Genomic DNA, 454893 nt, shown 5'->3' with positions numbered 1-454893 from the left:
CAAGGAACGAACAGCCGACGGCCACCAGCAACGCCACCCACAGCATGTGCCGGAACTGGCGTGTCAGCAGCGCGGCGATGGCCCCCGGGGCGATCAGCAAGGCGATCGCCAGGATCACCCCCGAAGCCTTCAGCGCCCCGACCACCGCCAGCGAGATCAGGCACAGCAGGCCATAGTGCAACCAGCCGGTGCGCAGGCCGACCGCATGGGCCTGCACCGCGTCGAAGGTGTGCAACATCAGGTCCTTCCACTTGCCGCCGACCACCAGCGCCGTGAGCACGGCGATAGCCGCGCACAACCACAGGTCCTGGGGGCCGGCGCCGAGAATGTCGCCGAAGAGAATGTGATCCAGGTGCACATCGGACTCGATCTTCAGGTACAGCACCAGCCCCAGGCCGAACATGCCCGAATAGACGATGCCCATCACCGTGTCCTGCTTGATGCGGCTGTTCTGCTTGAGAAACCCCGTGGCCACGGCGCAGAACATACCCGCGACAAAGGCACCTATGGCATAGGGAATCTGCACGATGTAGGCGATCACCACGCCAGGAAACACCGCATGGGCGATGGCATCGCCCAGCAACGCCCAGCCCTTGAGCACCAGGAAGCACGACAGCAGCGCCATGGGGATGGCGATCAGCACGGCGATGGCCATGGCATAGACCATGAAGTCGAAGCGAAGCGGCTCCAGCAGCAGATCCAGCAGGTTCATGGGCGAACCTCCAGCAGCGCCTGGCGCCGACGGCGACGGGCGGCCAGCAGGCCGTGCTTGCGGGCGAAGACGAACACCAGCAGGAAGATCAGCGTCTGCAGCACCACGATCACGCCACCGGTGGCGCCGTCCAGGTAATAGCTCAGGTAGGTGCCGGCCAGGCTGGTCAGGGCGCCGATGGCGACGGCGATGGCCAGCAACCGGGGAAAGCGGTCGCTGAGCAGATAGGCCGTCGCGCCCGGGGTGATGACCATGCAGATCACCAGGAACGCCCCCACCGTCTGCAGCGCGGCCACGGTCGAAGCCGACAGCAAGGCGAAGAACAGCAGCTTGAGCGCGGTCGGGCGGATACCGACCGCGCGCGCCTGCTGCTCGTCGAAGAAGGTCAGCATCAGGTCGCGCCACTTGGCCAGCAGCACCGCCAGGGTGACCAGGCCGATGATCGCCAGCTGCAAGGTGTCGCCCGGGGTGATCGCCAGGATGTTGCCGAGCACGATGGTCTGGATGTTCACCGAGGTCGGTGACAGCGAGACCATGAACAGGCCCAGGCCGAAGAACGAGGTGAAGATCATGCCGATCACCACATCTTCCTTCAGTCGCGTGCGCCGCTGCAGGAACAGCAACGCGGCCGAGGCCAGTGCGCCGGCGAAGAACGCACCGAGGGAGAACGGCAGGCCGATCATGTAGGCGCCGGCCACGCCAGGCACGATGGCGTGGGACAGCGCATCGCCGATCAGCGACCAGCCCTTGAGCATCAGGTAGCAGGACAGGAACGCGCAGACCCCGCCGACCAGGGTCGAGACCCACAGGGCATTGCGCATGTAACCGTAGGCAAACGGTTCGAGCAGCAGTTCGATCATGCGTCGGCCTCGCTGTCGCTGCCCGGCTCGCGACGTGCCGGCAGGCCATTGCGCAGGATCAGTGGCCGCTCGTCGTCGCTGAACACGCTGACCGGTGGTTGCTGCGCCGGATCGCCCGGCAGCAGCGCGAAGTGGCGCAGCACCCCGCCGAAGGCACGTTCGAGATTGTCCCGGGTGTAGACCTCGTCGGTCGGGCCGTGGGCCAGCACGGTGCGCTTGATCAGCACCACCCGATCGCAGAACTCGGGCACCGAGCCGAGGTTGTGGGTCGACACCAGCATGATCCGCCCCTCGGCACGCAGCTCGCGCAGCAACTGGATGATCTGGTCCTCGGTCTTCACGTCGACCCCGGTGAACGGCTCGTCGAGCAGGATCACCCGGCTGTCCTGGGCCAGGGCCCGGGCCAGGAACACACGCTTGCGCTGGCCGCCTGACAGTTCGCCGATCTGGCGTTTGCGCAAGGCCTGCATGTCGACCCGGCTCAGCGCCGCGTCCACCGCCTCATGATCGGCGCGGCGGGCGATGCGCAGCGGGCCCATGTGCCCGTAGCGGCCCATCATCACCACATCCTCGACCAGCACCGGGAAGTCCCAGTCCACCTCCTCGGCCTGGGGCACATAGGCCGTGCATTTTTGCCGCAAGGCGCGCTCGGCCGGCAGCCCCAGCACGCTGACCCGCCCTGCGGCCAGGCGCACCAGGCCCATGATGGCCTTGAACAAGGTCGACTTGCCCGAGCCATTGACCCCCACCAGCGCGGTGATCGTGCCCATCGGCAGCGTGAAACTGGCATCCTGCAGCGCGGTATGGCCATTGCGATAGGTCACGGTCGCGCCCTGCACGACGATCCCGGCTTCCAGCGCCTGGTTGTGCGAGTTCATGGGCTGGCCACCGCGTTCAGGCCGCGGACGATGGTGTCGGTGGTCACCCGCAGCAGGTCGAGGTAGGTCGGCACCGGGCCGTCCGGCGTGCTCAGGGAGTCGACATACAGCACGCCACCATAATGCGCGCCGGTTTCGCGGGCCACCTGGCGCGCGGGTTTGTCGGACACCGTGCTTTCGCTGAAGACCGCCGGGATGGCATGGGCCCTGACCGCGTCGATCACCGTGCGCACCTGGTTCGGCGTGCCTTGCTGGTCGGCGTTGATCGGCCACAGGTACAGCTCCTTCAGGGCAAAATCACGCGCCAGGTAGGAGAACGCGCCTTCGCTGCTGACCAGCCAGCGTCTGTCTGCCGGGATCTGCTCCAAGCGCTCGCGCAGCGGCGCGATGGTCGCCTCGATGCGCGCCTTGTAGGCGTCGGCGTTGCGCTGGTAGGTCGCAGCGTGCGCCGGATCATGGCGCACCAGTGCGTCACGGATGTTGTCCACGTAGATAAGGGCGTTGCGCGGCGACATCCACGCATGGGGATTGGGCTTGCCGCTGTAGGGACCGGCGACGATGCCCATGGGCTCGATGCCGTCGGACACCACCACCCCCGGCACCTGGTGCAGGCGCTGGAAGAACTTCTCGAACCACAGCTCAAGGTTCAGGCCGTTCCACAGGATCAGCTGCGCCCCCTGCGCGCGGCGCAGGTCGCCAGGGGTCGGCGAGTAATTGTGGATCTCGGCGCCGGGCTTGGTGATCGACTCGACCACCGCGGCGTCTCCCGCCACATTGCGGGCCATGTCGGCAATGATGGTGAAGGTGGTGACCACCTTGAACTTTTCCGCCGCGTCGACCGGCAGCGCCAGCAGCAGTGCGGCGAACATCACGCCTGCCAGGCGCAATGGGCGGGATTGGAACCTGCGTCTATCGAACATCCGTCACTTCCACTTCGAGTCGGAGGAAACGGCTAACAGCACGGTTTATCGGCCAACCTTGTGCAAGGACGCGGGGTCGTGTGGTCGGCGCGACATAGCGGAGTATGGAGAGCCGCCACACGGATGGCAAATGCGCAAAGCGCCTCAGGACAGCAGCGCGGCCAGCCCCAGCAACGGCCAGCCCGCCACGGCGACGCCCGCCGCCAGCCTCGGCTGGTAAGGCAGCAGCAGCACCAGGGCCAGCCCCGCCAGCGAGACCAGCCCAAGCCCGCCGATAGGCCCCATCGCCCAACCCCAGGCCATGACACTGGCGGCGAAGCTGGCTGCCAGCGCCAGCCAGCCCAGTGCCCGCAAGCCGCGACGCAGCCAGCGCGGCGGCAAACGCCCCCAGGCCTGCTTGTAATGCCGCTCCAGGCCCATGCACAAGGCGAGCATGCCGCCGTAGGCCAGCAGCAACCCGCTGGATATCGCCAGGTTCATTCAGTTGACCTCCGCACGAACACGCACTGGCCGCGCCATGGCCGGCCGCCCGAGCTTCCAGGCACACCCGGCCAACAGCATGCCGATGACCAGGGCCGTGATTTCCAGCCACGGATGAGCCCCGCGACTCGGCGTGACCAGGTTCAGCAACGCCAGCCCCAGGCACAGCAGCGCGCCCAGCCAGAGCTGTTCCTGCCAGGCCCGCCGCCAGGGGCGCAGGCTGGCATGCGCCAGGGTCGCCAGCCAGGCCAGGAAGAACACCCGCACCTCCCAGCCAGCGCGTTGCTCCAGCCCCACCGGCAACAGGCGGTTGGCCCACAGCAGGCCCGCGCAGGCCACGGCCAGGCCGGCCATCGCGCTGACATTGACCCGTTCGGCGACGTGATACAGCACCGCGCCCAGCCGCCCCTCGCCATCATGCCGACGCCGGCGCTTGACGGTGAACAGCACCAGCCCGGTGGCGATCATCGCGCAACTGGCCAGGCCGCAGACGAAGTACAGCCAACGCATCGCATAGCCACCGAACTGGGCGAAATGCATGCCCGCCATGACCCGCTGCGTGAGCAGGCTCGGCCGGCTCTCGGGCGGCGCCCGCAGCACCTGGCCGCTCACGCCGTCGAACAGCATGCTCTGGCCTTTGGTCAGCTCGATGCGATTGCCCAGCAGCGGGCGTGCCTCGATCCGTGCATCGCCGCGCCCAGGGTTGTGGATCGACAGGCTGGCCACCGGCCCCAGCTGGCGCTCGGCCTCGGCCAGCAGCGGCGCCAAGGCCGTCAGCGGCGCCGCCTCGACCGCCACCTGCCGGGGCTGGCGGCCTTGCGTGGCGTGCTGTTGCGTCGGCACGCCACGCAAGGCGCGGGTGAGCGCATCGCGATCGCCGTCGAACAGCGCATCGGACGCCGCCGGCATGTAGATCAGGTAGAAGATCACCAGTCCGGTGTAGGTGATCATCAGGTGGAATGGCAGCACCAGCACGCCCGTGGCGTTGTGCGCGTCCAGCCAGGAGCGCTGGCCCTTGGCCGGGCGGAAGGTGAAGAACTCCTTGAAGAACTTCTTGTGGATGACGATGCCGCTGACCAGCGCTGCCAGCATCGCCATGGCGGCCAGGCCCACCACCCAGATACCCAAGGTGCGCGGCAGGTCGAGGGTGAAGTGAAAACGGAAGAAGAAGCTGCCCCCCGCCGTCTCGCGCACCGCCAGCGGCTCGCCGGTTTCAGGGTCCAGCGCCAGGCCGCCGCCGCGGCGCTGCTCGCCGGTGGACACGCTGAGCGTCGGCGAGCGCTCGGTGGGCAGGCCGATGTTCCAGGTCCGCGCCTCGGGATGCCTGGCTTGCAGGTAGTCCAGGGCCGTCTGCGCGGCCTGTGCCGGACTCTGGGCATGAGCCGGGATCTCCGGACGCATCCAGCCGTCGATTTCCTTGTCGAACACCGCGAGGGTGCCGGTGAGGAAAATCGCGAACAGCACCCAGCCGAGCAGCAGCCCGCTCCAGGTGTGCAGCCACGACAGCGATTGGGTGATGGTTCGGGCTTTCATGCCAGGCGCTCCATCAGTTGCGGCCAGAAGCCGATCAGCGCCAGCGGCACGCCCAGGGCCAGGCCGGCCCAGGCGCGCCTGGCGCTTCGGCAGGCGAAGGCCCAGAGGATCGCGCCGGTGTAGACGGCAAATGACAGCACGGTGGCGACGATCAGCGCGTCCACCTGCTCCAGCGGCAGCAGCCGGGCCAGCGCGGCGGTGAAGGCGTAGGTGAAGGCATAGCCGCCGAACACGGCGGCGACGATGCGCGAGAGCATGGGCCAGGAGCGGTGTGTGGATTTCACGGTTTGCAATCCTCGGGGGCGCCTTGCGCCCATTCGCGGGCAAGCCCGCTCCCACATGGTTCGTGGGAGCGGGCTTGCCCGCGAATAGGCTGCGCCGCAGCCCCGCTGGTGATCAGAACGAAGTGGTCACCGACGCATAGAACGCGCGCCCCGGCTCGTTGTAGGTGGCGGCGCCGGCGCTGGTACCCGAGCCTTCGCGGTACACGCGCTTGTCGAACAGGTTGCTGATACCCGCGCCGAACGACAGGTTCTTGTTCAGCTGGTAGGTGCCGCCGACACCCCAGATGTGGTACGGGTCGAGGGTCTTGAGCTCGTTCTGCGCGCTGACGTTGACCTCGCGCGTCGGGTTGAAGCGTCGCGGTTCCTGCTTGCCGTAATAGGTCCCGGTCAAGCTCAGCGACAGCGCCTGGGTCACCTGCCAGTCGAGCATGGTGTTGACCGTGTACTCCGGCACCACCGACAGCGGGTTGCCGTCGCTGTCCTCGTTGGCGTCCATGTAGGTGAAGTTGGTGTTCCAGCTCAGCACCTCGCCGGCCTCGCCCAGCAGCGGCACGCCGATACTACCTTCCCAACCCTTGACCACCGCGTCCTGGGCGTTGTCCCAGCGCAGGATCGCCTCGTTGTTGGCGGTGCGCCCGGTCACGTCGTTGGCCGAGACGATCTTGTTGTCGTAGTCGTTGCGGAAGTAGGTCAGGCTGGCGCTCCAACCATCGCGGGCGAAGCTCACGCCCAGCTCCTTGTTGACGCTGATCTCCGGATCGAGGTCGGCGTTGCCGAGCACGTAGCAGCCATTGGAATTGAGGCTCGGCGCGCAGCCGTTGCCGTTGCTGCGGTACAGGTAGTTGGGGTTGGACTGGTACAGGTTCGGCGCCTTGAACGCGCGGGCGATACCGGCCTTGAGGGTGACGTCCTCGGTGAGCTTGTACGAGGTGTTCAGGCTCGGGCTCCAGTTGGCGCCGAACTGATCGTGGTGATCCAGGCGCAGGCCCGGGGTGAGGAACCAGTTCGGCGTCAGCTCGATATTGTCCTCGGCATACAGCGCCATGATGGTGGCGTCCATGTCGGTGGGGCGCGCGCCAGCGGCGGAAGCTGGCAGCGTGGTGCCCACGGTGCGGTTCAAGGTGCTGGGGTCGTCGAGCTCCTGGTAGTTCCACTCGGCGCCGAGGGTCAGGGTCTGCGGACGCAACAGCTCCAGCGGCAGGTCCACCTGGCCCTGGACCAGGTAGCTGTCGTAGGTGCTGGTGGCTTTCTCGTTGCCGCTGATATCGCCGTCGGCGCTACCCGACAACCCCTCCAACAGGCGGTTGTTGCGGGTCTTCTCGTACTGCGCCAGCACCCGCGAGGTGCCGAAGTCCCAGTCGCCACGGTGGGTGACGGAGAAGTCCTGGCGGTACATGGTATTGGTCTCGCGCCCCAGCCAGCCGTTGACGACCGTGCCGGGCACCAGCGAATCGGTGCCGCCGGTGCCGACATCGCCGGTGTAGATATTGCCCTGGCGGCTGAAGCCGGTCTCGAAATCGAGCGTCTGCTGGTTGTCCAGCGCCCAGCTCACCAGCGCGTTGATGTCCTTGTTGCGCACGCCTTCACGGCCAGCGGCCAGCGACGAGCCGATGGCAGTGTTGGTATGACCCTGGTTGATATCGGCGTCGTCGGCGTCGGTCTTGTTCAGGTTGCCGTAGACGCGGAAGGTCAGCGCATCGGTCAGCGGGCCGGCAAGGCTGAAGGTGGTGCGCTTGGTCATGCCCTCGGCATCGTCCTCGGGCAGGTTGGTGAACGCGGTAATGCTGCCGGTCATTTCCTGGGTCGGGCGCTTGGTGATGATGTTCACCACCCCGCCCATGGAACCGGAGCCATAACGGGCCGCCGCCGGACCGCGCAGCACCTCGATGCTCTCGACCTGGTCGGCCGGCACCCAGTTGCTGTCACCGCGGGTGTCGCGCTCGCCGGCACGGGTATAGCGCACCGCGTTGCGCGAGGTCACCGGCTTGCCGTCGATCAGGATCAGGGTGTTCTCCGGCCCCATGCCGCGCAGGTCGATCTGCCGGTTGTTGCCGCGCGAGCCGCTGGCGCCGTTGCCGGTCAGGTTGACGCCCGGCATCTTGCGGATGATTTCGGACAGGTCGTTGACCGGTGGGCGCTTCTTGATGTCCTCGGCGCTGATGATCGAAACGCCCGATGCCTGCTTGAGCTCCTGCTCGGCGCTGGCCACCACATGGGTGTCAGTCAACTCCAGCACCTCGCCGTCACGGGCCTCGGTGGCGGCCCACAGCGTGGCGGGCGACGCGGCCAGCAGGGCCAGGCAGAGATGGTTGAGCTTGAATCGGGGCTGCATCGAAACACTCCTTGCGCGTTGAGGGCTGTGCGGATCAGGCGCGCGAGGATGACGCGGTGACGCTATCCGGCGCGCCCCGAAGTCAGCACGGGACGAGCACGAATGCTATATATTCTCATTTGAGAGTAAATCTTTTTTACAATCTATACACTTCTCAGCCTCAGCGTGACCCGCAAACCTGGCTCGCGGTTCTGCGCCCAGACCTCGCCGCCCTGCAGTTGCGTGACGCTGCGCGCGATCGACAGGCCCAGGCCGAAACCATCGCCGCCGGGGCGCGCGGCATTGAGCCGGGTGAAAGGCTGGAAGATGCTTTCCAGCTGTTCGGGGTCGACGCCCGGCCCCTGGTCCTCGATCCATACCTGCCAGGTCTGGCCCTCGCACCGCCCGCCCAGGGTGACCACGCCCCCCGGCGGCGAATGGCGCACGGCATTGCGCAGCAGGTTCTCCAGGGCCTGGGCCAGGCTGTTGAGATGACCGAGCACCGTGCACCCGGCCGGCAAGGCGTTGCGCAGTTGCTCGACGGGCCAGCCGCGCTCGTAGCAGACGTCTTCGCACAGCACCTCCCACAGCCGCCCCACATCCACCGGCGCCAACGGCAGCAGCGGACGCTCGGTGTCCAGCCAGACCAGTTCCAGGGTGTCGTTGATCAGCCGCTCCATGCCCTGGACCTCCCGCTCCAGGCGCTGGCGCAACGCGTCGTTGTCCTGCTCGCGCTCGCCGGTGACACGCAGGCGGCTGAGCGGCGTGCGCAGCTCATGGGACAGGTCGCGCAGCAACTGGCGCTGGAACGCCACGGTGTTTTCCAGCCGAGCGGCCATATGGTCGAACGCCCCCGCCAGTTCGCCCAGCTCGTCGCGACGTCGGGTCAGCTGGCCACCGACCCGGGCGGACAGGTCGCCGGCACTCAGGGCGATGGCCTGGCGACGCAGCACCGCCAGCGGCGCGATGACCCGGCGAAACAACAGCACGCCCAGCCCCAGCGCCAGGCCGGCGGGCAGCACCCGCTCCAGCAAGGCACGCCACAGATGGTTGTACTGGCGCGGGTTGAGCCGCGCCGGCAGGTCCATCACCAGTTGCGCGTCGCTGCGCGCGAACGGCACGTAGAAGGTCGGCGTGCCACCGGGCCGCCCCACCGACCAGTCCAGCGAGCGGATGAAATGGAGCTTCTTGCGCTCACGCCCGCGCAAGGGGCGTGACGACAACGACCTGTCATGAGGCCCGACCACCACGGCCCAGACACCTTCGCCGGTCGTCAGGTTGGCGAGAAAGCGGTCGACGCCGCCCTCCCCGTCCTCCTCCCAGGCCTGTTCGGCCTGCAGGCCGTATTCGGACAACTCCTTTCGCGCGGCTTCGCCAAGGGTGGAAGTGGCCATGTCCAGGCGCTGGCTGACGTCCACGTGCAGGCTGATGATCAGCAGGCTGAGCAAGGCGATGCCACCCAGCAATGTCCAGAACAGCGAATGGCGGTCGGGCAGCCTCATGGCTGCACGCGCTTGAGCACGTAGCCGGTGCCGCGCACGGTCTCCACCCGAGCCGTGCTGTAGCCGATCAGCTGCAACTTGCGGCGGATATGGCTGACATGCATGTCCAGGCTGCGGTCATGGATCGAGTACGCCCGGTTCAGCGCCTGCTGGTAGAGGAAGGTCTTGCTCAGCACCTCTTCTGGCGCATGCAGCAGGGTCTCGAGGATGCGGTATTCGCAACCGGTCAATCCGGCCCAGCGCTGCCGATGGCAGACATCGCCGCGCAGCGGGTCGAAACTCAGGTCCAGGGCCCGGCCAAGCGCTTCGTGGCCAACCGGGTCCTGGCGCTCGTAGGCAACCCGGCGCAGCAACGCGTCGATGCGCACATCCATCTCCGCCATGCTGAAGGGCTTGGGCAGGTAATCGTCGGCGCCCTGACTGAAGCCGACGATGCGGTCCTGCTCGGCGCCCAGCGCCGACATCAGGATCACCGGCACACGCTGTCGGCGACGCAGCTCCACGAGAATCTCCAGGCCGTTGCTGTCGGGCAGCAGGATATCCAGCAGGACCAGGTCGAAACCGCCCTCGCGCAGCAGCTCGGCGACATCGCTGGCGCCATGGCGCACGGTCACCGCGAAGCCGCGCTCGCCCAGATGGCTGCCGATATGGGCCGACAGGACAGGATCGTCCTCGATGGCGAGAATGCGAACGGTAGAGGATGGGACGGGCGCCGGCTGCATGGGTTGACTCTGCGAATGATAATGATTGCTTGTCGCGCATTCTGACAAACCCGGCGCCGCGCCACAAATCGCAGTGCCAAGGCGCGCCACATGAAGGAAACTTCATGATCGCCGCCAGCCCCCTGGCAGCGGGGCCGTCGGCGCGCCACCGACAGCGCGCGCCGGGGCCTGCCTTGAGCCCCCCTGCCCGCCCGCGTAGCATCACGCCCCCCCACCCGTACCATTGCGATCAGCCATGCCCCAGCCCATCCCCCTCAAGGACCACGAAAAGGAAAAGCACCTGGTCAACCGCCGGTTGCTGGCCTGCGCCGCGCTGGTCATGAGCCTGGTGGCGGTGCTGGTGGGCCGGCTCTATGTGTTGCAGGTGCTGCAACACGACCAGCAGAGCGCGGTCTCGGAAAACAACCGCGTGCACGTGCTGCCGATCCCGCCCGAACGCGGCCTGATCTTTGATCGCAACGGCGTGGTGCTGGCCGACAACAAGCCCAGTTTCAACCTGACCATGACCCGCGAGCGCGCCGGCGACTCGACCAGGGTGCTCGACAGCCTGGCGCAGATTCTCGGCTTGTCCGAGGACGACCGCCACCAGTTCGACAAGGACCTGCGCCGTGGGCGCAAGCCGTTCGAGCCGGTGACCCTGCTGGTCGGTCTGAGCGAAGAGCAGATCGCCCTGATCGCGGTCAACCAGTTCCGCCTGCCCGGCCTGGACGTCGAGCCGCAGTTCATTCGCGAGTACCCCCTGGCCGAGCACTTCGCCCACTCGGTGGGTTACGTCGGGCGCATCAACGAGAAAGAAGCCAAGACCCTCGACAGCACCGCGTACCGCGGCACCCAGTCGATCGGCAAGACCGGTATCGAGCGCTTCTACGAAAACGAACTGCATGGGCAGGTAGGCTACGAGGAAGTCGAAACCAACGCCCAGGGCCGGGTGATGCGCGTGCTCAACCACCACGACCCGGTGCCGGGCAAGGACATCGTGCTGAGCCTGGACGCCCACCTGCAGCAAGCCGCCGAGAAGGCCCTGGGCGACCGGCGCGGCGCGGTGGTGGTGCTCGACCCGGCCAACGGCGATGTACTGGCGATGGTCAGCAACCCGGCATTCGACCCCAACCTGTTCGTCAAGGGCATCAGCTACAAACAATACTCGGCACTGCGCGACTCCATCGACCGGCCCCTGTTCAACCGCGTGCTGCGCGGCCTGTACGCGCCAGGTTCGACGGTCAAGCCCGAGGTGGCGATCGCCGGCCTCGACAGCGGCGTGATCACCCCGGGCAGCCGGGTCTTCGACCCCGGCTACTACGAGCTGCCCAACTACGACCACAAGTACCGCAACTGGAACCGCAGCGGCGATGGCTGGGTGGACATGTACAGCGCGATCATGCGCTCCAACGACACCTACTTCTACGACCTGGCGCACAAGCTGGGCATCGATCGACTGCACGACTACATGGCCGCGTTCGGCCTGGGCCAGAAAGTCTCGCTGGACATGTTCGAGGAAGCGCCTGGGCTGATGCCATCCCAGGCGTGGAAACGCGCGACCCGCCGCCAGGCCTGGTTCCCCGGCGAGACGCTGATCCTCGGCATCGGCCAGGGCTACATGCAGGTCACCCCGCTGCAACTGGCCCAGGCCACCAGCCTGCTGGCCAGCAAGGGCGCGTGGCACCGCCCGCACCTGGCGCTCACCGTCGGCGGCCAGGCGCCGGCCGACCCGCACCCGATGCCGGACATCGTGCTGCACGACCGCCACGCCTGGGACCAGGTCAGCCAGGGCATGCAGATGGTCATGCACGACCCGCGCGGCATCGCCCGCGCTTCGGCGGCCGGCGCCCAGTACCGCATCGCCGGCAAGAGCGGCACGGCGCAGGTGGTGGCGATCAAGCAGGGCGAGCGCTACAACCGCGACAAGACCCTCGAGCGCCACCGCGACAACGCCCTGTTCGTCGGCTTCGCCCCAGCCGAACATCCAGCGGTGGTGGTGGCGGTGATGATCGAGAACGGCGAGGCCGGTGGCCGGGTGGCCGGGCCGGTGGTGCGCGAAGTGATGGATGCGTACCTGCTGGACGATCAAGGGCATCTGAAGGCGCAGTATGCAGGCGCCGCGCCGGCCAAGGCCGTTCCGCATACCTGAAAGCGCCGCCATTGGAGCGGGTTCACCCGCCCAAGCAGCCCCTGCGGTGCTTGGCACCGGCTAAGCCGGTGTTCGCGGCTGAAGCCGCTCCCACAGGTACTACGCCAACCTGTAGGAGGCGCTTGGCATCGCGTCGCTTGCCTCACCGCGGTTTGCCCCACGCCATGGAAGGCGTATGCAAGGTATGCTTCGCCATCCCCCCGCTGGAGCGCCTCATGTCGACTTTCTCCGACCCGCAAGCCGTTGCCCGCTACGCCGAAGGCCCTGTGCGTCAGGTCCCGGGTTTTCTCGACCTGCAACGCATGGCCACCCTGCTGTTGGCCGAAAAGGTCCCCGACGACGGTCAGGTGCTGGTGCTCGGCGCCGGTGGCGGGCTGGAGCTCAAGGCCTTCGCCCAGGCCCACCCTGGCTGGCGCTTCCTTGGGGTCGATCCGTCCGCCGAGATGCTCGCCCTGGCCCGTCAGACCTTGGGCGAGCTGGCCCCCCGCGCCGTGCTGCACGAGGGCTACATCGACAGTGCGCCCGAACGGCGTCATGACGGTGCCACCTGCTTGCTGACCCTGCACTTTCTCGATGCCGAACAGCGCCTGCACACCCTCGAACAACTGGCGCGGCGCCTCAAGCCCGGCGCCCCGCTGGTGGTCGCGCACCACAGCTTCCCACAGGACGAACCGGACAAGACCCGCTGGCTGCAGCGCTATGCCGCTTTCGCCGAAAGCAGCGGGATCCCCCGTGAGCAGGCACGCAGCGCGATCAACGCCATCGCCAGCCGCTTGCCGTTGATTGCGGCCGAGCAGGACGAGGCAATCCTGCGCCAGGCAGGCTTCGAAGGCATCGCGCTGTTCTATGCCGGTTTCACCTTCAAAGGCTGGGTGGCCTACCTGCCCGAATGAGCAGATAGGCCACCTCGCCGGTCAGGCCTCGGCAGCCCGGCGCTCCAGTTCCTCGCGGTAACTGCTCAACGACGCCAGGCGCTGGGCGCTGGCGGCTTCGCGGTCCTCGACGATCACCTTGAGCTGATGCGAGGCCTGCGCCAGGTAGGCCTCCAGCTTGTCACCGGTGATGTAGTCGCCCGACAGCTTGTTCAGCTTGCTCCAGCCGTCGTTGAAGACCTGCGCGAAGGCTTGCGAGACGGCGCCCACCGCCAGCCATTCGGCGGCCTGGGTCACGAAGAACTGGTCGGTGGCGCTTACCAGTTGCGCCAGGCGGTTGCGCCGTAGCGACTCGCTGTTGCCTGCGCGCTCGTAGTCCTCCACACGCTCGAGCGCCTCGTCGATGACCAGTTGCAGGAAGTCGGCGAAGGATTTGAAGAAGAACGCGATCTCCTCGACGATTTCCTTGCTGCGCTTGAGCGCGGCCACGCTCAGGTTCAGCGACTTGACCGCCAGTTCGATGCTCTGCTGCTCGCTACGCTGGCCATCGAGCAAGACCGTGATACGTGCCAGCTCCGCGGCCTGCTCGCGCTTCACGCCCTCGTAGCGTTCGACGTTTTCCAGCATCTGACGCTCCAGTTGGCGCAGCGACATGGCCTGCTCGCGCAACTGCTGGCTCGCATCGCCAGCCACGCTGGACAGCTCGCGCAACAATCCGCCCAGCCGCTCCTCGAGCGCGGCGAGCTGCGCCTGCGCCTCGCGCAGATCGCCACGCACCTGCTCGAGGCGCCTGTCCAGTTCTTCCCGTGCCAGGTCGCTGGTGGCGGCGGCACGCTGCGTTTCCAGTTCGGCAACGGTGCGTTGCAGGGCAGACACGGCACTCGCCTGGGTGGTGCGGCGAGATTCCAGATTGGACTTTTCCACCAGTTTGGCCGGGTCATTGGCGGCACTGTTCTGGCCCGCCACGGTACCGACGCTGGCGGCGCCGAGCAATGCCGAACCACCGCCGGAGGCGCCCATCGCGGCGAGTGGCACGACAGCGGACAGCACCTGGGTGACCGACTTGAGCAGCGATGCCCAGAACGACTTCTGTTCTGCGCTCTTGGCTTGCCGGCCGTAGTCGCGCGCGCGCCTGTCGAACAGGTCGACCTGTTCCTGCAAGGAGGTGACCAGGCTGTCCAGTTCGGCACGCCGGGCACTGGCCTGGCGAATCTCCTCCTTGATCAGACGATTGGCCTCGATCGTTTCGCTCAGGGCGATCTCGCTGCTGGCCATGACCTCTTCGATATCGCGCAGGATCTGCTCGTATGCCTCGACGATGCTGGTCAGGCTGCCGCGCACGCCGCCGGCGGCCTGGGCGATGTCCACCGCCAGCTCGAGCAAGTCGCGGCTGACGAACCACTTGATTTGCTCACCGTCGTTTTCCTCCTTCACATCCAGCCAGTCCGGCAGCGCCGAACGCAGTCGATTACCAATGGTCCGAGCCACCCGCACGGCGCCGTTGATGCTGCGCTCACTGTCCTGCTGCGCGCGGATCAACCGGTGCATGATGCTGGAGATGCGAACCCGGATGGCGCCTTGCTCCTGGGGCGTGGTGTTGTAGGCGATGTACAGCAGTTCGATGGCGTGATCGGTATCGGTCTTGGCGCGGCTGATGTCGTAGTTGCCTTCGATCTTCGTCTTGAAACTGGCCACCAGGGGCGAATGCACGCCTGGCAATTGCAGGGGGGTTGCCTCGGTCAGGGCCGAGGTCTGCTCGGCGATCCGATCCTCCAGCAGAACATTGCGATTGGTGAACGAAATGATTTCAGACATGCGATGAATCCTTTTTTGTCGAGAGGGGTTCGCTATTGCCCACAAGTCGGCAGGAAACGCCCTGCTTGTCTTGTTGCGCAGACAATGTGCGGATTCATCCGGGCGCTTAAGCAGGAAACGATCCCGCTGTACGTAGGCAGTCGCCCGCCCTCAGGGCCATGCCTTTCAAGATTTTTTGGCGCGGGGCTGTTGACCGAGCGAGGGCCTCAAGGTGTTCGCCGTTAGAGGTGCAGCGCCTATCAGATCGAGCGCCGCCCGCGCGGCGCATCGCGACGCAAGGCCGCTCCTACATTTGTTTCGGGCCAGTCTCTCCTGTGCCATTACCTGGTCCGCCTTGTTGGTACGACGCGGTATCAAGGTGGGCACTGCTGGCGCCTCGCCTGACTTGAGGCATGCACCAAGGCGGGCAACCATGGCCTCACAGGTTCGGCACGTTGCAACAAATGTAGGAGCGGCCTTGCGTCGCGATGCGCCGCGCGGGCGGCGCTCGATCTGATAGGCGCTGCACCTCTAACGGCGAACACCTTGAAAAACATGGAATTGGGAGCGGATTGACGGCGCGCGTCATTCAGCGCGAGGACAAGACGCAGTCGTTCTCCCAGGAACTGGGGTAACGGACCTGCTGATTGCGCAGCGCTGGCCAAGCGTCGTAAAGCAGCCTGTGGCTGGCCGACAGAGCACCGTTCAGGGGCTTGCGCAACGGCTGCACATTCTGCGCATGGCATTGGCCGATGTCTCTGGGCCAACTGCCGCATTCCTGAACGGCATAATCGAAATCGTCCAGCCGCTGCGCGTTGTCTTGCCGACGCTCCAGCGTCGCTCTCAGGTACGGCCTGACAACCGTTACCGTGCGCTCGTCATCTTCAATGATGCCCAGCACACGCCGCAGGTTGACGATCTCACTCTGCAAACCCTGGATGTAAAGGCGATGCTCCGGCCTGGACGGTGGATCACCGTACAACGCTCGCGCCTCCTGCAGCTTGCGCTGGGCCATGCGCGCCTGCCGCTCCAGTTCGGGGCGACTCTGCAATTGCCCGCCCAGACGGTGTTCGGCGCTTTCGATGCGCTCGATCATCAGTCGTTCCAGACCATCAAGACGGCTTTGGCACAATGTCATGCGCTGTTGCAGCGCCTGGTCGGACGATTCGGTCGCCCCTGCGCTCGCACCGGGTGATATCAGAAAGGCCCAGATCAGGCCCGGAAAACAGCATGTCGCAAGGCGACGGTAATGCGTGTGATGCATGACAAATCTCCTGTTCAAGGTGGTGGCATTGCACCGCCACGCAGCCTTCCCAAGCAGCGGGAAGTGCTACCGCCCTCCTCCGCCAGCGCTCCCAGGCATCAGGTCATAGGGATGCTTCTACCCAGGCAACACAATGGGTATCAGGTTCCCTGTGCTTGTCGCCTGGCGAAAAAGCGCGCAGACCGCGCTGCAGCCGGGGTCAATGCATGCGCCCCGGCTGCACGCCCTGCAACTCGCAAGCACATGCTCAATGCAAGGTGCTACGAGCCTTCAACCGTGCCTGCTCGACGACCTCTTGCCAGGTGTCGTTCTCGTCCTCGCGCACCGTGAACCAGGGGTATACCTGCTCGCGCCGCTCGTAATTCGCCCATTGCCCTAGCACATCCTCGCCGGACGCCCGTATCACCCTGGACTCACGCCCCAGCGCATCGTACACATGGCGGTCGGCATGGATCCCTTCACGCGCGCTGTCGTCGCTGACCCAACGCCAGTCGTCCAGATAGAACGGCAGCCACACCTGCACCGCCTGCCCCTTGTTGTCGAACCGGGTCTTGCCGGTAACCGCCCAGCGGATCGACGCGTGCGCGACTACCGCGCACCCCCGGTCATCGGTTTGCAGGGCACCTTCGTCGGTGCGCACGAACGCCTTGCCGGGCGGGTTGAGGATGGCGGTCTGCAGCAGCTGTTCGCCACCGCTCAGCGTCACCTGCACCCGCACCTGCTGCTCAGGATCGCTATCGTAGCGATCGGTCTGAATGCGGATGACGTGGGGTGGCACGCGGCCTGTCAGGCCCGATGACGGTGCGATGCCGTCACGGCGCAGGCGCTCGGCTTCACGGCGCCAGCGCAAGACGCCACAACGGCGCCGCTCATCGAGGCTGCCGTCCGGACGCAGCGCCAGCGGCATCCAGCTGTCGGCCACGACGGTAAAGGCCATGGCCACCGGCACGCCCTTGGTCTGGTTCAGCGCCACCGCCTGCTCGACGGTGAGTGGCGGCTCGAAGGCCAGGTCCGGGCTGTACCCGGTCACCACCGCAGCGTCGCTACCGGGCGGCGTCTCGGTACCATGGAAGCGGGTATGCGCCACCCGCCCCAAGCCGTCCAGGGTGGCCTGGGTGATGTTGTCGTTGGCGTCCTTCAGGCGCACCGGCACCAGGAAGCGCCAGTCATGGGCCTCGACCGTGGAGGTCAGCCCGGCGGCGTCGGTCACCTCGCGTACCGTGATGTCATGCGCGCTGTAGAGCAACCGGCTGGGCCCCGTCACCGTGCTCTCCTGCACCATGGCCGGCTGCCAGAAATGCGCCGCGCCCTGGTAGGCGGTGATGCCGTGGTGACCGGCAAACGCCTCTTCGACCCGGGGCAGGCCAGGGATTGCGGGCGCGCCGAGCGCCTCTGGATCCTGCGGGTCGGCCAGCTCCGGCGCGTCCTCGGGCCGGCTCATCGCGACATAGCCTCCGCGCCTGAGCAATTCGGCCAGCGACTGCGCCTGCACCGGCGTGCCAAGCCATGCGCGCACCTCGTCAAGCCACGATTGGGCCTCAGCGGCCATCTCCCTGGCCAGGTCCGCCGAGTTCAGCACGGCCATCAGCGCGCGCCAGAACAGCGCATCGGCCGACGTGGCGCTCAAGGCGCTGGCGACGGCCCCCTGAAGCGCTGTCAGTACCGGGCTGCCCTGTGGCTCCTGACGGCCGAACCAGGCCACCACGGCGCCAAGATCGCCATCCGCGACCCGGCTCTTGCCGGGCAGCGCCGCCTGCAGCCCTGCGGGCAGCTCGGCTGCCGGCGCCGCCAGTAACCGCTCACGCAACGCATCCACGGATATCACCGTCTTCAGCGCGCGACGCAACAACTGGCAACCCTCCTCGTCCACCGTCGCCGTGCGCAGATACGCCAGCAGCAGTCCATAAAGCGTCTCGGGCTGGTCCATGGCCGGCATACGCTGACGCACACGCCCCAGCACCGCCGGATCGGCCGCGCCCATCCCGTCCTCTACCAGCTCGTACAAGGTCTGCTCGAACGTGGAGCGCAAGACATCGAGCGAGGCTTTGTCCAGCATGGCCGTACGGGTGTAGGCCACCAGTGCCTGACGTGACGGCGTGGAGGACACGCCACAGCCATCGGCGCCGCGCCAGAGCACCTTCTCGTAGCCCGCCAGGGTGGTCCTGTCGGGGTCGTCCAGCGGCAGGCCCTGCTCCTGCAGCATTTCCACGCTGAACCCGCCAGGCGGCACATCGGCGCCAGCGAACCTGAGCACATCCCGTCGCGTGCTTCCCGGCAGGCCGATGACGAAGTCATCGCCCTGCAGCAGGTTGTGCACGGTGGCGCGGGTGAGATCGACCCAGCAGGTGTATTGCTGTGAATCGCAACTGGCCTCGATCAGGCCTTCGGGCAGGCTGGCGGGATAGATGCGCCGCGCGGCCTCCTCCCGGCGCAGATCTTCGGCGCTCAGTTGACGCGGATAGTGAATGGCGACGTTCTGCCGCACATTCCCGTACGCGTCCTGCTCGAGCACGATGGCCTGGGTCACTACAGGGTCCTCGGTGATGCGCTCGCAGTTGAACGTCAGGCTCTGCTGCGCTGTCACCAGCGCCGACGGCCGCAGGCTGTCGGCGCTGGCATGGGCACGAATGCACAGACGCGACCGCTCGACGCGGTAAGGCCGGTCGGCCCGCGCGTCACCGTCATCGCCATACACCTCCGTGCGCATGACCTGACCACGGACAGCGCGGTACAGCCAGGCACGCAGGTCCGGAGCAGGGTCGAAGACCTGCTCGCCCTGGTCGGTCCAGCGAGTGAAGCGCAGCGGGCCTTGGGGGAAGGCAGCGTCCATGTCGGTACAGGCGTCCTGGGCGATCGCGTCACGCGCCTCGACGCCCGAATGGAACCAGGTACAGACCCGCGCCGGAGGCGACAGCTGCGCCGCCGTCGCCTCGGCGATGGCGTGGGTGTCGGTCTGGATCAACCGGGTGAAACCGGCGAACTCGCGCTCATCGCCATCCCAGACGCCCCCCAGGTAAGTGGTTTCACTGCCCAGGCACAGGCCGGTAATTTCATTGATCATCGTCACCCGGCTGAGCGTGTGCACCGGAAACGGCAGATGGCTGACCGGAGCCGGATCGCCGCAGGCCTGCGCGGCGGCCTTCTCGTCGAGCCAGGCCTGGGCCGAACTGCGATACGTCAGCTGGGTGCGGCTGCCGGCATTGTCGACGACGGTTTCCAGCAGCCAGGGCCGCTGGTCATTGAAACGATACAACCAGCTGCGCGGCGCGTTGTCCGGGCCGTGGCGCGGGACCGTCAGCAACAGCTGCGCCGTGCCCTGGCCCTGCAGGTCCACCACCTGCAGCTTGCAGGTCGGATCCAGCGTCACGCCTTCAGGTGCCGGTACAAACTCACGCTCCTCATAGCGATTGCCGCACTGGCTGATGAACACACGGATGCCGTCGGCCTGCAGGTAGAGAATGTCCGTCGTGCCGGCACCGTCGGTGTCGGCCAGCAGTACCCGCGCGGCCGTGAAGTCGTCCACCGCGAAGCCGGGGATGGCCAGCGCCTCGCCGAACCTGCCGTAGCCCAGCGACGGCCACAGCGTCACGCTGTCGCCGGTGATGCGCATCAGGTGGTTCTGGCCACTGCCGGCCGGATCGGCGAAAGCCACCAGCTGACGCTCCGCGTCGTCCACCGACGGCAACGGTTCTCGCCCGCTGTACGCCGAGGTCATGGCGGCCATCCATCCCGCGCTGCCAGCCGATGGGTACAGGCGAACGCTACGGGGGCCCAGGGCGCGCAGCATCACCACGTCCGGCCTGCCGTCACCGGTCAGGTCGGTCAGTTGCGCCAGCGGATGAGCGTATTCGACCGGCAGCGCCGTCAGGGGCACCAAGCCGCCCCAAGTGCCATCCGGGGCCAGGGTGAAACTGCCGCGCAGGCCACCGGCAGTGACCAACCACTCGGGCCTGCCGTCGCTGTCCAGGTCGACCAGGGTGCCGCTCGCATTGCCCGGACGCAGCGGCAGTGGCGCGGACGCGCCCCAGGTGACGGCGTCTTGGCTACCGACCTTGCGCTGCGGAGTCCGGTAGTGCCAGGCCCCCTCCTCCAGGTACAGCAACCCAGGGATGCCGTCGCCGTACAGGTCGGCCATCTGCCAGGCGGGCGACCAGAAGCCATCGAGTTCCGCTACCGTCTCCCAGCCCGGCTGCGCCCTGCCTGGCTGGGTCAGCTCGAACTCCAGAGGAGGCAGTCGGCTCGTCGGCTCGTGGGTCAACTGCTGCGCGGACACCAGGATGCTGGCCACCGGGCTGCTGTCGTATTGCAGGTGCAGGCGGCTCACCAGTTCGGGCGTATCGTCGGCCTGGCCGGCCATGCGCGCGGTACGGTGCCAGAGCAAAACGTCCCGGCAAAGACGACGCAGACGCACATCGAAGCCGTAGCGCCAGAACGAATGACGGTCCTCGCGCACCGGCCAATCGCGCACTGGATGCGGCGCAGGTGGCGTGTCAGGGTCGGCGCCGCGCTCGCCGTAGTCGAACACGGTGAAAGTCAGGAAGTCGGTTGCGTCGAACCCATCGCGCGGGATCAGCAACGCCTGCGAGGGTGTCGCGTTCATGGCATAGACCGCCTGCGGGTACAGGTTGGCCACCCGCGGGTGCGCGGCGAGTTCCAGGGCGTCGCAGCCCTGGTCGTCCTCGTCGCGGTAACGGTAGACCAGATGTTCGCCACGGGCGGAGACGGTCTCTTCGATATGCCAGCCGGCGACATGCCCGGGATTTTCCGGGTCGCGCAGGCGGGCGCCGGCCGACCAGCCATACAGCGACAGGCTGCCGTCGGCCAGGTAGTGCAGCCAGAAGCCGGGATCCCCGGCCACAGCTTCGTCCACCCAGTGTTCCAGGCGCTCCATCAGGCCCCCCGTGCGCGATTGCCAGGGTGTGACCCGATAGGCGCCCGTGTCGTTGGAAAACGGCAGGTGCGTGCTCCGACGGGCCGCGCCGGCCAGCAGGATCTCCTCGCCGGAAGGGCCGACCATGCGGTCGCTCCCCGCGTATCGAGGGAAGCCGAAGCGGGTCATGCGGTAGATCGACGGCAAGCTGCATTCCCAGCCAGCGCCAAAGGCGCTGTTGCCGCCGGAAGAGGAATATTGCAGCGCCAGGCTGGCCGACAAGGCGCGGCCAGCCGGTGATGGCAGCGGCAGTTGCCAGCCCGCGGCGCCATCGGGGCCGCCGCTGGACAGCATGCCGCCGCCGACGGAAACGGTGCCGCCGCCCTTGGGCAGTGACGGCGGGGTATAAAACGGTGCGCGTTGATCCTGCGAGGTCGCAGGCACAGTTTGCTCAGACATGGATATCTCCGAACTTGCCCCGTACGCTGGACGGGGCAAGTCTTTAATACGTGTTCAGTATTCAGCGCACTACAAGAATCGTTCAAGCGGAGCGCTGCCCACGCCTTGAGCAACACTCAAGACGCAGAACCTTACAACAGTAACCATTTATATCATTCGTCTGACTCGACATAACCAATCGAGGCCAGCACTCATTGCCTTGCCATCACAGGATACGTGCCTCGCGCAACTACACATAAGCCCTTCCCCATGACACATCAGGCGGAAGCCACGCGCTCAAGAATTAGCGCATGATGTTATCTCTAAGATGGAGATTTGATGTAAATCCACGCCCAGCAAAACTAATACTAAAAATCCCCGTCCTAACAAGCCCCTCAAAGGTCCATGTCAAACTTGTGTTCATCGTCCTTCGGTTAATTAAACTAGGCGAAGATTTTACATGATAGGTCTGCATGTCTCCGCTCATGCCAGGGCTGACCGTAAGCGACGAGAACCGCAGTGGGCTTCCGGGCCTTGGCACGAGGCTGATATTACGTTGCACCCCGCGCCAGAAACTATGTGAAGAATTGTTCGCTACTTCCACGCCATCGAGCCTCAATAGCGCTTCATCTTCAAGACGAGTAGATAAGAGGAGGCATGTCGAAACGTTCAGAGGGGCCTCGAACTGGTCCACAAAGACATTCAAACCAAAGACACCACTTACATTCCTTCCCGTTAGTGCCCAGATCACAGGATAGGAAATTACCCGCCTACTGTTGTAGTTCGGTGCCGCGCTGACGTCAGCCGGGCTCAGGGTACCCTGATCAAAGCTCATCCAGATATTCAAGCCCGATCGAAACAAAGGGCTGCCGGCCTTGGGATAAAGCTGCAACGTTCTTGGCACCTCCCGCCGAAATACCTTGAGATCCTCATCCCCCGTCATCCTTCTCAACTCAGCCTCATCATTTAAATCCGGCGACATCAGTATATTGTCGGGCAGTGTCAATGGTGCCAAGAATCCATCCATATGAACTTCCAGAGCAAACTCACCACTAACATTCTGCCCTGCCACCGACCAGTTCAGCCCAGCCCCCGTAAGGGCCCGCTGTTCACTGTAAGCCGGTGCGGCTGTCACCTGGTTCGGCCCAAGGGAACTGGCCAGTTGCAGCCAGGCGTGCAGGCCGGCCTGCCGCAAGGGACTGTTGGCCCTGGCTTCCATGCGAAGTTGGCGGGATCTCCTACGCCAGAAGATCCGGGGAGAGCCCGGCGCGGGGAGCGGGCCATCGAGCCTCAGCTCGGCTTCATCATTCAAGTTTTGCGACAGCAGTATGCAACTGGGCAGCTGCAATCCTGACGCAAAGCCCGTCATGCGAATTTCCAGGCCAAATGTGCCACTCACGTTCGCACCGGTCAGCGACCAGTCCAAGCCTGAATCGGTGACTGTCCGCGAGTCGTCGTATGCCGGTAACGCCACTATTTGGCCAGGATTCAGACTGCCATTGGCGAAGCTTAACCAGGCCTCCAGCCTCGCCTGTCCCAATGGACTGCCCTGTCGAGGCGCCAGACTGAGCCGACTGGCCACGCCACGCCGCAGAATTGGCGAGCGGTCACCGGGCACGGACGCGCTGTCGAACCGTAGCTCGACCTCATCCTTCAGGTGCGAGGACAGCAGCAGGCAATCGGACATTGCCAGAGAGCTATCAAAACCCTCCACATGCACATTCAACGTGAACGCACCGCTTACCTGCTCTCCGGTCAGCGACCAGTCCAGACCGGCGCTGGTCAGTACCCGTGGCGCGCCATAAGCCGGTGCAGCTGGCACGTTGTCCTCCGTCAGGCTACCGCCGGTAAACGATAGCCTGGCGGCGCGCCCGAGCAACTCCAGCGGGCTGCCAGCCTTGGGCGCAACGCGCATCCTACTGGCGACGCCACGCCGCAGAACGGGAGAAGAACCCTCAGGTACTTCGTCACCCTCGAACGTCAGCTCCACCTCGTCGGCCAGATCGGCGGAGATCAATACGCAGCGATCGACCACCAGCGGTTCAGGGAAACCGTTCATGTGGATCTGCAGCCCGAAGGTGCCGCTCAGGTCCGCGCCGGTCAACGCCCAGCTCAGCCCACCCGGCTGGAACGCCTGCCTGCTGCCATAGGCGGGCACTGCGCCAACGTTGCCCGGTACCAGGCTACCGTCGGTGAAGCTCAACCAGGTGTCGAGTTTCATTTCTCCCAGCAGGCTGCCGGGCTTGGGCACGATGGACAGCGTCTGCGCCTCACCGCGTCGGAACAGCGCGGGCTGCGTCACGGGCGCCCCCGCCAGGCGCAACTCGACTTCGTCCGCCAGGCTGGCCGATATCCGCACGCCACGCAGGGACAGCGGCATGCCCAGGCTGGCCGTCGCCGCCTCCAGGTTGAACGTGCCCTGCTCCATGCCGCTGACGATCTGCCAGCTGACACCTTGCGCGGTCATGGTTTGCGCCGTGGTCGGGCTCAAGGTGATGCCCAGCTGCGGTTGGCCGTCAGGCCATTGCAAGGTCACCGGCAAGCCATCGAAAAAGCTGCCAGCGCGCTTCGGTCGCAAGGTCAGGGTGTGGCTGCCGATGCTTGTCAGGCGCAGGTTCAATGCATCGAAGTCGCTGATGGGCTCGCCGTTGAACAGCACATCGAGCTGCTCCGTCCAGGGCGAGGTGAGAAAGCCCGGGATCGCGCTGATCCGCTCGCTCGCTTGCCCCAGCGCATCTTCACAGCAGGCCTTGAACACCAGGCGGTCATCAGGGCCGAGGTCGCCCGGCGCAGGCTTGTAGTTCAGCACCGCCCGGCCCTGCTCGTCCGTCGGCACCGTGCAGTAGGGTTTGTCGTTCAGCAGCCAGCTCACGTCCTTGCCTGCCAGCACACGCTCGGGCGCGAAAGGGCTCTTCACCACGGCGCTCAGGCGAGTGCTGTTGCCCAGCTCGACGATCGGCACCACGCCGTCCCATTGCAGATCGACGACGTCGTAGCGGAAGTCGCCGACCTGCATTGGCAGCTCATGCTTGAGGGCCTGCCAGTAGCTGCCCAGACCCAGCGTTACTTCACCGGAAAGCACCTCCTGGGCCTGCGCATGAATGTCCCAATGCGCGCCTGTCAACGCGGGCAGCGGCTGGTAGCTTTCCTCATGGTCGTTGTCGTTGAGGTTCAGCTCAGGGGTCGTGTGCACGCCAAACTCCACCGGCAGGCGCTCATCCTCGTTCATCCACAGCAGGCTGAGTTTCTGCTCCTGCCAGTGGTTGCCGTCCTGCGCCTTGACTTCCAGTCGATGCACGGCGCCATGACACAGCAGCAGCGGGCTGCCGGTCTGCTCGATCGCACCGCCATCGGGGTCCACGGTCAGGCGCATGTCCCCCGCCAACGGCGGCAGACGCAACTGCGACACGACATCGCGGATGTACAGGTACGCCAGCCCCACCGAGTTCGGGGTTTCGAATACCACACGCAGACGTTGGGCGCCGGCTGGCACGGCGATGCGCTCCACTGACAGCTCATGCCATGTGGGGTCGTCGAGCAGCGCACGACGGCTAGCCTGCGGCGGCTCGCCGCGCATGGGTTGCCGGTAGAGCAGGTCCGTCTCGTTCTGCCCTTCGAGCAGGTAGACGCTGAGCGTGCACTCGCCGAACCAGCTGGCGTTGTACTGGCAACCCAGCCAGTAGTCCGGGCGGCCTTCGCTGGCCGGGTTCGCCGCCATGGGCAGCTCGAAATCCTGCCAGACCCGGTTGTTCCGGGTGATGCCTACGTAAGTGCCACCGTCATCCGCCGAGAAATAGGCGAAGCCGTTGTTGTTCTGGCTCTGCCAGGCGCTGCGTGGGCCGATGCTGCCCCGAGGGAACGAAGGGGCGTCCAGCACCGAGTGGCTGATGCTTTGCTCGGCCGTCCCTGCCGAGGAGCGGCCAGGGATGAGGGGTTCAATGATGTGTAGCGACATGATGATCTCCAATTTTGCACAGGGTGGGGCTGGCCCCGTGCGCGCTCGCGCACGGGGCGTTGTTGTCAGGGTCGAATGGGGGGATCAGGGTGCTGGCCGCGACATCAGCGCGTCGACCTGCTCCTCGAACTGCGTCCCGCCATGCAGGGCGAAGTACTGGACGTCCACGACGATGTCGCTGAGTCCGTCGAGCAACTCGGCCTGCTCGGCATGACGCGGGAATTTCAGGTGCCAGTCGGATACCGCGCCGGTGCCTTCGAACGGCAAGTAGCGGTCGTCGGTCTCGGCGGAGGTGAACAGGCCGATGTCCTGGTCGGCCGATGACAGGCAGACCTGCTGGCGGGCACGCAGGCTCATCATCACGTGACGGCCGTCGCCTTGCTCCTGCGCCAGTTCCGGCGACAGGAACTTCACGCCTTCGATATCCGGTCGGGTCAGCAACCGGCTCTGCCTCTGGGTCAGGCTGGCGCGAATGTTCTGGTATGGCCCCAGCAGAGCCGGCAGGGTCAGCGCCACACTGTGCAGGCGGCGCAAGTAATGGCCAGGGTAATCCTTGTCGAACAGCGCCTCGGACAGGCTGAAGGTCAGCTCGCCATCCTTCGCCAGCACCTCGCGCAAGGCTGACCAGTCGGCGACAGGCTCGCCGGCCCGATCGAAGACCAGGCCCTGTTCGAGCAACGCCTGCAGCGACACGGTCTTGCGCAACTCCAGGTGCCGCTCGTTGCGCAGCAACGCCTCGGCCTCCAGGCGGTGCAGGTCCAGGCGCAGTTCGCCGCCAGCGTTCAGGCCATGGCGATCGGCCTGCCAGACCGGAGTGCGGATAATGCGCTTGTCGTAGTTACCGGTTTCGTACTGCCAGCATGCCTCGGCGCTGTGGCACAGGCTGACCGCGACATCGAACAGCGTCGCGTGCCAGGTCGTGGCCTGAGAGCGCAGCCAGCGGTACAGCGACACGCTGGTCGACTTGCTCTGGTAGAACGCATACAGCTGCTGCGCCTGCGCCAGTGCCGTGCGGCTATGAGCCAGAGCCTGCTCGGCGGCCAGGGTGGCGTGCTGCTGCACGTCCAACTGCCTGTCGATGACCTCGCGTTCCTTGCCCGCTAGCCTGGCCTGCAATTCCCACTCTTCACGACGGCGGCGATAGCCTTGGGACTCACGCAGCAGCTCGGCCGCGGTGGTTTTCGCGCTACCTGCGATATCCAGCGCGTAGCCTGCCATCATCAGCGGGCCCTTGAACTTCATGCCGCCACTGGCCAGGCCGAAGACGTTGGGTGCCAGCTCGGCCAGGAACGAGGCGCCGACCAGCGCATGCCCCGCGCTGGACATGATTCGCCCATCGCCATGCAGACTCATCGCCTCGCTTTCCTCGGCGGAAATGTTCTCCTGGTACAGGCGCGTGTAGTGTTCCTCGCGCAGCGTGGTGGCGGCGCGTTGAGCCCTGAGCACACCCTCGGACTGTTGTTGCTGGCTGAGCATCTGCTCCTGGATGGCGATGGTATAGCCGGCGATTTCCGCAGCTTGGCGGAACTGTAGCGCCTCGAGCTCGGTGCGCTCTTGCTGCTCCATGTAGCCGCGCAGTTGCTCGCCGAACTGCATCAGCGTCGTCACCACCTCCTGGGCCTTGGCCACCAGGGTGCGGAAGCGGTAAGGCGGTACCACCGTGCGATAGCCCATCAGGTGCGACAAGCTGGCATTGCCGCCCATGCGCGCCATCAGCAGATCGAATGGATTGGCCGCCGGCGCATACAGCGGCAGCGCCATCGGCGAGCCCTCGATCGACAGGAAGTGACGCAGATTGTGGAAGCGTTGCGACAACAGCTGCCAGATATCCAGCAGCTGCCGGTTGACCGGCAGCCGGAAGGCCGGATGCGCCGCCACGCCAGACCAGAAGAACGTGGACAGCTGCTTGGGCAGATCCGCCGGTACCACGGCTTGCGCATCGCCCACCGACCAGACCCCGCCCTGCATGGACGCCAGCAACGCGGCCACGGTTTTCGGCTGCCAGGTGTTGATCGCCCGTGCCTGCGGCGCTTCGCCCATCAGGTCCGCCGCCATACGGTACAGCAGCCAGGCGTTGGCCAGGCTGTCGCGACTCTGACGTCGATACTGCACGTCGGCCTCGCCGATCAGCAGGCGCACGTACTGGATGAACACCGCCTTGCGATAGTGCGACGGCGCGTGCAGCGCGATGGCGTGCGGATCGACCAGTTCATGCTCCAGACCCGCGGCCGGGGTGTCGTCACGCAGCAGCCAGGCGCAGTTCCAGTAGTCGACCCCAGGGGTTTCCGTCGGAGCCTGCCGGTGCTGCGGATCGAACACCAGCGTCAACCAGCGGCGCGCCTCTTCGAAACGCTCTTCCTCCTGCAGACGCGAGGCGATCAGGTGCGGCACATGGAAGAACAGTTCGCGCAGGTACATGCCGTTGGCGTCGTACAGGCTCATCAGCGGATCATCGGGAGCACGCTGCCAGCTCAGGTAGGCATTGCCGGCCTCGTCCGGGACGTAGGGCGGCTCCTGCAGATGTTGCGCGTCCCAGGCGAAGACCGCCCGGGGCGAGGCCTGAGCACGATTGATCAGGTCCGGCACGTGCTGGGAGTTGAGCCGAACGGCGAGCGGTTTCTGGGCGCCGCCGATGAAATCGAACACCAGAAACTCGGTGCCGCTGCTCTGCTGATGAATGTAAGGCCCGCTACTGGCGCCAAGCGACGTCATCTGCGAGCGGGTGATCGTGAACGTGGACATGGCCCCGCCACGCTGCCCGAAGCGGCACACGAGGGTGTTCGAGCCCGCGCTCCACTCATGCGCCACCCGCGCACTGCTGGCACCACCATTCAGGGTCCAGGAGCCGCTCCACAAGCGTTTCCCGTCGATGGTCAGCTCCATATCGTCCAGGCGCACGGTATCGGGCTCCACGGTGATGAAGTTCGTGTAGTCGCTGAGCGGGGCCGGCGTATTCTGGTCGATGCTGACGCTAAAGCCTGCGCCATCGCGAATGTAGCGGCGGGTGAAGGCTGTCATCGGGATCATCAGGCGCGTCAGGTCGAGCGCGGTCACCGCTTCGTACCTGCCGTAGTTCGTGCGCTGGAACTCCCTGGCGAGCACATGGACGTCGCCCAGGTCCGGATGACTCAGGGTCATGCGCTGAAAATCGGGCTGGTACCTCGCCACGCAGCGGAACTCGAAGCCGCCCTGGGCGGTGGTGCGGATAGCGACGCTCTCGACGCCACGGCCAAGCCAGTGCAACCTTCCGCTGGACAGCTGCATGGACACCGGCCTCAACGCCTTGCGCTCCTCGCTGGAGTGCACCCGTAGCTGCAGCATGTGACTGTCCTCGCCGTGCTCGGTCAGCAGGGCATCGAGCAGCGTGTGGCGGTCGTTCTGCTCGCCCGGCGTGACGCTGTCCACCCACCAATCGCTGGCGGACAGGCGGCGCTGCAGCGCCAGCTTGCCCTCAGCATGGTCGAACAGCTTGAACAGGCGGGACCTGCCGTTGGCACTGAAATCCTGGTCAGCGACCTCGCGCTTCAATACATCCCGCTGAAGGCTGTACAAGTCTTCCCCATCGGCCCGCAAGGCGACGTACAACTGATCGTCACTGCCACGCACCCGTCCCAGCGCCAGGGCTAGCAGTTGGTAGGCCTGCGCATCGAACTCGCCATCGGCGCCGGCCTCGACATTCTGGCTCCAGAGTTCTTCGGGCGAGGACCACTGGTTGTCGAGCCCCAGGTGAATCACTTCCAGCTTCAGTGGATAGCGCTTGTCGGTGCCGGCGGTATCGACGGAAACCGGCGCTCCCTGGTGCAGCCAGACCAGATGCAGGCGCCCACAGAACAGCACCAGACGCGCCTGGAGCACCGTGGTCCCCGCCGGCATGGCGATCGGCAGCCATTCCGCCCAAGCGTCCGGTTGGACGAAGGTGGACGCCTGGTCCAGGCGGATATCGACCTTGCGCCAGTAGTACTTGGGCGGCGAAGCGGTGTCCTTGCCCAACAGGTAGTAATCCGAGTTGGCGAAGGCATGGCCGGTAAAGCGTTCGGCTTCGAGTCGCTCGTCGCGGTAATCGATGTAGCCAGAATGCACCCGGATGCTGTTCTGGTACTCGTAGGCGTTCAGGTAGGTCAGCAACGCGCTCTGCACGGCGGCGTCGGTGATCTGGCCCTGGCCCAGGTCGTTCTCCAGGGTCTGGAACAACTGCGTCTTGTCCAGGCGCAGTTCGGCGCGAATGAAGTTCTCCGGGTAGTCCTCCAGCATCTGGTTGGCCGCCCACAACGAATAGTTCGCCATGGCCTGTTGCCAGAAAGCGATCAGGCCAGGGGCGAAATCCTGCTTGTAGCCCGGCTCGATGTTATTGAAGATCGAATTGATGTAGGTCTGGGTGCAGGCCAGCGCTTCGGCCAGGCGGGTGGTTTTCACCTTGGCCGTGACCTGGGTGTCCATCATGAAATAACGGTCCAGGTGTTCGGCCGTGATCATGTTCAACGACCCGGCCTGTAGCTTGTCGGGCAGTACGTGATGAATGACGTAAGCACTTAGCGCATCGCGCCATTGCTCCGACAGCCGATCGGTTAACTCACTGTTCATGGGAACCTCGCTTGAAAAAGGACGGAAAGGGTTGGGCCTGGGGTCAGTCGCGTGGCGGTTGGACTGCGGTCTGCGTCCATAGCGGAGCGATCGCCTGGTCGTAGGTGAGCCCCAGTCGGAGGGCGGCGATGTGCTGCAGCGAAGTCGTCGAGCTGACGATCTGCCACGTCACTTCCCGCCCGACGAAGCGGTTGTCGGCACCCAGGGCTGGGCTGAATGCCAGGCCCAGGGCAGCATTCGAGTCGCGACCGGAATAGAGCAGGTTCATCGGCACGTTCAGCAGCGGATGATCGGCGGCCAGGCGATAGGTCAGGGTGTGTGTCGAGGTGCCCGTCGAAGGCTGGGTGATGGTGATCGGGCCATCGACGGTCTCGCCGTCGAACAGGACTTCCATCTGCAGCGGCGGCAGGAACGTCACCGGCGAGAAGCGGTGGGACTGTTGATCGCCCCAGCTGGCGATGACGGTCAGTTCCCCGGTGTCATCGCTCTTCAGGTTGAAGCGGGCGATGCCTTCGGGCCCGGTCAAGCGCACCACCGGCTCGATGCCGCCTTGCTCGACGGTCCAGGTCACTGGGTAGCGCTCGACCGGCTTGCCGTCGGAGCTGAAGATGTGCACCTCGTATTCGCTGGCGCCGATGCCGTCGGCCATTGGCCATTTGCCGCTTTCCCACACCGTGCGCAGCGTGGCATCGGCCAGCACGTCGAAGGACAGTTCGCGATAGTGGTACTCGAGCGGCCACGAATCATCGGTCAGCAGCCCAAGGGTCACCTGCACGCCCCCCGCGTTCCTGGCACGCAGGATGGCTTGAGCCTGCCCTTTTTCATCGCTGTGGGTCGAGGCGCGGATCACCTCGGCCCCGGTGCATGTCCAGGTCATCGCCTGGCCAGCTGCCGGTTCGCCGTCAAGGCCCAGTATCGTGGCCTTGACCTGGATCTCGTCGCCAGCGACCGCCCAGGAGGCCAGCACCAGCGAGCCGATGTATGGCCGGTCGTCGAAGCCGACTTCGAAGAATTCGGGGCTCGCATTGCCAGCGGAGTACCAGGCAGAGACGCTGCCGGTCCCTTGCCGCAGGCTGCGCAGGCCGATATGGCTGTAGCCGAGGCTGTCGGTCAGCGTCTCGCCGCCGGTATCGACGAAGGTGCCGATCTCGGTGGCCCAGTTGACCAGGCGATCGACCCCGGGGTTGCCGTAGCGGTCCTCCAGCAGCGCACTGAAGCGGTACTGACCGCGATTGCCGGCCAGCTCCCAAGGCTCCCAGGGCTTGCCCTCGATCGGCCACAAACCGAGCGACTCCTCGTCGCAGTCGATCATCACAGGTGGCGCGAAGGCGCTGCTGTCCAGCAAGTAGGTGCCCTTCACATGGGCAACGCCCATCTCCCGCCCGGCCAGCAGCTGAACCGTCGCCACGCCGTCGGCATCGGTATAGCTGTAGTGATCGAGCAAAGTGCCAAGGTCGGTTGCCCACGCCACCCGGATGTCCGAGACCGGCTGGTTGTTCATGTCCAGCAGCCTGAGGGTCACGGTGCTGAACTCGTCTCGTTTGCGGGCAATCAGTCGTTGCTCGCTGACCATGCAACGCGACGACAGGCTCTGGCGCAACTCGGCTTCGTCACGCCGTTGCTCGGTGTCACGGCGCAGACTGCTGAGCACTTCCTGCGCGGCCGCCTGGTAAGTTGGGGTATCAGAGTGAGGGCTCAGGCGGCTGAGATTCATCAGCGAAGCCGCGCTCAACCCAGTCTTCTCGCACAACTGGCGCGTGTCCACCAGCGCGCACAACTGCGCGAGGTTGCGAATGATGCCGTCGGGCGACACCCGCGCAGCCACATCGAGCACCTCGCGAATGCCCCAACCCAGCCAGCCGGCGATCTTCTCCGCCGCGGCATCCTTGATCAGACGCTGCTCGTTCGGCGTCAACGAGCCCATCGCCTCGACCAGCGAGAAATAGCCGAGCAACTGCGTTTCCGACTGCCTGGCCAGACGCAGGCAGCGTGTGTAGCGCTCGAGGAAGTACAGGGTGTGCAATGACAGATCGGTGCTATTGAGGCTGAACCTTGGCTGTTGCGCGCGCACCAGCAGGCTGGAGAAGAATGCCGGGCTCAGTTCGAACTGGCTGGCGACCCTGGCGTAACGCTGCATGCGCTGGATCAGTGGCATGACTGACTTCAGCACCTGCGACTGCACCAGCGTCGGATCGAAGCTCGCCGCGCTGGCCAGCAACGTATGGACCTTGCCCTCGGCCCAGTAGATCACCGGGATCACCCGCTCGGCGTTGAGCCCCAGCAACTGGGAAAGGCGTTCCTGCACCACTCCCCATTGCTGCGAACGGGCACGCAGCACGACCCCGAGGATCAGCGTTCGCAGGTGTTCGGCTTCGTCCGCCGTCAAGGCCGGCAGTTCGTTGTCCGGCTGATCATCCGTACTGGCCAGATGCTCGATCACCACGCTGATTTCCCGGGAGGCGAAATTCTCGTACTGCAGCGGGTCGAAGTCCTCCTCGGAGTTTCCGGTATCGTTGATCAGGCCCTGCTCATCGACGATCTGCTTCAACTGGGCCTGCCAGCCCAGCGTCTTCAGCGCAGGCACGCCCGCTTCGGCCAGGCTGCGCTCCAACTCCTGGAACGGCAGCAGCTGGCTCTTGAGCTCGCCGAACAGAGTGCTGACTTCCTCGGGTACCACGTCCGCCGTCTCGACCGGCAGCAACTGCTGGACCAACCAGCTGATGGGCAGTTCCTGCTCCTGACACCAGAGCACGCAATGGCAGATGGCATGGATGACGCTCACCGTGTCGGTCTGCGAGAAGCTCTGGTACATCGCGTTCTGCGGAACACCGGCCAGTTGCAGGCCATACAGGCCTTCCGGGCTCAAAGTCTCCAGCAGCGACAGCAGTTCGATCGTGGTGATCGACAGCAGCTTGGCCAGCATCGTCACCCGATAGAATGCGCTGATGGTCGGTAGCGAACGCGTCAGCCGCTCGCTGCCCTGGCCCTGCATCACCAGTCGGGACAGATAGCGGAAGGTCTCCATGTTGATGCCAAGGCCGCTGCACAGCTGGTCGACCGTGAGCTTGCCCTGGGTGAACTCGTCGCTCAGATCGATCAGGCCGCCGTCGAGCACCAGTGCGCTGGTCGTATCGCTGTTGAAAACGCGATCGAAATGGCTGGGCGTGTCCGCGGTGCCGTAGACAGCCATGTCCGACAAGAGCGCGGAGAAGTCTTCGGCACTGCAGGCAAAACGCTCGCGCAGGAACTGGAACAGCCCCAGTGCGCGAACGGTGTTGGCGGACATCCACAGCGGTGTGCCTGCAGGCTGGATTCTGTTGCTCTCGACAACAGCACGCTTTTCGGCATCGATCGCCGCGCAGACCACCTGATCCACTTCCGTGTAGGACAACTGCAACGCATGGGCCAAACGCACCAGTCGGTTGAGGCGGTCACAGCGCGACTCGGTCAGGCGCTCGAACGCATGATGCTGTGGATCCTGGTCGGCAGTGGCGACTGCCACCGGCTCGCCCTCGCCACTGTTGATGAAACGAGCACCGAACAGGTCCGCCGTGACCGGGCCGGCATCCCCTTTCTCAGGCACGTTTTCGGAGCGGATCGGGGCGTGCGCCGCCAGGCCGAACAGGGACTCCATTTCATCCTGATTCATCTGCAGCGCTTGGCAGAAGCTCACCACTTTCTGCAGGTTCGAAAAGCCTGGGACACCAAAGTTGTCGTGGAAGAAACGCTCATTGCTCTCAGCTGTGGGCTCGATGCTGCGTAGCGAGTTGATCCTTGACGCCCTCGGCACGCGACGACCGCGCGCCGCCATCGACATCCCGATCCCGCCACCGAAGTAAGGCGCCTCGATCAGCAGGGCACGCAACGCAGGCCCCAGCGAACTTTCCTGCTGCAGCGCCGCATCCGACCACTTCGAATGGGCGCCAGGCTGGATGAAATACGGGCTGTCGATATCCGCCAGGCGCACCACGTCGCTCATCGACAGCTGGTTGTGCGCCAACACCGTGCGAATCTGCTGCCAATACGCTTCATAAGGGAACAGCTTCAACGGATAGCGCGTGTCAAGCAGCTTGTCCTGAGTGGTGATGCCCTCGTCCGCCATTGCGCCCTGGTGCTCGTCGATCGCTCGCTCCAGCACTCGGCTGGCGACTTCGACCTGGGTCAGCTCAAGGTGCATGGACTGCTCGTCGATGCAAAGATCGAACAGGTCCGGGCGACGGGTCTGCAAAGTCAGGGTCTTGTCCGGGTCGCCCTGGGCCTCGACATGGTCGCGGGCGAAGGCGAGCATATCGATCAGATAGGCCGCCGGCGAAGTGGTGGCATCCACAGCCTGCGGATGGGTATTGCTGGCCCATGACGGCAGGAACTGGTTTTCATAGGTGGGCCCGGTGGTCAACGCCAGGCCCCCTTTCAACTCATCCGATGCACGGCGCACGCTCGCGCTCAGGCGCTGCTCGCGAAAGCCACGCATCAGCGCCGCCGACGCCACTTCTACACGCCCCTTGAGCCGCTGCGCTTCGCAGGCATGCAGGCCAGAGAACTGCGCCATCAAGCCCTCGGCGCTCTTGCATTCGAGGCTTGGGGTAAACGCCCGCGAACGCGCGCCGGTATTCAACTTGGTCTTGAGGCCTGGCTCGGTCTCAAGAATCTTTGCAAGCAACGCCTGCTGGTTTTCACCGCTACCTTCAATCATGTTGCCCCCGGGAAATCCTTGGTGTGAGAGAGGCGAACAGTCCCGATCACGGGACACTGTCGCTGTCTTCACTGGATGCTAGGGCTGAGGGGGGCGCGCGATAACTCGCAGATGTACTAGGTTGCCAAACGCTCGGAACCTGTAATGATCAATGGCCGCGCACGTCGATCAACGATCGCTTTGCGCGGAAGTGGAACTCCCGCCCATGCGCGACCCTCTTATACAACATGCAGCCTCTCCCCTGGCTACACCTTCGCGGAGGATTTGCCATGCGCCACTTGCTGCTCGTTCCTTCACTGCTGCTCCTGCTGCCCGCCGGTGCCGCCCTGGCCCGTGTCGATGCCGGCGACGTTGCCACCTCGGCGGGGATTTCCGCTTCGCTGTACTCCACCTTCAAGGACGACAAGCGCGTCATTCCCGCCCGTGACGAGCTGTCGGCCTTCGTCGCCAGCGGCGGCGCCATTCGCGGTGCCTATCTGGAGTCGGCGCTGGCCGAGGCTCGGCAGGCCAATCCCGGGCTGCAAGCCAGCGACGAAGAGTTGGCCAAGGCCCTGTTGTCACAGGACGACAAGTTGGCGAATCACTGACCGAGCGGCTACCCGAGCGAGTCCCGCCACTCGCTCGGGCTCATCCCGGTCCTGCGCCGGAATACTCGCGCCAGTGCCGAAGGGCTCTGATAGCCCACCGCGCCGGCCACCCACGCCAGAGGCCGTCCCTGACGGATGAGTTTCTGCGCCAGGCCAACCCGCCAGCTGGCCAGGTAGTCGCCTGGCGTCTCGCCGACCAGCGTCTTGAAATACGCCGCGAAACTGGCCCGGGACATGCCGGCCAGCGCCGCCAGCGCCTCGACCGACCAGTCCTGCGCAGGTGCCTCGTGCAAGGCCACCAGTGCTCGCGCCAAACGCTTGTCGGCGAGCCCCGCGAGCATGCCCGACGGCACGCTCTGGCTACCCAGCAAATGGCGCAGCACCTGGATCACCATCAGCTCGAACAGACGATTGAGCACCAATGCCTTGCCGCACTCATCCCCCTGGGCCTCGGCGAACAGCCACTGGCAGCTGGCCTGGACACCAGGCAAGGCACTCAAGGGGCAGACCATCACGTCCGGCAAGGCGCGGGTCAGGGGGTTGTCAGGGCCACCGTTGAACGCCAGGCTCGCGCACACCAGCTCGGCGGCGTCATCGTCACTGGCGACCAGCCGATGCACGCGTGGGCGGATCACCAGCATCAGGCTCGGCGCTTCCAGTCGCGTCGACCGCCCCTGGTCATCGCTGAAATGCAGCTGACCGGCGCGCAACAGGTGCACGTAACCGACCGGCTGCGCCGCATCGTACTGGGAAACCCCACAGAAGCGACCATGGTGAAAGGTCGAGGCGGTAAACGCGAAATGATCGAGCAAGGTGGCAAGGCGGTCCATCGAGAGCTCCAATTCTGGACGATCTGTCGCACAAACTGGACGATCCGAACCCGAAAGGCAAATCCCACTGGGTAACCTGTGCCCAAGCTTGATACCCAAGCCCTACCACAGGAGTAGCACCATGACCCGTATCGCCGCCCTCACTCTCGACCAGGCCCCCGCAGCTTCCCGCTCCGCCTTGCAAGGTGTCGAAAAAGGCCTGGGCTTCGTGCCCAACGCCTTCGCCACCCTGGCCCACTCGCCCGCCGCGCTCAATGGTTACCTGGCATTGGCCCAGGCCCTGGGCAGGAACAGCCTGACCGCCACCGAGCGCGAGGTCGTCGCCCTGGCCGCCTCGCAGGTCAACGGCTGCGACTATTGTGTGGCAGCCCACAGTTTTCTCGGCCGCAAGGCCGGCCTGGACAGTGGCGACGTGCTGGCGGCCCGCGCCGGCACCCTGAATGCCGTCGCCGTCCTGGCGCGCGCGGTGACCGTCGAGCGTGGCCAGGTGAGCGATCAGGTGTTGCAGCAAGCGCGGGACGCAGGGCTTGACGACGAGCGCATCGTCGATGTGATCGCCCAGGTGAGCCTGATGACGCTGACCAACTACCTGAACAACGTGGCGCGCACCGAGGTGGACTTCCCGCCGCGCAGCGCCTGAGTCGAGCCCCTGGGCAGGGGCTCGGCGATGGCTTGCAATGCTTGTGAGACCGACGCCCATGATGCCGCCAGGGTCTACTCTGACAGGTTCATGACAACGACACTCATCATGGATCGAGGCCCTGCCCATGCATTTGCCATTTGCCGCTCTCTCCCTTGCCCTGGCCTGCGCCACCGCGCAGGCCGCCGAGCCCTCGCCCCAGGACCTGCTGCAACAGGCCCAGGCCGAACAGCCCCACTACCTCGACACCCTCAAGGCCCTGGTTTCGGTGGATACCGGTACCGGCACCGAGGCCGGCCTGACCGAGGTCGGCGCCGAGCTGGTCAAGCGCCTGAAGGCCCTTGGCGCCGATGTCACGACCCACCCGGCCACGCCCTCGGTGGGCAACAACATCGTCGGCACGTTCAAAGGCGACGGCAGCAAGGACTTCCTGCTGATGGTCCACTACGACACCGTGTTCGGCCCCGGTACCGTGGCCAAACGCCCGTTTCGCATCGAAGGTGAGCGCGCCTACGGCCCCGGGGTAGCCGACGCCAAGGGTGGCGTGGCGATGATCCTGCACGCGGTGAAACTGCTGCAGGATCAGCAGTTCAAGGGCTACCGCACCCTGACCGTGCTGTTCAACCCGGACGAGGAAATGGGTTCGGCCGGCTCCAGGCAGATCATCGCGGAGCTGGCGCGCAAGCATGACTTCGTCTTCTCCTACGAGCCACCGGACAAGGACGCCGTGACCATCGCCACCAACGGCATCAACCGTCTCAAGCTAGAGGTCAAGGGCCGCGCCTCGCACGCAGGGTCGGCGCCCGAGGAAGGCCGCAACGCCCTCATCGAGCTGTCCCATCAACTGCTGCAGCTCAACGACCTGGGTGACAAGAGCAAAGGCACCACGGTCAACTGGACCCTGGCCAAGGCCGGCGAAAAAGCCAACATCATCCCGGCGCTGGCCACTGCCGAAGCCGACATGCGCTATAGCGACCTGAGCGAAACCGAGCGTGTGCAGGCCGATGCCCAGCGGATCATCAAAAAACAGCAAGTGGCCGATACCCAGGTCAGCCTGGTATTGGAAAAAGGCCGACCGCCACTGGCGAAGAACGACGCCTCCACACAGTTGGCCCAGACGGCGCAGCAGCTGTACGCCAGGATCGAGCAGCAGCTGGAGCCGATCGCCATGCGCTTCGGTACCGACGCCGGCTACGCTTATGTGCCGGACAGTGCCAAGCCAGCGGTACTGGAGACGTTGGGCGTGGTCGGCGCCGGCTTGCATGGCGACGACGAGTACATGGAGCTGGCCAGCGTGGCGCCACGCCTGTACCTGACGGTGGCGATGATTCGCGAGCTGGCGAAGTAGCAGCGCACAGCCTGTGGGAGCTGGCTTGTCGCGGCTGAAGCCCCACAGGATTCCCGCTGTCTCATGCACTGCGCATTACCTGTGGGAGCGGGTTTACCCGCGAAGCAAGCGACGCGGTGCCTGGCACCTGCTGCGCCGGTGTTCGCGGCTGCAGCCTCACACAGGGACCGCGCCAGATTGAGGGATCTGGGCAAGGCATTCGCACCCACGGTCATGCAACAAATCGCTCGCCAAGCGCCGCGCCCCGGTGCACCCTGACGCTCTCACTCAAACGGACCGGCACAACACATGGCGAAATGGCTAGACGGCGGCGGGCTCATGGGAGAACGGATCCGCAATCACGATTGGACCGCCACGCCTCTCGGGCCGCTGGAGCACTGGCCCGACGTGCTCAAGACCACGGTCGCCCTGTGCCTGGCCTCGCACTTTCCCCAGGCCGTGCTCTGGGGCGATCAGCTGATCACCCTGCACAACGATGCCTTCTCGCCGATTCTTGGCGACAAGCCTCTGGCCCTGGGACGCCCGTTCAGCGACGTCTGGGAAGAAGCGTGGAGCGACATCGCCCTTCTGGCCCAGCGCGCACTGGATGGCGAAGCGGTGTTCATCGAGGACTTCCCACTGCTGATCGAGCGCAGCGGCAGCCCGGAACGCGCCTACTTCACCTTCTGCTACAGCCCCATCCGCGATCATGACGGCAAGGTGGTGGGCATGGTCGACACGGTCACCGAGACCACCGCCAGCGTGGTCGCCAACCTGCGCCTGGGTTTTCTCGACAGCCTTGGCCGCGCGACAGCCAACGCCACCGCTCCCGAAGCCATCATGGCCACCACCACGCGCCTGCTCGGCGAACACCTGCAATTGTCGAGTTGCGCCTACGCCGTGATGGACCCCGACGAGGACGGCTTCACCATCTGCGGCGACTGGGTCGCCCCCGGTTCGCCACGGCTGGTCGGCCAGTACCGCCTGGCCGACTTCGGCAGCCTGGCCGTCACCCAGTTGCGCGCCGGCCAGCCGTTGGTGATCGACGACAACCTCACGCAACTGCCAGCGCACGAATCCGCGACATTCCAACGCATCGGCATCACCGCAGCCCTGTGCATGCCGCTGATCAAGGCCGGGCGCCTGACCGCCCTGATGGCCATCAACGACAAGCAGCCACGGATCTGGACCCACTACGAAAAGACCCTGATCCGCGAAGTCACCGAACGCTGTTGGGCGCACATCCAGCGAGTGCAATCCGACGCTGAGGTGCGTCAGGCCCTCGCGGCACTGGAAGCCCTGAACGCCACCCTCGAACAACGGGTGGAGCAGCGCACCAGCCAGCTGCTGCACACCGAGGCGGTGCTGCGCCAGACCCAGAAGCTCGAAGCCATCGGCCAACTGACCGGTGGCGTGGCCCACGACTTCAACAACCTGCTGACCATCATCCGCTCCTCGCTCTACTTCCTGCAGCGCCCGGACCTCGACGAAGCGCGTCGCACCCGCTACTTCAAGACCGTGGTCGACACCGTCGAGCGTGGCGCCAAGCTGACCGGCCAGTTGCTCGCCTTCGCCCGCCGCCAGGCACTGAGCCCACAGGTGTTCGACGCCACCGCCCGGCTCGCGGCCATGGCCGAAATGCTCGACACCGCCACCGGGGCACGGCTGCAGGTCAGCCTGGAACTGCCAGCGCTGCCCTGCCATGTGCACGCCGACCTTGGCCAGCTGGAAACCGCGGTGATCAACCTGATGCTCAACGGCCGCGACGCCATGGCCGGCCAGGGCACCCTGTGCCTGCGCCTGCAGACGCACCAGGCCATGCCCGGACTGCGGGGCCAGCCAGAACGGGCCGGCCCTTTCGCGGCGATCTCGGTGATCGACACCGGCATGGGCATCGCGCCCCATTTGCTGGAACGCATCTTCGATCCGTTCTTCACCACCAAGGCCGTCGGCCACGGTACTGGGCTTGGGCTATCGCAGGTATTCGGTTTCGCCCAGCAGTCCGGGGGCGATGTCCAGGTGAGCAGCGTCGAAGGCCAGGGCACTACCTTCACCCTGTATCTGCCGCAGGTATCGACAGCGCTGGCGCAAGCACCGGCCACCGATGCGCAGGCGGCACCGCAGGGCGCATGCCGGCGCATCCTGGTGGTCGAGGACAATCCGGACGTTGGCGGCTTCATCGCACAGATCCTGCGTGACCACGGCTACCAGATCAGCTGGGCGGTGTGCGCCGAGGATGCCCTGGCCCAGATCGCCGTGGCGGCGACCCCGTTCGATGCGGTGTTTTCCGACGTGATGATGCCGGGAATGGGGGGCTTGGCCCTGGCCCGCGAGCTGCGCCAGAGCCAGCCACGGTTGCCGGTGATTCTCACCTCGGGCTACAGCGAAGCCATCGCCGAACAAGGGCACCAGGGCTTTGCGTTCCTGGCCAAGCCCTACTCGGCCGAGCAGGTATGCCGGATGCTCGGCGAGGTGCTGGGCCCGGCTCGGGAGGTGGAGCCGTAGGGGCTTGCTGCAGGCGGGATCACGCCCGCCCGCCCAGCAGGCGCTCCAGGCTCCGCGCCAGTTCATCCTGGCGAAACGGCTTGCGCAGCACTTCGAAACCATGCAGTTCACGCGGGGCCAGGTTGGCATAGCCCGTGATGATCAGCACCGGCAGCGCCGGTAGCCGATCGCGCACCTGCTGGGCGAAACGCACTCCGGTCATTTCCGCCATCACATGGTCGGTCATCAATACATCCGGGCGCAGCCCCTGGTCCAATAGCGCCAGCGCCTGTACGGGATCGCCTGCCTCGCTCACCACATACCCCAGCTCGCTCAGTTGCAGTCGCGTGGCGCGACGCACCAGCGGCTCGTCATCCACCAACAGCACCCGCGTCGCCCTGCCCGCCCGCGGCACATCGACGGGCGCGCACACCGGGTCGGGTGCTTCGTCCTCGCAGACCGGCAACCACAAGGTCGCTTCGGTGCCTTGGCCGCTGCGTGAACGAATGGCAAAGCCACCGCCCGACTGCAACGCCAGGCCCTGCACCATCGGCAAGCCCAGCCCGGTACCACGGCCCACGCCCTTGGTCGAGTAGAACGGTTCGACGCAGTGCGCCAACACCTCGTCGCTCATGCCACAACCGGTATCGACCACCCGTAGCCAGACTTGCTGGACGGCGTGCGGCCCCAGCGTCCTGGACGACGATTCGTCCCCCAGGCCCGCGGCGATGGTCAGCCGTCCACCGTCGCTCATGGCATCACGCGCATTGACCACCAGGTTGAGCAAGGCCAGCTCCAGCTGGTGCGGATCGACCAGCACACCCGGCAAATCCGCGTCGATCTGCACCTGTATCGCAATGGTCGGTCCCAGGGAGCGGGCGATCAGCTCGCGCATCTCCTCGACCAGCACGCCCAGCCTCACCAGCTGAGGCTTGAGGGTTTGCCGGCGGGCAAAGCTGAGCAGCCGACCGACCAGGTTGCGCGCCCGCTCCGCGGCCTGCAAGCCGCCGTCGATCAGCCGCTCGGCACGCTCGGGCTGGGGGTGGCGGCGCAACAGCTCCAGGGACGCAATGATCGGGGTCAGCATGTTGTTGAGGTCGTGGGCGATGCCCCCGGTGAGCTGGCCGATCATCTCCATCTTGCGCGCTTCGTGCAGCTGCAGCAGCGAGGCCTCGCGCTGGGCGAGCATGCCGACCACACGCTCCTCCAACTGCTCGTTGAGCGCATGCAGGGCGCGCTCCGCGCGCGCATGGGTCACCGCCGCCCAAACCTGCTTGGCCGCCTCGTCGACCAGGTGACACTCGCTCTCGTTGAACAGGTGCGGAGCGTGATAATGCACGGCGAGCATCGCCTCCAGCCGCCCTGCCCGGCGCACCGGCACATGCAGGGTGGCGCACAGCCCCGCCAGACTCGCCGGCACGTGCTCGCGCGCCACATAGTTGTGCTGCACCACCTGCCCCGCCTGTAACTCCCGATGAAGCCCGGAGCCGAATGCCGCATAGCGGTTGAGCCCGGTCATCGTCGGCACGCCGCAGGTCCACTCCTGGCTGACACGATAACGCCGGCCATCACCCTGGTCCTCGCCGAAGCAGACTCGCGCCGCGCCCAGCTCCTCGCCCAGCCGGCGGATCGCATGCGCTTCTATGCGCTCGGCCTCGCCCACGCCGGGCAGCGCCTGGCGCAACTCCAGCAGGAAGTCCTGGCGGCGCTGGAAGCGCACCCGCTCGGTGGTGTCGCTGACGATGCACAGCACCCCGCCGATCGAACCATCGGCTTCACGCACGGCGGAGTAGGACACATCGAAATAGGAGGTTTCGCCCAGGCCATGGCGCTCGATGTAGAACGGCCGATCCTTCGCCGAAAAGGTCTCGCCGGTCTCGCGTACCCCGCGCAACAGCGGCTCCAGGTCATCCCACAGCTCGCTCCAGCTTTCCTGGCAGGGTCGCCCCAGCGCCTTGGGATGCTTGTTGCCGATGGTCGGGCGGTAGGCGTCGTTGTACAGCGCGATGTACTGCGCGCCCCAGAACAGCACGATCTGCGCCTGGGCCGCGAGCAAGGTGGTCATCACCGCCTTCAGCGCCGGCGACCAATCGTCGGGCTGGCCCAGGGGCGAATCGCGCCAGTCCATGCCCTGCAGCAGGCGGCTGACATCGCCGCCGCCCTGCAGGAAGGCCAGCGGTGGTTTCAGCTTGACGGTGCTGCTCTCCTGGCGCGCTTTCATGTCTCGGTAATCCCGGGCACGTTGTCTTTCCCATGTGGGTAAGAAGCCCCGCGCGGGCAAAACGTTCCATCGGATTACCGTCGACGATCAGCGGCGTCCTTCGGCGAGCATGCGTACCGCCAGCGCGGCCAGCACCGTGCCCATCAACCAGCGCTGCAACTGCTGCCACAGCGGGCGCCCGGCGAGGAAAACGGCGATGGAGCCGGCCATCACCGCGATCAGCGCGTTGACCGTGACGCTGATGGCAATCTGCGTGCTGCCCAGCACCAGCGACTGGGCCAGCACGCTGCCGTGGCCGGGCTCGATGAACTGCGGCATCAGCGACAGGTACATCACCGCGATCTTGGGGTTCAGCAAGTTGGTGAGAAAGCCCATCATGAACAGCCGGCGCGGGCTGTCGGCAGGCAGGTCGCGGACCTGGAACGGCGAACGTCCACCCGGTTTGAGCGCCTGCCAGGCCAGGTACAGCAGGTACAGCGCGCCGCCGATGCGCAAGGCGTCATAGGCGTACGGCACCGCCATCACCAGGGCGGTGATGCCCAGCGCGGCGCACAGCATATAGAAGACGAAGCCCAGGGCCACGCCGCCCAGGGAGATCAGCCCGGCCGCCCGGCCCTGGCAGATCGAGCGGGAGATCAGATAGACCATGTTCGGGCCGGGCGTCAGGACCATACCCAGGCTGATCAGGGCGAAAGCCAGGAGGTTGGAAGTCTCGGGCATCATGCACATCCTTGTGGTGGTAGTTGGCGAAGTGTATCCGCACATGTGCCCGACTTGAAACGCTTCCCCCGGACCGTTAACCTTCACGCGCTGCTGTAAGTCCAGCGGCCGGGTTTGGTAGCCCGCGATCAATCAAGGCGCACAAGCGCCCGCTTCGCGACTCGGTTGGCGCTTTTTATGTGCCCGCTGTTTCGTTCAATGGCGGCTGTGCGTAGGGCGCCTTCGTGCGCGCCGGTTTCCTTGATTCCCGGTCTACCAACCTGCGTACAGCCGTCACCATTCGTTTGGTAGCGATTTGTGGCGGCTCCATTGAATCAAGGAGCGACACAATGACAAAAGCCTTACCCGATCCCCCGACCCGCGCCACCACGGCCCCATCCAGCTTCGGCAACTGCGAATGCAGTCATCCCTCATTGTTCGCGGTTCGCGAAGGCGTCGACCTCGAAGATGCCTTGGTGCACCTGTCCACGCTGCTCAAGGGCGCGTTCGCCACCAACCTCAAGGCCATGGAACTGGCAAACGGCACGTGCCGGGACCTGCTGCTGGGCAACGACCATGGGCTCGATGCCGCCAAGGCAGTGGTCGAGGCCTTGCTCGACGGCGTGGAAATGCAGCAGGCGGCGAAGCCACGGATACGTTCGGCCTGAAAGTACCCGTTCCCACAGCAATAGCGCCTGGTTTGAAGTCAGCGCGGTCGCTGTGGGAGCGGGTTTACCCGCGAAGAGGCCAGCACAGGCTAAAGCTTGCGCGCCTCCAGAATCAGGTTGAACGGTGTCTGGGTCGCCCGCCGGAACCGCCCGAACCCAGCCTCTTCGAACACCGCCCGCAAGCGCGCCTCGCCCGCCTGGGCGCCCAACCCCAGGCCCACTTCCTGCGACAGTGAGTTCGGCGTGCAGATGAAGGTCGAGGCCGCATAGAACAGCCGCCCGACCGGATTGATATTGGCATCGAGGGTATCTTCGGCGAACGGCTCCACCAGCATCACCGTGCCATCGTCCTTGAGCGCCTGGCACGCATGGCGCGCCGCCCCCACCGGGTCACCCATGTCGTGCAGACAGTCGAAGAAGCACACCAGGTCAAGGTCACGGCCGGGGTAGTCCTTGGCCGTGGCCTGCACGAAGCTGACCCGATCAGCCACACCGGCCTCGCGAGCACGCTCGGTGGCGGTGAGGATGGACGGTGCGTGGTAGTCGTAGCCAACGAAGCGCGAGGCGGGAAACGCCTGGGCCATGACAATCGTCGAGGCGCCGTGGCCGCACCCGACATCGGCCACCTGGGCGCCGGCCTGCAGCTTGGCCACCACCCCCTCCAGCGCCGGTAGCCAGTCAGCCACCAGGAAGGTGCGATAGCCCGGCCTGAAGAAGCGCTCGGTGCCACTGAACATGCACGGATGATGCTCGCCCCATGCCAGGCCGCCATCGCCGCGCATGGCCGCCAGCAGCTTGTCCTTGTCATGGAACAGCGCCGCCACCACCGCCGCGCCTCCGGCCATGTAGGCCGGCGACTCTTCCAGCGCCAATGTCATGGCCTGTTCCTGGGGCAAGGTGAACTGCCCCTCGTGATGCGCCAGGTAGCCCGCCGCCGCCTGGCCATTGAGCCATTCGCGTACCAGCCGGGGCTGGCAACCAGTGCGCTCGGCCAGCATCTCGGGGGTGACCGGCTGGCTGTCGGCCATGGCCCGGTAGAACCCGAGTTCATCCCCGAGGATGACATTGGCCAGCGTCGCCGCCGCCCCCATGTCACCGACCAGCTTGCCCATGAAAGCCTGAAGCCGTGCCTCGTCCATGACCTGCCCTCCTCTGCCAGAAGGCCACCGTCGACGACGTCTGGCCCGGGAGGCGGTGGTCGGGTGGATGATCGAGTCGTTGCGTGGAACCGGCCCAGGCTTTAAGTCTAGACCCGCCTGCGCTATCTTCGCCGCGCTGCCGACAGCCCCGCCAATACCGGACGGCCGCACGCGCGCAGCGAAGGAAATTGCCAGCATGCTCTCCAGCCGTACCCTCGTCCTGATTCTGGGCGCCGCCTTCATCATCCTCGACCAGTGGGTGAAACTGATCGCCCTCGTCGCCCTGAACAGCCACAGCTATGTCTTCGGCAACCAGAGCGTCTGGCTCGATCTGGCCCTGAGCCTGAACCCCGGCGCGTTTCTCAGCCTTGGTGCCGGGCTGGCACCGGGCCTCAAGCAGCTGATCTTCGTGGTTGCGGTGGGCGTGGTGTGCTGCTGGGCGGTGGCCTGGGCACTGCGACACTGGCAGCGCACGCCGGTCAGAGCCGGCGCGGCTTACTTCGTTGCCATGGGTGGCCTGTCCAACCTGATCGATCGCGTGTTGCGCGATGGCCACGTGGTCGACTACCTCGTTCTCAACCTCGGGCCGCTGCATACCGGGGTGTTCAACCTCGCCGATATCGCGATCATGGCCGGGGCCCTGATACTGGCGCTGGGCGTCCTGAAGAAACCGGATGAGGCCTGAACGCCTCCTCGACAAGCAAGATCGGGCGCCAGGCTGCGCCCTCTGCGGATCAGCCTAGGAAATTTCCCTCCCTCGACACAGCCCAATCCGAAAGCAGCCCGGGTTAGCCTCAGGCCACCTCAGTTTTCCAGCATTCGAGGGCTGCACATGGACGAATGGAACCTGGCCGAGCTCGCAGGACTCAAGCAGGCCACACGCGGGCAGATCGCCCTGGACATCAAGCAGCAGAACGACACCCTGGCCCATCGGCTGGCCATCGCCGAGATCGATGAATGCGCCATCGCCGCACACGAGGCCTGGCACCCGAATCACTATGACTTCGGCTGGGAGCGCGTACTGAAGTGGAAGACGCGCCCCGCCAATGCCCGCGCACTCGACATCGCCCTGTGGCAGGGTGACCAGCTGGCCGGGATGTGCTGGGCTTCGCCCCAGGCCAGCAAAGAGAAGATCATGGTGCTCTACCTGCAACGCAACCCCGACGACAAGCTGCAGACCAAGGGCTATGTCGCGCCACTGTGCCTGAGTGGCGTGCGCTATTACGCCTGGATGCTGGGGTTGCAGTGGGTGGTGATCCGCAATCCCCTGCCCCAGGCTCGGGCCGCTTACGAACGGGACGGCTTCCGGCAGGTCAAGGGCATCGACCTTGCTTACGATCTGGCCCGTGGCTATGCTTCGCTCACTCAGGAGGGTTCTCGAAATGATGAATGATTCCAGCACTTTCGATGCAAACGTGGCCTATTTCAAAGCCGTTGCCGAGCAGAAGCTGGCCCGTTTTCGCGCCTCGGCGCAGTACGACAGCTTCCTGAGCGACGACGCCATCGATGCCTTCGCCAAGGTCGAGGGCTCTGCCTACGCAGGTCGCCCGCGCACGTCGCGCAAACCGCCTGCCGCCTGATCGCGCAAGCCCCTGGCCCTCGTCACTGCCCCTGCAACGCTCGCCGGGCCTCCAGCCGCTCCAGCAACGCCTTGGCCAGCGCCTTATCGGAGAACGGGTTCTGCCCGGTGATCAGCTCGCGATCGACCACCACATGGGGCTGCCAGGCCTCGGCATAGCTCATGTCCCCACCCGCACCCGCCATGGCCTTGGCCGGGTAGAACTGCAGCCGTTGATCCTTGAGCGAGCCTTCGAACACCTGCTCCTCCGGGTCGGAGAATATGGTCATGCGGTAACCCTGGTAGCTCCAGTCGCTCGCCGCCGGGGTTTCGCCGCGGGCCAGCGCGGCCCGATAGGCCACAGGATCACGCTGCGCGGACAGCAGCGTGATCGGCCCATGGCAGATAGCCGCAGTGGGCTTGCCAGCCTGATGGAAGTGCCGCAACAAGGTGCCGACATCCGGGTTGTTGGCCAGATCGATCAGGGGCGCATGCCCACCGGGGATGAAGATGCCGGCAAATCGACCCAGGTCGCCCGCCAGCACCTCCTTCACCGACAGCGTGTCGCCAATGCCCGGCAGCCCTTCGACGAGCTCGCGGATACGCTGCATTTCAGTGGCATCGCCGCCGAAATACATCGGGTCGACCGAGCGCTCGTCGACACTCGGCGCGTTGCCCTTGGGCGTCACCAGCACCAGTTGGTAGCCAGCCTTGAGCAACTGGTCGGCGGGCACGCCGAACTCATTGAGGTAGTAGCCCGTGGGATACGGCCTGCCATCCTTGAGCTGCAATTGATTCTCGCTGGACAGCAGCACCAGCACTTCACCCTTGGCGGCAGCCGCGGCATGGCCGGTCAGCAGCGCGCTGGCCAGCGCCAGCGCGACGGGAGCGATCTTGTTCATGGCAATCTCCTGGTCAATTGAAAGGGGCGATGTCCAGCGGGTGGGCGAGCCGCACCTGAGTCGGCGCGGCCAGCCATTCGCCCGTGGCGGCGCGATACGCCTGGTAGTGGGGGCTGTTGCGGTGGGCCTCGACGGCGGCCTCGTTGACGTAGAGCTCGAACAGGTCGAAGGCCAGGGTTGTTCCCTCGCGACTGAACAGGTCGTAGCGCAGGTTGCCGGGCTCGGCGCGGGTGTGTGCGACCATCTGGTGCAGCGCCCGCTCGACGGCTTCACGGTGCTCGGGGCGCGGTTGGATGGTGGCGAAAATGGCAATGGTCATGGGCGTCTCCGTAACAGGTTGGCCCATGCTAGCCATCACGCTAAGATTCGATAATTCGAAAGCACTTATTTCTACGATTCAATTTATGAATATCAGTAACAAGGACCTCAACCTGCTGCACCTGTTCCAGGTGCTCTACGAAGAGCGCAATGCCTCACGCGCCGCCGAGCGCCTGACCCTCAGCCAGCCCGCGCTGAGCCACAAGCTCAACAAGCTGCGCCACCAGTTCGGCGACCCGCTGTTCGTGCGTGCCCCTCGCGGCCTCACGCCAACGCCCAGGGCCCACGAACTGGCGCCCCAGGTGCAGAGGCTGGTCGAACAGTTGCAGGACTTCTACAGCCGCTGCGATGGCGAGGACTTTCTCGCCCGCCCGGCGCAGTTGCACCTGTACAGCACCGACTACCTGGAGCAGACCCTGTTGCCCAGGCTACTGCCGATCCTGCGCAGCCAGGCACCGAACCTGACACTGGTCACCCACAACACCCGCGGCGAACTGCCTCGCGAGGCGCTGGAGAAAGGCACCTGCGACCTGGCCATCGCCGGCTTCTACAGCGGCCTGCCCGACACCTTCCATCAGCAGCGCCTGCTCGGCGAGGACTTCGTGGTGCTGGCCGCCGCCGACCATCCCCATCTGCGCGATGGCCTGACGCTCGAAGCCTTCCTGGCCTGCGAACACCTGCTGACCACGCTCACCGGCGACCTCGACGGTCGGGTCGACCGCGCCTTGCGCGCCCTCGGCCAGCAACGCCGGGTAATCGCCGGTCTCTCCAGCTTCATCGCCCCCACGCGCCTGATACACGGCACCGACTTGCTGCTGACCTGCCTGCGCTCACTGGCCGAGGACGCCGTCGAACGCGACCCGGCCCTGCGCGTCCATGCCTTACCCCTGGAGCTGCCGCGTGTCGAGGTGATGCAGATCTGGCACGAACGCACCCATGCCGACCCGCTGCGCCGCTGGTTTCGCCAGCAGGTCCGGGAAGTGGCGGCGCAGGTCACTGCACCAGCTGGTTGATCTCGATGATCGGCATCAGCACCGCCATGACGATCAGCAGCACCACGCCGCCCATGACCACGATCATCAGCGGCTCGAGCAGCGCGGTCATGCCCATGGCCCGGCGCTCGATGTCCTTGGCCAGGCTGTCGGCGGCGCGGTCGAGCATCGGCGGCAGGTTGCCGGTCTTCTCGCCGCTGGCGATCAGGTGGATGAGCAGCGGCGGAAAGACCTTCTCCACCGCCAGCGCCGACGCCAGCCCGGCGCCCTCGCGCACCCGCGCGGTGGCCTCGCTGACGCACTGGTCGAGGCGGTCGTTGCCCAGGGTCTGGCGCGCCGCTTCCAGCGCGCGCAACAGCGGCACGCCGGCGCTGCCCAGGATCGCCAGGGTCGAGGCGAAGCGCGCGGTGTTCAGGCCAAGCACGAAGCGCCCGAACAATGGCAAGCGCAGGACCCGCGCATGCCAGGCCAGGCGTGCCGTCGGCGCGCGCAGGTAGGCTCGCCAGCCCCAAAACATTCCAGCCAGCGCCGCGAAGCACAGCACGCCCCACTCGCGCACGAAGTCGCTGGCCGCGAGCATGGCCAAGGTCAGCCCCGGCAGGTCCTGACGTGCCTGGGTAAAGGCGCTGACCACCTGTGGCACCACGTAGCTGAGCAGGAAGATGACGATGCCCACCGACACCAGGCCGACCACGCCTGGGTAGATGAATGCCGTGAGGATCTTGCCACGCAGGGTGTTGCGGTCCTCGATGTAGTCGGCCAGGCGTTCCATCACCTGGGCCAGGTCGCCGGACTCCTCGCCAGCCGCCACCAGCGCCCGATAAATGTCGGGAAAGTCACGCGGGCGCTCGGCCAGCGCATCGGCCAGGCGCATGCCGCTGCGCACATCTGCACGCACCGCGCCCAGCACCTGGGCGACATGCTTGCGCTCGGCCTGCTCCAGGGTCGCGCCCAGCGCCGCCTCCAGCGGCAAACCGGCGGCCAGCAGGCTGGCCAGCTGGCGCGTGGCCCAGGCCAGGTCGCCATCGGACAGTTTCGGGCTGAACAGGCCAGCGCCCTGCCCGGCCGCCTGCGCCTCGACCTCCAGCGCGGTCAGGCCCAGGGCGCGCAACTGGGCCATCACCGCGCCTGGGCTGTCGGCTTCGAGCAGGCCATTGACGATGCGCCCCTGGGCGTCGGCGGCTTCATAGCGATAGCGGTTCATCAGGCGTCCCGTGTCACGCGCAGGATTTCCTCGAGGCAGGTACTGCCGTTGTCGACCCAGCGCTGGCCGTCCTCGCGCATGCTGCGCATGCCGTTGCGCCGGGCGGCGGCGCGCAGGGCTTGCTCGTCGGCGCCCTGATGCACCAGGCCGCGCACCTCGTCATCCACGCAGAACAGCTCGTGGATGCCGGTGCGGCCGCTGTAGCCGCAGTGGTTGCAGTGCGCGCAACCCACCGCCCGATACTGCCCGGGCGTGGCCGGGTCGGGTTCGCGACAGTGCGCGCACAAGCGCCGCACCAGGCGCTGGGCCAGCACCCCGAGCAGCGCCGAGGCCAGCAGGAACGGCTCGACGCCCATGTCGACCAGGCGGTTGACTGCCGACACCGCGTCGTTTGTGTGCAGGGTGGCCAGCACCAGGTGCCCGGTCAGCGAAGCCTGCACGGCAATCTGCGCGGTCTCCAGGTCGCGGATCTCGCCGATCATGATCACGTCCGGGTCCTGGCGCAGGATCGCGCGCAGCGCGACGGCGAAGCTCATGTCGATGCGCGCGTTGACCTGGATCTGGCTGATCCCCGGCAGGTCGTACTCCACCGGGTCCTCGACGGTGAGAATATTGCTCACGCTGGCGTCCAGCCGCGCCAGGGCAGCATACAGGCTGGTGGTCTTGCCCGAGCCGGTAGGCCCGGTGACCAGCACGATGCCGTGGGGTTGGCGAATCAACTGGTCGAGCCGCGCCAGCAGCGTCGCATCCATGCCCAGGGCCTCCAGGCGCAGGCGCCCGGCCTGCTTGTCGAGCAAGCGCATCACCACCCGCTCGCCATGACCGGTGGGCACCGTCGAGACGCGAATGTCGATGGGCCGCCCGGCCACGCGCAGGGCGATGCGGCCATCCTGGGGCAAGCGCTTCTCGGCGATATCCAGCTGCGCCATGATCTTGATCCGCGACACCAGCGCGCCATGCAGCGCCTTGCGTGGCGAGACCACGTCGCGCAGGGTGCCGTCCACTCGGTAGCGCACCAGGCAATGGCCCTCGAACGGCTCGATGTGGATATCGCTGGCCTGATCACGCGCGGCCTGGGTGAGCAAGGCGTTGATCATGCGGATCACCGGGGCATCGTCCTGGGCTTCGAGCAAGTCGGTGACTTCCGGAATGTCCTGCAGCAGGCGATCGAGATCGACCTCGTTCTCGGCCGCGCCCACCACCGCCGCGGCACTACCGGTATCGGCGTAGGCACTGACCAGCAAGGCGTCCATTCGCGCCTCGTCGAGTGCCTCGATGCGCACCTGGCCATGCCGCCGGCGCACCTCGGCCAGCGCCCATGCCGGGCTCGACGGGCAACGCGAAAGGACCGTGCCGTCCTCGCCTGCCTCCTGCAGCACCAGGCGCTGGGCCTTGGCCCAGGCATAAGGCAGGCGACTCACCGGGCGGCCTCGTCGATCGGCACCGCGCGAATCGACGCCCGAGGCGTGCCCAGCAACGCAGGCTGGACGCGGCCCTGACCGGGCACGCCCTGCTCGACCGGCGGCAGCAACGGCATGTCCATGTCCGGCAAGGCCCAGGAGTGCTCGGGCTTGAGGCTGCCCTGGGCACGGCGAATGAAGTCGTAGCGGTTGAGGGTGATGCTGCGCCCGACGGCCGCATCGCGCACGATGTACGGTCGCAGGAACACCATCAGGTTGGTCTTGGTGCTGGAGCGCCGCTCGCTGCGAAACAGCGCGCCGACCCCTGGCAGACCGGACAGCCATGGGATGCCTTCGTTGCTCTGGGTGTAGCCGTCCTGCAGCAGGCCGCCCAGCACCATGATCTGGCCGTCGTCGAGCAGGATGCTGGTGTCGATCGCGCGCTTGTTGGTCACCGTGCCGGCGGCGCTGGAAGCGCGCTGGTCGACGCTGCTGACCTCCTGGTAGACATCGAGCTTGACCGTGCCGCCCTCGGAAATCTGTGGGCGCACGTTCAGGCGCAGGCCCACCTCTTCGCGCTGGATGGTCTGGAACGGGTTGTTGCTGTTGCCACCGCCATCGGTGACGTACTGGCCGCTGACGAAGGGGATGGTCTGGCCGACGAAGATGCTCGCCGCCTCGTTGTCCAGTGTCAGCAGGTTGGGCGTCGACAGCACATTGCTGCCGCCCTTGCTCTTGAGCGCGCGGGCCAGCACCTTGAGATCGAGCACCTCGCCGATGCCCGGAATCTTCACCGTGCCATCGACCACCCCCACCGACAGCCCAGGCGGTAGCACGTCGATGCTGCTCGGCCCCTTGACCAGCCCGCTGCCTCCCAGGTTGGCGCCACCGAACACGCCGTTCTTGCCCAGGTTGCCGGCCTGCCACTGGATACCGAATTCGTTGGCGTCATCCTCCCCCACTTCGACGATCAGGCTCTCGACCACCACCTGGGCACGGCGCTGGTCGAGCAGGTCGATGACCTCGCGCAGGCTGCGATACAACGGCTCGGGCGCGGAGATCAGCAAGGTATTGGTGGTCTTGTCGGCCTGGATGGTCGCGCCGCCTGCGGAGAATGCCGTGCCCTGGTCGTTCTGCGACGGGTTGCTGGCGTAGCCATTGGGCGTACCGCCAGCTCCCAGGCCGTTGCTTCGGTTCGCATTGGCAGTGCTGTTGTTGCCCTGGGTGTTCGTTTGGCCGGCGGTGTTAGCGCCGGTGCCACTGCCGCTGGCGAGCATGCCACCACCGCTGAGTTTCGAGCGGGTGTCGTCGCTGCCGGCGCTGTCGCTCTCGCCGGTCAACAGCCCGCGCAGGCTCTGTGCCAGCTTGTCGGCCTGGGCGTTGCGCAGGTACACCACATGCAGGTTGCCGCCACTGTTCTGGGCGTTGTCGAGCTTGTAGATGAGGTCGCGGGCGAGCTGGGTGCGCTCGGGGCTGCCGGAGCGAATCACCACGCTGTTCGAACGCGGATCGCCAAGCACGCTGATTTTCTGCGTCGGGTCGCTACCCTGGCTGTCGAGCAGCTCGTTGACCATGCTGGCGATATCGCTGGCGATGCCGTTCTGGACCGCCACCACATCGGTGTCGATGGCGCTGGGGATATCGACCCGGTCAAGAATCTGCGCTACCCGCTCGAGGTTCTCGGCGTAGTCGGTGACGACGATCGTGTTGTTGCCCGGATAGGCATTGATCGGGTTGTCCGGCGAGACGATCGGGCGCAGCACCGGGATCAGGTTGACCGCGTTCTCGTACTGCAGGCGGAAGGTGCGGGTGACCATGCCGTTGCCGGCGTCACGGTCGCCGCTCACCAGCGCGCCGCCAAGCAGCTTGGCATCGGCCTGGGGCACCACCTGGGCCACTCCGCCGACATCGACCACGCTGAAGCCTTGCATGCGCAGCGCCGACAGCAGCATGGCGTAGGCCTTGCTCGCGGGGATTTCGCCTTCGGAGACCAGGGTCAGCTGGCCCTTGACCCTGGGATCGACCAGGAACTGCCGCCCGGTGGCGCGGGACAGGCCACGCACCACCGCCTGGATGTCGGCATCGACGAAGTTCAGTTGCACCGGCTGTTCGCCCAGCGGATTGCTCGGCGCCGGGACCTGCACGCCGCGGCTGTGACGCTGCCCGACCCGCGGCGGTAGCTGGCGGGGTGCCGGGCGCGCATCAGCGCCCGCCTGGGCAGGATGCGTCGGCGCGGCCAGCATGGCCGGGGCCGGCGCCAATGGGCGGCCCAGCTCGCTGCTGGCCAGGGGGCTGGTCGAGGCTGGCGGATGGGCACAGGCGCCAAGCGCCAGGGCCAGCGCCAAAGGCGCGAACGGCAGCAGCCGTGAAGGAAGGCAGGTCATGAAGGGTCCTTAGCGCCAGGCGCCTGATCCATGCGAAGGGTTCCGGAAAACGTCACGGGGTGGCCGGCGTCGGCGTCCGGGTCCCGGCGCAGGTCGAACTGGCCGATGCTCAACCCCAGGCGGGACGGCACGTGCTGCAGCCACGCCATGGCGGCTTCAGCCGGGGCCTGGCGCCAGTCCAACCGCCACCCCTGGCCATCGCCGGCAAGCCGCGACTGAGCCTGCAGGCCGGCGTCGTCCAGGCTGCGCCGCAACGCCTCGTCGAGATCGCCGGGCCGCGTCGCCAGGCGCGCAGCCAGCAGCGTATCGAGAGCCTGCGCCTGGCTGCGCAACCTGGGGGTTTCGGCTTGCCAGTGCTCGATCCTGGCCAGGGCCGGCGCAATCAGGACCTGCCAGCCGAACAGCACCACGAGCAGGGCCGCAGCCACGCCTATCGCTCGTCGCTCACGCGCAGCCAGGGCTTGCCAACGTTGCCGGGCCGCGCCCAGGCGAGCCCTAATCGACATGAGCCAGTTCCTCGTTCGTCGCACTGGACGCACGCAAGCGCCAGCCCTGCCCACTGGCCTTGACGTCGATGCCGCGTGCGGCAAGATCGGCCTGCCAGGCGCTGTCGGTGGAGGCCTTGCTACGTTCGCTCATTGGCGTCAGGCTCAGCACGCCATCCTCATAGGCGATCGCCGCGACATTGCCGGCCAGAAAGGGCATCGCCCGGCCGGCCCCCTCGAGCAACGCGTCCACCCCAGTCACCGCGGCGCCTGATGCGCCCTGCAACTGCTGGCGGGCCTGCTGCAATGGGTTGAGCACCACCGGCAGCTGCGGGAAGGCTTGGCGTACCTGGGCCACCATGCGCATGCGCAGCCCTTCGCCTTCACTGGCCAGGTGCGCGGCATAGAGATTCAAGCCCAGGCACCAGACCAACGCCGCCGCGCCCCAGATCGCCACCGTGCGCGTCACGTCAAGGCGCTTCGCCGGCCCTTGCAGGCCACCGCCGAGGTCTGGCGGCGACAGGGTATCGAGCGGTTGCGCGAACAACCCGCCCAGACGGATCCTGTCGGCCAGCAGCCAGGCTCGCAGCCGTGTCAGTTCATCCTGGCCGAGCCAGGCCACCGCGACCCGACCATCGCTCTGCCGGGTACCGTGGGCGACATGCACCTGCCCCGGATCCCCCAGCAGCAGCCCCTGCACCGCGCAGCGCACGGCGGCCTCCAGGCGTTTGCCGGTCAACGGCGGCAACGCGATGGCCACGACCAGGCTGTCGTCTTCGTGCAGGTGCAGGCGCCAGGTCGCCCCCCCGGCCTCGGCGGCCAGCTGCGCGCGCGTGGCCTGGCCATGGCGTGCGCCGTGACGGTAGTCGAGGACCGAGGCCGCCTGCAACGCGGCCAGCGGTGGCAGTTGGATCTCCAGCGTCGTGCTCATGCGCCCCCCCTTGTCCAGATGACATCCGCCAACTGCCCCTCGCGCAGGCGCAGCAGCGCCTGCATGGACAACAGGCGCGCGCCCTGGCGGGCCTGGCCGTGCAGGCGGAACCAGTCGCTGTTGATCCCGACCCGCACATCGCTCATGGCCAGTTGCGGCATGCGCAGGCGATTGACGAAATCACCCCGGTTGATGAACCAGCGCCCACCATCGCGCTCGCCCACCAATGCCACGGCCTGCGGCAATGACAAACCCGGTACCTGAGCGGCGAGGACCTCGGCACTGGCGGTGTTGCCATTGATCCAGGTGAGCGCTGGCAACACGGTGACGAAGCGCCGCAGGCGCCGTAGGGTCTTGGCGTCCATGCCCTCGAGCGCGGCAAAGGCGTCCAGGTCGCGCAGCATTGGGCGCTTGGCCGGTCGCGGCGCGGCAGCGCTGGCCGGCGAGGTCAGCCGCCCGCTGTCGAACCCCCGGGCGGCGCCAGCCTCGGTTACGGGCGGGCGTTGCGGATAGCTGTCGAGCACCCGCCCGACAATGGCCGTGACCAGGCGCTCTTCGATGTCGATCAGCCGGCACAGGCGCTGAAACGTCGCCAGCGCCTCGGCATCGACCTGGCCATCGACCACCAGATTGCGCAGGTTGAACTTGCCCTGTTCATCCTCCAACTGCCCGTCGAACCGCACGCCACCCAAGGGCACGTCCAGGATTGGCCGGGCCCAGGGTTGTCCATTGCGCACCAGCGGGTCGCGCCGGCGCTGGTCAAGCAGCAGCTGACGGCTGAGCTGCACGCCGCCCTCCAACGCCCATTGCCCTTGCAGCGCCAACTGGCGGTTCTCCACCTCACGGGTAAGCACCCCCTGACGCTCGATCATGCCAGCGGCGATCACCGCCACCACCGCCGCGATCAGCAAGGCGCTGATCACCGCCATGCCCTCCTGGCGCGCCATGGCCGGTCACAACTGCCACGAGCCGATATCGCTGTTTACCCCTTCGCCACCGGCCTGGCCGTCGGCTCCCAGGGAGAACACGTCGATCTCGCCGTTGGCGCCCGGGTTCAGATACTGGTACGGGCGGCCCCAGGGGTCGTTGGGCAGGCGATCGAGATAGGCACGCCATTGACCTTCCTTGGCCTGGGCCGGTTTTTCCACCAGGACCTTGAGGCCCTGGTTCTGGCTCGGGTAGCCACCATTGTCCAGCCGGTAGAGCTTGAGCGCCTGCATCAACCCGGCAATGTCCTGGCGCGCCGCGGTGGCGCGGGCCTGGTCGGGACGATCGAGCACCTTGGGCACGACCATCGCCGCGAGGATCCCGAGGATCACCACCACCACCATGATCTCGATCAGGGTGAAGCCTTGCTGGCGGCAACGGCGACCTGTGGCGCTGCGACGGGCGATCTGCATCTCGGCATTCCTTGCTTGAGTTCGAATCGGGGGCCGATTGTTGCAAGCCGGTATGTCACGGATATTGAAAAAGCTCGGGAGTGGCCGTCGTCAAACCGTCATCGCACCGCTCTACAGTGCCGCTTTGCCCTGGGCGGAGGGAGCGCCGTGCGCGCCACCGAAGATGGCTTCACCCTGATCGAAGTGCTGGTCGCGCTGACCATCGTCGCCGTGGCCATGGCCGCCGCCGTGCGGGCCAGCGGCTTGATGACCCAGGGCAACGGGCTGTTGCGCGACAAAGGGCTGGCCTTGCTGGCGGCCCAGGGACGGCTCTGCGAGCTACGACTCGAGGGCGGCGCCAGGCCGGGCGTGCGGCAGTTCGAGTGCGACCAGGGGCACTTGCGCCTGCGCTGCGAGCAGCGGGTGACCCGCTCGCCGGGAGGGATGCTGGAGGTGTCGCTGCTGGTGTTCGATCGCCAGCACGCAGGGCCGGCGTTGGCGCGGTTGCAGACGCTGCTCGGCGCGCATCCGCCATGACCCCGCTCTGCACGTCTCTGTGGGAGCGGGCTTGCCCTGCGATGGACTCGCCAGACGCTTGCGCCGAACGCCCTGAATTCAGGATGCCAGCGAGGCCCGCTCGCCCTCCTCGCTCCGCGCGGCATAGCGCTGCGCCAGCACCGCGCACACCATCAGCTGGATCTGGTGGAACAGCATCAATGGCAGGATCATCGCGCCGATGCCGCCACCGACGAACAACACCTGTGCCATTGGCACACCGGTGGCCAGGCTTTTCTTGGAGCCGGCGAACAGGATCGTGATGCGGTCCTCGACACTGAAACCGAGCACCCGACCCAGCAGGCGGGTGCCCAGCAACACCACCGCCAGCAGGATCGCGCACACCGCGAACAGCCCGGCCAGGTGCTGCGGCGAGACCGTGTGCCACAAGCCGGTGACCACCGCCTCGCTGAACGCGGTGTACACCACCAGCAGGATCGAGCCCTGGTCCACCACCTTCAGCCAGCGCGCATTGCGCTTGACCCAGGCGCCGATCCAGCGCCGGGCAATCTGCCCGGCAACGAACGGCACCAGCAGCTGCAAGGTAATCTTGAGCACCGCATCCAGGCCGGACCCGGTGTCTGCGGACGCCCCGAGCAACATCACTACCAGCAATGGCGTGAGGAAGATCCCCAGCAGGCTCGAGGCCGCCGCGCTGCAGATGGCCGCCGGGACGTTGCCACGGGCCAGCGAGGTGAAAGCGATGGCCGATTGCACCGTGGCCGGCAAGGCGCACAGGTAAAGCACGCCCAGGTACAATTCGTTGCCGACCAGGGGCACGAACAGCGGCTTGAACGCCAGCCCCAGCAACGGGAACAGCACGAAGGTGCAGGAAAACACCAACAGATGCAGGCGCCAGTGGCCGGCGCCGGCGATGATCGCCTCGCGCGACAGCTTGGCGCCATGCAGGAAGAACAGCAGGCCGATGGCCAGGTTGGTCAACCAGCCGAACAGCACCGCCCCCTCGCCGGAGCAGGGCAGCACGGTGGCGATGAACACCACCCCGAGCAAGGCCAGGGTGAAATTGTCGAACAGCATGCGCAGGTACTTCATGACAGGTCCCGTCTTGTCTTTGTGCAAGCCAGGACGATAAGGTCTCGGCCTGCGAACCGCTAACGCCGGAACCCCTGCCAGTGTCGCGCAACGGACACCAGGGTCATCGCCCGACGCCCCCTGCCTCGCCCTTCCCATTGATTCACGACAAGGAACGCCCATCATGAAACGCCCCCACCTGCTGCTGGCCACCGTGCTGGCAATGGCCGCACCGCCACTGCTGGCCGATACGCTGCAAAGCACCGTCGATGGCGTGATCCAGCCGTTGATGCGCGAACAGGGCATCGCCGGCATGGCCGTGGCGGTGTATGCCAACGGCCAGTCGCACTACTTCAGCTATGGCTTGGCCGACAAGGCCAGCAAGCAGGCCGTGAGCCGCGACACGCTGTTCGAGGTCGGCTCGGTGAGCAAGACCTACACCGCCACCCTCGCCGCCTTGGCCAGCGCCGAAGGCAAGCTCGACCTCATGGCCCCCGCCAGCCGCTACCAGCCCGCCCTGGCCAAGGCGCCGATCGGCAGCGCCAGCGTGCTGGAACTGGGGGCCTACAGCGGCGACTGCCTGCCGCTGCAGTTCCCCGACGAGGTGCAGACACCCGAGCAGACCCTGGCCTGGTTCCAGCACTGGCAGCGCCGCGCCGAACACGGTACCCAGCGCTGCTACTCGAACCCGAGCCTGGGGCTGTTCGGTGACCTGGCCGCCCGTGCGCAGCAGCGTCCGTTCAGCGAGCTGATGACCCAGAACCTGTTGCCTCGCCTGGGCCTGAAGCACACCTACCTGGAAGTACCGGCCAACGCCCGTGGCCTCTATGCCCAAGGCTACGACGCCCAGGACCGACCGATACGCGTCAGCCCCGGCCCTTACGCCGACCAGGCCTACGGCATCAAGACCAGCGCCAGCGACCTGCTGCGCTACGTGCAACTGCAACTGCAGCCCGCCGAACTCGACCCGGCCTTGCGCCAGGCCATCGCCATCACTCACACAGGCTTCTTCCAGGTTGGCGCCATGATTCAGGGCCTGGGCTGGGAGCGCTACCCCTACCCGGTCGCGCTCGACACCCTGCTGGTCAACAACGGCGCGAAGATGATCCGCGAAGCCCAGGCCACCCAAGCACTGACCCCAGCCCTGCCGGCCGAGTCCGCCGCCTGGTACAACAAGACCGGCGCCACCAGTGGTTTCGGCGCCTACGTCGCGTTCGTGCCGTCCAAAGGCATGGGCATCGTGCTTTTGGCCAACCGCAACTATCCCAACGAAGAACGCGTGCGCGCCGCGCAACGCATTCTCTCGAGCCTGGAGTGACGGCATGCTGAAGATCCTGGGCAAGGCCTCGTCGATCAACGTGCGCAAGGTGCTGTGGACCTGCGTCGAATTGAACCTGCCGTTCCAGCGTGAAGACTGGGGCAGCGGCTTTCAGCCCACCGACTCGCCGCAGTTCCTGGCGCTGAACCCCAACGCCATGGTGCCGGTGATCGTCGAGGGAGATTTCGTGCTCTGGGAGTCCAATACCATCCTGCGCTACCTGGCCAACCAGCACGGCGGCGCGCACCTCTACCCCAGCGCGCCCCGTGCCCGGGCGGCGGTGGACCAATGGCTGGACTGGCAGGCGACCGATCTGAACGACGCCTGGCGCTACCCATTCATGTCCCTGGTGCGCCGCTCGCCAGCCCATCAGGACTCGGCCCTGCTGGCCAGCACCAGCGCCCAGTGGGCGGCGAAGATGCGCCTGCTCGAACAGCGCCTGCAGGCCACCGGTGCCTATGTGGCCGGCGATACCTTCAGCCTGGCCGACGTCGCCATCGGCCTGTCGCTCAACCGCTGGTATCGCACGCCGCTGGAGCACCCGGTGCTACCGGCCCTGGCGGCCTACCATGCGCGTCTGCGCCTGCGTCCAGGCTTCCTGGAGCACGGCGACAATGGAACCGCCTGACAGTTGAAGCAGGATTGTCGGACAAGATGTAGTGCTTAAAAATTTTCACTACAAATGTATTGACGCCTTTCCCAAGCCTTGTGCATGATGAGGCCGTCTCCCTGATCGGGAGCGGTGGCAAGGGTGTTCCAGACGGTCTGCGCGGTAACGCAGGCCGTCCGTGGAGAGGGAAACTGCCCAGAAGGCAGCGTGAGAAAGCCCCTGTTGCGATGCTGCTGTAGCAGCCTTGGTTAGCGCGCTACATGTCGTGGCGCCCAATGTGAATTTCAGCCGAACTTCACCAACGAATGAGAGTAATGGGGGCTTTATGATGAACTTGAACAACAATCCAACCATCGACCAATTGGCTCAGCTGTTCGCCGCGCGCAAGGACAGCCTCGACGACCACCTGCTGTGGGTCAGCCAGTCCGGCGAAGTTCGCCTGGATCGCCTGCCACCGAACACGGTCGAGGATGAATTCGAATCGCACATGCCCAGCATGCGTGCCCGTTTCAAGGTCTACCGCCGTGGCCAGGGCTACGTCGGCAAGAAGGCCGCCGCCGACACCAGCTTTGTCGGTCGCGTGCTCCAGACCCTGCAACAAGAATGGCCTGGCGCCCGCGAGCGGCAGGCAGTCAAGGTGATCGACTCGCTGAACTGAACCAGCCAGTAACGCACCTCATCTTCAGCCCGGCCCCGCAAGGCCGGGCTTTTTCATGCTGGCATCAGAGGCGCCAGGTGCCTGCCGCAAGCCTTGCGGCGCCCACGCCGAATACGCTCAAGCCTGCAGCCGCTCCGGCGCCGGCAGCGGCAAGGCACCCGTGGCCAGGGCTCGCGCCCGATCCACGCCCCACACCAGCGCGCGGGTCATGGTTTCACCAGGGCACGTGGGGTAGTACTCCTCCAGCAGGGCCTTGCCATCGCGAGCGTACAGCCCCAGAAACAGTTGCGTGGCCCCAAGCCGGGAAAGCCGCACCTGCACATCGATGCCGGTGCCGTCGCTCAGTTCCTCGTCGTGACAGCGGCTGTGCAACTGCGCATCGGCCCACCGCCAGTAGGTCTCTTCCCTGATTCGCATTGAAGTCGATACTCCGTGTCTGAAATGCCGCGCAAGAAAAGCACAGCAGCAGGCCGGCGGCGAGGGTGACTCGCCGATACCATGAGCAGGATCAAGAAATGGCGGGAAAAGCACGCCGCTGGGCGGTTCAGCGCCAGCTGGCGCAGGCTGTCGCCTGGGCAGCTCCGCGCCCACAGTGCCTGTAGGAGCGGGCTTGCCCCGCGATGGCGTTCAGCGTTGTTTCACTTCTTCGACGGGACACGTGGCGTGAACCGCCCCTTCTTGGCGCGCTGCAGATGCGCCGGTTGCAACTGCTCCGAGTCGTCCAGCGTCATGTTGGCAAAGCCCAGGCGCAACGCCGACTGGCCGCAACGCACCTGGCTGTTGATCGGAAACGCATCGTTCAGGTCTTCGAAATAGGATTCGCTCATGCCCTGTGTCCCTCCAATGGCGACCGTGCCGGCAAGCAATACGCCTGCCCAGAGAAGCGACGGCCCGTTGAAGTGAGACTAGCCGGTCATTTGCGGACCAGTCGGACAAATTTTACCAGCCCGACCAGTGGCAACTGGCCTTACTTCAGACGCACCGCCGTGCCGGTGGCGAACACCACGACCATGCCGCCCTGTACCGAAGGCATGCTGATCTCGAAGTCCACCCCTAGCACGGCATCGGCTTGCAACTGCCGTGCCCGTGCCTTCAGTTCCTCGGTGGCCTGCTCCCGCGCCAGCTTCAATGCGCTTTCCAGGGTCTGTGAACGGCCACCGAAGAAGTCGCGAAAACGTGCGAAGAAATCGCGCACGAAGTTGATCCCCTGCACCGATTCGGCGCTGACCACGCCAAGGTATTCGGCAACGGGACGGCCTTCGAGCTGGCTGGTGGTACTGATGATCATGGGCGGCTCCTGAGTCAAGAAAATAGGACGATCCTAGCAAATCCACGCCCGGCAAAGCGCCCGTGACGGCCCTTCATGGCCATAGCCGGACCGCACGCCAGGTCGACGCCTGCGCGGTGGCCGTATAACGCCAGCGCTTGTGGTTGCGATCAGTGGCGCCCTGCCAGAACTCCACAACCGTCGGTGCGACGGCATAGACCTGCCAGCCGGGCTCCACATGCTCGGGGTGGGTTTCAAGCAATGCCTGCGCATCGGCAAGGCGCGTCGCCAGCGCCCCTGGATCGTCCATGACCGCGCTTTGCCGAGAGGCTATGGCACTGGCGCGAGAACCGACAGGGCGATCGAGAAAGTCCTCGGCGCATTCCTGCCTCGACAGCGCCACCGCCTCGCCGCGCAGACGAACCTGCCGCCCCAGCACGGGCCAGTAGAACGTGAGCGACACCTTCGGCTGACACTCGATTTGCCGCGCCTTCGGACTCTCGCGCTTGACCGCGAAATGCCATCCTCGCGCATCGACATTCTTCAGGATCAACACGCGCGCATCGGGCCAGCCATGCTCATCGACGGTCGAAAGCGTCATGGCGTGGGGCTCACGCACACCCGCGGCCAACGCCGAGTCCAACCACTGCGCGAAGGCTTCCTGGGGCGTGGCGGGCATGGCCGTCAGGTCAAGGTCCGGCAGCGGTCCCTTGAGCGACGGAATCTGCCTCAGCCTATCTTTGATGGACAATGTGTCCGAGGTGGGATGAACCATCGAGCGTCTACCTCCGCTAATCAGGATGGAGCAACCAATGACTGTTTTTTGCCTTGATACTGCTGCGTTTGTACAGAACCTCGCCGATACAGGCTATCCTTCGGCCGCTTGCCTGCGCAAAGGACGGCCCAGGAAAGTGCCCGATCCGCTCATTCACACCCGGTTTCCAGCGCTTCATGACTTCGACCACCGTTGATTCGAACAGCACCACCGACCGCATCCTGTTCCTGCTCAAGACGCGCGGGCCGCTGAAGACCGCCGACCTCGCGCAATTGCTCGCCATCACCTTCGAAGCCACGCGCCAGCAAGTGCAGAAACTGCAGGCCGCCGACCTCGTCAGCGGTGTGATGGTGCCGGCCAAGGGCGCTGGACGGCCTTCGCAGAAATGGGCGCTGACCGCGACCGCCCAGCGCCGCTTCCCCGACGCGCACAGCGTGCTGACCCTGCAACTGATCGAGAGCGTCGAGGCGGTCTTCGGCAACGACGGCATCGACCGCCTGATCAGCCGCATGGAAGACAGCAACAGCCGTGAATACCAGCAGGCCTGCGCCGATGGCCAAAGCCTGGAGGACAAGGTGCGCATCCTCGTGCAGTTGCGCGAGCGCGCCGGCTACATGGCCGAGATGCAGGCCGACGGCAGCGACTGGCTGATCGTCGAGAACCACTGCCCGATCTGCATCGCCGCCACCCGCTGCCAGGGGTTCTGCCGCAGCGAGCTGCAGGTGTTCCAGGCGGCGATCGGCGACGTGGCGCAGGTCGAGCGTTGCGAGCACCTGATCTCCGGCGACCGCCGCTGCGTCTACCGCGTTTCGCCGAAGTAGGCTGCAATTTTCCGACAAATGCGCGAGCGGGCCTGCCCCGCGACATCGCCTCGTCCTGCAATCGTGGCGCCTGGCACCGGCTACGCCGGTGTTCGCGGCTAAAGCCGCTCCCACAGGGATCGACGCCATCTGACTCGCCTACGGACCCTCGCTCCCCCACCCCAGCGCCTTGTACAACGCAATCGCATCCAGGTACGAGGCCGTTTCCGCCTCCGCCACCTCACGCTTGATCGAGAACAGCGCACGCTGGTTCTCCAGCACCGCAAGGTAGGTCCCGGCGCCGCGACGGTAACGCTTGTTGGCGATATCGATGGCCACACTGCCATGCCCGGCGGATGCCACCAGGCGCTGCAGGCGCGATTGATTGCGCACCAATTGCGTCACCGCATTCTCCACTTCCTCGCGCGCCTGCAGCACGGTCTGTTGGTAACGCGATTGCCGGCCGTCGGCCAGCGCTTCGCGGGCGCGCAGGCGTGCCCGGGCATTGCCCAGGCGCAAGGCGGGCCAGGTGACCATCGGCGCCAGCTCGTAGGCCCGGGCGGCATTGCCCAGGTCACCGCCGCGCAGGGCGAAAAAGCCGATGAAGCCGCCCAGGTCCAGGCGCGGGTACAGTTCGGCGGTGGCGGCGCCGACATCCTCGGTGCTGGCAGCCAGTTCACGCTCGGCGCTGACCACATCGGGCCGCTGGCCGATCAGCGCATCGACATCGCCCAACGGCAACTGGCCCGCCAGCGGCGGCAGGAACGGCGCGGCGTCCTGCTCGCGGCTGCCCGGCACCTGGCCGGTCAGCACATCGAGACGGTAGCTGGCCTGCTGGATCGCCGCCTGCAACGGCGGCACCGCCGCTTCGCTGAGCAGCAGGTTGGCGTGGGCGTTCTGCTGGTCTTCGTACTGCCCGCTGCCGGCACGCACCTGGGCCGTGGTCAGCTGCAGGGTTTCGCGCCAGGCCTCGACCTGGTCCTGGGCCACGGCGAGGCTGCGCTTGAGCCCCAGGGCGAGGTAATAGTTGCGGGCAACCTCTGCGGCGATGCTCAGCCGGGCCTGACGCAGGTCCGCCGCCGCCGCGTCGGCACGAGCCTCGGCGGCGTCGGTCAGGCGCTGCAGGCGACCGAACAGGTCGATCTCCCATTGCACGTCGAAACCGGCCCGATACTGCTCGCCGCGCATGCGCCGCGGATCACCGCCATCGGCTGGTTGCTGCTGCTCCAGGTTCTGGGTGTAACCGGCGCGGGCGCTGACCCAGGGGTAGCGATCGAGGCTGCGATCGTCGAACAGCGCCCGCGCCGCCAGCAGGTTGGCACGGGCCTGACGAATGTCGTGGTTGTTGGCCAGGGCCTGGTCGACCAGGCGCACCAACTGCGGGTCGTCGAAGAACCGCCACCACTGCGCGGGCAACTCGCCACGGGCGGCAAAGGCGGCGTGCTGCGGGCTGTGCACGCCACTGGCCGGGATCTCGGGCTTGCGGTAGTCGGGACCGACGCTGCACGCAGACAGGGCCATCAGCGACGCGATCAAGAGCGGCTTCACGGCTGGCCCTCCAGGGTTTGCGCCAACGAGCGGGCCCGCGGCGAACGTGCCGTGCTGGCATGGTCGCGGGCCAGCAGGCTGTAGATGGTCGGCAGCACGAACAGGGTGAACAATGTCCCGACCAGCATCCCGGTGACGATCACCACCCCCAGCCCGAAACGGCTGGCAGCGCCTGCGCCCGAGGCGAACAGCAGCGGGATCAGCCCCACTACCATGGCCGCCGTGGTCATCAGGATAGGCCGCAGGCGGATCTGCGCGGCCTTGCCGATGGCCGTGCGCCGGTCCAGGTGCTGCTCGGCCTGCAAGGTGTTGGCGAACTCGACCATGAGGATGCCGTGCTTGCTGATCAGCCCGATCAGCGTCACCAGGCCTATCTGCGTATAGATGTTCACGGTGGCCACCCCCAGCGCCAGGGGCAGCAGCGCGCCGCTGATCGACAACGGCACGGTGATCAGGATGATCAACGGATCCACCAGGCTCTCGTACTGCGCCGCCAGCACCAGGTAGATCACCAGCACGGCGGCGAGAAAGGCCAGCATCAGGGCGTTGCCCTCCTGCTGGTACTGTCGGGCGTCGGACTGCCAGTCGATGCTGAAGCCGGCGGGCAGTTCAGCGGCGACCTGCTCGAGGAACGCCACGGTGTCGCCCAGGGTGACGCCGGCGGCCGGGATGCCCTGGAAGGTTGCCGCGTTCTGTTGGTTGAACTGGGTCAGGCGGTTGGGTTCGACCTGCTCGCTGACCTGTACCACGGTGGACAACGGCACCAGCCGGCCCTCCTCGCTGCGCACGTACTGCCGGGTCAGGGCCTGCGCGGTCAGGCGCTGGTCGCGCGGGCTCTGAGCGATGACATCGTAGGAGCGGCCATCGAGGCCGAAGCGGTTGAGGTAGTTCTCCCCCACCAGCACCGCCAGCGACTCGCCGATGTCCTGCATGCGGATGCCCATGCTGTTGGCCTTGGCCCGATCGACCCGCACCTGCACCACCGGGTTGTTGTAGTCCAGGTCGCTGTCGACCACGGCGAACAGGCCGCTTTGCCGGGCCTTGGCCTTGACCTGCTCCATGGTGTCGAACAGCACCCGGTAGTCCTGGGAGCTACGCAGCACCATCTGCACCGGTAGGCCGCCCGTTGAACCTGGCAACGCCGGCAGCTGGAAGGCGAAGATGCTGGTGCCCTCGACATCGTTCACCGCCGCCTGCAGGTCGAGCTGGATCTGCGAGGCGTTGCGCGCACGCTCGTCCCACGGCTGCAGGTTGATGCCGCCAATGCCCGAGGCGATGCCGTCACTGCCATTGATGATCCAGGTGCTGACGGTCTCCGGCAGGGTGCGGTAGACCGCATCGAGCTTGTCGGCAAAGCGTTCGACATAGGCCAGGTTGGCATGCTGCGGCGCCTTGATCGCGGTGAGCAGCCCGGCCTGGTCCTCGGTCGGCGCCAGCTCGCGCTGTGCCAGGCTGTACAGCAGCGGCAGGCTGACCAGTACCAGCAAGGCGAAGCCGACGCTGATCCAGCGGTGCTTCAGGGAGAACCCCAGCACATGGGCGTAGCGCTCGGCCAGCCAGTCGAAGAAGCGGTTGGCGGCATGGGCCATGCGCCCTTCGGACTGGCGCGCATCGAGCAGGAACGAACTCATCACCGGCGACAGGGTCAGCGCCACGATCCCGGAGACCACTACCGCGCCGGCCAGGGTCAGGGCGAATTCGCGGAACAGCGCGCCGGTCAGCCCGCCCATCATGCCGATCGGCGCGTACACCGCAGCCAGGGTGATGGTCATCGCGATCACCGGCCCGGCCACTTCGCGCGCACCGATCAAGGCCGCCGCCACCGGCGTGCGCCCTGCTTCGATATGCCGATGCACGTTCTCCACCACGACGATGGCGTCGTCCACCACCAGGCCAACCGCCAGCACCATGGCCAACAAGGTCAACAGGTTGACACTGAAGCCGAACGCCAGCATCAACGCCGCCGCCCCGAGCATCGACAGCGGAATGGTCACCACCGGAATCAGTACCGTGCGCAGCGAGCCCAGGCACAGGTAGATCACCACCACCACGATCGCCAGGGCCTCGAGCAGGGTCTTGCTGACCTCGTCGATGGAGGCCTGGATGAAGCGCGCCGTCTCGAAGGCAAGTTCGGCCTTGACGTCCGGCGGCAGGGTCTGGCGGATCTGCGGCAGCAACTGGCGTATGCCCTCGACGATCACCAGCGGGTTGCCGCCCGGCGTGGCGAACAGGCCCAGGTGCACCGCCGGCACACCGTCCATGCTGGCGCTGGTCTCGGCCGAGGCCGCGCCCAGTTCGACGGTGCCGATGTCGCGGATGCGCACCAGGCCATTGCCATCGTTGCGGATCACCAGCTCGCGAAAATCACCGACCGAGGTCAGGTCGGTGTCGACGCGGATATTGGCGATCACGTACTGGCCCTTCACCTTGCCAGGCGCCGCCTGGTAGTTGTTGCGCCGCACCGCCTCGGCCACGTCGGCCGCGGTGAGGCCGCGGGCGGCCAGGCGCGCCGGGTCGATCCACAGGCGCATGGACAGAGTCTGGCCACCGAACACCTGGACCTTGGCCACGCCTTCGATGGTGCTGAGCAACGGCTCGACCACCCGCGTGAGGTAGTCGGTCATGGCCGGGATCGGCAGGCTCGGGCTGGCGAAGCCGATATAGGCCACCGCCGTGGACTCGCCGGCCGAGCGCTCGATCACCGGGTCGTAGGCACGCTCCGGCAGGCGGTAGCGCACCTGGTTGACCTTGGCCATCACCTCGGTGAGGGCCTGGGTCGAGTCACGGTTGAGCTCCATGCGCACGGTGACCAGGCTGCGGCCCTGCACCGAGGAAGACGACAGGTAGTCGATGCCCTCCACCGACGACACTGCCTGGGCGATCGGCTGGGTGACGAAGCCCTGCATCAGCTCGGCGGGCGCGCCGGGGTACTCGGTGGTGATGGTGATCGTCGAGCTTTCCAACAGCGGATACTGACGAATCGGCAACTGCAGCAGCGACAGCAGCCCCAGCAGCAGGATCAAGGTGCTGACCACCAGCGCCAGCACGGGCCGGCGAACGAACAGGTCGGTGAATGTCATGACGGGTTCTCGCTGGGTTCAGGCGCCGCTGGCCGGGGCTTGCAGGGTGTCTTCGACGGCTTGCACGGCGGTGCCGTCGCTCAGGCGCAGTTGCCCGGACACCACGACTTGGTCGTCAGCGCGCAGGCCTTGCTCGATCACCACCCGACCGGCTTGGCGCTCGCCGGTGCGCACCGAGACCCGCTGAACCACCAGCGCCTCGGCGGCGGCGTCGTGACGGGCGACGAACACGGTGTCGCCGTAGGCGGTATAGGCCACCGCGGTTTCCGGCACCGTCAGCACCTGGCCGAGGTCCGGGCTGGCGACCCGCACACTGGCGTACATGCCGGCGGCCAGACGCGCATCGGGGTTGGCCAGGGTGGCCTGCACCTGCACCGTGCGCGAACGGCCGATCAGTGGGTCGATAGCGCTGATGCGGGCGCTGAACGGTGTCTCGGGAAAGGCGTCCAGACGCACCTCGACCGCCTGGCCGGGGCGCAGCTGGACGCTGAGTTGCTCTTCGAGGGAGAAGTTGACATAGAGGTTGCGGGTGTCGATCAGGCTGACCACCGGATCGCCTACCCGCAGGTATTGCCCCTGGCTGACCCGGCGGATCCCCAGGCGGCCGTCGAAGGGGGCGCGCACGGTCTTCTGGGCGATCACCGCCTCGGTACGGGCCAGTTCGCCCAGGGCCATGTCGCGGGCCGCCAGGGCATTGTCCAACTGTTCCTGGGTGGCGGCGTTCTCACGCAGCAGGGCCGTCACCCGTCGATGATTGGTGCGCGCATTGTCGAGCTGGGCCTTGAGCCGCAGGCGCTCGGCCTGCTCGGGCGCGTCGTTGAGGGTGACCAGCACATCGCCTTTGCGCACCTGCTGGCCAGAGCTGAAGTTGATCGCGGTCACCCGGCCACCGATCTCGGTCGACACCAGCACCTGGTGTACCGCCTCCAGTTCGCCGACGCCGTCGAACGAGCGCTTTTCCGGCGCCTTCTGCACCGTGGCCAGGGCGACCTTGACCAGGTGGCGTGGCGGCGGCGCGACAACCTCGGCGCGACCGCCGTGGCGCCAGGCCAGGCCAGCGGTAGTGATCAGGCCCAGCACCAGGGCGCTGGCGAATATCGCTTTACCGTTCATTGCACGCCCTCGCCTCAAGCCCATGTCAGGTTGAACAGGAAGAACGCCAGGATTGCCCACAGCACCAGGATCAGATGGGTGAGTTGCAGGCCCTCCTGACGAATCCAGTAGCCGAACCACAGGCCGCCGAGCAGCATGGCGAAGGTGCAGGCGAGGAACGCGCTCAACGCCAGGTTCAGCCAGGCCCGGGCCAGCAGAGGATCCTGGGCGACGATCAACCCGTAGCAGCCGGTCCAGGCCGCCAGGCTGGCGACGATCTGCAGCAGCAGGATCACCAGCAGCGCGGCACGGGCCAGCCCGGCCGATTGACAGGCCCTGCGCAACAGCGGGAATTCGATGGCAGGTGGCTGGCGCAGCGGCGCCATGGCCAGGGTGGCGCCAATGGCGCCCATGGAACTGGCGAAGGCCTGCAGGTTGTTCAGTACCGCGATGCTCAACCAGAGCGCCAGGCCGATAGCCTGGGTGGCCTGGAACAGCCACAGGGAGGTGTGCAAATCCATATCAACGTCCGTATTGATGACCTGGGTCGAAGGGCCTCAGGCAATTACACAAGAAAACGCTTGGATATTAGTGGCAGCCTTGCCGATGCACAAGTGCTGCCATTACAGGAGCACGGCGAGAATGGGGAGTTGATGCGGATCAGTGTCGACGCTGCGCGAGCAAGGGTCTTGCTCGGATTCCTCAACCTGGCGCCGATCCCTGTGGCAGCGGGTTTACCCGCGAAGCGAGCCACGCGGCGCCTGGCACCGGCTGCGCCGGTGTTCGCGAGCAAGCTCGCGCCCACAGGGATGGCGCATGGCGCGAGGTCAGTGCGCGCTGGCGGCGCGCAGGCGCTGGCCCAGGCGCGGGCCGAACACGTTGATCAGCAGCCCGAGCATCACCAGCAGTGCGCCCCAACCCTGTACCTCGGTCAAACGCTCGCCCAGCAGCAGCGCCGAGGAACTCAGGCCGATCACCGGCACCAGCAGCGAGAACGGCGCCACCTTGCCCGCCGGGTGACGCGACAGCAACGTGCTCCAAAGGCTGTAGCCGACCATGGTGGCGACGAAGGCCAGGTACGCCAGCGCCAGCACCGAGCTCCAGCCGATGTTGGCCAGGGCGTGGCCGATCCGCTCGGGACCTTCCAGCCACCAGGACAGCGCCAGGAACGGCAGCGGCGGGATCAGCCCGCCCCAGATCACCAGGGCCACCAGGTCCACCTTGCCGAAACGTCGGGTGATGATGTTGCCCATGCCCCACATGGCCCCCGCGCACAGGGTCAGCAGCAAGGCGACCAGCGGCACATGGCCGCTGTCCTCGCTGCCGATCACCGCCAGCCCGCTGGCCGCCACCAGCAGCCCCAGCACACTGGCCAGGCGCAACCGCTCACCGAGGAACAGCGCGGCGAAGCCCAGGGTGAAGAACGCCTGGGACTGCAGCACCAGCGAGGCCAGCCCGGGCGGCATGCCGCTGTACATGGCCTGGAAGAGAAAGGCGAACTGACCCAGGGAGATGGTCGCGCCGTAGGCGATCAACCAGCGCCAGGGCAGGTTCGGCCGGCGAATCAGGAACACCGCGGGGAAAGCCACCAGCAGAAAGCGCAATGCCCCCAGCAGCATCGGCGGCAGCCCGTCGAGGCCGACCTTGATGACCACGAAATTGACGCCCCAGGCGATGATCACCACCAGGGCGATCAGCAGGTCCTTGAGTGGCATGGCACGCATTCCTTCTTCAGGCTTGTTATAGACATATTTGGTTACAGCATAAGGGCTTTGCGCCGCAGCGGACCAGCACAGTTGGACGTCACCCTTGCGCAACAGTCCGCTGTTTGGCCGCCAACGAACACTCGTCAGCGCGCGCAAGCTTCACTTGACCTGACTTGTATATACATGCTGATATCGAATTTCGGCCATCGCCCTGCGTCCCGCCGATAGCCGCCGCCCTTCACAAAAACAACGAAGCGGAGCCCTCCCCGATGTCCAGCAAACCTGTGATCGAGCGCCGCTCGATCGACTACATCCCCGAGTCCGAACGCCATGGACGGGTGTACAGCCAATTCACCCTGTGGCTGGGAGCCAACCTGCAGATCACCGCGATCGTCACCGGCGCACTGGCCGTGGTGCTCGGCGGCGACGTGTTCTGGTCGTTGATCGGCCTGTTCATCGGACAGGTGATCGGCGGCGCGGTGATGGCCCTGCACGCAGCCCAGGGGCCACGCCTCGGGCTGCCGCAGATGATCTCCAGCCGCGTGCAGTTCGGGGTCTACGGCGCGGCCATCCCCATGGTCCTGGTGTGCCTGATGTACCTGGGTTTCACCGCCACCGGCACGGTGCTCTCCGGCCAGGCCATCGGCCAGTTGCTGAGCATCAGCGACAGCGCCGGCATTCTGATCTTCGCCGGGGTGATCGTGCTGGCGACCCTGGCCGGCTATCGGGTGATCCACTGGATCGGCCGCGTGGCCAGCGTGCTGGGGATCATCGCCTTCGTCTACCTGTTCAGCCGCATCCTGATGCTCGCCGATATCGGCCAGTTGCTCGACAACCGCCACTTCAGCTGGGCCAGCTTCCTGCTGGCAGTGTCGCTGGCCGCCTCCTGGCAGATCGCCTTCGGCCCATACGTGGCTGACTACTCGCGCTACCTGCCCAGCAACACCTCGCCGCTCAAGACCTTCCTCGCCGCGGGCCTGGGCTCGGTGATCGGTGCCCAGGCCTCGATGATCCTCGGCGTGTTCGCCGCGGCCATCGCCGGTGGCCAGTTCTCCGGGCGCGAGGTCGCCTACATCGTCGGCCTGGGTGGCGCCGGCACCACCGCGGCGCTGCTGTATTTCAGCATTGCCTTCGGCAAGGTGACCATCTCCACCCTCAACAGCTACGGCAGTTTCATGTGCATCGCCACGATCATCAGCGGTTTTCGTGGCCACCTGCGGATCAGCCGCGCGCAACGCCTGGTGTTCGTGCTCGGCATCGTCGGCGCGGCGACCCTGGTCGCCCTGCTCGGCCAGCATTCGTTCCTCAGCGCCTTCAAGTCGTTCATCCTGTTCCTGCTCACCTTCTTCGTGCCGTGGAGCGCGGTGAACCTGGTGGACTACTACTTCATCACCAAGGAGCGCTACGACATCCCGGCGCTGGCCGATCCCCGGGGCCGCTATGGCCGCTGGAACTGGCCGGGCATCGGCGTGTACACCTTCGGCGTGCTGGTGCAGATGCCGTTCATCGATACCAAGCTGTATACCGGCCCCATGGTCGCGCACCTGGGCGGCGTGGATGTGTCGTGGCTGATCGGGCTGGTGGTGCCAAGCGTGCTGTACTACTGGGTCGCCCGCCACCGGGCAGCCGAGGCGCCGGCCAGCATCATCGTGCCGGGAGCGCGCTGAACTCGACCGCGCCCGCAGGGGCGCTGTCATCTTTCGGTCAAGCAACTGTCGTAATCTGCGGCGCAACTTCGTGCCAAAGGGCAACGGCATGCGCCGCCTGCTTCTCCTTGCGCTGTGCCTGCTGCCAGGCCTGGCCTTCGCCGAGCCTGCGCAACTGCGTATCCAGGGCTCCAATACCATCGGCGTCGCCCTGGGCCCGGCGCTGGTCCGTGGCTTGCTGCAAGCGCAAGGCGCCGGTGCCATCGAAAGCCTGCCGGGCGCGACGGCCAACGAAACGCTGCTGCGCGCTCGCGACCGCGACGGCCAGCCCGTGCGTATCGACATCGCCGCCCATGGATCAAGCACCGGCTTCGCCGCCCTGGCTCGCGGCGAGGCGGACCTGGCGGCCGCCTCGCGGCCAATCAACGACCGTGAAGTCCAGCAGCTGCAGGCCCTGGGCAACCTGCGCGCGGCCGGCGCCGAACAAGTGATCGCCCTGGACGGCGTGGCGGTGATCGTCCACCCGGACAACCCGTTGCCGCAACTGAGCACCACGCAATTGGCACAGGTGTTTTCCGGACAGATCCAGCGCTGGGAGCAACTGGGCGTGCCGGGCGGCGCGATCCACCTGTACGCCCGCGACGATCGCTCCGGCACCTTCGAGACATTCCGCGCACTGGTGCTGGAGCCAAGGCACAGCCAGTTGTCCAGCCAGGCCCGCCGCTTCGAATCGGCCGATGCGCTGGCCGCGCAGGTCAAGGCCGACCGCCATGCCATCGGTTTCAGCGGCCTGGCCACCCTGCACGGGGCCAAGGCCCTGGCGGTGGCGGAAGGCGACGCGCCGGCCCTGCCCCCAAGCCGCGCGCTGATCGCCAGCGAGGACTACCCGCTGTCACGTCGCCTGTTCTTCTACCTGCCCGCCGCCGCGACACGCCAGGCCCGGGCCCTGGCCGAATTCGCCCAGAGCCCCGCCGGGCAGGCCATCGTCGCCGAACAGGGGTTCGTCTCACAGCAGATCAAGGCCCTGCCGGTCGCGCCGCAGGCCGACATGCCGCCGCGCTACCGCGCGCTGGCCAACCAGGCCCATCGGCTGAGCGTGAACTTCCGTTTCCAGGAAGGCAGCGCCAGTCTCGACAACAAGGCCCTGCGCGATGTGCAGCGGGTCGGCGCCTACCTGCGCCAGGCCGGCAAGCTGCACGGCAAGGCGGTGCTGGTGGGTTTCGGCGACCCCAAGGAGACTCCGGGCCGCGCCGCCCTGCTCTCACGCCTGCGAGCCATGGCGGTACGCCGTGAGCTGGCGCGCGAAGGCGTTGAGTTCAAGGACGTGACCGGCATGGGCGACGAGCTGCCGGTAGCCGACAACGACCAGCAACAGGGGCGCTTGCGCAACCGCCGGGTCGAGGTCTGGGTGTACTGATCGGCTCAACGCGGCTCCGGCAGCACCACCTGGGCCACCAGCCCACCCTCGCGGCGATTGCGCAGGCTCAGCTCGCCGCCCTGCTCGCGCACGCTCGCCCGCGCCGCCGAAAGCCCCAAGCCGACCCCACCGGTATCGCGGTTGCGCGAGCCCTCCAGGCGGAAGAACGGATCGAACACGCGCTCCAGCGCATCCTCGGGGATACCGGGCCCGTCGTCGCTGATTTCGATGACGATCTCACGCGAGTCGTGACGCAACGCGATGCTGGGATGGCGAGCATACTTCACGGCGTTCTCCAGCAGGTTGACGATCACCCGCTTGGTCGCCAGCGGACGACCGTGGTGCACCAGGTGCGCGGGGCCGCTGAAGCCGACGGCGATCTGCTGGTCGCGGTAGTCGTCGACGACGGTCTGCAACAGCTCCGACAGGTCGTAGGCGGTGCGCTGCTCCACCTGCGTGCCTTCGCGGAAGAACGCCAGGGCGGCGTTGATCATCGACTGCATCTCGTCGACATCACGAACCAGCTTGCGCTGGTGGTCCAGGTCTTCCATGAACTCGCTGCGCAGGCGCATGCGCGTCAGCGGGGCGCGCAGGTCATGGGAGATGGCCGCGAGCATCTGCGTGCGCTCGCGGATGAAGTGCTGGATCTGCGCCTGCATGATGTTGAACGCGGTGATCGCCTGGCGGATCTCCTCCGGGCCCTCGATGGCGATGGGCGGAGCCTGCAGGTCACCACCAAAACGTCGCGCCGCGCTGGCGAAACGCTGCAGGGGATTGGCCAGCTGACGCGTGGCCAGCCAGGCCACCAGCAACGTCGCCACCAGCCCCAGGCCGATGACCACCGCCAGCCTCGCCGCCGCACTCAGGCCCCAGCTGCGCTCGGGCGGCACGAACAGCAACCAGCTGCGATCGGGCAACGCCACCAGGGCTACGTAGTGCCCGTCCGTACTGCCTGCTGGCCAGGCATCCGGGTTGTACACCTCGATATACCGGGACGGCCCCAGCAGTTGCGCCATCGCTGGCACCTGCCCCGAATTGAGTGCCACGCCCTGCCCCGGCAAGCCGAATTCGTCACGTTGGGTGCTCCATGTCACCTGCAGTGTCGGCGTGCTGGCTGCCTGCGCCAGTTGCCCGCGCAACGCAGGCGGCGCGGTCTCCAGCACGCGAGTGGTCACGGCGATCTGCTCGAGCAGACCGGTGCGCTCGATGGGCGGGCGCGCCCAGATGCCTGCCACCTGGACGAACAACGCATTGAGCGCCAGCGACGCCAGCAGCGCGGCGAAGATGGTCAGGGCGATTCGCCGTCGCAAGGTATCGCGGCGCAGCAGGCGGCGGATCATGATCGGGTGACCTTGGCGCTGAACAGGTATCCGCCATTGCGCACGGTACGAATCAGTTCCGGCCGCTTGCTGTCCGGCTCGATCTTGCGCCGCAGCCGGCTGACCTGTACGTCGATGCTGCGATCGTAGGCATCGTGGCCCTGGCCACGGGTCAGGTCGATCAGCTGTTCGCGAGTGAGGATGCGCTGGGGGTGTTCGAGAAACACCACCAGCAGGTCGAACTCGGCGCCGGACAGCGGGATCATCACGTTTTCCGGCGAGCGCAATTCTCGGCAGGTGATGTCCAGGCGCCAACCGGCAAAGCCAATCAGCGGTCGCGCCGGCTCGCCATGCCCCAGCGGCTCACCGGCGCGGCGTTGCACCGCGCGCAGGCGCGCCAGCAGCTCGCGCGGGTCGAATGGCTTGGTCAGGTAATCGTCGGCGCCCAGTTCCAGGCCAACGATGCGGTCGCTCAGCTCGGCCATGGCCGTGAGCATGATGAGCGGCACGCCGATCTGCGCGCGCACCTTCTGGCACAGGCTCAGACCGCTTTCACCCGGCAGCATCAGGTCGAGGATGATGGCGTCCGGACGCTGCCGGGCGATTGCCGCCCACATCGCCTGGCCATCGGCGGCCAGATCGACCTCGTAGCCTTGCTGGACGAAGAATTTCTTCAGCAAGGCGAGGATTTCCACGTCGTCATCGACGATCAGCAGTCTGCTCACGTTCACACGGGTCCACGAAAAAGGGGCGACTCTAAAACCATTGCGGCGCCGGGTCATATATTTCAACCGTGCAACATTGCTACGGCGACGACATCAACCAGACATCACCAGGCAAACATACTCCCGCACCCTGCCGGCCTTCCACCATCGCAGGGTCAACCCATGAAGATCGTCAACAGCAGCGCCCGCGCCGGGGAGCACGACCGCAGCTCGCCAATGATTCTCAGCCAACGTGCCACACAGCGTGCCGACGATGCGTCGCTGGTGGTCCAGCAAATGAGCCTGACGCTCTCCGACGACAAGAAACAGATCATGCTGCATCGCTACTTCGAACACTACGACCCCATCTGTGGCGAGTGGGTCGAATACGTCCACACGGTGTCCACCACCGAGCTCGTCTACTGGTTGATGGCCGAGGGCCAACTGCACATCGAGTCTTCCCTCAGCGGGCGCTACCCGCAGACGCAACCATGAGCCAACGCCGCAGCATCGCCTGGTCGCTGGCCTGCGTTCTGGGGCTCTCGGCGTGCAGCCACGACCAGTTGCCGCCGACAGGCTACCTGAGCGACTACAGCGTACTGTCGCCCCACCAGGCCCCCTCCAGCGGGACCATGCTGAGCTGGGTCGATCCGAAGCTGCCCCGTGGCCGCTACATCCAGGTCTACGTCGCGCCCAGCCGGTTCTATCCGGCGCCGACGCCAAGCAAGCGCATACCACAGGACACGCTCGAACAGATCACCCGCTACTACGATGCAGCACTCAAGCAGGAGCTGGGCAAGGTGATGACCGTGGTCGATACCCCGGGCCCGAACACCCTGGTGGTCCGGCCCGCCATCACCCAGGTCAGCGCCAACAGCCAAGGGCTGCACTTTTACGAGTGGCTGCCGATCACCCTGGTCGCGGCCGGCGTGAGCAGCGCCGTCGGCGTGCGTGACCGCGACAGCCAGATCGCCACCGAGCTGTCATTCGAGGCGGGCACCAGTGGCAGGGTCATCGCCGAGGCCATGCTTACGGGTACCGGAACACCGCTGGAAAACGACCGCCAGGTGATGACCGCGGACAACGTCAAGGCCGTGCTCGACGGCTGGGCCAGCGATCTGCGCCTGCTGTACGCGGCCAACCATCGCTAGCGCAATGCCATCGACCAGCCCTGCGCCGCCCGCAGAGCCAGGCAAAGAAATGTAACAGCCTGCCATTCGGCAACCCCGGCAATCACGACTAGGCTCAAGCCCATGTGATGCCGGGCCCCTCTGACGGTTTGCGCCGCCATGTCGGAATCACTGTTGCCATGCAACGTCGACATTCAAGGAGGGGCTCATGACGGCTCTGCAGACATTCCTCTTCACCCCGTTCCTCGGCACCAGCGCCTGGTTGTGGCTGGTCTTCATCGTCATCGTCATCAGCTTGCTGGTCCTCGACCTCGGTGTGCTGCACCGCCAGGACCGCGAGATCGAAATGCGCGAAAGCCTGTTGCTGTATTCCGGCTACTTCAGCGTCGGCGTGCTGTTCGGCGTATGGGTCTGGTACGAACTGGGCGCGCAGTCGGCGCTGGAGTTCTACACGGGTTTCCTGGTCGAGCAATCGCTGTCGATGGACAACGTGTTCGTCATGGCGATGATCTTCAGCTTCTTCGCCATCCCTCGCCGCTACCAGCATCGCGTGCTGTTCTGGGGCATTCTCGGGGTGGTGGTGCTACGGGCGATCATGATTGGCGTGGGTGCCGCGCTGGTCCAGCACTTCGCCTGGGTGCTGTACATCTTCGGCGCCTTCCTGCTGTTCACCGGGGTGAAGATGGCGCTGACGAAGGACGACGGCCATCCGGACTTGGCCAATAACCCGATCCTGCGCTTCGTGCGCCGGCACATGCGGGTCACCGACCAGCTGCATGGCCGGCATTTCTTCGTCCACCTCACCCCGCCCGGAGCGAGCAAGGCGGTGCGCTATGCCACGCCGCTGTTCCTGGCCCTGGTACTGATCGAACTGGCCGATCTGGTGTTCGCCGTCGACAGCGTACCGGCGATCTTCGCCATCACCCAGGACCCGTTCATCGTCTACACCTCGAACATTTTCGCCATCCTCGGGTTGCGCTCGCTGTACTTCGCGCTGGCGGCGCTGATGCACCGCTTCGTCTACCTCAAGTACGCACTGGCCCTGGTGCTGATCTTCATTGGCTGCAAGATCTTCTACCACGGACTGGTGGGCAAGGTGCCGGCGGCGCTGTCGCTGGGCGTGACCTTCGGGCTGCTGTTCGGCGGGGTACTGCTATCGCTGTTGCGGACCCGCAACCAGCCGCCACCGGCAACCGTACAGCAAGCGCCAGCCGAACCACTGCCCGCCAAGGACGAGCCCGCTTGCGCGCCCCCTGCCGACGACGACCCGGAGAAGAAAGACCCGCACCTGAGGGTTTGATGGCCGTCAGGGTGCAAGGCCCTCGACGATGATCACCTGCGCCACCGCCACGCCCTGGCGGTGGCGACAGGCCTCCTGGTAAAGGTCAGAGCGGTAGCACGCCACGGCCTGCTCGTACGAATCGAACTCGATCACCACGCTGCGCTGCGGCGTCGCCCGCCCCTCCAGCGCCTGGCTGCGGCCGCCACGGGCCAGCAAGCGCCCGCCGAAAGCGATGAACGCCGCGGGGGCGCGCTGGGTGTACTGCTGATACTGCTCGGGGTCGGTCACGTCCACATGGGCGATCCAGTAGGCTTTCATTCGTCGCGCTCCTGTTGCAAGGTCATGTTCGTATTATGGTATACCATAAAACATTCCTGACCACCGTGAGCATGCGACATGGCCTTCAACAGCATCGAAGAACTCCTCGAGGATTACCGGCAAGGCAAGATGGTCCTGCTGGTGGACGACGAGGACCGTGAAAACGAGGGCGACCTGCTGATCGCCGCCGAGCGCTGCGACGCCCAGGCGATCAACTTCATGGCCCGCGAGGCGCGTGGCCTGATCTGCCTGACGCTCACCGACGAGCATTGCCAGCGTCTGGGCCTCGAGCAGATGGTACCGAGCAACGCCAGCGCGTTCGGCACCGCCTTCACGGTGTCGATCGAAGCGGCCAGCGGTGTCAGCACCGGTATTTCCGCCGCCGACAGGGCCCATACCATAGCCGCCGCCATGGCGGCCGATGCCCGCCCCGACGACCTGGTGCAACCCGGCCATGTCTTTCCCCTGCGCGCCCGCGAAGGTGGCGTGCTGACCCGCGCCGGCCACACCGAGGCCGGCTGCGACCTGGCACGCCTGGCGGGTTTCACGCCGGCGTCGGTCATCGTCGAGGTACTCAATGACGACGGCAGCATGGCCCGGCGCCCGGACCTGGAAGTCTTCGCCGCCCGCCACGGCATCAGGATCGGCACCATCGCAGAGCTGATCCACTATCGCCTGAGTACCGAGCAGACCATCAAGCGCATCGGCGAACGCGAGTTGCCGACCGTGCACGGTACCTTCCGCCTGGTCACCTACGAGGACCGCCTCGCAGGCGGCGTGCACATGGCCATGGTCATGGGCAGCATCCACCGCGAGCAGCCGACACTGGCGCGCGTGCATGTGATCGACCCGCTGCGCGACCTGGTCGGGGCCGAGTACGCCGGCCCCGCCAACTGGACCTTGTGGGCCGCATTGCAGAAGGTTGCCGAGGCTGGCGCCGGCGTGGTGGTGATCCTGGCCAACCACGAATCCTCCCAGGCCCTGCTCGAACGCGTGCCGCAGCTGACCCAGCCCGTACGCCCCTACCAGCGCGGGCAAACCAAGGTGTACTCGGAGGTCGGCACGGGCGCGCAGATTCTCCAGGACCTGGGCGTGGGCAAGCTGCGCCATCTGGGGCCACCGCTGAAGTACGCCGGGCTGGCGGGGTATGAACTGGAGGTGGTGCAGAACATTGCCTTCGAACCGCAGGTGACGGACTGATCCACGCCCTTTCGTCGACAGCGAGGTGATGGTCGGTCAGTGCCGACCTCTTGCGAAAAGTTTGGAATACCATAATATGACATTCCATAGACCTTGAATCCGCCGGCCGCACCGGCGACCACCGTCCAGCCATGCTCCACCCGTTTGACACTGCTCCCCGAATACAATTGGCGGGCGCCAGAGCCCGCCTCGAATAACAAAAGCAACGAGGGCGTAACCATGCTGTTGAGCAAACGAGTCACCGCCGTGCTGTCCGCCAGCCTGCTGGCCCTGGCCTGCCAGGCCGCCCAGGCGGCCGGCAGCCTGAATTTCGTCAGCTGGGGTGGCACCACCCAGGATGCGCAGAAAGCCGCATGGGCCGAGCCATTCGCCAAGCAGACCGGCATCAAGGTGGTACAGGACGGCCCCACCGACTACGGCAAGCTCAAGGCCATGGTCGAAAGCGGCAACGTGCAATGGGACGTGGTCGACGTCGAAGCCGACTTCGCCCTGCGCGCCGCCAGCGAAGGCTTGCTCGAGCCCCTCGACTTCACCGTCATCCAGCGCGAGCGGATCGACCCGCGCTTCGTCTCCGCGCACGGCGTTGGCTCGTTCTTCTTCTCCTTCGTGCTCGGCTACAACGAGGGCAAGCTCGGCGCCGGCAAGCCCAGCGACTGGTCGGCCCTGTTCGACACCAAGACCTACCCCGGCAAGCGTGCCCTGTACAAATGGCCCAGCCCCGGCGTACTGGAACTGGCCCTGCTGGCCGATGGCGTGCCAGCAGGCCAGCTCTACCCGCTGGACCTGGACCGTGCCTTCAAGAAACTCGACACCATCAAGAAAGACATCGTCTGGTGGGGCGGCGGCGCGCAATCGCAGCAACTGCTGGCCTCGGGCGAAGCCTCGCTCGGCCAGTTCTGGAACGGCCGCGTCTACGCCTTGCAACAAGATGGCGCGCCGGTGGGGGTGAGCTGGAAGCAGAACCTGGTCATGGCCGATTTCCTGGTCATTCCCAAGGGCGCGAAGAACAAGGACGCGGCCATGAAGTTCCTGGCCAGCGCCAGTGGCGCCCAGGGCCAGGCCGACTTCGCCAACGCCACCGCCTATGCGCCGGTCAACCTCGACAGCGTCGGCCTGCTCAAGCCGGAACTGGCCGGCAACCTGCCGACCGCCTACGCCCAGGATCAGGTGACCCTGGACTTCGCCTATTGGGCGAAGAACGGCCAGGCCATCGCCGCGCGCTGGAACGAGTGGCTGGTCAAATGAAAGTCGCCATCGACACTCTGCACGGCGCGCACGCTGCCAGCACCACGCCCGGCGTGGCAGTGCCTCGCCCATCCCTGCGCCAGCGCTGGCGCGGCAGCCGCAACCTGCTGCCGGCCCTGCTGTTCCTCGGCGTGTTCTTCTTCGCGCCCCTGATCGGCCTGCTGCTGCGCGGCCTCCTCGAGCCGGTGCCGGGCCTGGGCAACTACGAGCAGCTGTTCGCCAACTCGGCCTACGCCCGGGTGCTGTTCAACACCTTCTCGGTGGCCGGCCTGGTCACCCTGATCAGCGTGCTGCTGGGCTTCCCGCTGGCCTGGGCGATCACCCTGGTGCCCAGGGGCTGGGGTCGCTGGCTGCTGAACATCGTGCTGCTATCGATGTGGACCAGCCTGCTGGCGCGCACCTACTCGTGGCTGGTGCTGCTGCAGGGCTCGGGCGTGATCAACAAGCTGCTGATGGCCCTGGGCATCATCGATGCGCCACTGGAGATGGTGCACAACCTCACCGGCGTGGTGATCGGCATGAGCTACATCATGATCCCGTTCATCGTCCTGCCACTGCAGGCGACCATGCAGACCATCGACCCGATGGTGCTGCAGGCCGGCGCCATCTGCGGCGCCAGCCCGTGGCGCAACTTCTGGAAAGTGTTCATCCCGCTGTGCCGTTCCGGGCTGTTCTCCGGCGCGCTGATGGTGTTCGTCATGTCGCTCGGCTACTACGTGACCCCTGCTCTACTCGGTGGCGCGCAGAACATGATGCTGCCGGAATTCATCGTCCAGCAGGTGCAGTCGTTCCTCAACTGGGGCCTGGCCAGCGCCGCCGCCGCATTGCTGGTGGCGATCACCCTGGTGCTCTTCTACTTCTACCTGAAGCTGCAACCGGAATCCCCGGTCGGCACCGCGAGGTAAGCCTGCATGCTCCTGACTCCCAACGCCATGGGCCGACCGCTGCGCGCGGGCCTGTACCTGACCACTGGCGCGATCGCGGCGTTCCTGCTGCTGCCGATCCTGTTCATCGTGCTGCTGTCGTTCGGCTCGTCGCAGTGGCTGGTGTTTCCGCCGCCCGGCTGGACCGTCAAGTGGTACGCGCAGTTCTTCTCCAACCCCGAGTGGATGCAGGCGGCCCTGGCCAGCCTCAAGGTCGCGCTGCTGACCACCTGCGCCGCCGTGGCCCTTGGCCTGCCCAGCGCCTTCGCCCTGGTGCGCGGGCGCTTCCCGGGCCGCGATCTGCTCTATGGGCTGTTCACCCTGCCGATGATCGTGCCGCTGGTGATCATCGCCGTGGCGGTGTATGCGCTGTTTCTCAAGCTGGGCTACACCGGCACCCTGCTGGCCTTCGTGGTCAGCCATGTGATCGTCGCCCTGCCCTTCACCATCATCTCGATCATCAACTCGCTCAAGCTGTTCGACCAGTCGATCGAGGATGCCGCGGTGATCTGTGGCGCCTCGCGCCTGCAGGCGATCTTCAAGGTGACCTTCCCGGCCATCCGTCCGGGCATGATCGCCGGCGGCCTGTTCGCCTTCCTGGTGTCGTGGGACGAGGTGGTGCTCAGCGTGATGATGGCCAGCCCCGAGCTGCAGACCTTGCCCGTGAAGATGTGGACCACCCTGCGCCAGGACCTCACGCCCGTCATCGCCGTCGCCTCGACGCTGCTGATCGGCCTGTCGCTGTTGATCATGGTCATCGCCGCCGCCCTGCGTCGGCGCAACGAAATCAGCGCCTGAGCGCCCGGAGACGACAACGATGAGTGCAGTGATGAAAGACGACACGCGCGCCAATTCCCTGGTCAGCCTGCGCAGCCTGAACAAGCACTACGGCAGCTTCGCCGCGGTGGACAACATCGACCTGGAGATCCAGGACGGCGAATTTCTCACCTTCCTCGGCTCCAGCGGCTCGGGCAAGTCCACCACCCTGTCGATGCTGGCCGGTTTCGAAACCCCGAGCAGCGGCGAGATCCTGGTCCAGGGCAAGTCGCTGGTGAACGTGCCGCCGCACAAGCGCGACATCGGCATGGTGTTCCAGCGCTACTCGCTGTTCCCGCACCTGAGCGTGCGCGACAACATCGCCTTCCCGCTGACCATCCGCAAGCAGAGCGCGACCGAGGTGGCCAGGCGCGTGGACGCCATGCTCAGGCTGGTGCAGCTGGAGGCGTTCGCCGAGCGCCGTCCGGCGCAACTGTCCGGTGGCCAGCAGCAGCGCGTGGCGATCGCCCGTGCGCTGGTGTACGAACCGCGCATCCTGCTGATGGACGAGCCCCTCGGCGCGCTGGACAAGAAGCTGCGCGAGGACCTGCAGGACGAGCTGCGTCAACTGCACCGGCGCCTGGGCATCACCATCGTCTACGTGACCCACGACCAGGAAGAAGCCATGCGCCTGTCACAGCGCATCGCCATCTTCAGTCACGGCCGGATCGTCGGCCTGGGCAGCGGCTACGACCTCTATCAGAACCCACCGAACGCCTTCGTCGCCTCGTTCCTGGGCAACTCCAACTTCCTGCGTTGCAAGGCCAGCGGCAATGGCGCGGCCAGCTTCGAAGGGCAGCCGCTGGCGCTGCGCCTGACCTCGGGACTGGCCATCGGGCAGGACGCGCTGATCATGGTCAGGCCGGAGAAAGCCCTGGCCCTGACGGCGCAGCAGGCAGTGCGCGAAGCCCTGCCGCCGGGCTGGAACGAGGTCACCGCCACGGTGCGAGAAGTGCTGTTTCTCGGTGAAAGCCAGACCTGCCATGTGCTCACCCCAGGTGGCAGCGAACTGACGGTGAAGGCATTGTCGGTCGCCGGCATGCCCATGCAGCCAGGCGACAAGGTCAAGGTACGCTGGGCCGTGGCCGACGCCTGCCTCTATAGCGAATGGGCCGAGAGCGACCTGAGCAAGGCGGCGGGCGCGCATTGAGCGCGTGGCCTGGCCGATCGCCTACTGGGGCTCCAGCGCACCGATGAAGTTCGCCAGCTCCGCCGTGCGCGGCGCGGCGAACACCTCGCGCGGGTGGCCGCTCTCGTGCACCTTGCCCTGGTGCATGAACACCAGCTTGTCGCCCACCTCGCGGGCGAAGCGCATCTCGTGGGTGACCATGACCAGGGTCATGCCCTCCTTGGCCAGTTGGCGCACCACCGCGAGCACCTCGTTGACCAGCTCCGGATCCAGCGCCGAGGTGATTTCGTCGCACAGCAGTACCTTGGGTGACATGGCCAGGGCGCGGGCAATGGCCACCCGTTGCTGCTGTCCACCGGAAAGACGGTCGGGGTAGGCGTCGATCTTGTCGCCCAGGCCCACCCGCTCCAGCATGCGCTGCGCCAGCTGGCGCGCCTCGGCCTTGCCGAGCTGCTTCACCACCTGTGGCGCGAGCATCACGTTTTCACCCACGGTCAGGTGCGGGAACAGGTTGAACTGCTGGAACACCATGCCGACCTTCTGGCGCAACGCACGCAGGTCGGCGCGGCCGGCATCGAGGTACTCGCCATCGACCTCGATCACCCCGTCGCTGATCGACTCCAGGCCGTTGAGCGTGCGCAGGAACGTGCTCTTGCCCGAACCGCTGCGGCCGATGATGGCCACCACCTCGCCTTGCTCGATGCTCAGGTCGACGCCCTTGAGCACATGGTTGTCGCCGTAGTACTTGTGCAGCGCGGACACTCTAAGCAGGGGCATGCAGCCTCCTTTCCAGGTAACGGGCGCTCAGCGAGAGCGGATAGCAGAGGATGAAGTAACCCACGGCCACCAGGCCGTAGATCAGGAACGGTTCGAAGGTGGCGTTGGCCAGCATGCCGCCGGTCTTGGTCAGCTCGGTGAAGCCGATGATCGAGGTGACCGCCGTGCCTTTGACCACCTGCACCGAGAAGCCCACGGTCGGGGCGATGGCAATGCGCAGGGCCTGGGGCAGGATCACATGACGCAGCTGCTCCAGCCGGCCCATGGCCAGACTGTCAGCGGCCTCCCACTGACCACGGGGAATCGCCTCCACGCAGCCGCGCCAGATTTCGGCGAGAAAGGCACTGGTGAACAGGGTCAGGGCGATGGCCGCCGCCATCCACGCCGACACGTCGATGCCGAACAAAGCGATGCCGAAGAACACCATGAACAGCTGCATCAGCAGTGGCGTGCCCTGGAACAGCTCGATGAACGCGCGGGCGGCGCCGCGCAGCAGCGGCCTGTCGCTGATCCTGGCCACCAGCAGCAGCAACCCGGCGATACTGCCGCAGGCGAACGCCACCAGCGACAACAGCAATGTCCACTGCAACCCGACCAGCAGGTTGCGCACGATATCCCACAGGGTGAAGTCCATTCAGCGCCTCCCCATCAGCAGGCGCTGGCCGATCCAGGCCAGCAACTGGCGCACCACGATCGCCATCAGCAGGTACAGCAACGTGGTCAGTAGATAGGTCTCGAAGGCGCGGAAGTTGCGCGACTGGATGAAGTTGGCGGCGAACGACAACTCTTCGGTGGCGATCTGCGAACAGACTGCCGAGCCGAGCATGACGATCACGATCTGGCTGCAAAGCGCGGGCCACACCTTGGCCAGGGCCGGTCGCAGGACCACATGACGAAACGCCTCGAAACGGTTCATGGCCAGTGCGGCGGCAGCCTCCAGCTGGCCCCTGGGGATCGCCTGGATGCCGGCGCGAATGATCTCGGTCGAATAGGCGCCCAGGTTGATCACCATCGCCAGCACCGCCGCCTGCCATTCGCTCAGGCGCACGCCCAGGGCCGGCAGGCCGAAGAAGATGAAGAACAGCTGGACGATGAACGGGGTATTGCGGATCAGTTCCACATACAGCCCGAACAGCGCATCGAACGGCCGCAGGCGCCAGGCCCGGGTCACCGCGCCAAGCACGCCGATGGCGACCCCGAGCACGGTGCCGACAAGGGTCAGCTCCAGGGTGAACAGCATGCCCCGCAGCAACAGGTCACCCTGCGCCAACACCGGGGCGAAGTCGAATTGATAGGCCATCGTTCAGACGCTCAGAGGTCGGCCGGCAGCGGCTGCTTGAGCCACTTCTCGGCGTTCTGGTTCAAGCTGCCGTCGGTCTTGGCGGCCTCCAGCGTGGCATTGACCTTCTCCAACAGTGCCGGCTCGTTCTTGGCCAGGCCCACGTACACCGGCGAATCCTTGAGCTTGACCTTGAGCACCGGCACTTTGGCCGGGTTCTTCGCGGCGATGGCGGCCATCACCACGCTGCCGCTGGCGATCAGCTCGACCTGGCCGGACAGGTAGGCGGCGATGGTCGAGTTGTTGTCCTCGAAGCGCTTGATGATCGCGCCCTTGGGCGCCACGGCGCTGAGTTCCATGTCCTCGATGGCGCCGCGGGTGACGCTGATGGTCTTGCCGGCGAGGGCCTGGACACCGTCGATTTGTGCCTCGGCCGGGCCGAACACCGCCAGGTAGAACGGCGCATAGGGGCGCGAGAAATCGATCACCGCGGCGCGCTCGGGGTTCTTGCCCAGGCTGGAGATCACCAGGTCGACCTTGCCGGTGGTGAGGAACGGGATACGGTTGGTGCTGTTGACCGGGGTCAGGGCCAGCTTGACCCCGAGCTTGTCAGCCAGCAGCTGCGCGGTGTCGATATCCAGGCCGCGAGGCTTGAGATCCGGGCCGACCGAACCGAACGGCGGGAAGTCCTGGGGCACCGCGACCTTGAGCACGCCTCGGGCGGTGATATCGGCCAGCGCGTCGGCATGAGCCAGGGGGGCGGCGCAGAACAGGCTGGCCAGAAGCAGGGAGCGGAACATGTTCATCGAAAGGCCTCGCAGGAGTCCGGAAAGGGGCTGCGCTGCCAGTGCACGGGGCATGCCAGACTTGCAAAAAGCTTCTGAAAGCGGCTTCGCGCAAGACTTGCACGAGGTCTTACTGGTCTGAACAGTCGAGGCTGTCGCGCCCCGCTTTCGCGCAAGCGTCACGAGGCTGCGCCAGGACGAGGCAAGACTTGCCAGCGCGGGGCGATTGCCCGTAAAAGAGAGCCCATCGTCCAATGCCGGTTCGTCAGGCACGCTGGGGTCGCTTTGCAGCCCCAGATCAGGTGATGAACGTCAACTGACAGGCATTGACTCACTCCCCCAACCCGGTCTGAACAGCATGCTCGCCACCGCCACGCGCCCCGTCCCGGAAATTGCCCTGCAGGCGATCCGCCAACTGATCGAGCAAGACGGCTACCAGCCCGGCGACGCCCTGCCCTCGCAGCGCGACCTGGCCGAACGCCTGGGGGTGAGCCGGGCCTCGTTGCGCGAGGCGTTGTCGTCACTCAGCGCCTTGGGGCTGGTCAGCGTGCAACCGGGCAAGGGGGTGTTCGTCCAGGCCCCGGCCACCGGCCAGCCATTGCCGGGTGGCTTCGCCTGGCCCTATGCCGAACAGGTCTCGGCCGCCGACACCTTCCAGCTGCGCTACGCCCTGGAAGGCTTCGCCGCCGGCCAGGCGGCGCTGGCGCTGACCGCCGACGACCTGGACGAACTACAGGCCAACGTCGAGGCAATGGCCGTGGAACTGCGCGCCGGGCGCTTCGAGGCCGCCGCGCGCCTGGATTTCGCCTTCCACCAGCGACTGCTGCAGGCCAGCGGCAACCGCGCGATGCTGCAGGTGATCACCGCCAGCCAGGACATTTTCCTGGAAAGCCAGAAGCTGCCCTTCATCCGCCCGGAACGGGCCATGGAAACCTGGCAGGAGCACCGCAAGATCCTGCGCGCCCTTGCCCGCCGCTCCCAGGCCGGCGCGCAACGGGCGATGCAGGAACATATCCGCAACGCCGCGGCGCGCACCGGGGTGGTGTTCGCCGGCTGAGCGGCCTCAGGCCTTGATGTAGCGCATCACTGCCTCGCAGATCACCTGCTTGTGGCGCTGCTTGATCTGCTCGTCGGACAGGTCGATCTGGAAGATGTCGCCGAAGGTATGGCGGTTCGATACTCGGTAGAAGCAGAACGAGCTCATCAGCATGTGCAGGTCGATCACTTCGATCCCCGCGCGGAACACGCCCTGCTCCACCCCGCGGGCGAGGATCTTGCCCAGCGCGTCGAGCACCATGCTGCTCATTTCGCGAATCACCGGCGACTGCTTGACGTATTCGCCGTAGTGAATGTTCTCGGTGCAGACGATGCGCACGAAGTCGACGTTGTTGGCGTGATGGTCGAAGGTGAACTCCACCAGCCGCTGGATCGCCTGCTCAGGCGACAGCGAGTCGAGGTCCAGGCTGTGCTCGGTCTTGCGGATGTCGCCGTAGAGCTTGACCAGGCATTCGACGTAGAGCTGCTCCTTGCTGCCGAAGTAGTAGTAGATCATGCGCTTGGAGGTGGCGGTGCGCTCGGCGATGGCATCGACCCTGGCGCCGGCCAGCCCCTGCTGGACGAACTCGGTGATGGCGGCCTGGAGGATGTTCTCGCGGGTCTTTTCCGGGTTGTTCTTGCGCGACTTGCGCAGCCCTTCGACTTCAGGCTTGGCTACCGAATCACTCATACCGACTCACAGGCTCGTTATAGGAATCCGCAGGATTATCCGTGAGCCGGGCGGTGCAGGGAAGCGTGGTGTTGGTCGAAAGGTCAGGCTCCAGAGGCCATGCACGATCCCTGTAGGAGCGGCCTTGTGTCGCGAAAGGGCCGCAACGCGGCCCCGGCGATCGTTGCTTGAACGCTAAAATCCCGGGGCCGCGTTGCGGCCCTTTCGCGACACAAGGCCGCTCCTACAGCTACAGCACCGACTTGCGCGCCTTGGCCATCGCCGCCAGGCGCACCGCCACGTTGGCCGCGCCATAGCCAGCGTAACCGCTCTTGCGCTGGATGATCTCGAAGAAGAAACGCCCCTCGAACGGCTCGGTATACACGTGGAACAACTCGCCGCCCTGGGCGTCACGGTCGTACAGCACGTTGTAGTACGCCAGCTCGCTGAGGAACTCGTCATCGAACTCGAACCGCGCCGCCAGGTCGTCGTAGTAGTTCAGCGGGATCTCCAGCAACGGCACGCCGGCCTCCTTGGCCCGGGCCACCTCGCGGAAGATATCGTCGCAGTCGAAGGCGACATGGTGCACGCCCGAGCCGCGATAGCTGTCCAGGGCATGGGCGATGGCGGTGTTGCGGTTCTCCGAGATGTTCAGCGGCAACCGCAACGTCCCGCAGTGGCTGCGCAGGGCACGGCTCTTGACCAAGCCATAGGGGTCGGGCAGCACCACCTCGTCGTCGGCGGTGAAGTCGAACACGCTCTTGTAGAACAGCACCCAGCTGTCCAGCGCCTCGGCCGGCAGCGCCAGGGCCATGTGGTCGATGCGCTTGAGCCCGCCGCTGGCGCGGGCGTTCTGGTCCAGGTGGAAATCGGTGTCGTAGAGGGTCGGGCCGTCGGCGTCCGGCTCCACCAGGTACAGCAGGCTGCCATCGGGGGCGCGCACCGCCGGGATCTCGCGCTCGTTCGGGCCGACCAGGCCCCGGAACGGCTGGCCACGGTAGGCAGTGGCCCGTTGCAACGCGGCCTGGCCGTGCTCGACCCGCAACGCAGTGGCGCACAGCGATGGGCCGTGGGCTTCGAAGAAGTTGTGGGCGAACGAGTATGGCTCGGCATTGAGCACAATGTTGATGTCACCCTGGCGCAGCAGGCGCACCGCCTTGCTGCGATGCTCGCCGGCCTCGGCAAATCCCAGCCGCTTGAGCCAGGCGTTCAGGCGCGCGCCGACCGCCTCGTCGACGGCGAACTCGAGGAACTCCACGCCGTCATACCGGCTCGCCGCTGGCGGCGCGAACAGCACGCCTGGCTCGACGGCGCGGGCCTCGCGCTCCAGGCGCAGGCGGGTCTTTTCCTCCAGGTACAGCAACGCGCGCAGGCCGTCGGCGGCGTTCTGCCGGGGCGGCGCGGCACGGAAACCATCGTTGAAGATCTCCAGCGACAGAGGACCGCGATAGCCGGTGGCCAGGATCGGCGCGAGGAAGCCCGCCAGGTCCATTTCGCCCTGGCCGGGAAAACAACGGAAGTGCCGGCTCCATTCCAGCACGTCCATGGCCAGGATCGGTGCATCGGCCATCTGCACGAAGAAGATCTTCTCGGCGGGAATGTCGCGAATACCACTGGGATCGCCCTTGAGCGACAGGGTATGGAAGCTGTCGAGAATCACCCCCAGCGCCGGGTGGTCGGCCTGGCGCACCAGGTTCCAGACCTGCTGCCAGGTGTTGACATGGCGCCCCCAGGCCAGCGCCTCGTAACCGATGCGCAGGCCGCGGTCACCGGCGTGCTCGGCAAGCAGGCGCAGGTCGTCCACCAGCAACTGCTCGTCGCCCAGCGCATCGGGTTGGACATTGCTGCACACCAATATCAGGTCGGTACCCAGTTCCTGCATCAGGTCGAACTTGCGCTCGGCCCGGTCGAGGTTCTTGTGCAGGCGGTCGCGGCGGCAGCCCTCGAAATCGCGAAACGGCTGGAACAAGGTGATGGCCAGTCCCAGGTCGGCGCACAGCTGTCGGACCTCGCGGGGGCTGCCGGCGTAGTACAGCAGGTCGTTCTCGAAGATCTCGACGCCGTCGAAACCCGCGGCGGCGATGGCTTCGAGTTTTTCCGGCAGGGTGCCGCTCAAGGACACGGTGGCGATCGAACGGTGCATGGCGGGTGTTCCTTGTTATTGAGGGAGGCCTGGGCAGGTCCGGCCCTATCGCGGGGCAAGCCCGCTCCCACGCAGGCAATGCTTTCGTGTGAGCGGCGCACGTGAGAGCGGGCTTGCCCCGCGATGAGGCCGGAACGGACAACACCTGGCACGATCGATTATTCGCAGGTAAAGTCGCCCCGGCAATGCACTTTGTACGAAACAGTTAGTTTTCGTTCGATTACCGCACAAAACCGATTCCGGCGAATTGATTCACCCACCCCCGTGAACAACCATGAACGCCAGTCGCAGGCCCACCGGCCCTTCTCGCCGCCACGCCGGTCGTTCGGCGGGCCCTGCGCTGCAATGCCCAACGCCACCACATAATAAGTTCAAGAAAACGGGTACCGACCTATGCACACCTTGCTCGCCCTGCGATCCGCACCGCCTCGTTCGTCTTCTCCACATCGCCTTCGCGTGCCCGGCGCACGCTGATCATCGGCCCCTGACAAGAACAACGGAGACAACATGGCCCGCTCAAGCTCCCAAGCCAAGAAAGCCACCGCCAGCGGATGGATCGGCTCTGCCCTCGAGTACTACGACTTCTTCATCTACGCCCAGGCCGCGGCACTGATCTTCCCGCAGATCTTCTTCCCATCCACCGATCCGAAGATGGCCATCATCGCCTCGCTGGCCACCTACGGCGTGGGCTACCTGGCGCGCCCGGTCGGCGCCTTCGTGCTCGGCCACTGGGGCGACACCCGCGGGCGCAAGAACGTGCTGCTGCTGTGCATGTTCCTGATGGGCCTGTCGACCATGGCCGTGGGCCTGCTGCCCACCTACCACGACATCGGCCTGCTGGCCCCGGCGCTGCTGGTCGTGCTGCGCCTGGTCCAGGGTTTCGCCGTGGCCGGCGAGATCTCCGGGGCCAGTTCGATGATCATGGAACACGCGCCGTTCGGCCGCCGCGGCTACTACGCCAGCTTCACCTTGCAGGGCGTGCAGGCCGGCCAGGTGATGGCGGCGGCAGTGTTCCTGCCGTTGGCCTACTTCATGCCCAGCGACGCCTTCAACGAGTGGGGCTGGCGCATTCCGTTCCTGATGAGTGCCATGGTGCTGATCGCCGGTTTCATCATCCGCAAGGAGGTGCACGAGACCCCGGCATTCGTCCAGGAAGAGAAACAGGACAAGGTCGCCAAGTCGCCGATCAGCGAGGCCTTCCGCCACAGCTGGAAGCACATGGTGCTGGTGATGTTCATGGCCTTGATGAACGTGATCCCGGTGGTGGCCACCATCTTCGGCGCGGCCTACGCGGTGCAGCCGGCCTACGGCATCGGCTTCGACAAGAGCGTGTACCTGTGGATCCCGGTGGTGGGCAATATCGTCGCGGTGCTGGTGATCCCCTTCGTCGGTAACCTCTCGGACCGGATCGGTCGTCGTCCGACCATGATCGCCGGCTGCCTGGGCTCGGGCCTGCTGGCATTCGTCTACCTGTATGCGATCAGCATCCAGAACGTGCCGCTGGCCTTCGCCGCCTCGATCCTCATGTGGGGCATGGTCTACCAGGGCTACAACGCGGTGTTCCCAAGCTTCTACCCGGAGCTGTTCCAGACCCGCTACCGTGTATCGGCCATGGCCATCGCGCAGAACGTCGGCACCATGCTCACCGCCATGCTGCCGGCGCTGTTCGCCGCCGTGGCGCCACCGGGGTCGGAGCATATCTGGCTGGTGGTCGGCGGCCTGGCCTTCGTGATCACCTGCGTGTGCGCGTTCGCCGCGTACCTGGCGCCGGAGACCCATCGACTGGCCATGGAAGACCTGGGCAACCCGCAGGCAAGGCCGATGGCGCGTGAAGCGTATGAAGCCACTCGCAAAGGCAACCTGAAAGCGTTCGGCCATTAAGACCGTCCCTTTCAAGGTCTTACGTTTTTGGAATATGGCCCCTCCAATTCAAGTTTGCCGGGGTCGCTTTGCGACCCTTTCGCGACACAAGGCCGCTCCTACAGGGGGCGCGAATCGCCTGTAGGAGCGGCCTTGTGTCGCGAAAGGGCTGCAAAGCAGCCCCGGCAAGCCCAAGCCGAACACCAACGCTCACCATCTTGAAAGGGATGGCCACTAACACGGCAATCTGTAGCGCTCGGCGAAATACTGCCGGAAGAATTCCACCGCCACCCGCACCTTGGCCGATCCGGCCAGGGGCGCGGTGTACACCGCCCAGATATCCGCCACCTGCTGGTAGTCCGGCAGCACCTGCACCAGCCGCCCCTCGGCGATGCTGTCGTGCACATCCCACCACGAGCGCAGCAGGATCCCCCGCCCGTCCAGGCACCACTGGTGCGCCACCTCGCCGTGATTGCTCGACAACGGCCCGGTCACGCGCACGCTCTCCTCGCCCTGCGGCCCCTCCAGGTGCCATAGCCCGAACGGGTGGTCGCGCTCCTTGATCACCAGGCAGTCATGGCTGGCCAGGTCCGCCAGCAGCCGTGGCGTGCCACGCTCGGCCAGGTACGAAGGCGCCGCGCACAGCACCCGGCGATTACGCGCCAGGGGCTTGGCGATCAGGTGCGGGGCGATCACGTTGCCCACGCGGATATCCAGGTCGACGCCTTCGGCGATCAGGTCCACCAGGCGGTCGTGCACATCCAGGCGGATGTCCAGGCGCGGGTAGCGCGCCGCCAGCTCCGACAGCGCCGGCGCCACGAAACGCCGGCCCAGGCCCAGGCTGCTGGCGATGCGCAACTGCCCGACCGGCTCGCGCTGCCCGGCGTTGAGGTCGTCGTCCATGCGCTGCAGGGTCTCGAAGATCTGCCGCGCCCACTGGTATACCCGCTCGCCCTCCTCGCTCACCGTCACCCGCCGGGTGGTGCGGTGCAGCAGACGCACGCCGAGGCTGTCTTCCAGCAGACGGATGCGCTTGCTGACGAACGCCGCCGACATGCCGCGCTCGTCGGCCACCGCGGCGAAGCTGGCGCGACGGGCCACCTGCAGGAAGATGTCGAGGTCGTCCAGGTTCGGCAGATTATTCACGATTCGTGCACCAAGAATTGATGGATTGCCGGATTATCTCCGAAGCACAGCCTTATAGCATGGCCGTATCTTCCCTGAACACGAAAGGCGCCCCATGACCAAGACCTTCAAGATCGCCGCCATCCCCGGTGACGGCATCGGCAACGAAGTCCTCCCCGAAGGCCTGCGCGTGGTCGAGGCCGCCGCTCGCAAGCACGGCCTGAACCTTGAGTTCGAGTTCTTCGAGTGGGCCAGCTGCGACTACTACCTGGCCCACGGCAAGATGATGCCCGACGACTGGTTCGACCAGCTCAAGGGCTTCGACGCCCTGTACTTCGGCGCCGTCGGCTGGCCGGACAAGGTCCCGGACCATATCTCGCTGTGGGGCTCCTTGCTCAAGTTCCGCCGCGACTTCGACCAGTACGTGAACATCCGCCCGGTGCGCCTGTTCCCCGGCGTGCCCTGCCCGCTGGCGAACAAGCAGCCCGGCGACATCGATTTCGTGGTGATCCGCGAGAACACCGAAGGCGAGTACTCCTCCCTGGGCGGGCGCATGTTCGAAGGCACCGACAACGAGTTCGTGCTGCAGGAGTCGGTATTCACTCGCCGTGGCGTGGACCGCATCCTCAAGTACGCCTTCGACGTGGCGCAGACCCGCGAGCGCAAGCACGTTACCTCGGCAACCAAGTCCAACGGCATGGCCGTGAGCATGCCCTACTGGGACGAGCGCACCGCCGCCATGGCCGCGCACTACCCCGAGATCAGCTGGGACAAGCAGCACATCGACATCCTCTGCGCCCGCTTCGTGCTGCAGCCGGAGCGCTTCGACGTGGTGGTGGCCTCCAACCTGTTCGGCGACATCCTGTCGGACCTGGGACCAGCCTGCGCCGGCACCATCGGCATCGCGCCGTCGGCCAACCTCAACCCCGAGCGCAAGTTCCCGTCGCTGTTCGAGCCGGTGCACGGTTCGGCGCCGGATATTTACGGCAAGAACATTGCCAACCCGATCGCGATGATCTGGTCCGGCGCGCTGATGCTCGAGTTCCTCGGCCAGGCCGGCAACGACGCGCGCTACCAGGCGGCCCACGACGACATCCTCAAGGCCATCGAGACAGTGATCGCCAACGGCGACACCACCCGCGACATGGGCGGCAGCCGCTCGACCCAGGAGGTGGGCAAGGCCATCGCCGAGCTGCTCGGGGCCTGAGTCGGCGTCAGGTCATCGCGGGGCAAGCCCGCTCCCACAAAGAAGCAATGCGTCTTTCTGTACGTGGGAGCGGGCTTGCCCCGCGATAGCGCCAGCCCAGACAACACCCAATCATCCGGATTGTCCGACGATCCTATTGCCACTCACTTCGATTCAATGCAAAATCTGTAAACCAAAAGATACCTGTTATCTATCAGTTAACAGAAAGGAAAACCCAGCCTCGATACGGACTTCCCAAACGCCTGACGCCTACTACAAAAAAAATGCTCCAGGAGACAATTGATGTCCCCCAATAACAAAAAGATCGACGTGTTCCTGATCGCCGTGAGCCTGTTGGCCGTGCTGCTTACCGTGATCGGCCTTGCTGCCTTCCCCGCCCAGGCCGAGAGCCTGGCCAACCAGCTGTTCGAAGTGGCCACCCGCACCTTCGGCACCAGTGTCCAGGTACTGGTGTTCGGCAGCTCCCTGGCCGTGCTGTACCTGGCCTTCAGCAAATACGGCAACATCCGCCTGGGCGCCGGCAAGCCGGAGTACTCCACCACCACCTGGGTGTTCATGTTCATCTGCGCCGGCATGGGCTCCTCGACCCTGTACTGGGGCGTGATGGAATGGGCCTACTACTACCAGACCCCGGGCCTGAACATCGCGCCGATGTCGGCCAAGGCCCTGGAGTACAGCGTCAGCTACTCGTTCTTCCACTGGGGCATCAGCGCCTGGTCGATCTACGCCCTGGCCTCGCTGGCCATGGCCTACCACTTCCATGTGCGCAAGAAGAGCGGCCTGAACCTGGCCTCGATCATCGAAGCGGTCACCGGCTTCAAGGCCACCGGCCCGGTCGGGCGCGCCGTCGACCTGATCTTCCTGCTGACCATGATGGGCGCGCTGACCGTGTCGCTGGCGCTCACCGCCTCGACCCTGACCCGTGGCCTTGCCGACCTGGCCGGCACCCCCAACACCTTCACCGTGCAACTGCTGGTGATCGGCGCGGTGGCGCTGCTGTTCTCGCTGAGTTCGTACATCGGCATCGACGGCGGCCTGCAACGCCTGTCGAAGATGGTCTGCGTCGGCGCCCTGGTGTTCGCCGCCATCGTCCTGCTGGTCGGTCCGACCCAGTTCACCCTGAACAACACCGCCAACTCCATCGGCCTGATGCTGCAGCACTACGTGCAGATGAGCCTGTTCACCGACCCGGCCGGCGATGGCGCCTTCACCCGCAACTGGACGGTGTTCTATTGGTTGTGGTGGGTGTCCTACGCGCCGGGCGTGGCCATGTTCGTCGCCCGCGTGTCCCGTGGCCGGCTGATCAAGGAGGTGGTGTTCGCCCTGCTGCTGGGCGGCAGCTTCGGTTGCTGGTTCTTCTTCGGCGCGCTGGAAAGCTACAGCATGCACCAGTTCATCAACGGCCAGATCGACGTGCCCAAGCTGCTCGGCACCCTCGGTGGCGAAGCGGCGGTGACCGACCTCTTGCTGGCCCTGCCGTGGGGCACGCTGTTCCTCGCCGCGTACCTGTTCATCATGGCGGTGTTCTGCGCCTCGCACATGGACGCCGCCGCCTACGCCGTGGCCGCCACCAGCACCCGCAACCTGCGCGAGGGCGAAGACCCGAGCCCGACCCTGCGCCTGTTCTGGTGCGTGGTGCTGACCCTGGTGCCGCTGGCCATGCTGTTCGCCAAGGCCTCGCTGTCGACCATGAAGACCGCCGTGGTACTCACCGCGATCCCGTTCATGGTGATCCTGCTGGTGAAGATCTACGGCTTCTTCAAGTGGCTGGCGGCCGACTACGGCCAGGTACCGGCGTACCGCATCGAGGAAGAGGCCACCCGCCTGGCGGGAGAAGAGCCACCGTTGCAGGCACCGCGCAGCGCAGCGGCAGTGCACTGAGCCTGGATTTGTCGTGGGAGCGGCGGTGCGCCGATCCCACGTTGCCAAACCTGCGACAAATTTTTTTGCCCAGCCTGTTAACCAACAGATACGCGTTAACCAATAAGAACCGAGATAGAGCCATGAACGATTTCAAACGCCTGCCCGCCGACTTCTGCGCCAACCCCGAAGAGGCCTTCACCCTCCCGGCCAAGTTCTACACCCAGGCCGCCGTCTTCGAACACGAGAAGGAAGCGATCTTCGCCCGTAGCTGGATCTGCGTCGGCCACCGCAGCGAAGTCGCCGAGAAGAATGCCTACATCACCCGCCAGGTGATCGGCGAAAGCATCATCGTCGTGCGTGGCCGCGACGACGTGCTGCGTGCCTTCTACAACGTCTGCCCGCACCGCGGCCACCAGTTGCTCGAAGGCAGCGGCAAGGCCAAGAACGTGATCACCTGCCCGTACCACGCCTGGACCTTCAAGCTCGATGGCGAACTGGCCCACGCCCGCAACTGCGAAAACGTGGCCAACTTCGACAAGGACAACTCCACCCTGGTGCAACTGCGCGTCGAAGAGTACGCCGGCTTCATCTTCATCAACATGGACAACGACGCAGGCTCGGTCGAAGAGCAACTGCCCGGCATGCAACAACGCATGCGCGAAGCCTGCGCGGTGATCGACGACCTGCACCTGGCCGCGCGCTTCGTCAGCGACACGCCAGCCAACTGGAAATCGATCGTCGACAACTACCTGGAGTGCTACCACTGCGCCCCGGCCCACCCCGGCTTCTCCGACTCGGTGGACGTCGGCCAGTACAGCCACAGCCTGCATGGCAACTGGACCCTGCAGTACGGCCTGGCCAAGCCTTCGGAGCAGTCGTTCACCTTCGACGAATCAGTCAAGGACCCCTCCTTCGCCGGTTTCTGGGCCTGGCCATGCACCATGTTCAACGTGCCGCCAGGGGCCAATTTCATGACCGTGATCTACGAGTTCCCGGTCGATGCCGAAACCACCCTGCAGCACTACGACATCTACTTCCTCAACAAGGACATCACCGAGGAACAACAGAAGCTGATCGACTGGTACCGCGAGGTGTTCCGTCCCGAGGACCTGCGCCTGGTGGAGAGCGTGCAGAAAGGCCTGAAGTCCCGTGGCTACCGTGGCCAGGGCAGGATCATGGTCGACTCGCAGCGCAGCGGCGTAAGCGAGCACGGCATCGCCCACTTCCACAACCTGATCGCCGTCGCCCACCTGGACGACTGAAAACGCTCCCCGCCCCGTGCCAGGGCCTGGCGCGGGGCTTCGCTGTCGAGGTACGCCATGGCCAAGCAATACCAAATGTTCAAGGTGCGCGTGACCGACGTGGAACAGGCCACGCCGCAGATCAAGCGCTTCACCCTGGCCCGCGCCGACGGCGCCGCCCTGCCCGCCTTCAGCGGCGGCAGCCACGTGATCGTGCAGATGCAGTCGGCCTGCGGCAAGCAGTTCAGCAACGCCTACTCGCTGATGAGCGACCCGCGCCAGCTGCACAGCTACCAGATCGGCGTGCGGCTCGAGGAACAATCCAAAGGCGGTTCGGCATTCATGCACCAGCAGGTCGATGTGGGTAGCGAGCTGACCATCTCCACGCCCAACAACCTGTTCGCGCTCGACCCCAGCGCCGGGCGCCATGTGCTGATCGCCGGTGGCATCGGCATTACCCCGTTCCTCGCACAACTGCACGAACTCGAGGACGGCGCCACGCCATACGAGCTGCACTATGCCTTCCGCGCCCCTGAGCACGGGGCTTTCCAGGCCGACCTGGAAAACGGGCCGCATGCCGACAGCACCCGTTTCTACATCGACAGCCTGGAGCGCAAGCTTGATCTCGCCGCCCTGTGCGCGAACCTGTCCGCCGACGCCCACCTGTACGTATGCGGCCCCAAGCCACTGATCGACGCCGTGATCGCCACCGCCGCGGCAACGGGCATGGATGAATCGCGGGTGCACTGGGAGCAGTTCGCTGCCGCCGCGCCGGCAGCCGGTTCCGCCTTCACCGTGGTCCTGGCCCGCTCCGGTGCCGAGCTCGAGGTCGAGGAAGGCATGACCATCCTGCAGGCCATCGAGAAGTCCAAGGCGGCCAAGGTCGAATGCCTGTGCCGCGAAGGCGTGTGCGGTACCTGCGAAACGGCGATCCTCGAGGGCGAGGCGGAGCATTTCGACCAGTACCTGAGCGACGAGGAGAAAGCCGCGCAGCAGACCATGATGCTGTGCGTCTCACGGGCGCGCTCGGCGCGGCTGGTGCTGGATCTCTGATTCGAAATCGATCGGGGCGCCAATCGCCCCTTTCGTCGACAAGCCCAGTGGCAAGCGACAACGCAGTCGAATCGGCCGGTGGAGGTCATCGAGCTATCCAGGCGCGAACAAAACGTTATAGGATAACGTTTCATTGCCTATCCACTCCTGTCGCGCCCCCTTTCGATGACCACCGCCTCCCCTGTTCTTTCGACCCAGCGCCTGCAAAGCATCGACGCACTGCGTGGCCTGGTGATCCTGTTCATGCTCCTCGATCATGTCCGCGAAACGTTTTTCCTGCACCGCCAGGTCAGCGACCCGATGACCATCGACACCACCGAACCGAGCCTGTTCGCCAGCCGCACCCTGGCGCACCTGTGCGCGCCGGTATTCGTGCTGCTCACCGGCCTGTCGGCCTGGCTCTACGGCGAGAAGCACCAAGGCCGTGGCGACGTATCGGCATTTCTATTCAAGCGTGGCCTGTTCCTGGTGGTGCTGGAATTCACCCTGGTCAACTTCGCCTGGACCTTCCAGCTGCCGCCGAGCGTGATCTACCTGCAGGTGATCTGGGCCATCGGCCTGAGCATGATCGCTCTGTCGCTACTGGTCTGGCTGCCGCGCCCGCTGCTGCTGGCCATGGGCGCGCTGATCGTCGCCGGGCACAACCTGCTCGACAGTCTGCACTTCGAACCTGGCTCGGCGCTGCATGTGCCCTGGGCGATCCTGCATGACCGTGGCTGGCTGGAGGTGTCAGATAACCTGCGCCTGCGCACCTCCTACCCGGTGCTGCCCTGGATCGGCGTGATCGCCCTGGGCTACGGACTTGGCCCCTGGTTCGGGCGTGGCGGCAATGCGCAAGCGCGCCAGCAGCGCTTGCTGCTGGCCGGTGCGGCACTGCTGCTGGGCTTCGTCGTCCTGCGTCTGCTCAACGGTTATGGCGAGGCCCCCTGGAGCAGTTATCCGACGGTCAGCCAGAGCCTGATGAGCTTCTTCAACATCAGCAAATATCCGCCGTCACTGCTGTTCCTGGCGCTCACCCTGGGCTTCGGCCTGCTGTTGCTGCGCGGCTTCGAACGTGCCGGCGACGCGTGCTGGATTCGCCTGCTGGCGGTATTCGGCGCGGCGCCGATGTTCTTCTACCTGCTGCATCTCTACGTGCTGAAAGTGCTGTACCTGGCTGGCGTCACCCTGTTCGGCCTCAACCAAGGCAGCTATTTCGGTTTCGACGGTGTTGCCGCGATATGGCTGGTCGCCGCGTCGCTGGTCGTCGCCCTGTATCCGCCAGTGCATGGGTTCGCTCGGCTGAAGGCGCGCCGCCGCGATATCGCCTGGCTCAAGTACCTGTAAGACGGCGGGGCGCGAGGATCGCGCCCCCGCTGTCAGGCCGGGTGCCGCGCCTGTGGCAGCTGCCAATCGCGCAGTTCCTGTGGCGTCAGGCTGGCCAGCACCTGCCTGAAGGTTTCGCTCAGCTCGCCACTGACATTGCCATGCACCTTGTAGTTGCTCAGCAGATAGCGCTTCACCGTGTTCGGCCAGTTGTTCGCCAGGTGGGCGGCAGCGATGATGCCCTTGGCATCCTGGTAGTTGGCGGCAGGCTTGACCTGGGTCAGCCGGCGCTCGAAGTGGGTGAAGATCCAGTCATCGTCGCGGGCTTCGAATTCGTCCAGCAGTTTCACCTTGTACAACGCGAGCTCTGGCATGGGCGTTCTCCTTTGTCGTTGGGGGGAGGGAGAACGGTAGGGGAATGCAGCGAGGTTGAAAATGAACGTGTTGTTGAGAAAGGCCCAGCGGGGCTGGATGGGTCTGACAGATCACATTCACGACAGAAAAGTGCTTCTCTCGACGCAGGCATGGGGTGGCCCGGAAACCGGATACCACCCCACAACCATGCTCAGACCGGCATGGCTAAATCAGTCGAACGGGCTGGTGTCCATCTGCATGCCGGTTTCCACGTCCCTGATCAACGCTGCCAGGACTTGCTTGAAGCTGATGGCAGCATCGACATAGGTCTTATCCCGGGTTTTGGCCATCAACACGCCATCCACCATGAAGAAGAGTTTTTCCTCTTTCTCATGGATGTAGCCATTCTGCAGATCGACCCTGATGATCTGGGGCATCTCCCAGTCGCGCTCGAGTGCGCACGTCGTATTGTTTAGTCCCTCGGCCTTCTCTATCAGGCTGGCGCGAACGTCGTCGTATTCGGCATCGACGATATCCTTGAGCAAGCCGGGTTTGAGGAAAACGCTGTCATGGTTGGCCAACTCGAAATAGAAGTACGCTCGCCCCTCCGTGCCCCCGTCAGCGGCAAAGTACTCCAGTTGCGGCTTGGTGTACGGGACGATGTTGTGCTTGAGACAGTTGTTCAGATCGATGTAGATGCCATATTTCACGCCACCGTAAAAATGGGCATTGCAATAGAATCGCTCCATCAGGCAGTGGTATTTGCACAGTACCTTGTCGATCTCGAACGCTTTCTCCGCTTCGTCGTAAGAAAATTCAAATACGGGTTTCTCGACGAGGCCGACATCGAACAGCAAGCTGGAGTTGACGTCGGCGAAGAAGCAATGCCAGTAATTATGGAGATCGATTTCCTCCAACCTCAAACCCGATAGCGCTTCGACATTCGCATCGAATCGAGCCTTGACCTCCGCCAGCGTAAGCACTTCATGCTTGCCGCGCTTGAACTGGCTCTTGCGGCGCAACAGGTGGTTGTTGATCGGTCGATACTGAATTTTGGTGACAGTGCTCGAATCGCCGCCCATCCGCAGGAAGCAGTGGATGCAGTAGTAGTCCAGCAGCGAGGCCATCGAGTTCAGCACCGTGTCCGTCAGCGCCTGGTTCACCGTTTCACTGTACGTAGTGGCCTGACCTTTCTTCAGGATCTCGTCCAACACCTGAGTCTGCGCTTGTTCCTTGGAACCCCAGAGCAGCTTCAGCTTTTCCAGCTGATACTCGATATTGGTTTCCACCTGCTGCATCAACACATGTTTGTCCATTATCCAAATTCCCTTTCAATCATCGTTGTGGTTTGACGTGCCCGTCTTGGGCGAGTGCATCACGGCTTGAAGCATCAGCGGATGCGAGGACGGAACGTTGGCAAATCGACGGCGACATGTCCAGTCCTGACCGTCCAGTCAGCACTGCACCTGCCACCAGCCAGGGCAGCCATCGGCAAAGGAATGCGCAGAGGGACGCAAGGCAGGCTCGTCGATGCTGTCGAAACACCCCAGCAGCAGGCCAACGGTAGGCGCATCGTCGATCGCCCCCAGCGAGCTGCCGCACGATGGGCAGAATGCGCGACAGGAGCCTTCGCCAGATCGATACAGGCTCGGCATCCCACCTTCCGCGACCCAGCTCACGGCGGCCTTGTCGAACTCGACCCAGCACAGCGTCAGGCTGCCACTATGGCGCTGGCACTGTGAACACGAGCAGGTATGGGGAAAACGTGGTTCGCCTGTGGCGACGAAGCGAATGCGACCGCACAGGCAGCCGCCCTGGTAGGTATTCATCGGATGCCATCCTTCGAGCCCGTGAGGAACGAAACGATAGCCAGGCTGGCTCGGCGCGAAGGCAAAAAAGTGTTACGCCGTGTGGCACATTGGCGCCCGGCAGCTGCCAGCGACATCGCGGCGCTGTAGAGTGCGCCCCTGCCCGAAACAACGTAACGATGGAACCCTGTTGATGCACAAAGTGATTCAGTTCGTCATGGTGGTCGTGGCCGCCATGCTCATCGGCATCGCCTGCGACCAGTACGAGGTCAACCGCTACCTGAAGTGGCTGCTGATGGCCCTGCCAGCCATCGTCTGGGCGCGACTGCGCAGCCAAGCCAGGTAGCGTCGCCGCTCAGCGTCGCATGCAGCGCTGGTAGCGCTCATCCACTCGTCCGGCGAACCACGCCGTGGTCAGCTTGCGGGTGATCTTCGGGCTCTTCAGCTCGATGCCCGGCAACACCGCTCGCGGCAGCGCCCTGCCCGCCTTGGCCTCGGCCAGGGCGAACACGCCGCGGTACAGCTCGGTCTCCTCCAGCGCCAGGCTGCTCTCCTGCTCCAGCTGCGCACGGATCTGCGAGTTGCGCAGGCCAAGCTGCCTGCCCAGCCTGCGCGCCGCCTGCTCGGTGGTCCCCGGCAGGATCGCCCCAGGGGCGATCAGGTCGCCGTCCAGCGCCAGCGACGCGCCCGTCACACGGCTGAGCGCAGCCTGGAACGCGGCATTGCGACTGGCGTACCAGCCGGCGTTGAAATCGGCGAAGCGGTACAACTGCTGCTGATAGTGCGTCGGATAGCCCAACAGGTGGGCGATGCCGAAGTACATTCCGCCACGGCGACTGAAAACCTCCTGGCGAATCGTGCCCTGATGTGCGTAGGGGTAGTCACGGGCGTGCCGCTCGGCGAAATCGACACTGACCTGCATTGGCCCGCCGGTATGCACCGGGTTCAGGCCGCCGAGCAAGGTGCGCCCCATGGGCAGGCCGGCGATGAAATCGTCGTACAGGGCACTGAGCTGCTTCTCGCTGCGTACCGCCAGCAGCCGTTGCTGGTAGGTCTGACCGTTGCCGGACGGGGTGCGCAAGGCGCCATCGACCAACAGTCTGGGGACATGCAGCCGCGCCGCGCGCCGGTCGATCTCGTCGCGGGCGATGCTTCCTAGGTTGGGCACCTGCGGGTCGGCGGTGAAGGTCGACTCCTGCTCGGTCACCGCCAGCACCGCGCACAGGTTGCTCTTGCTCGGGGCGATGCCCTGCGCCTGGAACGCCACCTGGATATCCGTGGCCCAGCCCTGACGGTCCTTGACCTGGGCCGGCAGCAGCCGCATGAGCTGGGCGCGGACCTTGGCCGGGTCGGCCTGCGACGCTTCCTCACGGCGCCCGGCGCACCCTTGCAGCACGGCCAGGCACAGCAGCCCGACAGCCAGCAGCCGCCCGTTCAGGGCTGTTCACCGACCAGATAGGTCTTGCTGATCTGGCGGAACAGCGGGTGGCTGGAGCTGCCCAGCAGCTCGAACAGCACCATTTCGCGGGTCACCACCTGCGCCCCCGCATCACGCATGCGCGCCAGGCCGGCCGCCTTGCTGGCCGGGGTGCGGCTGTCGCAGGCGTCCTCGACGACGAATACCTGCTTGCCCAGGGCCAGCAGCCCGAGCACGGTCTGCAACACGCAGACGTGAGTCTCCATGCCGCAGACGATCACTTGCCCGCGGCCCAGCAGGCTGGCTGGCAGGCATTCAGCGGCCACGCAGGAGAAGTGCAGTTTTTCGACGATTTCAGCCGACGGCGAGGCGGCCTTGAGCTCGGCCAGGGTGTGGCCCAGGCCCTTGGGGTACTGCTCGGAGATAACCGTGGGCAGGTCTAGCTCGGCGCTGGCGGCCAGCAGCCAGCGCGCACGGGCGCGGGTGCCTTCCGGGTCGCTCATGGCGCCGATGAGTTTTTCCTGGATATCGACGACCAGCAACGTGGCCTGGCGGGGATCGATCAGCATTGTCAGCCTCTTGCCTGGGAAAAAGGCCTAGCCTCCCCCAGGCAAGGGATGACGTCAATCAGGCGGAAAGCCGATGCGGCTCGAGGGCTGCACCCAGCACGCCGAGCACCTGGTCCTCATGCTCATGGATGAAGAAGTGGCCGCCGGGGAACATCTGCAGGGAAAAATCGCCCAGCGTCTCCCTGCGCCAGGCCTGCAGCTGCTCCTCGTTGGCACGGTCATCCTCGCCACCGAGCACATGCAGCGGACAGCGCAACGGCGCGCGCTGCCGATAGGCATAGCGCCCGCACAGCAGGAAGTCGGCACGCAGCACCGGCAAGGTCAGGCTCATCAACTCCTCGTTGGCGAGCACTTCCTCGGGAGTACCTTGCAGCGTGCGCAGCTCGTCGATCAGTTCGACGTCGCTCTTGGGCTCCCGCCAGTTGCCGCGATCGTAGTCCTCGCGCCGGGTCGGCGCGGCGGTGCCGCAGGCGAACAGGGCGACCGGAGGCGGACAACCCAGCGCCAGCAGTTCATGGGTCAGCTCGAAGGCCAGCAGCGCACCGAGGCTATGGCCCAGCACGGCATAAGGCGTCGAGGCGGCCAGGCGCTGCTCGGCGGCCAGCTGTCGGGCCAGCGCCTGCATGTCGGTCTGCAATGGCTCGCCCAACCGTGCGCCACGTCCGGGCAGCTCCACTGGCCGCACCTGCAGCCAGGCCGGCAGCTTGCGCCGCCAGCGGCTGTAGACCATCGCACTGGCCCCGGAATACGGCAGGCACAACAGGTTCAGTGTCGACACAGGTCCCGCCTCACTGGGCCACGGCTTCGGCCATCTTCTGGCGCAGGCTCAGTGGGCGCATGTCGGTCCACACCTCGTCGATGTAGGCCAGGCAGTCCTTCTTCAGGCCGCTCTTGCCCACGGCGCGCCAGCCGTTGGGGATCGCCTTGTAATCAGGCCAGATGGAATATTGCTCTTCGTGGTTGACCACTACCTGGAACTGGATGTCGTCGCGGTCGAAAACGGAAGTCATTGCCTGTCTCCTTGAATGATGAAGGCCGAACGCGCCAGGCGCAGGGCGGCTTTCAAGAGAACGAAGGGTGGCGACGGAAAATTAGTGGTCTGCCACGCTTTGCAAGCGACCGCGATGGTGGCATATATCCTGTTCGGCCCTCTACAGGAGATTTCCCATGCTCGGCGTGACCGACTACGGCGCATTCGTGATCGCGTTCCTCATCCTCCTGGCGATTCCCGGCCCCGGCAACTTCGCCCTGATCACCGCCACCGGCAAAGGCGGGATCAAGGGCGGCCTGGCCGCGACCTTCGGGGTGATTCTCGGTGACCAGGTGCTGATGTGGCTGGCGGTGGCCGGGGTCGCCGCGTTGCTGGCCACCTACCCGACCGCCTTCCATGTGGTGCAGTGGGCCGGCGCCGCCTACCTGGCCTGGCTCGGCCTGCGCATGCTGCTCAGCAAGCCAGGGGGCGCGCCGCGAGACAGCCGCATGGCCAGCGGGCACTACCTGCGCCAGACCATGATGATCACCCTGCTCAACCCCAAGGCGATCATGTTCTACATGGCGTTCTTCCCGTTGTTCATCGACCCGGTGCGCCACCAGGGCGTGGTGACGTTCGCCTTCATGGCGCTGACCGTGGCCGGGCTGACCTTGCTCTATGGGCTGATCGCCGTGCTGCTCACCCACCGCCTGGCCGAGCGCATGCGCGCCAGCCCGCGCATCGCCAACCTGCTCGAACGCCTGGCCGGCGTCTGCCTGGTCGGGTTCGGCATCAAGCTGGCGGCGATGCGCTGAGGCTCAGGCATCGCGCAGCAGGTCGTGGGCATCGAGCAGGCGGAAGGCCACCTGCGGATTGCGCTCCAGACCGCGCCGGATCGCGGCGGGGATCGCCTGGCGGGTCTTGCGGCACAAGCCGGGTTGCGCCTCCAGCTCGATGACGATGCCACGCATGGTGCGCACTTCGTTGAAGCCTGGGGTGATATGCACGCGAATGCCCAGCTGCTCGTAGAGGCGAAGCTGCAGGCGCTGGAGATCTTCCAGGTCGCGCAGGTTCTCCAGGCGTTCGACCAGGCGCTTTTCTTCCTCCCGCGTCAGCAGCAGGATGCGCCGCTGCGGGCCGTCGACGAGGCGTTCGCGGCCGCAGTCGCAGGCGCCCGGAGGGCAAGGATGGCGCAGAGGGGGTTGGCTGGTCATGGGGCAAGGATAGCCGTTCGACACATCAAACAGACAGACATTGCAACCGAGGATTCTCGCCGATGAACATCGCCAGTTTCGACGTCGATGCGCAAAACGGTTTCACCAGCAATGCCCCTGGCGAGCTACCGGTGCCGGGTGGCCACGAGATCGTTCCCGCCCTGAACACCATGGCCCGGCGCGCCTCGCTGCGCCTGGGCAGCAAGGATGCCCACCCGGTCAACGCGGCCTGGCGCGTCGATGCGCCGGAGCAGATGCTCCAGCCCTTGCCGCTGGCCAATGCCGACCTGACCTGGGTCAGCCACTGCGTGCCAGGTACCCCCGGCTTCGAACTGCTGCCCGGACTGCCCGCCCCGATCGATTACGACTACTTCGTCTGGAAAGGCGTGGAGCCCGACCTGCACCCGTACGGCGCCTGCTATCACGACCTGGCCGAACGCCGTTCCACCGGCGCCATCGAGTACCTCAAGGTGCATCAGGTCCAAGCGGTCATCGTTGGCGGTCTGGCCCTGGACTATTGCGTGCGCACCACCGCCCTGCAACTGCGCCGCGCCGGCTTCGACGTGCTGCTGTACCTGCCAGCCTGCCGCGCGCTGAGCGCCGCAGGCGCCCAGGCGGCCTGTACCGCGTTGCAGGCGGCCGGCGTACACCTGTGCGCTGACGAACAGGCGCTCGACGGGCAGTTGCAGGCGCTCGGCGCGCGCAGCCCAGCATCGTCGTGATCGAACCCATCGACGGCGGCGCGCTCAGCCCTTGTCCGCCTTGCCCGCCGCCGCCGCGAACTTCGCCAGCCGCACATCCAGCCGTCGCGGTCGCGCGCCGCGGTCCTCGGCCTGCTCCTTGCGGCGGATGGCGTTGCGCACCATCAGCGAACCCAGGTAGCGGATCGGCTCCGGCGGGAACTGCCCCAGCGGCCCCTTGACCAGCGGCGAGCGGGTCCAGGGGTTGTCGAGCCCCAGCGCCAGCGACGAGAGGATCTGCCCACCCATATGGCACGGTCCCACCCCGCTGCCGGAATAGCCGAAGCCATAGAACACGTTGCCCTGCCCATCCAGCCGACCGAAGAACGGCAGGCCGGTCACCGAGCGATCGGATGGTCCGTTCCAGCTCGCCGCCAGCGGCACCTCGGCCAGCGCCGGGAAGAACTCGGCCAGGCTATCGCGCAACAACGGCTGGTACGGCGACGGCTGGTCGAACACCGGCAGCATGCGCCCACCGTAAGCGAAGGTGTTGCCGCCTTTGCCGAGCATCAGCCGGCCATCGGAGGTGTTGTGGTAGTAATGCACGAAGATCCGCGAATCGAGCACGCTGACGCCGCTGTCCAGGCCGATCTCGCGCAGCAGGTCCGGGCACGGCTCGGTGATCACCATGTCGCTGGAGACGATCGCCACGCTGCGTTCGAATTGCGGGAAAGCCCTGGCCATCCAGGCGTTCAGGCCCAGCACCACGCGGTCGGCGCGTATGCTGCCGGCGCGGGAGCGGACCTGCACCGGGCTGCCATGCTCCAGCCCGGTCATCGCCGTGCCTTCGTGGATGCGTACTCCGCGCTGCAAGGCGGCACGGCGCAAGCCGCGCACCAGCCGCCCCGGCTGTACCGTGGCGGCGGCCGGCGAGTACCAACCTTCCAGATGGCGCTCGGAACCGGCCAGGCGCTGCAACTGCTCCAGCGGCAGGCGCTGGAACGAGTTGATGCCCCGCTGCTCCAGCGCGGCGATCACCGCATCGGTGCCACCCAGTTGGGCGCGGTTGGTGGCGGTGTACAGGGTGCCGTCCATGCGGTAGTCGCAATGGATGCCATTGGCGGCGCAGAACTGGCCGATGGCCGCGATGCTGCGCTCGGACTCCTGCACCAGCCGCACCGCCTCGGCCATGCCGAACAGCCGTTCCAGGGTGAAATACTTGGCCGACCAGGACAACGCGCAGCCACCGTTGCGCCCGCTGGCGCCGGCGCCGCAGATGTCCGCCTCAATCAGCAGCACATCCAGCTGCGGTGTCTGCTCCTTGAGCATCAGGGCGGTCCAGAGCCCGGTGTAGCCACCGCCGACGATACACACATCGCAACGGGTGTCGCCGTCCAGCGGTGGACACGGCGCTTCATCTTCCTGCTCGAGGGCCTGTTGCAGCCAGAACGGTCTCATCTGCTCGCTTTCCTTCAAGTACGCAATGGCTTGATTGCCATGCCGGTGTTGGGTGCCACGTCAACCGCCTGTGGGTCGCTTGCCGGGCGGCTGTTCCAGTGCGGCAGCAGCACGAGAGCGGAGAACAGCGCGGTACCGGCGAAGACGATGAACACCGTGACGCTGTCGAAGTAGCCCGGCAGCAGGCCGCCGAGCACCGCGCCCACCGAGCCGCAGCCATTGACGAAGCCGGCCGCGGTGGCGCCGGCCTTGGCGGTGCCGAAGTCGATCGCCGCCGCGCCGCTGATCATCGAGTCCGGGCCATAGAGGGTCAGGCCCATGACGAACAGCAGGGCCACCACCAGCAGCACGCTGCCGCTGTGCATCGCCGCCATGAACCCCGCCAGGGTCACCGTCAGCAGCAGCAGGCTGATCACGCAGGCCGGCATGCGCCGGGCGCCGAACAGCTTGTCCGAGGCCAGGCCGATGATGATCGGCCCAAGCAGCCCGGCCAGTTCGAAGGCGGTGGGAATGATCGCCGCGCCGACCTTGCCCACCGAGGGCATCTGCTCGAAGACGATCACCGGGCCCCAGAGCAGGATGGCGTAGCGCGCGGGCTTGAGCATGAAGTAGGCCAGGCCCAGGGTCAGCACCGTGCGGTTGCGCAGGATCTCGCGCAGCGGCGCCCAGACACTGCACAGGTTCGCCCCCGGCGCCATGCTCTGTGGTTCAGGCTCCACCGCTGGCAGGCCGACATCCTCGGGCTTGTTGCGCTGGAAGACGAAGAACAGCAGCGCCACCACGGCCACCACGGCGGCGCTGGAGAAGAACGCCGCATGCCAGCTGCCGACCAGGGTATAGGCCCACCAGCCGGCGAACGGCGAGGCCACCAGGCCGCCGAAGGCATAGCACGAGCTCCACAGCCCCAGCACTCGCCCGCGCTGCGACGCCGGGAAGAAACTGCCGATGTTCTTGCACAAGCCTGCCCAGCCGGTGGACTGGGCCAAGCCCTGGATCAGCATGCAGGTGGCAAAGATCGGAAAGGTCGCATAGCTGCCCATCACCACCGCCGCCACCGCCGAGATCAACAGTCCGCCCAGCACCACCACGCGCGGCCCGAAGCGATCGGCGAGCATGCCCCAGGTGAACTGGCCCACGGCGTAGGCGGCCAGGTAGATGGCATCGAGGTTGGCCATGGCGGCCTTGTCGAGCATGAACGTCGGGTCTTCGCCGATGCCCAGCTTGGCCACCGAGAACGCCTTGCGGGTGAAATAGAAGGCAGCGTAGGCCAGCCAGGTGATCGCGAAAATCTGCATGCGCCACCGCTTGATGGCGCCCAGGGATTGATTCATGTGACTCTGACCTCTTGCGTGAGTGTGCCGGCAGAATGTGAAGAAACGCCTGTCTTGTTGTTGTGTTGCGCACTGCATGACGGAGGGACGTCTACTGGTCAGATGGCTGCCCGAATCTGGCGTGATCGGACGAGGCCATGACCGACGGGCGGCTGCTTGTGGCAGTGCCATCGGTTGAAACACATGGAAACAGCTGCTGACTGATAAATAAAATCGATTTATCGTATTTCACACATAATCCAAACTTTTAACAGGACTTCCCATGTCGGTCTCGCATGCTCAACTCAAGGCCTTTCACGCCGTCGCCGAACAAGGTGGCTTCACCCGCGCCGCGCAGAAGCTGTTTCTCACCCAGCCAGCGGTCTCCGACCAGGTGCGCAAGCTCGAGGAGCGTTTCGGTGTGCTGTTGTTCCAGCGCAACAAGCGCTCGGTGCAGTTGACCGACCTGGGCGAACGCCTGCTGGGGATCACCCAGCGCCTGTTCGCCTGCGAGGCCGAGGCCGTGGAACTGCTGCAGGACTCCCGGGCATTGCACACCGGCAGCCTGGTGCTGGCGGTGGACGCCCCGGTGCATGTGCTGCCGCAGATCGCGCGCTTCTGCCAGCGCTATCCGGGCATCCAGGTGAAGATCGAGACCGGCAACACCGATGAGTCGCTGGCCCGGCTGTTCAGCTACCAGGCCGATCTGGCCTTGCTCGGTCGGGATGTCGATGACGAGCGGCTGTACTGCGTGCCGTTGCGGCGCGACCCGATGGTGGCATTCGTTTCCCATCAGCACCCGTGGGCCAGCCGCGGCGAAATCAGCCTGGCGGACCTGGACGATGCGCCGCTGGTGCTGCGCGAGCCAGGCTCGGTGACGCGACAGACACTGGAAGAAGAGATGCAACGGGCCGGCTTGCGCATTCGCCCGGCGATTCAGGTGGAAGGACGCGAGGCCGCGCGCGAGGCGGTCGTGGTGGGCATTGGCGTGGGCGTGGTGTCAGCGGCGGAGTTCGGCGCCGATGCGCGGGTTTGCGCGTTGCCGATCGTCGATTGCCAGCGGCACCTGACCGAGACCCTGGTCTGCCTGAGCGAGCAGCGAACGCGGCGAGTGGTGGCCACGTTCCTGGAGATGGTGCAGGACGGCGCTTGAGATCCGGCGCCGCCCCGGGGCTGTGCGTGGATCAGCCAGCCAATTCGCGCAACGCCTGCCATTGCTGTTCGGTCAACGCCACCCCTTCGCGCCCGGCCACGTCACGCTCGCGATAACGCCGCTCCCCCGGCATCCGCGTCAAGCCGACTGCCTGCATCTGCTCCACCAGCTCACGGCTGCGCAGCGCAAAGCGCTCGCCCTCGGCCTTGCACGGGTCGATGACGATGAGCAACTGCCCGGTCCAGGGGGTCTTGGCCCCCGGATGCGCGGACCAGTCGAACTCCCAGGAGAAGTTGCCCCCCGTCAACGCCGCCGCCAGCAGCTCGACCATCATCGACAGCGCCGAGCCCTTGTGCCCACCGAACGGCAGCAACGCGCCACCTTCGAGAATCGCCTTGGGCTCGGTGCTCGGCTGGCCGGCGGCGTCCACGCCCATGCCCGGCGGCAGCTGCTCGCCCGCCTGCGCCGCGATCTGCACGTCACCATGGGCCATGGCGCTGGTGGCCATGTCGAAGACGATCGGATCGTGGCCCGCGCATGGCGCGGCGAAGGCGATGGGGTTGGTGCCGAACAGCGGCTTGCGCGCGCCATGGGGCACCACGCAGGTCATGCTGTTGACCACGCTCAGGGCCACCAGGCCTTCGTCGGCGAACGGTTCGACATCCGGCCACAGCGCGGCGAAATGGTGCGAGTTGTGGATCGCCAGCACCGCGATGCCGGCCATGCGCGCCTTCTCCACCAGCAGCGAACGGGCCGCGGCCAGGGCCGGCTGGGCAAAGCCGCCCTTGGCATCGGCTCGCACATAGGCCGGCGCCAGGTCGGTCACCTGCGGCACGGCGCGGCCATCGACCCAGCCGCTGGCCAGGGTCGAGACATAACCGGGAATACGGAACACCCCATGGCTGTGGGCACCGTCGCGCTGTGCGCTGGCACAGTTGTGGGCGAGCACGGCGGCCACCGCCGTGCTGCAACCATGGCGCTCGAAGATCGACTGCAACAGCCCTCGTAGTTCGGCAAAAGGCACGCGCACGACAGGGCCGGTGGAAGGTGAAGACATCTGGAGCTCCTTTCTTGGAATTGGAATCGCTACAGCGCAACTGCACAGACTTTCCCGCCAATGACAGCTATCTGTCAAATATTGACTTGATGACAGAAAACAGCCATTTTGGCTTCCACGCCAGAAATCAACCGGATGCCGACCATGAGCCAATCGATCAAGCAACGCCTGGAAAGCAGCCTGCACAGCGCTGCCGCCTCGGGCCGGCAGATCGCCAGCTACATGCTCGCCAATCTCCACGAACTGCCATTCCAGACCTCGGCCAGCATCGCCGCCAAGCTGGGCGTGAGCGAGTCGAGCGTCGGCCGTTTCTGCCGCTCGCTGGGCTACGCGCACCTCAAGGCGCTCAAGCAGGACCTGCAGAACGACCTGGGCGACGGCCCCTGGCTGGTGGGCGACCGCCTGCAGGAGTTCCGCCAGCAACCCGAGGACGACCAGCGCTCGGGCAGCCTGGAACTGGAGATGGCCGCGCTGGTGCGCGTGCACGAATACAGCCGCGGCGAAGCCTGGCAGCAGGTCGCCCGGCGCCTGGCGGACAAACCTCGCGTGTTCGTCGCCGGCTTTCAGACCGAACGTGGCGTGGCCATGTGCATGAGCCATTTGCTGCAGTACCTGCGCGACGGCGTGCAACTGGTCGACGGCAGCGCCGGACATTTCGCCGAAGTCCTGCTGGGGCGCCCGCAGGACTGCGCGCTGGTGGTGTTCGAGGCGCGCCGCTATTCCCGCCATGCCCTGCAGCTGTGCCACAAGGCCCGCGAGCTGGGCATCCCGGTGACCCTGGTCACCGACACCTTCTGTGAATGGGCCGATGCCAACGCCGACGAGGTGTTCCGCATCCCCACCGAATTCAACCTGTTCTGGGAATCCACCGCGACCATGCTGTCGTGGGTGCACCTGATGGTCAACGAGGTCTGCAAGAAGCTCGGACCGGATGTTGAAAGACGCTTGGAAGCAACTGCCGCTCTACATAACGAATTCGTCGGCTACACCTCGTGGCCGGCGGGCAAACAACAATAGCAAGAGTGCGACTACCGAGGTGCGAGATGAAAGGAACCATGGCTGTGGTGGGTGCGTGCGCCCTGCTGCTGGCGGCTGGCGCCAGTGCCGAGACCCTGCGCTTTGCCACTGAAGGCGCTTACCCGCCATTCAACTACGTCGATGCGAACAACCAGCTGCACGGCTTCGACATCGACATCACCCATGCCCTGTGCGAACAGATGAAAGTCGAGTGCACCCTGGTGGCCCAGGACTGGGAGGGCATCATCCCCGCGCTGATGGCGCGCAAGTACGACGCCGTGGTGGCCTCGATGATCGACACCGAGGAGCGCCGCCGCAAGATCGCCTTCACCGACCACTACTACCGCACCCCATTGACCGTGGCGGTCGCCAAGGACAGCAAGATCAGCGACGCGCAGACCGACTTCAAGGGCTACACGGTCGGCGCCCAGTCCGCCTCGACCCAGGCGATCTACGCCGAGGACGTATACGGCAAGGCCGGCGCGGACGTGAAGCTGTACCCGACCCTGGACGAAGCCAACGCCGACCTCGCCGCCGGGCGCCTGGACGGGGTGATCGCCGACAAGTTCCCGTTGCACGAATGGCTGAACAAGAATGGCAAGGACTGCTGCAAGATCCTCGGCGACGTCGACGGCACCAAGGCCGACGCGGCGATCGCCGTGCGCAAGGATGACGAGGCCCTGCGCGTGCGGCTGAACGAGGCCCTAGCGGCGATCGTGGCCAATGGCACCTACCAGAAGATCGCGAGCAAGTATTTCGCCTTCGATATCTACCAGTAATCTCGTGGGAGCGGGCTTGCCCCGCGATGGCGTCCTTCGTCAATCAGGTGCTATCGCGGGGCAAGCCCGCTCCCACGGGGTCGCCTGTATCCCGGGGGTTACCCATGCTCGATCAACTCTCCCTGCTGTCCTTCGCCAGCGGCGGCTGGGGCCAGGCGCTGCTGGCCGGCGCGCTGGTGACCGTGTCGCTGGCCCTGGCCTGCCTGCCCATCGGTCTGCCGCTGGGCCTGCTGGTGGCGCTGGCCGCGCGCTCGCGCAAACGCCTGCCGCGGGCCTGGGCCACCACCTTTTCCACGGTGTTCCGCGGCCTACCCGAACTGCTCACCCTGCTGATCATCTACTACGGCTGCCAGATCGCCGCGCAGAAGATCCTCGCCGCCCTGGGCTATGAGGGCGAGGTGCTGATCAACACCTTCCTCGCCGCGATGGCCGCCTTCAGCCTGGTGTTCGCCGCCTTCTCCAGCGAAATCTGGCTGATGGCCTTCAAGACGCTGCCCAAGGGCCAGCTGGAAGCCTGCGCGGCCCTGGGCCTGGGCAAGCGCACGGGCTTCTTCAAGGTGGTGCTGCCGCAACTGACCCGCATCGCCTTGCCGGGCCTGTCGAACAACTGGCTGAGCCTGCTCAAGGACACCTCGCTGGTCTCGACCATCTCGCTGATCGACCTGATGCGCCAGACCAACCTGGCGGTCAGCGTGACCAAGGAGCCGATGCTGTTCTACGGCGTCGCCTGCCTGGTCTACCTGTTGTTCTCGGCGCTGTCGGGCAGGGTCTTCGCCCTGCTGGAGCGGCGCAGCAACCGTCATCTGCAAGGAGCCCGCCCATGAGCCCGGAGCAACTGCTGGCCTACGTGCTCGACCCCGACCTGCTGGAGCGCTACGGCGCGCGCTTCGTCGATGGCCTGCTGGTCACCGCCAAGCTGGTGGCGATCTCCTTCACCCTTGGCGCGCTGCTGGGCATGCTCCTGGCCTTGGCGCGCCTGTCGCGCAGCCAGGTGCTGCGACGCCTGGCCGGCGGCTATGTGTACTTCTTCCGCGGCTCGCCGCTGCTGGCCCAGCTGTTCCTGCTGTACTACGGGCTGGGTTCGCTCAAGGGCTTCTGGCAGGACCTGGGCCTATGGTGGTTCTTCCGCGAAGCCTGGTACTGCGCCCTGCTCGCCTTCACCCTCAACACCGCCGCGTACCAGGCCGAGATCTTCCGCGCCAGCCTGATGGCCGTCGCGCCCGGTCAGTACGAGGCTGCCAGGGCGCTGAACCTCAAGCGCTCGACCACCTTCTTCAAGGTGGTCCTGCCGCAGTCGCTGCTGGTGGCCATCGGCCCGCTGGGCAACGAGCTGATCATGATGATCAAGGCCAGCGCCATCGCTTCGCTGGTGACCATCTACGACCTGATGGGCGTGACCAAGCTGGCCTTCTCGCGCAGCTTCGACTTCCAGATCTACCTGTGGGCGGCAGTGCTCTATCTGCTGATCGTCGAGGTGGTGCGGCGCACCCTGAAACACCTGGAGGCCCGCCTGGGCCGCCACCTGAACTGATTGAAGGAACCATTCCATGCATTGCCAGACTCTCGTCCTGGGCGCCGGCATCGTCGGTGTCAGCACCGCCCTGCATTTGCAGGCCCGTGGACGCCAGGTGATCCTCGTCGACCGCGACGAACCGGGCAACGGCACCAGCCATGGCAACGCCGGGCTGATCGAGCGCTCCAGCGTGATCCCCTATGCCTTTCCGCGCCAGCTCGGCACCCTTCTGCGCTATGGCCTGAACCGCCAGCCCGACGTGCGCTACAGCCTGTCGCACCTGCCCAAGGTCGCACCGTGGCTGCTGAGCTACTGGCGCCAATCCGCCCCCGCGCGCCTGGCCAAGGCCGCCGCCGACATGCTGCCGCTGGTGCAGCGCAGCGTCGAGGAGCACGATGCGCTGATCGAAGCCGCCGGCCTGCAGGAACTGGTGCAGGCCAAGGGCTGGATCGAGGTGTACCGTGATGCCGCGCTGTTCGAACAGGCCAAGCGCGACTTGCCTGGCCTGGCCCGCTACGGCCTGCGGTACGAGATCCTCGAACGCGAACAGCTGCAGGCCCGCGAGCAGCAACTCGATGGCGGCGTGATCGGTGGCATCCACTGGCTCGACCCGAAGACCGTGAACGACCCCGGTGGTCTTACTCGTGGCTACGCCGCGCTGTTCGTCCAGCGCGGCGGGACGTTTATTCACGGCGATGCGCGCAGCCTGCGCCAGGACAGCGGCGGCTGGCAGGTGGACACGCGCCGTGGCGTGGTCAGCGCTGATGAAGTGGTGGCCTGCCTCGGCCCGCAGTCAGCCGATCTCTACGAGCGGCTGGGCTACCAGTTTCCGCTGGGGATAAAGCGCGGCTACCACATGCACTACGCGACCCGCGGCGGCGCCGAGCTGCGTCATTCGATCTGCGACACCCAGGGCGGCTACGTCCTGGCGCCGATGGCCCGCGGTGTGCGCCTGACCACCGGCATCGAGTTCGCGGCCAGCGACGCCGCCGCCAACGAGATCCAGCTGCGCCGCTGCGAGGCCCTGGCACGCCAGCTGTTCCCGGCCCTGGGCGAGCGCCTGGACGACAAGCCCTGGCTGGGCCGCCGTCCTTGCTTGCCGGACATGCGCCCGGTGATTGGCCCGGCGCCCCTGCACAAGCACCTGTGGTTCAACTTCGGTCACGCCCACCACGGCCTGACCCTGGGCCCGGTCAGCGGTCGCCTGCTGGCCGAGCTGATGACCGGCGAGCGCCCCTTCACCGACCCTGCGCCCTACAGCGCCGCACGTTTCGACTGAACCTTGAGCGGGAGAACAACAAGATGACCGCACCCCTGAGCCTTGCCAGCCTGCACCCTGCCCCCGACCCGCGCCCGGAGCTGATCCGCATCGAGGGCCTGAACAAGCACTACGGCGCCTTCCATGTGCTGCACGATATCGATCTGTCGGTGCGCGAGGGCGAACGCATCGTGCTCTGCGGTCCGTCGGGCTCGGGCAAGTCGACGCTGATCCGCTGCATCAACCGGCTGGAGATCGCCCAGCATGGCAGCATCCGCGTGGCCGGCGCGGACCTGGCCGGCAACAGCCGCGAGGCGGCTCGGGTACGCAGTGAAATCGGCATGGTGTTCCAGCACTTCAATCTGTTCCCGCACATGAGTGTGCTGGAAAACTGTGTGCTGGCACCCATGAGCGTGCGGGGTCTGTCGCGCCGCGACGCCGAGGAGCGGGCGCGGCTGTACCTGAGCAAGGTCGGCATCGAGAGCCAGGCCGACAAATACCCCGGTCAGCTGTCCGGCGGTCAGCAGCAGCGGGTGGCGATCGCCCGGGCGCTGTGCATGAAGCCGAGGATCATGCTGTTCGATGAACCGACCTCGGCGCTCGACCCGGAGATGGTCGCCGAGGTCCTGGATGTGCTGGTGCAACTGGCCGGTACCGGCATGACCATGCTCTGCGTCACCCACGAGATGGGCTTCGCCCGGCAGGTCGCCGAACGGGTGCTGTTCCTCGAGGGCGGGCGGATCATCGAGGACAGCTCGCCGCAGGTGTTCTTCGAGCAGCCCAGGACGGCGCGGGCACAGGCGTTCTTGAAGCAGATCCTGCATTAGCGGTTCGTGGCCGGTGCGGGCAATCATCATGCTAGGCCGTAGATCGCGCTCTTCTTGATCTTGATCTTGATCTTGATCTTGATCTTGATCTTGATCTTGGCAATCGCATGTTCAACCTCACTGTCAACTAGCGTCAGCTGCGCTAGCCCAGGCGCCGCCCGTAACTTCGCGACTTCAGGAGGCCGAACGCAGGACTTGCGGAGGGAGGTGACGGGCATGGATGCCCGTCAAGCGCTGCGCCCCAGGATGGGGCGTTCAGCGCGGTCCTCCCGGGAGCAAGGCCGGAGTGAGGGGACCCGGAGCGAAGCGGAGGGCCGGATGAATGGAGCGCAGCGTTTTTTGGTTACTTTTTGTCGCGTTTGACAAAAAGTGACCCGCCGTAAGGGCGGAAAGGTGACTATGCGTCGACATCGCAAATGAATGAGCTTACAACTATAAAAACCGACGCCGACCGACTTTGACTTTGACTTTGACTTTGACTTTGACTTTGACTTTGACTTTTAAAGAGTCTGTCTTGAAAGTTATATGCGCATTCATTTGCGATGGCGACGCATAGTCACCTTTCCGCCCTTACGGCGGGTTACTTTTTGAAGGATCAAAAAGTAACCAAAAAATCCTCGCTCCATTCATCCGGCCCCTACGCTTCGCTCCGGGGTTCCCTCGCTCCGTTCTTGCTCCCGGGAGGACCGCGCTGAACGCCCCATCCTGGGGCGCAGCGCTTGACGGGCATCCATGCCCGTCACCTCCCTCCGCAAGAACTCCACTCGGCCTCCTGAAGTCGCAATTGGTGTTGCCTGAACTATCGCGCACTTAGAAGCAGATCAAGATCAAGATCAAGATCTTTGAATGTGGTTATCGGAAATATCGTGATGGGATCTACTCATCTTAATAACCGACACCTGAGAATAACTATAGCCCCAGCATAAAACAGCACACGGGAAATATGTCGACTCCAAGGTCAATGAGCGGTCACGAGGCCAAGACCTCGACGAGCCTGCCAAGCACGATCATTGCACCAACGCAAAGACCCGACTGCATCGTTAAATATTATTGACCTAAGCCCCCGCCAAACCCTTGTCACCAAAGGCCTCCAACCCCTAAAGCCCCCGAAAACAGGCGCCTGCACGCCACGCCACTCGTTTGACATATCGAACGGCTCTGGCAAGCTATGAGTCAGGCCCCGACCGACATCGCCCGCAAGGCGAGCCGGCAGTGCTCGGGGCTCCAGGCAGCACACAAGGCCCCGGCCGTGCGCCTGCACAACAACGACAGGCATGACCTGTCCCAAGGTGACATATGTCCAACAGCAACATTGGCAGCAAGCAACCCTCCCTGCGCAAACCCATCGTCCTCATGACCATGGGCAGCCAAGAGCGCAAAGGCCATGACTATCAGGTCATGACCCACAAATACATCACCCCACTGGTCGAATTCTCCGGCTGCGTCCCGGTCCTGGTGCCTACCTGCTGCGGCGCCGAAGACCTCGAGACCTACCTTGACATGGCCGACGGCGTCTACCTGACCGGTGCCGGCAGCAACATCGACCCGACCCTCTACGGCCAGGACAACCAGACCCCCGGCAAAGGCCAGGACAAAGACCGCGACCTGTTCGACATCCCCCTGGTCAAGGCGGCGATCAAGCGCGGCCTGCCGATCTTCGGCATCTGCCGCGGCATGCAGGAAATCAACGTGGCCCTCGGCGGCGACATCTACCAGAAGGTCTACGCCGAGCCAGGCTTCAACGACCACCGGGAAAACCCTGAAGATCCGGTCGAAGTCCAGTACGCCCCGGTACACAGCGTGAAGATCAAGCCAGGCAGCTGGCTGCGCGATACCCTCGGCACCGACCAGATCCGCGTCAACTCGCTGCACGGCCAGGGCCTGCGCAACCTGGGTGCCGGCATCGAGCCAATCGCCCACGCCGAAGACGGCCTGGTCGAGGCGATCCACGCCCCGAGCCTCTCGCCCTTCCTGTTCGCGGTGCAGTGGCACCCGGAGTGGCAGGCGGCGAAAAACCCTGATTCGATCAAGATGTTCCAGGCCTTCGGCGACGCCTGCCGCGCCCAGGTCCGCAAGTCCCAGGTCAAGCGCAACCAGGCCGCCTGACCCAGCGAAGCTTCGTTAGCTTTGATCGCGGGGCGGTGCAATACCGCCCCCGCTTCCCCGGTCACCCTCTGCTGGTCCCAGAACACTTCCCGTGGAAGCGGGCGGCGGGCTTGTGCCTGTCTCCGCGATCTTTTTTTCCCACAAGTCATACGATAACAGTGCCTTGCCAAATAATCGGTAGGCTCACGCGTTCCCCTGTAGGAGCGGCCTTGTGTCGCGAAAGGGTCGCGCAGCGGCCCCAGGGTCTAAGCGTGGACGCATCAATCGCCGGGGCCGCGCTGCGGCCCTTTCGCGACACAAGGCCGCTCCTACAGGGGTTGCGTTGTCATGGCTAAAACGGATTCAAAATTCTGTGCAGAGGGGACTAGCCATCGCTCAAGTTGTACGATAACTTACCTCTCACCTTGGTTCCCCCCTCCTCCAAGCGCCACAGGATGCCTACAACAATGACCCCACAAGAACTGCAATCCATCCTCTCCCACGGCCTGCTGTCGTTCCCCGTCACCGACTTCGACGCCCATGGCGACTTCAACCCGGCCGGCTACGTCAAGCGCCTGGAATGGCTTGCCCCCTACGGCGCCAGCGCCCTGTTCGCCGCCGGCGGCACCGGTGAGTTCTTCTCCCTGGCCGCCAGCGAGTACAGCCAGGTGATCAAGACCGCCGTCGACACCTGCGCCACATCGGTACCGATCCTCGCCGGCGTTGGCGGCTCGACCCGCCAGGCCATCGAATACGCCAAGGAAGCCGAGCGCCTGGGCGCCAAAGGCCTGCTGCTGCTGCCCCACTACCTCACCGAAGCCAGCCAGGACGGCGTCGCCGCCCATGTCGAGGCGGTGTGCAAGGCAGTGAACATCGGCGTGGTGGTGTACAACCGCAACGTCTGCCGGCTGAACGCCGACCTGCTGGAACGCCTGGCCGAGCGCTGCCCGAACCTGATCGGCTACAAGGACGGCCTGGGCGACATCGAGCTGATGGTGTCGATTCGTCGCCGCCTGGGCGATCGCTTCAGCTACCTGGGTGGCCTGCCCACCGCCGAGGTGTATGCTGCGGCGTACAAGGCCCTGGGCGTGCCGGTGTACTCCTCGGCGGTGTTCAACTTCGTGCCGAAGACGGCGATGGACTTCTACCACGCCATCGCCCGCGACGATCACGCCAGCGTGGCCAAGCTGATCGACGACTTCTTCCTGCCGTACCTGGACATCCGCAACCGCAAGGCCGGCTACGCCGTGAGCATCGTCAAGGCCGGGGCGAAGATCGCCGGCTACGACGCCGGCCCCGTGCGCACGCCGCTGACCGACCTCACCGCGCAGGAATACGAGATGCTCGCCGCGCTGATGGACAAGATGGGCCCGCAGTAAGCGAGCCCCCGCGGCCTGCCGATGCCGCCGCCGGAGCAGGACAGCCTGCTCCGGCCCACAACCGATCCCCGTATAAAAATAACGAGTGGGAGTAACCAGCATGCAAGCGACGAAAAAGACGCATGTGCGCTACCTGATCCTGTTGATGCTGTTCCTGGTGACCACCATCAACTACGCCGACCGCGCCACCATCGCCATCGCCGGCTCCAGCCTGCAGAAGGACCTGGGCATCGACGCGGTCACCCTCGGCTATATCTTCTCCGCCTTCGGCTGGGCCTACGTGGCCGGGCAGATCCCCGGCGGCTGGCTGCTCGACCGCTTCGGTTCGAAGAACGTCTATGCCTTCAGCATCTTCACCTGGTCACTGTTCACCTTGCTGCAGGGCTTCGTCGGCGGCCTGCCGGTGGCCTGGGCGGTGGTCACGCTGTTCACCCTGCGCTTTCTGGTCGGCTTCGCCGAAGCGCCATCCTTCCCCGGCAACGCGCGCATCGTCGCGGCCTGGTTCCCGACGCAAGAGCGCGGCACCGCCTCGGCGATCTTCAACTCGGCGCAGTACTTCGCCACCGCGCTGTTCGCGCCGATCATGGGCTGGATCGTCTTCACCTTCGGCTGGGAACATGTGTTCGTGGTGATGGGCGCGCTGGGCATCGTGTTCTCGGCGGTATGGCTCAAGACCATCTACAACCCGCGCCAGCACCCGCGCATCGGCCAGGCCGAGCTCGAGCACATCGAGCGCAACGGCGGCCTGGTGGACATGGACCAGAAACGCGGCAACGACGGCCCGAAATGGGGCTACATCAAGCAGCTGCTGACCAGCCGCATGCTGCTGGGCGTCTACCTGGGCCAGTACTGCATCAACGCCATTACCTACTTCTTCCTCACCTGGTTCCCGGTGTACCTGGTACAGGAACGCGGCATGACCATCCTCAAGGCCGGCTTCATCGCCTCGCTGCCGGCGGTGTGCGGCTTCATCGGCGGCGTGCTCGGCGGCGTGCTGTCGGACTGGCTGCTGCGCCGCGGCAACTCGCTGACCTTCTCGCGCAAGCTGCCGATCGTCTGCGGCTTGCTGTTGTCGACCACCATGGTCTTCTGCAACTACGTCGACGCCGAGTGGATGGTGGTCGGTTTCATGACCCTGGCGTTCTTCGGCAAGGGCATCGGCGCGCTGGGCTGGGCGGTGGTCGCCGACACCTCGCCCAAGCAGATCGCCGGGCTGTCGGGCGGGCTGTTCAACACCTTCGGCAACATCGCCTCGATCACCACGCCGATCGTCATTGGCTACATCATCAGCGCCACCGGTTCGTTCAAGTGGGCCCTGGTGTATGTGGGCGCCAATGCCCTGGTGGCGGTGTTCAGCTATCTGGTGATCGTCGGCCCGATCAAGCGCATCGAGCTCAAGGACGACCCGCAGCAGGCAGCGGCCCCCACCGCTGAACTCGCCGCTTCGCGCCACTGAGTGAAACACGCCGGCGCCCTGCCCGGGCGCCGGCATCCGCACAAGAAGCCTGAGAGAAACGACAAGAAGGGCCTGACCATGCAGTTGATCGAACATTCCGAGTCGCCCCGCTACGTGCGCCTGCACCCCGACGACAATGTCGTGGTGGTGGTCAACGACGGCGGCCTGGGCGAAGGCGCGCGCTTCGCCGACGGCCTGACCCTGGTCGAGGGCGTGCCGCAGAGCCACAAGGTCGCCACCGTGGACATCCGCCGGGGCGAGGCAGTGCGCCGCTATGGCCAGGTGATCGGCCATGCCCTGGAAGACCTGCGCCAGGGCAGTTGGGTCAAGGAAGATCAACTGGCGATGCCGGCCGCTCCCGAGCTCGACAGCCTGCCGCGCTGCGACGCCGTGCCCGCCGCCCAGGCGCCCCTCGCAGGCTTCACCTTCGAGGGCTATCGCAACGCCGACGGTACTGTCGGCACCCGCAACATCCTCGGCATCACCACCACCGTGCAATGCGTGACCGGCGTGCTCGACCACGCGGTCAAGCGCATCCGCAGCGAGTTACTGCCCAAATACCCCAACGTGGATGACGTGGTCGCCCTCACCCACAGCTACGGCTGCGGCGTGGCGATCAACGCCCGCGATGCCTATATCCCGATCCGCACCGTGCGCAACCTGGCGCGCAACCCCAACCTGGGCGGCGAGGCGCTGGTCATCAGCCTGGGCTGCGAAAAACTCCAGGCCGGCCAGGTGATGCACGAGGACGACCCGTCGGTGGACCTCAGCGAGCCCTGGCTATACCGCCTGCAGGACGCCTCGCTGGGCTTCGTCGAGATGATCGAACAGATCATGGACCTGGCCGAAACCCGCCTGAAGAAGCTCGACCAGCGCCGCCGCGAAACCGTGCCGGCCAGCGAGCTGATCCTGGGCATGCAGTGCGGCGGCAGCGACGCCTTTTCCGGCATCACCGCCAACCCCGCCCTGGGCCATGCCGCTGACCTGCTGGTCCGCGCCGGGGCCACGGTGCTGTTCTCGGAAGTCACCGAGGTGCGCGACGCCATCTACATGCTCACCTCCCGCGCCGAAACGCCGGAAGTCGCCGAGGCGCTGGTGCGCGAGATGGACTGGTACGACCGCTATCTGCAGCAGGGCGCCGCGGATCGCAGCGCCAACACCACGCCGGGCAACAAGAAAGGCGGCTTGTCCAACATCGTCGAAAAATCCCTGGGCTCGATCGTCAAGTCCGGCAGTGGCGCCATCCAGGGCGTGCTCGGCCCGGGCGAGCGGGTCACGCGCAAGGGCCTGATCTTCTGCGCTACCCCGGCCAGCGACTTCGTCTGCGGCACCTTGCAGCTGGCCGCCGGGATGAACCTGCACGTGTTCACCACCGGCCGCGGCACACCCTACGGCTTGGCCATGGCACCGGTGGTCAAGGTCTGCACCCGCAGCGAACTGGCCCAGCGCTGGCCGGACCTGATCGACATCGACGCCGGGCGCATCGCCAGCGGCCGGGCGAGCATCGAGGAACTGGGCTGGGAGCTGTTCCACTACTACCTCGATGTCGCCAGCGGTCGCAAGCGCACCTGGGCCGAGCAGCATGGCCTGCACAACGACATCACCCTGTTCAATCCGGCACCGATCACTTGAAGGCACGCGCCGCCCTTTGTGGGAGCGGGTTTACCCGCGAATCAGACGCCACAGGGTCTGGCACCAGCTTCGCTGGTGTTCGCGGGTAAACCCGCTCCCACACTGGCGGTGAGTGCCCCCTCTTTCTGACCTACAGGAGCACCCCATGCCCGAAATCCTCGGCCACAACTTCATCGCCGGCCAACGCAGCGCCGTTGGCCCGCAACGCCTGCAAAGTCTGGACGCCAGCACCGGCCAGGCGCTGCCCCACAGCTTCGCCCAGGCCACCGAAGGCGAAGTCGACCGGGCCGCCCGCGCCGCCGCCGACGCCTTCGGCGAATTCCGCCAGCTCCCCCCGGCACGCCGCGCCGAGTTCCTCGAAGCCATCGCCGCCGAGCTGGACGAGCTCGATGACAGCTTCATCGCCATCGTCTGCCGCGAAACAGCCTTGCCCAGCGCCCGTATCCAGGGTGAACGCGGTCGCACCAGTGGCCAGATGCGCCTGTTCGCCCAGGTGCTGCGTCGTGGCGACTACCTTGGCGCGCGCATCGACCTGGCCCAACCCGAACGCCAGCCCCTGCCACGGGTGGACATCCGCCAGATGCGCATCGGCGTCGGCCCGGTGGCCGTGTTCGGCGCCAGCAACTTCCCGTTGGCCTTCTCCACCGCCGGCGGCGACACCGCCGCGGCACTGGCCGCCGGCTGCCCGGTGGTGTTCAAGGCCCATAGCGGTCACATGGCCACCGCCGATCTGGTCGCCTGCGCCATCCTGCGTGCCGCCGAACGCACCGGCATGCCCAAGGGCGTTTTCAACATGGTCTTCGGCGCAGGTGTCGGTGAGTGGCTGGTCAAGCACCCGGCCATCCAGGCGGTCGGCTTCACCGGTTCGCTCAAGGGCGGTGACGCCCTGTGCCGCATGGCCGCCGAACGCCCACAGCCGATCCCGGTGTTCGCCGAGATGTCGAGCATCAACCCGGTGATCATCCTGCCGGGTGCCCTGGCCAAGCGCGGCGAGGCCGTCGCCCGCGAACTGGCCGGCTCCGTGTGCCTGGGCGCCGGGCAGTTCTGCACCAACCCGGGGATGCTGATCGGCCTGCGATCGCCAGGCTTCAGCCAGCTGCTGAGCGACCTGGGTCGGCACCTGGATCAACAGGCAGGCCAGACCCTGCTCAACGCCGGCGGCCTGCGCAGCTACGTCGGTGGCCTGGAACACTTGCAGGCCCATGCAGGCATCCAGCACCTGGCCGGCCAGCCGCAACAGGGCAAGCAGGCGCGCGCCCAGCTGTTCAAGGCAGACGCCCGCCTGCTGGTGGAGGCCGACCCGCTGCTGCAGGAGGAAGTGTTCGGCCCGGCCACGGTGGCCGTCGAGGTCAGCGACCACGAGCAACTGCGCGCCGCCTTGCTCGGCCTGCGTGGCCAGCTGACCGCCACGCTGATCGGCGAGCCGGAGGATCTGGAAGCCTTTGCCTGGCTGGTACCGCTGCTGGAGGAGAAGGTCGGGCGGATCCTGGTCAATGGCTACCCGACCGGGGTCGAGGTATGCGACGCCATGGTCCACGGCGGGCCTTACCCGGCCACCTCCGATGCCCGTGGCACCTCGGTCGGCACCCTGGCCATCGATCGCTTCCTGCGGCCGGTGTGCTACCAGAACTACCCGCAGGCGCTGCTGCCGGAGGCGTTGCGCGATGGCAACCCGCTGGGGCTGCGGCGGTTGGTGAATGGGCAGTGGAGTGACGAGGCGATCTGAAAGCCCTGCGATACGAAAGCCCTGCGCATGCAGGGCCTTTTATTTCTGCCTATCTCGGCCTCTTCGCGGGTAAACCCGCTCCCACAGGGTGAAGAACCTGTGGGAGCGGGTTTACCCGCGAAGAGGCCATTACCGATCAGACGCCCTGCGCCTCGGCCTCTTGATGGGCCTGGCGCAAGCGCTCGCGGCTGTTGCTCAGGTGCATGCGCATGGCCATCTTCGCGCCTTCGCTGTCACCTCGGGCGATGGCCTCGTAGATCGCCTCGTGCTCATGCATCAGCCGGCTCATGTAGTGCGCCTGGTCGTCATGGGCCAGGCGCGCCGAATTGAGCCGGGTGCGCGGGATGATGCTGGTGCCCAGGTGGTTGATGATGTCGGCGAAATAGTGGTTGCCACTGGCCTGGGCGATGCGCAGGTGAAACTGGAAGTCCGCCGACACGGCATCCGAGGCATGGGCCGCTCCTTCGTTGAGCTCATCCAGCGCGGCGCGCATGCCGGCCAGCTCCTCATCGCTGCGGCGCTGGGCGGCCAGGCCGGCGGCTTCGATCTCCAGGGCGATGCGCAGCTCCAGCACCGCCAGCACCTCGCGCAGGGTGACGATGGTCGCCGGGTCGATCCTGAAGCCCCCGGTGCTCGGCGCGTCCAGCACGAAGGTGCCGATGCCGTGGCGAGTCTCGACCTGGCCTGCGGCCTGCAGCCGCGAGATGGCCTCGCGCACCACGGTGCGACTGACGCCCTCCTCGGCCATGATCTGCGACTCGGTGGGCAGCTTGTCGCCGCGCTTGAGCTGGCCTGCGCGGATGCGTTCGGTCAGCACCGTGACCAGTTCCTGGGCCAGACTGCGCGGCTTGCGCCGGGTCCGTGCCTGTACCTGCTGCTCTGTCATGCCCTGTATGTCTGGTTGTGAAAGACAGGCGTGATGATAGCGCAAGCGGTTGTACGATCACACACGTGCGCCGGGGTTTTCATGTGTCTGGCGCGCAGCTGACGGAGGCTGGCCCATGACCCGCCGGTACAGGCTGGAAAACGCGCTGGGGCTTTCATAGCCCAGGTCCAGGGCGATGCGGGTCACCGCCTCGCCCGCCGCCAGCCGGGTCACCGCCGCCATCAGGCAGGCCTGCTGGCGCCACTGGCCGAACGACAACCCGGTCTGTTCGCGAAAGCGCCGGCTGAACGTGCGCGGGCTCCAGTTCAAACGCCGCGCCCAGGACTCGGCCCTGGCATGCACCAGCGGTTGCGCCAGGAAGGCCTGGCATAGACTGGCCAGCCGCGGCTCGCTCGGCATCGGCGCGAACAACGGCAGGCGCTCGGCATTGCCCAGCTCGTGCAGGACAAGCCCCAGCAACAGGCCATCGCGCCCTGACTCGTCATGCAAGGCAGGCACCTCGGCGCTGGCCAGCAGCAGCTGATGCAGCAATGGCCCGACCCGCAATGCCTCGCACGCGTCGCCCGGCCTGGGCACCGCGCTCGGCTCGATGTACAGGCTGCGTGTGCTGACGCCGCGCATGCGCACCTGATGCGGCTTGCCGGGCGGAATCCACACCCCGCTGCCGGGCGGAATGACCCAGGCGCCATCGTCCGTCAGCACCTCCATCAGGCCGCTCATCCCATACAGGAACTGCGCCCGGCGATGGACGTGCCTGGGCAGCAGGGTATCGGGCGGGTAATCGGTGGCGATGGCCAATACCGCGCGCGGCGTGGCATCGACCTGGGACAACGGCATATTGCGCATGGCGGCTGGGCTCTGGCCGAAATGCGATGATTATTGGCCAACTCGCGAATGCCAGCCAAGGGGCATCCCCCTACGCTGCAGGACCTCCCCCTGGCCCGAGGTCAAACCACCATGTTCTATCCCCTGCTCGGCCTGTTCGGCCTGTGCGCCGGCATCACCACCCTGCTGTTCGGCTTCGGTGGCGGCTTCTTCGCCGTGCCGCTGCTGTATGCCCTGCTGCTGGCCAGCCATGGCGCGGGTACGGCGGTGGCGCAGCATGCGATGCAGATCGCCGTGGCCACCTCCGCCACGCTGATGATCTTCAGCAGCGCCCTGGCCACCTGGCGTCATCACCGCGCCGGCAGCCTGCGCTGGGACCTGGTGCGTCCACTGGCGCCGGCCATTGCCATGGGCGCGCTGCTTGGCGCCTGGGCAGCGCCGTACGTGGCCAGCGCCTGGCTGCGCTGGCTGTTCATCGCCTACCTGCTGCTGAGCCTGCTGGACGCCTGGCTGCGTCCGGGCTTCCTGCGCGCAGGCGAACAGCGCCTGGACGCACCGGGCAATGCCGGCACACGCCTGATCGGCCTGCCCATCGGCGCACTGGCGGCGCTGCTCGGCGTGGGCGGCAGCGTCATGACCGTGCCGCTGATGCGCCGCCGCGGCGCCAGCATGCGTGCCGCCACCGCCATGGCCAACCCGTTGTCATTGCCCATGGCGCTGGCCGCCACGCTGGTCTATGCCGTGGTGCCAGCCAGTCGGCTCGACCTTGGCCCGGGCATACTCGGCTTCATCGACCTGCGCGCAGCCTTGGTGATGGCTGTGGGCGCCTGGCTCGGCATGCACCTGGGCGCGCCACTGCTGGGGCGCATTCCCGACAGCGTGCATGCCCGGGCCTACCTGGCGCTGCTGGCCTGCGTACTGGTGGTGATGCTGGTCAATGGTGGCTGAGACTGGCGAATAGCCATGGCAACGCTGTAGGCTGCGCCCTGCACTCACCAAGGAAGGCAACTGCATGAAGACGTTCGATCGCCTGCTGCTCGCCAGCGGCCTGCTGATTCCGCTCTGGCTGCTACTGGGGGTTGCCCTGACCGCCATGGCCTACCCCGGCTACGACCACCTGCAACAGGCCATGAGCCAGCTCGGCGCGGTCGATGCGCCCACTCATGGGCTGTCGCCCTGGATCAACAACTTCCCCCTGGCGCTGCTGTTCGCCTTGTTCGCCTGGGGCCTGGCGCGACGCTGGCGGCAGTCGGGGTGGGCGCGGTTCAGCGCACTGCTGGTGCTGTTGCACGGGCTGGGCAGCCTGGGAACCGGCTGGTTCCCCTGCGACAGCGGCTGCGCGCCAGTGGCGCCATCCTTCTCGCAACAGATGCACAACCTCAGCGGCCTGCTGATGTTTCTTTCGCTGACGTTGGCCTGCGTGGTGTGGATCGGGCTGGGCAAACGCCTGGCGCGCTCCGCGAGGCTGGCCGGCTGGTCACTGCTGTGCGCCGTGCTGTCGGTGGTCACCGTGGTACTGATGGCGAAGGCGGCACAGAGCGGTGAACTGTTCGGTCTGTACCAGCGCCTGAACTACGGCATCTGCGTGCTGTGGATAGCGACCCTGGCCGCGCAATCGCTGCGCACGCGCCAGCACGGCGACCTGCGAATGGCCATCGCCTGACGGCAAATTGCTGGCCCCCAAGCACGGAAAGCGAAGGCAAACTTCGTTTTCCTTCAGATGCTTAGGACAGCAATATGCGGGTAATTCTAGCAACCGTGGCCGGCTGCCTGCTGGCCGCCGTCACCTTCGCGGCCCAAGCCCGGCCCCTGAGCCAGAACGATCGCCAGGTCTGCGGCTGGGGCGCGCAGATCGCTGCCGAGGCGCAGCAGGCCAAGCTCTCCGGAGTAACGTTGTATGCCACGCGCAAGAAGCTGCAGGTGCGCAAGTTCGCCAAGCCATGGATGCGCATGACGGCGTTCGGGATTACCGAGCAGACGTACAACAGCCGCTCGCGATTGCAGCCGACAGCGATCAAGCAGACGTACTACGAGCAATGTGCTCAGCACGCACTATCAAAAAGATAATTTTCATTAAAAACAATAAGTTATAGAAGTTAATTAAATTTTTTATAAAGAAAGTTCAACGTGATTTCGAGATTGCACTATCACTCAGGCAGTAGCGTGGGAGCGAACGAACGACGCTCCCACGCCCCCTGCAACTCGATCAGGGCTCTGCAATACCCGTGGTATCGCCAATCAGCGACTCGGCCTTGAGCGGCATCGGCGCCACCTTGCGCAACGCAGCCACCTGCCGCGCATCCACCGCTGCCGCCTGGTTACCCCAGCTGCCGCGAATGAAGTTGACCACGTCCGCCACCTGCTGATCCGACAACCGCCAGCCGAATCCCGGCATGCTGAACGTCGAAGGCGCCGTCGCCGTGGCCGGCAGGGTCGCCCCCTCCAGCACGATATGAATCAGCGAAGTGGCGTCCGCCCCCTGCACCACCGGGTTGCCGGCCAGCGCCGGGAACACCCGGGCATAGCCCTTGCCGTCGGTACGGTGGCAGGCCCCGCAGTTGTCGACGTAGAGCGCCGCGCCGGTCTTGCCGTCGTTGCCCCGCCACAGCGCTTCGGCGACCGTGCGATCCTCCTGGAACGGCTGGTCGTCCGGGTTCACCGGCGGCAAGCTCTTGAGGTAGCGGGCAATGGCCGTCAGGTCGGCGTCGCTCATGTACTGCATGCTGTGCTCGACCACGTCGCTCATGCCGCCGAATACCGCCGTGCGCTCGTTGCGTCCGGTTTTCAGGAAGGCGACGATCTGCGCCTCGTCCCAACTGCCCAGGCCATCCTTGTGGTCGCCGCGCAGGCTCTTGGCGATCCAGCCTTCCAATGGTGCGCTGCCGGCCAGGAAGGATTCGCCATCGCCGGCATCCAGGGCTTTTTCCTGCATGGTCAACGCCCGTGGCGTATGGCAGGCGCCGCAGTGGCCCAGGCCCTCGACCAGGTAGGCGCCACGCGCCACCACCGGGTCGCGCCCGGCAGCCTCGAACGGCCGCACCGGCGGCGCGAACAGCCCGCGCCAGAACGCCAGCGGCCAGCGCATGCTCAACGGCCAGGGAATGTCACTATCCTTGTTGCGCTGCTCCACCGGTTGCACACCGTGCATGAAGTAGGCGTACAGCGCCCGCATGTCCTGATCGCTGACCCGCGCATAGGACGGATACGGCATGGCCGGGTACAGCGTGCCACCGTCCTTGCCGATGCCTTGGCGCACCGCGCGCTCGAAGTCCTCGTAGCTGTACTGGCCGATGCCGGTCGCATGAGGGGTGATATTGGTCGAATACAGGGTGCCGATGGGTGTCTCCATGGGCAGCCCACCGGCGAACGGCTTGCCGCCCTTGGCAGTGTGGCAGGCCACGCAGTCGCCCGCCCGGGCCAGGTATTCGCCCTGTTTGACCTGCGCCGGATCCACCGTTTCGGCGGCTTGCAGCAACGTGCTGGCACCCAGGCCGAGCATGGCGATGAGCAATGTCTTCATGTTGGCCTTCCTCATGCCTGCACCAGTGGGCCAGGATTCTTCAGGTAACGCTCGCGGATCGCCCGCGCCGACCAATAGGTCAGCGCCGCCACCAGCCCGGTGGGGTTGTAGCCCAGGCCCTGCGGGAAGGCCGAGGCGCCGGGCACGAACACGTTGTGCACGTCCCAGCATTGCAGGTAGCGGTTGAGCGCGCTGGTTTTCGGGTCGGTCCCCATGATCGCGCCGCCATTGAGGTGGGTGGTCTGGTAGGTGGACGCGTCGAAGTGCTGGCCGAACGCCTTTTGCCCCACGCTGATCGCCTTGGGCCCCATGGCTTCGGCGATCTTGCCCATGCGCTCGACCATGAAGCGGTTCATCTTCACGTCGTTGTCCTTCCAGTCGAAGGTCATGCGCAGCAAAGGCAGGCCGTAGGCGTCCTTGTACACCGGGTCCAGGTCCAGGTAGTTGTCACGGTAGGACTGGTGCGCGCCATGGGCGTCCATCGACAGCATGTGTCGGTAGCTGTCGGCCACCGCGGCCTTCCAGCCACTGCCCCACTTCGCCGTGCCCGGCGGCACCTTGGTCCCGGAAATGGGCTTGGCCCCGGCCTGGTTGACCCAGAACGGCGAGCCGCCGACGAAGCCGTGCGGGCCATGGTCGAAGTTGTCGGCGTTGAAGTCGTCCACCGCCACGCCATTGCCACCGGCGCCGATGAAGGGGTTGGTGTGGTGGCTGTCACGGTCGAAGAACGCGGTCACGGTGGAGATGTTCTGGTAGGCGAAGTTGCGCCCGACCACCCCTTCGTTGCTGACCGGATCGTAGGGTTTGCCGATGCCCGAGAGCAGCATCAGGCGCACGTTGTTGTACTGGAAGGCGCCGAGGATCACCAGGTCGGCGGGCTGCTGCACCTCGCGGCCCTGGCTGTCGACATAGGTCACGCCGGTGGCCAGGCGCTTGTCCGCGCTCAGGTTGACCCGTAGCACATGGGCGTTGTTGCGCAGCTCGAAGTTCGGCACCTGGCGCAGGGCCGGGAGGATGTTCACGTTGGGCGAGGCCTTGGAGTACATGTAGCAGGCATAGCCACTGCAGTAGCCGCAGAAGTTGCACGGCCCCATCTGCGCGCCGTAGGGGTTGGTGTACGGCCCGGAAGTGTTGGCCGATGGCAGGTTGTAGGGGTGATAACCGACGTCGCAGGCAGCCTTCTCGAACAGCTGCGCCGACACCGTGTTCTTCTGCGCCACCAGCGGGAAGTCGCTGGAGCGGTCGGCGGCGAACGGGTTGCCGCCCTTGCCACGGCCCACCACCTGGCCATTGATCGACCAGGCCGTGCCGGAGGTGCCGAAGACCTTCTCGGCGAAGTCGAAGTACGGCTCCAGCTCTTCATAGCTGACGCCGAAGTCCTGGATGGTCATGCCCTCGGGAATGAACCGCTTGCCGTAGCGCTCCTCATAGTGGCTGCGCAGGCGCAGCTCCACCGGGTCGACGCGAAAATGCACGCCCGACCAATGCAGCCCCGCCCCGCCCGTGCCGGTGCCGGGCAGGAAGGCGCCGAACTGGCGATACGGCACGGCCACGTCGTTGACGCTGTGGCGCAAGGTCACGGTCTCGCGGGAGATGTCCATGAACAGCTTCTTGCGCGAGTTGTAGGTCAGCTCGTCCATGGTCTGCGGGTAGACACCGTCCGGGTAGGTGTCGCGGGCCGGGCCGCGCTCCAGGGCCAGCACCTGCAGCCCGGCCTCGGTCAGCTCCTTGGCCATGATCGCCCCGGCCCAGCCGAACCCGACGATGACCACATCGACTTTCTTCATCACTTGGCTCATGGCTCAACCTCGCTCGCCGCTGATCGACACTGGTGGGAAGGGATAGCGCTCGTCGCGCTCCACCCAGTCCATGAAGTCGGCACGGGCGCCGGGGAAGCCGACCAGCTTCCAGCCGGCCAGCCCCTGGTTGCCACCGTGCAGGGGATCGCTGAAGAAGCCTTCTCGGGTGTTGAGCCAGAGCATGCCGAGGAAGGTGGCCGCCGGCACCGAGGCAAAGTCTGGCTTACCGCCGTCCAGGGCCTCGAGCACCTGCTGCTGTTGTTCAAGGCCGAGCTGGGCGAACACCTTGCCGAACTGCGCCTGGCACCAGGCGTCGGTTTCGGCAATGCCCAACCGGTAGATCTCCTGGGGGCTGAGCTTGAGCTGGTAGCCCAGCTCGCTGGGCGCGTCGGGGCGGAATGGCCCCTGCATGTACCACAGCCCACCGCTGCCGTAGCGGGTGTTGAGCTGACGGTCGATGAACTCGGGTACGCCGGCATCGGCCGCACCGGGGCCGAGGGCATCGGTGGGGATCAGCACGGCCACGGCGGCGCCGATGAAGGCCCACTCCTCCTGGGTGAAGAAGCTTGGCTGGTAGGCACGCGCCGGGGCCGGTCGGGCCGGTTCGGCGGGTGCCGGGGTGGCGCTGTCGGCGAGCACTGCGCTGCCCAGCCCCGAGCTGGCGAGGGTCGCCACCGGGATCAGGGTCAGGGATTGGCGCAGGAACGCCCGGCGCGCCGGTTGCACGGAGGCGGGTTGGTCCTTGGACATGAGGATGTCTCTCTGTTGATCAGGTCATACGGAAGTCGTCGCCCTTTTCACCAATCGAGATCCCAGGGTCGAGATAGCGCTGTCTCGCAGCGGCGGACTCATCCCGCGCAAGGGTCGCGCCGCGACCCTGGGATTTGCAATCAGGCAAAGGCTGTTGTTATGGCAAACATGGGGCAAGCGAACGGCTGGCCGGGTTCATTTTTTTCGCCGCGACCAGGCGTCGGGATTGACCAGGTTCTGCGGTCGCTCGCCGGCCAGCGCGGCCAGCAGGTTGTCCACCGCGCAGCGGGCCATGGCCTCGCGGGTTTCCACCGTGGCCGAACCGATGTGCGGCGTCACCACCAGGTTGTCCAGTTGCAGCAGCGGCGAATCGGCCGGCAAGGGCTCCTGCACGAATACATCCAACCCGGCGCCGCGAATGCGCCGCTCGGCCAGGGCATGCAGCAGCGCCGACTCGTCCAGCACCCGGCCACGGGAGATGTTCACCAGGATCGCCGAGGGCTTCATCAGCGCCAGTTGCGCCTGCCCGATCAGGTTCTCGGTCTCGGCGGTCAATGGCAGGCACAGGCAGACGAAATCCGACTCGGCCAGCAATGCCTCCAGGCTGCGGTGGCTGGCCGCGAAGCGCGCCTCCACCTCGGGCCGCGGCTGGCGGGTGTGGTACAGCACGCGCATGCCGAAACCAGCATGGGCACGGCGGGCCAGGGCTTCGCCGATACGTCCCATGCCGACGATGCCCAGGGTCTTGCCCTGCACATCGCAGCCGAACTGCGCCGGCCCGATCCCCGCCCGCCAGTGGCCGGCACGGATCCAGCCATCGAGCTCCACCACGCGCCGGGCACAGGCCAGGATCAGGGCGAAGCCGGTGTCGGCGGTGGTCTCGGTGAGCACGTCGGGGGTGTTGGTCAGCAGCACGCCACGCTGGTCAAGGGCGTCGATGTCGTAGTTGTCGACGCCGACCGAGACGCTGGAGACCACCTCCAGCTGCGGCGCCAGGTCGAGCAGAGAGGCATCCAGGCGCAGGCTGGCGCCGAGCAGCCCATGGGCACCCGGCAGCGCCGCGCGCAGGCGAGCCAGGCCATCGGCGCTGGGCGCCTCGACCAGGGTCACCTCGGCATGCGCCTGCAAGCGGGCCATGAGCTCATCGGACAGGCGTTTGTAGAGCACGATGCGTTTTTTCATTGCGCGATACCTATCGGCTGGGCGCCAGGCATTGCCGGCGCGCCTGTTGCAAAGGGTTGAGGACAGCGGTCAGGGCCACGGCCGCCAGCAGCGCGCCGCACATGAACAGGTAGGACGCTCCGGGGCCGCCGGTCACGCCGTTGAGGTAGCCCACCAGCCAGGAGCCGGAGAACGAACCCAGCGCGCCCATGCTGTTGATCAGCGCCATGGCGCCACCGGCGACGTTGGCCGGCAGCAGTTCGGGCACGATGGCGAAGAACGGTCCGTAAGGCGCGTACATGCAAGCGCCGGCGATCACCAGCAAGGCGTAGGACCACCAGAAGTGCTCGGTGCCAAGGCTGTAGGAGCCGTAGAACGCCAGCGCGGCGATCAAAAGCGGCGGCCAGACGAAGCGCTTGCGCTTCTGCAGCCGGTCCGAAGCCCAGGACACCCCGAGCATGGCCACCACCGCGCCGAGATAGGGTACCGCCGACAGCCAGCCGGCCGTGACGATATCCAGCGCCGCCGCCTGCTTGAGGATCGACGGCAGCCAGAGGACGAAACCGTACACGCCGATGCTCCAGCAGAAGTACTGCAGCGACAGGATGATCACCGTCGGCGAGCGAAACGCCTCACGGTAGTTCTTCACCGGCTTGATGCCCTGTTGCTCGGCATCCAGCGCCTCGCGCAGCGCTTGCTTTTCCCGGGCTTCCAGCCACTTGGCCTGCTCCGGGCGATCATCCACCAGGCGCCACCAGATGAACGCCCAGAGGATCGCCGGCGCGCCCTCGATGATGAACATCCAGCGCCAGTCGAACTGCTGCACCAGGTAGCCCGAGACCACCGACATCCACAGGATGGTCACCGGGTTGCCGAGGATCAGGAAGGTGTTGGCCCGCGAGCGCTCGGCGCGGGTGAACCAATGGCAGAGGTAGATGAGCATGGCTGGCATCACCGCCGCCTCGACCACGCCCAGCAGGAAGCGGATGACGATCAGCAGATAGATGTCGTACACCACTCCGGTCAGCGTGGCCAGCCCGCCCCAGAGGATCAGGCTGGCGAAGATGAGCTTCTTGACGCTGCGCTTCTGCGCATAGATCGCGCCCGGCACCTGGAAGAAGAAATAGCCAAGGAAGAACAGCGCACCGAGCAGCGACGACAGCGCCGGGGTGATCTTCAGGTCGTCGGCCATGCCCGAGGCCGCGGCGAAGCCGTAGTTGGCCCGGTCGAGGTAGGCCAGGCTGTAGGTGATGAAGACGATGGGCATGATGTACCACCAGCGTCTGGGGGCGAGTCGGTCGATCTGCATGGGGTTCTCCTGGTCTTGTTGTTTTTGTCACATCAGGTGCCGGACGGGCCGGCGGTTCAACGGAGGTTGAGCGCAGCGTTTTCGTGACGATCCAGCTCATGGCGTTGCGGCAGGCCTTCCATGTCGCCCCGGCTCTGCACCGCGCGGCTGCCGCACCAGTTGCCACGGGCCACCGCGCCACGCAGCGGCAGGCCTTCGAGCAAGGCGCTGATGACGCCGACGGCGAAGGCATCGCCCGCGCCCACGGTATCCACCACTTGCGCCACCGGCTGGCCGGGGACCACGCCGTGCTCGCCGTGGGCATCGCGCCAGTAGGCACCTTCGGCGCCGAGCTTGATGGCCACGCAGCGCACACCCTGCTCCAGATAGAACTCGGCGATGGCCTGCGGCGACTGGCGACCGGTCAGCAGGCGACCTTCCTCCAGTCCCGGCAGCACCCAGTCGGCCTTGGCCGCCAGGGCATTGATCTCGCGCACCATGGTCTGGCGATCCGGCCACAGCGAAGGCCGCAGGTTGGGATCGAAGGAAATGCTCCGGCCATTGGCGCGCATGCCGTCGAGCAGTTGATGGCAGAGGTCGCGGCAACCGCTCGACAGCGCCGGCGGGATACCGGTGGCATGCAGGTGCCGGGCCTGCAGCAAGGCGGGCCGTAGTTGCGCGGGTGACAGCCGGCTGGCTGCCGAGCCACGGCGGAAGTACTCGACCCTGGGGTCGCGACCATCATCGCAGCGCTCCTTGAGCTGAAAGCCCGTGGGGTGCTCGGCATCGATCTCGACGCTCGAGCAGTCCAGGCCTTCCTGGCGCAGGGTGTCGAGCACGAAGGCACCGAGCGAGTCGTTGCCGACCCGGCTCAGCCACTGCACGCGCAAGCCCAGGCGCGCCAAGCCGATGGCCACGTTGCTGTCGGCGCCGGCAATGCGTTTGCCGAAGCCTTCGACGGTGGCCAGGTCGCCCGGCTGCGCCGCCACGAACATGGCCATGGTTTCACCGAAGCACAGCACGTCACGCTCAGCCATGGCACACCTGCCCTTCCAGCTGCGCCAGTTGCGCGACCTGTTGCGCCGTGAATGCCAGCAGGTCTTCAGCGACCAGCGGGTACTCGATGGCGCGCGGCAGGTCGGGGGCGAAATGCGTCATCAGCTCGCGCCACTGCGCCAGGTCGAGGTCCTGCGGCGGCACCGCCACCAGTCGCCCGTCGGCACGTCGCGCCACCGCCTTGCAGTGCACGTAGCGCACCCAGCGGCCCAGCAATTGCGCGGCCAACAGCGGCGACTCGTCGTGCCAGTACCAGTTGCCGATGTCGAAGGTCATGCTCGGCGCCACGCCCTGTTCCTGCGCCTCGCGGAAGAATCGCGCCAGGGTCTGCAGGCGACCGCCGTGGTTCGTCTGGTCGTTTTCCACATACAGCGCCGCCTTGTGCTGCAACAACGGCGCCAGGGCCTGCAGGTCGCAGCCGTCCTGGTAGTGCCCCAGCGATACCTTCAGGGCCACCGCGCCGATTGCGTCCGCCAGGCGCAGACGCTGGGCGATGGCCGGTTCCAGGCTGCCATCCTCGCGCCATAGCTCCAGCGGCGAGGAATACAGGCTCTGCAAGCCATGCTCAGCGGCCAGGCTGGCCAGGGTGGCGGCATCGGGCACGGTGTCGAACAGTTCCTCGCGCCATTCCACCCGCTGTGCACCGGCAGCGGCCAGCAATGGCAGGTAGCTGGCCTGGCCATGGCGCCTCACGGCATCGGCGCCGAAACTCGACAAGCTGATTGAGACAGTGTGCGTACGCATCGCGGTGATCCTTGTTGTTGTAGATGAAACCGGTTTCATTTTCAGCCAAGCCGAACCGCGTTCCGAACGCGGTCATCGTTGCAATCGGGTAGAACCTCGCGCGATCAGCTCGGCGCGCAAATCCAGGCGTCGAGCCGGCGAATGGTTGCCTTGCAGGCGCTCCAGCAGGCACTGGAACGCCGCGGCACCGATACGTTCGGTGGGCTGGGCCAACGCGCTGATGCCACTGCCCACCAAGGGGTACCAGTCCAGCTCGTCGAGCGCGAGCAGGCCGACGTCCTGGCACAGCGCCCCGCCTCGCGCGTGCAGCGCGCGCACCACTTCGAGGGTGGCGACGCCGTTGCAGGTGAACAGCGCCTGCGGGCCGTGCCCTGCCCCGGCGATGAAGCCGGAAAGCTGCTCGTGCAGCCGTGCGCCCACCTCCAGCACTTGCCCACGCACGCCCCTGCGGCGGGCGATGGAGGCCTGGAAGGCATCGACGCGCTCCTGGCGGGAGCTGGTGCCGTCGAGCGGCTCGGTCACGGCCAGGATGTCGCGATAGCCGCCAAGCACCAGGTGGTCGAGTGCCTGCTCGACGGCGTCGCCGTTGTCCAGGCCCACCAGGTCGACCGCCAGCCCGGCCAACTGCCGGTCGACCAGCACCATCGGCAGTTCGCGGGCCAGGTTGGCCAGCTCATCGGCGCGATGGCCCAGGGTGTTCACGATCAGCCCATCGACGTTGTACGACTGCAGGGCCTGCAGATGGCTGCGCTCCTGGTCGTCGTCGCGATCGGTGTTGCACACCACCAGGCTGTAGCCATGCTGGCGGCAGGCCATCTCGACGCCGTGCATCACCGCGATGGAATAGGGGTTGCGAATGTCCGCCAACAGCATCCCGATCAACCCCGTGCGGCCGCGCTTGAGCGCGCTGGCCATGCGGTTGGGACGATAGCCGAGGCGTTCGACCACCGCCTCGATGCGCTGGGCGGTCGCTTCGGCGAGCAGTTGCCGGTCCTCGCCCATGAAGCGCGAAACCGTTGCCTTGGAGACGCCTGCCGCCTTGGCGACCTCGCTGATGGTGACCCGTGCGCGTGCGGGAGCTGCTGCTTTGTCCACCCCTGTGCCCTTCTTGTTTGCCTTCGTGCAGGGTTGATGAAAACGGTTTCAATGAAATCAGGGATGCTGCGGGGCGTCAAGTGACGCCCGTTCTGCCAAAGCAGGTGAATGAACGGCCAGGGTGCTGCACCGCCGCAGCCAGAGCGTTATGGTAAGGCCCAGGGATTGTCCGGCGCTGCCTGGGAGAAGGTCATGACCACACTGTTTCGCCTCAGTTTGCTGCTACTGATCATCGGCATGGTGCTGGGTGACATCGTGCTGGCCAGCCTGGGCTTGGTCGGTTTGTGCGCAGGTGCCGTCTACCTCGATGTCCGCCAGGACAGCCAGGCGCAACCCGAGGCCGGCGAGTCGCAATTCACGGCATAGCACGGCGCATCTTCCCGGGGGCCTGAGCAGCCGCTGTCACCAGCATCTGCTCGACCTGCTTACAGGCTGACGCCCAGCGCCCGGCGCACCTGCTCGCCACGACTATCGTCCGCCGCGCTGACCAGCGCGAAGTTGTAGTCGCCGTGGGACCAGTAGCGGGCCTGCAACTGGCCATCGGTGCGCTGCCCAGTGGGCATGCGCTCGAAATGCTCGCCGGGCGAGCGCAGGAACAGGCTGATGCGCTGTCCCTGGCGGTCCTGGAACACCAGCAGCGCCGCCGGCCCCGCCTCGTTGCTCAGCAGCCTGGCGCCCACCGGCTGAAAACCGTAGCTGGCCAGGTCCGGCAACTGTCCCACGCGATTGAAGTGACGCCCGAGCCAGGCCTGCAGGCGCGCCGGGTCGCTGGCCTGGATATCCAGCGAGGTCGCCTCGGCGAACAGACGGTGCGCCTGCACCGCATCGGCCATCGGCAGGTTGCCGGCCACCAGGGTCGCCTCCCGCGCCTGCCAGCCACCCAGCCCGCCAAGGCCCAGGGCGACCAGCAGCACGGCCGCCGAAGCCAGGCGGCGCTGGCGACGCTGACGCAACTGGCGCCGCAGCGGGGCAAGGTCGAGCTGCGGGTCGCTGGGCCGTTCGCCAAAGTCCGCCAGCGCCGCGCGCAGGCGCCGGGCATCGCTGCGCCATGCCTCGATCCGCGCCGCCTGCTGCGGATTGGCGGCCAGCCATGCCTCGACTTCGGCGCGGCGCGCAGGCTCCAGCCGCTCGTCGACATAGGCATGCAGCTCGTGCTCGGTGGGAATCAGGCGCGTCATTTCAGTCTCCGCAGGGCCGGGGGCGTCGGGTGGCCTTCGGTCAGGTCTCGCAGGGTGGCACGGGCACGCGACAGGCGCGACATCACCGTGCCGATGGGAATGCCCAGGGTTTGCGCCGCTTCCTTGTAGCTCAAGCCCTCGACGCTGACCAGCAACAGCAGCGCGCGCTGCTCGGCCGACAAGCGAGCGAAGGCCTGCAGGTCGACCTGGGCCTGGACGATGCTCTCGACCTCGCCACCGACCGGCTCCTCGGCCTGCGCCCGACCGAACCAACCCAGCCAGCGCGCGTGCAGGCGCTCACGCCGTTTGCCGTCGAGAAACAAGCGATAAAGGATGGTGAACAGCCAGGGCCGCAGGCTGTCGGCGTCGCGCTGCTGGCCACGCCGGCTCAGCGCCCGCTCGGCGGTGGCCTGGACCAGGTCGTCGGCGCTGCCGGGCTCACGGGTGAGCCACAGGGCGAAGCGGCGCAGGCGTTGCAGCAGCTCGCGCCATTGTTGGTCGTCCAGATCGTGCATGGTCGGATTCCGGGCCCCATCGGGCTGTCAGTGTAATGGGCAGACGGCCCGGCACGAAATCTATTCCCCGGTGGGAATAAATCGTTTGCCACCCCGTCGTACCGGCTCATTCCACCTGACCGGAGCGTCCCCATGACCACTCCCCTGCACGGCTGCGCCAAGGCCCTGCGCTTGGCCGCCATCGGCGCCACCCTCGCCGCCCTGGGCGCGGGCTTCGCCTATGCCGCCGGCTGGATCGGCGCGCCACGGCTGACCCCGCAGCGCATCATCGACACCTTCGAGGCCCAGGCCGGGCATCACCCCGGTTATCGGAAGAACCATGCCAAGGGCCTGTGCGTCAGCGGTTACTTCCAGGGCAGTGGGCAGGCCGCGTCGCTGTCCAGCGCCCGGGTCTTCAGCCAGGCCCACGTGCCGGTGATCGGTCGTTTCGCCATCGGCGGCGCCAACCCGTTCGCCCCGGACACCGCCATACCAGTGCGCAGCCTGGCCATCCAGTTGAGCAGCGATGACGGGCAGGTCTGGCGCACCGGCATGAACAACCCGCCAGTGCTGGCGGTGAGCACGCCCGAGGCATTCTACGAGCAGGTGCTGGCGGGGGCGCCCGATCCGGCCACCGGCAAGCCGGACCCGGCGAAACTGCAAGCGTTCTTCGCCCGCCACCCGGAGAGCGCGGCGTTTCGCCAGTGGGCGGCCAGCTACAAGGCCAGCGACAGTTTCGCCAGCACCGCCTACAACAGCATCAACGCCTTTCGCCTTATCGATGCCGACGGCAAGGCCCAGCCGGTGCGCTGGACCCTGGAGCCGCAAACGCCGTTCGCCGCCCTGCCCGCCCAGATCGATGACAAGCAGTTCCTTCAACACGACCTGCAACAGCGCCTGGCCCAGGGCCCGCTGCGCTGGACCTTGCGCCTGACCCTGGCCGAAGCGGGCGATCCGGTGGACGATCCGGCCCGCCCCTGGCCGGCCGGGCGACCCAGCATCGACGCCGGCACCCTGGTGCTGGAACGGGTCGACGGCCCCGAGCAAGGCGCCTGCCGCGACCTCAACTTCGATCCATTGATCCTGCCCCATGGCATCGAACCCTCCGCCGACCCGATCCTCGCCGCCCGCTCGGCCGCCTACTCGGTGTCCTTCAATCGCCGCAGCCACGAAACCCTGACCGAAGGAGCCCGCCCATGACCGCCACCGCCTTCCACCCCCTGGCCCGGCTGCTGCACTGGCTGATGGCCGTGCTGATCCTGGCCATGCTGTTCATCGGCGTGGCCATGGTCGGCGACCTGTCACCCCGCCATCCGCTGCTGGTCGAGCTGCACAAGGCCACCGGCCTGGCCCTGCTGGCGCTGGTGCTCGTGCGCATCGCCCTGCGCCTGAGCCTGGCGCATCCAGCGCTGCCCGCCGACCTGCCACGCCTGCAGCGGCTGGCCGCCGGCGCCTCGCACCTGCTGCTGTACGGCCTGATGCTGGCCATGCCGCTGCTCGGCTGGGCCATGCTCTCGGCCGGTGGCTACCCGCGCCCCTTGCAACTGCCCGCCATCGCCCCCCACGACCTGGCGCTGTACGCCGTGCTGCGCCAGGCCCACGGCTGGCTGGGCTACCTGTTGTTCGCCACGGTGCTGGCGCATCTGGGCGCGGCCCTGATGCACGCACTGGTGCGCCGCGACGGCGTCTTGCGTAGCATGTGGCCAGGCCCGTTGCGCCGCAGTGAATGAGCACTGCCGGGGTCGACAAATGTAAATAATTATTACTAACATCGTCGCTCATTTCGTCGAACTGCCCTGGACTGCCCCATGAACGTCGCAAAGGACCCTGCCACCTTCACCCCGGCCAGCACCCTGGACCTGCGTCCACTGATGCTGGTCAACATGGCCTGCACCATGTCGATGATGGCCTTCGTCGCCCTGATCGGCCCGATCGCCCGCCTGCTGGGCATGGCCACCTGGCAGGCCGGCGCGGCGGTGACCGTGGCCGGCGTGGTCTGGGTCCTGCTCGCGCGGCCCTGGGGGCGCCTGGCCGACCGCTATGGCCGACGCCGCGTGCTGCTGCTGGGCAGCGGTGGTTTCACCCTGGCCTACTGGCTGTTGTGCCTGTTCATCGATGGCGCGCTGCGCTGGCTGCCAGGCGCGACCCTGGCCTTCTTCGGGCTGATGCTGGCGCGGGGCATGATCGGCGCCTTCTATGCCGCGCTGCCGGTGGGCGGCAACGCGCTGATCGCCGACCACATCGAACCCCAGCGCCGGGCCCGGGCCATGGCCTCGCTGGGCGCCGCCAACGCCGTCGGCCTGGTGCTCGGCCCAGCGGTGGCCGCGCTGCTGTCGCGCTACAGCCTGAGCATGCCGTTCTATGCGATGTCGCTGCTGCCGGCCACGGCCTTCGTCGTGCTGCTGTTCAAGCTCAAGCCACAGCCCTTGGCCCAGGCGCACGCGCCGAACCCGGTGCGACTGTCCGACCCGCGCCTGCGCCGGCCCCTGCTGGTGGCCTTCAGCGCCATGCTCAGCGTGACCGTGTCGCAGATCGCCGTCGGCTTCTTCGCCATCGACCGCCTGCATCTGGAGTCGACCGCCGCCGCCCAGGCCGCCGGCATCGCCCTGACCACCGTGGGTGTGGCGCTGATGCTGGCCCAGGTGTTCCTGCGCCGGCTCGAATGGCCGCCGCTGAAGATGATCCGCGTCGGCGCCAGTGTCTCGGGGCTGGGCTTCGCCGCTGCCGCCCTGGCCACCAGCGCGCCCTGGCTGTGGGGCGCGTTCTTCGTCGCCGCGTTCGGCATGGGCTTCGTGTTCCCGGCGTTTTCCGCCTTGGCGGCCAACGCCATGCACGCCTCCGAGCAAGGCGCCACGGCCGGCTCCATCGGCGCGGCCCAGGGCATGGGCGCGGTGGTCGGGCCGCTGGCCGGGACCCTGGTCTATGCCCTCGACCCACGCTTGCCGTTCCTGGCCGTGGGCGCCCTGTTGCTGGTGGTCGGCCTGTGGCCGGCGCCCGCTGACCAGCGGCACTGAGAGCTACAGCGCGCAACCTGTGCAGAGTGTGCTTTAATGCGTCGCCCATTATTTTTGACACCTCTGCAAACAAGGCGGCTATGGACACGGGGACACGACTCAAGCTGGTGCGTGAACGCAACAACCTCTCCCAACGGGAACTGGCCCGCCGCAGCGGCCTGACCAATTCGACGATCTCGCAGATCGAGCAGAACCGGGTCAGCCCTTCGGTCAGTTCCCTCAAGAAACTGCTCGAAGGGATTCCCATGTCCCTGGCGGAATTCTTCAGCTTTGACGAGCCCGTGCGCGAGGAACGCTACGTGTTCCGCGGCGGCGAGCAGCCCGACCTGGGGCGCAACGGCCTGCGCATGCTGCTGATCGGCGCCAGTGTCGAAGGCCGGCAGATGCGCATGCTGCGCGAGCTGTACGCGCCGGGCGCCGACTCCGGCGAGCCGATCGTGCATGCCGAAGGCGAGGAATGCGGCCTGGTCACCCGGGGCACCATGGAGCTGTGGGTCGATGGCCAGGTCAGCGTGCTCAACGCGGGCGATGGTTACTACATCCCCACTACGCTGCCCCACACTTTCAAGAACATCGGCCCCGATGAGGCCGAGATCATCAGCGCCAACACCCCGGCGAATTTCTGATCCCATGCCCGACGTCTCCAGTCGCGAGGCGTACCAGTGCCTGCGTGACGCCGCCCTTGGCGTGCGGCCGCTGGTGACGGTCGCCCGCCTGGCCGGCGGGCAGGTCGAGGTGCTGGTCGACGGCTGGCGCTTGACCCTGGTGCTGGACGGCGAAGGCCTGGCCCACTGCAGCCACTGCCAATGCCCAGATGGACGCCGGGGCACGCTGGACGACTGGCACCGTTACGGCACCAATCCGGTCGATCATCTGAGCATCTGGGAACGCGGACAAATAGAGCGGCTGCTGGCCTGAGGCACGCCCTGGCGTCTCCCGGTCATGCCTGTCGAGCCAGTGCTTGCTCGACAAAATCCAGCCGGTCCTGGCCGAAGAACATCTGCCCGTCGACAAAGAACGTCGGCGCCCCGAACACACCACGTTCGACCGCCTCCTCGGTAGCTTTGCGCAAGGCGTCCTTGACCTCGGGCCGGGCGGCCAGCGCCTGGAACACCTCGGCCTCGAAACCACCCGCAGCCAGGGTTTCACCCAGCAACGCAGGGTCTCCCAGATTGCGCCCGTGCACGAACAACCCTTCGAACAGCACCTTCAACAACGCCTCGAACCGCTCTTCGGCAAACAACTGGACGCCGATCAGCCCGCGCATCAGGTTCAGGGTGTTGACCGGAAACCCTGGCGGCAGGGTCAGGGGCACGCGATAGCGATCGGCATAGCGCTTGAGGTCGATGCGCATATAGCGCCCCTTGGCCGGCACCATCACCGGCGAAGCATTGCCGGTGGCCTGGAACACCCCGCCCAGCAGGATCGGTTTGTACACCAACCGCGCCCCGTGACGCGCGCATAGGGCGGGTAGCTGGGTCGAGGCCAGGTAAGTGGCGGGGCTGCCCAGGTCCAGGAAGAACTCGACGGTCTTGTTCATGATTCGCTCCTTGTATGAGGGTGAGACTTACCAGCGCTCCATCCACGGGCGCAGGTCCAGTTCGAAGGTCCAGGCATCCCGTGGCTGGGCATGCAGGAACCAGTAGCTGTCGGCAATGTGCGCGGGGTCGAGGATGCCGTCCTGATCCTTGAGCGCATAGCGTTCGGGGAAGCTGTCGCGGATGAACGCGGTGTCGATGGCGCCATCGACCACCACATGGCCGACATGGATGTTCCGCGGCCCCAGTTCCCGCGCCATGCTCTGGGCCAGGGCGCGCAGGCCATGCTTGGCCCCGGCGAAGGCGGCGAAGCCGGCCGCGCCACGGGTACCGGCGGTGGCCCCGGTGAAGAGGATGGTGCCACGCGCGCGGGTCACCATGCGCCGGGCGACCGCCTGGGCCGTGAGGAACCCGGCGAAACAGGCCATTTCCCAGATTTTGAAGTACTTGCGCGGCGTCTCCTCGAGAATGCTGCAAGGGACGTTGGCGCCGATGTTGAAGACGAAAGCCTCGATCGGGCCGATATCGCGCTCGATGGTTTCCACCAGCTCGGCCACCTGCTCTTCCTTGCGCGCATCGGAACCGAAGCCATGGGCCTGACCGCCCTCGGCGCGGATCTCGTCGAGCAGTGGTTGCAGCTTCTGCGCCTCGCGCCGCGTCACACAGGCGATATAGCCCTCGCGGGCGAAGCGCTTGGCGATCTCGCCACCGGTGGCGTCGCCCGCACCGATCACCAGCACGACCTTTTGTTGTTCTGCCATGGACCGCTCCATTGATGAATGATCGTTTAGTAAACGAACGCTATGCTACGATGCCGTCATCGTCAAGCCCGCAGCACGAGGTTCCGCGGATGCGCTACGCCACCGACCACAAGCAACAGACCCGCGAGAAGCTGCTGGCCAGCAGCGGCGCCCTGGCCAAGCGCGGCGGCTTCGCCGCCACCGGCGTGGCCGGGCTGATGAAGGCCATCGGCCTGACCGGCGGCGCCTTCTACAACCACTTCCCCTCCAAGGACGACCTGTTCAGCGAGATCGTCCGCCGCGAACTGGCCAACAGCCCATTGGCGCGCCTGGTGGAGCGCGGCAGCGACCGCGCCCGGCTCAAGCGCCTGCTCGACCAGTACCTGAGCCTGGCGCACCTGCACAATGCCGAAGGCGGCTGCCCGCTGCCGCCGCTCGGGGTGGAGATCGCCCGCGCCGAGCGGCCCGTGCGCGAGCAGGCCGAGCACTGGCTGGTGGCGCTGCACCAGGCGTGGAGCGAGACGCTCGACGACCCGGAACTGGCCTGGGCCTTGCTCAGCCAGTGCGTCGGCGCCCTGGTGGTAGGTCGCATGCTGGCCAGCGAAGCGGTGCAGGCACAGGTGCTGGAGGCGAGTCGCACGCTGATCGACCGGGTCTTCGATGAAGCTCGCTAGCGCGCTGCTCGGGCTGTTGCTGACCCTCCCCGTCTTCGCCCAGGACAGTTGCCCGGTCGGGCAGTACCAGGTTTGCCTGGTGGTGTGCTTCTGCGCCCCCATCGACCCCAGCCAGGGCGGCCAGGTGCTGCAGGATGTCGAACGCATGGCCACCGCCAGCCTGGTGTTCGCCCTGCGCCAGGCCCGTGACGAGGCAGCGGCCAGCGGCAGCGCGCCGATCCCGTTGCACATCCGCGCCCAGCTCGAGCCCTGGTACGACTTCGCCGTGCTCGACGCGGCCCGCTACCGGGTGGGGGATGAACGACAGATCAGCGCCGCCAATGCGCTGTTGCAGAATCCGGACGTGAATGCGGTGACGCTGATCGACACCATCATCTTCCGTCGCCCCGCCGATGCCGAGGACAACGTGGCGCTGTGGGCCCATGAGCTCAAGCATGTGCAGCAGTATCAGGAGCTGGGGGTGGAGGAATTCGCCCGGCGCTATACCCGGGATTACCAGGCGCTGGAAGGGCCGGCCTACGAGATCGAGGCGCAGGTGGCCAAGGCGTTGCGCGAAAAGACATTCGGCGGACCGCGCTGACTGCCGAATTACATCATCCCCCTGTGTAGGAGCGGCCTTGTGTCGCGAAAGGGCTGCAGAGCAGCCCCGGCGATATATGCGTCAACGCTGAAACCCGGGGGCTGCTGCGCAGCCCTTTCGCGACACAAGGCCGCTCCTACAGGGGATGATGCCAGCCTGAAATCATGCGTCCGGATCGATGACGGCATCCGACATATCATTGCTCGTGATAATAACCTTCGCTGCATTCGATTCGTGCGCCACGCGCAAGGCACTCACACTCCGCCCACTACTAATACTTTGGCGGAGTTCTCCATGGATCACTCACTCAAACCCTTGCGCTTCCCCCTCGCTGCCCTGGCAGTGGTGGTGCTCAGCGCTTGCGGTCGCACCCCCGACGCTGTGCAGGCTCCCGCCGCGCCCAAGGTCAGCGTGGCCAAGGTCATCGAGCAGCCGATCAACGAATGGGACGAGTTCACCGGGCGCCTGGAAGCGCCGGAAACCGTAGAGGTTCGCCCACGCGTCTCCGGCCAGGTCGACCTGGTGGCGTTCACCGAAGGCGCCCAGGTGAAAAAAGGCGATTTGCTGTTCCAGATCGACCCGCGCCCGTTCCAGGCTGAAGTCCGCCGTCTCGAAGCCCAGCTGCAACAGGCCAAGGCCACCGCCATCCGCAGTGCCAACGAAGCCCGTCGTGGCGAGCGCCTGCGCGACAGCAACGCCATCTCCGCGGAACTTGCCGAATCGCGCAGCAGCGCCGCCGCCGAAGCCCGCGCCGGGGTCGACGCGATCCAGGCGCAGCTCGACCTGGCCCGCCTGAACCTGAGCTTCACCCGGGTCACCGCGCCAATCAGCGGCCGCGTCAGCCGCGCCGAGTTCACCGCCGGCAACATCGTCACCGCCGACGTCACCCCGCTGACCAGCCTGGTCTCCACCGACAAGGTCTACGCCTACTTCGACGCCGACGAGCGCGTGTACCTCAAGTACACCCAACTGGCCCGCGACGGCCAGCGCGGCCAGAGCACCCCGGTGTACCTGGGGCTGACCAACGAAGCCGGCAACCCGCACCTGGGCCAGATGAACTTCGTCGACAACCAGGTCAACCCGCGCACCGGCACCATCCGTGGCCGTGCCGTGTTCGACAACCGCGACGGCCAGTTCACCCCCGGCCTGTACGCACGCCTGAAGCTGGTCGGCAGCGCCCAGTACGATGCCGTGCTGATCAACGACGAAGCGGTCGGCACCGACCTTGGCAAGAAGTTCGTGCTGGTCATGGACAAGGACAACAAGGCCACCTACCGCGCCGTGGAACTCGGTCCCAAGCTCGAAGGCCTGCGCATCGTGCGCAACGGCCTGGGCAAGGACGACCGCATCGTGGTCAAGGGCCTGCAGCGCGTGCGTCCAGGCTCGCCGGTAACCCCCGAGGAAACTCCGATGGCCAGTGAACAGACCCTCGCCGCCCTCGCCCAGCAGCGCCAGGCCCTGGAGGCCAGCAATCCGGCGCCCAAGGTTGCCGGCGCCAATGTCAAAGTCGCCAGCGCCCAAGCGCCACGCGGTTAAGGGACAACACCGATGAACTTTTCGAAATTCTTCATTACCCGGCCGATCTTCGCCGCGGTGCTGTCGCTGGTGCTGCTGATCGCGGGCTCGATCTCGCTGTTCCAGCTGCCGATCAGCGAATACCCCGAAGTGGTGCCGCCCACCGTGGTGGTGCGCGCCAACTTCCCCGGCGCCAACCCCAAGGTGATCGGCGAGACCGTCGCCGCGCCGCTGGAGCAAGCCATCACCGGCGTCGAGAACATGCTGTACATGTCCTCGCAATCGACCGCCGACGGCAAGCTGACCCTGACCATCACCTTCGCCCTGGGCACCGACCTGGACAACGCCCAGGTGCAGGTGCAGAACCGCGTGACCCGCACCCAGCCCAAGCTGCCGGAGGAAGTGACGCGCATCGGTATCACCGTCGACAAGGCCTCGCCCGACCTGACCATGGTCGTGCACCTGACCTCGCCGGACAACCGCTACGACATGCTCTACCTGTCCAACTACGCCATCCTCAACATCAAGGATGAGCTGGCGCGCCTGGGCGGCGTGGGCGACGTGCAGCTGTTCGGCATGGGCGACTACTCGCTGCGCGTGTGGCTCGACCCGAACAAGACCGCCTCGCGCAACCTGACCGCCAGCGACGTGGTCGCGGCGATCCGCGAGCAGAACCGCCAGGTCGCCGCCGGCCAGCTGGGCGCCCCGCCCGCCCCCGGCTCGACCAGTTTCCAGCTGTCGATCAACACCCAAGGCCGCCTGGTCAACGAGGAAGAGTTCGAGAACATCATCATCCGCGCAGGCGCCGATGGCGAGATCACGCGCCTGAAGGACATCGCCCGGGTCGAGCTGGGCTCCAGCCAGTACGCCCTGCGCTCGCTGCTGAACAACCAGCCGGCCGTGGCCCTGCCGATCTTCCAGCGCCCTGGCTCCAACGCCATCGAGATCTCCGACGAAGTGCGGGCGAAGATGGCCGAGCTGAAGAAGGACTTCCCGGAAGGCATGGACTACAGCATCGTCTATGACCCGACCGTGTTCGTCCGTGGCTCCATCGAAGCGGTGGTGCACACCCTGTTCGAAGCCCTGGTGCTCGTCGTGCTGGTGGTGATCCTGTTCCTGCAGACCTGGCGCGCCTCGATCATCCCGCTGCTGGCCGTGCCGGTATCGCTGATCGGCACCTTCGCGGTGATGCACCTGTTCGGCTTCTCGCTCAACGCGTTGTCATTGTTCGGCCTGGTGCTGGCCATCGGTATCGTGGTGGACGACGCCATCGTCGTGGTGGAAAACGTCGAGCGCAATATCGGGCTCGGCCTGAAACCGCTCGAGGCCACGCAAAAAGCCATGAGCGAGGTGACCGGCCCGATCATCGCCACCGCCCTGGTGCTGTGCGCCGTGTTCGTACCGGCGGCATTCATCTCCGGCCTGACCGGGCAGTTCTACAAGCAGTTCGCCCTGACCATCGCCATCTCGACCGTGATCTCGGCGTTCAACTCGCTGACCCTGTCGCCGGCCCTGGCTGCCGTCCTGCTCAAAGAGCACCACGCGCCCAAGGACCGCTTCTCGCTGTTCCTGGAAAAACTGCTGGGTAGCTGGCTGTTCGCCCCATTCAACCGCTTCTTCGACCGCGCCAGCCACGGCTATGTCGGTGGCGTGCGCCGGGTCATCCGCTCCAGCGGCATCGCCCTGTTCGTCTACGCCGGCCTCATGGGCCTGACCTACCTGGGCTTCTCGTCGACCCCGACCGGCTTCGTCCCGGCCCAGGACAAGCAGTACCTGGTGGCCTTCGCCCAGCTGCCTGACGCCGCCAGCCTCGACCGTACCGAGGCGGTGATCAAGAAGATGAGCGAGATCGCCCTCAAGCAACCGGGCGTGGCCGATTCGGTGGCCTTCCCGGGCCTGTCGATCAATGGTTTCACCAACAGCCCGAACAGCGGCATCGTGTTCACCCCGCTCAAGCCGTTCGACGAGCGCAAGGACCCGAGCCAGTCGGCGGCGGCCATCGCGGCGGCCCTGAACGCGCAGTTCGCCGATATCCAGGACGCCTATATCGCGATCTTCCCGCCTCCGCCGGTCCAAGGCCTGGGCACCATCGGCGGCTTCCGCCTGCAAATCGAAGACCGCGGCAACCTGGGCTACGAAGCGCTGTACAAGGAAACCCAGAACATCATCGCCAAGAGCCACAACGTGCCGGAACTGGCAGGCCTGTTCACCAGCTACCAGGTCAACGTGCCACAGGTCGATGCCGCCATCGACCGGGAAAAGGCCAAGACCCACGGCGTGGCGATCAATGACATCTTCGACACCCTGCAGGTCTACCTGGGCTCGCTGTACACCAACGACTTCAACCGCTTTGGTCGCACCTACCAGGTCAACGTCCAGGCCGAGCAGCAGTTCCGCCTCGACGCCGAGCAGATCGGCCAGCTGAAGGTGCGCAACAACCTGGGCGAGATGATCCCGCTGGCGACCTTCCTCAAGGTCAGCGATACCTCGGGCCCCGATCGGGTGATGCACTACAACGGTTTCATCACCGCCGAGATCAACGGTGCCGCGGCCCCCGGCTACAGCTCCGGCCAGGCCGAGGCGGCGATCGAGAAACTGCTCAAAGAGGAACTGCCCAACGGCATGACCTTCGAGTGGACCGACCTGACCTACCAGCAGATCCTCTCGGGCAACACCGCGCTGTTCGTGTTCCCGCTCTGCGTGCTGCTGGCCTTCCTGGTGCTGGCCGCCCAGTACGAAAGCTGGAGCCTGCCGCTGGCGGTGATCCTGATCGTGCCGATGACCCTGCTGTCGGCCATTACCGGGGTGATCGTCTCCGGTGGCGACAACAACATCTTCACCCAGATCGGTTTGATCGTGCTGGTGGGCCTGGCGTGCAAGAACGCGATCCTGATCGTCGAGTTCGCCAAGGATGAGCAGGCCAAGGGCCTCGACCCGCTGGCCGCGGTGCTGGAAGCGTGCCGCCTGCGTCTGCGCCCGATCCTGATGACGTCGATCGCCTTCATCATGGGTGTGGTGCCGCTGGTGTTCTCCTCCGGCGCCGGTGCCGAGATGCGTCACGCCATGGGTGTGGCGGTGTTCTCGGGGATGATCGGGGTGACCGTGTTCGGCCTGTTCCTGACTCCGGTGTTCTTCTTCCTGATTCGCCGTTTCGTCGAGCGTCGCCAGGCCCGCAAGGCCAAGCACGTCGTAGCGCTGGAGAACCATGCATGAAGCTGCTCAAACCCCTGACCCCGAGCCTGCTGGCCCTGGCCCTGGCGGCCTGCGCCGTGGGCCCGGACTACAAGACCCCGGCCACTGAGCCTGCGCAGCTCGACAGCAGCCTGCAAGCCAAGGCCTTCGACCGCAGCCGCTTCGAGAGCGTGTGGTGGAAGCAGTTCGACGACCCGGTGCTCAACCAACTGGTACAGGCGTCGCTGAACGGCAACCGTGACCTGCGTGTGGCCTTCGCCCGGCTGAAGGCGGCGCGGGCGATTCGCGAGGATGCCTCCAACGACCAGCTGCCGGTGGTCACCAGCCGCGCCAGCAGCGACCTCGGCAAAGGCCAGGTGCCCGGCCAGACCGAGCGCCGGGTCAACAGCGAGCGCTACGACCTGGGCCTGGACATGGCCTGGGAGCTTGACCTGTTCGGCCGCATCCAGCGCCAGATCGAAGCCAGCGAAGCCCAGGAAGCGGCCGCCGAGGCCGACCTGCAACAGCTGCAGGTGAGCCTGATCGCCGAGCTGGTCGATGCCTATGGCCAGCTGCGCGGTGCCCAGTTGCGCGAGAAGATCGCCGTGGCCAACCTCAAGACCCAGCAGGAGTCGCGGGATATCACCGTGACCCTGCGCGACACCGGGGTCGGCAACGAGCTCGATGTGGTGCGCGCCGATGCACGCCTGGCGGGGGTCGAGGCGACCGTGCCACAGCTGCAGGCCGAACAAGTGCGGGCGAAGAACCGCATCGCCACCCTGCTCGGCCAGCGTCCGGACGCACTGACGGTCGACCTCTCGCCCAAGGCCCTGCCGGCCATCGCCAAGGCCCTGCCGGTAGGCGACCCCGGCGAGCTGCTGCGCCGCCGCCCGGACATCCGCAGCGCCGAGCGCCAGCTGGCCGCCGCCACTGCCAATGTCGGCGTGGCCACCGCCGACCTGTTCCCACGGGTGAGCCTCAGCGGCTTCCTAGGCTTCACTGCCGCGCGTGGCTCGCAGATCGGCTCTTCGGCCGCCAACGCCTGGGCGCTGGGCCCGACCATCAGCTGGGCGGCGTTCGACCTGGGCAGCGTGCGGGCTCGCCTGCGCGGCGCCAAGGCCGAGGCCGATGGCGCCCTGGCCAGCTACGAGCAGCAGGTACTGCTGGCCCTGGAAGAGTCGGCCAACGCCTTCAGCGACTATGGCAAGCGCCAGCAGCGCCTGCTGGCGCTGATGCGCCAGAGCGAGGCCAGCCGCAAGGCCGCCGAGCTGGCCTCGGTGCGCTATCGCGAAGGCACGGTGGATTACCTGGTGCTGCTGGACGCCGAACGCGAGCGCCTGAGCGCCGAGGATGCCCAGGCCCAGGGCGAGGTCGAGCTGTACAGCGGGATCGTGGCGATCTACAAGGCCCTCGGCGGTGGCTGGCAACCCGAGGCGGTGGCCAGCGCACAGTGATCGCAGGATGAATTGAAGACTCCTTTGGTTGGTTCCTCCCCCAACCACTTTGCCCCGCTGGCCTTGGCCCGCGGGGCTTTTTTATGGCTGCGGGTCTACCCCTTGATGGCCTTCTCGATGGCGGCGATATCAATCTTGGTCATGCTCATCATGGCGTCGAACGCGCGCTTGGCCGCCGCCCGGTCGGGGCTGGCGACGGCCTGGGTGAGGACGCGCGGGCTGATCTGCCATGACAGCCCCCATTTGTCCTTGCACCAGCCGCACACGCTCTCCTGCCCACCGTTGCCGACGATGGCGTTCCAGTAGCGGTCGGTTTCCTCCTGGCTGTCGGTGGCCACCTGGAAGGAAAACGCCTCGCTGTGGGTGAAGGCCTTGCCGCCGTTCAGACCGATGCAGGGAATGCCCATCACGGTGAATTCGACCGTGATCACATCGCCCGCCTTGCCCGACGGGTAGTCGCCAGGGGCCTTGTGCACGGCAGTCACCTGGCTGTCCGGGAAGGTCCGGGCGTAGAAATTGGCCGCCTGCTCGGCATCGTGGTCGAACCAGAGGCAGATGCTGTTCTTCGGGGTCATGGTCATGGCTCCTGTGGCCTGCGCGATGCCACCGAGTCTAGTCCGGCGATCCCCCCGGCTTGTGGGCCTGCGATCAACGGTGAGGCCAGCGCCCCGATAAAGCCGCTCCCACGGGGGCAGAGGTAAACCACGAATACTCTACAGGCCAGTTGCGCCCCACATCATGCCCCCGATGAGCAAGCGAATGCCTGGGCCAGCTCCGGATCACTGGCAATGCTGCCGGGATGCGCCTGGCGATACTCACGCAGCGCCTGCTCCAGCCGCGCCCCACGCAGGCGGCCCTCGGAGGCGATGAACTGCAGCGCATCGTCGCGCGCCGCCTGATAGGTGCGCGCGGGACGGCTGGTGGATCCGCTCGCTGCGGCGGTACCGAGGCTGGAGCCAACGGTGAAATGGTCGGTGGAGTTACCTTTGCCGTCCATGCCCCAGGCCTGGGTGGTGAACGCCAGCCAGGCCAGCAGCACGCTGCCGGCGCGCGTCAAGAGACCGCCCGTGAGTCGCTGAAAGCCAGGAAATAGCCGTTGCAATCGCGCACCCCGAACTCCCGCGAACCATAGCTCGTGTCTTGCAGTGGCCAGGCGATGTTCGCACCCGCCCTGACTCGCGAGTGATAGCCCTCGACATCATCAATCACCAGATAGAACGTCCCCGAGCACCCCGGCGACTGTTGCCACAGGTCCGCCTGCGTGAACAGCAGGCGGCAGTCCTGCAACTGCACGGTGAGCGTCGATTGGGCGCTATCGGTAACGGTGAAGCCCAGTACGTCCCGATAGTGAGTACGGGTGGCTTGCAGATCGGCGCAATAGAGAATCGGGGCGATGGGCATGCTGGCCTCGTCGGTGAGCGTGGCGAATGTCGCGGATCATCGCCGCATTCGTCCTGGCCAGCAAGCGCACTGTATGCCGTGTTTGCCGGTCATCTGTATCTGACGCCCGGTCGCCGACGGCCCTAGCATCGAACTCCCGATCCAAGGTGCCTGTCATGAACGATATCCCTGCCACGCTCTATCTGCACGGCCTGGCCGTGCGCCCTCTGCAACCCAGCGACCTGGAGATGATCTGCGCCCAGCGCGAGGCCATGTTCCTCGAGGCTGGCGGTGATCCTGCACGCCTGTGCACCATGCGCAAACACTTCCGTCCGTGGCTGCGACCCCGCCTGGCTGATGGTCGCTACTACGGCTTCGCCCTGGTGGACGCTGGCCTGCCCGTGGCGGCGATCGGCCTGATGGAGATCGAATGGCCGCCCCACCCCGCTCACCCGAGCGAGGACCGGCGCGGCTATGTGCTCAACGTCTACGTCCAGCCCTCGCATCGGCGTCGAGGCCTGGCCTCGAGCCTGATGCGCCTGGCCGAGGCCGAGTTCATCCGCCGGGGCGTGGGCTTTGCAGTACTGCATGCCACCGAGGTCGGCAGGCCGGTCTATGCCGGGCTTGGCTGGGCAGCCACCACGGAAATGGCCAAGGTGCTGTGAAACCCTGACAGTTTTACCAGTTGCGCACACCGGGTCACGCTTGCACAGTCATCGCAGGGCCACACGGGGTGCATGGGTTTGACGTGTGCCGGCATAACGTTCAAGGTCGGGGCTGCGCACACCCACGACCCGATACTGCATGGAGCCTGTGATGCATTTCGACCTGATCCAGACCTTGAGCCTGGCCGGCAAGTCCGGCGTCCCCAACGATGACCGCATTGGCTGCGCCGAGCGCCATGCCTGGGTCATCGACGGCGCCACCGACCTGGGAGAACCTGGACTGCTGGGGGAGCGTGGCGGTGCGGCCTGGCTCTCATCGACGGCGCAACGGGCCTTCTGCGCCGCGTCTGGTTCGTTGTCGGGTATTTGCCACGACGTGTTCGAGAGCATCGCCAAAGCTTACGAGAATGAACGCCGCCGCGAGCCGTTCGGTAGCTGGGAACTACCGCGTGCCGCCTTTGCCGCGGTTGCCCTGGAGGGTGTCGAACTGGTCTGCGCGCATCTGGCCGACTGCGTGGTGCTGCATCGCGGCACGGATGGCGTACGCTTCCTTACCCCTGCGCCGGATCACGATGACGAATGCGCTGCCGCTGCCGCCCTCGGTGCCGGGATTGGTGCTCATGGCGTGCGCCCGCCTGCCGTGCTGGAGGACCGCCGTGCTGCGCGCATGCGTGCTCGGGAGGTGCTCAGCGTCGATGCCGCCTGCGCCCGTGAGCATACCCGCTACACACGCCACCCCGTCTCTCGAGGCGACGATATCGTGCTGATGAGCGATGGCCTGGCGGCGTTGCTCTCACCCTACAGGGTCCTTGAGCCCGATGGTTTCATCGATCAGTTGCTGTCCGACGGGCTGGACGAACTGGCCCGCCGGCTGCGCGCCATCGAGCGGGAAGATGCCGCCTGCCTGCGTTACCCGCGTTTCAAGAAGAGCGACGACGCTTCGGCGATCTGGTTGCGTGTTGCCTGAGGCGTCCATCCGAACGCATCCTGCCCCACTCAATCGACATATATTTTTGTATACACCGTTGATTCCAATCGTCAGTCGGCGCTAGGATTGCCCGGCTTGGCAACGCTCCATTTATATGTCAAGTGAAAGTAGACCCGTCGATGCCCTGGGGAGGGTGAGTCGACGGGTTTTTTATCGTCCATCGCTGTATATAAAAATCTATAACGAGGCCACGCGCCGTCACCGGCATGGCCCAGCAAGGAGCCGACATGAAGTCGCTAGCCCCCCGCCTGTCCCTGGCCGCGCTCGCCGCCATGGCCACCTCTCCCGCGTTCGCCGACGAGCAGGAAAAACCGTTCACCCTCGGCGAAATCCGTATTTCCGCGCCGCAGGACGACAAACTGGCCACCGGCAGCTCGGTGGTCGAGGCCGCCGACATGCGCCTGCATGATCGGGAGACGGTCGACAAGGCCCTGGCCCTGGCACCCGGCGTCAACCTCGCCTATATCGGCGGGCGCGCCGAGCAGGTGGTCTTCGTGCGCGGCTTCGATCGCCTGCAGGTGCCGGTGTTCATCGACGGCATTCCCACCTACGTGCCCTACGACGGCAATATCGATCTGGGTCGCTTCACCACCTACGACCTGTCGCGCGTCGAAGTGGCCAAGGGCTTCGCCTCGCTGCTGTATGGTCCCAACACCCTGGGCGGCGCGATCAACCTGGTCACCCGCCGCCCGACCCAGGCCTTCGAGGGTGAAGTGGGCGGCGGCCTGGAGCTGACCGACCACGGCAACGTCAATGCCTACCGCAGCTACGTCAACGCCGGCTCCAACCAGGGCAACTGGTGGATGCAAGGTGGCGTGTCCTATGTCGACTACGACTACACCCTGCTGCCCGACGACTTCAAGCCAACCAACAACCAACAGGGCGAAGGTCGCCGAGAGAACAGCGACAAGCGCGACGGCAAATTCAGCTTCAAGCTCGGCCTGACCCCCAACGACACCGATGAGTACGTGCTCGGCTATGTCCAGCAGCAAGGCCGCAAGGGCCAGCCGCCCTATGCCGGCGACCTGCCCGCCACCGGGCAGCGCAAGCGCTGGTGGGAGTGGCCGACCTGGGACAAGACCAGCCTGTTCCTGGCCACCCACACCCGCTTCGGCGAGCACGGCCTGAAGACCCGGGTCTACCACGACACCTTCAAGAACTCGCTGGAGAGTTTCACCTACAACAACGGCATCGTCGGCCCGCTGCAATCGGGCTTCCCCAGCAAGTACGACGACGAATCCAGCGGTTTCTCCATCGAGGGCGACCTCGCCCTGACAGCCAGCAACCGCCTGGGTATCGCCTACCACTTCAAGGAGGATGTGCATCGCTCCCGCGATGGTGGCGACCCGTGGACGCATTTTCGCGACCAGACCCAGTCCATTGCCCTGGAAGACACCTGGAAGCTCGACGAGGTGTTCAGCGTGGTCGGTGGCGTGTCGTACAACTACCGCAAGAGCCTGGATGCCGAGAACTTCGGCACCAACACGGCCTCGCCACGGGTCAAGACCCTGTACGACGAGCCCACCGGCAGCGACGATGCGGTCAATGCCCAATTGGGCCTGTTCATCAACACCGGCCCCCTGCTGGCCATCGACCACGACGGCCAGGTGCGCCTGACCGTGGCGCGCAAGAGCCGCTTCGCCACCATCAAGGACCGCTACTCGACCCGCTTCGGCACGGTGATCCCCAGCCCGGACCTCAAGTCCGAACGCGCCACCCACTACGAGCTGGGCTACGCCGGTTCGCTCAGCGACCTGTGGTCGCTGGATGCCGCGCTGTTCATCAGCGAGGTCGAAGACTCCATCCAGCAGGTCACCGTGGCGCCGCAGCCAGGCTGCGCGGCCCCTTGCGGGCAGTACCAGAACATCGCCAAGGCGCGCAACCAGGGTGTGGAGCTGGGCCTGAAGGGCGACATCGGCGACTGGCAGCTGGGCGCCAGCTACACCTACCTCGACCGCCAGAACCGCAGCAATCCGGACATCCGCCCGGTGGATACCCCGCGCCACAACCTGTTCGCCTCGGCCACCTGGAACCAAGGGGCCTGGCGTCATACCGGCAGCGTCGAGGCCGCCTCGCGCCGCTACAGCGCCTCGGACGGCACCCAGGTCGCCAACGGCTACGCCATCTACAACCTCAAGACCGGCTACACCTTCGCCAACGACCTGCGCATCGAGGCCGGCGTGCGCAACCTGTTCGACCGTCTCTATGAATACACCGAGGGCTATCCGGAAATGGGCCGCAACTACTTCGTGCAGTTCAATGTGCCGCTGTAAGCCATGGCTGCTGGCCCTCGCCCTGTGGAGCGGGGCCACGCAGGCGCAGCCGGTGGTGGTGCTGACCAGCTATCCCGAGGCGATGATGACCCGCTTCGAGGACGCCTTCGCCCAGGCCCACCCCGAACATCGCCTGCAGCTGGTGTGGCGCCAGGGCTTCGATGCCCTGCCCTTCCTGCTGCAGCCCGACCAGGGCGGCGTCGACGTCTACTGGGCGCCGTCGCCCGGCAACTTCGCCCGGCTGGCCCAGGATGGCGGCTGGCAACCACTGGGTATCGATCTCGCCGGGCTGCCGGCGAAGATCGCTGGCATGCCCTTGCGTGACCGCGACCAGCGTTACCAGGCCACGGAACTTGCGGGTTACGGCTTCGCCATCCAGCCTTCGTTGCTGCGGCAACTGAACGTGCCGGCGCCGCAGGACTGGCCCGACCTGCTTGACCCACGCCTGCGCGGGCGCGTTGCCCTGCCCGATCCAGGCCGTGTCGGCTTTGCCCCGGTCATGCTCGATATTGTGCTCGATGCCTATGGCTGGGAGCGTGGCTGGGCGCTGTGGAGCGAGCTGGCCGGGCAGTCGCGCCTGGTCAGCCGGGGTGGCACGCTGGTGAGCGACGAGGTCGCCAGTGGCCGTGTCGCGGTGGGGCTGTCGATCGACTTCTTCGTCGCCTCGGCGATCGCCAATGGCGAAGACGTGGGCTTCGTCTACCCGCGTCATGGCGGGCTCAATCCCGCGCATATCGCGATCACCGCCAAGGCCCGCCATGTGCAGGGCGCAAGGGACTTCGCCGCGTTCGTGCTGTCAGCGGACGGCCAGAAACTGCTGGCCGATCCCGAGATCCGCAAGCTGCCGGCACGCCCAAGCGTATACGCGCAGCTACCCGGCGACTATCACGACCCCTTCACTGCTGCGCGCCAAGGCGCCTACCGCTATGGCAACGACGCCTCGCGCGAGCGACTGGGACTGGTGAGCGCGCTCTTCAGCCAGTGGCTGAGCCTCTCTCACGAGCGGCTGAGCGGCTTGTGGAGCCGGGTCCATGCCGGTGAAAACGCCGGCCACGACCTGCAGGCCGTGCGCAACCAGCTCACTCAACCGCCGATCAGCTCGGCGCAAGCGCGCTCGCCCGAACTGTTGAGGCTGTTCGCCCTGCGCCAGGACCATGGCGCGCAGACATCGCCAACAGACGCGCTGGGCCGCCGCGAAATCGACTGGCAGTTCCAGGCCGCCTTGCGCTTCACCGAGGCCGAGCGCTTGCTCGACGGGATGGGGCTGTGAAGCGGGCTTGCACCGCGCTGCTGATGCTGCTGTGCGGCGCTGGACACGTCTGCGCGCAACCTGCCCGTACCGCCTTCGCCCAGCCCATGCCCGGGCTGGTCGAGGATGCGCAGCTGGAGCGCTTCTTTCGTGGTCGTGGCCTGTTCCACCAGGCCTGGGTGATCGCGCCGTCACTGGACAGCGCTGTCGACGGCCTGGGGCCCCTGCACAATCGCATCACCTGCATCGCCTGCCACCCGCGCAATGGCCGTGGCCAGGCGCCGGCTCAGCCCGGCGAACCGATGCGCAGCCTGTTGGTGCGGCTGTCGATCGAGGGCCTCGGCGAGCACGGCGAACCCGCGCCGCACCCGGTCTATGGCGACCAGCTCAACGAGCTGGGGATTCCCGGCGTGCCGGGTGAGGGCCGGGCACTGCTGAGCTGGGAGGAGCACCCACTACGACTGGCCGACGGTGAAGTGGTCATGCTGCGCAAGCCGAGCCTGCGCTTCGAAGCATTGGCTTATGGTGCGCTGGGACCAGTGCGCACCTCGGCCCGGGTGGCGCCTCCGGTGTTCGGCCTGGGGCTGCTCGAGGCCATCGAGGCCAGCACCCTTCAGGCGCTGGCCAACGCAGCGAAATCCGATGGCGTGAAAGGCCGGATCAACCAGGTGTGGAGCGTCGAACGCAAGCGCCTGGAGCCCGGCCGCTTCGGCCTCAAGGCCAACCAACCCGACCTTCGGCAGCAGATCGCCAGCGCGATGCACGGCGACCTGGGCATCACCTCGCCGCTGTACCCGCGACAGAACTGCACCCCGGCACAGACAGCCTGTCGACAGGCGCCAGGTGGGGGCGAACCGGAGCTCGATGGCCTGCAGCTGGCCGACCTGCATTACTACTTCGCCCACCTTGCCGCCCCGGCGCGTCGCGACCGCGACAAACCCGAGGTGATCGACGGTGAGCGGCTGTTCGCCGCCATCGGCTGCACCGCCTGCCACACGCCCGTGGTGCAGACCGGCAGGCATGCGGATTTTCCCACGCTACCGGCCCAGCGGATCGCGCCCCACAGCGACTTGCTGCTGCATGACATGGGCGAGGGGCTGGCCGACGGTCGCGCGGACTTTCTCGCCACGGGGCGTGAGTGGAAAACGCCGCCGCTCTGGGGGCTTGGCCTGAGCCAGATCATCGCCCCCGGCAGTGGCTACCTGCATGATGGCCGGGCCAGGAACCTGAGCGAGGCGATCCTCTGGCATGGCGGCGAGGCCGAGCCGGCCCGCGAGCGCTACCGGCAGCTGCCCGGCGCGGCGCGGCGAGCGCTGGAGGCGTTTCTGATGTCGCTCTAGGCATCAGTCCTTCATCGCGTGTTGGCGGCGAGGTGCTTGACCTAACCTTTGCAGCGCCTGTGAGATCGAGCGCCGCCCGCGCGGCGCATCGCGACGCAAGGCCGCTCCTACATCTGTTTCGGGCCAGTCAATCCTGTGCCATTACCTGGTCCGCCTTGTTGGCTCGACACAATTTCAGCGTGGGCGTTGCTGTCGCCCCACATGGCTCAGGGCATGCGCCAAGGCGGGCAGCGGTACTTTCACAGGAATAATTGGCCCGAAACAAATGTAGGAGCGGCCTTGCGTCGCGATGCGCCGCGCGGGTGTTTCGGGCCAGTCAATCCTGTGCCATTACCTGGTACGCCTTGTTGGTACGACGCGGTATCAAGGTGGGCACTGCTGGCGCCTCGCCTGACTTGAGGCATGCACCAAGGCGGGCAGCGGTACTTTCACAGGAATAATTGGCCCGAAACAGATGTAGGAGCGGCCTTGCGTCGCGATGCGCCGCGCGGGCGGCGCTCGATCTCACAGGCGCTGCAAAGGTCGCGGCAAGCACCTGGCGGCCCTCATACGGTCAATAGCCGTCACACCGTGGAGACTTGCCGGCAACCAGCGTCGCGCCCTAGTGAAAATCCCGACTGCGCACATCCAAACCCTGCAACAACGGGCTGAGATCTTCCAATCGCCGCGCAATCAGATGTCGCACCCCGCTTTCCTGTTCCAGCCGCCCGCTCACCTTCAGCAGTCGCGACCCCACCAGTGCCCGCCGCTGGCGCTCGGCCAGATCCCGCCAGACCACCACGTTGACCATGCCGTGCTCGTCCTCGAGGGTGACAAACGTCACCCCACTGGCCGTCCCGGGCCGCTGCCGGCCGACCACGATCCCGGCCACCGCGATGTTGTCGCCATGCTCGACATCCGTCAGCTCCCGCGAACTGCGACAACCCAGTGCGCGCAAACGCGAACGCAGCAACCGCAATGGATGCGGGCCAAGGGTGGTGCCGAGCGTGACATAGTCAGCGACCAGATCCTCACCCACGCTCGGTGCCGGCAACTCGACCGCCTGCTCGAGCTGCGGCTCGACCTGGGCGAACAGCGGCAACTGCGCTTGCACCGCCGCCACTTGCCAACGGGCCTGGTGCCGGTTGCCGGCCAGCCCGCGCAACGCCCCGGCATCGGCCAGGCGGGCGCGGGCACGGGCATCGAGCCCAGCCCGCAGGCACAGGTCTTCGACATCGCGCCACGTTCGCTCGGCCCTGGCTTGGCGCAACCGCTCGGCATCCCCTTCGCTGAAGCCCCGAATCTGGCGCAAGCCCAGGCGAATGGCCAGCGCGCCCTCGCCCACGGGCTCCAACGTGCAGTCCCACTCGCTATGGAACACATCCACGGGGCGCACCTCGACGCCCTGGCGACGAGCCTCCTGCAACAACTGATCGGGACTGTAGAAGCCCATCGGCCAGCTGTTGACCAGGGCGCAGGTGAAAATGGCCGGCTCGTGGCACTTCAACCAACTGCTGGCATAGCACAGCAAGGCGAAACTGGCGGCATGGGACTCAGGAAAACCGTAACTGCCAAAGCCCTTGATCTGCTCGAAGATACGTTCAGCGAAAGCCCGCTCATAGCCGTTGCGCAGCATGCCGTCGATCAGCCGCTGGCGATGCGGCTCCAGACCACCATGACGTTTCCAGGCAGCCATGCTGCGGCGCAGCTGGTCGGCCTCGCCCGGACTGTAGTCGGCGGCGACCATCGCCAGCTCCATCACCTGCTCCTGAAACAGGGGGACGCCCAAGGTGCGCTGGAAGACCTCCTGCAATTTCTCCGAAGGATAGGTGACCGGCTCCTGCTTGAGCCTGCGGCGCAGAAACGGATGAACCATGTCGCCCTGAATCGGCCCGGGACGCACGATGGCCACTTCGATCACCAGGTCATAGAACTCGACGGGCTTGAGCCTGGGCAACATGGCCATCTGCGCCCGCGACTCGATCTGGAACACGCCCATGGTCTCGGCGCGACCGATCATGGCGTAGGTGGCCGCATCCTCCTTGGGCAGGGTCGCCAGGCTGTAGTGCCGGCCCCGGTGCCGGGCGATCAGGTCGAAGCAGCGGCGCAGCGCGCTGAGCATGCCCAGCGCGAGCACATCGACCTTGAGCAGGCCGACCATGTCCAGGTCGTCCTTGTCCCACTGGATCACCGTGCGTTCGGCCATTGCGGCGTTCTCGACCGGCACCAGCTGATCCAGGGGCTGCTCGGAAATGACGAAACCACCCGGATGCTGCGACAGGTGTCGAGGGAAGCCTATCAACTGCTCCGCCAGCACCAGGATGCGCCGCAGCGACGGACTCTGCGCGTCGAAACCGGCCTCGGCCAGCCGCCCGGCGTCAGGAATGCGGTCGCTCCAGCGCCCGCAACACTTGGCCAGGGCATCCACCTGGTCGGCCGGCAAGCCGAGCACCCGCGCCACGTCGCGTACCGCGCCCGCGGCGTGGTAGCTGCTGACCACCGCGGTCAGCGCGGCGCGGTGCCGGCCATAGCGGCGAAACACGTACTGGATCACCTCTTCGCGACGGTCGTGCTCGAAGTCCACGTCGATATCCGGTGGCTCATTGCGCTCCCGGGACAGGAAGCGCTCGAACAGCAGGCGGTGCGTCATGGGATCGAGTTCGGTGATGCCGAGCACGAAGCACACCACCGAGTTGGCCGCCGAGCCCCGACCCTGGCAGAGGATGCGCTGGCCACGGGCGAAAGCGACGATATCGTGGACCGTAAGGAAGTAGCTTTCGTAGCCCAGTTCCTCGATCAGTGCCAGCTCCTTGTCCAGCACCGCGCGAACCTTGTCGCCGGCCCCCTGGGGCCAGCGCTCAGGCAGGCCGCGCTCGCACAGGGTACGCAGCCAGCTGGCCGGCGTGTGGCCCTCGGGCACCAGCTCGCGCGGATACTGGTACCTCAATTCGGCAAGGTCGAACGTGCAGCGTTCGGCGATCGCCAGGGTAGTTGTCAGCAACGCTTCGGGATACAGCTCGCGCAGCTGCTCCAGCGACCTCAGGTGGCGCTCGCCGTTGGCGAACAGGAACGGCCCGGCCTCGGCCACCGTGCAGCGCTCGCGGATGGCGGTCATGCAGTCCTGCAACGCACGGCGCCCGCGCGCATGCATGTGCACATCGCCACACGCCACCAGGGGAATCGCCAGGCGCCGGCCCAGCGCCTGCAGGCCGGCGAGGCGCGCGACGTCGTCGGCCCCCCGGTGCAGATGCGCCGCCAGCCACAGCCGCTCGCCGAAGGTCGCCCGCAATCGCTCGATGACATGCTCGTCCGGCTCTGCCACCCACAGCGCCAGCAAGCCCTGGTGATGGGCCTGGAGGTCTTCGACCAGCAATCGGTACTGTCCCTTCGGCGCCCGCCGTCGGGCGTGGGTGATCAGCGCGCACAGGTTCTGGTAGCCGGTGAGATCCTGCACCAGCAGGATCAGCTTCGGCCCCTGATGGACCCGGACCTCGCTACCGATGATCAGTCGCACCTGGTGCGTCTTGGCCGCCTGCCAGGCGCGGACAATGCCCGCCAGGGTGCATTCGTCGGTGATCGCCAGCGCCTGGTAGCCCTGCTCTCGGGCACGGCGGAACAGCTCATCGGCACTGGAGGCTCCGCGCTGGAAGCTGAAGTTCGACAGGCAGTGCAGCTCCGCGTAACCCTGGTGGTTCATGCGAACCAGCCTTGCAGCCACAACGGCCCGGGAGCGGCCAGGTCTCGGAAGGCCCAGCCGCGCAGGCCATTGTGGGTTTCGATGCGGTAATAATCGCGCCGCACATCACCACCGTCCCACCACCCGGACTCGATACGCTCGGCCGGCCCCAGCAATTGCAGACCGGCCTCGGACAGGGGCTGGGGCTCGGGCAGCAACCACCCGGGGCGACTGCCGGGCGCCATCACCAGCCGCCCCGCCGCACCTTGCTCGGCCCCTTGCCAGGCGCATTCGGGGCGATGGTCCGACTCGGCCCGCACGCCCTTGACCGCCTCATCGCCGAGCCGGGCGCGCAAGCGCTCGCGCAGTTGCTCCCAAGGCTGGGCCTGTTGCCGGCGCGGATCGAACAACGTCTGGCGCTGAGGCACGAAAGGTGGCAGATCGGCGGCGACCAACCGCAAGTTGCGCACCGGCGCCGGGATGCGCAGTGGCTCCAGGCGCCCACGCGCCAGCTCGAACAGCAGCGTGGCGTCGCGCTCGGCCGCCAGCAGGCCAACCTGCAGCAGCGTGTCCTTGCCGTCGGCGTGCTCCAGGTGCAGCACGAAACGCTGCACCCCGCAGTCACGCCCGGCGAGGAAGGCCGCCAGGTCGTTGACCAGGCGCCGCAAGGGAAACAGCAACGCCTGGTGCGACTCGACATCGAAGTTCAATTCGAGCCGAGCCTCGAAGCGATCGGGCGGCTGGTAGAAGTCCAGCCCCAGCGTGCGCAGGCCAAGCAACTGGTCCAGATGCAGTTGCACCTGGGCACTGAAACGCCTGGCCAGCGCCTCGCGTGGCAAGGCCAGCACCTGTCCCAGCTGGCGCAGGCCCATGCGGGCAAAGGCCTCGACCGCCTCCGCCGGCAAGCCGGCACGTTCGACAGGCAGGCTCAGCAGCGTGCCGCGGGTCGCATCCGGGCAGGTCAGGGCCAGGCCGTCGTAGCCATTGGCAAGCACGCGCGCCGCCACCGGGTTGCTGGCCAGGACGATGCGCTGGCGCAGCCCCAGTTCCGCCAGTTCCTGGCGCAGGCGGGCCTCGAGCAGCGGCCAGGACCCGAACAGTTGCAGGCTCGAGCCGACCTCCAGCAACAAGGCACGGGGGTAGTGCAGGCTGACCTGGGCGCTGAAGCGATAGGCCCAGGCGGCGAGCAGTTGTTGCAGTTGCTCGATGCGCGCCGGGTCGACTTCGACGCACGTGAACCCGTCGGCCAGGGCGCGGGCGGCGGTCAAGGTCTGCCCGGCGCGCAGGCCCAGCGCGCCGGCGGCATCGTTGACCGCCTGAAGCACGCGGCGCTGGGCCGGCCCGCCGATCAGCGCCAGCGGCGTGTCAGGGTCGTCACGCTCGCGCAGCACGGTGTCCAGCGCCAGCTGTGGCAACAGGATGCAAGCCCAGAGCATGGCGCATCAGCCTCGCCAGGCGATGGGCGTGACGGGCGGCAGGCCGCCACGGCACTTGAGCACGCGCCATTGCGCCGGGCGGCTGTCGAGGGCGATGCGCAGGGCGGCGGGTGACGGATTCAGCGCAGCCTGCTGTGGGCGGCAGGCGAACGCCAGGGCCGCGCCGGTTTCGGCGGCCACCTGCAAACGCCGCAGCGCTCGGTCGTCCGCGTGCTGCGGCCAACACAGCACCGCCGCGCAGCTGCCCGAACGCAGGCACTGCTCGGTCGCCCACAAGGCATCCTGAGCGTCAGCGTCGACCTGCACCAGCCAGCGCAGGTCGACCCCCGCGGCCTGCCAGGCCGGCGCATAGGGAACGAAGGGCGGCGCCACCAGCACCACCCGTTCGCCCGCCCCGGTCAGCCGGGCCAGCGTGGGCCAGAGCAGTTGCAACTCGCCACAGCCAGGGCTGGCCAGCAGCAGCTCGCTCAGCGCCGCCACCGGCCAGCCGCCATCCGGCAGGCAGGCATCGAGCGCCGTATGGCCGCTGGGCTGCAGCCCCGACGGGCGTGCCTGTACCTGCCGCCCGCGCCAGACCTGGCGCTGGTCGAGCAGGCGCTCGAGCGCCACCACCGCGCCCATCAGTCACGCCTCAGCAGGCCGCAGAACACGCCTTCGATGAAGAACTCGCGCGCGGAGCTCACGTCGATGGGGTCATAGGCGGGGTTGCGCGGCAACAGGCGATAGCCGTCAGCGGTGCGCTGCAGGCGCTTGATGGTCACCTCGCCATCGAGCCGGGCGACGACGATCTGACCGTCACGGGCCTCGCCCTGCTGGCGGATGCCGACCAGGTCGCCATCGAAGATACCGTCGTCGATCATCGAATCGCCGCGCACCTTGAGCAGGTAGTCGGGCGTGCGCCGGAACAGGCTGGGATCGAGCAGCAACTGCTCGTGGATATCCAGGTCGGGGCCGATCGGGGCGCCAGCGGCGACCTGGCCGAGCACCGGTACTTCGAGTATCTCCGGCCGGCGCAACGGCTCGGCCAGGCGGATGCCACGCGCCTGGTTGGGCGTGACGTCGATGAAGCCGGCCTGGCACAGGGCGGTGATGTGCTTGCGCGCCACGCTGCGCGAAGCGAAACCGAAGCGCTCGGCGATGTCGGCCAGCGACGGTGGCTGGCCCTGATCGGTGATGCGCTCGCGAATGAAATCGAGAATGGCGCGGCGTTTGGGGGATAGAGTGTCCATGGAGTACATTTGTACTCTTTTCGAAGCACACTGAACAGCCCCCTTCGTCGCGACAACACAAGAGCTACACCTGTCAGTACCGAAAACCTGCGCGCCCCAGCCCAGAAGATCCAGGACAAGTGCCCCTCTGTCGCCATGGGCATGGATGAAAGGGACATCGACTGAAAAGATTGGGTTGTCGGCTCAGAAATAGACCAGGGCTTCGACCAGGCCACTCAACTGGGTCCGGTCGCGGCCATTGCCATAGACACGGTCGTGCTCGACCGGCTCGAACCAGTCGTAACGCAGTTCGGGCCGGATGCTGACATGGCGTGTGACATCCCAACGAAAGCCGACCGTCACGGCATTGAAATCGCCGCGGCCGCTGGTGGTGGGGAACAGCACGAAGGCGTCACGGTCGCGGAAATGTTCGCCACGGGCGGAGAACGCCAAGTCCTTGCGGTACTGGTAGGTGACGACACCGTTCACACCCCACCAGGACGCGCCATCGAAACCAGGCCCGGTGACGATATCGACGGTACCGGCCTTGCCGTCGCCCGATTGGCGGCCATGGACCAGCTCACCGCCCATGGACCAGCGCGTGTCGAAGGCATGCCAGGCGTTGAGCGAGTGCTGCTGGCGCAGTTGCCCGTCAGCGGACACCAGGCGCGCGCTGGGCGCCTGCACGTCGTCCAGATCATGGTTCTCTTCGTTGCCGACCATGAACTCGTAGTCGACCCAGGTCTGCATGTCCGCCGTACGCCAGCGCACGGCGCCCAGCATCGACTTGCCGCCGTTGTTGTCACGCAGGTTGTTGCGCCCCTGCACGCCCCCCAGCTCCGCGCCGAGGATGCCACTGTCGCCGTTGAACAACCGGGTGCTGGCCAATACGCCAACCACGGTGCTGGGCTCGGAGACGAATGCATAGGTCTTGCTGGCGAACGGGTTGCGCGCCTCGCGGATGTTCGGCGGGATCTCGTAGCCCAGGGCCGGGCCGAAGATTCCGGCGATCAGGCTCACGCCTGGGCCGTAGGGCAGGTACAGCGACGCGAACAGGTTGGGCGTGGCGAGGAATCGTTCCTTGTCGCGCCTGGCCCGCTCGGGGTCGTCATCACCGGGTGAGTTGGCCGGCCAGTGCATGTCCCAGCCAAAGGTGCGGGCGAACTGGGCATTGCGCCCATGCAAGGTTTCCACGCTGAAGCCAAAGGACACGTCCTCGGGCTTGGGCCCAGGTAACGGTGTGACCCTCGGCACCACGTTGGCCACCAGCGCCTTGTCGGCGAACAGGTGCACGGAGGCCAGTTCGAAGCCCTCGTCGGAAAAGCCGGTCAGCGGCAGGTTGCTCAAGCCGTCTTCGCGCTCGTCATGGCTGGAGCGGTTGTTGCGCGCGTAGCCGATGTCCAGCAGGCCGGAAATCCGGATGCCATGGTCACGTTCCAGTTCCGGGCCAAGCAGCCAGCGCGCCAACGCGCCCTCCCCCTTTTCCTCCACCTCGGCCCTTGCACTCAGGGTTACCAGCGCGAACAGGCTGGCGCTCGCGCAGAGCAGTACTTTCTTCGACATGGCTGCCTCTTGTTATTGTTTTCAGCAAAGTGGCGAGCCCCGTCCCGGGATACCCTTCGTGGGGGACACACGCTCGCGAGCCTGGCCGTTGCCGGCCAGACGGGAGGGGCTCATGGAACAGGAACAGACTCAGTGGCGGGCCAGCACAGCCCGCAACGCTTGCAACAGATCCGCCTCGGCGGTGGCCGATGCACTTTGCGCACGCCAGGCGACATGCTGGTCGGGACGCACCAGCACGCAGCCGTCCTCGCCGACCCAGCGCAGGCGCGCCCAGTCGCCGTAGCTGTCGGTGTACTCCAGCCCCAGGCCAATGCGGCGCACCGCCAGGTCGATGCCCAACTCCCGCGCGACCGACTCGGCGGCACGGCACCAGGCCTCGCCGCCATGGCCGGTAAGCAGGGTCATGCGCCCGTGGCCGCAGATATCCAGCGTCGACCGGGTTCGGCCAGTGTCATCATGCAGCCAGGCATGAGGCAGGTGCGCGCCCGGCCAGGTGGTGGGCTGGTAATACAGCTCCGGGTCACGGGTGTACGCCGGCGCCTCGCTGCCGTCGCCCAGCACGGCACAACTGGCGTAGCGCTGGCCCAGCTCCACGCCGTGGCAACTGAACTGGTAATGCTGCAACTGGATGGCCTGCTCCAGGGCGGCCCGACGCTCGCGCCCCGTCGGGCTGTCGACCTTCAATTCATTCAGGCTCGCCCAGCCGTCGGCCTCGCTCTGGCCGGGCTTGAAGCCCAAGGCATTGGCGATCGGCAGCATGTTGCGCACGCTGGCCATGGCTCGGTCCACCACTTGGCGCCCCACCGGCTGGCGCTCCTGGCTGTAGCTGTCGAGCAGCCCCGGGCCTGCCTCGCCCTTGAGCGTCATGGCCAGCTTCCAGGCGAGGTTGTAGGCATCCTGCACCGAGGTATTGGTGCCCAGCCCGTTGGCCGGTGGGTGCCGGTGCACGGCATCGCCACAACAGAACACCCGGCCTTCAGCGTAGCGATCGGCGACGACATGGTTGATCTGCCATTTGCTGGTGGCCAAGACCTCCACCGGGATATCGGCATCGCCGATCACCCGCCGGGCGCGCTCGATCACCGCAGCCTCGCTCAAGTCCGGCTCCCCCTGTGCCGGGTCGTACATGTACAGCATCACCCACTCGTCCCACGGGCGCACGCAGATGAAAGTCCCGCTGCCTACCCAGTAGTCGTTGCCTGGCTGCACCATCCAGTACAAGACGCCCGGGCGACTCTCGCAGTACCGCCGCAGGTCAGCCCGCAGCCAGACGTTGACCGCGCAGCCCAGGCCCGTCTCACCCTGCAACGGGATGCCCAGCACCTCCATCACTCGGCTGCGAGCGCCATCGGCACCGATCATGTATTGCGCGCGCACGGTGAATTCGCGCCCGGTCCCGCGATCGAGCACCCGCGCGGTGACGCCATCGGCATCCTGGGTAAAGTCGAGCAGTTCGTTGTTGAAACGCATCTCGCTGCCAGCGCGCAGCGCCTCATTGGCCAGGATCGGTTCCATCAGGTGCTGGGGGATGTTGCACATGGCCGATGGGCTGGCCAGCTCATAGTCGGACTTGCGCTCGATGGCATTGCCCCAGGTCAGCAGACGCCCCAGCTCCTGCCCGCTGAAACTGGTGGCCCAGACGTTATTGGCCATCAGCTCGTGAGGGCTGGCGGCGGCGACCACCTGAGGCTCGACGCCCGCATCACGAAAAACCTCCATGGTGCGCTGGTTGGTGATGTGCGCCCGCGGGCTGTTGGCGGTCCAGCGGTACTTGTTGATCAGCAGGTTGCCAATGCCGTAGCGCGACAGCAACAGCGAAGCCGTGAGGCCAGACGGACCACCTCCGACGATCAACACAGGAACCTCGATGACTTCGGAGGTGTTTGGCAATTTCATGGTTGTACTCCGCACTCTTGTTCTTGGAATCGGAATGCCCAGCGCTTGCCCTGGGATCGGCGGGCAAGCCGACCCCGCGCCAACGGTCCGAAGCCGTTGGCCAAAGCGCATGAAAAGGGGCGTCAGGGTGTTGCGGGCGAGTCGTCAGCCACCCGACTCGGTGTTCTGGATGAAGTAGTCGGGCACCGCGGGGCCCCAGAGGTACAGCGAACTCTGCGCCGGGAAGTCACCTGCCGGCCATTGGCTGCCAGCCTCGATGAAGTCCATTTCAGTGGAGTACTCGTTGAACGATCCCCAGGGATCGCGCACGTAGTGGAAGTAGTTGGAGCCCAGGCAATGCCGGCCGGTCCCCCATCCTTCGACATACCCGGCGGCGGCCATCTGCTGCGCACCGTTGCCTACTTCATCGATGCTCGACACCTCCCAGGCCGCATGGTGGAAACCCTTGGCACTGCTGTGGGCGAACGCCACCAGGTGGTGGTCGCAACCATGCGGGGCGTGGGTGAAGGCGATCAGATCCTGGGAGCGATCAGAGAGTTTCAGGCCGAGCGCTCGCTCGTAGAAACGCACGGCCCGCGAAACATCCGGGGAAAAGAACAGCACATGGGACAAGCGCCGTGGCCGCACCTGACGCACCGTGTCCCGGCTGCCCACGCCACGCAGGCCACGCTCGTGGTGAACGGGAGCCAGACGCTGGTCCGGCATGGTCTTGGGTCCGGCCTTGATCTGCAACAGGTTGCCGTCGGGGTCGCGAAACCAGAAGCCATGACCGTCGCCTTGTTCGACGATGGCGCCGCTGCGCGCGACCTGCTCGCGCAAGGCCGCCAGGTCGGCATCAAAACAGTTGAAGGTGATCCAGGCCAGCGATTTGCCAGGGCCCGGCAACAGGCGAACCCAGCGATGGCCGTCAGCGGCGTGAATGTCCAGCTGCCCATCGAGCTCACGTACATCCAGCCCGAAGTGCTCGAAAAAATGCCGTGCCTGCGCCAGCGAAGGCACATGCAACGCGTAGTGATCGATCGAATGCACGCCACGGGTCGTGATGTTCATGATCGGGTCCCTCGTCTTGTTGTTGTCGAAGCCTGCGCAAGAGGCTTCCCTGCTCGATTGTCGCGTTAGCCGCTCAGGCCTCGTCGACGACCGGGTTGACCAGCGTGCCGATGCCCTCGATGGACACTTGCACCACATCGCCGGCCTTGAGGTAGACCTTGGGATTCATGCCGAAACCGACGCCGGCCGGCGTGCCACTGACGATCACGTCACCCGCTTCCAGGGTCACGGCTTCGCTGAGGGTGGAAATGATGGTGGCTACGTCGAACAACATGTCTTGGGTATTGGCCGACTGCACCACCTTGCCGTTTACCCGCGTCTGCAGCAGCAGGCCCTTGCCACCGGCGGGCAATTCGTCAGCGGTGACCAGGTCGGGGCCGAAGGCACCGGTGTCATCGAAGTTCTTGCCCACGGTCCACTGCGGCGACTTGAACTGGTAGTCGCGCACGGAGCCTTCGTTGAACAGCGCATAGCCGGCCACGCACTCCAGGGCCTTGTCCTTGGGGATATGCCGGCCACCGCGCTTGAGCACCACCGCCATCTCGCCTTCGTAGTCCAGCGTGTCGGAAACCCGCGGGCGTACCAGTGGCTTGTTGTGGGCGGTCAGGCTGCTGGCGAAACGTGGGAACAGGGTCGGGTAGTCCGGCTGCGCGTACGGCGACTCCTTGGTGTGGTCGGCATAGTTCAGGCCCACGCAAACGATCTTGCCCGGCTTGCGCAGCAACGGCAGGTAGTCCTGCTCGCCGACCTGCACCACCGGGCCACGAGCAGCTTGGCCATGGGTGGCCAGATCGACGCCACGCGCCAGCAGCGACTCCAGGGTTTCCTCGCCCAGCACCCTGACGCCTTCCGGGGTACGCACACCCAGCACGGCGAGGCCTTGATGATTGAAAGACAGATAACGCATGGATCGTGACCTCTTCTTGTGTTGTTCGGCCACCGCCCGGCTGGACGGCATGAGGCAAAGCTAAGCCCGAATAAATATATCGTCAACATAAAAATATATTTTATTTGGAATTTCTACAAAGTCCTCGCCTGTGTATGATTTCCCCATGCCACACCCAAGGGATACCGCCATGAACCAAGCAGAACCCTGGACGCAGAGCGCCACCGGCGCCGACAAGCGCACCATGGCCTCCCTGCTCGAGACCCGGGTCCGTCAGGACATCATCAATGGGCGCCTGCTGCCCGGCAGCAAGCTGCGCCTGAAGGAGCTCGCCGAGTCCTACGATGCCGGAGTGATCCCGCTGCGCGAGGCGCTGTCACGCTTGGCCGCCACCGGCTTCGTGGTCGCCACCGAACAGAAAGGCTTCAGTGTCGGTCGCATCTCCGCCGACGAAATCCGCGACATCACCCGTACCCGGCTGCTGATCGAGTGCCAGGCACTTCGGCTGTCGATCACCCAAGGCGACCTGGAATGGGAAAGCCGACTGATCGCCGCTCACCATCGGCTGGACCGCCTGCCGGTGGTGGAAGGCCCTGAGAGGATGCTGCGCCCGGATTGGGAACAGGCCCATGAGGTGTTCCATGCGGCGCTGTTGTCGGCCTGCGACTCGCACTGGCTGATGCGCTTTTGCGGGATGCTGCGGGACCAGACCGCGCGCTACCGGCAACTGTCGCTGCTCTATGCCGGCGGCCTCGACCGCGATGTGCCAGGCGAGCACCGCGCGTTGCTGGAAGCGGCTCTGGCCCGAGATGTGGATCAAGCCTGCGCACTGCTCACCGAGCATTACGAGACCACCACGCGCAATGTGCTCAAGCACGAACGGCTGGGCGGCTGACAGGCGCCCAGCCCTCAGAACAGGCTGAGCGGATAGTCGACGATCAGACGGTACTCGTCCGCGCTGGAATTGCCGCGGGTATTGCCTGGCGCGGTATAGCCATCGCCCTCGCGGTGGGTCGCCCAGCGCAGGGTCAGCGACAGGTCCTTCGCCGGCCCCGCAGGGACCTGATACTTGAGGGCGAGGTCGCGCTCCCAGTGCTTGGCGTGCTTGCCATCGGGGTTGTAGATGTAGCCATAGCCGATACTGTTGGGGTCGACGCGGGTCAGGTCCGCCTCGCCCCGCGTGTAGCCGGCGGTGAACTGCAACGAGGGTAGTCCCAGCGCGGCCAGGTTCGTCTCGTACTGCAAACGCCAGGACTTCTCGCCAGGGCCATTGAAGTCGGCGAACTGCTGGGAGTTGCTCAGGTAGAGGAAGATCCGATCGTTCTGCGTGATGTAGTCGAAAGGCGTCCTGCCATCGACCTTCTGCAGACCAAGGGTCAGGGTCTGGCCATGGGCCGTGGCGCTGATGCCGGCGCTGTAGGTGTCGTTGTCGATGTCCCCCAGCTGGCTGCGCCCCTGGTCCCGGGTCTTGTAGTAGTGCAGGTAGGGCTTGAGCAACAGCGCGTCGCCGACGCGCAGGACCTCGGAGAGCCCCAGGTAGTACTGGTTCCACATGTCCTCGAGCTGGCCACCATACGCCGTCAGCTGCAACCCTTGCGGTCGTCCGTAGACAGCACCCAGCCAAGCGATATGGGGACTTTCGCGGTCAGCGGCCAGGCCTGCGTGGTTGCGCGCGCCATAGGCCGTGACCAGGTGGGAATGGCCGCTCTGGTTGCGCAGGCGCGTCGACTCCACGAATCCGGTGTCCAGCCACAGGTCGTCGATGCCGTGGTTCTTCAACGTCACGCCGCGATAGGCCTGCGGAAACAGACGGCTGGTGCCGCTGGCCACGATCGGGTTCTCGAGTAACTGGTCGCCGGCCTTCACCAGGGTATCGCGGTACCTGAACTTGAGCGCGGCGCCGGCACTGGCAAAGTCGTCACCGGGCCTGAGCGCGGAGTCCAGCGGCAACAGGCCCGCGCCGCCACTGCCGCCGCCGCCATCGAGCCTGAGCCCGAGAAAGGCATGGGCATCCACGCCCATCCCTATCGGCGTATCGGTAAACCCGGAGCGGAACGAAAAGAGAAAGCCCTGGGCCCATTCGGTCGGGTCACGACTCACCAGGTCGGAATGGTTGTCGCGCTGGAAGTAATAGTTGCGCACCAGGGCATCCAGGCGCGAACCTTCGATCAAGCCGGGCGGGATCCGCAGTTCGACGGCCTGTCGCTCGTTGACCCCGGTGAAGATGTTGTCCTGCTGCCCCTGCGCGTTGTCGGCGTGCGCGGGCGAAGCCAGAACCAGGCCAATGCCCAAGGGAGCAAGCAACAGGTACCTGTGCGCGTGACGGGTAGTCATCCAGGATGGCCTCCGTTCATCCACATGAGTACGTGCAAACCGCTGGGGAAAACAGTAGCTGACTACGCCTTGCACGGCAGGTCGATTCGGCGCCTCACAGCGTTCTATTTCGTGAACACTGGGAAACAGCGATTGTGCAAAGCCTCCCCTGATGAAAAAATCCGTCACTCTGCTCCAATGACGCCAGGATGCCCGATGCTGACCGCCTTGCTGTTCGACCTCGATGGAACGCTCACCGATACCGATACCCTGCACCTGCAAGCCTTTCGCCAGCTGCTGCGCGAGCACGATGGCCGCGAACTGACCCAGGCGCAGTTCGACACGCAGATCAGTGGTCGCTCCAACGGCTTGCTGTTCGCCGATCTGTTCCCCAAGGCCGACGCGGCGCAGCGCCAGGCCCTGGCCGAACAAAAGGAAGCGCTGTTTCGCCAGCTGTCCCCGACCCTGTCGCCCTTGCCCGGCCTGCTCCGCCTGCTGGCCCACGCCGAGCGTCATGCCATCGGCATGTGCGTGGTGACCAATGCGCCGCGCCTGAACGCCGAGCACATGCTCGCGGCCATGGGCCTGGGCAAGCGCTTCGCGCATGTGCTGGTCGCCGACGAGCTGGAACGCCCCAAGCCCGACCCACTGCCCTACCTCACCGGCCTGCAACGCCTGGGCGCTCGCGCCGAGCAGGCACTGGCCTTCGAAGACTCGCTACCGGGCGTCAAGGCGGCCGTGGACGCCGGGATCTTCACCGTGGGGCTGGCGACCACGCAGCCGCCGCAGCGATTGCGGGAGGCAGGAGCAGGACTGGTGATCGAGAACTATGACGATCCGCGCCTGTGGGCGCTGATCGAGCGCATGTGAACCTCATCGAGGCGGACCAGCCCGCCCTCTTGGAACCTCATGCAACTTATTGATTCAGCAGGGACCTGGACTGCCCCCAAAAGGTTGGATTGGAGTCCGACTTCTTGGGGGCAGTCCATCCTCTGGGAGCGGACCGTTCAGGGGGCGGCGACCTCGCTGGGCGTGGCCAGTTGCAGGATCTCGCTGGTGTAAGCCCACTCTTCCTGGACCTTGTCCGGATGCTCGTTCAGGCGAATGCCATAGGACGGAATGATCTGCTTGATCTTCGCCTGCCACTCGGGCGTGGCCACCTTGTCCTTGAACACCTTGTTCAACAGGTCGAGCATGATCGGCGGCGCGGTCGAAGCGCCTGGCGACGCGCCCAGCAAACCGGCGATGCTGCCGTCCTTGGAGGTCACCACCTCGGTGCCCAGCTTCAGCACGCCGCCCAGGTTGTCGTCCTTCTTGATGATCTGCACCCGCTGCCCGGCCTGCCACAGGCGCCAGTCTTCCTTCTTCGCCTCGGGGAAGTACGTCTGCAGCGCCGCGAAACGGTCGTCGTCGGACTGCATCAGCTGGCCGATCAGGTACTGCACCAGGTCGAACTCGCGCACACCCACCCGCACCATCGGCCAGGTGTTGTGCAGCGACATGCTGGCGAACAGGTCGAGCAGCGAACCTTCCTTGAGGAACTTGGTGGAGAACGTCGCGAAAGGCCCGAACAGGATCATGCGCTTGCCATCGAGCACCCTGGTATCCAGGTGCGGCACCGACATCGGCGGCGCGCCGGTGGCGGCGATGCCATACGCCTTGGCCATGTGGCGCCGGGCGATGGCCGGGTTGTCGGTGACCAGGAACGAACCGCCCACCGGGAAACCGGCATAGTCCTTGGCCTCGTCGATGCCGGACTTCTGCAGCAACGGCAGCGCGGCACCGCCTGCACCGATGAACAGGAACTTGGCATCGGTGGCGGACGTGCTGCCATCCTTGAGGCTCTTGTACTCGACGTGCCAGCTGCCGTCGTCGTTGCGGGTGATGTTCTGCACTTCACTGGACAACTTGAGGTCGAAGTTGGGCCGGGTCTGCAGGTAGCCCACGTACTGACGGGTAATCTCGCCGAAGTTGACGTCGGTGCCAATCGGCGTCCAGGTAACCGCGAGCTTCTGGTTGGGGTCACGCCCCTCCATCATCAGCGGCACCCACTTGGCGATCTGCGCGTGATCCTCGGAGTACTGCATGGGCTTGAACAGCGGGCTGGCCTGCAGCGCTTCGTAGCGTTTCCTGAGGAAGCGGATATTGTCGTCGCCCCAGACAAAGCTCATGTGCGGTGTCGTGTTGATGAACGAGCGCGGATCCTTCAGCACGCCCTGCCTGACCTGCCAGGCGAGGAACTGGCGAGTGATCTGGAACGACTCGTTGATCTCCACCGCCTTGCTGATGTCGATCTTGCCGTCCTTCTCCGGCGTGTAGTTGAGCTCGGCCAACGCCGAGTGGCCGGTGCCCGCGTTGTTCCAACCGTTGGAACTCTCCTCGGCCACCTTGTCCAGGCGCTCGACCATTTCCATCGACCAGCCCGGCTCAAGCTCGTTGAGCCAGACCGCCAGCGTGGAACTCATGATGCCGCCCCCCACCAGCAACACATCGACGCGCTTGCTGTCCGCGGCATGGGCGTGCAGCCCCAGGGCCAGGGTGAGGGCCGCCACCGCCCATCTAGGCTTGTTCTTGATGTTCATGTGCTCTCCCGTATTCGACATTCCGTGCGCCTGCGGGATCAAGCTTAGCCGACTGATTTGCTCGGGCATCGCTGCAGCGATTTTTCTTGCTTTCGCTCAGGCCGCCTTGCCTATGTCCGCTAATTTGCCGTCACAGCCGAAGCAAAGACACCCCATCGGATTGATTTTGTGAGAATTGCGTCAAATAGATATCCGCTTGGGCTTTTTATGACTCGATATTTCTGACAATCTTATTGCTAATTATTCTCATAAACACTAGCAACAAGGATAAGTCAGGCATGTCACCGCTCGCTGCGCGCCGCCGCTTCACGCCCCGGAAAAACCTCTTGGCAATGGCCATCTGCATGACTCCCCTCGCCCCCGTCGTGGCCGCCGAACCCTCGCCGAGCGAGGCCCCGGCGGTACTCGAACTGGGTGCCACGGCCATCAACGACAGCAGCCTGGGCAGCACCACCGAAGGCTCGCAGTCCTACACCACCGGCACCATGTCGACCGCCACCAAACTGCCCTTGAGCATGCGCGAAACGCCGCAGGCGGTAACCGTGATCACCCGCCAGCGCATGGACGATCAGGGCATGACCAGCATCAACGACGTGGCCAGGTACACCCCCGGCCTGTTCCTCAACCAGTCCAGCGGGCCAGGCCGGCAGTCCTACACCGCCCGTGGCTTCGACGTCGACAACATCATGTACGACGGCATCCCCAGCGCGTACACCGGCTGGGTGGTCGGTGCCCAGCCGAACCTGGCGATGTTCGACCGGGTAGAAGTGGTGCGCGGCTCCACCGGCCTGGTGACCGGCGCCGGCACGCCGTCGGCGGCGATCAACCTGGTACGCAAGCGACCACTGGCCGAGCAGAAGGTCACCCTCACCGGTGCCGCCGGCAGCTGGGACAACTACCGCGGCGAGCTCGACGCCTCCAGCCCGCTCAACGACAGCGGCACCCTGCGCGGCCGGGTGGTAACGTCGTACCGCGATGCCAACAGCTTCCGCGATGGCCAGGAAGAAGACCATGGCCTGTTCTACGCCATCACCGAGGCCGACCTGGGCGAGGACACCACCCTTACCCTCGGCTTCTCCCACCAGAAGGACAAGACCAATTTCTTCTGGGGCGCGATTCCCACCGACATCAATGGCCATCGGCTGGACGTGTCGCGCTCGTACAACCCGGCCACCGACTGGGAGTCCAAGGACCAGGAAATCAACACCCTGTTCGCCGAACTGCGCCAGCGCCTGGCCAACGACTGGAAACTGCAGGTCAACGCCACCTACAGCGAGCAGAACGCGCTGTTCCGCGGCTCCTACCAGTCGCGCTGGAATGCCGCCAAGACCTTGAGCCGCACGGTATACCAGGCGACCTACGACGAAAACCAGCTGGGGCTGGATACCTTCGCCAGTGGCCCGTTCGAGGCCTTCGGCCGTACCCACGAACTGGTGCTCGGCGCCAGCAAGCGCCTCTACGACATGAACGAGCACAATTACAGCCCCTACGACACCGACTACCCGCTCGACGGCGGCAAGCCGAACTTCCTGCACACCGGCAACAACCGCTACGTCATCGACCAGGATGGCGTCTACGCCACCACCCGCCTGAGCCTGGCCGACCCGCTCAAGCTGATCCTCGGCGGGCGACTGGACTGGTACGACTACGACCAGCGCGACAACGACGCTGGTGACTACAAGGTGACTCGCAAGGTCACCCGCTACGGTGGCCTGATCTACGAACTGGACGAGCACCACTCGGTCTACGCCAGCTACACCGACATCTTCACCCCGCAGAGCGGCCGAGATACCTCCGGCAAGCCGGTCACTCCGATCGTCGGCAAGAACTACGAGGTCGGCATCAAGGGCGAATACTTCGACGGTGCGCTCAATGCCAGCCTGGCCGTGTTCCGCATCGACCAGGAAAACCGCCAGGTCGAGGTGGGCGTGGCGAACTGCCCGCAGATGACCTGCTACGCCGCCTCCGGCGAAGTGCGCAGCCAGGGCATCGACTTCGAGCTGCAGGGCGCGCTGAGCGAACAGTGGCAGATCGGCGCCGGCTACACCTATGCCCGGGTCCACACGGTCAAGGACGAGAAGAACCCGGCCAGTGTCAACAAGCCGCTCAACTCCGATACGCCCGAACACCAGTTCAAGCTGTTCACCACCTACCGCTTCCAGGGTCCGCTGGAAAAACTGCGGGTCGGCGGCGGCGTCACCTGGCAGAGCCGCATGTACAACGACATCGCCCTGAGTGACGGCAACTATCGCCTGGTCCAGGGCGCCTATGCCGTCACCGACCTGATGGCCGGCTACCAGGTCAACCAGCACCTGGACCTGCAACTGAACGCCAACAACGTGTTCGACAAGCACTACTACTCGTCGATCTCCGATTCGGTGGACTATGGCGGCGACACCTTCGGCGATCCGCGCAACTTCATGCTCACCGCCAAGTACAGCTTCTGACCCCGGCCGGCGCACGGACGCGCCCCCCCATCTCGCGCACCTACCAGCGCTCGACCACCCTGCCGAAATACACCGACGGCGAGACCCCAAGCGTGCGCCGGAACATCGCGCTGAACGCACTGGGGCTGTCGTAGCCCAGATCCAGTGCCACCTCCAGCACCGACTGCCCCGCGGCCAGGGCATCGAGACTGGCCAACAGGCGCATGCGCCGCAGCCACTGCACCAGGCTCAGCCCGGTCTCGCGCTGGAACGCGCGGGTCAGGGTGCGTGGGTTCAAGCCACTGCGGGCCGCCGCGCGGGCCAGGCTCCAGTCCTCGGCCGGCGCCTGGCGCAGGGCCTCGCACAGGCGCTGAAGGTGCGCCGAATGCGGGCTGGGAACATGCAGGGCGAACACCGGCAAGACACGGATTTCATCGAGGATCAGTTGCATGATCCGCGCCTCGCGCCCCTCGGGCGGGTGATCGGGGGCGATGTCCATGGCGCGGATGATCAGCTCGCGCAGCAGCGGCGAAATCTCGATCACCTGGCACTGCAGCGGCAGGTCCGGGCGCGCGCCGGGGTCGACGAACAGGGTACGCATGCGCACCACGCCGGCCATGCGCAGCTCGTGCTCGGTCGCCGCCGGCACCCAGACGCCACGCCCGGGCGGCACCACCCAGCTGCCCTCGCGGGCATTGACCGTGACCACGCCGCTGATGGCATGAATCAACTGCGCCCGGTCATGGCAATGGGGGGCGATGTGCTCGCCATGGCGGTAGTTCTCGGCGAGCGGAAGAATGCTCGGCCGGGTCATGGGCGTGACATTGGCAAAGCACTGCGGTAATGCCCCGGGGTCGCCGCCAGGTGCCGCTTGAACGCCCGCTGCAGGTGCGCCTGGTCGGCGAACCCTGACTCGAGCGCCACCTCGGCGATCGGTCGCCCCTGACGCAACTGCGCGCGGGCATGCTGAACCCGCTGGTCGAGCAGGTAGCTATGTGGCGTCAGGCCGAAGCGCTTGCCGAACGCGCGTGTCAGGTAGGCCTGCGACAGCCCGCTCGCGGCGCAGATGTCGTCCAGTGTCAGCGGATCGAGGCGATGCGCGCGGATGAACGCCGCCGCCATGTCCAGGCGCGCATGCGCCACCACGTCGGTTTGTGCCATGGGCGCCAGGTACGCGGGCAGCGCCGCGAAGAAGGCTGCCAGGCACGCCTGTTTGTCGAGCGCCGTGACCTGGGCGTCGAACAGGCAGGCGAACACCGCCAGCAGGCGCCCATACAAAGACGCGCAAGTACTCAGGGTCGCGTCAGGCACGGCAACGCCATGCGCCTGCAACCAGGGCATGTCGACGTACAGCATCAGGTACGACCAGCTCTGCCCGTCGATCGGGTTGCAGCTATGCACGACCCCTGGTCTCATCAGCACCGTGGTCCCCGCCGCCACTTCATGGCGGGCGTCCCCGGTGAAGTAGGTGCTGCGCCCAGCGGTGATCACACCGATGGAAAAGCTCTCATGGGAATGGGCGGCGTAGCGCACCTGACGCCCGTCGCCCACGCGTCGGGCCTCGACGAAGGGCAACGCCGGATCGCGCCAGAACCGCGAAACCTCGATCATCGCCCTGCCCTCACCCTTCGCCACCCTGCACCACCACCAGCAACTGTGCCTGGCGCTCGCCCACAGAACGCAGGCGGTGTGGAGTCTGGGCGTTGAAATGCAGGGCATCGCCGGCCTCCAGAAGCACCCGTTCGCTCATGAAGTCCACTTCCACCTGGCCTTCGTGAACGAACAGAAACTCCTCGCCTTCGTGCTCCTTGAACGTCGGGTCGCTGAACTCGGTCGGCGGCTGGATCAGGAACGGCAACAGGCTGCGCTGGCCGACCTGAGAAGTCAGCACCGCGTAGCCCGGCCCGTCGCCACCGCCCACCAGTGCCTGGCGCTCGCCGCGACGCACCAGGCTGTAGCGCGCCTGGTCGGCATGCGCGCCGTCGAACAGCTCCTCGACGTTGACGTTCAGCGCCCGCGCCAACTTGAGCGCGGCAGCGATGGACGGCGTGTTCAGGCCACGCTCGACCTTGGACAGGTAGCTCTTGGTCATGCCGGACTTCTCGGCCAGCTGCTCAAGGGTGATGCCCAGTTTCTTTCTCAACAGTTTCAGTCGGATAGACATGTGACGCAGGTTTCCCGAACAAACACACTTGCTTATGACACTTTGTGTCATATAGGATTATTTGTGTCATTTGCTTGACCGCCCCTCCACCGTCCAAGCAGCGGGGCGGGCCAGCCATGACACCCATCATCACGTCACAGAGGACTGAGCCCATGGCCACTACCCTGACACTCGGCAAAGACCAGTTGGTGCAAAAGGCGCTGACGCAGATGCAAGGCTCGCTCGCGGATAATACGTGGACTGTGCGCGAAAAGCTGGCCCTGACCTGCCGAATTCTCTTCGACCACGGCCACGATTCGGGCCTTGCCGGGCAGATCAGTGCCCGCGGCCCGCAGCCTGGCACCTTCTACACCCAGCAACTGGGCCTGGGCTTCGACGAGATCAGCGCCAGCAACCTGCTGCTGGTCAACGAAGACCTCGAGGTGCTGGAGGGCGAAGGCATGCCCAACCCGGCCAACCGCTTCCACAGCTGGGTATACCGCGCCCGCCCCGACGTCAATTGCATCATCCACACCCACCCCACCCATGTCGCGGCGTTGTCGATGCTGGAAGTGCCGCTGGTGGTCTCGCACATGGACCTGTGCCCGTTGTACGAAGACTGCGCATTCCTCCAAGCCTGGCCAGGGGTGCCGGTGGGCAACGAGGAAGGCGAGATCATCAGCGCCGCCCTGGGCGACAAGCGCGCCATCCTGCTGTCGCACCATGGCCAGCTGTCCACCGGCACCAGCATCGAACAGGCCTGCGTGTATGCCCAATTGATCGAGCGTGCCGCGCGCCTGCAATTGCTCGCCATGGCCGCCGGCAGCATCAAGCCGATCGCCCCGGAGCTGGGCCGTGACGCCCACGACTGGATCGACCGACCCAAGCGCCACGGCGCCGCGTTCAACTACTTCGCCCGGCAGGCCCTGCGCGCCCACGCCGACTGCCTGAACTGAATCCTGAATGCCTTGCTTGCGGAGCCTATAACCATGACCACTGAATTCCACGGCATCATCGGCTACACCATCACCCCGTTCAGCCAGGACGGCGAACAGCTCGACCTGCCCGCCCTTGGCCAGTCCATCGATCGTCTGATCGATGGCCAGGTCCAGGCCATCGCCCCGCTGGGCAGCACCGGCGAAGGTGCTTATCTGAGCGACGGCGAATGGCGGCAGGTCGCCCAGTACAGCCTCGAGCGCATCGGCAAGCGCGTGCCGAGCATCGTCAGCGTTTCCGACCTGACCACTGCCGGCGCCGTGCGCCGCGCCCGCTTCGCCCAGGCGCATGGCGCCGATGCGGTGATGGTGCTGCCCGCCGCCTACTGGAAGCTCGGCGAAGCCGAGATCCTCCAGCACTACCGCGCCATCGGCGCCGCCATCGATATCCCGATCATGCTCTACAACAACCCCGCCACCAGCGGCACCGACATGCCGGTGGAGCTGATCCTGCGCATCGTGCGCGAGGTGGACAACGTGACCATGGTCAAGGAGAGCACCGGCGACATCCAGCGCATGCACAAGCTGCAACTGCTCGGTGAGGGCCAGGTGCCGTTCTACAACGGTTGCAACCCGCTGGCACTGGAAGCCTTCGTCGCCGGCGCCAAGGGCTGGTGCACGGCGGCGGCCAACCTGATCCCCGGATTGAACCAGCAGCTGTACCAGGCGGTGCTGGCGGGCGAGCTGGAACAGGCCAGGACGCTGTTCTACCGCCAGTTGCCGTTGCTGGACTTCATTCTCAAGGGGGGGTTGCCTGCCACCATCAAGGCCGGCCTGGATATGACCGGATTGCCGGTGGGTGAACCCCGGCGACCGGTGTTCGGCCTGGACGAGACGGGCCGGGTGAAGCTCAAGGCGCTGATCGATGCGTTGCGCTAGCTGAACCCACGATGCTGGCACCGGCCATCGCCGGTGTTAGCGACCATAGCTCCCACAGCCACTTCGCAGTACCTGTGGGAGCAGACATGGCGGTCAGTGAACAGAGCCGGGTTACAGTTTCCAGTCCAGGCTCACCATCAACGTGCGCGGCTGCCCCATGTACACCCCGTTGTAGAAGCCGACGTTGTTGAAGTAGTGCTGGTCGAACAGGTTCTTCACGTTCAGCGACGCCGACAGGTGCTCGTCGAACTGGTAGCGCCCCATCAGCCCGACCACGGCGAAGGCATCCTGGGTCATGCGCCCGGGGGCGGTGACGATATTGCCGTCGGTGTCGCGGCCCACCGGACGTCGACCCGTGCCATAGGTGTCGCTCTGCCAGTCGAGGGTGCCGCCGACGGTCAGCTTCGGCTGCAACTTGTAGGTGGTGGAGAAGCGCACCAGGTTCAGCGGCTGTTCGGTGTTCATGCGCGTCTTGTCGCCGCGAATGGCGTGGTTGTAGCTGTACCCCAGGCTCATCTGCCAGTCCGTCATCACCTCGCCGGCCAGCTCGGCCTCGAAGCCCTCGACCACCACGCCCTTGCCACCCGACTTGTAGTACTGCTCGCCATTGGGGCCCAACGGCACCGAGTCATCGATCTCCGGCACGTTGTCCTGCTTGCTGCGGTACACCGCGGTGCTCAGATTGGCACGGTCGTCGAACAGGCTGCCCTTCAGGCCGATCTCGTACACCTTGCCGACCACCGGTTCCAGGTACTTGCGATTGACGTCGCGCGCATCCTGAGGCTGGAAGATGTCGGTGTAGCTCGCATACACGGTGTACTGCTCGGTGAGGTCGTAGAGCACGCCGGCATAGGGTGTCCACTGGTCGTTGTGGGTCTGGGAGCTGGTCGAAACGCCCGTGGACACCAGGTTCTCGTCATAGCTCCACTGGCGGCTCTTGGTCTCCCAGCTGCCGTAGCGGCTGCCCAGCACGAAGTGCAGGCGGTCGGTCGCATTCAGGCGCGTAGCGATGTAACCGGCCTTCTGCCGGATATCGTCACGCGAGCCGTCGCGTCCGGTGGAGGGATCGTGGAACTTGGCGATCGAGCTCAGGTATTTCCAGTCCGGGATCTTGCGGTAGTCGGCGGGCACCACTGGACCGAGCAGGTAAGGTGACTCGTTGCGCCGCTCGGACTCGCCATAGCCGATCATGAAATCGTGACGACGGCCGAACAACTGATAAGGGCCGGCCAGGTTCAGATCGACCGCGGTCATCCGCTCTTCGCCGGAAAAATGGCTGTACCAGGCGCTCATGCCGCTGCGGTCGGCCTCGGGGAAGCCGGAGCCGCCGTAGTAGACCTTGCCGTCGCTGTCGCTCCAGCGATGGGTAACGGCCGCCTTGAGCAACCAGTCGTTGCCCAGGTCCTGATCCAGGGTGACGAACAGCGTCTGGTCCTTGAGCGGCCAGGACGACCAGGGCGCGGCCAGGTTGGTCGAGCGCGGCAGGTTGGCCTTGCCGCCGTCGGCGTTCCAGTACGGCACCGTGCCCCAGGACGCCCCCTGCACATGCTTGTTCTGGTAGTCATAACCCACCGACAGCAGAGTGCTGTCACTGAGGTCCGCCTCGAGAATGCCGTAGGCCACCTCACGCTGGCTGGCGTAGCGGTCCATGAACGACTTGCTGTCGCGATAGGCCAGCACCGTGCGCCCACGCAGGCGGCCGTCCCAGCCCAGCGGCCCGCCGACATCGACATAGCTGTGGTAGTCGTCGTGACTGCCGGCACTCACGCCGCTCTGCACCGCCAGTTGCCCGGTCGGGCGTTTGCGCACCATGGCGATGGTGCCGGACGGATCCCCTGCCCCGGTGGTCAGGCCGGTGGCGCCGCGCACCACTTCGATGCGGTCGTAGATGATGGTGTCGGAATCGGACTTGAGCCCGGCGAAGGTGTTGAGCATCCCGTCGACCTGGAAGTTGTTGATCGCATAGCCACGGGAGTAGTACGCCGGTCGTTCGGAGTCGTTGCGCTGCACGGTGACCCCGGTGACCCGGCCCATCGCCTCGGAAAGCGTGCCGAGCTGGAAGTCGTCGAGTTGCTGGCGGGTCACCACCGACACCGACTGCGGGGTGTCCTTGATCGACAGGTTCAGGCGCGTCGCCGCGCTCATGCTGCCGGTGGTGTAGGAACCGGTGTGTTCCGTGGTGCTGCCCAGACCCAGGGCGAAGATTTCAGTGGAGCCGAGTTCCAGCACCTCGTCTTCAGGCCTGGGCTCGGTCTGCTCGGCCAGGGATAACGAGCTGGCCACGGTGGCGCACAGGCCCAGGGTGAGGGTCATGGAACGGCTGATGGGCGCGAACATCGCTGCCTTTCTCCTTGTTCGTTTTGATGAAGTCCATTGACTGCCGGCAGGCGGCATTCACATGAAAACGAATCTCGTTTGAGATTCATTATCGATTTATCATCGAAACGTAAAGAAAGGGGGCTTCGCGCAGGATAAGGCCCTTTCACTCACCAGCTAGCGAAAGGGCCTACAGGGTTACGGCATCACAGGCGGCACGTACTGCAAGGTCGTCCCCAGCGCCCACAGCAACACCAGCACCAAGGGCACATGCACCAGCAACTGCACGAACGAGAAGCCAATCAGGTCGCGCGCCTTCAGGCCCAGCACGCCCAGCAGCGGCAGCATGTAGAACGGGTTGATCAGGTTCGGCAGCGCCTCGGCGGCGTTGTAGATCTGCACCGCCCAGCCCAGGTGGTACTGCAGGTCGTTGGCCACCAGCATCACGTACGGCGCCTCGATGATCCACTTGCCGCCGCCCGACGGGATGAAGAAGCCGAGCACCGCCGAGTACACGCCCATCAGCAGCGCGTAGGTGTCATGGGTGGCGATCTGGGTGAAGAACAGCGAGATGTGGTGAGCCAGGGTCTCGCCATCAACGCCCTTGACCTGAGTGAGGATGGCGGCGATCGAGCCGTACAGCGGGAACTGGATCAGCACCCCGGTGGTGGTCGGCACGGCGCGGGCCACGGCGTCGAGGAAGCTGCGCGGACGCCAGTGCAGCAAGGCGCCAAGCATGATGAACAGCAGGTTGTAGGTGTTCAGCCCGGAGATCGCGGTGATCGCGGGCTTGGTGGCGAACTCCTGGTACAACCAGCCAGCGGCCAGGGCCACCAGCAGCAGGATCAGGATCGGGCTGTATTCCAGCCACTCGCCCGGGCGCGTGCGCTGTGGCGACGGCGGCGCGCTGAAGCTCGGGTCGACGCCACAGTCCTGGGCGCTGCGGGCGCTGTTCGGCCCCGGCGCGGTGGCATAGGCGACGATCAGCGAAACGATCACCAGCGCGGCGAGCATCACCCCGGACTGCCAGAGGAAGATGGTTTCGGTGAACGGAATCACCCCGGTGATCGACAGGATCGACGGCGGCAGGCTGGCCGGGTTGGCCTGCAGCTGCGCGGCCGAGGACGACAGGCCCAGCGCCCAGACCGCGCCAAGGCCCAGGTAGGCCGCGGCACCGGCGGCGCGATAGTCCATCTTCAGGTCGGTGCGACGCGCCAGGGCGCGCACCAGCAAGCCGCCGAACACCAGCGACAGGCCCCAGTTGAGCAAGGATGCGAGCATCGAGATCAGCGCCACCCAGCACACCGCCGAGCGGCCGTTCTTCGGCAGCCGCGCCAGGCGGTCGATCAGGCGCGCGGCGGGTGGCGAGCTAGCGACCACATAGCCGCCGATGACCACGAAGGCCATCTGCATGGTGAATGGAATGAGGCTCCAGAAACCATCGCCAAAGGCCTTGGCGGTGTCGGTCGGCTTGCCGCCCATGACCAGGGCGCCGAGCGCCACCAGCATGACGGCCAGGGCTGCGAACACCCAGGAGTCGGGGAACCAGCGTTCGGCCCAGTTGGAGCAGCGCAGAGCAAAGCGGGCGGAGCGGCTGTCTTGGATATCGGCGGCCACGATATTTTCCTTTTTTTGATTTTTATAGGACTGAAGCGACGGCGCCCCATCGCGGGGCAAGCCCGCTCCCACGAGGGATGCGTGGTCCTTCGTGGGAGCTGGCTTGCCCCGCGATGGGGCGTTTGCAAAACAAGGTTTAGAAGGTCATTTCCTTCACATCGTCCGGCACGATCAGCTTGCCGGCGGTCTTCTCGACGATCTCCTCGACACTGACCCCTGGCGCGGTCTCGCGCAGGATGAAGGCGCCGTTCTCGATCTCCAGGTAGGCCAGGTCGGTCAGCACCTTGCGGATGCAGCCGGCACCGGTCAGCGGCAGGCTGCAGCGCGGCAGCAGCTTGGACTCACCGTCCTTCGAGGCGTGGGTCATGGTGACGATGATGTTGTCGGCACCGGCCACCAGGTCCATGGCGCCACCCATGCCCTTGACCAGCTTGCCGGGAATCATCCACGAGGCGATGTTGCCTTCCACGTCCACCTCGAAGGCACCGAGCACGGTGAGGTCGACATGGCCGCCGCGGATCATGGCGAAGGATTGCGCCGAGTCGAAGATCGACGCGCCACGGCGGGCGGTGACGGTCTGCTTGCCGGCGTTGATCATGTCGGCGTCGAGGGTGGCTTCGGTGGGAAACTCGCCCATGCCCAACAGGCCGTTTTCCGACTGCAGCATCACGTCCATGTCGGCGGGCACGTAGTTGGCCACCAGGGTGGGGATGCCGATACCGAGGTTGACGTAGTAGCCGTCTTTGAGTTCACGGGCGACGCGTTGGGCCATTTGTTCGCGGGTCAGTGCCATGGTCAGGATCTCTTTGTTGTTCTTGAGGGCGGCGCTCAGGCCTTGACGGTACGCTTCTCGATGCGCTTCTCGAAGGTGCCGACGATGACCCGGTCGACATAGATGCCCGGGGTGTGGATCTCGCTGGGCAGCAGCACGCCAGGCTCGACGATCTCCTCGACCTCGACCACGGTGATCTTGCCGGCGGTGGCGGCCAGCGGGTTGAAGTTCTGCGCGGTGTTGCGGTACACCACGTTGCCGTAGTGGTCGGCCTTCCAGCCCTTGACGATGGCGAAGTCGCCGGTAATGGATTCTTCGAGGATATACTTGCGGCCCTTGAACTCGCGCACTTCCTTGCCTTCGGCGACCGGCGTGCCGTAACCGGTGGCGGTGTAGAAGGCCGGAATGCCCGCGCCGCCAGCGCGCATCTTCTCGGCGAGGGTGCCTTGCGGGGTCAGCTCCACTTCCAGCTCGCCGCTGAGCAGCTGGCGTTCGAACTCGGCGTTCTCGCCGACATAGGAGGCGATCATCTTGCGGATCTGCCGGTCTTCGAGCAGCACGCCCAGGCCGAAGCCATCGACACCGCAGTTGTTGGAGACCACGGTCAAGCCCTTGACGCCACGACGCTTGATCTCGGCGATGAGGTTTTCCGGGATGCCGCACAGGCCGAAGCCACCGGCCAGCACCGTCATGTCGTCGGTCAGGCCCGCCAGGGCCTCTTCATAGGTTGCTACACGCTTGTCCAGTCCGGCCATGCTCAGTCGCCTTTTGTAGTTGTTGGAACCGTGCGGTCATCTTCACCGCAGCCGACTGATTTGTTAATTTTGTTTTCGTCATCGATTGATAATTTTTCCAAAACAAAGGTCGAGCCTGTCATGAACGTCAAGCAGCTGCGTGCCTTCGTCACCGTGGCCAAGTACCAGAGTTTCGCCCAGGCCGGCGAGCACCTGCATGTGTCGCAACCGGCCCTGAGCCTGACCATCAAGGCGCTGGAGGACAACCTCGGCGGCGCCCTGCTCACCCGCACCACTCGCAGCGTCAGCCTCACCCCCGAGGGCGAGGTGCTGCTGCCGCTGGCCCGACGCCTGCTGGCCGACTGGGACGACACCGAGGAGATGCTGCGCCAGCGCTTCACCCTGCAACTGGGCAGGGTATCGGTGGCGGCCATGCCGGCTTTCGCCGGCAACCTGCTGCCGCAGTCGCTGAAGGTGTTTCGCCAGCGCTACCCCAAGGTCAATGTCACCGTGCACGACGTGATCAACGAGCAGGTACTGGAACTGGTGCGCCATCGTCGCGTCGAACTGGGCATCGGCTTCGAGCCCGACAGCAGCGAGGCATTGCGTTTCCATCCGCTGTACATGGACCGTTTCGTGGCGGTGGTCCCCGCCGACTCACCGCTCGCCCGCCAGCCCCAGGTGCGCTGGCAGGAGCTGCTGGCCCAGGACTTCATCGCCCTGCAGCGCCCCTCGGCGGTACGCCTGCTGCTCGAACAGCACCTGGCCGCCAACCACGGCAAGCTGGCGGTGGCCTTCGAGAGCCATCAGCTGTCGACCATTGGCCGCATGGTCGCCAGTGGCCTGGGGGTCAGCGCCGTGCCGGCCCTGTGCATCGGGCAGATGCAGGAACTCGGCGCTCGCTGCGTGCCTCTGGTCGAGCCCACCGTGGAACGCCGCATCGGCGTGATCGCCCTGGGCGATCACAAGCTGTCGAAGGCCGCCGAGGCGCTGCTCGATGTCCTGCTTACCCACACCCATCCACAGGAGGTGACATGCGTAACGTGAATCTAGCGGGCGCCCGCGTTCCGGCCATTGGCCAGGGCACCTGGTACATGGGCGAGGACCCGGGCCGCAAGGCCGCCGAAGTGGCCGCCCTGCAACAAGGCATCGACCTGGGCCTGACCCTGATCGACACCGCCGAGATGTACGCCGAAGGCGGCGCCGAGCGCGTGGTCGGCCAGGCCATCGCCGGGCGCCGCGACCAGGTGTTCCTGGTCAGCAAGGTCTACCCGCACAACGCAAGTCGACGCGCCATGCCCGAGGCCTGCGAGCGCAGCCTCAAGCGCCTTGGCAGCGATTGCATCGACCTGTACCTGCTGCACTGGCGTGGACAGTACCCGCTGGAGGAGACCGTCGAAGCGTTCGAACGCTTGATCGAGCAAGGCAAGATCCGTCGCTGGGGCGTTTCCAACTTCGATCTCGACGATCTGCGCGAGCTCGACAACCGCGCCTGCGCCACCAACCAGGTGCTGTACAACCCGGCCGAACGCGGCATCGAGTACGACCTGCTGCCGTGGAGCCGCCAACACGGTCTGCCGACCATGGCCTACTGCCCGTTGGCCCAGGCCGGGTGTCTGCTGCGTCATCCGCTGCTGGAACAGATCGCCGAGCGCCATGCGGCGACGCCGGCCCAGGTGAGCCTGGCCTGGGTAACTCGCGACGATGGCGTGATCGCCATCCCCAAAGCCGTAAGCCCGGAGCATGTGCGACTGAATGCGGCGGCAGGCGACGTGCGCCTGGACGAAGACGACCTGCGGGCGATCGACCTGGCATTTGCGCCACCGCTGCGCAAGCAGCGACTGGCGATGGTCTGAGGCGCGAAAAAAAGGCGCCTCGTGCGAGGCGCCAAAACATTCACCTGTAACCAAAGGAGCGCGTGGGCTTCTCAAGGTGAATCCGGGTGTGCTCAGAGGATCGACAGCGGGTACTCGACGATCACCCGCACTTCGTCCAGGTCCGACTCGAAGGCCGTCGCCCGGGTGGTGGCCTGGCGCACGCGCAGCGAAAGGTCCTTGGCCGGACCAGTCTGCACCACGTACTTGACCTCGATGTCGCGCTCCCAGCGCTTCTGGTCGGTGAGCGGATCGCCGTTGTCGTCGCGACGCATGTAGTAGGCGTTGGCATGGCTGTAGTCGGCATCGCTGCCACGCCCGTAACGGGTCATGAACGACAGGCCCGGTACCCCATAGGCCGCCATGTTCAGGTCGTAGCGCAGCATCCACGAACGCTCTTTCGGCGAGTTGAAGTCGCTGTACTGGATGGAGTTGTCGAGGAAGATCGAGTCGGACTGGCGCAGGTAGTCGAAGTCATCGTCGCCGTTGTTGCGCTGGTGGGTCAGGGCCAGGGTGTGGGCGCCATAACGCACGCCGAGCTTGGCGCTCCAGATATCGTTGTCGAACTGGCCGAGGCGCTGGCGGCCTTCATCCTTGGCGTTGTAGAAATTGAACCCGCCGATCAGCGCCAGCTCGTCGCCAAGCGGCCAAGTGACGCTGGTGCCGGCGTAGTACTGGTTCCAGACATCCTTGAGGCGGCTGCCGAACAGGCTCACGCTGATATTGTCGTTGATCGCGTAGTCGCCACCACCGTAGGCGATCCAGGGCGAGTCCACCGGGCCGCCGTAGAAGGTCGCGAAGTTCTCACGCAGGTCGCTGGACACCGGCTGGCTCATCGCGTGCAAGCGTCCAGCCTGCAACGTCAGGCCCTGCAGGCTGGTGTTCTCCAGCGTCACGCCGCGAAAGCTCTCCGGCAACAACCGCGAATCGCCGGCGGCCACCATCGGGTTGAGCGGAAATACATCGCCGACCCGCAGCACCGTGTCGAACAGGCGCACCTTGGCCGCGCCGCCGAGCTTGGTGTATTCATCACGGGCCTGGCCGTCGCGATCCACCGGCAGCACGTCGAAGGAACTGCGTCCGCCGTTGCGCCCTCCTCCGCTGTCGAGCTTGAGCCCGAGCATGGCGAAGGCGTCCACGCCGACCCCGACCGTGCCCTGGGTGAAACCGGACTCGAAACGGGTGATGACGGCATGGGCCCAGGCCTCGGAGTAACCATTGTCGCTGGCCTTGCCGCTGTTGTAGGTCGGTGCGGGGCCATCGCGGTGATCGCGGTTGAAGTAGAAGTTGCGGTTGAGCACGCTCAGCGTGCTGCCCTCGATGAACCCCTCTTTGCGTTCATCGACGGCCCAGGCGCTCGGCGTGGCGCCAACCAGCGCCACCAGGGCGGCCAGGGAAAGTCTTGGACTGTTGTTCATCCATTGCTCCTTTGGGTGTGGCTGTTCTTCTTGTCGGACCTTGGTGCTGGAGCGTCCCTGATCTGGCCAGATGCGCGCGCACCCAGCCCCGTCGGCCGAAGCTGATGCTCGCCGGCGGCGGATAACGGGAAGATGATCGGCAAATTACAATCGCGTCATGCGCCGGGGCGCCGGCCACGGCCACAGGGCACCTTTCACATCTGTAACCCTGGCGTCATGCCGTTGTTGGTCGCCCCTGGCTAGCGTGGACTTCGAAATGAACCTTTCGGAGACACCCATCATGCTGCGACTGACCCTGACCGCCACCCTGCTGGCGCTTTCCCTGTCGGCCCAGGCCACCGGTTTTTCCAAGCAGCGCAACGACCAGTTGCTGGAGGACCATCAGCAGGCCGTCGCAAGCTACGCGCAGCAACGCGCCAAGCCGATGCCGGAGATCGTCGACTATCGCTATGGGATGAAGCTGGACATCGCCCGTTTCGTGCGCCAGTCGGGCGACCCGCGCACCTGCGAGGTCGTACCGCGGCTGATGACCTTCGAAGATCGCGAGGGCACCCTGCGCACCGTGCGCTATTCGGTGCTGTCGCAGTGCATCAACAACAAGTGACTCGGCTCAGCCGCGCAAGCCATCCACCAGCTGCAGGCTGTTGCGCCCGGCCCGCTTGGAGGCATAGAGCAGCACGTCGCCCTGTTCGATCAGCGCCGCGAGGCTGGCCGGTGGCCGGTCGAACAGGTTGGCGCCGATGCTCAATGTGACCGCCTCGGGCGTGCTGAAGGACTGCGCGGCGGCGGCCTGGAACTGCTGGCGCAAGGCGTCGGCCAGCTGCTCGATGGCCGCGCGGGAGGCATCGGCCAACAGGATCACGAACTCGTCGCCGCCCAGGCGCGCGGCGATCGCCCGCTCCGGCAGCAGCGCCCGGATCATCTCGCTCAGCGCCACCAGCAAGCGATCGCCGGCGGCGTGCCCGTGCAGGTCGTTGACCAACTTGAAATGATCGATATCGATCAACAGCAGCGCCCCCGGGCTGGCCGGCGAAATGCCCTTGAACAGGTTCGAGGCCCTCACCTCCAGGGCACGACGGTTGTACAACGCGGTCAGCGGATCGCGGGCCGCCAGGCGCTCGATGCGCTCCTCGCGGCGGTAGCGCACGGTACCGGTCATCGACAGCGCGATCAGCATGATGGCCATCGCTCCTTCCACCAGCGACACCTGGATGATCTGCCCGCGAAATGCCGTCAGGTCGATCAGGCTGCCCGGCACCAGGGCCGGCAAGGTCTTGGCCAGGTAGAACAAACCGTGCAGCAGCAACACGTAGCGCAGCTGTACCGCGCCCACGCTCAGCGACTTGCCGTGGGGACGCAGCAGCCAGCTGGCATACAGGGTGAACAACGCCACCAGCAACGAATTGGCTACCAGGAAAGTCTTCGACCACAGCGGCCACTGCGGCAGCAGCAGCAACGCGCACCAGAGCACGGGAGCCAGGTAGCAGGCGCGCGACAGACGGGTCTCGGTAAAGCGCGACACGCCCAGCAGGAACAACCAGTGCGCGACGATCAACATGCCGTTGGCGAACCAGATGCCGATGAACAGGTAGCCGCTGCCGCGCATCAGCGCAAGCGAGGATCCAACACTGATGGTGGCGAAACTGGCGCTCCAGCACAGCAGCGACGACTCGCGCACGCTGCGCCATTCGACGGCCAGGTATAGCGCGGCGGCGGCGGCAAGCGCGATGGTGAGGGTCAGCATGGTGGAAGCGTCGAACGCCATGGGTGCGCGGGGCCTGTGCAGTACCTTTTCAGAGCCGCTGATTGTATGCCTTCACCGGGGTTTGCACAGCGTCGAATGATATCCAAATGATGGCATTCGTCCAAAAAACCGATTCACCCGAACGGCTCACCCTCACTGCCCGGACAGGAAACTCACCAACTGCCGTCCGTGGGAGCTCAGCGCCTCCCAGCCACGAAAGCAGATACGCAGCTCCAGTGTCGCCCAACGCTCCTCCAGCGCCACCCGCCGGACCGCCAGCTCCTGCTCGGCACGCACGGCGGCGGTCTCCGGCAGCATGGCGATGCCCGCGCGCTGGGCCACCAGCTGGGCGATCGCCTCGAAGCTCGGCGCGCGCACCCGCACCTTCAATGGCATGGCCAGGTTCAGCGCCAATTCCTCGACGAAGCGCTGCATGGCCCGCTCGGCCGGCAGGCAGACAAAGGCAAAGTCCAGTGCATCGACCAGGCGCAGCTGCTCGCGACCGGCCAGCGGGTGGTCGGCGGCCACCAGCAACACCAGGCGCTCGGTGCGAAACGGCAGCGACACCAGGCCGTCGTTGACCAGGTTGCCGTCGTACACACCGATCTCGCACTCGCCGCTCAGGACCACGCGCAGCACATCGACGCTCTTGTGTTCGACCAGTTGCAGGTCCACTTCCGGATAGTCCGCCAGGAACGGCCCGAGCACCGCCGGCAGCAGGGTGCTGTTGGTCACCGTCGAGGCCGCCAGGTGCAGGTTGATGCGCCGCTGCCCGGCCAGCTCGCGCAGGGTGTCGTGCAGCCTCTGCGCCTCGCCCAGCACGCCACGCGCCGACTCCAGCACCAGGCGCCCGGCCGGCGTCAGCTGCATGCCGTCGGCCCTGCGCGTGAACAGCGTCAGGCCACTGCGTGCCTCGAACAGCCGCAGGCGGGTACTGGCGGCCGACACCGCCACCGGGAAGGTCGCCGCTGCCTTGCTCAGGCTGCCGGTGGCGGCGATGGCCGCAAGCAGGCGCAGATCGGCCAGGTCGAAGTGCATGATGGCTTCTCCGAATCAGAACGCCATGTTCGAAAAAAAGCGATTCTATCGCATTGGCGTTCTGCTCAGAATAAGCCCATTCCCCTGCCTCGGATGTCCCATGAACCCGATTCCCACTTTCCTCCAGCGCGCCCTTGCCAACGGCAGCCTGTATGCCGTGCTCGCGGCCCTGGGGTTCAGTTTCAAGGCCATCTTCGTCAAGCTCGCCTATGCCGCCGGGCCGGTGGATGCCATCAGTCTCCTGGCACTGCGCATGCTGCTGGCGCTGCCGTTGTTCGCCTGGCTGGTCTGGGCCAGCCGCGGCCGAGGCGATACCCCGCTGAGCCTGCCCGATGGCCTGCGCGTGGCGCTGCTCGGGCTGCTCGGCTACTACCTGGCCAGCCTGTTCGACTTCTATGGCCTGCAATACATCAGCGCCGGGCTGGAACGGCTGATCCTGTTCACCTACCCGACGCTGGTGCTGATCTTCCAGGCCATCGTCCAACGCGAACGCCCTACCCTGCGGACGCTGACGGCCATGGGCCTGTGCTACCTGGGGCTGGGTATCGCCTTCGTCCATGACCTGAGCGTGGCCGGCATCGGCAACCAGGTGGTGATCGGTTCGCTGTGGGTATTCGCCAGCGCGGTGACCTACGCCCTGTACTACTCGGGCACCGGCATGATGCTAAAGCGCATGGGCTCGATGCGCTTGGCCGGGCTGTGCGGCACGGCATCCTCGCTGATGGTGCTGGCGCATTACCTGCTGGTGGCCGATGTCGCGCCGCTGTGGCACCTGCCGGGCGCGGTATGGCTGAACGCAGCGCTGATGGCGCTGTTCTCCACGGTGCTGCCGATCTACTGGGTGGCCCTGGCCATCCAGCGCATGGGGCCGACCCACACGGCGGCGGTGGGCAACCTGGGGCCGGTGCTCACGGTGCTGGCCTCGTGGGCGATCCTCAGCGAGACGATTTCGCTGTACCAGGTGATCGGGTTGGCGCTGGTGCTGTTCGGGGTATCGCGCCTGAAGCCGGCCAAGAAAACGCAGCCGATGCCCGCAGCCAGGGCCACCGAGGGTTGACGGGAGGGCCGTTCAGCGCGCGGTGCCGATAATGATGCTCTGCTCACGCAGCTGCTCCAGCAACAGTAGTCCCTGGACCTGCAGCGCTTCATCGCCCAGCGCCTGCAAGCGCTCGCGCCCGGTCCCGCTCCCCCCGGCCAGAAGCCGCCAGGCCATGGGCGAGAGACGCAAGAAGCGTACCTGCAGCGCGGCGTCGCGATAGACCAGCAACAGCGTCGGCATCGCCGGTGGCTCCAGCGGCTGCTCATGCGGGCCGATGCGCTCCACCGGCCAGAGATAGGCCAGCACCCGCGCCGTGCAGGACAGCAAAGGCTCGCCGTCGAGCAGATCGCCCGCCGGGTCATGGGGTGGTTCCTGGGCGTCGCTCAGGTACAACTGCGCCTCGATCCATTCGTAATGCGCCAGCTCCACTTGCCAGGGGGCATCGAGTTCGATGCCCTGCAGGTAGTCGACAAAGGCTTCGGCCACTTCGGTGAACAGCGGCGTCTGGCTGCGGTAAGCGGCATAGAAGTCGCGCACCCGGGCATGCCAGCGCTGCTCGCCCAGGGTTTGGCGCAACACCGGAAAGCTGCCTGCCAGCAACCCCTCGATGGCGCCGTAGAACAGCTCGCGATAAATCTTCAGCCGCCGCGCCTCCAGGCCCGGTGGTGGCGGATGGCTGGCCGGATCACGCAGGTGTCGGGCCAGGGTGAACTGCTGTTCGCGCAGTGTTTCACTCATCGCTCGGTACTCCATGGGTTTGCTGAAGGCTGCGGATATGGGCCGTCTCGGCCAGCAGCTCGGCCAGCGGCGGGTAGTTGAAATCACGCTCGAGCACGGTCGGCTGGGCGCCGAATCGCGCGCAGGCTTGGGCGAACAAGGCCCAGACCGCATCCTTGACCGGCGCGCCGTGGGTATCGACCTTGAGGTCCGGGGCTTCGTCGTAATGGCCGGCCACGTGCATGCCGACCACCCGCTCCCGAGGGATGCCGGCGAGGAACGCCTGGGCGTCGTAGCGATGATTGCAGGCATTGACGAAGACATTGTTGACGTCCAGCAGCAGATCGCAATCGGCCTCGTCGAGCACCGCGCGAATGAAATCCAGCTCGGCCATGGCCTGGTACGGAGCGGCGTAATAGCTGATGTTCTCCACCGCGATGCGCCTGCCCAGCACCTCCTGGGCCTGGCGGATGCGCGCGGACACATGGCGCACGGCCTCGTCGGTGAACGGAATCGGCAGCAGGTCATAGAGGTGGCCATCGTCGCTGCAGTAGCTCAGATGCTCGCTGTACAGGCGCACCTGGTGATGGTCGAGGAACTGTCGGGTACGCGCCAGGAATGCAAGGTCCAGTGGCGCGGTGCCGCCCAGTGACAGCGAGAGCCCGTGGCAAGCGATGGCAAAGCGTTCGGCCAGGCGCTCCAGGCTCTGGCCGAAAGCGCCACCGACGCCAATCCAGTTCTCCGGCGCGCACTCGAGGAAGTCCACCGCGCCCGCCTCCATCGTCAGCAGGTCGGGCAGCAGGCCACGGCGCAGGCCGAGGCCGGTGTGCAATTTGGGTTGGGACATGATTGCAGGCTCTCTGGGGCATTGAACGGCATCGCGGGGCCAGCCCGCTCCCACGCATGACATCGTGGGAGTGGGCTGGCCCCGCGAGGAGCGTCAGGACTGGCCGGTCAGATGGCTGAACAGCCCGTCGGGCATGGCCTTGCCGTTGGCCTTGTAGATTGCCGCCAGGTGATCGTGGGCCTCCTGCTCGGAAATGAAACCATCGTGATCGCGATCGATCTTGTCGAAGTCGGCGGCGCGGTCCTTGGCCACGGCGAGAAACTCGTCGCGCGAGACCTTGCCGTCGTGATTGCTGTCGGTGCGGGCGAAGGACGCATCGCCACACTTGCCTTCACCGCATTTGCCCTCGGCGCCGGCCTTGGCGCTGGCGCCACACTTGCCCTCGCCACACTTGCCTTCGCTTTGCGTCGCCTTGCCACTGGCGCCGCACTTGCCTTCACCGCACTTGCCCTCGCCCGGCGTCTTGGCGGCGGCCAGCTGGTAGCCCTGGGACAGCGGTTCGACGGCAAAGGCGGTGTTAAGGGCCATGCCGGCGAACAGGGTGGCACCGAGCAGGCCAAGGGTTTGACGGGTGTTTTTCATGATGCAGCTCCACGGGTGGTTGAAAGTGGAGCCATTTGGCCGTGGCGGTGTGTCGTCGGTGTATCGTCAAGGGCGGGGTTTTGTATGCCAGTGGGTCCTGGCGACGGGTTGATACACGGGGATACACAACGCGGCCCCTGCACACGCGAGGGCCGCGTTGCGATGATCAGTCGTCCAATGGCTTGGGCGGCGCGGCGGGCTTGCTCGGTTTGGCCTTGCTGTCCTTGGCCTTGGGTTCGGCGGGCGCGGCGGCTACCGGCTCCGGCGCGGTGATCGCCTTCTCGCTGGCCGGCAACTCGTCCACGGCCTTGAAGATCGTCTGTGGCTCGATCATCTCGCCGCTGTCGTCGTCCTTGAGCATGTGACGTTCACCGTCCTTGCCGATCAGGATCACCTTGGTGCCCTTGCTCGCGCCGAGCTTGAGCTCGCGGATCAGGGCCATGGTGGTCTGCTGCTCGAGGTTCTTGTCCTCGCGCTTGCCCATCATGTTGGCCACGCTGTAGAGCACCAGGCCGCGCTCCTTGAACCCCGCCTGGGTGGCCGGGTCTTCCATTGCCTTGTTCAGGCCACGCAAGGTCGGGTCGGCGCTGCTGGGCGCGATCACCACCAACGGCCTTGCCTTGCCCAGTTCCTTGGCCAGCGGTGCATCGCTGTCGGCGGCGTACAAGGGGCCGGCTACGACGAGCAGGGTGGCGAGGGTCAGTGACCGGACGAGCATGCGCATCTCCTTGTTTTCTCGATCAACCTAAAGACTGCGGATCTGGGAGAAAGATCCGGCGTGGAGCCTAAACCAACTGGCCAGGCGCCTGCTCACGGCAAAAGTAACCGGGCATGTCCCACGCCTGACCAGAGCATAGTCCAAGGACAACGCGCGCACTCAGGATCGTGCCTGGCCTGCGACCGCGCCAGCAGGCTCCAACGCGGTGCGTGTCAGTTCCAGCAGCAGTGCCTGCCGTCCGCTGTCCCACTGCTCGCGCAAGGCCTCCTGCCGCGCCGCGTAGTCACCATCGGTCATGGTCTGCGCGGCCTCCAGCAACGCCGTGGAGCGCTCCTGGAATGGCGCATCGAAGGTCACGAAGCGCTCGCCATGGGCGCGCCGCAGATGCTCCACCCAGAACTCCCGCGCCACTAGCGACTGGGCCACGCGCTCCGGGGTCTCGGTTTCCTGTATTCGCGCACGAGCCCGCTCCAGCCGTGCCGCTTGTACCCCGGCCACTTCGCCAAACAGCATGTCGTCAGGCTGTGCCGGCAACTCGAGGTGATCACGCAGGCCCACTCGGTAGGCCATCCGCACTTCGATCTCGTCAGGGTTGGCGCCCTGTGCCCTGCGCGCCTGGACATCTTCGTTGGCGAGTCGATCCACCTCGTCAAGGCGCCACAGGCGCCGGCCCAGTCGCAGCAGGGCGTCCTGCTGGTCGCCTGCCTGGGCTTGCATGCGTGCCTGCCACACCAGCATGGACAGTTCCAGGTTGCTGAAGCACAACGCGACACTGTCCTGGCACGTCAGGTCTTCGCTGGCGTGCTGGAACAGTTCCCGAGCCAGCGTGGGGTGGTCACGCATGGCGACCAGCATGCTGAACACACGCCTGGCCAGGTGCTGACGCTGACGCTGGTAATCCGACGTTTCCTGCAATCTGCCCAACAGCCGGAAAAAGTCCCCCCCGTCGGTCTCGCCCTCCAGCTCGTCCCAGGCGGCCGAATGCTCGGTACGCGATGCGCTGTCGGCGGCGTCGAGCCAGCTCTGGCGCAAGGATATCGCACTCCCGGCGGTCGGCTCTGACAAGGCCGCGTCATGCAGTTGCTGGAACACTTGCAGGCGTTGCGCCGACTGCGCCGACAACGGGTTGTCCGCCAGCAGCACGCTGCTGCCGAGCCACGCCGGCGAACGGAAGAAGCGCGCCGGCAACTCGGTGATCCGGTTGCCGCGCAGGTCGGCGATCAGCAGGTCCATGCGGTCCATCAGCGCTGGCGGCAGCTCGCTGATCCCGGTGCTGCGCAGGTGCAGGCGACTCAGTCGCTCCAGGCGGTAGAGCGGGAAGGTGCGCCCCAGCGGGTTGTACGACAGGTTGACGTACTCCAGCGACACACAGTTGCCCAGCGTCATGGCCTGGGAGGCATCGAGCACGATGGCGTTGCCGTAAAGGTCCAGCTCGCGCAGATTCCCCAGGTTCACCAACTCCGCAGGCACGCAGGTCAGCTGGTTGCTGGACAACTCCAAGGTACGCAGGCGAGGAAAAGCCTGCAGGAAGCCGGGTGGCACTTCCCGTAGCCCCAGCCCCATCAGCGACAACTCCCGCACATGGGCGAAACTCACCGACTCGGGCAAGTCAGGCAGTGTCTGCAGGTTCACCGACCATACGCTCAGGCGAAACCCGGTCGCTGGCACATTGTCGCCACTGGCCCGGGTCTGCCTGCGCTGCCAGCAATTGACCAGCGTGTCGCTGAAGTAGCGCCGGTCGACACGCTGCGTGGAACTGCCGGCCAGCCGTGTCCAGCTCTGCAGATGGCTTTCCAGTGCCTGCAGCTCACGACCGAGACTGACGATCTCGTCCTCGGGTCTGCGCCCGCTCTGCTGGACCTCGCTGATCCAATTGCTGATCTCGCCGTCGGTGAATGCCGGATAGATTTCGCGCAATGCTGCGGACAGCGCGCGTGCTCGTCGCCGGGGGCTGCCGGGGCTCCGTCCGCTCAGCGGATAGCCAAGGCGCCCGTCACGCAGGCGTTGCGGCGGCTGGAACCAGCCTGTCGCGTCGCGTTGCCCCAGCGCCTGGGCTACCTGCGCGCGTCGCCGGGCGGCCAGGCGCGCCACCGTTATCCTCAGGTTGTGGGCGAACGGATCACCCAGGCCAAGGGCCTGGCGCCGGTCGTTGTCGTAGGCGCTGGCAATCACCTCGAACAACTCGCCGGGCTCGCCAATGGTCTGTCCCTTGCTGTCCAGCAACTGGAATCGGCCATTGAGATGAACCAGGTCGAAATCGGCGGCATCGGCATCGCCGTGCAGCCGTGGCCCATCGCTGCCGCCATCGTACAGGCGCCAGCGAATCGCCGTCTCCTGTCCAGGCAACTGTTCGAGCGAGCCCAGCACGGCCCTGGCCAGATCGGCGTCCTGTGGCGTATCGAGGGAAAGCCCCTCGTACACGCGCGCCAGGCGCGCCTGGCGCTGCGCCGCCCTGGCGGCAGTGGCCAGGCGCAGCGCGACCCGTCCGCTGTCCTGCAGCCGCTGGCGATCCATGGTCCGCGCCGCAGCGACCAGTTCCGCCGCCACCGCGCTCGGCAGCCGGGGAAACTGCCGACGCAAGGCCGCCACATCGCTCGCCTCGCTGTCCTGCAGCGCTGCGTAAAGTTGCTCGAACAACACCCGGCGCTGCTCCCAGACTTGCTCCGCCAACATCGGGTCGCTCAACCCGCTGGCGCCCGGCAGTGCGCGAGCGTGATCGAGCACCGTGACGTCGGTGACCACGTCACCGCCACGCAGTTGCTTCACCACCCGCCGGATGCGAGTGTCCAGGCGAACACGCCGCACGCCATCGCGCAGCCCCGCATCCGGCGCCAGCCCCTGCACGTGCATGGCCCGCAGGTGGTCGCCGTCGAGTGCGTGGGCGACCAGCACCTGGTCGATCTGCTCGTCATCGAGCAGGGCAAAGTCGCCGCCAAGGCGCCGGAACAGCACACGCGTGTCGTCCCACTGCGCGGGCTGCTCGTACCACAGGCGCCAGGCGCCGGCACCGTTGTCGCTCAGCCGCGGGGCATACCCCGCCTGTGCCGCCAGGCGCCAGCGTCCCGTGTCGCTTTGCTGGACGACCGGATAGCAGTGCCCATCCATTTCGATCCAGGTCTGCTCGTCCAGGCGATGAAGGCCCTCGGCATCGCGCACCGCCGCAGCCGGAGCAGAGGCACTGCGAAACGCGGCGAGGTCCGGGTGCCACAGGCGCGTCGTGCCGTCTTCCAGGCGCGCCGGCACCAGGCTGTCGACCATCGACGCTCGCGCCCAGGCATTGCGAGCCAGGGTCACCCCAGTGGCTGTCAGCGCCATGCCGGCAAGGTCGCCGGCGACATTCAGCACGTGATCCAGTGCCGCGCTGGTGTCACCTTCGTGCCAAGCCTCGACACCGTGGAAGACCTCGCCCAGCAACTCCCAGGCGGTCACCGCCAGCAAGCCGGCGCCGATGACCGGCACGAACATGCCGGCCAGGCTGAGCAACGCCCAGCCTTCGGCTTCCAGGCGTTGTTCGTGGGCCCGCCGCACCTGCGCATCGACCTCGTCGGTCGGTACCGCGATCATCGCCGCGTCGTCCTTGATCTGCTCGATACGCGCCTCGCCCAGGCAGTCGAATACCGCCTTCGGCCAGGATCGCAGGTGCTCCTCCAGGGCGATGTTGGCCAAGTCCGAGACCCCGTCGTAGCCGGCCACCACCGCGGCGAAGAAACGCTGGCCGTCACGACGCCGGACGAAGCGGCTGAAGAAACGCTGGTAGGGTGCGGTGCGCAGGTGCTTGCCCAGGGCATTGGCGAAATGACGCAGATCGGGGAACGCCCGCCATGCGCCCTGAGGGTCGCCAGGCACATGCACCAGCACGCGCCAGGTGCTGCTGTACAGTGGGTCGAGACGCTCATCACGCACATCGAGCACGACGATCTGCTCAAGGGTCACCCCCAGCAGGCTCAGCCGTTTGACCTGCACGCTGCGCCCCTGCAAGCGCAGCTGCCCGCGCAGGCCACAGAAATCGACCAACAGCTGATGCTCGTCATCACTGACATGACCACGGATCCAGGCAACATGCGCATCGACCAGCATGGCATAGCGCTGCGCGCGCGAAATCAGTGACGCCACCCGGGTGTCCGGCGCCTGCAGGATCGACACCAGATGCGCCTGATAGCGCCGTCCGAGATCGAGCTCGCGACACAGGCGCGCGAACGTCAGCGCGTTCGGCAGCGCCAACTTCTGGCCAGGGGGGCCGTCCAGGCGATTGCCCGCAGGCTGGCCATCGGCGCTGGCCTGATCGCTGTCGAAATTGCCCAGCGCCGCCGCGAGCAGGGGAACATGCTGGTAGACCACCGTGGTCAGGTGGCTGCCGACAGGCACCTCATTGATGATCGGCTCACGCCGGCCCTGGCGAAAGCGCAAGGCCTTCACATCGGCGGTGCCAGCATGCGGCTGCAGCGCTTGTCGCAGCAACGGCAAGGCGAAGTCGTCGATGTTCTCGATCTTCGCCAGCACGGCGCTGACGCGCTCGCGAAAGTACCAGCTGAGGGTCAGCGCCTCGCGCAGCATCGTCACTTGCGCGGGGCTGGCCGAGCGCAGCCAGGTCGGCAAACGGGCGGCGATGAGGGCATCCTGGAACGTTTCGTGTCCGCTCACTGATGGGGTGCAGGGCAAGTCCTGCTCGTTGCTGTCCATGGCTCGTCTCTCCTGAGGGTGGAGACACGAGGGTATGAGGTTCGCCGGGACGTCGATCGCTAGATAGATAGCACCCGCCCTCGCCCCCCTCAGAAGTCGAAGGCCAGTTGATCCATGTGCCCCAGGTCGATCGTGCGCCCCAGCACGAACGGCAGGATCGCATCCGCCACGGGTTGCAGCTGTCGGGTCAGATAGTGCTCGTAGTCGACCGGTGAGCGCAGGCTCTCCAGGGGCTCAGGCCCCGATGTCGTGATCATGTAGCTGATCCAGCCGCCGTTCTGGTATTGCGTGGGGCGCCCCACCCGGCGATTGTGCTCGTCGGCCAGGCGCGCCGCGCGCACATGCGGCGGTACGTTGCGCTGGTAGTCGGCCAATGGCCGACGCAGGCGCTTGCGGTAAACCAGCAACTCATCCTGCTCACCCGCCAGCGTGCGCCGCACGTACGCGCGCAGGTAGTCGCGGTAAGGCTGGCCACGGAACACCCGGCCATAGAGTTCCTGCTGGAACTGCCTGGCCAGCGGCGACCAGTCGGTGCGTACCGACTCCAGCCCCTTGAAGACCATTTCGTCCTGGCCGTCGCTGCGCCGCACCAGGCCGGCGTAGCGCTTCTTGCTGCCTTCGTCGGCGCCACGAATGGTCGGCATCAGAAAACGCTGGTAGTGGGTTTCGAACTGCAGCTCCAGCGCGCTCTCCAGGCCCATGGACTGGCGCAGGTTGTCGCGCCACCACTGGTTGACCTCGGCCACCAGCGCGCGACCGATATCCGCCGCGGCCGCTTCGTCGTGGGCCCCCTTGAGCCAGACGAAGGTGGAGTCGGTGTCGCCGTAGATCACGTCATAGCCTTGCGCTTCGATCAGCGCTCGGGTCTGGCGCATGATCTGATGCCCGCGCATCGTGATCGACGAGGCCAGGCGCGGATCGAAGAAACGGCAGCCATTGGAGCCGAGCACCCCGTAAAACGCGTTCATGATGATCTTCAGCGCCTGTGACAACGGCGCGTTGCCGGCGCGCTTGGCCGCCTCGCGCCCCTGCCAGACCCGTTCGACGATCGCCGGCAGGCAATGCATGACACGCGAGAAGCGCCCACCGCGAAAGCCCTCGACCGAATGCGTGTTGTCCGGCTGGCGCAGGCCCTCGACCAGCCCCACCGGGTCGATGAGAAAGGTACGGATGATCGAGGGGTACAGGCTCTTGTAGTCGAGCACCAGCACCGAATCGTACAACCCGGGGCGCGAGTCCATGACGAAGCCGCCAGGGCTGGCGGCATCCGGGCGGCTGCCCAGGTTCGGCGCGACATAGCCCAGACGATGCATGTACGGCATGTACAGGTGACAGAACGCCGCCACCGAGCCGCCACTGCGATCCACCGCCAGCCCCGTGACCGCGGCGCGTTCGAGGAGGAATTCGAGCAACCGGGCCTTGGCGAAGATGCGCGTGACCAACTCGCAGTCCTTGAGGTTGTAGCGGGCCAAGGCCGGCTTGTCCTCGGCGAACATGCGGTTGATCTCGTCCATGCGCTGGTAGGGCGTGTCGATGGCCTTGCCCTCGCCCAGCAACTGCTGTGCGACATGCTCGAGGCTGAACGACGGGAAGCTCCAGGTCGCCGAGCGCAGGGCCTCGATGCCGTCGATCAGCACGCGGCCGGGCGCCTCGGCGAAGAAATGGCTGCGGCTGCCGTGCTCGCGCAGGTGCATGGGCGCGCCGTCGCGACCCAGGCACAGGGGCACGCCGAGCCTGGCCGCGTGCTCGTGCAGCAGGCGCAGGTCGAACTGCACCAGGTTCCAGCCGATGATCGCGTCGGGATCGTGGCGCGCCAGCCACTGGTTCAGGCAATGGATGAGACCGGCGCGGTCGGCGCAGTAATGCAGATCGAAGTCCACCGCCACGTCACCGCCATCGGCCGGGCCGAGCATGTACACCTGGCGCTGACCGCAGCCTTCCAGAGCGATGCTGTACAGCTCGCCCCGTTCGCTGGTCTCGATATCCAGCGAGACCAGGCGCAAGGGCGGACGATAGTCCGGATCGGGCTTGAGTTGCGCATCGAGCAGAACGCCCTGCTCGCCCGGCCGGCCATGAAAACGCACCGCGGCGGTGATGAAGCGCTCCATCAGGTAGCGCTCCGGCGGACGGATATCGGCTTCGAGGACGTCGACGCCAGCGGCGCGCAGGCGTTTTTCCAGCGCGATCAGCTGGCGATACTGGTGGCAATACAGGCCATGGACCGGGCGCAGGTCGAAATCACGCAGCTGCAACGGCTTGAGCGCGACGCCCGGTTCGTCGACCAGCACCGCCCTGGCCTGCTCGGCCTGTGCCGCGGGGACGAACGCCACCGAGGGCTGCGGCGCCAGACGCAGACGCCTTGGCCCCTGGTCGGTGGCCAACCAGAACTCCACGCAGGTGCCCTCGGGGGTGTCGTGCCAATGGCGGGTGAGGACAAAACCCTGTTGCAACTGCACTGCCTGGACCTCGGATCGCTGTTCTGTTCGCTCGAACGCGATTGTAGCGCGTCTGCCCGGGCAAATGCCTGCGTCGCGGCATCGGCACGGGTCAGCCCTTTCAAGGCCTCTGGGCAGGAGGGCTATTGACCGAGTCAGGGCCGCCAAGTGTTCGCCGTTAGAGTTGCAGCGCCTATGAGATCGAGCGCCGCCCGCGCGGCGCATCGCGACGCAAGGCCGCTCCTACATTTGTTTCGGGCCCGTCTCTCCTGTGCCATTACCTGGTCCGCCTTGTTGGCACGACGCGGTTTCAGCGTGGGCACCACTGCCGCCCCACCAGTCTTGAGACATGCGCCAAGGCGGACAGCGGTACTTTCACAGGAATAATTGGCCCGAAACAGATGTAGGAGCGGCCTTGCGTCGCGATGCGCCGCGCGGGCGGCGCTCGATCTGATAGGCGCTGCAAGGCTCGCGGCGAACACCTTGGAAGTGCTGCCCCTGACAGCCAGCGGCGCGCTGTTTCTCGAGCACAGCCGCCGCCTCCCGCCGCCCACCGACCTCAGCCGTACAAGTAGCTGATGTCCTTGTGCGCCAGCGGCGGCACCTGGGCTAGCAGGTAATCGCGCAGCTTGTGCATCTGGTGCGCCTTGGGGCTGGCCTTGAGCCAGGTCATGTAGTAGCCGTCGCCGGTGGCCACGGCCTGCGGGAACGGCGTGACCAGGTTGCCGGCGGCCAGGTCGGCGCTGGCCAGCACCAGGTCGACCACCGAGATGCCCAGGCCCTGCTGGGCGGCGGAAATGCCCTGGTCGAGGGTATCGAACACCTGGCCCTGGTCGATGCTGACGTCCAGCGCGTCCACCCGTGCCAGCCAGCGTCGCCAGTCGCGTCGGTCCGGCGAGGGATGCAGGAATTCGCAGCGCTCAAGCACCGACAGGTCCGGGGTGGATGAATCGAGGTAGCTCGGATGGCATACCGGGATCAGCCATTCATCGAACAGCTTGAGGCTCTCCACCTCCGCCGGGAAGCGCCCGTTGCCCAGCAGGATCGCGCAGTCGTAGGGCTCGCAATAGAAGTCCACGGCGTCGATGTCCATCCACACGCTGGAAAGTTGCACCGAACAGCTGTTGTCGACCTTCTTGAAGCCATCCAGGGCCCTGAGCAGCCAGCGCACGGTAAGCGTGGACGGCGCCTTGAGCCGCACGCCATAGCGATCCTGGCGCAACAGGGCGCAGGCGTTCTCGATGATCTTGAAACCGACCTTGAGCTCCTGGGCCAGCAACCGCCCGTGCTCGGTCAAGCGCAGCTTGGGGCCGCGACGTTCGAACAGATCGCAGCCGAACAGCGCTTCGAGGGTCTTGATGTGATGGCTGACCGCGCCCTGGGTAAGCGCCAGCTCCTGGGCCGCGCGGGTGAAGGAGCCGTAGCGCGAGGCCACTTCGAAGGCACGCAGGGCATGCAAGGCTTGAATCCGTTCAGACATGAGGCGTTCCAGAGCATGAGCGAGGCTAATAGTAGGTCATAGTTCCAGGCGTTTTACAACGTGGTGGCCATCTCCGAAAATGCTGGTAAATAACAATTACATATAGCCAAACAGCCTGAATATGACTGAAAAATTCATTTAACGCGGCACTTGGATATACCTGGGGAAATCATGTTTACGGGTTATGGAAACTGCTACCGCCTGGATGCGCTGGAGCTAGCCGATGAACATGTCCAGAACAAACACCACTGGACGCACAAGACCATAGAACATTTCAAGGAAACCCTGGCCAACCCTGACTTCCCTTGCCTCTTCGGGCGCAAGGCGGTCACCGCGCGCACCTGCCACATCGTCTTCGCCCAAGCCGCCCGGCTGGCGGACGACATGGCCCAAGGGCTGGCCGAGTACATCAGCACGATCGAGCCGCTCCCGCTCAAGCAGCGCATCGGCAACCCGCTGCTGGTCTTCCTCGAGACCACGCCCGACACCTCGCTGACGCAGCAGCAGGCCCTGGCCTGGAACGTGCTGCGCCAGGTCCATGCCCGCGATCCGCGGCCGTGGCCGGCGCAAGTGCCGCAGGACCCGCATGACGCCCGCTGGTCGTTCTGCTTTGCCGGCATGCCCCTGTTCATCAACATGAACTTCCCGGCCCATCGACAAATGAAAAGCCGCAACCTGGGCAAGCATATCGCCTTCGTCATCAACCCCCGCGAGAGCTTCGACGAAGTGGCCAGCGCCACCACCGAAAGCGGCCAGCGCATTCGCGCCCGTATCCGTGAGCGGGTGCGCCACTACAACGACGGTGTCATGCCCGACTCGCTCGGCTTCTTCGGCCAGGACGACAACTTCGAGTGGAAACAGTACCAACTGCAGGAGCCTGGCTCGCTCAACCCGGCGCGCTGCCCCTTCCATGCCCATGCGACACCCGAATCACTGATCGAGAACTGAACGTGAATACCGCACTGACCGCTACCTACGCCCTCACCGTCCTGCTGCTGATCGCCACGCCCGGCCCGGTGGTGGCCCTGATCGTCAACACCGCCGCCGCCTCGGGCTCGCGCAAGGCCCTGTTCACTGCTGTCGGAACCAACTGGGCCTCGCTGGTGCTGATCGGCGCCGCCGCCTGGATCATCATGACCAGCGCGGCCATCGACAAGACCTGGCTCAATGGCATGAGCCTGCTCGGCTGCCTGTTCATCGGCTACATCGCCCTGGGCACCTTGCGCGAGGCGCTCCAGGCACCGGCACCGACCGCGCCCGCCCCCGTCGAACCTGCCGTGCAGGCGGGCCGTGGCGGCCTGTTGCAGGGCTTCATGGTCGGCATCTCCAACCCGAAGGACATCATCTTCTTCATTTCCTTCTTCCCTCAGTTCATCCAGATCACCGAGTCGTTCGGCAAGAGCATGGTGGTGCTGTCGCTGCTGTGGATCGTCATCGATTTCGCCGTGCTCAGCCTGTACATCTTCGCCATCGGCAGGATCGCCTCGTCCCGCGCCAACCGCCTGATCAGCCTGGCCTCGGGGGTCGCGCTGCTGCTGATCGCCGCCGTCGGCCTGGCCTACAACCTCAGGGAACTGGCTGCCTGAGCCCGCCCTGCCCAAAGGAGCGTCCATGACCACGATCGATGCCTCGTCCACCGCCGCCATGGATGCTCCCGCCCCCCTGCCGACCGATTATCAGCACTTCCTGCAACTGGGCAGTCGGCGGGCACCGCACACCCTGTACATCCACGAGCGCGGCTATCGCTCCGGCACCATCAATACCGACGCCCTGGGCATGCGCTACAGCCATTGCGCCGGCAAGCGTTTCTCGTTGGCCGAGCGCGGCGGCGGCGCGCGGGTCAACCTGCTGGTGGGCGGGTCCACCGCCATGGGCATCGGTGCCAGCTCCGACGAACATACCGTGGCGTCGTACCTGTCGGTGCTGACCGGGGAAATCTGGCTCAGCCTGGCCGGTTGCGGGCTGAACGCAACGCAGGAGCTGCTGCTGTTCCTCACCCACCAACACCGCGTCGGCCAGATCGGCCATGTGGTCGTGCTCAGTGGCCTGAACACCCTGGCCCAGGAAACCCTCGGCGAAATGCTCGCGGGTACTCAGGACCCTCACAACGGCCAGACGTACCAGGCGTTTCTCAACCGTTTCAACGAAGGTGTGCAGCCGCCTGAGCCGCCGCGGCGCGAGTCGTTCCTGCAACGCCTTGGACAGCTCTTCGCGCCGCGCCGGCCAGCGCAATGGCCACTGCTCGAGGCGCTGTCGAGCCCCGACAAGCGCCTGATCCGCGCCGCCGACTGCATCGGCCGCACCCTGCGCCAGTGGGAGCGCCTGCTGGCCGATGGCCATACCACCCTCACCTTCATCCTCCAGCCTCTGCTGCCCTGGTGCCGGGAAAACCTGCCCAGCGCCGAACAGGCCATGCTGGATCGCCTGAACCGCCAGCCAACCCACTTCGACCGCCTGATCGACAGCACCTACGACAGCCAGCTGCACATGGCCTTCTTCCGGCGCATCAAGAGCCAGGCCGACCCCGTGCCCTGCTACGACATGAATTGCATGCTCAGCAGTTCGCCGGTATTCAGCGAGAATCTGTTCGTCGATCGCCTGCACTTCAACGACCTGGGCAACAACGCCCTGGCCAAGGTGATCACCGCCAAGCTCGGCCTGGCCCAAGATAAACACGCCCTGCGCAAGGTCTCGCCGATCAAGCTGGTCTGATAGTGCCTTGCCGGGCTTTCGGCGAAAGGCTTTGGCTGGCTAGAATACGCTGTCGTCGCTCCTGATCCGCCCGAGGCACACGCGTACCCGTCATGACCTATCCAGCCGCCCCCCAGCCCGCGACCTTGCATCAGGGCCACCGCCACCGCGCACGTCGAGCCATATGCCTGCCCCTGCTGCTGGCGGCGACGGTCGCGCAGGCGCTGGAGGTGAACATCGACCCCCATGCCGATCTGCTCTACCGCCAGGCCCTGCCGCTGCTGGAACAGGCCGACAATCAGGACGCCAACGCCAGCCCCTTGCGCACCGCCAGCGGCGATCCTGAATTAAGTCGCCAGGGTCAGGCCATGGCCCATACCCTGCCCACGGCGGTGGCGCTGCTGAAAAAATCCGTCGCCCTCGGCCATCCGGTGGCCCAGTACCGCCTGGCCCTGTACTACACCACCTACCTGCCGGCCGGCCAGATTGCCGACGCCGCCTGCCCGCTGCTGGAGGCCAGCCTCAAGCAAGGCTTCGCCCCACCCGCCCTGGCGATCGCCCATTGGTGCCAGCCGTACAACACCAGTGCCGCCTACCGCGAAGCACTGGAGGCCGTGCCCAGCATGGCGACCCTGTACGCACCGTACTACCCGCAGCCTGCGACTCGACTGGCCTGCAGCCGCACCCGCCCGCAAGGGTTGCAGATGCAGTGGGGGCGTCAGCGCGACTACCAGGCCGAGATCTACCGCCTGCTGGCCGAGATCGATCCGCAGCAGCGCCTGACCCATCTGCGCAAGGCGGTGGACATCAACGGCTGCGCGGCGGCGCAGCAACGCCTGAGCAGCAACCGCTGAGCCCACCAGCTACAGACCGATACATACCCCCCCTCCCCGCGACACACGGCAGATACCCCGGCACCGCACACTCCCGGCCAGCTCAGCGCGACGGCATCCCGCCATCGCCGCCTGTCCCGGGAATCGCCCATGAAAGCCCTACCCTTGCCCTCCGGTTGGCGGCTGTTCGCCGTCCTCGCCGCCCTGACGCTACTGATGGCCGCAAGCGTGCTGGCCACGCCCCCCGTTGGCGCGGATGGCCTGCGCGGTGCGATTCGCGCTACCGCCCGCAGCTCGTTCGCGCTGTTTCTGCTGACGTTCCTCGCCTCGACGCTGGCCGCTCTGCTGCCGAGCGCCTTCAGCCGTCAGCTGATACGTGAGCGGCGCTACCTGGGCCTGGCATTCGCCTTCTCGCATACAGTCCACGGCGGCTTGATCGCGCTCTACGCCACACGCTTCCCGGAGCTGTTCTGGGCGGGCCGCACGGCCCTGGCGAACCTGCCGGGCTCGGTCGGCTATCTGTTCATCGCGCTGCTGACCCTCACTTCGTTCAAGGCCCCCATGCGCTTGCTCGGACCGCGCCTGTGGAAAGGTCTGCACAGCACCGGCACCTGGGTATTGGCGGCGGTGTTCTGCCTGTCGTTCTACAAGCGCCTTCCACTGGGCGGCGGCTACCCACTGGCGTTCGCCCTGATGTTCGCCGCCATCACCCTGAAGCTCGTCGCCAAGCAAGCCCTGCGCCTGCGCCGGGCCACCCCATCACTGTCCAACTGAACATCCGGAGCCCGATCATGCCTTCGCTCACCCTCAATCGCCCCTTTACCGCTCTTGACCGCGTCGGCAACTGGGGCGCCGACCTGCCGCTACGACTGTTCCTGGCCTGGGAGTTCTTCGAGTCGGGCCTGGAGAAGTTCAACGGCAGCAACTGGTTCGCCGACCTGCAGTCGAGTTTTCCATTTCCCTTCGACCTGTTGCCGGCCGGCCTGAACTGGCAGCTGTCGATGTGGGCCGAGCTGATCTGCCCAGTGCTCCTGCTGCTCGGGCTGGGCACGCGCCTGGCTTCGGCGCTGCTGATGGTGGTGACGGTGGTGGCGATCGCCGCGGTGCACTGGCCAAGCCAATGGTCGAGCCTGGCCGACCTCGGCCGGGGCTATGCGATCACCGACCAGGGATACGGCAACTACAAACTGCCGCTGATCTATCTGGTGGCGCTGGCACCGTTGCTGCTCAAGGGCGCCGGACGCCTGAGCCTGGACGGCTGGCTCAGGCGCCATCGGCGCTAGGCGCTTGCCAGCGCTCGGGGCGGGCCGGACAATGCCCTCACCTGCTCGCCCCGGAGCCTTTCGCGTGTCCCTCAAAGCCCTGCGCACCCTGGTGACCATCGCCCGCCATGGCACCTTCGCCCGCGCCGCCGACCTGCTCAGCCTGACGCCGTCGGCGGTCAGCCTGCACATCAAGCTGCTCGAAGACGAACTGCAGGTCGCCCTGTTCGACCGCAGCCGTCGCCAGGTGATGCTGACCGAGGCCGGCCAGCTCGCGGTGGCCCGCGCCGAAGGCATCCTGGCCGCCTACGACGAATTGGCCGATACCCTGGCCAGCGCGCCCAGCCTGCGCGGGCGCCTGCGCATCGGCGCCATTCACACGGTACTGGCCCGACGCCTGCCCCAGGCCCTGGTATGGATCAAGGCCCACCACCCCCTGCTGCACGTCAGCGTGGTTTCGGGCATGTCGGCCGAGCTGGCCCGACGCGTCGAGGACGGCGAGCTGGACGCCGCGATCACCACCGAGCCGGTCAGCCCGTACCCACAATGCCTGCGGTACGCGCCGCTGTTCGAGGACCGTTTCTGGGCCATCGCCAGCCCCGAGCTGGCGGGACAGAGCCTGCCCCAGCTGCTCGCCAGCCAACCGTTCCTGCGCTTCGACAAACGCGCCTGGGCCGGCCGGCAGATCGAACAGGAACTGCGCCGCCAGCGCCTGCAGGTCAGCGAGCAGATGGAGCTGGACAGCCAGGAAGCCCTGGCCCGCATGGCGGCCATGGGCCTAGGCGTGGCGATCATCCCCATGAGCGATGACGACCTCGGGCGCCTGCCGCCAGCCACCGTGCTGCCTTTCGGCGAACCGCAACTGACCCGGCGCATGGTCCTGCTCGAGCATGAAAAGAGCCAACGGCGGCATCTGAGCGCGGTGCTCAAGACCGCGCTGGAGGCGTGAGCGAGCAGCGCCGGGGCGGTGTCGATCGCTACAGCTCGCGCCGCAGCAGATAGGTATCCATGATCCAGCCCTTGCGCCGGCGCGCCGCTTCGCGCAATTCGAGGATGCGCGCCTTCACCGCCGGCAACGGCCCACTCACCAGCAGCTCGTCGGCCGTGCCCAGATAAGCGCCCCAGTAGATCGTCAGTTGCGGATCCTCCAGCGCGGCGAATGCGCACTGGCCATCGAGCATCACCACCACGTTGTCGATCCGTGCCTGCTCGCCCAGGCGTCGCCCAGGAAGCACGGTCAGTGGCTCGCCGATGCGGTTGAGGGGGATCTGATGCCTGGCGGCCAAGGCCTGGACACTGCTGATGCCGGGAACCACCTCGAGCTCGAGCCGCACCCCACGCTCACGGACCAGGTCGAGGATACGCAGGGTACTGTCGTACAGCCCAGGCTCGCCCCAGAGCAGGAAAGCACCAACGTCGTCGACGCCCAGCTCGTCTTCGATCAGCCGGGCGTACAGCGTGGCGCGCTGGGCGTGCCAATCCTGCACGGCGCCCACGTAGTCCGCCGCCTGGCCATCACGCAGAGGGTCGCCCACTTGCACCAGGCGATAGCCGCCCTGGGGCAGATAGCGCTCGAGGATCGCCCGGCGCTGGGCTGTCAGCTCATCCTTGTCCGCGCCCTTGTCGAGCACGAAGAACACCGTGGCGCGCCGCAAGGCCTCGACCGCCTGGTAGGTGACCTGGCGAGGATCGCCGGGGCCGATACCGATCAATAACAGCTGTTTCATCACCTGACCTGCCTGAAGACCGGTGGTCATTGTCGGTTGACCACCGATGTTTGGCAAAGGCCTTCAGAGGATCGAGAAGTTGTAGCTGACGATGACCCGGGTCTCGTCCATGTCACGCGCCCACTTCTCATAGTTGCTGCGATAGGTGGAGTTGCGCAGGCGCACACTGACATCCTTGAACGTGCCGCTCTGCACCTGGTACTTCAGTTCGCTGTCACGTTCCCATTCCTTGCCTTCGGCGCTGCTGCCCGGGACCTTGATGTTGTCGCCGTTGATGTAGCGGGTGAAGAAGGTCAGGCCGGGCACGCCCAGGGCCTTGAAATCGTAGTCGTAGCGCACCTGCCAGGAGCGCTCCTGGGCGGCGGCGAAATCGTTGACCTGGGCATAGTTGACCAGGTAGGGATTGCTGCCATCGAGGTACGGCATGGCGCTGTCGCCGAACATGCGCTGCCAGCCGGCGCTGAGCTTGTGCCCGCCGAGGCTGTAGCCGAGCATGCCGCTGAAGGCGCGGTGGTCGATCCGGCCAGCGCGGGCGTTGCCGATATCGTCGCTCTTGATCAGCCGCAGGTCGGCCGACAGGCTGCCGACCTCCAGGGGCTGGCTGGCGACCAGGCCAAGGAAGTGCTGACGGTAGATGTTTTCCAGCTTGGATACCTGGTACTGGGCGCTGACACGATCATTGAAACGGTAGTCGACCCCGGCCAGGTCGAAGTGATCGGCCTCGATGTCACAGGCATAGCGCTTGTTCTTGCAATGCACGCGGATGTCCTGGCGGTCGCTGGAGTCCCGCGCGGTGTACTGGTTCAAGCGCGCCAGGGTGAACTTGAAGTCGCGCACCTCCTCGGAGGTCAGCCAGGCGCCGTGGAACATGGTCGGCAACAGGCGGCCATCGTTGTACTTGAGCAGCGGCACGTCCGGCATCATCGAGCCGTACTTGAGCACGGTCCTGGAGACCTTCACCTTGCCGGCGACACCCATCTTGGCGTACTGGTCGGCGGAGTGGCGCGGATCATGTCCGGAGGACGGCAGCAAGCCGCTGTTGCTGTCCGCGGGGCTCGAGTCCAGCTTGAAGCCGACCATGCCCAGCGCATCCACGCCAAAGCCTATCGGGCCCTGGGTATAACCGGACTGGACATTGAGGATAAAGCCTTGGGCCCATTCTTCGCGCTTCGACGCACCTTGGCTGGAACTGCTATGGCCGTCACGGAAATCCCGATTGAAATAGACATTGCGTGCTTCAACCTTGGCACTGCTGTCTTCAAGAAAGCCGGCGGCCTGAGCGTTGATACCGGCGCACAGGAAAAACAGGCCGGTAACACGGCGCCCAGGGGCGATGGGGAAAGGGGCAAACATGCGAGGAAACATCCAAAAGAAGGGCAGAAAAACGATCCGGGCAACCGATTGCACCGGCACTACAGGAAGGACGAATACATTTCGACCATCATCGTTAATTTTCAACCGATCGCTCTAGCGCGCACCATGGGACCATGGTCTAAGGCCGCTACCAAGGTGCTGCGAGACACGTTTCGAATACACCGCGAAAAACCGGCAAAGTTCCCGGTTAATTGATTGAAAGTTTGCTGTTTACCCACTTGCCGGCGACCACTACACTCTCACTCAGCGAACAGCTACACCCACCCGCGTGGCCGGCGTCCAATGCAGTTTTCATGTTCGTCACGTCATGCCACGGCAGACTTACAGGAGTGATGACAGTGTCCAGACTTGCAGAGTTTCGTGCTGCCGAAAAAGCGCTTCAGGAACAAATGGCACAACTGGAGGCGCTGAAAAAGGATGCCGGCCTTAAACGCGAAATCGAATTCGAGCAGAAACTAGTCGGCCTGATGAAAAGCTACGACAAGAACCTGCGCGACATCATCGCCATTCTCGACCCCAAGGCCGCGACCCGCACTCCGGCCAGCGCCGTCAAGCAACAGCGGCGCCCACGCGTGGTGAAGGTCTACGCGAACCCGCACACCGGCGAGCGGATCGAAACCAAGGGTGGCAATCACCGGGGCCTGAAGGCCTGGAAAGAACAGTACGGCGCGCAGACGGTGGAAAGTTGGGTGCTCTGATGAAACCTCGACAAGCACTTCACACTTTTTTCACAAGCACTGGCGCAGTATCGAACCAGCTAAAGGACTAGCGACCCCATCACGCGCCCGCACATGCGGGCCTCTAATTCCGGCGCCCCGCACTCGTGCGGGGCGCTTTCATTTGCGCTGCAGGCTCACTGCCGTATCATGGCCCGCTTGAATGACTAGGCCTGATTTCGGAGTACCCATGAGCCTGCACGATCTGCAAACCCTGCCCGGCGTTACCGCCCAGCCAGACGCCGCCACCGCCAACTTCGTGTTCAACCACACCATGCTGCGGGTCAAGGACATCGAGAAATCGCTGGACTTCTACACCCGTGTGCTGGGTTTCCGCCTGGTGGACAAGCGCGACTTCCCGGAAGCGGCCTTCAGCCTGTACTTCCTGGCCCTGGTCGACCCGGCGCAAATCCCGGCCGATGACGCCGAGCGTCACCGCTGGATGAAGTCGATCCCGGGCGTGCTGGAGCTGACCCACAACCACGGCACCGAGCACGACGCTGAATTCGCCTACCACAATGGCAACACCGACCCGCGCGGCTTCGGCCACATCTGCATCTCGGTGCCGGACGTGCGCGTCGCCTGTGCCCGCTTCGAGGCGCTTGGCGTACCGTTCCAGAAACGCCTGCAAGATGGCCGCATGAACCACCTGGCTTTCGTCAAGGACCCGGATGGCTACTGGGTCGAGGTGATCCAGCCGAGCGAGCTCAAAGGCTGACTCGCCCGCGCGCTCGTCGGGCCGGGAACTCCCGGCCCCTTGCTGTGGTATATGGGAGTAACGGCGCTTCCAAGCCACAGCGAGGTAAGGACGATGCAAACCCTTCACTGTGAATACCGCGACCATACCATCACCGCCAGCGTGATGCCCCATCCCGACTCGCCCCTGCCCTACGCCGCCGGGTGCCTGATCACCGATCCCGAAGGCCACACCAGCAAGCGGATCTCGATGCCGATGAAATTCTTCGCCGACCTGGACAATGCCCAGCACGTGTCCCTGGCCCATGGCCGGGCGCTGGTCGACGAGCGGCTCGATGCGGGCCGTGGCGTGTTCTGAGGGCGTTGCTGGCCAGCGAGCATGCCTTGCAGCCCTTCGACAACGCCGGTGCTTCAGGTTTGCCGTGCATAGGCAACGGCCGCTTCCACCTGCGCCGGCGTCGGTCGCACGCCGGTGTACAGCACGAACTGCTCCAGCGCCTGCAGGGCGATCACCTCCAAGCCGGTGATCACCGGCTTGCCCAGTGCCTGCGCGTGCCGGATCAGCGGCGTAAGCGCTGGCATCGCCACCACGTCGAAGACGCGTTCGGCCGCTGCGATGGCCGTTTCCGGGAAAGCCAACTGGTCCGCTTCCGGCCCGCCGCTCATGCCGATCGGCGTGACATTGACCAGCAATGGCGGGCAACGATCAGCCAGCTCGGGCAGCCAGCGATAACCGCAGGCATCGGCCAGCTGGCGCCCAGCCTGCTCGTTGCGGGCGACGATGATCCCATCGCGAAAGCCGGCGTCGCGCAACGCGCTGGCCACGGCCTTGGCCATGCCGCCACTGCCGCGCAGGGCAAAGCCAGTGGCAGGGTCGACGCGATGTCGCTCGAGCAGTTGGCGTACGGCCAGATAGTCGGTGTTGTACGCCTTCAGATGCCCATCGGTGTTGACCAGGGTGTTCACCGAGTCGATGGCCGCCGCGGACGGGTCGATCTCGTCCACCAAGGCCATGCACGCCTCCTTGTAGGGCATCGACACGCCGCAGCCACGGATACCCAGCGCCCGGATACCGCCGACGGCCGCCGGCAGGTCCTGCGTGGTCATGGCTTTGTAGTAGTAATCCAGCCCCAGCTGCTGGTAGAGGTGATTGTGAAAGCGCACCCCGAAGGTACCGGGGCGCCCGGCCAGGGAAATGCACAGAACAGTGTTGCTGCTGGGTGAAATGCTCATCACGGCTCCTGGGTCCTTGCTGAAACGATTATCCGAGCGTACCAGACCTGACCGCTGGTCGCCCCTTACACAACCTTTACCCTTGCCCCTGGCGCACCTGACACACCTTGCGGTCATAGTAGGCAAGCCCCGAGCACGGGGTTTCCTGCGAGGTATCACCATGAAACGTCTCATCCCCGGAATCGCCCTGCTGGTCGGCGTGCTGGCCATCAGCGGGCAGGCATCGGCCCATGGCGGCGGTTGGTATGGCCCGGGGCCCGTGATCGGCGCCGCAGTGGTTGGCGCGGTGGTCGGCGCGGCCGTTTCGGGCGGGCATGACCGCACCGTGTACGTTCAGCCACAGCCGGTCTACGCACCGCCACCGGTCTACGTGCAGGCGCCCCCGCCGCCGGTCTATTACCAGCCCTACGTGGTGGAACGCTACGTGCCGGCGCCGCCACCCATGTATCGCCGCTACTACGGCCCGCCACCGGTCTACTACGGCCCGCCGCGCTGGTGACTGCCCTGCGCGTGGCTGACAGAGAGTTCTGACGCCTGTGTCAGGCCTTCGCCTGACACAGATGGGACTCAAACGCATATACGACGAAAAATCATACAATTGATAGTCATTCGCCATTAACTCGTTCTCGGAAGCTCCCGCCAAGGGTAGAATGCCGGCAAAACCGGGAGCCGAAATGAACCAGGACCGCCACCTTCCCAACGAAGACGATGTCATCACCGATGCCGCCGCGCACTGGTGCATGCGCCTGCACTGCGAAGATTGCACGGCGGCCGAACGGGACGCTTTCGCTCAGTGGCTGGCCGCCGATGCACGGCATGCCGAGGAATACCAGGCGATGCTGGAAATCTGGCAGACCGCCGACCTGCTCCCGCGCAGCGCCGAAGTCGTCGAGTTCAAGCCAGCGCCGCAGCTCCAGCGGCGCGTGCGCCACTGGCGACCCTATGCCTCGGCAGCGGCCATCGCCCTGCTCGCCTTGCCCCTGACCGGCTGGATCGGCTGGGAGCAAGGCTGGCTTCCCAACCGCTACCAGCACTTTGAAACCAGCCAGCAAGTGACCCACGTTCGCCTGAGCGACGGCAGCAGCGTCGAGCTCAACCTGAACAGCGAGCTGCGCTTTCTCAACTACAAGGACGAGCGCCGGGTCACCCTGGTCAAGGGCGAGGCCTTCTTCAAGGTCACGCACGACAGCAACCACCCGTTCATCGTCCGCGCCGCCAACGGCCAGACCCGGGTCACCGGTACCCAGTTCAACGTGTGGAAGTATGAGGACCAGGTCGAGGTGACACTGGTCGAGGGCTCGGTGCTGGTAAGCAGCACCGGCAACAGCGGAGGCTACCGTCTCGGCCCTGGCATGCAGGCCAGCTACCACAAGGGCGACTTCGAGCCCGAGCTGATCCAGAGCAGCGATTATGGCAACAGCCTGGCCTGGCGCAGCGGCAAGCTGGTGCTGGACAACCTGAGCCTGGGCCAGGCGCTGCCCGTCATCAACCGCTACCTCGACAAGCCGCTGCTGCTGGCCGACGAAAGCACCAGCACTATCCGCATCAGCGGCATCTACAACATCGCCGAGGTTGCGCGCCTGGTCGACACCCTGCCCAAGGTGCTGCCGGTCTACCTGACCCGCAGCAAGGACGGCAGCACCGTGCTCAATCGCATCGTCCCGGCCCCACCTCGCGGCTGAAACCCCACGGGACGATCGTAATGCTGTTCACTTGAGGAGCTGGGGCGGCCTTGTGCCCCTTCGCGGGTAAACCCGCTCCCACAGGGCCGCGCAACGCTCGGAGCTTACCCTGTATCTGTGGGAGCGGGTTTACCCGCGAAGGGCTGCAAAGCAGCCCCAATAACACGCAGGACGATCGGGGGTTTGCGCTTTGATCGAGCAGCCCGGATCGCGGCTCAAAGCACCATCGCCGCCAGCCAGCCGAAAGCCAGCAGGGGCAGATTGTAGTGAATGAACGTTGGCACCACCGTGTCCCAGATATGGTGATGCTGGCCATCCACATTCAGGCCGGAGGTTGGTCCGAGGGTGGAGTCCGATGCCGGCGAGCCGGCGTCGCCCAGGGCACCGGCGGTGCCGACGATGCAGACCGTGGCCAATGGGTCGAACCCCAACTGCATGCACAAGGGCACGAAGATCGCGGCCAGGATCGGCACCGTGGAGAACGAGGAGCCGATACCCATGGTCACCAGCAGGCCCACCAGCAGCATCAGCAACGCACCGACTGCCTTGCTGTGGCCAATCCACTGCGCCGACGTCTCCACCAGGCTGTTCACCTCGCCGGTGGCCTTCATCACCTCGGCGAAGCCAGACGCGGCGATCATGATGAAGCCGATCATCGCCATCATCTTCATGCCCTCGGTGAACAGGTCGTCGCTCTCCTTCCAGCGCACGATGCCCGAGAGCGAAAACAGCAGGAAGCCCACCAGCGACCCCAGGATCAGCGAGCCGAGCCAAAGCTGGACGGCGAATGCGGCGACGATCGCGCCCGCGGCCACCAGCAAGGTTCTCGGGGTGTAGCGCACATCCACCTGCTCGACCTCCTGGATGCGCGCCAGGTCATAGTCGCGTTTCTTGCGATAGCTGAAGAACACCGCGATCAGCAGCCCTACGAACAACCCGGCGGCGGGAATGGCCATGGCCTGGGTGACGTTGACGCCGCTGACATCGACCCCCGCGCGGCTGACATTGGCCAGCAGGATCTCGTTGAGGAAGATATTGCCGAACCCCACCGGCAGGAACATGTACGGCGTGATCAGGCCGAAGGTGATCACGCAAGCGATCAGTCGTCGGTCGATGCGCAACCGGGTCAGCACGTACAGCAAGGGAGGCAGCAACAGGGGGATGAACGCGATATGGATCGGCACCAGGTTCTGCGAGCAAACCGAGACGATCAGGATCAGCGTGACCAGAACCCATTTCACCTCCCCGCCATCGCTGTGCCGCTGACGATTGATCATCATCAGCGCCTGATCGGACAGCGCGTGGGCTAGGCCCGACTTGGCGATGGCGACGGCAAAGGCCCCCAGCAGCGCATAGGACAGTGCCACCGTCGCACCGCCGCCCAAGCCGCCATTGAACGCCTTGAGCGTACCCTCGATACCCAGGCCACCCACCAGCCCTCCGGCAAGCGCGCCGGCTATCAGGGCGATGACGACATGCACGCGGGACAGGCTCAGGACCAGCATCAGTCCTACCGCGACAATTACTGCATTCATTAGTGTGCGAACCTCGTTACTACAGACGAAAAAGCGGGCGCTCCAGCGACGGGCTGCTCGGAGCCGTGACCGAAACTGAGGATGTTGTATGAAGGGCGCACACTCTGATGCACGATCAAGCGGAAGTCAAAGCCGCTTGCGTCCTTTCAGAACGTAGGAATAGACCAAGGTCGTACATTTTTATTGAACGCATGGATAAAGAAAATTCCCTGGTCGCCGACACACTCGGCAGCATCAAACCTATTACAAGGGATTTTCCCCATGCCTTTGCTGCGACAACTTTCCATCCAATGGAAGATCACCCTGCTGGCAGGCTTGTGCCTGGCCGGCATCGTCACCCTGCTGGTCGGCCTTTCGCTGTACCGCATGGACCACAGTTCGGACCTGGTGAAGGCCAGCAGCATGCAGATGCTCACCGAGGCCGCCCAGTCACGCATCGAGTCACAGGGCGAGGTCCAGGCCCTGAATATCCGCCGCCAGTTCATGGACGCCTATCAGTACGGCGCCGGCTTCGCCCGCCAGGTCCTGTTCCTGCGCGAGCAGGCCGAAAAGCGCTTCCTCGACGCCTATGACCTGCGCCAGGACCTGACCGCGCAAGTGCGCGCAGCCTTGCAGGCCAACCCCGACCTGCTCGGCCTGTCGCTGGTATTCGAACCGGGCGCGCTGGATGGCAAGGACAAGCTGTTCGCCGGCCAGGACGAACTGGGCAGCAACGAAACCGGGCGTTTCGCCTTGTACTGGTCGCAGCCGCGTGCCGGCCAGCTGACCTCGATGGCCCTGCCCGAGCACGACATGGCCAACACCGAGATCGGCCCCAGCGGCCAGCCCGCCAACACCTGGTGGGTCTGCCCGCGCAGCAGCGGCAAGGTCTGCGTGGTCGAACCCTACTTCTATGACATCGATGGCCAACGGGTGCTGATGACCAGCATCGTCTTCCCGCTCAGGGCCGGTGACAAGGTCATCGCCACCCTGTCCATCGACATCAACCTCAACAGCCTGCAGGCCCTCAGCGAAGACGCCAGCCGTGGCCTGTACGAAGGCCGCACCACCGTCGGCATCCTCAGCCCGGTCGGCTTGCTCGCCGGCTACAGCGCCGACGCCGGCAAACTGGCCCAGCGCTTCGACCAGGTCGACAGGACCCAGGGCACGGAGCTGGTACGCAAGCTGGCCGAGGGCAAGCTGCAGATCGCGCATGACCAGCAGCGCCTGAAAGTGCTCGCCGCCTTCGAACCGATCCCCGGCGGCAAGCCCTGGGGCGTGCTGCTGGATGTACCGGAAAATGCCCTGACCGGCCCGGCCGAAGCGCTCAAGCAGGAACTCGACGCCCTCAACACCAGCGGCACCCTGCTCGAACTGGGCCTGGGCCTGGCCGCCGCCATCGCCGGCCTGTTGCTGGTATGGCTGATGGCCCGTGGCGTGACCCGACCGATCCTCGGCGTGGCCGCGATGCTCAAGGACATTGCCAGTGGCGAAGGCGACCTCACCCGTCGCCTGCAGTACGACAAGCGCGATGAGCTGGGCGAGCTGGCCGGCTGGTTCAACCGCTTCCTCGACAAGCTGCAGCCGACCATCGCCGAAGTGAAGCGTTCGGTGCAGGCCGCTCGCGGCACCGCCGACCAGTCCGCGGCCATCGCCGCCGAGACCAGCGCCGGCATGGAGCAGCAGTATCGCCAGGTCGACCAGGTGGCCACGGCCTCCCATGAAATGAGCGCCACCGCCCAGGACGTTGCCCGTAGCGCGGCCCAGGCCGCCCAGGCCGCGCGCGACGCCGACCAGGCGACCCGCGAGGGCCTGGCGGTGATCGACCGCACCACCACCAGCATCGACACCCTGGCCGCCGACATGAGCAGCGCCATGGCCCAGGTCGAAGGCCTGGCGCAGAACAGCGAGAAAATCGGCACGGTGCTCGAAGTGATCCGCTCGATCGCCGAGCAGACCAACCTGCTGGCGCTCAACGCCGCCATCGAGGCGGCCCGGGCCGGCGAAGCCGGGCGCGGCTTCGCCGTGGTCGCCGATGAAGTGCGCAACCTGGCGCGGCGTACCCAGGAGTCGGTGGAGGAAACCCGCCAGGTGATCGAGGCCTTGCAGGCCGGCACCCAGGAGGTGGTCGGGGCCATGGACAGCAGCCATCGCCAGGCCCAGGGCGGCGTGGAGCAGGTCGGCCAGGCCGTGACGGCGCTGCAGCGCATCGGCCAGGCGGTGACGGTGATCACCGACATGAACCTGCAGATCGCCAGCGCCGCCGAAGAGCAGAGCGCGGTGGCCGAGGAAATCAACAGCAACGTCGCCACCATTCGCGACGTCACCGAGTCGCTGAGCGGCCAGGCCAACGAGTCGGCGCGGGTCAGCCAGTCGCTCAACAGCCTGGCCAACCAGCAGCAGGGGTTGATGGATCAGTTCCGCGTTTGAATCTTTAGAGTTGCAGTGCCTGTGAGATCGAGCGCCGCCCGCGCGGCGCATCGCGACGCAAGGCCGCTTGTGTCTTGAGGTGGGATTAGAATCTGGAGTGAGAGCGGTGAATGGCAAGAGCTGAATGCCGCAGGTGCCTTGAGCACGCGTGGGAGCACAAGCTGCCATTCACCGTTCCACTTTGGCGAGAGCCCGAACAGTTGGATGCGGCTCTGATCTCGAATCACAAGCGTGGGCCAAGCCAAAGTCCTCTCACTGTGTTGAGTTTAGGAGGTTTTGGTGATGGCTTCCTTCTTGGGTATCGATGTATCCAGTATCTCGCTCGATGCTGCGGTGCGGCCCCAGGGCATCAAACTGCATATCAGCAATGATCCGAGAGGCTTTGAGGTGCTACTGAAGAGCCTTCGCAAGCTCAGTATCAAGCGCGTCCTGCTAGAGGCAACGGGTGGCTACGAGCGAGATGTCATGCGTTTTCTACAGGACGCTGGCTACAAGGTCATACGCGTCAATCCCAGGCGGGCCAGGTCATTCGCTGACTCTTTGGGCATCAAGGCCAAGACCGACGCCATCGACGCCGAAGTTCTGGCGCACTATGCCGAAGTCATTCCAGATCAACCCTCTCTGCGAGTCAGCCCAGAACGAGCGCTTCTGCGAGAGCTGCTTCAGCAACGTGATCGGTTGGTTCAACAACGAGATGACGACCTGCGACGCCTGAAGCAGGTGCAATCGACTGCAGTCGCTAACTACCTGAATGCCAACCTGAAGCACTTCAAGACGCAGATCAAACTGGTTGAGTGCGAGATCGAACAGCAAACCGCGATGCTGAACGACGAACGGGTTGCCCAGCTGATCACAGTGAAAGGCATTGGGATGGTGACAGCGGGCAAATTAATAGCGCTGCTGCCGGAGCTAGGTCGGGTTGAATCCAGAGAAATTGCCTCCCTGGTCGGGGTCGCGCCCTTCAACCACGACAGCGGGAAGTCCGTGGGCAAGCGTTCTATCTCTGGTGGGCGATTTGCGGTCAGGCGATCGCTGTACATGGCATGCATTGTGGCGATGAAGTACAACCCAGCACTCAAGGCGCGTTATGAGTCACTGCGCGAGCGGGGGAAGCTTCCCAAGGTTGCTATCGTGGCCTGCATGAGGACTTTCATCGTACGGCTAAATGCCATGCTCAGAACGGGCACATCATGGCGCGACCTGGTGCTGCCGCAACCTGAAAGTACAACGTAAATCCAGAACGCTGCGCGATCAGCGTGGAAGCGGGTTTGCCCGCGAAGCCAACACCGTGGTGGATGGCACGGGCTTCGCCCGTGTTCGCGGGCAAGCCCGCTCCCACAGGGATCGCGCCAGATTCTAAAAATTGCGTAAGACAGTTGCTCCTACATTTGTTTCGGGCCAGTCCATCCTGCGCCATTGCCTGGTCCGCCTTGTTGGTACGACGCGGTTTCAGTGTGGGCACCACTGGCGCCTCACCTGTCTCAAGGCATGCACCAAGGCGGGCAACCATGGCCTGACAGGTTCGGCACGTTGCAACAAATGTAGGAGCGGCCTTGCGTCGCGATGCGCCGCGCGGGCGGCGCTCGATTTGACAGGCGCTACAAGGCTATCGCCAGACACCTCGCAGCCCATCGGCCATAGCTGAAAATTCTCGTCGTCTACACTTCTGCCGGAACTCAAGCACCGGCTACCGACGAGGCCCCGATGAAGAAAATCCCGACCCTGCTCGCCAGCCTGCTGCTCACCTTCGGCATGGCCAGTACCGACTCCGCCGCAGCGGCCGAGCAACCTACCCCCATCCACTTCGGCGCCATCGGCTGGGAAAGTGGCGCCCTGACCACCGAAATCCTCCGGCTGATCGTCGAACACGGCTACGACTACCCCACCGACACCCTGCCCGGCAGCACCGTGAGCATGGAAGTCGCCCTGGCGCGCAATGACCTGCAGGTCATCGCCGAGCAGTGGGCCGGGCGCAGCCCCGCCTGGATCAAGGCCGAACAGGCGGGCCAGGTGTTCGCCCTCGGCGACACGGTGAAAAACGCCGAGGAAGGCTGGTGGGTACCGGCCTACGTGATCAAGGGTGATCCGGCGCGCAACCTGAAACCTCTGGCCCCGGACCTGCGCAGCGTCGCTGACCTCAAGCGCTACCCGCAAGTGTTCAAGGACCCCGAGGCCCCGGACAAGGGCCGCTTTCTCAACAGCCCCAGCGGCTGGACCTCCGAGACCGTCAATAGCCAGAAGCTCAAGGCCTACGGCCTGGACGGGCTGTACAACAACTTTCGCAGCGGCTCCGGCGCCGCCCTGGACGCCGAGATCGGCTCGGCGATCCGTCGTGGCCAGCCCGTGCTCTTCTACTACTGGAGCCCTACCCCGCTGATGGGCCGTCATGACCTGGTGCGCCTCGAAGAGCCACCGTTCAGCGAGGCCGCCTGGGCCACGCTCACCGATGCCACGAACCGCAACCCGCAGGGCAGCCGCTCGCTCCCCGCCAAGCTTTCGATCGGCGTGTCGAAGGCGTTTCACGACGCGCATCCAGAGCTGGTCGCCGTGTTCGAGAAGGTCGATCTGCCCATCGACCTGTTGAACAAGACACTGGCCCGCATGAGCGAATCCCGCCAGCCGCCACGCGAGGCCGCCCTCGCCTTCCTGCGCGACAATCCAGGCGTGTGGAAGGCCTGGCTGCCCGCCGAGAACGCGGCCAAGGTCGAGGCCGCCCTGTGAGCGGCGGCTTCCCCGAAGCCCTGCAATTCTCCTTCGCCGCTTGGGTCAACCGCCTGGTCGACTGGCTGGTGCTGCACTATGGCGATCATCTGCGCAGCCTCTCCGACCAGTTGCTGCAGTTGCTCGTCGGCCTGGAAAACCTGCTCCGCCTGCTGCCCTGGTGGCTGCTGCTGACGCTGGTCGGCCTGCTCGCCTGGCACGCCAGCCGCAGCCTGCTGCGGGCCCTGCTGCCGCCCTTGCTGCTTGCGCTGATCGGCATGCTCGGGCTGTGGGACAAGCTGCTGCAGACCCTCGCCCTGGTGCTGGTCAGTACCGGCCTGTGCGTGCTGATCGGCGTGCCAATGGGCATCCTGCTGGCCACCCGCCCCCTGGCCCGGCGCCTGATGCTGCCGGTGCTCGATGTCATGCAGACGCTGCCGGCCTTCGTCTACCTGATCCCGGTGCTGATGCTGTTCGGCCTGGGCAAGGTGCCGGCGGTGTTCGCCACCCTGATCTACGCCCTGCCGCCGCTGGTGCGCCTGACCGAACTGGGCCTGGCGCAGATCGACCCATCGCTGCTGCAGGCCGCCCACGGCCTGGGCGCCACCCGCTGGCAACGCTTGCGGCGCATCGCCCTGCCGCTGGCACTGCCGAGCATCATGGCCGGGCTCAACCAGTCGGTGATGATGGCGCTGTCCATGGTGGTGGTGGCGTCGATGATCGGCGCCCGGGGCCTGGGCGAGGATGTGCTGGCGGGGATCCAGACCCTGAATGTCGGTCAGGGCGTCGAGGCGGGGCTCGCGATCGTCGCCCTGGCCATGGTGATCGACCGGATCAGCCAGGCGTATGGGCAAGCGCGACGTTGAGTCGCGCACCCTGACTTACGTGGGGGCAGCTGTCTTGCTCAGATTCCTCGGTCTGGCGCGCCCGCCTGTAGGAGCAACTGTCTTGTGCCGCCTGCGTTTGGCTCACGCCTCGTCGCGTCGATGCGCCCACTGGTACAACGCCGGCAGCACCAGCAAGGTCAGCGCCGTCGACGACAGGATCCCGCCGATCACCACCGTCGCCAATGGCCGCTGCACCTCGGCCCCGGTACCGGTGGCCAGGGCCATCGGGATGAAGCCCAGCGAGGCCACCAGCGCCGTCATCAGCACCGGCCGCAAGCGGGTCAGCGCGCCCTCCTCGACCGCCGCGCGCAGACCTCGGCCCTCCTCGCGCAAGCTACGGATGAAGGCGATCATCACCAGGCCATTGAGCACCGCCACGCCCGACAGCGCGATGAAGCCCACCCCCGCCGAGATCGACAGCGGGATGTCCCGCAGCCACAGCGCCAGCACGCCACCGGTCAGGGCGAAAGGAATCCCGGTGAACACCAGCAGGCCGTCCTTGAGGTTGTTGAACATCATCAACAGCAAGGCCATCACCAGCAGCAGCGACACCGGCACCACCACCCGCAGGCGCTCGGCCGCCGACTGCAGCTGCTCGAACTGGCCGCCCCAGCGGGTCCAGTAGCCCGGTGGGATCTGCACCTGGTCGATCAGCGCCTGCGACGCTTCGTCCACGAACGAGCCCAGGTCGCGTCCGCGCACGTTGGCGCTGACCACCACCACGCGCTTGCCATCCTCGCGGCTGATCTGGTTCGGGCCCAGTTGCAGGTCCAGGGTAGCCACCTGCGACAGCGGGATGAAACCGATCTGCGCGGCGCCGCTGGCGGCGCTGGCCGGGACCGGGATGAGCAGACTGGACAGCCCGTCGACATCGGTACGCAGGGTTTCCGGCAGACGCACCACCATGTCGAAGCGGCGGTCGCCCTCGTACAGCGTGCCGGCCGTGCGCCCGCCCACGGCGATGGCGATGGCGTCCTGCACGTCGCCCACGTTCAGGCCATGGCGGGCGGCCTTGTCGCGATCGATGTCGATGGTCAGCACCGGCAGGCCGGTGGTCTGCTCGACCTTGACCTCCGACGCCCCCGGCACCTGCTGCAGGCGCGTGGCGATCTGCGCGGCGGTGCGGTTGAGCACATCCATGTCGTCGCCGAACACTTTCACCGCGACATCGCTGCGCACCCCGGAGATCAGTTCGTTGAAGCGCAGCTGGATCGGCTGCGACAGCTCGTAGTTGCTGCCCGGCACGCTGGCCGCGGCGCGTTGCACTTCGGCGATCAGTTCCTCACGCGGCTTGCCCGGGTCCTGCCATTGCTCGCGCGGCTTGAGCATCACGTAGGCGTCGGAAATGTTCGGCGGCATCGGGTCGGAGGCGATCTCGGCGGTGCCGGTACGGGCGAACACCCGCTCGACTTCCGGCACCCGCTCGATGATGGTCTTCTCCAGGCGCTGCTGCATGTCCACCGACTGCGACAGGCTGGTGCCCGGCACGCGCAACGCCTGCAGGGCGAAGTCGCCTTCGCTCAGGCTCGGAATGAACTCGCTGCCCATGCGCGCGGCCAGCACACCCGACAGCAACACCACGGTAGCGGCGCCGGCAAAGGCCAGGTTGCGCCGGCCCAGCACCCAGTCCAGCACCGGCGCATAGCGACGGCGCGCGGCGCGCATGACCATGCCCTCTTCCTCCTTCACCTTGCCGGTGACGAACAGCGCGATGGCTGCCGGGACGAAGGTCACCGAGAGGATCATCGCCCCCAGCAGCGCCATCACCACGGTGAAGGCCATGGGGTGGAACATCTTGCCCTCGACCCCGGTCAGGGCAAAGATCGGCAGGTACACCACCATGATGATCAGCTGCCCGTAGATCAGCGGCCGGCGCGCCTCGCGCGCGGCGGCGAACACCTCATGGAAACGCTCGGCGCGGGTCAGCATGCGCCCATGGCGCTGCTGGGCGTGGGCCAGGCGGCGGATGGCGTTCTCGACGATCACCACCGCGCCGTCGACGATGATGCCGAAGTCCAGCGCGCCCAGGCTCATCAGGTTGGCGCTGACCTTGTTGCTGAACATGCCGGTGAAGGTGAACAGCATCGACAGCGGGATGACCATGGCGGTGATCAGTGCCGCGCGGATATTGCCCAGGAACAGGAACAGCACGGCGATGACCAGGATCGCGCCTTCGATGAGGTTCTTCTTCACCGTGGCGATGGCCTTTTCCACCAGGTTGGTGCGGTCGTAGACGGTGATCGCCACCACGCCCTTGGGCAGGCTGCGGTTGATCTCCTCGAGCTTGGCCGCCACCGCCTGGGACACCGCGCGACTGTTCTCGCCGATCAGCATGAACACCGTGCCCAGCACCACCTCGCGACCGTTCTCGGTGGCCGCGCCCGAGCGCAGCTCCTGGCCCAGGCCGACCTGGGCCACATGGCTGACGCGGATCGGCGTGCCGTCGACGCTGGAGATGACGATATTGGCGATGTCCTCGGCCGAGGCCACCTGGCCCGGGGCGCGGATCAGCAACTGCTCGCCGTTGCGCTCGATGTAGCCGGCGCCAACGTTGGCGTTGTTGCGCTCCAGGGCGGCGATCAAGTCATTGAGGGTCAGCTTGTAGGCCGCCAGGCGCTTGGGCTCGGGCGCGATCAGGTACTGCTTGGCGTGACCACCGATGCTGTTGACCTCGGCCACCCCCGGCACGTTGCGCAGCTGTGGCTTGATGATCCAGTCCTGGATCACCCGCAGGTCGGTGGCGGTGTAGGGCGTGCCATCGTCCTTCAGCGCGCCCTCCTTGGCCTCGACCGTCCACAGGAAGATCTCGCCCAGGCCCGTGGAAATCGGCCCCATGCCCGCCTCGATACCTTCGGGCAACTGCTCGCGGGCGACCTGCAGACGCTCGTTGACCAACTGGCGGGCGAAGAAGATGTCGGTGCCGTCATCGAAGATCACCGTGACCTGTGACAACCCGGAGCGCGACAGCGAACGGGTCTGCTTGAGGCCCGGCAAGCCAGCCATGGCGGTCTCGATGGCGAAGGTGATGCGCTGCTCGGTCTCCAGCGGCGAATAGCCAGGCGCGGCGGTATTGATCTGCACCTGGACGTTGGTGATGTCGGGCACGGCGTCGATGGGCAGCTTCTGGTAGCTGTGGATGCCCACGGCGGCCATCAGCACCACGGCGAGCATAACCACCAGGCGCTGCTCGATGGCGAACTGGATCAGGCGTTCGAACATGTAGGGCGTCCCCAATCAGTGGCTGTGTTCGGCCGAGCCTTTGCCCAGCTCGGACTTGAGGACGAAGCTGCCGGCGGCGGCAACGACGGTGCCGGCGGCCAGCCCTTCACGGATTTCCACCTGGTCGCCATCGCGGCGTCCGGGCTTGACCGGACGGGCCTCGAAGCCCTCCTCGGTGCGGACGAATACCACGCTCTGCTCCTCCCAGGTCTGCAGCGCGGCCTGCGGCACCACCACGGCGGCATCGAAGCGTTCGACGGTGACCGCGATATTGACGAACAGCCCCGGACGCCAGGCGCCATTGGGGTTGGCCAGGGTCGCCCGGACCGTGGCGGCGCGGTTCTGCTCGCCGAGCAGGCTGCCGACGTAGTTGACCTTGCCTTCCACCTGCGCGCCGAGGTCCGGTGCGCTGACGGTGACGCCACGGCCGCTGACGACCTTGTCCAGGTCGCGCGGAGCGACGGCGAAAGTCGCCCAGACCCGGCTCAGGTCGGACAGCGTGAAGGCGTTGCTGGTCTCATCCACCACTTCGCCCACGGTCAGGTGCTTTTCCACCACCACCGCGTCGAACGGTGCGCGCAACTCATAGCGGTTGCCCTTGCCGGCAGGCGCCACGGCGGCGACCTTCTGCCCGGCATTGCCCGCGGCGATCTCGGCCTCCTGCAGCGCCTGGCGGGCCTGCTGGTAATCCTGCTCGGCGCTGATGCGCTCCTGCCACAGTTGCTTTTCCCGGGCGAAGGTCAGTCGGGCCAGTTCCAGGCGACGCTGGGCGGCCTGCTGCTCGCTGCGCAGCTCGGAAATCTGCTGGCTGGCGATCACCGCCAGCACCTGGCCGCGCTTGACCGCCTGGCCGAGGTCGGCATGTACCGACTCGACCACGCCGGGGACGCGCGGCACCACGTGGGCGGTGCGGTCCTCGTCGAAGCGGATCTCGCCGGGGAAGTTGATGGCGGTGCCGAGGCTGCGCGGGCCGGCGCTGACCAACTCGACGCCGGCGGCCTGGATCTGCTCGGCGGAGAGATGCAGCTGGCCCTCTTCGTCGGCATGTTCCTCGGACTGTGCGGTTTCTTCATGGCCGTGGCCTTCCTCGCCATGGTCATCATGCTGTGCCTGGTCGCTGCCGGCCTTGCCGAGGGTGCCGGTCCAGGCAGCGCCACCAAGACCGAGAACGGCCAGGGCGGCGGCGAGGATGGCAAGCTTGCGTGGGTTGGTCATTGTTGCTCCTGCTGGAAAAGTCGTTGCAGTTCAGGGCCCATCGCGGGGCAAGCCCGCTCCCACGCATTTCCGTGGGAGCGGGCTTGCCCCGCGATGGGTCAAGGCTCAAAGCTCGCCGTAGATCCGCTCCACCTGCGCCCGGGCATCGGTCGCCTGGGCCAGCGCCTCGAGGTACAGTCCCCGCGCCTCGATCAGCGTGCGCTGCGCGTCGAGCACGTCGAGGAAGGCGAACTTGCCCATCTCGAAACCACGGGTGGCGGTGTCCACCGCCTGCTGCGCCGACGGCAGGATGGTGCGGTCGTAGGCCTGCACCTCGCCCATGGCCGTGGCCCATTGGTCGAGGGCACTGCGGGTGTCGCTGCGCAGGCGCAGCTCGACGGCGTTGCGCAAGTCACGGGCCTGGTCGGCACGGCGGGCGGCGGCCAGCACGTTGCCCTGGTTGCGGTCGAACAACGGCAGTGGCATCGACAGCCCCACCACGTTGACCCGTTCGCGGTCTTCACGGCTGTACTGGCTGCCCAGGCTCACGGTCAGGTTGGGAATGCGCTGGGCCTTCTCCGAGCCCAGGCTGGCGTCGCCACGCTCGATCTGCGCCGCGGCCAGGCGCCACTCGGCGGTCTGCTCGACCTTGGCCAGCAACTGCTCGGCGCGGGGGGCCGGGCCAGGCGACAGGGCCGCGCTGTCGAGGCGGTCGAAGCCGGCCTGCGCGCTGCCGGTCAGGCGCGCCAGCGCTTGCCAGGCAACACTGCGCTCGGTCTGGGCACGACGCACCGCCGCCTGGGCCTGGGCCAGCTGGACCTGGGCACGGGTGGCTTCGACCGGCGAGGACTGGCCGGCCCTGACCCGCCCGTCCACCACACGCAGGCCACGCTCGGTCAGGGCCTGCGACTGTTGCGCCAGCTCCAGCGCGGTCTGCGCCCGCAAGGCGGCATGGAAAGCCTGGATCACATCGGCGCGCAGACCGTTGCGCTGACGCTCCAGTTCCAGTCGGGCCACGGCCTGGCCGGCCTCGGCCACCTCGATGCGCGCCCCGCGCTTGCCTCCCAGCTCCAGGGCCTGGCTGAGGGTGACGGTGGTGGTGCTGGTATCGCGGCGAGTGTCCTCGACCTCCCAGGACAATTCCGGGTTGGGCATCAGCCCGGCCTGACGGCGCTCGCCCTCGGCGATGCCGATTTCACGGCCAACGGCGGCGAACTCCGGGTTCTGGGCGAAGGCGGCGGCGAGCGCCTGGTCCAGGCTCAAGCCCTGGGCGCCGGCGGGGCCGGCCAGCAGCAGGCAGAGCAAGACGATCTTGCGGGGGATGGGCACGGCTTGGTTCCTCGTCGACAAGCGGCGGAATGCGTTGGCGAGGGACTCTAGGCAGCGCTGCTTATCGGGGCGGTGGCGGGAAAATTACAATTTTGTAATTTCGGGGGGCCTGGAGTGGATCGCATGTGGGCCGCCAGGTGTAGGGCGACAGATGTGCAGCGCCTATGAGATCGAGCGCCGCCCGCGCGGCGCATCGCGGGACAAGCCCGCTCCCACATCTGTTTCGGGCCAGTCTGTCCTGTGAGGTTATCGCTGTCCGCCCTGGTGCATGTCTCAAGACAAGTGGGACGCCAGTGGTGCCCACGCTGAAACCGCGTCGTACCCACAAGGCGGACCAGGTAATGGCCCAGGAGATATTGGCCCGAAACAGATGTGGGAGCGGGCTTGTCCCGCGATGCGCCGCGCGGGCGGCGCTCGATCTCATAGGCGCCACAAAAACACCGCCGAACCCATGCCAGCCCCCACCCAGTCCGATAATCGCCCATTTTCCAGGCGAGGGCATTTGACGAAACTAACCAGGTAGTACAAATATCTAGATATCCAAAAACAACAAGCGATGCCCCGCCATGACACCCCGAATCCTCGTGCTCAACGGCCCCAACCTGAACCTGTTGGGTAGCCGCGAACCGACCCAGTACGGCCACGAAACCCTCGCCGACCTCGCGCAGCTGTGCGCTCACAGCGCTCGCGAGACAGGTCTTGAACTGGAATTTCGCCAGACCAACCACGAAGGCGAGCTGCTGGACTGGATCCACGCCGCCCGTGGGCGCTGCCACGGCATCCTGATCAACCCCGCCGCCTGGACCCATACCTCGGTGGCCATCCGCGACGCGCTGGTGGCCGCCGAACTGCCGGTGATCGAGGTGCACTTGTCCAACGTGCACAAGCGCGAGCCGTTTCGCCACCTGTCGTTCGTCTCGAGCATCGCCGTCGGCGTGATCTGTGGTTTGGGCAGCCACGGCTATGCCCTGGCCCTGCGCCACTTCAGCCAACTGCTCCAGGAGCCGACAGCATGAGCCGCCCAGGCATCCTCGCCGGCCTGATTGATTAGGACTGAGATAAATCGACAGGGGGTAGTGCGATAATCCTGGGACACCAGGGGAGATGATGGGACATTGCGGGAAGGGAAATACAAAGCCATTGCAGATTATACAACAGGCTCTCGACTGGCATCCGTCATCAGAATCCACTCCATGAGATCCTCTGCTACCCCCAGGAGCTCCTGTTGGTCATTTCCTTTATAGATACCAGCCGCAATCTCAAGGCACTTAAATCGCATCCTCTCCTCCGACTTGATAGCATCTTGTCGTCGCTGTTCCGCTTCCATGGCACCCTCTTTCTGCGCAGTCAGGTACCGATGCAGCGACGATCTTGAGACAGTGTGCCCCTGCTCTAACAACCAGCTCAGGTGGTCATTGACTGTCAGGTGGTTGTAACTCAGGCATCGAGTGAGCAGCTCGGCTCGAACGGACTCGGGCAGTGTATTCAACGTAGATCGGGACATGGTGTTCTCGCTTAGCCTCAGCCTCAGAAAGTACCATCCAGAGCCTTTTTGAGGTAGTTGTGGATCGGATTGCTAGGATAGATCCCGGTCAGTCATGACCGACCGGGCTGAACATGTCGTGCTGGCGGCTATCTAGGTCAGCTTTGCGCAACACCTTAATAACTCGATAGATGAACTGAAGCGAGAAGCCGTACTTGCGAGCGAGCTCTCGGTGGTTGTTGCCTCTCCACTCCTCATAGATTTGATGGTGCATGCGCGAGGCTTCGATTCGCACGCCCTTGGGCATGTACAGTTGCTGACCGCCCCACTGCTCGACCATCCGCATTGCAACGTCAGTGCCTAGCGCATTCGCTGCATCGGTGGAAACACCGAGGGCCTCAACAACAGCGACCGATACCTGTTCAGCCAGATCGTCCAGTAGGTCTCCAGCAGGGCCACGGCTCGCCGCTTTCATTTGGCCTCCTCAACGCGAACGACCCACTTCTTCATTTCCTCAATCACCTGGCTGGCCTGCTCAGCAGTGAGCCACTGCAGGGCTTTCACTCCGGTTCTCCCTTGCACGAAGCTCACCAGTGCTTGCTCGGAGGCATCCCTGAGAGCGCCCAGGTCGCGCAAGGTGAGCCAGAGCGACCGGATCTTGCGCGATGAGGGATCAGCGGCAGGCGGCCGCTTTTGCTTTTCGGTTGGACGGACCTTGAAACCTTTTGTCTTCAGCTCTTCCAAAACACGCTGCAGGTTTGGAACGCTGAGCTTGGCCGACGACGTAGCTCCTCCAAGCCCCTTCATACCCGAGAGCATCAGGCGATAGGTGTCGTCATCCATCTGCAGCTCGCGTCGGGCGACATGGATAAGCTTGATCAAACGCAGTCGATCCGGGCTAGGCGATGATTTGCTCACTGGTTGCCCTCCCGCCCGTTCGCCTCAGAGGCTGTGAGCTTCTCCAGTTGGCGGATGCGGCTGCGCAACTTCTTCTCAACTGTCTTTTGCAGGTTAGGTACAGCGAGCGCGGCACGGCACTCGCCCACGTCAAAGCTCTCCAAGGCGCGCAGGCGACTTTCCGTATCTACTGCGCCATAGCTCTGGCCCGGTCGGATGAAAGGGTTGACTTGCGACATATCACACCCCCTGAGTCAGCCGAGCGACGGGCTGATGGCCCAGCCCTTGGTGTAGCTGGGCATGCTTGCCCGCCGCGTAACCGGCATCGGCGGCCACCTCATCACGAGCCTTCAGCTTTCGCCGCTTCATTTTCGCCTGGCCCAGTTTCGGGTAGTGCTTCGTCATATAGGCCTGAATAGCCTCCGCGATATTGTCCTCGACCCCTGCGAACTGCTCGACCTTGACCAACACGGCATCGATCCAGCCGTGGGCAAAGGCGTCACCTCGCGCTACCTTGGTGGAACGCTTACAACGCTTCTGGGTAGCCAGATAGTCCCGTCGAGCCTTCTGCAGCTGGCGCTCCAAGACCTGGTAGGCATATCCCGCAAGATCAGGTGCCGCTCCGCAACCGATGAAGATGAATGACGCGTGCTCGAACCAGGGCGCGCTGATGATGAAGTGGGTACCGAATGCCTCAGCACAGACGTGTGCCAGACGCACCCGCCACGCAGGAGGCTCACTCTCCGAACCGGCAGCGACTTTGGCTTCACCGGCCATGCTGGCAAGCACGTCACCCATCTCTAGGTTGTACGCGTCCATGAGCTTGTGGGCCTGGCGCAGAGCGATTTCCGCTTCGTTTGGGCTGGAGCCTTTGCCCTTGGCCATCTCCAGGCATTTCTTGATCTTGTCGAGAATACGGTCATGGTCCACGTTACACCCCCGCCAAGGTCAAGTTGATAGGAACGTACTGGTCGGTGTTTCCTTGGCGTTTATAGACGCGGATGTAAACGGCGGTGCCGTTCACTTGGATGGAATCCTTCAGCGCCTGCATGGCGGTCTTCCAGACGGGATCATTAATTTCCACCCGCAGCAAGCTGAGTACGTCCTTGGCCATGAGCTGTCCCTGTTTGTTGGCTCGGAACGCTCGGTCAACCAACACTCGCAGATGATTGTTGGCACCCTCCGACCAGGCGCTGATGCACTTGTTGATCAGCTCGCGCGCCGCCAGGATCTCCTCGGTGAAGACAATGCGATCTGCATAAGCGCGTTCGATCTTGTACTGCCCGTCATAGGTGGTGATTGAGACGTTACCTTTCTGCCCTCCCAGCTGGACGCCGTAGCGGTCGGAGGATACGGCGATCAGGTCGGCAATGTCGGCGAGCGCCTGTTTCTTGAAGTCGGCCAGCAAAGCGCTGATCCGCTCGGCGGCATTACCCAGGTCGCGAGCAACACCATCACGCAGCTTGTCGTGTTCACGGACCTGGTGCTCAGGCACCAGGTGTCCTGCTGCATTCATCACGAAGCCAGCCGGGACTTGGAGGGCCTGGTCTTGTTGGTTATCAGTCACGGGATGGCTCCTGAGCAGAGGAAAAGGTTTTGCAGCCGCAGCGCGGACATACGTTGTCACTACGCCAGGATTCGCGTGGGTGAGGCCGGCGTTGGAGAGCACTGAAGTCGCCAACCCAACGGCAGCGGCGGCATTCGAGGAGTCGATTGGTCATCAATGCGTCTTCCCATCAGCTGGCCGGGTGTTCTGCTGGTAGGCCAGCGCGAAGCCACGGAGCTTTGTCGAGGCGGTTTCGCTATCTCCAGCCAGATATGCCTCACACATCACGGCCAGGTCTTGGCTGACCTTCTGGCTAATAGCAACGAAATGGGTGTGCTGGAGATACAGATCGTTGTACCGCTGGCACTCAACCGTCAGCGCCTTGCGCAGCTCTTCGGCGGTTTCCTGTGGTTCTACCGCTGCCTTGGCTTGCTCCTGGTCGAGCCATCCGTGGTCCCGCTGACGCCGTGAAAGCTCCAGCACTTTGTGAGCCTCCTCCTCAATGGCGTCCACGCTGCTGAAATTGCCATCGACCAAATCAGCGACGAACTCTTCCAGTGGCCAAGCTTCAGCAAGTGCATGACCTGCAGCCCAAGAGACAACCACCCCCCCGGCAGCCTCACGTGGTACTTCTTTGCTCGTGGAACCGCGGATAACCAGCGTGTCGTAGCGTTCGGCTCGATTGCTCATTGATCCTGCTCCTTCAGCGGGCCGTACCACACCACATCCACACCACGGATAGTCACGGTGGATACCGTGAGCCGACCTGCGCTGGAGTAGCGCATTGAGCGCAGTTCGTGGCCAAAGCGTCTCGACATCAAGTCCACGCTATCGGGCTTGATCAGGATCTGGTTGTCAGTGAGCTTCAGGCCGATGATCTCGATACCGCTGCTACGCATGTCGCGGGTGAGTTCGTTGAAGGCCGAAAGCTTCACTGGAAACTCAGCCGCCAGGATGCTCAGAGGTGGTAGTGGGTTCTGGGTAACCATGATGATCGCGACCATGTCACACCCCCTTCACTACGTCGGCCGTGACCAGGGGCTCACCGATCTGTGCGGCCAGGTTCATAGAAGCCTTCACCAGGTTGCCCAGCGCGAGCGGGTAGAGCTGACTGGTTTTGTCGCGGCCACTGGTGCTCAGTCGCTCGATGATGGCCCGGACACCGCAATCGCTGATGACTTCCGGCAGTGATTTCTGGAGCCGACCGAAGCGAAACGCTAAGTGCTGTTCGACAGCGCTCACAGGGATCGGTGGCACCGTCACAATCTCGATGCGTTGCGCGACTTCCCGCACTTCGCCATTGCGTGGGCTGAGCTTGATGGCCAGCTCAGGCTGACCAATCAGGATGATCGAAACCAACTTGGTAAAGCCCCCAACTTCCAACTCACGCAACCGCTTCAACTGCTTGAGCGTGGGGATTGGCAACGAGTGCGCCTCCTCAATGATCAGCAGATGGCGATTACCAGCGGCATGACTGGTCTTCAGGGCGTTGTGCATCTGACCGAAACGGGCTTCAGGTGAGGACTTGGTTTTCTCCAGGGGCGCCACCGCAGTCATGATTGCTTCCGCGATATGGGTGCTTTTCAGGGTTTTGCCCTTGGTGTCGTTGTCCTCCATCGCAAGGATGTAGGGTTCAATCACCAGCACAGGGGCGTTTTCAGCTTCGAGGCGGTTTCGCAGATCGCGGCGCAGCGTGCTCTTGCCTGCGCCGGACTCCGCGATCACTGCCATGAACCCATCATGACGCGCGACCTGGTACATGGACTCACGGACATAACGGATATCGGGACTCACGTACATGTCCTCGGCATCCTGCAGCTCATCGAGCGGATCGCGGAACAGACCGAACTGTTTACGGGCTGCTGGTGTAAGTACCTGTTTGGCCATTAGCATGGGCTCGCACTCCTGTTCGTTTACTTGGTCGTTTTCGGGTGGGGATGCTGGGGCCTCGGCGTTGGCGCGCCGGGGCTCCATTTCTTCGAACGCTGCACCGGTGGCAGCGAGATTCGCGCCGCGCTGCGCCAGGAACGTCTCAATGCGGTCCTGCAGGGCGGCTTGATCCAGCGACTTCGGCCACTGGTTGTGGTTGATCAGTTGCGCGATAGCTGCCTGACTGAGATCCACCGCGCGGGCCAGATCGGCCTGCGAGGCTTTGATCGTGGCAAGCACATCCTTGAGCTTCAGCATCAGGCGGCACCTCCTACAATCCGCAGGCCCGGCCGGGCAGGCATCTGCAGTTGTTGAGTGATGGCGTCGAGCTGATCTTCCGGCACGCCGTTGGGGAAGCTGGATTTGAGCCAGGCCATGGAGTCGGCAGTCCACGCATTACCCAGTTGGGCGCGCAGCAGCTTTGCAGCCTCCACATGCGAGAGCGGCAGGATCTCCACAGTTGGCTCAGGGATTGGCGAGGCCGTGCCACGACGTGGCATGTAGGCCGGCAGCACCGTATCGGTGATGTGCTTGTGCGGATCGATCTCGCCATTGAACGGCAAGGCTCGCGCTTTGCGTGCTGCAGCTGCGTCCTCCTGGGATTCGGTCCCGGTGACCAGCTGTTCGATTGTTTTGCGAGCCTTCTGTGCTGGGGTGTCGGCCTGGGACTTGAAGGATTCGCCGATCACGGCTGAGGTCGCCTTGAAGCCGTTGGCATCGATGGCAATTCGGTCGACTACATGGAAGACCTCCCGGCCATCCTCGTTCGTCATCACTACCTGGGCGCTGTCTTCGTCGCGCCAGGGATTACGGGTGATCAGCAAGGTTTCACCAACCATCACCTGAGGAATGACCGACACATCGAACTGCCCGCCGCGATAGGAAACCTGGAGGAAGTCGTTGACCTTCCGCGTTTCGGGCGCGGTCACTGCGAGCTCTCGGCATACCTCCACCGAGGGCGCCAGGCGTAGCTGGGCAGATTGAATGGTCAGCCACTGTCCATAGCGGGTGCGGCGGTGACGGGTATGGATCGCGGTAGCGTTGTGATAGCGCATCCATTGACCCGCCCAGCCGTTGATCTGCTCCAACGTTTCGGCCTTCTGCAGCTTCAAGGCCGACTCAAATTCGCGCTCAACGATGTTGTGAGCCTGTTCAACCTGCCCCTTGGCACGAGCGTTGCCCACCTTGTTGATGATCAGCTCGATACTCAGTGCCTTGCACAGGTTGCGGAAGGTCGCCGAAGTCATGGCTGCGCCAGGGTCTGTCATGATGGCGAATGGGACACCGTGGAAGGGATCGTTTTCGCCGCGTTTCTGCATACAGCAGATCAACACGTTGCACAGATTTTCCGCAGATTCAGCGCCCAACACGTACTGCACGTAGATGGTGCCGCTGGTGTGGTCGGTGATGACATACCGCCACAGTCGCTTGCGCTCGATCTTTTTCAGGTTGGTGGGCTTGCCGTCATAGAACTCGGCCTGGCTCATGGTCTGGGCGCCATTGTCGTCCAGGTAGAACTGGGTGGAGATCGAAGCATCAATCTGCCAAACGTGATTCGGATGACGACTGGCCAGGGAAACAGCCGGTTCCGGCTGCAGCAGTTGATCCGGATGTAGGCGGTAGGTACGCAGCGCACGGGTGATGGAACTAATCGACAGCGGTACAAATTCCCCCGTCTTCTCATCGACCCGGCCGGCTAGGATCTTGCCGTTGCTGCGTAGCCGCTCCACTGCACGCTCAACGGTGGAGAGCTGCTTGTTGTTGGCGCGGATCGACTCCAAGAGCAATGCCGAGATCAGGTAGGCCTCTTGCTCGCTCAAGGTGGTCTGGCCTGCGTCGGTGCGGCGCTTGCGAGGGGGATTCACAGTGACCTCCCGAAGTTTTCGATAGATGGTCGGCAGGGACAAGCCCAGCTCAACGGCCGCTGTTCGGCAGAGCTCGGTACGCTGGCCATGCGGGGCCACTTCCACCGCACGGGCCAGGTCTACGAGGCGTTGGGTCACAACGGCGTTCATGAGTTATGCCCCCGCCAGCGCTTGAGCGACGTGGGTGTCTGCGCCTTCACGCATCCACTCGGGGGTCGCATCAGCGTCAGGCGTGGCCGGAATGCCATACTCATGACGGATTGAGGACACTGCTCGCTCAACCTGGGCAAGCAGGCCCGCGATAACAGCGCGATGGTCGGCGCCACTCTCATTGGCGTGTAGGACGAGAGAGTGAACTGCTGGGTGCAGTTTGCAGACGATGGCTGCCTCAGCTTCGGTGGCCAGCTTGGTGGCCTCCTCGCGGATAGCGCTGACCTTCTCGTCTGGGGTACGTCCATTAACCAGGCGCCGAGTCTTCTCCAGTTCCAACTTGGTGTCCTGGAGCTTGCCGGATGTATCCGCGAGCACCTGGCTCTGCGCCTCATAGTCGGCGTTCACGTTGTCCAGTTGCTGGGCCAGTGCCTCCTTTTCCTTGGCGTTTTTGGCGATGAGCTCCTCGGCCAGGTCAAGGAAGGTGTCCTTGTCACCAGCTTTGGCCGCTTCGAGCAGGGCCGTCTTTTGGTCTTCTGGCAGCCGGCGGTACTGACGGAGTTCGCGGTATCCAATGCCCATGCGGGACATAGAATCGAGAGCCTCCTCGCCCAAAGCTCGAAGGTTGGCGATGTCTTCATCAACTTGTTGGCGAGAGCGCCCCAGGAGAGAACAGAAGTCATCCCAAGTGCCGGAGAATTGCTGACCGTCAGCAGTTCGTTTTCCCTGCAGCCCCCGATACAGCTTGTTTTCCTTGACGAACGCCAGTTTAGAAGTGCTGACCGTCAGCGAAAACTTGCTGAATGCGTCTGCCATCTGGACTTGGCCAAGCAGTTGGTTGACCAGGTCTCGCTCCTCTTGCATGCCTTGGGCAATATCACCCAAGGCCGTCAGGGCGTTGGCGTCTTCCTGGAATGCCTGCGAGTTGATCTCGGGCATCGGGTTGATCTCCGGGGTGCTCGGTTTACGGGCCATGTACGTCTTCCTTAATCAGTTGGGGATGCGGGTGTAGCGTTGGCGGCGTTCATCTAGTTCGCGCTGGGCCGTGCGCAGGGCCTCGTCAAAGGCGAAGGAGACTTGCACAAGGCGTGGGCCGAGTTGCCAGCGGTGATGGTCGTGAGGGCTGCGATCAGCCAGGCCAGCTGTGCGGAGGTTCTCCAAGGCACGCAAGGCGTTGTCGTTCGAGCAGTCGGCAGCGATAGCCACCTCTTTCAGGAGCATGCCGCGGAACTCATTACCTGCCAGGGCCAGCATCACGCGCAGAACGCGCTGGACCTGCTCGGATGTGTACTTGTTCTCTCGGCTCATGACGGCTCCCCCAGTTCCAGTTGCGGATGGGCATGCTGCTGTACGTTGCCCCGGTGCCAAGCCAGCTCTTCAAGGGCGGTATGGATAGAAGCAAGTGCGGCGCTGGCCTCGGCGTTGTCTGCGTAGAACGCCATCAGTTGCCCGGTGGTTTCATGTAGTGCGGCCTGTAGCGACTGGATGTCATGCGCGGTGGTGCTACGACCGGACGGCACGTCGATCAAGAGCTTTCCGCCGTTGCCAGCCAACCAACGAGTTACCAGATTGATGCCGCAGGCTTGCTCAAAAGCTGGTATCAGCACGGCGGGCATCCGGCCGTTCGCGATCCACTTATAGAGAGCCCAGTGATCTTCCAGGCCCATCAGGGAAGCGATGCGTTCGATGCTGTAATTGGTGCGTTCCTTGGCATGCTGTTGGCACAGCTTCAGAGCATCACGAAGATTGGTCGGCTGTACTCGTTTCCACTGGCGAGGACTCATTGGAAGCGCTCCCTAACAGTCGTGTAGCGGGCTTCCAAACAAAAAGCGCGTTTGACCATTGGTAATGTCATTGCGCCATGCACAATGAAATCAGGTACATTCACTAGGAAGTCGAAAGCGATGGGCAATGACCTGCAACGTTTGCAAGCACAAGTTGAAGCGCAGAGCGTCGTGATCGAAGCGCTGCTACGGATCTGTGTACAATCCCTCGAGGTAGACACAAGGACAATGGCTTGTGAATGGCGGGCAGTCCGGCAGAGTCCTACCTTCTTCGCGGCGGACGCTGCAGCGAAGCGGCGGTTAGCTGATGAGCTGGATGCCTGGGCGGATATGCTCATCATGCAACTTCCAGGGCCTTGGCCGGATCGGGGCAGATCTGTCCTGCCTTCAAACCCAGCTTGATGGCTATCTCATGGGCCTGACCGCGCACGCATTTTTTGCGGCCGCCGAGCACCTCGAAGACAAGATTCGGGGAGAATTTGTTGGCGACCGCCCATTGGGTGATCGAAACGCCCTTGGACTTAAGCTCCTCACGAGCCTGGTCGGGGGTACGTAGCTTCATGAGGGAAGCTCCTTTCGAGGGGTTAAGGCGCCGTTTTTGGTGCCGACTAAATGACCATTCGTGGTGGGATGGTGTGGTTTAGATAATGGGACATTAATGTCCCGTGGTCAAGAGGCTTTTATGTCCAATGGCATTGGTGAGCGAATCGCTCAGCTTCGCGGTGCGATGAAGATTGGTGACTTCGCGGAATGCCTCGGGGTGAACCGTAAGACGATTACCCGCTGGGAGGCTGGGGAGGCCCTGCCTGATGGCTCGTCTCTCGTGGCCCTGCATGAGAGCTTCGGGGTATCACCTACGTGGGTACTGTTGGGGGCGGTGGCGCCCGAAGCTGCAGCGCCTTTGTCTGCAGAAGAGAATTTGCTTCTGACCAGATATCGTCAGAGCCCAGTCGCTTTAAGGGATGCCGCAATGAGAGTGTTGCTTGGTGAAAATCCTACGACGCGCACGTTCAAGGAAGTGGGCCAATATATTGAGGGCTCCGTAAATCAAGCAGGCCTGACTCTGAATGTCGGGGGCAAAGGGAAGAAGTAACTGTGAGCAAGGATTTCCAATCTGTCGGGCAGTACACTGAAGGTGATATCAACAACTACGACGTCCAGATCAGTATGTCCGGGAAAGTCGAAGTCCGAACGTTGGTTCCTGCCCAAAAGAAGGAGCTATACGATCTTGGGGTGAGGTCGACCGAACTAGGCGCTGACTCTAAGGAAATCTGGCGTGCAGTCTTCGCGGAGCTGGGTGTCAAGCAGATAGGTGACATCACGGTCGATCAGTTCCAGCAAGCACGTAGTGTGCTTCAGGTCTGTCTCGACAACCTGCAGGAGGAAGAGGACAAGCGCCGGCTGGTCGGCAAGATACTTCGTACTACTACCGAAAAAGACGCGAAGGTTGAGCTCAACAACTTCTGCGACGTAACGTTCGGGCGCACCCACCTCAATAAATTGAAACGGGCGGAGCTCCAGCGAGTGCTGGAATTCATTCAGGCTTTTCAGGTTAAGCCTTTGCCAGGGGGGGCTAAGCCCATGCCGCTACGAGAATTCCTGATTACTCACCGCGTGAATGCATTCTGGTTATTCATTTTCGGCATCATCGTGGACAGGTTTTGGTTCCGGTAATGCTGTCCAGGTAGGCTTGATTGGGCTTTTACACAAGGAGATGTGCTTTGAAAATCATGGTTTTTGCTCTGGCTTCCATTCTATCTTTCGCGGTACATGCGGAGAGTGTTGCGGTTAAGCTCACCACGCTCAGCCTGGACAAAGATGTGAGTGAGCGCTCAGCAGAGGCAGTGCGCACTCAAGCTGCGCTGACCAGAGGTTTGACCGTCTGCAATTTCGAGGATGAAGAGCAACTCGCAAGCTCTGCGTGGGTCATGACCAAAAAGATCCGTGAAAAAGGCCAATACGCGGAAGCAACAGATATCCTGGAGGGGATCAATGCAGCTCTTCTAGGAGCGAAGGTAAAGCAAGACTGCAATGAAGTATTGGCAATGTATACCGTCAACCGACTCGAAGGTAATACGCATTCGGATGCCGTAACTGGAGCACGCGGACTCTATCGCGCAATGGGGCTTGTAAAGTAGTCCTATCCACCATTCTCTTTAAACCTGATTAAAAGACCTCCTGCTGCGCGCCGCCGATCATGGCGGCGTGTTCGTTTCCGGCGCTCGCACCCTGCGGCGCCGAACCTGCAGGAGGCGTCATGCGACCCAACTCTCCACGCGGCATCCGCAACTTCAACCCCGGCAACATTCGCCATGCCAAAGGCACCCGCTGGCAGGGGATGTCTGCCAATCAAAACGACAAGGACTTCGTCCAGTTCACGGGCCCGCAATGGGGTATCCGTGCCATTGCCCGCACGCTGATCACCTACCAGGACAAGCACGGCCTGCGCACTATCCGCCTGGTCATCAGCCGCTGGGCACCGCCCAACGAGAACAACACCGAGGCCTACATTCGCCAGGTCGCCACGCGCGTTGGCGTTTCCCCTGATGGTTGGATCGACATTTACGACTACCGCACCATGCGTGTTCTGGTCGAAGCGATCATCCGCCACGAAAACGGCGCTGGCCCGCTGCCCGATGGCAACTGGTACGGCGAGGCATTGATCAACGAAGGCCTGCACCTGGCTGGCGTGGTTCCCGATGCGTACCACGGGGAACCGGCATGAAACTGATCGACAACTGCCACTGCTGCTGGAAGCTCCACAGTGTCCAGCTGGCAATCGTCATCGCCCTGCTGGGACTGCTGCAGGGCACCATTCTGCCCATGTGGGAGGCTCAGCTTTCCCCAGCGAACTACGCAATGGTCAACAGCGTGCTGGCCATTCTCCTCTTCATGGCCCGCCTGCTGAAACAGGGGCCAGAGCAGCCCGCGCAAGGAGGTGAGTGATGAAGCTGCTCGCCCGCTTGTTCACGCATCTGCTTTCCCTGTGGCCCAGCATCCTGCCGAGGTCGGGTGCTGCCAGCTGGCATGGCCCTCAGTCCATGAGCCGTTCCGGCAAGTCCGGCGTCGCTGCTATTCGCCGTGCCGCCCGTAAGGCTCGCAATCGCCGGAGGCATCACCATGGGCGCGTTTGAGTCGCTACGTCGCTTCATTCCCATCCTGATGGCGTTCGCCTGGATGGTGACTGTACTCATTGCCTTCGCGGCTGGCGATGAAGGTGCCACTGCTCGCGAGCGCGCAGCGGGCAACGAGGCGCTGGCCAAGCTGAAGCAAGAGCACGCGGATCAGCGTGCCGAGCTGGCCGAGGCAAACCTGGCCAAGTTCCAACAACAGGTTGAGCGCGTTAACCAGGTCGCCCAGCAACTGCAGCAAACCCAGCAGCAGCTCGCCAGCACCCACCAAGAGCTCCAGGAGCGAATCCCCAATGTCACTACCGTCTACCTGCCGGAGCCCGCTGCTAAGCCTGCTCCTATCCCTCGCTGCGTGTTCACTGCTGGCTGGGTGCGCGACTTCAACCTCGCCCTCGGAGGCGCCCCTGTGCCTACCCCCACCGCAGGCGCCAACGCCACCGGCCATGATGCAGCCGCCTGGCCCGCCCCCGGTACTGCGCAAGAACTACTGGAAAGCGGGGTCACCCCCGCAGACATCCTGGCCTTCGCCCAGGACTACGGACGCTGGGCCCTGGATCTCCGAGCCAAACTCGTCGCGTTTCAACGTAAGGACTGACCGCATATGGATGTAGCTGATCTGGCGCAAGACAACGATTTCACCGAAGCCGCGTTGCACGCCCACAGTGCTGGCCTGCAGCGTCGCTCTGGCCCTTCGGCCTACCGTTGCGAAGAGTGCGGCGATGCGATTCCCGAAGCGCGCCGCCAGGCTGAGCCGGGGGTTGAGCTGTGCGTGGAGTGCAAAACCACCCTTGAGGACCTGGTTAAACGGGGGCTGCGATGAACCTCAACGAGCTCGACTTCGGCTTCCAAACTGTTCAGTGGGTCGTGGTCACCGTGATTGCCATCTACACCTGGATGACCAATCGGCAGGCTGCCAGTGCGCAGGAGATGCTTGAGCTGCGCACTCGCATCGTTGCCCTCGAAGAGCGCATTCGACACCTGCCTGATCATGCCGCCATTACCGAGCTACTCGGTGACATGAAGGCGGTGCGCGCCGAACTGACCGCGATGCAAGGCCTGACCCGAGCAGTGGACCGCATCAACGACTATCTACTGCGAGACAAAGCATGAGCCAATACGCTGAATTCCTGCGCCAGGACATGCGCCTGGTGATCCTTCGACTGCTGGCGGAAATGCCTGCGTATCGCGCCAACAGCTCCGTGCTCAATACTGCACTCGACAACTACGGGCACAGCGTCAGCCGTGACCAGGTCAAGACCGAGCTGCAGTGGTTGTCAGAGCAAGGGGCGGTGTCCCTGGATGACATCGGTCCGGTGCTGGTGGCCACGTTGACCGAACGTGGCCAAGACATCGCCGCTGGACGTGCGCGTTGCCCCGGCATCAAGCGACCGGGGGCCTAACATGGCGGGTAAATCGTCAGTCAGTCGGTTACCGCCCGTGGTCAAGGCCTATCTGCAGAAGCTGTTGCGTGAAGATCGCATGACCCTTGATGAAATGATCGAGGACCTGCGCAGCCGCTTCCCCAATGAGAAAGTGCCCAGTCGCTCTGCCCTGGGCCGTTTCAAGGTCGGCTTCGAGCAGCTCACCGAGAAAGCCCGCCAGCACCGTGAGCAGGCTGAGGCATTCGTCGGGGCACTGGGCGAGGATGCCAGTGACAAGACCGGTGCCCTGCTGGTGGAGGCGATCTCGACGCTGACCTACCAGGCCGCGATGGGCGCCCATGAAAAGGATGAGGTCACCATCAAGGAAGTGGCCACCCTAGCTCGTGCCGCCAAGGCCACCATGGAAGCTCGAACACTCAGCGTTAAGGAGCGTCAGGCCATCGAGAAAGTGGTCCGCGAGCGCGTGCTCCAGGAGCAAGCGGCCGAGCTGGACAAGGAAGTTCGCAGTGGCGGCATGGATGAAGAGCAGGCGTTGTTCTGGCGGCAGAAATTCCTGGGAGTGAAAGTATGAGCCAGCCGGCGGTCAAGCCCAGTACCAGCACGCTGCGCGTTGTCGAGTGGGACGAGCTGCCGGAGTCTGTTCGGACCATTCCGCAAGGTTACAACCCCATCACCGAAGGTCTGCTGATGGCCCACCAGGCCGATTGGCTGGCCATCCAGGCACAAATCAAGCTGTGCGAGAAAGGCCGTCGTACCGGGATCACCTTCGCCGAGGCGCTGGATTCGGTGATCACTGCTGCCTCTCGCAAGATCGCGGGCGGCATGGATGTGTTCTATGTCGGCGACACCAAGGAAAAAGGCCTGGAGTTCATTGGCTACTGCGCCAAGTTCAGCCGGGTGATCGCCGAGGCCCAAGCTTCAGGCGTCAGCGAGATCGAGGAGTTTCTGTTTGAGGACCAGGACGACTCCGGCAACACCCGCCAGATCAACGCCTACCGCATCCGCTATGCCTCGGGTTTCAAGATCGTCGCACTGTCGAGCAACCCGGCCAACCTGCGCGGCCTGCAGGGCAAGGTCATCATTGACGAAGCCGCCTATCACCGGAACGTCTCCGCCGTGCTCGATGCTGCAACCGCCTTGCTGATCTGGGGTGGTCGCATCGTCATCATCAGCACCCACAACGGCAAGGCCAATGCCTTTAACCAAATGATCGCCGACATCCAGGAAGGCCGGTATGGCGATGCCGCGGTGGTCTACAAGGCCACCTTCGACGATGCCGTTGCCAACGGCCTGTTTGAGCGGCGCTGCATGATGCGTGGTGAGACGCCCACCGCCGAGGCCAAGGAGGCCTGGTACAAGAGCATCCGCAATGCCTATGGTCCACGCAAAGCGCAGATGCGCGAGGAACTGGACGCCATTCCGCGTGATGGCAACGGCGTGTGTGTACCCGGCGTGTGGATCGAGGACGCGATGCGTCCAGATCGGCAGGTACTGCGTCTGGCCCTGGACGAAGGGTTCACTCTGCAGCCGCTATATCGACGCGAGGCGTGGGCCGACACCTGGATTGAGCAACACCTGGTCGAGCTTCTGCAGCAGCTCGACCCCGAGCTGCGCTGGTTCCTGGGGATGGATTACGCACGACACCGGGACTTTTCGATCATCTGCCCGATGTCCGTCGATCAGCAGCGTCATCGTGATGTGCCATTCGTGGTCGAGATGCACAAGGTGCCGACACGTCAGCAACAGCAGGTGCTGTTCACCATATTGCGCGGGCTGCCTAACTTCATCAGCGCCGCGCTGGACGCTTCCGGCAACGGCGAAACTCTGGCCGAGGATACCGCCGATGAGTTTGGCCGCGAGCGCATCCAGCAGGTGAAGCTGTCGCGGGCCTGGTACGGCGCCTGGATGCCACGCTTCATTGGCCTGTTCGAGGACGCCACCATCACGCTGCCCAAGGATGACTCGCTGCACCAGGACATCCGCGCTATCGAAACCGTGGATGGCATCCCGATGATCGTCAAGGCCCGCCAGCAAGACCTCAAAGACCCCGAGCTGTATCGCCACGGCGACTTCGCAGGTGCGGGTGCGCTGGCCACTTTCGCAACCTTGGAGGCGGCCTCTGGCCCCGTCACCGTCAAATCTCGCCGTCCCAGAGCGACGGCTCGCATCACTCAGGGGTACGCATGAGCAGCAAGGGCGTGTGGGTTAGCCCCACTGAATTCGTTACGTTCGCCGAGGCAAAGCGCGACAAGAGCCTCACCGACCACATTGCCAGTCGCGGCCGCAGCTTCGATGCCCAGGCGTTGGGCATGTACTTGCCCAACCCGGACCCGATCCTCAAGGCCCAGGGCAAGGACATCAAGGTCTATCGCGACCTGCGCAGTGCTGCCCTGGTCGGCGGGAACATCCGTCGCCGTAAGTCGTCGGTGCTCGCCCTGGAGCGCGATTTGAAGCGTGGCCAGGCGCCGGTCCGAGTCGAGCGCTTTGTCCGCGATTGGCTGGCAGACCTTGACCTGGACCGTATCGTCCGCGAGCTGCTCGATGCTGCTCTGTTTGGTTATCAGCCCGTGGAGCTGATGTGGAAGCCGGTTGGCCTGCACCTGGTTCCTGATGACTTGTTGGGCAAGCCTGCCGAATGGTTCCTCTACGATCAGGATAACCAGCTGCGTTTTCGCGCCCGCGATGCTGGCATCCAGGGTGAACTGTGCGATCCGCAGCGCTTCGTTGTTGCTCGCCAGGACGCCACCTACAACAACCCCTACGGCTTCGCTGATCTGTCCATGTGCTTCTGGCCGGTCGTGTTCATGAAGGGCGGCATGAAGTTCTGGGTCCAGTTCACCGAGAAATACGGCAGCCCGTGGCTGATCGGCAAGCATCCGCGTGGGGCTTCGACCAAGGAAACGGATGACCTGTTGGACAGCTTGGAGCAGATGGTTCAGGACGCCGTGGCGGTGGTGCCAAATGACTCCAGCGTCGAGATCAAGGAAGCGGCGGGCAAGACGGGCAGTGCCGATGTCTACCGCGAACTGCTCATGTACTGCCGCAGTGAGATCAACGTCGCGCTGCTGGGCCAGAACCAGACCACTGAGGCCAACTCAAACCGTGCCAGTGCCCTGGCCGGACTGGATGTGACGGAGGATATTCGTGACGGTGACGCCAGCATCGTTGCCGCAACACTCAACGCCGCGATCCGCCTGGTGGTCGATCTCAACTTCGGTGAGAACATCGATGCCCCGATGTATGAGCTGTGGGAACAGGAGCAAATCGACAAGACTCTGGCCGAGCGCGACAAGTCGCTGACGGATGCGGGCGTCACGTTCACCCGTGCCTACTGGCAGCGCACCTACAACCTGCAGGACGGCGACATCGAAACCAGCACGGCCGCACAACCGGGACTGGAGTTCGCCGAAGCTCCTGCCCTGCGTCCGGTGCTGGACCAGGTGGCGTTGGACCAGGCCATCGAAGGTCTGACTTCCTCGGAACTGCAGCTGCAGGCAGAGCAAGCGTTGCTGCCTGTAATCGAGGCCTTGCAGAAAGGTCGCGATGAAACCGAGGTGCTGGGCCTGCTGGCCGAGACCGCCCCCGACCTGGATGCCGAAGCGCTCCAAGCCATGCTGGCCAAGCTACTGTTCATGGCCAACCTTTGGGGCCGGCTCAGCGCTGCAGCTGATCGGGAAGACTGATGATGGCCAACGCCAAGCCGGTCAACCCGGCCGATCTCAAAGCCATCTTCGACCTGGAGCCTGCCGCCGCTATCACCTATCTCAGGGGCAAGGGTTATGCGATCACCTGGGATTGGCAGGACATGCTGGACGCAGCCCACAACCAGGCATTCACCGTGGCCAAAGCCATGCGCCTGGATCTGCTGTCGGACATTCGTGAAGCGCTGGAGCGCGCGCAGAAGGAAGGCAAGACGTTGCAGCAGTTCGTCAAGGAGCTGCAACCCGTCCTCGAGCAACATGGCTGGTGGGGCAAGCAGGTCCTGGTTGATAGCCAAGGTGAAGCTGAACTGGTGCAGCTGGGCAGCCCACGCCGGCTCAAGACCATCTACCAGACCAACCTGCAGAGCGCCTACATGGCCGGGCGTCAGGCGACCATGGAGGAGTCGGTCGAGACGCACCCATACTGGCGCTACATCGCGGTCATGGACGGCAAGACCAGGCCCAGCCACGCGGCGCTGAACGGGGTTGTGTATCGGCACGATGACCCGGTGTGGTTCAGCATCTTCCCGCCCAACGGCTTCAACTGCCGTTGCCGTGTAACTGCAGTGTCCGAGTCGGCAGTAAAGCGCCGCAAGCTCACGGTACTATCGAGTGACGGTAACGTTCGTACTGAGACCGTAGAGGTGGGGGCCAACAAGCGCACGGGGGAAGTCCGCACTGCCGATGTCACCATTGTCAGAGTGCCCGATGCCAACGGCAAGGTACGACAGTTCCGCACCGATCCTGGCTTTAACCACCGTCCTGGCGAAGGCTTGGCCGAGGCGCTGAAACGCAAGGAGTCTGTATGATCACCATCGAGCTTGAACACGAACGGGTTCAGCAGGCGCTACGTCGAGTCGAATGGGCAGTCGGCGAACTGGCGCCCTTGATGCGCGGCATCGCAGCTGAGTTCGCCAGCATCACCGAAGAGAACTTTGAAGATGAGGCGCAAGGCGGTGATGCCTGGCCAACACTTTCCGATGTCACCACCAGCCGCCGAGAGCAGTCCCGTACCTGGCCCGGCAAGATGTTGCAGGAGACAGCCGGTGGCCTGGCCGCGTCCGTGACCACGCAGGCAACCGCCAGCAGCGCGTTGATCGGTAGCAACAAGGTCTATGCGGCCATGATGTTCTTTGGTGGTGAGCAAGAGGAATTCCCGCACCTGTGGGGAGACATCCCGGCACGGCCTTATCTGCCGATGGATACCGAGGGCAAGCTGCAGCCTGAAGCGGAAGAGGCGATTCTTGATCTCTCCCTGAAACACCTGGAAAAAGCCGCTCGTCTGTAGGGCCCCAGAGAGCGCCGCACGGACGCTGGCGCTCCGGTTCATCGTCCGAATGCCTCGCAACGCACGCCTGTGCTTTATGGGGCTTTATAAAGCTAGGTCCCGCCGCACTCTCTCGTTGCACTTCCCTTCGTTGCCGTCCGGCACTCTTTAAACCTGATTAAAAGCCCTTGGCCGTCGAGCCAGGCAGGCTGTGCGTACTCCCACCATTCAGCGCACAGCTCATGAAACCACTGCATATCTTCAAGCCCGGCAAGCATGTCGCCATGAGCGGTGACAGCTTCGATTTCAGCGAGTCGGACCTCACCGCCACCGTGCTGGCCTATGACCCGAAGCTGCATGAAGCGCCCCTGGTCATCGGCCATCCGAAGCATGACGCTCCTGCTGCAGGCTGGGTGCAATCTCTCACCGCCAGCGCCGATGGGTTGATTGCCAACCCGTCGCAGGTTGATCCGGCTTTTGCCGACCTGGTGAGCAAGGGCAGCTTCAAGAAGATCTCTGCGTCTTTCTATCACCCAGACTCCCCGAGCAACCCAACTCCCGGCGTGTACTACCTGCGCCATGTCGGCTTCCTCGGCGCCCAGCCTCCTGCAGTGAAGGGCCTTCGCCCCATCGAGCTGGGCGATGCCGAGGAAGGGGTGATCGAGTTCTCCGACTTCGGCCACGAGACCAGCGCGTCCCTCTGGCGCCGCCTGCGTGACTGGATCATCGGTGAGCGTGGGCTGGAGGTGGCTGACCAGGTTATCCCTGATTGGCAGATCAACAGCCTGGTCGAAGCGGCCCATGCCGACGAGCCACGACCATCCTTCGCCGAACCCACTCCACCCGCCACCACCGAGGATTCCCCCGTGAAGCCCGAAGAAATCACCGCCATGCGCGAGGAAAACGAGCGCCTCAAGAACCAGGTGCAGCAGCACCAGGAGCAAACCCGCAAGTCTCGGCAGGACGCCACCCACAAAACCAACGTCGCCTTCGCCGAGGGCCTGGTGGGCGAAGGTCGCTTGCTGCCCAAGCACGCCGCAGCTCTGGTCGCGGCCCTGGACTTCGCCGAGTCGGGCGACAGCCCGTTGGAGTTCGGTGAAGGCGAAGCCCGTCAGCCTGTCGCCACTGGTCTGAAGGCGATCTTCTCTGACCTGCCCAAGCAGATCGACTTCGCCGAGAAAGCCAGCAAGGAGCGCCAGGGTGGCGGCAATGCTGTGGTGGACCTGGAGTTCGCCGAGAAGAACACCGACCCCGACCGCCTCGATCTGCACCAGCGCGCCACTGCGCTGGCCGCCGATCAAAACATCCCCTACGAGTCGGCCGTGCGCCAACTCATCTGATCCGCAGGAGCAACCATGGCTGATCGTTTGAAACAACTCCGGATCGTTGACCCGGTCCTGACCAACCTGGCGCGCGGCTATCGCAACGCGCAGTTGATCGGTGAAGCACTGTTCCCCATCGCGCAGATGGACAAGGAGGCTGGGACTATCCCGCTGTTCGGCAAGGAGGCGTTCGAGCTGTACGACACCGAGCGCGCCATTCGTGCCCAGTCCAACATCATGACCCCGGACGATGTGGAGGGCCTGGACGTGGTTCTGCGTGAACACGACATCGCCTACCCGGTGGACTATCGCGAGCAGAGCGAATCCATGTTCGACGCCGAAGCACGGGCATCTCGTCGCGTGGTCGATGTGATCGATCTGCGTCGCGAGGTCGCCTGCGCCAGGCTGGCCCAGAATCCTGCCACTTACCTGGCCGGCGCCAAGGTCACCTTGTCCGGGGCCAGCCAGTGGAGCAACGGTGGCGGTGATCCGATCCAGGACGTGGAGCGCGGCAAGGAAGTCATTCGCAGCCGCATCGGTATTCGCCCCAACACCATCACCATGGGCGCCTCGGTCTACGCCTCGCTCAAGTTCCACCCCAAGCTGTGGGCCGCTCTGGGCAGCAACGAGCGAAAGCTGATCACCGTAGAGCATCTCAAAGCGCTGTTCGGCGTCCAGGACATCTCCATCGGCGAGGCGCTGGCCAACGCCGGTACGGTCGGCGACATCTGGGGTGACAGCCTGCAGCTGGCTTACGTGGCCAAACCGCAGGGCGGTGCCCAGACCAGCTACGAAGACCCGAGCTTCGGTTACACCCTGCGACGCAAGGGCATGCCGGAAATCGACACCTACCCAGGCTCGGGCGGCAAGGTTCGCTATGTGCGCAACACCGACATCTACAAGCCCGTCGTGGTAGGTGCTGATGCTGGGTACTTGATTTCCGACATCAACGGCTGAGGTGAGCCATGGCTGCGAAAAGCAAACCCGATGACAAGAAGCCTGTGGGCGAACAAAGCCCGGATCAGAAAGACCTGCAGGCGCCCGAGGCACTGCAGTCCGCTGCAATCCAAGCGGACCAACAGAGCGGGCCGACTGGCAGTGTTTCGGATGCATTGACGCCCGAACCTGAGCCCGAGCCCGAGCCGGACAAAGTGCAGTACCTGGTCACCAGCCGAAGCGACGTACTGCACAACGGCGACCTGTACACCGAGGGCGAGCCCCTGTGGCTCGACCAGGACGAAGCCTACCCACTGCTGCGAAACGGCTGCATCAAGCCGAAGGATGGTGCCCGGTGAAAACGAAACAACCTGTACTGACCACATCGCTGGTCGCGTTGGTGGATCTGCCACGCCATCGTTTCGCAGGCTTGGACGGTGGCCTTTGCGCCGCTGGGGCCAAGTCTCTGGGGCCGGTTGCTGCCGACACCGAAGCTGGTAATACCGCTCCCGTTGATGTCCTGGGCATCTGCCTGGTGAGCGCGGGCGGCGCGATCACTGCCGGTGCCGAGGTTGAGTCCGATGCCTCCGGGCGTGCGGTGATCCGTACCACCGGCAAGGCCAACGGCATCGCCCTGGATGCGGCAGTGGCTGCGGATGATGTGATTCGTATCGTGCGCGGTATCTGATCATGCGCTACTGCACCCACCAGGACATCGGACGCGCGATCCCAGAGCTTACGTTGGTTCAGCTGTCGAACGACGATCCTGCCGCCGAGCAACCCAACGCTGAAGTGATCGAGGACGGCATCCGCCAGGCTGAGGAGCTGGTCGATGGCTATCTGCGCGGGCGCTACGAGTTGCCGCTTGACCCGGTTCCGACCGTTCTGCGGGATGCAGTGGTGTACCTCACCCGGCACTGGCTGTATCAGCGCCGGCCGGAGGGCGCTATTCCGGATGCGGTCAAGGACAGCCGCAAGGACACGATCAAGTTGCTGGAGAGCATCCGCGATGGTGTGGTCACCCTGGGCATGCCCAGTGGCCAGGCTGCACCAGAGCCCGGCGAGATCCGCGTTCGCTCACGTCGACAGCAGTTCGGTGATGAGCTGTGGCGAGGTTACCGATGAGCCAGAAAACCCAGACGGCGATGCTCCAGGACGCATTGCTGGCTCGCCTGCAGGAGTCCTTCGCTCGGGAGCTATCCGTGGAGTTGTTCCCGGAAGTGCCGCTGCAGTACCGGCTCAATCATCCTCGGGGCGCGATCTTGGTGGCCTACGGTCGCAGCCGCTTCGGCGATCCCGAAGCCACCGACGCGGTATTTCAGGAGCGCAACCTGATCTTCCGCCTGACGCTGGTATTTAAACAGCTCAACGGCAAAGACGGTGTCACCAGCTACCTGGACCGCATCCGCGACCGGCTGACGGGATGGTATCCACCGCATTGCGACATCCCGTGCCGCCCACTCACCGAGCAATTCCTGGGACACGTCCAGGGCGTCTGGCAATACGCCCTAGACATCTCCACCCGTGCCACACAACTGCAGCAGCTGGGACCGGAAAGCGGCCCACTGCTGACTCATACAAGGTTCGAGGAGGACACATGAGTCAGACACGTTACTGCTACAAGGGGCCGCCAAGCGGCATCGAGCTGCGTTTGGCTGACGGGAGCACCCTGGCAGTCCAGCTACATCCAGGCAACGCTGTCGAGCTGCCAGCTGATCATGAGTACACCCGAACACTCATCGCGCTGCGCCAGCTGGAACCACTGCCCAACGAATCAGACACGCGCCGCACCCGGCCGAAAAAGGAGTCCGAATGAGCGCTAACTACCTTCACGGTATCGAGACCCTTGAAGTCGAGCGCGGTCCACGCGCGATCCGGGTGGTGAAGTCCGCCGTGATAGCACTGGTGGGCACCGCACCGACCGGGCCACTCAATACCCTGACGCTGTCACAGACCGACCGCGACGCCGCCCAGTTCGGCCCTGAGTTGACGGGATTCAGCATCCCGCAAGCACTCTCGGGCATCTATGACTTCGGTGCTGGCACTGTCCTGGTCGTCAATGTGCTCGATCCCGCAACCCACCGTACCAACGTGATCGGCCGCGAACGCACGTTCGGGAACAACGACCAGCTGAAGCTTGAGCATGGGGCTCTGCAGTCGCTCACCGTGAAGAACAACGCGGGCGACACGACCTACCAGGCCCCGGCCGACTATACGGCAGACCTGCTTACTGGCCTCGTCAAACGTGTGCCCGGTGGCACGATCCCGGCCAACGCTACGGTGAAAGTCGATTACACCCATGCCGACCCGAGCAAGGTGACGCCGGCCGACATTATCGGTGCAGTCAATGCTGCGGGGTTGCGCACCGGCCTGAAGGCGTTCGCTGACAGCTACAACCTGCTGGGCTTTTTCCCGAAAATCTTCATCGCACCGGGCTTCTCCTCGCTCAACAGCATTAGCGTGGAGTTGATCGCGGCTGCCGGGCAGATGGGCGGCGTTGCCTACATCGATGCCCCCATCGGTGCGACTGTGCAGCAGGTCATCGCGGGACGTGGTCCCAGCGGCACGATCAACTTCAACACCAGCAGTGACCGCGCCAGGCTCTGCTATCCCCATGTGCGTGTCTACGACGCCGCCACCGACAGCGAGCGCCTGGAGCCGCTGTCGATCCGCGCGGCAGGCCTGCGCGCCAAGATCGACAATGACAACGGCTACTGGTGGTCCAGCTCCAACCAGGAACTGATCGGTGTCATCGGCCTGGAGCGACCGCTGACGGCGCGTATCGATGATGCTGCCAGCGAAGTCAACCTGCTGAACGAAGCCGGGATCACCACCGTATTCAACAGCTTTGGCACCGGCTTGCGCTTGTGGGGCAACCGAACGGCGGCCTGGCCGACCGTGACCCACATGCGCAACTTTGAGAATGTGCGCCGCACCAAGGATGTGGTGGACGAGTCGATCCGCTATTCGTCATTGCAGTTTGTTGATCAACCCATCACGCAAGGGCTGATTGGCAGCGTGACCGAGAGCGTCAACCTGTTCGGCCGCAAGTTGATCGGCGACGGCGCGCTGCTGGGCTTCGAGTGCTGGTACGACCCCGCGCGCAACCCACAGACCGAGGTGGCGCTCGGGCGTCTGCTGTTCAACTACAAGCTGACGGTGCCGCTGCCTTTTGAGCGCGGCACCTTCGAAACAGAAATCACCGGGGAGTACCTGGTTGAACTGAAGGGGGCTGCGTAATGGCAGGTTTCGCTGCGCATCGCATTACCAACGCTAACGTTTACTTGGATGGCCGGGACTTTTTCGGTAAAGCCGAGGAGATCGAGCTGGGAACCGTCAAGGCCGTCATGTCCGACCACCAGGGATTGGGTATGGTCGGGCTGATCGAGTTGCCGGACGGCCTGGACAAGTTGGAAGGCAAGATCACCTGGAACAGCTTCTACAAAGAGGCCTCTGTCAAGCTGGCGAGTCCGTTCAAGACCATCCAGCTGCAGGTGCGCTCCAACGTCCAGGTGTTCAACAACGGTGGCCTCGTGGATGAATTTCCGCTGGTCACTACCATGACCATCATGCCCAAGGAGTACGGACTGGGGACCTTCAAGCCCCGAGAGGCGGTGAAGCCGGAGACGCCATTCTCGGCGATCTACGTACGCCAAGTGCTCAACGGCGAGGAGGTCCTGCTCCTGGACTACCTGGCCAACATCTTCAAGGTGAATGGTGAAGATCAGTTGGCCAAGTACCGGCGAAACATCGGGCAGGCGTGACAAGAGGCATCTGGAGACTGACTTGCTGAACCCCGCCATTGTGTGGGGTTTCTTTTTCGGGTACGTATGCTGTTTGCTGGTGAGGCCAAAGGGGCAACGCCAAACGCAAGGAGCATGAAATGTTTGAGGATTTCAATACCGATACGATAAGTGTCCGGAAGCAGGACGGTCAGACGATCGAAGGGCTTCAGGCCTCTGTTCAACCCGGCAAGGTTTTCCTAGACCGGGCTGATGTCGCCGTGGAGATCGGTGATTTGATTGAGCGGAAACTGTCAAATGGAACGTTAGAGACATATGAGGTCCTTGATCCCGTTTTCTACGAGGCATTCCATGACATCCCTGCCCACTACCAGATGAGGGTTAAGAAGCTCGGTGTACCTGAAGCAAAAGCCCGGATTCAGAGCATCACGTACAACATCAGCGGACACAATGCGCGGGTTAACCATGACTCGGTTGACAACTCAACCAACACCGTGACTATTGGCAGCGACCTGCAGGACTATGTCGGCGCGCTCAGGCAAGTAATCTCCACCCTCGACGATTCAAAGCGCAAGGATGCCTCTGAAATCGTGGATGCCGTAGAGGCCAACCTCTCCTCACCGAAGCCCAGTAAGACAGTGATTTCGACCTTGCTGTCTGCGCTTCCCCACCTCGCCAGCATCAGTACCATTGCCTCGGCGATCGTCGCAGCCCTGTAAGTTTGGCCTAGCCCCGTCATTGTGCGGGGCTTTCTCTTTAAACCTGATTAAAAGTCGAAGCCGTACCGGGGTGCGATGCTCAGGCCTCATTTAGAAGCCTTCATCACGGAGCTACAGATGGCAAACGCACTCAGTTTCACCCTCCTGTTCCCTATAAAGAGCGCCGCTGGCGAGACCCTCACCACGTTACCAATTAAGCGTCTGAAGCGCCGCGAGTTAGGCGAGGCTCAGCGTCATGCTCGCGGTGACGAGGCTGCCATGGAAGATCATCTGGTCGCCAAGATGCTCGGCATCACCCTGGAAGACCTGGGAGAATTCGACATCGCCGACTCCAGGCGAGTGACCGAATTGTTTCGCGAACTGGTGGGCGGCGGAGACCTCACTGCATTCCTGGGACGAAGCGCTGTTACTGGTGCTGAGGATGCAGCCGTCGGAGATAAGTCGGCTGCCCATGGATGAATACTGGCGTTGGTGCGAGGTGTGCGAGCGAGAGATCAATCGCCGCGTTGAGGCCGCCGAGCAACTGAGCCGGCGATAGCTGCGAACAGACCGGCAGCCAGCCCGACCAACAAAGCGCCACCCGCCGCAATGGGGGTGGCCACCAGCGCGAGAACTGGCAGGGCTAAGCAGAACGTGAGCAGTGCTGCCCATAGTGGCAGGTTCGCCAAGCACAGCCAGGCAAGCCAGAGCACACCAGTGCCAATGGCCAGTGCATAGAGGGTTTTGCCGGTGCGCAGAGCTACTTTTTCAAACATTCCAGCAGCGTAGCAAACTATGGCCAATGAAGTCCTGGTTGGATTGAAGATCGGTGCCGCCGTGTCTGGCACCCTGCACGCCGCGTTCGGCTCTGCGAAATCGACCGTGCAGCAGCTCGGCCGGGCAACAGACAGCCTGACGGCTAAGCAAAAGCTTATCGGCACCGAGCTTTCGGCTGCACTGGCCCGAGGCGGCACCGGCATCGAGCGTATGCGCCGCCAGTACGACCAGGTCGGGCGCACTATTGAGCAGCTGAAGGTTAAGCAGGAGCGTCTCAACGCTAGCATTGCCCGTGGGGAGACCCTCAAGAATGCCCGTGCCGATCTGCGTGGCCAGGCCATGGAGACGATTGGTACAGGAGCAGCCCTCGGCGCTCCTGTAGTTCAATCTATGCGCACAGCCATTGACTTCAAGGACCAGACCAACGACATCGCGATCACAGGTGGTTTCGACAACGACCAGGAAAAACGACTGGGTGATGTGATGCGTGGCGCTGCCCTGAAGTGGAACCAGACGCAGACTGAGGTGGCCAAGGGGACCGCTGTACTCATTGCGGGGGGAATCTCCAGTGCAAAAGAGCTGGAAGCATATGCGCCTGTCATGGCCAAGACCGCTACAGCGACCAGAGCAAGCATGGACGACCTGGGATCAGTCGCAATTGCCCTGAATGACAATCTGGGAATCAGTGCTGCTGGACTTGAACGTTCAATGAACATGCTTGCGTTTGCCGGCAAGAGCGGCCAATTCGAGCTGGCCGATATGGCTAAGTGGCTCCCACAACTGACACCCCAATTTGCAGCTCTCGGAGTGACTGGTGAACGTGCTGTTGCAGAGATTGGGGCCTCTCTCCAGATTGCCCGTAGAGGTGCTGGAAGCAACGATGAAGCGGCCAACAACTTCAAGAACTTCCTTTCCAAACTGACTGCGCCAGAGACACTCAAGTCGTTCCAGAAAGCCGGGATTGATTTGCAGGGCTCCATGACCAATCTTGTCCGTCAGGGCTTGTCTCCAGCAGAGGCGATGGTCAATATCTTGACCAAACACCTCGGTATGAAGGCCCCTGCTGCTGCGGCCGACTACCAGAAAGCCTTGGCTATCACTGACGAGCAAGAGCGCAAGATTGCACTCTCGCGCCTGGATGAAGCATACAAGCTGGGCGAGCTGTTCGCTGACATGCAAGTGCTGTCATTTATACGACCCGCGCTGGCAAATCAGGCTGACTTGGCGAACATTCAGAAGGGAAGTAAGGATGCGGCAGATCAGGGCGTTCTAGATAAAGACTGGAACAGACGGATGGAAAGTCCAAAAGAGCAACTGAAGCGAGTTGGCGTTAACCTCTCGGATATTGGTATCTCTGTTGGCGAAGCACTATTACCGGCCCTGCTTGATGTCACCAAAGCTCTTGTTCCTGTCATGCAGTCGTTCTCTGCTTGGGCGACTGAGAACCCCGCGATAATCAAAGGTACTATCGGTCTTGTCGGTGGGCTTCTGGCCGGGAAGCTGGCTTTTATCGGCTTGGCCTATGGCATCAACTTGGCGATCTCGCCGATTGTAGGGATGGGCGCCGTAATCAAGGGGTTGTCCGCAAAATGGACGTTGCTGCGCGCAATGTGGCAAATGGGCAAGTTCGCGCCCCTGATCACCGGGCTGACCCGCATAGGGTCGGGGCTGGCCAGTGTGCTGCGCTTCAGCGGCCTGTTCTTACGCGGTATCGGGATGGCGCTCGGCGCTCCGCTCATGATGGCTGCACGCGGCGTATTGATGTTGGGCAAGGTCCTGGGCGGCACCTTGCTGTTCGGACTCAGGCTTGCAGGCCAGGCGATACTCTGGCTCGGCCGCGCACTGTTGATGAACCCCATCGGTTTACTGGTGACGGGCATCGCCTTGAGCGCATACCTGATCTATCGCTACTGGGAGCCGATCAAGGGTTTCTTCAGCGGCTTGTGGGGTGAAATCAGGGCCGGTTTCAACGGTGGCCTGACCGGCATCATGGGGCTGATCGTGAACTTCTCTCCTCTGGGCCTTTTCTATCGCGCCTTCAGCGGTGTCATGAGCTACTTCGGAGTAGAGCTGCCAGCCAAGTTCAGCGAGTTCGGCGGCATGATCATCAGTGGCCTGGTCAGCGGGATCGGCAACGCGCTTTCCAGTGCCAAAGAGTCTGTTGTAGGTGTCGGGACCTCGATCAAGACCTGGTTCACAGAGACACTCGGCATCCAATCGCCCAGCCGTGTCTTTATGGGCTATGGGGCCAACATCAGTGAGGGGGCGGCTATCGGTATCGCCGATCAGTCAGACCTGGTGCGCCGAGCGGCGTTGGATATGGCCAATGGCTCGGCCGTAGATCTCGCAGCACCCAGGATGCGCCCCCCAAGCCCCGAATCGGTATCGTTGGCCAGCAGGATGAGTCCATCGGCTCCAGGCCAGGCCGGTCCTGCAAGTGACCTGGTTGTCCATTATTCACCGGTTATCCAGATGCCTGCAGGCGCTGCGGGCCAGGCGCTGGATCAAACCCTGCGCAGCAGCTACGCCGAGTTTGTAAGGTTCATGGAGCGCTTCGAGCATGACCGCCGGCGCCGCAGCTACGGATCTGAAAACGGAGGAGCAGGTTAATGTTCGCGCTTCTGGGCGATATCGAATTCACCGTCTCGGGCGGCCTCGTAGGCATGGAACTCCGCACAACCGCAGACTGGGCCGAGCACGCACGGATTCAAGGCAAGCCGCTGCTACAGTGGGTGGGCGAAGGGTTGGACGAGCTCAACCTGACTATTGAGCTGCACCCGATGTTGGGCGATCCAGATAAACGATGGCGAGCGCTGCATGACGCCAAGCGCAAGCATGAGCCGTTGGCGTTGGTGCTGGGCAACGGTGACTACCTGGGACCTCAGGTAGTCACCGAGCTCTCCCAGCAAAATCGCCGTCGATCAGCTACCGGACAGCTAACCTCGGCGACTGTGCAGCTCTCACTTCGAGAGTACACCGGGGCGTTCACCCGCAAGGTGCTGCCTACCCTAGGCTTGATCAGTCCAGCCTTGAGTGGGACCAATGCTGCCGGGGCCGGCTCGCCAGGGCTGCTGTCCAAGTTCATGCCTGCACCGAGCACAACTCAATTGGCCATTGGGTACGCGAAGTCGGCCGGTAATATCCTGCAGGCGGGGAAGAACCTCTATGACCAGGTGAAGAGTGGCAACGCCTCGATGGTTCTGGCCCAGGTGCCGCAACTCCTGGGCATCACCTCGCGTGCTATCGAACCCCTGCAGAACATGACCGCTGTGGCCGGCCTGCTCCAGGATGGATCGGACTTAGCCAGGCTCGGTGAGGATGTGCTGGGCAGCGTCAACGGCGCGAGGTCCAGCCTGAGCCCCGTCGACCTCGGGAACATCGTCGAACGCTTCTCCGCCTCCCGGGACAACCTCGATCAGGCGCTGGTGACGATGGACGGTGCCGGCACCCGCCTGGCAGGCCTGGCCGCCCAGGTGCTCACCAGGAGAGCTTGATGTTTATCCCTCATGTGACGACTGAAGGTGAGCGCTGGGACCAGTTGGCCTGGCGTTACTACGGAGACGCTCACCGCTATCTCCCGATCGTTCAAGCCAACCCGCATGTTCCATTACACGGCGCACTGCCATCTGGGCTGACGTTGGCTATTCCGGTACTTGAGCCACAACCCGCTACTGAGGACCTTCCCCCATGGATGCGTTGACACCCCAGCAGGTGCCTGAAGCGCGCTTCGTGCTGAGCTACCAGCATCACAACATCACCCACGACATCAGCTTGCATCTGGTGTCGCTGACGTACTCGGATTATCTCACCGGCCAGGCAGACAGCCTGGAGATCGAGTTGGAGGACACCGAAGGTAAATGGGTTGATGCCTGGTATCCAGGCCATGGAGATCTGTTGACCTTGGCCATGGGGTGGCAAGGTAGCCCGCTGCGCACGCTCGGCAACTTCGAGATCGATGAGGTGGAGCTGAATGCGCCACCCTCGACGGTGAGCATTCGAGCCTTGGGTGCGGGCATCCAGTCCGCGTTGCGCACGACGGAGCACCGTGCCTACGAGAACATGACCCTGGATGCAGTCGCCAAGCAGATTGCTGCTCGTCAGGGACTTGAGCTGGTGGGCCGCATCGAGCCGATCAAGCTGGACCGCCTCACCCAACAGGAGTCGGATCTCGCCTTCCTACGCAACCTCGCGGGTGAGTACGACTATGCCTTCAAGGTTGTGGGGAAACGCCTTGTGTTCCATGCCATCAGTGACCTAGCGAAGGGTAAACCGGTCGCTAGTCTGGCGCTCCGGGACCTGGCCAGCGTACACCTACGCGACCAGATCACTGTTGTGCCCAAGAAGGTTGCGGTGAAGCACAAGGACCCGGCCAAGAAGAAGTTGATTTCCTATGACATCGTCAACGGTGAAACCGTGGCTGTGCCCAGCAGTTCGAGCAAGGCGACCACCAGTGCGGACACCAAGAAGCAGCGCAAGCGGGCAGCTTCTGAGGAGGTGGCCAAGGCGAAGGCCAAGGCGGACCTGGCCAGGGCCAACCGCGAGCGCACTACCGGAGGCTGGACCGCAATGGGGCGCCCTGAGTTGGTCAGTGGCAATGTCATCACGCTCATGGCAGCCGGGAAGCTTGGTGGTGACTACTTGATCACCGCCGCCCACCATCGCGTCACCCGCAGTGGTGGCTACACCGTAGATCAAGAAGGGTGCCGCGTAGGGGCGTCCTCGATTTCGCTGCTCAAGGACAACATCAAGCCCGACTTGGCGCTATCGAGTTACGGCCCACAGCGTGAGGTGATCGCCTGATGAGTGTCGAGTTGGAATACGGCGAGGTCAGCGCCGTGGACTACCTGACTTGCCGTATCCGCGTACGGCTGGATGACCGTGATGGCGTCGAGAGCTACTGGCTCAACGTCCCGCAGCGCAACGCCCAAGGCACCAAGCGCCGTCCGTTGATGCCGGAAATCGGGGAGCAGGTTGCGGTGCTCCTGGACAGAGACGGTGTTGGGGGCGTTTGCCTGGGGGGAATTTACTCAACAGCTGAACCACCGCCAGTTGTCGACCAGGACACCGACTACGTGCGGTACAGCGATGGAACGGTGGTGAGTTATAACCAGGCTGCTGGAGTAATGACGCTGGATAGTGTGGGCGAGCTCATCGTGAAGTGCTCCAGGAATATCGCGGTAGAAGCTGGATCACCCGTGACAGTGAAGGCCCCGGCCGCAACCTTGGAGATCCCACAGGTCACCCTGAACGGCAACCTGCAGGTGAACGGCAACATCGCAGCTACTGGGACTATTCTGGATGCTGGCGGCAACTCAAATCACCACACCCACTAGCGATACAGGTCATGTTCTCCCTGACCCATGAGAGCTCTTTCGCCAGGAGCGTCTCATCACTACATTTGAACAAGATCTCGTAAACGTTGTTGCCGTAAGAGTGCCCTACGACCGTGTAGACCGGGTTTTCGCTACCGTTGAGAACCCATTTTTGCAGTAGTTGTATGCCTTCAAACATGGCCTCGATCCCTCGCGGTGAATAGGAACGGCGGCACCAAGCCGCTCTTTAAACCTGATTAAAAGTCAGGCCCGCCCCGCGTGCTCATGATGGCTTCATGAACACGCCTATTCCTTATAGCAGCATCACCGCCACTCACTGGCAACCCGCCCTCGGTACACCTGGGGAGGTTGTCGAGGGGCTGCGTGACATCGATCAGGCCATACGCATCATCCTGACCACTCCCAAGGGCAGCGACGCCCATCGGCCAGAGTTTGGTAGCGATCTGCACCTCTATATCGACTGGCCCCATAACCGCGTAACCCCTTACTTGGTACGTGAAACGGTCGAAGCCATCCGCCGCTGGGAAATCCGTGTATCAGTCGTCCAGGCGCAGGTTTTAATAGACGCTGAGCACATCACCCTGCGCGTGGTATGGCGGGTGGCTGACGGTGTGGCGCAGATCACCGAGGTGCCGTATGCGTAGTTTGCCGAGGCCTGAGTTCGTCAAGATCGACCCTGCAGGAGTCGAAGCCGATCTGATCGCACGTTACGAAGAGAAGTCGGGCAAGACGCTCTACCCGGCCCAGGTGGAACGGCTGTTTATCGACCTGATTGCTTACGCTAAGTCGCGTCTGGACATGTCGATTCAGCATGCTGGGGAACAGCTCCTGGTGCGCTTCGCTACTGGGCCGATCCTGGACTACCTCGGTGAGTTGGTTGCAACCCCAAGGCTTCTTGCGCAGCCAGCTCGCTGCCAACTTCGCTTCAGTATCCCGGCCATCCTCCCCCAAGCGGTTCTCATCCCAGCGGCTACAAGGGTGAGCACCCAAGACGGCAAGTTGACATTCACCACCGATGAGCCGGTGTCGATTGCACCAGGCCAGGTTCAGGTCTCAGTGTCTGCTACCTGTCTGACTTCAGGTATGCAGGGCAACGGCTGGATGCCGGGTCAAGTGAATGTGCTCGGTGACAGCCCATTCGCCAGCCTAACTGCTAGCAATGTCACGGAAGCGGCAGACGGTGCCGAAGACGAGGATGACAGCCGCTATCGTGAGCGGATCATTTTGGCGCCAGAGGCCTTCAGCAACGCGGGCAGTCGTGGAGCCTACCGCTATCACGCGCTCGCGGTTCATCAGTCGATTATTGATGTGGCAGTGCATGGCCCTGACGAGGGGCAGCAAGACGGGCATGTCGCGCTGTACCCACTGACCAGCGCTGGTCTTCCATCGGCTGAGTTGTTGGAGCAGGTGAAGAGCCGGGTGAGCGGCGAAAAGCTTCGCCCGCTCTGTGACACCGTACACGCCATTACTCCTGTGGAAGTTGCCTACACCATCAAAGCCCGGTTGACGTTCTACGATACCGCCGAACAGGGCGAGGTCCTGGCAGCGGCGCACCTAGCGGCCGAACGTTTCGCTGCAGACCGTCGTGCCAAACTCGGCCAGGACCTGGTGCGCGAACAATTGATCGCCGCCCTACAGGTCGAGGGGGTATATCGGGCAGACCTGGAACTGCCAGTTGCTTTCCGCGAGCTGAAGGGTAACGAGTGGGCCAACTGCACAGCTATCCAGTTGGTCCCGGTGGGGGTGGCCATTGGCTAAACAGCAGTTACCGCCTTCCCTTGCTGGTGACGAGCGATTCGCCTTGCTATGCGAGCTCCTGGGCGAAAGCCTGGCTGCGGTCGACCTGAATGCGATGCTGGTCTATCTGGTTGACCTAGTTAAGCCCACTCTGCTGCCAGTTCTCGCTGACCAGTTCTCAATGCTCGATGAGGCCGCATGGCTCCTGGCTGAGTCGGCTGATGCAAGGCGCAATCTCATCAAGGGTGCAGCTGAGTTGCATCGTTTTAAAGGTACTCCATGGGCGGTCCGTGAAGTCATTCGATTACTTGGTTTCGGTGAGATCACGATCCAGGAAGGGCTCAGTGGCCAAGTTCGAGACGGGACTATTCGCCGAGATGGTGGCCACGTCCACGGTGACCCGTCCTCATGGCCGTGCTACCGCGTTTTTCTGAAGCGCTCCATCACCAACGACCAAGCTGTACTGGTTCGTCGGCTGCTGCTGTCCGTGGCCCCCGCAAGGTGCCGACTTGTTTCACTTGATTTCACCGCCGTCGCGATTCGCCACAACGGGCGAGCTTCGCGCAATGGCCAATACAACCGAGGGAGTAGCTGATGGCCGATTTGCCAGAGTCAGACGAATGGGTACCGGGAATCTACCAATTGGAAACCTCCGACCCCGTATTGGGTGGTCCGGACGGTATAGACAATCGGCAAGCAACGCAGCTGGGAAACCGTACGCGCTGGTTGCGCAACATGATTCAGAAGCTCACTGACGGTGCGGCAAGCGTAGCAATTGCCAGAAAGCTGGAAACTCCAAGAGCGTTACGGTTCAAAGGTGCGGCTACAGGCGCGGGTACCTTCGACGGCAGTTCAGATTGTGAGGTCTCTCTCACGTTGGCCGACAGCGGTGTGAGCGCTGGTGCATACACGAAAGTGACAGTCGACAAGAGCGGTCGTGTGATTGGGGGGAGCAATCCGACCACCGTTGCGGGGGTCGGCTTGACTGATGTGTACACCAAACTCCAGATGGATGCGGCTTTAGCGCAGAAATCTCCAGGTGGTTTTTCGAGTGTCGATGTAGCCGGTTCCGGTGAGTTTGTTCTGAGCGACGAGCAGGCATCGAAGGCCATCGTCTACTTGACCGGCGCCTTGACTGGCGACCGTACGATCATTCTGCCGCGTGTGTATCGCAGTTACACGATCAGGAATGCAACGTCTAACCCGTACAAGGTTACGGTGAAGATGAGCGTAGGAAGCGGTGTGGAGATCACTCAAGGCCGGATCTCTAACGTTTTCACTGATACCAACAACACACTGCTTTGTCAGACCGACTTCATCAGTCCTGTTTTTCTCGGTACGCCAACGACCACAGCGCCACCTCTAGGTTCGCGTGATGCTCAAGTGACGTCTGCCGCATGGGTGGGGCAAGAAATTGCGCGCTGGGGGTTGGGTACAGACAACATGGTGGATGTTCTCAACACTGATCTGAAAACCATGTTCACTGGCGGTCGTTTCTTCATTGGTCAGGGGTGTACAAGTCTGCCACCGGGTATGGCCTTTGGGTATCTGGACGTTCTGCCAAATGCAGGCAATGAGCCCCTCCATATTTTCTCCTATGGCAACAGAGTGTGGCGTCGTAACGCAGTGCAGGGGGTTTTTCCTGACTGGGAAGAGCAGCCGCGACAACCAGTAATTGACGCGGCATTGGGTTTGAAAGTCGATAAATCCTCGTTCTCTGCAAGCCTCGGAGAGTCTGGCTGGGCAAAGCGTCCTGACGGTCTGATCGAGCAGTGGGGACGAGGGAACGCGGATGCAAATGGTCGGGTGTACATCACTTTTCCGATAGCGTTCCCAAATCAGTTTGTAAGCGTATCGCCGCTCCATCAGGGGACTGACGGTGTGATGCATGTACTTATTGATAATTCGTTTTCACGTACGGGTTGCCAGGTTCGCGTGCAAAACGCAGCAGGGGCAGCACAGCCGGGTTGGAATGTCTGGTATCGAGCGCTGGGGTATTGATATGAGCTCTGTTGAAGAAATTGTGTATTTCAGCCCGTCGACCTGCGGCGCGTATCTGTCTGCGGTGCATGGCGAGGATATGCCGACGGATGTCGTTCCGATTCCAGCTTCGCGGTGGCAAGCACTACTGTCGGAGCTTGCAATCAGCGCCAAGAAAGTCAGCGCGGATGCTGCCGGAAATCCGGTGCTGATTGATCCGCCGCCACTTGCTCATGATGAACTTGAGGCCGTCGAGCGGACTTGGCGCGATTATCAGTTGACGTTGACTGACCCGCTGATTTCGCGCCACCGCGACGAACTGGAGCTGGACGGGGCAACATCGCTGTCGCTTGAGCAGTATGCCGAACTGCAGGTCTACCGCCGTGCTCTCCGTGACTGGCCGCAAACCGGCGACTTCCCATTGAGTGATCATCGCCCTGGTGCCCCTGCATGGCTACCGGAGCACATCTAGTTCAGTCGGCGGGTGTTCAGCAGTCAAATTCCTTTGCACCAGTTACAATCGGGTCAAACTCAATTTATCTCGCGCTCGTCGGTGGATTTTTCGCGCGCGGCATCACCTGATCGGCCGTGGCATCCAGGCCTCCCGCACCCCCGCCCTGCACGAGCACGAAGGCGACGCCCAGGCGCTGCGCTACCTGTACCGCCTGATCGACGCCGACCAGCTGGGAGTGGACGACAACGCGCTGCCCCAGCTGCTCGAGGCAGCCGAGCGCACCGGCTTTACCGGGCTCAACATCACCTTCCCGTTCAAGCAGGCGATCCTGCCGTTGCTCGACGAGCTGTCGGAGGAAGCCCGTGGCATCGGCGCGGTGAACACCGTGGTCCTGCGCGATGGACGCCGGATTGGCCACAACACCGACTGCCTAGGGTTCGCCGAGGGTCTGCGGCGCGGCTTGCCGGAGGTGAACAAGCGCCAGGTGGTGCAACTGGGGGCCGGCGGCGCGGGCTGCGCGGTGGCTCATGCGCTGCTCGGCGAAGGGGTCGAACGGTTGCAGCTGTTCGAACTGGACCCGGTGCGCGGCCAGGCCCTGGTCGATAGCCTCACGCAACGTTTCGGTGTCGGTCGCGCCGTGCTCGGCAGCGACCTGGCCGCTGCCGTGGCCGAGGCCGATGGGCTGGTCAACACCACGCCCGTGGGCATGGCCAAGCTGCCGGGCATGCCGTTGCCCGCCGACCTGCTGCATGCTCGGCTCTGGGTCGCGGAGATCATTTATTTCCCGCTGCAGACCGAACTGCTGCGCCATGCCCGCGCGCTGGGCTGTCGCACGCTGGATGGCGGCACCATGGCGGTGTTCCAGGCGGTGAAGGCATTCGAGCTGTTCAGTGGACGTCCGGCCGACGCCCTGCGCATGCAGGCGCATTTCGCCAGTTTCGACTAGCGCGGGCACCGGTTCAGCGCAACTGCCCGACGACCAGCCCCAGGGCGATCGCGATCATCACCACCCCCGACACCCGCCCGATCAGACGCGCCGCTGCCGGCCGGGTGCGCAGCAGCGCCTTGGCGCCATAACCCACCATCAGGTAGATCACCAGCGAACTGCAAAGGTGCACCAACCCCAGCAGCAAGATCTGCAGCGGCAGCGGCCAGCTCGACTGCGGGTCGGTGAATTGCGGCAGCAACGCCAGGAACAACAGGAACACCTTGGGGTTCAGCCCGCTGACGCAAAAGCCCTTGAACGCCCAGCGCGAACCGCAATCCGCGCCGTCCTGTCCATCCACCTCGGGCACCGCCGGGCTGAGCAGCAAGGTGATCCCCAGCCAGAGCAGATAGAGACACCCGGCCAGCATCAGCAGGGTCAGCGCCAGCGGATGCCCGGCGAGCAGACTGCCGACGCCGGCCGCGACCACCAAGGTGACAAGGAAATGCCCTGACAGCATGCCGGCCACCGCCGGCATCACCCAGCGTCCGCGCGTGCCGGCGGAGATGGCATAGGCCCAGTCGGCGCCCGGGGTGATCACGAACAGGAACGAGACGGCCCAGAACGCCGCCAATACACTCAAGGTCACGTTTGCAGCTTCCTTTCACGGAGATTTCGGTGAAAGAAAGATTACGGATATCGCCTGGGGATTTTCTTTCGTATATTCCTCAGTCAGACCAAAGCCATGGAAGATTCTTGCTCATGGATAGAACCGATAGAAAGATCCTTGCCGAGCTGCAAAAAGACGGACGCCTGTCGGTGACCGAACTCGCCGACCGTGTGGGCCTGAGCCTGTCACCCTGCCATCGCCGGCTCCGGGCGCTGGAGGAATCCGGCGCGATCCTCGGCTACCACGCACGCCTGGCACCCGCCGCGCTGGGCCTGAACTTCGCCGCGCTGGTGTTCGTGACCTTGCGCGAGGTGACCCGCCAGCCCGTGGCGGACTTCGAGGCCGCGCTGGGGGAAATCCCACAGATCGTCGAGGCGCAGCGGCTGTTCGGCGATCCGGACTACCTGCTGCATGTGGTGGCCAAGGACCTGCCGGCGTTCCAGAAGCTGTACGACGAACAGCTGACCAGCATTCCCAATGTCAAGCGACTGAGCTCGACCCTGGTCATGAAAGAGGTGATCCAGAACCGCTTGCTGCCGATGTGACCCTGGTCGCCATGCTGATGCAATCGGACGGTGTCATGGCGCAGCGGCGCGCTTTGCCCGGTAACTGCCCGGGCTCTGCCCCGTCCACTTCTTGAAGGCCCGGTGAAACGCACTGGGCTCCTGAAAGCCGGTCTGCCCGGCGATCTCGGCAATGCTCAGGCAGCCTTCGCGCAGCAGCTCGAAGGCCATGGCCCGGCGCACCTCATCCTTGATCTGCTGGTACGAACGCCCTTCGCGCTCCAGCTGGCGACGGAAACTGCTGGCGCTGAGTGCGTGCCGCCTGGCCATCGCATCGAGCGTCGGCCATTGCCCATAGTGTCGGGCCCGCAGGTGACGATAGACGTCCGCCACCAAGCCGTTCTGGTTGCGAAAGCGGATCACCAGCCCTTGCGGCGCGCTGCGCAGGAAGGTCTTCAGCGCGGCAAGGTCCTGCAGCACCGGCAGGCGCAGCCAGGCGCTGTCGAACTCCACTTCGGTGCGGCCACTGCCCAGGCGCAGGTCCGGCCCCCACAGCAAGGCATCGTCGTCCTGCGCCGGGCGCGCCAGCGCCAGCTCGGTCCGGTCGATGGCGATGCGCCGGCCGGCCAGCCAGCACAGCAGGCCCATCACCAACACCAGGTAGGTCTCCTCGGCATACACCCGGGTCAAGGGGTCGGCGATGCTCGACTGCACACTGATCACCGCCCGCGCACCGCGTACCGTCACGCTGCCGCGCAGATCGCGCAGGAACAGGGCGAAACCGCCCAGGCACTGGCGCAGGGCCTTTTCCAGGTTGGGCTCCTGGATCAGCCCTCGGCAGATCAGGGCGAAGCTGCCCAGCGGCATGCCATGGCTGTCGAGGTGGAAGAACTCGTCATCCAGCTCGTCGATCAGCGCCAGCCACAGCTGGGCAAAGGCTTTGGCCGGTACCCGCGCCCCAGGCTGCGTCAGCATCTGCGGATCGATGCCCACCGCGCGCAGGTGAGCCTCGCGCGCCTGTGGCCGGTCGCGCAGGGCGTGGAGCATGGCATTGAGGAAGTACACCGCGACCGTGTCGCTATCGCGCATGGCAAGCACCCGCTGTCTATGCTGAGTGGCAAAAAATGCCAGGTTGACTGAACAGATCCGGCATAGGCCGCCCGCGGGCCTTTGCCTAGACTCGATCCACCCCAGGGGTCGTGGAAAATACGGTGGCCATTCTCGCAGAGCCGCCCCCACCCCGCCATACGCAAACGGAGCCCTCATGAGCAGCACAGACATCTTCGTCGTCAGCGCGGTACGTTCGGCCATCGGCAGCTTCGGCGGTTCGCTCAAGGACCTGCCACTGGCCGATCTCGCCACCCAAGTGACCCGCGCCGCCATCGAGCGCTCGGGCGTGGCCGCCGAGCGCATCGGCCATGTGGTGATGGGCAACGTGATCCCCACCGAACCGCGCGACGCCTACCTGGGCCGGGTCGCGGCGATGAACGCCGGAACTCCCAAGGAAACCCCCGCCTTCAACGTCAACCGCCTGTGCGGCTCGGGCCTGCAGGCCATCGTCTCGGCCACCCAGGGCCTGCTGCTGGGCGACTGCGACATCGCCCTGGCCGCTGGCGCCGAATCCATGAGCCGCGGCCCGTACCTGCTGCCGCAGGCCCGCTGGGGCGCGCGCATGGGCGACCTGCAGGGCATCGACTACATGGTCGGCATCCTCCAGGACCCGTTCGAGCACTTCCACATGGGCATCACCGCCGAGAATGTCGCCGCGGCCCATGGCATCAGCCGTGAAATGCAGGACGAAGTCGCCCTGACCAGCCAGCGCCGCGCCGCCCGCGCCATCGCCGAGGGCCGCTTCGACGGCCAGATCGTGCCGATCGCGATCAAGACCCGCAAAGGCACCGTGCAGTTCGCCGTGGACGAGAACGTGCGCGCCGAGGTGACCAGCGAGCAGCTGGCCGGCATGAAACCGGTGTTCAAGAAGGACGGCAGCGTCACCGCCGGCAACGCCAGCAGCATCAACGACGGCGCCGCCGGCCTGGTACTGGCCACCGGCGACGCCGTGCGTCGCGAGGGCCTGAAACCGCTGGCGCGCGTCGTCGCCTATGCGCATGCCGGGGTGGAGCCGGCGCTGATGGGCCTGGGCCCGATCCCGGCAACGCAGAAGGTACTGGAAAAAGCCGGCCTGAAGGTGTCCGACCTGGACGTGATCGAGTCCAACGAAGCCTTCGCCTCCCAGGCCTGCGCCGTGGCCCGCGCCCTGGGCTTCGACCCGGAGAAGGTCAACCCCAATGGCTCGGGTATTTCCCTGGGCCACCCGGTCGGCGCCACCGGCGCGATCATCGCCACCAAGGCGATCCATGAACTGCACCGCGTCCAGGGTCGCTATGCCCTGGCCACCATGTGCATCGGCGGCGGCCAAGGCATCGCCGTCGTCTTCGAACGCGTTTGAACGGAGTTGGCAGCATGAACATCGAACACATCGCCGTGATCGGCGCAGGCACCATGGGCAACGGCATCGCCCAGGTCTGCGCGCTGGCCGGGTACCAGGTCCTGCTGGTGGACGTCGCCGACGCCGCGCTGGAGCGTGGCGTGGCGACCCTGGGCAAGAACCTCGAGCGCCAGGTCGCCAAGGGCACCATAGACGCCGACAAGGCCAGCGCCGCCAAGGCACGCATCCGCACCAGCACCGACTATGCGCAGCTCGCCGGCGCGCAGCTGGTGATCGAGGCCGCCACCGAGAACCTGCAGCTCAAGCAGCGCATCCTCCAGCAGGTGGCGGCCAACGTCGGCGCCGACTGCCTGATCGCCACCAACACTTCGTCGCTGTCGGTCACCCAGCTGGCCGCCAGCATCGAGCACCCGCAGCGCTTCATCGGCGTGCACTTCTTCAATCCGGTGCCGATGATGGCCCTGGTCGAAATCATCCGTGGCCTGCAGACCAGCGACGGCACCTATGCCCAGGCCCTGCTGGTCACCGAAAAGCTCGGCAAGACGCCGATCACCGCCGGCAACCGCCCGGGCTTCGTGGTCAACCGTATCCTGGTGCCGATGATCAACGAGGCGATCTTCGTGCGCCAGGAGGGCCTGGCCAGCGCCGAGGACATCGACACCGGCATGCGCCTGGGCTGCAACCAGCCGATCGGGCCACTGGCCCTCGCCGACCTGGTGGGGCTGGACACCCTGCTGGCGATCATGGAGGCCTTCCACGAGGGCTTCAACGACAGCAAGTACCGCCCTGCCCCGCTGCTCAAGGAGATGGTTGCCGCCGGCTACCTGGGGCGCAAGAGCGGCCGCGGCTTCTTCACCTACTAAGGAGCGCGCGCCATGCCCCCGGTCAATGCGGCGCTGCGCTGCGCCAACTTCGAAGAGCGGCGGGAGCGCGCCATGGCCCTGTTCGCCGAGAAGGGCTTCGGCCAGGTCAGCATGCGTGAACTGGCAGCTCATATCGGCTTGACCGCGGGCTCGCTGTATCACCATTTTCCGAGCAAGCAGCACCTGCTGTACGACCTGATCGAGGAGCTGTACGAGGAACTGCTGGCCACCCTCGACCAGGGCCGCCGCGCCCTGGCCCAGGGCAGGCCGGTGCTGGCCTGCCTGATCGCCGCGCACTGGCACCTGCATGCCGAGCGGCCTTTGCAGTTTCGTCTGGCCGAGCGGGACCTGTGCTGCCTGAACGACGATCAGCAGGCACGGCTGATCGTGCTGCGCGAACGCTACGAGGCGGGATTGCTCCGGCTGGTCGCGCCACAGACGCGGTTGTCCGGGGAGGTCCTGGCGGCGACCGGGCAAGTGCTGGCGACCCTGCTGAACCAGTTGCCTGGCATGTTGCGCGGCAAGGCACTGGGAGACGCTGAAGGCATGGCCCTGATGGAAAGCCTGGTGGTGGGGGCCGCGCAGCGCACGCTGCACTCGACCTGAGCCCGTTGCCAGGCTAAATCGGCACATGCCTCGCTCGTCTTGCGACTAACGGTCATCTGCAGACGAGGTCCCTCCATGAGCAGCATGAGCACCCTGGCATCGAGCGTCGCACGCAGCCTGCGCAAGATCATCAAGGCCGACGCCGGTCCCCGCCCCTACCAGCTATTCGATATCCAGCTGCGCCGTCGCGAGCGCCTGAGCCCGTCGCTGTGCCGCTTCGTCTTTGGCGGCGAGGACGTACGCCTGATGCGTACCCTCGCCGCAGACCAGCGGGTCAAGCTGTTCTTCCCCGACGCCCAGGGCCGCGAGCCAGCCCTGCCCAAGGGCGGCGACTGGCACGCGGCACGCCGCGAGGCGCAACACCCCGTGCGCACCTACACCATCCGCGCCCTGCGTCAGGACGCCGGCGAGCTGGACATCGACTTCGTGCTGCACGGCGACAGCGGCCCCGCCTCGGCCTGGGCCGAGCACGCGCAACCGGGCGCTCGCCTGCAGATCGTGGCGCCGCACCGCGCCGCCTGGGAAGACCCGGGCGGCTATGAATGGCAACCGCCGCAAGGGTTGCGCAAGCTGTTGCTGATCGGCGACGAAACCGCCCTGCCGGCCATCGCCGGCATCCTGGAAAGCCTCGCCGAGCTCAAGGATCCGCCCGCGACCCAGGCATTCATCGAAGTCCCCGAACCCGGCGACTGCATCGACCTGCGCCACGCCCCAGGCACCGAGCTGCACTGGCTGGCCCGCAGCGAGCTGGGCTGCGGCCACGGCGAAGCCATGCGTCACGCGGCGCTGGAGCTGGCCCGCCTGCCACAGCCGCTGCAAGCCGGCGATGCTGGCGCCGCGCTGGAAGAGGTCGATATCGACAAGGACATTCTCTGGGAACTGGCCGAGCCTGCGGGCAACGACTTCTACGCCTGGGTCGCCGGCGAGTCGGCGGCGGTGATGACGATCCGCAAGCACTGGATCAAGGAGCGCCGGCTCGATCGCCGCAGCCTGACCCTGATGGGCTACTGGCGGCACGGGCGCAGCCTGGATTGAAACCCGCTGGTTGATTTCATCAATGACCACTATCGAGCCTGTCGATTTCCGTTCGCGCGAGCATGCTCGTAAGGTTGCGCCATGCCCCACACGGAGACACCTCCATGGCCACCGTCCAGATCATGTCCGTCGTCGGCAGTGCCGTGCCACGCGAGCTGCGCCTGCAGGGCCTGCTGGCCTGCTGGTACCTGATGCGCAATGGCGAGACCATCAGCGGCCCGCTGACTTCCCGCGCCTCGGCTCAGCACATGGCCGAGCACCTGAGCGTCTATGCGCGGCTGATATGAACCGAATCTGTTGTTGTGCGTTGCTCCCTTAACGCGTCTTGTCGCCCGCCTTCATGGCGGGCTTTTTTTTGCCGCACAGGCACCGCGCCGGGCTCAAGCCAGCGGCGAAGCTGCCGATCTCCTGAAACCTGCGAGACAGACGACCCAAGGAGCGTTCGACAGGATGATCGTGGTAGTGGAAGGCATCAGCGCCAGCGGCAAGACCACCTGGTGCGCCCGGCATGGCGGCGAGCATGTGATCGGCGAAAACGGACGCTTTGACAACGTCCCCGAGCGGGCGACCGATCCCGTTGGCGCAGCCAGGTTCTGGGCACAGCGCAACGTCGATCGCTGGCAGGCGGCGCTGGCCATGGAGAGCGCCAGCGCGTTGGCCGTGTGCGACAGCGATCCGCTCAAGCTCCACTACATCTGGACCCTCTGGCGGATCGGCGAAGCCCGTGAACAGGACTGGCATGCCGAGCTGCACGCCACCCGCGAAACCATTGCGCAAGGCCGCATCGGCTTTGCCGACTGCTACCTCGTTGGACGCATCGAGCCGCAGCTCGCGAGGGCTCGGGCCAGTGCCGACAGCACTCGCCGGCGCAGCGGGTTCGAACTCCATGTACGCCTGCAAGAAGGGCTGATGGCTTGGTACTCAGCCATCGAGCAGGCACTTCCCGGCCGCGTACGGTTCGACTTTCCAACCACGATACCCAGTCGGTCCCAGCTCGAAGGGCGATATTCACTGCAAGCATTCGATCGCATGATCGCAGCGCTCGGCTAAGGTCGGGGCCGGCGCTCAGCCTTCGGCCAGACGCTTGCTGAGAAAATAGCGCCGATGCCCCTGAAGGTAGTCACCAAGCTCGCCAAACACTTCGAACCCCAGCGCTCGATAGAACGCCGGCGCCTGGAAACTGAAGGTATCCAGCCAGATCCCGACGCACCCTTCCCGCCTCGCAAGCGCTTCGGCCTTGCCCATCAATTCACGCCCCAGCCCCTGGCCACGGGATGCCTCGGGCACGACCAGCAGCTCGACGAACATCCAGCCGCCACCGAGTCTGCCATACAGCCCACCCGTGACCTCGCCTGTCAGCCCATCGCGCAGCGACCAGGCGAAGGCGCGCGCCCGAGGCGAACCAACCTTGCTGTCGTTGTAGGCTCGCAGCGGTTTGAGAATCGCCTGGTAATGCTGATCGGTGGCTTCGTCAGCGAATTCACAGTGCAGTGTCATGGCAGGTAGTCCCTTGACCGGATGGGGCGTGGACGAAGTGCCTCGTTCCTTGTGCGGCAGACACTTCGATGACAGTTGATCACGATGACTGAGTAGTCACAAAACACCTGCGAGCCGCGTCGACCCGCAAACTTTCACGCGACAAAAAGTTAACGATTTTCGACATCTTTCAATTAGCAATTGATAAATAACGACAGTCCCTATACTTATCCGATTCAGCGCATTTGCGCCACACAGAGCCTTGAATCCAAAAGCAAAAAAGCAGCCTCTCGACAATCACGGCAAACGCCAGAAAAGCCCCCGCTCTATTGCTCAGCAGTACCGGTTTTTATACACAGGACGATTTCATGAGCATCTCTGAGCCTCTCTCTCCTCGCGTGCGGAGCAAGTGGTTGCTCCCTCTGGTGTTGTTCACCCTCTCCCTGGTACCGACGCTCGCCATTGTCCTGACCCTGGAAGACTCGTTCGAAAAGATTCGCGCGAGCAGGAACCAGCAAGCCGCCGACCATTTTGCCCATGCCATCGAACGGTCATTGAGCCATGCCCTGAACGCGGCCTACGGCCTGGGCGCGGCCGTGCGCCACCATGACGGCAGACTGGATGATTTCGCCGAGCTTGCGTCGTATATCGTTCCCCATCCGGACCGCCTGTACGCCCTGGCGCTCGCACCTGGCGGCACCATCACCCAGAGCGCCCCCGCCGATCGCCGGATACTGGCGCACGGCAGCGACTTGTCGACCTTGTTCGGCCATCGCAATCAAAAGATGGAAATGCTCGACCTCCCCATGGACCGGGTAACCTTCAAGGGGCCGCTGCGCCTGGGCGATGGATCGCTCGGCGCGGTTGGCGTCATGCCGATCTTCATCGGCAAGCACGCCACGGGCAAGACGTTCTGGGGATTGTCGGTCGTCGCCATTCATCTGGACAGCGAGCTGCTGGAGGCCGAACTGGAGAGCCTTGGCAAACTGGGCTATCGCTACCGGTTGAGCGGCCAGAACCCGATCACCGGCAACATGGAAACCGTGCTCGGCGCCACGATCGGGGCAGAGGACAGGCAACCTGTGATTCAGCGCCCCATCGAAGGAACGCCGCTGTGGCTCAGCGTGCTGTGTGTCGATCGGCCCGGCTACCTCGGGCTGGTCAGCGCCATTGCCCTGGCCGTGCTGATTGGCGGCCTGATTGCCTGGTCCTGCTATAACCGGCTGCAATTGATCGATCAGAAAAAGGAACTGAAGAACCTCGCATCCTTCGACACGCTCACCGGGCTGCCCAATCGCCGCCTGCTGATGGCGCGCCTGCAGGCGACCCTCGAACATGCCGAGCAATACCGACGCAAAGTTGCCGTTTCCTATATAGACCTGGATGGCCTGAAACAGATTAACGACAACTGCGGGCATGCGGCCGGCGACAAGGTACTGGTCGAGTGTTCCAGGCACATGCAGCACTGCCTGCGGCCCAGCGACACCCTGGCGCGCGTCGGTGGCGACGAGTTCATCCTGGTCCTGGGCAACCTGCGCCACGAACACGAAGCCGACGCCATTTTGCAACGCGTCATCGAAGCCGCCAACATCGAATTCTGCTTCACAGGCACCAAGGCGAGTATTTCGGCCAGCGTGGGCACGGCGTTCTTCGATACCCACGGCAAGCGCATCGACGAACTGCTGACACAGGCCGACAACGCCATGTACCAGGCCAAGAAAAACGGCAAGAACCGATGGGTGGTGGCGCCGGTACAGCACGCCGACAACTGTTAGGGATTCTCCGATCGAGTCAGCACAGGCCATCTGACCTGTGCTGAAATCGCCCTCCGTCCAACTGCCTTCTACAAGCCCGCCATCGCATGGGTCAGAATTCAGCGGCTGAAAATCGGGCTTTTCGGCGTCCCCAAGCCGTCCATTTCCGGCTGATGGGCAACGCGTTCGGAGTTTCCCTAACTGCGAAAATGTCGGACTGATATGCAGATGATCGCGTCGGTTCGGTGGTTTTTACTCGAGCTTCGAAAGGCGCAAGCAGTTTGGAAAAGGGGAACGCTTGCATAAGGTATCGAGACACCGGATAATCTAAATCACTATCAAAAGCATTTGATAGTCGTTCTCATCAAGGAGCTTTACATGAGCGAAAGATACTCTGATCCAATGTCTGATGCCTTCACCACGGTCAAGAATGGTGCAACCTTTCATGACGCTCGCCCTAAAAGCTTTATTAGAAAGCTGTTCGCGCAAACCTTACCCCCGGGCCACTGCGTTCCAATGAATCCCCGTCCGTGCGGTTGGAACTGGTAAATCGATAATGTTTAGACCCTCCTGTCAAAGGAGGGTTTTCCAGGGATGGCGCGAATGACTCAAATATGGACAATTGGAGACTCAGCCCCTGTCGACTCTCCAAAATTTGTACAATCTTGTTATGAAAGTGTCACACCGTACGTAGAGGGTTTTCTTACGGCACTGCATCCCTACCGAAATGGTGTCATGTGCCCATTCATGCCTAAGGCGCTGGCTGAGAAAAATATATACTTCACATACTTTGACAGTAAAGATACGGATCAGCGGCTTCAACATTTAATAGGCAAATGCATAAATTTCTATAAGTCGAGACCCAACACGTCCTTTGGCGCTGTCATCATACTTTTTGAGCAGGATTTCGATATCCTACGTTTATTGCGCATGCATATCGACGCGAAAGCCAACTGCATAAAAAATGAGTTAATGATTGGCGCCCTCTATAAAGATAGTCAAGCCCCAAGCCTCCACTCCGCGGACTATTTTCCATTAAGAACGCCTACCCCAACACTGGTACTCAGAGATCTTACCGCCCAAGACTTACAGTTTTTAAACCCCGGTCATTACGGTGTTATTTCGAAACTTAAATTTCTTAATTCGTTTATTAAAAAATTCTCAACGCCGGACATGAAGGGGCATACCAAAATAAAAGTCATCGAGGCGATAATGCTGCGCAGGCGGCATAGATTGACGCTTGCTGTTTCAGGTTTTTGTTGGTCGTTAGTCGCGCTTGGCATTATCGGATTTACTTATTACAGGTGGGCGGCATGATATATCGCGACTGGCGATTTCTTTCCGCACTGGGGCTCACTATACTTCAGCAAGTATTACTTGCACTTTCTACCTATTACATCGCGCAAGCAGGCTTGACGCTAGAAACTGGAAATGTCAAAGCCATACTGTTATATGTCTCGCTTTTCTTTTTCCTTGCGCTTCTGGCATACGTCGCCAGCTCGATTGCAACGTTTTTCTCCACGCGGGCGTCAAACGAGGCTTGGAAAAACTACTCAAATACTACGCTTATTAAAGCAACGGAAGATTTGCAGTACGCCTCTGAAAAAAATAAAAAGTCCGTTGCTCAATGGCTCGGCGGAGAAGCTTCATCAACGATTGCATACGCCTGTGGCTTTTATCTCGGGTTAGTCTCGGTAAGCCTGAATGTCATTTTTACGCTTTTAGTATTTTACATATCCGTCGGTTGGCAAATTACGCTGGCAATGACAGCGTCACTTGCACTCTCCCTTGGCTTGGTAATGATCCTGCGAAAGCAGATCGAGAAATCCGCTGGGCAGATGCAATCTCAAAAACTTTCCGCTTTACTATCTATAGAGCTTGCGTGGAACTCGGCCATGTTTGGCAGTCGAAACATGCGTGACGAAGGGTTTCATGGGCTGAACGACAAAGTCAACTCTTACTTTGGGACGATCAATAAGTATGTTTTGCTGGAGCAAATCATTGCTTGTGCTCCGATCATACTGTCGACGGTTGTTATCATGGTCGCTCTTCAGTGTTACGATATTTTTACGCTAGCCGTTGCAGGGACGATCGTTGCAATACTCCCTCGCAGCCTTCAGGTATTCGGCAACGTGCATTCGCTGAGCATTTATTTAAGCCAGTTTTATCTGGTACGCACAAAGATTCGTAATTTAGATGAGTTTTCTTCCAAGCTGGATATAAATCTTGCTTTGTACTCGTCATCTTTGCGTGGCGTCACGATCCGTGATGCGTCTACACGCGATAAAATAGAGCCTGATGAATTCATTAGTCAATTGCAAGGACACAGGATCTCTAGCGGGCGCTACACGGTTACCGGACTTAACGGTTCCGGAAAGTCTTCGCTTCTAAAGATAATCAAAGGCAGCATTGATGATGCTTTGCTAATCACCCCGGAAACAAGCTTCATGAATCTGGATGGGGGGTTATCTACAGGGCAAACTAAAATCAGAGAGCTTGAGAAGGTGCTTTCATTGTCTCCTCCTGTGTTAATGCTGGATGAGTGGGATGCCAATCTAGATGAAGACAACTTTAGAAAAATAGATCACGTTTTGGAGCTTGCATCAAGTCAGGTAGTTGTTATAGAGGTGCGGCACTTAGGTAAAAGAATGGAAGCGATAGCTACATGATGACGAGTGATTGCTTGCTTTTCGCTATTAGCTGTTAGGGATTCTCCGATCACGTCAGCACAGGCCATCCGACCTGTGCTGAAATCGCCCTCCGTCCAACTGCCTTCTACAAGCCCGCCATCCCATGGGTCAGATGAGCTTTTCCGGTTTCGAGTACGCCGGTAAGCGCAAGCAAACCCGTCAGGAGCAGGTGGTGCCGTGGAGCGATTCGGTGACGTTGATCGAGCCTCACTGCCCAAAGGCTGGCGGTGGCCGCAAGCCGTATCCATTGGAAACCATGCTGCGCATTCACCTGTTGCAGAACTGGTTCTCGTTGAGCGATCCAGCCATGGAAGAGGCGCTGTACGAGATCACTTCGATGCGCCAGTTTGCTCGCTTGACGCTCGGTGCTCCGATCCCCGAAGACACGACGATCATGAATGTCCGGCACCTGCTGGAGAAACATCAGGGACGGTTGCGAAAAGCGGCGCTGAGCAGCGGCTAACGAGGGCTGCGGATTAAATTTCCTTCACCTTGCGCCCTTTGGATATAAGGCATTCGACAGCCGTTGAACCATACTCCAAAATGCATCGGTTCTTCGGGGGAAACCCTTGCACAGCCAACGACATACCAACATTTAGTGAGCCTCAACGTGAAAACTTCCCTGTCCATCCTCAGCCTGCTGCTGTTGCTCACAGGTACCGCGACCCTCCCGTCGACTGCTGCTGCACAACCCCAGGCAACGGTCCAGCGCGACCCGAGCAAGCTGCACCTGGCCTCCGGCAGCGCCCTGCTGATCGATCTCAACACCAACCAGGAGCTGTATTCCAGCCACGCCGATCGCGTGCGCCCCATCGCCTCGGTCACCAAGCTGATGACCGCGATGGTCGTGCTCGACGCCAAGCTGCCCATGGACGAAATGCTCAGCATGACCATCGCCAACAACCCGGAGATGAAGGGCGTGTATTCCCGCGTGCGCCTGGGCAGCGAGCTGAACCGCCGCGAGACCTTGCTGATCACCCTGATGTCGTCGGAAAACCGCGCGGCCAATACCCTGGCCAACCACTACCCGGGCGGCTACGGCGCCTTCATCAAGGCGATGAACGCCAAGGCGCGCAGCCTGGGCATGAGCCACACGCGCTATGTCGAGCCGACCGGCCTGTCGACCCTGAACGTGTCCACCGCCCATGACCTGGCCAAGCTGCTCATGGCCTCGCGCAAGTACCCGATGCTCGGCGAACTGTCGACCACCGCCGAAAAGACCGTGGCGTTCCGCAAGCCCAACTACACCCTGGGCTTTCGCAACACCGATCACCTGGTCAACAAGAGCAACTGGGACATCAAGCTGACCAAGACCGGCTTCACCAATGAGGCCGGGCACTGCCTGGTGCTGCTGACGAAGATGGACAATCGTCCGGTGGCGATGGTGATCCTGGACGCCTACGGCAAGTACACCCACTTCGCCGACGCCAGTCGCATGCGCCAGTGGCTGGAGACCGGCAGCGCCAAGCCGGCGCCAGCGGTGGCCATGCAGTACAAGAGCGAGCGCCAGAACCGCCCGCGCCTGGCCCAGGACTGAGGCCAGCCAACCGGGGTCGCCTGACGGCCCCGGCGCAACCCAAGGTCAGGCGTGGGTGTCGACCGAGCCGCCGGCCGTGCTGCCGCCCGCCTCGCTGAGCGCCTGCAGCAACTGGCCGGTCGCGGCCAGGATCAGGCCGTTGAGCGTGGCGATGCTGGCCTGCTTGGCCTGAACGGCCGCCAGCTTCGTGGGATCATCCTTGGCCTGCTCCTGCAACTGGGCCAGCTGTTTCTGCTCCTGAGCCAGCTGTTTCTGCAAGCGCTTGATCTGCTCGCGCAGCTCCTTGACGCTCGGCGGCTCATCGCTGTTCAGCTCGTCGAGGTCCTTCGGCTTGCTGTCCTGAACCTTGAACACATCGCCCTTGAACACCAGGCCACCCTGCTCGTTGACCTCGGGCTTGCCCGGCTGCGCCGCGCTCGCCGATGGCTGGGCGGCCCCGGCCAGGGTCGGGATATTGATGTTGGCGGTGGTTATTCCAACCATTGCTGACCTTCCTTAGACGTGGACTCTTGACAACCCGCTATCGGCCGGCCCACGCAGATCTTGAATGCCGCCTCGCGGATAAATTTACCTCCCAGCCATTCGTCCACCTGATACCCGAGCCCTGCCCGCGCATGCCGGCAGGCCGATCCGATCAGTCCGCAACGAGATGGCAATGACCAAGACCCGTTCCCGCAAAGCCCTGTACATCGGCCTGCCGCTGGCCCTGGCGGTCGCCCTGGGGAGTGCCGCCGGTTACTTTTACTGGCAGCGTCAGGAGGCAGGCTACCCGCACCAGATCGTCGAGCAAGCCAATGCGCTGCATGAACACATGCTGTCCTTCGACAGCCACATCACCGTGCCGCTGGACCTGGGCAGCACCGGCAGCGAGGTGGACAAGGACGGCAGCGGTCAGTTCGACCTGGTCAAGGCCGGCAAGGGTCGGCTATCGGGCGCCGCGCTGACCATTTTCGGCTGGCCGGAAATCTGGAACGGCGACAACGCCCCGCACCGCCCCACCCCGGGCTTCGTCGACGCCGCAAGGCAAGAACAGGAAGTGCGCTACAAGATCATCAGCGGCATGGTCCGCGACTTCCCCAACCAGGTCGGCATCGCCTACACCCCCGAGGACTTCCGCCGCCTCAACGGCGAAGGCAAGTTCGCCATCTTCATCAGCATGCTCAACGCCTACCCGCTCGGCCATGACCTGACGCAGCTTGACCTGTGGGCCGCGCGCGGCATGCGCATGTTCGGCTTCAGCTATACCGGCAACAACGACTGGGCCGACTCCTCGCGCCCGCTGCCGTTCTTCAACGATACCGCCGACGCCCTCGGCGGCCTGTCGCCCCTCGGCGAGCAAGCGGTCAAGCGCCTCAACGACCTGGGCGTGATCATCGACGTGTCACAGATGTCGACCCTGGCCCTGGAAGACGTCGCCCGCCTCTCCCGCGCGCCGATCGTCGCCTCGCACTCGGCGCCCCGGGCACTGGTGGACATCCCGCGCAACCTCTCGGACAGGGAAATGCAGCTGATCAAGGACAGCGGCGGGGTGATCCAGGTGGTCGGCTTCGGCCAGTACCTCAAGCCGCTGAGCAAGCCGGTGCTGGACAAGCTCGACGCCCTGCGCGCGCGCTTCGACCTGCAACCGCTGCAGGGCCTGGCCAATGCCCTGATGCCGGGCGACGCGGTGATCACCATCTGGCCCGAGTCGCGCTTCGGCGAATACGCAAGCTCGCTGTACGGCATCCTCGAGGAGGAGCCCAAGGCCACCCTCAAGCAATACGTCGACGCCATCGACTACACGGTGAAGAAGGTCGGCATCGACCACGTCGGCATCAGCTCGGACTTCAACGACGGCGGCGGCCTGGACGGCTGGAAGGACGTCAGCGAGATCCGCAACGTCACCGCCGAATTGCTGACCCGCGGCTACAGCGAAACGGACATCGCCAAGCTCTGGGCCGGTAATTTCCTGCGCGCCTGGGAGCAAGTGCAGAAATCCGCCCATCCCGTCGCCACTCGCTGATCAAGGCCCACTCATCCATGAGCAACCGCCGTACCTTCCTCAAGCAGGCCGGCCTGCTGGCCGCCAGCCTGCCGCTGCTGCCACAGGCCCTGGCCCAGACCACCGCTCCCCTGGCCGGCGCCGACAAATGGCGCAACCTGCGCGCACTGTTCCCGCTGGACCCACAGGTGGCGCATTTCGCCAACTTCCTGGTCACCGCCCATCCACGCCCGGTGCAGGACGCCATCGACCGCCACCGCGCCGACCTCGACCGCAACCCCGCCGCGCTGATGGACTGGGAAAGCCAGTACGAATGGCAGCGCGAGGATGAAGTGCGCGACTGGGCCGCGCGCTACCTTGAGGTCGGCCCACGCCAGATCGCCCTGACCGGCAGCACCACCGAGGGCCTGGCGATGATCTATGGCGGCCTCGAGGTCGCGGCCGGGCAGGAGATCCTGGTCACCGAACACGAGCACTTCTCCGCCCACAAGGCACTGGAATTCCGCAGCCAGCGCCAGGGCACCGCGGTGCGCCAGATCCGCCTGTTCGACGACCCGTGGACGGTGTCCACCGACCAGGTGCTGAGCACCCTCGACAAGGCCATCAAGCCCAACACCCGGGTGCTGGGCATGACCTGGGTGCACTCCGGCAGCGGCGTCAAGCTGCCGGTGGGCGAGATCGGCGAGCTGGTCCGCCGGCACAACCGCGAGCGCAGCGAAGCCGAGCGCATCCTCTACGTGGTCGACGGCGTGCACGGCTTCGGCGTGGAGAACGCCCGCTTCGCCGACTTCAACTGCGACTACTTCATCGCCGGCACCCACAAGTGGATGTTCGGCCCACGCGGCACCGGGATCATCTGCGCCGCCTCCACCGGCATGCAGCACCTCACCCCGAGCGTCGCCACCTTCTCCCGCGACGAGGACTTCGCCACCATCATGACCCCTGGCGGCTACCACGCCTTCGAGCACCGCTGGGCCGCCGGCGAAGCCTTCAAGCTGCACCTGCAGCTGGGCAAGGCCGAGGTGCAGCAGCGCATCCACCAGCTCAACGACCTGCTCAAGCAGCGCCTGGCCGAGCACCGCCAGATCCAGCTGGTGACCCCGCGCAGCGAGCAGTTCTCCGCCGGTTTCACCTTCTTCCGCATCAAGGACCGCGATCCGGACGCCGTGGCCGCCCACCTGTGCGCCAACAAGGTGATGTGCGACGCGGTAGCCCGCGACGTCGGCCCGGTGATCCGCCTGGCCCCGAGCCTGCTCAACGACGAGCGGCAGATCGACCGGGCCATGACCCTCATTACCCAGCAACTGTGAACAAGGCATCTCCCATGAGCGCACCTCTGCACCGCCTCACCCTGGCCGCCGTGCTGGCCGCCTGCAGCCTGCCGGCCCTGGCCGCGCAGCCGTCGGACAAGCCCGGCACGGTGTTCCGTGACTGCGACAAGACCTGCCCGGAAATGGTCGTGCTGCCCGCCGGCAGCTTCATGATGGGCACCCCCGACGATGAACAGGGCCGCCAGGATGACGAAGGTCCGATGCACCAGGTGACCTTCGCCAAGCCGTTCGCCATGAGCCGCTTCCAGATCACGGCCGGGGAATGGGCCGCCTACCAGAAGGCAACCGGCACGGTCCTGGCCGACGGCGACGACCGCCCGGGCCGGCGCTGCACCAATGGCAAGCCCAGCTACAAGCAAGGCCCGCGTCAGCCCGCCGTGTGCATGGACTACGCCGACGTCGAGCGCTACGTGGCATGGCTATCGAAAAAGACCGGCCAGCACTACCGCATGGTCAGCGAGGCCGAGCGCGAATATGCCGCCCGCGCAGGCAGCACCGGTCCGTTCCCCTTCCCGTTCGACAAGGAAGGCGAGTACCAGATCAGCCAGCACGCCAATGTCTACGGCCCTACCGACGGCTTCAGCTACAGCTCCCCAGTCGGCAGTTTCAAGCCCAACGCCTTTGGCATGTACGACATGCATGGCAACGTCTACGAGTGGGTCGCCGACTGCTGGCACGACAGCTACGAAGGCGCGCCGAGCGATGGCAGCGCCTGGATGACCGGCAACTGCAAGACCGCGCAGATCCGCGGCAACGACTGGGGCGAGGCACCGATCTTCTCGCGCTCGGGCAACCGCAACACCGTGGTACGCACCGAACGCGGCGACTGGATCGGTGTGCGCGTGGCCCGCGAACTCTGATCGGCGACAACGCCTGGTCGGTGATCCCGGCCAGGCGGTAAATTAGCCAGGCAGCCAGTCGTTTACAGGGAATCTACTCCCAACGAATGGACTGCCCCATGAGTCAGACGAACGCTTCGAACAAGATCCACGACCTGATCACGGTCGGTTTCGGCCCCTCCAACCTGGCGCTGGCCATCGCGCTGCAGGAACTGGAGCAGAGCACCGGCCACAAGCTCGACGCCCTGTTCCTGGACAAGCAGACCCACTACCGCTGGCACGGCGATACCCTGGCCAGCCAGAGCGAACTGCAGATCTCCTTCCTCAAGGACCTGGTCTCGCTGCGCAACCCCACCAGTCCCTACAGCTTCGTCAACTACCTGCACAGCAACAACCGCCTGGTCGACTTCGTCAACCTCGGCACCTTCTACCCCTGCCGCCTGGAGTTCAACGACTACCTGCGCTGGGTGGCCGAGCACTTCAGCCACCAGGCCCGCTACGGCGAACAGGTGCTGCGTATCGAACCTGAGCTGGAGAACGGCCGCGTCGCCCACCTGCGGGTCATCGCTCGCGACCAGCAAGGCAAGGAATACACCCGTCGCACCCGCAGCGTGGTGGTCGGTACCGGCGGCACGCCAAAAGTGCCCGAGCTGTTCCGCCCGTTCAAGGATGACCCGCGGGTGTTCCACCACTCCAGCTACCTCAGCGCCCTGGAGAAACTGCCCTGCGCCAAGGGCAAGCCAATGCGTATCGCCATCATCGGTTCCGGGCAGAGCGCCGCCGAGGCATTCATCGACCTCAACGACAGCTACCCGTCGGTCAAGGTCGACATGATCCTGCGCTCCTCGGCGCTCAAGCCCGCCGACGACAGCCCGTTCGTCAACGAAATCTTCGCCCCGCAGTACACCGACCTGGTGTTCGACCAGCCGCCGGCAGAACGCCGCAAGATCATCGACGAATACCACAACACCAACTATTCGGTGGTCGATCTGAACCTGATCGAGCGCATCTATGGCGTGCTGTACCGGCAGAAGGTCTCGCACCAGTTCCGCCACTCGGTCCTGTGCCGCCGCCAGGTGGAAAAAGCCGTCGACACCGCCGAAGGCATCGAGCTCACCTTGCGCGACCTGGCCACCAACGGCCAGCTCACCCATCGCTACGACGCGGTGATCCTCGCCACCGGCTACGAGCGCCGCACCCATCGCGACCTGCTGGCGCCACTGGCCGAATACCTGCAGGACTTCGAGGTCGATCGCGACTACCGCGCCATCGGCAACGGCAAGCTGGAAGCCGCGGTCTACCTGCAAGGCTTCTGCGAACAGTCCCACGGCCTGAGCGACACCTTGCTGTCGGTCCTGCCGATGCGCGCTGCCGAGATCGGCCAGTCGCTTTACCACAGCCTTGGCAAGCTAGCCCCGGACGCGGTACGCGACACCGAGCAGCTGCTGCCACTGACCAACGCCTGACGAGCCCACGACATGACCGCAAAAAACCGCGGGGCGCTCGGCCAGCTGTTCCCGCTGCTACGCCCATTCTGGCCCATCGTGGCCATCTCGATCGTCCTGGGCATGATTGGCGGCCTGAGCGTCACTGCGCTGCTGGCCACCATCAACAATGCCCTGCACCAGGAGGGCGGCCTGGGCCAGGGCGCCCTGCTGGCCTTCGCCGGCCTGTGCGTCACCGCCCTGTGCTGTTCGATCCTGTCCGACATCGGCACCAACCATGTTGGCCAGAACATCATCGCCAGCCTGCGCAAGAGCCTGGGCGAAAAGGTCCTGGCGGCGCCGATCGACCAGATCGAGCGCTATCGCAGCCATCGTCTGATCCCGGTGCTGACCCATGACGTCGATACCATCAGCGACTTCGCCTTCGCCTTTGCGCCGCTGGCCATTTCCTTCACCGTGACGCTCGGCTGCCTGGGCTACCTGGCGATGCTGTCCTGGCCGATGTTCCTGCTGTTGATCGTGGCGATCGCGATCGGCATGGGCGCCCAGTCCATCGCCCAGTCCATCGGCCTGAAAGGCTTCGACAGCGCCCGCGCCGCCGAGGACGACCTGCAACGCCAGTACAACGCGATCGCCGACGGCGCCAAGGAGCTGCGCATTCACCGACGCCGTCGCCACCGCATGTTCGTGCACGGGGTGCAGGCCACCGCCGACTTCATCTGCCGCACCCAGATCCGCTCGATCAACACCTTCGTCATCGCCAAGTCGTTCGGCTCCATGCTGTTCTTCGTGGTGATTGGCGTCGCCCTGGTCATGCAGTCGCTCTGGCCCGCCGACAACCCAGCGGTGATGAGCGGTTTCGTACTGGTGTTGCTGTACATGAAAGGCCCGCTGGAACATCTGATCGGCACCCTGCCGATCATCGGTCGCGCGCGTATCGCCTTCCAGCGCATCGCCCAGTTGTCCGAGCAGTTCTCCTCGCCCGAGCCACACCTGCCGCTGACCGACAGCGCGCCCACGCCCAAGGCGATACACAGCCTGGAGCTGAACAACGTGCGCTATGCCTTCGACCCGGTGCCCGGCGCCACGCCGTTCTGCCTGGGGCCGGTGAACCTGCGCATCGAACAGGGCGAGATCACCTTCATCGTTGGCGAGAACGGCTGCGGCAAGACCACGCTGATCAAGCTGCTGCTGGGCCTGTACGCGCCGCAGCAGGGCGAGGTGCGCCTGGATGGCAAGCCGGTTCAGGCCGAGCATCGCGATGACTACCGGCAATTGTTCACCACGATCTTTGCCGACTACTACCTGTTCGATGACATCGTCCAGGGCGACCAGCACATCCCCGAAGACGCCAATGCCTACCTGCAACGCCTGGAGATCGCCCACAAGGTCAGCGTGCAGGACGGACGCTTCACCACCACCGACCTGTCGACCGGCCAACGCAAGCGCCTGGCATTGATCAACGCCTGGCTCGAGGAGCGCCCGATCCTGGTGTTCGACGAATGGGCCGCCGACCAGGACCCGACCTTCCGGCGCATTTTCTATACCGAGCTGCTGCCGGACCTCAAGCGCCTGGGCAAGACCATCATCGTGATCTCCCACGACGATCGCTACTTCGATATCGCCGACCAACTGGTGCGCATGGAAGCCGGCCGAGTGGTCAGCGAACGCACCCTGGCCTGACCCCCCCAACGAACCGTAGAAAATTTTCCGGTTTTCTACGGTTCGCGCGTCTCATTCCCCAGTGGTAATAATTCTCAATTAGACTGCCAACCCAACTACGGACAAGACTCGAATGAGCAGCCCAGACGTACGTGCCCCACGCTCCCGCTTCCCTCACCCGAAGACCTTGCTGGCTCTCGGTGTCACCTTGGCGCTCAATTGCGTCCAGGCGCACGCCGAAGTGGTCGAGCTGAACATTCCTGCTCAGCCACTCTCCAGTGCCCTGCAGGCGCTCGGCCGCCAGGCCAACCTGCAGATCCTGTACAGCCCGGACACCGTCGGCAGCCTGCGCGCCAGCGCGCTCAAGGGCCGCATCGACAGCATCGATGCGCTGCGCCGCCTGATCCAGGGCACCGGCATCACCTATCAGGTCGAAGGCAACGTGGTGACCCTGAGCGGGGGATTTGACACCAGCAGCGGTGCGATCAACCTCGACACCACCTCGGTCACCGCCTCGCAGTTGGGCAACATCACCGAGAACACCGGCTCCTACACCGCCGGCGCGGTCACCGTGGGCGGCAAGACCCCCACCGCCATGCGCGAAATCCCGCAGTCGGTATCGGTGATCAGCAGCCAGCGCATCGAGGACCAGGGCTTGCACAACGTCGAGCAGGTGCTCAAGCAGGCGCCTGGCATCACCCTGGTCGGCGGCAACGACAACGATGTGCAGATCTACTCGCGCGGCTTCAAGGTCAGCAGCATCACCACCGACAGCGGTGCGCCGTCGATGCGCGAAGAGACCTACCAGACCCTGCCGGACATGATCCAGTACGACCACGTCGAAGTACTGCGCGGCTCCGACGGCATGAACACCGGCAACGGCGAGCCTGGCGGCACCATCAACCTGGTGCGCAAGCGCGCCCTGGACCACAACCAGGTCAAGCTCGCCAGCTCCGCCGGTAGCTGGGCCAACTATCGCCAGGAAGTCGACGTGACCGGCCCGATGGGCTTCGACGGCAAGCTGCGTGGCCGCTTCGCCGCCGCCTACGAGGACCGCGACTACTTCTACCACGGCTCCAACAGCCAGAAGCAGGCATTCTTCGGCGTGCTCGAAGCCGACCTGACGCCGGACACCCTGCTGACCTTCGGCGGCAGCTATGAAAAACGTGACATGGACGGCTACTGGGACCAGGGCCTGGTGCGCTCCAGCAGCGGCGAAGACCTGGGCCTGTCGCGCAAGACCTCGCTGGCTGCCGACTGGTCGTCCGCCAACAACGAACGCATGGAAGCCTTCACCAAGCTCGAACAGGCCTTCAACGAGAACTGGAAAGGCGAGTTCAACTACACCTTCAGCAAATTCAACACCAGCCACGACCTCGGCCAAGTCATAAGCCCGCCGAACCTGCAGACCGGCACCCAGGCCAACTTCCAGCGTATCCTGCGTGACTACGAGAACGTCCAGCAGCTGTTCGCCGCCAATATCCACGGCACCTTCGAGGCATTCGGCCGCGAACACGAGCTGCTGATCGGCGCCGACCACTCGAACATCCACCGGATGTACGCCGACCACAGCACCAACACCGAAATCACCCCGGTGGACCTGTACAACACCGACATCGGTTCGCTGCCCAAAGGCAGCCGCCCTGGCCTGCTGTACACCTTCCCCACCTGGGACGCGAAGAAGACCGGCGGCTACATGACCCTCAAGGCGCAGCTGACCGATCCGCTCAAGCTGATCGTCGGCGCCCGCTACAACGACTTCGAGGACGCGCTGTTCAGCGTGGTGCCCAACGGCGACGGCAGCACCTCGACCTACACCTCCGGCGGCAAGGACTCCGGCAATATCACCTACTACGGTGGCCTGGTCTACGACGTCGACGAGAACTGGTCGCTGTACACCAGCTACTCGGAGATCTACCAGCCGCAAACCAGCATGCTCAGCACCTCGTTCGGCCCGATCGCGCCGATCGAAGGCAAGACCTACGAGGTGGGGGTCAAGAGCGCGTTCTACGACGGGCGCCTGAACTTCTCCAGCGCCCTGTACTACGTCAAGCGTGAAAACGAAGGCGTGTACATCGGCGGCCCGTCCACCGCGGCCAACTCCTGCTGCTACGTCAACGGTGGCGAAATCGTCAGCCGTGGCTGGGACACCGAGATCAGCGGCGAGCTGCTGCCAGGCTGGGAAATGTCCGCCGGCTACACCTTCAACATGAACGAATACCGCAAGTCCGGTACCGCCGACAACGTAGGCAAGCCGCTCAGCTCGCAGACGCCCAAGCACCTGTTCAAGTTCTTCACCACCTACCAGCTGCCGGGCGAGCTGGAGCGCTGGAAGGTCGGCGTGGGCGCCAACATCCAGAGCCGCAACTACATCCAGGGTGAAGTGGTGCGCGACAGTGTCAGCACCCCGTTCGCCTACGAGCAGGCCGGCTACGCCGTATGGAACAGCCTGCTCGAGTACCGCATCGACCAGCACTGGACCGCGGCGGTCAACGCCAACAACCTGTTCGACAAGCGCTACTACCAGACCGTCGGCACCAGCGAACGAGGCAACTGGTACGGCGAACCACGCAACTACATGCTGACCCTGCGCGGCACCTTCTGACCCGGCCCCAGGCAAGCGAAAACGCCCGATGCAGCGCTGGCTGCATCGGGCGTTTTGCGTTGCGCGCGGCTCAGGCCGACAAGTAGCGGCGAATCACCCCCGCCAGTTGCTCATGCACCTGCTCCACCGCCGGCACCACGCTGCGCATGCGCAGCAGGTCGTGGGTCAGTTCGCGGTACTCCAGCAACTCCACCTGCACCCCGCTTTCGCGCAGGCGCCGGGCATAGGCCAGGCCTTCATCGAGCAGTGGATCGAAACCCGCCACCGCGACCACCGCCGGCGCCGAGCCACTGAGGTCCTCGGCCAGCAACGGCGAGAAACGCCAGTCGCGGCGGTCCTCGGCGGTACGGGCGTACTGCTGGTAGAACCATTCCAGGGTCTGGGCTTCCAGCAGGTAGCCTTCGGCGAACAACGCCATCGACTCGCTGGCCTGCGACGCGTCGGTCATCGGGTAGCACAGCAGTTGCAGGCACGGGGTCAGCGGCGCTTCGGCGCCCTGTCGCGCGGCCTCGATCGCCAGCACCGTGGCCAGGCTGGCGCCGACGCTGTCGCCGACCAGCGCCACCCGGGCCAGGTCGATGCCCAACGCCGGCGCCTGGGCCTTGAGCCAGTGCAGCACATCGCTGCAATCGTGCAGCGCGGTGGGGAACTTGTGCTGCGGCGCCAGGCGGTAGCCCACCGCCAGCACCGGGAAGCCACTGCGCTGGCACAGTTCGCGGCACACACCGTCATGGGAGTCGAGGCTGCCCACCACGTAGCCGCCGCCGTGCAGGTACAACACCAGGCCATGGGGGCCAGCGCCCAGGCCACGCGGGCGGTACAGGCGTAATTCCAGTGCCTGGCCATCGCGGCTGTCGATGTGCAGGGCCTGCACGTCCAGGTCCTGTGGGGCCGGCCAGCTTAGCTGCCGGGTGGTCTGTTCGAACGCCGCGCGCGCCTGCTCGGCGCTCATCTGGTGAAAGGCCGGTTGCCGCGCCTGGGCTTCATCGGCCAGGTCGAGGAACGCGCCGATATCGGGATGCAAGGTCATGTGAAATTCCTGAAAGTGGACAACGCACGCCCGGCGAAGGGCGTGCGTGCAGTCGGATCATGCCGGCGTGGTGTGCGCCAGGCAGTGTTCGATCATGTGCAGCAGCTCCTCGCGGAACGCCTCCATCAATGACTCGACCGTCGTCGCGCGGTAACGCCGGGTACTGTAGAAGCACAGCAACGACATTTGCCCGTCGTATACCTGGCCGGTCACCTCCAGCCAGTTGCTCATCGGTGCCCGCGGCGCGAACTGGGCACCGGAGCTCTCGCTGGCCGGCGACAACAGCCCGTCCTCCTCGAAGGTCTGGTCGAACTGCCCCATGTAGTTGAAGGTCACCCGCGCCTCAGGCAGGCCAGCGAAGCGCTCGGCGATCTCCGGCGCCGCCATGTGCCGCAGGATGCCGTAGCCCAGGCCCTTGTTCGGAACCTGCGCCAGCTGCTGGCGAACCGCCTTGATCGAGCTGCCGAAGTCCGCGCCCAGCCCCGGCTGCAGACGCAGCGGGTACATGCTGGTGAACCAGCCCAGGGTGCGGCTCAGGTCCAGCGCCTCGAACAGGTCCTCGCGGCCGTGGCCTTCGAACTGCAGCAGCACCGACTCGGCCTCGCTCCAGCGACACAGCACGCGGCTCAGCGCCGTGAGCAGGATGTCGTTGATCTGGGTCTGGTACACCGCCGGCACTTCCTTGAGCAGCCGCGCCGTCTCGCGCTCGCTGAGCTTGATCTGGGCACTGGCCTCGAACTGCATCTCGTTGCGCCCACGCGGGTTGTCGCAGGGCAGATCGGTGCCGGGCTGGTCGAGCTGCGCGAGCCAGTAGTCGAGCTCGTTGGCCGCCAGGTTGGGCGCTTCGCCTTGCAACGCCTCGGCCCAGGAACGGAAGCTGCTGGTGCGGATCGGCAGCGTCGCTTCGCGCCCTTCGGCATAGGCCGCATAGGCCTGCTGCAGATCCTGCAGGAGGATGCGCCAGGACACCCCGTCGATCACCAGGTGGTGAATGGCGATCATCAGGCGGCTCTCGCCGTCGGCCATCTGCGCGTGCACCACGCGAATCACCGGCCCGTCGATCAGGTCCAGGCTGCGCTGCGCCGCGTTGACCAGCTCGTTGAGCGCCTGGGCATCGGCCACATCGCGGTGCCAGATCCATTCACAGCTGCCGGCCAGGGTGTCGTAGTACTGGTACCAGCGACCGTTTTCCTGGCGGAAGCGCAAACGCAGGCTGTCATGGTGGCGAACCACCTGCAGCAAGGCCTTCTCCAGCGCCACGCCATCGAGCGGCTGGCTGGCGCGCAGCATCAGCGACTGGTTGAAGTGATGCGGCGCCTCCATCTGCTGGTCGAAGAACCATTGCTGGATCGGTATCAGGTTGAACAACCCCTCCCCGGCCAGCTGCGTGAGGTCCTGCTGCGGACCACGGCGCTGGGCCGCGCCCTGGTCGAACAGCGCCTCGATGCTCTGGTGGCGCATCAGGTCGCGCAGCTTCAGGTCCATTTCCAGGGTCGGGTGGTTACGCACCCGGGAAATCACCTGCAGGCTCAGGATCGAGTCGCCGCCCAGCTCGAAGAAGTTGTCGGTGATACCCACCTGCTCCACCTGCAGCACGTCCTCCCAGATCTGTGCCAGCCACTGCTCGCGCGGGTTGCGCGGCGCCACGTAGCGGGCCGCCTCGAACTGTGGCTCGGGCAGGCCACGGCGGTCGATCTTGCCGTTGGGCGTCAGCGGGAAGCGCGCCAGGCAGACGATCTGCGCCGGCACCATGTACTCCGGCAGCACCTGGCGCAGGGCCGCCTTCAGTTCGTTGCCCAGCCCTTCGCCGGCGCCGCTCACCACGTAGCCGATCAGTTGCTTGCCCGAGGGGCTCTCACGGGCGATGACCAACGCATCGTCCACCTGCGCCTGCTGGCGCAGCCGGGCCTCGATCTCGCCCAGTTCGATACGGAAACCGCGGATCTTGACCTGGTGATCGATGCGGCCAACGTAGTCGATGATCCCGTCGGCGCGCAGGCGCACCAGGTCGCCGGTGCGGTACAAGCGGTCGCCGTCGGCGCTGAACGGGTTGGGCACGAAACGCTCGGCACTGGCGTCCGGGCGGCGGTGGTAGCCGCGCGCCACGCCATAGCCGCCGATGTAGAGCTCCCCGGCAAAGCCGGCCGGCAACGGCCGCAGGTCATCGTCGAGCACGTACAGCGCGCGCGGGCCGACCGCGCGGCCGATCGGCGCATAGGCCGCCGCGCAGCGCTCTGTGCTGTCGGCCTTCCACAGCATTGGCGTGACCACGGTTTCGGTGGGGCCATAGCCGTTGGTGAAGTAGCGGGGCTTGAGCGCGGCCTTGACCTGTTCGTAGGTCTGCTCGGGCACCGCGTCACCACCGAAGCAGTAGATGCGCACCGGCGGCGCCGGCTCGGCGCTGGCCTGGACGAACTCGGCCAGTTGCTTGAGGTAGGCCGGCGGGAAGCAGGCGATGGTGATGCCATGGCGATGCAGCGCCGCGCAGGTCTGTTCCGGCGTCCACAGTTCATTGTCGCGCAGCACCAGGGTACCGCCGGCCAGCAGCGTGCTCAGCCAGCGCTCATGGGCGCCGTCGAAGGCGAACGACATGAAGTGCAGTTCGCGGCTATGGGCATCCATTTCATACAGCTCGACGATGGCCTGGCAATGCGCGCTGATCGGCCCATGGGCCACGGCCACGCCTTTCGGGCGTCCAGTGGAGCCGGAGGTGTAGATCAGGTACGCCAGCGAGTGCTCGCGGATCCCGCTCGACGGTGCCTGCGTCGGATAGGCGTGGGTGTCGCAGCGATCGACCTCGAGCACCGCCAGGGTCGCCGGCAGGTCGAAGCGCGCGCGCAGGGCCTGCTCGGTCAGCAGCAGGCTCATGCCCGAATCCTCGATCATGTAGGCCAGGCGCTCCGGCGGATAGTCGATATCCAGCGGAACATAGGCCGCGCCGCTCTTGAACACCGCCAGTAGCGCCACCAGCAGTTCCGGCGAACGCTGCATGGCCACGCCGACCACCCGCTCCGGCCCCGCGCCCTGGGCTTGCAGGGCATGGGCCAGGCGATTGGCCCGCTGCTCGAGGGTGGCGTAGTCCAGGCTGGCCTCGCCGCACTGCACGGCGATGGCCTGGGGTTGCCGCTCGGCATGGCGGGCAATCAGCTGGGGCAGGTCCAGGGCCTGGTGGCTCGCCTGCGGCGCCGCGCTCCAGCCCTGCAGCGCCTGCTGCTGGTCCGCTGTCAACCGCGGCAGGTTGCCCAGCGCCAGCCCCGCCGGTGCTTCGAGCAGGGCGTCCAGGGTCTGCTCCATGCATGCGCGGATGCCTTCCACCGCCTCGGCGGCGAAGCTGCTGCGCAGGTACATGTACTCGATGGTCAGGCGGTCGCTGAGGCTGACGGCCAGGTCCATCGGGAAGTTGGTCAGGCCCTGGCTGGCACTGGCGCCGAAACTCAGGCCGGTGTCGATTTCCTCGTTCAGGCGCTCGTCGATCGGGTAGTTCTCGAACACGATGATGCTGTCGAACAAGCCCTGGGCACCCAGCCCGGCCCAGCGCTGCACGTCCGCCAGCGGTGCCTGGGAGTAGTCGCGGATGTCCAGGTTGTAGCTCTGCAGCGCATGCAGCCACTGCTCCAGGGGCTGCGTCGGCTCCAGGGTCTGGATCACCGGCAAGGTGTTGATGAACAGCCCGAGCATGCTGTCGGCGCCCGGCAGGCTTTCCGGACGCCCGGCCACGGTGGCGCCGAAGGCCAGGGTGGTCTGCCCGGTATAGCGCTGCAACACCAGTAGCCAGGCAGCCTGCACCAGGGTGTTGAGGGTGATGCGCAGATCACGGCAACGTTGCTGCAACTGGGCGGTGCGCGCCGGGTCCCAGTGCGAGTACAGCGCCTGGTGCCCAGGCAGTGCCGCTTCGTGGCGCGGGTGCACCGCCTGGCTGAGCAGGGTCGGCTCCTCCAGCGGGCGCAGGCGCTCGCGCCAGAATTGTTCCAGGGCGTCCCGGTCCTGGTTCACCAGCCAGGCGATGAAGTCGCGATAATGCCCCACCTGCTCCGGCAGCGCCTGCCCGGCATAGTGCTGCAGGACCTCGGCGAACAGCCGCGAGCTGCTCCAGCCATCCATGAGGATGTGATGGCTGGTCCAGATCATCTGGTGCCGCGCCTCGCTCAGGCGTACCAGCAGCACCCGGTGCAGCGGCGCGCTGGACAGCTCGAAGCCGCGCTCGCGCTCCTCGCGCGCCAGCTCGGCAAGGCGTTGCTCGTCCGCCGCCGCATCGCGCCAGTCGAGTTCGCGCAGGTCCAGCTCGACATGCCGGTGCACCACCTGCAAGGGCGTGCTCAGCCCGGCCTGCCAGTGGAAGCTGCTGCGTTGCACGGCATGCCGCTCGGTGACGAACATCCAGGCCTCGCGCAAGCGCTGCACATCGAGGCCATCGATGCTCATGCTCGACTGGTTGATGTACAACTCACCGTCATCGTCGCTGACGCTGTGGAACAGCATGCCCTCCTGCATCGGCGACAGCGGGTAGATGTCCTCGATATCCACCGCGGCCACCGGCAACTGGTCCAGGTCGCGCTGGGTCAGGGCCGCCAGCGGGAAGTCCGATGGCGTCACGCCCTGGTTGTGCGGGTCGAGGCAATGCTCCACCAGCCCTTGCAACTGAGCCTGGTAGCGCGCGGCGAGACGTTGCAGATCCTCGGCCTGGTAACGCCCTTCGAGGGTCCAGTGCAGGTGCAAGCGGTCGCCCTGCTGGGTGACGTGCAAATGCAGCCCCGCCGGTGCGCTGACCAGTCCTTGGCCCAGCACTGGCCAGGCGTTGGTTTGCGCCGCTGGCCCGGCCGCGTAGCTGAAGGCGATTGCCGGCAACGGCTGCGCGCCGACTTGCCCGCCACGTACAGACTCCTTGACGGCCTTGATGGCGCTGGCCAGGTCGCTTGCCGCCGGCAGGTGCAGGACCTGGCGGCTGGCGAACGGCCCGACGCTGCGCGCCAGGTCACAGCCTGCCGCGACGCGGCGACCGGTCTGGGCGGCCAGCGCAATCGTCGACTGCTCGCTGTCGGCGCCCAGGCACAGGACCAGGGCGGTCAGCAGCAGCTCGCCGACATCGCTGCGGTAGGCGGCCGAGGCCAGGTTCAGCAACGGCTGGCCCAGGTTGGCCGGCAGGCGCTCGTCGAGGCTGAAGGCCCCCGGCTGCGCCGCCGTTTCCCGCAGCGCCGTCAAGGCCGGCGCCTCAGGCACCTGGACATGCCCCGACGCCCCCCGCTGCGCCAGCCAATGGCGCAGCGAATGCGTCTTGGCCGGCAGCGCGCGCTGTTCGCAGAGCGCCTGCAGGTCTTGTCCGAGCAGCGCCCACGAATGGCTGTCGAGCACTTCGCCAGCACCGACCAGCAACAGAGGGCGCCGGCCTTCGATCTCGCGGCCCAAGGCGGCGCGCAGCAGGATACCCGCCGCTGGCGCCAGGCCTTGGGCCAGTACCTGGCGCTGCGCGGCATGCGGCTCGTCATCGATCAGCAGCGGCTGCGCCTGCCAGGCGGCCTGCAGGGCCTCCAGCGGCAAGTACTCGCTGCCCTCGACGGCAAGGCGCACGCGCAAGCTGTCGTGATGGCCGACCAGCGCCACCAGCGCTTGCTCGAGCTGCCCCCGATCCAGCGCCGCCGGCACGCTCAAGTGCATCCACTGCGCGCCGCCAGCGGCCACCGCCGGCAAGGCTGGCAACGCACCACTGAGCGCCCCCTGCTGCTGCGCGGCGTCGTCATGGCTGGCCACCGCCGCCAGCGCGGCGATGGTCTGTTGCTCGAACAGCTGTTTCGGGGTGAACACGATACCGGCGCGGCGCGCCCGGCTCACCACCTGGATCGACACGATCGAATCACCGCCCAACTCGAAGAAGTTGTCGCTGATGCCAATGCGTTCAAGTTGCAGCACGTCCTGCCAGATCGTCGCCAAGGTGGCCTGCAGCGCATTGCGCGGCGCCTCGTAGGCCTGCTGCAGTTCGCTGGCGTCAACCTCCGGCAGCGCCTTGCGATCCAGCTTGCCGTTGGGGCTCAGCGGCAGGCGCGGCAGTGCCACCAGGTAGGCGGGCACCATGTAGTCGGGCAGCAGCGCCTTGAGGTGCTCGCGCACCGACTCGCGCACCACCGCCGTATCCGCCTCCTGCGCCTGACCACGCACCACGTAGTAGCCAACCAGTTGCTGGCCGCTGGCGGCCTTGCGCGCCACCACCACCGCTTCGTGCACCTGCGGGTGCTCGACCAGGCGCGCCTCGATCTCGCCCAGCTCGATGCGGAAGCCGCGGATCTTCACCTGGTGGTCGACACGGCCGATGTAGTCGATCAGCCCGTCCTCGCGATAGCGAACCAGGTCGCCGGTGCGGTACAGGCGACCACCATCGGCGGCGAACGGGTCGGGCAGGAAACGCTCGGCGGTCAGCCCTGGGCGGCCGAAATAGCCGCGAGCCAGCAGCTCGCCACCGATCATCAGCTCGCCGACCACCCCCACCGCGGCAGGTTGGCCGTGATCGTCCAGCAGGTACAGGCTGCGTCCCGGCAGGGCCCGGCCAATGGACAGGGTCAACGGCAACGGTTCGCGGCCGTTGACGTAATCGCTGCAATCGAGGGTGCTCACCGTCACCGTGGCCTCGGTCGGGCCATAGGTGTTGAGCAGGCGCACATGGCCCAGGCCCGCGGCCTGCCAGGCGGCCAGCCCTTCGACCGGCATCGCCTCGCCACCGCTGTGCACCTGGCGCAGGCGACCATAGGCGCGTGGCGCCTGGGCGGCGAAGTCCTTGGCCAGCATGTTCCAGTAGGCGGTGGTCAGGTCGACCACGCTGATGTCCTTGTCGATCAGTTCGCGGTAGAACGTCTCGCTGTCCCAGATTTCGTTGCCGCGCAGGACCACGCTGGCCCCGCAGATCAACGGCGGATACAGCTGCTCGACGAAACCGTCGAAGTTGAAGGTGGAGAACTGCAGTCCACGGTCCTCGGCGCTCAGGCCGAAGAAACCGACGGAGACAAAGGCATGCCGGGTCAGCGCGCGCTGGCTGATGCCAACGCCCTTGGGCCGGCCCGTGGAGCCGGAGGTGAACATGACGTACGCCAGGTGTTCGCCATGCACCCGGTTGACCAGGTTGTCGGTGGCGTACTGCGCCCAGTGCTGCGGCTGGTCCAGCAGCAGGCGCGGCAGGCTGTCGGGTACCGCCAGCCGGCCGACCACTGCTTCATGGCCGAGCAACAAGGCGATGCGGCTGTCCTCGATCATGCACAGCAGGCGGTCCTGCGGGTAGCTAGGGTCGAGCGGCACATAGCCGCCACCGGCCTTGAGCACCGCCAGCAGGCCAACGATCATCTCCAGGCCACGGTCGGCGGCGATGCCCACCAGCACATCTGGCCCCACGCCCTGCTCGACCAGCTTGCGCGCCAGTTGGTTGGCCTGTTCGTTCAGTGCCCGATAGCTCAGCTGACGGTCTTCGAACAGCAGTGCCGGGGCCTCGGGCGTGCGGGCCGCCTGGGCCTCGAACAGCACGTGCACCGGCTCATCGCTCGGGCAATCGAACGCTGCCGTGCTCCAGTCGTGCACCAGGCGCCGGGACTCTTCGGCGTCCAGCCAGGCCAGCTCGCTCAGCGGCGCGCTGGCATCGTCCTGCATCGCCTCCAGCAGGTTGACCAGGCGGTTGGCCAACTGCGTGGCCATCGCCGCGCTGAAGGCCGCGTGGGCATAGCTGAAGTGCAGGTGCAGACTGGCCCCGAGGGTGACCGACAGGGTCAGCGGGTAGTTGGTCTGCTCATGGTTGTCGATCCCCGAGAAGCTCAAGCCCGCCGGTGCCTCCTGCTCCAGCGCCTCGGCGACCGGATAGTTCTCGAACACCATGAGGGTATCGAACAGCGATTCGGCGCCATGGCCGGACCAGCGCTGAACCTCGAACAGCGGCGTGTGCTCGAACTCGCGCAGCGCCAGGTTCTGCGCCTGGACCTGCTGCAGCCACTGGCCGACGCGCTGCTCAGGCAGGGGCGCGGCCACCACCGGCAGCGTGTTGATGAACAAGCCGACCTGCTGCTCGGCACCACGAACCTCGGCGGAGCGCCCGGCCACCGTGGCACCGAAGGCCACCGCATCCTGTCCGGTCTGGCGCTGCAACAGCAGCAGCCAGGCCGCCTGGACCACGGTGTTGACGGTGACTTTCTGCTGCCGTGCGAAACCTGCGAGGGTTGCCGTCTGCTGCGCGTCAAGCAGGCGAACGAGCTCGCCATGCCCCTGGTTCGGGGCATCCTTGGCACGCAGGTTGGCCATGGCCTGCACCAGGCGCGTCGGCTCCTCGAGCAGCGCCAGCTGGCCACGCCAGAAGCCCTCGGCCTTGGCCGCGTCCTGACGTTGCAGCCAGGCGATGTAGTCGCGGTAGCGGCCGACCCTGGCCGGCAGCGTGTTGCCGTTATAGCGCTGCAGCACTTCGGCCATCAGCTGCGAATGACTCCAGCCATCCATGAGGATGTGATGGTGGGTCTGGATCAGTTGGTAACGAGCGTCGTCCAACTGCACCAGCAGCACCCGCAGCAGTGGCGCGGCACTGAGTTCGAAGCCGCGTGCCAGCTCTTCGCGCGCCAAGGCTTCGAGCGCCGCCTGCTGGTCGTCGCGGCCACGCCAGTCCAGGCACTGGAACGGCAGCGCCAGTTGCTTGTGCACCACCTGCACCGGCTCGTCCAGCCCTTCCCAGACGAAGCTGCTGCGCAGTACTTCGTGCTCGTCGAGCGTGGCCTGCCAGGCGTCACGGAAGCGTTGCGGGTCGAGCCCTTCTACGGCCAGGCTCATCTGGTTGAGGTAGTCGCCACCCTCGGCCTCGTACAGGGTATGGAACAGCATGCCGCGCTGCATGGGCGCCAGCGCATAGATGTCCTCGATGTGCGCCGCCGCGATCGGTAGTTCGTCGAGTTGCGCCTGGGTCAGCCGCGCCAGCGGGAAGTCACTAGGGGTCACGCCGCCATGCTGCGGCGCCAGGCAGTGGGCGACCAGCGCCTGCAACTGCGCGCCATAGGCGTCGGCCAGCGCCTGCACGGTGGCGTCATCGAACTGCTCGGCGCTGAAGGTCCAGGCCATGCTGAAGACGCCGTCGAACACCTGGCCGTTCAGGGTCAGGTTGTTGCCCAGCGGCGCTTCGAGGTCCTGCTCGTCGCCCTTGGCGCCCGCGCACAGCGTCAGCAGGGCCGGCTGGCCCTCATCGCCGCCGGCATCGAACTGGCCGAGATAGTTGAAGGTGATACCCGCCTCAGGCAGCGCCTCCAGCACCGCACGGCTGGCAGGGTCACCGAGATGGCGCAGCGCCGAGTAGCCCAGCCCCTTGTCGGGAATGGCACGCAACTGCTCCTTGACCTGCTTGATGGTCGCGCCGATCTCGGCGTGGGCATCCAGCCGTGCCGGATACAGGCTGGTGAACCAGCCGACGCTGCGCACCAGGTCGATGTCGTCGAACAACGCCTCGCGACCGTGGCCCTCCAGTTGCACCAGCACCGCGCTGTTGCCGGTCCAGCCGGCGATCACCCGCGCCAAGGCACTGAGCAACAGATCGTTGACCTGGGTACGGTAGGCCGCTGGTGCCTGCTGCAACAGCTGGCGGGTGACGACCGGGTCCAGGTGGGTATGCACGGTCCGTGCATGGCGACGGGCCAGGCTGCCGGCTCGGTCCAGCGGCAGCGCCGTGGCCAGGCCTTGCAACTGGGCTTGCCAGAACTGCAGTTCGGCCTGCCGGCGTTCGTCGCGGGCATAGCCTTGCAGGCGCTCGGCCCACTGGCGCACCGAGCTGGTCTTGGCCGGCAGCACGGCTGCCTGGCCGTCGGCCAGTGCCTGGTAGGCGCGCTGCAGGTCCTCGAGGAGGATACGCCAGGACACACCATCGACCGCCAGGTGATGGATCACCAGCAGCAGTCGTTGCTCACCCTCGGCACAATCGACCAGCACGCCGCGCACCAGGCTGCCCTGGCCCAGGTCGAGGCTGCGCTGGGCTTGGTCGCCGATGGCCTGCAACGCGTGCTCGTCATTGGCCGTGGCACGCCCCAACAGTGGCTCGCGCTGCCACAGCGCCTGCACGGCGTCCAGGTCGAGGAAGCGCGCCTGCCAGCCTTCGGCCTGCTCGACGAAGCTCAGGCGCAAGGCATCGTGGTGGCGCACCAGGGCCTGCAACGCCTGCTCCAGCAACTCAGCCTGCAACGTCTCGCCGGCCTTGAGCAGGATCGACTGGTTCCAGTGGTGACGCGCGGGAATGTCGGTTGCGAAGAACACCTGCTGGAACGGCAGCAGTGGCGTCTCGCCCTGCAGGGGACTCTGGTCGATCACCAGTGCCGCCTCGCCGACCCGGGCGACCCCGGCCAGTTGCTGCACGGTCTGTTGTTCGAACAGATCCTTGGGCGTGAAGCGGATACCGGCCTGGCGTGCCCGGCTGACCACCTGGATCGAAACGATCGAATCGCCACCCAGCTCGAAGAAGTTGTCGTGCAGGCCCACCTGCTCGACCTTGAGCACCTCCTGCCAGATCTGCGCGATGCGCTGTTCCAGCTCGCTGCGCGGTGCCACATAGGCCTGCTGGTGCTGGCTCACATCCGGCGCCGGCAGCGCCTTGCGCTCCAGCTTGCCGTTGGGGCTCACCGGCAACGCCGGCAGGTAGATGAAGTGCGTCGGCACCATGTAGTCCGGCAGCTGCGCCTTGAGCACTTCGCGCAGGGCCGCGCTGTCCTCGTCGCCGGCCACCAGGTAGGCCACCAGTTGCAGGCTGCCGTTCACCGGCACCGCCAGCACCGCCGCTTCGCGCACGATGGCCTGTTCCAGCAGGCGCGCCTCGATCTCGCCCAGCTCGATACGCAGGCCACGGATCTTCACTTGATGGTCGATCCGACCCCGGTATTCGATCACCCCGTCCGCGCGCTGGCTGGCCAGGTCGCCGGTGCGGTACAGCCGCGCACCGTCGCCGAACGGGCTGGTGACGAAGCGCTCGGCAGTCAAGCTCGGGCGACGGTGGTAGCCACGGGCCAGGCCTTCGCCGCCCAGGTACAGCTCGCCCACCACGCCCACCGGCACCGGCTCCAGGTTGCCGTCCAGCACGTAGGTCGCCAGGTTGGCGATCGGCTGGCCGATCGGCACCGTGTCGCGGCCTTCCTCGCGGCAGGTCCAGTGGGTCACGTCGATGGCCGCCTCGGTCGGGCCGTACAGGTTGTACAGGCCGGCGTTCGGCAGCTTGGCGAACACGCCCTGCTGGGCATCCACCTGCAAGGCTTCGCCACTGCAGACGATGCGCTTGAGGCTGGTGCAGCTGGCCACCTGCTCATCCTGCAGGAACACCTGCAGCATCGATGGCACGAAGTGCAGCGTGCTGACCTGGTGCTGGTTGATCAGCTCCACCAGGCGCGACGGGTCGCGGTGGTCGCCCGGGCCGGCCACAGCCAGGCGCGCGCCGGTCATCAGCGGCCAGAAGAACTCCCACACCGACACATCGAAGCTGAACGGGGTTTTCTGCAAGACCGTGTCGCTGCCGTCCAGCCCATAAGCCTGCTGCATCCAGCACAGGCGGTTGACCAGGGCCGAGTGGCGGTTGCCCGCCCCTTTCGGCTTGCCGGTCGAGCCCGAGGTGTAGATCACGTAGGCCAGGTTTTCCGGGCTCACGGCCACGTCTGGACGGCTGTCGTCATGGTCGTCCAGGGCCAGCGTATCCAGGTGCAGCACCGTCAGGCCCTCTGGCAACGGCAGTTGCAGATGGCTCTGGGTCAGCAGCAACTGGATGCCGCTGTCCTCGAACATGTAGCTCAGGCGCTCCGCTGGATACTCAGGGTCAAGCGGCACGTAGGCGCCACCGGCCTTGAGAATGGCCAGCAGGCCGACCACCATTTCGACGCTGCGCTCGGCGGCGATACCGACCAGCACGTCCGGGCCAACGCCTTGCGCCATCAGGTGCCGGGCCAGCTGGTTGGCACGCGCATCCAGCTGGGCATAGCTCAGGTGGGTATCGCCGAACACCAGGGCCTCGGCCTGTGGCGTGCGATCCACCTGGGCTTCGATCAGCTGCTGGATCGAACGGTCCAGCGGATACTCGGTGGCAGTGGCGTTCCACTGCTCGACGATCTGTTCGCGTTCCGCGTCATCCAGCAATGCCAACTGGTCGAGCGGCAGCGCCGGGTCGGCGACGACCTGCTCCAGCAGCCGCAACCAGTGCTGGGCCAGGCGCTCGATACTGGCGGCCTCGAACAGGTCCGTGGCATAGCTGAACTGCGCCAGCAGCCCGTCCGGGGTTTCCAGCGTGTCGAGCTTGAGGTCGACCTGAGCGCTCAACCCGCCCACCTCGAGCACTTCCAGCTCCACCTGGCTGGCCAGGGTACCCGGCACCGCAGGCGCCGTCGCCTGGTGATTGAACATCACCTGGAACAACGGGTTGTAGCTCAGGCTGCGCTCCGGGCGCAGGGCATCGACCAATTGCTCGAACGGCAGGTCCTGGTGCGCCTGGGCCTCCAGCGACACCCGTCGCACCTGTTGCAGCAGGTCACTGAAGCCCTGCCCTTGGACGAACTCGGCCTTGAGCACCTGGGTATTGACGAAGAAGCCGATCAGCCCTTCGGTCTCCAGGCGATTGCGGTTGGCGATCGGCACGCCGACACGGATATCGGCCTGACCGCTGTAGCGGTGCAACAGCCCCTGGAACGAGGCCAGCAGCAACATGAACAGGGTCGCGCCCTGCTCGCGCGCCTGCGCCTTGAGCTGTTCCAGCAAGGTCCCGGGCACTGGCAGGGCGAGACGAGCACCCCGGTAGCTTTGCTGGGCCGGGCGCGAATGATCCATCGGCAGTTCCAGCACCGGCTGCTCGGCGCCCAGCTGGGCACGCCAGTAGGCCAGTTGGCGCTCGCGTTCGCCGGCCTCCATCCACTGCCGCTGCCACAGCGCATAGTCGGCATACTGGATCGGCAACGCCGGCAACTGCGCGGCACCGCCATCGCTGAACGCCGCGTACAGGCGGGTCAGTTCGCCCACCATCACCTGCATCGACCAACCGTCCGAGACGATGTGGTGCTGGGTCAGTACCAACAGATGATCATCGGCCCCCAGGCGCACCAGGCGCACCCGCAGCAACGGGCCTTGCTGCAGGTCGAACGGGCGCAGCACCTCGGCCGCGACGCACGCCTCGATCTGCTCGGCCTGGGCCTGGGCATCCCCCTCCAGCCGCAACCGCTCGCGCGCGATCGGCAGCGCTGCCGCCGCGTCGATCACTTGCTGCGCCTGCCCCTGGACTTCGACGAAGCGGGTGCGCAGCGGCTCGTGGCGCGCCACCAGGGCATCGAAGCTACGCTGCAGCGCCTGCTCGTCGAGCGCGCCACGCAGGCGCAGGGCCAAAGGAATGTGATAGGCGCTGCCCTGCGGCTGCAATTGCCAGAGGAACCACTGCCGCTCCTGGGCATAGGACAACGGCAGGCGCTGCTCGCGCGGCTGTGCCAACAGCGCCGGCTCGCGGCGTGTCAGGTCATCGCCCAGGGCCTGGCAGAACGCCGCCAGGGTGGCATGTTCGAACAGGCTGCGCAGGTTCACTTCGCGTTGCAGCCCTTGGCGCACCCGCGAGACCACCTGGGTGGCCAGCAGCGAATGACCGCCAAGGCCGAAGAAGTTGTCGTCCAGGCCCACCCGCTCGACCTTGAGCACCTCCTGCCAGATCTGCGCGACGCGCTGTTCCAGCACGCTGCGCGGCGCGACATAGTCCTGTTGGTTGTGGCTCAGGTCCGGCGCTGGCAAGGCGCGACGATCGAGCTTGCCGTTGCCGGTCAGGGGCAGGCTGTCGAGGAACAGCATATGGGCCGGCACCATGTAGTCCGGCAGGTGCTCGCGCAGGCTGGCCTTGAGCTGCTCGCGCAACGCCGCGGCCTGCGCCGGGGCCGTCGGCTCGGCGGGCACCACGTAGGCCACCAGTTGCTGCGCGGCGCCGCTGCCATGGGGCAGCACCACCGCCATGCTCACTTGCGGGCACGCCAGCAACTGGGCCTCGATCTCGCCCAGCTCGATGCGGAAGCCGCGAATCTTCACTTGGTGGTCGATACGTCCGACGTACTCGACCACGCCATCGGCGCGCAGCCGCGCCAGGTCACCGGTGCGGTACAGGCGCTCGCCCGCCTCGCCGAACGGGTCCGGCACGAAGCGCGTGGCGCTCAGGTCGCCACGCTTGAGGTAGCCGCGGGCAAGGCCGGCGCGGCCGATGTACAGCTCACCCACGCAGCCCTTGGGCACCGGGTTCAACGCCGGGTCCAGCAGATACCAGCTCAGGTCCGGGATCGGCTCGCCGATCGGGCTGCTGGCCACCTGCTCGAGGTCGGCCAGGGTCAATGGCCGGTAGGTCACATGCACGGTGGTCTCGGTGATCCCGTACATGTTGATCAGGCGCGGCGCCTGGTCGCCGAAACGCTCGAACCACGGGCGCAGGCTCTTCACATCCAGTGCCTCGCCACCGAACACCACATGGCGCAGGGCTTGGGCGCGGCGCTCGCTGGCCAGTGCCACCTGCATCAGCGACTTGAATGCCGACGGGGTCTGGTTGAGCACCGTCACCCCTTCATCGCAGAGCAAGGCATGGAAGTCTTCCGGCGAGCGGCTGGTGTAGTGCGGCACCACCACCAGCCTGCCGCCGTATAGCAGCGCGCCGAAGATTTCCCAGACCGAGAAGTCGAAGGCGAACGAGTGGAACAGGGTCCAGACGTCCGAGGCATCGAAACCGAACCAGTGCTCGGTGGCCTCGAACAGGCGCAAGACGTTGCGGTGGGCCAGCAAGGTGCCCTTGGGCTTGCCGGTGGAACCGGAGGTGTAGATCACGTAGGCCAGGTTGTCCGGCGACATCGCCACCTGCGGATCGCGGGGGTTGTCGGCCAGCGTCAGCTGGTCGAGCAGCAGCGCCTCGACATGCGTCGGCACCGGCAACTGCGCCAGCAACGCCGAGTCGGTCAGCAGCAGCTGCAAGCCGCTGTTCTCGATCATGTAGGCCAGGCGATCCTGCGGGTAGCTCGGGTCCAGCGGTACATAGGCGCCACCGGCCTTGAGGATCGCCAGCAGGCCGACCAACAGGTCAAGACCGCGCTCCATGGCCAGGCCCACCAGCACATCCGGGCCGACGCCACGGGCAATCAGGCCATGGGCCAGGGTGTTGGCCCGCTGGTTGAGCGCGGCATAGCTCAAGGTCTGCCCTTCAAAGCTCAGCGCGATGGCCTGCGGGGTGCGCGCGGCCTGGGCCTCGATCAGCCCGTGCAGCGTGGTGGTCACCGGGAACTCGCGCGGCGCCGGGTTCATCTGCGCCACCAGGGCCTGCTGCTCGGCGGCATCGTACAACGGCAACTGCGCCACCTGCCGCTCGGGGTCGGCGACGATGGCTTGCAGCAGGTTGCACCAGTGCCGGCCAAGGCGCTCGACCGTGGCCTGGTCGAACAGGTCGCTGGCATAGCTCAGGCGCGCCGTGAGCCCGTCCTCGTGCTCGAAGGTGTCCAGGGTCAGGTCGAACTTGGCGGTCTGGCTATCCCAGTCCAGCAGCTCCACGGCCAGCCCGGTGCGCCCTGTCTCCCGCGCCTGTTGGGCGCCACTGCCGCTCTGGTGGTTGAACATCACCTGGAACAACGGGGTATGGCTGAGGCTGCGCTCGGGCTGCAGGGCCTCGACCAGTTGCTCGAACGGCAGGTCCTGGTGGGCCTGGGCATCCAGCGCGGCCTGACGCACCTGCTGCAGCACCTCGCTGAAGCGGCTGCTGGCATCGAACTCGGCCTTCATGACCTGGGTGTTGACGAAGAAGCCGATCAGACCTTCGGTTTCGACCCGGTTACGGTTGGCGTTGGCCACCCCGATACGGATGTCGGCCTGCCCCGAGTAGCGATGCAGCAAAGCCTGGAACGAAGCCAGCAGGACCATGAAGCTGGTGCTGGCGCTGCGCTGCGCCAGTTGCCGCACCGCCTGGGCCAACGCGCCCGGCAGCTCGATCTGCACGCGGCCACCGACACCGCTGCGCGCAAGGCTGCGCGGGCGATCCAGCGGCAGCTCCAGCAAGGCCTGGTCGCCCGCCAGTTGCTCGGTCCAGTAGCCAAGCTGACGCTGGCGCTCGCCGGCCTCCATCCAGTGACGCTGCCACACCGCATAGTCGGCGTACTGGATCGGCAGTTCGGCCAGCAGCGGCTGTTCGCCCTGGCTGAACGCCTCGTAGCAGTGCATCAGTTCGCGCACCAGGACCTGCATCGAGCGGCCATCGGAGACGATATGGTGCTGGGTGAGCAGCAGCAGGTGATCCTGCTCGCCCAGCGTCACCAGCCGCACCCGCAGCAGCGGGCCGGCCTGCAGGTCGAACAGGCGCGCGCTCTCGGCCTCGGCGCAGGCGCGCAGTTGGGCGTCCTGGTCGCCCTCGGCCAGGGTCAGCGCCGCGCGTTCGAGCAGCACGCGCCCCTGCGCATCGATCACCTGGACCGGTTGTTCCTGGTCGGCGAGGATGCGCGTGCGCAGGCTGTCGTGCCGCGCCACCAGCACATCGAGACTGTCCTGCAGGGCCTGGGCATCCAGCGCGCCGCGCAGGCGCAGGTTGACCGACATGTGATAGGCAGTGCTCTGCGGGTCGAGCTGCCAGAGGAACCACTGCCGCTCCTGGGCGAACGACAGCGGCAGCACGGCCAGCTCATCGCGAACCTGGGGAATCGGCAGGTTGGCCGGCGACACGCCTTCGGCGAGCATCTTTTCCAGGTAGGCCTGGCGTTTGTCCAGCGGCAGCAGGATGAAGCGCTTGGCGATCCGGGCGGCGACGTTCTGGTCCATCAGATTTCCTCCATTTCGTCGAGCAGGAACTCAAGCTTGTCCAAGGTCGAAGCCTGCACGGCCGCCCCTTGCGCATTCAGTTGTACGGCGAAGGTCGCCAGCGTCGGGTACTGGAACAGCAGTTGGGGAGTCAATGTCATGCCAAGCTCAAGATGGATACGGGACACCAGGTTCACTACCAGCAAGGAGTGCCCACCCAGTTCGAAGAAGTTGTCGTCGCGGCCGATGCGGGCCACGCCCAGCACCTGTGCCCAAAGGTCCGCCAGGTCGCTTTCCAGCGCGCCCTGCGGCGCGACATAGGCGCGTTGCTGTTGCTCGAGCTGCGCTGGCGGCAAGGCCTTGCGGTCGAGCTTGCCGTTGGGCGTCTGCGGCAACGCGTCGAGGAACAGCACCTGGCTGGGCAGCATGTAGCCGGGCAGATGCTCGGCCAGCGCGCCGCGAATACGCTCGCGTAGCGCAGGTTGCTGCTCGGCTGGCGGCACCTCGCCGGTCGCCAGGTAGGCCACCAGTAGCGCGCCGGCCGGACCGTCCAGGGCCAGCACGGCGGCTTCGCGGACCTGTGGCAAGGCCAGCAGGCGCGCTTCGATCTCACCCAGTTCGATGCGGAAGCCGCGAATCTTCACCTGGTGGTCGATACGGCCGATGTACTCCAGCTCGCCGTCGCCACGGCGGCGGATCAGGTCGCCGCTGCGATACATGCGCTCGCCATCGGCCGCGTGGGGGTTGGGCACGAATTTCTCGGCGGTCAACGCGGCGCGCCCCAGGTAACCACGGGTCACCCCGGCGCCACTGAGGTACAGCTCGGCGGCAACGCCCACCGGCACGGCCTGCAGGTCACCGTCGAGCAGGTGCGCGGCGCTGTTGTGCAGCGGCCTGCCGATGCTTGGCCGGCCGCCAGCCGCGCGGCGGGTCCAGGTCGAATAGGTGGTGTCTTCCGAAGGGCCGTAGAGGTCGTATACATGCTCGAGCGCCGGCAGCCCGTAGAGGCTGTCGACCAAGGACTGTTTCAACGGCTCGCCGGCCAGGTTGATGATGCGCACGCTCGCCGGGATGCCATCGCTGCGCAGCAGGGCATTGACCGCCGAAGGCACGCTGTTGATCAGCCGCACCTGCTCGCGGGCCGGCAACTGCGGCAGTTCCAGGGCATTGCGCGCGAGGATCAGCGAGCCGCCACGGGCCAAGGTGACAAACAGCTCCCACACCGACAGGTCGAAGCACACCGAGGTCGAGGCCAGCACCCCTTGCAGGTCGTCGCGGCTGTACACCTCTTCGCTCCAGCGCACCAGCGCCGCCACGTTGCGGTGGGTGATGGCCACGCCCTTGGGCTGGCCGGTGGAGCCGGAGGTGTAGATCACATAAGCCAGGTTGTCGGCATGGAGGTTCAGCCGCGGTGGCTGGTCCGGGTAGTCGTCCAGCACCAGTTCGTCGAGGCACAGGGTAGCCAGGCCGCTCGGCCACATGGCCGCCAGCCGGCGCTGGGTCAGCAGCAGCTGGGCGCCGCTGTCCTGCAGCATGTAGCCGACGCGCTCGGCCGGGTAGTCGGGATCCAGCGGCACATACGCGGCGCCTGCCTTGAGGATCGCCAGCAGGCCGATCACCAGTTCCAGGTTGCGCTCGCAGGCGATGCCCACGCGGCTCTCCGGCCCCACGCCCTGTTCGCGCAGCTTGTGCGCCAGGCGGTTGGCGCGGGCCTCGAGCTCGGCGTAGCTCAGCTGTTGCTCACCCCAGGTCACGGCCAGGGCCTGCGGCGTGCGCGCGACCTGGTCCTGGAACAATTCGCCGATGCTGCTGTGGCGCGGGTAGTCGACGGCGTTGGCGTTCCAGCGCGCCAATTGCGCCTGCTCGGCGTCGTCCAGCCAGGGCAGCTCGCCCAGCGCCCCGTCAGCCTGCTGGGTGAACGCCTGCAACAGGCCACCCAGGTGCCCGGCGAGCTGCTCGATCACGGCCGCGCCGAAGTGCGCCCGGTCATAGCTGAACTGCACGCCCAGCTGGGCACCGGCGGCCACCAGCACGGTCAGCGGATAGCTGGTCTGTTCACGGCTGTGCACATCACCGAAGCTCAGCCCCTCGGGAGACTGCTGCTTGAGGGTATCGGCGACCGGGTAGTTCTCGAACACCAGCAGGCTGTCGAACAGCCCTTCACCACCCTGCCCGGCCCAACGCTGGACATCGGCCAGCGGCGTGTGCTCGAACTCGCGCAAGGCCAGGCCGTGCGCCTGCACTTGCTGCAACCAGCTGGCCACGGTCTGCTCGCCGCGCGGGCTGGCGATTACCGGCAGGGTGTTGATGAACAGGCCGATCTGCTGCTCGATGCCGCGCAACTGTGCCGGACGCCCGGCCACCGTGGCGCCGAAGGCCACCGTGGCCTGGCCGGTATAGCGTTGCAGCAGCAGCAGCCAGGCGGCCTGGACCACGGTGTTGAGGGTGACCTTGTGCTGCCGGGCGAAACCGGCCAGGCGCTCGCTCTGCGCCGGATCCAGGCGCAGGTAATGGTCGCCGTGGCCGGCCTCTGCCGCATGGGAATAGACGCTGGCCAGACGCGTCGGGCTTTGCAGCGCCTGTAGCTGCTCGCGCCAGAAGGCCTCGGTGCGGGCGCCATCCTGCCCCTGCAGCCAGGCGATGTAGTCACGGTAGCGGCCACCGCCGCGGGCGGGTTCCACCCCGTTGTAGCGCTGCAGCACTTCGCCCAGCAGCTGCGAGTTGCTCCAGCCATCCATGAGGATATGGTGCGAGGTGTAGACCAGGTGCCAGGCATCATCGCCGGTGCGCACCAGTTGCAGGCGCAACAGGGGCGCCCGGCCCAGTTCGAAGCCTTTGGCCCGCTCGTCATCGGCCAGGGCCTGCAAGGCCTCGGGCAGGTCGTGACGGCCGCGCCAGTCGTGCAACTGGCAGGGCAGCTCGGCCTTGCGCGCCACCCACTGCAGCGGTTGCTCGAGCCCGGCGCCCCAGTGGAAGCCACTGCGCAGAATGTCATGGGCATCCAGTGCTGCCTGCCATGCCTGACGGAAGCGCTGGGGGTCGAGCCCTTCGACATCCAGTTGCATCTGGTTGATGTACTGCAACGACGCCTGGTCATACAGCGTATGGAACAGCATGCCTTGCTGCATGGCCGACAACGGATAGAGGTCGGCCAGGTTGTCGATGCTCAGTGGCAGCGCATCCAGCTGTTGCTGGCTCACCCGCGCCAGCGGGAAGTCCGAAGGCGTGACGCCGTGGTGGCCTGCGCAGTGGCCCACCAGTTGCTCCAGCTCCTCGCGATAGCCGGCGGCCAGCGCCTCGATGGTCGCCGGCGCGAACATCCGCTCGCTGAACGACCAGGTCAGACTGAGCACGCCGTCATAGACCTGGCCATTGAGCGTCAGCCAGTTGCCCAGCGGCGCGTCGATATGCTGATTGCGCCCGGCTGCCTCGGCCGCCGGGGTGAACAGCGCGTCCTCGGCGCTGAAGCTGCCATCGAATTGCCCCAGGTAGTTGAAGGTGATGCGCGGCACGGGCAGTTGCGCCATGGCCGCGCGCGTCTCGGCGCTGCCCAGGTAGCGCAGCAGGCCGTAGCCGATGCCCTTGTGCGGCAGCGCGCGCAGTTGCTCCTTGATGCCCTTGATCGATGCGCCCAGGTCGGCGGCAGGCGTCAGGCGCACCGGGTACAGGCTGGTGAACCAACCCACGGTGCGGGTCAGGTCGATATCGTCGAACAGCGCCTCGCGACCATGGCCCTCCATCTGCAACAGCAGGTCGGCGTCGCCGGTCCAGCGGCAGACCACCCGCGCCAGGGCCGTCAGCAACAGGTCGTTGACCTGGGTGCGGTAGGCGCCAGGGGCTTCTTGCAACAGGCGTGCGGTGTGGGTCTTGTCCAGCACCGTGCGCACGACGCAGGCGTGGCGCGCGCTGAGGCTGGCCTGCGGATCGAGGCACGGCAGCTGCCGTGGCGCATCGAGCAGTTGTGCGCGCCAGTAGTCCTGTTGCTGGCGCAGTTCGTCGCTGTCGGCGTGCCGGTGCAGCCGCTCGGCCCAAGCCTGGACCGAACTGGTCCGGGCCGGCAACCGCGGCTGCTCGCCGCGCAGCAGGCCGGCATAGAGCGCTTGCAGATCTTCGAAGAGGATGCGCCACGACACGCCGTCCACCGCCAGGTGGTGGATCACCAGCAGCAGTCGCTGCTGGCCATCGGCGGCGGTTACCAACAGCGCGCGCAGCAGTGGACCGTTCTCCAGGTCCAGGCTGCGTTGTGCTTGCTCGGCCAGCGCCTCCAGCTCATCCAGGCTGCCCAGCGCGTGCTGCCAGAGCAGCGCAGGCGCGGGGGCGTCGGCGAAATGCGCCTGCCAGCCGCCCTCGCCCGCCTGGAAGCACAGGCGCAGCGCATCATGATGACGCACCAGCGCCTGCAGCGCGGCGTCCAGCAGCGGCGCATCCAGCGGCTGGGCCGGCTTGAGCAACACCGACTGGTTCCAGTGATGACGCTCCGGGATGTCGGTTTCGAAGAACACCTGCTGGAACGGCAGCAGCAAGGCCTGGCCCTGGGCCGGTTTCTGGTCGATCTGCACAGTCGTGTCGCCGACCTGCGCGACCGCCGCCAGATCCGCCACGGTCTGGTGCTGGAACAGCGCCTTGGGCGTGAAGCGGATACCGGCCTGGCGCGCCCGGCTGACCACCTGGATCGAAACGATCGAATCGCCACCCAGCTCGAAGAAGTTGTCGTGCAGGCCCACCTGCTCGACCTTGAGCACTTCCTGCCAGATCTGCGCGATGCGCTGTTCCAGCTCGCTGCGCGGTGCCACGTAGGCCTGCTGGTGCTGGCTCACATCCGGCGCCGGCAGCGCCTTGCGCTCCAGCTTGCCGTTGGGGCTCACCGGCAACGCCGGCAGGTAGATGAAGTGCGTCGGCACCATGTAGTCCGGCAGCTGCGCCTTGAGCACTTCGCGCAGGGCCGCGCTGTCCTCGTCGCCGGCCACCAGGTAGGCCACCAGTTGCAGGCTGCCGTTCACCGGCACCGCCAGAACCGCCGCTTCGCGCACGATGGCCTGTTCCAGCAGGCGCGCCTCGATCTCGCCCAGCTCGATACGCAGGCCACGGATCTTCACTTGATGGTCGATCCGACCCCGGTATTCGATCACCCCGTCCGCGCGCTGGCTGGCCAGGTCGCCGGTGCGGTACAGCCGCGCACCGTCGCCGAACGGGCTGGTGACGAAGCGCTCGGCAGTCAAGCTCGGGCGACGGTGGTAGCCACGGGCCAGGCCTTCGCCGCCCAGGTACAGCTCGCCCACCACGCCCACCGGCACCGGCTCCAGGTTGCCGTCCAGCACGTAGGTCGCCAGGTTGGCGATCGGCTGGCCGATCGGCACCGTGTCGCGGCCTTCCTCGCGGCAGGTCCAGTGGGTCACGTCGATGGCCGCCTCGGTCGGGCCGTACAGGTTGTACAGGCCGGCGTTCGGCAGCTTGGCGAACACGCCCTGCTGGGCATCCACCTGCAAGGCTTCGCCACTGCAGACGATGCGCTTGAGGCTGGTGCAGCTGGCCACCTGCTCATCCTGCAGGAACACCTGCAGCATCGATGGCACGAAGTGCAGCGTGCTGACCTGGTGCTGGTTGATCAGCTCCACCAGGCGCGACGGGTCGCGGTGGTCGCCCGGGCCGGCCACAGCCAGGCGCGCGCCGGTCATCAGCGGCCAGAAGAACTCCCACACCGACACATCGAAGCTGAACGGGGTTTTCTGCAAGACCGTGTCGCTGCCGTCCAGCCCATAAGCCTGCTGCATCCAGCACAGGCGGTTGACCAGGGCCGAGTGGCGGTTGCCCGCCCCTTTCGGCTTGCCGGTCGAGCCCGAGGTGTAGATCACGTAGGCCAGGTTTTCCGGGCTCACGGCCACGTCTGGACGGCTGTCGTCATGGTCGTCCAGGGCCAGCGTATCCAGGTGCAGCACCGTCAGGCCCTCTGGCAACGGCAGTTGCAGATGGCTCTGGGTCAGCAGCAACTGGATGCCGCTGTCCTCGAACATGTAGCTCAGGCGCTCCGCTGGATACTCAGGGTCAAGCGGCACGTAGGCGCCACCGGCCTTGAGAATGGCCAGCAGGCCGACCACCATTTCGACGCTGCGCTCGGCGGCGATACCGACCAGCACGTCCGGGCCAACGCCTTGCGCCATCAGGTGCCGGGCCAGTTGGTTGGCACGCGCATCCAGCTGGGCATAGCTCAGGCGGGTCCCGCCGAACACCAGGGCTTCGGCCTGTGGCGTGCGATCCACCTGGGCTTCGATCAGCTGCTGGATCGAACGGTCCAGCGGATACTCGGTGGCAGTGGCGTTCCACTGCCCGACTATTTGCTCGCGTGCCGCATCATCCAGCAACGACAGCCCGGCAAGCGGCTGCTCGGGATCCGCCAGAATGGCATCCAGCAGGCGCTGCCAGGCAGCGGCGAATCGCTCGACAGTCGCCCGTTCGAACAGATCGGTGGCGTAGACCATGCTCGCTGCCAGGCCGGCTTCGGATTCGAAGGTGTTCAGCGCCAGGTCGAACTGGGCCGTGTCGTTGTCCCATTCGAGGGTGCGCAATGCCAACGCCCCCAGTTGCAGGTCGGCGCCCGAACGCTGCCCTTCGCTCTGGTGGTTGAACATCACCTGGAACAACGGGTTGTGGCTGAGGGTGCGCTGCGGGCGCAGCGCCTCGACCAATTGCTCGTAGGGCAGATCCTGATGGTCCTGGGCCTGCAATACTCGCTGCCGAACCTGGGCCAGGAACGCCTTGAACGACTGCCCGGGCTCGATATCGGCCTTCATCACCTGGGTGTTGACGAAGAAACCGATCAGGTGTTCGACCTCCACCCGGCCACGGTTGGCCACCGGCACGCCGACGCGGATGTCGTCCTGGCCACTGAGCCGGTGCAACAGCGCCTGGAACGACGCCAGCAACAGCATGAACAGCGTCACGCCCTCGCGCTGCGCCAACGCCTTGAGGCGCTGCGCCCGCTCCGGCGCCAGCTCGATCGCCAGCCGCGCCCCGGCAAAACGCTGCTCCGCCGGTCGCGAATGGTCCAGGGGCAGCTCCAGCAGGGGCTGATCGCCTCCCAGCAATTGCTGCCAGTAGCCCAGCTGCCGCTCGCGCTCGCCCGACTCCATCCACTGACGCTGCCAGGAGGCGTAGTCGGCATACTGCACCGGCAAGGGCGGCAGCGCCGCTGGCCGGCCTTCGCGCAGGCCCTGGTACAACGCCACCAGCTCGCGCACCAGGATCTGCAAGGACCAGCCATCGGAAACACTATGGTGCTGGGTCAGCACCAGCACATGGTCCTGCTCGTCCAGGCGCACCAGCTTGACCCGCAGCAACGGGCCTTCGCGCAGGTCGAACAAACGACGCGCCTCGGCCTCGACCAGACGGCGGATCGCCTGGTCGCTGCTGTCGGTCAGTTGCTCACGCTCCAGGTGCACCGGCCGCGCCGGCTCGATGACCTGCAACGGCTGCTCGCCACTGTCGTCGAAACGGGTGCGCAAGGACTCATGACGCTCGACCAGGGCACTGAAGCTGCGCTCCAGCGCCTCGACATCGAGCTCGCCCTGCAGGCGCAAGGCCATGGGTATGTTGTAGGCACTGCTCTGCGGGTCGAGCTGCCAGAGGAACCATTGCCGCTCCTGGGCATAGGACAGCAGCAACGGCTCGTCGGCATGCCGTTTGAAGATCGGGGCGACGCTGAAGAGATTGATGCCTTTTTGCCTGAGCAGCACCGCCAGCGCCTTGCGTTCCTTTGGCGACAGTTGTCCAACCGCCCCGATCAACTCTTGCACACCCGTACTCCTTACTAAGAAATTAGCTTCTCAAGTTCCGCTCCAGATAGACGTTTGAGGGCCTCCAAGGATTTAGCCAATTCATCCTGAAGGGGTTGCAGCGCGCCACGCAGGGCCTCGACCCGAGCGCAATAGGCACGCAGGTCGGCGGTGACGAACAGTTCGCGCAGCGGTACCTCGACCGCCAGTTGCTCGCGAATGCGCGCGCTGACCTGGGTGGCCAGCAGCGAATGGCCGCCCAGCTCGAAGAAACTGTCGTCCATGCCGACCTGCTCGATGCCCAATACCTCTTGCCAGATCTGCGCGATGCCTTGCTCCAGCTCGCCCTGGGGTGCCACGTAGGCGCGCTGGTGCTGGCTCAGGTCCGGCGCCGGCAGCGCCTTGCGCTCCAGCTTGCCGTTGGGGCTCACCGGCAACGCCGGCAGGTAGATGAAGTGCGTCGGCACCATGTAGTCCGGCAGCTGCGCCTTGAGCACTTCGCGCAGGGCCGCGCTGTCCTCGTCGCCGGCCACCAGGTAGGCCACCAGTTGCAGGCTGCCGTTCACCGGCACCGCCAGCACCGCCGCTTCGCGAACGATGGCCTGCTCCAGCAGGCGTGCCTCGATCTCGCCCAGTTCGATACGCAGGCCACGGATCTTCACTTGGTGGTCGATCCGGCCCCGGTATTCGATCACCCCGTCCGCGCGCTGGCTGGCCAGGTCGCCGGTGCGGTACAGCCGCGCACCGTCGCCGAACGGGCTGGTGACGAAGCGCTCGGCGGTCAACCCCGGGCGACGGTGGTAGCCACGGGCCAGGCCTTCGCCGCCCAGGTACAGCTCGCCCACCACGCCCACTGGCACCGGCTCCAGGTTGCCGTCCAGCACGTAGGTCGCCAGGTTAGCGATCGGCTGGCCGATCGGCACCGTGTCGCGGCCTTCCTCGCGGCAGGTCCAGTGGGTCACGTCGATGGCCGCTTCGGTCGGGCCGTACAGGTTGTACAGGCCGGCGTTCGGCAACTTGGCAAACACACCCTGCTGGGCATCCACCTGCAACGCCTCGCCACTGCAGACGATGCGCTTGAGGCTGGTGCAGCGACTTACCTGCTCGTCCTGCAGGAACACCTGCAGCATCGATGGCACGAAGTGCAGCGTGCTGACCTGGTGCTGGTTGATCAGCTCCACCAGGCGCGACGGGTCGCGGTGGTCGCCCGGGCCGGCCACGGCCAGACGGGCACCGGTCATCAGCGGCCAGAAGAACTCCCACACCGAGACGTCGAAGCTGAACGGGGTCTTCTGCAACACCGTGTCGCTGCCATCCAGCCCATAAGCCTGCTGCATCCAGCACAGGCGGTTGACCAACGCAGAATGGCGGTTGCCCGCCCCTTTCGGCTTGCCGGTCGAGCCCGAGGTGTAGATCACGTAGGCCAGGTTTTCCGGGCTCACGGCTACCAACGGACGGCTGCTGTCGTTGCCTTCCAGCTGCAGCGTATCCAGGTGCAGCACCGTCAGGCCCTCTGGCAACGGCAGTTGCAGATGGCTCTGGGTCAGCAGCAACTGGATGCCGCTGTCTTCGAACATGTAGCTCAGGCGCTCCGCTGGATACTCAGGGTCCAGCGGCACGTAGGCGCCACCGGCCTTGAGGATCGCCAGCAGGCCGACCACCATTTCGAGGCTGCGCTCGGCGGCGATACCGACCAGCACGTCCGGGCCAACGCCTTGCGCCATCAGGTGCCGGGCCAGTTGGTTGGCGCGGGCGTCCAGCTGGGCGTAGCTCAGGTGGGTATCGCCGAACACCAGGGCCTCGGCCTGTGGCGTGCGGTCCACTTGGTCTTCGATCAACTGCTGGATAGAACGGTCCAGCGGATACTCGGTGGCAGTGGCGTTCCACTGCTCGACGATCTGTTCGCGTTCCGCGTCATCCAGCAATGCCAGCTGGTCGAGCGGCAGCGCCGGGTCGGCGACGACCTGCTCCAGCAGCCGCAACCAGTGCTGGGCCAGGCGCTCGATGCTGGCCGCGTCGAACAGGTCCGTGGCATAGCTGAAACCAGCCAGCAGCCCTTCGTCGCTGTCGAAGGTGTCCAGCTTCAGGTCGACCTGGGCACTGAAGGTGTCGCTGGCCAACGCTTCCAGGCGCAGCCCGGCCGCCTCGGCGGCAACGCTTGCCGGCGCTTGCGCCTGGTGGTTGAACATCACCTGGAACAACGGGTTGTAGCTCAGGCTGCGCTCCGGGCGCAGGGCATCGACCAGTTGCTCGAACGGCAGGTCTTGGTGCGCCTGGGCTTGCAGCGCGGTGCGCTTGACCTGTTGCAGCAAGTCGCTGAACGACTGGCCGGCGTCGAACCGTGCCTTGAGCACCTGGGTGTTGACGAAGAAGCCGATCAGCCCTTCGGTTTCCAGGCGGTTGCGGTTGGCGATCGGCACGCCGACCCGTACATCGTCCTGGCCGCTGTAGCGCTGCAACAGGCCCTGGAACGAGGCCAGCAACCACATGAACAGCGTCACCCCCTGCTCACGCGCCTGCTGCTTGAGCGCCCCACTCAACCCGGCCGGCAACGGCAGCACGACGCGGGCGCCACGGTAGCTCGGCTGCGCCGGCCGCGAACGGTCGGTAGGCAGCTCCAGCACCGGTTGCTCACCGCCCAGTTCGCCGGTCCAGAACGCCAACTGGCGCTCGCGCTCGCCGGCCTCCATCCAGTCGCGCTGCCAGGCAGCGTAATCGGCATACTGCACCGGCAGCGGCGCCAGGCTGGCGGCTCGCCCCTCGAGGCTGGCGGCGTACAGCTCGCTCAACTCGCGCGCCATCAGTTGCATCGACCAACCGTCCGAGACGATATGGTGCTGGGTCACCACCAGCAGGTGCTGGTCCGCCGCCAGGCGTGCCAGGCGAACCCGCAGCAGCGGCCCCTCGCGCAGGTCGAACAGGCGTTGCACCTCGCGCTCCACATAGCCACGCAGTTGTTCGTCCTGCTGTTGCGCGCTGCCCGACAGGGCCAGGGCATCCTGCTCAATCGCCAGGCGCAGGGTCGGCTCTACCCGCTGACAAGCCCGCCCCTGCTCCTCGACGAAGCGCGTGCGCAGGGTTTCATGCCGCGCCAGCAGCCCATCGAAGGCCTGTTGCAGGGCCGCCACGTCGAGCGGGCCGACAAGGCGCAGGGCCAACGGGATGTGGTAGGCGCTGCTGTCCGGCTGCAACTGCCAGAGGAACCACTGCCGCTCCTGGGCATAGGACAACGGCAAGGCCTGTTCTCGCGAACGTGGCAGCAAGGGCGGTTGCGGCTGCGCCTTGGCCTGGTCCAGCACCTGGCAGAACGAGGCCAGGGTGGGCTGCTCGAACAGGCTGCGCAGGTCCACCTCACGCTGCAGTGCTTGGCGCACTCGTGAAATCACCTGAGTGGCCAGCAGCGAATGACCGCCAAGGGCGAAGAAGTTGTCGTGCAGGCCAACCTGCTCAATGCCCAGCACCTCTTGCCAGATCTGTGCAATGCGTTGTTCCAACGGACTCTGCGGCGCCACATAGGCCTGCTGGTGCTGGCTCATATCCGGCGCCGGCAGCGCCTTGCGCTCCAGCTTGCCGTTGGGGCTCACCGGCAACGCCGGCAGGTAGATGAAGTGCGTCGGCACCATGTAGTCCGGCAGCTGCGCCTTGAGCACTTCGCGCAGCGCAGCGCTGTCCTCGTCGCCGGCCACCAGGTAGGCCACCAGTTGCAGGCTGCCGTTCACCGGCACCGCCAGCACCGCCGCTTCGCGCACGATGGCCTGCTCCAGCAGACGCGCCTCGATCTCGCCCAGCTCGATGCGCAGGCCACGGATCTTCACCTGGTGGTCGATCCGGCCCCGGTATTCGATCACCCCGTCCGCGCGCTGGCTGGCCAGGTCGCCGGTGCGGTACAGCCGCGCACCGTCGCCGAACGGGCTGGTGACGAAGCGCTCGGCGGTCAGCCCCGGGCGACGGTGGTAGCCACGGGCCAGGCCTTCGCCACCCAGGTACAGCTCGCCCACCACGCCCACCGGCACCGGCTCCAGGTTGCCGTCCAGCACGTAGGTCGCCAGGTTGGCGATCGGCTGGCCGATCGGCACCGTGTCGCGGCCTTCCTCGCGGCAGGTCCAGTGGGTCACGTCGATGGCCGCTTCGGTCGGGCCGTACAGGTTGTACAGGCCGGCGTTCGGCAGCTTGGCGAACACGCCCTGCTGGGCATCCACCTGCAAGGCTTCGCCACTGCAGACGATGCGCTTGAGGCTGGTGCAGCGACTTACCTGCTCGTCCTGCAGGAACACCTGCAGCATCGACGGCACGAAGTGCAGCGTGCTGACCTGGTGCTGGTTGATCAGCTCCACCAGGCGCGACGGGTCGCGGTGGTCGCCCGGGCCGGCCACGGCCAGGCGGGCACCGGTCATCAGTGGCCAGAAGAACTCCCACACCGAGACGTCGAAGCTGAACGGGGTCTTCTGCAACACCGTGTCGCTGCCATCCAGGCCATAGGCCTGCTGCATCCAGCACAGGCGGTTGACCAGGGCCGAGTGGCGGTTGCCCGCCCCTTTCGGCTTGCCGGTCGAGCCCGAGGTGTAGATCACGTAGGCCAGGTTTTCCGGGCTCACGGCTACCAACGGACGGCTGCTGTCGTAACCTTCCAGTTGCAGCGTATCCAGGTGCAGCACCGTCAGGCCCTCGGGCAACGGCAGTTGCAGATGGCTCTGGGTCAGCAGCAACTGGATGCCGCTGTCCTCGAACATGTAGCTCAGGCGCTCCGCCGGGTACTCCGGGTCAAGCGGCACGTAGGCGCCACCGGCCTTGAGGATCGCCAGCAGGCCGACCACCATTTCGAGGCTGCGCTCGGCGGCGATACCGACCAGCACGTCCGGGCCAACGCCTTGCGCCATCAGGTGCCGGGCCAATTGGTTGGCGCGGGCGTCCAGCTGGGCGTAGCTCAGGCGGGTCCCGCCGAACACCAGGGCCTCGGCCTGTGGCGTGCGGTCCACCTGGGCTTCGATCAACTGCTGGATCGAGCGGTCCAGCGGGTATTCGGTGGCAGTGGCGTTCCACTGCGCCTGCTCGTCGCGCTCGGCGCCGGTCAGCATGGGCAGCGCGCCAAGCACCGCTTGTGGCGCACCCGCCATGGCCTGCAGCAATGCCAGCAGGTGCTCGCTCAGGGTCTCGATGAAGCCGGCCGGGAACTCAGCCGCGCCATGGCGGTACTCGATGCTCAGCGTGTCGGCCGCGCCAATCGCCACCGTCAACGGGTAGTTGGTCTGCTCGTGGCTGTGCACCTGGCCAAACTGCAAGGCACCCGGCAAGGCGCCCTGCAACGCTTCGGACACCGGGTAGTTCTCGAATACCAGGATATTGTCGAACAAGGCCTCGCCGCCCTGCCCGGCCCAGCGCTGCACGTCGAACAACGGTGTGTGCTCGAACTCGCGCAATGCCAGGTTGGCCTCCTGCACTTCCTGCAACCAGGTCGCCACGCGCTGCTCGGGTCGCGGGCTGGCCACCACCGGCAAGGTGTTGATGAACAGGCCCACCTGCTGCTCGATACCCTGCAATTGCGCCGGGCGCCCCGCCACGGTGGCACCGAAGCACACCGTCGACTGCCCGGTGTGGCGCTGCAACAGCAGCAGCCAGGCGCCTTGCACCAGGGTGTTGAGGGTAATCTTCTGCGCCCGGCAGAAGTTCGCCAGCTCCGTGGTGGCCTGGCGGTCCAGGTGCTGGCGATGCAGGCGTTGCCCCGCCTCGCCGCCCACCTGGCGCCGGGCCAGGCGGGTCGGTGTCTCCAGCGTGCGCAGTTGACCCTGCCAGAACGCCTGGGTGCTGGCCCCGTCGCGCTCGCCCAGCCATTCGATATAGTCGGCCCAGCGCGCCTGCACCGGTGCCAGGGCCATGCCATGGTAGGCCTGCATGATCTCGCCGAGCAGGCGCGAACTGCTCCAGCCATCCATGAGGATGTGGTGATGGCTGTAGATCAGTTGATGGCGCTGCTCGCCTGTGCGTACCAGCTGCACCCGCATCAGCGGCGCCTTGGTCAGCGCGAAACCTTGCTCGCGCTGGGCCCGGGCCAGCTGTTCGAGGGCTTGCTCGCAGTCCTCGCGCCCACGCCAGTCGAGCAGCTCGAACGGCAGCGCGACATCGCGCATGACCACTTGCAGTGGTTGCGGCACGCCCTCCCAGAAGAACCCGCTGCGCAGCACTTCATGGCGCTGCATGACCTGCTGCCAGGCGGCGCGGAAGCGCTCGCCATCCAGGCCCTCGACGGGCACCTGCAACTGGTTGATATAGTCGCCCGCCTCGGCGTGGTAGAGGGTGTGGAACAGCATGCCCTGCTGCATCGGCGACAGCGGCAGGATGTCCTCCACCGCCCCCAGGTCGACAGCCAGTGCGTCCAGGCTGGCCTGGTCCAGGCCAGCCAGGGGGAAGTCCGACGGCGTCGCGCCCACGACGCCTGGGGTGCAGCAGTGCTCGACCAGCGCCTCCAGGGCCTGGCCATAGGCCTCGGCCAGGACCTGCATGGCCTGGGGCTCGAACATGTCCGGGCTGAAGCTCCAGTCGATGCTCAGCGTCCCGCCATACACCTGGCCATTGAGGGTCAGCCAGTTGCCCAGCGGGGCGCCGGCGCTCTGCTCCGCGCCGCTGCTCTCGCGGGCCGGCGAGAACAGGCTCGGGGTGTCCTCGGCGAAACTGCCGTCGAACTGCCCCAGGTAGTTGAAGGTGACGCGGGGCTCCGGCAGCGCGGCCAGGCGCGCGCGCACCTCGGGCTCGCCCAGGTAGCGCAAGGCGGCGAAACCGATGCCTTTGTCCGGCACCTCGCGCAGCTGTTGCTTGGCGGCCTTGATCGCTTGCGGCCAGTGCGCCGCCGTGGGCAGGCGCACCGGGTACTTGCAGGTGAACCAGCCCAGGGTGCGGGTCAGGTCGATGCCATCGAAGATCTCCTCGCGGCCATGCCCTTCCAGCTGCACCAGCACATCCTGGCGCCCGGTCCAGTCGCCGAGCACCCGCGCCAGCGCGGCCAGCAACAGGTCGTTGACCTGCGTGCGGTAGGCCGCCGGGGCCTGTTGCAGCAAGCGTTGGGTCAATGCCGCGGACAGCCGCGTGCTGACGGTGGCCTGGCGGTCCTGGCGCAGCGGCACATCGCGGCGCAGCGCCGGCAGATCGGCGTCGACGCCCTCCAGGGTGTGCAGCCAGTAGTCCAATTGCTGGGTGGCCAACGCGCCTTGGGCGTGGGCCTGAAGGCGCTCGCCCCACAGTCGCAGCGAGTCGGTCTTGGCCTGAAGTTGCGGGGCTTGCCCGTTGGCCAGCTGGTTATAGGCGCACTGCAGGTCCTCGAAGATGACCCGCCATGAAACACCGTCCACCAGCAGGTGGTGAATCACCAGCAACAGGCGCTGGCTGCCATCGTCCAGGTCCACCAGCAATGCCCGCAGCAGCGGCCCCTGGGCCAGGTCGAGGCTGCGCTGGGCATCCTCGCACAGCGCCTGCAGGGCCTCACCCGTCACCCCGTGGTGCTGGCGGCACAGTGGCGTGGTCTGCCATTGCTGGCGCTGCTCCTCGAGGCTCAGGTAACGGGCCTGCCAGCCCTGGGCGCCCTCGACGAAGCGCTGGCGCAGGCCATCGTGATGCTCCACCAGCGCGCGCAAGGCCGCCTCCAGCACCTGGACATCGATGCGCTGGTGCGCCTGCAACAGCACCGACTGGTTCCAGTGATGACGCTCGGGCACGGCCCGGGCGAAGAACTGCTGCTGGATCGGCAGCAGCGCCAGGGCACCGGCCAGCGGCCCCTGCTCGGCACGGTGCGCCGCGTCGCCGAACACGGCGACGCTGGCCAACGCCTGCACGGTCTGGTGCTTGAACAACTGCTTGGGGGTGAACACTATGCCGGCCTGGCGAGCCCGGCTGACCACCTGGATGGACATGATCGAGTCGCCGCCCAGTTCGAAGAAATTGTCGCCAAGGCCGACCCGCTCACGCTGCAACACGTCCTGCCAGATCGCCGCGATGCCTTGCTCCAGCGCGCTGCGTGGCGCCACATAGGCGAGCTGCGCCGGGCTGGCGTCGGGGGCTGGCAAGGCGCGGCGATCGACCTTGCCGTTGGCGTTGAGCGGCAACGCAGGCAACAGCACGAAATGCGTCGGCACCATGTACTCCGGCAGCACGCTCGCCAAGGCCTGGCGCAACGGGGCCGCGTCGGCGTCGGCGCTGTCGAGCACCACGTAGGCCGCCAGTTGCTTGTCGCGGGCCAGCACCACGGCTTCCCTGACACCGGTCAGGCGTTGCAGGGCGGCGGCAACCTCGCCCGGTTCGACCCGGTAGCCACGGATCTTCAACTGATCGTCGATACGCCCGCGATAGACCACCCCGCCCGCGCCGAGGCTGGCGGCGTCGCCGGTACGGTACATGCGCTGGCCGGGCTGGCCCGAGGGGTCGGGGACGAAGCGCTCGGCGGTCAAGCCAGGCTGGCCCAGGTAGCCCCGCGCCAGACATGGCCCGGCCACGTGCAGCTCGCCCGTCACCGCTGCCGCGACCGCCTGCAGGTCGCCATCGAGCAGTTGCACGCGGCTGTTGGCCAGAGGCTGGCCGAGGCTGACCGTGACCGGCTGGGCATCCAGCGCCAAGGCCTGGGCGAGAATGCCGACCGTCGACTCGCTGGGGCCGTAGTGGTTGTACACCTGGCACTGCGGGGCCAGCGTGCGCACCCGTGCCAGCAGCGCCGGCGAGCTGTGTTCGCCGCCGAGGATCAGACAGCGTCGCGGCAGCACGGCAGCGGCGTCACGGGCCGACAACAGCGCCTCCAGGTGCGAAGGCACGATCTTCAGCGCATCGATGGCGTGTTCGCGCATGTACCCGGCGAACCCGTCGCTGTCCATGGCCAGCTCGCTGGCCAGCAAGTGCAGGGTGCGCCCGGAGCACAAGGCACCGAACAGCTGGGTATAGCCCAGGTCGGCGGCGACGGTGGAAACCATGGCCAGGCTGCCCACCGCGCTCAGGTCGATGCGCGCGTACAGGCCGGTGACGTAGTTGAGCAGCGCGCGGTGGCTGACCATGACGCCCTTGGCCCGGCCCGTGGAGCCGGAGGTGAAGATCAGGTAGGCCAGGTTGTCGGCACAGCCGCCCGAAGCAGGCACGGCGCTCCAGGCCTGGCAGTCGTCGACCTGGACCTGCTCGAACGCGCCCTGCAACGGCGCGCGCCCCTGGGCCAGGTCATCGCTCAGCAGCAGCGCCACCTGGGCCTCGGCCAGCAGTTCCTGTTGGCGAGCCGGCGGCGTGGCGAGGTCCAAGGCCAGGTAATGCCCCCCCGCCTTGAGTACCGCCAGCATCGCCACCAGCAGCTCGACCGAACGCTCCAGCGCCAGGCCCACCGCCACTTCCGGGCCCACGCCGCTGGCGCGCAGGCGCGCCGCCAGGCGGTTGCTCCACTGGTCGAGCTCGGCATAGCTCAGTTGCCGCTCGCCACAGACCACGGCAATCGCCTCGGGCTGGCGCGCGGCCTGTTGCTCGAACAGTTGGTGAATGCCGGCGCAGTCCGGCGCCGGCAGCGCCTGGTAGTCAGGCTGGCTGAGCGGCGCCAGGGGGATTTCACCCAGCGCCCTGCCCGGCTCGGTGATCACCGCCTGCAGCAAGGCAAGCCAGTGCTCGGCCATCTGCCGCACGGTCGGCTCGGCGAACAAGTCGGTGGCATAGATGAAGCGCGCGCTGATGTCCTGGCCCTGCTCGACGGTTTCCAGGGTCAGGTCGAACTTGCTGTGACCGCTGTCCAGTGGCAGCTGGCGCACCTGCAATGGCATGCCGGGCGGCAGTTGCACTTCGCCCAGGTCGTTCTGGTGGTTGTGCATCACCTGGAACAACGCGCCATGGCTGAGATCGCGCTGGACCTGCAAGGCATCGACCAGTTGCTCGAACGGCAGGTCCTGGTGGGCCTGGGCTTCACGACTGGCGGTGCCGACCTGCGCCAGCAGGTCGTTGAACGAGGCCTGGCCGTCGATCCGCGCGACCAGCACCTGGGTGTTGATGAAGAAACCGATCAAGCCACGGGTTTCCACGCGGTTGCGGTTGGCCAGGGCCACGCCGACGCGTACCTGCTCTTGACCGCTGTAGCGGTGCAGCAGCAGTTGCAGGGCCGCCAGCAGCACCACGAACGGCGTCACCCCCTGGCGCTGCGCCAGCGTGCGCAGGCCCTGGGCCAGATCGCTGGGCAGGGCCAGCTCGATACTGGCGCCGCGCAGGCTCTGTTCGGCCGGGCGCGGGAAGTCCAGCGGCAGTTGCAACAGCGGATGCTCATCGCCCAGTTGGGTTTTCCAGTAGGCCAGCTGGCGGTCACGCTCGCCGGCTTCCATCCAGCGCCGCTGCCACAGGGCATAGTCGGCGTACTGGATCGGCAATGCCGGCAATCCGGCGGAGCGGCCTTCGCTGGCGGCCAGGTAGCCATGGATCAGTTCGTCCACCAGCACCTGCATCGACACGCCATCGGCGACGATATGGTGCAGCACCAGCAGCATCACGTGCCGGTCCGCCGCCAGGCGCAGCAGGCGTACCCGCACCAGCGGCGCCTGGGCCAGGTCGAATGGCTCGGCGCTGCCGGCGTCCAGGAAGGCCTCGACCTGAGGCTGTTGCGCGCCGGCGCCGAGGGTTTCGACGCTCAGCGCCACCCTGGCCTGCGCTTCGATCACCTGCAGCGGCTGCCCGTCGTCGGCGACGAAGCGCGTGCGCAGCGAGGCGTGGCGCACCAGCAGGTCGTCGAAGGCCTGCTGCAGGGCCGCCAGGTCGAGCGGACCCTCCAGGTTCAGGGCGCTGGTGATGTGGTAGGCGCTGCTGTGCGGCGCCAGTTGCCAGAGGAACCATTGGCGTTGCTGGGCGTAGGACAGCGGCAGCGCATCGAGCTCCTCGTGCATCGCCGGAATCGGCAGGTTGCTCAGGCTCATGCCGCGGTCGGCGAGCTTCTGCAGAAAGACCTTGCGCTGGGCCAGAGGCAGGCGGATGAAGCGCTGCACCAGCGCAATGTTGTCCTGTACAGCCATCTCAGAGGGTCTCCAGCTCGTCAAGAAGATCATGCATGTCGCTCAGGTCCTGCTCACGGTCAGCGCTCACGCAGCCGGCCAGGGCCGCGCTGTACTCGTGCAAGCTCGCGGCCTTGAAGATCAGGTCCAGGGCGATGTCGGCCGCCAGCGCCAGTTGCAGCTGGGCGGTGGCCTGGGTGGCGAGCAGCGAGTGCCCGCCCAGTTCGAAGAAGTTGTCGTCGCGACCGACCCGCTCGAGCTTGAGCACGGCCTGCCAGACCTCGGCCACCTGTTGCTCCAGCCCAGGCCGTGGCGCCACGAAGTGGCGCTGCAGGGCGCTGGCGTCGACCTCGGGCAGGGCCTTGCGGTCGATCTTGCCGTTGGGCGTGAGGGCGAAGCCTTCGAGCAGCATCAGGTAGCTGGGGATCATGTAGCCCGGCAGGTTGGCCTTCAGGTGCAGGTTGAGCTGGTCGCGCAGGGCCTCCTGGCCCGCCGCGTCCAGCGTCTGCTGCGCCACCACGTAGCCGACCAGCTGCGCGCCGGTCGGCCCCTGGCGGGCGATCACCAGCGCCTCGCGCACCGCGGCCACGCCTTGCAGGCAGGCCTCGATCTCGCCCAGTTCGATACGGAAGCCACGCACCTTGACCTGATGGTCGACACGGCCCAGATAGTCGACCACGCCATCGACCCGCTGGCGCACCAGGTCGCCACTGCGGTAGGTACGTGCCCCCGGCGCGCCGTGCGGATCGGGCACGAAGCGCTCGGCGGTCAGGCCAGGGCGGCGCAGGTAGCCGCGCGCCAGGCCCGCGCCACCCAGGTAGAGCTCCCCGGGATGACCCACCGGGACCTGTTCGAGCTGGTCGTCGAGCACCCGTACGCTGCGATCGCCAATGCGCGTGCCGATCGGCGCATAGGCGGCGTCGCAGGCATCCTGCTCGCCGGCCTTCCAGATCAGCGGGGTGACCACGGTTTCGGTAGGGCCATAGCCATTGATGATGTAGCGCGGACGCAAGGCGCGGCGGGCCAGGTCGTAGCTCGCCTGAGGCACGGCATCGCCACCGAAGCAATACACCCGCACCGACGGCGGGTTGCCGTCGCGCTCGGCATGCTCGGCCAGCTGCTGCAGGTACGCCGGCGGGAACGCGGCCACGGTCACGCCGTGGCGGTGCATGGCCTGGTAGGTCTGTTCCGGGGTCCACAGGCCACCGTCGCGAATCAGCAGGCGCGCGCCATGGCTCAAGGCGGTGAGCCAACGTTCATGGGCACCGTCGAAGGCAAACGACATGAAATGCAGCTCGCAGTCGCGCTCGCTCATCTCGTAGCGCTCGCCAATCGCCAGGCAGTGCATGACCAGCGGCCCATGGGCCACCGCCACGCCCTTGGGCTTGCCGGTGGAGCCGGAGGTGTAGATCACATAGGCCAGGTTGCCCGGCTGCACGGCGCACTGTGGCGCCTGGGCCGGCTGCGCGCTCAGCACGACCTGGTCCAGGGCCAGGCAGTCCAGGCCTTGCGGCAGCGGCAGGCGCGCGGCCAGGTGCGATTGGCTGAGCAGCAGACCGATGCCGGCATCCTCGATCAGGTAGGCCAGGCGTTCGCGGGGGTAGTCCAGGTCCAGGGGGGCGTAGGCCGCTCCGGCCTTGAGCACGGCCAACAGCGCCACCAGCATCTGCGGGCTGCGTTCCAGGGCCACGCCGACCAGGGTCTCCGGGCCGACCCCACGGGCGATCAGCAGGTGCGCCAGCTGGTTGGCCTGGGTGTCCAGCTGGGCGAAGGTCAGCTGCTGGTCGGCGCAGATCACCGCCAGCGCATCGGGACGGCGTTCGGCCTGGGCCTGGATCAGTTGGTGGATACTGCGCGCGGTGGGATAGACCGGCTCATCGACGCTCCACGGGCGCATCGCGTCGAGCTCGGCGCGGTCGAGCATCGGCAGTTGCGCGACCCGCCGCGACGGGTCGCGGACCATGGCCTGCAACAAGTTGCGCCAGTGCCGCCCCAGCCGCTCGATGGTCGAGGCCTGGAACAGGTCGGTGGCGTAGGTCAGGGTCGCGTCGAGGGTGTCGCCCGAGTCGAAGGTGTCCAGGGCCAGGTCGACCTGGGCGGTGACGCTGTCCCACTGCACGGTTTCGATCTGCAAGGTGCCCAGGTCGCCCAGGCGGGCCGCGCGCGGATCACTGTTCTGGTGGTTGTAGATCACCTGGAACAAGGGGTTGTGGCTCAGACTGCGCTGGGGCTGCAACACCTCGACCAATTGCTCGAACGGCAGGTCCTGGTTGGCCTGGGCATCCAGCGCCGCCGCCTTGCTGGCCTGCAGCAGGTCGAGCACGCAGGCTTCGGGCTGCACATCGACGCGCAGTACCTGGGTATTGACGAAGAAACCCAGCAACGCTTCGGTTTCGACCCGGTTGCGGTTGGCCATGGGCACGCCGACGCGAATGTCGGCCTGGCCGCTGTAGCGGTGCAGCAACAGCTGGAACGAGGCCAGCAGCACCATGAACAGGCTGGCCTGCTGGTCCTGGGCCAGCTGGCGCAGGGCCTGGACCAGCTCGGCGGGCAGGCGCACCTGCGCTTGCGCGCCGCGGTGGCTCATCTGCGCCGGGCGCGGGTAGTCGCTGGGCAGTGCCAGCACCGAGTCGCCGCCGGCCAGGCGCTGCTGCCAGTATTCCAGCTGGCGCTGGCGCTCGGGCCCGGCCAGCCACTGGCGCTGCCACTGGGCGAAGTCGGCGTACTGGATCGGCAAGGCCGCCAGCTGCGCCTGGCGACCTTGGCTGGCGGCGCCGTAGAGCTCGATCAGTTCGTGTACCAGGCGCTGGATCGACCAGGCATCGGAGACGATGTGGTGCTGGGTCAGTACCAGCAGGTGCTCGTCGGCGCCCAGTGGCGCCAGGCACGCCCGCAGCAACGGGCCGTTGGCCAGGTCGAAGGTGCGTTGGGTCTCGGCCAGGACGAAGGCTTCGATCCGCGCCGACAACGATTCACCGGCAGGCAGGCTGGCCTGCTGCAACGCCAGCGAGGCATGGCTGGCGATGACCTGCAGCAGCTCGCCCTCCTCCTGGCGGAAGGTGGTGCGCAGCGGCTCATGGCGCGTCACCAGCGCATCGAGGCTGTGCTGCAGCGCCGCCAGGTCCAGCGGGCCACGCAAGCGCAGGGCCATGGGCACGTGATAGGCGGCGCTGTGCGGGTCGAGTTGCCAGAGGAACCACTGGCGCTCCTGGGCGAACGACACCGGCAGTGGCCGGTCACGCCCGACCGCGCGGATCGTCCCGCCGTCCACGGCGTCGGCGGCACCCAGCGCCGCGCAGAAGTCACGCAGCCCCGAGTGCTCGAACAGGGTACGCAGGCTCGCCGCGACCGCCAGCTCCTGGCGCACGCGCGACAGCACCTGGGTCGCCAGCAGCGAGTGGCCGCCAAGTTCGAAGAAATCGTCGTCCAGGCCGACCCGAGGCAGGTGCAGGATCTCGGCCCAGATCGCCGCCACGCCCTGCTCCAGCGCACTGCGCGGCGCGACATAGGCGCGCTGCGCCTCGGTCGCGTCCGGCTGCGGCAGCGCCCGGCGGTCGAGCTTGCCGTTGCCGGTCAGCGGCAGTGCATCGAGCAGCAGCACGTGGCTCGGCACCATGTACGCCGGCAGGTCGCGCTGCAGCTCGGCGCGCACGCTATCGCGCAATGCCGCCGGGTCAAGCTCGGCGGTGGCGACCAGCCAGGCCGCCAGTTGCGGGCCGTTGGCCCCCTCGACGGCCAGCACCACGGCCTCGCGCACCTGTGGATGCTGCAACAGGCGGGCTTCGATCTCGCCCAGCTCGACGCGGAAACCGCGAATCTTCACCTGATGATCGATACGCCCGACGTACTCGATCGCGCCGTCCTGGCTGAAGCGGGCCAGGTCGCCACTGCGATAGAGCCGCGCGCCAGGGGCGCCGAACGGATCGGGCACAAAGCGCTCGGCACTGAGCGCGGGGCGCTGCAGGTAACCACGGGCCAGGCCCGCGCTGCCCACATACAGCTCGCCGATACAGCCTTGCGGGACCGGGTCGAGGGCCGCGTCGAGCAGGTACAAGGTCTGGTCGGGGATCGGCTCGCCGATCGGGCTGGCGCTGTCACTGCGCAGGTCGGCCACGGACAGTGGGCGGTAGGTGACGTGCACCGTGGTCTCGGTGATGCCGTACATGTTGGTCAGTTGCGGCTGAGCGTCACCGAAACGCTCGAACCACGGGCGCAGGCTGGCTACCTCGAGGGCCTCGCCGCCGAACACCACGTGACGCAGGGCCAGCGCCGGCACCTCGGGCCGTGCGCAGGCCACCTGCATCAGCTGGCGAAACGCCGACGGGGTCTGGTTGAGCACGGTCACCCGCTCGCGCTCCAGCAAGGCGAGGAACTCTTCCGGCGAACGGGTGAGCGCCTGGGGCACCACCACCAGCCGACCGCCCTGCAACAGGGCACCAAAAATCTCCCACACGGAAAAATCGAAGGCGTGGGAATGGAACAGGCTCCAGGTGTCGTCGGCGTCGAAGCCGAACCACGGGTCGGTGGCGGCGAACAGACGCAGCACGTTCTCATGGGGCAGCAAGGTGCCCTTGGGCTTGCCGGTGGAACCGGAGGTGTAGATCACATAGGCCAGATTGCCTGGCTGCACGGCAACCTCGGGGTTGCCGGGGTCGCTCGACACCCCGGGCTCGGCATCGAGCAGCACCAGCGGCAAATCGGCGGGCGGTTGCAGACGCTCGAGCAACGTCGTCTGGGTCAGCAACAAGGCGATGCCGCTGTCCTGCATCAGGTAGGCCAGGCGCTCGCGGGGGTTGCTGGGGTCCATCGGCACATAGGCACCGCCGGCCTTGAGAATGGCCAGCAGGCCGACCACCAGGTCGAGACTGCGGGCCACGGCCAGCCCCACCCGCACCTCCGGTCCGACCCCGGCGGCGATCAGCCGCGCGGCCCAGTGGTTGGCCTGGGCGTTGAGTTCGGCATAGCTCAGCTGACGGTCTTCGCAGGTCACGGCGATGGCCTGCGGACGGCGGCGCGCCTGCTCCTCGATGCAGCCGTGCAGGGTCTGTGTCACCGGGAACCGGCGGGTAGCCGGGTTCCAGGCGCGCAGATGGTGCTGGCGCTCGGCGTCCTCGAGCAACGGCATGTTGCCGACGACCGCCTGCGGGTCGGCGACGATGGCGCTCAGCAACTGCTGCCAGTGGCGCATCAACCGCGCGACGGTGGCAGCCTCGAACAGGTCGCTGGCATAGGTGAGACAGGCATGCAGGCCCTGGGCGTTCTCACTGGTGTCCAGGGTCAGGTCGAACTGGGCACCGGGCTGCGCCTGCTCGAGCAAGGTCACCTGCAGCTCGCCAAGGCTCAGGCCCTGGGCAGCGGCCGGCTGCACCTGATGGTTGAACATCACCTGGAACAGCGGGCTGTGGCTGGCGTTGCGTTCCGGTTGCAGCGCCTCGACCAGTTGCTCGAATGGCAGGTCCTGGTGTGCCTGGGCCTGCAGCACGGTGTCATGCAGGCCGCGCAGGTGCTGGCTGAAACTGCCATGCAGGTCGAGCGGCGCGCTGATCACCTGGGTATTGACGAAGAAACCGATCAGCCGCTCGGTCTCGGCGCGGTTGCGGTTGGCCAGCGGCACACCGATGCGCACCTCGGGCTGGCCGGTGTAGCGTTGCAGCAGCAGCTGGAAGCTGCCCAGCAGCACGGTGAACAGACTGACATCGTGGCGCTGGGCGAGCTGGCGCAGCGCACCGGCCAACTCGGCAGGCAGCTGCACGCCAAGGCTGGCGCCCCGACCACTCTGGCGCGCGGGGCGTGGGTGGTCCAGCGGCAGTTCGAGCACATCCTGGTGGCTGCCCAGGCGCTCGCGCCAGTACTGCAGCTGGCGCTCGCCCTCGCCCGCCTGCAGCCACTGGCGCTGCCACAAGGCATAGTCCGGGTACTGGATGGGCAGCACCGGCAGCCGCGCCGGCTCGCCGCTGCAAGCGGCGCGGTAGCATTCGAGCAATTCCTCGACCATCACGCCCATCGACCAGCCGTCGGTGACGATATGGTGCAGGCTCACCTGCAGCAGATGGTCGTCCGCGCCCAAGGGCTGCACCCGGACCCGCAGCGGCGCGCCCTGGGCCAGGTCGAACGGCGTGGCGGCTTCATCGCGCAGGCGCGCCTCGATCAGCTGTTCGGCGGCGATCGCCGGCTGCGCCGCCAGGACCTGCCAGTCCGGCTCGCTGTCGGCCGACACCTGCTGCAAAGCCTGCCCATCGACTTCGAGAAAGCGCGTGCGCAAGCTGGCATGACGCGCCAGCAACTGGGTGAAGGCGCCCTGCAGCGCGGCCAGGTCCAGCGGGCCGCGCAGGCGCAGGGCCAGGCACAGGTTGTAGGCACAGCCCTGCGGGTCGAGCTGCCAGAGGAACCATTGGCGCTGCTGGGCATAGGACAACGGCAGCGGACCGCGTTCGATGGCCGGCACGATCGGCAGGCGCGCCACATTCACCCCGGCCTCGCCCAGCTTGCGGAACAGCTGCTGGCGCTTGTCGCTGTCCAGCCCGCCGATACGCGTGGCCAGCTCCTGCGAGCGTGCGGTTTGGGGCTTAAGCATTGTGTTCCTCCAGTTCGTCGAGCGCGCCGAAGATCAGGTCCAGTTCGTCGCTCGGATCGTTGTCGGCCATGACGGCCTGCACATGCGCCGCCAGCTGATGCAGGGTGCGCAGTGCGTAGAAATCGTTGATGGCCAGTTCGATGCCCAGGGCGCCGCGCAGGCGGGCCAGCAGCATGATCAGTTGCAGCGAATGGCCACCGAGTTCGAAGAAGTCATCGTCCAGCCCCACCCGCTCGACCTTGAGCACTTCCTGCCAGAAGCCGGCCAGCTGGCACTCCAGCTCGCTGCCTGGGGCGCGGTAGGCCGCGGCGCCCGCGCCGGCCTGTGGATCGGGCAAGGCCCGGCGTTCCAGCTTGCCGTTGGCCGACAATGGCAGGGACTCGAGCAGCACGAAGTGCGCCGGCACCATGTAGTCCGGCAGGCTGGCCTTGAGCGCTGCCTTGAGGCTGTCGACCAGGTCGGTGCCGGCAGCGACGGGCACCACGTAGGCCACCAGTTGCGCGCCGCGTGCGATCACGGCGGCCTCGCGCACGCCATCCTGTTCCAGCAGGCGCGCTTCGATCTCGCCCAGTTCGATACGCAGGCCACGGATCTTCACCTGGTGGTCGATCCGACCCCGGTATTCGATCACCCCATCCGCGCGCTGGCTGGCCAGGTCGCCGGTGCGGTACAGCCGCGCACCGTCGCCGAACGGGCTGGTGACGAAGCGCTCGGCAGTCAAGCTCGGGCGACGGTGGTAGCCACGGGCCAGGCCTTCGCCGCCCAGGTACAGCTCGCCCACCACGCCCACCGGCACCGGCTCCAGGTTGCCGTCCAGCACGTAGGTCGCCAGGTTGGCGATCGGTTGGCCGATCGGCACCGTGTCGCGGCCTTCCTCGCGGCAGGTCCAGTGGGTCACGTCGATAGCCGCTTCGGTCGGGCCGTACAGGTTGTACAGGCCGGCGTTCGGCAGCTTGGCGAACACGCCCTGCTGGGCATCCACCTGCAACGCCTCGCCACTGCAGACGATGCGCGTGAGGCGGGTGCAGCTGGCCACCTGCTCATCCTGCAGGAACACCTGCAGCATCGATGGCACGAAGTGCAGCGTGCTGACCTGGTGCTGGTTGATCAGCTCCACCAGGCGCGACGGGTCGCGGTGGTCGCCCGGGCCGGCCACGGCCAGACGGGCACCGGTCATCAGTGGCCAGAAGAACTCCCACACCGAGACGTCGAAGCTGAACGGGGTCTTCTGCAACACCGTGTCGCTGCCATCCAGCCCGTAAGCCTGCTGCATCCAGCACAGGCGGTTGACCAGGGCCGAGTGGCGGTTGCCCGCCCCTTTCGGCTTGCCGGTCGAGCCCGAGGTGTAGATCACGTAGGCCAGGTTTTCCGGGCTCACGGCTACCAACGGACGGCTGCTGTCGTTGCCTTCCAGCTGCAGCGTATCCAGGTGCAGCACCGTCAGGCCCTCTGGCAACGGCAGTTGCAGATGGCTCTGGGTCAGCAGCAACTGGATGCCGCTGTCTTCGAACATGTAGCTCAGGCGCTCCGCTGGATACTCAGGGTCCAGCGGCACGTAGGCGCCACCGGCCTTGAGGATCGCCAGCAGGCCGACCACCATTTCGAGGCTGCGCTCGGCGGCGATACCGACCAGCACGTCCGGGCCAACGCCTTGCGCCATCAGGTGCCGGGCCAATTGGTTGGCGCGGGCGTCCAGCTGGGCATAGCTCAGGCGGGAATCGCCGAACACCAGGGCTTCGGCCTGTGGCGTGCGGTCCACCTGGGCTTCGATCAGCTGCTGGATCGAACGGTCCAACGGGTAATCGACAACGGTGTCATTGATCGCCATCAACAGCGTCCGCTCCTGGGCATCGCCGATCGTCAACTCGCCCAACAGGCGCTCGGCCGACGTGCAGATCTGCGCCAGCAGTTGCAGCAGATGCCCGTCGATACGCGCGATGGCTGCCGGACTGAAGGCATCCAGCGCATGGTTGTAGTGCAGTTGCAGCTGCTCGCCCAGGGTCACGCCAAGCGTCAGCGGATAGCTGGTCTGGTCGTGCTGCGCCACCTCGCCGAACACCAGGCCCGGCACCGTGCCCTCCGCCAAGGCCTGGGCCACCGGGAAGTTTTCGAATACCAGGATATTGTCGAACAGCGCCTCGCCACTGCGTCCGGCCCAGCCCTGCACCTCGTACAGCGGCGTATGTTCGTGGTCGCGCAAGGCCAGCCCCTGGGCTTGCAAGGCTTGCAGCCAGGCACCGAGTGGTTGCTCCGGACGAGCACTGACCACCAGCGGCAAGGTGTTGATGAACAGCCCCAACTGTTCCTCGATCCCCACCAGCTCGGCGGGGCGGCCAGCCACGGTGCAGCCGAAGACCACGCTGTCGCTGCCGCTGTAGCGTTGCAACAGCAGCGCCCAGGCGCCCTGGAACAGGGTATTGAGGGTGATCTTCTGCTGCCGGGCGAACTGTGTCAGGCGTTGCGACAGACCAGCATCCAGCGTGCTGTGGTGAATACGGTGCGCCGTGCTGTCGTCGAGCGACGCGCCCAGCAGCGGCTGCAACAGGGTCGGGCCGTCCAGTGCCGCCAACTGCGCGCGCCAGAACGCCTCGGTCGCCGCGCCATCACGCTCGGCCAGCCACTGCACATAGTCGCTGAAGCGCCCCACCACTACCGGCGGCTCGCCGGCATAGGCCTGCAACACCTGGCCAAACAGCTGCGCGCAGCTCCAGCCATCCATGAGGATGTGGTGGTGGGTGAACAGCAAGCGGTGGCGCTGCTCGCCGGTGCGGATCAACGCCAGGCGCAGCAGCCCAGGGCGCTGCAGGTCGAAATCGCACTGCCGGTCCTGGGCGGCGAACGCGTCCAGTGCCTGCGCGGTGTCCTTGCCGCGCCAGTCATGCTCGACAAAGTCCAGCGTCACCTGGCGCTGCACCAGTTGTAGTGGGGCCACGCCGGCCTGCTGCCAGACGAAACCACTGCGCAGCACCGGATGGGCATCGATCAGCGCCTGCCAGGCCGCCCGGAAGCGCGGCACATCGAGCCCGTCGATATCCACCACCAGCTGGTTGATGTAGGTGCCCTGGCCGGGCGCGTGCAAGGCGTGGAACAGCATGCCCTGCTGCATGGGCCCCAGCGGATAGATATCCTCGATCAGCGCGGCCGGCAGCGGCAGGCCATCGAGGCTGGCCTGGTCGAGGTTGGCCAGGGGGAAGTCCGACGGCGTGACCCCGGCGGTCCGCGGGTCGCAGCAATGGGCGAGCAGATCGCCCAGCGCCTGCTCATAGGCCTCGGCCAGGCGCTCAATGGTGACACTGTCGAACATCGCCTGACTGAAGGTCCAGCGCATCTCCAGCTCACCGCCATAGACCTGACCTTCGACACTCAGCCAGTTGTCCAGCGGCGCGTCCTCGGACTGCTCGGCGCCGGCCGGCTCCAGCGCCGGGCGCAGCAAGGCGTGTTCATCGAAGCTGGTGTCGAACTGGCCGAGGTAGTTGAAGGTGATGCGCGGCTCGGGCAATGCCCGCAGCGCGCCGTCGCCGAACTGGCGCAGCAGGCCGTAGCCCAGGCCTTTGCCGGGCACGCCGCGCACCTGCTCCTTGACCTGCTTGAGGGTCTCGCCCAGCGACGCCGCCGCGCTCAGGCGCAGCGGGTATTGGCTGGTGAACCAGCCGACCGTGCGGGTCAGATCGAGGTCATCGAACAGGCTCTCGCGACCATGCCCTTCGAGGGCCACCACGCAATCGGCCTGCGCGCTCCAGTCGCGCAGCACCCACGCCAGCGCCGCCAGCAGCAGGTCGTTGACACCGGTGCGGTAGGCGGCATTGGCCTGCTGCAGCAACTGCTGGGTCAGGCGGGCATCGAAACGGCTGCGCAGCACCTGGGCGTGACGGCTGGCCAGGCTGCCCTGCGGGCGCTCGCATGGCAGGTCGCTGACCGCCGCCAGCTGCGCCTGCCAGTACGGCAGTTCGGCCAGGCGCTGGGGGCTGTCGGCCTGCTCGACCAGCCTGGCGCTCCAGGCCCCGAAAGCGCTGGTCTTGGGCGGCAGCTGCGGCTGGCGACCGTCGCACAGCTGCTGGTAGGCGCTGAGCAGGTCTTCCAGCAGGATGCGCCAGGACACCCCGTCGACCACCAGGTGGTGCACGGCCAGCAGCAGGCGTTGGCTGCCATCTGGCAAGGTTGCCAACAGCGCGCGCAGCAGAGGCCCTTGTTCCAGCGCCAGGCTGGCCTGGGCGCGGGTATAAAGGGCTGGCAGCTCCTGGACATCGCTGACCGTCACCTGCCAGAGCAGGTCATCGGGGGCCTGTTCGGCACCACCGACTTCGCAGGCCCAGCCCGCGTCGCCCCGGCGCACCCGCGCACGCAAGGCATCATGATGCCGCCACAAGGCCTGCAATGCGCCACGCAGCGGCGCGTCCTGCAGCGTGGCAGTGCTCTTGAGCAGCACGGCCTGGTTCCAGTGATGGGCATCCGGCACCTCGCGGCGCAGGAAATCCAGCTGGATCGGCAACAGGCTCAGCGGGCCACTGAGCGGCCCCTGCTCGATCGCCAGCGCGGTGCTCTGGCGCGCCGCCTGGGCCAGGCTGCGCACGGTCTGGTGCAAGAACAGGTCGCGCGGGCTCAGGCCCAGCCCCACCTGGCGGGCACGGCTGACCACCTGGATCGAGACGATCGAGTCGCCACCCAGCTCGAAGAAGTTGTCGTCGCGGCCAACCTGCTCGACATTCAGCAGCGCCTGCCAGATCGCCGCGATGCTGCACTCCACCGGCCCCTGGGGCGCCGCGCCGACCTGGCGCTGCTGCGCGTCGGGCGCGGGCAAGGCCTTGCGATCGAGCTTGCCGTTGGGGCTCAGCGGCAGCTTCGCCAACAGCACCCACTGCGCCGGCACCATGTATTCGGGCAGGCAGGCCTGCAGCGCCTCGCGCCAGGCCTCGCGCCCCTGGGCCGCCGCCTCTGGCTCGTCCAGCAGACGGCTATCGGCGGGCACCACATAGCCCACCAACTGCAGCCCACTGACGCCCAGCAGCGCCTGGACACTGGCATCGCCCACGCCGTCGTGCTCCAGCAGGCGCGCCTCGATCTCGCCCAGTTCGATGCGAAAACCGCGGATCTTCACCTGGTGGTCGATTCGTCCGGTGTAGTCGAGGATGCCTTCGTCGTTGAAGCGAGCCAGATCGCCCGTGCGGTATTGGCGCGCGCCCGGCGCGCCATTGGGGTCGGGCAGGAAACGCTCGGCGGTAAGGCCTGGGCGGCCAAAGTAGCCACGCGCCAGCAGTTCACCGCCGATCACCAGCTCGCCGGTGACGCCGGTCGGCGCCAGGCCGCCGTTGCGGTCCAGCACATACAGGCGCCGGCCCGGCAGCGCCCGGCCAATGGGCAAGGTCAGGGGGATGGCGCGCTCGCCACGCACATAGTCGCCGCAGTCCAGGGTGGTGGCGGTCACCGTGGCCTCGGTCGGGCCGTAGGTGTTGAGCAGGCGCACATGGCCCAGGCCGGCCTTGCGCCAGGCCAGCAAGCCCTCCGGCGGCATGGCTTCGCCGCCGCTGTGCACCTGGCGCAAGGCGGCGTAGTCGCGCGGGCCGATGGCGGCGAACTCCTTGGCCAGCATGTTCCAGTAGGCGGTGGTCAGGTCGACCACACTGATGCGCTGGCTGACCAGCTGCTGGTAGAAGGTCTCGCTGTCCCAGATGGTGTTGCCGCGCAGCACCACCGACGCACCGCAGATCAACGCGGGGTAGAGCTGCTCGACGAAGCCGTCGAAGTTGAAGGTGGCGAACTGCAACACCCGGTCGCGACTGCTCAGGCCGAAAAAGGCCAGCGACACATGGGCATGCCGGCTCAAGGCGCGATGGCTGATGCCCACGCCTTTGGGCCGCCCGGTGGAGCCCGAGGTGAACATCACGTAGGCGAGGTTGTCAGGGTGGCTGCGATTGGCCAGGGGCGAACCGTCCTGCTCGCCCCAGGCATCGCCCTGATCCAGACAGACCGTGCGCACACCGGCCACATCCAAGGCGTCGCGCAGGCTGGCCTGGCTCAGCAGCAAGCGACTGCCGCTGTCCTCGATCATGCACAACAGGCGGTCACGGGGGTATTGCGGGTCCAGCGGCACGTAGCCACCACCGGCCTTGAGCACGGCGAGGATCGCTACCACCATGTCCAGGCCGCGTTCCAGCGCCACGCCCACCAGCACCTCGGGGCCTACGCCAAGGCTGATCAGGTGACGGGCCAGCCGATTGGCGCGCTGCTCCAGCTCGCCGTAGCTCAGCTGCCGCGCCTCGAACAGCAATGCCGGCGCCTGCGGCGTGCGCTCGGCGCACTGGGCGAACAGCTGGTGGACACACAGCTCGCTGGGGTACTCCGCCGGCGCGCTGCCCCACTGCTCCAGCAAACGCTGGCGCTCGTCGCTGGCCAGCAGCGGCAAGTCGCCGACGCGGCGCCCGGCATCCTCGACCAGGGCACCGAGCAGCGCCTGCCAGTGGCTGGCCAGGCGCTCGATACGCGGCGCATCGAACAGGTCGGTGGCGTAGGTGAAGGTGGCGTACAGCACGCCAGCCTTTTCATGGGTGTCCAGGCTCAGGTCGAACTGGGTATTGCGGCTCTGCCAGTCGAGCACATCGAGGCTCAGCCCGCCGTCGAGCGACAGGGTGGTGATATCGGCGACATCCGCCTGGTGGTTGTACATCACCTGGAACAACGGGTTATGGCTGAGACTGCGCTCCAGGCGCAAGGCCTCGACCAACTGCTCGAACGGCAGGTCCTGGTGGGCCTGGGCGCCCAGTGCGGCCTGGCGCACCTGGTCCAGCACCTGCGCGGCACTGGCCTGGCCATCGAAGGCCAGGCGCAGCACCTGGGTATTGACGAAGAAGCCGATCAGGCCTTCGGTCTCGTTGCGGTTGCGATTGGCGATGGGCACGCCGATACGCAACTCGTCCTGCCCGGTATAGCGCTGCAACAGCATGGCGAAGGCTCCCAGCAACACCATGAACAAGGTCATGTTGTGCTGGCGCGCCAGGGCCTTGAGCTGCCCGGCCAGCTCGCCATCCAGGATCAGCTCGACCCGCCGCCCGGCATAGGTCGGCAGCAACGGCCGCGGCCGGTCAGCCGGCAGCTCGATCAGCGGGTGCTCCTGGCCCAGGTGGGCCAGCCAGTAGTCCAGCTGGCGCTGCTGCTCGCCGGCCTCCAGCCAACGTCGCTGCCACAGCGCATAGTCGCTGTACTGGATCGGCAGCGCTGGCAGATCGGCCTGCCGCCCCTGGCTACGCGCCAGGTAAAAGCGGCGAAACTCGTCGATCAGCACGCTCATCGACCAGCCGTCGGCCACGATATGGTGCAACGTCAGCAGCAGCACATGCTCCTGAGCCGCCAGCCGCACCAGACGCACGCGCAGCAATGGACCGTGCTCCAGGTCGAAGGCATGCTCGGACTGCAGCGTCGCTTCTTCGCGCACCCGCGCCTCGCGCTCGGTTTCGGGCAGCGCGCTCAGGTCGAGGGTCTCCACCTCGATCTCGCGGGCCAACGGCGCCTGGACCAGGCTGTCGTCGGCTTGACGGCGGAACACGGTGCGCAAGGTCTCGTGGCGCGCGACCAGATCGGCAAAGGCCTCGCGCAGCGCCTCGGGTTTCACCGGGCCGCGCAGGCGCACGGCCATTGGCAGGTTGTAGGCACCGCTCTGGCTGTCCATCTGCCACAGGAACCACATGCGCCGCTGCGCGTAGGAAGGCACCGCCCGATCGTCCGCGACCACCGCGGCCGGGATCGGCAACTGGGAAAAGTCGATGCCTTCCCTGCCCAGCATTTCAAGGAACACACGGCGCTTTTCCAGCGGCAGTTCGATGAAACGGCGGGCCAGTTGCAGGGACTTCTCGGCATTCATCAGGTTGCTTCCGTACGAGTGGTTACCACGGGCAGTGCCCGGCTATCCCTACGAAACGGATACAAAGTGCGAAAAATTAAGGCCGTGCAGCGCCCGCCGCGCCTGCGCCCGCCGCCCTTGAAACATTTTCTTGCATTTGACTCCGCAGGTTTCTCATTCTCATTCGTCCTATTAAGTGCAGCCCTACGAGGTTGAGCCGAGACTCGACCGCACTTTTCCAGCAGAAGACCGACTGATGGCCCGACAACCGAAAAAATCCAATTCCAAGCTGTGGTTCCTGGTCCACAGCTGGCTTGCCCTGCCGATCTGGTTTTTCGTCCTGATCGTCTGCTTCACCGGCATGCTCGCGGTGGTCAGCCAGGAAATCGTCTGGCTGGCCAACGCCGATGTGCGCGCCAGCAAGCCCGACGGCGACGCCGAGCGCCTGAGTTTCCAGCAGGTGCTCGAAAACATGCACAAGGCCGAACCGAACCTGGCCGTGCGCTTCCTCAGCCAGCCGGATGGCTCGCACTTCGCCCTGCAGGCCTCGGTGGTCCGCCCCGACGGCACCAGCTCGCTGCTTTATGTGAACCCCTACACCGGCGCCATCCAGGGCCAGCGCCCGGACTTCGACTTCGAAGCCTTCACCCGCGCCCTGCACGGCTGGTGGCTGGTGCCGTTCACCAACGGCTATAGCTGGGGCTGGTACCTGGTGTCGCTGCTGGGCCTGCCGATGCTCGCCTCGCTGGTGACCGGGCTGGTGGTGTACAAGAAGTTCTGGCGCGGCTTCTTCAAGCCGGTGCGCACCGGCCATGGCGCGCGGATCTTCTGGGGCGACCTGCACCGCCTGGCGGGCGTGTGGTCGATCTGGTTCATCGCGGTGATCTCGATCACCGGCATCTGGTTCCTGATCCAGGCGATCCTTGGCGACAACCACGTGACCATTTCCAGCGAGCCGATCGTGCCGGTGATCGCCCGCGAGCAGGTGCCGCAGACCGCTGATGGCAGCCCGGCACCGCGCATCGACCTGGACGAGGCGGCGCGTATCGCCACCGCGACGATCCCCGGTCTCGACGTGAGCTTCATCTCGCTGCCGGCCACTGCCTACAGCCACTACAGCATGGGCGGGCGCGGCTGGTACCCGCTGATGTTCCAGACCGCCGAGGTCAACCCGTACACCCGCGCGGTCGACAGCCAGTTCCTGCTCGGCGACCGTTCAGCCCTGGAGTTCGTCACCGAATCCATGCGTCCGCTGCACACCGGTGACTTCGGCGGCCTGGCAATCAAGCTGATCTGGTTCTTCTTCGGCCTGGTGCTGACCCTGATGGTCTTCAGTGGCCTGCTGATCTGGACCAAGCGTACCGCCCAGGCCACCGCCGCCGCGATCAAGCGCGCCGAACGCCCGGCACGGGCGCGCCAGGCGAGCAACGACACCCCCGTGGAGGCCCAGCCATGAGCCAGGCGAATGCAGTGCCGCAAGGCGGCCTGAAGCAGTGGTGGCTGAAATGGCGCTTCCACCTGAATATCCTGCTGATCCTCATCCCCCTGGGCTTCATGCCCAAGTACTTCGCCGACGCCAGCCTGTTCCGTGGCGACAGCGGCCTGGGCGCCACCCCCATCCAGGGCATCCAGGTCGGGCGCTGGAGCCTGGACCTGGCCGAACTGTTCGACGAGCCGCCACGCGCCGATGGCCCGGCCGGTCACTTCAAGAGCTTCAACGCGGCCCTGTGTCCGACCTGCAACGAGGGCGTCAAGGCCATCTACCTGCGCATCGGCAAGCCACGCAGCCTGCGCGCGGCGGGCACGATCTTCTTCGGCGCGCCGGCGCGCATGGGCACTTCGCTGCCCATCCCCCCGCGCACCCGCCCCGACGCCGACATCTGGATCACCATCGAAGGCTGGGACGGCAAGATGTACCAGGCCTCGGTCCCGCTGGCCAAGGCATCGCCGGCCACCGCGGCCTGGCTCGAGAAACAAGGAGGCAAGAAATGAAACAGCTGATGCGCAGGCTCGCCCTGCCCCTCTTGGCCCTGGCCGCCACCCCGGCGCTGGCGCACAACCCGATGTGCGAATGCACCGAGACCGGCGAGCAGATCACCTGCAAGGGTGGCTTCTCCGACGGCAGCGGCGCCCCTGGCGTGACCCTGGACGTGATCGGCTACGACGAGCAGGTGCTGGTGGCCAGCAAGCTCGGTGACGATTCGACCCTGACCTTCAAGCGCCCGGATGGTGAATTCTACGTGCTGTTCGATGCCGGCCCCGGCCATGTGGTGGAAGTGGACCACGCCGACATCGGTGCGCCATGAGCCGCGCCCAGGTGGTGCGCCCGGCCGGTGCCGGGCATGAAACCCTGTACGTGCTGCTGGCCGCGGCGCTGATCCTGGCGCTGGCGGCCGGCGTGGTGAGCCTGCGTGGCGAGCGCCAGGACGAGGTGAGCATCGCCGCCCACCAGTTGGACGCCCGGCGCGACCTCAACGCCGCCGAGCAAGGCATTCATACCGACCTGTGGGTGGCCGCCGACGAGGTCCGCGCCCTGCGCGAGGAGAGCGGCACCGCGCCCGATGCACAGGTCCTGGCCGAAGAGGGCCTGCCGCCCTTCGTCGCCGATGCCAGCAGCCAGAGTCGCGGCGGCCACCAGTGGTCGCGGCTCGAGAACGGGGCCTACCTGGGGCGCAGCCAGGACCCACGGGTGGCCGGCAGCTTCCTGGTGATCGTGCCGGTCGCCGCCGACGCCCAGACCGATATCTGGCTGCGCCGCGACAGTGCCGCCATGGCGCCGGATGCGCTGGACAGCGCCACCCTGGCCGCCGCCGGCTGGCAGCAGATCGTCACCCACTACGACGCCGGGGTCACCCGCCAACACCGTCATTAAGGATCCGCCCATGCTCCGCTTCGCCCGCGCCCTGGCGCTGCTTCTGGCCTGCACCCTGCCCGCCCTGACGTTCGCCGCCGACGGCAAGCCCCTGCGCATCGGCATCACCCTGCACCCCTACTACAGCTACGTGAGCAACATCGTCGGCGACAAGGCCGAGGTGGTGCCGCTGATCCCGGCCGGCTTCAACCCGCACGCCTACGAGCCGCGCGCCGAGGACATCAAGCGCATCGGCACGCTGGATGTGATCGTGCTCAACGGCGTCGGCCACGACGACTTCGCCGACCGCATGATCGCCGCCAGCGAAAAACCCGACATCAAGACCATCGAGTCCAACGCCAACGTGCCGCTGCTGGCCGCCACCGGCATCGCCGCGCGCGGTGCCGGCAAGGTGGTCAATCCGCACACCTTCCTGTCGATCAGCGCCACCATCGCCCAGGTCAACAACATCGCCCGCGAGCTGGGCAAGCTCGACCCGGACAACGCCAAGCTCTACCAGACGAACGCCCGCGCCTACGCCAAGCGTCTGCGCGCCCTGCGCGCCGAGGCGCTGGCCAAGGTCACCCAGGCGCCGGACGCGACCTTCCGCGTGGCCACCATCCACGCCGCCTACGACTACCTGGTGCGTGACTTCGGCCTGGAAGTCACCGCAGTGGTGGAGCCGGCCCATGGCATCGAACCGAGCCCGGCGCAACTGAAGAAGACCATCGACCAGCTCAAGGCATTGGATGTGAAGGTGATCTTCTCGGAGATGGACTTCCCCTCGGCCTACGTCGACACCATCCACCGTGAGTCCGGTGTGCGCATCTACCCGCTGACCCATATCTCCTACGGCGAGTACACCAAGGAAAAATACGAGGTGGAAATGAAGCGCAACCTCGACACCGTGGTCCAGGCCATCCAGGAGAACCGCGCGTGACCGCCGCCGCCAACCTCACCGCCGCCTGCGGGCCGCGCATCGAGTTCGACGGCATCGACCTCACCCTCGGTCGCACGCGCATTCTCGAACACGTGCGTTTCAGTGTCGCCCCCGGCAGCGTGCATGCCATCGTCGGCCCCAACGGCGGCGGCAAGAGCTCGCTGATCAAGACCCTGCTCGGGCAGATGCCGCATCAGGGTCAACTGACCCTGCACTGGCCAGGCGAGCGCGAAGTGATCGGCTACGTGCCCCAGGCCCTGGAGTTCGACCGTGGCCTGCCGATGACCGTGGACGACTTCATGGCCGCCATGTGCCAGCGCCGCCCGGCGTTCCTCGGCCTGTCCCGCAGCGTGCGCCCGGCCATCGACGCCGCGCTGGCGCGGGTGGGCATGCTCGACAAGCGCAAGCGGCGCATGGGCGCGCTGTCCGGCGGCGAGCGCCAGCGCGTGCTGCTGGCCCAGGGCTTGATTCCCGAGCCGCAGCTGCTGGTGCTGGACGAGCCGATGTCGGCCCTCGACGAGGCCGGTATCCAGGTGTTCGAGCAGCTGTTGCACGGCTGGCGCCAGGCCGGGACCACCGTGCTGTGGATCGAGCACGACCTCGAGGCGGTGCTGCGCCTGGCCGACCGGGTCACCGGGCTGAGCCGCCAGGTGCTGTTCGACGCCCCGCCCGCCGAGGCCCTGACCCCCGAGCGCCTGCTCGGGCTGTTCTCCGTCCACCCGCGCAGCGAGAGCCTTGCCTGATGAGTTTCGAATCCTTCCGCCAGCTGGTCCAGCAATGGGCCAACGCAGGCTTTCTGCCGGAGGCCCTGGCCTACGGTTTCGTGGTCAACGCCCTGCTCGCGGGCCTGATGATCGGCCCGGTGCTGGGCGGCCTGGGCACGCTGGTGGTGGTCAAGCGCTTCGCCTTCTTCTCCGAGGCGGTCGGCCACGCCGCGCTCACCGGGGTAGCCATCGGCATCCTGCTCGGCGAACCCTACACCGGCCCGTATGGCAGCCTGTTCGGTTACTGCCTGCTGTTCGGCATCCTGCTCAACTTCCTGCGCAACCGCACCGGACTGTCCCCGGACACCCTGATCGGCGTATTCCTCTCGGTATCCCTGGCCCTGGGCGCGAGCCTGCTGCTGATGCTGGCCGGCAAGATCAACGTGCATATCCTCGAGAACGTGCTGTTCGGCTCGGTGCTCACCGTCAGCGCCCAGGACCTGGTCGTGCTGGGCATCGTCGCGGTGCTGGTGCTGGCCCTGGCCCTGCCGCTGTACAACCGCATCATCCTGGCCAGCTTCAACCCGCAGCTGGCGGCGGTGCGCGGGGTGGCGGTGAAAACCCTCGACTACCTGTTCGTGGTGCTGGTGACCCTGGTCACCGTGGCCTCGGTGAAGGTGATCGGCGCGATCCTGGTCGGCGCCCTGCTGGTGATCCCGGCGGCGGCCGCGCGCCTGGTCAGCCAGTCGCTCAAGGGCTTCTTCTTCATCTCGGTGCTGATCGCCACCCTGAGCACGCTGCTCGGCATCCTGCTGCCGATCGTCTTCGACCTGCCGGTGCCCTCGGGCGCGGCGATCATCCTGGTCGCCGGGATCTGCTTCGCCCTCGCCGCCCTGGCCCGCGCCCTCGTTCCACGCCTGCAAGGAAACCCGGCATGACCCTGAAGAAACTGACCCTGGCGCTGGCCCTGAGCGGCCTGCCCCTGCTGGCAAGCGCCACCCAAGTACTGACCACCCTGCCGGTGACCCACAGCCTGGCCAGCGCCTTGCTCGACGGCACCTCGGTGCAGCTCCAGCGAGCCGCCCCGGCCAACCTGCCGGCCAGCCGCCAGCCGTCGTACTTCACCGGTCGCGGTGGCGCCAGCCTGCACAAGGCGGCGTCGAAGGCCGACGCGGTGATCGGCGTGCGCTCGATCTGGCGCGACGATCCGCTCTACCCCATGGCCCGGCGCAGCAACATCCGCATCGTCGAGATCGACGCCGCGCGCCCGGTGGACGGCGCGCTGCCCGGTATCGCGGTCAAGGGCGACGAAGCCTTCGCCGCCTACCCCTGGCTCAACCCGACCAACCTGGGACGCATGGCCGACGTCGTGGCCAATGACCTGGAGCGCCTGTCGCCGACCGACAAGGCGAAGATCCAGGCCAACCTGGCCGCCCTCAAGCGGCAGATGCTGGAGCTGACCGCCAGCAGCCAGACGCAGCTGGCCGAGGTCGACAACCTGAGCGTGGTCAGCCTGTCCGAGCGCCTGGGATACCTGGCCAGCGGGCTCAACCTGGATGTGGTCGAGCAGCCTCTTCCGGCCGATGACAAATGGGATGACGCCAGCCTCAAGGCCCTGGGCGAAACGCTCAAGGCCGAGGACGTGGCACTGGTGCTGCACCATCGCCAGCCCGATGCCAAGGTCGCCGAAGTGATCGCCGCGTCCGGGGCCAAGCTGCTGGTGGTCGAGAGCGACCCGGACGATACCGTGGCCGGACTCAAGGCCAGCGTCGCCCAGGTGGTCAAGGCGCTGGGGCAGAGCTGAGCCCCTCAAGGGAGCGGGTCCGCCCGCTCCTGTTGTGCCTTCGCTTGCAGTAAACTCCCGAGCCTTACCCTGCCCCAAGGCTTCCTCCATGCCCCGCCTGACGAAACTGCTGCTGCCCCTCCTGCTGCTCGGCGCCCTCGCCGCCTGCGATCAGAAGCCCACCCGGGAGGAGCAGATCCTCGCCAACCTGCCACTGCAGGAAGCCTACGATCACAATATCGAGCGCATGGCCGGCCTGCTGGCCATGACCCACACCCAGGTTCCCCAGGACAGGATCAAGGAGGTGCTGCGCAAGCACCTGACCGTCGAGGACCAGCGCCAGGACCTGTTCAAGCTCTACAGCGAAGCGCATTTCACCGACGCCGAGTTCGACACCATCGTCCAGGCCACCCGCGACCCGGCCCGGGCCAAGGCGTTGGGTGAAACCGACGAAGGCAAGCGCCTGAGCGAAAAGCTCACCGCACTGATGCGTGAAAGCGCCCGCGACCCGAAGGTGCAGGCGCTGGCCGAGCAACGCATGCAGCAGGTCGAGGACGAACTGCAGACCCTGCAACAGGCGGCCCCCTGAACGCCGCCCGCAATTGATTCCACTTGGTGGCACATAGCCTTTACGCGTAAGGTTGACACCTCTTCTTCGCCCAGCGAGATCAGGATTGCCACACGCCAAGCATGGACTGCGCCTGGACCTGCGCACGCTCATACTCGTTCTCTGCGCGCTCACCGCCGTGGTGATGCTGCTGACCAGCTATTTCGCCAGCTACCGGGTGCAACGCCAGTCGCTGATCGATCATTCGCTGGAGGCCAATCGCGTCTATGCCACCAAGCTGGCCGCCATTACCGAGACCTTCCTCGGCAACGCCCTGCAGCAACTGGACTTCAGCAGCGCGGTTCAAGGCCGCCAGCTGCACGACGTGGCGGCCCTGCAGGCCGAGACCGAACGCCTGCTGCTCCAGAGCAGTGCGTTCAACTCCACCTTCCTGGTGGATGCCGAGGGTATCCTGCGGGCCATCTCGCCGCAGCCCCTGCGCCATCTCACCGGCACGCCGTCCACATCCCCCGGCGCCCAGGAGGCGTTGCGCGAGCGCCGCACGCTGGTCTCGACGCCATTTCTATCGGCGGCCAACAACCTGGTGGTGGTACTGTCGCAGCCGATCTTCGATGACCAGGGCCGTTACCTCGGCTATGTCGGCGGCAGCCTGTACTTGCGTGAGCGCAACATTCTCAACAGTCTGCTGGGCGAGCACTTCCATCAGGATGGCTCCTACCTCTACGTGGTCGATCGCAACCGTCGGCTGCTCTATCACCCCGATGGCGCGCGGGTGGGCACGCAGGTCACCGGCAACGCGCTGGTCGACGAACTGGCCAGCCTGGGCGACGGAACACGGCGGCTCGTCAACAGCCAGGGCGTGGAGATGCTGGCCGGTTTCGCCAGCGTGCCCAGCAGCGGCTGGAGCATCGTCGCCCAGCAGCCCTTGGCGGCAACGGTCGCGCCACTGCGGCAGCTGATCCTCAGCGTGGTGGCGATCTCCGCGCCCCTGGCGCTGCTGGGCAGCCTGCTGCTGTGGTGGCTGGCACTGATCATCGTGCGCCCGCTCTGGCGCCTGGCCGCCGCCGCGCGCAGCCTGGACCGCGCCGGCACCGCCGACCGCCTGCACCGGGTGCCGGCGTGGTACTTCGAGGCCGCCGAGCTCAAGCGTGCCCTGCTGTTCGGCCTGAACTTGCTGCACGAGCGCATCGGCCGGCTCAACCGGGATGCCCAGACCGATCCGTTGACCGGGCTGCTCAACCGCCGCGGGCTGGCGGCCACGCTGGCGGTGCTGGAGGCTGAAGGACGGGACTTTGCCGCCATCGTGCTGGACGTCGATCATTTCAAGCATGTCAATGATGCGCATGGGCACGATATCGGCGATCAAGTGCTGCAGCGCCTGGCCGAGCTGATGCGCAGCTGCTGTCGCGAAGGTGATTTACTGTGCCGCACGGGGGGAGAGGAATTCCTGATACTTCTGCCCCGTGCCAGCCTGGAGGTGGCCAATGCGGTTGCCGAACGCCTGCGCCTTTCGGTGCGGGGCACGGCCATCTCGCCAGTGGGAACAGTGACGATCTCGCTGGGTGTCGCCACCTGGCACTCGAAACTTAAGGAGGCCCCCGCCGCCACTCTGCAACGGGCGGACAGCGCGCTTTACTCAGCGAAGCAACAGGGGCGCGACCAAGTGCGCCTGGCTCCGGCGGTTGTCCACGAAGCCCTGCATGACTAACGAAAAGAAACTCGAATGAATAGACATTAACAAATAAACAACCAATCGAGTGCTTTAAAGATTATCGAGAAAAAGTGGTTTTCCTCACCTCGCGAACTCTGCTAGGCTCTGCACCGCAACGGCTGCCAAGCCACTGTTCCGATCACCTTCATCTGGTTAATGCGACGCTTAGCACAATCGGGTGCAAGGGTTTCAGCGCCAGTGCTGAAAATCGGCGGAGGCTTATCATGAGCACTTCTGAAAAACTGGTGCTGGTACGTAAGTATCAGCGCCGCCGGTTCGGCAAGGATGAAACGGTGCGCGAGCATCGTCGCTCCTCGCCAACACGGTAAGTGATACTTGGCAGCCGTTGCCCTCGCCCTTCGTCACGTCAGCGTCCCACGCACTGCATTAGAGCATCTGAGCACGTGAAGATACCAATCTCGGAAATCCTCGACAACGATAACCACTATCACTTCAAGAGCAATTGCGAACTATCGCTCGAGCATCAGCTCAGGAAGGTTCTGCATTACCTTGAAGCCGTCGGAAAGCGTTTAGACGAGGAGCAGAATTCACCCTACATGTACGTGCGGGATCCGGTATTCATATACGACATCGATGCACTCGTCCATGGCAGCTGTGTGTTGATGGAGTACTATTACGGCTGGATACTCTATTCCCACATTGGTACCACCAAGCACAAGAAAGCCATCTACAAACCCAGGGAACGAGACGACGAAGTAGACGAATTCATTTCCAACATATTTGACACCCACACCATTGGCACCTTGAAAGACAAGAGCAAGGACAGCGAATCCTACTACCAAATATGCAAAGCCGCTTTCCTCAAAGCTTATGACCTTCTGTTTATCGGGAAATACCATGAGCTTTACACCCTTAATAACTATCAGAAACACAACGCCAAACTCGACAACTACAAGCTCCCCTTCGTTCATCGGGGCACTCTCTATTCGACCCCCTATCTGTTCCTGCACCGCCCCCTGCACCGCTTGTTGAACCCTTCGGTACTCCGGTGCCTCTTCGAACATCCCCTCGATGCAACGGGCAAGATCAGCTCATCGCTTGATGACTACTATGTCAGGCTAGTGAACACATCCAGCAGGAAACTCCCTGCCCAGCCACCTGTACAAGCCTACTGTATCAATGGCGTGGAATACGTTATCAATACCGACCAGGTCGGTATAACCGTCGAGTCAGTCGTTGCAATCGTTCAGGAGCTGTTCAACAACGTCTCCACCGCTTTCATCGAGAGCTCACCAGGAGAGGTAACCCGCATCGAGTGCCTCTCGGCCCTGGCCGAAAAAGCGCTGGCAAGGCCAGCTAAAACACTGGGTCGCCTTTTTCCAGGCTGACGTGGGCACTGCACGACAATGAATGTCGCCAGCACGGCATGAAACAAGCCAGCGCAACCATGGCGACATAGCTTTTCGCGAGTTTGTCGAAGCGTGTCACGACCCGACAGTTCTCTTTCAGCCAGCCAAACATGCGCACGATGATGTTGCGCTTTCGGCACGTGTGCCGACCAAACACTCTAGGCTTGGGTTTGCGCTTCATAGAGCACATCGAAATGACGGGTTGCATTCGATATGGGGCGCAGTCGCGGCGTAACGCTTCAACGTCGTAGTCTTTGTCGGCTGGTAACCCTTTACCGCGTTTACGCGGGTGGCGGCGTTGGTTCAATGGAATGCGACTTCGCCAGGCAGTGGTTGAGTGTAGCGGATATCACAGGCCTGTGAGTCGAACCTTCAGGTCTGCAAATCGATCAAGCCTTACTCATTCAATCTCGGTGCAACGCTTCATCTTCCAAGGGGCGAAGCGGTTTCTCGGGATTTCGTTCAGCGCCCAGCGGCGTGAACAATTTCTAAAAACACAAACTGAAGACCAGCCAATTCCGAATTGGCATAAAACAAAAAACCATCAACCCTATCCATGTCAACGTCACCCCAAAATAAGCGACAGGTTTAAGCGCGCTAACTACACTACTTCCGTAGGCAACTCACCATGAGCACAGCCTGGGTCACTCGCACCGAAAACCCTGCCTGACGACACGGGCGGGAAGTAAGCAGTCATACCCCAAGGAAAAACCATGGCCACCCCATATTCCGGAAAAAGTTTTACCTTCACTCAGCCCGACGGCACCACGATAGAGTTAAAGGCATGGGGAAATCAATATTTTGCTGCCTTTGAAACACTAGACGGCAAACCGGTTCGCAAAAACACGAATACGGGACACTATGAGGTGACGCACGCAAAAAATAATTTAGCCCATCCATACGCATGGCTGCTGGATTCGGAAACAACCAAAAAACCAGACTTGAAATCATCAGAGGCAACACAACTCGTCGCAGAAAAAGGACGAGCATACAGCTTGAATAGCTTTATCACCATGGGCGGACGTCGCTGCGACCAACGACGCCGAGAGCGTAGCGATCAAGCCAAAGCTAGACGATTAGCCGCCAGAGCGGGAGCTCCGGTCGCTGCCCCTCCAAAGAGAGGAACAATAGGACAGTATGTCGGCCTTTGCATACTGATCGATTTTCCAGACGAGCCGAGAACAATTAGCGAACAAGAAGTTCACGAATTTTGGAACAAGCCGGGCTACGATGGCTTCGGAAACAATGGTTCGATAAGAGACTACTTTCTTGACAACTCAATTGGGAAGTGCGACTACAGCAATATCACCACGCCTTACTATCGAGCCAAAAGGCCAGAGAGTTATTATACAGACCCATCACAACCCAACGGATTACGAGCTCGAGAGCTAATCCTAGAAGCGCTGGCGTCTCTAAAATCTTCTGGATACGACTTCTCGAGTCTAACCACCGACAACCTTGGGCTCGTGTATGCAATGAATATATTTTACGCCGGCCCCGTTAAAAATAATTGGTCAGAAGGGCTTTGGCCTCACGCCTGGCATCTGGAGGAAGCGGTAAGCTTGCTACCAGGCGTATCAGTTTTTGACTATCAGTTCACAAACATGGGTAATGAGCTAACATTAGGCACTGCGGCTCATGAAAACGGCCATATGCTCTGCGACTATCCTGACCTGTACGATTATGGGTATGAGTCAAGCGGGGTTGGCGCGTTTTGCCTGATGTGCGGCGGCGGCAACATAAACGAAAAAAACCCAACACAAATATCTGCATACCTTAAACGCATGTCGGGATGGGCCAATACAGTCACCACGCTAGAAGATGGGCAACTGGTCACACTCCAGAGCGGCAAAAACGACTTCGCGATCTTGAAAAAATCACCAGGACTCAGTGGTGAGTATTTCATAATAGAAAACCGCAACAAATCCGGCCGAGACATAAACCTCCCTGGCGAAGGACTAGCCATATGGCACGTGGACGAGGATGGGAGCAACAGTAATGAACAGATGTCGAGCAGCTCACATTATGAGCTTTCACTTGAACAGGCTGATGGTAGGTTCGACCTGGAAAAGTGGGACAGCGGCTATGGTGACGACGAAGACTTATATGGTGGACATGTAAAAAATTTTGATGACACCACGTCACCCAGTTCGAAGTGGTGGGACAACAGCTCATCGCACTTATCCATCCATGAAGTATCCAGCCCAGGCACCTCAATGACATTCAAGGTAAAAAAATAGCCAACCCTAGTCAATTAACTTCGAGCTTGAATATCATGCAAAAAAGACGGGCCCTAGGGCCCGTCTTCATGAAGGTAGTGGAAGCAGATTCATCCGGCCGACGCTTCAGCGCTTTCTATCTCGTAGAGCGTGAAGTCGCAGACGACCTCGGTGCCCGCAAGCTTGATGGAGAACGAGCCGGCTGTTTTTTTCCAGCGACAAGACCCCGGTATCCCTTCGGATGTCGGCATGTCATGGGCAGCACGGACCTGTACCAGGGCAACGCCCGATCAGGTTCTGTGCGATGGCCGATCCAGAGCCTCCACTCAGCCCCCGTCGCTCAAGGCTGATCAGCAACCAAACTGCTCACTGCGCTACAGCCGACCACACCGCCAGCTCATACCCATCCGGGTCGATGAAGTGGAACCGCCGCCCGCCCGGAAAGGCGAACACCGCCCGACTGATGCGCCCCTGCGCCGCCTCGACCCGGCGCTGCGTCTCAGCCAGGTCGTCGGCGTACAGGATCACCAGCGGCCCGCCCGGACGCACGGGCTCCCCGGTAGTGAACCCACCGGTAAGACGACCGTCGCTGAACTCGGTGTAGGTCGGCCCGTAGTCGACGAAGTGCCAGCCGAAAACAGCGCCGTAGAACGCCTTGCTACGGGCGATATCGGCCACGTTGAACTCGATGTTGTCGATCTGCCGATCCTTGCCTCGCAACCCCATGGGTGCCTCCTTGCGTGTCTGTGGACCACACTGACAGCACAATTCCGCCAGCGCAGCATATGTAACAAGCCTTGTCTTAATACTGTCATCTTGCGGTCATAGGATTGACCTCGATCTGACATTTTTCCCTCAAGGATGATCTGCCATGCGTCGTGTCGTGTTCAACCAGAAAGGCGGTGTCGGCAAATCCAGCATTGCCTGCAACCTGGCCGCCGCCAGCGCCGCAGAGGGTTACAGAACCTTGCTGGTGGACCTCGACCCCCAGGCCAACGCCACCTATTACCTGACCGGCCTGACCGCCGAGGCCATTCCATCGGGCATCGCCGAGTTCTTCCGCCAGACCCTCGCGCCCAATCCGGCCACCGGCAAGAAGCACCGGGTGGCGATCACCGAGACCCGCTACCCCAACCTGCACCTGGTCACCGCCAGCCCGGACCTTGCCGACCTGCAGGGCAAGCTGCAGAGCAAGTTCAAGATCAACAAGCTGCGCAAGCTGCTGGTGGCGCTGTCGGCGGACTATGAGCGCATCTACATCGATACCCCGCCCGCGCTCAACTTCTACACCGTAAGTGCGCTGGTGGCCGCCGAACGCCTGCTGATCCCCTACGACTGCGACAGCTTCTCGCGCCATGCCCTGCACAACGTGATGGCCGAGGTGGAGGAACTGCGCCAGGACCATAACGCCGCCCTACAGGTCGAGGGCGTGGTGGTCAACCAGTTCGCCGGGCGCACGGCGCTGCACCAGACGCTGGTCGATCAGTTGCGCGGCGAAGGGCTGCCCGTGCTGCCGGTGTACCTGAGCAGCTCGATCCGGATGCGCGAATCGCATGAAATGGCGGTGCCGCTGGTGCATCTGGCACCACGCCACCGGCTGGCACTGGAGTTCGTCGAGCTGCTGGATGTGCTGGAGCGAGCGGCCTGAGCGCAAGCCGGTGCGCAATCGCCACGGGCAAGACGCTCCCTCTGCAGGCACGACGCCGTCTGCGCTAATATCGCGCGCTTTGTTCAAGGAAGACGCGCCATGCGCCGCCTGCTGTTCCTGCTGTTCCTGTTTACCCTGACCTCCTGCGCCCCTCGCCTGCCGCCACCCGCGCCCACATCCGGTCCCACGCCGCTCACCCTGCTCGACCATGGCCGCTTCCAGCTCTGGTACGACTGCCAGCGCGGCGAGCCGCATCGCTTCGCCTTCACCCTGGGCAAGGACGAGGGGCACCTGGCGCGCATCGACAACTTCCGCATCGATCGCGACCTGCCCGAGGGCTGCAAAGGCCAGCACTCGGCCAAGGCCTACTCGTCACCCAAGGGCTACCACCGCGGGCACCTGGCCGCGAACAATCACTTCGACGACGATCGCGCGGCAATGGATGCCTCCAACCTGATGAGCAACATCGTCCCGCAACTGGCCTCGCACAACAGCCGTACCTGGTACCAGACCGAACTGCTGACCGAGTGCTACCGCGACTTGCATCCGGTGACGGTGATCGGCGGCGTGGTGTTCGGCCATCAAGGCCAGGCCCTGGCCAACGACCACTTCGCCCAGTCCCATGGCATCGCCACGCCCGAAGCGTTCTGGAAAGTGCTGCTGACCGAGGACGCCCAGGGCCAGGCGCAGGTGATCGCCTGGTGGATCCCGCACCAGGCAGGGCTGGGCAGCGACCTCGATCCTTACCTGCGCAGTGTGCAGGAGATCGAACGGCTGCTCGGGCCGGATGAAATGCCGATCGCCGTGCCGCAGGCGCTCAAGCAACGACGTCCTGCACATACCTGGGCCGTGCCGGCGGGGTGCGATCGTCAATGACGACTGCAGCGGTCGACAGCAACCCGCCGATAACTGAAGATTCCGTGCCCTGCCACGTCCAATAGCAGGGCATCTGCCTTTCTCCCCTGCCGGCGCATGAACGCGCCTGGCCTTTCTGCCAAGGATGTTTCCGTGTCGAAGTTCCATCGCTTCACCCTGCTCCCTCTCGCCGCGTTCGGCCTGGCGACGCTCATGGCTTGCAGCAGCGCGCCCAAGGCATCGCCAACGGTCGACGCACCCACCATGGCGGCCTTTGTCGCGGCCATGCAGAGTTCGCTGATCAACCGGATCTCGCCCGCCAACCAGGATCACCTGGTTGGCGTGGTCACGCTCAAGATCACCCTGAACAGGCAAAACCGACCGGTCGCCTGCGAGGTGCACCGCAGCGCGCCCAGACACGCCCGGCTGCTGCCGCCGCATCTGGTCGCCTCGGACTTTCGCCAGATGGCGCAACTGGTCGAGCGCCAGTGCTGGCTGACGGTCTACCCGCCAGTCCCCGAAGGCTTGTTCGAGGGGGACCAGGTGGAGGTGGTGGCGCCACTGGTGCTGCTGCCCTATAGCGCCTGACCGGCTGTAGTACAGGCCACTGCAACCGTGCGCTCGCGGTTTGCGGCGGTACGCCGATGCGACTTGCCTGCCTGGCACCGGCTGCGCCGGTGCCAGGCGCCACTAGGCTTGCTTCGCGGCGGATCGGCGGCCCTATCAGGTATCCCGACGTCGCCCACGAAGAAGCACCTGCCGTGCCTCCCCTGTCTACTGGCTGGACAACAACGACGGCGCCCGCGAGCGCGCCGCATTCGTCCAGGCTGCCAAGACCATCGGAGAGCACGTTCATGTCCATCGATCATGAGGTCCCGCCCGCCACCTTGCGTCGGGTGATCGCCGCCTCGGCCATCGGCAACTTCGTCGAGTGGTTCGACTTCGCCGTCTACGGTTTTCTCGCCACGCTGATCGCCAGCCAGTTCTTCGCCAGCGAAGCGCCCGGCGTCGCCCTGCTCAAGACCTTCGCCGTGTTCGCCGTGGCGTTCGCCCTGCGCCCGCTGGGCGGCATCGTGTTCGGCGCGCTGGGCGACCGGCTCGGGCGCAAGCGCATCCTGTCGCTGACCATCCTGCTGATGGCCGGCTCCACCACGCTGATCGGCCTGCTGCCGACCTACGCCAGCATCGGCGTGCTGGCGCCGACGCTGCTGACCCTCGCCCGCTGCCTGCAAGGCTTTTCCGCCGGCGGCGAATATGCCGGGGCCTGCGCCTACCTGATGGAACACGCGCCCCGCGGGCGACGCGCGTTCTATGGCAGCTTCGTGCCCGTCTCGACGTTCAGCGCCTTCGCTTGCGCGGCGGTCATCGCCTATGGCCTGGAAGCGAGCCTTTCCCCCGAGGCGATGAACGCCTGGGGCTGGCGCGTGCCGTTCCTGGTGGCGGCGCCCCTGGGCCTGGTCGGCCTGTACCTGCGCTGGCGCATGGAGGAGACCCCGGCGTTCCGCCAGGCCGTGGCCGAAGGCAAGGCCCACGCTCACTCACCGCTTGGCGACACCCTGCGCCACCATGGCCGGACCATTCGCAACCTGGGGGCGTTCATTTCGCTGACAGCGCTGTCGTTCTACATGTTCACCACCTACTTCGCCACCTACCTGCAGACGGTCGGCCAGCTCAGCCGCGCCCAGGCGCTGCTGGTATCGACCGTGGCGCTGCTGTTCGCCGCCGCCGGCTGCCCTCTGGCCGGTGCGTTCTCCGACCGGGTTGGCCGGCGCCGGACCATCGGCGTCACCTGCCTGTGGGTGATGATCGCGGTGTTCCCCGCCTACTGGCTGGCCAGTTCCGGCTCGTTGTCGGGGGCGTTGCTGGGGGTGATCCTGCTGGCGATCGGCGCGCTGCTCAGCGGCGTGGTCACCGCCGCGCTGCTGTCGGAATGCTTCCCTACCCGCAGCCGCTATACCGCCTCGGCGATCACCTACAACGTGGCCTATACCCTGTTCGGCGGCACCGCGCCGCTGGTGGCGACCTGGTTGATCGAGCAGAGCGGCAGCCGCCTGGCGCCGGCGTTCTACCTGGTGGTGATCGCCTTGCTGGCGCTGATCGGCGGGCTGGCATTGCCTGAGACATCGCAGGCTTCATTGCATGAGGACACCCCAGGCAGCGACCAGCCTGGAGTGTCGTATGACCTGTAGGTGATAGCCCTGGGGCTTTTCGTGGGAGCGGGCTTGCCCCGCGATGCGGCCATCAACCGTTCAGGCCATCATCGCGGGGCAAGCCCGCTCCCACGAACATCTCCCACACCTTTCCTCAGGCTAGGTCGAACCTGTCCAGCTCCATGACTTTCACCCACGCCGCCACGAAGTCCTTGACGAACTTCTCCTTGGCGTCGCTGCTGCCATACACCTCGCTGATCGCGCGCAACTGGGCATGGGAGCCGAGCACCAGGTCGACCCGGCTGGCGGTCCACTTCACTTGCCCGGTCTTGCGGTCACGGCCTTCGAAGGCTTCGTTGTCGGCCGAGGTCGGCTTCCATTCCACGCCCATGTCCAGCAGGTTGCGGAAGAAGTCGTTGCTGAGCACGCCGACCTTGTCGGTGAACACGCCGTCCTTGCTACCGCCGTGGTTGGCGCCCAGCACCCGCAGGCCACCGATCAGCACGGTCAGTTCCGGCGCGGTCAGGGTCAGTAGCTGGGCCTTGTCCAACAGGAGTTTCTCGGCCTTCACGCTGTAGCGGGCCTTGGTGAAGTTACGGAAACCGTCGGCCAAGGGTTCGAGCACGGCAAACGACTCGACATCGGTCTGTTCCTGCGAGGCATCCACACGCCCCGGACGGAACGGCACGCTGATGCTGTGCCCGGCATCCTTGGCGGCCTTCTCCACCGCCGCGCTGCCGGCCAGTACGATCAGGTCGGCCAGGGAGATCTTGTTACCGCCCTCGCTGCGAATCTTCTCCAGTGCCGTCAGCACCTTGTCCAGGCCCTGGTTCGCCGTCCAGCCGTTCTGCGGGGCCAGGCGCAGCCGCGCACCGTTGGCGCCACCGCGCTTGTCGGAACCACGGAAGGTCGAGGCCGAGGCCCAGGCGGCGGAAACCAGTTCAGGGACACTCAGCCCCGAAGCCAGCACCTTGGCCTTGAGCGCGGCGATATCGGCGTCGCTCGGCTGAGGGCCGGACTTGGGCAGCGGGTCCTGCCACAGCAGCTCCTCGTTGGGCATTTCCGGCCCGAGATAACGCGCCAACGGGCCCATGTCGCGGTGGATCAGCTTGTACCAGGCGCGGGCGAAGGCGTCGGCGAGCTGCTCGGGGTTGTCCTTGAAGCGCCGGGCGATGGGTTCGTAGATAGGGTCGAAGCGCAGCGCCAGGTCAGAAGTGAGCATCGATGGGGCGTGCTTCTTGCCGGGATCGTGGGCATCGGGCACGGTCCCCGCACCCTTGCCGTCCTTCGGCCGCCACTGGTGGGCACCGGCCGGGCTCTTGGTCAGTTCCCACTCGAAGTTGAACAGGTTGTTGAGGTACTCGTTGCTCCACTTCGTCGGAGTCGAGGTCCAGATCACTTCCAGGCCACTGGTGATGGTATCGCCGCCCTTGCCGGTACCGAATTTGTTGTGCCAGCCAAAGCCCTGCTGCTCCAGGCCCGCGGCTTCCGGCTCGGCGCCGACATTGTCGGCGGGGCCGGCACCGTGGGTCTTGCCGAAGGCGTGGCCACCGGCGATCAGCGCCACGGTCTCTTCATCGTTCATGGCCATGCGGCCAAAGGTCTCGCGGATGTCCTTGCCCGAGGCGACCGGATCGGGGTTGCCGTCCGGGCCTTCGGGGTTCACATAGATCAGGCCCATCTGCACCGCGGCCAGCGGGTTTTCCAGGTTGCGTTCGAGGTCGCGGCTCTGCTCCTCGGGGCGCTTGGAGGGCTCGGCCACCAGGTCGCCCTTGCCAGGCGCCTCGGTCTTGCCGTAACGGGTGTCGCCACCCAGCCAGACCTTTTCCGAACCCCAGTACACGTCTTCGTCGGGCTCCCACACGTCGGCGCGGCCACCGGAGAAGCCAAAGGTCTTGAAGCCCATGGACTCCAGGGCGACGTTGCCGGTGAGCACGATCAGGTCGGCCCAGGAAATCTTGTTGCCGTACTTCTGCTTGATCGGCCACAGCAGGCGCCGGGCCTTGTCCAGGCTGACGTTGTCGGGCCAGCTGTTGAGCGGGGCGAAGCGTTGCTGGCCGGCACCAGCGCCGCCACGACCATCGCCGATGCGATAGGTGCCGGCGCTGTGCCAGGCCATGCGGATGAACAGTGGGCCATAGTGACCGAAGTCAGCGGGCCACCAGTCCTGAGAGTCGGTCATCAGGGCGTTCAGGTCGCGCTTCAAGGCCTGAAAGTCGAGGCTCTTGAAGGCCTTGGCATAGTCGAAGTCCGGGTCCATCGGATCGGACTTGCGGGTATGTTGATGGAGAATCTTCAGGTTGAGCTGGTCGGGCCACCAGTCACGGTTGGTGGTGCCGCCACCTGCGGTTTGATGGAACGGGCATTTCGATTCGTTCGCCATCTGCTTCTACCTTTTGGGTCGGTTCAATTCAGATTTCCGGGCGTTCTTGTATTTCGCTGCCAGGTGTTGGAACAGACGCGCCCGAAAGCGCGCCACTCCTCATCAGTTGTGACCGGGCACGCCTGTGCACCGGCTTTTTGCGGAACCAGCAGAAAGACTAGTCGAGCCTGGGCAGAGGTCTAATAGAGGCACTATTGGGGGGTAATAGCCTCGCTCTGTCAGCCTTGCTGAACGTATCGCGGGGCAAGCCCGCCCCCACAAATACGTGGGAGCGGGCTTGCCCCGCGACAGGCTCCAGCACCTGAATTTGCCGTGTTACTCGGCCACCACCGCCTGCAACCGGGTCCACAGTCGCTCGACATGCTCGCGCTCGGTCGGCAGCGCCCCCACCGAGACCCGCACCATCCAGCGTCCGTCGAGGGTCGCCGGGGTCACGTAGGCATCGCCCGAGGCGTTGAGGCGCTCGGCCCAGGCGCGGGTGTGGGCATCCAGCGCCTCGTCTTCGAGGCCCGCCGGGCGATGACGGATGCACAGAGTCTGCAACTGCACCGGCGCCAGTACTTCCCACTGCGACGCCGCCTCGACCTGCCCGGCCAGCCACTGCGCGTTCTCAAGGTCACGACGCAGGCGTTGCTGCAGGGCCTCGACCCCTTCGCTGCGCAGCATGAACCACAGTTTCAGCGCACGGAACCGACGGCCCAGGGGGATGCCCCAGTCGCGCAGGTTCTTCACCTCGCCATCGACCGCCGACTGCAGGTAGCTCGGGTTGGTGCTCATCACCCGGATCAGATGCTGCGGGTCGCGCACGTAGTAGATCGAGCAGTCAAAGGCCACGCCCAGCCATTTGTGTGCGTTGACCACCACCGAATCGGCCAGCTCGATGCCGTCCCACATCCAGCGGCACTCAGGCAGGATCATCGCCGAGCCGGCCATGGCCGAGTCGACGTGCAGCCACAGCTGGTTGGCCTGGGCGATCTCGCCGATCGCGCGCAGCGGGTCCAGCGCGGTGGTGGTGGTGGTGCCGGTGGTGGCGACCACGGCGCATGGCTGGTTGCCGGCGACCAGGTCCTTGGCGATGGCCTCCTCCAGGGCGTCAGGGCGCATGGCGAACTGCGCGTCGGTGGGGATCAGGCGGATGTTGTCACGACCGAAACCGGCCAGCAGCGCCGCCTTGTCCACCGAGCTGTGGGCATGGGCGCTGACATAGACGATCAGCGGCCTGGCCTGGGCCTGCAGGCCGCCGCGCACCTGGGCATGGTCGCTGGCGCGCTCCCGGGCGCAGATCAGCGCCACCAGGGTGCTGGTCGAGGCTGTGTCCTGGATCACGCCGCTCCACTGCGTGCTCAGGCCCAGCAACTGGCGCAGCCAGTCGAGGGTGGTTTCCTCCAGCTCGCTCAGGGCCGGGCTCGACTGCCAGGACAGGCCGAGCACGCCCAGGCCGGTGCTGAGGAAATCGCCGAGCACCGACGACAACGTGCCGTTGGAGGGGAAATAGCCGTAGAAATTCGGATGCTGCCAGTGGGACAGGCCGGGCATCACCAGTTTGTCGACGTCGGCGAGGATGGCTTCGAACGGCTCGCCCTGCTGCGGCGCCGCGTCGGGCAAGGCGGCCTTGAGGTAGCCGGGTTCGACCTGGGCCATGACCGGGCGCTCGGCGACGCTCTGGCGGTAGTCGGCGATCAGGTCGATCAGTTGGTGGCCGTACTGGCGGAATTGTTCGGGGGTCACGGGGGCTCTCCTGTGGATTGTCAGGTGCCTGTGCCGGCCCTTTCGCGGGTTTACCCGCGAAAGGGCCAATACAGGCAACACAATGCCCGCAGTCTAGGCGCCTGCCGGCTTGCGAATAACCCCGCTTCGCGCATAGCTGCTATGGCGAAGGCGCATGCCCGCCCTGAACGCCGAACTGCGACTGGCGCCACACCTCGAACACGCGGTTGCGCAACCAGCGATGCTCCGCCGAGGCCTGCAAGCGCTGGTGCCAGACCACCCAGTAGCGCTGGGTGTGGTCGATAAAGCCCATCGGCCGCCAGCTGAGGCCGTGCAGGCGCGCCAGTTGCCGGGCAATGTGCTCGGGCACCGTGGCCAGGGCCTGGCCATTGCCGAGCACCTGGACCATGGCGCTGAAGAACGGTACCTCCAGGCTGATGCGCCGCTGCAGCCCCTGGGCGCGCAGATGACGGTCGATGAAGCTGTCCTTGTCGCCGCCCCCGGATACCCGCACGTGCTTGAAGGCCAGGTAGTCGTCCTGGCTCAGCTCGGCACGGGCACTCAGCGGATGGTCATGGCGCATCAGGCACACCGCCCGATCCTCGCCCAGCAGCCGGCCGTGCAGGTTCGGCGGCGACTCGTCGAACAGCGTGGTGGCCAGGTCGATCTCGCCGCTGGCGAGCAAGGCATACTGCCCGGCCTGCCAGGTGCGGTACTCCAGCGACACCCCCGGCGCTTCCTGCTCCAGCACCGTCACCAACTGCGGCAGCATGTGCTCGGCCACGTAGTCGGAGGCCGCCAGGCAGAAGCGTCGCTCGCAGCGCGCCGGGTCGAACGCCGCGGGCTGGCGCAGGGCGTTGAGCTCCTCCAGCACCTGACGCAACGGCTCGACCAGCGCCTCGGCGTGCTCGCTGAGCACATAGCCTCGGCCCTGGCGCACCAGCAACGGGTCGTCGAAGGCCTCGCGCAGGCTGGCCAGCTGGCGGCTCAGGGTCGATTGGCTACAGCCCAGGCGCTCGGCGGCATGGCTGAGGTTCTTCAGTTGCAGGAGGCAGTCGAGGGTGCCCAGGTGGGCGAGGCTGAGGGAGGCGAAGATGGGGTGCATGGCACGGGTCCGGAAATGATCGCGGGGCAAGCCCGCTCCCACAAACGTGCTGGGAGTGGGGTTGCCCCGCGAGGATGACGCGCGGATCAGTCAGTCAGACCGACATAGACGTTCTGCACGTCTTCGTTCTCGTCGATCGCCTCGAGGAACGCCTCGACTTCGGCCAGGGCTTCAGCACTCAGGCCAGCGGCGCTCACCGGGTTCTTCGGGGTGTAGCCGATCTTCGCCGAGGTGACGGTGAAGCCATGCTCCGGCAGGGCCTTCTGCACGGCGTCCAGGTCGGTGGTGTCGGTGATGAACAGGGTCGAGCCCTCTTCCTCGCCGTCCTCGAAGTCCTGGGCACCGGCTTCGATGGCCGCCATTTCCGGGTCGGCGTCGCCTTCCGGGGTGGCCTCGATCAGGCCGACATGGTTGAAGTCCCACGCCACCGAACCGCTGGCGCCCAGCTGGCCCTTGCGGAACAGCACGCGGATCTGCGCCACGGTACGGTTGATGTTGTCGGTCAGGCACTCGACGATCAGCGGCACCTGGTGCGGGGCGAAGCCCTCGTAGCTGACGGCATGGTACTGCACGGCCTCGCCGTCCAGGCCCGCGCCTTTCTTGATCGCGCGCTCCAGGGTCTCACGGGTCATCGAGGCTTTCTTGGCCTGGACGATGGCCAGGCGCAGGCGCGGGTTCATGTCCGGGTCGGCGCCCGACTTGGCTGCGATCTGGATCTCCTTGGCCAGCTTGCCCATGATCTTGCCTTTGGCATTGGCCGCTGTTTCTCTATGTTTGGCTTTCCACTGTGCGCCCATATCGACTCTCTTTGTTTCCGCGGCCGGTTCAGGAAGCGACCGGCCAAAAGTGGGGAGCAGTTTATACGCCCTCGCCGGCCTGATCGACAAGAAATCACGCCACGGGCACCGACCGGCCGCTTTTTCCGCCGCCCCCTCGTTGCCGCGCGCATTTGCTTGTATGGTGTTGTCCAAGAAGGATGTTTTACCCGCACAGGAAAGACTTACATGCCCCAACGCAATGTCATCAACGCCTCCGTCAGCCCCAAAGGCAGCCTGGAGACGCTGTCGCAACGTGAAGTCCAGCAACTGAGCGAAGTCGGTACCGGCAGCCTCTATACCCTGTTCCGCCAGTGCGCCCTGGCCATCCTCAACACCGGCGCCCATGTCGACAACGCCAAGACCATCCTCGAGGCCTACAAGGACTTCGAGGTGCGCATCCACCAGCAGGACCGTGGCGTGCGCCTGGAGCTGCTCAACGCCCCCGCCGACGCCTTCGTCGATGGCGAGATGATCGCCAGCACCCGCGAAATGCTGTTCAGCGCCCTGCGCGACATCGTCTACACCGAGAGCGAGCTGGCCAGCCAGCGCATCGACCTGGAAAGCTCCCAGGGCCTCACCGACTATGTCTTCCACCTGCTGCGCAACGCCCGCACCCTGCGCCCGGGCGTCGAGCCGAAAATGGTGGTGTGCTGGGGTGGTCATTCGATCAGCAGCGAGGAATACCAATACACCAAGAAGGTCGGCCACGAGCTGGGCCTGCGCAAGCTGGATGTCTGCACCGGCTGTGGCCCGGGCGTGATGAAGGGGCCGATGAAAGGCGCCACCATCGCCCACGCCAAGCAGCGCATGCACGGCAGCCGCTACCTGGGCCTGACCGAGCCGGGCATCATCGCCGCCGAGGCGCCCAACCCGATCGTCAACGAACTGGTGATCCTGCCGGACATCGAGAAGCGCCTGGAGGCCTTCGTCCGCGTCGGCCACGGTATCATCATCTTCCCTGGCGGCGCCGGCACCGCCGAGGAGTTCCTCTATCTGCTCGGTATCCTCATGCACCCGGACAACCAGGACCTGCCGTTCCCGGTCATCCTCACCGGGCCGCGCAGCGCCGAAGCGTTCCTGCTGCAATTGCACGATTTCGTCGGCGCCACCCTCGGCGAAGCGGCGCAGCGCCATTACCAGATCATCATCGACGACCCGGCCGAAGTGGCCCGGCACATGGTCGAAGGGCTCAAGGAGGTCAAGCAGTTCCGTCGCGAGCGCAACGACGCGTTCCATTTCAACTGGCTGCTGAAGATCGACGAAGGCTTCCAGCGCCCGTTCGATCCGACCCATGAAAACATGGCCAACCTGGCCCTGCGCCGCGACCTGCCGCCCCACGAGCTGGCGGCCAACCTGCGCCGGGCGTTCTCTGGCATCGTCGCGGGCAACGTCAAGGACAAGGGCATTCGCCTGATCGAAGAGCACGGGCCGTACCAGATCCACGGCGATGCGGCGATTCTCGATCCGCTGGGCCGGTTGCTGCAGGCGTTCGTCGACCAGCACCGGATGAAGCTGCCGGGGGGCGCGGCCTATGTGCCTTGCTACCAGGTCGTGACCTGATGATCCCGGTGGGAGCGGGCTTGACCCGCGATGGCGCCAGCCCAGGCAGCACCATCGCGGGCAAGCCCGCTCCCACCGGTTGACTGCATTTCGCAACATTCCGCAGACATTTCCCACCTTTAGCAGTGAACCTGCCTACAAAAAAACGGTCTTTCGCTGACGGTCAATTTACTCGACCGGATCGCCGGCCCAGTCATCGGGCCTTCATTCGTCCCCGTATTCAGCGAAGACCAGCATGCCAGACAACCAGCCCGCCTCCCCTGCCCTCACCGCCCTGCGTGGCGGCCTGATCGCCGCCCTGATCGCCCTCGCCGCGCCGGCCCACGCCGAGGAGCCGGCCAGCGATGCGCGCTGGGTCAGCGACAGCCTGAGCACCTACGTGCGCAGCGGCCCCACCGATGGCCATCGCATCGTCGGCACGCTCAAGTCCGGGCAGCGGGTCTCGCTGGTCACCAGCCAGGGCAACTACAGCCAGGTGCGTGGCCAGAATGGCGACCTGGTGTGGATCCTGAGCAACGACCTGCAGGCCGTGCCGGGCCAGAGCGAGCGCCTGCCGCAGCTGGACACCCAGGTGGCCGAGCTGTCCGGCCAGCTCAAGACCATCGACGACAGCTGGAAGAACCGTGTGCAGGGCATGCAGGAGACCCTCGACTCGCGCAAGGCGCTGATCGACGAGCTGGAAACCCGCAACAAAGCCTTGAACGAACAGCTCGAACAGGTGCAATCGAGCCTGCGCGACACCCAGGCGCGGCTCGGTGACGAGAACAAGCAGGTGATGATGCGCTACATGGTCTATGGCGGCAGCATCGCCGGCGCCGGGCTGCTGGTGGGGCTGATCCTGCCGGCGCTGACGCGGGGTCGCAAGCGTAACGACCGCTGGTTCTAAGCCCGCTTAGGCTGGTTGGTGACGCCAAAGGGGATGTGCACGGAGGGCACCACGGTGCGGGAGCCCTTCAAGTGCGCGGGATGATCCTCGAAGAAGATATGCGGCTTTAGCACCTGCAAGACCCGGCGCTTCTCGATGCCGCCCAGGAAGAACGCGTCATTGGCCATGACACCCCAACTCTTGAGGGTATTAAGTGCTCGCTCGTGGGACGGTGCATTGCGCGCGGTAACGATGGAAACACGCAAGCGGTTGATATATTTCGGGTGTTTGAGCTTGTGACGCTCTTCGGCCTTTTGGATCTTGGCGATACGGACGAAAAACTCTTTCAACGGCCCTGGATTATGAGGTTGTGCGACATTCAAAACCTCATGAGCGTGGAAGCTTCTCAGGCCATCTCGTTGCATTACCGTCTCGGATTCATCACCGACCAATACGCCATCGAAATCGAACGCGATACGTAGACTGGGATCGTTTTCGTTATCCTCGAACTGTGAGTCGAGAACACGGCCCGCTGGGTGTCCAGCCTGAATCGCTGCTTTCACATCCTTCTTCTCAGCTGACAGGAAGAGCGCAATATTCAATGCGGGGATGTACTCATAGGGTGACTTGCCTTGCATGAAAATTGCCCGAGTCATGTTCAACTCGTAATGCTCGATGGTTTTCATTACCCGTAGGCCAGTGTCGGGATCGTTCTGCGACAGGAGCACCACCTCAACCAGAGGGTCGTCCGGGTTCTCACACAGATCGTTCAGGGCCAAGAGGCGCCGGATAAATGGGAATGCAATTCCCTTCTCCAGCGGTACGTTCAGGTTCTTCCGCTGGTACTTCCGGTACTGCTCCTCCCCTTTCTTCTTGAAAACAGCATCTGACTCTTTTAGGTCAAACACTGCGCTCGAGGCGACGCCAATTACTAAACGGTCCTTCAATTCATAAGGCATTGCCTGATCTCTTCCTATTTTGGTCCTGAGTGTGTTCGTCAGGCGTCAGTGCGACCCTGCAACCGTGACGTCCAGTCCTCGACCTGGCGCTGCTCCAGGCGTTTTTCCAGGGTCCGCCGCCAGTTCGGCACCAGCGGCAGCGCCAGGCATTCGCGCAACAGCTCAGGCTCCAGGCGCTTGTCGAACAGCACCGCCGACAGCCGGGCCACCGACCACTGTGCATGGGGCCGCTCGACCAGCTGCAAGATGTCACCCGCAGCGACCGTGCCCTCCTCCAGCACCCGGTAGTACCAACCGGTGCGCCCGCTTTGCTGTACCCGCAGCGCCATCTGCGCCACATCGAAACGGTCGTTGAGCTTCCAGCACGGCATGCGCCCCTGGGAAATCTCGAGCAACGCCGTGCCCGCGCGAATGCGATCGCCCAGGCAGACATCCGCCTCGCGCCAGCCGCTGCTGCTGAAGTTCTCGCCAAAGGCACCGGGCTTTGCCAGCAAGGGATGCGCGCCGAGTTCGGCGGCCCAATCGCTGTAGTGATCGCGGGGATAGTGATGAATGGCTTTTTCCACGCCACCATGCACGCGTAGATCGCCCTGCTCGTCGCCAGCGATACCGAGGAGCGTCACCGCCAGCGGCCCTTGTCGGGGCTGCTTGTCGATGGCGCTGTGCGAACCGGGACGGGTGAAAGGCCGGGCGATGCCGGTAAGCAGGCTGTCGAGGCGTAGGTTGGGCAGATGCATACGGCGGTCTCACGCAAGGGACCGAGCGAGCTTACACCAGCACGCTGGCAGGCCCAAGGCAGACGCGTGGGGGCGAGCCTGTGGGAAACGCTTGTGGGAGCGGGCTTGCCCCGCGATCCGGGGCGAAGTCCCGGCCAGCCGGTGCTGGCTACAGAGGGCATCGCGGGGCAAGCCCGCTCCCACGCCCCCAACTACCGGCCCCGCAACGTCAATCCCGTAAACGTAACCCCACAGGCTCGCCCCTCTGGCACATGCGTGCCGATCGCTACTTGCCTCGCGCCTTGTTGTAGATGGTCTTGGCGCGGTCGGCGGACGCCTGGCAGGTCTTCATGTCACCGTTGGCCTGGGCACCCTTGGCCTCCTTGAGCAGCTCATGGTAGTCGTGCGCCATGCCGCCATGCAGCGCCTGGCCATCGGTCTTGCTGATGTATTCCAGGTCTTTGATCTTGGCGTCACAGTTGGTTGCCGCGCTGTCTTCGGCGTGGGCAGCGAAACTCAACACGGAAGCAATCACTAGCAGTGTCATGGATTTCATGGAGTGTTCTCCTGGGAAACAGCCTGACTACTGGAGTGCGAGCCGGACTGCGGGTCGGCCCAGCAGCAAGGAGAATAGCCCTCCAGCGCATGCCGCGCGCGGCTTCAGCCCAACGGTAGCGACGTCTCGGCCAGCAGGAAGTCGATGAACGCCCGCACCCGCGAGGGCATGTGCCGAGCTTGCGGGTAGATCAGCATGAAGGGCCGCGAGGTCCCGCCATGCTCGGCCAGCACCTCGACCAGCTCGCCGCTGTCCAGGGCGTCCTGCACGGTAAAGCGATAGGCCTGCATCAACCCGCCCCCATGGAGCGCCAGGGTGGTGGTGGCGAGGAAGTCGCCCTGGCAGGTGAACGCGCCCAGGGTATCGAGCTCCACCACCTCGCCCTCACGGCGAAAACTCCAGGGCGGGCGTCGACCGCTGCTGGGCATCTCGAACTGAATGCACTGGTGCCCGGCCAGATCGTCGAGCGTGCGCGGCGTTCCGCAGCGGGCCAGATAATCCGGACTGCCCACGATCACCAACTCGGCCTCTTCGAGGCGCCGTGCGACCAGACGCGAATCGGCTGGCGCTCGCCCGCGAATCGCCAGGTCGAAGTTTTCCTCGAAGAAATCGACGTTGCGATTGCTCACATGCACGTCCACCTGCACCTGCGGATAGTGCTGCTGAAAACGCGGCAACATCGGCAACAGCCGGTAGTGGGCATAGGGCGTGGGAGCACTGAGACGCAGGCGACCGCTGGGCTGGAGCTGGCCACCGGCGACCTGGCGCTCGGCCTCGACCAATTGCCCCAGGGCTTCGCGGCACTGCTGGTAATAGGCCTGGCCGGCCTCGGACAGGCGCATCTGTCGAGTGGTGCGCACGAACAGACGCACGCCCAGGCGCTCCTCCAGACGGCCCACCGAGCGACTCACCGCCGCCGGGGTGACGCCCGCCTGATTGGCGGCCTCGGTAAAGCTGCCAGCATCAGCGGCAAGACAGAACAACTCCAGGCTGCCCAATTGCAGATCGTCGAAATGACGGGTCATGGCGACTCCATTAATTACATGATGTATCGATTGAAATGCCATGCGCCGTATTTTTCAAGCGAGCGTTGCGGCCTAAAGTGGCTCCACCCACGATCAACCGGAGTTCACAGCATGAGCACAGCACGCACCGTCATCATCACCGGCGCCTCCAGCGGCCTGGGCTTCGCCCTCGCCAAGGCGTTCCTCGAGCGCGGCGACAACGTGGTCGGCAATGCCCGCACCGAGGCTCGCCTGGCCGAAGCCGCCGCCCGCCTCGGCAATCCGCGCGGCTTCATCGGCGTGGCCGGCGACATCGCCGAGAAGGCCACCGCAGAGCGGCTGTTCGGCGTGGCCATGGAGACCTTCGGCCAGGTCGATATCCTGGTCAACAATGCGGGAATCTTCATTCCAAAGCCGGTCACCGACTACACCGAGGCCGATGTCGACGCTCTGGTCGGCACCAACCTCAAGGGTTTCTTCTACCCTGCCCAGGCCGCGGCACGGGTGATGAAGGCCCAGGGCCACGGGCATATCGTCGCCATCACCGCCTCGGTGGCGATGCAACCGGACACCCGGGTCCCGGCACTGCTGCCGGTACTGGTCAAGGGCGGCCTGAACCAGGCGGTCAAGGGCCTGGCCCTGGAGCTGGCGAGCAGCGGCGTGCAGGTCAATGCCGTGGCGCCCGGCATCATCGACACCCCGCTGCACGGCGAAGGTGCCGAGGGCCTGGGCGCGCTATCGCCGAGCGGACGCACAGGCAAGCCCGAGGATGTGGTGGATGCCGTGCTATACCTGACCGACGCGCGCTACGTCAGCGGCGTCATCCTGCCGGTCGACGGTGGCAGCACCGCCGGCACCTGGCACTGAAACCTGGAGAATCGCGATGCCCTACGTCCATATCCGCGTGACCGATGAAGGCGTCACCGCCGAACACAAGCGCCAGCTGATCGAAGGCACCACCCGGCTGCTGGAGCAGGTGTTGAACAAACCACCGGCCAGCACCTTCGTGGTGATCGAGGAGGTGCCGACCGACAACTGGGGAGTGGGTGGGGAGACGGTGACGGAGTTGCGAAAGCGCGAGCGGTAAACCCACTCCCACGACATGAACGGGGATCGAGCGGCTGGCGCATACCCTGTGGGAGCGGCTTTAGCCGCGAAGCAAGCGACGCGGTGAGAGGCACCGGCTTCGCCGGTGTTCGCGGCTAAAGCCGCTTGTGTCTTGAGGTGGGATTAGAATCTGGAGTGAGAGCGGTGAATGGCAAGAGCTGAATGCCGCAGGTGCCTTGAGCACGCGTGGGAGCACAAGCTGCCATTCACCGTTCCACTTTGGCGAGAGCCCGAACAGTTGGATGCGGCTCTGATCTCGAATCACAAGCGTGGGCCAAGCCAAAGTCCTCTCACTGTGTTGAGTTTAGGAGGTTTTGGTGATGGCTTCCTTCTTGGGTATCGATGTATCCAGTATCTCGCTCGATGCTGCGGTGCGGCCCCAGGGCATCAAACTGCATATCAGCAATGATCCGAGAGGCTTTGAGGTGCTACTGAAGAGCCTTCGCAAGCTCAGTATCAAGCGCGTCCTGCTAGAGGCAACGGGTGGCTACGAGCGAGATGTCATGCGTTTTCTACAGGACGCTGGCTACAAGGTCATACGCGTCAATCCCAGGCGGGCCAGGTCATTCGCTGACTCTTTGGGCATCAAGGCCAAGACCGACGCCATCGACGCCGAAGTTCTGGCGCACTATGCCGAAGTCATTCCAGATCAACCCTCTCTGCGAGTCAGCCCAGAACGAGCGCTTCTGCGAGAGCTGCTTCAGCAACGTGATCGGTTGGTTCAACAACGAGATGACGACCTGCGACGCCTGAAGCAGGTGCAATCGACTGCAGTCGCTAACTACCTGAATGCCAACCTGAAGCACTTCAAGACGCAGATCAAACTGGTTGAGTGCGAGATCGAACAGCAAACCGCGATGCTGAACGACGAACGGGTTGCCCAGCTGATCACAGTGAAAGGCATTGGGATGGTGACAGCGGGCAAATTAATAGCGCTGCTGCCGGAGCTAGGTCGGGTTGAATCCAGAGAAATTGCCTCCCTGGTCGGGGTCGCGCCCTTCAACCACGACAGCGGGAAGTCCGTGGGCAAGCGTTCTATCTCTGGTGGGCGATTTGCGGTCAGGCGATCGCTGTACATGGCATGCATTGTGGCGATGAAGTACAACCCAGCACTCAAGGCGCGTTATGAGTCACTGCGCGAGCGGGGGAAGCTTCCCAAGGTTGCTATCGTGGCCTGCATGAGGACTTTCATCGTACGGCTAAATGCCATGCTCAGAACGGGCACATCATGGCGCGACCTGGTGCTGCCGCAACCTGAAAGTACAACGTAAATCCAGAACGCTGCGCGATCAGCGTGGAAGCGGGTTTGCCCGCGAAGCCAACACCGTGGTGGATGGCACGGGCTTCGCCCGTGTTCGCGGGCAAGCCCGCTCCCACAGGGATCGCGCCAGATTCTAAAAATTGCGTAAGACAGTTGCTCCCACAAGGGCCTGCCGAATCAATAAGTCATATGCAACCACGGGGCCGTGCCGGCTCCACAAGGCACCTGCGGTATTACCACAGCCCTACTGTCGCAAACGCTCCAGCGCCTCCAGCACGAACCCCGTCGCCGGCTCCACCGCACCGTCCCGGCAGGCAATACCCAGCTGCCGCCACAGCCCCGGCCGCAGCGGGCGCCGGACGATCCTTGGATCATGCGCCTGCACGTCGCCTTCCTGCGGCAGCAAGGTGGCGCCGTAGCCCGCCGCCACCAGGCTCTTGATCGCATCGTTGTAGTTCAATTCGATCCGAGGCTCGGGGTACAGCCCTGCGGCAGCGAACCACTCCGAGGTCACCCGCGACAATTGCGTGGTGCTGTCGTTGAGGATCAACGCCCTTCCCGCCAGCCACATGGGCGTGATCCGGGCCGGTGGCTGCCAGTCGGCGGGCACGTAGGCCATGATCGGGTCGCGCCGCCAGGGCGTGACCCTGAGCCCCTTGCCCGCCATCTGCGGCAGCGCCACCAGGCCGATGTCCAGGGTGCCCTCGCGCAAGCGTGCCAGGGACGCCTGCGAGGTGAGCACCTGGACCTGCACGTCGATGCCCGGATGATCCACCCGCAACGTTTCCAGCATCCTGGGCAGCAGATGGGCGATGGCCCCGGTGGAGGCCCCCAGGCGTACCCGTCCGCTCAGCCCTTCGACCTGACGGCGCACCTCGTCCAGGGCTTGGTCGGCATCGGCCAGCAGGCGCCGGGCACGCGCCAACAGGGTCTCGCCGATGACCGTGGGACGTACCTGCCCACGGGCGCGGGTGAGCAAGGACGCACCGACCCGCGCTTCCAGTTCGGCCACATGCAAGCTGATGGTCGGCGGCGCGAGGTTGAGCTGGCGGGCGGCATCGGCGAAGGAACCCTGGTCGGCGATCACGACCAGGGTACGCAAGCGGTCAAGGCTGATTTCGCGCATGGGACTCCAGAGCGGCTCATGAACATTGTTCAGAAATTCTGAATAAGTGATTCATGATATTCAAATTTTCTTTCTCTTCGACAACGGCGAGCATAGTGCCATCTTCCCGTGATCGGACACTTTCCATGCACCAGCCCCTTGTCTTCATCGACGGCGACCAAGGCACCACCGGCCTGCAGATCCATGCCCGCCTGCGCGGTCGCCAGGACCTGCGCCTGCTCACCCTGCCCGAGGCCGAGCGCAAGAACCCGGCACGCCGCGCCGAGGCGATCAACAGCGCCGACATCGCCCTGCTCTGCCTGCCCGACGAGGCCGCCCGCGAGGCGGTGGCCACGATCAGCAATCCCGCCGTGCGGGTGATCGACGCCAGCTCCGCGCACCGCACCACGCCCGGCTGGGTCTATGGCCTGCCGGAGCTTGACCAGGAGCAGGCGCAGCGCATCGCCCAGGCCACCCGGGTGAGCAACCCCGGTTGCTATCCCACCGGCGCCATCGCCCTGTTGCGCCCATTGATCAAGGCCGGCCTGCTGCCCGGCGACTATCCGCTGAGCATCCATGCCATCTCCGGCTACTCCGGCGGCGGTCGGGCGGCGGTCGAGCGCCACGAGCAGCGCAGCGACGCATACCTGCCGGCGCTGCAACTGTATGGTCTGGAACTGGCGCACAAGCATGTTCCGGAGATCCAGCAGCATGCCGGCCTGGGCGCCCGGCCGGTGTTCGTGCCGGGCTACGGCGACTACCGACAGGGCATCGTGCTGAGCATCCCGTTGCAGTTGCGGCTGTTGCCGGGCGTCAACGCCGAACAGTTGCAGGCCTGCCTCGAACGGCACTACCAGGGCGCCCGCCACGTGCAGGTGCAGCCCCTGCACCAGGCAGGCCCGGCCCCGGCGCTCGACCCGCAGGCGCTGAACGACAGCAACGACCTGCGCCTGGCCCTCTACGCCAACCCCGAGCACGGCCAGGTGTTGCTGACCGCGGTGTTCGACAACCTCGGCAAGGGGGCCTCGGGCGCCGCCGTGCAGAACCTCGACCTGCTGCTGGCTGGGCTGCGCTAGCCATCGGCGGTAGACTGACCACCCCGCGTCGCTTCGACCCGGGGTGTTTCAGCCGGAGCCCGACCCGCGATGTTCATCCTCCGCCGCCTTGACGGTGTGCCACCCGAATCTTTCCAGAACCAGATCCGCCAGCTGGTGATCGACCATGTCGGCCAGCTCAGCAGTGTCGCGATCAGCCCGGACAACCCGCTCTACCCGCTGTACCAGTACGGCGTGGGCATGGAGGCGCATCAGTACCTGATGGCCCTGGACGGTACCCGTGGCCTGGCCGTGGAGTTGATCCTGGCCCTGGATGCCGAGGCACCCGACCGGCTGCTCGGTTTCGCCCTGGCGCTGCCGGCACAGGACGATGCCCAGGCCTGTTCTCTGACCTACCTGGCGGTGCTGCCCAGCCACCGTCGCCAGGGCATCGCCCGGGCGCTGCTGGATGACCTGCGCGCCCGCTATGCCAACGTCGAGCTGAGCGCGTTCGTCGAGCAGGTGCCCTGGTTCGAGGCCATGGGCATGCAAGTGGTGGCCAGCGCCGGACCACAGGTACTGATGAGCAGCACCGGGCGTGCCAGCGGGGCGCTGATCGGGCGGCTGGATATCGCGCCGATCTACCAGAGCACCGAGGTCCGGCAGATTCATGCCTACTTGCTCAAGCAGCAGGGCGAGGAAGCGATGGTGGAGGCCGAGCGGCTGCGCGATGAACGGCTGGACAGTCTGGCGGAACAGGCGCAGGCGTGCGTGAAGCAGCGCCTTACCCGGCATTGACTGACGAACCGCCGAACCACCGGCTGAAGTTGCTCCCACTGCGATCGCACTGACCTGAAGTCTTGCGCTATCCCTGTGGGAGCGGGCTTGCCCGCGAAGCAGGCACCGCGGTGCATCGCACCGGGCGGCTTTCAGGCATGCACCCAGCGTCGATGCAGGCCACGGGCCAGCGCATCGAGCATGAAGCCCAGCACGCCGATCAGCAGCACCATGGCCATCAGCTCGGAATACGCCAGCCGATCGCGGGTATCGAGAATGAAATACCCAAGCCCCGCGCTGACGCCAAGCATCTCGCACGGCACCAGCACGATCCACAGGATGCCGATGGCCAGGCGCACTCCCGTCAAGACATGGCCGATCACCCCTGGCACGATCACCTTGCACAGCGTCTCCCAACGCGTGGCGCTCAGGCTGCGGCTGAGCTGCAACCAGCGCGGATCGAGCTGACGCACGCCAGCGGCGGTATTGAGCAGGATCGGCCACAGCGCGGCAAAGGCCAGCAGGAAGTAGATCGGCTGATCGCCCACGCCCATCAGCATCACCACCACCGGCATCCACGACAACGGCGAGATCATGCGCAGGAACTGGAACGCCGGAGTGGTCGCCGCCTCCAGATGGCGATAGCTGCCCACCAGCAGCCCCAGCGGCACGCCGATCAGCAGCGCCAGCAACAGGCCGACCAGGATGCGCTTGAGGCTCACCCAGACATGCCCATAGACCTCGCCCTGCCCGAGCAGCTCGACCAGGCTCTGCAGCGTGGCTTGGGGCGAAAAGCGCGCCGACAGCCCATCCGCAGCGCCGAACACCTGGACACCGGCCCACCACAGCAACAACAGCGCCACCAGGCCGGCCAGGCCCAGGGCGCCATGCACGACATGCCTGCGCATCAGACCGCGAACTCCTCGCTACGCTGGAAGTTCTCGGCGATGCCGAACGCCGCCGGACCACCCACGGCGGCGATGGCGTTGCGCACGAAACGGTCATCCACCAGGTCGCGCGCGGTCTGCGCCGGATCCAGCCCGGCAAGGAAAGCGCTCTCGCCTTCGATCAGGGTGTTTTTCAGGCGCTTGACCAGTTCCTCGGTATAGCTGGGGAACGGGTATGGCTGGAAGTCGATGCGTTTCTCGTCCCATTGCTGGTGCTGAATCGCGCCACTGGCGATGTAGCTGGCGCGATCCTCGGCCGAAGGCGCCAACACCTTGGCCAGCACCGCCGGTTCGTGCGGTGTGTACTTGTTGGGGCCGGCCTTGGACAGCAGCGCGGCGGCCTCGGCGCGGTGCTCGCGGGTCCATTGCTGGGCCTTGACGATGGCGTTGACCACCTTCTGCGACCACTCTGGACGGTTGTTCAGGTCGTGTTCGTGCATGAACACCACGCAACAGGCGTGGTTGCGCCACACATCGCCGGTGAAGCGCTGCACGCGGCCGACCTTGAGATTCTCGGCCAGGGCGTTGAACGGCTCGGCGACGATGTAGCCGGCGATACGCTTGCTGGCCAGGGCCGGTGGCATGTCCGACGGCGGCAGCACCAGCAGGTTGACCTCGTTGGCCGCCAGCTGCGCGCTGGCAGGCTTGGACACCGGCTTCAGGCCGTTGTCGTTGAGCATCTGCTGCAACACCACATTGTGGATCGAGTACCAGAACGGAATGGCCACGGTCTTGCCGCCGAGCTGCTTCATCTCGGTGATGTCCGGGGCCACGGTCAGCCCCGAGCCACCGACGTGGTTCCAGGCCACGACCTTGGCCGGCACCTTGCTGCCGTAGCGCGCCCACACGGTCATCGGCGACAGCAGGTGGATGACGTTGACCTGTCCGGAGATGAACGCCTCGATCACCTGGGCCCAGCTGCGCAGCAGCACCGGCCGTTCGGCCTTGATGCCCTCGGCCTCGAACAGGCCATTGTTGTGCGCCACCAGCAGCGGCGTGGCGTCGGTGATCGGCAGGTAACCGATGCGCACCGGCGCGTCCGGCTCGGCGGCGGCGCGCGCCTGCAGGCTCGACAGCAGCGGCACGGCACCGGCGGCGGTCAGCATGGCGCTCAGCTTGAGGAAATCGCGACGGGACGTCGTGGAACAGCAGTCATCCATGCACATGGACAGCCTCCGAGGGCAAGGGGGATGGAGTGGGTTCGGCTGTGCGGCTTGCCCGCCGAAGGGTCTTCAGAATCTCGATGCGCAACGCGCCCAGTTCCTCGACCCGCTGCGCGCGCGGCTGCGGCAGGTCGATACGCCATTGGCCGAGGGTGCGCGCCGGCTGGTTGCCCAGCAGCAGCACGCGATCGGACAGCAGCAGGGCTTCGTCGATGTCATGGGTGATCAGCACGGCGGCGGTGTTGTGGGTGGCGATCAGCTGCAGCAGCAGTTGCTGCATATCGGCGCGGGTCACCTCGTCCAGAGCGCCGAACGGCTCGTCCAGCAGCAGCACCTCGGGCTGGCGCGCCAGGCAACGCGCCAGCGCCGTGCGCTGCGCCATGCCGCCGGACAACTGCGCCGGATACTGGCCTCGGGCGTGGGCCAGGCCCACCGCCTCGATGGCATGGTCGATCCGTGCCCGGCGCTCGCTCGCGGGCAGCTTGGGTTGCCGGGCGAAATCCAGGCCGAAGGCGACGTTCTTTTCCAGGCTCAACCAAGGCAACAGGCTGGGGTCCTGGAACGCCACCGCCAGGCGCGGATGCGGCCCTTGCAACGGTTCGCCATGCAGGCTGACACTGCCGCCCCGCGCCTGCTGCAGGCCGGCCAGCACGCGCAGCAGGCTGGACTTGCCGACGCCGCTGGGGCCTAGGATGGTGACGACCTCCCCCGGCGCCAGCGACAGGTCGAACTGTTCCAGCACCGCCTGCCAGCCGCCCTCGCGCGGGTAGCCCAGGCTGATAGCGCGGGCTTCGAGCAACACGTCGGTCATGCAGTGGCCGCCTGACGTTGCAGTTCGGCGCGCAGTTGCACCAGGCTGGGGGTGACGATCGGCACGAAGGCCGATTCCCGCCAGCGGCGCGCGAAGCCTTCGCCATAGGCCGTCAGGTAGGCCCTGCCACCACTGGCCTGCAGTTCGAGCTGCACGGCATCGGCGGCGCTTTCGGCCAGGGTGATGCGCAGCTTGAACAGGGCCGCCGGCTGGGCGAGGAAGCGCCCGTCGAGCAGCCCTTGCTTGAGCTCGCCGACAGTATTCTCCAGGCGCTCCTTGAGCACCTGGCGAGCCTCTTCGAGGAACGAGCCACGCCCCTGCAAATGCGCCTGCACCTCATCCAGCGCGCGGCGCGCCAGGCCAATGGCCATGCCGCACTGCAGCGCCAGGAACGCCGGGCGCACCTTGGGCAGGAACTCGCGGGCATTGTCATGCAGCAGCCAGTCGCGGGCCAGCGGCACCTGGTGGAAGGCCAGCGCCGCGGTGTTGCTCGACTGCAGGCCCATCAGTTGCAGGTCGTCGGAGCGCTCCAGGCCCGGCGCGCTCGAGGGAATGGCCACCACGAACGGCGCGCCGCCCGCCTCGTCCTCGATGGCCGCGGCCACCACGAAACCGCTCTTGCGCAGGTTGGTCACCCAGTGCAGACGACCTTCGAGGTTCCAGCCATCGGCTTCGGCGCGAGCGCGTACCTGCAGCGCTTCGATGCCGGAAAGGAACTTCATGGCGTTGGAAAGCCCGGTGGCCCCAGCCAGCTCGCCCTTGAGCAGGCCGGGCATCAGCCGTTCGCACAGCACCCGGTTGGGGCTTTGCAACAGGTATTCGATGAAAGCGCGCTGCCCCCAGCAGACGAAAGCCGCGGCCAGCGAGCGGCTGGCAATCGCCGCGATGGCTTCGACCGCCTCGGTGACGTCGCCGCCCGAGCCGCCCAAGGCCGGGTCGACACCGATACGCAGCAGCTGCGACTCGGCAAGGTGCGCCAGCACCAGATGCGGATCGCACTGGCCCTGGTCGATGGCCTCGGCATTGGCATCCAGCCACTGTCGAAATGCGTGATCAAGCATGTCCCTACTCCTTTTGAAACGCCGGGCGCGCCGGCACCAGGCGTCGATTACGCCGAAGGCTGCCAGCGGTACTTGCCAAGCTCGTCGTTGAGCGGCGTCTGGGCGAACACATTAGCAAAGTTGCACAAGGTTGCGAGGCTCACGCCGAGAATCACTTCCAGGGCATTGCCCTCGCTGAAGCCTGCGTCGCGGAAGGCCTGGTAGGTAGCGTCGCTGACATTGCCACGGGTGGCGATGACTTCGCGGGCGAACTCGGCGAGGGTCTCGTAGCGGGCATCGGGCAACTCGCCACGGGCACGCAGGGCGTCGACCACTTCCTGGGGCAGCTTGGCCTTGTTCAGTGCCACGGCGGTGTGGCCGGCGACACAGAAATCACAGCCGTGCTGGGTGGCCGCGATCAGCTGTACCACTTCGCGCTCGGCCAGGGTCAGCTCGGACTTGCCGTTGAGGGCCGAAACGGTGACGTAGGTTTCCAGCGCGGCCGGGGCGTTGGCAAGGATGCCCAGCAGGTTGGGAATGAAGCCGGAGTTCTTCTGCGCGTTCTCCAGGAACGGACGTGCGGCTTCCGGAGCGGTCTGCAGGCTGTGTAGAGTGATGCGCGCGGACATTGGAGTGGTCTCCTTTGATGTAGGTCGCTACAGTCTGTTGGTTATAAGAAGTAGCATCCATATTCATCAGTCGCCTTTCCTTGCTCCAGAGTCTTTGCATTAGATGATTTCATCCAGCCATCTTGTCGATTGGTTATTAGAGAGCCTGGAGCTCGACGCCAGCCTGTTCCATGTCGGCCGTTACTGCGGCGGCTGGCACGCCAGCACCCAAGGCATGGGCCGGGCCAGTTTCCACCTGGTGGTACAGGGCCATTGCTGGCTGCACATCGACGGCCAGCCCGAGCCTGTGCGGCTGGACAGTGGCGATGCGGTGTTCCTGCTGCGCGACCTGGCCTATCGGCTGTCCAGCGATCAGGACCCGGCCACGGCCTGCGCCCAGCCGCGCCGGACCATGCAGGCACTCGATAGCGAAGCGGCCGATGGCGTGGGGCTGGTCTGCGGCTTCTTCCATTTCCATTCGGGCCTGTCGTCGCTGATCGTCGAAGGGCTGGCCGACTGGATTCTGCTGCGCGCCGACGACCCGACCGGCAGCGCGGCGCGGGCGCTGTTCGAGCTGATCCTGGAGGAATGCCGGCGGCCGCAACCTTCCGAGACCGTGCTCGAACGCCTCACCCATCTGCTGTTTCTGTATGTGCTGCGCCAGCAGGTACATGCTGGCCAGTCGCTCGGCGGCCTGGTCGCCCTCGCCCGCCAGCCGGCGTTCGCCGTGTTGCTCGAGCGGCTGATCGAGCAACCGGGGCAAGCGTGGACGCTGCAGAGCATGGCCGCGTGTACCGGGCTGTCGCGGTCGGCGTTCTTCAAGCGCTTCAACGAACTGGCCGGGCAGTCGCCCGGGCAGGTGCTGCTGGCGCTGCGCATGCGCCATGCGTGCCAGCTGCTTCGGGCGGGGAACACCGTCGAGCAGGTCGGGGCGCAGGCAGGCTACCAGTCAGTGGCGGCGTTCACCCGGGCATTCGCCAAGGCGGTGGGGGTACAACCGGGGGCTTATCGCAAGCAGCATGAGGGGCGCCTGGGTTGATCGCGAGATCATTCAGAGCCCTGCGAGCGCTTTCGACCACGTTGATCGAGGGTCACGGCGAGCCCAGCAAGCAAGATGGCCAGCGTGTAGGCGACAAGGCCTAGGTTCAGCCCCAGAATCATCTTCTCGGAGCCATCGGAGAGCACCATCGAACCACCGTAGCCATCGCGCAGCCAATAGGCCAGCAGAAACCCACCGGTGACGAACACCGTCAGAAGACTGGCAAGCGGCAGGTCGTTCCGGCCCCAGACAAGCCAGACACTGAATGCGCCAAGCGCGGTATTGGTAAACAGCTGCCATGTCTCGTGAAGCCTGGCATGCGCAGCCCACGCCGGGTTGAATACATGGGTCTCGTTGATCTCGAGAATCGGCACGACCACCGCGTAGAAAACGATGCCAACCGTTACCAACAACTTCGCCAGCATCAGCAATCTCCTTGCCCTTGGTTTGGATGTCCAGGCAGCGGCTACGCGGAAAAATACCGCAGCCAGTAGGCCTCTCTGCACGGATTGGTAAAACTGATGTGGGTGGGGCTGACCATGGTATCGCGTGGCTGGCGAATGACTTCGTAACTTATCCAGCTCTCAGCACAAACCCCATCGCTGGGGAAGTTGTCCTGCTCGGCCAACCGCCTGATCAGCGTACCGTCATCGAAGGCATAGGTGTTTTCCTCGGCGATGACGGTGACGTCTTGGTCAATCCAGCTTTGCTGATTCGAGCGTTCAAGATGCGCGGAGCGCTTCGAGCACAGCCCCAGGATGGCGCTGACATAGTTGGCGAGGTGATCCAGGTGAGCCATGGGCTGCGTTCGGTCTTTCAGTGACTGGCGAAGGTTCGGCAACTCTACTCACAAGGCTGCCCCTGCGACAACTCTCGCCTGCGAGCGCGCCTCGAATCTGACGCGCGACAATGCTAGGCTCGTGGCGCATGTCACCCTCCAGGGAAATGGAAATGCACTTTGACTGGCACGCAGGACCGATCACCCGCTCTACCCCTCTGGACAAGAACTACCGGAACACCCAGGCGGTCCGTCGGTTCCTCGTCGGCGAGTGCGGTGGCGCGTTCAAGTTCGACCGCGCCTTCATGGCCTGGATCAAGAGCGGCGCACCCTCCACCATGGGCGACATCGCAGATGAATGGCTGCGTACGCGTACATGACCGCAGCTATTTAGCCTGCGCCTGGGCAATCGCTGAAATTCATGAAAGCACGCCTGCCCAACCTCGACGGATCAGGCAGGCGTTCGGTAACGCCCGACAAAGTGACGTCAGCCTTGCGAACAGCTCATGAAGAATCAGCCCTGGCAGAATCGGATGCGATTACCGAACGGGTCGTAAACCTCCAGTAACCGCCCCCAGTCCTGCTCCACGATGTCAGGCCGTCCAAAACCGTAGCGCTTGGCGATCAGCTCGTCCCGAAACAGCTCGATGTTCTGCATGGGGACAAAAATGGTGGTGCCTGGGCTCGCGTCACCATGATGCTCGGAAAGATGGATCTGCAGGCCGTCTCGACTGAGCCCCAGGTACAAGGGAAGATCTGCTTCGAAGCGGTGCTCGAATTCGACGCTGAAGCCAAGAAAGCCGAGATAGAACTCTCTTGCCTTCACTTCATCGAACATTCGCAATATCGGAATGGCTTTTTCCAGCCTGATGGCGGGGCTGCTCGGTTCACCGGCAAGCATTGCCGAAGCCGTGTTCCAATCCTTGTAGCCCAGCTGCTGGGCCACCATTTCAAGCGCCGTCGAATGGGATATCTCGTGATTACGCGCCTCAAGCGAGGTGCGCAGGCTCTTGGCCATCCGCTTGGCGTTCTCGAGTGTCGACATCATTCCTCCTGGAGTCGAAGCATCCGGGTGCTCGCGTTGCCAAACCTCGACTATCAAGAGAGATGCGAAATGGTCTGGAGCAAATATGCTTTCACCTTTCCTTGTCGGTGCGAGCGGCAGGCAGCATAAGCCTTCGCCGATGTTACACAGTCTGCCGAGCAGCCGGAAGCTGACAGAAGGATCTTGCCGCCAGACCCGCCAACGACTACTACTAAAGTTTTAGGCAGGGAGGCGTAAAAAATGCTCTCGAGGTTCGTTATCGTTCCAGCGGTCCCCCATGAACAAGATCGACAGCGCCTTGGCATGCGCTACTGGACACCGACTTATTCAGGTGGCTTCGACATCTACGACAACCAAGAGAAACAACGACTTCAGCCAACCTATGCAACCAGGAAGGAGGCAGAAGCGGCATGCGAAAAGAAGAACCGAGAAACGGATTTCCCCTGCGAAACCCTTCCTAGACTTCGTACCAGTTGACCCTCACGCGTCGCAGACCCGCATTGAGCGGCGCAACCACGACAGGCGCCGCTCAACCACCCTGAAGTCTGCGCTTCACCGAATCACACCCGGCCCGGCGCGCCGACGCGTCACTGCTTTCGGGGCGATTCAGGCATGATGCCACCCATGATAAGAACGGCAGCCGGCCCGATCAGCCAACCCACAGTCGTTCCTGGGCTGACAACTGGAACCAGGATGGTCACTGCGAACAGGACCGCCCCAGCCCAGAGACGCCTACGTGGAGTGAGCCACTCTCGAACCTGTTCCAATCTTTTGCCCACTACCGCGCTCCCTGTCTGGTAAACGGCGAAGCATATCACTTGCTTCACTAAGCCACCCCGGCGCTGGCCGCCGGAGCCTCCCTCTCTTCAACGAAAACGAATGCTCTGGGACTTCGGCGCTTTTCGCCCCACAAAGAAAAACCCCGCAGACCTAGATCTGCGGGGTTTCGAATAGTGGAGGCCGAGGTCGGAATCGAACCGGCGTAGACGGATTTGCAATCCGGAGCATAACCACTTTGCTACTCGGCCTCAAAGTCGGAGTCAGCTTTCGCTATCTCCTTGAAAGCATTTGACTTTTTCAAGTCATCTGCGTTTCGATGGACGCCATTATGTCGGCATTCGATGGACCTTGCAACCCCCTTGAAGAAAAAAATCTTCAAGGGGTTCAAGGTGTTAGCGCAGACGCCCAAGTTTGCTCCACAGCCCGACCAGGGTGTTCTCCACCGCGCCACTGGCCGCCATGCCGATGCGCTCCTGCAAGCTCTTGCGCTCGGCGAAGCGCAGATGGAACACATTGGCCTCGCGGGCGCTGCGGCTCAGGTATTCGTCGCTGGTCCCCAGTTCGTCCACCAGTTGGCGGTTCAACGCGGCAATGCCCAGCCAGACTTCGCCGGTAGCCACTTCGTCGATGTGCAGCTGTGGGCGGTAGCGGGCCACGAAATCCTTGAACAGCTTGTGGGTGATGTCCAGGTCCTCCTGGAACTTCTCCCGCCCCTTCTCGGTGTTCTCGCCGAATACGGTCAGGGTGCGCTTGTATTCACCGGCGGTGAGCACTTCGAAATCGATGTCGTGCTTTTTCAACAGGCGGTTGACGTTGGGCATCTGCGCGACCACGCCAATCGAACCGAGCACGGCGAACGGCGCGCTGACGATCTTCTCGCCGATGCAGGCCATCATGTAGCCGCCGCTGGCGGCGACCTTGTCGATGCAGATGGTCAGCGGGATGCCCGCCTCGCGGATACGCGCCAACTGCGAAGCCGCCAGGCCGTAGCTGTGCACCAGCCCGCCGCCGCTCTCCAGACGCAGGACCACTTCATCGCGCGGGGTGGCCAGGGTCAGCAGCGCGGTGATTTCGTTGCGCAGGCTCTCGGTCGCCGAGGCCTTGATGTCGCCATCGAAATCGAGCACGAATACCCGGCGCTTGTCTTCGGGCTTTTTCTTCTGCTGTTTGTCCGCCTTCGCCTGCTGCTTGCGCAGGGTCTTGAGCTGGGCCTTGTCGAGCAGACCCGATTCCAGGCGCTCGCGCAGTTCCTTGTAGAACTCGTTGAGACGGGTGACCTGCAATTGCCCGCCCGGCTTGCGTCGCCCCTTGCCACGCAGGCCGGCGATGGCCGACAGCACGACGAGGATGGCGATCACCAACGTTGCGGTTTTGGCGAGAAAGCTTGCGTATTCGGCAAGAAACTCCACGTTGACTCCTTGATAGACCAGCGCCCGATCGGCGCGAAATGCTGCAAGCATACCGGTGCGCCTGGGGCTCTGCCAGCCAGGGAAAACGCTGGCAACACAGTTCAAACGACCTTTTCAAACGCTTGTATGTTTTTTCGTTGACAGCCTGCCTGGGGCAACCTAACCTCGCAGCAACCTCCAACCGGGCCGGACTTCCTTGTGGGCAACCTCTACCTGATCCGACATGGCCAAGCTTCCTTCGGTGCCGCCGACTACGACGTGCTCTCCCCGGTGGGCGAGCGGCAGAGTCAGGCACTGGGCGAGCACCTGGCCCAGCTGGGCCTGCGCCTGGACCGTTGCGTGGCCGGCACCCTGCGTCGCCAGCAGGACACCGCCCGCCTGGCCCTCGACGTGCTGCAGGCCCATGGCGAAGCCGTCCCGACCATAGAGACCGATGCGGCCTTCAATGAGTTCGACGCCGACGGGGTGATCCGCGCCCTGCTCCCCGCCCTGCTGCCCGAGGAACCCGAGGCCTTGCACGTGCTGCGCAACGGCGCCCAGAACCGCGGCGAGTTCCAGCGCCTGTTCGCCCTTATGGTGCAGCGCTGGCACGACGGCGAGCATGCCCACGACGAACACCTGGAAACCTGGCAGGCCTTCACCGGTCGGGTCGGCGATGGCCTGCGGCGCCTGCTCGACAGCGCCGCCAGCGGCGACAACATCGCCCTGTTCACCTCCGGCGGCACCATCGCCGCCCTGCTCCACCTGGTAAGCGGAATCACGCCGGCTCAGGCCTTCGCCCTGAACTGGCAGATCATCAACACGTCGCTCAGCCACCTGAAGTTCCGAGGCCGCGACGTCACCCTGGCTTCCTTCAACAGCCAAGCCCATGTGCGGCTGTTGCGGTTGCCGGAGCTCGTCACCTACCGATGAGCCCGGTCTATTGTGTCCTTGCGGACGCGAAAATCACTTAACAAGGAATACACCATGAGCGATGTAGCTAAAGCCGTCGAGGCGATGAAGGCAAAATTCAACCCGTCCGCCGCCGCCGGCCTGGACCTGGTGTTCGGCTTCAATATCACCGACGAAGACAAGCACTACGCCCTGCTGGTCAAGGATGGCACCTGCGAGATCCAGGAAGGCGAGAACGCCGACGCCAACTGCACCCTGGTGATGGACAGCGAAACCCTCAAGGGTATCGTCAGCGGTGAGACCGATGGCATGCAGGCCTTCATGGGCGGCAAGCTGCGCGTCGAAGGCGACATGATGCTGTCGATGAAGCTCAGCGAGCTGTTCCCGTCCTGATCGGCGCGGCGAATCGCCAATGAAAAAACCGAAGCCTCACGCGCTTCGGTTTTTTTTTGCCCACTCCAGCTGCGCGCCCATCAGGGCCATTGATCGTCCGGCAACACCCGGGCCTATAAACGCCTGGCACGCTTGTACCAGCTTCGACAGGAAATTAGATTAGCCAATAATCCTTGCTCCAGATCATAAGGAAATCGCATGACGCTCACCGACCAGTCCACCCAGGTACGCCCCGGCGAAGAACTCGACGCGGCCGTCATCGATCCGTATCTCAAGGATCACATTCCCGGTCTCGCCGGCACGCCGAGCATCAGCCAGTTCCCCGGCGGCGCCTCCAACCTGACCTACCTGGTCAGCTACCCGGACCGGGAATTCGTACTGCGCCGCCCGCCGTTCGGCCACAAGGCCAAGTCGGCGCACGACATGGGCCGTGAGTTTCGCATCCTCAACCAGCTCAACGCCGGCTTCCCCTATTGCCCCAAAGCCTACGCGCACTGCACCGACGAGTCGCTGATCGGCGGCGAGTTCTATGTGATGGAACGGGTCAACGGCATCATCCTGCGCTCGGACATCCCCGCCGAACTGGACCTGGATGCCGGCCGCACCGAAGCCCTGTGCAAGAGCTTCATCGATCGCCTGGTAGAGCTGCACCAGGTGGACTACCAGGCCTGCGGCCTGGCCGACCTGGGCAGGCCCGAAGGCTATGTGCAGCGCCAGATCGAAGGCTGGGCCAGCCGTTACGAAAAAGCCCTGACACCCGACGCGCCGCGCTGGGAGCAGGTGATCGCCTGGCTGCGCGAAAAGATGCCCGCCGACCACCCGCGCCCGGGCATCATCCATAACGACTACCGTTTCGACAATGTCATCCTGGACAGCGCCAACCCCATGCGCATCATCGGTGTGCTGGACTGGGAGATGGCCACCATCGGCGACCCGCTGATGGACCTGGGCAACAGCCTGGCCTACTGGATCGAGGCCGGCGACCCGGCGCCGGTGCAACTGATGCGCCGCCAGCCGAGCAACGCCCCGGGCATGCTCAGCCGCCAGCAGTTCGTCGACTACTACGCCGAGCGCGCTGGCATGCGCATCGACAACTTCGACTTCTATTATTGCTACGGCCTGTTCCGCCTGGCCGGCATCGTCCAACAGATCTACTACCGCTTCTTCCACGGGCAGACTCAGGACAAGCGCTTCGCCCAGTTCATCCACATGAACCGGCTGCTGGAGCAGATGAGCTTGCAACTGATCGGCAAATCCAGCTTGTAACCCCGGCAGACAACAAGGAATACGCGCATGTCCAAGACCCAGCTGTTCGACCTCGACGGCAAGATCGCCTTCGTTTCCGGTGCCAGCCGTGGCATCGGCGAGGCCATCGCCCACCTGCTGGCCCAGCAGGGCGCCCATGTGATCGTCTCCAGCCGCAAGCTCGACGGCTGCCAGCAGGTGGCCGAGGCAATCATCGCCGCCGGCGGCAAGGCCACCGCGATAGCCTGCCACATCGGCGAGATGGAACAGATCCAGCAGGTGTTCGCCAGCATTCGCGAGCAGTTCGGCCGCCTCGACATCCTGGTCAACAACGCCGCCACCAACCCGCAGTTCTGCAACGTGCTGGACACCGACCTGGGCGCCTTCCAGAAGACCGTCGACGTCAACATCCGCGGCTACTTCTTCATGTCGGTGGAAGCCGGCAAGCTGATGCGCGAACACGGCGGCGGCAGCATCATCAACGTGGCCTCGATCAACGGTGTCTCGCCTGGGCTGTTCCAGGGCATCTACTCGGTGACCAAGGCGGCGGTGATCAACATGACCAAGGTCTTCGCCAAGGAGTGCGCGCAGTTCGGCATCCGCTGCAACGCCCTGCTGCCGGGGCTGACCGACACCAAGTTCGCCTCGGCGCTGGTGAAGAACGACAGCATCCGCAATGCCGCGCTGCAGCAGATCCCGCTCAAGCGCGTGGCCGACCCGAGCGAGATGGCCGGCGCGGTGCTGTACCTGGCCAGCGACGCCTCCAGCTATACCACCGGCACCGCGCTCAATGTCGATGGTGGGTTCCTGTCCTGATCCGGATTCATGCACGCCCCGTGTAGGAGCGGCCTTGCGTCGCGAAAGGGGCGCGCAGCGGCCCCACGATCTCTAGTCAAAGCAGAAATCGCCGGGGCCGCTTTGCGGCCCTTTCGCGACACAAGGCCGCTCCTACAGGGGGCGGCGCACCTACCCCTTCACTGCCTGCAGCGTATAGCTCAGCGGCAACCGCCACGGCGCCTCGTCAAGGCGCCACTCACCGTCATCGCCCAGCGTCATCTGCCCCGGCAGCGCTTCCCAGGGGATGCTCTGATGCTCCTCCAGGCCGGTGATGCGCAGGCCATTGTTCAGCAGCGCGGTAATCACCTCGCCCAGGCCATGGTTCCACTCATGGGTCTCGGTCTGGGTCAGTGCCTGGTCGGTCTCGACGTAGCTCTGGTCGTTGTGCCACACCGTCGGTGCCTCGCGCTCGAAGTACGGGTACTCCAGTTGCAGGCAGTCCTCCTGGTCCTCGTTCACGGCCATCAGCATCGGGTGGCCATCACGCAGGAACAGTCGCCCGCCCGGCTTGAGCAACGCCGCCACGGTCTGCGCCCAACGCTCGATGCTCGGCAGCCAGCACAGCGCGCCGATACCGGTGTAGACCAGGTCGAAAGCCCCAGCCGGCAATACCTGCGCGGCCTGATAGACGTCCGACTCTACATAGGCGATGCCCGCGCCACAGCGCTCGGCCAGCTGGCGCGCCTGGGTCAGGGACGCCGCGGAGAAGTCCAGGCCGCAGACCTCGGCGCCCAGGCGCGCCAGCGACAGCGTGTCGGTGCCGATATGGCATTGCAGGTGCACCGCGCGCAGGCCATGGATATCGCCCAGGCGTGGCAGGTCGAAGCGCACCACCTCGGACAGGTGCCCGGGCTCGGCGACGAAGCGCTCGACCTCGTAGTCCCCGGAGGCGGCGTGCAGTGGTGCGCGCTCGTCCCAGCTGGCGCGGTTGAGTTCCAGCGATCGGCTCATTGCGGTGCTTCCCTGTCTGAGTGAGTCAGGCGCCACGTTAACCGGACCCGACCGCCCCGGCAACCACCCCGTCAACCAGAAGTTGACGGCTGGGGTATACTGCCCGCTTCGTGCCCGCCCAAGGATCCAGCGCCCATGACCGAAAACAGCTTCGCCTTTCGCCTCAAGGAACTGCTCGAACACCACAAGCTGACCCTGCAGGCCGTGGGCACGGCGCTGGGGATCTCGCGCACGGCGGTGCACAAATGGACCCGCGGCGGCGAGATCGACTATGACAACCTGCGGCGCCTGGCCGACCTGCTCAAGGTCAACTGGATCTGGCTGCGCTACGGTGAGGAGGCCCTGCACAGCGTGCAGCAGGCCGAGGTGGTCGAGCTGCCGATGACCGACGTGCGCCGCCGCTACACCGCCGAGATCATGGAAAGCGAGACGCGCATGAAGCTGGCCCAGGAAGGCGCGCGCATCGTCACCTGGGAATGGAACCTGGTCAGCGATGAAGTGACCTACTCGCCCAACGTCGAGGCGGTGTATGGCTGGCCGTTGCGCCGCAACGAGGACTTCTGGGAACACATCCACGCCGATGACGCCCGCCACATGCAGGCCATGTATGCCCAGGCGGTGGCCGATGGCACCGGCTGCGAATGCGATTTCCGCATCACCCGCCCCGATGGCGGCCAGCGCTGGATCGCCTCGCGCGCCACGGTGCTGCGCGACAGCGTCGGGCGCCCGGTGAAGATGGTCGGCATCAGCATGGACAACACCGAGCGCAAGGTCGCCGAAGAGGAGCTGCGCCAGAGCGAGGCGCGCTTTCGCACCATCTTCGAGCTGGCCTGGGGCGCGCTGGCCTACATCGACCCGGATGGCAGCTGGCAACGGGTCAACGGCAGCCTCTGCGAGCTCTTGGGCTACCGCGAGGACGAACTGTACGGCACGACCTTCCAGCAGCTCACCCATCCCGACGACCTGCCGGGCAACCTGGCGTTGCTGCAGCGCATGCTGGCCGGCGAGATCGAGCGTTACGAGGTACAGAAGCGCGTGCGCCACAAGGACGGGCGCTATATCTGGGTGCGGGCGCGCACTTCGCTGGAACGTCGCGCCGATGGGCAGCCGGAGCATCTGATCAGCGTGTTCGAGGACATCACTGCCGAGCGCGAAGCAGGGTAAACATCATAGCGCGCCACCTGTGGGAGCGGGTTCACCCGCGAAGCCGACACCGTGGTGGATGGCACGGGCTTCGCCCGTGTTCGCGGCGGTTCGGCGTCCCGACAAGCCCGCTCCCACAGGGATCGCGCCAGACTCTAAAAATTGAGCAAGACAGTTGCCCCCACAGGGTGTCGGTTTGGCTGTTCCAATCCTGCACTCAAGCTAGAGGCAGGTGGCCGCCGCAGCCCGGCGCTGCAACGCCACGCCGTCATTCTTCTGTGCGTAATAGTCCACCCGCGTGCCCCCCGCCTGGGCATAGACATCGACGAACGACTCCGCCTCCCGGGTATACACCGTGAACCCGCCCTGCTTGCGCGCCTCCAGGTAGCCACTGGCATCGACCCCGAAGGCGCGCTCTTCCTGCCAGCTGAACTGGATGCACTGGGCGACCAGGTCCGGCGTCTTGTGCGAATCCAGGCGGGCGGTGGGCGAGCCGTTGCGCGCAGCTTCCATGGTCGACGATGCGCAGCCCGCCAGCAGCAGCGCCACGGTGATCGGCAGAATTGCTCGCATGTTCCATCCTCGGGACAAAAAAGAAGGTGACTCTAGCACTGCCGGGCCGGCCGGGGAATCGCCGCTACCGCTCATCGCCGCCGCGATAAAAGTTTGCGCGGCAAAGAACCAAATCGATCGCCTCGGGTCTCAGCTGGTACCGCGTAAACCGTTGCGGATCAAGGACCTATAACGTGATGAAACGCCTTGCAAGCCTTTCGATGGTCGCCACCCTGCTGCTGCTCGGCGGCTGCTACAGCCACCACTACCACGACGATGACGACGGCTGGCGCGACCGTGACCGCGGCCACCGTCATCACCATCGCCACGACCGTGACGATGACGACCGCCAGTACCGTGACCGCTACTACCGCTGAAGCGTCTTTCCAACCCTGACTCGCCGCCAACCGCGCGGCACCCTACCCTGATGACTCCCTGAGGTTCATAACATGCGTCTGACTCTGCCTTCCCTCGCCCTCGGCCTGCTGCTCTGCCAGGGCGCCTTCGCCGGTGACGGCACCGCGGCCATCGGCGGCGGCCTGGGCGGTGCCCTGGGCAACGTCGTCGGCAAACAGATCGGTGGCAGTACCGGCGCGGCCATCGGCGCCGGCCTGGGTGGCGCCGCCGGCAGCGCGGTTGGCGCGCGCAAGGGCAACCGTACCGAAGCCGCCATCGGCGGTGGCCTGGGCTCGGCCGGCGGCTCGCTGATCGGCGGCAAGCTCGGCGGCTCCAACGGCTCGACCATCGGCGCGGGCCTGGGCGGCGCGGCGGGCGGTGCGATCGGTAACCACATGGGCGACAACAACCGCAAGCACAAGCATCGCCACTGATAAGTAGCACGGGCGGGCCTGCGGGCCCGCTCCCACAAAATTGGCTCCCACACATCCGCGCCCAAGCACTCTGCCATCGCGCATCGGATCGCCACCCGGCAAAACCCTGCAGCACGTCAACGACGCACTCGCGTCAAGCTGCCACACTAGGGCCATCGCCTTTCGTGCCCCTGTGTGAAGGAACACCCCCTCCCCATGAACCATGAGCTGCTCTGGGTCCTCGGCCTGCTGGCCGTCGTCGTCTTCCTGTTCATCATCAACCGCCCGCGCATGGATGTGGTCGCCCTGCTGGTGATCCTCGCCCTGCCGTTGTCCGGCATCCTCACCGTCGAACAGGCCCTGGCCGGCTTCAGCGACCCCAACGTGGTGCTGATCGCCGCGCTGTTCGTGATCGGTGAAGGACTGGTACGCACCGGCATCGCCTACCGCATCGGCGAATGGATGAGCGCACGCGCCGGCAACAGCGAGGCGCGCCTGATCGTGTTGCTGATGGTCGCGGTCGCCGGCCTTGGCTCGGTCATGAGTTCCACCGGCGTGGTGGCGATCTTCATCCCGGTGGTGCTCAGCATCGCCGCGCGCCTGCAGCTCTCGCCCAGCCGGTTGATGATGCCGCTGAGCTTCGCCGGCCTGATCAGCGGCATGCTCAGCCTGGTGGCCACGCCACCGAACGTGGTGGTTCACAGCGAACTGGTGCGCCATGGAGAATCCGGTTTCAGCTTCTTCAGCTTCACCCCGTTCGGCCTGGTGGTCCTGTTGCTGGGCATCGGCTACATGCTGCTGACCCGCCACTGGCTCAACGGCGAGGTGCGCAAGGATGGCCGGGTGGAGAGCCGCCGCACCTTGCTCGACCTGGTCCTGGACTACAGGCTCAGCGGCCGCGAGCGGCGCCTGCGCATCCGCCCCCATTCGCCGTTGATCGGCCACACCCTTGGCGAGCTGGAACTGCGCACCCGCCATGGCGCCAACGTGGTCGGCATCGAGCGCCAGCACAAGTTCACCACCCGGGTGATCGCCGCCGACTCCGGCACCGTGCTGCTGCAAGGCGACGTACTGCTGCTCGACCTGTTCGCCAATCGTGATGACCTGCGCAGCCTGTGCCAGAGCATGCTGCTCGAACCCCTGCACTTCAAGGCCGCCTACTTCATCGACCAGTCGCAGGAGCTGGGCATGGCCGAGATCTCCCTGCCCCCAGGCTCGCAACTGATCGGCAAGAGCGTCCTCGAGCTGGCCTTCCGCACGCGCTATGGCCTGAACGTGGTCGGCCTGCGCCGCGACCAGGTCGCCATCGAGGAACAACTGGTGGAAGAGAAACTGCGCCTGGGCGATACCCTGCTGGTGGTCGGCCCGTGGAAGGCGGTGCGCCAGTTGCAGGGCAAGCCCCGCGACTTCCTGGTGCTGAGCCTGCCGGCGGAAATCGACCAGGTCGCCCCGGCTCGCGCCCGCGCGCCCTACGCCCTGATCAGCCTGGCGGTGATGGTCGGGCTGATGGTCAGCGGCCTGGTGCCCAACGTCATCGCCGCGCTGATCGGCTGCCTGCTGATGGGCGCCGGCCGTTGCATCGACATGAACAGCGCCTACCGCGCCATTCACTGGCAGAGCCTGGTACTGATCGTCGGCATGCTGCCCTTCGCCCTGGCCCTGCAGAAAACCGGCGGTATCGACCTGGTCGTCGGCGCGCTGGTTGGCTGGCTTGGCGGCGCGGGGCCGGGCGTGATCCTGGCCTGCCTGTTCGCCCTGACCGCGGTGATCGGCCTGTTCATCTCCAACACGGCCACGGCGGTCCTGATGGCTCCCGTGGCGGTCAGCACCGCCCAGCAGTTGGGCATGTCGCCCTACCCCTTCGCCATGACCGTGGCCCTGGCTGCGTCCGCGGCGTTCATGACGCCCGTGTCGTCACCGGTCAATACGCTGGTACTGGGCCCCGGCCAATATCGCTTCGCCGACTTCGTCAAGGTCGGCGTGCCCTTTACCGTGCTGGTGATGCTGGTCACCGTGCTGATGGTGCCCTGGCTGTTCGCGCTCTAGTCCTACACCAGATTCCGCAGGTTCGCAGCGAATTGACATCATATGCCGACTGAAAGACACTGACGCGACTTACCCCAGGTGCCTACAGCCGTTTTCCTGGATTCCGTCTTCGCTTGTCGGTCGAGCCCATGGTGTCTCCAGTCCCGTCGCGCCTGATGCCTGCCCTGAGCCTGTTCGGCCTGACGCTGGCCTTGACCGTGGCTGGTATCCTGGCCCGGCCGATCGAATCCCTTTCGCTGTTCTGGCCGGTCAACGCGGTGCTCGCCGGCATACTGCTGCGCAACCCGCGGCAAGCCAGTTTTTCCGGATTCGCCCTGGTCTACCTGGGCATGGTCATCGCCGACCTGGCATGTGGCAGCCCCTGGAAGCCGGCGCTGTGGCTCAACCTGTGCAACCTCGGCGCCATCGTCAGCATCTGGTACCTGATGTCACGCCTGCCGCGCCTGCATCGTCGGTTGCGCACGCCCCATGGCACCCTCTGCCTGTTCGGCGCCAGCGCAGCCGGAGCGGTGGTCGCTGCAAGCCTAGCCTGCGTAATGGCCGCGCCCTGGTTCGAGCAGTCCCTGCAGGCGACCTGGCTGGCGTGGTTCAGCGAGCAATTTTCCACCAGCGTACTGGTGCTGCCGGTACTGCTCACCCTGCCCTCGTCCAGGGCCTTGACCCGCAACGGCCGCGCCAGCCAGCCGATTCGCCTGGCGCCACTGCTGGTGCTGCTGGCGTCGCTCGCACTCAGCATCGCCTTCGGCGGCCCCGGCGCCATCGCCTTCCCGATCGCCGCGTTGCTGTGGTGCGCACTGAGCTATTCGCCCTTCCTCGTTTCCCTGCTGACCCTGACCGCCGGCAGCACGCTGATCGTCGCGGTGGCGCAGAACCTCATGCATTTCAGCGTGCCGCAGAGCGAGCCAGGGGTCACCGCCCTGATGTCCGCGCGGCTGGGCATCGCCATGCTGGTGCTCGGCCCGCTGGTACTGTCCTGCGTGAGCAGTGCCAATCGAAGCCTGATGGCACGCCTGGCCCACCAGGCGACCATCGACCACCTGACCGGCGTCCTTACACGCAGTGCCTTCACCCGACGCGCCAATGCCTTGCTCGATGCCTGCGGCAGGCCGCTGACGCTGATGATGCTGGACATCGATCATTTCAAGACGATCAACGACCGTTACGGCCATGCAACCGGCGACCTGGTGCTGCAGCAGTTCGCAACCACGCTGCAGGATCAGTTGCATGAGGGCGAGCTGTTCGCCCGCCTGGGCGGCGAGGAGTTCGTCATCGTCGTGCCGGGAGTGGCGCCGGACCAGGCCAAGTTCATCGCCGAGCGCCTGCGCCGGGCAGTCCAGGACCTGCACACCACCCATGCCGACCCACGCTTGCAGATCACGGTGAGCATCGGCCTGAGCGGCTGCGGCGCCGAAGGTTCGATACCCAGCCTGGACGAGCTGCTGGCCCAGGCCGACCAGGCCCTGTACCGGGCCAAGGCGCACGGTCGCAACCGTATCGAGCAGGCCGATACGCAACGCCAGGTGGTCTGACCTAGCCCCCCAGCAAGTCCCAGCTCAGCTTGGCGATCAGCACGCACAGCAGGACCAGGAACAAGCCTCGCACGAACCCCGCCCCCTTGCGCACCGCCAGCCAGGTACCCGTCAGCGCGCCCAGGATGTTGAACAGCGCCATTGGCAGGGCGATGGCCCACAGCACGTTGCCCGAAGGAATGAAGAACACCAGCGCGGCCAGGTTGGTGGCGATGTTGACCAGCTTTGCCGACGCCGATGCATGCAGGAAGTCCAGCGCGAAGAAGCGAATGAACAGGAAGATCAGGAAGCTCCCGGTACCCGGCCCGAACAACCCGTCATAGAAGCCGATGGCGCCACCGATCAGTACCGCCAGGCACTGTTCCTTGCGACCGATCGCCGTCGGCTTGTGCAAGGTACCGAAGTCCTTCTTGCAGAAGGTGTAGATGGCCATCAGCACGATCAGCACCAGTACCGCCGGACGCATCAGGCTCGCCGGCACCAGTGACACGGTGGCGGCGCCGAAGAACGACATCACGAACGCGCTCAGTGCCGCCGGGACGATCAGCCCCCAATCCAGCTTTACCTTGCGGATGAACGAACGCGCAGCGAAGGCGGTGCCACAGACCGAGGCCAGCTTGTTGCTGCCCAGCAGGCTGGCCGGTTGCGCGGCGGGCAACACGTTGAACAAGGCCGGGATCTGGATCAGCCCACCGCCGCCAACGGCAGCGTCGATCAGGCCAGCGGCGAAGGCGAACAGCGAAAGCAGGGCGATATCCATCATGTCGAATGTCCAGGCGGTACGAAGCAGGCCGCCAGACTAATAAAAGTGCCGCGGCTATGTTGAAATACCATGTTGCAAAAACTGCAATGAGGAAAAGCACCAATGGCCTTGGACATGCTGCGTGAAATACAGGCTTTCGTCACCGTCGCCCACAAGCGCAGCTTCGTCAGTGCCGCCCGTGCCCTGGGGCGCTCACCCAGCGCCGTGACGCGGGCGGTACAGGCGCTGGAAGACAACAGCGGCGCCAAGCTGCTCAACCGCAATGCCAGCGCCGTGACCCTGACCGAAGCGGGTGAACGCCTGCTGCCCCATGCCGAACGCTTGCTGGATGTGCAACGCGATGCCGCCGACGAGCTCGCCGCCCTGACCGGCAGCGCCCAAGGCTGGATCCGCCTGGCCGCCCCCGAGGTGCTCGCCCAACAGGTATTGCCGGGTGTAATCGCCGAGTTCTCCCGGCGCCATCCGCAGGTCACGCTCGACGTGCAGTTCAGCGACCAGCTCCTTGACCCGTTGCAGGGCAAGTTCGACTTCGTGATCCGAGGCGCCTTTCCCCAGTCCAGCGAACTGATCGGCTACCCCTTGTGGCGCTATCGCCGGCATCTGTATGCCAGCCCAGGGTACCTGGCGCACGCGGGCACTCCGCAGGCGCTGGAGGACCTGGAGCGGCATGCGCTGATCCTGCACACCGCCCCACGCATCCTCAAGGCCTGGCACTTCTGTCGCGATGGCAGGATCAACAGCCTGCGGCCCCGGCCACGACTGCGGCTGGGCTCAGGTGTCGCGGTGCTGCAGAGCACCCTCGCTGGCGCGGGTATCGCGCGCCTGGCCGACTGGCTGGGCGAACCCGAAGTGCTTGCCGGGCGCCTGGTGCGGGTCTGTCCCGACTACCGCCTGACATCCAGCAGCGGCCATGACCCTGAGATGCACGCGGTCTACCCGGCCGGCGCCGTCCGGGCGCGGGTTCGCGAGCTGCTGCAAGCACTACGCGAAGCCCGCCCTGGACCGAGAGAAATGACCTGAACGACGCTGCTCAATTTCTGCTCAATCTGACAGAGCCCTTGCCAGACATGACTTGCAGCGCTTTATCCACAGACCTACCCACGTTTTTTGTGGACAGTTTCAGCAAGCCTTGAAGGAATTATCGCAAACCGAGCAACGCCGCATTGGCCAGCTTCACCAACTCGATCCACTCGCTTGCGCTGATCACTCCGGAACGCTCCAACTCTTCAGCCCCGCGCAGTGCCTGATCGTAGTCCTCTTCGTGGAGAATACCCTCGCCGAGAAAACGACCGCGCCACTCCAGCATCGCTGCAGTGCCTTTCTTGCATTCCATAGTGTGTATCGACTCCAAGGCAAGTGATCGGCCCATGCATCCGGGCCCAGGATTGGGGGCGCGAGATTACACGAGCGACTTGCACTTGAGAACGACTTGCAGCTACCGCTTGTCCAGACAACCGCGGCGCGCAAGAGATAGAGCCCGCCTCCAGGTCAGGCGGGCTGGCAGGAAACAGCGGCTCAGCTTGGCGGAATGGTGCCGAGCAGGCCAATCATGATAGTCAGCAGCAGAAAACCACCCAGAAACAGCGCGAGCTTGCCCATCGGAACCTCTACAGTGTGATGACGGAACGGCGGGGCTGGCCAAAGCGGCGCAGCCTGCCCAGCACACACCGAGTTGGAGGCTGGGCCTGGGGATATTGTCGGGCAGTGACTGATACGGTTACAGATTCAGGTTCTTGCAAAAAAAGCAGATCAGATGCCGCGTCCCCCTGGCTGTGCTACGGTCCACCACTCGACGAGCCAGAGAGCCGCAGGACCATGGATGCTTTCGCCGACAACGCCACCCTGCTGATCATCGATATGCAGAACGGCATCAACCACCCGCGCCTGGGCCGGCGCAACAATCCCGAAGCCGAACGGCGCATGGGCGAGCTGCTCGCCGCCTGGCGCCGGGATGAGCGCCCCGTGGTGCATGTCCGGCACATCTCCCGCGAACCGGATTCAGTGTTCTGGCCGGGCCAGGGCGGTTGTGAGTTCCAGCCCGCCTTCACGCCACTGGCCAGCGAGACACTGTTCGAAAAGCACGTGCCCGACGCCTTTTGCAACAGCGGCCTGGAACACTGGCTGCACCAGCGCGGCATCCATCAACTGGTCATCGTCGGCGTGATCACCAACAACTCGGTGGAATCGACCGCGCGCTCGGCGGGCAACCTGGGGTTCGAAACACGGGTGGTGGCGGACGCCTGCTACACCTTCGATCAGCGCGACCTGCAGGGACGGCTATGGCCGGCGGAAGAAGTGCATGCATTGGCACTGAGCAACCTGGCCATGGACTATGCGTGCATTCTCGACAGCGCCGCGGTGCTCGACATGACTTGAACTCAGCGCAGAGGACGCAGCTTGGCCAACGGCACCCAGCCAAGCTCCTCGCCAGTCACCCGACGGCACCAGAGCCAACCGTTCAGCGGGCGCAAGCCTTCCACCTGCTGGCCTGGGTCGATGTCCAGCTCATGGGCCGAGTAGGCTTCCAGCGCCCTGCCCCGGTCAACGCCAAGCCGCTCGATCACCTGGGCGGGCACCCAGCCAGGCTCCTGGCCCTGGCAACTGCACAGGTACCAGTCCTCCCAGTGCTCGTCGCCCTCGTAGCGCTGGCCGATGCTGAGCAGCGTGCCTTGGGCGAAGGTGATGGGCGCAGGGTACTCACTGCGGTGTGCTGCGATAACGACGTACTTCACAAGCCTCTCCCTGGCTGCGAAAAAACATCGATGCTAGTCGAAGGGCCGCTGGAGCACCATGACCATCTCATGCCAGGCCATGCCGCCATGATCGGAGGTCGAGGGACGAACATAGGCGTAGCCCATCTTCTCGTACAAGCCGACGTGCCGCTCCTTGCACATCAGGTGGATGGTCGCCTTGCCCTGCTCGCGCATCTGCTCGACGAAGCGCGCCATCAGGCGGCCAGCATGGCCCTGGCCCTGATGGGCCGGGTCGAGCACGACCGACATGATCACCACATTGGGTGCCTGCGGATCATGCCCGACCAGCTCCTTGAACGCCTCGTCCGACATCACCACCTCATGGGCGCAGCCGCTGTTGATGAAACCGACCACCTGGCCATCGACCTCCAGCACCAGAAAGCCTTGCGGATACTGGGCGATGCGCGTGGCGATCTTTTCCCGAGTGGCGGCCTCGTCGCCTTCGTAGGCGCTGGTTTCGATCTGGTAGCAGCGGTCCACGTCGGTTGACATGGCCTGGCGGAACGTCTGGGTGCTCATGGGGCGGATCCGGGTGGCGAAAAACAGAGGCGACATGCTAACGGAAGTCGCTGCCCGGCTGCATGCCCCTGTCGTTTCTCAGACCGAACGGGTGATGCCACCATCGACGCGCAGGTTCTGCCCGGTGATGTAACCTGCGCCTTCGGAGGCCAGGAAGCTGATGGTAGCCCCGATCTCCTCGGCCTTGCCGTAGCGCGCCATGGGGATTCGGCTGCGGAACTCTTCCTTCTCCGGCAGGCTGTCGATGAAACCCGGCAGCACGTTGTTCATGCGGATGTTCTCGGCCGCATAGCGGTCGGCGAACAGTTTGGTGAAGGCCGCCAACCCGGCACGGAACACGCCCGAGGTCGGGAAGGCCGGATCCGGCTCGAAGGCGGCGAAGGTCGAGATATTGATGATGGCGCCGCCCTTTTGCCGCTGCATGATCGGCGTCACCAGCCGGGTCGGACGCACCACGTTGAGGAAGTACACCTCCATGCCGCGGTGCCAGTCCTCGTCGGTCAGGTCCAGGATGGGCGCCCGTGGACCATGACCGGCACTGTTGACCAGCACATCGACCCGGCCCCAGCGCTGCATCACGCTGTCGACCAGACGCTGCAGGTCTTCTATCGACTGGTTGGAGCCGGTGACGCCCAGGCCGCCCAGCTCTTGCGCCAGGGCCTCGCCCTTGCCGGAAGAAGACAGGATCGCGACCTTGAAGCCATCGGCCGCCAGCCGCCTGGCCGCCTCGGCACCCATGCCACTACCACCTGCGGTGATGATTGCCACTTTCTGCGAAGTCATGTTCCGTTCCTTGCGGGAGTTGATCAGGTAGGTGCATGAAGCCAGAATCCGCGTGACCGCACCAATCACAAATACTGGCACGACCCTGCAGGAAATCTACTGGATGAGCGCCCCCAAGCGACGTAACGCCCCCGCCATCGTCAATCACCTGACAGCCTTCGAGGCCGCCGCCCGCCTGGGTAGTTTCCGCGCCGCGGCCGACGAACTGCATGTCACTCCCGGCGCCATCGCCCAGCAGGTGCGCACCCTCGAAGACAAGCTCGGCGGCCCGCTGTTCGAGCGGCTGCCCCGAGGCCTGCGGACCACCCCGGACGGCGCCGACTACCTCACCCGCGTGCGCCTGGCCCTGGACATCATCGAAGACGCCACCCGCGAACTGCTGGAGCGTGACAGGCAGCATGACCCACAGCAGGTCCTGCTCAGCACCACGCCGGCCTTCGCCAGTCGCTGGCTGATCCCGCGCCTGGGGCTGCTGGCCCAGGCGCACCCGCAGGTGGCCTTGATGATCGACGCGTCCGACGGCACCCGGCCACTCAGCGGCAAGGGCGCGGTCGACCTGGCAGTGCGCTGGGGCACGCGCCCCTTTGCCGCCGCCTATGCCCAACCCTTGCTGCCCGGCGTCGCCGTGCCCGTCTGCGCCCCCTCGCTGCGTGGCGAGCATCGCTGGCAACTGGCCGCCGAGCTGGCCGGGCAACCACTGATCTCCGATAGCCACAACAACTGGAAGCGCTGGTTCGACCACCATGCACTACCCGGCACCCGCTTCAACGGCCCGGTGTTTTCCCAGACCATCCTCGCCATCGAAGCCGCCGAGCAAGGCATGGGCATCGCCCTGGTGCCTCGCCTGTTGGTGGAGAACGCCCTGAAGGCCGGCACGCTGGTACTGGCGCTGGAAGGGCATGAACTGCAAAGCGACGCAGCGTTTCATCTGCTCGCGGCTCACTCGCCTGAGCCGGGGTCCGCTGCCGAACAGGTGGCACGCTGGCTGGCAAGGGAGGCCAAAGCCCAGGCCTGAACGCGTGCCTTGCCGAGCCGCGCCGCAAACGCCGCGAAGATCTGCGGCGGTGCAGCCGCGGCACGGTCAATTGCAACATATCGTTTCTGAACGATGCGATCGACGCCACCAGGCCAACTTACCGCGCCAAACCAGTGGACCAGCGACAGGCCCCGCCGTACACGGCCTGGCACAGAGCAGCTGGAAGCAAGTGGAAATATTCGAGTTCGTTTTTTGTAGGACTCTTCTTATTCGCCCGAAGGACGTTTCCAGCATTGCGAAAGTCGGTGTATGAATAATCAGTATTGAGGGGTGAATTGAACTGATACCGTCGTGTTTTTCCTACAACGGCACGGATGCCTAGGCATGTGAGAACGACATGGACAACTACGACACCTCGGCCCTCGGATTGCAAAAATGCCTGCTGAACATGCGCCGGGATCACGCCCGGCTCGAAGCGCAGGGCGAACTGGAAAAGGCGGCGAGCCTGGCACGCGTGATCGCGACGCTGGAACAAGGGCTGGCCGCGACGCCCACCCTCTTGAAGCCGACGACACTGCAGTGACGCAAAACGCCTTTTCGGTTGCCACGTGCGCGAACCGGTCAACCGATCGCCTATTCGACGCTTGCTTCTTTTCTCGCCGAGAGCGACTACGCTGGATCTTTGACTGAATCTGAAGGGATATGCCCCATGAACATCAAATCGCGCTGCGCTGTCGCGCTCGTGCTTCTGATTGGAACATGCCCGGCACTGATGGCGGATCCGGGAAAAGGCAAAGGTCATGACAAAGGCAATCCGCATGGCGAACAGGCACGCCCTGGCGATGGCAACGGCCGGCATTCGGGCCCGAGCATCGACCTGGGCGGCGTGCGAGTAATTCTCAACGACAATCGTGATTACTGGCACGCCGGCGCATCGCTACCACCTGGGATTCAAAAGAACCTGGCACGGGGCAAACCCCTGCCACCCGGCATCGCGAAGAAACTCGACAGCCGACTGATAGGACGCCTCCCCCATTACGACGGCTATGAATGGCGCCAGGCCGGAACCGACCTGATTTTGGTTACCCTCGCCACCGGCGTGATCTACGAGGTGCTGCGCAACGTGCTGGACTGACTTCATCGGCGAGGCAGTCCCCGCGCCCGAGGCAAGACCCCATCGCTGGCGAGCTGTGCAACCCACTGCGTAAGATTTGGTAACACTCCCTGGGTAGTCAGTCGATGAACCCAAACGCGACCAATGCTGTCCGATTGCCATCGGTAGCGGCTGAGGTCGCCCCGTCTCGGCCTGACGACCGAGCAGGATCCACTTCGCGTGACACGCCTGAAGCGGCCTCGATACGCCGGCTTACCGGCGCGTGCATCCTCCCTGTGCAGAATGCCGCCCCTTTTTTGAATGGCTGAAAGAGCGAACCATGAAACAGAACATTCTCCTCGTTGCCGTCTGTGCCGCCCTGCTCCAGGCTTGCACCCCGGCCTCCAAGTCCCATGAAGGATCGCCTTCCATGCCCGCCACCTCTTCGTCTGTCGCCGCCCAGCCAGCGCTGCCGGCCTACTACTGGAACCTGGTATCGGCCAACGATGCGTCGGGCGCCCCCATCGCCGCCATGGCCAAAGGCATCGAGCACAAGCTGCGCCTGAGCTTCGGCGATCGGCAACTGAACATCAGCGGCGGCTGCAACAGCCAGTTCGGCGGCTACAGCCACCAGGGCGGCGTACTGAAAGTGCAACCACTGGCCTCGACCCTGATGGCTTGCGACAAGAGCCTGATGGACCTGGATGCCCAGGTCGGGCGTTTGCTCAACGGCGACCTGCGCACCACCATCACCGCTGACGCCCAGGAGCCGGTGCTCACGCTGACCACCCAGGACGGCTCGGTACTGAAGTTCCAGGGCGAAGCCACCCCAGAGACCCGCTACGGCAGCAAGGGCGAGATCAAGTTCCTGGAAGTGGCGGCCAAGACCGTCAAGTGCAGCCATCCGCTGATCCCGAACTATCAGTGCCTGCAAGTGCGCGAGCGTCGCTATGACGACGCCGGCCTGCAGCTGCCGACCCAGGACAGCTGGCATCCGCTGTACCAGTCCATCGAGGGCTTCGAGCACCGTGACGGCGTGCGCACCGTGCTGCGGGTGAAACAGTTCCAGTGGAAGAACCCGCCAGCCGACGCCCCGTCGCAGGTCTATGTGCTGGACCTGGTGGTCGAGCAGGACGCCTCGGGCAAGGCCAAGTAATCGTACCGACGGCAGGCCGGTATTCGCCGGCCTGCCTCAAGTGCCCGCCTTCCAGATCTCACCCGGCACCTGACATCGCGACTGACGCAATGCGCAAAACCACCCGGCGCGTGGAATGCCGCTCAGCGTTTGCGCGTGAACTGCTGCTCGGTGACCGCAGCGCCCCATTGGCTGCCTGGCGCTTCGTGAGTCAGCGCGAAGCCCAAGGACTCGTAAAGGCTGCGGGCGGCCTCCAGGCCTTTGAATGTCCAAAGCTGGATCGCCACAAAACCTTGCCGGTCGCAAAACGCCACGGCTTCGCTAAGCAGGCGACGCCCCACGCCGCCACCACGGCAACCATCATCCAGGATGAACCAGCGCAAATGGGCCTCGTCATTGCCCAGATGTTCGCCGTCGATAGCGATCGCCCCCACGATCCGGCCAGCGCTTTGCGCGACCCAAACGGCGTTACGTGAATTGCCCAATCGTCCTGCGAACTCCGCGACGCCTGTTGCGACCTGACTCTCGAAGAACTGACCGAAACCGGAATGCCGCGAGTAGTAGCTGGCATGCATTTCCACCATGCGCCCGATCAGACCTGGGCGGTAGCCCGAGGTGATCTGAATCCTGTCCGCCACCTGCTCGACCGTGCCGTGGCGATACGTCTTCAACGCCTGCGCATAGGCGTTCAAGCCCTGCGCAATGGCCTGCTGCTCCTGCTGAGTGAGCGGAGTCAGCGCCGACGAGACTTGCAGCTGCCCATAGGCATGAATCTCTTCGAGCGAGCGCCTTCCCTGCGCAGTCAGCCTGAGTTGTTTCATGCGGCCATCCTGTTCACCTTCACCTTCTTCCAGCTCCCCGGACTGAATGAGTTTCGCGACCATGCGACTGACACTCGACTTCTCCAGCCCGAGCGCCTGTACCAGCTGCCCTGCGGTCAGCGCGCCGCGCTCGCCTAACTCAAGCAAGGTGTGCACAGCGGAGGGCGAATACTGCGTGCCCGCCAATGTCGCGCGCATGAAGCCCAGCTCACGCACCATCGTCCGTGAAGCAGAGCGGACTTGTTCCACAACCGAAGGATCGATCATTTCTGCAACCTCGTCTGGGTGGTATCGCTATACAACGCCATTTAGTTGCATCATACAACCAAATATTCACACCCAGTCGCTCGACTCTTCGAGCAGGCCCCGCAGGATACCTCCCCTATCACGGAGCATCGTGGAACGACAGCTCCAACCCCAGTCGCTCCCCCTGGCGCACGCGGCTGATGGCATGCTTGAGGCTGACGCGGTAGTAGCCCTTGGCGCCCTTGAAGGGGCGCTGCGCGGTGGTGATGATGGCCAAGTCGCCAAGCCCGAGCGGTACCACCATCGGACGTGATTGCATGCGTGGGCGCTGCTCCGTCATCACGAATTCGCCCCCCTGGAAGTCCACCCCGGGCTCGGAAAGCAGCGCGACGATCTGCAGGGGGAATACATGTTCGCCGTCGTTGCGCTGATGCAGGCAGACATGATCCTCCACACCCAGCCTGCTGACGTGGCATTGCATTCGAACCTGTCCGGCCCGGCGATTGCGCAGCAGGAAGTCTTCCAGCTCCGTCGGATAGCGATAGTCGACACCCAGGGTTTCGTTCCAGCGATTGGCAATGGCGACCAGCCGGCGATAGAACCCTGCTCGCCACTGCGCCAGCGGCGCCGGAAGAGCAGCGCCGAAGCACAGCAGCTCACCCCGACCAAGCCCACGAGACTCCAGCGTCTCTCGCTCGACACCAGCCGCGCTGCTCAGTCGCATCAGGCCGCGCCCTGCCTCGCGCCTCGGCACACCGGGTATCACGGCATAGCCCTCGGTATCGAGCTGCCGCTCGATGCCCGCCCAATCCAGCTGATCGAGCGCCTTATCGACTGCACTCAACAGCATGTTCACCTCGCGTCATGAAAGATGAGGCCCACCGTATGGCGCAAACCGCTGCGGATGCGGCTGACGCCATGGCGCATGGCGACCTGGCGCGGGCCACGCCGGCCCATCACTGGCCGTTGATTGACGGCGAACACCAGGGCATCTCCTTGATGTAGCTCGATGACCTGCGCGCATTGGCCGCTGCTCGAGCTCTGCGTCATGACGAATTCGCCGCCCAAGAAGTCTCTTCCGGGTTCCGACAGCAGGATCGCCACTTGTAGCGGGAACACATGCTCGCCGTAGAGATCCTGATGGAGGCAGTTGTAGTCGCCCTCGCCGTACTGGAGGATCAGCGGCGTCGGCCGCCGCTGCCCCGACGCGTGGCAGCGCTGCAGAAAGGTGGCCAGATCATCCGGGTAATGCACGTCGATTGCCAATTGCAGGTTCCAGCGGTTGGCGATCGGTGCGAACCTGGAATAAAGCGCGTGGCGCCACTGCTCGAGCAGTGGCGGCAGCGGGTACGCGAAGTACTTGTATTCCCCGCGTCCGAACCCATGGCGAGCCATGACGATACGCGAACGATAACGCTCCTCCTGCCGATAGAGCGCGACGAGCGCCGCGCATTGCTCCGCCGTCAGCAGGCCGGGCAACAGCGCATTTCCACGAACATCGAGCGCTCGCTCGATGCTTGCCCAGTCGTAGGCGGCAAGTGGCCTGCTCTCGATGACCGTCATTGCGAAAACTCCACCGTCCTGCGGGCAGCCTCTTCTTTCAACAGTGCGCGCTTGCGTTCGACGCCCCAGCGATATCCGGAAATCGCGCCATCGCTGCGCACCACGCGATGGCACGGAATGACGATGGCAAGCGTATTGGCCGCGCAGGCACTTGCCACTGCGCGCACGGCCTGCGGCTTGCCAAGCTCGCGCGCCACATCGCTGTAGCTACGGGTCTTGCCCACTCGAATGCCGCAAAGTGCCTGCCAGACGTTCTGCTGAAATGCCGTGCCACCGATGTCGAGATCGAGTGCCCCCTCGACAACGCCGTTGTCGATGAAGCCGATGACTTGCTTGAGCTGGCGCGCCGTCGAAGCCTGGCCAGACCGCAGCTCGACCGCCGGGAACTCGGCCGCGAGCAGGCGGTGCAGGTCCTGAGCCTCGTCGCCCAGAAAGATCGCGCACACGCCCCGCCGGCTGAACGCGACCAGCACGCTGCCACGCATCGATTGACCAACGGCAAAATCGATCGGGCCTTCTATCTGGCTGCCTGGGGTGCGGAAGTTGTAGTTGAAAGCAGGATGCGTACTCATGACCGTGCCTCTCTTGGGTTGGCGAATGGGGCCAGTCTAGGGATCGGCCCTGGCCCTGAAACTCCGCTCCTTGCGGTCAAATTCTTAGATCGGCGCTCAGCCGCTGCAGCTTACCTGGCGACGCCAGATTGCTGGCTTCACGCTATGAGCGGCCATGGATGAATGAGCAGGGCGATGATAGGCTCGCCATTTTTGATAATGGCGAAACGCTATGGCGCGACAGGTTGTTTCGGCCTCGCTGGTGCTGATGTGCTTGCTTGGCAGCTCATCTGCATGGGCTTGGAAGATGGTGGATGGAAAGGCAGAGATCAGAAGTGGCGAGGATGGTCATCTTTGCGACTACCTGGCCATGGATGCCGGTGCAGTTTTAATAGGCCGACAGAAAAACGAACCACCGGTGTTTCTCTCGGATCAGTACCGCAAGCCAGACGAGACGGTCGAGCGTATTCGGGCGGTCTTCTCCCGGGAGGTGGTGGCCTATCCGCAGCGCGAAACCGAGGCGCAAGAGCGCAAGGATCTCGAAGAATACGTGCGGATGACCAAGGCACGGTGTTACAGCGCCTACATGAAGAGTGTTGCGCCTGATCCTTGATGTTGAGCAAAGCCTTGGGCTGGGCTTGTTGCATCCAGGGATGTGGTGACGCTAGGCGTGTTGAGTCGTGGGTCTGCGACGAAGTGCTACCAGCCTTGAGCAAATCAGACGGTTGTCATACGGCGGGCAGCACAGCAGCAACCTCCCGCGGACCTGCCACCAGACAAGGAGGCGGCCTTAAGTCGATGGTGCGCCACTTGGTCGAATAGCGCTGGCCGTTCCGCCTGTACAGGACCTACGACGAATCCATCTCGTGCATGCTCGACGTGTTCGAGAAGATCTACCGCAACATCCCGTTCAACGGCCTGCCGTGGTTCTTCGACCACGCCGAGACCATCACGTCGAAGAACTTCGAGCGCGTGCCCGCTCTGGACGGCGGCACCGATGCCGCCCGCGTGTCCAGCTACAACACCTCGTTGCACTGGATAGTCAGCCGCAAACCGCAGGCGCAATGGCGCTGAACCTGGGGGCCTATCCCGCGCCACCGCGCTAGAGCTGTCCCCCACGGCAGTACCGGGTTCTCCAACGAGCATATCAAGAAGGGCATGTCGAAGGTGGGCGTGACGTTATCTAGTCCGGAATTCGTCACTCCACAGAGGGACAAGGGCATCCAGCCGGGCTTGCTGGACTCAAGTTCGATCTAGTGGGCTATGGCTCAGTCTTTTGGTGACCAAGCGCCCTCACTGGCGGCCGCCCTGAATTTCGCCCGATTGGCTGGCGTATCGGCTGGCTCGGACTCCCCGAATATAGCCTTCATCCAATGGCCGTCGGTGGGGTTGGGAAAGACCACAAACTTATCGCCGAATTCCCGGCGGTCCTCGTCGACCATGGCGCTGCGCTGCTGAGCGTTATCTACGTAGTACCGGCGCTTGAAGTCGTTGAGGTTGTCGCCAAGCATCAGCAAAACGTCATAGTTCTTGGCGATATCCTGTTGCGCCGGTTCCTTGTTCGAGCTTTCCCGCAGGATGGTGACGTGCTCCTTGTCTGCAAATGGAACCTTCAGGACGCGCAGGTTGTTCAGGGCGTACTCCACAGTCTTGTCGCCCTGGTCGCGGCTAGAGACGTAAAAGATTTCCACACCCTTGGATTTGGCGTAGTTGAGGAAGTCCAGCGCGCCGGGCGTCAGGGTTGGGCCGTTGCTGGCGACCCAGCGGTCCCAGATGGCATCGTCGAAGAATTCGTCGTTCTGGCTGACGAGAAAGCCCCAATAGTTATTGCTGCTGAGGATGGTGTCGTCGATGTCACTGATGATGGCAGCGGGCTTGGCGCCGGGCTTGCGATTGGCCAGCGCCTGATCCAGGCGGGCCTGGGCAACATTGAAACCTTGGTAGTAGAGTGCCCGGTATTCCGCCGCCGTCTGCCTCCAGGCTACAGCAGCGATTAGGCTGTTGGGCACACTGGTCGTATCCTCCTTGGTCGCGTCCGCCAAGGCTTGGAGGAAAGGCGCAGCAAGAAGAAGCGAGGCTGTAGTTACTATTGTTTTGAGCTTGAACATAGGCAAGTCCCTGTAATATCCCGCTCTCTCTGATGGCGGGACTCACCTTTCTTACAGTACGCCACGGGACATAACAATCTGCCTTACACAAACCGTAATGAATTGGCGCCAACGTGGAAATTTCTCCTCGGCAGTGCTCAGCAACTAGAAGCTGGTAGTCAATCACGGCCTGATCAAGCGAGTCAGCAAGTAGCTTTAGCCATCTCACTTCCTCGTTTGGCGCACCAGCACTTTCAACATCCTGATGCCCGACCGAGCGACAGCAGGAGATCAACCTGTCGCAGTACATGATCTGGTCCGGCCCGCGGGTAAGCGAGGCGATTGCCTTGGCCTGGGAGGACGTCGACCTGGCCGCTGGCACCGTGGAGATACAACCGGACGATTCGGGAGCAGCGTGTGCGGCTTGTCTCCCACAACACCGCCACAGGTGAACCGTACCGGTCCTCGGACGTACTGCGGCACGGCTGGTGGATCGGCCACCTGGAGAAGGCCGGCGTTCGCCAGCGTGGTCCGAACACCTGCCGGCACACCTTCGCCAGCCAGATGCTGAGCAGCGGACTGGCCACGCCAGAGTGGATTGCGGATCAGGTGGGGCACACCTCGACGGCCATGATCTTCAGGCACTACGCGAAGTGGATCAGCCAGGACGGGCCGGATGTGGTGGGGTTGTTGAACCAGGTGCTCAAGTTGAGCTGAAACGCATAAAAAAAGGGGCCATGACGGCCCCTTCCTTTTGCCTTCGATTCCCAAAATGTTCCCAAAACGTTCCCTTTTGAGGGGCCGCCTAAGGTAAACACCAATGAAATCAGGCACTTAGATGGCGGAAGCGTAGAGATTCGAACTCTAGGATAGTTGCCCATCGACGGTTTTCAAGACCGTGCCATAACCGCAGTAATTGCAAGGCGTACATGCAAAAATCAAGTCCAATACTTCAGCAAAACGGCTCGGCTAGAGACCCCATACTGCAAGGGCCTCCGTTTAAGTTTTGGAACTGATTTTCACCCCTCCTCCGGCCTTCTGCCGACTGCAAGCCGTCCTGGCTCGCCACCTTCAAATTCAGCCGCCGAGTTATACATGAGCAGCGCCCACATTCGAGCAGGCCCGCTCAGTGATGGGTGAGTTTCTGATGGCCAAGCGCGTACAGCTGGTAATCGGTCACGGCCTGATACGACGACTCTGCAATCAGACGTAAACGCTCAATCTCGGCCGAATCAGCTCCAAAGTCCTTGGCTTCGTGGTATCGACGGAGCGCGTCGATTGCCTCGAGAATCAGCGGCTCCCCCGCCTCGACCATCCCTTCAATTGTCCGCTTCACTGCCCTACCCCGGTGGCTTGATCAGAGCATTATAGGACGCTTCACAGGCAAGGCCTGCTATTCGGGCACGGTCATAAGCTTTCGCCAGTTCTCCCGCTCGAGCGTCAGCCCGTGCGAACAAGTCGGAGAGCACCATGGCGGCGCGGCGGGCTGCATCGCCTCGAGACGCAAGGGTGGTATCCGTGCTGGGACAACCGATGGAGGAAGCGAGCTTTCCGGCTTCGTCGCGCAACCGCTGGCCAGCAGCATCAGCCCCAGCAGAAGCGCCGTCGGCAATCGCTTGTTGTTCCTGAGCATGCGCCCTCACCTCCTCATGCGCCACAGTGCGGCGTTGCTCCTCTACTCGAGCGATGCGCTCGCCAAACACCTCGGCCAGGCGATCGCCGCTATCCCGCTGCGCCGCTACCGCGATAGCTGCAGCATGTTCGACTGATCGCCCGTGCTGGTAGGCGAGCCAATACGACCCGGCCACCGCCAGCAGCACGACAACCCGAAGGCTCCAGCCGTTCACGCCAACGCCCTCCGCAAGCCCTCGGCGAAGATCACCTGGGGGTAGTCGTAGTTCGCGTTTTCGTGCTTGATGATCGCGCGCATCAGGCCGCTCAGGACTTTCTCGTCCTTGATATTCGTAATCGGGTCGCCCGGTCCCAGGCCGCAGCGCTGCGCGGCAGCACGGACATAGGCGTCGGTGTCGTTCTCCACCTCCGGCGCCCAGCGCTTGATAATCGCCGCCACAGTGCGCAGGCCGTGCTTGTTGTAGTAGGTCTGCAGCAGCTTGCCGAGCGCACGGATGCCATTCTCCGGCATGTCGAAGACGCAGAACCGACCACCGGGCTCCTTGCCGATCTGGCCTACCCAGTTGTTCGCTGGGTTGAAATCGATGTTGCCCGGGTTGCGGTTCCGCACGCCACGGGGAAGTAGTTGAGTCATAGTTTTCTCCAGTCAAGAAAAAGCCCCGACGATGCGGGGCTTATTGGGTTTGTTCGGCGATCCAGGGCGGCGCCACCGGTCGTTGCGCACTGTCCGGAAATGCTTCGGCCTGGGGCCAATCGCGCAGCGACTGCATGTATTCCAACAGCGCCATGAACTGCTCAGGCGTTAGCGTGGCGGGCGCGCCGATTTCCAGCTGATCGCGATGCCGATCACGCAGCCACACCAGGCTAGCCAGTTCACCGTCGCGCCAGTTGCGCTCGCTCACCGGCGTTGCCTTCGGCGTCAAATGCAGCGCAATTTCATCAGCGTTCATGCGTACAAGTTCAACGGGAATAAATTCATCCTGAGAACCGTCCAACTCAAAAGCAAAAACTTCACCTGTTTCAGGGTGACGAAAGTATTTCATTATTGAAGCTCCGACCAGGACGAAATAGTTCCTGTACCACTCACTGAGTAACTATGGCCAGCAGGAACAACGAAAGACAGAAAAGGAGGGTTGGCGTAACCCGCGTTTGAAGATTGCGTAGCAGCAACAACACCGCCCACGACTGCCGTCAGCGACGCACCGGTCGTGATACTGCCCGTCACCGTGACCATGATCGAGCGGCCAGTGGTGTTGGTGTACGTGGTGCTGAGTGCTCGCCAAGCTTTCAGGTCTTTCCAGCTTTGCCCCTCGCCCAGCGGAAGTTGACGCTGCTCCAGCCCCCAGATTCGTCCGCCCAAGGCATCGGTAAGACTTCTGACCTCGGCCTGACTGTAGGTTTCCGTTCTGTGATAAGTCTCATTCCTACTGTAAGTTTCCGTCCTATGATAAGTCTCACCTCTACTGTAGGTTTCCGTCCTGCGATAAACCTCATCCCTATTGTAGGTTTCTCCCTTGCTGTAAATATCGGCCTTGCCGTAGGTTTCAGACTTATTGTAAACATCCGCTTTACCATAAGTCTCAGACCGACTGTAAACTTCCGACCGTCCGTAGGTTTCGGACTTCTTGTAAACGTCGGTTATTTTCGCAAATGTCGCGTTAATAACAGGTTGGCGCAGTCGCTCTTCCCAGTCGGAAAACACGCCAGCCGTGGAGAAGCAACGCCACTCACTATGGCCGGAGTAGAAAGTATGCACGGCCTCATTGAAGGCGTTCGGCAGCACGTTCAGGTAGCCATACGCCGTCCCGGGTGGAAGCCCGGTACAACCCGCCCCGATAAAGTAGTTACCGCCGACAAACATGGTCTTGAGATCGGTGTTGATAACGTCCGGCATGTTGTTCGTGCCGATACCGAAGCGCGTCAGTTCTTGCCTCACCGTCTCAAGCGTCGCCGCGTCGGTGATGCCGTAGCCTGCCAACGTTGTAGGATTGCTACCGCCCGTCACGCGGCCCAGCGCGTCGACGCTCACTTTTCGGTAATCGCCCGCCGTCACGCCGGTTTTGCCGAACAGCATGGCAAACGTCAGGGCCGTGGTACCGACTTGCGGCGGCAGCGTGTTGGTCAGCTGCCACATGGTGCCGGCTTGGGCGGTGCCGGCCTGCACGATGATCAGGTGCCCCGGGGTACATTCCGCGTTCTCGTTCGCATCCAGCGCCCGCACCCAGGTGTTAGCGGATGCCGTGTATATCCAGTTCTGCGCGGCGTTGGCCTGGTTTTTCACCAGCACCCGGTCACCGTCGGCCAGGGCCACGCCGTCAATCGTCTGCAGGCCAGACAGGGCAATTGGCCCCGTGGTGGCCACGCGCACGGCGCGCTTAACATCACTCGCGGCCAGGCCCTGAATCCCTTTCAGTAACTGCGCATTATCGTCTTCGCTCGGCGTAAGCCCGGCAGACTTGATCACGGCCAATACTTCGTCGGTGACCGCGTTGCCCCATGCAGACGGAATCAACGAGCCAGGCAGGCCGGTACTGACGTTTTCGTCTACGAACTTGCCGCCGACTAGGCCGACATTAGGGATGCGTTTCGGGTAATCCATATCGTTATCCGTAGGTAATGGTTTCGAGTGTGTGCGCGGGCGCAGCACGGCTGACCAGGCACTCCAGCGCGCCGTTAGCGGCACCGCCGAAGGTCTGGCCCCAGTGACTGAACCCGAAGCGGCTGCCCTGGGCCAGGCGCGGTCCCGTTTTCAGGGTCCACATGAATTGCGCTGACCAGGTGCCGAAGCGGGCCGAGCCGTAGCGCGACCGACCGAAGCGCGGGGCGCGGTGCTCGATCACGCGGGCATGGCGGTAGCCCAGCGAGAAAGCCAGCTCAACGAAGTACGCCGGCGTCTGCCCGCCCACCTCCAGTAGCCGGCGGCGCACGGCCAATTGCCGATCTGCAAACGCGGGCGAGTCGCCCATGCACGGATCAGGCAGGTGCATGACCCGCTCCCAATCGGGAACCAGCTCGCGGACCGTGGCGGGCTCGCTCTCGGCCAGCAGGTCGGCGGCGCGGCGGTCCTCGGTGGCCAGCTCCTGCGCCGCCGCCTGCAGGATCAGGTCGACGCCCGGGTTGAACTCGCGATCCCAGGCCGGCCCCGGCGGCAACAGCGCACACAAGTGCGCGTAGTAGTCCTCCACCGTTCTCACGACCACAGCACACCCCCATAGGTCAGCAGCTCGTTAGCAGCGGCCTGCACGTCGCCGGCGGGGCTGATGACCTTGTGATCGCGCTCGCCCGTGGCGCCGCTGATGGCCTCGGCGATGTGGGTAGCCAGCAGCGTGGCGCCCAGCGCCGATTCACGGCTGTGCAGGTCCACCAGCGCCGCTTCCACGGCGCGGCGCACGGCGCTGCTGTCCGGCGTGACTGACAGTCGGTATTGCACCGGCTTTTCCGCCGGCGGCAGCACGTAGACTTCTGCAGTGACCGGCCGCTCTTGCTCGATGTAAGCCGCCACAGCGGCGATGGCGGCGGCGTTCGGAATGATGTCGATATCGCCGTCGCGCACGAAGAACACACCCACCGTGCCCGGCCCCATCCAGCGCCGCACCACCCACGCCCGAGTGACCCCGGCCACCTCCAGCGCCCAGGTTTCGTAATCACTCTTACTGCCACCGTGGGCAATGACCCGGTACGAGCGAATCACCCGAGCGCGCAGCGCCTCAATGCTCTCCTGCTCGGTGCCGCCGGTCAGGCCAGGTGCGGCCACGGTGAACGTGTCGTTGACGCCCAGCACCGGCGACACCAGGCGCAGCTTTGTGCCGGCGGGCGTGTTGCCCAGCTCGCCCGGCTCCAGGGCCTCGACCTGGGCGACGCCTTCGCTGCCGCTCAGCTTGACCGAGGCCCGCACCCGGAATAGCACCTGGTCATCGCGCTGCAGCAGCGTGCCGGCATCGAGCAGCGCTGACGCGGCGCCGGTGAAGGTCGCCGCACCCGTCGCCGCCACCGCCTGCAGGCGGCCGCGTTTAAGCCGCGCCTGGGCCATGCGCAGCAGTGTTTCATCGTCGGCCGTGTCCGGCAGGATCTGGTCGGCAATGTAGCGCTGGTGGCCGTAGCGGCCGGATGACGCCGCGCCCAGCACCCGAGCCAGTATCTCGGCGTCGGATCGAACCAGGGCGCTACCGCCAGCCAGGTCGGACTGCGCCCGGGCCACCAGGGCGGGCAATGTTGGGATTTCAAACGGCATTGATCACCTGCCACAGGTTGTCTAGTTGAACGTCGATCACCGGGCCGGCGCGCAGGCCGACCCGCACCTGCATGTCGAGGCGGTCGACCTTGCGCGCCGCCGTTACCGTAACGGCGCTCACCCGGTCGTCATCGACCGCCCACTGCAGGGCCTCACGGGCGAACGCCTCGGCGGTGCGCACCGTGTCGTCAGTCAGCGTGCGCCGGCGCAGCTGCCACAGCCGCGACCCGATGCGGTCGTTTGCGACGGTTGGAAAAGTGTCGCCCCACCAGCCGTAACGCTGTTCGTCATCGAGCACGTCGCCGGCCTCGGCGCGGCGCCAGGTCAGCAGGCTGATCACCACGGCACGCTGCCAGGCGCGCTCGGACTCGCCATCGAGCAGCGTCATGCCGTCACCACCGGCTTACCGCTCTGCTGGATGCCCTTCGCCACTCCCTCATGCGGGTGGTTGACCTGGCTGACGCCGGCGGCGATCTGGTCGCCCTGCGACACGATCCGCCCCGTGGTGCGGATCACCGGCGTATCGAACTCCACGGCCGTCTCCGCCTTGACCTTGAGCGTCAGCGTCTCAACCTCGATCACCCGGCCGCGCTTGAAGTGCAGGCGGTCGCCTTCGTCGGTGTATACGGCCACCTCGCCGCTCTTGAGCGCCTGCAGGCGAAAGCGCCGGTCGGCGACGCAAACCACCACGCCATGGGAGCGGTCACCGCCCAGGAACGCCGCCAGGGCCTCAGCCCCGGGCTGCGGATTGGACGTGAAGCCGTAGGGTTCGAAGTGCTCCATGCCGTCTTTCACTTCGTCGGCGGTCAGGCGCATTTGCAGGCCCTGCAGCTTGCGGCCGGCATCGACCAGGGCCACAACGCCTCGGGCGAAAAAATTCCTCATCGGTTTCATTGGCCAGGCTTCCAGTCAGCGGGAATCAGGTACTCGAAGTTGTCGGCCTTGCCGCCCTTCTTGAGCTTGCGCGACTTGTGCGGGTCTTTCGGCTCGGGGTCGAAGCCATCCGGCGGGCCAACAACGATGTTGGCCAAGGTGCCGTCGTCTTCAAGCACGTATTCGATTTCGCTGATCAGCATGTCGCGGTCGATGCCGATCAGCGGGTCGACCACGCGCACGATCATGTTCGGCACCCACAGCGCGCCGTTGGATTGCCGCCAATCCTGAATCTGATAGCGCAGGGTCAGCGCCTTCCCCATCCGGCTGCCACGCTCCCAGTTGGCCCGCGCCTGGGCCAGCTCCGGGGTCATCTGGCCACTTTCGTGGATCAGCAGCACCCGGTGCCGGGAGGCCCGCGGATCGGTGACGCCGGCCTTAACCTCGCTGGCCTTCTCGCCGTAGTCCGTGTCGGTGCCCGAACGCTGGCCGGTGACGCGGTACTCGGAAAACACCCCCGAGAAATCCAGCTCAGCGCTGCCGGTCAGCAGGTTCTGGCCCAACTCCAGGCGGTCGACGGCACGGCCGGCGCTGCCCGGTTTGATGATCACCACCCGCCCCCGGGCGTCATCGGTCGACAGCAACCGCGATAGCGTCAGCAGACGGTCGATGGACTCGAAGGCGGTTTCCCCCGGCTCGATCTGGTGGTCGGCCAGCTTGGTGGTTTCCGGCACCTCGCTCAGCACGCGCACCCCGTAAGGCTCAGCCAGGGCCTGCACAACCTTCTGCACGCTCTGCCCGCGCCACTGGCCGGGTTTGTTCACTGCCGAGCAGTCCACCAGGTCGGCGGTCAGCGAGCGACCGGCCACCGAGCGTTCGACGCTATGGGCGTCGTACTGGATCGGCGTGCCGAACACCCAGCCCGTCAGCACCAGGTCGGCGCCAATCCGCACTTCACAGCGGTCACCCTGGCGCACCGGGATTTCCTGCACCTGGCCCGGCCAGCTCCAGGTCACGCCCAGGCGGAAATCCCGGGCCTGCCGCTCGATGCCGGCGCTGATGCTGACTTTCTTCCAGCCGCGATAGTCCAGGCCGTTCACGCTCAGCGTGACAGCGTTTTGATTGTCCATGGGTTCACTCCCGGGCGATGGTCAGCGCACCCACCGGCAGAAAGCCAGGGTGCTGCACTTTGTTACGCGTAACGATTTCCTCGGCGCGGGTGGCGTCGCCGTAGCGCTGGTAAGCCAGTACCACCGCCGGCAGGCTCTCCCGCGTGGTCACGTCGGTCAGCCGCACACCGGCGCGGGCCACCTCGGTCAGGTGCGCCCGCACTTGGCTGCGCACCACCTCCAGCAACTCGACGTGCTCGACCGGCGACGCCAGCGCTGCCACCCACAGGGCCTCGCTGATGGCGTAGCGCAGGGCGACCACATCGGCGGTAACCGGCACCTCGGGGCGCCGGATCGGCGCAACCACCTGCTGCTCCAGGGTCGCGAAGCCGGTCAGCGGCTCGGGGGCCTGCACCACCGGCAGGGCCACCGCCTCGCGCACCGCCAGCACGATCAGTGCATCGCGCACCAGTTCGCGGGCGGCAACGACCACGGCGGCGGTATCCGTACCGCCGGCCGGGGGTGGCGATTTCGCCAGTCGCCGGGCCTGCTCTACCTGGCCGGTGATGGCCCGGCCGGACTCGGCGAAGCTGGCGAACTCCGGCGCCGCGTCGGGTAGCGCCGACACGGTACGGGCAAACTCCGGGTCGGCCTCCAGGCTCGCCGCCTCGCCGCCGCTCGACGGCCCCCAGCGATAGCCGGACGACCGCGAACTGCCGCCGACACTGGCGAACTGCCCTCGAATCATCGCCGCGAAGTTACCCGGGGCGTTGATCAGCATGTCGGCCAGCGCCTCCACCGAGCTGACCAGGCCGGTCAGTTGGCGAAGCTCCGAGGCAATGGCCATCTGCACCCCGGCAACGCCGTTCTGCAGCGCGACCACCGCCAGGCGCGCCCGATTGACCACCGCCATGGCGGCCTTGTACCGCGCAATGGCTGACTCAAGCAGGGTTTCCGATGAGTCTTCCAGCTGCCGCGCCGTGTTCGGCACGCCGGCGGGAAATCCCTTCTCGCCATCCTCCACGAACACCAGGTCGAAGCGCACCATGCCGCCTTCGCGGCGCTCATGGCTGACGCTGCAGGTCGTGGCCGTGACCGTCAGGCGGCCGTACCAGGGATGCACCAACTCGCCGGCCCCGGGCTTGCCCAGGGCGTTAAGCAGGTTGTCACGCTGGAAATAGCAGTCTTCCCCGATCACGAACGCAGCCAGCTTGATTTCCCGCGTGACGCCGCCCAGGTCTTCCACCAGGGGCTTGTCCCGCTGTGGGTACTCATGCGTCTGTGTGCGCCGCCCCGCCGGCATGCTGTCGCTGTCGACGTGGAACGGCACACCCCGGAACGAGGCCGGGTGCAGCTGATCCCGCCAGGTACTCATGATGCCCTCCCCAAGGATCGGTAGCCCACTTGCGGGCTGACCTGCAGCCCGGGTTGATTGGTATCGGCCTGCTCGACCCGCATGCCCGGCGGCGCATTGTCGAAACGCACGACCATTTGCCCTTCCAGCTGGGCTTTGCTGGCCTGGGCGGCCTGCTGCACCAGGGAACCCCGTGACGCGGCCAGCGCCCCGGGTGCCGGCGCCGACAGGCCGGTTTGCCCAGGACGCGGCAGAAGGCCCATTTCAGCGCGTTTCTGCGCTTCGCCAGGGGTCAGGCCCTTGGCCAGGCTTTCCTGCGCGTGCTGGGCCATCTGAGCGGCTGACAGCGGCAAGGCTACTTGCGCAGCGGCCTGCCCCGGCGCCCGCAGCAGATTGGCCACGCTGGTGGCCTCCGGCATCAGTTGCACCGGCTGCACCATCGGCTTGACCAGCGCCCCCGGCACCGGCTCGCCGGCGGCGTTGCGCGCCTGCTGCTGCTCAGTCCAAGCGTTGACCTTCGCCGTGGCGGCGCTGATCACACCGTCGCCGCTCGACGTACCGTCGAAGCCCAGGAATTTCATCATCGGCTCAACGATCGGACGAAGCTTGCCCCACAGGTCTCGGAAGAAACCGGTGATCGGCTCCCAGTGCTTGACGATCAGGCCCAGCGGCGACCAGTCGAAGACCGTCTTGAGGAAGTCGAGGAACGGCGCCGACAGCGCCTTGACCCCTTCCCACAGCGCGCCGAAGAACGCCGTCAGCGGCCCCCAGTTCGCCACGATCAGGCCCAGCGGCGACCAGGCAAACACCGTCTTGAGGAAGCCCAGGAACGGCACCGACAGCGCTTTCACCAGCCCCCACAGTGCGCCGAAGAACTGCGTTAGCGGTCCCCAGTTGGCCACAATCTGGCCCAGCGGCGACCAGGCGAAAGCGGTTTTCATCCACTCCCACACCGCCATCGCCGGCGCCTTGATCTTGTCCCACACCGCTTGGAAGTACGGCGCCACGGTCGACCAGTTGGCAATCAGGATGCCGGCAGCGATGGCAATGCCACGGACGATCATGCCCACCGGACTCATGCTCGCGACACCGTTCATCAGCGCCAGGGCCGCCGTGGCCCCGGCCGTGGCCAGGCGCAACACGGTGAAGCCCACGGCCGCGCCCAACAGGCCTTTGATCAGCCAGGGGTGCGCCCCGGCCAGGCTGGTCACGCTGCTGATGATCGGCCCCACCGTCGCCATGAAGTCGTTGAGCGGTGGCAACAGCATGCTGCCGACCGTGATCCCCAGGCGGGTTATCCGGTTCTGCAGCAGCTGCATGGCGTTGGCCGTGGTTTCCGACCGTGACTTGTATTCGGCTTCCATCGAGCCGGCATAAGCCGTGGCGTCACCCACCTTCGCCAGGTTGCCGCTCAGCAGCTGCAGGTTAGTCACCAGCGGCGTGATGGCCGCCACCGACTCGCTGCCGAACAGGTTGGTCAGCAGTGCCGGACGCTTGGCCGCGTCCACCTGGGAGATGCGCTTGAGCAGGTCCAGCATCGTGCCCTGAGAGTCTTTCTGCATCGCTTCCGCGACCTGCTTGGAATCCAGGCGCAGCGACTTGAAAGCCTCGGCCTGCGACTTGGTAGCCGCCGACCCTTTGGTCATCGCCAACATGAAGTTCTTGATGCCCGTGGCCGCCACGTCTTGCTTGACGCCGACACCGGCCATGGTGGCACCGATGGCCGCCACCTGCGCCGACGACAGGCCCGCCACTTCGCCCAGCGCGCCGACTTCGGTGATGATCGCGGAAATCTGCTTGGTGTTCGCCGGCCCGGTGTTGCCCAGGTAGTTGATCCGGTCGGCCAGCGCGACAACATCGGTCTGGCTCATGCGGAATGCCGTCCGCCACTTCGCCATCATTTCCCCGGACTCAGCGGCCGTCTGATCGAAAGCAACGCCCATTTTCACGGCGTCCTCGGCGAACTGGTTCAGCTCTTCCCGGGCGATGCCGGACTGGCCGCCGGCGGCGACAATCTGCGCGATCCCCTCGGCCGCCATGGGCAGACGTTCGGACAGGTTCAGCACGTCATCGCTCATCGCCTTGAACTGCGCCGGCGACTCGAAGTTGACCACCTTCTTCACGTCGGCCATGGCGCTTTCAAAGCCAATGGCCGCCTTCACGCCCATGACGAACGGGGCGGCAATCGCCCCGCCCTGCAGGGCCTCACCGAAGGTGATCTTGCCCAGGCCCGAGCTGTTCAGTTGCTTGCGCAGCACGGCGGCATTCTTGCGCACGCCGCTTAGCACCGGCGACAGCTTGTCGACGCCGGTGATCAGCGCCTTGAGTTGGAATTTATCCGCCACCGCCTCCCCCATTCAGCGCGTTGATGCGCCACGCGTTTTCCTCACTCTCGAACAACGTGTCGAGGGTCCAGCCCAGCACCTCGCCCGGGGTGGCCTTCCACCACCAGGCCAGGTCATGGGCCAACTCGGTCAGGCCGCCGACTGATTCGAACCTTGGGGCATGAAAAAACCGACGACGATCCAGGCCAGGGTATTCAGGTCCGACAGGTCCAGCTGGTTGACCGAGCTGGCCGGGATCGTGGCGCACACGGCGATGTACTTCGCCGCCGCATCCAGGTCGACCACCGGATAGCCGTCGCCGCCGATGGTGTACGGCAGCACCTTGATAGCCCGGCATTCCTGCACGGTTGGGCGGCGCAAAGTCAGTTCCTTGACCTGTTCGCCGTGGGCCTGGATCGGGGTTGCGAGTTCGTGGGTTGCGGTAGTCATTACTGCCAGTCTCCTTGGATGCCTTCGAATTTGAGCGAGACCTTGGCGTCATCGCCGGTCACTTTGGTTTCGTCCACCAGGTACGCGCCGCTCAGCACGTACACAGAGCCATCGGCCAGCTCGGCGGTAACGGTCATGCCGATGCCGTTGGCCAGCTTCGCCCGAGGGAAATTGGCGGTTTTCACCGCGTCGACCACCACATAAGGGATCAGGTCTTCTTCTTTGAAATGACCCAGCACGATGGTTTCGCGCTTGACGCCGGACAGGGGGCATTCCACGCCGCCGGTGATCACCAACTGATCGCCGTCGACCTTGATAAAACAGGTGCCCGCGACTTTCTGACCCATAAAGGGCACTCCCATAAAAAAGCCCGCACGGGGCGGGCTGGGGTTGAACGATGAGGTTTACGCGTCTGGGTACTGCAGGCGGAATTGGTACAGCAGCGCGAACACGCGCAGCTGGTTCACCAGGTCCGGCGGGAACAGCACACTGATGCGGTTCGGGTTCTTCGGGTCGCGCTCCACGATCAGATACTGATTGAACGCCTCGGCGTTCTCGACAATGCCCTCACGCTCAAGCGCGCCATAGGCCGCGATCAGCTCGCCACGAATCACCTTCGGCGTGACGATCGCTTGGCCTGGGCCGAAGCGCGTCCCGTCGTTGGCCAGCTTGTGGCGGCCGTACTTGCTGGTGATGATGCTGCGCAAGTAGCGGAGCACGTAGGCCGACTGGTGCAGCGTCTCGCTGTCCAGGTAGGAGTCATCCGGCTGGCCGTAAGCGTTACGCTGGTAAGTCGTAACCGCCCGCTCGATGCGGCAGCTGCCGCCGTTGTAGACAGCGGTGGCCACCCCGCTGGTCAGCAGCGATTGCCGCTCGGCCAGGGTGAAACGGTCACTGGCCTGTGCCGGATCGATGCCCGTCAGCGCGCCGGTCTGCGTCGGTCGAGCCGGATCGGCGCTGATGAACACGGCGGTGCGCGCCGCCCAGGCCGCCGCCACTTCCCATGCCGGTTGCGGCACGCCACGCTCGAAGCCATGCACGGAGACATGCGGGTCGTTGCGCAGGCGCCCGGCGGCGACCAGCTGCCCCAGCGTGCCGCGCTGCGCGCTGTACACATGGCCATACAGCTGTTTCGCCCAGGACCAGCGACCGGCGCTGTCGTCCATGGCGGTTTTCCAGGCGCCCAGCGTGTCGGCATCGCTCCAGGGCTGGGCGATGAACTCGAATTGTTCGTCGCCCAGCGCGGCCAGGGCCGCCGACACGGCCGGGGTGCCGGCGCCGTTGGTCATGGCCGTGGCCACCACGGTCAGACCGGCCGGCGTGGTTTCGCCATTCGCACGACCCAGGCGGTTCAGCTGCAGCTGGATATCGTTGCCCAGTTCGCCCTTGAACTTCGCCTGCAGGTTGACCACGACGCCGGCGGCGGTGGCCGTCACCGGCAGGTCGATCGCGGCATTGACCGCCGCCGCCAGGCTGGCCGCCACAGCCTCGGCCGAAGCCCCGACCACGGCATCAGCGCGCACGCGCTGGCCGGCCACGTACAGATTGACCAGGCCGGCAGTGGCGACGCTGCCCGTTACGGTAACGGTGGCAGTGGCGACCGCGCCGGTGGCCACCTTGAGCGGCAGGCACCAGACCTCGCCGGCCACGTCGATGGCTCGCCAGCGCGCATGCATCGCGGCAAGCATCGAGCCGGGGCCACCAATGTCCTTGGCGTCGCTGGTTTTCGACACCAGCACCAGACGGCCGATTTCGTCGCTGTCGGCATCGTCGTTGACCTGGCCGACGATCAGCCGGCGCAGGCTAGAGCCCCCGCTGTTGGCCATGGAGTTGTCGACTTCGGCATAGAACAGCGGCACGCGAATGTCGCTGGGGATGTTGCTGAAACTGACGCTCATCGCGCTTTGCTCCCCCGGGTGGTGGTCTTCTGTTCCAGGGCGTCGCCGTCGATGATGCGGCGCTCCCAATAGGCGTCACGGGGCACCGTAGCGCCCTCGGCGGGCAGGTACTGGCCTGGCCGCTCCGGCATCGGGCAATCGCGCCCCGGTGCCGGCTTGAGGTGGATTGTGGTCATGGGTTCAAGTCCTCGCGGGTGGTGAACTCGACCCGCCCGTCTGGCCCGGGGGCACTGACGTTTGGGTCTTTCAGGGGGTTGAGGAAGTCGAAACGGGTGTCGATCCCTTCCAGCGCCGGCAGGCCGGCCAGCTGCCATTCCTGCCAGGTTTGCGGCTTGCCTTCGCCGGTCTGCTCCCAGCGGCCGAGCTGGAAATCGGCATAGAAGCGATAGCGGTAGACCATGCGGTCGCGGTCGAGCAGCAGCAGTTGGCCGCCGTCGTACAGCAGCGGCCCCGATTCGTCGTCCGGTTCGAAGCCCACCAGGGCGCGCCACAACTGGGCGCGCACGTCGTGCAGCACGTCAACGACCGACTGCCCGCGCTCATCGTCGGTCGGCAGCACGACGCATACGTCGATGGCGTCGCGCACAGCCTGGGTGTAAACGTTCTGCGCTTGCGGCTCGTCGGCCGAGTCGCCAACGGCGATCACATAGGCCGCCGGCGGGGGCATCTTGGCGCTGTCAGCGGTCGGGTCCCAATCCAGTCCGCCTGCCACGCGCCCTTCGAATCCAGGCGCATAGGCGCGCAGCTGCTCGATCACAGGCGTGATTTTCATGTCAGGTACTCAATTGAGCAGCGCGGCAGCAAAGGCCTGCTGCAGGATGCTTTGCACCTCGGCGCGGCTGTCGACCAGGGCGTCGGTCATGTAGTTGTCGCGGGGTTTGATCCGCCACCCGCCCCCACTCTTGCGGCGCACGCCGTAGTGCAGGTAAGCGGGATAGAAGGCCCTCATGCTCGCGGTCTTGCTGGGTGCGACACGCACCAGAAAGCCCGAGCGCGACACCTTGTAGCCGATGGAGTCGGTGGTGGCCCCGCTACGGTTGACGGGGTAGCCGTCCTGGCCACCGCCGAGCGCTAGATTCATCTGTGCCCGGCCGGTGATCAGCTGGCCAACCTTGCGCATGCCGGCGCGGATCTTTCGCTTGTTGAAGGCCTCTTGGTCGAACTTGTCGAAGCCCTCGACATGCAGGTAGCCGTCAATTGAAACGGAGTTGGCCACGGCCACCTCCCGCCGGCGCATTCGCCGCCTGCAGCTCCTCGACCTCGATCACCGACCACACCTGCCGCCCGCGCATCCCGGTAGCCCGCTTGACGCGAAACACCCGGCCGCCGGCGACCAGTTCATGCCGCGTGTCCAGGTCACGCACGAACCGGCAATAGATCCGATGCGTGATGGTCGTACCGGTCTGCACCGACCCGGTGTAGGTGGCCGTGCCTAACGGCTCGATCTTGCACCAGCGTTTGGCCACCGGCTCGAAATTTGACTCAAGGCCTGCAGAGCCTTTTGGCGTGTCGCTGCGGATGCGCACCACCGCCCGGGTGCGCAGTTCGCCCGCTTCCGGCTCCCTCACAGCGTGAACCAGCGGTAAGGCTGCACCAGGGCGTCATAGGCCAGCGGCAGCGCCTTGGTGCCATTGCTGGTCGACTCGGTGACAGGCTCTCGGTTGCGGTGCCAGTGGGCGACCAACAGCAGCATGGCCAGCGCCACGTCATCCGTTACGGGTAACGCGTTCTCCGGCGCATCGAGCGGCAGCAGCCCACGCAGGTAGGCTTCATCGCCGGTCGCGTCTGCCGGCGCGTCGGCCGGCAGCGTGACCCAGTACAACCGCCGGCCGCTGTCCTTCTCGACCTGGCGACGCGCTGCGCGGGCGTAGGCCTGCAGCAGCGTGTCTTCCTCGGTTTCATCCAGCTCCAGCTTGCAATGGCTCTTGATCTGCTCAAGCGTCAGCATGGGCAACCCTCCCGTCAGGCGGTCTTGCCCACCAGGTGCTTGATGGCGGCCGTGTCCTGCAGCACCAGGCCGAAGCGCACGAACGCCAGGAAGCCGACCTGGCCGTACTCGGCGTAACGCTCCACCAGACGCTTGAGGGTCAGGCTACGGACCGCGCGCAGCACCAGTTCGTTGAAGTCGCCGGCATACATGAATTTCTTGCCGGCGCCGATATCGGCGATGGCCTGGTCGATCACGTACTGATGCTTGAGGATGGTGGCCGGACGGTCGCTGTCGATGCCGGGCAGCCACAGCGGGCGATTGTTGGCGTCCACCATTTCTTCCATCGCCTGCAGCGTCTTGTCGTTGAACGCCAAGCGGAACTTGGCGGCCGCACGATACGCCGGGTCAATGGAGTGAATCAGGCTGTTGACCTCCTGCCAGGTAAAGGCGGTGGCCTTGGCGGTCATGGCACCTTGAGGGGTCGAGTATTCCAGGCCCTTCGGCTGCGCCGGAGCATCGGCGGTTTCGCCGGTACCGGTGCCCTGGACGATCAGGCGGTTACGGGTACGCGACACGCGCTTACCGATACGGCCGGCCAGGTAGCCTTCCATGTCAATGCCCGAGTCCTGCAGCAGCTGTTCAGAGACGCGGATGATCTTAGAGCTGATGGTGTGCGACCCCATGGTGCCCATCCCGAACTCGACATCCTTTTCGCCGGCGGGCTTGTTCTCGCCGATCAGTTCGCCCTCTTCCTCGCCGCCGTTGCTGGTGGCCCAGGCGATGGGCGCGCCGTTGTCGGTCTGCAGCAGCTGGCACACCGAAGCAATACCGCCGTAGGTCACCAGCGATTCGATCACCTTGGCCTGCAGGGTGGTCGGCACGGTGAAACCGCCTGCCTCGTTCGGATTGGTACCTTGAGCACGCATTTCCAGAACCACGGAACGCTGCTCGGGGGTCAGATACTCCAGGCCGCGACGTACCCAGTTATCCCAGGCGCTGCGCTGCTCAGCCTCCGCCTCGTTCTTCGGTGCGCCGGCCGGACGCTCACGGTCCAGACCTTCGACAAAGCTCTGATCCTGGGCGCGCAGTTCTTCTTCACGCTCGATCTTCTCGCGCAGCCCCTTGAGGTCGGCTTTCATGCCTTCCCACTTGGCGCGGACTTCGCCGGTCCAACCGTCGTCCGGGGTGGTGTCATGCAGCGAGCGCATTTCGGCCGACAGCTTGTTATAGGCTTCTTTAATTTGTTGCAGGGTCATAGCTCCCCCTTGGGATCACAGTTCAGTTAGGTCAAGCAGGCGTTCGCGGGCCTCGCGCTCGAAATGTGCGCGGGCTTCGTCGCCTTCGGTTTGCGCCTGCTTCCAGGCAGTCAGGGAGCGCTGGGCAGCGCTGGAGTCGGGGTAGGCCGGGAACGCCACCGGCCCTACGTCGCGCAGCTCGGCGATCTTGAAGATCGTGCGCACGATCAGGCCGTCTTTCTCCTCGTGCCAGGTGTCGCCACCCTTGGCCACGCGCATGGCGAAACTGCTGCCGCTCATGTCGCCACGGCGCAGCGGCTCTACCACCAGGTCGCGGATGGTCTGCGTGTTGGGCGTGTCGATTTCATAGGCCAGGCCGCGTTCATCCACGGTCAGGCGCAACGTGCCGCTGGCCGTGCGGCCCAGCAGGTAGGTAGAGTCATGGTTGAACAGCGCTCGGGTGTCCTGGTTCAGCACGTCATCGAACGCGCCCGGGGCGATGATCTCCACGAAGGTGCCGCCCAGCAGGTCGCTACGCTGGTTGAAGACAGCGGCATAGCCGGCGATCTTCGGCGCGCTGCCCTGCTCATCCGGCTGGACAGCACGAAGCTCGCAATGCTGCGCCTGCAGCATGCGTTGTTCGAATTCACTCATGGGTTATTCCTGCTTCGTTACGGGTAACGGCTTGCCGTCGGCGCCGAGCAACTGCGTGTTGACGTTGAGCAACATCGAGTCGAGGCCTTCCAGCTGGTTGAGGTCTTCCAGCACGCGCACTTCGTTGCGGCTCATCCAACCGTCTTGAATGGCAATGCGGTAGAACTCGGCGCGCTCTTTTGGGGTGCCGCGCAACAGGCCGGCCAGGTTGAACTTGACGTAGTAGCCGGCCATGCGCTCGGCGCGGGTGAAGACGCGGCGGTTAACTTCTTCCTCCCAGTTCTTCACCCACGGCATGACCGTGTGGCGCACGAACTGGATGGCCTGTTCGCTGATGTTCGAGAACGTGGCCTTTTCCAGGTCGTTGATCATGTGCGCCGGCACGTTGAAGATGCTGGCAATCTCGCTGCGGGTCAGCTTGCGAGTCTCGAGAAATTGCGCATCCTCGGGCGCGATGGTCAGCGCCTTGTAATCGAGGTCGGCGGGCAACAGCAGCGTCTTGTTGTCCGAGCGTTTGAGCCGTTCCACGGCGGCGCGCCAGACCGTTTTCAGGCGCTCCCAGCTGGTGTTATCCAGCTTTCCGTCCTTGACAGTGACCAGGCCCGTAGGCCGGCCGCCGCCCTCGAAAAACTCCTTGCCGTAGCGCACCGTGGCCATGCCCAGGCCGATGGTGTCGGCGTTCTGCCGGATCGGGCTGATACCCATGCGCCGGTGCGAACCGATGGCACGCAGGTGGATCATGTCCTCGGGCGACACCGCCAGCGGCGCGCCGTCTTCATCCTGGGTCGAGTACACCCAGCGATTACCGTTCTTCACCAGCTCGGTGTGTTGCGGCTCATGCATTTCCAGCGACAGCAATTCACCACGACGACTGCGCACCGCTCGGGTGTAACCGTTGCCCCAGCCGAGCACATGGGCCTGCTTGGTTTCCCGCCAGCGGTAAGAGGTCTGCCAGGTGTTCGGCTCATCGTGAAGCAGGTAATGGGCCGGGTGGTCGGTGGCCACCTCGATCCGCCCGTTGACCTTGCGCAACACGCTCAGCGGCAACTGGGCCATGGAGCTGGACAGCACGTAGATGCAGGCATACACCGCCGTCAGACGCATGGCCGAAGCCGGGCTGACGCTGATGCCCTGCCCTTCGAACAGGTATTCGGTCAGCTCCTTGCTGTTCATCGGCGTGCTGGGCACCTCCAAGCTGCTGCGCTGCTCGAACATCGCGCCCAGGATCATCGCCACACCGCCTTGGCGGCGCCGGCCACCAGCAGGCCGCCACCGACCATCAGGGCCACACCCGCCCCAAACTGGACGTAGAGGCCCGCGACGAACAGGCAAAAGCCTGCCGTCCCGATAGATTCAGGAAGCCATTTCATCGTAGGGGCTCACATAGCTAATAGGTCGTCTTCGGTCAGGCTGGCCAACAGCCCTTCCGGCTCAAATTCGCTGACCATGGCGCGGTTCATCGCCATCAGCGCGGCGACAATGCCGTCGATTTTGCGCATGTCGGTCTTGCCTTCGTCGGCCTTCATCGGCGTGATGCAGCCCTTGTACGGACGCACCACGACGTTGCCGGCCTGCCAGGCCAATACCGGATCACTGCAGTGACGGACACGGCCAGACAGCAGCGCCGCTTCTAGCTCGCGCATGGGCAGGTTCATGCTGGCCACGCCACCGCCCATCTCGACCACCTCGGCGCCATCCTTCTGCAGCTGGTGGGCCAGCTGGGTGGCGCGCCATTTGTCGTAGGCCACCTCCTGCACATCGAACATCGCGGCGAACTCGCCCACCATGTCGCGCACCAGGTCGAAGTCCATTTCCTCACCGTCGCAGACTTCCAGCAGGCCGGCGTTGGCCCAGGCCTCGTAGGCGGCCTTGTTGGGGCCGCCCCGCTCTATCGCGCCTTCGGGCAAGAACGACTTGCAGAAGATGGTCCAGCGGTTAACCCACTTGCCGCTCCCCGGGACCAGCTCCACCTTGTCCAGGAACACCAGCGACACTGCGCAGATATCCGACTTGCTGGCCAGGTCAATGCCGATCCAGCAGCGCTGGCCCAGGAACTGGTCCAGGGTCAGCGTAGGGTCGCCGCACGCCTCCCAGTCGGCCATGTTCAGCCAGGCTTCCTTGGCGCTTACCCAGATGTTGAGGTGCTTGGTCTTGAACGCGTTTTGCCGTGACGGGTAACGCGTCGCATCAGCCTGGCGTTTCAGCAGGTACTCAGCCCCGACCGAGACGCCATAGTTGGGGTTGGCCTTGCGCAGGACCGCCGGGTCTTTCCAGTCGTCGTCCTCGTCAATCGTGTAGATGATCCCGAACAACTCGTCGTTCGGCACCGTCCCTTCCAGCTTGTCGATTACCTGGGCGCGCTGTAGGTAGCACGGCCCGGCAATATTGTAGCCCGCCGTGGTGATGGCAAACATCATCGGCTGATCGCGGGCGCCCATGCCGGTCAGCATGGTTTCATAGAGCGCGGCCGAGGTGTGTTCGTGAAATTCGTCAACGATGGCGCAGCTCGGTGACTGGCCGTCGCCGGGGTCGCCGATCAGGGGTTCGAACTTGCTTTCGTCACCGATCACCGACAGGTTCTTCGCCGCGACCTGGATGCCAAAGGCCTCGACCAGCTCGGGCGTGCGCCGCACCATCTGCCGTGCCGGCTTGAACACTTCCCAGGCCTGCCGTTCGGTGGTCGCACCGCAATACACCTCGGCGCCGAACTCCCCGTCCATGACCAGCATGTACAGGCCGACGCCGGCGGCCAGCACGCTCTTGCCATTCTTGCGCGGCACCTCGATATAAACCTCGCGGTACCGCCGGCGGCGGGTCTTCTTATCGACCCAACCGAAGATGCTGCAGAAAATGAACAGCTGCCACGGCTCAAGCTTGATCAGCTCGCGCAGCGCCGCCCATTTGCCCTTGGCGTGCGGTAGCAGCTGGATGAACACCGCCACCTGCTCGGAAGTGTCGCGGTCGAAGGTCCAGCGAAAATTACGCTTCTTCGACTTGGCCAGGTCCTCCAGATGGAGCTGACAGGCCCGGCGCACGTACTTGCATGCCGAGATCTTGCCGGCCACCACGTCGCGGGCGTACTTGTTCGCCGCGTTTACGTTCGGGTAGCTGGCCATGTCCTAACTCACTTCGAGGCCCGCCCTCCTTTGAGCACGATGAACGGGTTTTCTGGTTTATCCGGCCCGCCGCTGCCCATCAGGCGCGCACGGCTGGCCGGGTCCAGACCGAGGGCTGCCCCGAAACTGGCCAGCTGACGCAGCGCCTCATTGATCACGGTGCAGGCGGGGTTTTTCTTGAGCACGCCCTTGGCGTCCACGACGGTGATGCCCTTGCTGGCCACTTCTGCCTCAGCCAGCCGCCACCGCTCATAGGCGGCGCAGAAGACCGCCAGGTTGTGCGTGTCGGTGCGGGTCATGATCCCGGTCTGGGTCAACCAGGGCGCAATGGTGTCCCACATTACAATGGCCCATTCCCCCAGCCACTCCGGGGCGCCTGGGGTTTCCGCCAGCGGCGCCGGCGCGGGGCCGTCCTTTTTGAGTTTTCGCTTGCCGGGGTTGCCCTGCAGCAGCTTAAGGGCGGTAGGTTTTGCGGGTCGCCCCATCGTTCAGGCCTCCCGATTTTCTGGAATGCGATTTTTTTTAATTTCGCGGGTGTGTGAAAAAGGCTGGGCGATCGGTGGAGAGAGTCGAAAGCTGTAGAGATTTTGCCCCACCCCCTCATTTGGCCGTTTTTTGACCACTTTTCGCTAATTTTGCCCGCAGACTCTCGCCATCGATTAAGGCAGCCAGATGTTTAAACGGACGCTCTGGCACTCCGTCCGCGGCATGCATGTATGCGTCAATTGCTGCCACTAACTCATGTTGAACACGCGAAATCAGCTCTGGAATTCCAAGCCTATGAACGTTTTTCCAAGAGTACAGCGCTCGATCCAGATGCCAATCACCATGGCGGATCAGCTCGGTGTTGCGACTGCGCTTTGTCGCTCGTTCGCGCAAACGCATAGCCTCACGCGCCAGGCGGACGGCCTGACCGCGCTCGTGCCGACTCTGCCGCCGTTTTGAATTTGTGGCAGTTTTCATTGATGGCAAACAAGTTGGATGGCTCATTCGTTCCCCCTTCAAACTTCGGTATGCGGTGGTCAACCTCTGTTGCCGGCAGTCGTCGACCATTGCAGTCATGGCACTGGCACAGATAGCGATCACGTTTGAGCACTGCCTTGGCAAGCTTGCGCCATGCCCAGTCATAACCACGCTGCTCAGCAGTGCCGCGGCACGGGTTGTTCCAACCAATAGCGAGCGAGGCATGCGCGCTGCAGTAACCATGGCTGTCACTTGTCTTGCCGGGACACATAGGTACACGACAAGGGCGCTTAGCCTTGGGCGGCATAGATCAGCCCTCCATCTTCTTTCCCATGAAGCGGTCGGAATACTCACGAAGCTTGTCCACGCCCATGAAGCCAACCATGCAACCAGCGAAGACCGACAGGTTAGGCGGCAACGCGAAGTACTCCAGGACGGGCAGCAAACTGATTGCGATAAGGCCGCAGATGGCACCCTCAAGGACCACCTTCCGACCACGACCTCCGCCGTAGACCACGCGACACATGGCCACGGCAGCGGCGATGCCGCCGGTGGCCAGTTGCGGCTGATGCGCAATCAACCACGCGAACACAGCGGCCCACAGGCCAGGATCCTTCTCGGGCATGTTTGGCATCTCGATTCCTCCCGTTGCGGGGAGCTGAAATAAAGAAGCCCAGCGCGATGGCTGGGCTTCATAAAGAATAAACTGTTTTGCAAATTGGGCTTTGCACGCGTAAAAACCGCAAAGTAACTGAAATTTACTAAATCGCCCCGGTCTCGTCAAGCATCAGCTTCAAATAAAAATGCCGTCTTGGAGCGGAGCGCGATCAACGTCGAAGGAGCGCTCCGATAGCTGCGTCTTATAAACGGGCACACCTAGACGTTTTCCAACTGCCAGCACCTCAACACGCAAATGCTCGGGCGCATTGTGCCCAAGTATGATCTCCGTAATGGCATCTGAGGGCATTTTGAACAAGTGTACTGGATAAGGCTTGGAATCAATCACCTTATCCGCATCTCGCAGAAGCACTAACAACCTGTCTTCCTCTTCATATGCCCAGTCTTTTGACTTGGTTATAAAAATATCAAGCCCAGGTGCGTCGGCTTGCCGCTGAGGTATTACAGGCCTCTTGTCTGTGTACTTAACAGGCAGCAAAGACGTTCTACGCAGTTCACCATCGTCGATCTCATCAAAAAACGAATGATCCCTCCGAAACCCTACACAATAACCAGAATAAGTCTTGGTGTAATGCGACCACATCAGTGCGCTATCCCAGCGCCTTGACAAGGACAAAATACCTAACCCCTTGTTAATTCTGGCCTGATTAAAATCAATAATAAATTTCCTATAAATTCCTGGAGCAGTTTTAGCCATGCCTTGCAAACGAAGCAACGCCAACCGTATTTTACTTAGTTTATCCGCCTTGACACCACTGCTATCTGTACTCTGGAAATTAATAGTTGCTAGCGCAGTCTCCATCATATCAGCGGACAATTGCTCATCCGTCTTATCTGGAAAGGCAGCCAAACACTCATATGGATCATTAAGCGCAGCCGCCTGGGTAAAACGCAAAAGATAGTTTTCTAAAAAAGCCGCCCTATCGGCAGCTAGAAATTTATAAACAGAGGTAACAGACACAGACTAAAGCGCTCCCTTATCAAAGGCACGAGCCAACTCACGCCACTTCTCTCCTACATTCTAACGCCCCATCAACCCAAGCCACACCAGCCTTCCACAGCTGCCGAGTCTTTTCCTCACCAAAACCAAGCTTCTTGCCCACCTCCCTGAGCGCGGTGTCTCGGGAGGTATAGTACTTAATAATGACCTGGCCGCACTCGGGATAGCGCTTGCTCAGGCGCCCGACCAGACGATCAATGAACAGAGCGTCATCGTCCGTGATCATAGGATCGAGTATGGTGTTTTCCCGCGACGCACAGCATGAAACGCCTGAGCCCAGCACCACCCAGCGGCCCCAGTGCTCCAGCAGATATTCGGCCGTCTTCTCTAGATTGCTCATGTCCTTCCCCCCTCAATCCCCGGTGTAGTTGGTGCCGCCAGCGCCGCGCTGGTTGCTTCCCTGATATCCCGCCTCAGGCCCGCCGGCCTGGGGGCTTTTCAACTGCTCGATCTTCCGCTCCGCCGCCTGGAGACGGAGGCTCAGCTGGGTCACCAGCTCGTCCAGCTCCAGCGCCTGCCCGGTGGAGGCCTCGACCCACCCGGAGGCACTGCACTGCACGCAGGCCATTTCGTAGAAGACGCCCTTCACAACCGCTTTGCCGCGGCACGCGGGGCACTTGCCCAGGTCGATCACGGCCTTCTTCAAGGCTGGGCCGTGTTTCTTCATCAGCCGACCACCTTCAGCCCTTGGGCGCGCAGCGACTTTTCAGCAACCTCGTGCGCCCACTGCCCATCAGGGTCACCAATGATCAGCTCGAAAGGGTTCGTGATGACCAGCGATTCGCGAGAGGCCTGCCATATCCGCCAGGCTTCGGCAGGCTGGGAGTGGCGGTAACTTCCGCAAGGCTCAGTACTCAACCACTCAAGGCCAGTGCTGCGATCCCCTTCATAAAATTCGCGGATGAACCACGCCTCGAACTGGGCGCGCACCTGGTCGCTGTTCTTCATTTCGAATCCTCGCTAGTAACAAATTCGGTAAGGTCGCTCGAAGCCGCGCCATTAGCGGGCTGCGCGCCGTTATGAGAAATCTCGGATAAGGCCTCTGTAAGGCCGTGAATGGCACCGAAGCCAATGCCGTCTAACCAGGCGTGCCACTTCTCCAGGGCTGCCCGGCGCTGCTGCATGGCCTGGGTGTGGATGTAGGTGCTGGCGATCTTGCCCAGCGAGTGATTCAGGAGCATCTCGCCGATGTGGCCGTCGATGCCGAGGTCGGTCCAAGTGCTGCGGGACACCTTGCGTAGGTCGTGACTGGTCCAAGCGCCCTGCCCCAACCGGGTGAAGACGGCACTGGCTTGCGTCTCGCTGAGCGGCAGACCGCGTCGACTCGGGAACAGGTAGGCGCCCTGGTAACCCTGAGCCTGCTGAGTCGCCCTGTACCGGGTCAGCAGTGCTTGCAGTTGGGCGGTCAGAGGCAACCGGTGCTCTGTGCGAGTCTTGGTGTTCGCCGCTGGGATGAACCACTCGGCCGCCGCCAACGAGACATCAGCCCACCGCGCCATGCGGGTCTCGCCAATTCGGGTGCCGTGGGCCACCATCATCAGGGCCAGCATCGCGTCACTGGGGGTCGCGTCGAAGGCGTGAGCCAGTTGCTGCATCAGTTCGGGCAATTGCACGTCACGCAGGCGCGCAGCCTTCGGCAGGATCTTGGCCTTGGTGAAGTCGTTGAAGCGCATCCCGGCCATGGGGTTCCCGTCGATCAGGCCTAGCTTCAGAGCCTGCCGGAAAGCGGTCAGCAGAAGGGCGAACATCTGTCTCAGGTACGAGAGCGACACGTCGGCCTGAGCCGGCCACATCAGTTGCTTGTCGAGTGACTCGGCACTCACTTCCGTCAGGGCCAGATCCGCCAGTCGCGGTTTCAGGTGCTGAGCGATAGCAGACCGTGCACCTGCCTTGCGCTTCACCGACAACGAGCGATCGCGGACCATCCGGTCGCCGTACCAGTCCAGCAGCTGGCCCACGGTACCCATGCCGGACGCCACGGGCGCGGTGGCCGGATCTCGCAGCAGGCGCCGACGCAGCGCGGGCAGCTCGGCAATCACCGCTGCAACGCCCAGGTCGGGCCAACGTGCGACCGGTACCCACTTCTTGCCGCGCACCAGGTGCCAGGTGCCGCGCTCGCGAGTGATCCAGAACCGCAGGTACAGGCCGGGGTGACGAGGGTCGCGCAGGTCGCGTACGGCCTTGTCGGCAGCCTGCCGGCGGACTTCGGCCTCGCTGAACTTCACTTCCCGGGTCGCACTCATGCGATCAGCACCCCCTCGTTGATCAAAGAGGCCTGGGTACGCATCACGCCCTCGGCGTGGTACCGCCGCGCTGTGTCACGGTCGACATCGCGGCTACGGCCATCACAGGCGTCATGGCAGGAACTGCAGGCCCAAGCACCCTGCATGTCGTGAGGCTTAAAACCCACACCGCAGGTGCCCGCCATACGGTAATGCGCAAGCACGGTAGTTTCTGGATTGCCGTTGCACACCCCGGGAATGCGCACTTGGCACTCCCGGCCGCGTGCGGCCCTGGTCAGTTTCGATTGCCGCATGGGCTGTCTTCTCCATGAAGGTCAATGACGGTGTAAGCGCTCGGCCACATGAGTTGGCCATGAGCGATGGCCGCGGCTTCGTCGCGGTAGAGCGCAATGGGGGGATGCGACGTACTGGAGAGCCCGAACAGGTCAGAGCGGCAGTACAGCGCGTATCGGTATTCAGTGAGGTCAGGTGCGCGAAGCTCGATCATCGGCCGAGCATCCTCGACCGGATCGCCGCCAGAGCTTCATTCCCCACTTTTGGCGTGCGCTGGCCTGGCACCTCTGCAGGGAGTGCCAACGGCATCCGCTGCAGCGGCTCACCTGCAACAAGGCGCCGAACGGCAATCGTGTAGTTGCGCTCGAACAGCTTGGCGCTCACATCGGTAGCCAGCTTGTTCAGGTTCTCGAAACCACTTTCCTTGGCAGCGTGCCAGACCGCGTCGTGGGTCCATTTGCCCTTCCCTGCCATCGCAGGATGCGCATTACGGCAAGCCTCACGGAAGGCGGCAGCCAGCGGGGGAAGGCCCAGCATTTCCGGCGAAGGCTGGCACCACTCGATGAACTTCCCAGGCGCCGGGATGAACTCCCGGCCGGATTGCCGGCAGCGCATCAAACCGAACTGCAGTTGCTCCGGGGTGTTGATACCGGCCTCGAGAAACGCAGTCAGCCATTGCTGCTTGGCGGCCTTGTACGTTGCTTCGTCCGGCCACGCTCGCTGCCAGGCGCTGCAGATCGTGCGCAGATCACGGAATAGATCGTTGATCACCGCCGCAGTTTTGCGATTGAGCTCGGCCTTCACGTCGGCAGGCAGCGAGTAATCCGAGGGCACGTATTGGCCAGCCTGAACCTTTGCCCACAAGCCATGGGCCACGGTTGCCACCTGATTCATTGGCTGCCCCCTTCAACGATCCACGACGTGTCATCGTCATCGAAGCTGGATCGCTGCACTCCGCCGCTGCGAGCAACGGGAGAGCGCGCAGCACGGGCGAGATCAGATTTCACCCAGCTGACCAGAGCGGCCAGCCACTGCTTTTCGGTTTGGGCCAGGCCCTTGGCATCGTGGTGGAGCACAAAGCCGGATATGGCAACCGCGTTGAACTGATCCAGGGTCAGACCTGCCCGACGGGCGTAGGCTTTCAGCAGTTCCGGATTCGGTTCCCATTCGAGGGACATTGCGAACGGCTCGCGCTGAGAGAGAGTAGATTGGTTCAATGACGGATTGGGTGCAGCTGCTGCACCCCGTTCTGCGTTTTGCTGCACCCCGTTCTGCTGCGAGCTGCACCCCGTGCGGTTTCCTGCACCCCGTTCAGGACGAGGTGCAGCAGATGCACCCCGCTTAATTAGGAGGTCATAAACGACGGGGCGACGGTCGCGGCGATCGATATGGGCGGCAGCAATTGCCTGGTTGCCCTCAGCGATCCAGCCGGCCTGGGCGAGTTCATCAAGTTTCAGCCGCACTGTTCGCTCAGAAAGGCCGGTGTCGTCGGAGAGCGTCGAGGCAGAAGGGAATGCCCCTCTTCCATCGCTGCCAGCGTAATTGGCGAGGCAGAGCAGTACATGGCGCGCTGCAGGATTCTCAAGTGCAGCTTTGGGAATGGCGAGTGCCCAGGTCATAGCTTGTACGCTCACGCTTGCCACCGTTGCGATTGACATAGAGCGATAGGCGCAGCATTGCGCGCAGCATTGGAGAGATGCATAATTGATCCCGATTCAGAAGTTGAGAAAGCCGGGCTGCCACCCGGTTTTTTTATGCCCGCGATTTGGGTACTGGATGAATTAGCAGGTGTTTTGGCCATCTACTCGCACAAGGCTGGCTAGATCAGAATCTGCACCACTTGGCGTCAGACCTCCGGCTGAAACAGGGAAAACATCATCCAGGGCGCAAGTCGCTCCAAGTTGATTTAGGGCCGAGACGATCTGTCTAGCCTCTTCCAGCCCTGGGGCCCTCCGCCCTGCCTCATAATTGGCGAGCCGTGATTGGTTCCAATCGAGCTTTCGCCGGAGACTGGCCTGACTGATACCCGCCCCCTTTCGGATCTGTCGAACGTGGTTCATAGGGGTTCCTCTTGACTGGGCCTCAGGATAAACACGTAACGTGTTATTTTCAATCACGAAGAGTGAAAGCGAGCTATTTCGTAACGTGATTACAATCACGGCTATGAAAGAGACCCTCGGACAACGCATCAAACGCCACCGCAAGGCTGCCGGGCTCTCCCAGGCCGCGCTGGCGACTGCCTGCGGCTGGAAATCCCAATCACGGGTGGGCAACTACGAAACTGATACGCGGGAGCCATCTCTCGCGGATCTGCGCCTAATCGCAAATGCGATTGGTGTGGATGAGTCGGAAATCATCTTGGATTACAAACCGAGCGCCCCGGAAGCGGGCGCTGAGGCTGTCGAATCAAACGCGACGATGATTGGCCCATTTGATGTGTGGGATGACGAAACGCCATTGGATGGAGATGAGGTATACGTGCCCTACCTGAAAGAGGTCGAGCTTTCAGCAGGCCGAGGCCGCACGGTTGTTGAGCAATCACATACGCGCAAATTGCGGTTCGGCAAAATCACCCTTCGCCGACAGAACGTGCAACCAAGCGAAGCAGTTTGCGTGAACGTTGGCGGCAATAGCATGGAGCCCGTGCTACCCGATGGAAGTACCGTCGGCGTTGATCAGGGCGCCACTACCGTAATCGATGGCAAGATGTACGCAATCAATCATGGCGGCCAGCTGCGGGTGAAAACCCTATACCGCTTGCCTGGTGGTGGGATCAGGATGCGCAGCTTCAACCGTGATGAGCATCCTGACGAGGAATACAGCGCAGAAGAGATGGTCGCTAAAGAGATCGTCATTCTAGGGAAAGTCTTCTGGTCCTCGGTCCTCTGGTAGCACTCCTTTCGCCAACCAAGCCCGGCTAAATGCCGGGTTTTTTGTTGCTTGCCTGAAAAATAATCACGATTCGTGTTGACATCAATTAACACAATACGTGATATTTGCCTTCGCCGGATCGACACCGGTCAGCAACGAAGGCAGCGATGAACAGGCCTCAACTGTTCAGAGGGGTGGCAACTGCCCTGGGCGTGCAGCGTAAAGCGCCAATGCAGTTTTCCAGCGGGCGAGTGCCGCGGCTGGATACAGGATTTCACTGGCTGGCCTTCGAGTTTGAGGGCCAGACGGGAAATCAACCGGAGCAGTGTCGATGAACAAAGAACAGATCTATGACAGCCAGATCAGCCCGCTAATGCAGCAGGTGATTCAGATTGCCAGGGATAACGGCATCGCCATGATCGCTAGCTTTGCGATTGGCCACGGAGACGGCGGGCCGAATGGCGAAGATGCGACCGAGCTTACCGTGACCACCCACTTGCCAGATGGTGACGAGAAGTTTGATGAACGCTTCCGCAGATCTGCAAACACCATCCGCAATGGCACTACTTCCCAAGGAGGCGTTGCCGCAGTCATGCAAATGACAACGATCAAGCCTGATGGCAGCAAGACTCTGACAGCAATCATTTAGATCGCTAGCACCATGTCAGCCTGACGTTAACTGCCCGATCACCTGGTCTTCCCCAGCACCAGGCTGCATCGGAGAGCCCTTCCCGACCCTACATCAACATGTTCAGGGAGGCAGGCGGGATTGGCTCTCCAATGCAGCCCACCAAGGACCACTCATGGAAACGATCACTTGCGGCACATGGACAGGCCACCTTGGCAAAGGGCTGGCTCCTCGCGAGCTGGAGGCGCTGCTCGGCGTCGCTCAGGGTATGACCGCCAAACAGATTGCCCAGCAGATGCAGATCACCCCGGGCACTGTTGCCAACCGCATCGAGAACGCCATGTTCAAGCTCGGCGTAGCGCGTCGAGCAGCTGCCGTGGCCGAAGCCATGCGACGGCAGATCATCAGCCCACTGTGCATAGCCCTTGCCGGCTTGATCGCTATGCATGCGGTCATCGATGACAGCGATCCCATACGACGTGACCGCCGATCCCCCGAGCGGCTCACTTTCCAAGCTCGAATTGCTCGCAAGACCGATACCTTCGAATACCGGACCTGAGCTCACTCAGAGAATCGAGCGCTCTGGCGCCTAGAGACTCTTTCCCAAGCAGCCGCCAAGAGCAAGACCTGGCGACAGTAGAGGCTGCCAGCTGCAAGCTTAAGGGGCTTTGATTGAATTTGAAACAGCAATACTACTCGCGAAAAAATAGAAGCCCCATAACAAAAAAATAACCACATCCAAAAATCAATGAACCAGGCATTAAGCAATAGAATAAAACCACAAAAAACTTAAGCTTGACATCACTCAAGCTCCGACTTCTCGCGCTCTTTCTTACCAAACAAATACCCCATAGCGAGCGTCACTATTGGAGCAAAAACCCCCCAAGTCTCTTTTAAAATATCCAAGCACTTTTCGCCCTTGTTATAATATATATCAACAGCAAACAATATAAATATTACAACAGCAGACAACCTGACCATTCGAGTAATAAGATACCAAACCACGGAATCTTTAGCCTGATCCCCTTTACCAATGAGATTGGAAAATGGAACCGAGCTAAAATTGAAAATACTTGACTTCCTTTCAAATCCAGCGCCAGCCGGGGGGACATCGATTTTATTTCCGGTGAATTCTTCAGATATCTTACTCATCGCCACCCCCTTCTGCCGGAGATGACTCATCACATCCAATTTTCACAAATGTGTATTGGAGCATATGACTCTGATTTTTTGCGCCATAAATAAAATATGCAAGCCCTATATCGTCATTCCCGAGATTCCCCACTCGTAAAAAATCATTTGTTTTTCCTACCCACTTCACTTGAGGAGGATTATGGAAAAATATTTTCAGCTCTTGAGCCGAGCCTTTGTACAAAATCCTCTGCCCATCTCCATCATAAACAAAAATAAATTTGAAAGTTAAATCTTGAATCTTCACAGAAACAGTATTTTGATCTTTCGGAACTACCACCGAGCCAGATACCAAAACCTCATTGGACCCTATGAATACCTCATGCTCAAGCACTGTGCCACCTCAATAAAGAATAAAACCTAGTTTGGGATTTATGACATCCCGTCTCAATCAGCTAACTTGCACGCAAAAAATCTAACATCACCATCATCTCTCCTTAACAAGGAGATTGCTCAGCAATTTACCGCTGTGATGCCGAAGCCTCTCTTCCCCCAGCTCAAAGAATTTTCGCCAACCTGTAATACCCTATTCTTAGTCAAATTTCCACCGTGCTGCCTTATGCATGGAATGGAGCAGTATCTTTATCGCCAGCCAGGCATTGAGCATCCCATTATCGATGTAGGGGATCCTATTCGCATCGATCACTCGCTGTCGATTTACAAACCGCCCCAATTCGGAACGTTCGCAAGGCCGTGGCCTTCGAGCACCACGCCTGAATCCCATCAGAGGATCATCACATGCACCACTCCATGCAACAGCGCGTGGACGGCCTGGCCGCCCTACGTGCACGCTCCCTTATGGCTACCGCCGAGTTCTACGAGCTGATTGGTCGCCCTGCCCCGGCGCCCGAACCTCTGTTCCAGGCAGTCGCCAAGGGCAAGGCTTGGCACATAATCGAGATTGCCACCGGCAAGACCAAGAGATTCTGCTTTAGCCACCGTGCGGCCATGCGTTTTATTGAAGCAATGGAAGCAGGCAAGCGAACCAGCATTTCTCGCCCTACAGATTAAGGGAGGTGCCGTATGGCGATGGACCAGGCAGAGCGCGACCGGCGCCGTCGCGAAAAAGCCGAGCGATTGCAGGAAGAAGACCTGCGCTTGAAGGTTCGACCAGGGACTAAGCAGGCCCTGCTTGAGCTGATGGAATGGGCCGGGATCGAGGAACAGGGTGAGGCGATGACGCTGATGATTCATCATGTCGAGGCGCTGGGGCATCACGCCCTGTTCAGGATCGCGCGCCACGAAATAGAGGCTCACCGATCTGTGGCGCGGAATGAGCCGCTGCGGCTGTCAGCCAGGAAGCGAACAGGCCAGCACCTGCGGGCGATATGCGGCTGGGCCGGCGCCACATATAGCCAGATGATCGAGGCGCTGATCCACGGCATTCACGCCCTGGGCAGGATGCACGCGGCGAAGTTTCTCACCCCACCGCGGCACAAGATCACCATAACGCCGCGCCTATCTCTGGCCTTCTACCGGAAGAGCATGCTGATGATTCAGCAGGATCCGGGAGACAGCATTATTGCCCCACGCTCATCGTAGGCCGCTGAAAAGCTTGGCCTTCACATACTCAGCGCCGGCAGTCTTTTGCATATCCAACCAGCTTTCAAAGTCGGTGTTCTCCTTGATGAAAGTATCCCACTCGTCATCAGGTATGGCTGCAAAGTCTTCAGCGCTATCAACCTTGAAGCCGGAAGCAGCGAACAATGCCTCAAGATCTGCGAACTTGCTATGAGCTGAAATGAAGGCTGGGTTCATCATGTCGACGAGCTTGACCTGGTGCTTCCCGTCGACCTCCTTAGCGTTTTCGATCAGTTTATCCAGTCCGCTACGGTCAATTTTTACTGACATGTCTGATTTCCCATTCTGACACGGCAACATGCCGGTCACCCGTAATACCCCATCCCACCACAAATTGCCACCATGCCGCCACCTGCATGGAGGGCGGCGCATGCATGGAGAAAGCCATTAACCACTTTCCACCGCGCCCGGTGGCTACCAGGGCAATGATTCTTGAATGCTGCAAGCCAATCGCCGAGAAGCTTGAGGGCGATGCTGAAACCCTGGCGCAGCACTAAAGCCGCCATATGGATGGCTTCGAGCTCTGCATAGAGTTGGCGAAATGGGCCGGCTGGGATATGCAGCGGGACGACATCGACACTCTTGACGAACTGGACTACCTGGTTGACGAAACAGAGCGTAAAGCGGTTCGGGCCTGATTCGACGAGCACAAGCCTCAGCCACCATTCGCCATCGGCGACACCATTAAGGAAGGCGTGATCACCGGCATTAGCACCTACTCCCCGGCCTGCTTCGAAGTGAAGATTGAGGGCGAATCGGACACCGCGCGCAGGATCACCAAGTTCGAAGACATGATAGCCACCTGACCTCAAGCGCTGGCCAACAGCGTATTAGTTGCCACTACCACCAAGCAGATATCACAAACTCGCTATCGGAGTAAATGATGTCGAACTTGATAGCGCAAAGAATGGATGCCTACCTAAACCCGCAGCATTGTGCAATTCTTTTATAAGCGACTGGCACGACTTTAACCGCTTATCAACTATTGATGCATCTAAACTAGTTTGCCAACCGACGGGCTGATCACAATGCACATCCGACTCTGGATCACTAAAAATTTCCAACTCGTGCCTTTCAGTTCGCCCATGGGCCATGTTATTGCGAAACTCCAAAACTGCAGCAACGTCTGGATACGCCTGGGGTATAGTCAGGACACTTAACCCAACAGCCGAACGCAAAATTTTATACTTATCCCAAACAGACTTCTTCTCGTACTTATCAAACCAATGGGGAATTTTTTTTGCTCCCAAATGGTTAAAATAAGCCTCTACTGAGAAAGCGCTCATGACCATTGCACTCATTAAATCAAAAGCAAAACCCTCCTCCTTCCTTGCGGCAACCTTTAGATACCTCACAGCTGATGCATTGAAGAATGCAAATGAGTTAATTTCCTTGTAAGCCATTACACACCCCTAGAACTATGTAAATACCGCTACTTTATACATCAGCCCAATAACCCACACTACCCCAGTGGACAGTATTTGCTCAGTCTGGGACCCTATTTACAGTCTTATAAAGCGCTCCCGCCAACGCAGTAAGCGCAGCAAGCAATGCAGTTCCGATGCCCGTTAGCATCCATTTCTGCTGATCGTAGATGCGAGTAAGCTCTGAGTTTACCGCCAACTTGTTCGCCTCAATCGTCTTGCTCATGCTCTCTTGGTCTCGTCGAAGCAACGGTATAGAAAGGGCCTTTTCAGGCGAGTCAGAGATAGACTTCTCCAGTACTCCAACACGACCACTAAGCAGATTGATGTCGGCTTTAACCAAACCTATAGATAGCTGCTCAGGATTTACCTTATTGGCGTCCGCTCTAAACTCCAACATTAAGCTGCTTAGCTCTCCTAGTTCTTTAGCCGTGGTATTCCTGAACGCCTCATTCAAGATTGACTCACTACTTTCCGGCGCGCTGCGATCCAAGGGAGCACTTCTAAAAATATTATAACCTATTGGAATAATTGAAAAAACCGTCATGATCAGCAATGCAAGAGTAACAGCAAGCTTTATCGTCCTCACCCTTTGCTCGTAACGCCGAGCTTCCAAATCAAGTTCATCAGCTTGAGCGGCGCGACATTCAAGCAAACTCTCGAGTTTTTCTATCCTTTCTTTAAGCTCACGAACTTCTGCGGTTTCCATATCGCTACTCTTGGCAAAAAAGACGAGTATATCAATGTCCAACACCTACGGAAGCGTCTGCAGCGGCATTGAAGCTGCAACCGTAGCCTGGCACCCGCTGGGCTGGCGTGCCGCTTGGTACGCCGAAATCGAGCCATTCCCCTGCGCGGTGCTGGCTCACCACTACCCCGACACGCCGAACCACGGCGACATGACCCGCCTAGCAGCCATGGTGCTGTCAGGCAAGATACCGGCGCCCGACGTGCTGGTCGGCGGCACGCCTTGCCAGGCATTCAGCGTGGCCGGCATGCGCGAAGGTCTGGCCGATCCCCGCGGCGCCCTAACCATCAAATACGTGGAGCTGTTCGATGCAATTGACCATGTTCGAACCATGCGCGGTGAGCCCGAGGCCGTCTGCCTCTGGGAAAACGTCCCTGGAGTCCTCTCCGACAAAGGCAACGCGTTTGGCTGCTTCCTCGGCGCCCTGGTGGGCGAATCCGAAGAACTCCAGCCGCCAGGGGGAAAATGGAAGGACGCTGGTTGTGTGTATGGACCCACGCGAACAGTCGCATGGCGGGTTCTGGATGCCCAATATTTCGGCCTGGCCCAACGACGCCGCCGTGTGTTCGTTGTCGCAAGTGCTCGAGCAGGGTTCGATCCACTCGAAGTACTTTTTGAGCGCGAAGGCCCTCGCCGGGATAGCCCGCCGGGACGGCCGAAGGAGTTCGCACTTCACCCTACTCTCACGGCTAAAGGGGGGGGAGCTCTCGATGACCGAGAGGCATATGTACTGGAGTCTGTAGGTGTTCGAAGAACAACTCCGATCGAATGGGAGCGATGCCAAGGTTTCCCTGATAACTACACTTTGATTCCTTACCGCGACAAGCCCGCTGTGCAATGCCCCGACGGCCCACGCTATAAAGCTTTGGGTAACAGCAAAGCCATTCTAATCATTCAGTGGATTGGTCAACGCATACGGATTCAACTAGGTTGTGGCCAACTCCTTTAACTCTCGATGGACCACACGATGACAGTTTGCACAGAGACATTGAAGATCATTTAAACTCGTCATGTGGCCTGGATCCATAGCTGATACTTGAACCTGTCTGTGGTGCACCTCAATACAAGCCTCACCATGCTTTTCACCATACGTTTTCACTGGATCCATCATACAACGCTCGCAGAACAATCTTTGATGCAGCCGCCGAAACTGCTCTTTCTTGGCTTGTGCCGCTCCTCTGGCGCGCTCCCGATACAAGTGTTCTATTAGCCTAGGCTGGCCTTCCGTCCAAGATTGATCTTCAGAAATAGTGGTAGGCACCGGCCCATTAGGGAAGGCGTCCTTGGGAAGGATATTAAAGCCCGCACCTTCGAGAACCTCAAAGCAAACAGACCCCAAACCTGCTGTGAAATGTCTAGGCAGGACGTTGAAGCCTAAGGCCTTTGAGGCAGCCAGTCCAAACACCGCTTTCGGTGGCAGCCTCTGGTCTGTATCTATGAGCAGGTCGTAGTCAGTTGACGGTCCAAACCCGAGCGTCTCAGCGCCGCTGAGCATCTCTTCGATTGCTAGCCAGACATGTTCTGCCGTAACCCTTCTAAGATCTTCTGAAGGAATCCTGTCTAGGCTCCGCGAATCCTTATTCACTGGCAGCCCGCCCAATAAGTTCCCCAGCAGGGCGGCATGCTCACTGCCTACACGTATTCGGATTCGGCGCGTGGAGTTTCCTCCAGAGGCAGAGCTTGGACGCCCTATGGTCTTCATCCGCAATGCCATCAGCCTTAGCGCTTCGTGAGCAGAAAAGTATTCGTCTGACGATCCGAAGATAGTTCTGTCTTCAATGGAAAGGGATTGCACCTGACTGCTATCAACCCAAATCTGCTTGATACCAATCGCATGGCTTTCTAGAGTCTTCAACAGTACGGCTAATCCACGCGAATACTCCGTATTAATCGCCCCCTTCCCTTTCGTACCACCACGACTGTGGAAGATGATCGATTCGCCATCGATCTCGTAGTGAGCGTCCACCCTCTTACCATCATCAACCACCTGGAACACTTGGCCCATTTGCTCACGCCCTCGTCGTTGCGGTAGCGCGTGATCATATCAGCGTCAGGTCCGAAAGGTTTGTGATGGCCGCCCCCTCCCAACGTCCCCTCTCCCCACTAATCACCGCCGCGATATGGCGGCGCGGAGCCCCCCCATGAATGCCGAAATACTTTCGGACAAAGAACTGACCGAGCTGACCGGCTACAAAGCCAGGAGCTACCAGCGCCGCTGGCTTGAAGAACGAGGCTGGATATTCGTCGAAACCCGCAGCGGGCGACCACTGGTTGGCCGCCTTTACGTCCGCATGAAGCTGGGCGTAGGCCTTGAAGTGGTGACGATGGCACCGCCGCCACCTGCAGCCCCTGCGTGGACGCCAGATATTTCAAAGGTGAGATGAAATGCGTCCAAGGAAGAACGAGAACAGAGATTTGCCACCGGGCGTATACCGGCGCAAGCGCACCAGTAAGAGCAGGAAAAATCCTGACAAGGAATGGATTAGCTACTACTACCGGGACAAGTCGGGCAAAGAGATAACGTTGGGCACCGACCTGAGCCTGGCCCGACTGAAGTGGGCAGAGCTAGAGGCGAAGGAGAAACCCAAAGACCTGGTCACCATGGGGGCCATCTTCGAGCGCTACGAGCGTGACATCATCCCGAAGAAGGCTCCTCGCACACAGAAGGACAACCTGGCCGAGATACGCCAGTTGCGAAACTACTTCGAAAAGGCCCCAATCGACGGCATCACCCCTGCGCATGTGGCGAAGTATCGCGATGCCAGGACCGCCCCAGTCAGGGCGAATCGCGAGATCGCCACCCTATCGCACATCTTCAACATAGCGCGGGAATGGGGACTCACAACCAACGAGAATCCGTGTCAGGGCGTGCGCAAGAACAAGGAGGTGCCGCGGGACTTCTACGCTAACGACGCGATCTGGAACGCGGTTTACGCGAAAGCGGTGGGCGAACTGAAGGATGCCATGGACTTAGCGTATTTGACGGGCCAGCGTCCGGCGGACGTGCTGGTGATGAGAAAGGACGACATTGAGGGTAAGGCACTCGGCGTAAAGCAGAAGAAGACCCAAAAGAAGCTACGGATCATGCTTGAGGTGGACGGAGTAGAGAGCAGCTTGGGCGTGCTGATCAGAAAGATTCTGGAGCGCAACGCTCCGCACAGCTCGCCATACCTTCTGCTGACGGATAACGGCAAACGCGTTACGGCGCCGATGCTTCGTCACCGATGGGACGATGCCCGGGAGGAAGCCGTGAGAGAAGCGGTTGCCGCTGGTGACCAGGTGCTGGCCGGCCGTATCAGCCAATTCCAGTTCCGCGACATTCGCCCGAAAGCAGCCTCGGAAATCACCGATGTCGACCACGCCAGTCTGCTCCTGGGCCATACCAAGGGCGACATCACAGAACGGGTTTATCGCCGAGTTGGAGCTCTGGCGAAACCCACCAAATAGGGAAAGTTTCGGAAGCGCTTCCAGAATAAACCATTCCCAAGGGTGTTCCCATGGGTGGATTTACTATGCCCCAGAAATGCAAAAAGCCCTGAAAAATCAGGGCTTTGAATATGGCGGAAGCGTAGAGATTCGAACTCTAGGATAGTTGCCCATCGACGGTTTTCAAGACCGTTGCCTTAAACCACTCGGCCACGCTTCCAGCTTGTTTTGCGGCGGCAATCATACCGTAATGAAACAAGCTGTCAAACTCTCTGTGTCGCGGGTTGCGGCAGCTCTGATATGCTCCGCATCATACGTTCCAATACCGCAGGTCCCGAACCTGCGGTCCTACCCCAAAGGAGTGCGCCATGCGCGAACAGGATTACGCCGTCCAACACGGCCAGCAGGTCGAGCAGCAGGAGGTCAGCAAGGTCCTGCGCAACACTTACAGCCTGCTGGCCCTGACCCTCGCCTTCAGCGGCATCATGGCCTTCGTCGCCCAGCAGATGCGTGTCGGGTACCCGAACATCTTCGTCGTGCTGATCGGCTTCTACGGCCTGTTCTTCCTCACCAACAAGCTGCGTGACTCGGCATGGGGCCTGGTGTCCACCTTCGCCCTCACCGGCTTCATGGGCTTCATTCTCGGCCCGATCCTCAACCGCTACCTGGGCATGGCCGGTGGCGCCGAAGTGGTCAGCTCGGCCTTCGCCATGACCGCCCTGGTGTTCGGCGGCCTGTCGGCCTATGTGCTGATCACCCGCAAGGACATGAGCTTCCTCAGCGGCTTCATCACCGCTGGCTTCTTCGTCCTGCTGGGTGCCGTGGTGGCCAGCTTCTTCTTCCAGATCAGCGGCCTGCAACTGGCGATCAGCGCGGGCTTCGTACTGTTCTCGTCGGTCTGCATCCTGTTCCAGACCAGCGCCATCATTCATGGCGGCGAGCGCAACTACATCATGGCGACCATCAGCCTGTATGTATCGATCTACAACCTGTTCGTCAGCCTGCTGCAGTTGTTCGGCATCATGGGCCGCGACGACTGACCGGCTCCGCTGGTTCCACCACGAAAAAGCCCGCTTCGGCGGGCTTTTTCGTGCCTGCCGTACAAGGGCGGCAAACATGATATGGATTGACTTAAAAGTCAGCTTATTAGGCCATTTCTCCGCGATTGTGCAGCCATCGTGCGAGCCTCTACCCCTGTGGCCGTTCTGCCCGTAGAATGCGCTCCTTTTTTCTTCCGGGGCAGCATTTCCCATGAGTTCACACGAACACGGCCCAGGCGCGGCGGCGCCTGCCAATGAACTGGTCCTTGGCCTCGAGGACAAGCCGCGCCTGCTGATCGGCCTGCTGGCGGCGCTGCAGCACCTGTTGGCGATCATCGTGCCGATCGTCACGCCGGGCCTGCTGATCTGCCAGGCCCTGGGCGTTTCGGCGCGCGACACCAACCTGATCGTGTCGATGTCCCTGGTGATCTCGGGTATCGCCACGTTCGTCCAGTGCAAGCGCTTCGGGCCGTTCGGCGCCGGCCTGCTGATCGTTCAGGGCACCAGCTTCAACTTCGTCGGGCCGCTGATCGCCGGCGGTGCGCTGATGGTCAAGCAGGGCACGCCGGTGGAAAGCGTGATGGCGGCGATCTTCGGCGTGGTCATCGCCGGCTCGTTCGTGGAAATGGGGGTTTCGCGCATCCTGCCCTTCGTCAAGCGCCTGATCACCCCGCTGGTGACTGGTATCGTCGTGCTGATGATCGGCCTGACCCTGATCAAGGTCGGCCTGATCAGCATGGGTGGCGGCTTCGGCGCCATGGCCAATGGCACCTTCGCCGATGGCGAGAACCTGCTACTGTCGGGCGTGGTGCTGGCGATCATCGTCATCCTCAACCGTATTCCGGTGGTGTGGATGCGCAGCTGCGCCATCGTCATCGCCCTGGCCGTGGGCTATGCCCTGGCCGGCTACCTGGGCCGCCTGGACTTCACCGGCATGCACCAGGCCGCGCTGTTCCAGGTGCCGACGCCACTGCACTTCGGCCTGGGCTTCTCCTGGTCGCTGTTCATTCCGATGCTGGTGATCTACCTGGTGACCTCGCTGGAAGCCATCGGTGACGTGACCGCCACCAGCAAGGTCTCGCGCCAGCCGGTGGAAGGCCCGGTGTGGATGCAGCGGATCAAGGGCGGGGTGCTGGTCAACGGCGCCAACTCGCTGCTGGCCGGCCTGTTCAACACCTTCCCCAGCTCGATCTTCGCCCAGAACAACGGCGTGATTCAGCTGACCGGCATCGCCAGCCGCCATATCGGCATCTGGATCGCCGCCATGCTGATCCTGCTGGGCCTGTTCCCCACGGTTGCCGGGGTGATCCAGGCGGTGCCGGAGCCGGTGCTCGGTGGCGCGGCCATGGTGATGTTCGGTGCCGTGGCGGCCTCGGGCATCAATATCCTCGCCAGCACCCGCCTCGACCGCCGTGCCCTGCTGATCATCGCCGTGTCGCTGTCGCTGGGCCTGGGCGTGGCCCAGGTGCCGGAGTTCCTCGCGCACATGCCGGCGGCGCTGCGCAATGTGCTGGAGTCCGGCGTCGCCACCGGCGGCATCTGTGCCCTGCTGCTCAACTGGTTCCTGCCCGAGGCCAAGGAACAGGCCTGAGCCGCGCCAGCCCGAGTAAAAAGCCCGCGCCCACCAGCGCGGGCTTTTTGCTTTATCATGGCCGCATTCATTTGCACGAGCCTTCCATGAAATTCGCCATCGCGGTCTTTTCCCCGGCCCATGCCCCCTCCTCGCGCCGCGCCTTGCGCTTTGCCGAGGCGGTGCTGGCCGGCGGGCATGAGATAGCCCGATTGTTCTTCTACCAGGATGGGGTGCACAGCGCCTCGGCCAATATCGTCACGCCCCAGGACGAGCTGGACGTGGCCGCGCAGTGGCGCGCCTTCGTCAGCGACCACCGCCTTGACGCCGTGGTGTGCATCGCCGCGGCCCTGCGCCGGGGCGTGCTCGACGACACCGAGGCCAACCGCTACCAGCGCCCGGCGGTGAACCTGCCGATGCCGTGGGAGCTGTCCGGCCTGGGCCAGCTGCACGAAGCCGCGCAACTGGCCGACCGCCTGGTCTGCTTCGGAGGTGATTGAGATGGCCAAGTCCTTGCTGATCATCAGCCGCCAGGCGCCGTGGAGCGGCCCGTCCGCCCGCGAGGCGCTGGACATCGCCCTGGCCGGCGGCGCCTTCGACCTGCCGCTGGGCATGCTGTTCCTCGATGACGGCGTGTTCCAGCTCGCCGCCGGGCAGCAACCCGATGCCCTGCAACAGAAAAACCTGGCGGCCAATCTCCAGGCCCTGCCGATGTTCGGTGTCGAAGAGCTGTTCGCCTGCGGCCATAGCCTGGCCCGCCGTGGACTGGACGGTGGTGCCCTGGCGCTGCCGGTCGAGGTGCTCGACGATGCCGCGCTGACTGCGCTGATTGCCCGTTTCGACCAAGTGGTAACGCTCTGATGACGACCCTGCATGTAATCGCCCACTCGCCCTTCGGCGACGAGCGCCTGAGCAGTTGCCTGCGCCTGCTGGGCCCACAAGACGCGCTGCTGCTATGCGGCGACGCCACCTATGCGCTCAAGGCCGGCAGCGAACCCTTTGCCGCCCTGCAGGCCGCCAACCTTGGCGAGCGCCTGTTCGCCCTCGCCGAAGACCTGCAGGCCCGCGCCCTCGACAACCCATTGGCCAAGGCCGTGGACTACGCCGCCTTCGTCGAACTCTCCCTGCGCCACGACAAGGTCAACAGCTGGCTATGAGCATCCTGAGTGTCGGCGATCGCAGCATCGCCCTGGACAAGGACGGCTTCCTGGTCGAGCTGCAGGACTGGTCCCCTGAGGTCGCCGAGGCCCTCGCCTCGCGCGAAAGCATCGCCCTGACTGCGGACCACTGGGAGATCCTCGAGTTGCTGCGCCAGTTCTACCAGGAATACCAGCTGTCGCCGGCCACCCGCCCGCTGATCAAGTACACCGCACTCAAGCTCGGCGCAGACAAGGGCAACAGCCCGCACCTGAACCGCCTGTTCAATGGCACGCCCGCCAAGCTCGCCGCCAAGCTGGCGGGCCTGCCCAAGCCGACCAACTGCATATGACCGAACCTCGCCCCCTTACCCTGGAAACCCCTGCCGAACACCCCTTCGCCGAATTCGTGCGCAT

At 64.8% G+C, this 454893-nt stretch carries 415 protein-coding genes, 2 tRNA genes and 5 pseudogenes (2 of these 422 cut by a window edge); 206 read left to right on the top strand and 216 right to left on the bottom strand.

What is annotated here, in order from left to right; all coding sequences use genetic code 11:
- The 10 genes from ACYUME_RS12260 to ACYUME_RS12215 all read right to left on the bottom strand — a co-directional run.
- Positions 1–712, bottom strand: the 5' portion of a protein-coding gene (locus ACYUME_RS12260; RefSeq protein WP_279886470.1) for a metal ABC transporter permease. It extends 131 nt beyond the left edge of the window; only the first 712 of its 843 coding nucleotides appear in the window; its start codon is at positions 710–712; its stop codon lies off the left edge, out of view.
- On the bottom strand, positions 709–1572 hold the full coding sequence (locus ACYUME_RS12255) for a metal ABC transporter permease (protein WP_279886471.1): 864 nt from the start codon (positions 1570–1572) through the stop codon (positions 709–711). The genes ACYUME_RS12260 and ACYUME_RS12255 overlap by 4 nt, the downstream gene beginning before the upstream one ends.
- Entirely contained in the window at positions 1569–2450 is an 882-nt protein-coding gene (locus ACYUME_RS12250) for a manganese/iron ABC transporter ATP-binding protein (protein WP_460419059.1), read from the bottom strand. Before ACYUME_RS12250 ends, ACYUME_RS12255 begins: the two co-directional genes overlap by 4 nt.
- A complete protein-coding gene (locus tag ACYUME_RS12245; RefSeq protein WP_279886477.1) occupies positions 2447–3370 on the bottom strand; it encodes a metal ABC transporter substrate-binding protein in 924 nt (307 codons plus the stop codon). Before ACYUME_RS12245 ends, ACYUME_RS12250 begins: the two co-directional genes overlap by 4 nt.
- Before the next feature lie 144 nt (positions 3371–3514).
- A complete protein-coding gene (locus ACYUME_RS12240) occupies positions 3515–3850 on the bottom strand; it encodes a DUF3325 domain-containing protein (RefSeq protein WP_460419057.1) in 336 nt (111 codons plus the stop codon).
- Positions 3851–5383: a PepSY-associated TM helix domain-containing protein gene (locus ACYUME_RS12235; protein ID WP_460419055.1), complete on the bottom strand. Its 1533-nt coding sequence runs from the start codon at positions 5381–5383 to the stop codon at positions 3851–3853.
- The gene (locus tag ACYUME_RS12230; protein WP_460419345.1) at positions 5380–5640 is read right to left on the bottom strand and encodes a DUF3649 domain-containing protein; all 261 of its coding nucleotides are present in this window, start codon (positions 5638–5640) and stop codon (positions 5380–5382) included. The genes ACYUME_RS12235 and ACYUME_RS12230 overlap by 4 nt, the downstream gene beginning before the upstream one ends.
- 139 nt (positions 5641–5779) lie before the next feature.
- Positions 5780–7999: a TonB-dependent siderophore receptor gene (locus ACYUME_RS12225; RefSeq protein ID WP_460419054.1), complete on the bottom strand. Its 2220-nt coding sequence runs from the start codon at positions 7997–7999 to the stop codon at positions 5780–5782.
- Between the two features lie 143 nt (positions 8000–8142).
- Positions 8143–9480, bottom strand: a complete 1338-nt coding sequence (locus ACYUME_RS12220; protein WP_460419052.1) for a sensor histidine kinase — start codon at positions 9478–9480, stop codon at positions 8143–8145.
- Entirely contained in the window at positions 9477–10202 is a 726-nt protein-coding gene (locus ACYUME_RS12215; protein WP_279886056.1) for a response regulator transcription factor, read from the bottom strand. The genes ACYUME_RS12220 and ACYUME_RS12215 overlap by 4 nt, the downstream gene beginning before the upstream one ends.
- Before the next feature lie 235 nt (positions 10203–10437).
- Here ACYUME_RS12215 and mrdA point away from each other — a divergent pair, with 235 nt between their 5' ends.
- Complete coding sequence (mrdA, locus tag ACYUME_RS12210) at positions 10438–12330, top strand: penicillin-binding protein 2 (RefSeq protein WP_279886059.1); 1893 nt, start codon at positions 10438–10440, stop codon at positions 12328–12330.
- Between the two features lie 215 nt (positions 12331–12545).
- Positions 12546–13223: a class I SAM-dependent methyltransferase gene (locus ACYUME_RS12205; protein ID WP_460419050.1), complete on the top strand. Its 678-nt coding sequence runs from the start codon at positions 12546–12548 to the stop codon at positions 13221–13223.
- Between the two features lie 21 nt (positions 13224–13244).
- On the opposite strand, the gene ACYUME_RS12200 is transcribed toward ACYUME_RS12205, so the two are convergent.
- From ACYUME_RS12200 to ACYUME_RS12175, 6 genes are all read right to left on the bottom strand, one after another.
- Positions 13245–15017 (bottom strand): hypothetical protein, encoded by a 1773-nt coding sequence (locus ACYUME_RS12200; RefSeq protein ID WP_460419049.1) that lies wholly within the window; start codon positions 15015–15017, stop codon positions 13245–13247.
- A 568-nt stretch (positions 15018–15585) separates the two neighbouring features.
- The gene (locus ACYUME_RS12195; RefSeq protein ID WP_460419048.1) at positions 15586–16260 is read right to left on the bottom strand and encodes a hypothetical protein; all 675 of its coding nucleotides are present in this window, start codon (positions 16258–16260) and stop codon (positions 15586–15588) included.
- A 247-nt stretch (positions 16261–16507) separates the two neighbouring features.
- Positions 16508–21589 carry a SpvB/TcaC N-terminal domain-containing protein gene (locus tag ACYUME_RS12190; protein ID WP_460419047.1) on the bottom strand — a complete coding sequence of 1694 codons (5082 nt, stop codon included), beginning with the start codon at positions 21587–21589 and terminating at the stop codon, positions 16508–16510.
- A 283-nt stretch (positions 21590–21872) separates the two neighbouring features.
- Positions 21873–25523 (bottom strand): hypothetical protein, encoded by a 3651-nt coding sequence (locus ACYUME_RS12185; RefSeq protein WP_460419046.1) that lies wholly within the window; start codon positions 25521–25523, stop codon positions 21873–21875.
- 84 nt (positions 25524–25607) lie between these two features.
- Complete coding sequence (locus ACYUME_RS12180; protein WP_460419044.1) at positions 25608–30104, bottom strand: Tc toxin subunit A-related protein; 4497 nt, start codon at positions 30102–30104, stop codon at positions 25608–25610.
- Positions 30105–30147: 43 nt separating this feature from the next.
- Positions 30148–34797, bottom strand: coding sequence for an Ig-like domain-containing protein (locus ACYUME_RS12175; RefSeq protein WP_460419042.1), 4650 nt, complete (start codon positions 34795–34797; stop codon positions 30148–30150).
- Between the two features lie 269 nt (positions 34798–35066).
- Here ACYUME_RS12175 and ACYUME_RS12170 point away from each other — a divergent pair, with 269 nt between their 5' ends.
- Positions 35067–35384, top strand: a complete 318-nt coding sequence (locus tag ACYUME_RS12170) for a DUF2388 domain-containing protein (protein WP_460419040.1) — start codon at positions 35067–35069, stop codon at positions 35382–35384.
- Positions 35385–35392: 8 nt separating this feature from the next.
- Here ACYUME_RS12170 and ACYUME_RS12165 read toward each other — a convergent pair whose 3' ends face one another.
- Complete coding sequence (locus tag ACYUME_RS12165; protein WP_460419039.1) at positions 35393–36214, bottom strand: AraC family transcriptional regulator; 822 nt, start codon at positions 36212–36214, stop codon at positions 35393–35395.
- 121 nt (positions 36215–36335) lie between these two features.
- On the opposite strand from ACYUME_RS12165, the gene ACYUME_RS12160 reads away from it, so the two are divergent.
- The 3 genes from ACYUME_RS12160 (at position 36336) to ACYUME_RS12150 (ending at position 40686) form a co-directional block, all read left to right on the top strand.
- Positions 36336–36854 carry a carboxymuconolactone decarboxylase family protein gene (locus ACYUME_RS12160; RefSeq protein ID WP_460419037.1) on the top strand — a complete coding sequence of 173 codons (519 nt, stop codon included), beginning with the start codon at positions 36336–36338 and terminating at the stop codon, positions 36852–36854.
- Between the two features lie 127 nt (positions 36855–36981).
- Positions 36982–38202 carry a M20/M25/M40 family metallo-hydrolase gene (locus ACYUME_RS12155; protein WP_460419036.1) on the top strand — a complete coding sequence of 407 codons (1221 nt, stop codon included), beginning with the start codon at positions 36982–36984 and terminating at the stop codon, positions 38200–38202.
- Between the two features lie 288 nt (positions 38203–38490).
- Positions 38491–40686, top strand: coding sequence for an ATP-binding protein (locus tag ACYUME_RS12150; RefSeq protein ID WP_460419035.1), 2196 nt, complete (start codon positions 38491–38493; stop codon positions 40684–40686).
- A gap of 19 nt (positions 40687–40705) precedes the next feature.
- On the opposite strand, the gene ACYUME_RS12145 is transcribed toward ACYUME_RS12150, so the two are convergent.
- Positions 40706–42886: an ATP-binding protein gene (locus ACYUME_RS12145; protein WP_460419034.1), complete on the bottom strand. Its 2181-nt coding sequence runs from the start codon at positions 42884–42886 to the stop codon at positions 40706–40708.
- A gap of 87 nt (positions 42887–42973) precedes the next feature.
- A complete protein-coding gene (locus ACYUME_RS12140; protein ID WP_279883758.1) occupies positions 42974–43606 on the bottom strand; it encodes a LysE family translocator in 633 nt (210 codons plus the stop codon).
- 413 nt (positions 43607–44019) lie between these two features.
- Here ACYUME_RS12140 and ACYUME_RS12135 point away from each other — a divergent pair, with 413 nt between their 5' ends.
- The gene (locus ACYUME_RS12135) at positions 44020–44253 is read left to right on the top strand and encodes a hypothetical protein (RefSeq protein WP_460419344.1); all 234 of its coding nucleotides are present in this window, start codon (positions 44020–44022) and stop codon (positions 44251–44253) included.
- An 89-nt stretch (positions 44254–44342) separates the two neighbouring features.
- Here the strand turns inward: ACYUME_RS12135 and ACYUME_RS12130 are convergent, their stop codons facing one another.
- A complete protein-coding gene (locus tag ACYUME_RS12130) occupies positions 44343–45392 on the bottom strand; it encodes a class I SAM-dependent methyltransferase (RefSeq protein WP_460419032.1) in 1050 nt (349 codons plus the stop codon).
- A 196-nt stretch (positions 45393–45588) separates the two neighbouring features.
- On the opposite strand from ACYUME_RS12130, the gene ACYUME_RS12125 reads away from it, so the two are divergent.
- The 3 genes from ACYUME_RS12125 to ACYUME_RS12115 all read left to right on the top strand — a co-directional run bounded on the left by ACYUME_RS12125 (position 45589) and on the right by ACYUME_RS12115 (position 46972).
- Positions 45589–46077 (top strand): signal peptidase II, encoded by a 489-nt coding sequence (locus ACYUME_RS12125; protein ID WP_460419030.1) that lies wholly within the window; start codon positions 45589–45591, stop codon positions 46075–46077.
- A 147-nt stretch (positions 46078–46224) separates the two neighbouring features.
- Positions 46225–46785 (top strand): hypothetical protein, encoded by a 561-nt coding sequence (locus ACYUME_RS12120; RefSeq protein ID WP_460419028.1) that lies wholly within the window; start codon positions 46225–46227, stop codon positions 46783–46785.
- Positions 46775–46972 carry a hypothetical protein gene (locus tag ACYUME_RS12115; protein ID WP_279883768.1) on the top strand — a complete coding sequence of 66 codons (198 nt, stop codon included), beginning with the start codon at positions 46775–46777 and terminating at the stop codon, positions 46970–46972. The genes ACYUME_RS12120 and ACYUME_RS12115 overlap by 11 nt, the downstream gene beginning before the upstream one ends.
- Positions 46973–46994: 22 nt before the next feature.
- Here the strand turns inward: ACYUME_RS12115 and ACYUME_RS12110 are convergent, their stop codons facing one another.
- Together ACYUME_RS12110 and ACYUME_RS12105 are read right to left on the bottom strand one after the other, a co-directional pair.
- Complete coding sequence (locus ACYUME_RS12110; protein WP_460419026.1) at positions 46995–47852, bottom strand: type 1 glutamine amidotransferase domain-containing protein; 858 nt, start codon at positions 47850–47852, stop codon at positions 46995–46997.
- A gap of 13 nt (positions 47853–47865) precedes the next feature.
- Positions 47866–48171, bottom strand: a complete 306-nt coding sequence (locus ACYUME_RS12105; RefSeq protein WP_460419024.1) for a putative quinol monooxygenase — start codon at positions 48169–48171, stop codon at positions 47866–47868.
- An 85-nt stretch (positions 48172–48256) separates the two neighbouring features.
- On the opposite strand from ACYUME_RS12105, the gene ACYUME_RS12100 reads away from it, so the two are divergent.
- On the top strand, positions 48257–49183 hold the full coding sequence (locus ACYUME_RS12100) for a LysR family transcriptional regulator (RefSeq protein ID WP_460419022.1): 927 nt from the start codon (positions 48257–48259) through the stop codon (positions 49181–49183).
- On the opposite strand, the gene gspF is transcribed toward ACYUME_RS12100, so the two are convergent.
- Genes gspF through gspG form a run of 7 tightly spaced genes read right to left on the bottom strand, consistent with a single transcriptional unit; the run spans position 49164 to position 56966 of the window.
- The gene (gene gspF, locus ACYUME_RS12095) at positions 49164–50366 is read right to left on the bottom strand and encodes a type II secretion system inner membrane protein GspF (RefSeq protein WP_460419020.1); all 1203 of its coding nucleotides are present in this window, start codon (positions 50364–50366) and stop codon (positions 49164–49166) included. The genes ACYUME_RS12100 and gspF overlap by 20 nt on opposite strands.
- On the bottom strand, positions 50366–51787 hold the full coding sequence (gene gspE, locus ACYUME_RS12090; protein ID WP_460419019.1) for a type II secretion system ATPase GspE: 1422 nt from the start codon (positions 51785–51787) through the stop codon (positions 50366–50368). The genes gspF and gspE overlap by 1 nt, the downstream gene beginning before the upstream one ends.
- The gene (gene gspD / locus ACYUME_RS12085; RefSeq protein WP_460419017.1) at positions 51784–54150 is read right to left on the bottom strand and encodes a type II secretion system secretin GspD; all 2367 of its coding nucleotides are present in this window, start codon (positions 54148–54150) and stop codon (positions 51784–51786) included. Before gspD ends, gspE begins: the two co-directional genes overlap by 4 nt.
- Positions 54147–54656, bottom strand: coding sequence for a type II secretion system protein GspM (gene gspM, locus ACYUME_RS12080; protein WP_460419016.1), 510 nt, complete (start codon positions 54654–54656; stop codon positions 54147–54149). Before gspM ends, gspD begins: the two co-directional genes overlap by 4 nt.
- Positions 54646–55566, bottom strand: a complete 921-nt coding sequence (locus ACYUME_RS12075) for a GspL/Epsl periplasmic domain-containing protein (RefSeq protein ID WP_460419015.1) — start codon at positions 55564–55566, stop codon at positions 54646–54648. The genes gspM and ACYUME_RS12075 overlap by 11 nt, the downstream gene beginning before the upstream one ends.
- Entirely contained in the window at positions 55563–56513 is a 951-nt protein-coding gene (gene gspK / locus ACYUME_RS12070) for a type II secretion system minor pseudopilin GspK (protein WP_460419014.1), read from the bottom strand. Before gspK ends, ACYUME_RS12075 begins: the two co-directional genes overlap by 4 nt.
- Positions 56514–56519: 6 nt before the next feature.
- Positions 56520–56966, bottom strand: coding sequence for a type II secretion system major pseudopilin GspG (gspG, locus tag ACYUME_RS12065; protein ID WP_460419013.1), 447 nt, complete (start codon positions 56964–56966; stop codon positions 56520–56522).
- Between the two features lie 147 nt (positions 56967–57113).
- Between gspG and gspI the strand changes: the two genes are divergently transcribed.
- On the top strand, positions 57114–57482 hold the full coding sequence (gene gspI, locus ACYUME_RS12060; protein WP_460419012.1) for a type II secretion system minor pseudopilin GspI: 369 nt from the start codon (positions 57114–57116) through the stop codon (positions 57480–57482).
- A 78-nt stretch (positions 57483–57560) separates the two neighbouring features.
- Here gspI and ACYUME_RS12055 read toward each other — a convergent pair whose 3' ends face one another.
- Positions 57561–58553, bottom strand: coding sequence for a bile acid:sodium symporter family protein (locus tag ACYUME_RS12055; protein WP_279883791.1), 993 nt, complete (start codon positions 58551–58553; stop codon positions 57561–57563).
- 163 nt (positions 58554–58716) lie between these two features.
- Between ACYUME_RS12055 and ampC the strand changes: the two genes are divergently transcribed.
- The 3 genes from ampC to ACYUME_RS12040 all read left to right on the top strand — a co-directional run bounded on the left by ampC (position 58717) and on the right by ACYUME_RS12040 (position 61118).
- The gene (ampC, locus tag ACYUME_RS12050; protein ID WP_460419011.1) at positions 58717–59850 is read left to right on the top strand and encodes a class C beta-lactamase; all 1134 of its coding nucleotides are present in this window, start codon (positions 58717–58719) and stop codon (positions 59848–59850) included.
- A gap of 4 nt (positions 59851–59854) precedes the next feature.
- Positions 59855–60478, top strand: a complete 624-nt coding sequence (locus ACYUME_RS12045) for a glutathione S-transferase family protein (RefSeq protein WP_279883795.1) — start codon at positions 59855–59857, stop codon at positions 60476–60478.
- Between the two features lie 307 nt (positions 60479–60785).
- Entirely contained in the window at positions 60786–61118 is a 333-nt protein-coding gene (locus tag ACYUME_RS12040) for a hypothetical protein (protein ID WP_279883797.1), read from the top strand.
- Between the two features lie 117 nt (positions 61119–61235).
- On the opposite strand, the gene ACYUME_RS12035 is transcribed toward ACYUME_RS12040, so the two are convergent.
- From ACYUME_RS12035 to ACYUME_RS12020, 4 genes are all read right to left on the bottom strand, one after another.
- The gene (locus ACYUME_RS12035) at positions 61236–61535 is read right to left on the bottom strand and encodes a hypothetical protein (RefSeq protein ID WP_279883799.1); all 300 of its coding nucleotides are present in this window, start codon (positions 61533–61535) and stop codon (positions 61236–61238) included.
- A 221-nt stretch (positions 61536–61756) separates the two neighbouring features.
- The gene (locus ACYUME_RS12030) at positions 61757–61945 is read right to left on the bottom strand and encodes a hypothetical protein (RefSeq protein WP_279883801.1); all 189 of its coding nucleotides are present in this window, start codon (positions 61943–61945) and stop codon (positions 61757–61759) included.
- 140 nt (positions 61946–62085) lie between these two features.
- Positions 62086–62406: a YbjQ family protein gene (locus ACYUME_RS12025; RefSeq protein WP_279883803.1), complete on the bottom strand. Its 321-nt coding sequence runs from the start codon at positions 62404–62406 to the stop codon at positions 62086–62088.
- Between the two features lie 73 nt (positions 62407–62479).
- Positions 62480–63160 carry a pyridoxine/pyridoxamine 5'-phosphate oxidase gene (locus ACYUME_RS12020; RefSeq protein WP_460419010.1) on the bottom strand — a complete coding sequence of 227 codons (681 nt, stop codon included), beginning with the start codon at positions 63158–63160 and terminating at the stop codon, positions 62480–62482.
- Between the two features lie 176 nt (positions 63161–63336).
- Here ACYUME_RS12020 and ACYUME_RS12015 point away from each other — a divergent pair, with 176 nt between their 5' ends.
- A complete protein-coding gene (locus ACYUME_RS12015) occupies positions 63337–63981 on the top strand; it encodes a helix-turn-helix transcriptional regulator (protein WP_279883807.1) in 645 nt (214 codons plus the stop codon).
- 138 nt (positions 63982–64119) lie between these two features.
- Here the strand turns inward: ACYUME_RS12015 and ACYUME_RS12010 are convergent, their stop codons facing one another.
- The 5 genes from ACYUME_RS12010 to ACYUME_RS11990 all read right to left on the bottom strand — a co-directional run bounded on the left by ACYUME_RS12010 (position 64120) and on the right by ACYUME_RS11990 (position 71395).
- Positions 64120–65481 carry an efflux transporter outer membrane subunit gene (locus ACYUME_RS12010; RefSeq protein WP_460419342.1) on the bottom strand — a complete coding sequence of 454 codons (1362 nt, stop codon included), beginning with the start codon at positions 65479–65481 and terminating at the stop codon, positions 64120–64122.
- A 23-nt stretch (positions 65482–65504) separates the two neighbouring features.
- The gene (locus ACYUME_RS12005; RefSeq protein ID WP_279883809.1) at positions 65505–68588 is read right to left on the bottom strand and encodes a MexW/MexI family multidrug efflux RND transporter permease subunit; all 3084 of its coding nucleotides are present in this window, start codon (positions 68586–68588) and stop codon (positions 65505–65507) included.
- 18 nt (positions 68589–68606) lie between these two features.
- Complete coding sequence (locus tag ACYUME_RS12000) at positions 68607–69701, bottom strand: efflux RND transporter periplasmic adaptor subunit (protein WP_460419009.1); 1095 nt, start codon at positions 69699–69701, stop codon at positions 68607–68609.
- 14 nt (positions 69702–69715) lie between these two features.
- Positions 69716–70201, bottom strand: coding sequence for a DUF2165 family protein (locus ACYUME_RS11995; protein WP_460419008.1), 486 nt, complete (start codon positions 70199–70201; stop codon positions 69716–69718).
- Positions 70202–70507: 306 nt separating this feature from the next.
- Positions 70508–71395: an EamA family transporter gene (locus ACYUME_RS11990; RefSeq protein ID WP_279883815.1), complete on the bottom strand. Its 888-nt coding sequence runs from the start codon at positions 71393–71395 to the stop codon at positions 70508–70510.
- A 260-nt stretch (positions 71396–71655) separates the two neighbouring features.
- Between ACYUME_RS11990 and ACYUME_RS11985 the strand changes: the two genes are divergently transcribed.
- Positions 71656–73053, top strand: a complete 1398-nt coding sequence (locus tag ACYUME_RS11985) for a purine-cytosine permease family protein (RefSeq protein WP_279883817.1) — start codon at positions 71656–71658, stop codon at positions 73051–73053.
- Between the two features lie 88 nt (positions 73054–73141).
- Positions 73142–74449 carry a phosphate ABC transporter substrate-binding/OmpA family protein gene (locus ACYUME_RS11980; RefSeq protein WP_460419007.1) on the top strand — a complete coding sequence of 436 codons (1308 nt, stop codon included), beginning with the start codon at positions 73142–73144 and terminating at the stop codon, positions 74447–74449.
- Positions 74450–74454: 5 nt separating this feature from the next.
- On the opposite strand, the gene ACYUME_RS11975 is transcribed toward ACYUME_RS11980, so the two are convergent.
- Together ACYUME_RS11975 and ACYUME_RS11970 are read right to left on the bottom strand one after the other, a co-directional pair.
- Positions 74455–75789, bottom strand: coding sequence for an ATP-binding protein (locus tag ACYUME_RS11975; protein ID WP_460419006.1), 1335 nt, complete (start codon positions 75787–75789; stop codon positions 74455–74457).
- On the bottom strand, positions 75786–76550 hold the full coding sequence (locus ACYUME_RS11970) for a response regulator (protein WP_460419005.1): 765 nt from the start codon (positions 76548–76550) through the stop codon (positions 75786–75788). Before ACYUME_RS11970 ends, ACYUME_RS11975 begins: the two co-directional genes overlap by 4 nt.
- Positions 76551–76655: 105 nt before the next feature.
- Between ACYUME_RS11970 and ACYUME_RS11965 the strand changes: the two genes are divergently transcribed.
- The 3 genes from ACYUME_RS11965 (at position 76656) to ACYUME_RS11955 (ending at position 78902) form a co-directional block, all read left to right on the top strand.
- Positions 76656–76967, top strand: a complete 312-nt coding sequence (locus ACYUME_RS11965) for a hypothetical protein (protein WP_460419004.1) — start codon at positions 76656–76658, stop codon at positions 76965–76967.
- A complete protein-coding gene (locus ACYUME_RS11960) occupies positions 76964–77623 on the top strand; it encodes a DUF3313 domain-containing protein (protein WP_460419003.1) in 660 nt (219 codons plus the stop codon). Before ACYUME_RS11965 ends, ACYUME_RS11960 begins: the two co-directional genes overlap by 4 nt.
- A 187-nt stretch (positions 77624–77810) precedes the next feature.
- Positions 77811–78902 carry a TerC family protein gene (locus ACYUME_RS11955; protein ID WP_460419002.1) on the top strand — a complete coding sequence of 364 codons (1092 nt, stop codon included), beginning with the start codon at positions 77811–77813 and terminating at the stop codon, positions 78900–78902.
- 6 nt (positions 78903–78908) lie between these two features.
- Here the strand turns inward: ACYUME_RS11955 and ACYUME_RS11950 are convergent, their stop codons facing one another.
- Positions 78909–79202: a DUF1330 domain-containing protein gene (locus tag ACYUME_RS11950; protein ID WP_460419001.1), complete on the bottom strand. Its 294-nt coding sequence runs from the start codon at positions 79200–79202 to the stop codon at positions 78909–78911.
- Between the two features lie 78 nt (positions 79203–79280).
- On the opposite strand from ACYUME_RS11950, the gene ribBA reads away from it, so the two are divergent.
- The 5 genes from ribBA (at position 79281) to ACYUME_RS11925 (ending at position 84536) form a co-directional block, all read left to right on the top strand.
- Complete coding sequence (gene ribBA / locus ACYUME_RS11945) at positions 79281–80402, top strand: bifunctional 3,4-dihydroxy-2-butanone-4-phosphate synthase/GTP cyclohydrolase II (RefSeq protein WP_460419000.1); 1122 nt, start codon at positions 79281–79283, stop codon at positions 80400–80402.
- A 219-nt stretch (positions 80403–80621) separates the two neighbouring features.
- Positions 80622–81647 (top strand): ABC transporter substrate-binding protein, encoded by a 1026-nt coding sequence (locus ACYUME_RS11940; protein WP_460418999.1) that lies wholly within the window; start codon positions 80622–80624, stop codon positions 81645–81647.
- Positions 81644–82552 carry an ABC transporter permease gene (locus ACYUME_RS11935; RefSeq protein ID WP_460418998.1) on the top strand — a complete coding sequence of 303 codons (909 nt, stop codon included), beginning with the start codon at positions 81644–81646 and terminating at the stop codon, positions 82550–82552. Before ACYUME_RS11940 ends, ACYUME_RS11935 begins: the two co-directional genes overlap by 4 nt.
- Positions 82553–82558: 6 nt before the next feature.
- The gene (locus ACYUME_RS11930) at positions 82559–83368 is read left to right on the top strand and encodes an ABC transporter permease (RefSeq protein WP_279883838.1); all 810 of its coding nucleotides are present in this window, start codon (positions 82559–82561) and stop codon (positions 83366–83368) included.
- 19 nt (positions 83369–83387) lie between these two features.
- Positions 83388–84536, top strand: a complete 1149-nt coding sequence (locus ACYUME_RS11925; protein ID WP_279883840.1) for an ABC transporter ATP-binding protein — start codon at positions 83388–83390, stop codon at positions 84534–84536.
- A gap of 21 nt (positions 84537–84557) precedes the next feature.
- On the opposite strand, the gene ACYUME_RS11920 is transcribed toward ACYUME_RS11925, so the two are convergent.
- The 4 genes from ACYUME_RS11920 to ACYUME_RS11905 are packed head-to-tail and all read right to left on the bottom strand — an operon-like array spanning position 84558 to position 87377.
- On the bottom strand, positions 84558–85292 hold the full coding sequence (locus ACYUME_RS11920) for an amino acid ABC transporter ATP-binding protein (RefSeq protein WP_460418997.1): 735 nt from the start codon (positions 85290–85292) through the stop codon (positions 84558–84560).
- A complete protein-coding gene (locus tag ACYUME_RS11915) occupies positions 85279–85926 on the bottom strand; it encodes an amino acid ABC transporter permease (RefSeq protein WP_460418996.1) in 648 nt (215 codons plus the stop codon). Before ACYUME_RS11915 ends, ACYUME_RS11920 begins: the two co-directional genes overlap by 14 nt.
- A complete protein-coding gene (locus tag ACYUME_RS11910) occupies positions 85927–86592 on the bottom strand; it encodes an amino acid ABC transporter permease (RefSeq protein WP_460418995.1) in 666 nt (221 codons plus the stop codon).
- Positions 86593–86603: 11 nt separating this feature from the next.
- Positions 86604–87377, bottom strand: coding sequence for a transporter substrate-binding domain-containing protein (locus ACYUME_RS11905; protein ID WP_460418994.1), 774 nt, complete (start codon positions 87375–87377; stop codon positions 86604–86606).
- Positions 87378–87714: 337 nt separating this feature from the next.
- Between ACYUME_RS11905 and ACYUME_RS11900 the strand changes: the two genes are divergently transcribed.
- On the top strand, positions 87715–88413 hold the full coding sequence (locus tag ACYUME_RS11900; protein WP_279883849.1) for a FadR/GntR family transcriptional regulator: 699 nt from the start codon (positions 87715–87717) through the stop codon (positions 88411–88413).
- A gap of 6 nt (positions 88414–88419) precedes the next feature.
- Here the strand turns inward: ACYUME_RS11900 and ACYUME_RS11895 are convergent, their stop codons facing one another.
- The gene (locus ACYUME_RS11895) at positions 88420–89082 is read right to left on the bottom strand and encodes a TetR/AcrR family transcriptional regulator (protein ID WP_279883851.1); all 663 of its coding nucleotides are present in this window, start codon (positions 89080–89082) and stop codon (positions 88420–88422) included.
- 229 nt (positions 89083–89311) lie between these two features.
- Positions 89312–91204, bottom strand: a complete 1893-nt coding sequence (gene quiC / locus ACYUME_RS11890; RefSeq protein ID WP_460418993.1) for a 3-dehydroshikimate dehydratase QuiC — start codon at positions 91202–91204, stop codon at positions 89312–89314.
- Between the two features lie 507 nt (positions 91205–91711).
- On the opposite strand from quiC, the gene ACYUME_RS11885 reads away from it, so the two are divergent.
- Positions 91712–93085: an MFS transporter gene (locus tag ACYUME_RS11885; protein WP_460418992.1), complete on the top strand. Its 1374-nt coding sequence runs from the start codon at positions 91712–91714 to the stop codon at positions 93083–93085.
- 213 nt (positions 93086–93298) lie between these two features.
- On the opposite strand, the gene ACYUME_RS11880 is transcribed toward ACYUME_RS11885, so the two are convergent.
- Complete coding sequence (locus ACYUME_RS11880; RefSeq protein ID WP_460418991.1) at positions 93299–94210, bottom strand: LysR substrate-binding domain-containing protein; 912 nt, start codon at positions 94208–94210, stop codon at positions 93299–93301.
- A gap of 94 nt (positions 94211–94304) precedes the next feature.
- Between ACYUME_RS11880 and ACYUME_RS11875 the strand changes: the two genes are divergently transcribed.
- The 5 genes from ACYUME_RS11875 (at position 94305) to ACYUME_RS11855 (ending at position 100879) form a co-directional block, all read left to right on the top strand.
- The gene (locus tag ACYUME_RS11875) at positions 94305–95396 is read left to right on the top strand and encodes a tartrate dehydrogenase (RefSeq protein WP_186711961.1); all 1092 of its coding nucleotides are present in this window, start codon (positions 94305–94307) and stop codon (positions 95394–95396) included.
- A 282-nt stretch (positions 95397–95678) separates the two neighbouring features.
- Positions 95679–97277, top strand: coding sequence for a BCCT family transporter (locus tag ACYUME_RS11870; protein ID WP_460418990.1), 1599 nt, complete (start codon positions 95679–95681; stop codon positions 97275–97277).
- 122 nt (positions 97278–97399) lie between these two features.
- Entirely contained in the window at positions 97400–98521 is a 1122-nt protein-coding gene (locus ACYUME_RS11865) for an aromatic ring-hydroxylating oxygenase subunit alpha (RefSeq protein ID WP_460418989.1), read from the top strand.
- Positions 98522–98578: 57 nt separating this feature from the next.
- A complete protein-coding gene (locus ACYUME_RS11860; protein ID WP_460418988.1) occupies positions 98579–99553 on the top strand; it encodes a PDR/VanB family oxidoreductase in 975 nt (324 codons plus the stop codon).
- A gap of 165 nt (positions 99554–99718) precedes the next feature.
- Entirely contained in the window at positions 99719–100879 is a 1161-nt protein-coding gene (locus ACYUME_RS11855; RefSeq protein ID WP_460418987.1) for a DUF1624 domain-containing protein, read from the top strand.
- 32 nt (positions 100880–100911) lie between these two features.
- Here the strand turns inward: ACYUME_RS11855 and ACYUME_RS11850 are convergent, their stop codons facing one another.
- From ACYUME_RS11850 to ACYUME_RS11840, 3 genes are all read right to left on the bottom strand, one after another.
- Entirely contained in the window at positions 100912–101232 is a 321-nt protein-coding gene (locus tag ACYUME_RS11850; protein WP_460418986.1) for a hypothetical protein, read from the bottom strand.
- A gap of 210 nt (positions 101233–101442) precedes the next feature.
- Positions 101443–102528, bottom strand: a complete 1086-nt coding sequence (locus tag ACYUME_RS11845) for a hypothetical protein (protein WP_460418985.1) — start codon at positions 102526–102528, stop codon at positions 101443–101445.
- A gap of 138 nt (positions 102529–102666) precedes the next feature.
- A complete protein-coding gene (locus ACYUME_RS11840; protein WP_460418984.1) occupies positions 102667–103041 on the bottom strand; it encodes a GFA family protein in 375 nt (124 codons plus the stop codon).
- 172 nt (positions 103042–103213) lie between these two features.
- Here ACYUME_RS11840 and ACYUME_RS11835 point away from each other — a divergent pair, with 172 nt between their 5' ends.
- The gene (locus tag ACYUME_RS11835; protein WP_279886946.1) at positions 103214–103366 is read left to right on the top strand and encodes a hypothetical protein; all 153 of its coding nucleotides are present in this window, start codon (positions 103214–103216) and stop codon (positions 103364–103366) included.
- 9 nt (positions 103367–103375) lie between these two features.
- Here ACYUME_RS11835 and ACYUME_RS11830 read toward each other — a convergent pair whose 3' ends face one another.
- Genes ACYUME_RS11830 through ACYUME_RS11815 form a run of 4 tightly spaced genes read right to left on the bottom strand, consistent with a single transcriptional unit; the run spans position 103376 to position 106016 of the window.
- A complete protein-coding gene (locus ACYUME_RS11830; protein ID WP_460419340.1) occupies positions 103376–104458 on the bottom strand; it encodes a DUF1615 domain-containing protein in 1083 nt (360 codons plus the stop codon).
- The gene (locus ACYUME_RS11825; RefSeq protein ID WP_460418983.1) at positions 104455–105006 is read right to left on the bottom strand and encodes a hydrolase; all 552 of its coding nucleotides are present in this window, start codon (positions 105004–105006) and stop codon (positions 104455–104457) included. The genes ACYUME_RS11830 and ACYUME_RS11825 overlap by 4 nt, the downstream gene beginning before the upstream one ends.
- 58 nt (positions 105007–105064) lie before the next feature.
- Positions 105065–105784, bottom strand: a complete 720-nt coding sequence (locus ACYUME_RS11820; protein WP_460418982.1) for a thioesterase II family protein — start codon at positions 105782–105784, stop codon at positions 105065–105067.
- 10 nt (positions 105785–105794) lie between these two features.
- Positions 105795–106016: an MbtH family protein gene (locus tag ACYUME_RS11815; protein WP_054889282.1), complete on the bottom strand. Its 222-nt coding sequence runs from the start codon at positions 106014–106016 to the stop codon at positions 105795–105797.
- A 157-nt stretch (positions 106017–106173) separates the two neighbouring features.
- Between ACYUME_RS11815 and ACYUME_RS11810 the strand changes: the two genes are divergently transcribed.
- Positions 106174–106791 carry a LysE family translocator gene (locus tag ACYUME_RS11810; protein WP_279886951.1) on the top strand — a complete coding sequence of 206 codons (618 nt, stop codon included), beginning with the start codon at positions 106174–106176 and terminating at the stop codon, positions 106789–106791.
- A gap of 3 nt (positions 106792–106794) precedes the next feature.
- Here ACYUME_RS11810 and ACYUME_RS11805 read toward each other — a convergent pair whose 3' ends face one another.
- The gene (locus ACYUME_RS11805) at positions 106795–107190 is read right to left on the bottom strand and encodes a hypothetical protein (RefSeq protein WP_279886953.1); all 396 of its coding nucleotides are present in this window, start codon (positions 107188–107190) and stop codon (positions 106795–106797) included.
- A 62-nt stretch (positions 107191–107252) separates the two neighbouring features.
- On the opposite strand from ACYUME_RS11805, the gene ACYUME_RS11800 reads away from it, so the two are divergent.
- Positions 107253–107912 (top strand): nicotinamidase, encoded by a 660-nt coding sequence (locus ACYUME_RS11800; protein WP_460418981.1) that lies wholly within the window; start codon positions 107253–107255, stop codon positions 107910–107912.
- A 24-nt stretch (positions 107913–107936) separates the two neighbouring features.
- Here the strand turns inward: ACYUME_RS11800 and ACYUME_RS11795 are convergent, their stop codons facing one another.
- Both ACYUME_RS11795 and ACYUME_RS11790 read right to left on the bottom strand, forming a co-directional pair.
- The gene (locus ACYUME_RS11795; RefSeq protein WP_460418980.1) at positions 107937–109328 is read right to left on the bottom strand and encodes an FAD-dependent oxidoreductase; all 1392 of its coding nucleotides are present in this window, start codon (positions 109326–109328) and stop codon (positions 107937–107939) included.
- 14 nt (positions 109329–109342) lie between these two features.
- Positions 109343–110659, bottom strand: coding sequence for an MFS transporter (locus ACYUME_RS11790; protein ID WP_460418979.1), 1317 nt, complete (start codon positions 110657–110659; stop codon positions 109343–109345).
- Positions 110660–110921: 262 nt separating this feature from the next.
- Between ACYUME_RS11790 and ACYUME_RS11785 the strand changes: the two genes are divergently transcribed.
- The gene (locus ACYUME_RS11785; protein ID WP_279886960.1) at positions 110922–111791 is read left to right on the top strand and encodes a LysR substrate-binding domain-containing protein; all 870 of its coding nucleotides are present in this window, start codon (positions 110922–110924) and stop codon (positions 111789–111791) included.
- Between the two features lie 31 nt (positions 111792–111822).
- Here the strand turns inward: ACYUME_RS11785 and ACYUME_RS11780 are convergent, their stop codons facing one another.
- On the bottom strand, positions 111823–112848 hold the full coding sequence (locus tag ACYUME_RS11780; RefSeq protein WP_460418978.1) for an Ldh family oxidoreductase: 1026 nt from the start codon (positions 112846–112848) through the stop codon (positions 111823–111825).
- A 144-nt stretch (positions 112849–112992) separates the two neighbouring features.
- On the opposite strand from ACYUME_RS11780, the gene ACYUME_RS11775 reads away from it, so the two are divergent.
- The 6 genes from ACYUME_RS11775 to ACYUME_RS11750 all read left to right on the top strand — a co-directional run bounded on the left by ACYUME_RS11775 (position 112993) and on the right by ACYUME_RS11750 (position 118242).
- Positions 112993–113865: a MurR/RpiR family transcriptional regulator gene (locus tag ACYUME_RS11775; RefSeq protein WP_279886963.1), complete on the top strand. Its 873-nt coding sequence runs from the start codon at positions 112993–112995 to the stop codon at positions 113863–113865.
- Between the two features lie 26 nt (positions 113866–113891).
- Positions 113892–114644 (top strand): transporter substrate-binding domain-containing protein, encoded by a 753-nt coding sequence (locus tag ACYUME_RS11770; RefSeq protein ID WP_460418977.1) that lies wholly within the window; start codon positions 113892–113894, stop codon positions 114642–114644.
- Positions 114645–114748: 104 nt separating this feature from the next.
- Positions 114749–115468 (top strand): ABC transporter permease, encoded by a 720-nt coding sequence (locus tag ACYUME_RS11765; protein WP_279888948.1) that lies wholly within the window; start codon positions 114749–114751, stop codon positions 115466–115468.
- Positions 115465–116175 (top strand): ABC transporter permease, encoded by a 711-nt coding sequence (locus ACYUME_RS11760; RefSeq protein ID WP_279888949.1) that lies wholly within the window; start codon positions 115465–115467, stop codon positions 116173–116175. The genes ACYUME_RS11765 and ACYUME_RS11760 overlap by 4 nt, the downstream gene beginning before the upstream one ends.
- Before the next feature lie 16 nt (positions 116176–116191).
- On the top strand, positions 116192–117436 hold the full coding sequence (locus tag ACYUME_RS11755; RefSeq protein ID WP_460418976.1) for an NAD(P)/FAD-dependent oxidoreductase: 1245 nt from the start codon (positions 116192–116194) through the stop codon (positions 117434–117436).
- A gap of 23 nt (positions 117437–117459) precedes the next feature.
- Entirely contained in the window at positions 117460–118242 is a 783-nt protein-coding gene (locus tag ACYUME_RS11750; protein WP_279888952.1) for an amino acid ABC transporter ATP-binding protein, read from the top strand.
- A 26-nt stretch (positions 118243–118268) separates the two neighbouring features.
- Here ACYUME_RS11750 and ACYUME_RS11745 read toward each other — a convergent pair whose 3' ends face one another.
- Positions 118269–118460 (bottom strand): hypothetical protein, encoded by a 192-nt coding sequence (locus ACYUME_RS11745; RefSeq protein ID WP_460418975.1) that lies wholly within the window; start codon positions 118458–118460, stop codon positions 118269–118271.
- 1078 nt (positions 118461–119538) lie between these two features.
- On the opposite strand from ACYUME_RS11745, the gene ACYUME_RS11740 reads away from it, so the two are divergent.
- From ACYUME_RS11740 to ACYUME_RS11720, 5 genes are all read left to right on the top strand, one after another.
- The gene (locus ACYUME_RS11740) at positions 119539–120348 is read left to right on the top strand and encodes a gamma-glutamyl-gamma-aminobutyrate hydrolase family protein (protein ID WP_460418974.1); all 810 of its coding nucleotides are present in this window, start codon (positions 119539–119541) and stop codon (positions 120346–120348) included.
- A 446-nt stretch (positions 120349–120794) separates the two neighbouring features.
- Positions 120795–121706, top strand: coding sequence for a 5-dehydro-4-deoxyglucarate dehydratase (kdgD, locus tag ACYUME_RS11735; RefSeq protein ID WP_279888868.1), 912 nt, complete (start codon positions 120795–120797; stop codon positions 121704–121706).
- 100 nt (positions 121707–121806) lie between these two features.
- Positions 121807–123162, top strand: coding sequence for an MFS transporter (locus ACYUME_RS11730; RefSeq protein ID WP_279888867.1), 1356 nt, complete (start codon positions 121807–121809; stop codon positions 123160–123162).
- 78 nt (positions 123163–123240) lie between these two features.
- Positions 123241–124794 (top strand): galactarate dehydratase, encoded by a 1554-nt coding sequence (gene garD, locus ACYUME_RS11725; protein ID WP_460418973.1) that lies wholly within the window; start codon positions 123241–123243, stop codon positions 124792–124794.
- A 145-nt stretch (positions 124795–124939) separates the two neighbouring features.
- A complete protein-coding gene (locus tag ACYUME_RS11720; protein WP_460418972.1) occupies positions 124940–126520 on the top strand; it encodes an aldehyde dehydrogenase (NADP(+)) in 1581 nt (526 codons plus the stop codon).
- A gap of 136 nt (positions 126521–126656) precedes the next feature.
- On the opposite strand, the gene ACYUME_RS11715 is transcribed toward ACYUME_RS11720, so the two are convergent.
- Positions 126657–127406, bottom strand: coding sequence for a FadR/GntR family transcriptional regulator (locus tag ACYUME_RS11715; RefSeq protein ID WP_279887603.1), 750 nt, complete (start codon positions 127404–127406; stop codon positions 126657–126659).
- A gap of 57 nt (positions 127407–127463) precedes the next feature.
- On the bottom strand, positions 127464–128252 hold the full coding sequence (locus ACYUME_RS11710) for an AraC family transcriptional regulator (RefSeq protein WP_460418971.1): 789 nt from the start codon (positions 128250–128252) through the stop codon (positions 127464–127466).
- A gap of 111 nt (positions 128253–128363) precedes the next feature.
- Here ACYUME_RS11710 and ACYUME_RS11705 point away from each other — a divergent pair, with 111 nt between their 5' ends.
- The 3 genes from ACYUME_RS11705 (at position 128364) to ACYUME_RS11695 (ending at position 130298) form a co-directional block, all read left to right on the top strand.
- Positions 128364–129179: a sulfite exporter TauE/SafE family protein gene (locus tag ACYUME_RS11705; RefSeq protein WP_460418970.1), complete on the top strand. Its 816-nt coding sequence runs from the start codon at positions 128364–128366 to the stop codon at positions 129177–129179.
- A gap of 64 nt (positions 129180–129243) precedes the next feature.
- Positions 129244–129894 (top strand): DUF998 domain-containing protein, encoded by a 651-nt coding sequence (locus ACYUME_RS11700; protein ID WP_460418969.1) that lies wholly within the window; start codon positions 129244–129246, stop codon positions 129892–129894.
- A 74-nt stretch (positions 129895–129968) separates the two neighbouring features.
- The gene (locus tag ACYUME_RS11695; protein ID WP_460418968.1) at positions 129969–130298 is read left to right on the top strand and encodes a hypothetical protein; all 330 of its coding nucleotides are present in this window, start codon (positions 129969–129971) and stop codon (positions 130296–130298) included.
- Positions 130299–130437: 139 nt separating this feature from the next.
- On the opposite strand, the gene ACYUME_RS11690 is transcribed toward ACYUME_RS11695, so the two are convergent.
- The 8 genes from ACYUME_RS11690 to ACYUME_RS11655 all read right to left on the bottom strand — a co-directional run bounded on the left by ACYUME_RS11690 (position 130438) and on the right by ACYUME_RS11655 (position 139644).
- A complete protein-coding gene (locus tag ACYUME_RS11690) occupies positions 130438–131751 on the bottom strand; it encodes a cytochrome c (protein WP_460418967.1) in 1314 nt (437 codons plus the stop codon).
- An 11-nt stretch (positions 131752–131762) separates the two neighbouring features.
- The gene (locus ACYUME_RS11685; RefSeq protein ID WP_460418966.1) at positions 131763–133550 is read right to left on the bottom strand and encodes a GMC family oxidoreductase; all 1788 of its coding nucleotides are present in this window, start codon (positions 133548–133550) and stop codon (positions 131763–131765) included.
- A 3-nt stretch (positions 133551–133553) separates the two neighbouring features.
- Positions 133554–134300 carry a gluconate 2-dehydrogenase subunit 3 family protein gene (locus tag ACYUME_RS11680; protein WP_460418965.1) on the bottom strand — a complete coding sequence of 249 codons (747 nt, stop codon included), beginning with the start codon at positions 134298–134300 and terminating at the stop codon, positions 133554–133556.
- A 195-nt stretch (positions 134301–134495) separates the two neighbouring features.
- On the bottom strand, positions 134496–135482 hold the full coding sequence (locus ACYUME_RS11675) for a 2-hydroxyacid dehydrogenase (protein WP_460418964.1): 987 nt from the start codon (positions 135480–135482) through the stop codon (positions 134496–134498).
- A gap of 10 nt (positions 135483–135492) precedes the next feature.
- Positions 135493–136770, bottom strand: a complete 1278-nt coding sequence (locus ACYUME_RS11670; protein ID WP_279887612.1) for an MFS transporter — start codon at positions 136768–136770, stop codon at positions 135493–135495.
- A gap of 56 nt (positions 136771–136826) precedes the next feature.
- Positions 136827–137786: a sugar kinase gene (locus tag ACYUME_RS11665; protein WP_279887613.1), complete on the bottom strand. Its 960-nt coding sequence runs from the start codon at positions 137784–137786 to the stop codon at positions 136827–136829.
- The gene (locus tag ACYUME_RS11660; protein WP_460418963.1) at positions 137779–138549 is read right to left on the bottom strand and encodes a sugar phosphate isomerase/epimerase family protein; all 771 of its coding nucleotides are present in this window, start codon (positions 138547–138549) and stop codon (positions 137779–137781) included. Before ACYUME_RS11660 ends, ACYUME_RS11665 begins: the two co-directional genes overlap by 8 nt.
- 72 nt (positions 138550–138621) lie before the next feature.
- Positions 138622–139644: a LacI family DNA-binding transcriptional regulator gene (locus ACYUME_RS11655; RefSeq protein WP_460418962.1), complete on the bottom strand. Its 1023-nt coding sequence runs from the start codon at positions 139642–139644 to the stop codon at positions 138622–138624.
- Between the two features lie 192 nt (positions 139645–139836).
- Between ACYUME_RS11655 and ACYUME_RS11650 the strand changes: the two genes are divergently transcribed.
- Positions 139837–140010 (top strand): hypothetical protein, encoded by a 174-nt coding sequence (locus ACYUME_RS11650; protein WP_279887616.1) that lies wholly within the window; start codon positions 139837–139839, stop codon positions 140008–140010.
- Positions 140011–140069: 59 nt separating this feature from the next.
- Here the strand turns inward: ACYUME_RS11650 and ACYUME_RS11645 are convergent, their stop codons facing one another.
- Both ACYUME_RS11645 and ACYUME_RS11640 read right to left on the bottom strand, forming a co-directional pair.
- Positions 140070–140822, bottom strand: a complete 753-nt coding sequence (locus ACYUME_RS11645; protein WP_460418961.1) for an anti-sigma factor family protein — start codon at positions 140820–140822, stop codon at positions 140070–140072.
- The gene (locus ACYUME_RS11640) at positions 140819–141337 is read right to left on the bottom strand and encodes a sigma-70 family RNA polymerase sigma factor (protein ID WP_460418960.1); all 519 of its coding nucleotides are present in this window, start codon (positions 141335–141337) and stop codon (positions 140819–140821) included. The genes ACYUME_RS11645 and ACYUME_RS11640 overlap by 4 nt, the downstream gene beginning before the upstream one ends.
- Positions 141338–141469: 132 nt before the next feature.
- Between ACYUME_RS11640 and ACYUME_RS11635 the strand changes: the two genes are divergently transcribed.
- The 5 genes from ACYUME_RS11635 (at position 141470) to ACYUME_RS11615 (ending at position 145248) form a co-directional block, all read left to right on the top strand.
- Positions 141470–142516, top strand: a complete 1047-nt coding sequence (locus ACYUME_RS11635) for a catalase family peroxidase (RefSeq protein ID WP_460418959.1) — start codon at positions 141470–141472, stop codon at positions 142514–142516.
- Complete coding sequence (locus tag ACYUME_RS11630) at positions 142513–143046, top strand: cytochrome b (protein WP_460418958.1); 534 nt, start codon at positions 142513–142515, stop codon at positions 143044–143046. Before ACYUME_RS11635 ends, ACYUME_RS11630 begins: the two co-directional genes overlap by 4 nt.
- Before the next feature lie 78 nt (positions 143047–143124).
- The gene (locus ACYUME_RS11625) at positions 143125–144330 is read left to right on the top strand and encodes an MFS transporter (RefSeq protein WP_279887621.1); all 1206 of its coding nucleotides are present in this window, start codon (positions 143125–143127) and stop codon (positions 144328–144330) included.
- Between the two features lie 80 nt (positions 144331–144410).
- Complete coding sequence (locus ACYUME_RS11620; protein WP_279887622.1) at positions 144411–144956, top strand: cupin domain-containing protein; 546 nt, start codon at positions 144411–144413, stop codon at positions 144954–144956.
- Positions 144957–144960: 4 nt separating this feature from the next.
- Positions 144961–145248, top strand: coding sequence for a DUF7693 family protein (locus ACYUME_RS11615; RefSeq protein ID WP_279887623.1), 288 nt, complete (start codon positions 144961–144963; stop codon positions 145246–145248).
- Between the two features lie 22 nt (positions 145249–145270).
- Here the strand turns inward: ACYUME_RS11615 and ACYUME_RS11610 are convergent, their stop codons facing one another.
- Together ACYUME_RS11610 and ACYUME_RS11605 are read right to left on the bottom strand one after the other, a co-directional pair.
- The gene (locus ACYUME_RS11610; protein WP_279887624.1) at positions 145271–145870 is read right to left on the bottom strand and encodes a 2-hydroxychromene-2-carboxylate isomerase; all 600 of its coding nucleotides are present in this window, start codon (positions 145868–145870) and stop codon (positions 145271–145273) included.
- 27 nt (positions 145871–145897) lie between these two features.
- Positions 145898–146629: an SDR family oxidoreductase gene (locus tag ACYUME_RS11605; RefSeq protein ID WP_460418957.1), complete on the bottom strand. Its 732-nt coding sequence runs from the start codon at positions 146627–146629 to the stop codon at positions 145898–145900.
- An 89-nt stretch (positions 146630–146718) separates the two neighbouring features.
- Between ACYUME_RS11605 and ACYUME_RS11600 the strand changes: the two genes are divergently transcribed.
- From ACYUME_RS11600 to ACYUME_RS11580, 5 genes are all read left to right on the top strand, one after another.
- On the top strand, positions 146719–147282 hold the full coding sequence (locus tag ACYUME_RS11600; protein ID WP_279887742.1) for a TetR/AcrR family transcriptional regulator: 564 nt from the start codon (positions 146719–146721) through the stop codon (positions 147280–147282).
- Positions 147269–147862 (top strand): eCIS core domain-containing protein, encoded by a 594-nt coding sequence (locus ACYUME_RS11595; RefSeq protein ID WP_460418956.1) that lies wholly within the window; start codon positions 147269–147271, stop codon positions 147860–147862. Before ACYUME_RS11600 ends, ACYUME_RS11595 begins: the two co-directional genes overlap by 14 nt.
- A gap of 294 nt (positions 147863–148156) precedes the next feature.
- Positions 148157–149398: a multidrug efflux RND transporter periplasmic adaptor subunit MexE gene (mexE, locus tag ACYUME_RS11590; RefSeq protein ID WP_279887745.1), complete on the top strand. Its 1242-nt coding sequence runs from the start codon at positions 148157–148159 to the stop codon at positions 149396–149398.
- A 12-nt stretch (positions 149399–149410) separates the two neighbouring features.
- The gene (locus tag ACYUME_RS11585) at positions 149411–152590 is read left to right on the top strand and encodes an efflux RND transporter permease subunit (protein ID WP_460418955.1); all 3180 of its coding nucleotides are present in this window, start codon (positions 149411–149413) and stop codon (positions 152588–152590) included.
- On the top strand, positions 152587–154002 hold the full coding sequence (locus ACYUME_RS11580; protein WP_460418954.1) for an efflux transporter outer membrane subunit: 1416 nt from the start codon (positions 152587–152589) through the stop codon (positions 154000–154002). Before ACYUME_RS11585 ends, ACYUME_RS11580 begins: the two co-directional genes overlap by 4 nt.
- Positions 154003–154097: 95 nt before the next feature.
- On the opposite strand, the gene ACYUME_RS11575 is transcribed toward ACYUME_RS11580, so the two are convergent.
- The 3 genes from ACYUME_RS11575 to ACYUME_RS11565 form a co-directional block, all read right to left on the bottom strand.
- Entirely contained in the window at positions 154098–154577 is a 480-nt protein-coding gene (locus ACYUME_RS11575) for a VOC family protein (protein WP_460418953.1), read from the bottom strand.
- 161 nt (positions 154578–154738) lie between these two features.
- On the bottom strand, positions 154739–155059 hold the full coding sequence (locus ACYUME_RS11570) for a DUF2388 domain-containing protein (protein ID WP_460418952.1): 321 nt from the start codon (positions 155057–155059) through the stop codon (positions 154739–154741).
- Positions 155056–155403: a VOC family protein gene (locus ACYUME_RS11565; protein WP_460418951.1), complete on the bottom strand. Its 348-nt coding sequence runs from the start codon at positions 155401–155403 to the stop codon at positions 155056–155058. Before ACYUME_RS11565 ends, ACYUME_RS11570 begins: the two co-directional genes overlap by 4 nt.
- A 155-nt stretch (positions 155404–155558) precedes the next feature.
- On the opposite strand from ACYUME_RS11565, the gene ACYUME_RS11560 reads away from it, so the two are divergent.
- From ACYUME_RS11560 to ACYUME_RS11540, 5 genes are all read left to right on the top strand, one after another.
- Entirely contained in the window at positions 155559–156047 is a 489-nt protein-coding gene (locus ACYUME_RS11560; RefSeq protein WP_279887760.1) for a GNAT family N-acetyltransferase, read from the top strand.
- Positions 156048–156198: 151 nt separating this feature from the next.
- Positions 156199–157014 carry a protein phosphatase 2C domain-containing protein gene (locus tag ACYUME_RS11555; RefSeq protein ID WP_279887761.1) on the top strand — a complete coding sequence of 272 codons (816 nt, stop codon included), beginning with the start codon at positions 156199–156201 and terminating at the stop codon, positions 157012–157014.
- Positions 157015–157262: 248 nt separating this feature from the next.
- Positions 157263–159308: a TonB-dependent receptor plug domain-containing protein gene (locus ACYUME_RS11550; protein WP_460418950.1), complete on the top strand. Its 2046-nt coding sequence runs from the start codon at positions 157263–157265 to the stop codon at positions 159306–159308.
- Positions 159295–160578, top strand: coding sequence for an ABC transporter substrate-binding protein (locus ACYUME_RS11545; RefSeq protein WP_460418949.1), 1284 nt, complete (start codon positions 159295–159297; stop codon positions 160576–160578). The genes ACYUME_RS11550 and ACYUME_RS11545 overlap by 14 nt, the downstream gene beginning before the upstream one ends.
- Positions 160575–161897 carry a di-heme oxidoreductase family protein gene (locus ACYUME_RS11540; protein ID WP_460418948.1) on the top strand — a complete coding sequence of 441 codons (1323 nt, stop codon included), beginning with the start codon at positions 160575–160577 and terminating at the stop codon, positions 161895–161897. The genes ACYUME_RS11545 and ACYUME_RS11540 overlap by 4 nt, the downstream gene beginning before the upstream one ends.
- Before the next feature lie 601 nt (positions 161898–162498).
- Here the strand turns inward: ACYUME_RS11540 and ACYUME_RS11535 are convergent.
- The 8 genes from ACYUME_RS11535 to ACYUME_RS11500 form a co-directional block, all read right to left on the bottom strand.
- Positions 162499–165573, bottom strand: coding sequence for an error-prone DNA polymerase (locus tag ACYUME_RS11535; protein WP_460418947.1), 3075 nt, complete (start codon positions 165571–165573; stop codon positions 162499–162501).
- Complete coding sequence (locus ACYUME_RS11530) at positions 165570–166988, bottom strand: Y-family DNA polymerase (RefSeq protein ID WP_460418946.1); 1419 nt, start codon at positions 166986–166988, stop codon at positions 165570–165572. The genes ACYUME_RS11535 and ACYUME_RS11530 overlap by 4 nt, the downstream gene beginning before the upstream one ends.
- A 6-nt stretch (positions 166989–166994) precedes the next feature.
- Positions 166995–167609 carry a translesion DNA synthesis-associated protein ImuA gene (gene imuA / locus ACYUME_RS11525; protein WP_460418945.1) on the bottom strand — a complete coding sequence of 205 codons (615 nt, stop codon included), beginning with the start codon at positions 167607–167609 and terminating at the stop codon, positions 166995–166997.
- On the bottom strand, positions 167609–168226 hold the full coding sequence (gene lexA / locus ACYUME_RS11520) for a transcriptional repressor LexA (protein ID WP_460418944.1): 618 nt from the start codon (positions 168224–168226) through the stop codon (positions 167609–167611). The genes imuA and lexA overlap by 1 nt, the downstream gene beginning before the upstream one ends.
- Positions 168227–168400: 174 nt before the next feature.
- Complete coding sequence (locus tag ACYUME_RS11515; RefSeq protein WP_460418943.1) at positions 168401–169759, bottom strand: outer membrane beta-barrel protein; 1359 nt, start codon at positions 169757–169759, stop codon at positions 168401–168403.
- A 129-nt stretch (positions 169760–169888) separates the two neighbouring features.
- Positions 169889–171655, bottom strand: coding sequence for an FAD-dependent monooxygenase (locus ACYUME_RS11510; RefSeq protein WP_460418942.1), 1767 nt, complete (start codon positions 171653–171655; stop codon positions 169889–169891).
- A 144-nt stretch (positions 171656–171799) separates the two neighbouring features.
- A complete protein-coding gene (locus tag ACYUME_RS11505; protein ID WP_460418941.1) occupies positions 171800–172705 on the bottom strand; it encodes a VOC family protein in 906 nt (301 codons plus the stop codon).
- A gap of 73 nt (positions 172706–172778) precedes the next feature.
- Positions 172779–173612, bottom strand: a complete 834-nt coding sequence (locus tag ACYUME_RS11500) for a fumarylacetoacetate hydrolase family protein (RefSeq protein ID WP_279884272.1) — start codon at positions 173610–173612, stop codon at positions 172779–172781.
- A gap of 169 nt (positions 173613–173781) precedes the next feature.
- Between ACYUME_RS11500 and ACYUME_RS11495 the strand changes: the two genes are divergently transcribed.
- Positions 173782–174486, top strand: a complete 705-nt coding sequence (locus ACYUME_RS11495) for a GntR family transcriptional regulator (protein ID WP_279884271.1) — start codon at positions 173782–173784, stop codon at positions 174484–174486.
- 14 nt (positions 174487–174500) lie between these two features.
- Here the strand turns inward: ACYUME_RS11495 and ACYUME_RS11490 are convergent, their stop codons facing one another.
- Complete coding sequence (locus tag ACYUME_RS11490) at positions 174501–175925, bottom strand: OprD family outer membrane porin (RefSeq protein WP_460418940.1); 1425 nt, start codon at positions 175923–175925, stop codon at positions 174501–174503.
- 195 nt (positions 175926–176120) lie between these two features.
- Here ACYUME_RS11490 and ACYUME_RS11485 point away from each other — a divergent pair, with 195 nt between their 5' ends.
- Positions 176121–176774, top strand: a complete 654-nt coding sequence (locus ACYUME_RS11485) for an HAD family hydrolase (protein ID WP_460418939.1) — start codon at positions 176121–176123, stop codon at positions 176772–176774.
- Positions 176775–176911: 137 nt separating this feature from the next.
- Here the strand turns inward: ACYUME_RS11485 and mqo are convergent, their stop codons facing one another.
- Positions 176912–178486 (bottom strand): malate dehydrogenase (quinone), encoded by a 1575-nt coding sequence (gene mqo, locus ACYUME_RS11480; protein ID WP_279884265.1) that lies wholly within the window; start codon positions 178484–178486, stop codon positions 176912–176914.
- Positions 178487–178764: 278 nt separating this feature from the next.
- On the opposite strand from mqo, the gene ACYUME_RS11475 reads away from it, so the two are divergent.
- A complete protein-coding gene (locus ACYUME_RS11475) occupies positions 178765–180933 on the top strand; it encodes a TonB-dependent siderophore receptor (RefSeq protein ID WP_460418938.1) in 2169 nt (722 codons plus the stop codon).
- A gap of 40 nt (positions 180934–180973) precedes the next feature.
- Here ACYUME_RS11475 and ACYUME_RS11470 read toward each other — a convergent pair whose 3' ends face one another.
- The 3 genes from ACYUME_RS11470 to ACYUME_RS11460 are packed head-to-tail and all read right to left on the bottom strand — an operon-like array spanning position 180974 to position 183076.
- Positions 180974–181726, bottom strand: a complete 753-nt coding sequence (locus ACYUME_RS11470) for an AraC family transcriptional regulator (RefSeq protein WP_279884261.1) — start codon at positions 181724–181726, stop codon at positions 180974–180976.
- Entirely contained in the window at positions 181723–182523 is an 801-nt protein-coding gene (locus tag ACYUME_RS11465) for an AraC family transcriptional regulator (RefSeq protein WP_460418937.1), read from the bottom strand. Before ACYUME_RS11465 ends, ACYUME_RS11470 begins: the two co-directional genes overlap by 4 nt.
- A gap of 10 nt (positions 182524–182533) precedes the next feature.
- Complete coding sequence (locus tag ACYUME_RS11460; RefSeq protein WP_279884257.1) at positions 182534–183076, bottom strand: helix-turn-helix domain-containing protein; 543 nt, start codon at positions 183074–183076, stop codon at positions 182534–182536.
- Between the two features lie 152 nt (positions 183077–183228).
- Here ACYUME_RS11460 and ACYUME_RS11455 point away from each other — a divergent pair, with 152 nt between their 5' ends.
- Together ACYUME_RS11455 and ACYUME_RS11450 are read left to right on the top strand one after the other, a co-directional pair.
- Positions 183229–184011, top strand: a complete 783-nt coding sequence (locus ACYUME_RS11455) for an aldolase (RefSeq protein WP_460418936.1) — start codon at positions 183229–183231, stop codon at positions 184009–184011.
- Positions 184012–184044: 33 nt separating this feature from the next.
- Positions 184045–184929: a dihydrodipicolinate synthase family protein gene (locus ACYUME_RS11450; RefSeq protein WP_460418935.1), complete on the top strand. Its 885-nt coding sequence runs from the start codon at positions 184045–184047 to the stop codon at positions 184927–184929.
- Positions 184930–185040: 111 nt separating this feature from the next.
- Here the strand turns inward: ACYUME_RS11450 and ACYUME_RS11445 are convergent, their stop codons facing one another.
- From ACYUME_RS11445 to ACYUME_RS11430, 4 genes are all read right to left on the bottom strand, one after another.
- A complete protein-coding gene (locus ACYUME_RS11445) occupies positions 185041–187266 on the bottom strand; it encodes a TonB-dependent siderophore receptor (RefSeq protein ID WP_460418934.1) in 2226 nt (741 codons plus the stop codon).
- 177 nt (positions 187267–187443) lie between these two features.
- Positions 187444–188862: a short-chain fatty acid transporter gene (locus ACYUME_RS11440; protein ID WP_279884250.1), complete on the bottom strand. Its 1419-nt coding sequence runs from the start codon at positions 188860–188862 to the stop codon at positions 187444–187446.
- A 136-nt stretch (positions 188863–188998) separates the two neighbouring features.
- Positions 188999–189655, bottom strand: coding sequence for a CoA transferase subunit B (locus ACYUME_RS11435; protein WP_460418933.1), 657 nt, complete (start codon positions 189653–189655; stop codon positions 188999–189001).
- A gap of 35 nt (positions 189656–189690) precedes the next feature.
- Complete coding sequence (locus ACYUME_RS11430) at positions 189691–190389, bottom strand: CoA transferase subunit A (RefSeq protein ID WP_279884248.1); 699 nt, start codon at positions 190387–190389, stop codon at positions 189691–189693.
- 120 nt (positions 190390–190509) lie between these two features.
- Between ACYUME_RS11430 and ACYUME_RS11425 the strand changes: the two genes are divergently transcribed.
- Complete coding sequence (locus ACYUME_RS11425; protein ID WP_279884246.1) at positions 190510–191415, top strand: LysR family transcriptional regulator; 906 nt, start codon at positions 190510–190512, stop codon at positions 191413–191415.
- The gene (locus ACYUME_RS11420; protein ID WP_460418932.1) at positions 191403–192224 is read left to right on the top strand and encodes an aldo/keto reductase; all 822 of its coding nucleotides are present in this window, start codon (positions 191403–191405) and stop codon (positions 192222–192224) included. The genes ACYUME_RS11425 and ACYUME_RS11420 overlap by 13 nt, the downstream gene beginning before the upstream one ends.
- Positions 192225–192316: 92 nt before the next feature.
- On the opposite strand, the gene ACYUME_RS11415 is transcribed toward ACYUME_RS11420, so the two are convergent.
- Positions 192317–193660 (bottom strand): OprD family porin, encoded by a 1344-nt coding sequence (locus ACYUME_RS11415; protein WP_460418931.1) that lies wholly within the window; start codon positions 193658–193660, stop codon positions 192317–192319.
- Positions 193661–193940: 280 nt separating this feature from the next.
- Here ACYUME_RS11415 and ACYUME_RS11410 point away from each other — a divergent pair, with 280 nt between their 5' ends.
- On the top strand, positions 193941–194264 hold the full coding sequence (locus ACYUME_RS11410; protein ID WP_279884241.1) for a DUF2790 domain-containing protein: 324 nt from the start codon (positions 193941–193943) through the stop codon (positions 194262–194264).
- A gap of 6 nt (positions 194265–194270) precedes the next feature.
- Here ACYUME_RS11410 and ACYUME_RS11405 read toward each other — a convergent pair whose 3' ends face one another.
- A complete protein-coding gene (locus ACYUME_RS11405) occupies positions 194271–195425 on the bottom strand; it encodes a GGDEF domain-containing protein (RefSeq protein WP_460418930.1) in 1155 nt (384 codons plus the stop codon).
- Between the two features lie 132 nt (positions 195426–195557).
- The gene (locus ACYUME_RS11400) at positions 195558–196442 is read right to left on the bottom strand and encodes a LysR substrate-binding domain-containing protein (RefSeq protein WP_460418929.1); all 885 of its coding nucleotides are present in this window, start codon (positions 196440–196442) and stop codon (positions 195558–195560) included.
- A 100-nt stretch (positions 196443–196542) separates the two neighbouring features.
- Between ACYUME_RS11400 and ACYUME_RS11395 the strand changes: the two genes are divergently transcribed.
- Positions 196543–197499 (top strand): DMT family transporter, encoded by a 957-nt coding sequence (locus ACYUME_RS11395; protein WP_460418928.1) that lies wholly within the window; start codon positions 196543–196545, stop codon positions 197497–197499.
- 12 nt (positions 197500–197511) lie between these two features.
- Here the strand turns inward: ACYUME_RS11395 and ACYUME_RS11390 are convergent, their stop codons facing one another.
- From ACYUME_RS11390 to ACYUME_RS11360, 7 genes are all read right to left on the bottom strand, one after another.
- The gene (locus ACYUME_RS11390) at positions 197512–198219 is read right to left on the bottom strand and encodes an HvfC family RiPP maturation protein (protein ID WP_460418927.1); all 708 of its coding nucleotides are present in this window, start codon (positions 198217–198219) and stop codon (positions 197512–197514) included.
- On the bottom strand, positions 198212–199045 hold the full coding sequence (locus tag ACYUME_RS11385; protein ID WP_279884231.1) for an HvfB family MNIO-type RiPP peptide maturase: 834 nt from the start codon (positions 199043–199045) through the stop codon (positions 198212–198214). Before ACYUME_RS11385 ends, ACYUME_RS11390 begins: the two co-directional genes overlap by 8 nt.
- A 93-nt stretch (positions 199046–199138) precedes the next feature.
- A complete protein-coding gene (locus ACYUME_RS11380; RefSeq protein ID WP_279884229.1) occupies positions 199139–199627 on the bottom strand; it encodes an HvfA family oxazolone/thioamide-modified RiPP metallophore in 489 nt (162 codons plus the stop codon).
- Positions 199628–199793: 166 nt separating this feature from the next.
- The gene (locus ACYUME_RS11375) at positions 199794–200345 is read right to left on the bottom strand and encodes a DUF4174 domain-containing protein (RefSeq protein WP_279884227.1); all 552 of its coding nucleotides are present in this window, start codon (positions 200343–200345) and stop codon (positions 199794–199796) included.
- A 159-nt stretch (positions 200346–200504) separates the two neighbouring features.
- Entirely contained in the window at positions 200505–205025 is a 4521-nt protein-coding gene (locus ACYUME_RS11370) for an NEL-type E3 ubiquitin ligase domain-containing protein (RefSeq protein ID WP_460418926.1), read from the bottom strand.
- 89 nt (positions 205026–205114) lie between these two features.
- Positions 205115–207481, bottom strand: a complete 2367-nt coding sequence (locus tag ACYUME_RS11365; protein WP_460418925.1) for a DNA polymerase II — start codon at positions 207479–207481, stop codon at positions 205115–205117.
- A 538-nt stretch (positions 207482–208019) separates the two neighbouring features.
- Positions 208020–208940: a LysR substrate-binding domain-containing protein gene (locus ACYUME_RS11360; RefSeq protein ID WP_279888128.1), complete on the bottom strand. Its 921-nt coding sequence runs from the start codon at positions 208938–208940 to the stop codon at positions 208020–208022.
- Between the two features lie 171 nt (positions 208941–209111).
- Here ACYUME_RS11360 and ACYUME_RS11355 point away from each other — a divergent pair, with 171 nt between their 5' ends.
- The 7 genes from ACYUME_RS11355 to ACYUME_RS11325 all read left to right on the top strand — a co-directional run bounded on the left by ACYUME_RS11355 (position 209112) and on the right by ACYUME_RS11325 (position 214675).
- Positions 209112–209888 (top strand): YqcI/YcgG family protein, encoded by a 777-nt coding sequence (locus ACYUME_RS11355; protein ID WP_460418924.1) that lies wholly within the window; start codon positions 209112–209114, stop codon positions 209886–209888.
- 2 nt (positions 209889–209890) lie between these two features.
- A complete protein-coding gene (locus ACYUME_RS11350; protein ID WP_279888125.1) occupies positions 209891–210526 on the top strand; it encodes a LysE family translocator in 636 nt (211 codons plus the stop codon).
- Between the two features lie 25 nt (positions 210527–210551).
- On the top strand, positions 210552–211652 hold the full coding sequence (locus tag ACYUME_RS11345; RefSeq protein WP_460418923.1) for a hypothetical protein: 1101 nt from the start codon (positions 210552–210554) through the stop codon (positions 211650–211652).
- Positions 211653–211744: 92 nt separating this feature from the next.
- A complete protein-coding gene (locus tag ACYUME_RS11340; RefSeq protein ID WP_460418922.1) occupies positions 211745–212485 on the top strand; it encodes a sel1 repeat family protein in 741 nt (246 codons plus the stop codon).
- 129 nt (positions 212486–212614) lie between these two features.
- Positions 212615–213238 (top strand): hypothetical protein, encoded by a 624-nt coding sequence (locus ACYUME_RS11335; protein WP_460418921.1) that lies wholly within the window; start codon positions 212615–212617, stop codon positions 213236–213238.
- 17 nt (positions 213239–213255) lie between these two features.
- Positions 213256–213747, top strand: coding sequence for an HvfX family Cu-binding RiPP maturation protein (locus ACYUME_RS11330; protein WP_279888117.1), 492 nt, complete (start codon positions 213256–213258; stop codon positions 213745–213747).
- 64 nt (positions 213748–213811) lie between these two features.
- A complete protein-coding gene (locus ACYUME_RS11325) occupies positions 213812–214675 on the top strand; it encodes a LysR family transcriptional regulator (RefSeq protein ID WP_279888115.1) in 864 nt (287 codons plus the stop codon).
- Between the two features lie 28 nt (positions 214676–214703).
- Here the strand turns inward: ACYUME_RS11325 and cobF are convergent, their stop codons facing one another.
- Together cobF and ACYUME_RS11315 are read right to left on the bottom strand one after the other, a co-directional pair.
- Positions 214704–215453 (bottom strand): precorrin-6A synthase (deacetylating), encoded by a 750-nt coding sequence (cobF, locus tag ACYUME_RS11320; RefSeq protein ID WP_460418920.1) that lies wholly within the window; start codon positions 215451–215453, stop codon positions 214704–214706.
- A gap of 63 nt (positions 215454–215516) precedes the next feature.
- Positions 215517–216806, bottom strand: coding sequence for an OprD family porin (locus ACYUME_RS11315; RefSeq protein WP_460418919.1), 1290 nt, complete (start codon positions 216804–216806; stop codon positions 215517–215519).
- A 359-nt stretch (positions 216807–217165) separates the two neighbouring features.
- Here ACYUME_RS11315 and ACYUME_RS11310 point away from each other — a divergent pair, with 359 nt between their 5' ends.
- From ACYUME_RS11310 to ACYUME_RS11300, 3 genes are all read left to right on the top strand, one after another.
- Positions 217166–217525 carry a histone-like nucleoid-structuring protein, MvaT/MvaU family gene (locus ACYUME_RS11310; RefSeq protein WP_460419339.1) on the top strand — a complete coding sequence of 120 codons (360 nt, stop codon included), beginning with the start codon at positions 217166–217168 and terminating at the stop codon, positions 217523–217525.
- A gap of 208 nt (positions 217526–217733) precedes the next feature.
- The gene (gene gloA / locus ACYUME_RS11305) at positions 217734–218261 is read left to right on the top strand and encodes a lactoylglutathione lyase (protein ID WP_460418918.1); all 528 of its coding nucleotides are present in this window, start codon (positions 217734–217736) and stop codon (positions 218259–218261) included.
- 93 nt (positions 218262–218354) lie between these two features.
- On the top strand, positions 218355–218597 hold the full coding sequence (locus ACYUME_RS11300; RefSeq protein WP_460418917.1) for a hypothetical protein: 243 nt from the start codon (positions 218355–218357) through the stop codon (positions 218595–218597).
- A 53-nt stretch (positions 218598–218650) separates the two neighbouring features.
- On the opposite strand, the gene ACYUME_RS11295 is transcribed toward ACYUME_RS11300, so the two are convergent.
- On the bottom strand, positions 218651–219472 hold the full coding sequence (locus ACYUME_RS11295) for a shikimate 5-dehydrogenase (RefSeq protein WP_460418916.1): 822 nt from the start codon (positions 219470–219472) through the stop codon (positions 218651–218653).
- A gap of 160 nt (positions 219473–219632) precedes the next feature.
- Here ACYUME_RS11295 and ACYUME_RS11290 point away from each other — a divergent pair, with 160 nt between their 5' ends.
- Entirely contained in the window at positions 219633–219971 is a 339-nt protein-coding gene (locus ACYUME_RS11290; protein WP_279888109.1) for a hypothetical protein, read from the top strand.
- Positions 219972–220146: 175 nt separating this feature from the next.
- Positions 220147–221154: a FecR family protein gene (locus ACYUME_RS11285; RefSeq protein WP_460418915.1), complete on the top strand. Its 1008-nt coding sequence runs from the start codon at positions 220147–220149 to the stop codon at positions 221152–221154.
- 215 nt (positions 221155–221369) lie between these two features.
- Here the strand turns inward: ACYUME_RS11285 and ACYUME_RS11280 are convergent, their stop codons facing one another.
- Complete coding sequence (locus tag ACYUME_RS11280) at positions 221370–222689, bottom strand: Na+/H+ antiporter family protein (protein ID WP_460418914.1); 1320 nt, start codon at positions 222687–222689, stop codon at positions 221370–221372.
- Positions 222690–222950: 261 nt separating this feature from the next.
- Between ACYUME_RS11280 and ACYUME_RS11275 the strand changes: the two are divergent.
- The 5 genes and pseudogenes from ACYUME_RS11275 to ACYUME_RS11255 all read left to right on the top strand — a co-directional run.
- Positions 222951–224192 (top strand): annotated as a pseudogene (locus ACYUME_RS11275) (methyl-accepting chemotaxis protein); the annotation flags it as partial.
- Positions 224193–224342: 150 nt separating this feature from the next.
- Positions 224343–225098 carry a methyl-accepting chemotaxis protein gene (locus ACYUME_RS11270; RefSeq protein ID WP_460419337.1) on the top strand — a complete coding sequence of 252 codons (756 nt, stop codon included), beginning with the start codon at positions 224343–224345 and terminating at the stop codon, positions 225096–225098.
- Between the two features lie 282 nt (positions 225099–225380).
- The gene (locus ACYUME_RS11265; RefSeq protein WP_460415301.1) at positions 225381–226331 is read left to right on the top strand and encodes an IS110 family transposase; all 951 of its coding nucleotides are present in this window, start codon (positions 225381–225383) and stop codon (positions 226329–226331) included.
- Positions 226332–226802: 471 nt separating this feature from the next.
- The gene (locus ACYUME_RS11260; RefSeq protein WP_460418913.1) at positions 226803–227819 is read left to right on the top strand and encodes an ABC transporter substrate-binding protein; all 1017 of its coding nucleotides are present in this window, start codon (positions 226803–226805) and stop codon (positions 227817–227819) included.
- Positions 227816–228664: an ABC transporter permease gene (locus ACYUME_RS11255; protein ID WP_460418912.1), complete on the top strand. Its 849-nt coding sequence runs from the start codon at positions 227816–227818 to the stop codon at positions 228662–228664. Before ACYUME_RS11260 ends, ACYUME_RS11255 begins: the two co-directional genes overlap by 4 nt.
- 102 nt (positions 228665–228766) lie before the next feature.
- Here ACYUME_RS11255 and ACYUME_RS11250 read toward each other — a convergent pair whose 3' ends face one another.
- The 3 genes from ACYUME_RS11250 to ACYUME_RS11240 form a co-directional block, all read right to left on the bottom strand.
- Positions 228767–231904: an efflux RND transporter permease subunit gene (locus tag ACYUME_RS11250; RefSeq protein WP_460418911.1), complete on the bottom strand. Its 3138-nt coding sequence runs from the start codon at positions 231902–231904 to the stop codon at positions 228767–228769.
- Between the two features lie 15 nt (positions 231905–231919).
- Positions 231920–233119, bottom strand: coding sequence for an efflux RND transporter periplasmic adaptor subunit (locus ACYUME_RS11245; RefSeq protein WP_279885572.1), 1200 nt, complete (start codon positions 233117–233119; stop codon positions 231920–231922).
- A gap of 105 nt (positions 233120–233224) precedes the next feature.
- Entirely contained in the window at positions 233225–234427 is a 1203-nt protein-coding gene (locus tag ACYUME_RS11240) for a TolC family protein (protein WP_460418910.1), read from the bottom strand.
- A 566-nt stretch (positions 234428–234993) separates the two neighbouring features.
- On the opposite strand from ACYUME_RS11240, the gene aroQ reads away from it, so the two are divergent.
- Positions 234994–235443: a type II 3-dehydroquinate dehydratase gene (aroQ, locus tag ACYUME_RS11235; protein WP_460418909.1), complete on the top strand. Its 450-nt coding sequence runs from the start codon at positions 234994–234996 to the stop codon at positions 235441–235443.
- A 576-nt stretch (positions 235444–236019) separates the two neighbouring features.
- Here the strand turns inward: aroQ and ACYUME_RS11230 are convergent.
- From ACYUME_RS11230 to ACYUME_RS11170, 13 genes are all read right to left on the bottom strand, one after another.
- The gene (locus tag ACYUME_RS11230) at positions 236020–236385 is read right to left on the bottom strand and encodes a Mor transcription activator family protein (protein WP_460418908.1); all 366 of its coding nucleotides are present in this window, start codon (positions 236383–236385) and stop codon (positions 236020–236022) included.
- A complete protein-coding gene (locus tag ACYUME_RS11225) occupies positions 236382–236792 on the bottom strand; it encodes a gp16 family protein (protein WP_460418907.1) in 411 nt (136 codons plus the stop codon). The genes ACYUME_RS11230 and ACYUME_RS11225 overlap by 4 nt, the downstream gene beginning before the upstream one ends.
- 32 nt (positions 236793–236824) lie before the next feature.
- A complete protein-coding gene (locus tag ACYUME_RS11220; protein ID WP_460418906.1) occupies positions 236825–237046 on the bottom strand; it encodes a hypothetical protein in 222 nt (73 codons plus the stop codon).
- A gap of 1 nt (position 237047) precedes the next feature.
- On the bottom strand, positions 237048–237737 hold the full coding sequence (locus ACYUME_RS11215) for a DUF2786 domain-containing protein (RefSeq protein ID WP_460418905.1): 690 nt from the start codon (positions 237735–237737) through the stop codon (positions 237048–237050).
- A gap of 1 nt (position 237738) precedes the next feature.
- A complete protein-coding gene (locus ACYUME_RS11210; protein WP_460418904.1) occupies positions 237739–238374 on the bottom strand; it encodes a DUF3164 family protein in 636 nt (211 codons plus the stop codon).
- 153 nt (positions 238375–238527) lie between these two features.
- Entirely contained in the window at positions 238528–239043 is a 516-nt protein-coding gene (locus tag ACYUME_RS11205) for a hypothetical protein (protein WP_460418903.1), read from the bottom strand.
- Entirely contained in the window at positions 239040–239357 is a 318-nt protein-coding gene (locus tag ACYUME_RS11200) for a hypothetical protein (RefSeq protein WP_460418902.1), read from the bottom strand. Before ACYUME_RS11200 ends, ACYUME_RS11205 begins: the two co-directional genes overlap by 4 nt.
- Before the next feature lies 1 nt (position 239358).
- Positions 239359–240540 carry an ExeA family protein gene (locus tag ACYUME_RS11195; RefSeq protein ID WP_460418901.1) on the bottom strand — a complete coding sequence of 394 codons (1182 nt, stop codon included), beginning with the start codon at positions 240538–240540 and terminating at the stop codon, positions 239359–239361.
- Positions 240540–242297, bottom strand: a complete 1758-nt coding sequence (locus tag ACYUME_RS11190) for a transposase family protein (protein WP_460418900.1) — start codon at positions 242295–242297, stop codon at positions 240540–240542. Before ACYUME_RS11190 ends, ACYUME_RS11195 begins: the two co-directional genes overlap by 1 nt.
- 3 nt (positions 242298–242300) lie before the next feature.
- Entirely contained in the window at positions 242301–243272 is a 972-nt protein-coding gene (locus ACYUME_RS11185) for a hypothetical protein (RefSeq protein WP_460418899.1), read from the bottom strand.
- Between the two features lie 15 nt (positions 243273–243287).
- Positions 243288–243605: a hypothetical protein gene (locus ACYUME_RS11180; protein WP_460418898.1), complete on the bottom strand. Its 318-nt coding sequence runs from the start codon at positions 243603–243605 to the stop codon at positions 243288–243290.
- A complete protein-coding gene (locus tag ACYUME_RS11175) occupies positions 243602–244081 on the bottom strand; it encodes a hypothetical protein (RefSeq protein ID WP_460418897.1) in 480 nt (159 codons plus the stop codon). The genes ACYUME_RS11180 and ACYUME_RS11175 overlap by 4 nt, the downstream gene beginning before the upstream one ends.
- 337 nt (positions 244082–244418) lie before the next feature.
- Positions 244419–244643 carry a DNA-binding protein gene (locus tag ACYUME_RS11170; RefSeq protein ID WP_460418896.1) on the bottom strand — a complete coding sequence of 75 codons (225 nt, stop codon included), beginning with the start codon at positions 244641–244643 and terminating at the stop codon, positions 244419–244421.
- A 120-nt stretch (positions 244644–244763) separates the two neighbouring features.
- Between ACYUME_RS11170 and ACYUME_RS11165 the strand changes: the two genes are divergently transcribed.
- From ACYUME_RS11165 to ACYUME_RS11045, 25 genes are all read left to right on the top strand, one after another.
- Positions 244764–245174, top strand: coding sequence for a helix-turn-helix domain-containing protein (locus ACYUME_RS11165; RefSeq protein ID WP_460418895.1), 411 nt, complete (start codon positions 244764–244766; stop codon positions 245172–245174).
- A gap of 2 nt (positions 245175–245176) precedes the next feature.
- On the top strand, positions 245177–245755 hold the full coding sequence (locus ACYUME_RS11160) for a hypothetical protein (RefSeq protein ID WP_460418894.1): 579 nt from the start codon (positions 245177–245179) through the stop codon (positions 245753–245755).
- Between the two features lie 47 nt (positions 245756–245802).
- Positions 245803–246219 carry a hypothetical protein gene (locus tag ACYUME_RS11155; protein WP_460418893.1) on the top strand — a complete coding sequence of 139 codons (417 nt, stop codon included), beginning with the start codon at positions 245803–245805 and terminating at the stop codon, positions 246217–246219.
- A 119-nt stretch (positions 246220–246338) separates the two neighbouring features.
- Positions 246339–246806: a structural protein gene (locus ACYUME_RS11150; RefSeq protein ID WP_460418892.1), complete on the top strand. Its 468-nt coding sequence runs from the start codon at positions 246339–246341 to the stop codon at positions 246804–246806.
- Positions 246803–247027 carry a DUF7940 domain-containing protein gene (locus ACYUME_RS11145; protein WP_460418891.1) on the top strand — a complete coding sequence of 75 codons (225 nt, stop codon included), beginning with the start codon at positions 246803–246805 and terminating at the stop codon, positions 247025–247027. The genes ACYUME_RS11150 and ACYUME_RS11145 overlap by 4 nt, the downstream gene beginning before the upstream one ends.
- A gap of 174 nt (positions 247028–247201) precedes the next feature.
- Positions 247202–247807 (top strand): lysis protein, encoded by a 606-nt coding sequence (locus ACYUME_RS11140; RefSeq protein ID WP_460418890.1) that lies wholly within the window; start codon positions 247202–247204, stop codon positions 247805–247807.
- A gap of 6 nt (positions 247808–247813) precedes the next feature.
- On the top strand, positions 247814–248032 hold the full coding sequence (locus ACYUME_RS11135) for a TraR/DksA C4-type zinc finger protein (protein WP_460418889.1): 219 nt from the start codon (positions 247814–247816) through the stop codon (positions 248030–248032).
- On the top strand, positions 248029–248322 hold the full coding sequence (locus tag ACYUME_RS11130) for a DUF2730 family protein (protein ID WP_460418888.1): 294 nt from the start codon (positions 248029–248031) through the stop codon (positions 248320–248322). Before ACYUME_RS11135 ends, ACYUME_RS11130 begins: the two co-directional genes overlap by 4 nt.
- Positions 248319–248612 carry a VpaChn25_0724 family phage protein gene (locus tag ACYUME_RS11125; protein ID WP_460418887.1) on the top strand — a complete coding sequence of 98 codons (294 nt, stop codon included), beginning with the start codon at positions 248319–248321 and terminating at the stop codon, positions 248610–248612. The genes ACYUME_RS11130 and ACYUME_RS11125 overlap by 4 nt, the downstream gene beginning before the upstream one ends.
- Before the next feature lies 1 nt (position 248613).
- Positions 248614–249165, top strand: a complete 552-nt coding sequence (locus tag ACYUME_RS11120) for a phage protein Gp27 family protein (protein WP_460418886.1) — start codon at positions 248614–248616, stop codon at positions 249163–249165.
- Entirely contained in the window at positions 249162–250781 is a 1620-nt protein-coding gene (locus ACYUME_RS11115) for a hypothetical protein (protein ID WP_460418885.1), read from the top strand. The genes ACYUME_RS11120 and ACYUME_RS11115 overlap by 4 nt, the downstream gene beginning before the upstream one ends.
- Positions 250778–252277, top strand: a complete 1500-nt coding sequence (locus ACYUME_RS11110) for a phage portal protein family protein (RefSeq protein ID WP_460418884.1) — start codon at positions 250778–250780, stop codon at positions 252275–252277. Before ACYUME_RS11115 ends, ACYUME_RS11110 begins: the two co-directional genes overlap by 4 nt.
- Positions 252277–253104, top strand: coding sequence for a phage head morphogenesis protein (locus ACYUME_RS11105; protein ID WP_460418883.1), 828 nt, complete (start codon positions 252277–252279; stop codon positions 253102–253104). Before ACYUME_RS11110 ends, ACYUME_RS11105 begins: the two co-directional genes overlap by 1 nt.
- Positions 253101–253583 carry a phage virion morphogenesis protein gene (locus tag ACYUME_RS11100; protein WP_460418882.1) on the top strand — a complete coding sequence of 161 codons (483 nt, stop codon included), beginning with the start codon at positions 253101–253103 and terminating at the stop codon, positions 253581–253583. The genes ACYUME_RS11105 and ACYUME_RS11100 overlap by 4 nt, the downstream gene beginning before the upstream one ends.
- A 221-nt stretch (positions 253584–253804) precedes the next feature.
- Positions 253805–254902 carry a peptidase gene (locus ACYUME_RS11095; RefSeq protein WP_460418881.1) on the top strand — a complete coding sequence of 366 codons (1098 nt, stop codon included), beginning with the start codon at positions 253805–253807 and terminating at the stop codon, positions 254900–254902.
- A gap of 15 nt (positions 254903–254917) precedes the next feature.
- On the top strand, positions 254918–255841 hold the full coding sequence (locus ACYUME_RS11090) for a major capsid protein (protein ID WP_460418880.1): 924 nt from the start codon (positions 254918–254920) through the stop codon (positions 255839–255841).
- A gap of 8 nt (positions 255842–255849) precedes the next feature.
- A complete protein-coding gene (locus ACYUME_RS11085) occupies positions 255850–256179 on the top strand; it encodes a hypothetical protein (protein WP_460418879.1) in 330 nt (109 codons plus the stop codon).
- The gene (locus ACYUME_RS11080) at positions 256176–256508 is read left to right on the top strand and encodes a capsid cement protein (protein ID WP_460418878.1); all 333 of its coding nucleotides are present in this window, start codon (positions 256176–256178) and stop codon (positions 256506–256508) included. The genes ACYUME_RS11085 and ACYUME_RS11080 overlap by 4 nt, the downstream gene beginning before the upstream one ends.
- A 2-nt stretch (positions 256509–256510) precedes the next feature.
- Complete coding sequence (locus ACYUME_RS11075; RefSeq protein WP_460418877.1) at positions 256511–256945, top strand: gp436 family protein; 435 nt, start codon at positions 256511–256513, stop codon at positions 256943–256945.
- Positions 256942–257421: a Gp37 family protein gene (locus ACYUME_RS11070; protein ID WP_460418876.1), complete on the top strand. Its 480-nt coding sequence runs from the start codon at positions 256942–256944 to the stop codon at positions 257419–257421. The genes ACYUME_RS11075 and ACYUME_RS11070 overlap by 4 nt, the downstream gene beginning before the upstream one ends.
- On the top strand, positions 257418–257636 hold the full coding sequence (locus tag ACYUME_RS11065; RefSeq protein WP_460418875.1) for a hypothetical protein: 219 nt from the start codon (positions 257418–257420) through the stop codon (positions 257634–257636). The genes ACYUME_RS11070 and ACYUME_RS11065 overlap by 4 nt, the downstream gene beginning before the upstream one ends.
- Complete coding sequence (locus ACYUME_RS11060) at positions 257633–259060, top strand: phage tail sheath subtilisin-like domain-containing protein (RefSeq protein WP_460418874.1); 1428 nt, start codon at positions 257633–257635, stop codon at positions 259058–259060. Before ACYUME_RS11065 ends, ACYUME_RS11060 begins: the two co-directional genes overlap by 4 nt.
- On the top strand, positions 259060–259584 hold the full coding sequence (locus ACYUME_RS11055; protein WP_460418873.1) for a phage major tail tube protein: 525 nt from the start codon (positions 259060–259062) through the stop codon (positions 259582–259584). Before ACYUME_RS11060 ends, ACYUME_RS11055 begins: the two co-directional genes overlap by 1 nt.
- 119 nt (positions 259585–259703) lie before the next feature.
- Positions 259704–260282: a hypothetical protein gene (locus ACYUME_RS11050; protein ID WP_460418872.1), complete on the top strand. Its 579-nt coding sequence runs from the start codon at positions 259704–259706 to the stop codon at positions 260280–260282.
- 117 nt (positions 260283–260399) lie between these two features.
- Positions 260400–260741: a phage tail assembly protein gene (locus ACYUME_RS11045; protein WP_460418871.1), complete on the top strand. Its 342-nt coding sequence runs from the start codon at positions 260400–260402 to the stop codon at positions 260739–260741.
- A 35-nt stretch (positions 260742–260776) separates the two neighbouring features.
- Here ACYUME_RS11045 and ACYUME_RS11040 read toward each other — a convergent pair whose 3' ends face one another.
- Entirely contained in the window at positions 260777–261037 is a 261-nt protein-coding gene (locus tag ACYUME_RS11040) for a hypothetical protein (protein ID WP_460418870.1), read from the bottom strand.
- A 19-nt stretch (positions 261038–261056) separates the two neighbouring features.
- On the opposite strand from ACYUME_RS11040, the gene ACYUME_RS11035 reads away from it, so the two are divergent.
- From ACYUME_RS11035 to ACYUME_RS10985, 11 genes are all read left to right on the top strand, one after another.
- Positions 261057–263648 carry a phage tail tape measure protein gene (locus ACYUME_RS11035; protein ID WP_460418869.1) on the top strand — a complete coding sequence of 864 codons (2592 nt, stop codon included), beginning with the start codon at positions 261057–261059 and terminating at the stop codon, positions 263646–263648.
- The gene (locus tag ACYUME_RS11030; protein WP_460418868.1) at positions 263648–264532 is read left to right on the top strand and encodes a phage tail protein; all 885 of its coding nucleotides are present in this window, start codon (positions 263648–263650) and stop codon (positions 264530–264532) included. Before ACYUME_RS11035 ends, ACYUME_RS11030 begins: the two co-directional genes overlap by 1 nt.
- Complete coding sequence (locus tag ACYUME_RS11025; protein WP_460418867.1) at positions 264532–264738, top strand: tail protein X; 207 nt, start codon at positions 264532–264534, stop codon at positions 264736–264738. Before ACYUME_RS11030 ends, ACYUME_RS11025 begins: the two co-directional genes overlap by 1 nt.
- Positions 264726–265838: a phage late control D family protein gene (locus ACYUME_RS11020; protein ID WP_460418866.1), complete on the top strand. Its 1113-nt coding sequence runs from the start codon at positions 264726–264728 to the stop codon at positions 265836–265838. The genes ACYUME_RS11025 and ACYUME_RS11020 overlap by 13 nt, the downstream gene beginning before the upstream one ends.
- A complete protein-coding gene (locus ACYUME_RS11015) occupies positions 265838–266371 on the top strand; it encodes a phage baseplate assembly protein V (protein WP_460418865.1) in 534 nt (177 codons plus the stop codon). Before ACYUME_RS11020 ends, ACYUME_RS11015 begins: the two co-directional genes overlap by 1 nt.
- A gap of 275 nt (positions 266372–266646) precedes the next feature.
- Positions 266647–267015, top strand: a complete 369-nt coding sequence (locus ACYUME_RS11010; RefSeq protein WP_460418864.1) for a GPW/gp25 family protein — start codon at positions 266647–266649, stop codon at positions 267013–267015.
- Positions 267008–268129, top strand: coding sequence for a baseplate assembly protein (locus ACYUME_RS11005; protein ID WP_460418863.1), 1122 nt, complete (start codon positions 267008–267010; stop codon positions 268127–268129). Before ACYUME_RS11010 ends, ACYUME_RS11005 begins: the two co-directional genes overlap by 8 nt.
- Complete coding sequence (locus ACYUME_RS11000; RefSeq protein ID WP_460418862.1) at positions 268122–268703, top strand: phage tail protein; 582 nt, start codon at positions 268122–268124, stop codon at positions 268701–268703. Before ACYUME_RS11005 ends, ACYUME_RS11000 begins: the two co-directional genes overlap by 8 nt.
- Entirely contained in the window at positions 268703–270109 is a 1407-nt protein-coding gene (locus ACYUME_RS10995; protein WP_460418861.1) for a gp53-like domain-containing protein, read from the top strand. The genes ACYUME_RS11000 and ACYUME_RS10995 overlap by 1 nt, the downstream gene beginning before the upstream one ends.
- Positions 270081–270560, top strand: coding sequence for a tail fiber assembly protein (locus tag ACYUME_RS10990; RefSeq protein ID WP_460418860.1), 480 nt, complete (start codon positions 270081–270083; stop codon positions 270558–270560). The genes ACYUME_RS10995 and ACYUME_RS10990 overlap by 29 nt, the downstream gene beginning before the upstream one ends.
- A gap of 85 nt (positions 270561–270645) precedes the next feature.
- On the top strand, positions 270646–271488 hold the full coding sequence (locus ACYUME_RS10985) for a shikimate dehydrogenase (RefSeq protein WP_460419335.1): 843 nt from the start codon (positions 270646–270648) through the stop codon (positions 271486–271488).
- Between the two features lie 13 nt (positions 271489–271501).
- On the opposite strand, the gene ACYUME_RS10980 is transcribed toward ACYUME_RS10985, so the two are convergent.
- Entirely contained in the window at positions 271502–272116 is a 615-nt protein-coding gene (locus ACYUME_RS10980) for a LysE family translocator (RefSeq protein WP_279885583.1), read from the bottom strand.
- A 113-nt stretch (positions 272117–272229) separates the two neighbouring features.
- On the opposite strand from ACYUME_RS10980, the gene ACYUME_RS10975 reads away from it, so the two are divergent.
- Positions 272230–272682, top strand: coding sequence for an Lrp/AsnC family transcriptional regulator (locus ACYUME_RS10975; RefSeq protein ID WP_279885586.1), 453 nt, complete (start codon positions 272230–272232; stop codon positions 272680–272682).
- A gap of 33 nt (positions 272683–272715) precedes the next feature.
- Here the strand turns inward: ACYUME_RS10975 and ACYUME_RS10970 are convergent, their stop codons facing one another.
- Positions 272716–273729 (bottom strand): AraC family transcriptional regulator, encoded by a 1014-nt coding sequence (locus ACYUME_RS10970; protein ID WP_460418859.1) that lies wholly within the window; start codon positions 273727–273729, stop codon positions 272716–272718.
- A gap of 175 nt (positions 273730–273904) precedes the next feature.
- On the opposite strand from ACYUME_RS10970, the gene ACYUME_RS10965 reads away from it, so the two are divergent.
- The 6 genes from ACYUME_RS10965 to ACYUME_RS10940 all read left to right on the top strand — a co-directional run bounded on the left by ACYUME_RS10965 (position 273905) and on the right by ACYUME_RS10940 (position 278643).
- On the top strand, positions 273905–275089 hold the full coding sequence (locus ACYUME_RS10965) for an acetyl-CoA C-acyltransferase family protein (RefSeq protein ID WP_460418858.1): 1185 nt from the start codon (positions 273905–273907) through the stop codon (positions 275087–275089).
- A 14-nt stretch (positions 275090–275103) separates the two neighbouring features.
- Positions 275104–275952: a 3-hydroxybutyryl-CoA dehydrogenase gene (locus ACYUME_RS10960; RefSeq protein ID WP_279885595.1), complete on the top strand. Its 849-nt coding sequence runs from the start codon at positions 275104–275106 to the stop codon at positions 275950–275952.
- Positions 275953–275964: 12 nt separating this feature from the next.
- Positions 275965–276558 (top strand): TetR/AcrR family transcriptional regulator, encoded by a 594-nt coding sequence (locus ACYUME_RS10955; RefSeq protein ID WP_460418857.1) that lies wholly within the window; start codon positions 275965–275967, stop codon positions 276556–276558.
- Positions 276559–276633: 75 nt separating this feature from the next.
- The gene (locus tag ACYUME_RS10950; RefSeq protein ID WP_279885600.1) at positions 276634–277593 is read left to right on the top strand and encodes a siderophore-interacting protein; all 960 of its coding nucleotides are present in this window, start codon (positions 276634–276636) and stop codon (positions 277591–277593) included.
- 104 nt (positions 277594–277697) lie between these two features.
- Positions 277698–277880 (top strand): hypothetical protein, encoded by a 183-nt coding sequence (locus ACYUME_RS10945; protein WP_279885602.1) that lies wholly within the window; start codon positions 277698–277700, stop codon positions 277878–277880.
- A 163-nt stretch (positions 277881–278043) separates the two neighbouring features.
- Positions 278044–278643, top strand: a complete 600-nt coding sequence (locus tag ACYUME_RS10940; protein WP_460418856.1) for a hypothetical protein — start codon at positions 278044–278046, stop codon at positions 278641–278643.
- A gap of 15 nt (positions 278644–278658) precedes the next feature.
- Here ACYUME_RS10940 and ACYUME_RS10935 read toward each other — a convergent pair whose 3' ends face one another.
- The gene (locus ACYUME_RS10935; protein WP_279885607.1) at positions 278659–279090 is read right to left on the bottom strand and encodes a GNAT family N-acetyltransferase; all 432 of its coding nucleotides are present in this window, start codon (positions 279088–279090) and stop codon (positions 278659–278661) included.
- Positions 279091–279437: 347 nt separating this feature from the next.
- Between ACYUME_RS10935 and ACYUME_RS10930 the strand changes: the two genes are divergently transcribed.
- The 5 genes and pseudogenes from ACYUME_RS10930 (at position 279438) to pbpG (ending at position 285050) form a co-directional block, all read left to right on the top strand.
- Entirely contained in the window at positions 279438–280844 is a 1407-nt protein-coding gene (locus ACYUME_RS10930; protein WP_460418855.1) for a diguanylate cyclase domain-containing protein, read from the top strand.
- A 573-nt stretch (positions 280845–281417) separates the two neighbouring features.
- Positions 281418–282140 carry a DUF6875 domain-containing protein gene (locus ACYUME_RS10925; protein ID WP_460418854.1) on the top strand — a complete coding sequence of 241 codons (723 nt, stop codon included), beginning with the start codon at positions 281418–281420 and terminating at the stop codon, positions 282138–282140.
- A complete protein-coding gene (locus ACYUME_RS10920) occupies positions 282137–283492 on the top strand; it encodes an ATP-binding cassette domain-containing protein (RefSeq protein WP_460418853.1) in 1356 nt (451 codons plus the stop codon). The genes ACYUME_RS10925 and ACYUME_RS10920 overlap by 4 nt, the downstream gene beginning before the upstream one ends.
- Positions 283493–283616: 124 nt before the next feature.
- Positions 283617–283940: pseudogene (locus ACYUME_RS10915) on the top strand (transposase); the annotation flags it as partial.
- Positions 283941–284123: 183 nt separating this feature from the next.
- On the top strand, positions 284124–285050 hold the full coding sequence (gene pbpG / locus ACYUME_RS10910) for a D-alanyl-D-alanine endopeptidase (protein WP_279885619.1): 927 nt from the start codon (positions 284124–284126) through the stop codon (positions 285048–285050).
- A gap of 45 nt (positions 285051–285095) precedes the next feature.
- Here pbpG and ACYUME_RS10905 read toward each other — a convergent pair whose 3' ends face one another.
- Positions 285096–285533, bottom strand: a complete 438-nt coding sequence (locus ACYUME_RS10905) for a hypothetical protein (RefSeq protein WP_460418852.1) — start codon at positions 285531–285533, stop codon at positions 285096–285098.
- A 172-nt stretch (positions 285534–285705) separates the two neighbouring features.
- On the opposite strand from ACYUME_RS10905, the gene pvdM reads away from it, so the two are divergent.
- The 6 genes from pvdM (at position 285706) to ACYUME_RS10875 (ending at position 294913) form a co-directional block, all read left to right on the top strand.
- Positions 285706–287052, top strand: a complete 1347-nt coding sequence (gene pvdM / locus ACYUME_RS10900) for a pyoverdine-tailoring dipeptidase-like protein PvdM (RefSeq protein ID WP_460418851.1) — start codon at positions 285706–285708, stop codon at positions 287050–287052.
- A 17-nt stretch (positions 287053–287069) separates the two neighbouring features.
- Positions 287070–288341, top strand: coding sequence for a pyoverdine-tailoring periplasmic protein PvdN (gene pvdN, locus ACYUME_RS10895; RefSeq protein ID WP_460418850.1), 1272 nt, complete (start codon positions 287070–287072; stop codon positions 288339–288341).
- 14 nt (positions 288342–288355) lie between these two features.
- Positions 288356–289222 (top strand): dihydropyoverdine dehydrogenase, encoded by an 867-nt coding sequence (gene pvdO / locus ACYUME_RS10890; RefSeq protein WP_279885629.1) that lies wholly within the window; start codon positions 288356–288358, stop codon positions 289220–289222.
- Positions 289223–289320: 98 nt separating this feature from the next.
- Positions 289321–290667 carry a lysine N(6)-hydroxylase/L-ornithine N(5)-oxygenase family protein gene (locus ACYUME_RS10885; protein WP_279885632.1) on the top strand — a complete coding sequence of 449 codons (1347 nt, stop codon included), beginning with the start codon at positions 289321–289323 and terminating at the stop codon, positions 290665–290667.
- A 12-nt stretch (positions 290668–290679) separates the two neighbouring features.
- The gene (locus ACYUME_RS10880) at positions 290680–292329 is read left to right on the top strand and encodes a cyclic peptide export ABC transporter (protein WP_279885635.1); all 1650 of its coding nucleotides are present in this window, start codon (positions 290680–290682) and stop codon (positions 292327–292329) included.
- Positions 292330–292441: 112 nt separating this feature from the next.
- Positions 292442–294913: a TonB-dependent siderophore receptor gene (locus ACYUME_RS10875; RefSeq protein WP_279911507.1), complete on the top strand. Its 2472-nt coding sequence runs from the start codon at positions 292442–292444 to the stop codon at positions 294911–294913.
- A gap of 70 nt (positions 294914–294983) precedes the next feature.
- Here ACYUME_RS10875 and ACYUME_RS10870 read toward each other — a convergent pair whose 3' ends face one another.
- From ACYUME_RS10870 to ACYUME_RS10845, 6 genes are read right to left on the bottom strand one after another with little or no spacing between them, the layout of a single operon-like run.
- Positions 294984–295943, bottom strand: a complete 960-nt coding sequence (locus ACYUME_RS10870) for an alpha/beta hydrolase (protein WP_460418849.1) — start codon at positions 295941–295943, stop codon at positions 294984–294986.
- Between the two features lie 57 nt (positions 295944–296000).
- Positions 296001–312707, bottom strand: coding sequence for a non-ribosomal peptide synthase/polyketide synthase (locus tag ACYUME_RS10865; protein ID WP_460418848.1), 16707 nt, complete (start codon positions 312705–312707; stop codon positions 296001–296003).
- Positions 312707–320476 (bottom strand): amino acid adenylation domain-containing protein, encoded by a 7770-nt coding sequence (locus tag ACYUME_RS10860; protein ID WP_460418847.1) that lies wholly within the window; start codon positions 320474–320476, stop codon positions 312707–312709. The genes ACYUME_RS10865 and ACYUME_RS10860 overlap by 1 nt, the downstream gene beginning before the upstream one ends.
- A 14-nt stretch (positions 320477–320490) precedes the next feature.
- Entirely contained in the window at positions 320491–331452 is a 10962-nt protein-coding gene (locus ACYUME_RS10855; RefSeq protein ID WP_460418846.1) for an amino acid adenylation domain-containing protein, read from the bottom strand.
- A gap of 1 nt (position 331453) precedes the next feature.
- Complete coding sequence (locus ACYUME_RS10850; protein ID WP_460418845.1) at positions 331454–338005, bottom strand: amino acid adenylation domain-containing protein; 6552 nt, start codon at positions 338003–338005, stop codon at positions 331454–331456.
- The gene (locus ACYUME_RS10845) at positions 337998–345857 is read right to left on the bottom strand and encodes an amino acid adenylation domain-containing protein (protein ID WP_460418844.1); all 7860 of its coding nucleotides are present in this window, start codon (positions 345855–345857) and stop codon (positions 337998–338000) included. The genes ACYUME_RS10850 and ACYUME_RS10845 overlap by 8 nt, the downstream gene beginning before the upstream one ends.
- Before the next feature lie 235 nt (positions 345858–346092).
- Here ACYUME_RS10845 and ACYUME_RS10840 point away from each other — a divergent pair, with 235 nt between their 5' ends.
- The 11 genes from ACYUME_RS10840 to ACYUME_RS10790 all read left to right on the top strand — a co-directional run bounded on the left by ACYUME_RS10840 (position 346093) and on the right by ACYUME_RS10790 (position 355742).
- On the top strand, positions 346093–347292 hold the full coding sequence (locus tag ACYUME_RS10840) for a PepSY-associated TM helix domain-containing protein (protein ID WP_460418843.1): 1200 nt from the start codon (positions 346093–346095) through the stop codon (positions 347290–347292).
- On the top strand, positions 347289–347828 hold the full coding sequence (locus ACYUME_RS10835; protein WP_460418842.1) for a thiamine pyrophosphate-binding protein: 540 nt from the start codon (positions 347289–347291) through the stop codon (positions 347826–347828). Before ACYUME_RS10840 ends, ACYUME_RS10835 begins: the two co-directional genes overlap by 4 nt.
- Positions 347825–348142, top strand: a complete 318-nt coding sequence (locus tag ACYUME_RS10830; protein ID WP_279887858.1) for a hypothetical protein — start codon at positions 347825–347827, stop codon at positions 348140–348142. Before ACYUME_RS10835 ends, ACYUME_RS10830 begins: the two co-directional genes overlap by 4 nt.
- Positions 348139–348708 carry a DUF6162 family protein gene (locus ACYUME_RS10825; RefSeq protein WP_460418841.1) on the top strand — a complete coding sequence of 190 codons (570 nt, stop codon included), beginning with the start codon at positions 348139–348141 and terminating at the stop codon, positions 348706–348708. Before ACYUME_RS10830 ends, ACYUME_RS10825 begins: the two co-directional genes overlap by 4 nt.
- A 10-nt stretch (positions 348709–348718) precedes the next feature.
- Positions 348719–349627, top strand: coding sequence for a metal ABC transporter solute-binding protein, Zn/Mn family (locus tag ACYUME_RS10820; RefSeq protein WP_279887855.1), 909 nt, complete (start codon positions 348719–348721; stop codon positions 349625–349627).
- The gene (locus ACYUME_RS10815; protein ID WP_279887853.1) at positions 349624–350370 is read left to right on the top strand and encodes a metal ABC transporter ATP-binding protein; all 747 of its coding nucleotides are present in this window, start codon (positions 349624–349626) and stop codon (positions 350368–350370) included. The genes ACYUME_RS10820 and ACYUME_RS10815 overlap by 4 nt, the downstream gene beginning before the upstream one ends.
- The gene (locus ACYUME_RS10810; protein ID WP_279887851.1) at positions 350370–351269 is read left to right on the top strand and encodes a metal ABC transporter permease; all 900 of its coding nucleotides are present in this window, start codon (positions 350370–350372) and stop codon (positions 351267–351269) included. Before ACYUME_RS10815 ends, ACYUME_RS10810 begins: the two co-directional genes overlap by 1 nt.
- Positions 351266–352135, top strand: coding sequence for a metal ABC transporter substrate-binding protein (locus tag ACYUME_RS10805; protein ID WP_460418840.1), 870 nt, complete (start codon positions 351266–351268; stop codon positions 352133–352135). Before ACYUME_RS10810 ends, ACYUME_RS10805 begins: the two co-directional genes overlap by 4 nt.
- Positions 352136–352223: 88 nt before the next feature.
- Positions 352224–352703 (top strand): DUF2059 domain-containing protein, encoded by a 480-nt coding sequence (locus ACYUME_RS10800; protein ID WP_460418839.1) that lies wholly within the window; start codon positions 352224–352226, stop codon positions 352701–352703.
- Positions 352704–352788: 85 nt separating this feature from the next.
- Positions 352789–354390: a diguanylate cyclase domain-containing protein gene (locus ACYUME_RS10795; RefSeq protein ID WP_460418838.1), complete on the top strand. Its 1602-nt coding sequence runs from the start codon at positions 352789–352791 to the stop codon at positions 354388–354390.
- A gap of 407 nt (positions 354391–354797) precedes the next feature.
- Positions 354798–355742, top strand: a complete 945-nt coding sequence (locus ACYUME_RS10790) for a hypothetical protein (RefSeq protein ID WP_460418837.1) — start codon at positions 354798–354800, stop codon at positions 355740–355742.
- Here the strand turns inward: ACYUME_RS10790 and ACYUME_RS10785 are convergent.
- Positions 355711–356052 (bottom strand): annotated as a pseudogene (locus ACYUME_RS10785) (transposase family protein); the annotation flags it as partial. The gene ACYUME_RS10790 and the pseudogene ACYUME_RS10785 overlap by 32 nt on opposite strands.
- A gap of 424 nt (positions 356053–356476) precedes the next feature.
- On the opposite strand from ACYUME_RS10785, the gene ACYUME_RS10780 reads away from it, so the two are divergent.
- Entirely contained in the window at positions 356477–358003 is a 1527-nt protein-coding gene (locus tag ACYUME_RS10780; RefSeq protein ID WP_460418836.1) for a M6 family metalloprotease domain-containing protein, read from the top strand.
- A 345-nt stretch (positions 358004–358348) separates the two neighbouring features.
- Here the strand turns inward: ACYUME_RS10780 and ACYUME_RS10775 are convergent, their stop codons facing one another.
- Positions 358349–358708, bottom strand: coding sequence for a VOC family protein (locus tag ACYUME_RS10775; RefSeq protein WP_460418835.1), 360 nt, complete (start codon positions 358706–358708; stop codon positions 358349–358351).
- Between the two features lie 145 nt (positions 358709–358853).
- Here ACYUME_RS10775 and ACYUME_RS10770 point away from each other — a divergent pair, with 145 nt between their 5' ends.
- The 4 genes from ACYUME_RS10770 to ACYUME_RS10755 all read left to right on the top strand — a co-directional run bounded on the left by ACYUME_RS10770 (position 358854) and on the right by ACYUME_RS10755 (position 362674).
- On the top strand, positions 358854–359630 hold the full coding sequence (locus tag ACYUME_RS10770; protein WP_460418834.1) for a ParA family protein: 777 nt from the start codon (positions 358854–358856) through the stop codon (positions 359628–359630).
- 99 nt (positions 359631–359729) lie between these two features.
- Positions 359730–360506, top strand: coding sequence for a DNA/RNA non-specific endonuclease (locus ACYUME_RS10765; protein ID WP_460418833.1), 777 nt, complete (start codon positions 359730–359732; stop codon positions 360504–360506).
- 132 nt (positions 360507–360638) lie between these two features.
- Positions 360639–361073 carry a hypothetical protein gene (locus ACYUME_RS10760; RefSeq protein ID WP_460418832.1) on the top strand — a complete coding sequence of 145 codons (435 nt, stop codon included), beginning with the start codon at positions 360639–360641 and terminating at the stop codon, positions 361071–361073.
- 266 nt (positions 361074–361339) lie between these two features.
- Positions 361340–362674, top strand: a complete 1335-nt coding sequence (locus ACYUME_RS10755) for an MFS transporter (RefSeq protein ID WP_460418831.1) — start codon at positions 361340–361342, stop codon at positions 362672–362674.
- Between the two features lie 115 nt (positions 362675–362789).
- On the opposite strand, the gene katG is transcribed toward ACYUME_RS10755, so the two are convergent.
- From katG to ACYUME_RS10735, 4 genes are all read right to left on the bottom strand, one after another.
- Positions 362790–365018: a catalase/peroxidase HPI gene (katG, locus tag ACYUME_RS10750; protein WP_460418830.1), complete on the bottom strand. Its 2229-nt coding sequence runs from the start codon at positions 365016–365018 to the stop codon at positions 362790–362792.
- Positions 365019–365333: 315 nt separating this feature from the next.
- On the bottom strand, positions 365334–366746 hold the full coding sequence (locus ACYUME_RS10745; protein ID WP_460418829.1) for a DOPA decarboxylase: 1413 nt from the start codon (positions 366744–366746) through the stop codon (positions 365334–365336).
- Positions 366747–366885: 139 nt separating this feature from the next.
- Positions 366886–367830 (bottom strand): LysR family transcriptional regulator, encoded by a 945-nt coding sequence (locus ACYUME_RS10740; RefSeq protein WP_279885803.1) that lies wholly within the window; start codon positions 367828–367830, stop codon positions 366886–366888.
- Positions 367831–367916: 86 nt separating this feature from the next.
- Positions 367917–368627 carry a YebC/PmpR family DNA-binding transcriptional regulator gene (locus ACYUME_RS10735; RefSeq protein WP_028688730.1) on the bottom strand — a complete coding sequence of 237 codons (711 nt, stop codon included), beginning with the start codon at positions 368625–368627 and terminating at the stop codon, positions 367917–367919.
- Positions 368628–368834: 207 nt separating this feature from the next.
- Between ACYUME_RS10735 and ppnN the strand changes: the two genes are divergently transcribed.
- Together ppnN and ACYUME_RS10725 are read left to right on the top strand one after the other, a co-directional pair.
- On the top strand, positions 368835–370208 hold the full coding sequence (ppnN, locus tag ACYUME_RS10730; RefSeq protein WP_460418828.1) for a nucleotide 5'-monophosphate nucleosidase PpnN: 1374 nt from the start codon (positions 368835–368837) through the stop codon (positions 370206–370208).
- 235 nt (positions 370209–370443) lie between these two features.
- The gene (locus ACYUME_RS10725) at positions 370444–371094 is read left to right on the top strand and encodes a TIGR04211 family SH3 domain-containing protein (protein WP_460418827.1); all 651 of its coding nucleotides are present in this window, start codon (positions 370444–370446) and stop codon (positions 371092–371094) included.
- Here ACYUME_RS10725 and ACYUME_RS10720 read toward each other — a convergent pair.
- The 4 genes from ACYUME_RS10720 to ACYUME_RS10705 form a co-directional block, all read right to left on the bottom strand.
- On the bottom strand, positions 371091–372032 hold the full coding sequence (locus tag ACYUME_RS10720) for a 5'-nucleotidase (RefSeq protein WP_460418826.1): 942 nt from the start codon (positions 372030–372032) through the stop codon (positions 371091–371093). The two genes, ACYUME_RS10725 and ACYUME_RS10720, sit on opposite strands and share 4 nt — an antisense overlap.
- A gap of 38 nt (positions 372033–372070) precedes the next feature.
- Entirely contained in the window at positions 372071–372769 is a 699-nt protein-coding gene (locus ACYUME_RS10715) for an MOSC domain-containing protein (RefSeq protein ID WP_460418825.1), read from the bottom strand.
- Positions 372770–373034: 265 nt separating this feature from the next.
- Positions 373035–373304: a hypothetical protein gene (locus tag ACYUME_RS10710; RefSeq protein ID WP_279885813.1), complete on the bottom strand. Its 270-nt coding sequence runs from the start codon at positions 373302–373304 to the stop codon at positions 373035–373037.
- Between the two features lie 104 nt (positions 373305–373408).
- Positions 373409–374329, bottom strand: coding sequence for a LysR family transcriptional regulator (locus ACYUME_RS10705; RefSeq protein ID WP_460418824.1), 921 nt, complete (start codon positions 374327–374329; stop codon positions 373409–373411).
- Between the two features lie 111 nt (positions 374330–374440).
- Between ACYUME_RS10705 and ACYUME_RS10700 the strand changes: the two genes are divergently transcribed.
- The 3 genes from ACYUME_RS10700 to ACYUME_RS10690 all read left to right on the top strand — a co-directional run bounded on the left by ACYUME_RS10700 (position 374441) and on the right by ACYUME_RS10690 (position 376686).
- Positions 374441–375175, top strand: a complete 735-nt coding sequence (locus ACYUME_RS10700; protein WP_279885817.1) for an SDR family NAD(P)-dependent oxidoreductase — start codon at positions 374441–374443, stop codon at positions 375173–375175.
- 16 nt (positions 375176–375191) lie between these two features.
- Entirely contained in the window at positions 375192–375395 is a 204-nt protein-coding gene (locus tag ACYUME_RS10695) for a tautomerase family protein (protein ID WP_279885819.1), read from the top strand.
- Positions 375396–375735: 340 nt separating this feature from the next.
- A complete protein-coding gene (locus ACYUME_RS10690) occupies positions 375736–376686 on the top strand; it encodes an IS110 family transposase (RefSeq protein WP_460415301.1) in 951 nt (316 codons plus the stop codon).
- A 234-nt stretch (positions 376687–376920) separates the two neighbouring features.
- Here ACYUME_RS10690 and ACYUME_RS10685 read toward each other — a convergent pair whose 3' ends face one another.
- A complete protein-coding gene (locus ACYUME_RS10685; protein ID WP_460418823.1) occupies positions 376921–377802 on the bottom strand; it encodes a LysR family transcriptional regulator in 882 nt (293 codons plus the stop codon).
- A 125-nt stretch (positions 377803–377927) separates the two neighbouring features.
- On the opposite strand from ACYUME_RS10685, the gene argC reads away from it, so the two are divergent.
- On the top strand, positions 377928–378857 hold the full coding sequence (argC, locus tag ACYUME_RS10680) for an N-acetyl-gamma-glutamyl-phosphate reductase (protein WP_460418822.1): 930 nt from the start codon (positions 377928–377930) through the stop codon (positions 378855–378857).
- 69 nt (positions 378858–378926) lie between these two features.
- Positions 378927–379613: a GNAT family N-acetyltransferase gene (locus ACYUME_RS10675; protein WP_279885825.1), complete on the top strand. Its 687-nt coding sequence runs from the start codon at positions 378927–378929 to the stop codon at positions 379611–379613.
- A 131-nt stretch (positions 379614–379744) separates the two neighbouring features.
- On the opposite strand, the gene ACYUME_RS10670 is transcribed toward ACYUME_RS10675, so the two are convergent.
- From ACYUME_RS10670 to ACYUME_RS10650, 5 genes are read right to left on the bottom strand one after another with little or no spacing between them, the layout of a single operon-like run.
- Positions 379745–380500 (bottom strand): ABC transporter permease, encoded by a 756-nt coding sequence (locus ACYUME_RS10670; protein ID WP_460418821.1) that lies wholly within the window; start codon positions 380498–380500, stop codon positions 379745–379747.
- Positions 380500–381705 carry an ABC transporter substrate-binding protein gene (locus tag ACYUME_RS10665; RefSeq protein ID WP_460418820.1) on the bottom strand — a complete coding sequence of 402 codons (1206 nt, stop codon included), beginning with the start codon at positions 381703–381705 and terminating at the stop codon, positions 380500–380502. Before ACYUME_RS10665 ends, ACYUME_RS10670 begins: the two co-directional genes overlap by 1 nt.
- Entirely contained in the window at positions 381692–382513 is an 822-nt protein-coding gene (locus tag ACYUME_RS10660; RefSeq protein WP_279885830.1) for an ABC transporter ATP-binding protein, read from the bottom strand. The genes ACYUME_RS10665 and ACYUME_RS10660 overlap by 14 nt, the downstream gene beginning before the upstream one ends.
- Positions 382510–383574, bottom strand: a complete 1065-nt coding sequence (locus tag ACYUME_RS10655; RefSeq protein WP_460418819.1) for an acyl-CoA dehydrogenase — start codon at positions 383572–383574, stop codon at positions 382510–382512. The genes ACYUME_RS10660 and ACYUME_RS10655 overlap by 4 nt, the downstream gene beginning before the upstream one ends.
- A 47-nt stretch (positions 383575–383621) precedes the next feature.
- Positions 383622–384182, bottom strand: coding sequence for a carboxymuconolactone decarboxylase family protein (locus tag ACYUME_RS10650; RefSeq protein ID WP_279885834.1), 561 nt, complete (start codon positions 384180–384182; stop codon positions 383622–383624).
- A 103-nt stretch (positions 384183–384285) separates the two neighbouring features.
- Here ACYUME_RS10650 and ACYUME_RS10645 point away from each other — a divergent pair, with 103 nt between their 5' ends.
- Positions 384286–385200 carry an AraC family transcriptional regulator gene (locus tag ACYUME_RS10645; RefSeq protein WP_460418818.1) on the top strand — a complete coding sequence of 305 codons (915 nt, stop codon included), beginning with the start codon at positions 384286–384288 and terminating at the stop codon, positions 385198–385200.
- An 8-nt stretch (positions 385201–385208) separates the two neighbouring features.
- Here the strand turns inward: ACYUME_RS10645 and ACYUME_RS10640 are convergent, their stop codons facing one another.
- Both ACYUME_RS10640 and ACYUME_RS10635 read right to left on the bottom strand, forming a co-directional pair.
- Positions 385209–385625 (bottom strand): hypothetical protein, encoded by a 417-nt coding sequence (locus tag ACYUME_RS10640; RefSeq protein ID WP_460418817.1) that lies wholly within the window; start codon positions 385623–385625, stop codon positions 385209–385211.
- 41 nt (positions 385626–385666) lie between these two features.
- Positions 385667–385999, bottom strand: coding sequence for a hypothetical protein (locus ACYUME_RS10635; RefSeq protein ID WP_460418816.1), 333 nt, complete (start codon positions 385997–385999; stop codon positions 385667–385669).
- Between the two features lie 152 nt (positions 386000–386151).
- Between ACYUME_RS10635 and ACYUME_RS10630 the strand changes: the two genes are divergently transcribed.
- Positions 386152–386358, top strand: a complete 207-nt coding sequence (locus tag ACYUME_RS10630; RefSeq protein WP_460418815.1) for a DUF6434 domain-containing protein — start codon at positions 386152–386154, stop codon at positions 386356–386358.
- Between the two features lie 134 nt (positions 386359–386492).
- Here ACYUME_RS10630 and ACYUME_RS10625 read toward each other — a convergent pair whose 3' ends face one another.
- The 3 genes from ACYUME_RS10625 to sohB form a co-directional block, all read right to left on the bottom strand.
- Positions 386493–387023: a glyoxalase superfamily protein gene (locus ACYUME_RS10625; protein WP_279885843.1), complete on the bottom strand. Its 531-nt coding sequence runs from the start codon at positions 387021–387023 to the stop codon at positions 386493–386495.
- 954 nt (positions 387024–387977) lie between these two features.
- Positions 387978–388051, bottom strand: a tRNA-Cys gene (locus ACYUME_RS10620).
- 144 nt (positions 388052–388195) lie between these two features.
- Positions 388196–389212 (bottom strand): protease SohB, encoded by a 1017-nt coding sequence (gene sohB / locus ACYUME_RS10615; protein ID WP_460419333.1) that lies wholly within the window; start codon positions 389210–389212, stop codon positions 388196–388198.
- 198 nt (positions 389213–389410) lie between these two features.
- Between sohB and ACYUME_RS10610 the strand changes: the two genes are divergently transcribed.
- From ACYUME_RS10610 to ACYUME_RS10595, 4 genes are all read left to right on the top strand, one after another.
- Complete coding sequence (locus ACYUME_RS10610; protein WP_460418814.1) at positions 389411–390124, top strand: histidine phosphatase family protein; 714 nt, start codon at positions 389411–389413, stop codon at positions 390122–390124.
- A gap of 54 nt (positions 390125–390178) precedes the next feature.
- On the top strand, positions 390179–390496 hold the full coding sequence (locus ACYUME_RS10605) for an SCP2 sterol-binding domain-containing protein (protein ID WP_028692453.1): 318 nt from the start codon (positions 390179–390181) through the stop codon (positions 390494–390496).
- Between the two features lie 198 nt (positions 390497–390694).
- Positions 390695–391762, top strand: coding sequence for a phosphotransferase family protein (locus ACYUME_RS10600; protein ID WP_460418813.1), 1068 nt, complete (start codon positions 390695–390697; stop codon positions 391760–391762).
- Between the two features lie 27 nt (positions 391763–391789).
- Positions 391790–392557 (top strand): SDR family oxidoreductase, encoded by a 768-nt coding sequence (locus ACYUME_RS10595; protein ID WP_279911550.1) that lies wholly within the window; start codon positions 391790–391792, stop codon positions 392555–392557.
- Positions 392558–392707: 150 nt separating this feature from the next.
- Here the strand turns inward: ACYUME_RS10595 and ACYUME_RS10590 are convergent, their stop codons facing one another.
- The gene (locus tag ACYUME_RS10590) at positions 392708–393529 is read right to left on the bottom strand and encodes a class I SAM-dependent methyltransferase (protein ID WP_279911551.1); all 822 of its coding nucleotides are present in this window, start codon (positions 393527–393529) and stop codon (positions 392708–392710) included.
- Between the two features lie 135 nt (positions 393530–393664).
- On the opposite strand from ACYUME_RS10590, the gene ACYUME_RS10585 reads away from it, so the two are divergent.
- A complete protein-coding gene (locus ACYUME_RS10585; RefSeq protein ID WP_279887997.1) occupies positions 393665–394693 on the top strand; it encodes a helix-turn-helix domain-containing protein in 1029 nt (342 codons plus the stop codon).
- 201 nt (positions 394694–394894) lie between these two features.
- Here ACYUME_RS10585 and ACYUME_RS10580 read toward each other — a convergent pair whose 3' ends face one another.
- Positions 394895–395245, bottom strand: a complete 351-nt coding sequence (locus ACYUME_RS10580) for a hypothetical protein (RefSeq protein WP_279887995.1) — start codon at positions 395243–395245, stop codon at positions 394895–394897.
- Positions 395246–395421: 176 nt separating this feature from the next.
- Between ACYUME_RS10580 and ACYUME_RS10575 the strand changes: the two genes are divergently transcribed.
- The 4 genes from ACYUME_RS10575 to ACYUME_RS10560 all read left to right on the top strand — a co-directional run bounded on the left by ACYUME_RS10575 (position 395422) and on the right by ACYUME_RS10560 (position 399608).
- Complete coding sequence (locus ACYUME_RS10575; RefSeq protein ID WP_279887993.1) at positions 395422–395601, top strand: hypothetical protein; 180 nt, start codon at positions 395422–395424, stop codon at positions 395599–395601.
- Between the two features lie 72 nt (positions 395602–395673).
- On the top strand, positions 395674–396054 hold the full coding sequence (locus ACYUME_RS10570) for a glycine zipper domain-containing protein (protein WP_050706284.1): 381 nt from the start codon (positions 395674–395676) through the stop codon (positions 396052–396054).
- A gap of 195 nt (positions 396055–396249) precedes the next feature.
- Positions 396250–398079, top strand: coding sequence for an SLC13 family permease (locus ACYUME_RS10565; protein WP_460418812.1), 1830 nt, complete (start codon positions 396250–396252; stop codon positions 398077–398079).
- A gap of 113 nt (positions 398080–398192) precedes the next feature.
- Positions 398193–399608, top strand: a complete 1416-nt coding sequence (locus ACYUME_RS10560; protein WP_460418811.1) for a GGDEF domain-containing protein — start codon at positions 398193–398195, stop codon at positions 399606–399608.
- Between the two features lies 1 nt (position 399609).
- Here ACYUME_RS10560 and ACYUME_RS10555 read toward each other — a convergent pair whose 3' ends face one another.
- Complete coding sequence (locus ACYUME_RS10555) at positions 399610–400371, bottom strand: sulfite exporter TauE/SafE family protein (protein ID WP_279807798.1); 762 nt, start codon at positions 400369–400371, stop codon at positions 399610–399612.
- A 102-nt stretch (positions 400372–400473) separates the two neighbouring features.
- On the opposite strand from ACYUME_RS10555, the gene ACYUME_RS10550 reads away from it, so the two are divergent.
- Entirely contained in the window at positions 400474–401391 is a 918-nt protein-coding gene (locus ACYUME_RS10550; protein ID WP_460418810.1) for a LysR family transcriptional regulator, read from the top strand.
- Between the two features lie 118 nt (positions 401392–401509).
- Here the strand turns inward: ACYUME_RS10550 and ACYUME_RS10545 are convergent, their stop codons facing one another.
- Complete coding sequence (locus ACYUME_RS10545) at positions 401510–401704, bottom strand: hypothetical protein (protein WP_279887987.1); 195 nt, start codon at positions 401702–401704, stop codon at positions 401510–401512.
- 482 nt (positions 401705–402186) lie between these two features.
- Here ACYUME_RS10545 and ACYUME_RS10540 point away from each other — a divergent pair, with 482 nt between their 5' ends.
- Entirely contained in the window at positions 402187–402747 is a 561-nt protein-coding gene (locus ACYUME_RS10540) for a cysteine hydrolase family protein (protein WP_460418809.1), read from the top strand.
- Positions 402748–402749: 2 nt separating this feature from the next.
- On the opposite strand, the gene ACYUME_RS10535 is transcribed toward ACYUME_RS10540, so the two are convergent.
- The 3 genes from ACYUME_RS10535 to ACYUME_RS10525 form a co-directional block, all read right to left on the bottom strand.
- Complete coding sequence (locus ACYUME_RS10535; protein ID WP_460418808.1) at positions 402750–403103, bottom strand: SH3 domain-containing protein; 354 nt, start codon at positions 403101–403103, stop codon at positions 402750–402752.
- A gap of 33 nt (positions 403104–403136) precedes the next feature.
- Positions 403137–403643, bottom strand: a complete 507-nt coding sequence (locus tag ACYUME_RS10530; RefSeq protein ID WP_460418807.1) for a GNAT family N-acetyltransferase — start codon at positions 403641–403643, stop codon at positions 403137–403139.
- A 78-nt stretch (positions 403644–403721) separates the two neighbouring features.
- Complete coding sequence (locus ACYUME_RS10525) at positions 403722–404426, bottom strand: SDR family oxidoreductase (protein ID WP_279887982.1); 705 nt, start codon at positions 404424–404426, stop codon at positions 403722–403724.
- Positions 404427–404529: 103 nt separating this feature from the next.
- On the opposite strand from ACYUME_RS10525, the gene ACYUME_RS10520 reads away from it, so the two are divergent.
- From ACYUME_RS10520 to ACYUME_RS10505, 4 genes are all read left to right on the top strand, one after another.
- A complete protein-coding gene (locus ACYUME_RS10520) occupies positions 404530–405441 on the top strand; it encodes a LysR substrate-binding domain-containing protein (RefSeq protein ID WP_460418806.1) in 912 nt (303 codons plus the stop codon).
- Between the two features lie 358 nt (positions 405442–405799).
- A complete protein-coding gene (locus tag ACYUME_RS10515; protein WP_279887980.1) occupies positions 405800–405985 on the top strand; it encodes a hypothetical protein in 186 nt (61 codons plus the stop codon).
- Positions 405986–406111: 126 nt separating this feature from the next.
- Positions 406112–406537, top strand: coding sequence for an anti-virulence regulator CigR family protein (locus ACYUME_RS10510; RefSeq protein WP_460418805.1), 426 nt, complete (start codon positions 406112–406114; stop codon positions 406535–406537).
- A gap of 388 nt (positions 406538–406925) precedes the next feature.
- A complete protein-coding gene (locus ACYUME_RS10505; protein ID WP_460418804.1) occupies positions 406926–407651 on the top strand; it encodes a DUF4377 domain-containing protein in 726 nt (241 codons plus the stop codon).
- A 122-nt stretch (positions 407652–407773) separates the two neighbouring features.
- Here ACYUME_RS10505 and ACYUME_RS10500 read toward each other — a convergent pair whose 3' ends face one another.
- From ACYUME_RS10500 to ACYUME_RS10485, 4 genes are all read right to left on the bottom strand, one after another.
- Positions 407774–408718, bottom strand: a complete 945-nt coding sequence (locus ACYUME_RS10500; protein WP_460418803.1) for a GNAT family N-acetyltransferase — start codon at positions 408716–408718, stop codon at positions 407774–407776.
- A 118-nt stretch (positions 408719–408836) separates the two neighbouring features.
- Complete coding sequence (locus ACYUME_RS10495; RefSeq protein WP_279887975.1) at positions 408837–409541, bottom strand: 2OG-Fe(II) oxygenase; 705 nt, start codon at positions 409539–409541, stop codon at positions 408837–408839.
- An 8-nt stretch (positions 409542–409549) separates the two neighbouring features.
- The gene (locus ACYUME_RS10490) at positions 409550–410260 is read right to left on the bottom strand and encodes a 2OG-Fe(II) oxygenase (protein WP_460418802.1); all 711 of its coding nucleotides are present in this window, start codon (positions 410258–410260) and stop codon (positions 409550–409552) included.
- Positions 410257–410832: a methylated-DNA--[protein]-cysteine S-methyltransferase gene (locus ACYUME_RS10485; protein ID WP_460418801.1), complete on the bottom strand. Its 576-nt coding sequence runs from the start codon at positions 410830–410832 to the stop codon at positions 410257–410259. Before ACYUME_RS10485 ends, ACYUME_RS10490 begins: the two co-directional genes overlap by 4 nt.
- 211 nt (positions 410833–411043) lie before the next feature.
- Between ACYUME_RS10485 and ACYUME_RS10480 the strand changes: the two genes are divergently transcribed.
- Together ACYUME_RS10480 and ACYUME_RS10475 are read left to right on the top strand one after the other, a co-directional pair.
- The gene (locus ACYUME_RS10480; protein WP_460418800.1) at positions 411044–411424 is read left to right on the top strand and encodes a hypothetical protein; all 381 of its coding nucleotides are present in this window, start codon (positions 411044–411046) and stop codon (positions 411422–411424) included.
- Positions 411425–411562: 138 nt separating this feature from the next.
- Positions 411563–411984, top strand: a pseudogene (locus ACYUME_RS10475) (amidohydrolase); the annotation flags it as partial.
- 95 nt (positions 411985–412079) lie between these two features.
- Here ACYUME_RS10475 and ACYUME_RS10470 read toward each other — a convergent pair.
- Entirely contained in the window at positions 412080–412919 is an 840-nt protein-coding gene (locus tag ACYUME_RS10470; protein ID WP_460418799.1) for a 5'-nucleotidase, lipoprotein e(P4) family, read from the bottom strand.
- Positions 412920–413315: 396 nt separating this feature from the next.
- On the opposite strand from ACYUME_RS10470, the gene ACYUME_RS10465 reads away from it, so the two are divergent.
- A complete protein-coding gene (locus ACYUME_RS10465) occupies positions 413316–413615 on the top strand; it encodes a site-specific integrase (RefSeq protein ID WP_460418798.1) in 300 nt (99 codons plus the stop codon).
- 409 nt (positions 413616–414024) lie between these two features.
- On the opposite strand, the gene ACYUME_RS10460 is transcribed toward ACYUME_RS10465, so the two are convergent.
- The 39 genes from ACYUME_RS10460 to ACYUME_RS10270 all read right to left on the bottom strand — a co-directional run bounded on the left by ACYUME_RS10460 (position 414025) and on the right by ACYUME_RS10270 (position 440921).
- Positions 414025–414213, bottom strand: coding sequence for a hypothetical protein (locus ACYUME_RS10460; protein WP_460419332.1), 189 nt, complete (start codon positions 414211–414213; stop codon positions 414025–414027).
- Positions 414214–414238: 25 nt separating this feature from the next.
- Positions 414239–414745 (bottom strand): DUF2514 domain-containing protein, encoded by a 507-nt coding sequence (locus tag ACYUME_RS10455; RefSeq protein WP_460418797.1) that lies wholly within the window; start codon positions 414743–414745, stop codon positions 414239–414241.
- Positions 414742–415164, bottom strand: a complete 423-nt coding sequence (locus ACYUME_RS10450) for a structural protein (protein ID WP_460418796.1) — start codon at positions 415162–415164, stop codon at positions 414742–414744. Before ACYUME_RS10450 ends, ACYUME_RS10455 begins: the two co-directional genes overlap by 4 nt.
- 40 nt (positions 415165–415204) lie before the next feature.
- Positions 415205–415573 carry a phage tail assembly chaperone gene (locus ACYUME_RS10445; protein WP_460418795.1) on the bottom strand — a complete coding sequence of 123 codons (369 nt, stop codon included), beginning with the start codon at positions 415571–415573 and terminating at the stop codon, positions 415205–415207.
- A complete protein-coding gene (locus tag ACYUME_RS10440) occupies positions 415573–417129 on the bottom strand; it encodes a hypothetical protein (protein ID WP_460418794.1) in 1557 nt (518 codons plus the stop codon). Before ACYUME_RS10440 ends, ACYUME_RS10445 begins: the two co-directional genes overlap by 1 nt.
- A 4-nt stretch (positions 417130–417133) precedes the next feature.
- Positions 417134–417730, bottom strand: coding sequence for a YmfQ family protein (locus ACYUME_RS10435; RefSeq protein WP_460418793.1), 597 nt, complete (start codon positions 417728–417730; stop codon positions 417134–417136).
- Complete coding sequence (locus ACYUME_RS10430; RefSeq protein WP_460418792.1) at positions 417721–418761, bottom strand: baseplate J/gp47 family protein; 1041 nt, start codon at positions 418759–418761, stop codon at positions 417721–417723. The genes ACYUME_RS10435 and ACYUME_RS10430 overlap by 10 nt, the downstream gene beginning before the upstream one ends.
- On the bottom strand, positions 418751–419149 hold the full coding sequence (locus tag ACYUME_RS10425; protein ID WP_460418791.1) for a phage GP46 family protein: 399 nt from the start codon (positions 419147–419149) through the stop codon (positions 418751–418753). The genes ACYUME_RS10430 and ACYUME_RS10425 overlap by 11 nt, the downstream gene beginning before the upstream one ends.
- Positions 419146–419655, bottom strand: a complete 510-nt coding sequence (locus ACYUME_RS10420) for a phage baseplate assembly protein V (RefSeq protein ID WP_460418790.1) — start codon at positions 419653–419655, stop codon at positions 419146–419148. Before ACYUME_RS10420 ends, ACYUME_RS10425 begins: the two co-directional genes overlap by 4 nt.
- Positions 419652–420764: a phage baseplate assembly protein gene (locus tag ACYUME_RS10415; protein ID WP_460418789.1), complete on the bottom strand. Its 1113-nt coding sequence runs from the start codon at positions 420762–420764 to the stop codon at positions 419652–419654. The genes ACYUME_RS10420 and ACYUME_RS10415 overlap by 4 nt, the downstream gene beginning before the upstream one ends.
- Positions 420765–420768: 4 nt before the next feature.
- Positions 420769–422118, bottom strand: coding sequence for a DNA circularization protein (locus tag ACYUME_RS10410; protein WP_460418788.1), 1350 nt, complete (start codon positions 422116–422118; stop codon positions 420769–420771).
- A complete protein-coding gene (locus ACYUME_RS10405) occupies positions 422115–424442 on the bottom strand; it encodes a phage tail tape measure protein (RefSeq protein WP_460418787.1) in 2328 nt (775 codons plus the stop codon). The genes ACYUME_RS10410 and ACYUME_RS10405 overlap by 4 nt, the downstream gene beginning before the upstream one ends.
- Before the next feature lie 129 nt (positions 424443–424571).
- Positions 424572–424871 (bottom strand): phage tail assembly protein, encoded by a 300-nt coding sequence (locus ACYUME_RS10400; RefSeq protein ID WP_460418786.1) that lies wholly within the window; start codon positions 424869–424871, stop codon positions 424572–424574.
- Entirely contained in the window at positions 424871–425218 is a 348-nt protein-coding gene (locus ACYUME_RS10395; protein WP_460418785.1) for a phage tail tube protein, read from the bottom strand. Before ACYUME_RS10395 ends, ACYUME_RS10400 begins: the two co-directional genes overlap by 1 nt.
- A 57-nt stretch (positions 425219–425275) precedes the next feature.
- The gene (locus tag ACYUME_RS10390; protein WP_460418784.1) at positions 425276–426769 is read right to left on the bottom strand and encodes a phage tail sheath subtilisin-like domain-containing protein; all 1494 of its coding nucleotides are present in this window, start codon (positions 426767–426769) and stop codon (positions 425276–425278) included.
- On the bottom strand, positions 426766–426945 hold the full coding sequence (locus ACYUME_RS10385; RefSeq protein WP_460418783.1) for a DUF2635 domain-containing protein: 180 nt from the start codon (positions 426943–426945) through the stop codon (positions 426766–426768). The genes ACYUME_RS10390 and ACYUME_RS10385 overlap by 4 nt, the downstream gene beginning before the upstream one ends.
- A complete protein-coding gene (locus tag ACYUME_RS10380; RefSeq protein ID WP_460418782.1) occupies positions 426942–427541 on the bottom strand; it encodes a phage tail terminator protein in 600 nt (199 codons plus the stop codon). The genes ACYUME_RS10385 and ACYUME_RS10380 overlap by 4 nt, the downstream gene beginning before the upstream one ends.
- Before the next feature lie 9 nt (positions 427542–427550).
- Positions 427551–427985 carry a hypothetical protein gene (locus ACYUME_RS10375; protein WP_460418781.1) on the bottom strand — a complete coding sequence of 145 codons (435 nt, stop codon included), beginning with the start codon at positions 427983–427985 and terminating at the stop codon, positions 427551–427553.
- Positions 427963–428337 (bottom strand): head-tail adaptor protein, encoded by a 375-nt coding sequence (locus ACYUME_RS10370; protein ID WP_460418780.1) that lies wholly within the window; start codon positions 428335–428337, stop codon positions 427963–427965. Before ACYUME_RS10370 ends, ACYUME_RS10375 begins: the two co-directional genes overlap by 23 nt.
- On the bottom strand, positions 428334–428717 hold the full coding sequence (locus ACYUME_RS10365) for a head-tail connector protein (RefSeq protein WP_460418779.1): 384 nt from the start codon (positions 428715–428717) through the stop codon (positions 428334–428336). The genes ACYUME_RS10370 and ACYUME_RS10365 overlap by 4 nt, the downstream gene beginning before the upstream one ends.
- Before the next feature lie 14 nt (positions 428718–428731).
- Positions 428732–429955 carry a phage major capsid protein gene (locus ACYUME_RS10360; protein ID WP_460418778.1) on the bottom strand — a complete coding sequence of 408 codons (1224 nt, stop codon included), beginning with the start codon at positions 429953–429955 and terminating at the stop codon, positions 428732–428734.
- A gap of 15 nt (positions 429956–429970) precedes the next feature.
- The gene (locus ACYUME_RS10355) at positions 429971–430588 is read right to left on the bottom strand and encodes an HK97 family phage prohead protease (RefSeq protein ID WP_460418777.1); all 618 of its coding nucleotides are present in this window, start codon (positions 430586–430588) and stop codon (positions 429971–429973) included.
- A gap of 3 nt (positions 430589–430591) precedes the next feature.
- On the bottom strand, positions 430592–431818 hold the full coding sequence (locus tag ACYUME_RS10350) for a phage portal protein (RefSeq protein ID WP_220689896.1): 1227 nt from the start codon (positions 431816–431818) through the stop codon (positions 430592–430594).
- On the bottom strand, positions 431815–431958 hold the full coding sequence (locus tag ACYUME_RS10345) for a hypothetical protein (protein WP_052896001.1): 144 nt from the start codon (positions 431956–431958) through the stop codon (positions 431815–431817). Before ACYUME_RS10345 ends, ACYUME_RS10350 begins: the two co-directional genes overlap by 4 nt.
- 9 nt (positions 431959–431967) lie before the next feature.
- A complete protein-coding gene (locus tag ACYUME_RS10340; protein WP_460418776.1) occupies positions 431968–433704 on the bottom strand; it encodes a terminase large subunit in 1737 nt (578 codons plus the stop codon).
- Positions 433705–433712: 8 nt separating this feature from the next.
- Positions 433713–434189, bottom strand: coding sequence for a phage terminase small subunit P27 family (locus ACYUME_RS10335; protein WP_460418775.1), 477 nt, complete (start codon positions 434187–434189; stop codon positions 433713–433715).
- Between the two features lie 115 nt (positions 434190–434304).
- On the bottom strand, positions 434305–434694 hold the full coding sequence (locus ACYUME_RS10330) for a hypothetical protein (RefSeq protein ID WP_460419464.1): 390 nt from the start codon (positions 434692–434694) through the stop codon (positions 434305–434307).
- Complete coding sequence (locus ACYUME_RS10325; RefSeq protein ID WP_460419331.1) at positions 434594–434938, bottom strand: HNH endonuclease; 345 nt, start codon at positions 434936–434938, stop codon at positions 434594–434596. The genes ACYUME_RS10330 and ACYUME_RS10325 overlap by 101 nt, the downstream gene beginning before the upstream one ends.
- A 39-nt stretch (positions 434939–434977) precedes the next feature.
- Positions 434978–435292, bottom strand: coding sequence for a phage holin, lambda family (locus ACYUME_RS10320; RefSeq protein WP_460418774.1), 315 nt, complete (start codon positions 435290–435292; stop codon positions 434978–434980).
- A gap of 168 nt (positions 435293–435460) precedes the next feature.
- On the bottom strand, positions 435461–436306 hold the full coding sequence (locus tag ACYUME_RS10315) for a DUF2971 domain-containing protein (RefSeq protein WP_460418773.1): 846 nt from the start codon (positions 436304–436306) through the stop codon (positions 435461–435463).
- Between the two features lie 37 nt (positions 436307–436343).
- Positions 436344–436685, bottom strand: coding sequence for an antiterminator Q family protein (locus ACYUME_RS10310; RefSeq protein WP_460418772.1), 342 nt, complete (start codon positions 436683–436685; stop codon positions 436344–436346).
- 12 nt (positions 436686–436697) lie between these two features.
- Positions 436698–437015, bottom strand: coding sequence for a hypothetical protein (locus tag ACYUME_RS10305; protein ID WP_460419329.1), 318 nt, complete (start codon positions 437013–437015; stop codon positions 436698–436700).
- Positions 437012–437293, bottom strand: coding sequence for a hypothetical protein (locus tag ACYUME_RS10300; protein ID WP_460418771.1), 282 nt, complete (start codon positions 437291–437293; stop codon positions 437012–437014). The genes ACYUME_RS10305 and ACYUME_RS10300 overlap by 4 nt, the downstream gene beginning before the upstream one ends.
- Positions 437290–438588 carry a tyrosine-type recombinase/integrase gene (locus tag ACYUME_RS10295; RefSeq protein ID WP_460418770.1) on the bottom strand — a complete coding sequence of 433 codons (1299 nt, stop codon included), beginning with the start codon at positions 438586–438588 and terminating at the stop codon, positions 437290–437292. The genes ACYUME_RS10300 and ACYUME_RS10295 overlap by 4 nt, the downstream gene beginning before the upstream one ends.
- Positions 438585–438881 carry a DUF1364 domain-containing protein gene (locus ACYUME_RS10290; protein ID WP_460418769.1) on the bottom strand — a complete coding sequence of 99 codons (297 nt, stop codon included), beginning with the start codon at positions 438879–438881 and terminating at the stop codon, positions 438585–438587. The genes ACYUME_RS10295 and ACYUME_RS10290 overlap by 4 nt, the downstream gene beginning before the upstream one ends.
- On the bottom strand, positions 438863–439075 hold the full coding sequence (locus ACYUME_RS10285; protein WP_460418768.1) for a hypothetical protein: 213 nt from the start codon (positions 439073–439075) through the stop codon (positions 438863–438865). The genes ACYUME_RS10290 and ACYUME_RS10285 overlap by 19 nt, the downstream gene beginning before the upstream one ends.
- Positions 439072–439755: a replication protein P gene (locus tag ACYUME_RS10280; RefSeq protein ID WP_104444122.1), complete on the bottom strand. Its 684-nt coding sequence runs from the start codon at positions 439753–439755 to the stop codon at positions 439072–439074. Before ACYUME_RS10280 ends, ACYUME_RS10285 begins: the two co-directional genes overlap by 4 nt.
- Positions 439752–440480, bottom strand: coding sequence for a helix-turn-helix domain-containing protein (locus tag ACYUME_RS10275; RefSeq protein WP_460419327.1), 729 nt, complete (start codon positions 440478–440480; stop codon positions 439752–439754). Before ACYUME_RS10275 ends, ACYUME_RS10280 begins: the two co-directional genes overlap by 4 nt.
- 162 nt (positions 440481–440642) lie before the next feature.
- On the bottom strand, positions 440643–440921 hold the full coding sequence (locus ACYUME_RS10270) for a helix-turn-helix transcriptional regulator (protein WP_082337787.1): 279 nt from the start codon (positions 440919–440921) through the stop codon (positions 440643–440645).
- A 103-nt stretch (positions 440922–441024) separates the two neighbouring features.
- On the opposite strand from ACYUME_RS10270, the gene ACYUME_RS10265 reads away from it, so the two are divergent.
- The 3 genes from ACYUME_RS10265 to ACYUME_RS10255 all read left to right on the top strand — a co-directional run bounded on the left by ACYUME_RS10265 (position 441025) and on the right by ACYUME_RS10255 (position 442919).
- Positions 441025–441753, top strand: coding sequence for an XRE family transcriptional regulator (locus ACYUME_RS10265; protein WP_460418767.1), 729 nt, complete (start codon positions 441025–441027; stop codon positions 441751–441753).
- Between the two features lie 310 nt (positions 441754–442063).
- Positions 442064–442381: a hypothetical protein gene (locus ACYUME_RS10260; protein ID WP_460418766.1), complete on the top strand. Its 318-nt coding sequence runs from the start codon at positions 442064–442066 to the stop codon at positions 442379–442381.
- A gap of 154 nt (positions 442382–442535) precedes the next feature.
- Positions 442536–442919, top strand: a complete 384-nt coding sequence (locus tag ACYUME_RS10255) for a helix-turn-helix domain-containing protein (RefSeq protein WP_460418765.1) — start codon at positions 442536–442538, stop codon at positions 442917–442919.
- Positions 442920–443161: 242 nt separating this feature from the next.
- Here the strand turns inward: ACYUME_RS10255 and ACYUME_RS10250 are convergent, their stop codons facing one another.
- Together ACYUME_RS10250 and ACYUME_RS10245 are read right to left on the bottom strand one after the other, a co-directional pair.
- Positions 443162–443512 carry a hypothetical protein gene (locus ACYUME_RS10250; protein ID WP_460418764.1) on the bottom strand — a complete coding sequence of 117 codons (351 nt, stop codon included), beginning with the start codon at positions 443510–443512 and terminating at the stop codon, positions 443162–443164.
- Complete coding sequence (locus ACYUME_RS10245; protein WP_460418763.1) at positions 443505–443885, bottom strand: DUF6864 domain-containing function; 381 nt, start codon at positions 443883–443885, stop codon at positions 443505–443507. Before ACYUME_RS10245 ends, ACYUME_RS10250 begins: the two co-directional genes overlap by 8 nt.
- Before the next feature lie 404 nt (positions 443886–444289).
- On the opposite strand from ACYUME_RS10245, the gene ACYUME_RS10240 reads away from it, so the two are divergent.
- Together ACYUME_RS10240 and ACYUME_RS10235 are read left to right on the top strand one after the other, a co-directional pair.
- Entirely contained in the window at positions 444290–444562 is a 273-nt protein-coding gene (locus ACYUME_RS10240) for a hypothetical protein (RefSeq protein WP_460418762.1), read from the top strand.
- Between the two features lie 12 nt (positions 444563–444574).
- Positions 444575–445093 (top strand): hypothetical protein, encoded by a 519-nt coding sequence (locus ACYUME_RS10235; protein ID WP_460418761.1) that lies wholly within the window; start codon positions 444575–444577, stop codon positions 445091–445093.
- Here the strand turns inward: ACYUME_RS10235 and ACYUME_RS10230 are convergent.
- The 4 genes from ACYUME_RS10230 to ACYUME_RS10215 all read right to left on the bottom strand — a co-directional run bounded on the left by ACYUME_RS10230 (position 445085) and on the right by ACYUME_RS10215 (position 447265).
- On the bottom strand, positions 445085–445402 hold the full coding sequence (locus tag ACYUME_RS10230; RefSeq protein ID WP_460418760.1) for a hypothetical protein: 318 nt from the start codon (positions 445400–445402) through the stop codon (positions 445085–445087). The genes ACYUME_RS10235 and ACYUME_RS10230 overlap by 9 nt on opposite strands.
- 35 nt (positions 445403–445437) lie before the next feature.
- On the bottom strand, positions 445438–445782 hold the full coding sequence (locus tag ACYUME_RS10225; RefSeq protein WP_460418759.1) for a hypothetical protein: 345 nt from the start codon (positions 445780–445782) through the stop codon (positions 445438–445440).
- Between the two features lie 207 nt (positions 445783–445989).
- Complete coding sequence (locus ACYUME_RS10220) at positions 445990–446535, bottom strand: hypothetical protein (RefSeq protein ID WP_460418758.1); 546 nt, start codon at positions 446533–446535, stop codon at positions 445990–445992.
- Positions 446536–446617: 82 nt separating this feature from the next.
- Positions 446618–447265 (bottom strand): hypothetical protein, encoded by a 648-nt coding sequence (locus tag ACYUME_RS10215; protein WP_460418757.1) that lies wholly within the window; start codon positions 447263–447265, stop codon positions 446618–446620.
- A 34-nt stretch (positions 447266–447299) separates the two neighbouring features.
- On the opposite strand from ACYUME_RS10215, the pseudogene ACYUME_RS10210 reads away from it, so the two are divergent.
- Positions 447300–447959, top strand: a pseudogene (locus tag ACYUME_RS10210) (DNA cytosine methyltransferase); the annotation flags it as partial.
- A 270-nt stretch (positions 447960–448229) separates the two neighbouring features.
- Here ACYUME_RS10210 and ACYUME_RS10205 read toward each other — a convergent pair.
- On the bottom strand, positions 448230–449309 hold the full coding sequence (locus ACYUME_RS10205; RefSeq protein WP_460418756.1) for an HNH endonuclease: 1080 nt from the start codon (positions 449307–449309) through the stop codon (positions 448230–448232).
- 136 nt (positions 449310–449445) lie between these two features.
- Here ACYUME_RS10205 and ACYUME_RS10200 point away from each other — a divergent pair, with 136 nt between their 5' ends.
- Positions 449446–449688 carry a DUF4224 domain-containing protein gene (locus ACYUME_RS10200; protein ID WP_460418755.1) on the top strand — a complete coding sequence of 81 codons (243 nt, stop codon included), beginning with the start codon at positions 449446–449448 and terminating at the stop codon, positions 449686–449688.
- Position 449689: 1 nt separating this feature from the next.
- Complete coding sequence (locus ACYUME_RS10195) at positions 449690–450751, top strand: tyrosine-type recombinase/integrase (protein ID WP_460418754.1); 1062 nt, start codon at positions 449690–449692, stop codon at positions 450749–450751.
- A gap of 111 nt (positions 450752–450862) precedes the next feature.
- Here the strand turns inward: ACYUME_RS10195 and ACYUME_RS10190 are convergent.
- Positions 450863–450950 (bottom strand) — tRNA-Ser (locus ACYUME_RS10190).
- A gap of 148 nt (positions 450951–451098) precedes the next feature.
- Here ACYUME_RS10190 and ACYUME_RS10185 point away from each other — a divergent pair.
- The 7 genes from ACYUME_RS10185 to ACYUME_RS10155 form a co-directional block, all read left to right on the top strand.
- Positions 451099–451770 (top strand): Bax inhibitor-1/YccA family protein, encoded by a 672-nt coding sequence (locus ACYUME_RS10185; RefSeq protein WP_028692373.1) that lies wholly within the window; start codon positions 451099–451101, stop codon positions 451768–451770.
- 211 nt (positions 451771–451981) lie between these two features.
- Entirely contained in the window at positions 451982–453361 is a 1380-nt protein-coding gene (locus ACYUME_RS10180) for a nucleobase:cation symporter-2 family protein (protein ID WP_460418753.1), read from the top strand.
- An 86-nt stretch (positions 453362–453447) separates the two neighbouring features.
- Positions 453448–453840: a sulfurtransferase complex subunit TusD gene (gene tusD / locus ACYUME_RS10175; protein WP_028692375.1), complete on the top strand. Its 393-nt coding sequence runs from the start codon at positions 453448–453450 to the stop codon at positions 453838–453840.
- Between the two features lies 1 nt (position 453841).
- Positions 453842–454201: a sulfurtransferase complex subunit TusC gene (tusC, locus tag ACYUME_RS10170; protein ID WP_460418752.1), complete on the top strand. Its 360-nt coding sequence runs from the start codon at positions 453842–453844 to the stop codon at positions 454199–454201.
- Positions 454201–454497 carry a sulfurtransferase complex subunit TusB gene (gene tusB / locus ACYUME_RS10165; protein ID WP_279885539.1) on the top strand — a complete coding sequence of 99 codons (297 nt, stop codon included), beginning with the start codon at positions 454201–454203 and terminating at the stop codon, positions 454495–454497. Before tusC ends, tusB begins: the two co-directional genes overlap by 1 nt.
- Entirely contained in the window at positions 454494–454829 is a 336-nt protein-coding gene (locus ACYUME_RS10160; protein ID WP_460418751.1) for a TusE/DsrC/DsvC family sulfur relay protein, read from the top strand. The genes tusB and ACYUME_RS10160 overlap by 4 nt, the downstream gene beginning before the upstream one ends.
- Positions 454826–454893 carry the 5' end (the start) of a glycosyl transferase family protein gene (locus tag ACYUME_RS10155; RefSeq protein ID WP_279885535.1) on the top strand. It continues 934 nt past the right edge of the window, so 68 of the gene's 1002 nt are visible here — the first part of the coding sequence; it begins with the start codon at positions 454826–454828; its stop codon lies beyond the right edge, outside the window. Before ACYUME_RS10160 ends, ACYUME_RS10155 begins: the two co-directional genes overlap by 4 nt.

Source organism: Pseudomonas sp. microsymbiont 2, from assembly GCF_054788395.1.
Note: the sequence above shows the minus strand (reverse complement) of the source record. Positions and strands in the feature narration are given on the sequence as shown.

Bases quoted from the DNA above. Each gene is read 5' to 3' on its own strand.
- ACYUME_RS12100 (WP_460419022.1), top strand. From the start codon at position 48,257: ATGAATATCAGTAACAAGGACCTCAACCTGCTGCACCTGTTCCAGGTG.
- ACYUME_RS11295 (WP_460418916.1), bottom strand. From the start codon at position 219,472: ATGAGCATTTCACCCAGCAGCAACACTGTTCTGTGCATTTCCCTGGCC.
- ACYUME_RS11245 (WP_279885572.1), bottom strand. From the start codon at position 233,119: ATGACCAACCCACGCAAGCTTGCCATCCTCGCCGCCGCCCTGGCCGTT.
- ACYUME_RS12010 (WP_460419342.1), bottom strand. From the start codon at position 65,481: ATGGCCCTGTCTGCGTGCAGCGTCGGTCCCGACTACCGCAAGCCCGAG.
- ACYUME_RS11970 (WP_460419005.1), bottom strand. From the start codon at position 76,550: ATGACCCGGCGCCGCAATGGTTTTAGAGTCGCCCCTTTTTCGTGGACC.
- ACYUME_RS10605 (WP_028692453.1), top strand. From the start codon at position 390,179: ATGAGCGATGTAGCTAAAGCCGTCGAGGCGATGAAGGCAAAATTCAAC.
- ACYUME_RS11190 (WP_460418900.1), bottom strand. From the start codon at position 242,297: ATGAACGCCGTTGTGACCCAACGCCTCGTAGACCTGGCCCGTGCGGTG.
- ACYUME_RS10310 (WP_460418772.1), bottom strand. From the start codon at position 436,685: ATGAGCAATCTAGAGAAGACGGCCGAATATCTGCTGGAGCACTGGGGC.
- ACYUME_RS12225 (WP_460419054.1), bottom strand. From the start codon at position 7,999: ATGCAGCCCCGATTCAAGCTCAACCATCTCTGCCTGGCCCTGCTGGCC.
- lexA (WP_460418944.1), bottom strand. From the start codon at position 168,226: ATGTACTCCATGGACACTCTATCCCCCAAACGCCGCGCCATTCTCGAT.
- ACYUME_RS10885 (WP_279885632.1), top strand. From the start codon at position 289,321: ATGAGTCAGACGAACGCTTCGAACAAGATCCACGACCTGATCACGGTC.
- gspF (WP_460419020.1), bottom strand. From the start codon at position 50,366: ATGAACCGCTATCGCTATGAAGCCGCCGACGCCCAGGGGCGCATCGTC.
- tusC (WP_460418752.1), top strand. From the start codon at position 453,842: ATGGCCAAGTCCTTGCTGATCATCAGCCGCCAGGCGCCGTGGAGCGGC.
- ACYUME_RS10585 (WP_279887997.1), top strand. From the start codon at position 393,665: ATGACCGAAAACAGCTTCGCCTTTCGCCTCAAGGAACTGCTCGAACAC.
- ACYUME_RS10180 (WP_460418753.1), top strand. From the start codon at position 451,982: ATGAGTTCACACGAACACGGCCCAGGCGCGGCGGCGCCTGCCAATGAA.
- mrdA (WP_279886059.1), top strand. From the start codon at position 10,438: ATGCCCCAGCCCATCCCCCTCAAGGACCACGAAAAGGAAAAGCACCTG.
- ACYUME_RS10240 (WP_460418762.1), top strand. From the start codon at position 444,290: ATGCACCACTCCATGCAACAGCGCGTGGACGGCCTGGCCGCCCTACGT.
- ACYUME_RS10720 (WP_460418826.1), bottom strand. From the start codon at position 372,032: ATGCCTTATGAATTGAAGGACCGTTTAGTAATTGGCGTCGCCTCGAGC.
- ACYUME_RS11285 (WP_460418915.1), top strand. From the start codon at position 220,147: ATGAACCAGGACCGCCACCTTCCCAACGAAGACGATGTCATCACCGAT.
- ACYUME_RS11900 (WP_279883849.1), top strand. From the start codon at position 87,715: ATGCTCGCCACCGCCACGCGCCCCGTCCCGGAAATTGCCCTGCAGGCG.
- ACYUME_RS10545 (WP_279887987.1), bottom strand. From the start codon at position 401,704: ATGGAATGCAAGAAAGGCACTGCAGCGATGCTGGAGTGGCGCGGTCGT.
- ACYUME_RS10965 (WP_460418858.1), top strand. From the start codon at position 273,905: ATGAGCAGCACAGACATCTTCGTCGTCAGCGCGGTACGTTCGGCCATC.
- ACYUME_RS11710 (WP_460418971.1), bottom strand. From the start codon at position 128,252: ATGCGCAATATGCCGTTGTCCCAGGTCGATGCCACGCCGCGCGCGGTA.
- ACYUME_RS10335 (WP_460418775.1), bottom strand. From the start codon at position 434,189: ATGGGGCGACCCGCAAAACCTACCGCCCTTAAGCTGCTGCAGGGCAAC.
- ACYUME_RS11605 (WP_460418957.1), bottom strand. From the start codon at position 146,629: ATGGCAGAACAACAAAAGGTCGTGCTGGTGATCGGTGCGGGCGACGCC.
- ACYUME_RS11825 (WP_460418983.1), bottom strand. From the start codon at position 105,006: ATGCTGATCGATCCCCGCCAGGCCACGTTGCTGGTCGTCGATATCCAG.
- ACYUME_RS10280 (WP_104444122.1), bottom strand. From the start codon at position 439,755: ATGAATCAGGTGGCAACCGTGGCCCATGGCTTGTGGGCAAAGGTTCAG.
- ACYUME_RS11740 (WP_460418974.1), top strand. From the start codon at position 119,539: ATGTCCAACAGCAACATTGGCAGCAAGCAACCCTCCCTGCGCAAACCC.
- ACYUME_RS11790 (WP_460418979.1), bottom strand. From the start codon at position 110,659: ATGAATCAATCCCTGGGCGCCATCAAGCGGTGGCGCATGCAGATTTTC.
- ACYUME_RS11680 (WP_460418965.1), bottom strand. From the start codon at position 134,300: ATGTCCAAGGACCAACCCGCCTCCGTGCAACCGGCGCGCCGGGCGTTC.
- ACYUME_RS12040 (WP_279883797.1), top strand. From the start codon at position 60,786: ATGATGAACTTGAACAACAATCCAACCATCGACCAATTGGCTCAGCTG.
- imuA (WP_460418945.1), bottom strand. From the start codon at position 167,609: ATGGGCGCGGTGGTGGCGCTCGAGCGCCTGCTCGACCAGCGCCAGGTC.
- ACYUME_RS10855 (WP_460418846.1), bottom strand. From the start codon at position 331,452: ATGGCTGTACAGGACAACATTGCGCTGGTGCAGCGCTTCATCCGCCTG.
- ACYUME_RS10880 (WP_279885635.1), top strand. From the start codon at position 290,680: ATGACCGCAAAAAACCGCGGGGCGCTCGGCCAGCTGTTCCCGCTGCTA.
- ACYUME_RS12025 (WP_279883803.1), bottom strand. From the start codon at position 62,406: ATGATCATCAGTACCACCAGCCAGCTCGAAGGCCGTCCCGTTGCCGAA.
- ACYUME_RS11260 (WP_460418913.1), top strand. From the start codon at position 226,803: ATGAAGAAAATCCCGACCCTGCTCGCCAGCCTGCTGCTCACCTTCGGC.
- ACYUME_RS11315 (WP_460418919.1), bottom strand. From the start codon at position 216,806: ATGTTTGCCCCTTTCCCCATCGCCCCTGGGCGCCGTGTTACCGGCCTG.
- ACYUME_RS10660 (WP_279885830.1), bottom strand. From the start codon at position 382,513: ATGACCGACGTGTTGCTCGAAGCCCGCGCTATCAGCCTGGGCTACCCG.
- ACYUME_RS12110 (WP_460419026.1), bottom strand. From the start codon at position 47,852: ATGAACAAGATCGCTCCCGTCGCGCTGGCGCTGGCCAGCGCGCTGCTG.
- ACYUME_RS12220 (WP_460419052.1), bottom strand. From the start codon at position 9,480: ATGAGGCTGCCCGACCGCCATTCGCTGTTCTGGACATTGCTGGGTGGC.
- ACYUME_RS10380 (WP_460418782.1), bottom strand. From the start codon at position 427,541: ATGAAAATCACGCCTGTGATCGAGCAGCTGCGCGCCTATGCGCCTGGA.
- ACYUME_RS11995 (WP_460419008.1), bottom strand. From the start codon at position 70,201: ATGGATTTGCACACCTCCCTGTGGCTGTTCCAGGCCACCCAGGCTATC.
- ACYUME_RS10350 (WP_220689896.1), bottom strand. From the start codon at position 431,818: ATGATCCTGGGCGCGATGTTCGAGCAGCGCAGCAGCTTGGAGGTGCCC.
- ACYUME_RS11175 (WP_460418897.1), bottom strand. From the start codon at position 244,081: ATGAGTCCTCGCCAGTGGAAACGAGTACAGCCGACCAATCTTCGTGAT.
- ACYUME_RS10975 (WP_279885586.1), top strand. From the start codon at position 272,230: ATGGATAGAACCGATAGAAAGATCCTTGCCGAGCTGCAAAAAGACGGA.
- ACYUME_RS11695 (WP_460418968.1), top strand. From the start codon at position 129,969: ATGCGGGTAATTCTAGCAACCGTGGCCGGCTGCCTGCTGGCCGCCGTC.
- ACYUME_RS11410 (WP_279884241.1), top strand. From the start codon at position 193,941: ATGCTGCGACTGACCCTGACCGCCACCCTGCTGGCGCTTTCCCTGTCG.
- ACYUME_RS11875 (WP_186711961.1), top strand. From the start codon at position 94,305: ATGACCAAGACCTTCAAGATCGCCGCCATCCCCGGTGACGGCATCGGC.
- ACYUME_RS11180 (WP_460418898.1), bottom strand. From the start codon at position 243,605: ATGAGCCGAGAGAACAAGTACACATCCGAGCAGGTCCAGCGCGTTCTG.
- ACYUME_RS11385 (WP_279884231.1), bottom strand. From the start codon at position 199,045: ATGTCCCAACCCAAATTGCACACCGGCCTCGGCCTGCGCCGTGGCCTG.
- argC (WP_460418822.1), top strand. From the start codon at position 377,928: ATGCACCAGCCCCTTGTCTTCATCGACGGCGACCAAGGCACCACCGGC.
- ACYUME_RS12045 (WP_279883795.1), top strand. From the start codon at position 59,855: ATGCTGAAGATCCTGGGCAAGGCCTCGTCGATCAACGTGCGCAAGGTG.
- ACYUME_RS12055 (WP_279883791.1), bottom strand. From the start codon at position 58,553: ATGAAGTACCTGCGCATGCTGTTCGACAATTTCACCCTGGCCTTGCTC.
- ACYUME_RS10200 (WP_460418755.1), top strand. From the start codon at position 449,446: ATGAATGCCGAAATACTTTCGGACAAAGAACTGACCGAGCTGACCGGC.
- ACYUME_RS10340 (WP_460418776.1), bottom strand. From the start codon at position 433,704: ATGGCCAGCTACCCGAACGTAAACGCGGCGAACAAGTACGCCCGCGAC.
- ACYUME_RS11670 (WP_279887612.1), bottom strand. From the start codon at position 136,770: ATGCAGATCGACCGACTCGCCCCCAGACGCTGGTGGTACATCATGCCC.
- ACYUME_RS10875 (WP_279911507.1), top strand. From the start codon at position 292,442: ATGAGCAGCCCAGACGTACGTGCCCCACGCTCCCGCTTCCCTCACCCG.
- ACYUME_RS11950 (WP_460419001.1), bottom strand. From the start codon at position 79,202: ATGAAAGCCTACTGGATCGCCCATGTGGACGTGACCGACCCCGAGCAG.
- ACYUME_RS11045 (WP_460418871.1), top strand. From the start codon at position 260,400: ATGGCAAACGCACTCAGTTTCACCCTCCTGTTCCCTATAAAGAGCGCC.
- ACYUME_RS10220 (WP_460418758.1), bottom strand. From the start codon at position 446,535: ATGGCTTACAAGGAAATTAACTCATTTGCATTCTTCAATGCATCAGCT.
- ACYUME_RS11100 (WP_460418882.1), top strand. From the start codon at position 253,101: ATGATCACCATCGAGCTTGAACACGAACGGGTTCAGCAGGCGCTACGT.
- ACYUME_RS10570 (WP_050706284.1), top strand. From the start codon at position 395,674: ATGCGTCTGACTCTGCCTTCCCTCGCCCTCGGCCTGCTGCTCTGCCAG.
- ACYUME_RS10990 (WP_460418860.1), top strand. From the start codon at position 270,081: ATGTCTGGTATCGAGCGCTGGGGTATTGATATGAGCTCTGTTGAAGAA.
- ACYUME_RS11535 (WP_460418947.1), bottom strand. From the start codon at position 165,573: ATGAACCACCAGGGTTACGCGGAGCTGCACTGCCTGTCGAACTTCAGC.
- ACYUME_RS10755 (WP_460418831.1), top strand. From the start codon at position 361,340: ATGTCCATCGATCATGAGGTCCCGCCCGCCACCTTGCGTCGGGTGATC.
- ACYUME_RS12145 (WP_460419034.1), bottom strand. From the start codon at position 42,886: ATGAAAGCGCGCCAGGAGAGCAGCACCGTCAAGCTGAAACCACCGCTG.
- ACYUME_RS11560 (WP_279887760.1), top strand. From the start codon at position 155,559: ATGAACGATATCCCTGCCACGCTCTATCTGCACGGCCTGGCCGTGCGC.
- ACYUME_RS10970 (WP_460418859.1), bottom strand. From the start codon at position 273,729: ATGCGCGATAGCGACACGGTCGCGGTGTACTTCCTCAATGCCATGCTC.
- mexE (WP_279887745.1), top strand. From the start codon at position 148,157: ATGGATCACTCACTCAAACCCTTGCGCTTCCCCCTCGCTGCCCTGGCA.
- ACYUME_RS12170 (WP_460419040.1), top strand. From the start codon at position 35,067: ATGCGCCACTTGCTGCTCGTTCCTTCACTGCTGCTCCTGCTGCCCGCC.
- ACYUME_RS11700 (WP_460418969.1), top strand. From the start codon at position 129,244: ATGAAGACGTTCGATCGCCTGCTGCTCGCCAGCGGCCTGCTGATTCCG.
- ACYUME_RS11755 (WP_460418976.1), top strand. From the start codon at position 116,192: ATGCATTGCCAGACTCTCGTCCTGGGCGCCGGCATCGTCGGTGTCAGC.
- ACYUME_RS10505 (WP_460418804.1), top strand. From the start codon at position 406,926: ATGCCCGCCACCTCTTCGTCTGTCGCCGCCCAGCCAGCGCTGCCGGCC.
- ACYUME_RS11300 (WP_460418917.1), top strand. From the start codon at position 218,355: ATGCAAACCCTTCACTGTGAATACCGCGACCATACCATCACCGCCAGC.
- ACYUME_RS11805 (WP_279886953.1), bottom strand. From the start codon at position 107,190: ATGACCAGCCAACCCCCTCTGCGCCATCCTTGCCCTCCGGGCGCCTGC.
- aroQ (WP_460418909.1), top strand. From the start codon at position 234,994: ATGACACCCCGAATCCTCGTGCTCAACGGCCCCAACCTGAACCTGTTG.
- ACYUME_RS11125 (WP_460418887.1), top strand. From the start codon at position 248,319: ATGAGCCAATACGCTGAATTCCTGCGCCAGGACATGCGCCTGGTGATC.
- ACYUME_RS11575 (WP_460418953.1), bottom strand. From the start codon at position 154,577: ATGACCCCGAAGAACAGCATCTGCCTCTGGTTCGACCACGATGCCGAG.
- ppnN (WP_460418828.1), top strand. From the start codon at position 368,835: ATGCCCCAACGCAATGTCATCAACGCCTCCGTCAGCCCCAAAGGCAGC.
- ACYUME_RS10540 (WP_460418809.1), top strand. From the start codon at position 402,187: ATGGATGCTTTCGCCGACAACGCCACCCTGCTGATCATCGATATGCAG.
- ACYUME_RS12130 (WP_460419032.1), bottom strand. From the start codon at position 45,392: ATGGACGAGGCACGGCTTCAGGCTTTCATGGGCAAGCTGGTCGGTGAC.
- ACYUME_RS10325 (WP_460419331.1), bottom strand. From the start codon at position 434,938: ATGTGTCCCGGCAAGACAAGTGACAGCCATGGTTACTGCAGCGCGCAT.
- ACYUME_RS11785 (WP_279886960.1), top strand. From the start codon at position 110,922: ATGTCGGTCTCGCATGCTCAACTCAAGGCCTTTCACGCCGTCGCCGAA.
- ACYUME_RS11140 (WP_460418890.1), top strand. From the start codon at position 247,202: ATGGGCGCGTTTGAGTCGCTACGTCGCTTCATTCCCATCCTGATGGCG.
- ACYUME_RS10925 (WP_460418854.1), top strand. From the start codon at position 281,418: ATGGCGCGAATGACTCAAATATGGACAATTGGAGACTCAGCCCCTGTC.
- ACYUME_RS12245 (WP_279886477.1), bottom strand. From the start codon at position 3,370: ATGTTCGATAGACGCAGGTTCCAATCCCGCCCATTGCGCCTGGCAGGC.
- ACYUME_RS11855 (WP_460418987.1), top strand. From the start codon at position 99,719: ATGACCACCGCCTCCCCTGTTCTTTCGACCCAGCGCCTGCAAAGCATC.
- ACYUME_RS11445 (WP_460418934.1), bottom strand. From the start codon at position 187,266: ATGTTCGCGCCCATCAGCCGTTCCATGACCCTCACCCTGGGCCTGTGC.
- ACYUME_RS11685 (WP_460418966.1), bottom strand. From the start codon at position 133,550: ATGAGCCAAGTGATGAAGAAAGTCGATGTGGTCATCGTCGGGTTCGGC.
- ACYUME_RS11465 (WP_460418937.1), bottom strand. From the start codon at position 182,523: ATGATCGAGGTTTCGCGGTTCTGGCGCGATCCGGCGTTGCCCTTCGTC.
- ACYUME_RS12005 (WP_279883809.1), bottom strand. From the start codon at position 68,588: ATGACATTCACCGACCTGTTCGTTCGCCGGCCCGTGCTGGCGCTGGTG.
- ACYUME_RS10775 (WP_460418835.1), bottom strand. From the start codon at position 358,708: ATGGGGTTGCGAGGCAAGGATCGGCAGATCGACAACATCGAGTTCAAC.
- ACYUME_RS10365 (WP_460418779.1), bottom strand. From the start codon at position 428,717: ATGCTGACGCTTGAGCAGATCAAGAGCCATTGCAAGCTGGAGCTGGAT.
- ACYUME_RS10425 (WP_460418791.1), bottom strand. From the start codon at position 419,149: ATGACGCTGCTCGATGGCGAGTCCGAGCGCGCCTGGCAGCGTGCCGTG.
- ACYUME_RS10450 (WP_460418796.1), bottom strand. From the start codon at position 415,164: ATGACTCAACTACTTCCCCGTGGCGTGCGGAACCGCAACCCGGGCAAC.
- ACYUME_RS10250 (WP_460418764.1), bottom strand. From the start codon at position 443,512: ATGAGTAAGATATCTGAAGAATTCACCGGAAATAAAATCGATGTCCCC.
- ACYUME_RS10850 (WP_460418845.1), bottom strand. From the start codon at position 338,005: ATGCTTAAGCCCCAAACCGCACGCTCGCAGGAGCTGGCCACGCGTATC.
- ACYUME_RS10415 (WP_460418789.1), bottom strand. From the start codon at position 420,764: ATGGACAATCAAAACGCTGTCACGCTGAGCGTGAACGGCCTGGACTAT.
- ACYUME_RS10510 (WP_460418805.1), top strand. From the start codon at position 406,112: ATGAACATCAAATCGCGCTGCGCTGTCGCGCTCGTGCTTCTGATTGGA.
- ACYUME_RS11005 (WP_460418863.1), top strand. From the start codon at position 267,008: ATGCGTAGTTTGCCGAGGCCTGAGTTCGTCAAGATCGACCCTGCAGGA.
- ACYUME_RS11765 (WP_279888948.1), top strand. From the start codon at position 114,749: ATGCTCGATCAACTCTCCCTGCTGTCCTTCGCCAGCGGCGGCTGGGGC.
- ACYUME_RS10440 (WP_460418794.1), bottom strand. From the start codon at position 417,129: ATGGATTACCCGAAACGCATCCCTAATGTCGGCCTAGTCGGCGGCAAG.
- ACYUME_RS10665 (WP_460418820.1), bottom strand. From the start codon at position 381,705: ATGTGCATGGATGACTGCTGTTCCACGACGTCCCGTCGCGATTTCCTC.
- ACYUME_RS10205 (WP_460418756.1), bottom strand. From the start codon at position 449,309: ATGGGCCAAGTGTTCCAGGTGGTTGATGATGGTAAGAGGGTGGACGCT.
- ACYUME_RS10515 (WP_279887980.1), top strand. From the start codon at position 405,800: ATGGACAACTACGACACCTCGGCCCTCGGATTGCAAAAATGCCTGCTG.
- ACYUME_RS11940 (WP_460418999.1), top strand. From the start codon at position 80,622: ATGCTGTTGAGCAAACGAGTCACCGCCGTGCTGTCCGCCAGCCTGCTG.
- ACYUME_RS12030 (WP_279883801.1), bottom strand. From the start codon at position 61,945: ATGAGCGAATCCTATTTCGAAGACCTGAACGATGCGTTTCCGATCAAC.
- ACYUME_RS11675 (WP_460418964.1), bottom strand. From the start codon at position 135,482: ATGAAAAAACGCATCGTGCTCTACAAACGCCTGTCCGATGAGCTCATG.
- ACYUME_RS11025 (WP_460418867.1), top strand. From the start codon at position 264,532: ATGTTTATCCCTCATGTGACGACTGAAGGTGAGCGCTGGGACCAGTTG.
- ACYUME_RS10230 (WP_460418760.1), bottom strand. From the start codon at position 445,402: ATGTCAGTAAAAATTGACCGTAGCGGACTGGATAAACTGATCGAAAAC.
- ACYUME_RS11870 (WP_460418990.1), top strand. From the start codon at position 95,679: ATGTCCCCCAATAACAAAAAGATCGACGTGTTCCTGATCGCCGTGAGC.
- tusB (WP_279885539.1), top strand. From the start codon at position 454,201: ATGACGACCCTGCATGTAATCGCCCACTCGCCCTTCGGCGACGAGCGC.
- gspG (WP_460419013.1), bottom strand. From the start codon at position 56,966: ATGCAGATCGCCCGTCGCAGCGCCACAGGTCGCCGTTGCCGCCAGCAA.
- ACYUME_RS11355 (WP_460418924.1), top strand. From the start codon at position 209,112: ATGTTTACGGGTTATGGAAACTGCTACCGCCTGGATGCGCTGGAGCTA.
- ACYUME_RS11415 (WP_460418931.1), bottom strand. From the start codon at position 193,660: ATGAACAACAGTCCAAGACTTTCCCTGGCCGCCCTGGTGGCGCTGGTT.
- pvdN (WP_460418850.1), top strand. From the start codon at position 287,070: ATGAGCAACCGCCGTACCTTCCTCAAGCAGGCCGGCCTGCTGGCCGCC.
- ACYUME_RS11435 (WP_460418933.1), bottom strand. From the start codon at position 189,655: ATGGCACTGACCCGCGAACAAATGGCCCAACGCGTCGCCCGTGAACTC.
- ACYUME_RS10410 (WP_460418788.1), bottom strand. From the start codon at position 422,118: ATGAGTACCTGGCGGGATCAGCTGCACCCGGCCTCGTTCCGGGGTGTG.
- ACYUME_RS11220 (WP_460418906.1), bottom strand. From the start codon at position 237,046: ATGTCGCAAGTCAACCCTTTCATCCGACCGGGCCAGAGCTATGGCGCA.
- quiC (WP_460418993.1), bottom strand. From the start codon at position 91,204: ATGCACCGTTCGATCGCCACCGTGTCCTTGAGCGGCACCCTGCCGGAA.
- ACYUME_RS10645 (WP_460418818.1), top strand. From the start codon at position 384,286: ATGATTTCATCCAGCCATCTTGTCGATTGGTTATTAGAGAGCCTGGAG.
- ACYUME_RS11610 (WP_279887624.1), bottom strand. From the start codon at position 145,870: ATGAACAAGACCGTCGAGTTCTTCCTGGACCTGGGCAGCCCCGCCACT.
- ACYUME_RS11340 (WP_460418922.1), top strand. From the start codon at position 211,745: ATGACCTATCCAGCCGCCCCCCAGCCCGCGACCTTGCATCAGGGCCAC.
- ACYUME_RS11745 (WP_460418975.1), bottom strand. From the start codon at position 118,460: ATGCCCGTCACCTCCCTCCGCAAGTCCTGCGTTCGGCCTCCTGAAGTC.
- gspM (WP_460419016.1), bottom strand. From the start codon at position 54,656: ATGTCGATTAGGGCTCGCCTGGGCGCGGCCCGGCAACGTTGGCAAGCC.
- ACYUME_RS12195 (WP_460419048.1), bottom strand. From the start codon at position 16,260: ATGCATCACACGCATTACCGTCGCCTTGCGACATGCTGTTTTCCGGGC.
- ACYUME_RS11090 (WP_460418880.1), top strand. From the start codon at position 254,918: ATGGCTGATCGTTTGAAACAACTCCGGATCGTTGACCCGGTCCTGACC.
- ACYUME_RS10330 (WP_460419464.1), bottom strand. From the start codon at position 434,694: ATGAGCCATCCAACTTGTTTGCCATCAATGAAAACTGCCACAAATTCA.
- ACYUME_RS10705 (WP_460418824.1), bottom strand. From the start codon at position 374,329: ATGACCCGTCATTTCGACGATCTGCAATTGGGCAGCCTGGAGTTGTTC.
- ACYUME_RS10390 (WP_460418784.1), bottom strand. From the start codon at position 426,769: ATGAGCGTCAGTTTCAGCAACATCCCCAGCGACATTCGCGTGCCGCTG.
- ACYUME_RS10695 (WP_279885819.1), top strand. From the start codon at position 375,192: ATGCCCTACGTCCATATCCGCGTGACCGATGAAGGCGTCACCGCCGAA.
- ACYUME_RS10360 (WP_460418778.1), bottom strand. From the start codon at position 429,955: ATGACCCTGCAACAAATTAAAGAAGCCTATAACAAGCTGTCGGCCGAA.
- ACYUME_RS10650 (WP_279885834.1), bottom strand. From the start codon at position 384,182: ATGTCCGCGCGCATCACTCTACACAGCCTGCAGACCGCTCCGGAAGCC.
- ACYUME_RS10670 (WP_460418821.1), bottom strand. From the start codon at position 380,500: ATGCGCAGGCATGTCGTGCATGGCGCCCTGGGCCTGGCCGGCCTGGTG.
- ACYUME_RS10460 (WP_460419332.1), bottom strand. From the start codon at position 414,213: ATGGTCGAGGCGGGGGAGCCGCTGATTCTCGAGGCAATCGACGCGCTC.
- ACYUME_RS10685 (WP_460418823.1), bottom strand. From the start codon at position 377,802: ATGCGCGAAATCAGCCTTGACCGCTTGCGTACCCTGGTCGTGATCGCC.
- ACYUME_RS11490 (WP_460418940.1), bottom strand. From the start codon at position 175,925: ATGACTACCCGTCACGCGCACAGGTACCTGTTGCTTGCTCCCTTGGGC.
- ACYUME_RS11770 (WP_460418977.1), top strand. From the start codon at position 113,892: ATGAAAGGAACCATGGCTGTGGTGGGTGCGTGCGCCCTGCTGCTGGCG.
- ACYUME_RS10530 (WP_460418807.1), bottom strand. From the start codon at position 403,643: ATGAGCACCCAGACGTTCCGCCAGGCCATGTCAACCGACGTGGACCGC.
- ACYUME_RS10575 (WP_279887993.1), top strand. From the start codon at position 395,422: ATGAAACGCCTTGCAAGCCTTTCGATGGTCGCCACCCTGCTGCTGCTC.
- gspK (WP_460419014.1), bottom strand. From the start codon at position 56,513: ATGGCGCGCCAGGAGGGCATGGCGGTGATCAGCGCCTTGCTGATCGCG.
- ACYUME_RS11095 (WP_460418881.1), top strand. From the start codon at position 253,805: ATGAAACCACTGCATATCTTCAAGCCCGGCAAGCATGTCGCCATGAGC.
- ACYUME_RS12000 (WP_460419009.1), bottom strand. From the start codon at position 69,701: ATGAACGGTAAAGCGATATTCGCCAGCGCCCTGGTGCTGGGCCTGATC.
- ACYUME_RS11470 (WP_279884261.1), bottom strand. From the start codon at position 181,726: ATGACCCGGCCGAGCATTCTTCCGCTCGCCGAGAACTACCGCCATGGC.
- ACYUME_RS11360 (WP_279888128.1), bottom strand. From the start codon at position 208,940: ATGTCTGAACGGATTCAAGCCTTGCATGCCCTGCGTGCCTTCGAAGTG.
- ACYUME_RS11915 (WP_460418996.1), bottom strand. From the start codon at position 85,926: ATGGACTTCACCCTGTGGGATATCGTGCGCAACCTGCTGGTCGGGTTG.
- ACYUME_RS11545 (WP_460418949.1), top strand. From the start codon at position 159,295: ATGTGCCGCTGTAAGCCATGGCTGCTGGCCCTCGCCCTGTGGAGCGGG.
- ACYUME_RS10355 (WP_460418777.1), bottom strand. From the start codon at position 430,588: ATGAGTGAATTCGAACAACGCATGCTGCAGGCGCAGCATTGCGAGCTT.
- ACYUME_RS11330 (WP_279888117.1), top strand. From the start codon at position 213,256: ATGCCTTCGCTCACCCTCAATCGCCCCTTTACCGCTCTTGACCGCGTC.
- ACYUME_RS11815 (WP_054889282.1), bottom strand. From the start codon at position 106,016: ATGACTTCCGTTTTCGACCGCGACGACATCCAGTTCCAGGTAGTGGTC.
- ACYUME_RS11850 (WP_460418986.1), bottom strand. From the start codon at position 101,232: ATGCCAGAGCTCGCGTTGTACAAGGTGAAACTGCTGGACGAATTCGAA.
- ACYUME_RS11400 (WP_460418929.1), bottom strand. From the start codon at position 196,442: ATGCACTTCGACCTGGCCGATCTGCGCCTGCTTGCGGCCATCGCCGCC.
- ACYUME_RS10160 (WP_460418751.1), top strand. From the start codon at position 454,494: ATGAGCATCCTGAGTGTCGGCGATCGCAGCATCGCCCTGGACAAGGAC.
- ACYUME_RS10400 (WP_460418786.1), bottom strand. From the start codon at position 424,871: ATGACTACCGCAACCCACGAACTCGCAACCCCGATCCAGGCCCACGGC.
- ACYUME_RS10565 (WP_460418812.1), top strand. From the start codon at position 396,250: ATGAACCATGAGCTGCTCTGGGTCCTCGGCCTGCTGGCCGTCGTCGTC.
- ACYUME_RS12150 (WP_460419035.1), top strand. From the start codon at position 38,491: ATGGCGAAATGGCTAGACGGCGGCGGGCTCATGGGAGAACGGATCCGC.
- ACYUME_RS10800 (WP_460418839.1), top strand. From the start codon at position 352,224: ATGCCCCGCCTGACGAAACTGCTGCTGCCCCTCCTGCTGCTCGGCGCC.
- ACYUME_RS11120 (WP_460418886.1), top strand. From the start codon at position 248,614: ATGGCGGGTAAATCGTCAGTCAGTCGGTTACCGCCCGTGGTCAAGGCC.
- ACYUME_RS11975 (WP_460419006.1), bottom strand. From the start codon at position 75,789: ATGATCCGCCGCCTGCTGCGCCGCGATACCTTGCGACGGCGAATCGCC.
- ACYUME_RS11230 (WP_460418908.1), bottom strand. From the start codon at position 236,385: ATGAAAGCGGCGAGCCGTGGCCCTGCTGGAGACCTACTGGACGATCTG.
- ACYUME_RS11530 (WP_460418946.1), bottom strand. From the start codon at position 166,988: ATGCTCTGGGCTTGCATCCTGTTGCCACAGCTGGCGCTGGACACCGTG.
- ACYUME_RS11780 (WP_460418978.1), bottom strand. From the start codon at position 112,848: ATGTCTTCACCTTCCACCGGCCCTGTCGTGCGCGTGCCTTTTGCCGAA.
- ACYUME_RS11795 (WP_460418980.1), bottom strand. From the start codon at position 109,328: ATGAGACCGTTCTGGCTGCAACAGGCCCTCGAGCAGGAAGATGAAGCG.
- ACYUME_RS11595 (WP_460418956.1), top strand. From the start codon at position 147,269: ATGAAGCTCGCTAGCGCGCTGCTCGGGCTGTTGCTGACCCTCCCCGTC.
- ACYUME_RS10395 (WP_460418785.1), bottom strand. From the start codon at position 425,218: ATGGGTCAGAAAGTCGCGGGCACCTGTTTTATCAAGGTCGACGGCGAT.
- ACYUME_RS11660 (WP_460418963.1), bottom strand. From the start codon at position 138,549: ATGCGTACGCACACTGTCTCAATCAGCTTGTCGAGTTTCGGCGCCGAT.
- ACYUME_RS11925 (WP_279883840.1), top strand. From the start codon at position 83,388: ATGAGTGCAGTGATGAAAGACGACACGCGCGCCAATTCCCTGGTCAGC.
- ACYUME_RS12165 (WP_460419039.1), bottom strand. From the start codon at position 36,214: ATGGACCGCCTTGCCACCTTGCTCGATCATTTCGCGTTTACCGCCTCG.
- ACYUME_RS10525 (WP_279887982.1), bottom strand. From the start codon at position 404,426: ATGACTTCGCAGAAAGTGGCAATCATCACCGCAGGTGGTAGTGGCATG.
- ACYUME_RS11030 (WP_460418868.1), top strand. From the start codon at position 263,648: ATGTTCGCGCTTCTGGGCGATATCGAATTCACCGTCTCGGGCGGCCTC.
- ACYUME_RS11500 (WP_279884272.1), bottom strand. From the start codon at position 173,612: ATGCGTTATCTGTCTTTCAATCATCAAGGCCTCGCCGTGCTGGGTGTG.
- ACYUME_RS12230 (WP_460419345.1), bottom strand. From the start codon at position 5,640: ATGCTCTCGCGCATCGTCGCCGCCGTGTTCGGCGGCTATGCCTTCACC.
- ACYUME_RS11895 (WP_279883851.1), bottom strand. From the start codon at position 89,082: ATGAGTGATTCGGTAGCCAAGCCTGAAGTCGAAGGGCTGCGCAAGTCG.
- ACYUME_RS12020 (WP_460419010.1), bottom strand. From the start codon at position 63,160: ATGGTTCATCCCACCTCGGACACATTGTCCATCAAAGATAGGCTGAGG.
- ACYUME_RS11200 (WP_460418902.1), bottom strand. From the start codon at position 239,357: ATGGTCGCGATCATCATGGTTACCCAGAACCCACTACCACCTCTGAGC.
- ACYUME_RS12140 (WP_279883758.1), bottom strand. From the start codon at position 43,606: ATGCCCGAGACTTCCAACCTCCTGGCTTTCGCCCTGATCAGCCTGGGT.
- ACYUME_RS11840 (WP_460418984.1), bottom strand. From the start codon at position 103,041: ATGAATACCTACCAGGGCGGCTGCCTGTGCGGTCGCATTCGCTTCGTC.
- ACYUME_RS11865 (WP_460418989.1), top strand. From the start codon at position 97,400: ATGAACGATTTCAAACGCCTGCCCGCCGACTTCTGCGCCAACCCCGAA.
- ACYUME_RS11475 (WP_460418938.1), top strand. From the start codon at position 178,765: ATGTCACCGCTCGCTGCGCGCCGCCGCTTCACGCCCCGGAAAAACCTC.
- ACYUME_RS11980 (WP_460419007.1), top strand. From the start codon at position 73,142: ATGCGCCGCCTGCTTCTCCTTGCGCTGTGCCTGCTGCCAGGCCTGGCC.
- ACYUME_RS12155 (WP_460419036.1), top strand. From the start codon at position 36,982: ATGCATTTGCCATTTGCCGCTCTCTCCCTTGCCCTGGCCTGCGCCACC.
- ACYUME_RS11905 (WP_460418994.1), bottom strand. From the start codon at position 87,377: ATGAACATGTTCCGCTCCCTGCTTCTGGCCAGCCTGTTCTGCGCCGCC.
- ACYUME_RS12175 (WP_460419042.1), bottom strand. From the start codon at position 34,797: ATGATTGAAGGTAGCGGTGAAAACCAGCAGGCGTTGCTTGCAAAGATT.
- ACYUME_RS10195 (WP_460418754.1), top strand. From the start codon at position 449,690: ATGCGTCCAAGGAAGAACGAGAACAGAGATTTGCCACCGGGCGTATAC.
- ACYUME_RS11760 (WP_279888949.1), top strand. From the start codon at position 115,465: ATGAGCCCGGAGCAACTGCTGGCCTACGTGCTCGACCCCGACCTGCTG.
- ACYUME_RS10555 (WP_279807798.1), bottom strand. From the start codon at position 400,371: ATGATGGATATCGCCCTGCTTTCGCTGTTCGCCTTCGCCGCTGGCCTG.
- ACYUME_RS11065 (WP_460418875.1), top strand. From the start codon at position 257,418: ATGAGTCAGACACGTTACTGCTACAAGGGGCCGCCAAGCGGCATCGAG.
- ACYUME_RS11145 (WP_460418891.1), top strand. From the start codon at position 246,803: ATGAAACTGATCGACAACTGCCACTGCTGCTGGAAGCTCCACAGTGTC.
- ACYUME_RS10865 (WP_460418848.1), bottom strand. From the start codon at position 312,707: ATGGACCAGAACGTCGCCGCCCGGATCGCCAAGCGCTTCATCCTGCTG.
- ACYUME_RS10235 (WP_460418761.1), top strand. From the start codon at position 444,575: ATGGCGATGGACCAGGCAGAGCGCGACCGGCGCCGTCGCGAAAAAGCC.
- ACYUME_RS11010 (WP_460418864.1), top strand. From the start codon at position 266,647: ATGAACACGCCTATTCCTTATAGCAGCATCACCGCCACTCACTGGCAA.
- ACYUME_RS10500 (WP_460418803.1), bottom strand. From the start codon at position 408,718: ATGATCGATCCTTCGGTTGTGGAACAAGTCCGCTCTGCTTCACGGACG.
- ACYUME_RS11930 (WP_279883838.1), top strand. From the start codon at position 82,559: ATGCTCCTGACTCCCAACGCCATGGGCCGACCGCTGCGCGCGGGCCTG.
- ACYUME_RS11920 (WP_460418997.1), bottom strand. From the start codon at position 85,292: ATGCCCCTGCTTAGAGTGTCCGCGCTGCACAAGTACTACGGCGACAAC.
- ACYUME_RS11835 (WP_279886946.1), top strand. From the start codon at position 103,214: ATGCACAAAGTGATTCAGTTCGTCATGGTGGTCGTGGCCGCCATGCTC.
- ACYUME_RS11860 (WP_460418988.1), top strand. From the start codon at position 98,579: ATGGCCAAGCAATACCAAATGTTCAAGGTGCGCGTGACCGACGTGGAA.
- ACYUME_RS11510 (WP_460418942.1), bottom strand. From the start codon at position 171,655: ATGAAATTGCCAAACACCTCCGAAGTCATCGAGGTTCCTGTGTTGATC.
- ACYUME_RS11110 (WP_460418884.1), top strand. From the start codon at position 250,778: ATGAGCAGCAAGGGCGTGTGGGTTAGCCCCACTGAATTCGTTACGTTC.
- ACYUME_RS10255 (WP_460418765.1), top strand. From the start codon at position 442,536: ATGGAAACGATCACTTGCGGCACATGGACAGGCCACCTTGGCAAAGGG.
- ACYUME_RS11170 (WP_460418896.1), bottom strand. From the start codon at position 244,643: ATGAAGCTACGTACCCCCGACCAGGCTCGTGAGGAGCTTAAGTCCAAG.
- ACYUME_RS11390 (WP_460418927.1), bottom strand. From the start codon at position 198,219: ATGAGTGAAACACTGCGCGAACAGCAGTTCACCCTGGCCCGACACCTG.
- ACYUME_RS11565 (WP_460418951.1), bottom strand. From the start codon at position 155,403: ATGCCCATCGCCCCGATTCTCTATTGCGCCGATCTGCAAGCCACCCGT.
- ACYUME_RS11395 (WP_460418928.1), top strand. From the start codon at position 196,543: ATGAACCCGATTCCCACTTTCCTCCAGCGCGCCCTTGCCAACGGCAGC.
- ACYUME_RS10490 (WP_460418802.1), bottom strand. From the start codon at position 410,260: ATGACGGTCATCGAGAGCAGGCCACTTGCCGCCTACGACTGGGCAAGC.
- ACYUME_RS11205 (WP_460418903.1), bottom strand. From the start codon at position 239,043: ATGAGCAATCGAGCCGAACGCTACGACACGCTGGTTATCCGCGGTTCC.
- gloA (WP_460418918.1), top strand. From the start codon at position 217,734: ATGAGCCTGCACGATCTGCAAACCCTGCCCGGCGTTACCGCCCAGCCA.
- ACYUME_RS11195 (WP_460418901.1), bottom strand. From the start codon at position 240,540: ATGCTGAAGCTCAAGGATGTGCTTGCCACGATCAAAGCCTCGCAGGCC.
- tusD (WP_028692375.1), top strand. From the start codon at position 453,448: ATGAAATTCGCCATCGCGGTCTTTTCCCCGGCCCATGCCCCCTCCTCG.
- ACYUME_RS10780 (WP_460418836.1), top strand. From the start codon at position 356,477: ATGGCCACCCCATATTCCGGAAAAAGTTTTACCTTCACTCAGCCCGAC.
- ACYUME_RS12125 (WP_460419030.1), top strand. From the start codon at position 45,589: ATGCTCTCCAGCCGTACCCTCGTCCTGATTCTGGGCGCCGCCTTCATC.
- ACYUME_RS10700 (WP_279885817.1), top strand. From the start codon at position 374,441: ATGAGCACAGCACGCACCGTCATCATCACCGGCGCCTCCAGCGGCCTG.
- ACYUME_RS10690 (WP_460415301.1), top strand. From the start codon at position 375,736: ATGGCTTCCTTCTTGGGTATCGATGTATCCAGTATCTCGCTCGATGCT.
- ACYUME_RS12105 (WP_460419024.1), bottom strand. From the start codon at position 48,171: ATGACCATTGCCATTTTCGCCACCATCCAACCGCGCCCCGAGCACCGT.
- ACYUME_RS11615 (WP_279887623.1), top strand. From the start codon at position 144,961: ATGCCCGACGTCTCCAGTCGCGAGGCGTACCAGTGCCTGCGTGACGCC.
- ACYUME_RS11040 (WP_460418870.1), bottom strand. From the start codon at position 261,037: ATGTTTGAAAAAGTAGCTCTGCGCACCGGCAAAACCCTCTATGCACTG.
- ACYUME_RS10550 (WP_460418810.1), top strand. From the start codon at position 400,474: ATGGCCTTGGACATGCTGCGTGAAATACAGGCTTTCGTCACCGTCGCC.
- ACYUME_RS10675 (WP_279885825.1), top strand. From the start codon at position 378,927: ATGTTCATCCTCCGCCGCCTTGACGGTGTGCCACCCGAATCTTTCCAG.
- ACYUME_RS11965 (WP_460419004.1), top strand. From the start codon at position 76,656: ATGAAGATCGTCAACAGCAGCGCCCGCGCCGGGGAGCACGACCGCAGC.
- ACYUME_RS12240 (WP_460419057.1), bottom strand. From the start codon at position 3,850: ATGAACCTGGCGATATCCAGCGGGTTGCTGCTGGCCTACGGCGGCATG.
- ACYUME_RS11665 (WP_279887613.1), bottom strand. From the start codon at position 137,786: ATGGCTGAGCGTGACGTGCTGTGCTTCGGTGAAACCATGGCCATGTTC.
- ACYUME_RS11750 (WP_279888952.1), top strand. From the start codon at position 117,460: ATGACCGCACCCCTGAGCCTTGCCAGCCTGCACCCTGCCCCCGACCCG.
- ACYUME_RS12180 (WP_460419044.1), bottom strand. From the start codon at position 30,104: ATGAACAGTGAGTTAACCGATCGGCTGTCGGAGCAATGGCGCGATGCG.
- ACYUME_RS10320 (WP_460418774.1), bottom strand. From the start codon at position 435,292: ATGCCCGAGAAGGATCCTGGCCTGTGGGCCGCTGTGTTCGCGTGGTTG.
- ACYUME_RS12255 (WP_279886471.1), bottom strand. From the start codon at position 1,572: ATGATCGAACTGCTGCTCGAACCGTTTGCCTACGGTTACATGCGCAAT.
- ACYUME_RS10185 (WP_028692373.1), top strand. From the start codon at position 451,099: ATGCGCGAACAGGATTACGCCGTCCAACACGGCCAGCAGGTCGAGCAG.
- katG (WP_460418830.1), bottom strand. From the start codon at position 365,018: ATGGCGAACGAATCGAAATGCCCGTTCCATCAAACCGCAGGTGGCGGC.
- ACYUME_RS11370 (WP_460418926.1), bottom strand. From the start codon at position 205,025: ATGGACAGCAACGAGCAGGACTTGCCCTGCACCCCATCAGTGAGCGGA.
- ACYUME_RS11425 (WP_279884246.1), top strand. From the start codon at position 190,510: ATGAACGTCAAGCAGCTGCGTGCCTTCGTCACCGTGGCCAAGTACCAG.
- ACYUME_RS11495 (WP_279884271.1), top strand. From the start codon at position 173,782: ATGAACCAAGCAGAACCCTGGACGCAGAGCGCCACCGGCGCCGACAAG.
- ACYUME_RS10590 (WP_279911551.1), bottom strand. From the start codon at position 393,529: ATGAGCCGATCGCTGGAACTCAACCGCGCCAGCTGGGACGAGCGCGCA.
- ACYUME_RS11600 (WP_279887742.1), top strand. From the start codon at position 146,719: ATGCGCTACGCCACCGACCACAAGCAACAGACCCGCGAGAAGCTGCTG.
- ACYUME_RS11455 (WP_460418936.1), top strand. From the start codon at position 183,229: ATGGCCACTACCCTGACACTCGGCAAAGACCAGTTGGTGCAAAAGGCG.
- ACYUME_RS12120 (WP_460419028.1), top strand. From the start codon at position 46,225: ATGGACGAATGGAACCTGGCCGAGCTCGCAGGACTCAAGCAGGCCACA.
- ACYUME_RS10940 (WP_460418856.1), top strand. From the start codon at position 278,044: ATGATCGTGGTAGTGGAAGGCATCAGCGCCAGCGGCAAGACCACCTGG.
- ACYUME_RS11585 (WP_460418955.1), top strand. From the start codon at position 149,411: ATGAACTTTTCGAAATTCTTCATTACCCGGCCGATCTTCGCCGCGGTG.
- cobF (WP_460418920.1), bottom strand. From the start codon at position 215,453: ATGAAACAGCTGTTATTGATCGGTATCGGCCCCGGCGATCCTCGCCAG.
- ACYUME_RS11630 (WP_460418958.1), top strand. From the start codon at position 142,513: ATGACCGCCACCGCCTTCCACCCCCTGGCCCGGCTGCTGCACTGGCTG.
- ACYUME_RS10385 (WP_460418783.1), bottom strand. From the start codon at position 426,945: ATGACCACAATCCACCTCAAGCCGGCACCGGGGCGCGATTGCCCGATG.
- ACYUME_RS12205 (WP_460419050.1), top strand. From the start codon at position 12,546: ATGTCGACTTTCTCCGACCCGCAAGCCGTTGCCCGCTACGCCGAAGGC.
- ACYUME_RS11550 (WP_460418950.1), top strand. From the start codon at position 157,263: ATGAAGTCGCTAGCCCCCCGCCTGTCCCTGGCCGCGCTCGCCGCCATG.
- ACYUME_RS10345 (WP_052896001.1), bottom strand. From the start codon at position 431,958: ATGAAATGGCTTCCTGAATCTATCGGGACGGCAGGCTTTTGCCTGTTC.
- ampC (WP_460419011.1), top strand. From the start codon at position 58,717: ATGAAACGCCCCCACCTGCTGCTGGCCACCGTGCTGGCAATGGCCGCA.
- ACYUME_RS11075 (WP_460418877.1), top strand. From the start codon at position 256,511: ATGCGCTACTGCACCCACCAGGACATCGGACGCGCGATCCCAGAGCTT.
- ACYUME_RS10580 (WP_279887995.1), bottom strand. From the start codon at position 395,245: ATGCGAGCAATTCTGCCGATCACCGTGGCGCTGCTGCTGGCGGGCTGC.
- ACYUME_RS10930 (WP_460418855.1), top strand. From the start codon at position 279,438: ATGAGCATCTCTGAGCCTCTCTCTCCTCGCGTGCGGAGCAAGTGGTTG.
- ACYUME_RS10905 (WP_460418852.1), bottom strand. From the start codon at position 285,533: ATGGTTGGAATAACCACCGCCAACATCAATATCCCGACCCTGGCCGGG.
- ACYUME_RS10945 (WP_279885602.1), top strand. From the start codon at position 277,698: ATGGCCACCGTCCAGATCATGTCCGTCGTCGGCAGTGCCGTGCCACGC.
- ACYUME_RS10295 (WP_460418770.1), bottom strand. From the start codon at position 438,588: ATGAGTGCGACCCGGGAAGTGAAGTTCAGCGAGGCCGAAGTCCGCCGG.
- ACYUME_RS11640 (WP_460418960.1), bottom strand. From the start codon at position 141,337: ATGCACGATCTGGACGACCAACAATGGCGCGAGCTGCTGCAACGCCTG.
- ACYUME_RS10470 (WP_460418799.1), bottom strand. From the start codon at position 412,919: ATGTTCAAGCTCAAAACAATAGTAACTACAGCCTCGCTTCTTCTTGCT.
- gspD (WP_460419017.1), bottom strand. From the start codon at position 54,150: ATGACCTGCCTTCCTTCACGGCTGCTGCCGTTCGCGCCTTTGGCGCTG.
- ACYUME_RS11690 (WP_460418967.1), bottom strand. From the start codon at position 131,751: ATGAAGACATTGCTCATCGCCATGCTCGGCCTGGGTGCCAGCACGTTG.
- ACYUME_RS11720 (WP_460418972.1), top strand. From the start codon at position 124,940: ATGCCCGAAATCCTCGGCCACAACTTCATCGCCGGCCAACGCAGCGCC.
- ACYUME_RS10810 (WP_279887851.1), top strand. From the start codon at position 350,370: ATGAGTTTCGAATCCTTCCGCCAGCTGGTCCAGCAATGGGCCAACGCA.
- ACYUME_RS11185 (WP_460418899.1), bottom strand. From the start codon at position 243,272: ATGGCCCGTAAACCGAGCACCCCGGAGATCAACCCGATGCCCGAGATC.
- ACYUME_RS10300 (WP_460418771.1), bottom strand. From the start codon at position 437,293: ATGAAGAACAGCGACCAGGTGCGCGCCCAGTTCGAGGCGTGGTTCATC.
- ACYUME_RS11070 (WP_460418876.1), top strand. From the start codon at position 256,942: ATGAGCCAGAAAACCCAGACGGCGATGCTCCAGGACGCATTGCTGGCT.
- ACYUME_RS11800 (WP_460418981.1), top strand. From the start codon at position 107,253: ATGAACATCGCCAGTTTCGACGTCGATGCGCAAAACGGTTTCACCAGC.
- ACYUME_RS11060 (WP_460418874.1), top strand. From the start codon at position 257,633: ATGAGCGCTAACTACCTTCACGGTATCGAGACCCTTGAAGTCGAGCGC.
- ACYUME_RS10480 (WP_460418800.1), top strand. From the start codon at position 411,044: ATGGCGCGACAGGTTGTTTCGGCCTCGCTGGTGCTGATGTGCTTGCTT.
- ACYUME_RS10260 (WP_460418766.1), top strand. From the start codon at position 442,064: ATGAACAAAGAACAGATCTATGACAGCCAGATCAGCCCGCTAATGCAG.
- ACYUME_RS10765 (WP_460418833.1), top strand. From the start codon at position 359,730: ATGCGCCGCCTGCTGTTCCTGCTGTTCCTGTTTACCCTGACCTCCTGC.
- ACYUME_RS12190 (WP_460419047.1), bottom strand. From the start codon at position 21,589: ATGTCTGAGCAAACTGTGCCTGCGACCTCGCAGGATCAACGCGCACCG.
- ACYUME_RS10920 (WP_460418853.1), top strand. From the start codon at position 282,137: ATGATATATCGCGACTGGCGATTTCTTTCCGCACTGGGGCTCACTATA.
- mqo (WP_279884265.1), bottom strand. From the start codon at position 178,486: ATGAACATCAAGAACAAGCCTAGATGGGCGGTGGCGGCCCTCACCCTG.
- ACYUME_RS11810 (WP_279886951.1), top strand. From the start codon at position 106,174: ATGCTCGGCGTGACCGACTACGGCGCATTCGTGATCGCGTTCCTCATC.
- ACYUME_RS10870 (WP_460418849.1), bottom strand. From the start codon at position 295,943: ATGACCTTGCATCCCGATATCGGCGCGTTCCTCGACCTGGCCGATGAA.
- ACYUME_RS11635 (WP_460418959.1), top strand. From the start codon at position 141,470: ATGACCACTCCCCTGCACGGCTGCGCCAAGGCCCTGCGCTTGGCCGCC.
- ACYUME_RS10600 (WP_460418813.1), top strand. From the start codon at position 390,695: ATGACGCTCACCGACCAGTCCACCCAGGTACGCCCCGGCGAAGAACTC.
- ribBA (WP_460419000.1), top strand. From the start codon at position 79,281: ATGGCCTTCAACAGCATCGAAGAACTCCTCGAGGATTACCGGCAAGGC.
- ACYUME_RS12200 (WP_460419049.1), bottom strand. From the start codon at position 15,017: ATGTCTGAAATCATTTCGTTCACCAATCGCAATGTTCTGCTGGAGGAT.
- ACYUME_RS12160 (WP_460419037.1), top strand. From the start codon at position 36,336: ATGACCCGTATCGCCGCCCTCACTCTCGACCAGGCCCCCGCAGCTTCC.
- ACYUME_RS11730 (WP_279888867.1), top strand. From the start codon at position 121,807: ATGCAAGCGACGAAAAAGACGCATGTGCGCTACCTGATCCTGTTGATG.
- ACYUME_RS10740 (WP_279885803.1), bottom strand. From the start codon at position 367,830: ATGCACCCCATCTTCGCCTCCCTCAGCCTCGCCCACCTGGGCACCCTC.
- ACYUME_RS12035 (WP_279883799.1), bottom strand. From the start codon at position 61,535: ATGCGAATCAGGGAAGAGACCTACTGGCGGTGGGCCGATGCGCAGTTG.
- ACYUME_RS11135 (WP_460418889.1), top strand. From the start codon at position 247,814: ATGGATGTAGCTGATCTGGCGCAAGACAACGATTTCACCGAAGCCGCG.
- ACYUME_RS11485 (WP_460418939.1), top strand. From the start codon at position 176,121: ATGCTGACCGCCTTGCTGTTCGACCTCGATGGAACGCTCACCGATACC.
- ACYUME_RS10630 (WP_460418815.1), top strand. From the start codon at position 386,152: ATGCACTTTGACTGGCACGCAGGACCGATCACCCGCTCTACCCCTCTG.
- ACYUME_RS11430 (WP_279884248.1), bottom strand. From the start codon at position 190,389: ATGGCCGGACTGGACAAGCGTGTAGCAACCTATGAAGAGGCCCTGGCG.
- ACYUME_RS10215 (WP_460418757.1), bottom strand. From the start codon at position 447,265: ATGGAAACCGCAGAAGTTCGTGAGCTTAAAGAAAGGATAGAAAAACTC.
- ACYUME_RS11650 (WP_279887616.1), top strand. From the start codon at position 139,837: ATGACCACACTGTTTCGCCTCAGTTTGCTGCTACTGATCATCGGCATG.
- ACYUME_RS12015 (WP_279883807.1), top strand. From the start codon at position 63,337: ATGACTTCGACCACCGTTGATTCGAACAGCACCACCGACCGCATCCTG.
- ACYUME_RS10735 (WP_028688730.1), bottom strand. From the start codon at position 368,627: ATGGGCGCACAGTGGAAAGCCAAACATAGAGAAACAGCGGCCAATGCC.
- ACYUME_RS11620 (WP_279887622.1), top strand. From the start codon at position 144,411: ATGGACACGGGGACACGACTCAAGCTGGTGCGTGAACGCAACAACCTC.
- ACYUME_RS10265 (WP_460418767.1), top strand. From the start codon at position 441,025: ATGAAAGAGACCCTCGGACAACGCATCAAACGCCACCGCAAGGCTGCC.
- ACYUME_RS11270 (WP_460419337.1), top strand. From the start codon at position 224,343: ATGGAGCAGCAGTATCGCCAGGTCGACCAGGTGGCCACGGCCTCCCAT.
- ACYUME_RS12250 (WP_460419059.1), bottom strand. From the start codon at position 2,450: ATGAACTCGCACAACCAGGCGCTGGAAGCCGGGATCGTCGTGCAGGGC.
- ACYUME_RS10835 (WP_460418842.1), top strand. From the start codon at position 347,289: ATGAGCCAGGCGAATGCAGTGCCGCAAGGCGGCCTGAAGCAGTGGTGG.
- ACYUME_RS10710 (WP_279885813.1), bottom strand. From the start codon at position 373,304: ATGAAATCCATGACACTGCTAGTGATTGCTTCCGTGTTGAGTTTCGCT.
- ACYUME_RS12235 (WP_460419055.1), bottom strand. From the start codon at position 5,383: ATGAAAGCCCGAACCATCACCCAATCGCTGTCGTGGCTGCACACCTGG.
- ACYUME_RS11105 (WP_460418883.1), top strand. From the start codon at position 252,277: ATGATGGCCAACGCCAAGCCGGTCAACCCGGCCGATCTCAAAGCCATC.
- ACYUME_RS11055 (WP_460418873.1), top strand. From the start codon at position 259,060: ATGGCAGGTTTCGCTGCGCATCGCATTACCAACGCTAACGTTTACTTG.
- ACYUME_RS10995 (WP_460418861.1), top strand. From the start codon at position 268,703: ATGGCCGATTTGCCAGAGTCAGACGAATGGGTACCGGGAATCTACCAA.
- ACYUME_RS10655 (WP_460418819.1), bottom strand. From the start codon at position 383,574: ATGCTTGATCACGCATTTCGACAGTGGCTGGATGCCAATGCCGAGGCC.
- ACYUME_RS11985 (WP_279883817.1), top strand. From the start codon at position 71,656: ATGTCCAGCAAACCTGTGATCGAGCGCCGCTCGATCGACTACATCCCC.
- garD (WP_460418973.1), top strand. From the start codon at position 123,241: ATGCAGTTGATCGAACATTCCGAGTCGCCCCGCTACGTGCGCCTGCAC.
- ACYUME_RS11020 (WP_460418866.1), top strand. From the start codon at position 264,726: ATGGATGCGTTGACACCCCAGCAGGTGCCTGAAGCGCGCTTCGTGCTG.
- ACYUME_RS10715 (WP_460418825.1), bottom strand. From the start codon at position 372,769: ATGCATCTGCCCAACCTACGCCTCGACAGCCTGCTTACCGGCATCGCC.
- ACYUME_RS11555 (WP_279887761.1), top strand. From the start codon at position 156,199: ATGCATTTCGACCTGATCCAGACCTTGAGCCTGGCCGGCAAGTCCGGC.
- ACYUME_RS10770 (WP_460418834.1), top strand. From the start codon at position 358,854: ATGCGTCGTGTCGTGTTCAACCAGAAAGGCGGTGTCGGCAAATCCAGC.
- ACYUME_RS11460 (WP_279884257.1), bottom strand. From the start codon at position 183,076: ATGTCTATCCGACTGAAACTGTTGAGAAAGAAACTGGGCATCACCCTT.
- ACYUME_RS10830 (WP_279887858.1), top strand. From the start codon at position 347,825: ATGAAACAGCTGATGCGCAGGCTCGCCCTGCCCCTCTTGGCCCTGGCC.
- ACYUME_RS11450 (WP_460418935.1), top strand. From the start codon at position 184,045: ATGACCACTGAATTCCACGGCATCATCGGCTACACCATCACCCCGTTC.
- ACYUME_RS11580 (WP_460418954.1), top strand. From the start codon at position 152,587: ATGAAGCTGCTCAAACCCCTGACCCCGAGCCTGCTGGCCCTGGCCCTG.
- ACYUME_RS11625 (WP_279887621.1), top strand. From the start codon at position 143,125: ATGAACGTCGCAAAGGACCCTGCCACCTTCACCCCGGCCAGCACCCTG.
- ACYUME_RS10950 (WP_279885600.1), top strand. From the start codon at position 276,634: ATGAGCAGCATGAGCACCCTGGCATCGAGCGTCGCACGCAGCCTGCGC.
- ACYUME_RS10635 (WP_460418816.1), bottom strand. From the start codon at position 385,999: ATGGCTCACCTGGATCACCTCGCCAACTATGTCAGCGCCATCCTGGGG.
- pvdO (WP_279885629.1), top strand. From the start codon at position 288,356: ATGAGCGCACCTCTGCACCGCCTCACCCTGGCCGCCGTGCTGGCCGCC.
- ACYUME_RS12075 (WP_460419015.1), bottom strand. From the start codon at position 55,566: ATGAGCACGACGCTGGAGATCCAACTGCCACCGCTGGCCGCGTTGCAG.
- kdgD (WP_279888868.1), top strand. From the start codon at position 120,795: ATGACCCCACAAGAACTGCAATCCATCCTCTCCCACGGCCTGCTGTCG.
- ACYUME_RS11405 (WP_460418930.1), bottom strand. From the start codon at position 195,425: ATGGCGTTCGACGCTTCCACCATGCTGACCCTCACCATCGCGCTTGCC.
- ACYUME_RS11715 (WP_279887603.1), bottom strand. From the start codon at position 127,406: ATGACAGAGCAGCAGGTACAGGCACGGACCCGGCGCAAGCCGCGCAGT.
- ACYUME_RS11085 (WP_460418879.1), top strand. From the start codon at position 255,850: ATGGCTGCGAAAAGCAAACCCGATGACAAGAAGCCTGTGGGCGAACAA.
- ACYUME_RS10625 (WP_279885843.1), bottom strand. From the start codon at position 387,023: ATGTCGACACTCGAGAACGCCAAGCGGATGGCCAAGAGCCTGCGCACC.
- ACYUME_RS10285 (WP_460418768.1), bottom strand. From the start codon at position 439,075: ATGATCGAGCTTCGCGCACCTGACCTCACTGAATACCGATACGCGCTG.
- ACYUME_RS10960 (WP_279885595.1), top strand. From the start codon at position 275,104: ATGAACATCGAACACATCGCCGTGATCGGCGCAGGCACCATGGGCAAC.
- ACYUME_RS11775 (WP_279886963.1), top strand. From the start codon at position 112,993: ATGAGCCAATCGATCAAGCAACGCCTGGAAAGCAGCCTGCACAGCGCT.
- ACYUME_RS11885 (WP_460418992.1), top strand. From the start codon at position 91,712: ATGGCCCGCTCAAGCTCCCAAGCCAAGAAAGCCACCGCCAGCGGATGG.
- ACYUME_RS11955 (WP_460419002.1), top strand. From the start codon at position 77,811: ATGACGGCTCTGCAGACATTCCTCTTCACCCCGTTCCTCGGCACCAGC.
- ACYUME_RS10430 (WP_460418792.1), bottom strand. From the start codon at position 418,761: ATGCCGTTTGAAATCCCAACATTGCCCGCCCTGGTGGCCCGGGCGCAG.
- ACYUME_RS11505 (WP_460418941.1), bottom strand. From the start codon at position 172,705: ATGAACATCACGACCCGTGGCGTGCATTCGATCGATCACTACGCGTTG.
- ACYUME_RS11150 (WP_460418892.1), top strand. From the start codon at position 246,339: ATGCGACCCAACTCTCCACGCGGCATCCGCAACTTCAACCCCGGCAAC.
- ACYUME_RS10955 (WP_460418857.1), top strand. From the start codon at position 275,965: ATGCCCCCGGTCAATGCGGCGCTGCGCTGCGCCAACTTCGAAGAGCGG.
- ACYUME_RS11165 (WP_460418895.1), top strand. From the start codon at position 244,764: ATGTCCAATGGCATTGGTGAGCGAATCGCTCAGCTTCGCGGTGCGATG.
- ACYUME_RS12115 (WP_279883768.1), top strand. From the start codon at position 46,775: ATGATGAATGATTCCAGCACTTTCGATGCAAACGTGGCCTATTTCAAA.
- ACYUME_RS11845 (WP_460418985.1), bottom strand. From the start codon at position 102,528: ATGGACAAACATGTGTTGATGCAGCAGGTGGAAACCAATATCGAGTAT.
- ACYUME_RS12185 (WP_460419046.1), bottom strand. From the start codon at position 25,523: ATGTCGCTACACATCATTGAACCCCTCATCCCTGGCCGCTCCTCGGCA.
- ACYUME_RS10640 (WP_460418817.1), bottom strand. From the start codon at position 385,625: ATGCTGGCGAAGTTGTTGGTAACGGTTGGCATCGTTTTCTACGCGGTG.
- ACYUME_RS11335 (WP_460418921.1), top strand. From the start codon at position 212,615: ATGAAAGCCCTACCCTTGCCCTCCGGTTGGCGGCTGTTCGCCGTCCTC.
- ACYUME_RS10420 (WP_460418790.1), bottom strand. From the start codon at position 419,655: ATGAAACCGATGAGGAATTTTTTCGCCCGAGGCGTTGTGGCCCTGGTC.
- ACYUME_RS10275 (WP_460419327.1), bottom strand. From the start codon at position 440,480: ATGACCTGGGCACTCGCCATTCCCAAAGCTGCACTTGAGAATCCTGCA.
- ACYUME_RS11115 (WP_460418885.1), top strand. From the start codon at position 249,162: ATGAGCCAGCCGGCGGTCAAGCCCAGTACCAGCACGCTGCGCGTTGTC.
- pvdM (WP_460418851.1), top strand. From the start codon at position 285,706: ATGACCAAGACCCGTTCCCGCAAAGCCCTGTACATCGGCCTGCCGCTG.
- ACYUME_RS11380 (WP_279884229.1), bottom strand. From the start codon at position 199,627: ATGAAAAACACCCGTCAAACCCTTGGCCTGCTCGGTGCCACCCTGTTC.
- ACYUME_RS11910 (WP_460418995.1), bottom strand. From the start codon at position 86,592: ATGGCCTATCAATTCGACTTCGCCCCGGTGTTGGCGCAGGGTGACCTG.
- ACYUME_RS10520 (WP_460418806.1), top strand. From the start codon at position 404,530: ATGAGCGCCCCCAAGCGACGTAACGCCCCCGCCATCGTCAATCACCTG.
- ACYUME_RS10840 (WP_460418843.1), top strand. From the start codon at position 346,093: ATGGCCCGACAACCGAAAAAATCCAATTCCAAGCTGTGGTTCCTGGTC.
- ACYUME_RS11250 (WP_460418911.1), bottom strand. From the start codon at position 231,904: ATGTTCGAACGCCTGATCCAGTTCGCCATCGAGCAGCGCCTGGTGGTT.
- ACYUME_RS10805 (WP_460418840.1), top strand. From the start codon at position 351,266: ATGACCCTGAAGAAACTGACCCTGGCGCTGGCCCTGAGCGGCCTGCCC.
- ACYUME_RS11420 (WP_460418932.1), top strand. From the start codon at position 191,403: ATGCGTAACGTGAATCTAGCGGGCGCCCGCGTTCCGGCCATTGGCCAG.
- ACYUME_RS11035 (WP_460418869.1), top strand. From the start codon at position 261,057: ATGGCCAATGAAGTCCTGGTTGGATTGAAGATCGGTGCCGCCGTGTCT.
- ACYUME_RS11280 (WP_460418914.1), bottom strand. From the start codon at position 222,689: ATGAATGCAGTAATTGTCGCGGTAGGACTGATGCTGGTCCTGAGCCTG.
- ACYUME_RS11375 (WP_279884227.1), bottom strand. From the start codon at position 200,345: ATGCTCGTCCGGTCACTGACCCTCGCCACCCTGCTCGTCGTAGCCGGC.
- ACYUME_RS10445 (WP_460418795.1), bottom strand. From the start codon at position 415,573: ATGAAATACTTTCGTCACCCTGAAACAGGTGAAGTTTTTGCTTTTGAG.
- ACYUME_RS10820 (WP_279887855.1), top strand. From the start codon at position 348,719: ATGCTCCGCTTCGCCCGCGCCCTGGCGCTGCTTCTGGCCTGCACCCTG.
- ACYUME_RS10935 (WP_279885607.1), bottom strand. From the start codon at position 279,090: ATGACACTGCACTGTGAATTCGCTGACGAAGCCACCGATCAGCATTAC.
- ACYUME_RS11050 (WP_460418872.1), top strand. From the start codon at position 259,704: ATGTTTGAGGATTTCAATACCGATACGATAAGTGTCCGGAAGCAGGAC.
- ACYUME_RS10290 (WP_460418769.1), bottom strand. From the start codon at position 438,881: ATGCGGCAATCGAAACTGACCAGGGCCGCACGCGGCCGGGAGTGCCAA.
- ACYUME_RS11935 (WP_460418998.1), top strand. From the start codon at position 81,644: ATGAAAGTCGCCATCGACACTCTGCACGGCGCGCACGCTGCCAGCACC.
- ACYUME_RS12215 (WP_279886056.1), bottom strand. From the start codon at position 10,202: ATGCAGCCGGCGCCCGTCCCATCCTCTACCGTTCGCATTCTCGCCATC.
- ACYUME_RS11015 (WP_460418865.1), top strand. From the start codon at position 265,838: ATGAGTGTCGAGTTGGAATACGGCGAGGTCAGCGCCGTGGACTACCTG.
- ACYUME_RS11290 (WP_279888109.1), top strand. From the start codon at position 219,633: ATGAAACGTCTCATCCCCGGAATCGCCCTGCTGGTCGGCGTGCTGGCC.
- ACYUME_RS10270 (WP_082337787.1), bottom strand. From the start codon at position 440,921: ATGAACCACGTTCGACAGATCCGAAAGGGGGCGGGTATCAGTCAGGCC.
- ACYUME_RS11960 (WP_460419003.1), top strand. From the start codon at position 76,964: ATGAGCCAACGCCGCAGCATCGCCTGGTCGCTGGCCTGCGTTCTGGGG.
- ACYUME_RS11645 (WP_460418961.1), bottom strand. From the start codon at position 140,822: ATGACGCGCCTGATTCCCACCGAGCACGAGCTGCATGCCTATGTCGAC.
- ACYUME_RS11990 (WP_279883815.1), bottom strand. From the start codon at position 71,395: ATGCCACTCAAGGACCTGCTGATCGCCCTGGTGGTGATCATCGCCTGG.
- ACYUME_RS11345 (WP_460418923.1), top strand. From the start codon at position 210,552: ATGACCACGATCGATGCCTCGTCCACCGCCGCCATGGATGCTCCCGCC.
- ACYUME_RS10845 (WP_460418844.1), bottom strand. From the start codon at position 345,857: ATGAATGCCGAGAAGTCCCTGCAACTGGCCCGCCGTTTCATCGAACTG.
- ACYUME_RS10825 (WP_460418841.1), top strand. From the start codon at position 348,139: ATGAGCCGCGCCCAGGTGGTGCGCCCGGCCGGTGCCGGGCATGAAACC.
- ACYUME_RS10595 (WP_279911550.1), top strand. From the start codon at position 391,790: ATGTCCAAGACCCAGCTGTTCGACCTCGACGGCAAGATCGCCTTCGTT.
- ACYUME_RS11705 (WP_460418970.1), top strand. From the start codon at position 128,364: ATGTTCTATCCCCTGCTCGGCCTGTTCGGCCTGTGCGCCGGCATCACC.
- ACYUME_RS11265 (WP_460415301.1), top strand. From the start codon at position 225,381: ATGGCTTCCTTCTTGGGTATCGATGTATCCAGTATCTCGCTCGATGCT.
- ACYUME_RS10725 (WP_460418827.1), top strand. From the start codon at position 370,444: ATGCCAGACAACCAGCCCGCCTCCCCTGCCCTCACCGCCCTGCGTGGC.
- ACYUME_RS11130 (WP_460418888.1), top strand. From the start codon at position 248,029: ATGAACCTCAACGAGCTCGACTTCGGCTTCCAAACTGTTCAGTGGGTC.
- ACYUME_RS10485 (WP_460418801.1), bottom strand. From the start codon at position 410,832: ATGAGTACGCATCCTGCTTTCAACTACAACTTCCGCACCCCAGGCAGC.
- ACYUME_RS11515 (WP_460418943.1), bottom strand. From the start codon at position 169,759: ATGTCGAAGAAAGTACTGCTCTGCGCGAGCGCCAGCCTGTTCGCGCTG.